Source organism: Pseudomonas sp. 18-147 (assembly GCF_051048045.1).
GTDB classification, from domain to species: domain Bacteria; phylum Pseudomonadota; class Gammaproteobacteria; order Pseudomonadales; family Pseudomonadaceae; genus Pseudomonas; species Pseudomonas aeruginosa.
Map to the genome: position 1 here is coordinate 1,116,797 of NZ_CP182296.1, position 438,742 is coordinate 1,555,538.

447 protein-coding genes, 1 tRNA gene, 1 other RNA gene and 6 pseudogenes (2 of these 455 cut by a window edge) are annotated in these 438,742 nt (G+C 66.0%); 309 read left to right on the forward strand and 146 right to left on the reverse strand.

Going from position 1 to position 438,742, the window contains the following annotated elements; translation table 11 throughout:
• Positions 1 to 468, forward strand: partial view of a YdcF family protein gene (locus tag ACM0M4_RS05335; protein WP_003100328.1) — the 3' portion only. It extends 294 nt beyond the left edge of the window; the window shows 468 of its 762 coding nt (coding positions 295-762); the start codon falls outside the window, past its left edge; it ends in the stop codon at positions 466 to 468.
• Between the two features lie 44 nt (positions 469 to 512).
• Here ACM0M4_RS05335 and lnt read toward each other — a convergent pair whose 3' ends face one another.
• From lnt to miaB, 5 genes are all read right to left on the reverse strand, one after another.
• Positions 513 to 2,048 carry an apolipoprotein N-acyltransferase gene (lnt, locus tag ACM0M4_RS05340; protein WP_054375830.1) on the reverse strand — a complete coding sequence of 512 codons (1,536 nt, stop codon included), beginning with the start codon at positions 2,046 to 2,048 and terminating at the stop codon, positions 513 to 515.
• Positions 2,049 to 2,233: 185 nt separating this feature from the next.
• Positions 2,234 to 3,073 carry an HlyC/CorC family transporter gene (locus ACM0M4_RS05345; RefSeq protein WP_003093161.1) on the reverse strand — a complete coding sequence of 280 codons (840 nt, stop codon included), beginning with the start codon at positions 3,071 to 3,073 and terminating at the stop codon, positions 2,234 to 2,236.
• Complete coding sequence (gene ybeY / locus ACM0M4_RS05350; protein ID WP_003093160.1) at positions 3,070 to 3,552, reverse strand: rRNA maturation RNase YbeY; 483 nt, start codon at positions 3,550 to 3,552, stop codon at positions 3,070 to 3,072. Before ybeY ends, ACM0M4_RS05345 begins: the two co-directional genes overlap by 4 nt.
• Positions 3,542 to 4,564 (reverse strand): PhoH family protein, encoded by a 1,023-nt coding sequence (locus ACM0M4_RS05355; RefSeq protein WP_003093159.1) that lies wholly within the window; start codon positions 4,562 to 4,564, stop codon positions 3,542 to 3,544. Before ACM0M4_RS05355 ends, ybeY begins: the two co-directional genes overlap by 11 nt.
• Before the next feature lie 168 nt (positions 4,565 to 4,732).
• Positions 4,733 to 6,073 (reverse strand): tRNA (N6-isopentenyl adenosine(37)-C2)-methylthiotransferase MiaB, encoded by a 1,341-nt coding sequence (gene miaB, locus ACM0M4_RS05360; RefSeq protein WP_003093158.1) that lies wholly within the window; start codon positions 6,071 to 6,073, stop codon positions 4,733 to 4,735.
• A gap of 128 nt (positions 6,074 to 6,201) precedes the next feature.
• Here miaB and ACM0M4_RS05365 point away from each other — a divergent pair, with 128 nt between their 5' ends.
• Positions 6,202 to 6,534: a DUF1820 family protein gene (locus ACM0M4_RS05365; protein WP_003093157.1), complete on the forward strand. Its 333-nt coding sequence runs from the start codon at positions 6,202 to 6,204 to the stop codon at positions 6,532 to 6,534.
• A 15-nt stretch (positions 6,535 to 6,549) separates the two neighbouring features.
• On the opposite strand, the gene ACM0M4_RS05370 is transcribed toward ACM0M4_RS05365, so the two are convergent.
• From ACM0M4_RS05370 to ACM0M4_RS05385, 4 genes are all read right to left on the reverse strand, one after another.
• Positions 6,550 to 7,098, reverse strand: coding sequence for a tetratricopeptide repeat protein (locus ACM0M4_RS05370; RefSeq protein ID WP_003093155.1), 549 nt, complete (start codon positions 7,096 to 7,098; stop codon positions 6,550 to 6,552).
• A gap of 207 nt (positions 7,099 to 7,305) precedes the next feature.
• A complete protein-coding gene (gene hemL / locus ACM0M4_RS05375; RefSeq protein ID WP_003093150.1) occupies positions 7,306 to 8,589 on the reverse strand; it encodes a glutamate-1-semialdehyde 2,1-aminomutase in 1,284 nt (427 codons plus the stop codon).
• Positions 8,590 to 8,626: 37 nt separating this feature from the next.
• Complete coding sequence (gene thiE / locus ACM0M4_RS05380; RefSeq protein WP_003093148.1) at positions 8,627 to 9,256, reverse strand: thiamine phosphate synthase; 630 nt, start codon at positions 9,254 to 9,256, stop codon at positions 8,627 to 8,629.
• Positions 9,257 to 9,266: 10 nt separating this feature from the next.
• Positions 9,267 to 10,064: a hydroxymethylpyrimidine/phosphomethylpyrimidine kinase gene (locus ACM0M4_RS05385; protein WP_003100335.1), complete on the reverse strand. Its 798-nt coding sequence runs from the start codon at positions 10,062 to 10,064 to the stop codon at positions 9,267 to 9,269.
• A gap of 210 nt (positions 10,065 to 10,274) precedes the next feature.
• Between ACM0M4_RS05385 and ladS the strand changes: the two genes are divergently transcribed.
• From ladS to ACM0M4_RS05415, 6 genes are all read left to right on the forward strand, one after another.
• Positions 10,275 to 12,662, forward strand: a complete 2,388-nt coding sequence (ladS, locus tag ACM0M4_RS05390; RefSeq protein ID WP_003093145.1) for a hybrid sensor histidine kinase/response regulator LadS — start codon at positions 10,275 to 10,277, stop codon at positions 12,660 to 12,662.
• 105 nt (positions 12,663 to 12,767) lie between these two features.
• Positions 12,768 to 13,415: a TetR/AcrR family transcriptional regulator gene (locus ACM0M4_RS05395; protein ID WP_003093144.1), complete on the forward strand. Its 648-nt coding sequence runs from the start codon at positions 12,768 to 12,770 to the stop codon at positions 13,413 to 13,415.
• Positions 13,412 to 15,061, forward strand: a complete 1,650-nt coding sequence (locus tag ACM0M4_RS05400; protein WP_221345502.1) for an acyl-CoA dehydrogenase family protein — start codon at positions 13,412 to 13,414, stop codon at positions 15,059 to 15,061. The genes ACM0M4_RS05395 and ACM0M4_RS05400 overlap by 4 nt, the downstream gene beginning before the upstream one ends.
• 11 nt (positions 15,062 to 15,072) lie before the next feature.
• Positions 15,073 to 15,504 (forward strand): PaaI family thioesterase, encoded by a 432-nt coding sequence (locus tag ACM0M4_RS05405; protein WP_003093139.1) that lies wholly within the window; start codon positions 15,073 to 15,075, stop codon positions 15,502 to 15,504.
• Between the two features lie 54 nt (positions 15,505 to 15,558).
• Positions 15,559 to 17,058, forward strand: a complete 1,500-nt coding sequence (gene amn, locus ACM0M4_RS05410; RefSeq protein WP_003119204.1) for an AMP nucleosidase — start codon at positions 15,559 to 15,561, stop codon at positions 17,056 to 17,058.
• 150 nt (positions 17,059 to 17,208) lie between these two features.
• Positions 17,209 to 17,775, forward strand: coding sequence for an SEC-C metal-binding domain-containing protein (locus ACM0M4_RS05415; protein WP_003106057.1), 567 nt, complete (start codon positions 17,209 to 17,211; stop codon positions 17,773 to 17,775).
• Here the strand turns inward: ACM0M4_RS05415 and ACM0M4_RS05420 are convergent.
• Positions 17,733 to 18,818, reverse strand: a complete 1,086-nt coding sequence (locus ACM0M4_RS05420) for an MBL fold metallo-hydrolase (RefSeq protein ID WP_054375832.1) — start codon at positions 18,816 to 18,818, stop codon at positions 17,733 to 17,735. The two genes, ACM0M4_RS05415 and ACM0M4_RS05420, sit on opposite strands and share 43 nt — an antisense overlap.
• A gap of 138 nt (positions 18,819 to 18,956) precedes the next feature.
• Between ACM0M4_RS05420 and ACM0M4_RS05425 the strand changes: the two genes are divergently transcribed.
• Positions 18,957 to 19,526, forward strand: a complete 570-nt coding sequence (locus ACM0M4_RS05425; RefSeq protein ID WP_003114324.1) for a pseudouridine synthase — start codon at positions 18,957 to 18,959, stop codon at positions 19,524 to 19,526.
• A 33-nt stretch (positions 19,527 to 19,559) separates the two neighbouring features.
• Here ACM0M4_RS05425 and ACM0M4_RS05430 read toward each other — a convergent pair whose 3' ends face one another.
• From ACM0M4_RS05430 to ACM0M4_RS05440, 3 genes are all read right to left on the reverse strand, one after another.
• A complete protein-coding gene (locus ACM0M4_RS05430; protein WP_003093127.1) occupies positions 19,560 to 19,952 on the reverse strand; it encodes a globin in 393 nt (130 codons plus the stop codon).
• A 100-nt stretch (positions 19,953 to 20,052) separates the two neighbouring features.
• Positions 20,053 to 20,262: a DUF2788 domain-containing protein gene (locus ACM0M4_RS05435; protein WP_003093125.1), complete on the reverse strand. Its 210-nt coding sequence runs from the start codon at positions 20,260 to 20,262 to the stop codon at positions 20,053 to 20,055.
• A 201-nt stretch (positions 20,263 to 20,463) separates the two neighbouring features.
• On the reverse strand, positions 20,464 to 20,973 hold the full coding sequence (locus ACM0M4_RS05440; protein ID WP_221345567.1) for an Lrp/AsnC family transcriptional regulator: 510 nt from the start codon (positions 20,971 to 20,973) through the stop codon (positions 20,464 to 20,466).
• A gap of 447 nt (positions 20,974 to 21,420) precedes the next feature.
• Between ACM0M4_RS05440 and ACM0M4_RS05445 the strand changes: the two genes are divergently transcribed.
• The gene (locus ACM0M4_RS05445; protein ID WP_003114323.1) at positions 21,421 to 22,104 is read left to right on the forward strand and encodes a DUF6515 family protein; all 684 of its coding nucleotides are present in this window, start codon (positions 21,421 to 21,423) and stop codon (positions 22,102 to 22,104) included.
• Here ACM0M4_RS05445 and fieF read toward each other — a convergent pair.
• A complete protein-coding gene (fieF, locus tag ACM0M4_RS05450; protein WP_003093118.1) occupies positions 22,097 to 22,993 on the reverse strand; it encodes a CDF family cation-efflux transporter FieF in 897 nt (298 codons plus the stop codon). The two genes, ACM0M4_RS05445 and fieF, sit on opposite strands and share 8 nt — an antisense overlap.
• Before the next feature lie 88 nt (positions 22,994 to 23,081).
• Positions 23,082 to 23,498, reverse strand: coding sequence for a hypothetical protein (locus tag ACM0M4_RS05455; RefSeq protein WP_003093116.1), 417 nt, complete (start codon positions 23,496 to 23,498; stop codon positions 23,082 to 23,084).
• A gap of 141 nt (positions 23,499 to 23,639) precedes the next feature.
• On the opposite strand from ACM0M4_RS05455, the gene hrpB reads away from it, so the two are divergent.
• Positions 23,640 to 26,156 carry an ATP-dependent helicase HrpB gene (hrpB, locus tag ACM0M4_RS05460; RefSeq protein ID WP_054375834.1) on the forward strand — a complete coding sequence of 839 codons (2,517 nt, stop codon included), beginning with the start codon at positions 23,640 to 23,642 and terminating at the stop codon, positions 26,154 to 26,156.
• Between the two features lie 10 nt (positions 26,157 to 26,166).
• Here hrpB and ACM0M4_RS05465 read toward each other — a convergent pair whose 3' ends face one another.
• The 3 genes from ACM0M4_RS05465 to ACM0M4_RS05475 all read right to left on the reverse strand — a co-directional run bounded on the left by ACM0M4_RS05465 (position 26,167) and on the right by ACM0M4_RS05475 (position 28,561).
• Positions 26,167 to 26,574 (reverse strand): hypothetical protein, encoded by a 408-nt coding sequence (locus tag ACM0M4_RS05465; protein ID WP_003118266.1) that lies wholly within the window; start codon positions 26,572 to 26,574, stop codon positions 26,167 to 26,169.
• A 23-nt stretch (positions 26,575 to 26,597) separates the two neighbouring features.
• A complete protein-coding gene (locus ACM0M4_RS05470; RefSeq protein ID WP_003106825.1) occupies positions 26,598 to 27,332 on the reverse strand; it encodes a substrate-binding periplasmic protein in 735 nt (244 codons plus the stop codon).
• An 89-nt stretch (positions 27,333 to 27,421) separates the two neighbouring features.
• Positions 27,422 to 28,561 carry an endonuclease/exonuclease/phosphatase family protein gene (locus tag ACM0M4_RS05475; RefSeq protein ID WP_054375835.1) on the reverse strand — a complete coding sequence of 380 codons (1,140 nt, stop codon included), beginning with the start codon at positions 28,559 to 28,561 and terminating at the stop codon, positions 27,422 to 27,424.
• A gap of 61 nt (positions 28,562 to 28,622) precedes the next feature.
• On the opposite strand from ACM0M4_RS05475, the gene ACM0M4_RS05480 reads away from it, so the two are divergent.
• A complete protein-coding gene (locus ACM0M4_RS05480) occupies positions 28,623 to 29,459 on the forward strand; it encodes an SDR family oxidoreductase (RefSeq protein ID WP_003106828.1) in 837 nt (278 codons plus the stop codon).
• 6 nt (positions 29,460 to 29,465) lie between these two features.
• On the opposite strand, the gene ACM0M4_RS05485 is transcribed toward ACM0M4_RS05480, so the two are convergent.
• The 4 genes from ACM0M4_RS05485 to ACM0M4_RS05500 all read right to left on the reverse strand — a co-directional run bounded on the left by ACM0M4_RS05485 (position 29,466) and on the right by ACM0M4_RS05500 (position 32,540).
• Positions 29,466 to 29,900 (reverse strand): VOC family protein, encoded by a 435-nt coding sequence (locus tag ACM0M4_RS05485; RefSeq protein WP_003106829.1) that lies wholly within the window; start codon positions 29,898 to 29,900, stop codon positions 29,466 to 29,468.
• A gap of 66 nt (positions 29,901 to 29,966) precedes the next feature.
• Positions 29,967 to 30,623: a hypothetical protein gene (locus tag ACM0M4_RS05490; protein WP_003114321.1), complete on the reverse strand. Its 657-nt coding sequence runs from the start codon at positions 30,621 to 30,623 to the stop codon at positions 29,967 to 29,969.
• 83 nt (positions 30,624 to 30,706) lie between these two features.
• Positions 30,707 to 31,801: a dimethylsulfone monooxygenase SfnG gene (gene sfnG / locus ACM0M4_RS05495; protein ID WP_003093107.1), complete on the reverse strand. Its 1,095-nt coding sequence runs from the start codon at positions 31,799 to 31,801 to the stop codon at positions 30,707 to 30,709.
• A 157-nt stretch (positions 31,802 to 31,958) separates the two neighbouring features.
• A complete protein-coding gene (locus ACM0M4_RS05500; protein WP_003106834.1) occupies positions 31,959 to 32,540 on the reverse strand; it encodes a cysteine hydrolase family protein in 582 nt (193 codons plus the stop codon).
• A gap of 99 nt (positions 32,541 to 32,639) precedes the next feature.
• On the opposite strand from ACM0M4_RS05500, the gene ACM0M4_RS05505 reads away from it, so the two are divergent.
• The 3 genes from ACM0M4_RS05505 to ACM0M4_RS05515 all read left to right on the forward strand — a co-directional run bounded on the left by ACM0M4_RS05505 (position 32,640) and on the right by ACM0M4_RS05515 (position 35,352).
• Positions 32,640 to 33,356, forward strand: coding sequence for a DUF2076 domain-containing protein (locus ACM0M4_RS05505; RefSeq protein ID WP_003114320.1), 717 nt, complete (start codon positions 32,640 to 32,642; stop codon positions 33,354 to 33,356).
• Between the two features lie 65 nt (positions 33,357 to 33,421).
• Positions 33,422 to 33,925, forward strand: a complete 504-nt coding sequence (locus ACM0M4_RS05510; RefSeq protein ID WP_003093104.1) for an NYN domain-containing protein — start codon at positions 33,422 to 33,424, stop codon at positions 33,923 to 33,925.
• Between the two features lie 77 nt (positions 33,926 to 34,002).
• Entirely contained in the window at positions 34,003 to 35,352 is a 1,350-nt protein-coding gene (locus ACM0M4_RS05515; RefSeq protein ID WP_023084000.1) for a DEAD/DEAH box helicase, read from the forward strand.
• A 22-nt stretch (positions 35,353 to 35,374) separates the two neighbouring features.
• Here ACM0M4_RS05515 and ACM0M4_RS05520 read toward each other — a convergent pair whose 3' ends face one another.
• Together ACM0M4_RS05520 and ACM0M4_RS05525 are read right to left on the reverse strand one after the other, a co-directional pair.
• Positions 35,375 to 36,550, reverse strand: coding sequence for a TIGR03862 family flavoprotein (locus ACM0M4_RS05520; protein WP_024928859.1), 1,176 nt, complete (start codon positions 36,548 to 36,550; stop codon positions 35,375 to 35,377).
• 359 nt (positions 36,551 to 36,909) lie between these two features.
• Entirely contained in the window at positions 36,910 to 37,539 is a 630-nt protein-coding gene (locus ACM0M4_RS05525) for a response regulator transcription factor (protein ID WP_003106011.1), read from the reverse strand.
• Positions 37,540 to 37,820: 281 nt separating this feature from the next.
• Between ACM0M4_RS05525 and rocR the strand changes: the two genes are divergently transcribed.
• The 7 genes from rocR to ACM0M4_RS05560 all read left to right on the forward strand — a co-directional run bounded on the left by rocR (position 37,821) and on the right by ACM0M4_RS05560 (position 47,243).
• Positions 37,821 to 38,999, forward strand: a complete 1,179-nt coding sequence (gene rocR / locus ACM0M4_RS05530) for a two-component system response regulator cyclic di-GMP-specific phosphodiesterase RocR (RefSeq protein ID WP_003106013.1) — start codon at positions 37,821 to 37,823, stop codon at positions 38,997 to 38,999.
• Positions 39,000 to 39,100: 101 nt separating this feature from the next.
• Positions 39,101 to 42,739 (forward strand): transporter substrate-binding domain-containing protein, encoded by a 3,639-nt coding sequence (locus ACM0M4_RS05535; RefSeq protein ID WP_003106014.1) that lies wholly within the window; start codon positions 39,101 to 39,103, stop codon positions 42,737 to 42,739.
• 214 nt (positions 42,740 to 42,953) lie between these two features.
• Positions 42,954 to 43,544 (forward strand): GNAT family N-acetyltransferase, encoded by a 591-nt coding sequence (locus ACM0M4_RS05540; RefSeq protein WP_003106016.1) that lies wholly within the window; start codon positions 42,954 to 42,956, stop codon positions 43,542 to 43,544.
• A gap of 26 nt (positions 43,545 to 43,570) precedes the next feature.
• Positions 43,571 to 44,149 carry a GNAT family N-acetyltransferase gene (locus ACM0M4_RS05545; protein ID WP_003106018.1) on the forward strand — a complete coding sequence of 193 codons (579 nt, stop codon included), beginning with the start codon at positions 43,571 to 43,573 and terminating at the stop codon, positions 44,147 to 44,149.
• Between the two features lie 2 nt (positions 44,150 to 44,151).
• Positions 44,152 to 45,747, forward strand: coding sequence for a SagB/ThcOx family dehydrogenase (locus ACM0M4_RS05550; RefSeq protein ID WP_024928858.1), 1,596 nt, complete (start codon positions 44,152 to 44,154; stop codon positions 45,745 to 45,747).
• Positions 45,748 to 45,780: 33 nt separating this feature from the next.
• On the forward strand, positions 45,781 to 46,650 hold the full coding sequence (tesB, locus tag ACM0M4_RS05555) for an acyl-CoA thioesterase II (RefSeq protein ID WP_003093084.1): 870 nt from the start codon (positions 45,781 to 45,783) through the stop codon (positions 46,648 to 46,650).
• The gene (locus ACM0M4_RS05560; RefSeq protein ID WP_003107576.1) at positions 46,647 to 47,243 is read left to right on the forward strand and encodes an HAD family hydrolase; all 597 of its coding nucleotides are present in this window, start codon (positions 46,647 to 46,649) and stop codon (positions 47,241 to 47,243) included. The genes tesB and ACM0M4_RS05560 overlap by 4 nt, the downstream gene beginning before the upstream one ends.
• 123 nt (positions 47,244 to 47,366) lie before the next feature.
• On the opposite strand, the gene ACM0M4_RS05565 is transcribed toward ACM0M4_RS05560, so the two are convergent.
• The gene (locus ACM0M4_RS05565) at positions 47,367 to 47,648 is read right to left on the reverse strand and encodes an HU family DNA-binding protein (protein ID WP_003093079.1); all 282 of its coding nucleotides are present in this window, start codon (positions 47,646 to 47,648) and stop codon (positions 47,367 to 47,369) included.
• 369 nt (positions 47,649 to 48,017) lie between these two features.
• Here ACM0M4_RS05565 and ACM0M4_RS05570 point away from each other — a divergent pair, with 369 nt between their 5' ends.
• The 6 genes from ACM0M4_RS05570 to ACM0M4_RS05595 all read left to right on the forward strand — a co-directional run bounded on the left by ACM0M4_RS05570 (position 48,018) and on the right by ACM0M4_RS05595 (position 54,958).
• A complete protein-coding gene (locus tag ACM0M4_RS05570; protein ID WP_003143037.1) occupies positions 48,018 to 48,938 on the forward strand; it encodes an acyl-CoA dehydrogenase family protein in 921 nt (306 codons plus the stop codon).
• 203 nt (positions 48,939 to 49,141) lie between these two features.
• The gene (gene tauA, locus ACM0M4_RS05575; protein WP_023128303.1) at positions 49,142 to 50,155 is read left to right on the forward strand and encodes a taurine ABC transporter substrate-binding protein; all 1,014 of its coding nucleotides are present in this window, start codon (positions 49,142 to 49,144) and stop codon (positions 50,153 to 50,155) included.
• Positions 50,156 to 50,219: 64 nt separating this feature from the next.
• Complete coding sequence (locus ACM0M4_RS05580; RefSeq protein WP_004351571.1) at positions 50,220 to 51,011, forward strand: taurine ABC transporter ATP-binding protein; 792 nt, start codon at positions 50,220 to 50,222, stop codon at positions 51,009 to 51,011.
• On the forward strand, positions 51,001 to 51,819 hold the full coding sequence (locus ACM0M4_RS05585; RefSeq protein WP_003114312.1) for an ABC transporter permease subunit: 819 nt from the start codon (positions 51,001 to 51,003) through the stop codon (positions 51,817 to 51,819). The genes ACM0M4_RS05580 and ACM0M4_RS05585 overlap by 11 nt, the downstream gene beginning before the upstream one ends.
• A gap of 106 nt (positions 51,820 to 51,925) precedes the next feature.
• Complete coding sequence (tauD, locus tag ACM0M4_RS05590) at positions 51,926 to 52,759, forward strand: taurine dioxygenase (protein ID WP_003163093.1); 834 nt, start codon at positions 51,926 to 51,928, stop codon at positions 52,757 to 52,759.
• A 162-nt stretch (positions 52,760 to 52,921) separates the two neighbouring features.
• Complete coding sequence (locus ACM0M4_RS05595; RefSeq protein WP_004351570.1) at positions 52,922 to 54,958, forward strand: OPT family oligopeptide transporter; 2,037 nt, start codon at positions 52,922 to 52,924, stop codon at positions 54,956 to 54,958.
• 107 nt (positions 54,959 to 55,065) lie between these two features.
• Here ACM0M4_RS05595 and betT read toward each other — a convergent pair whose 3' ends face one another.
• The 3 genes from betT to ACM0M4_RS05610 all read right to left on the reverse strand — a co-directional run bounded on the left by betT (position 55,066) and on the right by ACM0M4_RS05610 (position 59,145).
• Positions 55,066 to 57,027: a choline BCCT transporter BetT gene (gene betT / locus ACM0M4_RS05600; protein ID WP_003119234.1), complete on the reverse strand. Its 1,962-nt coding sequence runs from the start codon at positions 57,025 to 57,027 to the stop codon at positions 55,066 to 55,068.
• 189 nt (positions 57,028 to 57,216) lie between these two features.
• On the reverse strand, positions 57,217 to 58,191 hold the full coding sequence (locus ACM0M4_RS05605) for a sigma 54-interacting transcriptional regulator (protein WP_003119235.1): 975 nt from the start codon (positions 58,189 to 58,191) through the stop codon (positions 57,217 to 57,219).
• A gap of 174 nt (positions 58,192 to 58,365) precedes the next feature.
• Positions 58,366 to 59,145, reverse strand: a complete 780-nt coding sequence (locus ACM0M4_RS05610) for a MetQ/NlpA family ABC transporter substrate-binding protein (protein ID WP_003118275.1) — start codon at positions 59,143 to 59,145, stop codon at positions 58,366 to 58,368.
• Positions 59,146 to 59,582: 437 nt separating this feature from the next.
• Here ACM0M4_RS05610 and cioA point away from each other — a divergent pair, with 437 nt between their 5' ends.
• Genes cioA through ACM0M4_RS05625 form a run of 3 tightly spaced genes read left to right on the forward strand, consistent with a single transcriptional unit; the run spans position 59,583 to position 62,244 of the window.
• Positions 59,583 to 61,049, forward strand: a complete 1,467-nt coding sequence (gene cioA / locus ACM0M4_RS05615) for a cyanide-insensitive cytochrome bd quinol oxidase subunit I (protein ID WP_003103027.1) — start codon at positions 59,583 to 59,585, stop codon at positions 61,047 to 61,049.
• A 3-nt stretch (positions 61,050 to 61,052) separates the two neighbouring features.
• On the forward strand, positions 61,053 to 62,060 hold the full coding sequence (gene cioB, locus ACM0M4_RS05620) for a cyanide-insensitive cytochrome bd quinol oxidase subunit II (RefSeq protein ID WP_003093053.1): 1,008 nt from the start codon (positions 61,053 to 61,055) through the stop codon (positions 62,058 to 62,060).
• A gap of 13 nt (positions 62,061 to 62,073) precedes the next feature.
• On the forward strand, positions 62,074 to 62,244 hold the full coding sequence (locus tag ACM0M4_RS05625) for a DUF2474 domain-containing protein (RefSeq protein ID WP_003093052.1): 171 nt from the start codon (positions 62,074 to 62,076) through the stop codon (positions 62,242 to 62,244).
• 280 nt (positions 62,245 to 62,524) lie between these two features.
• Here the strand turns inward: ACM0M4_RS05625 and ACM0M4_RS05630 are convergent, their stop codons facing one another.
• Positions 62,525 to 63,313 carry an AraC family transcriptional regulator gene (locus ACM0M4_RS05630; protein WP_004345774.1) on the reverse strand — a complete coding sequence of 263 codons (789 nt, stop codon included), beginning with the start codon at positions 63,311 to 63,313 and terminating at the stop codon, positions 62,525 to 62,527.
• A gap of 101 nt (positions 63,314 to 63,414) precedes the next feature.
• Between ACM0M4_RS05630 and ACM0M4_RS05635 the strand changes: the two genes are divergently transcribed.
• Positions 63,415 to 64,596 (forward strand): MFS transporter, encoded by a 1,182-nt coding sequence (locus tag ACM0M4_RS05635; protein WP_023095226.1) that lies wholly within the window; start codon positions 63,415 to 63,417, stop codon positions 64,594 to 64,596.
• A gap of 56 nt (positions 64,597 to 64,652) precedes the next feature.
• Here the strand turns inward: ACM0M4_RS05635 and ACM0M4_RS05640 are convergent, their stop codons facing one another.
• On the reverse strand, positions 64,653 to 65,828 hold the full coding sequence (locus tag ACM0M4_RS05640) for an acetyl-CoA C-acyltransferase (RefSeq protein ID WP_115288969.1): 1,176 nt from the start codon (positions 65,826 to 65,828) through the stop codon (positions 64,653 to 64,655).
• A gap of 181 nt (positions 65,829 to 66,009) precedes the next feature.
• On the opposite strand from ACM0M4_RS05640, the gene ACM0M4_RS05645 reads away from it, so the two are divergent.
• The 4 genes from ACM0M4_RS05645 (at position 66,010) to ACM0M4_RS05660 (ending at position 74,310) form a co-directional block, all read left to right on the forward strand.
• Positions 66,010 to 67,692, forward strand: a complete 1,683-nt coding sequence (locus ACM0M4_RS05645) for a fatty acid--CoA ligase (protein WP_003103012.1) — start codon at positions 66,010 to 66,012, stop codon at positions 67,690 to 67,692.
• A 211-nt stretch (positions 67,693 to 67,903) separates the two neighbouring features.
• On the forward strand, positions 67,904 to 69,829 hold the full coding sequence (locus tag ACM0M4_RS05650) for a DUF1302 domain-containing protein (RefSeq protein WP_015649519.1): 1,926 nt from the start codon (positions 67,904 to 67,906) through the stop codon (positions 69,827 to 69,829).
• 60 nt (positions 69,830 to 69,889) lie between these two features.
• Positions 69,890 to 71,257, forward strand: a complete 1,368-nt coding sequence (locus tag ACM0M4_RS05655) for a DUF1329 domain-containing protein (protein WP_003103009.1) — start codon at positions 69,890 to 69,892, stop codon at positions 71,255 to 71,257.
• A 332-nt stretch (positions 71,258 to 71,589) separates the two neighbouring features.
• Positions 71,590 to 74,310, forward strand: coding sequence for a LuxR C-terminal-related transcriptional regulator (locus ACM0M4_RS05660; RefSeq protein ID WP_009313401.1), 2,721 nt, complete (start codon positions 71,590 to 71,592; stop codon positions 74,308 to 74,310).
• Positions 74,311 to 74,341: 31 nt separating this feature from the next.
• On the opposite strand, the gene copA1 is transcribed toward ACM0M4_RS05660, so the two are convergent.
• Complete coding sequence (gene copA1, locus ACM0M4_RS05665; protein ID WP_054376213.1) at positions 74,342 to 76,720, reverse strand: copper-translocating P-type ATPase CopA1; 2,379 nt, start codon at positions 76,718 to 76,720, stop codon at positions 74,342 to 74,344.
• 503 nt (positions 76,721 to 77,223) lie between these two features.
• On the opposite strand from copA1, the gene ACM0M4_RS05670 reads away from it, so the two are divergent.
• The 11 genes from ACM0M4_RS05670 (at position 77,224) to ACM0M4_RS05720 (ending at position 88,644) form a co-directional block, all read left to right on the forward strand.
• The gene (locus ACM0M4_RS05670; protein WP_003093038.1) at positions 77,224 to 78,615 is read left to right on the forward strand and encodes a PhoH family protein; all 1,392 of its coding nucleotides are present in this window, start codon (positions 77,224 to 77,226) and stop codon (positions 78,613 to 78,615) included.
• Between the two features lie 248 nt (positions 78,616 to 78,863).
• Entirely contained in the window at positions 78,864 to 79,346 is a 483-nt protein-coding gene (gene moaC, locus ACM0M4_RS05675) for a cyclic pyranopterin monophosphate synthase MoaC (protein WP_003093030.1), read from the forward strand.
• Positions 79,343 to 79,594, forward strand: a complete 252-nt coding sequence (moaD, locus tag ACM0M4_RS05680) for a molybdopterin converting factor subunit 1 (protein ID WP_003093027.1) — start codon at positions 79,343 to 79,345, stop codon at positions 79,592 to 79,594. Before moaC ends, moaD begins: the two co-directional genes overlap by 4 nt.
• 4 nt (positions 79,595 to 79,598) lie before the next feature.
• A complete protein-coding gene (gene moaE, locus ACM0M4_RS05685) occupies positions 79,599 to 80,051 on the forward strand; it encodes a molybdopterin synthase catalytic subunit MoaE (RefSeq protein ID WP_003093025.1) in 453 nt (150 codons plus the stop codon).
• A 101-nt stretch (positions 80,052 to 80,152) separates the two neighbouring features.
• The gene (moaB, locus tag ACM0M4_RS05690; protein ID WP_003093023.1) at positions 80,153 to 80,710 is read left to right on the forward strand and encodes a molybdenum cofactor biosynthesis protein B; all 558 of its coding nucleotides are present in this window, start codon (positions 80,153 to 80,155) and stop codon (positions 80,708 to 80,710) included.
• A complete protein-coding gene (locus ACM0M4_RS05695; protein WP_003114306.1) occupies positions 80,707 to 81,930 on the forward strand; it encodes a molybdopterin molybdotransferase MoeA in 1,224 nt (407 codons plus the stop codon). Before moaB ends, ACM0M4_RS05695 begins: the two co-directional genes overlap by 4 nt.
• Positions 81,931 to 82,044: 114 nt before the next feature.
• Positions 82,045 to 83,040: a ubiquinone anaerobic biosynthesis protein UbiU gene (gene ubiU / locus ACM0M4_RS05700; RefSeq protein WP_003093020.1), complete on the forward strand. Its 996-nt coding sequence runs from the start codon at positions 82,045 to 82,047 to the stop codon at positions 83,038 to 83,040.
• Positions 83,041 to 83,051: 11 nt separating this feature from the next.
• On the forward strand, positions 83,052 to 83,942 hold the full coding sequence (locus ACM0M4_RS05705) for a U32 family peptidase (protein ID WP_003110916.1): 891 nt from the start codon (positions 83,052 to 83,054) through the stop codon (positions 83,940 to 83,942).
• Positions 83,936 to 84,451, forward strand: coding sequence for a ubiquinone anaerobic biosynthesis accessory factor UbiT (ubiT, locus tag ACM0M4_RS05710; protein WP_003104247.1), 516 nt, complete (start codon positions 83,936 to 83,938; stop codon positions 84,449 to 84,451). Before ACM0M4_RS05705 ends, ubiT begins: the two co-directional genes overlap by 7 nt.
• 251 nt (positions 84,452 to 84,702) lie before the next feature.
• The gene (locus tag ACM0M4_RS05715; protein ID WP_054376216.1) at positions 84,703 to 86,265 is read left to right on the forward strand and encodes an alkaline phosphatase D family protein; all 1,563 of its coding nucleotides are present in this window, start codon (positions 84,703 to 84,705) and stop codon (positions 86,263 to 86,265) included.
• Between the two features lie 36 nt (positions 86,266 to 86,301).
• Positions 86,302 to 88,644: an endonuclease/exonuclease/phosphatase family protein gene (locus tag ACM0M4_RS05720; protein ID WP_054376218.1), complete on the forward strand. Its 2,343-nt coding sequence runs from the start codon at positions 86,302 to 86,304 to the stop codon at positions 88,642 to 88,644.
• A gap of 577 nt (positions 88,645 to 89,221) precedes the next feature.
• Here the strand turns inward: ACM0M4_RS05720 and tsiT are convergent.
• The 6 genes from tsiT to ACM0M4_RS05750 all read right to left on the reverse strand — a co-directional run bounded on the left by tsiT (position 89,222) and on the right by ACM0M4_RS05750 (position 93,983).
• Positions 89,222 to 89,941, reverse strand: coding sequence for a type VI secretion system immunity protein TsiT (tsiT, locus tag ACM0M4_RS05725; protein WP_003161898.1), 720 nt, complete (start codon positions 89,939 to 89,941; stop codon positions 89,222 to 89,224).
• Positions 89,938 to 90,723 (reverse strand): type VI secretion system effector protein TseT, encoded by a 786-nt coding sequence (gene tseT / locus ACM0M4_RS05730; RefSeq protein WP_221345503.1) that lies wholly within the window; start codon positions 90,721 to 90,723, stop codon positions 89,938 to 89,940. Before tseT ends, tsiT begins: the two co-directional genes overlap by 4 nt.
• Positions 90,720 to 91,103, reverse strand: a complete 384-nt coding sequence (locus ACM0M4_RS05735) for a hypothetical protein (protein WP_003104238.1) — start codon at positions 91,101 to 91,103, stop codon at positions 90,720 to 90,722. Before ACM0M4_RS05735 ends, tseT begins: the two co-directional genes overlap by 4 nt.
• The gene (locus tag ACM0M4_RS05740; protein ID WP_054376220.1) at positions 91,096 to 91,623 is read right to left on the reverse strand and encodes a DUF4123 domain-containing protein; all 528 of its coding nucleotides are present in this window, start codon (positions 91,621 to 91,623) and stop codon (positions 91,096 to 91,098) included. Before ACM0M4_RS05740 ends, ACM0M4_RS05735 begins: the two co-directional genes overlap by 8 nt.
• Positions 91,620 to 92,015, reverse strand: a complete 396-nt coding sequence (locus tag ACM0M4_RS05745; protein WP_003093006.1) for a PAAR domain-containing protein — start codon at positions 92,013 to 92,015, stop codon at positions 91,620 to 91,622. The genes ACM0M4_RS05740 and ACM0M4_RS05745 overlap by 4 nt, the downstream gene beginning before the upstream one ends.
• A gap of 384 nt (positions 92,016 to 92,399) precedes the next feature.
• Positions 92,400 to 93,983: a peptide chain release factor 3 gene (locus tag ACM0M4_RS05750; RefSeq protein WP_003093004.1), complete on the reverse strand. Its 1,584-nt coding sequence runs from the start codon at positions 93,981 to 93,983 to the stop codon at positions 92,400 to 92,402.
• A gap of 220 nt (positions 93,984 to 94,203) precedes the next feature.
• On the opposite strand from ACM0M4_RS05750, the gene ivy reads away from it, so the two are divergent.
• Positions 94,204 to 94,665 carry a lysozyme inhibitor Ivy gene (gene ivy / locus ACM0M4_RS05755; RefSeq protein ID WP_003093002.1) on the forward strand — a complete coding sequence of 154 codons (462 nt, stop codon included), beginning with the start codon at positions 94,204 to 94,206 and terminating at the stop codon, positions 94,663 to 94,665.
• Between the two features lie 95 nt (positions 94,666 to 94,760).
• On the opposite strand, the gene fecA is transcribed toward ivy, so the two are convergent.
• From fecA to mdrR1, 4 genes are all read right to left on the reverse strand, one after another.
• Complete coding sequence (fecA, locus tag ACM0M4_RS05760) at positions 94,761 to 97,115, reverse strand: TonB-dependent Fe(3+) dicitrate receptor FecA (RefSeq protein WP_221345504.1); 2,355 nt, start codon at positions 97,113 to 97,115, stop codon at positions 94,761 to 94,763.
• Positions 97,116 to 97,209: 94 nt separating this feature from the next.
• Positions 97,210 to 98,163, reverse strand: coding sequence for a FecR domain-containing protein (locus tag ACM0M4_RS05765; RefSeq protein ID WP_221345505.1), 954 nt, complete (start codon positions 98,161 to 98,163; stop codon positions 97,210 to 97,212).
• A complete protein-coding gene (locus tag ACM0M4_RS05770; RefSeq protein ID WP_003092999.1) occupies positions 98,160 to 98,669 on the reverse strand; it encodes a sigma-70 family RNA polymerase sigma factor in 510 nt (169 codons plus the stop codon). Before ACM0M4_RS05770 ends, ACM0M4_RS05765 begins: the two co-directional genes overlap by 4 nt.
• Before the next feature lie 100 nt (positions 98,670 to 98,769).
• Complete coding sequence (mdrR1, locus tag ACM0M4_RS05775) at positions 98,770 to 99,651, reverse strand: transcriptional regulator MdrR1 (protein ID WP_003132628.1); 882 nt, start codon at positions 99,649 to 99,651, stop codon at positions 98,770 to 98,772.
• 125 nt (positions 99,652 to 99,776) lie between these two features.
• Here mdrR1 and ACM0M4_RS05780 point away from each other — a divergent pair, with 125 nt between their 5' ends.
• Positions 99,777 to 100,679, forward strand: a complete 903-nt coding sequence (locus ACM0M4_RS05780; protein ID WP_003104227.1) for a DMT family transporter — start codon at positions 99,777 to 99,779, stop codon at positions 100,677 to 100,679.
• 17 nt (positions 100,680 to 100,696) lie between these two features.
• On the opposite strand, the gene ACM0M4_RS05785 is transcribed toward ACM0M4_RS05780, so the two are convergent.
• Both ACM0M4_RS05785 and ACM0M4_RS05790 read right to left on the reverse strand, forming a co-directional pair.
• Complete coding sequence (locus ACM0M4_RS05785; RefSeq protein ID WP_003119251.1) at positions 100,697 to 101,674, reverse strand: 2-hydroxyacid dehydrogenase; 978 nt, start codon at positions 101,672 to 101,674, stop codon at positions 100,697 to 100,699.
• Positions 101,675 to 101,768: 94 nt separating this feature from the next.
• The gene (locus tag ACM0M4_RS05790) at positions 101,769 to 102,722 is read right to left on the reverse strand and encodes a LysR family transcriptional regulator (protein WP_003092994.1); all 954 of its coding nucleotides are present in this window, start codon (positions 102,720 to 102,722) and stop codon (positions 101,769 to 101,771) included.
• A gap of 245 nt (positions 102,723 to 102,967) precedes the next feature.
• Between ACM0M4_RS05790 and ACM0M4_RS05795 the strand changes: the two genes are divergently transcribed.
• From ACM0M4_RS05795 to ACM0M4_RS05810, 4 genes are read left to right on the forward strand one after another with little or no spacing between them, the layout of a single operon-like run.
• On the forward strand, positions 102,968 to 104,458 hold the full coding sequence (locus tag ACM0M4_RS05795; RefSeq protein ID WP_003143071.1) for an efflux transporter outer membrane subunit: 1,491 nt from the start codon (positions 102,968 to 102,970) through the stop codon (positions 104,456 to 104,458).
• Positions 104,455 to 106,650 carry an FUSC family protein gene (locus ACM0M4_RS05800; RefSeq protein ID WP_023132488.1) on the forward strand — a complete coding sequence of 732 codons (2,196 nt, stop codon included), beginning with the start codon at positions 104,455 to 104,457 and terminating at the stop codon, positions 106,648 to 106,650. The genes ACM0M4_RS05795 and ACM0M4_RS05800 overlap by 4 nt, the downstream gene beginning before the upstream one ends.
• A complete protein-coding gene (locus ACM0M4_RS05805) occupies positions 106,640 to 106,840 on the forward strand; it encodes a DUF1656 domain-containing protein (RefSeq protein ID WP_003082823.1) in 201 nt (66 codons plus the stop codon). Before ACM0M4_RS05800 ends, ACM0M4_RS05805 begins: the two co-directional genes overlap by 11 nt.
• Before the next feature lie 36 nt (positions 106,841 to 106,876).
• The gene (locus ACM0M4_RS05810; RefSeq protein WP_003113767.1) at positions 106,877 to 107,785 is read left to right on the forward strand and encodes an efflux RND transporter periplasmic adaptor subunit; all 909 of its coding nucleotides are present in this window, start codon (positions 106,877 to 106,879) and stop codon (positions 107,783 to 107,785) included.
• A 127-nt stretch (positions 107,786 to 107,912) separates the two neighbouring features.
• Here ACM0M4_RS05810 and ACM0M4_RS05815 read toward each other — a convergent pair whose 3' ends face one another.
• Genes ACM0M4_RS05815 through ACM0M4_RS05830 form a run of 4 tightly spaced genes read right to left on the reverse strand, consistent with a single transcriptional unit; the run spans position 107,913 to position 111,408 of the window.
• Positions 107,913 to 109,076, reverse strand: a complete 1,164-nt coding sequence (locus ACM0M4_RS05815; protein WP_196636234.1) for an ABC transporter ATP-binding protein — start codon at positions 109,074 to 109,076, stop codon at positions 107,913 to 107,915.
• A gap of 12 nt (positions 109,077 to 109,088) precedes the next feature.
• Complete coding sequence (locus ACM0M4_RS05820) at positions 109,089 to 109,751, reverse strand: ABC transporter permease (protein ID WP_003092985.1); 663 nt, start codon at positions 109,749 to 109,751, stop codon at positions 109,089 to 109,091.
• Complete coding sequence (locus tag ACM0M4_RS05825; protein ID WP_115288971.1) at positions 109,751 to 110,686, reverse strand: glycine betaine ABC transporter substrate-binding protein; 936 nt, start codon at positions 110,684 to 110,686, stop codon at positions 109,751 to 109,753. The genes ACM0M4_RS05820 and ACM0M4_RS05825 overlap by 1 nt, the downstream gene beginning before the upstream one ends.
• Positions 110,686 to 111,408, reverse strand: a complete 723-nt coding sequence (locus tag ACM0M4_RS05830; RefSeq protein ID WP_003092982.1) for an ABC transporter permease — start codon at positions 111,406 to 111,408, stop codon at positions 110,686 to 110,688. Before ACM0M4_RS05830 ends, ACM0M4_RS05825 begins: the two co-directional genes overlap by 1 nt.
• A 441-nt stretch (positions 111,409 to 111,849) precedes the next feature.
• Here ACM0M4_RS05830 and ACM0M4_RS05835 point away from each other — a divergent pair, with 441 nt between their 5' ends.
• Complete coding sequence (locus ACM0M4_RS05835) at positions 111,850 to 113,124, forward strand: cation:proton antiporter (RefSeq protein WP_003105667.1); 1,275 nt, start codon at positions 111,850 to 111,852, stop codon at positions 113,122 to 113,124.
• A 58-nt stretch (positions 113,125 to 113,182) separates the two neighbouring features.
• Here the strand turns inward: ACM0M4_RS05835 and ACM0M4_RS05840 are convergent, their stop codons facing one another.
• From ACM0M4_RS05840 to narX, 10 genes are all read right to left on the reverse strand, one after another.
• On the reverse strand, positions 113,183 to 113,428 hold the full coding sequence (locus ACM0M4_RS05840; protein WP_003092978.1) for a YgjV family protein: 246 nt from the start codon (positions 113,426 to 113,428) through the stop codon (positions 113,183 to 113,185).
• A 29-nt stretch (positions 113,429 to 113,457) separates the two neighbouring features.
• Positions 113,458 to 114,357 (reverse strand): TIGR01459 family HAD-type hydrolase, encoded by a 900-nt coding sequence (locus ACM0M4_RS05845; protein ID WP_003118288.1) that lies wholly within the window; start codon positions 114,355 to 114,357, stop codon positions 113,458 to 113,460.
• 104 nt (positions 114,358 to 114,461) lie between these two features.
• Entirely contained in the window at positions 114,462 to 115,118 is a 657-nt protein-coding gene (gene tpbA / locus ACM0M4_RS05850) for a tyrosine phosphatase TpbA (RefSeq protein ID WP_221345506.1), read from the reverse strand.
• A 94-nt stretch (positions 115,119 to 115,212) separates the two neighbouring features.
• Positions 115,213 to 115,599: a hypothetical protein gene (locus tag ACM0M4_RS05855; protein ID WP_003113771.1), complete on the reverse strand. Its 387-nt coding sequence runs from the start codon at positions 115,597 to 115,599 to the stop codon at positions 115,213 to 115,215.
• Between the two features lie 20 nt (positions 115,600 to 115,619).
• Positions 115,620 to 116,450: an SDR family oxidoreductase gene (locus ACM0M4_RS05860; RefSeq protein ID WP_023083316.1), complete on the reverse strand. Its 831-nt coding sequence runs from the start codon at positions 116,448 to 116,450 to the stop codon at positions 115,620 to 115,622.
• Between the two features lie 86 nt (positions 116,451 to 116,536).
• Positions 116,537 to 117,286, reverse strand: a complete 750-nt coding sequence (locus tag ACM0M4_RS05865; RefSeq protein ID WP_003105293.1) for a class I SAM-dependent methyltransferase — start codon at positions 117,284 to 117,286, stop codon at positions 116,537 to 116,539.
• 15 nt (positions 117,287 to 117,301) lie between these two features.
• Positions 117,302 to 117,766 (reverse strand): hypothetical protein, encoded by a 465-nt coding sequence (locus ACM0M4_RS05870; protein WP_003092973.1) that lies wholly within the window; start codon positions 117,764 to 117,766, stop codon positions 117,302 to 117,304.
• Between the two features lie 171 nt (positions 117,767 to 117,937).
• The gene (gene anvM, locus ACM0M4_RS05875) at positions 117,938 to 118,333 is read right to left on the reverse strand and encodes an anaerobic/virulence modulator AnvM (protein ID WP_003092971.1); all 396 of its coding nucleotides are present in this window, start codon (positions 118,331 to 118,333) and stop codon (positions 117,938 to 117,940) included.
• An 84-nt stretch (positions 118,334 to 118,417) separates the two neighbouring features.
• Positions 118,418 to 119,077: a two-component system response regulator NarL gene (narL, locus tag ACM0M4_RS05880; protein WP_003092968.1), complete on the reverse strand. Its 660-nt coding sequence runs from the start codon at positions 119,075 to 119,077 to the stop codon at positions 118,418 to 118,420.
• Positions 119,074 to 120,942 carry a two-component system sensor histidine kinase NarX gene (gene narX / locus ACM0M4_RS05885; protein ID WP_003105296.1) on the reverse strand — a complete coding sequence of 623 codons (1,869 nt, stop codon included), beginning with the start codon at positions 120,940 to 120,942 and terminating at the stop codon, positions 119,074 to 119,076. The genes narL and narX overlap by 4 nt, the downstream gene beginning before the upstream one ends.
• Before the next feature lie 174 nt (positions 120,943 to 121,116).
• Here narX and ACM0M4_RS05890 point away from each other — a divergent pair, with 174 nt between their 5' ends.
• The 8 genes from ACM0M4_RS05890 (at position 121,117) to moaA (ending at position 132,595) form a co-directional block, all read left to right on the forward strand.
• The gene (locus tag ACM0M4_RS05890; RefSeq protein ID WP_003105298.1) at positions 121,117 to 122,412 is read left to right on the forward strand and encodes a nitrate/nitrite transporter; all 1,296 of its coding nucleotides are present in this window, start codon (positions 121,117 to 121,119) and stop codon (positions 122,410 to 122,412) included.
• Between the two features lie 11 nt (positions 122,413 to 122,423).
• Positions 122,424 to 123,830: a nitrate/nitrite transporter NarK2 gene (gene narK2 / locus ACM0M4_RS05895; RefSeq protein ID WP_003105301.1), complete on the forward strand. Its 1,407-nt coding sequence runs from the start codon at positions 122,424 to 122,426 to the stop codon at positions 123,828 to 123,830.
• A gap of 75 nt (positions 123,831 to 123,905) precedes the next feature.
• Complete coding sequence (locus tag ACM0M4_RS05900; protein WP_003122056.1) at positions 123,906 to 127,691, forward strand: nitrate reductase subunit alpha; 3,786 nt, start codon at positions 123,906 to 123,908, stop codon at positions 127,689 to 127,691.
• 11 nt (positions 127,692 to 127,702) lie between these two features.
• Positions 127,703 to 129,244 carry a nitrate reductase subunit beta gene (gene narH / locus ACM0M4_RS05905; protein ID WP_003092958.1) on the forward strand — a complete coding sequence of 514 codons (1,542 nt, stop codon included), beginning with the start codon at positions 127,703 to 127,705 and terminating at the stop codon, positions 129,242 to 129,244.
• Positions 129,245 to 129,249: 5 nt separating this feature from the next.
• Positions 129,250 to 129,990 (forward strand): nitrate reductase molybdenum cofactor assembly chaperone, encoded by a 741-nt coding sequence (narJ, locus tag ACM0M4_RS05910; protein ID WP_003122057.1) that lies wholly within the window; start codon positions 129,250 to 129,252, stop codon positions 129,988 to 129,990.
• Positions 129,991 to 129,992: 2 nt separating this feature from the next.
• A complete protein-coding gene (narI, locus tag ACM0M4_RS05915; protein ID WP_003092953.1) occupies positions 129,993 to 130,676 on the forward strand; it encodes a respiratory nitrate reductase subunit gamma in 684 nt (227 codons plus the stop codon).
• A 54-nt stretch (positions 130,677 to 130,730) separates the two neighbouring features.
• The gene (locus ACM0M4_RS05920; RefSeq protein WP_003105307.1) at positions 130,731 to 131,549 is read left to right on the forward strand and encodes a peptidylprolyl isomerase; all 819 of its coding nucleotides are present in this window, start codon (positions 130,731 to 130,733) and stop codon (positions 131,547 to 131,549) included.
• Between the two features lie 56 nt (positions 131,550 to 131,605).
• Positions 131,606 to 132,595 carry a GTP 3',8-cyclase MoaA gene (gene moaA, locus ACM0M4_RS05925; RefSeq protein ID WP_003092949.1) on the forward strand — a complete coding sequence of 330 codons (990 nt, stop codon included), beginning with the start codon at positions 131,606 to 131,608 and terminating at the stop codon, positions 132,593 to 132,595.
• A gap of 320 nt (positions 132,596 to 132,915) precedes the next feature.
• Here the strand turns inward: moaA and ACM0M4_RS05930 are convergent, their stop codons facing one another.
• From ACM0M4_RS05930 to ACM0M4_RS05940, 3 genes and pseudogenes are all read right to left on the reverse strand, one after another.
• Complete coding sequence (locus ACM0M4_RS05930) at positions 132,916 to 133,299, reverse strand: AAA family ATPase (RefSeq protein ID WP_260330245.1); 384 nt, start codon at positions 133,297 to 133,299, stop codon at positions 132,916 to 132,918.
• A gap of 201 nt (positions 133,300 to 133,500) precedes the next feature.
• Positions 133,501 to 135,074: pseudogene (locus ACM0M4_RS05935) on the reverse strand (IS481 family transposase); the annotation flags it as partial.
• Positions 135,055 to 135,630, reverse strand: coding sequence for a recombinase family protein (locus ACM0M4_RS05940; RefSeq protein ID WP_003113775.1), 576 nt, complete (start codon positions 135,628 to 135,630; stop codon positions 135,055 to 135,057). The gene ACM0M4_RS05940 and the pseudogene ACM0M4_RS05935, both read right to left, overlap by 20 nt.
• A 329-nt stretch (positions 135,631 to 135,959) precedes the next feature.
• Here ACM0M4_RS05940 and ACM0M4_RS05945 point away from each other — a divergent pair.
• The 5 genes and pseudogenes from ACM0M4_RS05945 to ACM0M4_RS05965 all read left to right on the forward strand — a co-directional run.
• A pseudogene (locus ACM0M4_RS05945) lies at positions 135,960 to 136,593 on the forward strand (hypothetical protein); the annotation flags it as partial.
• Positions 136,584 to 137,963, forward strand: a pseudogene (locus ACM0M4_RS05950) (S-type pyocin domain-containing protein); the annotation flags it as partial. The pseudogenes ACM0M4_RS05945 and ACM0M4_RS05950, both read left to right, overlap by 10 nt.
• A complete protein-coding gene (locus tag ACM0M4_RS05955; protein WP_170870257.1) occupies positions 137,946 to 138,254 on the forward strand; it encodes a colicin E5-related ribonuclease in 309 nt (102 codons plus the stop codon). The pseudogene ACM0M4_RS05950 and the gene ACM0M4_RS05955, both read left to right, overlap by 18 nt.
• The gene (locus ACM0M4_RS05960) at positions 138,254 to 138,592 is read left to right on the forward strand and encodes a hypothetical protein (RefSeq protein ID WP_011666557.1); all 339 of its coding nucleotides are present in this window, start codon (positions 138,254 to 138,256) and stop codon (positions 138,590 to 138,592) included. The genes ACM0M4_RS05955 and ACM0M4_RS05960 overlap by 1 nt, the downstream gene beginning before the upstream one ends.
• Positions 138,593 to 139,556: 964 nt before the next feature.
• The gene (locus ACM0M4_RS05965) at positions 139,557 to 140,348 is read left to right on the forward strand and encodes an ABC transporter substrate-binding protein (protein ID WP_003118292.1); all 792 of its coding nucleotides are present in this window, start codon (positions 139,557 to 139,559) and stop codon (positions 140,346 to 140,348) included.
• 23 nt (positions 140,349 to 140,371) lie between these two features.
• On the opposite strand, the gene dauR is transcribed toward ACM0M4_RS05965, so the two are convergent.
• From dauR to rhlB, 4 genes are all read right to left on the reverse strand, one after another.
• Positions 140,372 to 141,004 (reverse strand): transcriptional regulator DauR, encoded by a 633-nt coding sequence (gene dauR / locus ACM0M4_RS05970; RefSeq protein ID WP_003113779.1) that lies wholly within the window; start codon positions 141,002 to 141,004, stop codon positions 140,372 to 140,374.
• Between the two features lie 62 nt (positions 141,005 to 141,066).
• Positions 141,067 to 142,194, reverse strand: a complete 1,128-nt coding sequence (gene dauA, locus ACM0M4_RS05975) for an FAD-dependent catabolic D-arginine dehydrogenase DauA (protein WP_003122058.1) — start codon at positions 142,192 to 142,194, stop codon at positions 141,067 to 141,069.
• Between the two features lie 22 nt (positions 142,195 to 142,216).
• Positions 142,217 to 143,164 (reverse strand): NAD(P)H-dependent anabolic L-arginine dehydrogenase DauB, encoded by a 948-nt coding sequence (dauB, locus tag ACM0M4_RS05980; RefSeq protein WP_003119268.1) that lies wholly within the window; start codon positions 143,162 to 143,164, stop codon positions 142,217 to 142,219.
• Between the two features lie 160 nt (positions 143,165 to 143,324).
• Positions 143,325 to 144,848 (reverse strand): ATP-dependent RNA helicase RhlB, encoded by a 1,524-nt coding sequence (gene rhlB / locus ACM0M4_RS05985; RefSeq protein ID WP_003158777.1) that lies wholly within the window; start codon positions 144,846 to 144,848, stop codon positions 143,325 to 143,327.
• A gap of 283 nt (positions 144,849 to 145,131) precedes the next feature.
• Here rhlB and ACM0M4_RS05990 point away from each other — a divergent pair, with 283 nt between their 5' ends.
• Positions 145,132 to 147,030: an acyl-CoA synthetase gene (locus ACM0M4_RS05990; RefSeq protein ID WP_221345507.1), complete on the forward strand. Its 1,899-nt coding sequence runs from the start codon at positions 145,132 to 145,134 to the stop codon at positions 147,028 to 147,030.
• 15 nt (positions 147,031 to 147,045) lie between these two features.
• On the opposite strand, the gene ACM0M4_RS05995 is transcribed toward ACM0M4_RS05990, so the two are convergent.
• On the reverse strand, positions 147,046 to 147,693 hold the full coding sequence (locus ACM0M4_RS05995; protein ID WP_015649495.1) for an alpha/beta hydrolase: 648 nt from the start codon (positions 147,691 to 147,693) through the stop codon (positions 147,046 to 147,048).
• A 296-nt stretch (positions 147,694 to 147,989) separates the two neighbouring features.
• Here ACM0M4_RS05995 and ACM0M4_RS06000 point away from each other — a divergent pair, with 296 nt between their 5' ends.
• The 9 genes from ACM0M4_RS06000 (at position 147,990) to ACM0M4_RS06040 (ending at position 155,001) form a co-directional block, all read left to right on the forward strand.
• Positions 147,990 to 149,015 carry an amino acid ABC transporter substrate-binding protein gene (locus tag ACM0M4_RS06000; protein WP_221345508.1) on the forward strand — a complete coding sequence of 342 codons (1,026 nt, stop codon included), beginning with the start codon at positions 147,990 to 147,992 and terminating at the stop codon, positions 149,013 to 149,015.
• Between the two features lie 111 nt (positions 149,016 to 149,126).
• On the forward strand, positions 149,127 to 149,843 hold the full coding sequence (pcsA, locus tag ACM0M4_RS06005; RefSeq protein WP_003105024.1) for a phosphatidylcholine synthase: 717 nt from the start codon (positions 149,127 to 149,129) through the stop codon (positions 149,841 to 149,843).
• Positions 149,844 to 149,913: 70 nt separating this feature from the next.
• Positions 149,914 to 150,396, forward strand: a complete 483-nt coding sequence (locus ACM0M4_RS06010; RefSeq protein WP_003118297.1) for a nuclear transport factor 2 family protein — start codon at positions 149,914 to 149,916, stop codon at positions 150,394 to 150,396.
• Between the two features lie 66 nt (positions 150,397 to 150,462).
• The gene (locus tag ACM0M4_RS06015) at positions 150,463 to 151,164 is read left to right on the forward strand and encodes a glutathione S-transferase C-terminal domain-containing protein (protein WP_003092922.1); all 702 of its coding nucleotides are present in this window, start codon (positions 150,463 to 150,465) and stop codon (positions 151,162 to 151,164) included.
• Positions 151,157 to 151,471 carry a GIY-YIG nuclease family protein gene (locus ACM0M4_RS06020; RefSeq protein WP_003119275.1) on the forward strand — a complete coding sequence of 105 codons (315 nt, stop codon included), beginning with the start codon at positions 151,157 to 151,159 and terminating at the stop codon, positions 151,469 to 151,471. The genes ACM0M4_RS06015 and ACM0M4_RS06020 overlap by 8 nt, the downstream gene beginning before the upstream one ends.
• Positions 151,472 to 151,499: 28 nt before the next feature.
• Positions 151,500 to 152,189: a CatB-related O-acetyltransferase gene (locus tag ACM0M4_RS06025; RefSeq protein ID WP_003092917.1), complete on the forward strand. Its 690-nt coding sequence runs from the start codon at positions 151,500 to 151,502 to the stop codon at positions 152,187 to 152,189.
• A 120-nt stretch (positions 152,190 to 152,309) separates the two neighbouring features.
• Positions 152,310 to 153,245 carry a glutathione S-transferase family protein gene (locus tag ACM0M4_RS06030; protein WP_003092916.1) on the forward strand — a complete coding sequence of 312 codons (936 nt, stop codon included), beginning with the start codon at positions 152,310 to 152,312 and terminating at the stop codon, positions 153,243 to 153,245.
• 3 nt (positions 153,246 to 153,248) lie between these two features.
• Positions 153,249 to 154,001 carry a VIT1/CCC1 transporter family protein gene (locus ACM0M4_RS06035; RefSeq protein ID WP_003105033.1) on the forward strand — a complete coding sequence of 251 codons (753 nt, stop codon included), beginning with the start codon at positions 153,249 to 153,251 and terminating at the stop codon, positions 153,999 to 154,001.
• 88 nt (positions 154,002 to 154,089) lie between these two features.
• Positions 154,090 to 155,001: a hypothetical protein gene (locus tag ACM0M4_RS06040; protein ID WP_003119277.1), complete on the forward strand. Its 912-nt coding sequence runs from the start codon at positions 154,090 to 154,092 to the stop codon at positions 154,999 to 155,001.
• A gap of 42 nt (positions 155,002 to 155,043) precedes the next feature.
• On the opposite strand, the gene yejK is transcribed toward ACM0M4_RS06040, so the two are convergent.
• The 3 genes from yejK to ACM0M4_RS06055 form a co-directional block, all read right to left on the reverse strand.
• The gene (gene yejK / locus ACM0M4_RS06045) at positions 155,044 to 156,048 is read right to left on the reverse strand and encodes a nucleoid-associated protein YejK (RefSeq protein WP_003113787.1); all 1,005 of its coding nucleotides are present in this window, start codon (positions 156,046 to 156,048) and stop codon (positions 155,044 to 155,046) included.
• A gap of 92 nt (positions 156,049 to 156,140) precedes the next feature.
• Positions 156,141 to 157,496 (reverse strand): TAXI family TRAP transporter solute-binding subunit, encoded by a 1,356-nt coding sequence (locus ACM0M4_RS06050; protein ID WP_003100567.1) that lies wholly within the window; start codon positions 157,494 to 157,496, stop codon positions 156,141 to 156,143.
• Between the two features lie 73 nt (positions 157,497 to 157,569).
• A complete protein-coding gene (locus ACM0M4_RS06055; protein WP_003100569.1) occupies positions 157,570 to 158,040 on the reverse strand; it encodes a hypothetical protein in 471 nt (156 codons plus the stop codon).
• Positions 158,041 to 158,143: 103 nt separating this feature from the next.
• On the opposite strand from ACM0M4_RS06055, the gene ACM0M4_RS06060 reads away from it, so the two are divergent.
• Complete coding sequence (locus ACM0M4_RS06060) at positions 158,144 to 158,686, forward strand: hydrolase (RefSeq protein WP_054376233.1); 543 nt, start codon at positions 158,144 to 158,146, stop codon at positions 158,684 to 158,686.
• Here ACM0M4_RS06060 and ACM0M4_RS06065 read toward each other — a convergent pair.
• The gene (locus ACM0M4_RS06065) at positions 158,676 to 159,572 is read right to left on the reverse strand and encodes a LysR substrate-binding domain-containing protein (protein WP_003100573.1); all 897 of its coding nucleotides are present in this window, start codon (positions 159,570 to 159,572) and stop codon (positions 158,676 to 158,678) included. The two genes, ACM0M4_RS06060 and ACM0M4_RS06065, sit on opposite strands and share 11 nt — an antisense overlap.
• 123 nt (positions 159,573 to 159,695) lie before the next feature.
• Between ACM0M4_RS06065 and ACM0M4_RS06070 the strand changes: the two genes are divergently transcribed.
• On the forward strand, positions 159,696 to 160,307 hold the full coding sequence (locus ACM0M4_RS06070) for a glutathione S-transferase (protein WP_015649490.1): 612 nt from the start codon (positions 159,696 to 159,698) through the stop codon (positions 160,305 to 160,307).
• Positions 160,308 to 160,376: 69 nt separating this feature from the next.
• Positions 160,377 to 160,622 (forward strand): annotated as a pseudogene (locus ACM0M4_RS06075) (DUF2165 family protein); the annotation flags it as partial.
• A gap of 291 nt (positions 160,623 to 160,913) precedes the next feature.
• On the opposite strand, the gene ACM0M4_RS06080 reads toward ACM0M4_RS06075, so the two are convergent.
• Positions 160,914 to 161,264 (reverse strand): CesT family type III secretion system chaperone, encoded by a 351-nt coding sequence (locus ACM0M4_RS06080; protein ID WP_003092889.1) that lies wholly within the window; start codon positions 161,262 to 161,264, stop codon positions 160,914 to 160,916.
• 187 nt (positions 161,265 to 161,451) lie between these two features.
• Here ACM0M4_RS06080 and exoS point away from each other — a divergent pair, with 187 nt between their 5' ends.
• Positions 161,452 to 162,813: a T3SS effector bifunctional cytotoxin exoenzyme S gene (gene exoS / locus ACM0M4_RS06085; protein ID WP_054376285.1), complete on the forward strand. Its 1,362-nt coding sequence runs from the start codon at positions 161,452 to 161,454 to the stop codon at positions 162,811 to 162,813.
• 89 nt (positions 162,814 to 162,902) lie between these two features.
• Here the strand turns inward: exoS and rlmF are convergent, their stop codons facing one another.
• From rlmF to ACM0M4_RS06110, 5 genes are all read right to left on the reverse strand, one after another.
• Positions 162,903 to 163,913, reverse strand: a complete 1,011-nt coding sequence (gene rlmF / locus ACM0M4_RS06090) for a 23S rRNA (adenine(1618)-N(6))-methyltransferase RlmF (protein ID WP_054376235.1) — start codon at positions 163,911 to 163,913, stop codon at positions 162,903 to 162,905.
• Between the two features lie 91 nt (positions 163,914 to 164,004).
• Positions 164,005 to 165,837, reverse strand: coding sequence for an SLC13 family permease (locus tag ACM0M4_RS06095; protein WP_054376237.1), 1,833 nt, complete (start codon positions 165,835 to 165,837; stop codon positions 164,005 to 164,007).
• 118 nt (positions 165,838 to 165,955) lie between these two features.
• Positions 165,956 to 166,750, reverse strand: coding sequence for an ABC transporter ATP-binding protein (locus ACM0M4_RS06100; RefSeq protein WP_003092883.1), 795 nt, complete (start codon positions 166,748 to 166,750; stop codon positions 165,956 to 165,958).
• Between the two features lie 2 nt (positions 166,751 to 166,752).
• Positions 166,753 to 167,643, reverse strand: a complete 891-nt coding sequence (locus tag ACM0M4_RS06105; protein ID WP_003092881.1) for an ABC transporter permease — start codon at positions 167,641 to 167,643, stop codon at positions 166,753 to 166,755.
• A gap of 83 nt (positions 167,644 to 167,726) precedes the next feature.
• Positions 167,727 to 168,704 carry an ABC transporter substrate-binding protein gene (locus ACM0M4_RS06110; RefSeq protein ID WP_003100588.1) on the reverse strand — a complete coding sequence of 326 codons (978 nt, stop codon included), beginning with the start codon at positions 168,702 to 168,704 and terminating at the stop codon, positions 167,727 to 167,729.
• A gap of 194 nt (positions 168,705 to 168,898) precedes the next feature.
• Here ACM0M4_RS06110 and ACM0M4_RS06115 point away from each other — a divergent pair, with 194 nt between their 5' ends.
• The gene (locus ACM0M4_RS06115) at positions 168,899 to 169,312 is read left to right on the forward strand and encodes a DUF2007 domain-containing protein (protein ID WP_003092874.1); all 414 of its coding nucleotides are present in this window, start codon (positions 168,899 to 168,901) and stop codon (positions 169,310 to 169,312) included.
• 37 nt (positions 169,313 to 169,349) lie between these two features.
• Here the strand turns inward: ACM0M4_RS06115 and ACM0M4_RS06120 are convergent, their stop codons facing one another.
• The 4 genes from ACM0M4_RS06120 to ACM0M4_RS06135 form a co-directional block, all read right to left on the reverse strand.
• Positions 169,350 to 172,202, reverse strand: a complete 2,853-nt coding sequence (locus ACM0M4_RS06120) for a valine--tRNA ligase (protein ID WP_003092872.1) — start codon at positions 172,200 to 172,202, stop codon at positions 169,350 to 169,352.
• 120 nt (positions 172,203 to 172,322) lie between these two features.
• Positions 172,323 to 172,691, reverse strand: a complete 369-nt coding sequence (locus tag ACM0M4_RS06125; protein ID WP_003100590.1) for a hypothetical protein — start codon at positions 172,689 to 172,691, stop codon at positions 172,323 to 172,325.
• A gap of 11 nt (positions 172,692 to 172,702) precedes the next feature.
• Positions 172,703 to 173,131, reverse strand: a complete 429-nt coding sequence (gene holC, locus ACM0M4_RS06130) for a DNA polymerase III subunit chi (protein ID WP_003100593.1) — start codon at positions 173,129 to 173,131, stop codon at positions 172,703 to 172,705.
• Positions 173,128 to 174,615, reverse strand: a complete 1,488-nt coding sequence (locus tag ACM0M4_RS06135; protein ID WP_003092867.1) for a leucyl aminopeptidase — start codon at positions 174,613 to 174,615, stop codon at positions 173,128 to 173,130. The genes holC and ACM0M4_RS06135 overlap by 4 nt, the downstream gene beginning before the upstream one ends.
• Before the next feature lie 336 nt (positions 174,616 to 174,951).
• On the opposite strand from ACM0M4_RS06135, the gene ACM0M4_RS06140 reads away from it, so the two are divergent.
• From ACM0M4_RS06140 to lptG, 4 genes are all read left to right on the forward strand, one after another.
• Entirely contained in the window at positions 174,952 to 175,764 is an 813-nt protein-coding gene (locus tag ACM0M4_RS06140; protein WP_003100594.1) for an AraC family transcriptional regulator, read from the forward strand.
• Between the two features lie 83 nt (positions 175,765 to 175,847).
• Positions 175,848 to 176,771, forward strand: a complete 924-nt coding sequence (locus ACM0M4_RS06145; protein WP_003122093.1) for an alpha/beta hydrolase — start codon at positions 175,848 to 175,850, stop codon at positions 176,769 to 176,771.
• Positions 176,772 to 176,962: 191 nt separating this feature from the next.
• The gene (gene lptF / locus ACM0M4_RS06150) at positions 176,963 to 178,081 is read left to right on the forward strand and encodes an LPS export ABC transporter permease LptF (RefSeq protein ID WP_003092864.1); all 1,119 of its coding nucleotides are present in this window, start codon (positions 176,963 to 176,965) and stop codon (positions 178,079 to 178,081) included.
• Positions 178,074 to 179,141, forward strand: a complete 1,068-nt coding sequence (lptG, locus tag ACM0M4_RS06155; RefSeq protein ID WP_003092863.1) for an LPS export ABC transporter permease LptG — start codon at positions 178,074 to 178,076, stop codon at positions 179,139 to 179,141. The genes lptF and lptG overlap by 8 nt, the downstream gene beginning before the upstream one ends.
• Positions 179,142 to 179,272: 131 nt before the next feature.
• On the opposite strand, the gene ACM0M4_RS06160 is transcribed toward lptG, so the two are convergent.
• The gene (locus ACM0M4_RS06160; RefSeq protein WP_003100603.1) at positions 179,273 to 179,770 is read right to left on the reverse strand and encodes an RDD family protein; all 498 of its coding nucleotides are present in this window, start codon (positions 179,768 to 179,770) and stop codon (positions 179,273 to 179,275) included.
• 129 nt (positions 179,771 to 179,899) lie between these two features.
• Between ACM0M4_RS06160 and ACM0M4_RS06165 the strand changes: the two genes are divergently transcribed.
• Together ACM0M4_RS06165 and ACM0M4_RS06170 are read left to right on the forward strand one after the other, a co-directional pair.
• Positions 179,900 to 181,480: an EAL domain-containing protein gene (locus ACM0M4_RS06165; protein WP_003092861.1), complete on the forward strand. Its 1,581-nt coding sequence runs from the start codon at positions 179,900 to 179,902 to the stop codon at positions 181,478 to 181,480.
• 541 nt (positions 181,481 to 182,021) lie between these two features.
• A complete protein-coding gene (locus ACM0M4_RS06170; RefSeq protein WP_221345509.1) occupies positions 182,022 to 182,576 on the forward strand; it encodes a hypothetical protein in 555 nt (184 codons plus the stop codon).
• A 122-nt stretch (positions 182,577 to 182,698) separates the two neighbouring features.
• Here the strand turns inward: ACM0M4_RS06170 and ACM0M4_RS06175 are convergent, their stop codons facing one another.
• The gene (locus ACM0M4_RS06175) at positions 182,699 to 183,412 is read right to left on the reverse strand and encodes a LexA family transcriptional regulator (protein WP_058162381.1); all 714 of its coding nucleotides are present in this window, start codon (positions 183,410 to 183,412) and stop codon (positions 182,699 to 182,701) included.
• 169 nt (positions 183,413 to 183,581) lie between these two features.
• On the opposite strand from ACM0M4_RS06175, the gene ACM0M4_RS06180 reads away from it, so the two are divergent.
• From ACM0M4_RS06180 to ACM0M4_RS06490, 63 genes are all read left to right on the forward strand, one after another.
• Positions 183,582 to 183,938, forward strand: a complete 357-nt coding sequence (locus ACM0M4_RS06180; RefSeq protein ID WP_015649676.1) for a helix-turn-helix domain-containing protein — start codon at positions 183,582 to 183,584, stop codon at positions 183,936 to 183,938.
• 2 nt (positions 183,939 to 183,940) lie between these two features.
• Positions 183,941 to 184,375 (forward strand): hypothetical protein, encoded by a 435-nt coding sequence (locus ACM0M4_RS06185; protein WP_015649675.1) that lies wholly within the window; start codon positions 183,941 to 183,943, stop codon positions 184,373 to 184,375.
• Positions 184,375 to 184,584, forward strand: a complete 210-nt coding sequence (locus ACM0M4_RS06190) for a hypothetical protein (protein ID WP_015649674.1) — start codon at positions 184,375 to 184,377, stop codon at positions 184,582 to 184,584. The genes ACM0M4_RS06185 and ACM0M4_RS06190 overlap by 1 nt, the downstream gene beginning before the upstream one ends.
• 67 nt (positions 184,585 to 184,651) lie before the next feature.
• The gene (locus tag ACM0M4_RS06195) at positions 184,652 to 186,646 is read left to right on the forward strand and encodes a DNA-binding protein (RefSeq protein WP_235569942.1); all 1,995 of its coding nucleotides are present in this window, start codon (positions 184,652 to 184,654) and stop codon (positions 186,644 to 186,646) included.
• Between the two features lie 14 nt (positions 186,647 to 186,660).
• Positions 186,661 to 187,413 carry an AAA family ATPase gene (locus ACM0M4_RS06200; RefSeq protein WP_023102198.1) on the forward strand — a complete coding sequence of 251 codons (753 nt, stop codon included), beginning with the start codon at positions 186,661 to 186,663 and terminating at the stop codon, positions 187,411 to 187,413.
• The gene (locus ACM0M4_RS06205) at positions 187,410 to 188,057 is read left to right on the forward strand and encodes a hypothetical protein (RefSeq protein ID WP_031670548.1); all 648 of its coding nucleotides are present in this window, start codon (positions 187,410 to 187,412) and stop codon (positions 188,055 to 188,057) included. Before ACM0M4_RS06200 ends, ACM0M4_RS06205 begins: the two co-directional genes overlap by 4 nt.
• Positions 188,058 to 188,157: 100 nt before the next feature.
• The gene (locus ACM0M4_RS06210; RefSeq protein ID WP_031670550.1) at positions 188,158 to 188,571 is read left to right on the forward strand and encodes a hypothetical protein; all 414 of its coding nucleotides are present in this window, start codon (positions 188,158 to 188,160) and stop codon (positions 188,569 to 188,571) included.
• Positions 188,534 to 188,845, forward strand: coding sequence for a hypothetical protein (locus tag ACM0M4_RS06215; protein WP_003094482.1), 312 nt, complete (start codon positions 188,534 to 188,536; stop codon positions 188,843 to 188,845). The genes ACM0M4_RS06210 and ACM0M4_RS06215 overlap by 38 nt, the downstream gene beginning before the upstream one ends.
• A 16-nt stretch (positions 188,846 to 188,861) precedes the next feature.
• Entirely contained in the window at positions 188,862 to 189,380 is a 519-nt protein-coding gene (locus ACM0M4_RS06220; RefSeq protein WP_004365124.1) for a host-nuclease inhibitor Gam family protein, read from the forward strand.
• 1 nt (position 189,381) lies between these two features.
• Positions 189,382 to 189,759 carry a hypothetical protein gene (locus ACM0M4_RS06225; RefSeq protein WP_004365122.1) on the forward strand — a complete coding sequence of 126 codons (378 nt, stop codon included), beginning with the start codon at positions 189,382 to 189,384 and terminating at the stop codon, positions 189,757 to 189,759.
• Position 189,760: 1 nt separating this feature from the next.
• Positions 189,761 to 190,069, forward strand: a complete 309-nt coding sequence (locus ACM0M4_RS06230; RefSeq protein ID WP_003094501.1) for a hypothetical protein — start codon at positions 189,761 to 189,763, stop codon at positions 190,067 to 190,069.
• Between the two features lie 2 nt (positions 190,070 to 190,071).
• Positions 190,072 to 190,353, forward strand: coding sequence for a hypothetical protein (locus ACM0M4_RS06235; RefSeq protein WP_003094504.1), 282 nt, complete (start codon positions 190,072 to 190,074; stop codon positions 190,351 to 190,353).
• Between the two features lies 1 nt (position 190,354).
• On the forward strand, positions 190,355 to 190,561 hold the full coding sequence (locus tag ACM0M4_RS06240) for a hypothetical protein (RefSeq protein ID WP_003094506.1): 207 nt from the start codon (positions 190,355 to 190,357) through the stop codon (positions 190,559 to 190,561).
• Between the two features lie 2 nt (positions 190,562 to 190,563).
• Complete coding sequence (locus ACM0M4_RS06245; RefSeq protein WP_015972857.1) at positions 190,564 to 190,833, forward strand: hypothetical protein; 270 nt, start codon at positions 190,564 to 190,566, stop codon at positions 190,831 to 190,833.
• Positions 190,832 to 190,903, forward strand: an RNA gene (locus tag ACM0M4_RS06250) — hammerhead ribozyme type II. Before ACM0M4_RS06245 ends, ACM0M4_RS06250 begins: the two co-directional genes overlap by 2 nt.
• Complete coding sequence (locus ACM0M4_RS06255; protein ID WP_003099427.1) at positions 190,904 to 191,200, forward strand: hypothetical protein; 297 nt, start codon at positions 190,904 to 190,906, stop codon at positions 191,198 to 191,200. It begins immediately after the preceding RNA gene.
• Complete coding sequence (locus ACM0M4_RS06260) at positions 191,197 to 191,598, forward strand: gp16 family protein (RefSeq protein ID WP_121379788.1); 402 nt, start codon at positions 191,197 to 191,199, stop codon at positions 191,596 to 191,598. The genes ACM0M4_RS06255 and ACM0M4_RS06260 overlap by 4 nt, the downstream gene beginning before the upstream one ends.
• Positions 191,591 to 192,040: a Mor transcription activator family protein gene (locus ACM0M4_RS06265; protein ID WP_031806171.1), complete on the forward strand. Its 450-nt coding sequence runs from the start codon at positions 191,591 to 191,593 to the stop codon at positions 192,038 to 192,040. Before ACM0M4_RS06260 ends, ACM0M4_RS06265 begins: the two co-directional genes overlap by 8 nt.
• 102 nt (positions 192,041 to 192,142) lie before the next feature.
• Positions 192,143 to 192,490 carry a hypothetical protein gene (locus ACM0M4_RS06270; RefSeq protein ID WP_016068581.1) on the forward strand — a complete coding sequence of 116 codons (348 nt, stop codon included), beginning with the start codon at positions 192,143 to 192,145 and terminating at the stop codon, positions 192,488 to 192,490.
• The gene (locus ACM0M4_RS06275; protein WP_010791912.1) at positions 192,435 to 192,905 is read left to right on the forward strand and encodes a hypothetical protein; all 471 of its coding nucleotides are present in this window, start codon (positions 192,435 to 192,437) and stop codon (positions 192,903 to 192,905) included. Before ACM0M4_RS06270 ends, ACM0M4_RS06275 begins: the two co-directional genes overlap by 56 nt.
• The gene (locus ACM0M4_RS06280; protein WP_121379789.1) at positions 192,905 to 193,321 is read left to right on the forward strand and encodes a structural protein; all 417 of its coding nucleotides are present in this window, start codon (positions 192,905 to 192,907) and stop codon (positions 193,319 to 193,321) included. Before ACM0M4_RS06275 ends, ACM0M4_RS06280 begins: the two co-directional genes overlap by 1 nt.
• Positions 193,321 to 193,563 carry a hypothetical protein gene (locus tag ACM0M4_RS06285; protein WP_012613781.1) on the forward strand — a complete coding sequence of 81 codons (243 nt, stop codon included), beginning with the start codon at positions 193,321 to 193,323 and terminating at the stop codon, positions 193,561 to 193,563. Before ACM0M4_RS06280 ends, ACM0M4_RS06285 begins: the two co-directional genes overlap by 1 nt.
• Positions 193,560 to 193,961, forward strand: coding sequence for a hypothetical protein (locus ACM0M4_RS06290; protein WP_121379790.1), 402 nt, complete (start codon positions 193,560 to 193,562; stop codon positions 193,959 to 193,961). Before ACM0M4_RS06285 ends, ACM0M4_RS06290 begins: the two co-directional genes overlap by 4 nt.
• Positions 193,897 to 194,067 (forward strand): hypothetical protein, encoded by a 171-nt coding sequence (locus tag ACM0M4_RS06295; RefSeq protein WP_418314478.1) that lies wholly within the window; start codon positions 193,897 to 193,899, stop codon positions 194,065 to 194,067. The genes ACM0M4_RS06290 and ACM0M4_RS06295 overlap by 65 nt, the downstream gene beginning before the upstream one ends.
• Before the next feature lie 4 nt (positions 194,068 to 194,071).
• Positions 194,072 to 194,260, forward strand: coding sequence for a hypothetical protein (locus ACM0M4_RS06300; protein ID WP_003094538.1), 189 nt, complete (start codon positions 194,072 to 194,074; stop codon positions 194,258 to 194,260).
• A gap of 8 nt (positions 194,261 to 194,268) precedes the next feature.
• Positions 194,269 to 194,769, forward strand: a complete 501-nt coding sequence (locus ACM0M4_RS06305) for a DUF1804 family protein (protein ID WP_033992104.1) — start codon at positions 194,269 to 194,271, stop codon at positions 194,767 to 194,769.
• A complete protein-coding gene (locus ACM0M4_RS06310) occupies positions 194,766 to 196,541 on the forward strand; it encodes a hypothetical protein (RefSeq protein WP_121379791.1) in 1,776 nt (591 codons plus the stop codon). Before ACM0M4_RS06305 ends, ACM0M4_RS06310 begins: the two co-directional genes overlap by 4 nt.
• Positions 196,542 to 196,552: 11 nt before the next feature.
• The gene (locus ACM0M4_RS06315) at positions 196,553 to 198,139 is read left to right on the forward strand and encodes a DUF935 domain-containing protein (RefSeq protein WP_121379792.1); all 1,587 of its coding nucleotides are present in this window, start codon (positions 196,553 to 196,555) and stop codon (positions 198,137 to 198,139) included.
• The gene (locus ACM0M4_RS06320) at positions 198,139 to 199,425 is read left to right on the forward strand and encodes a phage head morphogenesis protein (protein WP_121401957.1); all 1,287 of its coding nucleotides are present in this window, start codon (positions 198,139 to 198,141) and stop codon (positions 199,423 to 199,425) included. The genes ACM0M4_RS06315 and ACM0M4_RS06320 overlap by 1 nt, the downstream gene beginning before the upstream one ends.
• The gene (locus ACM0M4_RS06325; RefSeq protein ID WP_121379781.1) at positions 199,425 to 199,892 is read left to right on the forward strand and encodes a phage virion morphogenesis protein; all 468 of its coding nucleotides are present in this window, start codon (positions 199,425 to 199,427) and stop codon (positions 199,890 to 199,892) included. The genes ACM0M4_RS06320 and ACM0M4_RS06325 overlap by 1 nt, the downstream gene beginning before the upstream one ends.
• Positions 199,893 to 200,022: 130 nt before the next feature.
• Positions 200,023 to 200,295, forward strand: coding sequence for an anti-CRISPR protein AcrF2 (acrF2, locus tag ACM0M4_RS06330; RefSeq protein WP_015972868.1), 273 nt, complete (start codon positions 200,023 to 200,025; stop codon positions 200,293 to 200,295).
• 5 nt (positions 200,296 to 200,300) lie between these two features.
• Positions 200,301 to 200,459 (forward strand): hypothetical protein, encoded by a 159-nt coding sequence (locus tag ACM0M4_RS06335; protein ID WP_162836647.1) that lies wholly within the window; start codon positions 200,301 to 200,303, stop codon positions 200,457 to 200,459.
• On the forward strand, positions 200,449 to 200,670 hold the full coding sequence (locus ACM0M4_RS06340) for a winged helix-turn-helix domain-containing protein (RefSeq protein WP_039026731.1): 222 nt from the start codon (positions 200,449 to 200,451) through the stop codon (positions 200,668 to 200,670). Before ACM0M4_RS06335 ends, ACM0M4_RS06340 begins: the two co-directional genes overlap by 11 nt.
• Before the next feature lie 218 nt (positions 200,671 to 200,888).
• Positions 200,889 to 201,995 carry a phage protease gene (locus tag ACM0M4_RS06345; protein WP_050396499.1) on the forward strand — a complete coding sequence of 369 codons (1,107 nt, stop codon included), beginning with the start codon at positions 200,889 to 200,891 and terminating at the stop codon, positions 201,993 to 201,995.
• A gap of 9 nt (positions 201,996 to 202,004) precedes the next feature.
• Positions 202,005 to 202,403 carry a hypothetical protein gene (locus tag ACM0M4_RS06350; RefSeq protein ID WP_012613793.1) on the forward strand — a complete coding sequence of 133 codons (399 nt, stop codon included), beginning with the start codon at positions 202,005 to 202,007 and terminating at the stop codon, positions 202,401 to 202,403.
• A gap of 27 nt (positions 202,404 to 202,430) precedes the next feature.
• Positions 202,431 to 203,339, forward strand: a complete 909-nt coding sequence (locus ACM0M4_RS06355) for a Mu-like prophage major head subunit gpT family protein (protein WP_034065228.1) — start codon at positions 202,431 to 202,433, stop codon at positions 203,337 to 203,339.
• A gap of 11 nt (positions 203,340 to 203,350) precedes the next feature.
• Positions 203,351 to 203,665: an HI1506-related protein gene (locus tag ACM0M4_RS06360; RefSeq protein WP_012613795.1), complete on the forward strand. Its 315-nt coding sequence runs from the start codon at positions 203,351 to 203,353 to the stop codon at positions 203,663 to 203,665.
• A gap of 62 nt (positions 203,666 to 203,727) precedes the next feature.
• Positions 203,728 to 203,904 (forward strand): hypothetical protein, encoded by a 177-nt coding sequence (locus tag ACM0M4_RS06365; protein ID WP_012613796.1) that lies wholly within the window; start codon positions 203,728 to 203,730, stop codon positions 203,902 to 203,904.
• Entirely contained in the window at positions 203,901 to 204,317 is a 417-nt protein-coding gene (locus ACM0M4_RS06370) for a gp436 family protein (protein ID WP_015972874.1), read from the forward strand. The genes ACM0M4_RS06365 and ACM0M4_RS06370 overlap by 4 nt, the downstream gene beginning before the upstream one ends.
• Positions 204,314 to 204,793: a phage tail terminator protein gene (locus ACM0M4_RS06375; RefSeq protein ID WP_012613797.1), complete on the forward strand. Its 480-nt coding sequence runs from the start codon at positions 204,314 to 204,316 to the stop codon at positions 204,791 to 204,793. The genes ACM0M4_RS06370 and ACM0M4_RS06375 overlap by 4 nt, the downstream gene beginning before the upstream one ends.
• Complete coding sequence (locus tag ACM0M4_RS06380; RefSeq protein ID WP_003099460.1) at positions 204,781 to 204,960, forward strand: DUF7210 family protein; 180 nt, start codon at positions 204,781 to 204,783, stop codon at positions 204,958 to 204,960. Before ACM0M4_RS06375 ends, ACM0M4_RS06380 begins: the two co-directional genes overlap by 13 nt.
• A gap of 32 nt (positions 204,961 to 204,992) precedes the next feature.
• Positions 204,993 to 205,763 carry a hypothetical protein gene (locus ACM0M4_RS06385; protein ID WP_003137261.1) on the forward strand — a complete coding sequence of 257 codons (771 nt, stop codon included), beginning with the start codon at positions 204,993 to 204,995 and terminating at the stop codon, positions 205,761 to 205,763.
• A 3-nt stretch (positions 205,764 to 205,766) separates the two neighbouring features.
• Positions 205,767 to 206,252, forward strand: coding sequence for a DUF6631 family protein (locus tag ACM0M4_RS06390; RefSeq protein ID WP_012613798.1), 486 nt, complete (start codon positions 205,767 to 205,769; stop codon positions 206,250 to 206,252).
• A complete protein-coding gene (locus ACM0M4_RS06395; protein WP_015972878.1) occupies positions 206,252 to 206,380 on the forward strand; it encodes a hypothetical protein in 129 nt (42 codons plus the stop codon). Before ACM0M4_RS06390 ends, ACM0M4_RS06395 begins: the two co-directional genes overlap by 1 nt.
• A gap of 2 nt (positions 206,381 to 206,382) precedes the next feature.
• On the forward strand, positions 206,383 to 209,943 hold the full coding sequence (locus tag ACM0M4_RS06400) for a phage tail tape measure protein (protein ID WP_034074087.1): 3,561 nt from the start codon (positions 206,383 to 206,385) through the stop codon (positions 209,941 to 209,943).
• A gap of 6 nt (positions 209,944 to 209,949) precedes the next feature.
• Complete coding sequence (locus ACM0M4_RS06405) at positions 209,950 to 210,906, forward strand: hypothetical protein (protein WP_012613800.1); 957 nt, start codon at positions 209,950 to 209,952, stop codon at positions 210,904 to 210,906.
• A gap of 1 nt (position 210,907) precedes the next feature.
• On the forward strand, positions 210,908 to 211,831 hold the full coding sequence (locus tag ACM0M4_RS06410) for a hypothetical protein (protein WP_012613801.1): 924 nt from the start codon (positions 210,908 to 210,910) through the stop codon (positions 211,829 to 211,831).
• Positions 211,831 to 213,534, forward strand: a complete 1,704-nt coding sequence (locus ACM0M4_RS06415; RefSeq protein ID WP_003117242.1) for a hypothetical protein — start codon at positions 211,831 to 211,833, stop codon at positions 213,532 to 213,534. Before ACM0M4_RS06410 ends, ACM0M4_RS06415 begins: the two co-directional genes overlap by 1 nt.
• On the forward strand, positions 213,524 to 214,345 hold the full coding sequence (locus ACM0M4_RS06420) for a phage BR0599 family protein (RefSeq protein WP_003117241.1): 822 nt from the start codon (positions 213,524 to 213,526) through the stop codon (positions 214,343 to 214,345). Before ACM0M4_RS06415 ends, ACM0M4_RS06420 begins: the two co-directional genes overlap by 11 nt.
• Positions 214,346 to 214,353: 8 nt before the next feature.
• Positions 214,354 to 214,593 (forward strand): hypothetical protein, encoded by a 240-nt coding sequence (locus ACM0M4_RS06425; protein WP_003094581.1) that lies wholly within the window; start codon positions 214,354 to 214,356, stop codon positions 214,591 to 214,593.
• Complete coding sequence (locus tag ACM0M4_RS06430) at positions 214,590 to 214,808, forward strand: hypothetical protein (protein ID WP_003117240.1); 219 nt, start codon at positions 214,590 to 214,592, stop codon at positions 214,806 to 214,808. The genes ACM0M4_RS06425 and ACM0M4_RS06430 overlap by 4 nt, the downstream gene beginning before the upstream one ends.
• Positions 214,798 to 217,005, forward strand: coding sequence for a phage tail protein (locus ACM0M4_RS06435; RefSeq protein ID WP_012613804.1), 2,208 nt, complete (start codon positions 214,798 to 214,800; stop codon positions 217,003 to 217,005). The genes ACM0M4_RS06430 and ACM0M4_RS06435 overlap by 11 nt, the downstream gene beginning before the upstream one ends.
• Positions 217,002 to 218,150: a DUF2793 domain-containing protein gene (locus tag ACM0M4_RS06440; protein ID WP_221345510.1), complete on the forward strand. Its 1,149-nt coding sequence runs from the start codon at positions 217,002 to 217,004 to the stop codon at positions 218,148 to 218,150. The genes ACM0M4_RS06435 and ACM0M4_RS06440 overlap by 4 nt, the downstream gene beginning before the upstream one ends.
• Entirely contained in the window at positions 218,147 to 218,434 is a 288-nt protein-coding gene (locus ACM0M4_RS06445; RefSeq protein WP_034072578.1) for a hypothetical protein, read from the forward strand. Before ACM0M4_RS06440 ends, ACM0M4_RS06445 begins: the two co-directional genes overlap by 4 nt.
• A 136-nt stretch (positions 218,435 to 218,570) precedes the next feature.
• Positions 218,571 to 218,789, forward strand: coding sequence for a Com family DNA-binding transcriptional regulator (locus ACM0M4_RS06450; protein WP_071536009.1), 219 nt, complete (start codon positions 218,571 to 218,573; stop codon positions 218,787 to 218,789).
• On the forward strand, positions 218,734 to 219,504 hold the full coding sequence (locus ACM0M4_RS06455; protein WP_023102220.1) for a hypothetical protein: 771 nt from the start codon (positions 218,734 to 218,736) through the stop codon (positions 219,502 to 219,504). Before ACM0M4_RS06450 ends, ACM0M4_RS06455 begins: the two co-directional genes overlap by 56 nt.
• Positions 219,505 to 219,601: 97 nt before the next feature.
• The gene (locus ACM0M4_RS06460; protein WP_023102221.1) at positions 219,602 to 219,826 is read left to right on the forward strand and encodes a DUF7364 domain-containing protein; all 225 of its coding nucleotides are present in this window, start codon (positions 219,602 to 219,604) and stop codon (positions 219,824 to 219,826) included.
• A gap of 49 nt (positions 219,827 to 219,875) precedes the next feature.
• Positions 219,876 to 220,367, forward strand: a complete 492-nt coding sequence (locus ACM0M4_RS06465) for a site-specific integrase (RefSeq protein ID WP_260330246.1) — start codon at positions 219,876 to 219,878, stop codon at positions 220,365 to 220,367.
• Positions 220,368 to 220,435: 68 nt separating this feature from the next.
• Positions 220,436 to 220,747 carry an outer membrane protein assembly factor BamE gene (locus tag ACM0M4_RS06470; protein ID WP_023085542.1) on the forward strand — a complete coding sequence of 104 codons (312 nt, stop codon included), beginning with the start codon at positions 220,436 to 220,438 and terminating at the stop codon, positions 220,745 to 220,747.
• Between the two features lie 118 nt (positions 220,748 to 220,865).
• Positions 220,866 to 221,516: a BRCT domain-containing protein gene (locus ACM0M4_RS06475; protein WP_031675719.1), complete on the forward strand. Its 651-nt coding sequence runs from the start codon at positions 220,866 to 220,868 to the stop codon at positions 221,514 to 221,516.
• Between the two features lie 283 nt (positions 221,517 to 221,799).
• Positions 221,800 to 222,369 carry a DUF6932 family protein gene (locus tag ACM0M4_RS06480; RefSeq protein WP_034018002.1) on the forward strand — a complete coding sequence of 190 codons (570 nt, stop codon included), beginning with the start codon at positions 221,800 to 221,802 and terminating at the stop codon, positions 222,367 to 222,369.
• On the forward strand, positions 222,356 to 223,261 hold the full coding sequence (locus tag ACM0M4_RS06485; RefSeq protein WP_023085540.1) for a hypothetical protein: 906 nt from the start codon (positions 222,356 to 222,358) through the stop codon (positions 223,259 to 223,261). Before ACM0M4_RS06480 ends, ACM0M4_RS06485 begins: the two co-directional genes overlap by 14 nt.
• Positions 223,262 to 223,303: 42 nt before the next feature.
• A complete protein-coding gene (locus ACM0M4_RS06490) occupies positions 223,304 to 223,582 on the forward strand; it encodes a helix-turn-helix domain-containing protein (RefSeq protein WP_071540716.1) in 279 nt (92 codons plus the stop codon).
• Positions 223,583 to 223,642: 60 nt separating this feature from the next.
• On the opposite strand, the gene ACM0M4_RS06495 is transcribed toward ACM0M4_RS06490, so the two are convergent.
• From ACM0M4_RS06495 to ACM0M4_RS06550, 12 genes are all read right to left on the reverse strand, one after another.
• On the reverse strand, positions 223,643 to 223,945 hold the full coding sequence (locus ACM0M4_RS06495; RefSeq protein WP_031275114.1) for a hypothetical protein: 303 nt from the start codon (positions 223,943 to 223,945) through the stop codon (positions 223,643 to 223,645).
• Positions 223,942 to 224,295, reverse strand: a complete 354-nt coding sequence (locus ACM0M4_RS06500) for a hypothetical protein (RefSeq protein WP_023910257.1) — start codon at positions 224,293 to 224,295, stop codon at positions 223,942 to 223,944. Before ACM0M4_RS06500 ends, ACM0M4_RS06495 begins: the two co-directional genes overlap by 4 nt.
• Positions 224,288 to 224,977 carry a hypothetical protein gene (locus ACM0M4_RS06505; RefSeq protein WP_034013879.1) on the reverse strand — a complete coding sequence of 230 codons (690 nt, stop codon included), beginning with the start codon at positions 224,975 to 224,977 and terminating at the stop codon, positions 224,288 to 224,290. Before ACM0M4_RS06505 ends, ACM0M4_RS06500 begins: the two co-directional genes overlap by 8 nt.
• A gap of 172 nt (positions 224,978 to 225,149) precedes the next feature.
• Positions 225,150 to 225,341: a hypothetical protein gene (locus tag ACM0M4_RS06510; protein ID WP_003129607.1), complete on the reverse strand. Its 192-nt coding sequence runs from the start codon at positions 225,339 to 225,341 to the stop codon at positions 225,150 to 225,152.
• Between the two features lie 112 nt (positions 225,342 to 225,453).
• Positions 225,454 to 226,116, reverse strand: a complete 663-nt coding sequence (locus ACM0M4_RS06515) for a hypothetical protein (RefSeq protein ID WP_023910253.1) — start codon at positions 226,114 to 226,116, stop codon at positions 225,454 to 225,456.
• Positions 226,113 to 226,448 carry a hypothetical protein gene (locus ACM0M4_RS06520; RefSeq protein ID WP_034013881.1) on the reverse strand — a complete coding sequence of 112 codons (336 nt, stop codon included), beginning with the start codon at positions 226,446 to 226,448 and terminating at the stop codon, positions 226,113 to 226,115. Before ACM0M4_RS06520 ends, ACM0M4_RS06515 begins: the two co-directional genes overlap by 4 nt.
• On the reverse strand, positions 226,445 to 226,681 hold the full coding sequence (locus tag ACM0M4_RS06525; protein ID WP_023910251.1) for an Arc family DNA-binding protein: 237 nt from the start codon (positions 226,679 to 226,681) through the stop codon (positions 226,445 to 226,447). Before ACM0M4_RS06525 ends, ACM0M4_RS06520 begins: the two co-directional genes overlap by 4 nt.
• 44 nt (positions 226,682 to 226,725) lie before the next feature.
• Complete coding sequence (locus ACM0M4_RS06530; RefSeq protein ID WP_031685413.1) at positions 226,726 to 227,562, reverse strand: prohibitin family protein; 837 nt, start codon at positions 227,560 to 227,562, stop codon at positions 226,726 to 226,728.
• Positions 227,559 to 227,813 (reverse strand): hypothetical protein, encoded by a 255-nt coding sequence (locus tag ACM0M4_RS06535; protein ID WP_031685414.1) that lies wholly within the window; start codon positions 227,811 to 227,813, stop codon positions 227,559 to 227,561. The genes ACM0M4_RS06530 and ACM0M4_RS06535 overlap by 4 nt, the downstream gene beginning before the upstream one ends.
• Before the next feature lie 99 nt (positions 227,814 to 227,912).
• On the reverse strand, positions 227,913 to 228,146 hold the full coding sequence (locus tag ACM0M4_RS06540; protein WP_023124649.1) for a hypothetical protein: 234 nt from the start codon (positions 228,144 to 228,146) through the stop codon (positions 227,913 to 227,915).
• A gap of 2 nt (positions 228,147 to 228,148) precedes the next feature.
• Positions 228,149 to 228,532: a response regulator transcription factor gene (locus ACM0M4_RS06545; RefSeq protein WP_023099082.1), complete on the reverse strand. Its 384-nt coding sequence runs from the start codon at positions 228,530 to 228,532 to the stop codon at positions 228,149 to 228,151.
• Positions 228,533 to 228,649: 117 nt separating this feature from the next.
• The gene (locus ACM0M4_RS06550; protein ID WP_071535011.1) at positions 228,650 to 229,228 is read right to left on the reverse strand and encodes a helix-turn-helix domain-containing protein; all 579 of its coding nucleotides are present in this window, start codon (positions 229,226 to 229,228) and stop codon (positions 228,650 to 228,652) included.
• Positions 229,229 to 229,327: 99 nt separating this feature from the next.
• On the opposite strand from ACM0M4_RS06550, the gene ACM0M4_RS06555 reads away from it, so the two are divergent.
• From ACM0M4_RS06555 to ACM0M4_RS06775, 45 genes are all read left to right on the forward strand, one after another.
• Complete coding sequence (locus ACM0M4_RS06555) at positions 229,328 to 229,603, forward strand: hypothetical protein (protein WP_174484980.1); 276 nt, start codon at positions 229,328 to 229,330, stop codon at positions 229,601 to 229,603.
• Between the two features lie 526 nt (positions 229,604 to 230,129).
• Entirely contained in the window at positions 230,130 to 230,441 is a 312-nt protein-coding gene (locus tag ACM0M4_RS06560) for a hypothetical protein (protein ID WP_023094539.1), read from the forward strand.
• Positions 230,438 to 230,725, forward strand: a complete 288-nt coding sequence (locus ACM0M4_RS06565; RefSeq protein WP_003129649.1) for a DUF3077 domain-containing protein — start codon at positions 230,438 to 230,440, stop codon at positions 230,723 to 230,725. Before ACM0M4_RS06560 ends, ACM0M4_RS06565 begins: the two co-directional genes overlap by 4 nt.
• Positions 230,722 to 231,030 (forward strand): hypothetical protein, encoded by a 309-nt coding sequence (locus tag ACM0M4_RS06570; RefSeq protein WP_033940608.1) that lies wholly within the window; start codon positions 230,722 to 230,724, stop codon positions 231,028 to 231,030. Before ACM0M4_RS06565 ends, ACM0M4_RS06570 begins: the two co-directional genes overlap by 4 nt.
• Positions 231,027 to 231,305, forward strand: coding sequence for a hypothetical protein (locus tag ACM0M4_RS06575; protein ID WP_023085531.1), 279 nt, complete (start codon positions 231,027 to 231,029; stop codon positions 231,303 to 231,305). The genes ACM0M4_RS06570 and ACM0M4_RS06575 overlap by 4 nt, the downstream gene beginning before the upstream one ends.
• Positions 231,298 to 231,531, forward strand: coding sequence for a hypothetical protein (locus ACM0M4_RS06580; RefSeq protein ID WP_034083454.1), 234 nt, complete (start codon positions 231,298 to 231,300; stop codon positions 231,529 to 231,531). Before ACM0M4_RS06575 ends, ACM0M4_RS06580 begins: the two co-directional genes overlap by 8 nt.
• Entirely contained in the window at positions 231,528 to 232,292 is a 765-nt protein-coding gene (locus ACM0M4_RS06585) for a Rha family transcriptional regulator (protein WP_003085716.1), read from the forward strand. Before ACM0M4_RS06580 ends, ACM0M4_RS06585 begins: the two co-directional genes overlap by 4 nt.
• Positions 232,289 to 232,519: a hypothetical protein gene (locus ACM0M4_RS06590; RefSeq protein WP_029528997.1), complete on the forward strand. Its 231-nt coding sequence runs from the start codon at positions 232,289 to 232,291 to the stop codon at positions 232,517 to 232,519. The genes ACM0M4_RS06585 and ACM0M4_RS06590 overlap by 4 nt, the downstream gene beginning before the upstream one ends.
• A complete protein-coding gene (locus ACM0M4_RS06595) occupies positions 232,516 to 233,355 on the forward strand; it encodes a helix-turn-helix domain-containing protein (protein ID WP_023086959.1) in 840 nt (279 codons plus the stop codon). Before ACM0M4_RS06590 ends, ACM0M4_RS06595 begins: the two co-directional genes overlap by 4 nt.
• On the forward strand, positions 233,336 to 234,151 hold the full coding sequence (locus ACM0M4_RS06600) for an ATP-binding protein (RefSeq protein ID WP_023086960.1): 816 nt from the start codon (positions 233,336 to 233,338) through the stop codon (positions 234,149 to 234,151). Before ACM0M4_RS06595 ends, ACM0M4_RS06600 begins: the two co-directional genes overlap by 20 nt.
• Positions 234,148 to 235,545, forward strand: a complete 1,398-nt coding sequence (locus ACM0M4_RS06605) for a replicative DNA helicase (protein WP_023086961.1) — start codon at positions 234,148 to 234,150, stop codon at positions 235,543 to 235,545. Before ACM0M4_RS06600 ends, ACM0M4_RS06605 begins: the two co-directional genes overlap by 4 nt.
• Positions 235,542 to 235,820 carry a hypothetical protein gene (locus ACM0M4_RS06610; RefSeq protein ID WP_023086962.1) on the forward strand — a complete coding sequence of 93 codons (279 nt, stop codon included), beginning with the start codon at positions 235,542 to 235,544 and terminating at the stop codon, positions 235,818 to 235,820. The genes ACM0M4_RS06605 and ACM0M4_RS06610 overlap by 4 nt, the downstream gene beginning before the upstream one ends.
• Positions 235,817 to 236,206, forward strand: coding sequence for an antiterminator Q family protein (locus tag ACM0M4_RS06615; protein ID WP_004353175.1), 390 nt, complete (start codon positions 235,817 to 235,819; stop codon positions 236,204 to 236,206). Before ACM0M4_RS06610 ends, ACM0M4_RS06615 begins: the two co-directional genes overlap by 4 nt.
• 787 nt (positions 236,207 to 236,993) lie before the next feature.
• Positions 236,994 to 237,326: a phage holin, lambda family gene (locus ACM0M4_RS06620; RefSeq protein WP_003123976.1), complete on the forward strand. Its 333-nt coding sequence runs from the start codon at positions 236,994 to 236,996 to the stop codon at positions 237,324 to 237,326.
• Complete coding sequence (locus ACM0M4_RS06625) at positions 237,323 to 237,940, forward strand: glycoside hydrolase family 19 protein (RefSeq protein WP_033940606.1); 618 nt, start codon at positions 237,323 to 237,325, stop codon at positions 237,938 to 237,940. Before ACM0M4_RS06620 ends, ACM0M4_RS06625 begins: the two co-directional genes overlap by 4 nt.
• Entirely contained in the window at positions 237,937 to 238,179 is a 243-nt protein-coding gene (locus ACM0M4_RS06630) for a hypothetical protein (protein ID WP_031690617.1), read from the forward strand. Before ACM0M4_RS06625 ends, ACM0M4_RS06630 begins: the two co-directional genes overlap by 4 nt.
• The gene (locus ACM0M4_RS06635; protein ID WP_071534556.1) at positions 238,176 to 238,646 is read left to right on the forward strand and encodes a lysis system i-spanin subunit Rz; all 471 of its coding nucleotides are present in this window, start codon (positions 238,176 to 238,178) and stop codon (positions 238,644 to 238,646) included. The genes ACM0M4_RS06630 and ACM0M4_RS06635 overlap by 4 nt, the downstream gene beginning before the upstream one ends.
• The gene (locus ACM0M4_RS06640) at positions 238,643 to 239,386 is read left to right on the forward strand and encodes a hypothetical protein (protein WP_033996808.1); all 744 of its coding nucleotides are present in this window, start codon (positions 238,643 to 238,645) and stop codon (positions 239,384 to 239,386) included. Before ACM0M4_RS06635 ends, ACM0M4_RS06640 begins: the two co-directional genes overlap by 4 nt.
• Before the next feature lie 119 nt (positions 239,387 to 239,505).
• Positions 239,506 to 240,051 (forward strand): terminase small subunit, encoded by a 546-nt coding sequence (locus ACM0M4_RS06645; RefSeq protein WP_003159067.1) that lies wholly within the window; start codon positions 239,506 to 239,508, stop codon positions 240,049 to 240,051.
• Positions 240,023 to 241,987 carry a phage terminase large subunit family protein gene (locus ACM0M4_RS06650; protein ID WP_012613704.1) on the forward strand — a complete coding sequence of 655 codons (1,965 nt, stop codon included), beginning with the start codon at positions 240,023 to 240,025 and terminating at the stop codon, positions 241,985 to 241,987. Before ACM0M4_RS06645 ends, ACM0M4_RS06650 begins: the two co-directional genes overlap by 29 nt.
• Positions 241,978 to 242,193, forward strand: a complete 216-nt coding sequence (locus ACM0M4_RS06655) for a hypothetical protein (RefSeq protein ID WP_003159069.1) — start codon at positions 241,978 to 241,980, stop codon at positions 242,191 to 242,193. Before ACM0M4_RS06650 ends, ACM0M4_RS06655 begins: the two co-directional genes overlap by 10 nt.
• A complete protein-coding gene (locus ACM0M4_RS06660; protein WP_021205303.1) occupies positions 242,193 to 243,839 on the forward strand; it encodes a phage portal protein in 1,647 nt (548 codons plus the stop codon). Before ACM0M4_RS06655 ends, ACM0M4_RS06660 begins: the two co-directional genes overlap by 1 nt.
• The gene (locus ACM0M4_RS06665; RefSeq protein WP_260330247.1) at positions 243,811 to 245,892 is read left to right on the forward strand and encodes a ClpP-like prohead protease/major capsid protein fusion protein; all 2,082 of its coding nucleotides are present in this window, start codon (positions 243,811 to 243,813) and stop codon (positions 245,890 to 245,892) included. The genes ACM0M4_RS06660 and ACM0M4_RS06665 overlap by 29 nt, the downstream gene beginning before the upstream one ends.
• A 66-nt stretch (positions 245,893 to 245,958) precedes the next feature.
• Entirely contained in the window at positions 245,959 to 246,276 is a 318-nt protein-coding gene (locus ACM0M4_RS06670) for a DUF2190 family protein (protein ID WP_003129701.1), read from the forward strand.
• Entirely contained in the window at positions 246,273 to 246,602 is a 330-nt protein-coding gene (locus ACM0M4_RS06675) for a hypothetical protein (RefSeq protein ID WP_003159073.1), read from the forward strand. Before ACM0M4_RS06670 ends, ACM0M4_RS06675 begins: the two co-directional genes overlap by 4 nt.
• The gene (locus ACM0M4_RS06680) at positions 246,599 to 247,069 is read left to right on the forward strand and encodes a hypothetical protein (RefSeq protein ID WP_003159074.1); all 471 of its coding nucleotides are present in this window, start codon (positions 246,599 to 246,601) and stop codon (positions 247,067 to 247,069) included. Before ACM0M4_RS06675 ends, ACM0M4_RS06680 begins: the two co-directional genes overlap by 4 nt.
• Before the next feature lie 3 nt (positions 247,070 to 247,072).
• Positions 247,073 to 247,267 (forward strand): DUF7210 family protein, encoded by a 195-nt coding sequence (locus ACM0M4_RS06685; RefSeq protein WP_003129703.1) that lies wholly within the window; start codon positions 247,073 to 247,075, stop codon positions 247,265 to 247,267.
• A gap of 1 nt (position 247,268) precedes the next feature.
• Positions 247,269 to 248,021: a hypothetical protein gene (locus ACM0M4_RS06690; RefSeq protein WP_003129705.1), complete on the forward strand. Its 753-nt coding sequence runs from the start codon at positions 247,269 to 247,271 to the stop codon at positions 248,019 to 248,021.
• 144 nt (positions 248,022 to 248,165) lie between these two features.
• A complete protein-coding gene (locus ACM0M4_RS06695) occupies positions 248,166 to 248,693 on the forward strand; it encodes a DUF4124 domain-containing protein (RefSeq protein ID WP_071534551.1) in 528 nt (175 codons plus the stop codon).
• 57 nt (positions 248,694 to 248,750) lie between these two features.
• Complete coding sequence (locus ACM0M4_RS06700; protein ID WP_003129708.1) at positions 248,751 to 249,053, forward strand: hypothetical protein; 303 nt, start codon at positions 248,751 to 248,753, stop codon at positions 249,051 to 249,053.
• Positions 249,054 to 249,155: 102 nt separating this feature from the next.
• Positions 249,156 to 251,639, forward strand: coding sequence for a tape measure protein (locus ACM0M4_RS06705; protein WP_003159075.1), 2,484 nt, complete (start codon positions 249,156 to 249,158; stop codon positions 251,637 to 251,639).
• 39 nt (positions 251,640 to 251,678) lie between these two features.
• The gene (locus ACM0M4_RS06710; protein ID WP_003159076.1) at positions 251,679 to 252,200 is read left to right on the forward strand and encodes a hypothetical protein; all 522 of its coding nucleotides are present in this window, start codon (positions 251,679 to 251,681) and stop codon (positions 252,198 to 252,200) included.
• Positions 252,200 to 253,897, forward strand: coding sequence for a hypothetical protein (locus ACM0M4_RS06715; protein WP_023124659.1), 1,698 nt, complete (start codon positions 252,200 to 252,202; stop codon positions 253,895 to 253,897). The genes ACM0M4_RS06710 and ACM0M4_RS06715 overlap by 1 nt, the downstream gene beginning before the upstream one ends.
• 2 nt (positions 253,898 to 253,899) lie before the next feature.
• A complete protein-coding gene (locus tag ACM0M4_RS06720) occupies positions 253,900 to 254,310 on the forward strand; it encodes a hypothetical protein (protein ID WP_023124660.1) in 411 nt (136 codons plus the stop codon).
• A complete protein-coding gene (locus ACM0M4_RS06725; RefSeq protein WP_034004904.1) occupies positions 254,310 to 254,855 on the forward strand; it encodes a hypothetical protein in 546 nt (181 codons plus the stop codon). The genes ACM0M4_RS06720 and ACM0M4_RS06725 overlap by 1 nt, the downstream gene beginning before the upstream one ends.
• Before the next feature lie 10 nt (positions 254,856 to 254,865).
• Positions 254,866 to 255,270: a hypothetical protein gene (locus ACM0M4_RS06730; protein WP_003129734.1), complete on the forward strand. Its 405-nt coding sequence runs from the start codon at positions 254,866 to 254,868 to the stop codon at positions 255,268 to 255,270.
• Positions 255,267 to 256,925 carry a hypothetical protein gene (locus tag ACM0M4_RS06735; RefSeq protein ID WP_034004903.1) on the forward strand — a complete coding sequence of 553 codons (1,659 nt, stop codon included), beginning with the start codon at positions 255,267 to 255,269 and terminating at the stop codon, positions 256,923 to 256,925. Before ACM0M4_RS06730 ends, ACM0M4_RS06735 begins: the two co-directional genes overlap by 4 nt.
• Before the next feature lie 29 nt (positions 256,926 to 256,954).
• Positions 256,955 to 257,542, forward strand: a complete 588-nt coding sequence (locus ACM0M4_RS06740) for a hypothetical protein (protein ID WP_023124664.1) — start codon at positions 256,955 to 256,957, stop codon at positions 257,540 to 257,542.
• Entirely contained in the window at positions 257,535 to 257,726 is a 192-nt protein-coding gene (locus ACM0M4_RS06745; protein WP_023103657.1) for a hypothetical protein, read from the forward strand. Before ACM0M4_RS06740 ends, ACM0M4_RS06745 begins: the two co-directional genes overlap by 8 nt.
• A gap of 4 nt (positions 257,727 to 257,730) precedes the next feature.
• The gene (locus ACM0M4_RS06750; RefSeq protein WP_023124665.1) at positions 257,731 to 258,291 is read left to right on the forward strand and encodes a hypothetical protein; all 561 of its coding nucleotides are present in this window, start codon (positions 257,731 to 257,733) and stop codon (positions 258,289 to 258,291) included.
• Positions 258,291 to 258,572 (forward strand): hypothetical protein, encoded by a 282-nt coding sequence (locus ACM0M4_RS06755; RefSeq protein ID WP_003159084.1) that lies wholly within the window; start codon positions 258,291 to 258,293, stop codon positions 258,570 to 258,572. The genes ACM0M4_RS06750 and ACM0M4_RS06755 overlap by 1 nt, the downstream gene beginning before the upstream one ends.
• Positions 258,565 to 259,128, forward strand: a complete 564-nt coding sequence (locus ACM0M4_RS06760; RefSeq protein ID WP_003159085.1) for a hypothetical protein — start codon at positions 258,565 to 258,567, stop codon at positions 259,126 to 259,128. Before ACM0M4_RS06755 ends, ACM0M4_RS06760 begins: the two co-directional genes overlap by 8 nt.
• Positions 259,128 to 259,430 carry a hypothetical protein gene (locus ACM0M4_RS06765; RefSeq protein ID WP_023124666.1) on the forward strand — a complete coding sequence of 101 codons (303 nt, stop codon included), beginning with the start codon at positions 259,128 to 259,130 and terminating at the stop codon, positions 259,428 to 259,430. Before ACM0M4_RS06760 ends, ACM0M4_RS06765 begins: the two co-directional genes overlap by 1 nt.
• Positions 259,427 to 259,666, forward strand: a complete 240-nt coding sequence (locus ACM0M4_RS06770) for a hypothetical protein (protein ID WP_023124667.1) — start codon at positions 259,427 to 259,429, stop codon at positions 259,664 to 259,666. Before ACM0M4_RS06765 ends, ACM0M4_RS06770 begins: the two co-directional genes overlap by 4 nt.
• 72 nt (positions 259,667 to 259,738) lie before the next feature.
• The gene (locus ACM0M4_RS06775) at positions 259,739 to 259,963 is read left to right on the forward strand and encodes a DUF7364 domain-containing protein (RefSeq protein ID WP_003129771.1); all 225 of its coding nucleotides are present in this window, start codon (positions 259,739 to 259,741) and stop codon (positions 259,961 to 259,963) included.
• A 130-nt stretch (positions 259,964 to 260,093) separates the two neighbouring features.
• Here the strand turns inward: ACM0M4_RS06775 and ACM0M4_RS06780 are convergent, their stop codons facing one another.
• Positions 260,094 to 260,429, reverse strand: a complete 336-nt coding sequence (locus tag ACM0M4_RS06780) for a GrlR family regulatory protein (RefSeq protein ID WP_034031611.1) — start codon at positions 260,427 to 260,429, stop codon at positions 260,094 to 260,096.
• A 236-nt stretch (positions 260,430 to 260,665) separates the two neighbouring features.
• Positions 260,666 to 260,752 (reverse strand) — tRNA-Leu (locus tag ACM0M4_RS06785).
• Positions 260,753 to 260,854: 102 nt separating this feature from the next.
• On the opposite strand from ACM0M4_RS06785, the gene queA reads away from it, so the two are divergent.
• The 6 genes from queA (at position 260,855) to ACM0M4_RS06815 (ending at position 266,996) form a co-directional block, all read left to right on the forward strand.
• Positions 260,855 to 261,898, forward strand: coding sequence for a tRNA preQ1(34) S-adenosylmethionine ribosyltransferase-isomerase QueA (gene queA / locus ACM0M4_RS06790; RefSeq protein ID WP_003137849.1), 1,044 nt, complete (start codon positions 260,855 to 260,857; stop codon positions 261,896 to 261,898).
• 12 nt (positions 261,899 to 261,910) lie between these two features.
• Complete coding sequence (tgt, locus tag ACM0M4_RS06795; RefSeq protein WP_073660694.1) at positions 261,911 to 263,029, forward strand: tRNA guanosine(34) transglycosylase Tgt; 1,119 nt, start codon at positions 261,911 to 261,913, stop codon at positions 263,027 to 263,029.
• A 43-nt stretch (positions 263,030 to 263,072) separates the two neighbouring features.
• Positions 263,073 to 263,411, forward strand: a complete 339-nt coding sequence (yajC, locus tag ACM0M4_RS06800) for a preprotein translocase subunit YajC (RefSeq protein ID WP_003092856.1) — start codon at positions 263,073 to 263,075, stop codon at positions 263,409 to 263,411.
• Between the two features lie 59 nt (positions 263,412 to 263,470).
• Positions 263,471 to 265,333 carry a protein translocase subunit SecD gene (gene secD / locus ACM0M4_RS06805; RefSeq protein ID WP_003100609.1) on the forward strand — a complete coding sequence of 621 codons (1,863 nt, stop codon included), beginning with the start codon at positions 263,471 to 263,473 and terminating at the stop codon, positions 265,331 to 265,333.
• 10 nt (positions 265,334 to 265,343) lie between these two features.
• Entirely contained in the window at positions 265,344 to 266,264 is a 921-nt protein-coding gene (secF, locus tag ACM0M4_RS06810; RefSeq protein ID WP_003100612.1) for a protein translocase subunit SecF, read from the forward strand.
• A 183-nt stretch (positions 266,265 to 266,447) separates the two neighbouring features.
• Positions 266,448 to 266,996, forward strand: coding sequence for a glycine zipper 2TM domain-containing protein (locus ACM0M4_RS06815; RefSeq protein ID WP_003092848.1), 549 nt, complete (start codon positions 266,448 to 266,450; stop codon positions 266,994 to 266,996).
• A gap of 104 nt (positions 266,997 to 267,100) precedes the next feature.
• On the opposite strand, the gene suhB is transcribed toward ACM0M4_RS06815, so the two are convergent.
• Positions 267,101 to 267,916, reverse strand: a complete 816-nt coding sequence (gene suhB / locus ACM0M4_RS06820; protein WP_003092845.1) for a type III secretion system regulator SuhB — start codon at positions 267,914 to 267,916, stop codon at positions 267,101 to 267,103.
• A 151-nt stretch (positions 267,917 to 268,067) separates the two neighbouring features.
• Between suhB and trmJ the strand changes: the two genes are divergently transcribed.
• The 22 genes from trmJ (at position 268,068) to ACM0M4_RS06930 (ending at position 287,669) form a co-directional block, all read left to right on the forward strand.
• Positions 268,068 to 268,841, forward strand: coding sequence for a tRNA (cytosine(32)/uridine(32)-2'-O)-methyltransferase TrmJ (gene trmJ / locus ACM0M4_RS06825; protein ID WP_003092842.1), 774 nt, complete (start codon positions 268,068 to 268,070; stop codon positions 268,839 to 268,841).
• Positions 268,841 to 269,617 (forward strand): serine O-acetyltransferase, encoded by a 777-nt coding sequence (cysE, locus tag ACM0M4_RS06830; protein WP_003100615.1) that lies wholly within the window; start codon positions 268,841 to 268,843, stop codon positions 269,615 to 269,617. The genes trmJ and cysE overlap by 1 nt, the downstream gene beginning before the upstream one ends.
• A 144-nt stretch (positions 269,618 to 269,761) precedes the next feature.
• Positions 269,762 to 270,253 carry a Fe-S cluster assembly transcriptional regulator IscR gene (iscR, locus tag ACM0M4_RS06835; RefSeq protein ID WP_003092836.1) on the forward strand — a complete coding sequence of 164 codons (492 nt, stop codon included), beginning with the start codon at positions 269,762 to 269,764 and terminating at the stop codon, positions 270,251 to 270,253.
• A gap of 29 nt (positions 270,254 to 270,282) precedes the next feature.
• Entirely contained in the window at positions 270,283 to 271,497 is a 1,215-nt protein-coding gene (locus ACM0M4_RS06840) for an IscS subfamily cysteine desulfurase (RefSeq protein WP_003092832.1), read from the forward strand.
• 35 nt (positions 271,498 to 271,532) lie between these two features.
• Positions 271,533 to 271,919 (forward strand): Fe-S cluster assembly scaffold IscU, encoded by a 387-nt coding sequence (iscU, locus tag ACM0M4_RS06845; RefSeq protein WP_003092829.1) that lies wholly within the window; start codon positions 271,533 to 271,535, stop codon positions 271,917 to 271,919.
• Between the two features lie 27 nt (positions 271,920 to 271,946).
• Positions 271,947 to 272,270: an iron-sulfur cluster assembly protein IscA gene (gene iscA / locus ACM0M4_RS06850; protein ID WP_003100617.1), complete on the forward strand. Its 324-nt coding sequence runs from the start codon at positions 271,947 to 271,949 to the stop codon at positions 272,268 to 272,270.
• 7 nt (positions 272,271 to 272,277) lie between these two features.
• A complete protein-coding gene (gene hscB / locus ACM0M4_RS06855; RefSeq protein ID WP_003092824.1) occupies positions 272,278 to 272,799 on the forward strand; it encodes a co-chaperone HscB in 522 nt (173 codons plus the stop codon).
• A gap of 42 nt (positions 272,800 to 272,841) precedes the next feature.
• Positions 272,842 to 274,701: a Fe-S protein assembly chaperone HscA gene (hscA, locus tag ACM0M4_RS06860; RefSeq protein ID WP_003092822.1), complete on the forward strand. Its 1,860-nt coding sequence runs from the start codon at positions 272,842 to 272,844 to the stop codon at positions 274,699 to 274,701.
• A 6-nt stretch (positions 274,702 to 274,707) separates the two neighbouring features.
• On the forward strand, positions 274,708 to 275,046 hold the full coding sequence (fdx, locus tag ACM0M4_RS06865) for an ISC system 2Fe-2S type ferredoxin (RefSeq protein ID WP_003092818.1): 339 nt from the start codon (positions 274,708 to 274,710) through the stop codon (positions 275,044 to 275,046).
• 25 nt (positions 275,047 to 275,071) lie between these two features.
• Positions 275,072 to 275,272, forward strand: a complete 201-nt coding sequence (iscX, locus tag ACM0M4_RS06870) for a Fe-S cluster assembly protein IscX (RefSeq protein WP_003092814.1) — start codon at positions 275,072 to 275,074, stop codon at positions 275,270 to 275,272.
• Between the two features lie 243 nt (positions 275,273 to 275,515).
• Positions 275,516 to 275,947, forward strand: coding sequence for a nucleoside-diphosphate kinase (gene ndk, locus ACM0M4_RS06875; protein ID WP_003092811.1), 432 nt, complete (start codon positions 275,516 to 275,518; stop codon positions 275,945 to 275,947).
• 24 nt (positions 275,948 to 275,971) lie between these two features.
• Positions 275,972 to 277,111 carry a 23S rRNA (adenine(2503)-C(2))-methyltransferase RlmN gene (rlmN, locus tag ACM0M4_RS06880; protein ID WP_003092809.1) on the forward strand — a complete coding sequence of 380 codons (1,140 nt, stop codon included), beginning with the start codon at positions 275,972 to 275,974 and terminating at the stop codon, positions 277,109 to 277,111.
• Between the two features lie 17 nt (positions 277,112 to 277,128).
• The gene (gene pilF, locus ACM0M4_RS06885) at positions 277,129 to 277,887 is read left to right on the forward strand and encodes a type 4a pilus biogenesis protein PilF (protein WP_003092804.1); all 759 of its coding nucleotides are present in this window, start codon (positions 277,129 to 277,131) and stop codon (positions 277,885 to 277,887) included.
• Positions 277,884 to 278,927, forward strand: coding sequence for a RodZ domain-containing protein (locus tag ACM0M4_RS06890; RefSeq protein ID WP_054376242.1), 1,044 nt, complete (start codon positions 277,884 to 277,886; stop codon positions 278,925 to 278,927). The genes pilF and ACM0M4_RS06890 overlap by 4 nt, the downstream gene beginning before the upstream one ends.
• Positions 278,924 to 280,039 (forward strand): flavodoxin-dependent (E)-4-hydroxy-3-methylbut-2-enyl-diphosphate synthase, encoded by a 1,116-nt coding sequence (ispG, locus tag ACM0M4_RS06895; protein WP_003092800.1) that lies wholly within the window; start codon positions 278,924 to 278,926, stop codon positions 280,037 to 280,039. The genes ACM0M4_RS06890 and ispG overlap by 4 nt, the downstream gene beginning before the upstream one ends.
• 18 nt (positions 280,040 to 280,057) lie before the next feature.
• Positions 280,058 to 281,347, forward strand: a complete 1,290-nt coding sequence (gene hisS, locus ACM0M4_RS06900) for a histidine--tRNA ligase (protein WP_054376244.1) — start codon at positions 280,058 to 280,060, stop codon at positions 281,345 to 281,347.
• 26 nt (positions 281,348 to 281,373) lie between these two features.
• Entirely contained in the window at positions 281,374 to 282,018 is a 645-nt protein-coding gene (locus ACM0M4_RS06905; RefSeq protein ID WP_003109782.1) for a YfgM family protein, read from the forward strand.
• A 1-nt stretch (position 282,019) separates the two neighbouring features.
• Positions 282,020 to 283,162 carry an outer membrane protein assembly factor BamB gene (bamB, locus tag ACM0M4_RS06910; protein ID WP_003092789.1) on the forward strand — a complete coding sequence of 381 codons (1,143 nt, stop codon included), beginning with the start codon at positions 282,020 to 282,022 and terminating at the stop codon, positions 283,160 to 283,162.
• 77 nt (positions 283,163 to 283,239) lie between these two features.
• The gene (gene der, locus ACM0M4_RS06915; protein ID WP_003092786.1) at positions 283,240 to 284,721 is read left to right on the forward strand and encodes a ribosome biogenesis GTPase Der; all 1,482 of its coding nucleotides are present in this window, start codon (positions 283,240 to 283,242) and stop codon (positions 284,719 to 284,721) included.
• 296 nt (positions 284,722 to 285,017) lie between these two features.
• On the forward strand, positions 285,018 to 286,166 hold the full coding sequence (locus ACM0M4_RS06920; protein WP_054376246.1) for a pyridoxal phosphate-dependent aminotransferase: 1,149 nt from the start codon (positions 285,018 to 285,020) through the stop codon (positions 286,164 to 286,166).
• Positions 286,154 to 286,948: an amidohydrolase gene (locus tag ACM0M4_RS06925; protein ID WP_003106646.1), complete on the forward strand. Its 795-nt coding sequence runs from the start codon at positions 286,154 to 286,156 to the stop codon at positions 286,946 to 286,948. The genes ACM0M4_RS06920 and ACM0M4_RS06925 overlap by 13 nt, the downstream gene beginning before the upstream one ends.
• A 133-nt stretch (positions 286,949 to 287,081) precedes the next feature.
• Positions 287,082 to 287,669: a YidB family protein gene (locus tag ACM0M4_RS06930; protein WP_003113804.1), complete on the forward strand. Its 588-nt coding sequence runs from the start codon at positions 287,082 to 287,084 to the stop codon at positions 287,667 to 287,669.
• 87 nt (positions 287,670 to 287,756) lie between these two features.
• On the opposite strand, the gene ACM0M4_RS06935 is transcribed toward ACM0M4_RS06930, so the two are convergent.
• Entirely contained in the window at positions 287,757 to 288,707 is a 951-nt protein-coding gene (locus ACM0M4_RS06935; protein ID WP_003107361.1) for an aldo/keto reductase, read from the reverse strand.
• Between the two features lie 180 nt (positions 288,708 to 288,887).
• On the opposite strand from ACM0M4_RS06935, the gene ACM0M4_RS06940 reads away from it, so the two are divergent.
• The gene (locus ACM0M4_RS06940) at positions 288,888 to 289,343 is read left to right on the forward strand and encodes a hypothetical protein (RefSeq protein WP_003107363.1); all 456 of its coding nucleotides are present in this window, start codon (positions 288,888 to 288,890) and stop codon (positions 289,341 to 289,343) included.
• 53 nt (positions 289,344 to 289,396) lie between these two features.
• Positions 289,397 to 289,729 (forward strand): DUF5629 family protein, encoded by a 333-nt coding sequence (locus ACM0M4_RS06945; protein ID WP_003092770.1) that lies wholly within the window; start codon positions 289,397 to 289,399, stop codon positions 289,727 to 289,729.
• Positions 289,730 to 289,798: 69 nt separating this feature from the next.
• On the opposite strand, the gene leuA is transcribed toward ACM0M4_RS06945, so the two are convergent.
• Entirely contained in the window at positions 289,799 to 291,469 is a 1,671-nt protein-coding gene (leuA, locus tag ACM0M4_RS06950) for a 2-isopropylmalate synthase (protein WP_003092766.1), read from the reverse strand.
• A gap of 479 nt (positions 291,470 to 291,948) precedes the next feature.
• Here leuA and ACM0M4_RS06955 point away from each other — a divergent pair, with 479 nt between their 5' ends.
• The 3 genes from ACM0M4_RS06955 to ACM0M4_RS06965 all read left to right on the forward strand — a co-directional run bounded on the left by ACM0M4_RS06955 (position 291,949) and on the right by ACM0M4_RS06965 (position 296,182).
• The gene (locus ACM0M4_RS06955; RefSeq protein WP_003092760.1) at positions 291,949 to 292,410 is read left to right on the forward strand and encodes a DUF2946 domain-containing protein; all 462 of its coding nucleotides are present in this window, start codon (positions 291,949 to 291,951) and stop codon (positions 292,408 to 292,410) included.
• Positions 292,411 to 292,530: 120 nt separating this feature from the next.
• Entirely contained in the window at positions 292,531 to 294,702 is a 2,172-nt protein-coding gene (locus ACM0M4_RS06960; protein ID WP_003119294.1) for a TonB-dependent copper receptor, read from the forward strand.
• Between the two features lie 64 nt (positions 294,703 to 294,766).
• On the forward strand, positions 294,767 to 296,182 hold the full coding sequence (locus tag ACM0M4_RS06965; RefSeq protein WP_115288720.1) for a PepSY-associated TM helix domain-containing protein: 1,416 nt from the start codon (positions 294,767 to 294,769) through the stop codon (positions 296,180 to 296,182).
• Positions 296,183 to 296,199: 17 nt separating this feature from the next.
• Here ACM0M4_RS06965 and ACM0M4_RS06970 read toward each other — a convergent pair whose 3' ends face one another.
• Positions 296,200 to 296,595: a DUF4345 domain-containing protein gene (locus ACM0M4_RS06970; RefSeq protein ID WP_003092748.1), complete on the reverse strand. Its 396-nt coding sequence runs from the start codon at positions 296,593 to 296,595 to the stop codon at positions 296,200 to 296,202.
• A gap of 85 nt (positions 296,596 to 296,680) precedes the next feature.
• Entirely contained in the window at positions 296,681 to 297,529 is an 849-nt protein-coding gene (locus tag ACM0M4_RS06975; protein ID WP_003092745.1) for a M23 family metallopeptidase, read from the reverse strand.
• A 171-nt stretch (positions 297,530 to 297,700) separates the two neighbouring features.
• On the opposite strand from ACM0M4_RS06975, the gene ACM0M4_RS06980 reads away from it, so the two are divergent.
• From ACM0M4_RS06980 to ACM0M4_RS06990, 3 genes are all read left to right on the forward strand, one after another.
• Positions 297,701 to 298,090 carry a DUF2946 family protein gene (locus tag ACM0M4_RS06980; RefSeq protein WP_003105383.1) on the forward strand — a complete coding sequence of 130 codons (390 nt, stop codon included), beginning with the start codon at positions 297,701 to 297,703 and terminating at the stop codon, positions 298,088 to 298,090.
• A gap of 129 nt (positions 298,091 to 298,219) precedes the next feature.
• On the forward strand, positions 298,220 to 298,696 hold the full coding sequence (locus ACM0M4_RS06985; protein WP_003105385.1) for a copper chaperone PCu(A)C: 477 nt from the start codon (positions 298,220 to 298,222) through the stop codon (positions 298,694 to 298,696).
• Positions 298,697 to 298,752: 56 nt separating this feature from the next.
• Positions 298,753 to 299,325, forward strand: coding sequence for a putative natural product biosynthesis protein (locus ACM0M4_RS06990; RefSeq protein WP_003122107.1), 573 nt, complete (start codon positions 298,753 to 298,755; stop codon positions 299,323 to 299,325).
• Positions 299,326 to 299,359: 34 nt separating this feature from the next.
• Here the strand turns inward: ACM0M4_RS06990 and ACM0M4_RS06995 are convergent, their stop codons facing one another.
• A complete protein-coding gene (locus ACM0M4_RS06995; protein WP_003105389.1) occupies positions 299,360 to 299,989 on the reverse strand; it encodes a cysteine hydrolase family protein in 630 nt (209 codons plus the stop codon).
• 120 nt (positions 299,990 to 300,109) lie between these two features.
• Between ACM0M4_RS06995 and ACM0M4_RS07000 the strand changes: the two genes are divergently transcribed.
• Positions 300,110 to 301,063, forward strand: coding sequence for a GlxA family transcriptional regulator (locus ACM0M4_RS07000; protein WP_003137870.1), 954 nt, complete (start codon positions 300,110 to 300,112; stop codon positions 301,061 to 301,063).
• Here the strand turns inward: ACM0M4_RS07000 and ACM0M4_RS07005 are convergent.
• The 7 genes from ACM0M4_RS07005 to ACM0M4_RS07035 form a co-directional block, all read right to left on the reverse strand.
• Positions 301,060 to 301,821, reverse strand: a complete 762-nt coding sequence (locus ACM0M4_RS07005) for a M15 family metallopeptidase (RefSeq protein ID WP_009313463.1) — start codon at positions 301,819 to 301,821, stop codon at positions 301,060 to 301,062. The two genes, ACM0M4_RS07000 and ACM0M4_RS07005, sit on opposite strands and share 4 nt — an antisense overlap.
• Before the next feature lie 4 nt (positions 301,822 to 301,825).
• Positions 301,826 to 303,106: a TRAP transporter large permease gene (locus ACM0M4_RS07010; RefSeq protein WP_003105394.1), complete on the reverse strand. Its 1,281-nt coding sequence runs from the start codon at positions 303,104 to 303,106 to the stop codon at positions 301,826 to 301,828.
• Entirely contained in the window at positions 303,103 to 303,597 is a 495-nt protein-coding gene (locus ACM0M4_RS07015) for a TRAP transporter small permease (protein ID WP_003105397.1), read from the reverse strand. Before ACM0M4_RS07015 ends, ACM0M4_RS07010 begins: the two co-directional genes overlap by 4 nt.
• A gap of 74 nt (positions 303,598 to 303,671) precedes the next feature.
• Positions 303,672 to 304,712 (reverse strand): TRAP transporter substrate-binding protein, encoded by a 1,041-nt coding sequence (locus ACM0M4_RS07020; RefSeq protein ID WP_003118314.1) that lies wholly within the window; start codon positions 304,710 to 304,712, stop codon positions 303,672 to 303,674.
• Positions 304,713 to 304,863: 151 nt separating this feature from the next.
• Positions 304,864 to 305,799 carry a LysR family transcriptional regulator gene (locus ACM0M4_RS07025; RefSeq protein WP_003092728.1) on the reverse strand — a complete coding sequence of 312 codons (936 nt, stop codon included), beginning with the start codon at positions 305,797 to 305,799 and terminating at the stop codon, positions 304,864 to 304,866.
• 6 nt (positions 305,800 to 305,805) lie between these two features.
• On the reverse strand, positions 305,806 to 307,185 hold the full coding sequence (xseA, locus tag ACM0M4_RS07030) for an exodeoxyribonuclease VII large subunit (RefSeq protein WP_012613654.1): 1,380 nt from the start codon (positions 307,183 to 307,185) through the stop codon (positions 305,806 to 305,808).
• A 36-nt stretch (positions 307,186 to 307,221) separates the two neighbouring features.
• Entirely contained in the window at positions 307,222 to 308,130 is a 909-nt protein-coding gene (locus tag ACM0M4_RS07035; protein ID WP_003137872.1) for a LysR family transcriptional regulator, read from the reverse strand.
• A 107-nt stretch (positions 308,131 to 308,237) separates the two neighbouring features.
• On the opposite strand from ACM0M4_RS07035, the gene ACM0M4_RS07040 reads away from it, so the two are divergent.
• Positions 308,238 to 309,020: a sulfite exporter TauE/SafE family protein gene (locus ACM0M4_RS07040; protein ID WP_003105892.1), complete on the forward strand. Its 783-nt coding sequence runs from the start codon at positions 308,238 to 308,240 to the stop codon at positions 309,018 to 309,020.
• On the opposite strand, the gene ACM0M4_RS07045 is transcribed toward ACM0M4_RS07040, so the two are convergent.
• The 4 genes from ACM0M4_RS07045 to ACM0M4_RS07060 all read right to left on the reverse strand — a co-directional run bounded on the left by ACM0M4_RS07045 (position 309,005) and on the right by ACM0M4_RS07060 (position 313,355).
• Positions 309,005 to 310,147, reverse strand: a complete 1,143-nt coding sequence (locus ACM0M4_RS07045; protein ID WP_003119301.1) for a class II histone deacetylase — start codon at positions 310,145 to 310,147, stop codon at positions 309,005 to 309,007. The genes ACM0M4_RS07040 and ACM0M4_RS07045 overlap by 16 nt on opposite strands.
• A 29-nt stretch (positions 310,148 to 310,176) precedes the next feature.
• Positions 310,177 to 311,334: an MFS transporter gene (locus ACM0M4_RS07050; protein ID WP_023517947.1), complete on the reverse strand. Its 1,158-nt coding sequence runs from the start codon at positions 311,332 to 311,334 to the stop codon at positions 310,177 to 310,179.
• A gap of 12 nt (positions 311,335 to 311,346) precedes the next feature.
• Positions 311,347 to 312,243, reverse strand: a complete 897-nt coding sequence (locus tag ACM0M4_RS07055) for a transporter (RefSeq protein WP_054376251.1) — start codon at positions 312,241 to 312,243, stop codon at positions 311,347 to 311,349.
• Between the two features lie 134 nt (positions 312,244 to 312,377).
• The gene (locus tag ACM0M4_RS07060) at positions 312,378 to 313,355 is read right to left on the reverse strand and encodes a helix-turn-helix transcriptional regulator (protein ID WP_003119304.1); all 978 of its coding nucleotides are present in this window, start codon (positions 313,353 to 313,355) and stop codon (positions 312,378 to 312,380) included.
• A 263-nt stretch (positions 313,356 to 313,618) separates the two neighbouring features.
• Here ACM0M4_RS07060 and guaB point away from each other — a divergent pair, with 263 nt between their 5' ends.
• Both guaB and guaA read left to right on the forward strand, forming a co-directional pair.
• A complete protein-coding gene (gene guaB, locus ACM0M4_RS07065) occupies positions 313,619 to 315,088 on the forward strand; it encodes an IMP dehydrogenase (protein ID WP_003092702.1) in 1,470 nt (489 codons plus the stop codon).
• Between the two features lie 79 nt (positions 315,089 to 315,167).
• Entirely contained in the window at positions 315,168 to 316,745 is a 1,578-nt protein-coding gene (gene guaA / locus ACM0M4_RS07070) for a glutamine-hydrolyzing GMP synthase (RefSeq protein ID WP_003105901.1), read from the forward strand.
• A 74-nt stretch (positions 316,746 to 316,819) separates the two neighbouring features.
• On the opposite strand, the gene ACM0M4_RS07075 is transcribed toward guaA, so the two are convergent.
• The 3 genes from ACM0M4_RS07075 to ACM0M4_RS07085 all read right to left on the reverse strand — a co-directional run bounded on the left by ACM0M4_RS07075 (position 316,820) and on the right by ACM0M4_RS07085 (position 320,680).
• The gene (locus tag ACM0M4_RS07075) at positions 316,820 to 317,824 is read right to left on the reverse strand and encodes a DUF3883 domain-containing protein (protein WP_023116342.1); all 1,005 of its coding nucleotides are present in this window, start codon (positions 317,822 to 317,824) and stop codon (positions 316,820 to 316,822) included.
• A gap of 96 nt (positions 317,825 to 317,920) precedes the next feature.
• Complete coding sequence (locus ACM0M4_RS07080; protein ID WP_023116343.1) at positions 317,921 to 319,015, reverse strand: hypothetical protein; 1,095 nt, start codon at positions 319,013 to 319,015, stop codon at positions 317,921 to 317,923.
• Between the two features lie 3 nt (positions 319,016 to 319,018).
• Positions 319,019 to 320,680, reverse strand: a complete 1,662-nt coding sequence (locus tag ACM0M4_RS07085) for a hypothetical protein (protein WP_049243340.1) — start codon at positions 320,678 to 320,680, stop codon at positions 319,019 to 319,021.
• Positions 320,681 to 321,162: 482 nt separating this feature from the next.
• On the opposite strand from ACM0M4_RS07085, the gene ACM0M4_RS07090 reads away from it, so the two are divergent.
• Both ACM0M4_RS07090 and tadA read left to right on the forward strand, forming a co-directional pair.
• Positions 321,163 to 322,554, forward strand: coding sequence for a multicopper oxidase family protein (locus ACM0M4_RS07090; protein WP_054376253.1), 1,392 nt, complete (start codon positions 321,163 to 321,165; stop codon positions 322,552 to 322,554).
• Complete coding sequence (gene tadA / locus ACM0M4_RS07095; protein WP_003092697.1) at positions 322,545 to 323,093, forward strand: tRNA adenosine(34) deaminase TadA; 549 nt, start codon at positions 322,545 to 322,547, stop codon at positions 323,091 to 323,093. Before ACM0M4_RS07090 ends, tadA begins: the two co-directional genes overlap by 10 nt.
• 86 nt (positions 323,094 to 323,179) lie before the next feature.
• On the opposite strand, the gene ACM0M4_RS07100 is transcribed toward tadA, so the two are convergent.
• On the reverse strand, positions 323,180 to 323,419 hold the full coding sequence (locus tag ACM0M4_RS07100) for a hypothetical protein (protein ID WP_152959661.1): 240 nt from the start codon (positions 323,417 to 323,419) through the stop codon (positions 323,180 to 323,182).
• A 62-nt stretch (positions 323,420 to 323,481) separates the two neighbouring features.
• Between ACM0M4_RS07100 and ACM0M4_RS07105 the strand changes: the two genes are divergently transcribed.
• Both ACM0M4_RS07105 and ACM0M4_RS07110 read left to right on the forward strand, forming a co-directional pair.
• A complete protein-coding gene (locus ACM0M4_RS07105) occupies positions 323,482 to 324,738 on the forward strand; it encodes an aromatic amino acid transport family protein (protein WP_003105913.1) in 1,257 nt (418 codons plus the stop codon).
• A gap of 125 nt (positions 324,739 to 324,863) precedes the next feature.
• On the forward strand, positions 324,864 to 325,448 hold the full coding sequence (locus ACM0M4_RS07110) for a DUF2239 family protein (protein WP_054376256.1): 585 nt from the start codon (positions 324,864 to 324,866) through the stop codon (positions 325,446 to 325,448).
• Between the two features lie 13 nt (positions 325,449 to 325,461).
• Here ACM0M4_RS07110 and mltF read toward each other — a convergent pair whose 3' ends face one another.
• Positions 325,462 to 326,934 carry a membrane-bound lytic murein transglycosylase MltF gene (gene mltF / locus ACM0M4_RS07115; protein ID WP_003104806.1) on the reverse strand — a complete coding sequence of 491 codons (1,473 nt, stop codon included), beginning with the start codon at positions 326,932 to 326,934 and terminating at the stop codon, positions 325,462 to 325,464.
• A gap of 286 nt (positions 326,935 to 327,220) precedes the next feature.
• Between mltF and purL the strand changes: the two genes are divergently transcribed.
• The 3 genes from purL (at position 327,221) to ACM0M4_RS07130 (ending at position 331,899) form a co-directional block, all read left to right on the forward strand.
• On the forward strand, positions 327,221 to 331,117 hold the full coding sequence (gene purL / locus ACM0M4_RS07120; protein WP_221345513.1) for a phosphoribosylformylglycinamidine synthase: 3,897 nt from the start codon (positions 327,221 to 327,223) through the stop codon (positions 331,115 to 331,117).
• 6 nt (positions 331,118 to 331,123) lie between these two features.
• Entirely contained in the window at positions 331,124 to 331,402 is a 279-nt protein-coding gene (locus tag ACM0M4_RS07125; protein WP_003113822.1) for a CDGSH iron-sulfur domain-containing protein, read from the forward strand.
• 179 nt (positions 331,403 to 331,581) lie between these two features.
• Positions 331,582 to 331,899, forward strand: a complete 318-nt coding sequence (locus ACM0M4_RS07130) for a Nif3-like dinuclear metal center hexameric protein (RefSeq protein ID WP_003092679.1) — start codon at positions 331,582 to 331,584, stop codon at positions 331,897 to 331,899.
• Positions 331,900 to 332,100: 201 nt separating this feature from the next.
• On the opposite strand, the gene nagE is transcribed toward ACM0M4_RS07130, so the two are convergent.
• From nagE to ACM0M4_RS07165, 7 genes are all read right to left on the reverse strand, one after another.
• Entirely contained in the window at positions 332,101 to 333,813 is a 1,713-nt protein-coding gene (nagE, locus tag ACM0M4_RS07135) for an N-acetylglucosamine-specific PTS transporter subunit IIBC (RefSeq protein ID WP_003117449.1), read from the reverse strand.
• Between the two features lie 24 nt (positions 333,814 to 333,837).
• Positions 333,838 to 336,366 carry a phosphoenolpyruvate--protein phosphotransferase gene (gene ptsP, locus ACM0M4_RS07140; RefSeq protein WP_042930787.1) on the reverse strand — a complete coding sequence of 843 codons (2,529 nt, stop codon included), beginning with the start codon at positions 336,364 to 336,366 and terminating at the stop codon, positions 333,838 to 333,840.
• Positions 336,367 to 336,382: 16 nt separating this feature from the next.
• Positions 336,383 to 337,405, reverse strand: coding sequence for an SIS domain-containing protein (locus ACM0M4_RS07145; protein ID WP_034018914.1), 1,023 nt, complete (start codon positions 337,403 to 337,405; stop codon positions 336,383 to 336,385).
• A complete protein-coding gene (gene nagA, locus ACM0M4_RS07150; RefSeq protein ID WP_003113826.1) occupies positions 337,402 to 338,493 on the reverse strand; it encodes an N-acetylglucosamine-6-phosphate deacetylase in 1,092 nt (363 codons plus the stop codon). The genes ACM0M4_RS07145 and nagA overlap by 4 nt, the downstream gene beginning before the upstream one ends.
• 16 nt (positions 338,494 to 338,509) lie before the next feature.
• On the reverse strand, positions 338,510 to 339,253 hold the full coding sequence (locus ACM0M4_RS07155; protein WP_003092669.1) for a GntR family transcriptional regulator: 744 nt from the start codon (positions 339,251 to 339,253) through the stop codon (positions 338,510 to 338,512).
• Between the two features lie 242 nt (positions 339,254 to 339,495).
• Complete coding sequence (locus ACM0M4_RS07160; protein WP_003092667.1) at positions 339,496 to 339,996, reverse strand: L,D-transpeptidase family protein; 501 nt, start codon at positions 339,994 to 339,996, stop codon at positions 339,496 to 339,498.
• A 62-nt stretch (positions 339,997 to 340,058) separates the two neighbouring features.
• The gene (locus tag ACM0M4_RS07165; protein ID WP_115288722.1) at positions 340,059 to 340,613 is read right to left on the reverse strand and encodes an NUDIX hydrolase; all 555 of its coding nucleotides are present in this window, start codon (positions 340,611 to 340,613) and stop codon (positions 340,059 to 340,061) included.
• A gap of 140 nt (positions 340,614 to 340,753) precedes the next feature.
• Here ACM0M4_RS07165 and ACM0M4_RS07170 point away from each other — a divergent pair, with 140 nt between their 5' ends.
• From ACM0M4_RS07170 to ACM0M4_RS07190, 5 genes are read left to right on the forward strand one after another with little or no spacing between them, the layout of a single operon-like run.
• Positions 340,754 to 341,365 carry a CoA pyrophosphatase gene (locus ACM0M4_RS07170; RefSeq protein WP_003092664.1) on the forward strand — a complete coding sequence of 204 codons (612 nt, stop codon included), beginning with the start codon at positions 340,754 to 340,756 and terminating at the stop codon, positions 341,363 to 341,365.
• Between the two features lie 37 nt (positions 341,366 to 341,402).
• Positions 341,403 to 341,927: a gamma carbonic anhydrase family protein gene (locus ACM0M4_RS07175; RefSeq protein ID WP_003092662.1), complete on the forward strand. Its 525-nt coding sequence runs from the start codon at positions 341,403 to 341,405 to the stop codon at positions 341,925 to 341,927.
• Positions 341,924 to 342,118 (forward strand): DUF1289 domain-containing protein, encoded by a 195-nt coding sequence (locus ACM0M4_RS07180; RefSeq protein WP_003092660.1) that lies wholly within the window; start codon positions 341,924 to 341,926, stop codon positions 342,116 to 342,118. The genes ACM0M4_RS07175 and ACM0M4_RS07180 overlap by 4 nt, the downstream gene beginning before the upstream one ends.
• 37 nt (positions 342,119 to 342,155) lie before the next feature.
• Complete coding sequence (gene purT / locus ACM0M4_RS07185) at positions 342,156 to 343,337, forward strand: formate-dependent phosphoribosylglycinamide formyltransferase (protein ID WP_003092658.1); 1,182 nt, start codon at positions 342,156 to 342,158, stop codon at positions 343,335 to 343,337.
• A gap of 1 nt (position 343,338) precedes the next feature.
• The gene (locus ACM0M4_RS07190) at positions 343,339 to 344,076 is read left to right on the forward strand and encodes an SGNH/GDSL hydrolase family protein (RefSeq protein ID WP_221345514.1); all 738 of its coding nucleotides are present in this window, start codon (positions 343,339 to 343,341) and stop codon (positions 344,074 to 344,076) included.
• A gap of 7 nt (positions 344,077 to 344,083) precedes the next feature.
• Here the strand turns inward: ACM0M4_RS07190 and ACM0M4_RS07195 are convergent, their stop codons facing one another.
• The 3 genes from ACM0M4_RS07195 to ACM0M4_RS07205 all read right to left on the reverse strand — a co-directional run bounded on the left by ACM0M4_RS07195 (position 344,084) and on the right by ACM0M4_RS07205 (position 347,806).
• Complete coding sequence (locus tag ACM0M4_RS07195) at positions 344,084 to 345,397, reverse strand: MFS transporter (protein WP_054376267.1); 1,314 nt, start codon at positions 345,395 to 345,397, stop codon at positions 344,084 to 344,086.
• Positions 345,398 to 345,700: 303 nt separating this feature from the next.
• The gene (locus ACM0M4_RS07200; RefSeq protein ID WP_003111904.1) at positions 345,701 to 346,993 is read right to left on the reverse strand and encodes an HlyC/CorC family transporter; all 1,293 of its coding nucleotides are present in this window, start codon (positions 346,991 to 346,993) and stop codon (positions 345,701 to 345,703) included.
• Between the two features lie 12 nt (positions 346,994 to 347,005).
• Positions 347,006 to 347,806 (reverse strand): cytochrome C assembly family protein, encoded by an 801-nt coding sequence (locus ACM0M4_RS07205; RefSeq protein ID WP_003092649.1) that lies wholly within the window; start codon positions 347,804 to 347,806, stop codon positions 347,006 to 347,008.
• Positions 347,807 to 348,106: 300 nt separating this feature from the next.
• On the opposite strand from ACM0M4_RS07205, the gene ffh reads away from it, so the two are divergent.
• The 6 genes from ffh to ACM0M4_RS07235 all read left to right on the forward strand — a co-directional run bounded on the left by ffh (position 348,107) and on the right by ACM0M4_RS07235 (position 352,218).
• Complete coding sequence (ffh, locus tag ACM0M4_RS07210) at positions 348,107 to 349,480, forward strand: signal recognition particle protein (protein WP_003092645.1); 1,374 nt, start codon at positions 348,107 to 348,109, stop codon at positions 349,478 to 349,480.
• Positions 349,481 to 349,689: 209 nt separating this feature from the next.
• The gene (rpsP, locus tag ACM0M4_RS07215; protein WP_003092643.1) at positions 349,690 to 349,941 is read left to right on the forward strand and encodes a 30S ribosomal protein S16; all 252 of its coding nucleotides are present in this window, start codon (positions 349,690 to 349,692) and stop codon (positions 349,939 to 349,941) included.
• Positions 349,942 to 349,956: 15 nt separating this feature from the next.
• Positions 349,957 to 350,484: a ribosome maturation factor RimM gene (gene rimM, locus ACM0M4_RS07220; RefSeq protein ID WP_003092640.1), complete on the forward strand. Its 528-nt coding sequence runs from the start codon at positions 349,957 to 349,959 to the stop codon at positions 350,482 to 350,484.
• 6 nt (positions 350,485 to 350,490) lie between these two features.
• Entirely contained in the window at positions 350,491 to 351,249 is a 759-nt protein-coding gene (gene trmD, locus ACM0M4_RS07225) for a tRNA (guanosine(37)-N1)-methyltransferase TrmD (RefSeq protein ID WP_003119312.1), read from the forward strand.
• A 41-nt stretch (positions 351,250 to 351,290) separates the two neighbouring features.
• Positions 351,291 to 351,641 carry a 50S ribosomal protein L19 gene (rplS, locus tag ACM0M4_RS07230; protein ID WP_003092637.1) on the forward strand — a complete coding sequence of 117 codons (351 nt, stop codon included), beginning with the start codon at positions 351,291 to 351,293 and terminating at the stop codon, positions 351,639 to 351,641.
• A gap of 151 nt (positions 351,642 to 351,792) precedes the next feature.
• Positions 351,793 to 352,218 carry an acyl-CoA thioesterase gene (locus tag ACM0M4_RS07235; protein ID WP_003092635.1) on the forward strand — a complete coding sequence of 142 codons (426 nt, stop codon included), beginning with the start codon at positions 351,793 to 351,795 and terminating at the stop codon, positions 352,216 to 352,218.
• A gap of 69 nt (positions 352,219 to 352,287) precedes the next feature.
• Here ACM0M4_RS07235 and ACM0M4_RS07240 read toward each other — a convergent pair whose 3' ends face one another.
• Together ACM0M4_RS07240 and ACM0M4_RS07245 are read right to left on the reverse strand one after the other, a co-directional pair.
• Positions 352,288 to 352,974, reverse strand: coding sequence for a hypothetical protein (locus ACM0M4_RS07240; protein WP_003119314.1), 687 nt, complete (start codon positions 352,972 to 352,974; stop codon positions 352,288 to 352,290).
• Positions 352,975 to 353,086: 112 nt separating this feature from the next.
• Positions 353,087 to 354,922 carry a cation:proton antiporter gene (locus ACM0M4_RS07245; RefSeq protein WP_003100653.1) on the reverse strand — a complete coding sequence of 612 codons (1,836 nt, stop codon included), beginning with the start codon at positions 354,920 to 354,922 and terminating at the stop codon, positions 353,087 to 353,089.
• 214 nt (positions 354,923 to 355,136) lie between these two features.
• On the opposite strand from ACM0M4_RS07245, the gene xerD reads away from it, so the two are divergent.
• The 4 genes from xerD (at position 355,137) to thrC (ending at position 359,868) form a co-directional block, all read left to right on the forward strand.
• Positions 355,137 to 356,033 (forward strand): site-specific tyrosine recombinase XerD, encoded by an 897-nt coding sequence (gene xerD / locus ACM0M4_RS07250; protein ID WP_003092629.1) that lies wholly within the window; start codon positions 355,137 to 355,139, stop codon positions 356,031 to 356,033.
• A gap of 126 nt (positions 356,034 to 356,159) precedes the next feature.
• Positions 356,160 to 356,888, forward strand: a complete 729-nt coding sequence (gene dsbC, locus ACM0M4_RS07255) for a bifunctional protein-disulfide isomerase/oxidoreductase DsbC (RefSeq protein ID WP_003092626.1) — start codon at positions 356,160 to 356,162, stop codon at positions 356,886 to 356,888.
• 213 nt (positions 356,889 to 357,101) lie between these two features.
• The gene (locus tag ACM0M4_RS07260) at positions 357,102 to 358,406 is read left to right on the forward strand and encodes a homoserine dehydrogenase (protein ID WP_003100657.1); all 1,305 of its coding nucleotides are present in this window, start codon (positions 357,102 to 357,104) and stop codon (positions 358,404 to 358,406) included.
• 52 nt (positions 358,407 to 358,458) lie between these two features.
• Entirely contained in the window at positions 358,459 to 359,868 is a 1,410-nt protein-coding gene (gene thrC / locus ACM0M4_RS07265) for a threonine synthase (protein ID WP_003092622.1), read from the forward strand.
• A 53-nt stretch (positions 359,869 to 359,921) separates the two neighbouring features.
• On the opposite strand, the gene ACM0M4_RS07270 is transcribed toward thrC, so the two are convergent.
• A complete protein-coding gene (locus ACM0M4_RS07270; RefSeq protein WP_073652101.1) occupies positions 359,922 to 361,127 on the reverse strand; it encodes a poly(ethylene terephthalate) hydrolase family protein in 1,206 nt (401 codons plus the stop codon).
• Between the two features lie 112 nt (positions 361,128 to 361,239).
• Here ACM0M4_RS07270 and ACM0M4_RS07275 point away from each other — a divergent pair, with 112 nt between their 5' ends.
• Positions 361,240 to 361,524: a DUF3509 domain-containing protein gene (locus tag ACM0M4_RS07275; protein ID WP_003092618.1), complete on the forward strand. Its 285-nt coding sequence runs from the start codon at positions 361,240 to 361,242 to the stop codon at positions 361,522 to 361,524.
• Between the two features lie 184 nt (positions 361,525 to 361,708).
• Here ACM0M4_RS07275 and ACM0M4_RS07280 read toward each other — a convergent pair whose 3' ends face one another.
• Positions 361,709 to 362,938, reverse strand: coding sequence for a CaiB/BaiF CoA transferase family protein (locus tag ACM0M4_RS07280; protein ID WP_003143193.1), 1,230 nt, complete (start codon positions 362,936 to 362,938; stop codon positions 361,709 to 361,711).
• A 304-nt stretch (positions 362,939 to 363,242) separates the two neighbouring features.
• Here ACM0M4_RS07280 and bacA point away from each other — a divergent pair, with 304 nt between their 5' ends.
• The 11 genes from bacA to ACM0M4_RS07335 all read left to right on the forward strand — a co-directional run bounded on the left by bacA (position 363,243) and on the right by ACM0M4_RS07335 (position 379,476).
• Positions 363,243 to 363,863 carry a biofilm formation regulator BacA gene (bacA, locus tag ACM0M4_RS07285; RefSeq protein WP_003092612.1) on the forward strand — a complete coding sequence of 207 codons (621 nt, stop codon included), beginning with the start codon at positions 363,243 to 363,245 and terminating at the stop codon, positions 363,861 to 363,863.
• Positions 363,864 to 363,877: 14 nt separating this feature from the next.
• Positions 363,878 to 364,573: a PspA/IM30 family protein gene (locus ACM0M4_RS07290; RefSeq protein ID WP_003092609.1), complete on the forward strand. Its 696-nt coding sequence runs from the start codon at positions 363,878 to 363,880 to the stop codon at positions 364,571 to 364,573.
• 55 nt (positions 364,574 to 364,628) lie between these two features.
• Positions 364,629 to 365,270, forward strand: a complete 642-nt coding sequence (locus ACM0M4_RS07295; protein ID WP_003100672.1) for a hypothetical protein — start codon at positions 364,629 to 364,631, stop codon at positions 365,268 to 365,270.
• A gap of 35 nt (positions 365,271 to 365,305) precedes the next feature.
• Positions 365,306 to 367,372: a flotillin family protein gene (locus ACM0M4_RS07300; protein WP_003113833.1), complete on the forward strand. Its 2,067-nt coding sequence runs from the start codon at positions 365,306 to 365,308 to the stop codon at positions 367,370 to 367,372.
• Between the two features lie 149 nt (positions 367,373 to 367,521).
• Positions 367,522 to 372,762, forward strand: a complete 5,241-nt coding sequence (locus ACM0M4_RS07305) for a DNA repair ATPase (protein WP_003453696.1) — start codon at positions 367,522 to 367,524, stop codon at positions 372,760 to 372,762.
• An 18-nt stretch (positions 372,763 to 372,780) separates the two neighbouring features.
• Entirely contained in the window at positions 372,781 to 373,473 is a 693-nt protein-coding gene (locus ACM0M4_RS07310; protein WP_033936805.1) for a phospholipase D-like domain-containing protein, read from the forward strand.
• A gap of 106 nt (positions 373,474 to 373,579) precedes the next feature.
• The gene (locus ACM0M4_RS07315; protein ID WP_003092594.1) at positions 373,580 to 374,119 is read left to right on the forward strand and encodes a YaeQ family protein; all 540 of its coding nucleotides are present in this window, start codon (positions 373,580 to 373,582) and stop codon (positions 374,117 to 374,119) included.
• A gap of 43 nt (positions 374,120 to 374,162) precedes the next feature.
• Positions 374,163 to 375,878: a single-stranded-DNA-specific exonuclease RecJ gene (gene recJ, locus ACM0M4_RS07320; protein WP_221345515.1), complete on the forward strand. Its 1,716-nt coding sequence runs from the start codon at positions 374,163 to 374,165 to the stop codon at positions 375,876 to 375,878.
• Positions 375,879 to 376,164: 286 nt separating this feature from the next.
• Positions 376,165 to 377,661 (forward strand): M4 family elastase LasB, encoded by a 1,497-nt coding sequence (lasB, locus tag ACM0M4_RS07325; protein WP_003113835.1) that lies wholly within the window; start codon positions 376,165 to 376,167, stop codon positions 377,659 to 377,661.
• Positions 377,662 to 377,830: 169 nt separating this feature from the next.
• Positions 377,831 to 378,937 carry an NADH:flavin oxidoreductase/NADH oxidase gene (locus ACM0M4_RS07330; protein ID WP_003100683.1) on the forward strand — a complete coding sequence of 369 codons (1,107 nt, stop codon included), beginning with the start codon at positions 377,831 to 377,833 and terminating at the stop codon, positions 378,935 to 378,937.
• Between the two features lie 188 nt (positions 378,938 to 379,125).
• The gene (locus ACM0M4_RS07335) at positions 379,126 to 379,476 is read left to right on the forward strand and encodes a hypothetical protein (RefSeq protein ID WP_003100685.1); all 351 of its coding nucleotides are present in this window, start codon (positions 379,126 to 379,128) and stop codon (positions 379,474 to 379,476) included.
• A 12-nt stretch (positions 379,477 to 379,488) separates the two neighbouring features.
• Here ACM0M4_RS07335 and nalC read toward each other — a convergent pair whose 3' ends face one another.
• Positions 379,489 to 380,130 carry an efflux system transcriptional repressor NalC gene (nalC, locus tag ACM0M4_RS07340; RefSeq protein WP_003100686.1) on the reverse strand — a complete coding sequence of 214 codons (642 nt, stop codon included), beginning with the start codon at positions 380,128 to 380,130 and terminating at the stop codon, positions 379,489 to 379,491.
• 204 nt (positions 380,131 to 380,334) lie between these two features.
• On the opposite strand from nalC, the gene ACM0M4_RS07345 reads away from it, so the two are divergent.
• From ACM0M4_RS07345 to ACM0M4_RS07355, 3 genes are all read left to right on the forward strand, one after another.
• Positions 380,335 to 380,760, forward strand: coding sequence for a hypothetical protein (locus ACM0M4_RS07345; RefSeq protein WP_003100688.1), 426 nt, complete (start codon positions 380,335 to 380,337; stop codon positions 380,758 to 380,760).
• A 7-nt stretch (positions 380,761 to 380,767) separates the two neighbouring features.
• Complete coding sequence (armR, locus tag ACM0M4_RS07350) at positions 380,768 to 380,929, forward strand: MexR antirepressor ArmR (protein WP_003100689.1); 162 nt, start codon at positions 380,768 to 380,770, stop codon at positions 380,927 to 380,929.
• 147 nt (positions 380,930 to 381,076) lie between these two features.
• Positions 381,077 to 382,318: an MFS transporter gene (locus ACM0M4_RS07355; protein WP_016253058.1), complete on the forward strand. Its 1,242-nt coding sequence runs from the start codon at positions 381,077 to 381,079 to the stop codon at positions 382,316 to 382,318.
• Positions 382,319 to 382,416: 98 nt separating this feature from the next.
• Here the strand turns inward: ACM0M4_RS07355 and ACM0M4_RS07360 are convergent, their stop codons facing one another.
• Positions 382,417 to 382,758, reverse strand: coding sequence for an FKBP-type peptidyl-prolyl cis-trans isomerase (locus ACM0M4_RS07360; RefSeq protein WP_003092567.1), 342 nt, complete (start codon positions 382,756 to 382,758; stop codon positions 382,417 to 382,419).
• A 210-nt stretch (positions 382,759 to 382,968) separates the two neighbouring features.
• Between ACM0M4_RS07360 and ACM0M4_RS07365 the strand changes: the two genes are divergently transcribed.
• Positions 382,969 to 384,675, forward strand: a complete 1,707-nt coding sequence (locus ACM0M4_RS07365) for a WG repeat-containing protein (RefSeq protein WP_003113839.1) — start codon at positions 382,969 to 382,971, stop codon at positions 384,673 to 384,675.
• A gap of 78 nt (positions 384,676 to 384,753) precedes the next feature.
• Here the strand turns inward: ACM0M4_RS07365 and ACM0M4_RS07370 are convergent, their stop codons facing one another.
• The 3 genes from ACM0M4_RS07370 to ACM0M4_RS07380 all read right to left on the reverse strand — a co-directional run bounded on the left by ACM0M4_RS07370 (position 384,754) and on the right by ACM0M4_RS07380 (position 388,505).
• Positions 384,754 to 385,557, reverse strand: a complete 804-nt coding sequence (locus ACM0M4_RS07370; RefSeq protein WP_003113840.1) for a hypothetical protein — start codon at positions 385,555 to 385,557, stop codon at positions 384,754 to 384,756.
• Positions 385,558 to 385,677: 120 nt separating this feature from the next.
• Complete coding sequence (ttsR, locus tag ACM0M4_RS07375; protein WP_003092560.1) at positions 385,678 to 386,319, reverse strand: two-component system response regulator TtsR; 642 nt, start codon at positions 386,317 to 386,319, stop codon at positions 385,678 to 385,680.
• A 323-nt stretch (positions 386,320 to 386,642) separates the two neighbouring features.
• Positions 386,643 to 388,505 carry an NAD(P)/FAD-dependent oxidoreductase gene (locus tag ACM0M4_RS07380; RefSeq protein ID WP_221345516.1) on the reverse strand — a complete coding sequence of 621 codons (1,863 nt, stop codon included), beginning with the start codon at positions 388,503 to 388,505 and terminating at the stop codon, positions 386,643 to 386,645.
• Positions 388,506 to 388,826: 321 nt separating this feature from the next.
• Here ACM0M4_RS07380 and ACM0M4_RS07385 point away from each other — a divergent pair, with 321 nt between their 5' ends.
• Entirely contained in the window at positions 388,827 to 389,522 is a 696-nt protein-coding gene (locus tag ACM0M4_RS07385) for a tellurite resistance TerB family protein (RefSeq protein WP_003106298.1), read from the forward strand.
• Positions 389,523 to 389,558: 36 nt separating this feature from the next.
• On the opposite strand, the gene ACM0M4_RS07390 is transcribed toward ACM0M4_RS07385, so the two are convergent.
• Complete coding sequence (locus ACM0M4_RS07390) at positions 389,559 to 390,464, reverse strand: LysR family transcriptional regulator (RefSeq protein WP_003106297.1); 906 nt, start codon at positions 390,462 to 390,464, stop codon at positions 389,559 to 389,561.
• A 173-nt stretch (positions 390,465 to 390,637) separates the two neighbouring features.
• On the opposite strand from ACM0M4_RS07390, the gene ACM0M4_RS07395 reads away from it, so the two are divergent.
• From ACM0M4_RS07395 to ACM0M4_RS07415, 5 genes and pseudogenes are all read left to right on the forward strand, one after another.
• Positions 390,638 to 392,311, forward strand: coding sequence for a GMC family oxidoreductase (locus tag ACM0M4_RS07395; protein ID WP_009876940.1), 1,674 nt, complete (start codon positions 390,638 to 390,640; stop codon positions 392,309 to 392,311).
• Between the two features lie 108 nt (positions 392,312 to 392,419).
• Positions 392,420 to 394,039, forward strand: a complete 1,620-nt coding sequence (locus ACM0M4_RS07400; protein WP_003106293.1) for an MFS transporter — start codon at positions 392,420 to 392,422, stop codon at positions 394,037 to 394,039.
• A gap of 266 nt (positions 394,040 to 394,305) precedes the next feature.
• On the forward strand, positions 394,306 to 395,934 hold the full coding sequence (wspA, locus tag ACM0M4_RS07405) for a Wsp signal transduction system chemoreceptor WspA (RefSeq protein WP_003113844.1): 1,629 nt from the start codon (positions 394,306 to 394,308) through the stop codon (positions 395,932 to 395,934).
• Between the two features lie 4 nt (positions 395,935 to 395,938).
• Positions 395,939 to 396,454, forward strand: coding sequence for a chemotaxis protein CheW (locus ACM0M4_RS07410; RefSeq protein WP_003106290.1), 516 nt, complete (start codon positions 395,939 to 395,941; stop codon positions 396,452 to 396,454).
• Positions 396,451 to 396,744 (forward strand): annotated as a pseudogene (locus tag ACM0M4_RS07415) (CheR family methyltransferase); the annotation flags it as partial. The gene ACM0M4_RS07410 and the pseudogene ACM0M4_RS07415, both read left to right, overlap by 4 nt.
• Here ACM0M4_RS07415 and ACM0M4_RS07420 read toward each other — a convergent pair.
• Positions 396,736 to 397,716, reverse strand: coding sequence for an IS481-like element ISKpn27 family transposase (locus tag ACM0M4_RS07420; protein ID WP_223723632.1), 981 nt, complete (start codon positions 397,714 to 397,716; stop codon positions 396,736 to 396,738). The pseudogene ACM0M4_RS07415 and the gene ACM0M4_RS07420 overlap by 9 nt on opposite strands.
• A gap of 99 nt (positions 397,717 to 397,815) precedes the next feature.
• Here ACM0M4_RS07420 and ACM0M4_RS07425 point away from each other — a divergent pair.
• The 14 genes and pseudogenes from ACM0M4_RS07425 to ACM0M4_RS07490 form a co-directional block, all read left to right on the forward strand.
• A pseudogene (locus ACM0M4_RS07425) lies at positions 397,816 to 398,805 on the forward strand (CheR family methyltransferase); the annotation flags it as partial.
• A complete protein-coding gene (locus ACM0M4_RS07430) occupies positions 398,798 to 399,487 on the forward strand; it encodes a chemotaxis protein CheW (protein WP_003103738.1) in 690 nt (229 codons plus the stop codon). The pseudogene ACM0M4_RS07425 and the gene ACM0M4_RS07430, both read left to right, overlap by 8 nt.
• Positions 399,484 to 401,793 carry a Wsp signal transduction system sensor histidine kinase WspE gene (wspE, locus tag ACM0M4_RS07435; protein ID WP_003103736.1) on the forward strand — a complete coding sequence of 770 codons (2,310 nt, stop codon included), beginning with the start codon at positions 399,484 to 399,486 and terminating at the stop codon, positions 401,791 to 401,793. The genes ACM0M4_RS07430 and wspE overlap by 4 nt, the downstream gene beginning before the upstream one ends.
• Positions 401,790 to 402,797, forward strand: coding sequence for a Wsp signal transduction system protein-glutamate methylesterase WspF (gene wspF, locus ACM0M4_RS07440; protein WP_014602558.1), 1,008 nt, complete (start codon positions 401,790 to 401,792; stop codon positions 402,795 to 402,797). The genes wspE and wspF overlap by 4 nt, the downstream gene beginning before the upstream one ends.
• A gap of 107 nt (positions 402,798 to 402,904) precedes the next feature.
• Entirely contained in the window at positions 402,905 to 403,948 is a 1,044-nt protein-coding gene (gene wspR, locus ACM0M4_RS07445; protein WP_003103734.1) for a Wsp signal transduction system regulator diguanylate cyclase WspR, read from the forward strand.
• A gap of 122 nt (positions 403,949 to 404,070) precedes the next feature.
• Positions 404,071 to 405,166, forward strand: a protein-coding gene (prfB, locus tag ACM0M4_RS07450; RefSeq protein ID WP_010895661.1) for a peptide chain release factor 2 whose coding sequence is annotated in 2 segments (ribosomal slippage) — positions 404,071 to 404,142 and positions 404,144 to 405,166 — 1,095 coding nt in all. Because the reading frame shifts where the segments join, the coding sequence is not laid out codon by codon here.
• Positions 405,167 to 405,346: 180 nt separating this feature from the next.
• The gene (lysS, locus tag ACM0M4_RS07455; protein WP_003103728.1) at positions 405,347 to 406,852 is read left to right on the forward strand and encodes a lysine--tRNA ligase; all 1,506 of its coding nucleotides are present in this window, start codon (positions 405,347 to 405,349) and stop codon (positions 406,850 to 406,852) included.
• Between the two features lie 208 nt (positions 406,853 to 407,060).
• Positions 407,061 to 407,774 carry a TetR/AcrR family transcriptional regulator gene (locus ACM0M4_RS07460; protein ID WP_221345518.1) on the forward strand — a complete coding sequence of 238 codons (714 nt, stop codon included), beginning with the start codon at positions 407,061 to 407,063 and terminating at the stop codon, positions 407,772 to 407,774.
• Between the two features lie 96 nt (positions 407,775 to 407,870).
• Complete coding sequence (locus tag ACM0M4_RS07465) at positions 407,871 to 408,422, forward strand: hypothetical protein (protein ID WP_003143212.1); 552 nt, start codon at positions 407,871 to 407,873, stop codon at positions 408,420 to 408,422.
• An 8-nt stretch (positions 408,423 to 408,430) separates the two neighbouring features.
• Positions 408,431 to 409,726 (forward strand): flavohemoglobin expression-modulating QEGLA motif protein, encoded by a 1,296-nt coding sequence (locus ACM0M4_RS07470; protein ID WP_003092515.1) that lies wholly within the window; start codon positions 408,431 to 408,433, stop codon positions 409,724 to 409,726.
• A gap of 68 nt (positions 409,727 to 409,794) precedes the next feature.
• Entirely contained in the window at positions 409,795 to 410,541 is a 747-nt protein-coding gene (locus tag ACM0M4_RS07475) for a TIGR00266 family protein (RefSeq protein ID WP_003113847.1), read from the forward strand.
• Positions 410,538 to 411,443: an alpha/beta hydrolase gene (locus tag ACM0M4_RS07480; protein WP_003103721.1), complete on the forward strand. Its 906-nt coding sequence runs from the start codon at positions 410,538 to 410,540 to the stop codon at positions 411,441 to 411,443. The genes ACM0M4_RS07475 and ACM0M4_RS07480 overlap by 4 nt, the downstream gene beginning before the upstream one ends.
• A complete protein-coding gene (locus ACM0M4_RS07485; protein WP_003092509.1) occupies positions 411,440 to 411,763 on the forward strand; it encodes a hypothetical protein in 324 nt (107 codons plus the stop codon). Before ACM0M4_RS07480 ends, ACM0M4_RS07485 begins: the two co-directional genes overlap by 4 nt.
• On the forward strand, positions 411,760 to 412,281 hold the full coding sequence (locus ACM0M4_RS07490; protein ID WP_003092502.1) for an O-acetyl-ADP-ribose deacetylase: 522 nt from the start codon (positions 411,760 to 411,762) through the stop codon (positions 412,279 to 412,281). The genes ACM0M4_RS07485 and ACM0M4_RS07490 overlap by 4 nt, the downstream gene beginning before the upstream one ends.
• A gap of 75 nt (positions 412,282 to 412,356) precedes the next feature.
• Here ACM0M4_RS07490 and ACM0M4_RS07495 read toward each other — a convergent pair whose 3' ends face one another.
• The 3 genes from ACM0M4_RS07495 to ACM0M4_RS07505 all read right to left on the reverse strand — a co-directional run bounded on the left by ACM0M4_RS07495 (position 412,357) and on the right by ACM0M4_RS07505 (position 416,215).
• Entirely contained in the window at positions 412,357 to 413,142 is a 786-nt protein-coding gene (locus ACM0M4_RS07495; RefSeq protein ID WP_003092499.1) for an OmpA family protein, read from the reverse strand.
• Between the two features lie 48 nt (positions 413,143 to 413,190).
• Positions 413,191 to 413,595 (reverse strand): DUF4398 domain-containing protein, encoded by a 405-nt coding sequence (locus ACM0M4_RS07500; RefSeq protein WP_003092495.1) that lies wholly within the window; start codon positions 413,593 to 413,595, stop codon positions 413,191 to 413,193.
• 379 nt (positions 413,596 to 413,974) lie between these two features.
• Positions 413,975 to 416,215 (reverse strand): heavy metal translocating P-type ATPase, encoded by a 2,241-nt coding sequence (locus tag ACM0M4_RS07505; protein WP_023100861.1) that lies wholly within the window; start codon positions 416,213 to 416,215, stop codon positions 413,975 to 413,977.
• A 113-nt stretch (positions 416,216 to 416,328) separates the two neighbouring features.
• On the opposite strand from ACM0M4_RS07505, the gene cadR reads away from it, so the two are divergent.
• Positions 416,329 to 416,799: a Cd(II)/Pb(II)-responsive transcriptional regulator gene (gene cadR, locus ACM0M4_RS07510; protein WP_003103716.1), complete on the forward strand. Its 471-nt coding sequence runs from the start codon at positions 416,329 to 416,331 to the stop codon at positions 416,797 to 416,799.
• An 8-nt stretch (positions 416,800 to 416,807) separates the two neighbouring features.
• On the opposite strand, the gene ACM0M4_RS07515 is transcribed toward cadR, so the two are convergent.
• A complete protein-coding gene (locus ACM0M4_RS07515; RefSeq protein WP_003092488.1) occupies positions 416,808 to 417,152 on the reverse strand; it encodes a hypothetical protein in 345 nt (114 codons plus the stop codon).
• Positions 417,153 to 417,358: 206 nt separating this feature from the next.
• Between ACM0M4_RS07515 and ppc the strand changes: the two genes are divergently transcribed.
• The 9 genes from ppc (at position 417,359) to ACM0M4_RS07560 (ending at position 426,637) form a co-directional block, all read left to right on the forward strand.
• The gene (ppc, locus tag ACM0M4_RS07520; RefSeq protein ID WP_023106033.1) at positions 417,359 to 419,995 is read left to right on the forward strand and encodes a phosphoenolpyruvate carboxylase; all 2,637 of its coding nucleotides are present in this window, start codon (positions 417,359 to 417,361) and stop codon (positions 419,993 to 419,995) included.
• 160 nt (positions 419,996 to 420,155) lie between these two features.
• Entirely contained in the window at positions 420,156 to 420,803 is a 648-nt protein-coding gene (gene adk / locus ACM0M4_RS07525; protein WP_003092485.1) for an adenylate kinase, read from the forward strand.
• A gap of 103 nt (positions 420,804 to 420,906) precedes the next feature.
• The gene (gene tsaB, locus ACM0M4_RS07530; protein WP_003092483.1) at positions 420,907 to 421,587 is read left to right on the forward strand and encodes a tRNA (adenosine(37)-N6)-threonylcarbamoyltransferase complex dimerization subunit type 1 TsaB; all 681 of its coding nucleotides are present in this window, start codon (positions 420,907 to 420,909) and stop codon (positions 421,585 to 421,587) included.
• A 73-nt stretch (positions 421,588 to 421,660) separates the two neighbouring features.
• Positions 421,661 to 422,008, forward strand: coding sequence for a hypothetical protein (locus ACM0M4_RS07535; protein ID WP_003098661.1), 348 nt, complete (start codon positions 421,661 to 421,663; stop codon positions 422,006 to 422,008).
• An 18-nt stretch (positions 422,009 to 422,026) separates the two neighbouring features.
• On the forward strand, positions 422,027 to 422,893 hold the full coding sequence (locus ACM0M4_RS07540) for a DUF72 domain-containing protein (RefSeq protein ID WP_003098658.1): 867 nt from the start codon (positions 422,027 to 422,029) through the stop codon (positions 422,891 to 422,893).
• A gap of 72 nt (positions 422,894 to 422,965) precedes the next feature.
• Positions 422,966 to 423,790 (forward strand): isocitrate lyase/PEP mutase family protein, encoded by an 825-nt coding sequence (locus ACM0M4_RS07545; protein WP_016263166.1) that lies wholly within the window; start codon positions 422,966 to 422,968, stop codon positions 423,788 to 423,790.
• Between the two features lie 4 nt (positions 423,791 to 423,794).
• Entirely contained in the window at positions 423,795 to 424,490 is a 696-nt protein-coding gene (locus ACM0M4_RS07550) for an extensin-like domain-containing protein (protein WP_054380015.1), read from the forward strand.
• Positions 424,491 to 424,545: 55 nt separating this feature from the next.
• Positions 424,546 to 425,331: a class I SAM-dependent methyltransferase gene (locus tag ACM0M4_RS07555; protein ID WP_010793368.1), complete on the forward strand. Its 786-nt coding sequence runs from the start codon at positions 424,546 to 424,548 to the stop codon at positions 425,329 to 425,331.
• Between the two features lie 28 nt (positions 425,332 to 425,359).
• Positions 425,360 to 426,637 (forward strand): cytochrome P450, encoded by a 1,278-nt coding sequence (locus tag ACM0M4_RS07560; RefSeq protein ID WP_017148395.1) that lies wholly within the window; start codon positions 425,360 to 425,362, stop codon positions 426,635 to 426,637.
• Between the two features lie 6 nt (positions 426,638 to 426,643).
• On the opposite strand, the gene mexL is transcribed toward ACM0M4_RS07560, so the two are convergent.
• Complete coding sequence (gene mexL / locus ACM0M4_RS07565) at positions 426,644 to 427,282, reverse strand: efflux system transcriptional repressor MexL (protein ID WP_003092468.1); 639 nt, start codon at positions 427,280 to 427,282, stop codon at positions 426,644 to 426,646.
• Between the two features lie 95 nt (positions 427,283 to 427,377).
• Between mexL and mexJ the strand changes: the two genes are divergently transcribed.
• On the forward strand, positions 427,378 to 428,481 hold the full coding sequence (gene mexJ, locus ACM0M4_RS07570; protein ID WP_003092466.1) for a multidrug efflux RND transporter periplasmic adaptor subunit MexJ: 1,104 nt from the start codon (positions 427,378 to 427,380) through the stop codon (positions 428,479 to 428,481).
• A 4-nt stretch (positions 428,482 to 428,485) separates the two neighbouring features.
• The gene (gene mexK / locus ACM0M4_RS07575) at positions 428,486 to 431,563 is read left to right on the forward strand and encodes a multidrug efflux RND transporter permease subunit MexK (protein WP_014602564.1); all 3,078 of its coding nucleotides are present in this window, start codon (positions 428,486 to 428,488) and stop codon (positions 431,561 to 431,563) included.
• Between the two features lie 40 nt (positions 431,564 to 431,603).
• On the opposite strand, the gene ACM0M4_RS07580 is transcribed toward mexK, so the two are convergent.
• The 3 genes from ACM0M4_RS07580 to plsB form a co-directional block, all read right to left on the reverse strand.
• Positions 431,604 to 432,284, reverse strand: coding sequence for a DUF4197 domain-containing protein (locus tag ACM0M4_RS07580; protein WP_023085978.1), 681 nt, complete (start codon positions 432,282 to 432,284; stop codon positions 431,604 to 431,606).
• A gap of 136 nt (positions 432,285 to 432,420) precedes the next feature.
• Positions 432,421 to 432,819, reverse strand: a complete 399-nt coding sequence (locus ACM0M4_RS07585; protein ID WP_003098642.1) for a YbaY family lipoprotein — start codon at positions 432,817 to 432,819, stop codon at positions 432,421 to 432,423.
• Between the two features lie 143 nt (positions 432,820 to 432,962).
• The gene (gene plsB, locus ACM0M4_RS07590; protein ID WP_014602565.1) at positions 432,963 to 435,467 is read right to left on the reverse strand and encodes a glycerol-3-phosphate 1-O-acyltransferase PlsB; all 2,505 of its coding nucleotides are present in this window, start codon (positions 435,465 to 435,467) and stop codon (positions 432,963 to 432,965) included.
• A gap of 283 nt (positions 435,468 to 435,750) precedes the next feature.
• Here plsB and ACM0M4_RS07595 point away from each other — a divergent pair, with 283 nt between their 5' ends.
• The 3 genes in view from ACM0M4_RS07595 to ACM0M4_RS07605 are tightly spaced (at most 10 nt apart) and all read left to right on the forward strand, a layout consistent with a single transcriptional unit that may run on beyond the window.
• On the forward strand, positions 435,751 to 436,674 hold the full coding sequence (locus ACM0M4_RS07595; RefSeq protein ID WP_003119338.1) for an ABC transporter ATP-binding protein: 924 nt from the start codon (positions 435,751 to 435,753) through the stop codon (positions 436,672 to 436,674).
• Positions 436,671 to 437,405, forward strand: coding sequence for an ABC transporter permease (locus tag ACM0M4_RS07600; protein ID WP_003117479.1), 735 nt, complete (start codon positions 436,671 to 436,673; stop codon positions 437,403 to 437,405). Before ACM0M4_RS07595 ends, ACM0M4_RS07600 begins: the two co-directional genes overlap by 4 nt.
• A 10-nt stretch (positions 437,406 to 437,415) precedes the next feature.
• On the forward strand, positions 437,416 to 438,742 hold the 5' portion of the coding sequence (locus tag ACM0M4_RS07605) for a GldG family protein (protein WP_054376274.1). The gene runs 521 nt beyond the window's last position; the window shows 1,327 of its 1,848 coding nt (coding positions 1-1,327); it begins with the start codon at positions 437,416 to 437,418; its stop codon lies beyond the right edge, outside the window.

Below are 438,742 nucleotides of genomic sequence, written 5' to 3' on the forward strand. Positions count from 1 at the left end.
GACGATGCGCCGAGCCTGCTGGCGGCCGAGCGGCTGCGCTATGCCGCGCGGCTGGCCAAGACCTCGGCGCTGCCGGTACTGATCAGCGGCGGGTTGCATTACGGACGCCCGCCCAGCGAGGCGGCGCTGATGGCCAATGCCCTGTTGCAGGACTTCGGCGTGCCGACGCGCTGGCAGGAAGGTCTCAGCCGTACCACCTGGGAAAACGCCACCCTGAGCGCCCCGCAGTTGCGCGAGGCCGGGGTGCGCCGGGTGGTGCTGGTGACCCAGGCCTGGCACATGCAGCGGGCACGCTGGAGCTTCGAGCGCCAGGGGTTCGAGGTGATCCCGGCGCCGGTCGGCTTCCTCGGCGGGGCCAACCTGCGGCCCTTCGGCGGCTGGCTGCCGGAAGCGCAGGCCTTCTGGCAGAGCGGCATGCTGCTGAACGAGGCGATCGGCCTGGTCGGCTATCGCCTGTTCTACCGCTGAGACGCAACCGGCGGGGGCGCCGGTCTTTCCAGGAGGGGCTGGTTTCAGCCGAACAGGCGTCGCTCCTGCGGACGCAACTGGCGGCCGAGCAGAGCCCATAGCAGCAGCACGCCGGCCAACCCGGCCAGCGGCCAGACGCGGTATTGCAGATAGGGCGTCAGGCCCTGCATGGGTATCACCTCGCCGCGCAGGATGCCCTGCTGGAACTGCGGGATCTGCCGGACGATCCGGCCATAGGGATCGATCAGGCCGGTGACGCCGTTGTTGGTCGCGCGGATCATCCAGCGACCGCTTTCCAGGGCGCGCATCTGTGCCATCTGCAGGTGCTGCAAAGGGCCTATGGAAGTGCCGAACCAGGTGTCGTTGCTCACTGTCAGCAACACCTGGCTCTGCGCCGCGAGCGCGGCGGCGAACTCCGGGTAGACCACTTCGTAGCAGATATACGGGGCGATCTGGTAGCCCTTGGCCTTGAGCAGCGGCTGGTCGGCCGGACCGCGAGCGAAGTCGGACATCGGCAGGTCGAAGAAGGCGATCAGGCCGCGCAGCAGGTCCTGCAGCGGCACGTACTCGCCGAACGGCACCAGCTTCTGCTTGAGGTAGGTGCCCGCGCCTTCGCCGACCACGGTGATGCCGTTGAAGTAGCGACTCTTGCCGTCGGCGAGACGTTCACGCACCGGGACCCCGGTGATCAGCGCGGCGTTCTTCTCGTCGGCGACCTGGCCCATGGCGCCGAGGTAGCCGCTGGCCATGTCCTGGAGAATCGGCACCGCGGTTTCCGGCCAGACGATCAGGTCGACGTCCTGCTGCGGCAGGCTCAGGTCGCGGTAGAGGTCGAGTTGCGCGCGGACCTGATTCGGGTCCCATTTCAGCTCCTGGGCGATGTTGCCCTGGATCGCCACTACCCTCAGCGGTTCGCCGGCCGAATGGGTCCAGGCGTGGCCCTTGAGATAGAGGCCGGCCGCCCACGGGCCGAGCAGCAGGACCAGCCCCAGAAACAGGCTGGCACCGTGCGGGAAGAGGCGCGGCAGGTTCACCAGCAGGGCCGCGCTGAGGGCGATGACGAAGGAGGACAGCCATACGCCGCCCACCGGTACCAGCCCGGCCAGCGGTCCCTGCAACTGGCTATAGCCGGCGTAGAGCCAGGGGAAACCGGTAAGGAACCAACTGCGGAACAGCTCCAGTGCCAGCCACAGGGCGGCGAACGCCAGGGCGTCGCCCAGCGGCGCGTTGTCTCGGCGCAGGCAGCGCGCCCACAGCCAGGCCGGCAGGGCGAAGAAGAAGGCGACGCCGGCGGTGAAGCCGAGCATGAGGAAGCTTGCCAGCGGCACCGAGGCGGCGCCGTAGTCATGGATACTGACGTAGATCCAGCTGGTGCCGGCGCCGAACGCGCCGAAACCGTACCACCAGCCGCGCCACAGGGCGGACTTGCCGGGAAGGCCGCGCAAGCCGAGATAGAGCAGGGCGATCGAGAGGATCTCCAGCGGCCAGTAGTCGAAGGGCGCCAGGGCCAGGGGTGTGAGCGCGCCTGCGGCGAGTGCCAGCAGGTGTCCGGGCCAGCCGGGACGAGAAATCCAACGCATCGAATGTCCTTAGAGCCTGTTCAATGTCCGACTGCGCAGACCGGGGCCGCCTTCGGCTGCCGGACGGCAACGTCCGCGGCGACAAGGGAGTCTGGCGCAAGGCGCAAGAGTAAAGGAGGGGCTGGCGAGACGCCAGAAGGACGGCGCGGGAAGATGCCCCCTCCGCCGCGGCGGAGGGGGCGCGCTCAGTTCTGCAGGGGAGACAGGCGCAGCAGATGGACGCGGCGGCTGTCGGCGTTGAGTACGCGGAAACGGAACTCGCCCAGCTCGACCACTTCGTTGCGCTTGGGCAGGTGGCCGAAGGCGCTCATCACCAGGCCGCCCACGGTATCGAATTCCTCGTCAGAGAATTCCGAGCCGAAGAAGTCGTTGAAGGCGTCCACGGGGGTCAGCGCCTTGACGATGAAATCGCCGCTGGGCAGCGGCTTGATGTAGCTGTCCTCCTCGACGTCGTGCTCGTCCTCGATATCACCGACGATCTGTTCCAGCACGTCCTCGATGGTCACCAGGCCGGCCACGCCGCCGTATTCGTCGATGACGATGGCCATGTGGTTGCGGTTGGCGCGGAATTCGCGGAGCAGCACGTTGAGGCGCTTGGATTCGGGGACGAAGGTAGCCGGACGCAGCAGTTCCTTGATGTCGAAGGGACGCTCGTCGTTGTGCAGGATCAGTGGCAGGAGGTCCTTGGCCAGCAGTACGCCCATGACGTCGTCGAGGCTTTCGCCGACCACCGGGTAGCGCGAGTGGGCGGCTTCGATGATGGCCGGAAGGAATTCCTTCGGCGTCTGGGTCGAGCGGATGCTCATCATCTGCGAGCGCGGCACCATGATGTCGCGCACCTGCAGGTCGGCGACCTGGATCGCCCCCTCGACGATGGACAGCGCCTCGCTGTCCAGCAGCTTGTTGTCGTGGGCATCGCGCAGCAGCTCGAGTAGCTCCTGGCGGTTTCTCGGCTCGTGGGCAAAAGCCTGGGTGATCTTGTCCAGCCAGGACTTGTGCCCGTTGCTCGATCGGTCTTCGCTCATTTTTCCTTGCTCGGTGGCTCTTCGTCGTCGCAGGCGTACGGATCGGGATGACCCAGTTCCGCCAGCAATTCACGTTCCAGTGTTTCCATTTCTTCCGCTTCGGCGTCGTCGATGTGGTCGTAGCCGAGCAGGTGCAGGCAGCCGTGGATCACCAGGTGGGCCCAGTGGGCCTGCAACGGCTTGCGCTGTTCCAGGGCTTCGCGGGCGACCACCGGGGCGCAGATCACCAGGTCGCCGAGCAGCGGGATATCGAGAAGCTCGTCCGGGACATCGGCGGGGAAGGACAGCACGTTGGTCGCGTAGTCCTTGTGCCGGTAGGTGCTGTTCAGTTCCAGGCCTTCGGCCTCGTCCACCAGGCGGATGGTCAGCTCCGACTCCGGACGCTGGCGCAGGGCCAGTTCGCACCAGGCGCGGAACTGCGCTTCGGAGGGCAGGTCCGGGGCGGCGCTAGCGACCTGCAGGTCGAGCTCAAGCGGCATCGTGACCGCCCTTGCCCGTTCCCTCGACCGGCCGCACCTGGCCTTGCTGGCGGCTCTCGTGACGCTCGTAGGCTTCGACGATACGCTGCACCAGCGGGTGGCGGACCACATCCTTGGGCTTGAAGTGGGTGAAGCTGATGCCGGGGACGTCCTGCAGGACCTCGATCACGTGCTTGAGGCCGGAGCGGGTGCCGCGGGGCAGGTCGACCTGGGTGACGTCGCCGGTGATCACCGCGGTGGAGCCGAAGCCGATCCGGGTGAGGAACATCTTCATCTGCTCGACTGTGGTGTTCTGGCTCTCGTCGAGGATGATGAAGCTGTTGTTCAGCGTGCGCCCGCGCATGTAGGCCAGCGGCGCGACCTCGATGACGTTGCGCTCGATCAGCTTGGCCACGTGTTCGAAGCCGAGCATCTCGTAGAGCGCGTCGTAGAGCGGGCGCAGGTAGGGGTCGATCTTCTGCGACAGGTCGCCGGGAAGGAAACCGAGCTTCTCGCCGGCCTCGACCGCCGGGCGCACCAGCAGGATGCGGCGGATCTGCTCGCGCTCCAGGGCGTCGACGGCGCAGGCCACGGCGAGATAGGTCTTGCCGGTGCCGGCCGGGCCGATGCCGAAGTTGATGTCGTGGTCGAGGATCGCCTTGACGTAGCGCTGCTGGTTGGCGCCGCGCGGGCGGATGTGCGCCTTGCGCGATTTCAGGGTGACCTGCGGCGCGCTCTGCAATTCCTCGAGGTCTTCCAGGCCGGACTCCTGCAGGTACAGGTGCACGGTGTCGGGAGTGAGATCGGTGCCGTTCTGCGCCTCGCGGTAGAGACGCTGCAGCAGGCGTTCGGCAACCTTGGTCCGGCGCGGTTCGCCGGCCAGTTCGAACTGGTTGCCGCGGTTGCGGATCTCGATGTCGAGGCGTTTCTCGATCTGGTGGAGATGCTCGTCGAACTGCCCGCAAAGTGTCGCGAAGCTGCGGGCGTCGAACGGCTCGAGGATAAAGCGATGAAGTTCCTGGGGGGCGTTCAAGGTGTTCTGTCGTACTCGCCAGTGGCTGATTGATAGGGAAGAGAATAACCGCTGGATATCGTCGCGCAAAGTTGCCGTATCGCGGCGGCGCTTTCCCGGTTCCCGCTGAAACGTTGGTGCACCGTGGCGGCGGGAAGGTTCAGCGAGCCCGCCGTACGGTCGTCGGCCTCAATGCAGGGTGCTGTCGATCAGGGTGCCGCGCAGCGAGTGCGGCAGCGCGTCGTCGATGTGCACCTGGGCGAACTGGCCGATCAGGCGCGGATTGTCGCAGCGGAAGTTGACGATCCGGTTGTTCTCGGTGCGCCCCTGGAGCATGCCCGGGTCCTTCTTCGAGAAGTCGGTGACCAGGATCCGCTGGGTGCTGCCGACCATGCGCCGGCTGATCTCGTAGCCTTGCTGGTGGATGCGGCTCTGGAGGATCTGCAGGCGCTGTTTCTTCACTTCTTCCGGCAGGTCGTCGGCGAGGTCGGCGGCGGGCGTGCCGGGCCGCGCGCTGTAGATGAAGGAGAAGGAGAAATCGAAGCCGACGTCCTCCACCAGCTTCATGGTCTGCTCGAAGTCCTTCTCGGTTTCGCCGGGGAAACCGACGATGAAGTCGGAGCTGATGCAGATGTCCGGTACCGCGGCCTTCAGCTTGCGGATACGCGACTTGTATTCCAGCACGGTATGGTTGCGCTTCATCGCCGCCAGCACGCGGTCGGAGCCCGACTGCACCGGCAGGTGGATGAATTTCACCAGCTCCGGCACCTCGGCGTGGGCCTGGATCAGCGCGTCGGAGAATTCCAGCGGGTGCGAGGTGGTATAGCGGATGCGCTCGATACCGTCGACGGCGGCGACCACCCGCAGCAGTTCGGCGAAGTCGGCCAGGCGGCCATCGTGGGTCAGGCCGCGGAAGCCGTTGACGTTCTGTCCCAGCAGGGTGACTTCGCGGACGCCGTTCTCGGCCAGGTGGATCACTTCGGCGATCACGTCGTCGAATGGTCGGCTGACTTCCTCGCCGCGGGTGTAGGGCACCACGCAGAAGCTGCAGTACTTGCTGCAGCCTTCCATCACCGAGACGAAGGCGGTGGGGCCATCGACCCGCGGTTCCGGCAGGCGGTCGAATTTCTCGATTTCCGGGAAGGACACGTCGACCTGCGGCTTGCGCGTGCTGCGCGCGGCGTCGATCATTTCCGGCAGGCGGTGCAGGGTCTGCGGGCCGAAGACCACGTCGACATAGGGCGCGCGCTCACGGATCGCGGCGCCTTCCTGGCTGGCCACGCAGCCGCCGACGCCGATCACCAGGTCGGGATTCTGCTGCTTCAGCTCGCGCCACATGCCGAGCTTGGAAAACACCTTTTCCTGGGCCTTCTCGCGGATCGAGCAGGTATTGAGCAGGATGACGTCGGCCTCGGCGGCGTTTTCGGTCACCTCGAGGGCTTGGTGTTCACCGAGCAGGTCCGCCATTCGCGACGAGTCGTACTCGTTCATCTGGCAGCCGTGGGTTTCGATGAAAAGCTTCTTGGCCATGCGCTTCGTCGGACAGTTCGAAAAGGACCGCGCATTATAGAGGGCGGGGCCCCCGGTTCCTAGCGTTGCTGGCCGAAAGGCTGTGCTATGATTCGCGCCCTTCATTTTCCGGCATTGCTTTCCCCGCCATGAACAAGCGCGAAAACCCCATCTACAAGGTGATTTTCCTCAACCAGGGCCAGGTCTTCGAGATGTATGCCAAGCAGATCTACCAGAGCGATCTGTGGGGCTTCCTGGAAATCGAGGAGTTCGTCTTCGGCGAGCGCACCCAGGTGGTGGTGGACCCCAGCGAGGAGAAGCTCAAGGCGCAGTTCGAAGGCGTTCTGCGCAGTTTCGTGCCGATGCACGCGATCGTCCGCATCGACGAGGTCGAGCGCCTGGGTACGCCGAAGATCAGCGAGGCCAAGGGCGCGGGCAACGTCATGCCGTTCCCCATGCCGATGCCCGGCAAGAGCGACTGATTCGCGAAAGGGACGTCAGGGCAGCGGCGCGAAGGGCGTGACGCCGCCGGCAGTCTGCAGTTCGATCAGGTAGTTGCGGAAGATCTGCCCCAGCACCCGGGTGGCGATGTCCAGTTCGTCGCGGTTCATCTGCTCGGCTACCAGGTCGGCGCTGTCCAGGGCGTCCTCGGCGCCGTTCACCGCTGCCATCTTCAGCACGATGTAGGCCTGTACGTTGTTCGCCGGAACCCCTTCGCCACGGAAGAACATGGTGCCGAGGTGGTACTGGGCCTGGGCATGGCCCTGTAGAGAAGCTTTCTCGAACCAGTTGAGGGCGGCCTGGAGGTCGCGCGGGATGCGCTCGCCGTCGTAGAAGAATTCGCCCAGTTCGTATTGCGCCTCGGCGTCGCCGCCATTGGCGACCTGCTGGCAGGCGGCGAGCGCCTGCTGCAATTCTTCGGGAACGGTGTTCAGCGCGCAGCGGCCGGTCGCTGGAATCAGCAACGAGTTGCCTCCCGCCTGCGCGAGCAGCGGCTGGAGGATCAACAGGCAACCCAGGGCGAGGGTGCGGCCGGTACGGAACATGAGGGGAAGACACCTCCTGGATCGGGGCGGGCAAGGGCGCCCGGCCAACGAAATGCGCTGACCCTCACATTATGAAATAAGCCGACGCCTCCTTACAAAGTCTTTACTGTCTTTTCGGGAACTTTGTCGGCGCGTTTATGCATTTCGGCTAGGAAGGCGTTCCGGCGGGGAGGAGGGCGGCGCCCGGGAAGGGCGCCGCGAAGAGGATCATTTCAGCGCGGCGAAGGCTTTTTCGGCGGCGTTCAGCGTGATTTCCAGCTCCTTGTCGCCATGGGCGATGGAGGTGAAGCCGGCCTCGAAGGCGCTAGGCGCAAGGTACACGCCACCGTCGAGCATCAGGTGGAAGAAGCGCTTGAAGCGTTCGACGTCGCTGGCCATCACGTCCTCGAAGGTGACGATGGCGTCGGCGCCGCTGAAGTACAGGCCGAACATGCCGCCCGCCTGGGTGGTGACGAAGGGGATGCCGGCGGCATCCGCGCGCTGTTGCAGGCCGTCGAGCATGCGCGTGGTGTAGGCGGTCAGTTCGTCGTGGAAACCGGGGCGGCTGATCAGGCGCAGGGTGGTCAGGCCGGCGGCCATTGCCAGCGGGTTGCCCGAGAGCGTGCCGGCCTGGTAGACCGGGCCCAGCGGGGAAATCTGCTGCATGATCTCGCGCTTGCCGCCGAAGGCGCCCACCGGCATGCCGCCGCCGATGATCTTGCCGAAGGTCGACAGGTCCGGGGTGACCCCGTAGTAGGCCTGGGCGCCGCCGAGGGCGACACGGAAGCCGGTCATCACTTCGTCGAAGATCAGCACCACGCCGTGTTCGTCGCAGGCTTCGCGCAGGCCTTCGAGGAAGCCCGGCGCCGGCGGCACACAGTTCATGTTGCCGGCAACCGGCTCGACGATGATGCAGGCGACCTCCTTGCCGACTTCGCCCAGGGTCTTGCGCACCGCCTCGATGTCGTTGAACGGCAGGGTCAGGGTGTGCTTGGCGAAGGCCGCCGGAACGCCCGGGGAGTTCGGCACGCCGAAGGTCAGGGCGCCGGAGCCGGCCTTCACCAGCAGGCTGTCGGAGTGACCGTGGTAGCAGCCTTCGAACTTGATGATGCTGTCGCGCCCGGTGTAGCCGCGGGCCAGGCGGATGGCGCTCATGGTCGCCTCGGTGCCGGAGCTGACCATGCGCACCATCTCCATCGACGGCACCATGGAGCAGACCAGGTCGGCCATTTCCACTTCCAGCGCGGTCGGCGCGCCATAGGACAGGCCGTGGTCGAGTTGCCGGCGCACCGCGTCGAGCACGTCCGGATGGCTGTGGCCGAGGATCATCGGGCCCCAGGAGCCGACATAGTCCACGTAGCGCTTGTCGTCCTCGTCCAGTACATAGGCGCCTTCGGCGTGCTTGAAGAACAGCGGGGTGCCGCCGACGCTCTTGAAGGCGCGCACCGGGGAGTTGACCCCGCCGGGAATGTGTTTCTGGGCGTTGTTGAACAGCGTTTCGGAACGGGACATGGCTAGCTCTCTATCTCTCGGGCGAGGCGCGGAGGCGTCAGGCAGGTTCGAACAGGGCGCTGAAGGCGCGGGCGCGGCGTTCCACCTCGGCGGCGGACGCGGCGGCGAACAGCGCATGGATCACGGCGACCAGATCGACGCCGCGGGCGATCAGGCCGGGCGCGGTGTCGAGGCTGATGCCGCCGATGGCGGTGATCGGCAGGTGCAGGCGCGGCCGGGCCTGGTCGAGCAGCTCGACGCTGGCGGCGGGGGCGCCGGGTTTGGTGCTGGAATTGAAGAAGCGGCCGAAGGCGACGTAGCTGGCGCCCTCGGCCACCGCCTGCTCGGCCAGTTCCAGTTGGGCGTGGCAGGTGGCGCCGATGATCGCCTGGCGGCCGAGCAGGGCGCGCGCCGCCGACAGCGAACCGTCGGTCTGGCCGAGGTGCAGGCCGACGCCCAGGCGCGCGGCGAGTTCGGCGTCGTCGTTGACGATCAACTGCGCGCCGTGGCGTTCGCAGAGTTCGCGCAGGCTTTCCGCCTCGCGCAGGCGCCGCGCCTGGTCGCTGGATTTGTCGCGGTATTGCAGCAGGCGCGCGCCGCCGCGGAGCGCGGCTTCGACGTAGGGCAGCAGGCGGCCGTCGTCCAGTAGCTGGCTATCGGTGATGGCGTACAGGCCGCGCAGTTTCATCGGCTGGCTCTCAGTGACAGAAGTCGGTGGGCAGGCGGCGCGGCACGTATTGGCCGTGGCCCGGACTCTCGGCGTCGCGCAGGGTCCGCCAGGTGTAGTCGAGGGCGCTCTGCACGGCGCCGTGCAGCGCTTCGCCGAGGGCGATGCGACCGGCCAGGGCGCTGGCCAGGGTGCAGCCGGAGCCATGGTAGCTGCCGGGCAGGCGCTGGCAGGTGAAGGTGCGGCGGCTGCCGTCGCGGCTGTACAGGCGATTGTGCACTTCGCTTTCGTCGCCGTGTCCGCCGGTGATCAACAGGTGCTCGCAGTGTTCCAGCAGGCGCTCGGCGCACTGGTCGGCGCTGCCCTCGGGCAGGTCGGCGAGCAGGCGCGCTTCCGGCAGGTTCGGCGTGGCGATGGTGGCGCGCGGCAGCAGCCGCTCGCGCATGGCGAAGCCGACGTCGCCCTTGCCCAGCGCACCGCCGCCGCCGGCGCGCAGCACCGGATCGCAGACCACCGGCAAGTGCGGGTGGGCGGCGAGGATCTCGGCCACCGTGTCGACCATCTCCAGCGAACCGAGCATACCCAGCTTGACCGCCGCGACGGGCAGGTCGGCGAGTACGGCGTTGGCCTGGGCCAGCACCCACTCGCGGTCGAGGACGCGGAAGTCGCTGACGTTGACGGTGTCCTGCACGGTCAGCGCGGTGACCGCCGGGGCGGCGTGGCAGCCCTGGGCGAGCAGGGCTTCGATGTCGGCTTGCAGTCCGGCGCCACCACTGGGGTCGTGACCGGACAGGCAGAGCACTACGGGGCGGGAAGTCGGTGTTTTCATGGCGCGTGAGCTTACCACTAAAAGCGCTTCGTGGCGGCTGCGCGGACGACCTTTCGGGCGCCGCGCCCGGGCCCTGCGTGACACGTCCCGGGCCTGACGTGGCGTGGCGTGTGCTAAAGTTCGGCGAATATTCATACAACGCTCGCCAAGGGCGGACCATGACGAGGGAGGTGGGGCTCCCGGTCCGTTCGAGGAGCACTGCGGGGCATCATGCGGCACTGGCTGATTCTCTTTCTTCTTGCGTTGCCGTGCCTGGCGGGTGCGGTGAGCTTCAACGAGCAGGTCGAGCGCCTGCCGCTGGGGCAGTCCATCGACGTGTTCGAGGACGTGCGCGGTAGCGCCGATATCAACGACATCACCTCGCGGGCCATCGACAGCAGCTTCCGCCGCCATGACAAGGACGTGCTCAATGCCGGCTATTCGCGCTCGGTGTTCTGGTTGCGCCTGGACCTGGACTACCGGCCGGTCGCCTCCAGCGATCCGCGCACCTGGCTGCTGGAGCTGGCCTATCCGCCGCTGGACAAGCTCGACCTCTACCTGCCCGATGGCCAGGGCGGCTACCGCCTCGCCCAGCGCACCGGCGACACATTGCCGTTCGCCAGTCGGCCGATCCGGCAGAACAACTACCTGTTCGAACTCGGCCTCGAGCCGAACAAGCCGCAGCGTGTCTACCTGCGGCTGGAAAGCCAGGGGTCGATCCAGGCGCCGCTGACCCTGTGGTCGCCCAAGGCCTACCTGGAGGAGCAGCCCGAACGCATCTATGTGCTCGGCATCATCTATGGCGTGCTGCTGGTGATGCTGATCTACAACCTGTTCATCTTCCTCAGCGTCCGCGATACCAGCTATCTCTACTACATCCTCTATATCGCTTCGTTCGGGCTCTACCAGGTCTCGGTGAACGGCGCCGGCATCGAGTACTTCTGGCCCGACAGCCCCTGGTGGGCGAACGCCGCCACGCCATTCCTGATCGGTTCGGCGGCGCTGTTCGGCTGCCAGTTCGCGCGCAGCTTCCTGCATACCCGCGACCACAGCGTGTGGGTCGACCGCGGCCTGCTGGCGCTGATGGCGGTCGGCGCGCTGGTCATGCTGATGGCGCTGACCATGAGCTACGCCGTGGCCCTGCGCCTGGCCACCTACCTGGCGCTGGCCTTCACCGGCCTGATCTTCGCCGCCGGCATCCTCGCCTGGCTGCGCGGCATGCGCGTGGCGCGCTATTTCATCATCGCCTGGACCGCCTTCCTTCTCGGCGGCATCGTCAACACCCTGATGGTCCTCGGCTACCTGCCGAACATGTTCCTCACCATGTATGCCAGCCAGATCGGTTCGGCGCTGGAGGTGGGCTTGCTGTCGCTGGCACTGGCCGACCGGATCAACGCAATGAAGGAGGAGCGCGCGCGAATCCTCCAGGAGTCCAGCCGCAAGCTGGAAGCGCTGAACCAGGAACTGGCCAACAGCAACCGCCTGAAGGACGAGTTCCTCGCCACCGTCACCCACGAACTGCGCACCCCGATGAGCGGGGTGATCGGTTCGCTGGAGCTGATGCAGACGGTGCCGATGGACGTCGAACTCGCCGAGTACCAGCGCACCGCCGCCGGTTCGGCGCGGGACATGATGCGGATGGTCAACGACATCCTCGCCCTCATCGAACTGCAGGCCGGCAAGCTCTACCCGCGCCGCGAGCCGTTCAGCCTGCGCGGCCTGTTCGACAGCCTGCGCGCGCAGTACGCGCCGCGCGCCGAGGAGAAGGGCCTGCGCTTCGCCCTGCAACTGGACGACAGCCTGCCGGACACCCTCGAAGGCGATGCCGGCAAGCTGGCCCAGGCGCTGGGCTACCTGGTCGACAACGCGATCAAGTTCACCGCCAGGGGCAGCGTGACCCTGCGCGTCGCCGCCGGGCGTACCCATGACGGGGTGGCGCTGCGGGTGGAAGTGATCGACACCGGCATCGGTTTCGACATGGCCGCCGGCAGCGACCTCTACCAGCGTTTCGTCCAGGCCGACAGCTCGTTGACCCGTGGCTACGGAGGCCTCGGCATCGGCCTGGCTCTGTGCCGCAAGCTGGTGGAGCTGCTTGGCGGCGAGCTGACCCACGAGTCCCGGCCGGGACAGGGCAGCCGCTTCCTCCTGCGCCTGCAACTGACCCAGCCGGCCCAGGGCCTGGCGCCGCCGCCGCGGCGCGCCGGCGGGCAGGCGGTGCGGCGTCCCGAGGAGTGCACGGTGCTGGTGGTGGAGGACAACGCCATCAACCAGTTGGTGACTCGTGGCATGCTGCTCAAGCTCGGCTACCGGGTGCGCACCGCCGACAACGGTAGCGAAGCCCTGGAGTTGCTGGCGCGCGAGCGGCCGGACGGCGTACTGCTCGACTGCCAGATGCCGGTGATGGACGGCTTCGCCACCTGTCGGGCGATCCGCGCGCTGCCCGGCTGCGCGGAACTGCCGGTGCTGGCGTTGACCGCCCACAGCCACAGCGGCGATCGCGAGCGCTGCCTGGCGGCGGGCATGAGCGACTACATGGCCAAGCCGGTCAAGTTCGAAGAGTTGCAGACCCTGCTGCACGATTGGCTGCTGTGCCAGCCGATCGTCACCAAGTCCGCCTGAAGCCGTTCCGCGGCTGGCTGAAATGCCGGCCTGCGCGACCTGTATGTCTCTTTAGGCAAAGCCTGAAGCGTGATTCACTGGGAAAAAGTGAATCCGGATTCAGTCATGGTCTATCGTGTCACCGAACGCCGCCTGCAACGCGATTCCGCGCTGCGCGAGCGCATCCTCCAGCTAGGCCTGCGGCGTGTCGCGGAGGGCGGTTTCGCCGCGCTGACCATGCAGGCCCTGGCCGACGACGCGGGGATCGCCACCGGCAGCCTGTACCGCCACTTCCGGGGCAAGGGCGAGCTGGCGGCGGAAATCTTCCGCCGCGCCAGCCAGCGTGAGGTCGATGCCCTGGCCGTCGTTCTGCGCGGTCCCGGCGCGCCCGCCTGGCGCCTGGCCGAGGGCTTGCGGCGCTTCGCCGCGCGCGCCTGGAGCAGCCAGCGGCTGGCCTTCGCCCTGATCGCCGAGCCGGTGGATCCTGAAGTCGACGAGCAGCGCCTGCGCTATCGCGAGGCCTACGCCGCACTGTTCGTCGAACTGCTCGAGGAGGGCCGGCGCAGTGGCGCATTCCAGCTTTCCCTGGTGCCGCTTGCCGCGGCCTGCCTGGTCGGGGCCATCGCCGAGGCGCTGGTCGGCCCCTTGTCTCCCCCGGCGCGCGCCGCTCGCGACAGCGGCCAGCCGGAACCGAGTCTGGAGCCGGTGAGTACGGCTCTGGTGAACTTCTGCCTGCGCGCGGTGGGCGCGCCTGTCTGCGAGGAACCCTCATGAACCTGCACCAGTACGCCGAAACCCACGAAGTGACCAACCAGGTACCGTCGCTGGATGGCGCCAACCTCTACCGCCTCGACCTGCCTCTCCAGGAGTGGGTGCGTCGCTACCAGGGCGGCTGGGCCGAGGAGCGCCTGCAGCGCTACGCTGAGCTGGCCGGCGGCCCGCTGATGGCGGCCGGCTTCCTGGCCAACCAGCACAAGCCGGAGTTCCATAGCCACGACCGCTACGGCAACCGCGTCGACCTGGTGGAGTTCCATCCCGCCTACCACGAGCTGATGCGCGCCGCCATCGAGCACGAACTGCCCTCGCTGCCCTGGACCGACCCGCGCCCCGGCGCCCAGGTGGCGCGGGCCGGGCTGTCCTACCTGCACAGCCAGGCGGAGGCCGGCACCGGTTGCCCGTTGACCATGACCTACGCCAGCGTGCCGGCGATTCGCCTGCAGGCGGACCTGGCCGAGAAATGGCTGCCGAAGATCCTCTCCCGCGAGTACGACCCGCGTAACGTGCCGATGGAGCAGAAGGCGGGCGTCACCATCGGCATGGCGATGACCGAGAAGCAGGGCGGCACCGACGTCCGGGCCAATACCACGCGGGCCTACCCGGTGGGGATTCCCGGACCGGGGCAGGCCTACGAACTGGTCGGGCACAAGTGGTTCTGCTCGGCGCCGATGTGCGACGCCTTCCTCACCCTGGCCTACACCGACAAGGGCCTGACCTGCTTCCTGCTGCCGCGCCACCGGCCGGACGGCAGCCGCAACCAGTTATACATCCAGCGCCTGAAGGACAAGCTGGGCAACTGGTCGAACGCCTCCAGCGAAATCGAGTATCGCGGCGCCCTGGCCTGGATGGTCGGCGAAGAGGGCCGTGGCGTGCCGACCATCATCGAGATGGTCGCCATGACCCGCTTCGACTGCATGATCGGCTCCAGCGCACTGATGCGTCAGGCGTTGACCCAGGCCGCCCACCACTGTGCCTACCGCAAGGTCGGCGGGCGGGTGCTGGCCGAGCAACCGCTGATGCAGAACGTGCTCGCCGACCTGGCCCTGGAAAGCGAGGCGGCGCTGGCCCTGACCCTGCGCATGGGGCATGCCCTGGACCGTGCCCACGACGAGCAGGAGGAGAAGTTCGCCCGCCTGGTCACCGCGGTGGGCAAGTACTGGATCTGCAAGCGTGCCCCGGCGATGATCAACGAAGCCTCCGAATGCATGGGCGGTGCCGGCTACGTCGAGGAAACCATCCTGCCGCGGCTGTACCGCGAGGCCCCGGTGAACTCGATCTGGGAAGGTTCCGGCAACGTGCAGTGCCTGGACGTGCTGCGTGCCCTGTCGAAGGAGCCGGGGGTGCTCGACGCGTTGTTCGCCGAACTGGGCGACGGCCATGGCGACGCCCGTCTCGCCGCGCACATCGGCAACCTCAAGGCGGCCTTCGCCGACACCGCCGACATCCAGTACCGCGCCCGCCAGCTCACCGAGGACGTGGCGATCGCCCTGCAGGCCAAGCTGTTGCTGGAAGCCGGCAACTCCGCGGTGTCCGACGCCTTCATCGGCAGTCGCCTGGGGGACGGCGGGCGGGTCTACGGCACCCTCCCGCGCGGCGTCGAGGTCGAGGCGCTGTTGGCTCGCGCCACCCCGCACCTGACCTGAGGCGCGTCGCGATGCAGGCGCATCCGCGCTACCGGGAGCTGGTCGAGCAGGGCTTCGCCGCGGCCAGTTTCGTCGGCGACCTCGGCATCCGTCCGCTGGACTGCGGGCCGGGTTGGGTCGAAGCGGGGCTGGACATCCTGCCCCGCCACGCCCAGCAGAACGGCTTCATCCATGCCGGGGTCCAGGCGACCCTGGCCGACCATGCCGCCGGGGCCGCCGCCGCGACCCTGGTGGAGGAGGGGCAGACGGTGCTGACCCTGGAGTTCAAGCTCAACCTGTTGCGCCCGGCGCTTTGCCAGCGCCTGTTGTGTCGCGCCGAGGTGCTCAAGGCCGGGCGCCAGGTGACGGTGGTCGAGGCCGAGGTGTTCGCCGAGCGGGACGGTCGGCGGCACCTGTTCAGCAAGGCCACCGTGACCATGGCGGTGGTGGCGCTGGCCGAATGAGGTAACGGGAGAAAAGCGCTGTGTTTTCCTGTCGGTACAGGCAAGATGTTTTCCATGCGAACCGACAGGAAGCCCACCATGAGTATCGATTCCGACGACGGGTTCGTCGTCGCCCGCACGGCCGAGGAGGCCGTCGACCGTCTTGCCGAGCTGCACCGCCAGGCCACCGCGGCGCTGAGCCAGGCGCTCAAGCGCTACATCAAGGAGCGCATCGAGCCAAGCGAGGCCGAGCGGCAGAACTTCCACTACCCGCAACTGCGCATCGGCTACCGCTGCCAGGGCGAGGTGCCGTCCACCACCCGCGCCTACGCCAAGGTCCAGGTGCCGGGCGAATACAGCGTCACCGTCACCCACCCCGACGCCTTCCGCAAGTACCTGCTGGAACAGTTGCGTCCGCTGATGGACGATTTCACCGTGCAGGTGCAGGTCGGCCCGAGCCAACAGGACATCCCCTATCCCTACGTGGTCGAGCAGGGCGACGAGCTGGCCGGCTCCGGGGTGACCGCCGCCGAGCTGGCGCGGGTGTTCCCCAGCACCGACCTGTCCGCCGCTTCCGACGACATCGCCGACGGCCTCTACGAATGGGAACGCGCCGACCAGTTGCCGCTGGCGCTGTTCGACGCCGCGCGGGTGGACTTCTCCCTGCGCCGCCTGGTGCACTACACCGGCAGCGACTGGCGCCACGTGCAGCCGTGGATCCTGCTGACCAACTACCACCGCTACGTCGACCAGTTCATCCGCCTCGGCCTGACCCGCCTGCGCGAGGACCCGCGCTTCGTGCGCATGGTCCTGCCGGGCAACGTGATCATCGAACGCGGGATGGACGAAGGCGAGGCCAACGCCATCGTCGCCGGGGTGGTCTGGCACCGCTACCAGATGCCGGCCTACCACCTGATCGCCGCCGATGGCGACGGCATCACCCTGGTCAACATCGGGGTCGGCCCGTCCAACGCGAAGAACATCACCGACCACCTGGCGGTGTTGCGTCCGCATTGCTGGCTGATGATCGGCCACTGCGGCGGCCTGCGGCAGTCGCAGACCATCGGCGACTACGTACTGGCGCACGCCTACATGCGCCGCGACGGCATCCTCGACCGCGCGCTGCCGCCGCACATCCCGATCCCGGCGCTGGCCGAAGTCCAGGTCGCCTTGCAGGAAGCCGCCGCCGAAGTCACCGGCGAGCGCGGCGAGTCGCTCAAGCGACGCTTGCGCACCGGCACCGTGCTCACCTACGACGACCGCAACTGGGAGCTGCGCTGGGCCCAGGAGCGGCCACTGATCAACCTGGCGCGGGCCATCGCGGTGGACATGGAGAGCGGCACCATCGCCGCCCAGGGCTACCGCCTGCGGGTGCCCTACGGCACGTTGCTGTGCGTCTCGGACAAGCCGCTGCACAGCGAGATCAAGCTGCCCGGCTCGGCCAACGCCTTCTACGAGCGCGCGGTGAACCAGCACCTGCGGATCGGCATCGCCGCCCTCGACCTGTTGCGCAGCCAGCTCAACTCGCTGCACTCGCGCAAGCTGCGGAGTTTCGACGAGCCGCCGTTCCGTTGATCGGACGCGCCGCGGTTTCCGTGCGGAAACCGCGGCGCGCTTCTACGCCTTGCGGCGCCGAGGCCCTACAATGATGGCCCTTCGCCCTGCGTGGAACCGCGGCGCCCTCTGCCGGTCGGAACGACCACGCCTGCCATCGATGTGAGCCTCATGCCGTTCAGCGTCCCCACTCATCTCAGCAACCCGCTCCGTCGCTTCGCCCGCCGCCTGGTACCCGATGCCGCGCCGGAAGTGGCAGCGCCGTTGCCGATGCCGGAAAGCCTGGCCGGCGAACCGTGGTTCTCGGTCGGGCGGGCGGTCGAGGCCCTCGGCGGCGAGCGGGTCGATGGCTGGATCCTGGAAGAATGGCGTGGCTTGGCCCTGCGCGCGCGTTTCAGCGCTTGCTGGCGCGATCCGCGCGGCAACCTGTGGAATGTCCTGCCGCAGGCGGGCGCCATCGCTTTCCTGGCCGACCCGCAGCGGCGCTACGAAGGCGTGCCGCTGGCCGACCAGTACCAGGCGCTCAGCCGCGATGTCCTGCTGGAAGACTATCTCGGCCTGCGGCGCCAACTGGCCCGCGCCGGCCTGGACGACGAGGCCCGCGAGCGCCTGGCCGGGATGGCCGCGCGCCTGGAAAGCTGGCTGGCCCTGGGCGGCCGTGGCGACCAGGCTTGTCCGTGCGGCAGCGGCAAGCGCTACCGCAACTGCTGCTCCCGCCTGGTGGCCTCGGCCTCCTGAGCGACGTTGCGCGGTGCGACGCGCCACTGCTCGCCGGGTTTCGGCGTGCCGAAGGTCGCCGGGTCCACGCCTTGGCTGCGCAGTGCCGCCTGGAGCGCCTTGGGCGGGTCGTCCTGCTGTTCGTCGGTGAGATTGAAGGTACCGAAGTGGATGGCCATGCTGGCCTGCGCCTGCAGCGTGCGATGGGCCTGCACCGCGTCGTCGGGATTCATGTGGTGGTCGCGCATGAACCAGCGCGGCTCGTAGGCGCCGATCGGCAGGGCGGCGAAACGCATCGCCCCGAAGCGCTGGTTGATCAGCCCGAACTCCGGGCCGAGCCCGGTATCGCCGGGAAACAGCAGCGGGCCATCCGGCGAGTCGATGACGAAGCCGAGCCAGAGCGTGCGGTTGGTGTCGCTGCGGGTGCGCGACGACCAGTGCTGCACCGGTACGCCATGCAGCGTCAGGCCAGCGCCCAGCGGCACGGCCTGCCACCAGTCGATCTCCACGACGTCGGCGAAACCTGTCTGGCGGATCAGCCCGGCGTTGCCCAGGCCGCTGACCACCTTGGCCGTCGGCCAGCGCCGGTGGAGCTGGCGCAGGGTTTCCAGGTCGAGGTGGTCGTAGTGGTTGTGGCTCACCAGCACCAGGTCGATCGGTGGCAACTGGTCGAGCGTCAACCCGGGCGGATGGTGGCGCTTCGGGCCGATGAAGGCGAGCGGGCTGACCCGTTGCGACCAGACCGGGTCGGTGAGGATGTTCAGGCCGCGGTGCTGGATCAGCAGGGTGGCGTGGTTGATGTAGGTGACCCGCAGTTCTTCGCCGCGGGCGCGCTCGTTCACCCTTGGCGGCGTTGCCGTCGGCGGCAGGGCGAACCACGGGCGTTGCGGCGGGCGGTTCCACTGCCACTTGAGCAGGTCGCGCAGGCTCTTGTGCGCGGTCGGCTGGATATTGCGGAAACGTTCGCCGTCGAAATGGTCCGAAGGCGGACCCTGATAGGCGCTGCCAGCGCAGCCGGCCAGGGTCAGCAGGCTGATCAGCCAGGTGGGACGCAGGGAGGGCATGAGGGGATGCTCTTGCGGTCAGGCTCTCGGACAACCTAGCATGCCGCCCGGTACCCCGATCAAGCCAACTCGTTTCCAGTCATGTCCCGTCCCCCGCGTCCTTCCCCGCGTCATCCCGTCCGCCCTGCGCCACGCCGGGTGGCCAAGGCGCCGCCGAGCGAGCCGAAGCTGCTGCTGTTCAACAAGCCGTTCGACGTACTGACCCAGTTCAACGACGAGCAAGGGCGCTCGACCCTCAAGGACTTCATCCCGGTGCCGGGCGTGTATCCGGCCGGGCGCCTGGACCGCGACAGCGAGGGCCTGTTGCTGCTGACCAACGACGGTCGCCTGCAGGCGCGCATCGCCGACCCCCGGCACAAGCTGCCGAAGACCTACTGGGTGCAGGTCGAAGGCACGCCGGACGAGGAGCAATTGCGGCGCCTGCGCGAGGGCGTGACGCTCAACGACGGCCCGACGCTGCCCGCCGAGGCGCGTCTGCTGGATGAGCCGACGTTGTGGGAGCGGGTGCCGCCGGTGCGTTTTCGCAAGTCGGTGCCGACCCACTGGCTGGAATTGGTGATCCGCGAGGGGCGCAATCGCCAGGTGCGGCGGATGACGGCGGCGGTGGGCTTGCCGACGCTGCGGCTGGTGCGGGTGCGGATCGGCCCCTGGAGCCTGGACGGCCTGGGCCTCGGGGAATGGCGGGAAGTGCCGGCGCGGCTGGACTGACGAGAGGGGCGTCGTCCAGCGGGCGCGGAACGATCAGTAGTACGACTTGATCACGGCGATGCCGCGACCCATCACGTCGCGCCAGGCGTCGCGGGTCTCGGCGTCGCAGTCGCGGTCGTGCTCGGCGACCGCCATCAGCAGGGCGTCCAGCCACAGGTCGTAGAGTTCCGGGCGGATATCCAGCGCGGCGCGCGAATGGCTGGCGCCGAGGGCGCGCAGCTTGCTGTCGGACATGCCGCGGGCGTACATCACCAGGTTCATGATCCCGGCACGCAGCAGGTGTTTCTGCGCAGTCATGTCGGTGGTGGCGAACTTGGCGCGAATCTGCGGGGAACTGGCAAGGAAATGCCGGTAGAAATCATCGAAGAATCCGGTGCTGGCACAGCAGCGTCCATAACTCTGCATGACGCGGTCGGCGGCGTTCATGGCGACTCCCTTGTTCTAGGCAATGGCAAGGCGAGCCGGCCCCGTTGGCCGGGGCCGGCGGATGATTACGAATGGTTGGATGACGCGCGTGGCGCCGGGGTTACATGCCCGCGCCTTCGAGGCTGCCGATGACCAGGCCCTTGATGATGAAGCCCAGTACGCCCAGGCCGAGGGCGAAGAACAGGATCAGGGTTCCGAACTTGCCGGCTTTCGACTTCTTCGCCAGGTCCCACACGATGAAAGCCATGAACAGGATAAGCACGGTCACCAGACCGGTCATCATCCACTCTTCGAACAGTTCGGGATCCATTGGCAACCTCCGGATTTTCAAGCAAACGAAGTCCGGCTCGCGGTCGGACGGAGCGTGCCATGGGGGGCGGGCAAGGCGTTTATCGTTCTACGAGCAGGCTGCTCTTTATATGCGGGGGCCACGCGGGCATGACAACTGAAACAGGCTGCCGATTATACGGCATGCCGCCTGTTCCGTGTCATGTCCCAGGTCTCGCTACGATCAATCGCGCAGGTGCTCCAGCGGCAGTTCGGTACTCGCCAGCACCTGGTTGAGGACGAAGCTGGAGCGCACGCTGGAGACCCCTTCGATGCGCGTCAGGGTACCCAGCAGGAGCTTCTGGTAATGGTCCATGTCCGGCACCGCGACCTTCAACTGGTAGTCCGCGTCCATCCCGGTGACCAGGCTGCACTCCAGCACTTCCGGGCATTTGCCGATGACTTCCTGGAAATGTTCGAAGCGTTCCGGGGTGTGTCGGTCCATGCCTATGAGGACGAAGGCGGTGAGGCTCAGGCCGAGCTTCTTGCGGTCCAGCAAGGCTACCTGGCGGACGATGTAGCCGTCGTCCTCGAGCTGCTTGACCCGTCGCGAACAGGGCGATGGCGACAGGCCTATCCGTTCTGCCAGTTCCTGGTTGGAGATGCGTGCGTCGCGCTGGAGTTCTTCGAGGATACGCAGGTCGTAGCGGTCGAGTTTGTTCATGGCGAGGATTTCTTTCAGGTTGATTGCCATCGGCAAGGTGAATTTGAGTGATTTATTGCGCAATCAAGGTTCTGGTGAGCAATATTAGCAATCATTGGTCGCGCCTGGCGACGTATTCTTTTACCCAGATTCACGGCCCGGACATCTCGTCCATCACGGCTCGCCCAATCAGGCCAGCCGTGGCCGCCGACCCTACAGGGTTGCGCCGGCCTCCGGGTTGCACACCGCCCAGAAGGTGGAGTGAGGTGAGCCGTCGCCAACAGCGCCGAGCCAGGACAGTTACCCCAGAAGGGAGGTCGACGGGCCTCCCTTTTTCTTTGCCCGCGATCCGGCCCGTGCCGCGCTTTTACCCATTCTTTACCCGGCGTTTACCCACCCTTGGCGGAAAACGGCGGAAAGTCGTTCCCGGGATCATTCGAACGTGGCCGGGCGACCAGGCCCGGGGCGAGGCAGACGATGAACGGTGGATGGTGGCGAATGCTCGGGGTGGGCGCTCTCTCGCTGAGCCTGTGCGTCCAGGCGCAGGCCGACGACGGCCGAGGGGGACGCGGTGGAGCCGGCGGCGAGCGCGGTGTTGCCCACGGACAACCGGGACCTGGCCGCGGCGAAGCGCATGGCGGCAGTTGGGGACCGCATCCCGACTGGCGTCCGGGCCGGGTGGTGGAGGCCTTGCCGCGCGGACACCTGCGGGTGCCCTATCGCGGCGGCGAGTATTTCTTCGACGACGGCTACTGGTACCGACCCGACGGCCCGCGCTATGTGCTGGTCGTGCCGCCCCGCGGGGTGCGCGTCCGCAGCCTGCCGCCCTATGCGGAGCAGGTCTGGCTGGGCAGCGTGCTGTACTTCCTTGCCGCCGGCACTTACTACCTGTGGCATGCTGACACCCGCGAGTACGAAGTGGTCAGCCCGCCGCCGCGGGCAGCGGGACCCGTTTATCCGGTCAGCGGGCCGGCCGCCAGCTACGACGTGGTGGCCTACCCCGCGCGCGGCCAGGGGCCCGACCAGCAGGGCCGCGACCGCTACGAGTGCCACCGCTGGGCGGTGGGCGAGAGCGGCTTCGACCCGGCGGGGGCGACCTACGCGCCGGCCGCCGAGGTCGCCAACGGCTACCGCCGGGCCATGGCCGCCTGCCTGAGCGGGCGCGGCTACAGCGTCAACTGACGGTTTCCTTGCCGACCACTTCCTGCGGGTCGGCATGGATCAGCACCTCGGCCTTCGGGTATTCGCGCTTGATCGCCAGCACTGCGCGGTCGGTCAGGGCGTGGGCCACCGACAGGCTCAGCTCGCCGGGCAGTTCGAGGTGCAACTGGACGAACCAGTGGTTGCCGGAAATCCGCGTGCGCACGTCGTGCGCGCCGAGCACTCCCGGCACGCTGCAGGCGAGTTCGCGCATGCGCTCGCTGATGTCGGTAGGCAGTTCCCGGTCCATCAGGATCGACACCGACTCGCGAGCGATCTGCAGGGCGCTCCAGAGGATGTACAGGGCGATGCCCAGGCCGAACAGGCCGTCGCTCTGTGGCCAGCCGTAGCGGGCCAGGAGCAGTGCCACGAGGATGCTGGCGTTGAGCAGCAGGTCCGAGCGGTAGTGCAGCGAGTCGGCGCGTATCGCGGTGGAACCGGTGCGGCGGATGACGTGGGTCTGGAAGGCCAGGAGAAGGGCCGTGAGCAGCAGCGACAGCAGCATCACCGCGATGCCCCAGGTGGCAGCGCCGAGGGGCTGCGGGTCGCGCAATTGCTCGACCGCCTGGATAGCCACCAGCACCGCGCTGGCACCGATGAACATCGCCTGGGCCAGGCCGGCCAGGGCCTCGGCCTTGCCGTGGCCGTAGCGGTGGTCGTCGTCGGCCGGGCGTAGCGAATAGTGCACCGCCAGCAGGTTGAGCAGCGAGGCGGCACTGTCCAGCAGGGAGTCGGTGAGGCCGGCGAGCAGGCTCACCGAACCGCTCAGCCACCAGGCAATGGCCTTGCCGATGACCAGGGTGACGGCGACACCGAGCGAGGCCAGGGTGGCCAGGCGCAGCAGGCGGGCGTGGGGGGAATCGGGACTCATGGGGCGCTTCTGTCAGGAGGGACGGCGCCACTGTAAACCAACCGGGCGGCGACCGGGCACTGACGCACGGTCGCGCTCGGAGGGCGGATCAGGCGGCCGGCTTCAGGCCATAGGCCGCCAGTTGCTCGACGCTGCCGCTGTGGCGGATGAGGCGCGGGTCGTCGAGCGGCAGTTCACGGCCGATCTCGCGTTCGAGGATGGCCTTGAGCTTGCGGTTGTCGACCTTGCCGTCCGCGCCGACGGCATCCTTGAGCACTTCCGGGGCGACCGAGTACTTGGCGTCGGGCAGGTAGATGGCGCCGGTGGCGAAGTCGACGCCGAAGGCGATCAGGCCGGGGATGATATAGAACAGCAGGCCGATGGCGTCGAAGGCGACGATGGCCGGATCGATGCGACCGTCGATCTGGCCGCGTCGCTCGGGGTAGAACAGCGTACCGCAGGCCGACAACTGGCTCAGCAGGGCTGCACTGAGAACGGCACAGGAAACGCGGGTGGCAAGGCGCATGTATGACCTCCGGGTGAACATGACGGCGAACTATAGCAATCGACCAGCGTTCGGCAATCTTCTGCCGCGACGATGACGATAAGACCGTCGAAAGCGCCTGCCGGTTCGCCGGTATACTTCGTCGGTCAGTCCGGAGCCAGCATGATTTCCCTACCCATCGACGCCGTTGTTCCCGCCCTGCGCCAGGCCCTTGGTGCACAACACCAGGCCGTCCTGGAAGCCCCGCCGGGTGCCGGCAAGACCACCCGGGTGCCGCTGGCCCTGCTCGACGAGCCCTGGCTCGCCGGCCAACGCATCCTCATGCTCGAACCGCGACGCCTGGCGGCGCGGGCCGCGGCCGAGCGGCTGGCCGCCGAGCTGGGCGAAAAGGTCGGCGAGACCGTCGGCTACCGGATCCGCCTGGAGAGCAGGGGCGGCCCGAAGACCCGCATCGAAGTGGTCACCGAGGGTATTCTTGCCCGTCGCCTGCAAGACGACCCGGCGCTGGACGGTGTCGGCCTGGTGATCTTCGACGAATTCCACGAGCGCAGCCTGGATGCCGACCTGGCCCTGGCGCTGACTCTCAATGGCCGCGAACTGTTGCGCGACGAGCCGCCGCTGAAAGTGCTGGTGATGTCGGCGACCCTGGAGGGCGAGCGTCTTGCGGCGCTGCTCGGCGAAGCGCCGGTGGTGCGCAGCGAGGGCCGCATGTTCCCGGTGGATATCCGCTGGGGACGGGCGGCGCAACCCGGCGAGTTCATCGAGCCGCGGGTGCAGCAGGCGGTGCTCCAGGCGCTGGCGGAGGAAAGCGGCAGCGTGCTGGTCTTTCTTCCCGGCCAGGCCGAGATCCGCCGCGTTCACGAAGGCTTGCGCGAGGCCCTTGGCGGTCGCCCCGAGGTGCTGCTCTGCCCGCTGCATGGCGAGCTCGACCTCGCCGCCCAGCGCGCCGCCATCGAGCCGGCGTCGCGGGGCACGCGCAAGGTGGTGCTGGCGACCAACATCGCCGAGACCAGCCTGACCATCGACGGCGTACGGGTGGTGATCGACGCCGGCCTGGCGCGGGTGCCGCGCTTCGATCCGGGTAGCGGCATGACCCGCCTGGAGACCCAGCGCATCTCCCGCGCCTCCGCTACCCAGCGTGCCGGCCGCGCAGGGCGCCTGGAGCCGGGCGTATGCTACCGCTTGTGGTCGGAGAGCCAGCATGAGCAGTTGCCTGCCTACGGCACGGCGGAAATCCTCCAGGCCGATCTGGCCGGGCTGGCCCTGCAACTGGCGCGCTGGGGCGTGGCGCCGGAGGAGCTGGCCTGGCTCGACGCGCCGCCCGCGGCGGCCTACGCCCAGGCCCGCGAGCTGCTCGGGCGGCTGGGGGCGCTGTACGCCAGCGGCGCGTTGAGTGCCCATGGCCAGGCGATGGCCGAATTGCCGACCCATCCGCGCATTGCCCACCTGCTGCTGCGCGGCCAGGCCCTCGGCCTTGGCGAACTGGCTTGCGACGTAGCGGCGCTGCTCGGCGAACGTGACATACAGCGTGGCGGCGGCGCCGACCTGCACAGCCGTCTCGCCCTGCTCGCCGGCGAGGCCCGCACTGGCGCCTCGCGCGGCGCGGTACAGCGCGCCCGGCAACTGGCCCGGCAGTTCCGCGGTTACCTGCGCGGCGCCGCCAGCGAGGCGGTCGTCGATCCCGGTCATCCGCGTTGGCTGGGTTGCCTGCTGGCCTTCGCCTATCCCGACCGCATCGCTCGCCAGCGCCGCGCCGGTGGCGGCGACTACCGGCTGGCCAATGGACGCGCTGCGCAGTTCGGCGAACCGGACAGCCTGATGAAGCAGCCCTGGCTGGTGATCGCCGATCTGGGCAGCCGCCAGGGCCAGCGCGAAGAGCGGATCTACCTGGCCGCCGAACTCGATCCGAGGTTGTTCGATACGGTCCTGGCGGAGCAGGTCAGCCAGCGCGACGAGCTGCAGTGGGACGAGCGCGAAGGCGTGCTGCGCGCCGAGCGCCAGCGCCGGGTCGGCGAACTGGTGCTGTCCAGCGAGGCGCTACCCGGCCTCGACGAAGCGGCGCGCAGCCAGGCGCTGCTCGGCCTGGTCCGGCGCAAGGGCCTGGAGTTGTTGCCTTGGACCCCGGAACTGCGCCAGTGGCAGGCGCGCATCGGCTTGCTGCGCCGGCTGGACCTGGAAGACAAGGGCGAGAGCGAGTGGCCGGACGTCAGCGACGCCGCGTTGCTGGAACGGTTGGAGGAATGGTTGCCGGCCTATCTCGGCAAGGTCACCCGCCTGGCTCACTTCGCCAACCTCGACCTGGCTTCGATCCTCGCCGGGCTGTTGCCCTGGCCATTACCGCAGCGTCTCGACGAGTGGGCGCCGAAAACCCTGGAAGTCCCCTCCGGCTCGCGCATCCGCCTGGACTACAGCGAAACCCCGCCGATCCTCGCGGTGCGCCTGCAGGAACTGTTCGGCCTCGGCGACACTCCGCGCATCGCCCAGGGCCGCCTGGCAGTGAAGCTGCACCTGCTGTCTCCCGCGCATCGCCCGGTGCAGGTGACCCAGGACCTGGCGAACTTCTGGCGCAGCACCTATGCGGAAGTCAGGAAGGACCTGAAGGGACGCTATCCGAAGCATTATTGGCCGGACGACCCGCTGGTGGCCGAGGCCACTGCCCGGGCCAAGCCACGCAAGTAGTCGACGGCGCTCAGAGCACCCGGGTCAGGTCGTCGTCGAGGAAGTGCCGGAAACTCAGGCGCTGGCCGTCGGCGAAGTCGAAGTGGCTGTCCAGGGTCGGGCCGTTGAGGACGAACTCCAGGGCCAGCAGGCGCACACCGGCCAGGCCGCGCTGCCGGCCGAGGTCGTGCAGGCGGTACTCGCCCGGGCCTTCGTCGTTCTCGCAGGGCCGCGGCGCTTCGCCGCTGCGCCAGAACACCGTCTCGCCCTCGAAGTAGAGGCGATACCAGCGTTGCTCGAACTGCAGGTAGACCACGTTCACCGGATCGGCCGGACGGCCTTCCCACCACCATTCCTGGATCAGCAGCGACTGGCAGACCTGTCCGCGCAGGGCGGGCTGTTCGCCGTTGATCGTGCAGCAGGGGATGGCGGTATGCATCGGGCTCCTCCTCCGGGGTCGGTTCACAGCAGGGACAGGTCGGCGCCGTCGCTCCGCAACTGGTCGTAGGCCTGGTCCAGGCGGTCGCGCAGCGCTTCGGCGCCGGGAATGTGGCGCGAGACGATCATCCGCAGCGGCAGGCGGTACAGTTCCTGGCTTGCCAACGCCTGGCGGCTGGCCGCTTCCACCGGCGCCTGGTAGTCGAGCAGGTAGTCGCCGCGCCCGAGTTCGAGCATGCGCAAGGCGGCGTGGTGGGTGCCGGTGCGGTACAGGCGCAGGTGCAGGTTGGGGTCCTGGATGAAGTCGGTGACCGGTTTCCAGTAGCTGTAGCCGCTGATCAGGATCAGCCGGCGTCCGGCCAGGTCCTGGGGAACCCGCGGTGCCGGCTGGTGCGCCGGGTAGTACAGGTTCAGGCTGACGTGGCCGAGCACGCGCCGCGCCTGGAGGGTGTCGGCGGCCAGCTCCGGCTTGGCCGCGCCGGCCCACAGCGCCACGCTGCCATCCTGCAGCCCCAGGTACAGGCGCGCGCTGGGCAGGGCGCGGAACGCCGGACGATAGCCGGCCCGCTCCAGCAGCAGGCGGACCAGGCGGGCGCCGGAACCGGCGGCGTGGCCATCCCGGGCGGTATAGATGTAGGGGGGGAATTCGTAGTAGCCGACGTTCAACGACGGCCTTGCGTCCTGCGCATGGAGCTGCGGGGCGGCCAGCAGGGCGAACGCCAGCAGCGCGAGCAGGGGCGTTGTGGTGCGTAGGGGCATGGTGTGCGGCCTTGCCGTTTTTTGTTGTTATGAATGGGGGCGAAGCATGCGGCGCGCCGGGCCGCTTGTCCAGCCCGGCGCGCGCCCGGTCAATGGGGCAGCAGGAAGCGCGCGGCGAGCGGCAGGTGGTTGGAGATCTGCAGCGTATCGCTGCGCCGGACCCGGGCATCGAGACGGGTCAGCGAGGGGCTGTGGAACAGGTAGTCGAGGGTCCGATCCGGCCCCTGGACCCGTGGGTCGTTGGGGAAGTGCGTGTACCAGCGAACCTGGTCGACGCCACTGGCCTCTTCCACCGACGGCACCATCGGGAAGCGCCCGCTCAGGACGGCCAGTTCGCTGTCTTCCCGGTAGGGCGCGCGCAGCGGCGCCAGCAGGTAGGGATACTGGCCGGGCGGCAGCAGGTTGAGGTCGCCGCCGAGCAGCCAGGGCGTGCGCCTGGCCTGCAGTTCGTCGAGTAGTGTACGGGTGGTCTCGACCTGGCGCTCGAGGGTGTCGTCGTTCGCCTGCGGGCGGTCGAAGCGGGCGTTGAGCACGGCCAGCTCGCCGCCGCCGTCGATCGGCAGGTGGCTGACCAGGATCGCCGGGCGCGGCCCGAACAGGCGGTCGAACAGCCCGCCATCGCGTGGCGGCAACTGGCGCCGCTCGGCGCTATCGATGCGATAGCGGCTCAGGGTGGCCTGCTTGCGGCCGACGCTGCCGAAGATGTGCGGCGTCGGCACGAAGGCCGACTTCCACTCGTAGGCCTGGGCGCTGCAATGGTAGAGATCGTTGATGCGCTCCTGGATCAGCGCCAGTTGGTCCTGATCGTCGGTGGCGCTGGAGCCATCGTCGATCTCCTGGAGCAGGACCAGGTCCGGCTGCTCGTCGCGGATCACCCGGACCACCTCGTCGAGGGTGAACGCCAGGTCTTCGGCGGTGGGGCGCTGGTCCGGGCCGGTGGCATCCGGCAGGTCGTCCCAGAAGACGTAGCGCTTGCCGGCCAGGTACTGGATGTTCCAGGTCATCACCTTCAGGGCCTGCCCCGGCTTCAGCGCCGGCGCGGCGCCCTGGCAATGCAGGGGCGCGGCTTCGCGATCGGCGGGTTGCCAGCTCAGCAGGTAGCTGGCGAGCAGGGCACCGCCGACCAGCAGGAGCAGGCCGACGAACAGCAGGTTGCGTAGACGGGGCAGTGACATCGCAATCGAGACTATGCTGGAAAGGACCAGAGCATAGAGCTTGCCGCCGCGCATTTCATCCTTGCAGGTCGAATTGACGCAAGGGTTCGCGTTTTTTCGAGCGGGAGGGTACCGCATGCCGCGCAAGGTATTCAGCAGCCAGGCCTACCGCCACAAGGTGGTGCTGGTCAGCGGCGGCTGTTCCGGCATCGGTCGCGCGCTGGCACTGCGTTTCGCCCGGGCCGGTGCGCGACTGGCGATCCTCGACCTCGACCAGGCGGCGCTGGACAGCCTGGTCCAGCACCTGCGCGACCATCTCGGCGGCGAGGCGCTCGGCCTGCGCTGCGACGTCGCCGACGCCGATGCGGTGGAGCGTGCCGTGGCGCTGGCGGTGGAGCGCTTCGGCGGCATCGACGTGCTGGTCAACAACGCCGGCATCACCCACCGCGGTACCTTCGCCGAAACCGGCCTGGGGGTTTTCCGCAAGGTCATGGCGGTGAACTTCTTCGGCGCCGTGCATTGCACCCGCGCGGCGCTGCCGAGCCTGCTCGAACGGCGCGGGCAGATCGTCGTGCTCGGTTCGCTGACCGGTTTCGCCCCGTTGCTCTACCGCAGCGCCTACAACGCCAGCAAGCATGCCTTGCACGGTCTGTTCGACACCCTGCGGATGGAGCTGGAAGGCACCGGCGTCAGCGTGACCCTGGCCTGCCCGGGATTCACCGCCACCGACCTGCGCAAGAACGCGCTGGTCGGCGATGGCTCGGTGACTCGCCAGCCGGTGCAAGTGCTGGGCAGCCAGGTGGCATCGCCGGTGGAGGTCGCCGAGGCGATCTTCCAGGGCGCCGCGCGGCGCCGGCGCCTGCTGGTGCTGTCCAACGTCAACTGGCGGGCGCGGCTGCTGGCGCGCTTCTTTCCGCGTCTCTTCGAAAAGCTGCTGGTGCCGCGCCTGTCGGGACTCAAGCCGCAACCCTGACGGTGCTCAGTGGGCGTGGTCGTGGGCGTCGAAGCCCTGGCTCATGTCCCAGTAGGAGGCCTCGACCTTGTGCCCGTCGAGGTCGCGGATGAAACACCCGTAGTAGGGCTCGCCGTACAGCGGACGCGGGCCCGGCGCGCCCTCGTCGCGTGCGCCGGCGGCCAGGGCCGCGGCGTGGAAGGCGTCGACCTGGGCCTTGCTGTCGGCGAAGAAGCCGACGTGGCTGCCGTTGCCGACGCTGGCGGGACGGCCGTCGATCGGCGCCTGCACCCAGAACTCCGGATAGAGCTTGCCGTAGGCTACGGCGCCGGGGTATTCGAGGATCACCTTGCAGCCGAGGGCGGCCATCACCGCGTCGTAGAAGGCTCGGGCACGGGGAAAGTCGTTAGTGCCGATGGACAGGTGGGAAATGCAGCTGGGGTTGGCCGATTCGTCGCTCATGGTCCGTTCCTCGAGGCAGGGCTCGTCAAGCATAGGCCAGCGCGGCGAATCGGCGCGCGGCGCCGTTCACATCCCGTTGCGTGGCGCCGGACCGAGGCTGTAGATGCGGAAGGCGACGATGGTCAACAGCAGCTGGAAGAACCCGCTGAGCGCATGCAGGGCGACCCGCAGCACGACGGCGTCGCCGGCCGAATCGGCGAGCCAGGCTTCCAGGCTCCAGACCGGCAGCAGGATCACCAGCGAACAGGCGAGGATCAGGAAGAATCGCCCACGGGTGAACTCGAAGCTTTCCCGCAGCGCCTGCAGCGGACTACGGCCGCGCAGCACCAGGCAGAATTCGGCGAAGGACAGCTTCACCATGACGAAGATGCCCGGCAGGATCAGCAGCGACAGGCCGAGCACGATCAGCAGCGAAGTCAGCGCCGCGAGTAGCGCGAAGGCTGGCCACAGGCGCAGCGCGGCGCTCCACAGCTGGCCGACGCGAGGCCGCTCGTCGCGCCCGCGCGCGTCCATGAACAGGATCAGGGCTGCGGTGTAGAGCGGGTAGAAGAGCAGTCCGGCGACCAGGCTCCAGGCGCCCATCTGCTGGGGGCCGACGGCTTCGTCGATCTGCTGCTGGAGCAGGCTTTCGAGGAATATCCAGGGCAGGCAGAGCGGCACCAGGGTGGTCAGGTGGCGGGTGAAGAAGAACCAGGCGTCACGCAGCGGCAGCAGAGGATTCATCGCGGGTCGGCAGATCGGATACGAGCCCGCGACTCTAACCCAGCCGGCCGCCGAGGCCAACGCCTGGCGGCCGCCGTTGCCGTTCAGGCCGCTTCGCGAGCCTGGGCCTGCTCCAGTTCGCGGACCAGCGGCAACACGTGCTTGCCGAAATACTCCACTTCTTCGTGGAAGTGCAGGAAGGCCGACAGCACCAGGTCGACCCCGGCCGCCTTCAGCGCGACGATGCGCTCGGCGATCTGCCGTGGCGTGCCGATCAGGTTGGTCTTGAAGCCGTCGTTGTATTGCACCAGGTCTTCGAAGGTGGATTTGGCCCAGTTGCCATCGCCCTCCGGCGAGGCCTTGCCGGCCTGTTTCACCGCGTCGCCGAAGGCGTTCACCGCCTCGTAGTCGGCCTTGGCGATGATCTCGTCGAGCACCGCCCGCGCTTCCTCCTCGGTGTCGCGGGCAATGATGAAGGCGTTCACTCCGACCTTGACCGAATGGCCGTTGGCCGCCGCCTTGGCGCGGATGTCCTCGACCTGGGCGCGGATGCCGTCGATGCTGTTGCCGTTGGTGAAGTACCAGTCGGACACGCGCGAGGCCATGTCCCGCGCCGCCCGCGAGCTGCCGCCCTGGAAGATTTCCGGGTGCGGCTGCTGGATCGGCTTGGGTTTCAGGGTGTAGTCGTGGAAACGATAGAAATCGCCCTTGAAGGTGAAGTTTTCCTCGGTCCAGATGCCTTTCAGCACGCGGATGAACTCCTCGGAGCGCCGATAGCGTTCGTCGTGCTCCAGCCAGGGTTCGCCGATGCCGGTGAACTCTCCCTTGAACCAGCCGCTGACGATGTTCACCGCGACCCGGCCATTGGTCAGTTGGTCGATCGTCGCCAGTTGCTTGGCCACCACCGCCGGATGCCAGGGGCCAGGCAGGATCGCCGCGATCACCTTGAGCTTCTCGGTGGCCGCCAGCAGGGCGTGGCTGATGGCCACCGACTCGTGCTGGTACTCGGCGCCGTAGCCGGCGGTGAAGCGGATCTGCGAGAGGGCGTAGTCGAAGCCGTTGCGTTCCGCCAACTGGGCCAGCTTGCGGTTGTAGTCGATGTCCCAGCTGGTGCGTTGCTCGATCTTGCTCACCACCAGGCCGCCGCTGACGTTGGGGACCCAGTAGGCGAAGCGGATCGGCTGTTGCTCTTGGCTCATCGGGGGTATCTCCGGGTAGGGGCGTGGTCCGGTGTCTATGAAGGAACCGTGCCATCCCGGATTCATGTTTTCGAATCAATGGCTTATGGGGGATATGGCGGAACCGGCCTGTCTTCTGCCGGACAGCCCTGTTGTCCCGCTGTTGCCCGGCAGACAGTCAGGCCGGCAAGCGCTGCAACAGTTCGGCGGCGCGCAGTACCACGGCGTACTCGCCGTGCAGGTTGGCCAACGCCATCGCATGCACCTCGTCGGCGCTGCGCGGGGTGCCGTGGAAATCGGGCTTGGCGAAGGTGAAGCAGGCGTCGGCCACTACCCAGGTCTGGAAGCCGAGGTTGCCGGCGCTGCGTGCGCTGGCTTCCACCGAGTTCTCCGTGGCTACCCCGACGAGCGCCACCTGGCGGATGTCGCGGACATGGAGCCAGCGTTGCAGGCCGCTGTTGATGAAGGCGTCGGGAACGTTCTTCTCGAACACCGCCTCGTCGTCGCGCGGCGCCAGCGCTGGCTGGAACTCCACGCCAGGCTGGCCGGGCGCGAAGGGCGAGCCGGGCTGCCGGGATACGTGCCGGACGTGCACCACCGGCCAGCCGGCGGCGCGCCAGGCGGCAAGCAGTTCGACGATGCGCGCCTCGGCGCCGGGATTGTTGCGCGGCGGCAGGTCGTGGCGCTGCATGCCGCGTTGCAGGTCGACGATCAGCAGGGCGACCTGGGACCGTGCGGAGCGCTGGGCATCGTCATTCATCGGGAATTCACCGGAGGAACTTGAGATCGTGCAGGGTGCTCCAATATTTCCCTTTGGTGCAATCCATCCTTCCTTCTCGAAATGCAGTCGAGGCGTGCGATGAAATCCGATGAGAAAACCCTGATCGACGGCCTGTTCAGCCGCCTGCGCGAGGCCGAGGGGCAGTCCGCTCCGCGTGACGCCGAGGCCGAGGCGCAGATCAACCAGCACCTGGTGCGGCAGCCGGCGGCGCCGTACTACATGGCGCAGGTGGTGCTGATCCAGGAAGCCGCGCTGAAGCGCCTCGACCAACGGGTGAAGGAGCTCGAGGCGCAGGTCGCCCAGTTGCAGCAGAGCCGTCCGAGCAGCGGCGGCTTCCTCTCCGGCCTGTTCGGCGGCGGCGCGCGCGACGAGCCGGCGCCGAGCCAATCGGGGCGCCCGGCGGGCTGGGGCGAGACGCGTTTCTCCAATCCGGCGGCGGCGGCCGGCGACATGCGTCCGGGTATGGCGCCCGCCGCGGCGGCCGCGCCTTCGCGGGCCAGCGGCTTTCTCGGCGGTGCGCTGCAGACGGCCGCTGGGGTCGCTGGCGGGATGCTGGTGGCCGACCTGCTCACCGGCATGTTCCGCCACAGCCAGCCGCAGGAAATCGTCGAGGTGATCCAGGACGTCCCGGTGGATAACCTCGACGCCAGCCAGTTTGCCGATCCCGAGCCGGCGACCGAGCGCTTCGCCGATAGCGACTATCCCGCCGACGGCGGTTTCGCCGATGGCGATTTCAGCGACAGCGACTTCAACGACGACTCCAGCTTCCTCGGCGACGACGATTTGTTCACCTGACCGTTAGGGTTGCGGGCCGTGGGCTGCGATAATGGTGGCCCACTGCCGTCGTTCCGGAGTTCCCCTTGAGTCGTCCCGAGTCGCCCGCGGCGAAGAAGATCGCTGTCTTCGCCGATGTGCAGAACCTCTACTACACCGTGCGCCAGGCCTACGGCTGCCATCTCAACTACGCCGCCCTGTGGGCAGACATCGCTCGCGGCGGGAGCATCGTCGAGGCCTATGCCTACGCCATCGACCGCGGCGACCCGCGTCAGCAGCAGTTCCAGCAGATTCTGCGCAACCTCGGTTTCACGGTGAAGCTGAAGCCCTACATCCAGCGTGCCGACGGCTCGGCCAAGGGTGACTGGGATGTCGGCATCACCATCGACGTACTGGATGCCGCGCCACGGGTGGACGAAGTGGTGCTGCTGTCCGGTGACGGCGACTTCGATCTGCTGCTGGAGAAGGTCATCCGCGCCCACGGCGTCGTGGCTACGGCCTACGGGGTGCCTGGCCTGACCGCCAACGCGCTGATCCGAGCGGCGTCGCGCTACGTGCCGATCGAGGGCGGACTGCTGCTCAAGGGCTGACCGGCCGCGCTCCAGAGGACGATGGGAGACGGCGAATCCGCTAGAATGCCGTCCGTTTCCTTTTTTCCGAGTCGCTCATGACGTTCGCTTCCCTCGGTCTGCTCGACCCCCTGCTCAAGGCCCTCGAAGGGCTCGGCCACGGCACGCCTACGCCGATCCAGGCCCAAGCCATACCCCCGGCGCTCAAGGGCCGCGACCTGCTCGCCGCAGCACAGACCGGCACCGGCAAGACCGCCGGTTTCGCCCTGCCGTTGCTGCAGCGGCTGACCCTGGAGGGGCCGCAGGTCGCTGCGAACTCGGTGCGTGCACTGGTCCTGGTTCCGACCCGCGAACTGGCCGAGCAGGTCCACGGCAGCGTCCGCGACTACGGCCAGCACCTGCCGCTGCGTACCGCGGTGGCCTACGGTGGGGTTAGCATCAACCCGCAGATGATGAAGCTGCGCAAGGGAGTGGATATCCTCGTCGCCACTCCCGGGCGGCTGCTCGACCTGTATCGGCAGAACGCGGTGAAGTTCGCCCAGCTCCAGGCGTTGGTGCTGGACGAAGCCGATCGCATGCTCGACCTCGGTTTCGCCCGCGAGCTGGACGAACTGTTCGCCGCGCTGCCGCGCAAGCGCCAGACCCTGCTGTTTTCCGCGACCTTCTCCGACGCCATCCGCACGCTGGCCCGTGAACTGCTGCGCGACCCGCTGTCCATCGAGGTCAGTCCGCGCAATACCGCGGCGAAGAGCATCAGGCAATGGCTGGTGCCGGTGGACAAGAAGCGCAAGGCCGAGCTGTTCTGCCACCTGTTGCAGGCCAATCGCTGGCGCCAGGCGCTGGTCTTCGCCAAGACCCGCAAGAGCGTCGAGGAACTGGTCGGACTGTTGCAGCGGCAGGGTATCGCCGCCGACTCGATCCATGGCGACAAGCCGCAGCCGGCGCGGCTGCGCGCCTTGCAGCGGTTCAAGGCCGGCGAGGTAGACCTGCTGGTAGCCACCGACGTGGCCGCGCGTGGCCTGGATATCGAGGAAATGCCGCTGGTGGTCAACTTCGACCTGCCGATCGTCGCCGAGGACTACGTGCATCGCATCGGCCGTACCGGACGTGCCGGTGCCTCCGGCCAGGCGGTGTCGCTGGTCTGCGCCGACGAAGTGGAGCTGCTGGCGGCGATCGAGACACTGATCGGGCAGACCCTGCAACGCCGCGAGGAGCCCGACTTCGAGCCGGAGCACCGGGTGCCGCAGACCGCGCCGGGCGGCGTGGTGCTGAAGAAACCGAAGAAGCCGAAGAAACCCAAGGCCGCGGAGAGCGTCGGCAAGCCCGGCAAGATCCACTTGGGCAGTTGGTTCGACAGCAGCGCGCCGACGGTCAAGGCGGTGCGCAAGGCACCGGGCTTCGGCGCGGGTGCGGCGGGCAAGCCGAAGAAGCGGCCGTCCGGCAAATAGCGAGGCGCTGGCGTACCGGTCTCTAGCGCCTGCCGCGCAACCAGGCCAGCGCGCCGAGTCCGGCCACGCGCCCGCTGGCGAAGCAGGCGGTCAACAGGTAGCCGCCGGTGGGCGCCTCCCAGTCGAGCATTTCCCCAGCGCAGAACACGCCGGGCAGGCCATCGAGCATCAGGTTGTGGTCGAGCGCCTCGAAGCGTACGCCGCCGGCGCTGCTGATCGCTTCGTCCAGCGGACGCGGGCGCAGCAGCGTCAGCGGCAGGCGCTTGATCGCCGCCGCCAGGCGGGCCGGCTCGGTATAGGTGGCGGCGGGGGTGAGTTCACGCAGGAGGCCGGCCCGAACCCCATCGATGCCCAACTGGCTGCGCAGGTGATTGGCCATCGACCTGGAGCCGCGCGGGCGAGCCAGGGCTGCCTCGATCTGCTCGCGACGCCTGTTCGGCAACAGGTCCAGCCATACTTCGGCCGAACCCCGTGCCTCGATCCGTTCGCGGATGGCGGCGGAGAGGGCATAGACCAGGCTGCCCTCGATACCGTCGCGGGTCACGACGAATTCGCCCTGGCGCGGCGTTTCGCCCGCCAGTCCCATGGCCACCGGTTTGACCGGAGCGCCGGAGAACTTGTCGCGAAACAGCTCGCTCCAGCCGTCGATCTCGAAACCGCAATTGCTTGGCCGCAGGGGCTCGACCTCGATGCCACGGGCGCGCAGCAGGGGCACCCAGGCGCCGTTGGAGCCCAGGCGCTGCCAACTGCCGCCACCGAGCGCCAGGATCACGGCGTCGGCGCGTATCGACAGGCGCTCGGCGGCGCTCTGGATGTCCAGCGTACCGTCCGCGTTCCAGCCCAGCCAACGGCAGCGGGTGTGGATGAGCACGCCTTGCTCGCGCAGGCGCTTGAGCCAGGCACGGAGCAACGGGGCGGCCTTCATGTCGGAGGGGAACACCCGGCCGGAACTGCCGACGAAGGTGTCGATACCCAGGCCGTGGATCCAGGCGCGCAACGCATCCGCGTCGAATTCGCCGAGCAGTGCGGCGATTTCCTTCTGGCGCCTGCCATAGCGGCCGAGGAATTGTTCCCTGGCCTCGGCATGGGTGATGTTCATGCCGCCGACGCCCGCGAGGAGGAATTTCCGGCCGACCGAGGGCATGGCGTCGAACACTTCCGTGCGTACGCCCGCCTGGCTCAGGACCTCCGCGGCCATCAGGCCTGCGGGACCGCCGCCGACGATGGCGACCTGGGGGGAAGGGGAGGATGCTTGACTGGGCATGTGGACGACGAGCGAGACCTGGGGAAACCGGCGTGCAGTGTAACCGAGGCGAAGACCGCCTCCGAGCCTTGTCGATGCCACCTGGTCCGCTCGCCGTGCGCCTGGTCAGGAACTGATCAACCGTCGCAAGGCCAGGCACGATGCGCTGCGCGAAGCGTTTTTCGCACCTTATCCACAGGCGGTTCCACACGCTTTGTGGAAATCCGCCGACGCTCGTCGCGTGGCAGGAACGGCTTCCGGTCGCGCTTGCCCGAAGGTGCCCTAGGCCTTGGCTTCGACAGCCAAGCGCCAGGTCAGTGGATCAGCGAATTGCGCTTGGCGAACTCTGCGAGGTCGACCAGCGAACCCAGGCCGAGCTTCTGCAGCAGGCGGGTCTTGTAGGTGCTGACGGTCTTGTTGCTGAGGAACAGCTTCTCGCCGATGGCCTTGTTCGAATAGCCCATGGCGAGATGCTGGAGGACGATCATCTCGCGGTCGGAGAGCAGGCCGATAAGCTCGCTTTCGGAAATGCGTTCCGGCGGGGTGCCGAGGGTATCGAACGTGAGCGAAGGAAAGAACGTGTAGCCAGCGGTCACCGCGTTCAGGGCGTTGATCAGGTTGTTCAGGTCTTCTTCCTTGTTGACGAACCCACGGGCACCGACCTGGATGCAGCGCTTGCAGAACGCCTCTGCGGATTGCGAAGTGAGTACCAGCACCTGGCTACGCAGTCCCAGGGACTTGATCCGCGAGATCACGGTCAGGCCATCGAGTTTGGGAATGCCGATGTCGAGAATCACCACGTCCGGTTCGTGCTCCCGGACCAACTGGATGGCATCCACGCCATTGTCCGTCTCGGCGACCACCTGCAGACCATGCTTTTCCAGCAGGACGCGCACGGCGAGACGGATGACGGGGTGGTCGTCGACGATCAGGACGGTATGCATAAATTCGATTTACCTTGAGGGACCGGGACAGGGTCGGGATTCGATTTCCCGGGCGCTGCCGCCGGTGGTCATCCATGTTGGGCGCTAGGCCGAGATCGCCGTCCAGAATAGCCTGTTAAGGCGGGGCGACTCGGTTTTTCATGTGGAACCATGCTAATCCAACCGAACCTCCAAATCAGTAGGAAAATTCCCACAAAACATGGGGACTTGTCCCATAGGTCTAGTAAGGGAAACACAGCAGTATATCGCCGGTATTTCCTGGAAACCCTGTGTGGACCGTGATGAATGATTTGAATGTTCTGGTGTTGGAGGATGAGCCTTTTCAGCGCCTGGTAGCCGTCACAGCCCTGAAGAAAGTGGTGCCCGGATCGATCCTCGAGGCGGCGGACGGCAAGGAGGCGGTGGCGATCCTGGAGTCCTGCGGACACGTCGACATCGCCATCTGCGACCTGCAGATGAGCGGCATGGACGGCCTGGCGTTCCTTCGCCACGCAAGCCTGAGCGGCAAGGTCCATTCGGTGATCCTCAGCAGCGAGGTGGATCCCATCCTGCGCCAGGCCACCATTTCGATGATCGAGTGCCTGGGCCTCAATTTTCTCGGCGACCTCGGCAAGCCATTCAGCCTGGAGCGGATCACCGCCCTGTTGACCCGCTACAACGCTCGTCGCCAGGACCTGCCGCGACAGATCGAAGTCGCCGAGCTGCCCTCCGTGGCGGACGTGGTGCGCGGCCTCGACAATGGCGAGTTCGAAGCCTACTACCAGCCCAAGGTGGCCCTGGATGGCGGCGGCCTGATCGGCGCCGAGGTCCTGGCACGCTGGAACCACCCGCATCTCGGCGTATTGCCGCCGTCGCATTTCCTCTATGTGATGGAAACCTACAACCTGGTCGACAAGCTGTTCTGGCAACTGTTCAGCCAGGGGCTGGCGACGCGCAGGAAGCTGGCGCAGTTGGGGCAGCCGATCAACCTGGCGTTCAACGTCCATCCTTCGCAACTGGGTTCGCGTGCCCTGGCCGAGAACATCTCGGCGTTGCTGACCGAGTTCCACCTGCCGCCCAGTTCGGTGATGTTCGAGATCACCGAGACCGGGTTGATCAGCGCTCCTGCCAGCAGCCTGGAGAACCTCGTGCGTCTGCGGATCATGGGCTGCGGCCTGGCGATGGACGATTTCGGCGCCGGCTATTCGTCCCTCGACCGGCTCTGCGAGTTTCCCTTCAGCCAGATCAAGCTGGACAGAACCTTCGTCCAGAAGATGAAGACCCAGCCCAGGAGTTGCGCCGTCATCAGCAGTGTCGTGGCGTTGGCGCAGGCGCTGGGAATTTCCCTGGTGGTGGAAGGGGTGGAGAGCGACGAACAACGGGTACGCCTGATCGAACTCGGTTGCTCCATAGCCCAGGGCTACCTGTTCGCCCGGCCGATGCCGGAACAGCACTTTCTCGACTATTGCTCCGGATCCTGACGCCGCCGCCCTGGCCTCGGCTGCCTCTAGCCGAACGCCGGGCCTCGCGCCGGACGCGTTTCCTTTCCATACAACTGCCGGCCCTGCCGCACAGACCTTTCATGCGATCAAAACTATTCCTGCTGTTCTTCTGCCTGCTGCTGTCGGGCGGACGCCTGTTCGCCGTCGAAGCGCATCCGTCCCTGACGCTGTTCAGCCAGTTGCGCATCGAGCACGAGGACATGGCGATCGCCGAGGACGACTGGGCCTGGCTGCGCCACAAGGGTCACCTGAGACTCGGCGCGGCGCTGGACGAGACCTCGCCCTTCAACGTCCGGCTCGACGACGAGAACTACGAAGGCATAACGGCGGACGTCGCCACGCTGGTCGGGCAGTTGCTCGGCATGCGCATCAAGGTCGTGAGCTTCGATACCCATGCGGATGCCGTGGCGGCGCTCGCTGCCGGAAAGATCGACCTGCTTGGCAGCCATTACAGCTCGGCGGGTGATTCCTCCCTGGTGCTCAGCCAACCCTATGCCCGTGATCGATTGGCGGTGTTCAAGCGGATGGGGGAAAAGCGCAACTCGCCGGAGGATCTCGCCGGACTCAGCGTGGCGGTGGCCCGGGAGCATGTCGGGGAATTGCGCCAGCGTTTCCCGCGGGCGCGTTTCGTGGTCTTCGGCAGCCATGACGAGGCCGTTGCCGCGGTGGCTTTCGGACATACCGACCTGTATCTCGACGATGTGCTCAGCGCCTACCACCGGATCAATCGGTCCTATTACGGCTACGTGAGGTTCGAGCGGTTTGCCGATGCCCGCCTGGAAGGGGGCTACGGCTTCCTCCTTCGTCGCGGCGACACGAACCTGTTGCGCGTCGTCAACTCGGCCATCGGCGCGATCAACCAGGACCGTCTCGAAAGCATCGCCAGGCGCTGGGTCGGCAGCGGTTCCCTGCCAACGGGCCAGCGTATCGCGCTGACGCCGCAGGAGAGTCGCTGGATCGCTCGCCACCCGGTGGTGCGGTTGGTCATCAACGACGACCTGGCGCCGCTGGCCTTCTTCAATTCCGACGAGACCTTCTCGGGCATCGCCTCCGACCTGCTGGACATGATTTCCCGCCGCACCGGCCTGCATTTCCAGGTCACGCCTCGCAGTGGGGGCTTCCCCGAGCAGATCGGCGTATTGGCCAGGAAGGAGGCGGACCTGGCGATCATGAGCCGCAGCAGCAAGCGCGAGGAAATGCTGCGTTTCACCCGCTCGTTCCTGTCCACCTCGTACGTCCTCGTCACCCGGGCGGACGACAAGGGACGCGCGGAGAGCCCCGGGAGCCTCGACGGCAAGCGCATAGCGATTCCCGCCGGCCATGTGGGCATGCAACAGGTGCGCGAGCGCTATCCGCAGGCCTCGATGGTGGAGGTCGGCGTCGCGCTGGATGCCATGAACCTGGTCTACGAAGGACGGGCCGACGCGGCGGTGGTGCCGCTGGTCACCGCTCGCTACTACATCGTCCGGTTGTTCCGCGAGAGGCTGGCGATCGCCGACCTGGTTCCCATCGGTGCGGCCACCGCCCACTTCGCCGTTCGCCGAGGCGACGCCGAACTCCAGTCGATTCTCGACAAGGCCTTGCTGAGCATCTCGCCGGACGACCTGAGCGATATCGTCAATCGCTGGCGCTCGCCGCCGGGAATGAGCGGCCAGACCTGGGTCGACTACATCCTGGTGATCACCGAGATCCTGGCGATCGCAGCGGCCTTGCTGCTGCTCTGCCTGGGCTGGGTCACTTATCAGCGCCGGCAGATCAGGGTGCGCGCGCGGGTCGAACAGGCGCTCAGCGACCAGTTGCGGTTCGTCGAGGCCCTGACCGACTGCATGCCTCCGCCGCTGTATGTGCGCGATGTCAACGGACGGATGCTGTCCTGCAACCGCAGCTACCTGCAGAGCGTCGGCTTGAGTTCCGAGGAGGTGATGAACCGCACCGTGCTCGAACTGCCCATGGAAAACTTCGAGACCGCTCCGGAGTTCCATCGCAGCTACCTGATGGCCATGCGCGAGGGCAGGACCATCGAGGCGGTCTACCCGGTGGCGCTGGGCGGTCGGGAGCGCTGGATCGACCACTGGATCCAGCCGTTCCGCGATTCCAGCGGGACCATCCGCGGTGTCATCTGTGGCTGGCTGGACATCACCGAGCACCGCCAGTTGATCGATGAGCTGGAAGAGGCAAAGAATCTGGCCGACGAAGCGAGCCGGGCCAAGACCACCTTCCTGGCGACCATGAGCCACGAGATCCGCACGCCGATGAACGCGGTGATCGGTATCCTCGAACTGGCGCTCAAGCGTGCCGAGACCGGTCGGGTGGACCGTTCCAGCATCGAGATCGCCTATGCCTCGGCGAAGAGCCTGCTGGAGCTGATCGGCGATATTCTCGACATCGCCCGCATCGAGTCAGGTCGCCTCAGCCTGTCGCCGAAACGGGCCAACCTGCGCGAGCTGGTGGAATCGGTGGCACGGGTATTCGAAGGCCTGGCCCGGCAAAAGCGCCTGAGCCTGGTGCTGGAGATCGATTCGAGCATCAACGGCGACGTACTGCTGGATGCCATGCGCTTCAAGCAGATCCTCTCCAACCTGGTCAGCAACGCGATCAAGTTCACCGACGAGGGCTCGATCCGCATCCGCATCGATGGCCGCCAGGTGGAGCCGTCGCTGTTGCAGGTCAATCTCTGTGTGGAAGACACCGGCATCGGTATTTCCCTGGGCGACCAGCAGCAATTGTTCCGGCCTTTCGCCCAGGTCAACCGCAACCTGCAGAACACCGAGGGCACCGGGCTCGGCCTGGTGATCTCGCGCTCGCTGTGCGAAATGATGGGAGGGCGCCTGGTGATGAGCAGCGAGCTGGGGCAGGGTACGCGGATCGACGTCGAGCTGCGCCTGCAGGTGCTGGAACCGATCGTCGAGAACGTGCGGGCGATCCCGCTCGGCAGTCGCCAGGCGCGGCGGTTGCAGGTGCTGGTGGTGGACGATCATGCGGTCAACCGGCAGATCCTCCATCAACAGCTGAGCTTCCTCGGTCATGACGTGGAGGAAGCGGAGAACGGCCTGAGCGCTCTCAACCTGTGGCATGGGCAACCGTTCGACATGGTCATCACCGACTGCCACATGCCGCTGATGAGCGGCTCCGACCTTGCCCGCTCGATCCGCCAGGAGGAGCGCGAGAATGGCGAGGAGCCGGTGGTCATCATCGGCCTCACCGCGGACGCCCAGCCGGAGGAGATCGAGCGCTGCATCCAGGCTGGAATGAACGAGTGCCTGATCAAGCCCATCGGCCTCGATGTCCTCGAGGAGCGCCTGCTGGCCCTGGGCTTCGCCGCCGACGAGCTGCCCGTCACCATCGATGCCGAACCCGTCGCCATTCCGACGGCCCCCCGTCTCTACGACCTGGATTCCCTGCATGCGCTGACCGGCGGCGAGCCGACGATGCTCAGGCGGCTGCTCGACGAACTGCTGACCAGCAACCGCAAGGACCTGGAGACCCTCGAGGGACTGGTGCAACGCCAGGAGACCGGCGAACTGGCCGAGCTGGCGCATCGGATCAAGGGCGCGGCGAGGGTGGTGCGTGGCGAGCAACTGGTGGAAAGCTGCCGGCGCCTCGAGGATGCCTGCCTCAGCCCGAACGCCTCGTTCGCCTGGGTGGAAGAGTGCGCCGTTGGGGTGAAACTGGCGATCCTCGCCCTGGACGAAAGCCTGGTGGAAGAGTGCACGGATTGACGTGGCCCGCGCCCGTTGCCCGGGCGGTAAACCAATCGTCATCGCTTTGCCCGAGGATCGGGCATGTCCAGGCGCGGAAAAGACTACACTCCGGTTGGGGAGCCTTTTCCGCGGAGCCTGACCAAAGATCGGAATACCGCCCTCGCGGGCACCCCAGCCGATTCCTGCGGTCAGATAGTCCTTCTGGAGTGCGTTGAACGAAAGGAACCAAGCGATGGCCGACCTGACCAGCCTGAGCATCGAGCATCTTCGCTCGCCACGGCTGTATACCCACCGTCTGATCCTGCGGCCCTGGCTGGTGCAGGACCGGGCCAGGTTCGCCGAGCTGAATGCCGATCCACTGGTGATGGAGTTCTTTCCGTCCTGCCTGGATCGTGCCCAGAGCGACGCGTTGCTGCGCCGCATCGACGCGCACTTCGCCGAGCACGGTTTTGGCTGGTGGGCGCTGCAGGTCAAGGGCGGCGATCCTTTCATCGGCTACGTGGGGCTGGAGGTCGTGGACTTCGATGCGCCCTTCGTACCCGCGGTGGCCATCGGCTGGCGTCTCGCCGCCGAGCATTGGGCGGAGGGCTTCGCCCACGAGGCGGCCGAGGCGGCGCTGAGCTACGCCTTCGATACCCTTGGCCTGGACCAGGTGGTGGCTTTCACCGTACCGGCCAACGAGAACTCCCTGGGGCTGATGGAGCGCCTGGGGATGCATCGCGATCCCACCGACGACTTCGAGCATCCCGACCTGCCTCCCGGCCACCGCTTGCGGCATCATGTGCTGTACCGGTTGACGCGCGAGGACTGGCTTCGCAGATGAGTCGGCCGTTTCCGAAAAGGCCTCCCATGAACGCGAACCTTCCCCCTTCCGCCATTTCCGAACTGCATGGCCCGCGCCTGCTGCTGCGCGCCTGGCGCGACAGCGACCGCGAGGCGTTCGCCGAGATGTGCGCCGACCCGCAGGTAATGGAATTCTTCCCCAGTGTGCTCGACCGCGCGCAGAGCGACGCCTTGGTCGATCGCGTCCAGGCGCATTTTGCCGAGCGTGGCTACGGGCCCTGGGCCCTGGAGCTACCGGGCGAGGCGGCGTTCATCGGATTCACCGGCCTGTTCGACGTGACCATGGACGTGCACTTCGCCCCGACCGTGGAGATCGGCTGGCGCCTGGCGCCCGCCTACTGGGGCCGTGGACTCGCCCGCGAAGCGGCGGAAACCGCCTTGGACTTCGCCTTCGAGCGGCTGCGCCTGCCCGAGGTGGTGGCCTTCACCACGCCGCCCAACCGCCGCTCCTGGGGCTTGATGGAGCGCCTGGGCATGCGTCGCGATCCGGCCGAGGATTTCGACCACCCACTCCTGGCAGCGGATCACCCGATGCGCCGGCATATCCTCTATCGCGTCGACGCGGCCCGCTGGGCGGAGCGGTGAACATGGGCGACGGCGGCGGCGAGGTGCTCTCCTACCATCGCCTCAGCATGCATCGCCCGGAGCGCTACGCACCCGGTCCCGGCGGACTGGACTGGGCGACCCAGCCGGCGCCGTTCCGCCAGTACCGGGGCTGCCGGCAAATCGAACTGCTGCATCGGCCGCTGGAGGAGTCGCCACCCTACGATGGGGTGTTTTCCGGGCCGGCGGCCGCGCCCTCTCGGCTCGATCGCCGCAGCCTCTCGCAGATGCTCTACGACGGATTGGCGCTGTCGGCCTGGAAGGAGGCCGGCGGCACTCGCTGGGCGCTGCGGGTCAATCCGTCGAGCGGCAACCTGCATCCCACCGAAGCCTACCTGCTGCTTCCCGGCGGTACCCTGGAGCCGGCGCCGCTGCTCGCCCACTACCGTCCCGACAAGCATGCCCTGGAGGTGCGCGGCGAACTGCCGGCGCCGCTGGCTTCGCTGCTGGATGACTGCTTGCCGCCCGGCGGCTGCCTCCTGGCATGGACCAGCGTGCCCTGGCGCGAGGCTTGGAAATACGGTGAGCGAGCCTATCGCTACTGCCAGCATGACCTCGGCCACGCGCTGGCCTGCCTCTCGATCGCCGCGGCGATCCAGGGCTGGGAGATGCGCCTGCTGCGCGGCGTCGCCGAAAGTGCACTGGACGGCCTGTTCGGCCTTGACCGGGACGGCTTCGCCGAGTGCGAGAGCGTCGACGCACTGTTCTGGATCGGGCCGGCGCTCACGCAGGAGCCTTCCCTTTCGCCGCGCCTGTGCGAAGGACTGGCGGCCCTGCCGTTGGCCGGCGCGCCGAACCGGCTGTCGCGGGAGTACCGGGACTGGCCGGAGTTGCAGCGGATACATGGGCTATGTCGGGCGCCGCGCCTGCCGGCACGCCCGTGGAGGGTCGCACCGGGCGAGCCCGGCAACGACAACCCCGGCCTGCCGCTGCGACCGCTGCTGCATCGGCGGCGTAGCGCGCAGCGCATGGACGGGCGCGCCGGCATCGATGTCGGGCTGCTGCGGGCCTGGCTGCGCAGGCTGCTGCCGGAGCGCTCGCCGGTGCCTTTCGCGGTCACCGGCGAGGCCGCGCGGGTCGATCTGCTGCTGTTCGTCCATCGCGTCCGGGGCCTGGTGCCGGGGTTGTACTGGCTGGACCGCAGCGGCCTGCGGCGGCCGCCGATGCGCGAGGACTTCCTCTGGCAGCACGTCGATCCGGAGTTGCCGCTGTACCTGTTGCAGGAAGGCGATGCACGCGCGCTGTCGGCGTATCTCTCCTGCCAGCAGGACATCGCCGGCGACGGCTGCGTCGCGCTCGCCATGCTCGCCCATCTCGGCGCGGCGCTCGAAGAAGGTCCCTGGTGCTATCCGCGGCTGTACTGGGAATGCGGGCAGGTCGGCCAGTTGCTCTACCTCGAGGCGGAGGCCGCCGGGCTGTCTGGGACGGGTATCGGCTGCTACTACGACCCCCTGGTGCATGAGCTGCTTGGACTAACGGATGAGTCCATGGCCAGTCTCTACCATTTCACCCTCGGCCGCGCGGTGTGGGACACTCGTCTTTGCAACATGCCCGCGTACCCGGCCATGCGCCGCGACTAGCCCGTCGACAGCCCGAATTCGAGGAAACACCCCATGACCCAGATACTGGACAACCTGGTGGCTTTGCTGAGCCTGGAACCCATCGAGGAGAACCTGTTCCGGGGCATGAGCCAGGATCTCGGCTTCCGCCAGCTCTATGGCGGCCAGGTCCTGGGGCAGGCGCTGTCGGCGGCCAGCCAGACGGTGGAGGACGATCGCCACGTACACTCCATGCACGGCTACTTCCTGCGTCCCGGCGACGCCAGCATGCCGGTGGTGTACCAGGTGGACCGGGTGCGCGACGGCGGCAGCTTCAGCACCCGCCGGGTCACCGCGATCCAGAAAGGCCAGCCGATCTTCACCCTGAGCAGCTCCTTCCAGTACGACGAGGAAGGTTTCCACCACCAGATCGAGATGCCCGAGGTGGTTGGTCCGGATAATCTGCCTTCGGAACTGGAGCTGACCCGCCAGCGCGCCGAGCGGATTCCCGAGCGCATCCGCGACAAGCTGCTGTATCCGAAGCCCATCGAGATTCGTCCGGTCACCCAGCACGACCCCTACGACCCGCAGCCCGACGAACCGGTGAAGTACCTCTGGTTCCGTGCCGACGGCAAGCTGCCGGACGTCCCGGCGCTGCACAAGTACCTGCTGGCCTACGCCTCGGACTTCGGTTTCCTTACCACCTCGATGCAGCCCCATGCCGTTTCGGTGTGGCAGAAGACCATGCAGGTCGCCAGCCTCGACCACGCCCTGTGGTTCCACCGCGACCTGCGCGCGGACGAGTGGCTGCTCTACGCCATCGACAGCCCCTGGGCCGGCAACGCACGCGGTTTCGTGCGCGGCAGCATCTTCAACCAGAGCGGCCAGCTGGTCGCCTCGTCGAGCCAGGAAGGCCTGATCCGCAAGCGTGAGGACTGGGCGTGAGGCTGGCCGACATCCGCCACTGGGTGTTCGACATGGACGGCACCCTGACCCGGGCCGTGCACGACTTCCCGGCGATCCGCCGAGCGCTGGACATCCCCGAGCAGGACGACATCCTGCTGCACCTCGCCGCCCTGCCCGAGGCCGAGGCGGCGGCCAAGCACGCCTGGCTGCTCGAACACGAGCGCGCCCTGGCCGAGGCCGCGCGGCCGGCGCCGGGCGCACTGGAACTGGTGCGCGAGTTGCAGCGGCGCGGCGTGCGCCTGGGCATCCTGACCCGCAACGACCACCAGTTGGCGCTGATCACCCTCGAAGCGATCGGCCTGGGCGGCTGCTTCCCCACCGAGCACATCCTCGGGCGCGGCGAGGCGCGGCCCAAGCCGGACCCTGATGGCTTGCTGCGCATCGCCCGACGCTGGAACGTGACGCCGGCGGAGCTGGTGATGGTCGGCGACTACCGTTTCGACCTCGACTGCGGACGCGCCGCGGGTAGTCGCACGGTGCTGGTCAACCTGCCGGAAAACCCCTGGCCGGAGCTGGCCGACTGGCACGCTGCCGATTGCCATGCGTTGCTCGAGCAACTGCAAACGCCGTAGGAATATCCGGCGGAAAACCTCGAGGGCGGCAGCGCCAGCGGCTCCCCGAAAACGAAAAAAGCGCAGGAAGCCAGGCTCCTGCGCTTTTTTCCTGCGCATCCGTGCGGGATGCGGCGGCCGTTATCAGCCGTTGATCGCGTCGGTCAGTGCCTTGGCCGGAACGAACTTGGCTACACGCTTGGCAGCGATCTCGATCGCCTTGCCGGTCTGCGGGTTGCGGCCGGTGCGCGCGGGACGCTCGGAGACCTTCAGCTTGCCGATACCCGGCAGGGTGATTTCGCCATCGTTCTCCAGGGCGTCCTTGACGATCTCGGCGAGCTGGTCGAGCGCGCTGCGAACGGTGGTCTTCTGCGCGTCGATGGCTTCGGCGATGTCCTGGATCAGTTGGTCTTTGGTCAGTGCCATGGTGGTGTAGCTCCTTGGTAAAAGACTGCGCGAGGGGCCTCGCACAGAAACGGGCGTGATTTTAAACAGCTTGGCGCGAATAAGGTTCCCTTTTCTCCGCTTATTTGTTTCCTCGCACGACGCGCATGACAGAGCCGTTACAGAGGTTTTCGCGGCTGTCCGGAATGATGCCGGCGTCGGTTGCCCGACGCATCCTCATGGTTCTGCCAGGGGCGCATGCCTCCGGTTCTTAGTTAAGGATTATTGGTTATTTATAGGTTAGGGTTTCATCCATTAGGGTTATAAGCAGGACATCCCGTCCCTTTCCATCACCGGAGCCTGCTTACCTCGCGCCAACGCCTGGCCCTCGCTCCCCGTTCGAGGTGCCGCATGAGCGAAGCCCGGCTCCACTCGCCCGACCCCAGGACACCGCGACCCATGGCCGGTTGGGCGGCAAGCCTGCGCGACAGTGGACTGCTGGCGCTGGCAGTGCCGCGCGTGTTCGCCGGCATGGAGCGGGACTGGGGGGAAATCTTCGCTGGCGTCCGCCACCTGGCCGAGCAGGAACTCGAGCTGGCACGGCGCCTGGCCCTGCATCATCTGCAGATCGCTTCCATTCGCCTGCTGGGTAGTCCTGAACAGCAGCGCCGCCTGTTGCCGGCCAGCGTCGAGCGCCGCTGGCTGTGGAGCGAGGCGGTCGATCTGCGGCGCGCCCAGCCCGAAGCGCAGGAGCACTGGCGGGGCGGTTTCCTGGTGGGTGGACGGGGTAGCGATTGCTTCGCCGTGGAAGACGTGGATCGCTTGCTGATCTCAGCCTGGCACGCGCCCTCCCGCGCTCACCTGATCGCTGTCGCCGAAACGGGGCGGGCAGGCATCGACATCTCCGGCCTCGCCGATGGCTCGGGGCTGTTCTTGCCCGCCGGGCAGCGGCTGCATTACCAGCGGCTGCGGCTGCATCCCGAGGACATCCTGGTGCCGCCCGGCCTGCCGCCGACCCCGTGCGGGCAACTGCGCGAAGGCTTGACCCGATTGGCCCAGGCCAACCTCGACCTGGGCCAGGCTGCGCGGGTACCGGGCGACGTGGCGGGGCAGGGAGAGGCGCCGCGTCTCCTCGCCCTCGCGCTGCGTCTTGTCGAACTGGCGGCGGAGTCCTTCCAGGCGGCATTCGCCCGCGGCGGCGCGCTGACATTCCGCGAAAGCGCGGCGGCGTCGCTGCTGGCGAGCGAGGCGGAGGCGGTGGCCCGCGCCGGGCTGCTCGCCTGCCTGCGCCGACAGGCCCTGGAAGCCCGTCTGCTGGGCGCGGCCCTGTAGGGACGGGGCATGGAGCAAGGGCGGAAGGGCATCCGGGGGCGCATTCGCGCTCATAAACTAATTCCAAAATATTATTTATATCGATTTTTTTATATCTGTAATCTGCATCGCACCGGACCACCGGACTCGCTGTCGCCACCCATTGCCCGTCCCTGGTCCGTTCTCCTCCGGAGCGCGGCACCGTTGCCTCCGAGGTTCGCCCGATGAAACGCCCGAATTCCCTGCACCGCCTGGTGGCAGCCCTGGCCTTTGCCAGCCTTTCCGTCGTCGCCCAGGCCGCCGACATCACGGTCGGCTACCAGACCGGCATCGACCCGACCAAGGTGCCCCAGGCCGATGGCCTGTACGAGAAAGCCATCGGCGAGAAGATCGACTGGCGCCGCTTCAACAGCGGTCCGGAAGTGATCGCCGCGCTCGCCTCCGGCGACCTGCAACTCGGCAACATCGGGTCCAGCCCGCTGGCAGCGGCGACCTCGCGGAAGCTGCCGATCGTCGCCTTCATCGTTTCCGCGCAGATCAACGCCGCCGAGGCGCTGGTGGTGCGCAATGGAAGCGGGATCGGGAAACCCGAGGACCTGGTCGGCAAGACCATCGCTACCCCGTTCGTTTCAACCTCCCACTACAGCCTGCTCGGCGCCCTCAAGCACTGGCAGATCGATCCGTCCAAGGTGAAGATCGTCAACCTCAACCCGGCCGAGATCGCTGCCGCCTGGCGTCGCGGCGACATCGACGGGGCCTTCGTCTGGTCGCCGGCGCTGGGCGAGATCAAGAAAAGCGGCAAGGTCCTCACCGACGCCGCCGAAGTCGGCCAGTGGGGTGCGCCGACCTTCGAGGTGTGGGTGGCGCGCAAGGACTTCGCCGAGAAGCATCCTGAAATCGTCGCCCGCTTCGCCCGCGTCAGCCTCGATTCCTTCGCCGACTACAACGCGCACAAGGCCGAATGGACCGCCGACTCCGAGCCGGTGAAGAAGATCGCCCGGCTGACCGGCGCCGATCCCAGGGACGTCCCCGAACTGCTGGCCGGCTCGACCTTCCCGGAAAGCCAGGCGCAACTGTCCGCCGACCTGCTCGGCGGCGGCACCGCCAAGGCTATCGCCGGCACTGCCGAATTCCTCAAGGAACAGAAGCGCGTGCCGGCCGTCCTCGGCGACTACTCGCCCTACGTCAGCGCCGACTTCGTGCGCCAGGCGGAGCAGGTCCAGGTCGGCCAGCGCTGAATTCCGCGACTCCGCTCCGGCCTGTCGAAGCGGAGGCTTTCTTACCCTACGGAGGGCAGAACACATGAGCCGTCTGACGGCCGAGGCGATCAGCCTCTCATTCGAACAGCGCGGCCAGCGCCGCGCCATCCTCCGCGATCTCAGCCTGGGCCTGGCCAAGGGCGAGTCGCTGGTGGTGCTGGGTCCTTCGGGCTGCGGCAAGTCGACACTGCTGAACATCCTCGCCGGTTTCCAGAAGCCGGACCAGGGACGCGTGCAGATCGACGGCCGGACACTCGAAGGGCCCGGCGGCGAGCGCGGCGTGGTGTTCCAGGACGACGCCCTGATGCCCTGGCTCAACGCCCTCGAAAACGTCGCCCTGGGCCTGCGCATCCGTGGCCTGGGCAAGGCCGAGCGCAGCGCGCGGGCGCGCCAGGTCCTGCAACTGGTGGGCCTCCAGGAGTACGCCGAGCAGTCCGTCGCCCAGCTCTCCGGCGGCCAGCGGCAACGCCTCGGGCTGGCACGCGCGCTGGCGGTCGAGCCGGACTTCCTGCTGCTCGACGAGCCGTTCGGCGCGCTCGACGCGCTGACCCGCGAGCGCATGCAGGTGCTCCTGCTGGACCTGTGGAAGCAGACCGGCAAGGGCCTCTTCCTGATCACCCACAGCGTCGACGAAGCCCTGTTCCTGGCTACCGACCTGGTGGTGATGGACGGCCCGCCGGCGCGCATCGTCAAGCGCCTGCCGGTGGACTTCGCGCGGCGTTACGCCGCCGGCGAAACGGTGCGTTCGATCAAGGCTGATCCCGAGTTCGGCCGTTTGCGCCAGGCGTTGCTGGACGAATTCCTCGATGTCGCGGAGGCCGAACATGCCCACTGATACCCTCGGACTCGCCGTTGCCAATCCTGTCCCGCGCAAGCGCCGTCTGCCCGGCGACCGTCGGCGCTGGGCCGCCGGTGCCAGCGTGCTGGCCCTGGCCCTGCTGTGGTGGGCGGCGACCCGTTTCGGCTGGGTCGACGTGCTGTTCCTGCCGGCGCCCGAACAGCTCTTCGAAGCCCTGCAACGGCTATGGCAGGAGGGCTACCTCGATGCCAGCCTGCTGCAACACGTCGGCACCAGCCTGCTGCGGGTGCTCCTGGCGCTCGGCGCGGCGGTGCTGACGGCGATCCCGCTGGGCGTGCTGATGGGCCTCAATCCCTTGGCCGGAGCGGCCCTCGATCCGCTGGTGGAGTTCTACCGGCCGATCCCGCCGTTGGCCTACCTGCCGTTGATCGTCATCTGGTTCGGCATCGGCGAGCTGAGCAAGGTGCTGCTGATCTACCTGGCGCTGTTCGCGCCGCTGCTGATCGCTACCGCCGCCGGCGTGCGTCGCGTAGATCGATCGCGGGTGCAGGCGGTGCGCTGCCTGGGGGCCAGCCGCTGGCAGGTGGTGCGCTACGTGATCCTGCCGAGTGCCTTGCCGGAGGTCCTCACCGGCCTGCGCATCGCCCTCGGCGTCGGCTGGTCGACCCTGGTCGCCGCCGAGCTGATCGCGGCCAACCGAGGCCTCGGCTTCATGGTCCAGTCCGCCGCGCAATTCCTCGCCACCGACGTGGTGGTGGTCGGCATCCTGCTGATCGCCGCCATCGCCCTGGCCTTCGAACTGGGGCTGCGCTGGGTCCAGCGGCGCTTCGCCGCCTGGGGTTGAGCGCGAGAGTCCCGAGTCATTTCCGAACCGGCCTTCACTCACGCGGCGAAGGCCGGAGCGAGGGCGCGCAGGGCGCGCCCGCAACCTGCCCGACGAGTAGCACGACATGAGCCTGACCATCCAACCCATCAGCCCGGCCCTGGGCGCCATCGTTTCCGGCATCGACCTCGGCGCGCCGCTGGACGACACCGGCCAGCGGGCCATCGAGCAGGCCCTGCTCGAACACCAGGTGCTGTTCTTCCGCGACCAGTCGCTGGAACCCAGGAGCCAGGCGCGCTTCGCCGCCCGCTTCGGCGACCTGCACATCCATCCGATCTACCCCAGCGTGCCGGAGCAGCCGGAGGTCATCGTCCTCGACACCGCGGTCACCGACGTGCGCGACAATGCCATCTGGCACACCGACGTGACCTTCCTCGAGACCCCGGCGCTGGGAGCCGTGCTCGCCGCCAAGCAATTGCCGCCGTACGGCGGCGACACCCTCTGGGCGAGCAGCACGGCGGCCTACGAGGCGCTGTCGGCGCCGCTGCGGCGTCTGCTGGACGGCCTCACGGCGACCCACGACATCGGCAAGTCCTTCCCCCGCGAGCGCTTCGGCGTCACCGAGGCCGACCTGGCGCGCCTGGAGGAGGCCCGCCTGAAGAATCCGCCGCGCTCGCATCCGGTGGTGCGCACCCATCCGGTCACCGGGCGCAAGGGCCTGTTCGTCAGCGATGGCTTTACCACCCGCATCAACGAACTGGAGCCGGCCGAGAGCGATGCGCTGCTGAAGTTCCTCTTCGCCCATGCCTCGCGACCTGAATTCACCGTGCGCTGGCGCTGGCAGGAAAACGACGTGGCGTTCTGGGACAACCGCGTGACGCAGCACTACGCGGTGGACGATTACCGGCCACAGCGGCGGGTCATGCATCGCGCCACCATCCTCGGCGACAAGCCCTTCTGACGACGCCGCGCGCGGGCTTCCTCCGGCGGCCCGCGCCGGCAACTGTCCGTTCCGCCAGCTTTTGCTCTCGAAAAGGTCGCCTCTGCGACATTCGCTGTCGTGTCCCGGCGTGCCGCTCTCGCCTAAGCTTGGCGGGTCCAATTGTTTCGAGAGTTTTCATCCATGCAAGAACGCATCCCGGATGAGCTGACCCTGCCAGAGCTCACCCTGCGTGGCCTGATCCTCGGTGCGCTGATCACCGTGGTCTTCACCGCCTCCAACGTCTACCTCGGTCTGAAGGTCGGCCTGACCTTCGCCTCGTCGATCCCGGCGGCGGTGATCTCGATGGCCGTCCTGCGCTACTTCTCCGGCGCCAACATCCTCGAGAACAACATGGTGCAGACCCAGGCCTCGGCGGCCGGCACTCTGTCCTCGATCATCTTCATCCTTCCCGGCCTGCTGATGATCGGCTACTGGAGTGGCTTCCCGTTCTGGCAGACCGCGGCGATCTGCTCCATCGGCGGCATTCTCGGGGTGCTCTATACCATTCCGCTGCGCCGGGTGATGGTGGTGCAGAGCGAACTGCCGTATCCGGAAGGGGTGGCGGCGGCGGAAATCCTCCGGGTCGGCAGCGACGGCGCCGAGGACGAGGAAGACGCCCGCGCGCCGCGTGCCGCCGGTAACGCGCCGGGGCTCTACGACATCCTCGGCGGCGGCCTGGTGGCGGCGCTGTTCAGCCTCTGGAGCAGCGGCTTCAAGGTTCTCGCCGAAGGCTTCAGCGTCTGGCTCAGTGCCGGGCAGGCGGCGTTCCGCCTTTCCACCGGTTTTTCCCTGGCGCTGGTCGGTGCCGGCTACCTGATGGGCATCACCGCCGGCATCGCGATCCTCATCGGCGTGGTGATCTCCTGGGGCGTCGCGGTGCCGCTGCTGACCGTCAACAGCGTGCCGGCCGACGGCCAGAGCCTGTCGGACCTGGCCACCCAACTGTGGAGTTCGCAGGTGCGCTTCCTCGGCGCCGGCACCATCGGCGTGGCCGCGCTGTGGACCCTGGCGACCCTGTTCAAGCCGATGGTGCGGGGCGTCTGGGTCTCCCTCGGGGCAGTGCGCGGCAATAGCCAGGCGAACAGCCTGCGCACCGAGCTGGACATGCCGGCCAAGTGGATCCTGCTGATCGCCGGGATACTGCTGGTCTCGCTGTTCGTGGTCTTCAGCCACTTCCTCGGTGCCGCCGCGCCGGACATGGCCAGCCCGCAGTTCTGGAGCCTGGTGGCGGTATGCGTGGTGTTCGCCTTCTTCTTCGGCTTCCTGATCGCCGCCGCCTGCGGCTACATGGCCGGCCTGGTCGGTTCGTCGAGCAGTCCGATCTCGGGGATCGGGATCATCGCGGTCATCCTGGTGTCGTTGCTGATACTCGGCTTCGGCAGCATCGAGGGCGGCCTGCTGGACCGCCAGAACGGCAAGCTGGCGATCGCCCTGGCGCTGTTTACCACCTCGGTGGTGCTGGCCATCGCGGCGATCTCCAACGACAACCTGCAGGACCTCAAGACCGGCTACCTGGTCGGCGCCACGCCCTGGCGCCAGCAGGTCGCGCTGATCGTCGGCTGCATCGTCGGCGCGCTGGTGATCCCCCCGGTGCTGGAACTGCTCTACAGCGCCTACGGCTTCACCGGGGCCCTGCCGCGCGAGGGAATGGACCCCGGCCAGGCCCTGGCCGCGCCGCAGGCGACCCTGATGACGGCGATCGCCAGCGGGATTTTCCACGACGCGCTGAACTGGAACATGATCCTCATCGGCGTCGCCCTGGGCATCGCCCTGATCCTCGTCGACCTGCTCCTGCGCCGTACCGGCAAGGCCTGCCTGCCGGTGCTGGCGGTGGGCCTGGGGATCTACCTGCCGCCGACCATCGGCATGACCCTGGTGGTCGGTGCGCTGATTTCCTGGCTGCTGGAAAATGCCCTGAAGAAGCGTGCGGCGGCGGCCGGGGTCGACGAAGAGGCTTATGCCGAAGAGCCGAAGCGACGCGGCGTGCTGCTGGCTTCGGGGCTGATCGTCGGCGAGAGCCTGATGGGCATCCTGCTCGCCGGGGTGATCGGCGCCACCGGCGAGGACGCGCCGCTGGCGCTGGCCGGCGCCGGCTTCGCGGGCATCGCCCAGTGGCTGGGACTGGTGGTATTCGTCGCGATCTGCGTGCTGTTCTACCGGCGAGTGCTGGCGCGCTGAGGGATTCGCAGCTGCACGGGGATGGGATGTTGCCGCTAGCGTCATTCCCCGCGGTCAGGGACGGAGGATGAGGGAAGGGGCGCCCTGCGCGCCCCCTTTTCCTGCGCTCAACGCACCAGGTGCAGGAACTGCAGGTGCCGCTCGTACTGGTCGAGCATGTCGTTGATGATCTGCTCCTTGGTGTAGCCCATCAGATCGTAGTCCTGGCTACCTTCGGCGAGATGCACCTCGGCACGGAAGTAGCGGCGATTCTTCAGGTGCAGGCCGCCCATGCCGGCACGCGCGAAGGACGGCGTGAAGTAGCCGCGCATCAGCACCTGGTAGAGGAACCGATGCTGCTCGCCATGACCGATCTCCAGGCTCAGCGAGGCGTTGCCCGGGTCGAGCTGGGCGTCCACCGCCAGGCCCTTCTCGCGGAACACCTCGGAAACCTCGCTGATCGCCGGGCGCACCACGTCGTTCATGAAGCGGTACACCTCGTCCCGCGAGGGGAAGTGCACGGCCTGCGACAGGCGTCGCTTCCAGCCGCCGGAGCGCTTGCCGTTGCCGCTCATCAGCGGCGCCAGGGAGTGGCTCCGCGCCCGCTGGCGCTGCGACTCCATGTAGAAGGCCTTGTGCAGGCCCCACATCATCAATAGCAGGATCAGCGAGAAGGGCAGGGAGGTCAGCACCACCGCCGACTTCAGCGCGTCGATGCTGCCGGCGAACAGCAGCCCGCCGGTGACCAGCGCGGTGACCGAGCCCCAGAACACCCGCAGCCACTTCGGCCCGTCGTCGTCGGCGCTGCCGCCGTGGGCGGAGAGGGTGGAGAGGACCACGGTGCCGGAGTCCGCCGAGGTGACGAAGAAGACGAAGCTGACCAGCACCGTGACGGTGATCACCGCGCGGCTCCAGGGGTAGTTCTGGAGCATCTGGTAGAGGGCCATCGACGGCTGCTCGATGGCCACCCGGCCGAGTTCGCTGGCGCCGCCGAGGGCCTGCTCCAGGGCGCTGTTGCCGAAGATCGACATCCACGCCAGGGTGAAGCCGAGCGGGATGAACAGCACGCCGAAGACGAATTCGCGGATCGTCCGGCCGCGCGAGATGCGCGCGATGAACAGGCCGACGAAGGGCGCCCAGGCGATCCACCAGGCCCAGTAGAACACCGTCCACGAGCCCAGCCAGTCGCTGGGGCCGCCGTAGGCGTAGAGGTCGAAGCTCTTGCCCGGCAGGTGGCCGAGGTAGTCGCCGACGTTCTGCACCAGGGTGTTGAGCAGGTGCTGGGTCGGACCGGCGAACAGCACGAACAGCAACAGGCTGCAAGCCAGCAGCATGTTGATGTCGGAGAGGATGCGGATGCCCTTGTCGACCCCGGAGACCGCCACCGAGATCGCCGCGCCCATCATCAACACGATGAGCGCCATCTGCACCGGGTGGGTATGCGGGATGGCGTACAGGTAGTCCAGCCCGGAGTTGAGCTGGAGCACGCCGAAGCCCATGTCGGCGCCGAGGCCGAACACCGTGGCGATGATGCCGAAGCAGTCCACCGTGTAGCCGATCGGCCCGTTGATGCGCTTGCCGATCAACGGGTAGAGCGCCGAGCGCAGGGCCAGCGGCAGGTTGTGGCGGTAGGCGAAGTAGGCCAGGGCCATCGCCACCAGGGCGAACACGCCCCAGCCGTGCAGGCCCCAGTGCAGGAACAGCAGTTCCATGGCCTGCCGCGCGGCTTCCTGGGTACCGGCCTCGCCTTGCGGCGGCTGGAGGAAGTGGGTCAGCGGTTCGGATACGCAGAAGAAGAACAGGGTGATGCTGATGCCGGCGGCGAACAGCATGCCGGCCCAGGACAGGTAGCTGAATTCCGGCTCGTCGTGGTCGGCACCGAGCTTGATCTTGCCGTAGCCGGAAAGCGCGGTGACCACCACGAAGATCAGGTACAGCGTCATCGCCAGCAGGTAGTACCAGCCGACGGTCTGCGAGGCCCAGGTCTGCGCGGCCAGCAGCCATTCGCCGGCGCGCTGGGGGAAGCCGATGACCACTGCGGCGAACAGCAGGATCAGGATCGCCGCACCGTAGAACACCGGGGGATTCATGCGGATGGGCGTGGGGGTGGAGGGGGTGGCGGAGGGCGATTGTGCGTCAGTCAAAACAGGCTGGTCTCCTCGTCCTTAATTTGATCAAGCGTTCAATATAAACACGATCAAGGGCCCGGGAGCCAATCCTTCGGACGTATGGAAGCCTTCGGCGCCGCGCTTTTCCCGCACGTTCGCCGAAGGATTCCTTCAGTTCGCCGCCAGTCCCAGGCGCCGCCTTCCCGCCTCCTCGTCGCCGCCTGCCTGCTCGGTGGCCAGTTGCAGGAGCAGGGCCTGTACCTGCTCCAGCGACGGCGCTCCGGCTTGGCCGAGCAGGCGCCGCAGACCGGCCAGCGATGGGTCTGGCGTTGCCCCGCCAAAATTCAGATGCTGCGGCAGGATTTCTTCCTTGTCGCTGACCAGCAGGGCGAAGTGGACGACGTTTTCCAGCTCGCGGATGTTGCCTGGCCAGGGATAGCTCTCGAGGACCCGCTGGGTTTCCACGCCGATGGCCGGCACCGGCAGGTCCAGGCGCTGGGCATAGACGCCGATGAAGTATTCCGCCAGCGGCAGGATGTCTCCCGGACGTTCGCGCAATGGCGGCAGGCTCAGGCGGCCGTCGTGCAGGTACTGCTGCAGGCCGGCCAGGAACTTGCCGGCGCGCACCGCCTGGTCCAGGTCGACGCTGGTGGCGGTGACCAGGCGCACGTCATGGGGAATCGGCTGCTGCGCGCCGACCCGCAGCACCTCGCGTTCCTCCAGCGTCTGTAGCAGCCTGGCCTGCAGCGTCAGCGGCAGGTCGGCGATCTCGTCCAGGTACAGGGTGCCGCCATTGGCCGAACCGAACCAGCCGGCGCGGCTGCCGACCGGGCCGTTATGGGCGCCGGGAGCGTAGCCGAACAGCTCGGCTTCGGCATGGTTGCGACTGAGGGCGCTGCAACTGACCGCGACGAACAGACCGGCGCGTTCGCTGTGGCGGTGGATCTGCCGGGCGAGCAGCTCCTTGCCGGTGCCGGTCTCGCCTTCGATCAGCACCGGCTGGCCCTGTGGCGCGAGGCGCTCGAGTTCTTCGCGGACCCGGTGCGAGCGTGGGTCGAAGAACACCAGGGCCTTGGCGCGGATGCTCAGCGGACTGCGGTCGGCGTCGGGGAAGGTCAGCGGCGCGGGGCGTGGTTTCTCGCTCATGGGTAACTCCTTGGCGGCACGGGGCGCCTCCAGCGCCTGCGCCGCGACGACGGCCGGAACGGCTGCGGGCGGGGGCCGTTGCGGAAAAAGAAACGCCGGTGCAAGCCATGCGACACCGGCGTGAACAAGGGGCGCTGCAACGGCGCCCAGCGTGGGAGTCGGGACGGGCTGGGGTCAGAAGGCCGGGACCACCGCGCCGGCATATTTCTTCTCGATGAAGGCTTTCACTTCCGGGCTGGTCAGCGCGGCGGAAAGCTTCTTCAGGGCGTCGCTGTCCTTGTTGTCAGGACGCGCCACCAGGTAGTTCACATAGGGCGAATCGCGGTCTTCCAGGACCAGCGCGTCCTTGGCCGGGTTGAGCTTGGCCTCCAGCGCGTAGTTGGTGTTGATCAGGTCCAGGTCGACCTGGTCCAGCACGCGCGGCAGCAGGGCCGATTCGAGTTCCTTGAATTTCAGGTTCTTCGGGTTCTCGGCGATGTCCTTGGGCGTGGCCAGGGCGTTGTTCGGATCCTTCAACTTGAGTAGGCCGGCCTTCTGCAACAGCAGCAGGGCGCGCCCGCTGTTGCTGCCTTCGTTGGGAATGGCGACGGTGGCGCCGTCGGGCAACTCGGCCAGCGACTTGTATTTCCTCGAATAACCACCGAAGGGCTCGACGTGTACGCCGACCACGGTGACCAGGTTGGTGCCCTTGCCTTTGTTGAAGTTCTCCAGGTACGGCAGGGTCTGGAAGTAGTTGGCGTCCAGGCGCTTCTCGGCGACCTGCACGTTGGGCTGCACGTAGTCGGTGAACACCTTGATCTGCAGGTCGACGCCTTCCTTCGCCAGGGTCGGCTTGATCAGCTCGAGGATTTCCGCGTGGGGGATCGGCGTGGCGGCGACGAGGAGCTTTTCCGCTGCGTTGGCGGAAACGCTGATGACGGAGGCCAGGGCAGTCAGCAGGAGCAGTTTTTTCATTCTTCGATCCTTGTAGGGCGATGTCCGCCGCTGCGTTCAGGGCGGTGAAGGAGGGGCGCCAACACGCGAGGGGCGGCTTGAAGGGGAGAGTAGCGACTCTTTTTATTCCATAAAAATATTATTTGTTTATTTTTATATTCTATTAATGAATATGAGAGAGCTGAGGCAATTTGTCTCGCGACAACCGACCACAGCAGGACGGTCTAGGCTAACGGGTAAGATTTTCGTACCGAATTGCTCTGCATCAAGGCGGGCGGTCCGGGAATCTGCTTGCGACCCTTCCCGCATTCCTGCCATCCAGGGCTGCGGTCGCTTTCCAATGATAAGAACGATAGCTGAAGGATGTGTTCCAAAACCTTGCGTAGCGTTGCGCGTGAGGAAGCACGGCCGAATCCGCACGTAAGCCGGAAGGGCCGAGAACCTGAAGAGGAGTTGCCATGTTCGGATTGGAGGCTATCGACCTTGCCCGCATCCAGTTCGCGTTCACCGTGTCCTTCCACATCATCTTCCCGGCGATCACCATCGGGTTGGCCAGCTACCTGGCCGTACTGGAAGGCCTCTGGCTGAAAACGAACGAAGAGGTCTACCGCGACCTCTATCATTTCTGGTCGAAGATTTTCGCGGTCAACTTCGGCATGGGCGTGGTGTCCGGGCTGGTCATGGCGTACCAGTTCGGCACCAACTGGAGCCATTTCTCCGACTTCGCCGGGTCTATCACCGGTCCGCTGCTGACCTACGAGGTGCTCACCGCGTTCTTCCTCGAGGCCGGTTTCCTCGGGGTCATGCTGTTCGGCTGGAACCGCGTGGGACCGGGCCTGCATTTCTTCGCCACGGTGATGGTGGCGATCGGCACGCTGATCTCGACGTTCTGGATCCTCGCTTCCAACAGTTGGATGCAGACCCCGCAGGGTTTCGAGATCGTCGACGGCCGGGTGATCCCGGTGGACTGGCTGGCGGTGATCTTCAACCCGTCGTTCCCCTACCGCCTGCTGCACATGTCGGTCGCCGCGTTCCTCGCCACCGCCTTCTTCGTCGGCGCCTCGGCCGCCTGGCACCTGCTGCGCGGGCGCGACAACCCGGCGATCCGCAAGATGCTCTCGATGGCCATGTGGATGGCGCTGATCGTCGCCCCGGTACAGGCGCTGATCGGCGACGCCCATGGCCTCAATACCCTGGAGCACCAGCCGGCGAAGATCGCCGCGATGGAAGGCCACTGGGACAACAGCAGCGGCGAGCCGACCCCGCTGATCCTGTTCGGCTGGCCGGACATGCAGCGCGAGGAAACCCGCTTCAAGGTGGAGATCCCGGTGCTCGGCAGCCTGATCCTCAAGCACAGCCTGACCGAGCCGATCCCGGCGCTGAAGGACTTCCCGCCGGAAGACCGGCCGAACTCCACCGTGGTGTTCTGGTCGTTCCGGATCATGGCCGGCCTCGGCATGCTGATGATCCTGGTCGGCGTCTGGAGCCTGTGGCTGCGCTGGCGCGGCCAGGACAAGCTGTTCAACTCGAAGGCCTTCCTGCGCCTGACCCTGCTGATGGGACCGTCCGGCCTGATCGCGATCCTCGCCGGCTGGTTCACCACTGAGATGGGCCGCCAGCCCTGGGTGGTCTACGGACTGATGCGCACCGCCGACGCCTCCTCGGCGCAGAGCGTGACGCAGATGAGCCTGACCCTGCTGACCTTCGTGGTGGTGTACTTCTCGCTGTTCGGCGTCGGTATCGGCTACATGATGCGCCTGGTGCGCAAGGGCCCGGTCACCCATGAGGGACGCGAGACCAACCCGGGAGGCGCCGGGCAGAAGCGCACGCCGGCACGGCCGTTGTCGGCCGCCGGCGAAGGTTTCGACGAAGAGCACGACGGCCACGCGCAAGCGGCCGACCGCGACCAGGACAAGAGGAACTGAGACATGGGTATCGATCTTCCCCTCATCTGGGCGGTCATCATCATCTTCGGCATCATGATGTACGTGGTGATGGACGGCTTCGACCTGGGCATCGGCATGCTCTATCCGTTCTTCAAGGACAGCGGCGACCGCGATGTGATGATGAACACCGTGGCGCCAGTCTGGGACGGCAACGAGACCTGGCTGGTGCTGGGCGGCGCGGCGCTGTTCGGGGCCTTCCCGCTGGCCTACGCGGTGGTCCTGTCGGCGCTCTACCTGCCGTTGATCTTCATGCTCGTCGGGCTGATCTTCCGCGGCGTCGCCTTCGAGTTCCGCTTCAAGGCCAAGCCGGCCAAGCAGCACATCTGGGACAAGGCGTTCATCGGCGGTTCGCTGGTGGCGACCTTCTTCCAGGGCGTGGCGCTGGGCGCCTTCATCGAAGGCATCCCGGTGGAGAACCGCAGCTTCGCCGGCGGTTCGCTGGACTGGATCGCGCCGTTCCCGCTGTTCTGCGGCCTGGCCCTGATCGTTGCCTACACCCTGCTCGGCTGCACCTGGCTGATCATGAAGACCGAAGGCCGCCTGCAGGAGCGCATGCACGACCTGGCGCGCCCGCTGGCGCTGGTGCTGCTGGCGATCATCGGGGTGGTCAGCCTGTGGACGCCGCTGGCCCATGCCGAGATCGCCGCACGCTGGTTCAGCCTGCCGAACCTGTTCTGGTTCCTGCCGGTGCCGATCCTGGTCCTGGTGACCTTCTATGCGCTGCTGCGCTCGGTGGCCAACAACGACCACGTGAAGCCGTTCGTGCTCACCCTGGTGTTGATCTTCCTCGGCTACAGCGGCCTGGGGATCAGCCTGTGGCCGAACATCATCCCGCCGGCGGTGAGCATTTGGGAGGCCTCGGCGCCGCCGCAGAGCCAGGGCTTCATGCTGGTCGGCGCGCTGTTCATCATTCCCTTCATCCTCGGCTACACCGCCTGGAGCTACTACGTGTTCCGCGGCAAGGTGAAGCACGGCGATGGCTATCACTGAGGAGGCGCCGCATATGGTCCGTACGCCGAGTCATCCCGAACGAGATAGCGCGGCCAAGCCACCGCTCTGGCGACGCCTGGCCTGGCTGGCGGGTATCTGGACCGCCAGCGTGCTGGCCCTGGGCGTCGCCGCCTGGCTGATGCGCCTGTTCATGAGCGCGGCGGGGCTGGGCGTTCCGCACTGATCGACGATCCCATCCGGGCGCTCCGGCGCCCTTTTCCGAGAGCCCTCCGCTGGAGGGCTTCTTTTTGTCCGCCGATCCGCCAGTGCTCGGTGTTGCGCCGTAGGGCGTCAATCCTCGCGTTCCCGCCTTGCACCATCCAGGCCGGTTCGGCGGATAACCGCGCTGCGGTTATCCGCCCTACGGGAGCGGCGGATGCGCCCTACTGAAGCCTTGGTAGGGCGAATAACGCCGCAGGCGTTATCCGCCGATTCGCCATTGCTTGGCGTTGCGCCGTGGGGCATCAGTCCTCGCGGCCCCTGACCCGTGCCAGTTGCTCCAGTCGCCCCAGGTAGTCGCGCGGGGTTTCGCCGAGCAGGCGGCGGAACATGCTGCTGAAGGCCCGCGTACTGCCGTAGCCGAGGTCGCGGGCGACCACCTGCACGCTGTCGCCGGCCAGCAGGCGCGGCAGGGCTTCGGTCAGGCGCAGTTGCTGGCGCCACTCATGGAAGCTCATCTGCAGTTCCTGGGCGAACAGCCGCGCCAGGGTGCGCGAGCTGGCGCCGACCCGCAGGCCCCAGTCATCGAGGGTCAGCCCCAGTTCCGGCTGTTTCAGCAATGCCTGGCAGATCGCCTGCAAGCGGCGGTCGCGGGGCATCGGCAGGTACAGCGGCATCCGTTCGAGGTTGGCGATCTCGCTGAGGATCAGCCCTTGCAGGCGCTGACGGAAGTCGTCCAGGCGCGGCTGGCTCTCGAGGTGGATGGCGCGCAGGATCATTTCCCGCAGCAGCGGCGTCACCGCCAGTACGCAACAGTCGCTTAGCGGTGTCGGCGTTTCGGGTTGCTCGATGAACAGGGTGCGCATGTGCACCTCGCCGGACATGAATATCTCGTGCTCCACCCGGGGCGGAATCCATACCGCGCGGGTCGGCGGGATCACCCAGGCGCCGTGGTGGGTGGCCAGGCGCATCAGGCCGCGAGCGGCGTAGAGGAACTGCGCCTGCGGGTGGAAATGCCGCCCCAGGTGATGGCCGTCGGGGAAGTCGAGGGAGATGGCCGCCAGCAGGCCGTCCGGGCGGTGCTCGATCAGCATGTCCGTTTCGATGACCTCGCTGTCCTGTCTGCGCTTTTCGGTCAACCTATCATGCCCGGGTCATGACGCCCATTCCTCACCGACCATTCAGACCGCACGCCATGAACCGACCTCGAACCGTTATCCGCTTCATCAACGCCGCGCATGTCATCGACCACATGTTCATGCTGATCTTCCCCGCCGCCGTGCTCGGCATGGCCGGCAGCTTCGACCTCGACTACGCCGGTCTGATCGGCCTGTCGCTGGGCGGTTTCATCGCCTTCGGCGCCTGTTCGCTGCCGGCCGGCTGGCTGGGCGATACCTGGAGCCGGCGGCGGATGATGCTGCTGTTCTTCTTCGGCATCGGCGCCGCCGCGCTGCTCACCGGGCTGGCCGGCAGCGTACCGATGCTGGTGACCGGGCTGACCCTGATCGGGGTGTTCGCCGCGATCTACCACCCGGTCGGCACCGCGATGCTGGTGGCACACGCGGAGAACCGCGGCCGCGAGATCGGCATCAACGGCATGTGGGGTAACCTCGGGGTCGCCTTCGCCGCGCTGCTTACCGGCTTTCTCACCGCGCACTTCGGCTGGCGCGCGGCGTTCATCCTGCCCGGCGGGGTGGCCATCCTGCTCGGCATCGGCTTTTTCTTCTGCGTGCGCGAGGAGCCATCGCCGCACCTGTCGGCCAAGGCCGCGGCGCGTGGCGTGGACAGCGAGGGTCTGTCGATGCGCCGGGTGTTCGGCGTGCTGGCGCTGGTCACCGCCACCGGCGGGGTGGTGTTCAACGCCAGCACCGTGACCTACCCGAAGCTGTTCCAGGAGCGCCTGAGCGACTTGCTGGCGTCGCCGCAGACCCTTGGCGTGGTGGTCAGCCTGGCCTATGCCTTCGGCGCGGTGGCGCAACTGATCATGGGCCGCCTGATCGATCGCCTGAACCTGAAGTTGCCGTTCGTCTTCCTCACCTTCTGCCAGGTGCCGCTGCTGCTGGCCCTGGCCTACGGCCACGGCAGCGCAGTGGTGCTGTTCGGCGCGCTGTTCATGTTCGCGGTGTTCGGCCAGGTGACGGTGAACGATGCGATGGTCGCCCACTTCGTCGCGCCGCAGTGGCAGGCGCGGGTCTTCGCCCTGCGCTATTTCCTGTCGTTCGGCGCCAGCGCGGCGGCGATCCCGATGATTGCCTACCTGGAACCACGGCAGGGGCTGCTGGGGTTGTACCTGGTACTGGCGGGCTTCGCCGCGCTGACCTTCGCCGCGGCGCTGGTGTTTCCGCGTCCGGCGCGCAGCGCCGCGGTGGGCACCTGAGGAAGAGGGCGCCCGGACAGCGCGAGCCGGCCGGGCGCCGATGGCTCAACGCCGTATCAGAGCAGTTCGAGCGCCACGGCGGTGGCTTCGCCGCCGCCGATGCACAGCGAGGCGACGCCGCGCTTGCCGCCTTTCTGGCGCAGGGCGTTGATCAGGGTGAGGATGATCCGCGAGCCGGTGGAGCCGACCGGATGGCCCTGGGCGCAGGCGCCGCCATAGACATTGACCTTGGCATGATCGAGGCCGTGTTCGCGCATGGCGAGCATGGTGACCATGGCGAAGGCTTCGTTGATCTCGAACAGGTCGACGTCGTCCTTGCTCCAGCCGGTCCTGGCGAACAGGTTGGTCATCGCGCCGATCGGCGCCAGGGTGAACTCGCTCGGGTCCTGGCTCTGGGTGGCATGGCCGACGATTCGCGCCAGCGGCTTCAGGCCACGGCGCTGGGCTTCCTCGGCGGTCATCAGGACCAGCGCGGAGGCGCCGTCGGAGATCGAGCTGGCATTGGCGGCGGTGATGGTACCGTCCTTGCGGAACGCCGGCCTGAGGCTCGGGATCTTCTCCAGGTTGGCGGTCAGCGGTTGCTCGTCGTCCTTCACCACGCTCTCGCCCTTGCGGCTGGTGACGGTGACCGGGACGATTTCCGCCGCCAGCGAGCCATCGGCGATGGCGGCCTGGGCGCGCTTGAGCGATTCGATGGCATAGGCGTCCATCTCCGCGCGGGTCACGCCGTACTTGTCGGCGGTCTCCTGGGCGAACGAACCCATCAAACGGCCGGTACGGGCGTCCTCCAGGCCGTCGAGGAACATGTGGTCCTTGATCTCGCCGTGGCCCATGCGCAGGCCGCTGCGGGCTTTCTCCAGGACATAGGGCGCGTTGGACATGCTTTCCATGCCACCGGCGACCATCACCTGGTTGGTGCCAGCCTTGAGCAGGTCGTGGGCCAGCATCACCGCCTTCATCCCCGAGCCGCACAGCTTGTTGATGGTGGTGCAGCCGGTGGCGGCGGGCAGGCCGGCCGCCAGCGCGGCCTGGCGGGCCGGGCCCTGTTTCAGGCCGGCGGGCAGGACGCAACCCATGATCACTTCCTGTACGTCCTCGGCGGCGATGCCGGCGCGCTGCACCGCTTCGCGGATCGCGACGGCACCCAGGTCGACCGCGGAAACGCCGGCCAGGCTGCCCTGGAAGCCGCCCATGGGAGTACGGGCGCCGGCGACGATGACGATATCGGACATGGAACGTTACCTCTTGTTCTGGATAGGGTCTGAACGATTCAGTGGGCGGATTCTATCTTGTGACCGGGAGGCTCCGAAAGGTCACGGGGCAAATCACTCTTTTGACTGATGAACAAAGCCCGCCGACGGCTCTAGAGTCGGCCTCATCCTGACAACGAACCCGCTCCCAGGTGTACGCCCCATGCTGAAGACCCGTCTCATCCCGGCCGCCGCCGGCGCTTATCAGTATCCGTTGCTGATCAAGAGCCTGATGCTTTCCGGCCGTCGTTACGAAAAGAGTCATGAAATCGTCTACCGCGACCAGGTGCGCTACAGCTACGCCACCTTCAACGAGCGCGTCGCGCGCCTGGCCAACGTACTCAGCGAGGCCGGGGTGAAGGCCGGCGACACGGTGGCGGTGATGGACTGGGACAGCCATCGCTACCTGGAATGCATGTTCGCCATCCCGATGATCGGGGCGGTGCTGCATACCATCAATATCCGCCTCTCCCCGGAGCAGATCCTCTACACCATGAACCACGCCGAGGATCGCTTCGTGCTGGTGAACAGCGAGTTCGTCCCGCTCTACCAGGCGGTGGCGGGGCAGCTGGCCACGGTGGAGCGGACCATCCTGCTCACCGACGGCGCGGAGAAGAGCGCCGAACTGCCCGGCCTGGTCGGCGAATACGAGTCGCTGCTGGCCGCGGCCAGCCCGCGCTACGACTTCCCCGATTTCGACGAGAACTCCATCGCCACCACCTTCTACACCACCGGCACCACCGGCAATCCGAAAGGTGTGTATTTCAGCCACCGGCAACTGGTCCTGCACACCCTGGCGATGGCTTCGACCATCGGCAGCCTGGACAGCATCCGCCTGCTCGGTACCAGCGACGTGTACATGCCGATCACCCCGATGTTCCATGTCCACGCCTGGGGCACTCCGTACGTGGCGACCATGCTCGGGGTCAAGCAGGTCTATCCCGGGCGTTACGATCCGGAACTGCTGGTCGAACTGTGGAAGCGCGAGAAGGTCACCTTCTCCCACTGCGTGCCGACCATCCTGCAGATGGTGATGAACGCCAGGGCTGCCCAGGGCGTGGACTTCAAGGGCTGGAAGGTGATCATCGGCGGGAGCGCGCTGAACCGCTCGCTCTACGAGGCGGCCAAGGCGCGCGGCATCCAGCTGACCGCCGCCTACGGCATGTCGGAGACCTGTCCGCTGATTTCCTGCGCCTACCTCAACGACGAACTGCTGGCCGGAAGCGAGGACGAGCGCACCACCTACCGGATCAAGGCCGGCGTGCCGGTGCCGCTGGTGGATGCGGCGATCATGGACGAACAGGGCCGCTTCCTCCCGGCCGACGGCGAATCCCAGGGCGAGCTGGTGTTGCGCTCGCCATGGCTGACCCAGGGGTATTTCCGCGAACCCGAGCGCGGCGAGGAGTTGTGGCGCGGCGGCTGGATGCACACCGGCGACGTGGCGACCCTGGACGGCATGGGCTTCATCGAGATCCGCGACCGCATCAAGGACGTGATCAAGACCGGCGGCGAGTGGCTGTCCTCCCTGGAGCTGGAAGACCTGATCAGCCGCCATCCGGCGGTACGCGAAGTGGCGGTGGTCGGGGTGCCCGATCCGCAATGGGGCGAGCGCCCGTTCGCCCTGCTGGTGGTGCGCGAGGGCCAGCAACTGGACGCCCGGGGCCTGAAGGAGCACCTCAAGCCTTTCGTCGAGCAGGGCAACATCAACAAGTGGGCGATCCCCTCGCAGATCGCGGTTGTTACCGATATTCCCAAGACCAGCGTCGGCAAGCTGGACAAGAAGCGCATCCGTATCGAGATCGCCCAGTGGCAGGAAGCCGGCAGCGCCTTCCTGTCGACCGTCTGACGGGGCTTTCCTACACCGCCGAAACGCCCGGAGGCCAAGCAAACGCTTGGTCTCCGCGTTTTCGCGACCGCCCGGTCATTCTCCATCCGCCGCAAAGGCGCGAGCCAGAGTGGTTGCGCCGCGCAAATCACACTTTCGAGGGATCAAGCGGCAGGCAGCGCTAGCTATAGTCCACGCACTCATAACAAAAAACACACATGGAGTAGCGTCGATGACAACCCGTAATCCGTTCTCGCGTCGGGCCCGGTTGCCGTTGGCCGTCAGCCTGGCTTCCTCGCTGGCGGCTCCGGCCTTTGGGGTGACCTTCAACATCGGGGAAATCGAAGGTTCCTTCGACTCGGCGTTGTCGGTCGGGGCCAGCTGGTCGACCGCCAAGCCGAACAAGAACCTGATCGGTGTGAACAACGGCGGCAAGGGACTTTCCCAGACCTCCGACGACAGCCACTTGAACTTCAAGCGTGGGGAAACGTTCTCGAAGGTCTTCAAGGGCATCCATGACCTCGAACTGAAGTACGGCGATACCGGTGTGTTCCTGCGCGGCAAGTACTGGTACGACTTCGAACTGAAGGACGAGCACCGCGAGTTCAAGGACATCGACGACAGCGGCCGCAAGACCCTGGCCAAGTCCTCCGGCGCCGAACTGCTCGACGCCTTCATCTACCACAACTATGCCATCGGCGACCTGCCGGGCAGCGTGCGCCTGGGCAAGCAGGTGGTGAACTGGGGCGAGAGCACCTTCATCCAGAACGGCATCAGCGCCATCAACCCGATCGACGTCACCGCCTTCCGCCGGCCCGGCTCGGAGATCAAGGAAGGCCTGATCCCGGTGAACATGTTCTACCTGTCGCAGAACCTCACCGACAACCTGTCCGCCGAAGGCTTCTACCAGATCGAGTGGGACCAGACGGTGGTCGACAACTGTGGCACCTTCTTCTCCCAGCCGGACGTGGTGGCCGATGGCTGCGACCAGAACCTGGCGGTGCTGACCAACAACAAGGCGTCCATCAACCTGCTCAACAGCCTGTTGTCCGGAGCAGGTCTGGGAATCACTCCGTCTCCCTGGAACGAAGGGATCGTAGTGCAGCGTGGTCCGGATCGTGACGCTCGTGACAGTGGCCAGTACGGCTTCGCCCTTCGCTACTTCGCCGACGAACTGAACACCGAGTTCGGCGCCTACTACATGAATTACCACAGCCGCCTGCCGATCTTTAGTGGTCAGGGACCGTCCGCCGCGAAGATGGCGGCCATCAACAACTTTGCGACCAATATCGCTGCTATCAGTCCCAGCCTGGCTGCTCAGGCAGCGGCGGCAGCCACTGCGGGCAACTCCAATTACTTCATCGAGTATCCAGAAGACATTCGCATGTTCGGGCTGAGTTTCTCAACCACGCTGCCCAATGGTACCGCCTGGAGCGGTGAGGTCAGCTATCGGCCGAATGCTCCCGTACAACTGAACACCACCGATATTCTCTACTCCGCTCTGGACCCCGTGAATATCGGTGGTAGCCGACCTTATGAGAACGCATCGCTGCTGAACGGTCGGCCGGGTGAGGACATGCATGGCTATCGGCGCAAGGAAATCACCCAACTGCAGACCACCCTGACGCACTTCTTTGACCAGGTCATGGGTGCCGAGCGCTTGACAGTGGTAGGTGAGATCGGCTGGACCCATGTCGGCGGGCTGGAAAGTAGTTCCGTCGTTCGTTACGGGCGTGATCCGTCATTTGGCTCCGGCCCGATGGAGGGAACGTTAAATGGCCTGAGCACTTGTTCAGGCTTAGCCGCAAGTGTGACGGGAAATCCGAACGCCAATAACGTCACTCGCTATTGTGAAAAAGACGGCTACACCACGACCGACGCCTGGGGTTATCGCGCCCGTGCGATCTGGGACTACAACGACGTGTTCATGGGCGTGAACCTCAAGCCCAGCGTGGCCTGGTCGCACGACGTCGATGGCTATTCGCCCGGTCCCGGCGCCAACTTCGAGGAAGGCCGCAAGGCGGTCAGCCTGGGGGTGGACGCGGAGTACCAGAACACCTACACCGCGAGCCTCTCCTACACCAACTTCTTCGACGGCAAGTACACCACCGTGGACGATCGCGACTTCGTCGCGCTCAGCTTCGGCATGAACTTCTGATGTACGCCGGCCCGGTGCGAACCGGGCCGGCGAGCAGGACTTAACGAGGACGACGAGCGAATGAAAACAACGAAGATTCTTCTGCATACCGGTGTACTGGCCCTGAGCCTGCTGGCCACCCAGGTGATGGCGGCGGTATCCGCCGACGAAGCGGCCAAGCTCGGCACCAGCCTGACTCCGTTGGGGGCGGAGAAGGCCGGCAACGCCGACGGCAGCATCCCCGCCTGGGACGGCGGCCTGGCGACCAACGCCGGCAGCGTCGACAGCCGTGGCTTCCTCGCCAACCCCTATGCCAGCGAGCAACCGCTGTTCACCATCACCGCGCAGAACGTCGACCAGTACAAGGACAAGCTGACTCCCGGCCAACTGGCCATGTTCAAGCGCTACCCGGATACCTACAAGATCCCGGTATACAAGACCCACCGCAGCGCCACCGTCCCGGCGGCGGTGCAGGAGGCGGCCAAGCGCAACGCCACCACCACCAAGCTGGTGGAAGGCGGCAACGGCCTGGAGAACTTCGATACCGCCAACCCGTTCCCGATCCCGCAGAACGGCCTGGAGGTGATCTGGAACCACATCACCCGCTATCGCGGCGGCAGCGTCCGGCGCCTGGTGACCCAGGCCACTCCGCAGGTCAACGGCTCCTACCAGCTGGTCTACTTCCAGGATGCCTTCACCTTCCGTACCAACCTGAAGGACTACAACCCGAACAAGCCGAGCAACGTGCTGTTCTACTTCAAGCAGCGGGTCACCGCGCCCTCGCGCCTGGCCGGTAACGTGCTGCTGGTCCACGAGACCCTCAACCAGGTCAAGGAGCCGCGCCTGGCGTGGCTCTACAACGCCGGCCAGCGCCGCGTGCGGCGGGCTCCGCAGGTGTCCTACGACGGTCCCGGCACCGCCGCCGACGGCCTGCGCACCTCGGACAACTTCGACATGTACAACGGTGCGCCGGACCGCTACGACTGGAAGCTGGAAGGCAAGAAGGAAATCTACATTCCCTACAACAGCTACAAGCTCGACGATCCGAAGATCAAGTACAGCGAAATCGTCAAGGCCGGCCACATCAACCAGGACCTGACCCGCTACGAGCTGCACCGCGTCTGGCATGTGGTCGCGACCCTGAAGCCGGGCGAGCGGCACATCTACGCCAAGCGTGACTTCTACATCGACGAGGACACCTGGCAGGCCGCCGAGATCGACCATTACGACGGTCGCGGCACCCTGTGGCGCGTGGCCGAGGCGCATGCCGAGCAGTACTACGACAAGCAGGTGCCCTGGTACGCGGTGGAAACCCTCTACGACCTGCTCTCCGGCCGCTACCTGGCGCTTGGCATGAAGAACGAGGAGAAACAGGCCTACGACTTCAACTACAGCGCTTCGGAAAGCGACTACACCCCGGCGGCGCTGCGCCAGGAAGGGGTACGCTGAGAAACGGCGTTCCTAGCCACGAAGAAACCGGCCTTGTGCCGGTTTCTTCGTTTTCGCGGGCGGCGTGCCGCTCCGGCCGTCAATTCATTACAAAGTGTTTTCCCGCCTCGCCCGCGGATTCCGTCGTCGCCATCCTCCCGGCGGGCACCTGTGTGGCCGGGAAACGTTTGCCGCGCCTGGACCGCGCCGGGAAACCGGTCTTTCCTTGGTTATCGAGCTGAAGCGCCGGTGCGCTATTTCGTCCGAGCCGATGGATAGTGCTTCAAATAGCCATCACTTGTGGTTAGTCTCCGGAGCGTTCACGCCCCATACATAAACCAAGAAACCGGGTGATGACTGACTTCTCGCGCACCTTCTCGGGCACTCCATCCGCCGTTCTGCCGACGGCCAACCGCTTTTTCCGCCCCCCGCTGCCGTCGGCCCATGTGGCGCGCCCGCGTCTTTGCCGTCGACTGCGCGACGGACTGGACGGTCGCCTGCTGCTGATCGCCGCGCCCGCCGGATTCGGCAAGAGTTCCCTGGCCATCGAGTTCTGCGAAAGCCTCGATCCGCGCTGGCAGAGCCTCTGGCTGGGACTGAGCAGCCGCGAGAGCGATCCCGGACGTTTCCTCGAACGCCTGCTCGATGGCTTGCGACAGTACCACCCGACCCTGGGCGAAGAGGCCCTCGGCCTGCTGAAGATGCGCCAGCGTCACCAGCCGTTCGCCTTCGAGACCTGGCTCGACGACCTGCTCGACGAACTCGGCCCCTGCCTGGACCCGCAGCGTCCCCTGCTACTGGTGCTGGACGATTACCACCTGGCCCAGGGCGCGGTGCTCGACCGTTGCCTGCAATTCCTCCTCAATCACCTGCCCGAGGGCCTGGTGCTGCTGGTCACCAGCCGGCAGCGGCCGGACTGGCACCTGGCGCGCCTGCGCCTGTCGCGGCAATTGCTCGAACTCAGCGAACAGGACCTGCGCCTGACCGCCGAGGAGAGCGGGGCGCTGATGGCCGCCAGCGGCCTCGAACTCGACGAGGACGCGCTGGACGCGCTGCTCGAGCGCAGCGAAGGCTGGGTCGCCGGGCTGCGCCTCTGGCTGCTGGCGCGCGGCGATCCAGAGGAGCAGGTCAGCCCCGGGGTACACGGCGCCGACGAACTGATCCGCGACTACCTGCTGGAGGAGGTGATCGAGCGGCAGCCGCCCGAGGTCCAGGCGTTCCTCGCCCAGACCGCGCGCTTCGAGCGCTTCTGCGCCGAGCTCTGCGATACCGTGCGCGAGGCCGGCGACAGCGCGGCGATCCTCGACCACCTGCAGCAGCACCAGGTCTTCCTCGTGCCGCTGGACGAAAACGGCCAGTGGTTCCGCTACCACCACCTGTTCTCCGACCTGCTGCTGGCGCGTCCCTTGCCCGACTTCGGTCCGTCCGCCGGCTCCCTGCACCTGCGCGCCTGCGGCTGGTTCAGCCGCCATGGCCTGCTCGACCAGGCGGTGGAGCAGGCGCTGCGCGCCGGCCAGCCGGACGTGGCGGCGAGCCTGGTGCAGAACCTGTCGGAAGAGCAACTGCTGGCGGAGCAGAACATCGCCACCCTGCTGCGCTGGAAGATGGACCTGCCGGACAGCCTCCTGGCGAGCACGCCGCGCCTGATCCTGCTGTACGGCTGGGCGCTGGCGCTGGCCTGCCAGCTGGATGCCGCGGAAGAACTGGCCGGCCAACTGGCGCGTTTCCTGCCGGCGCCGGACGAGTCCGCGCAGCGCGACCTGCTGGCCCAGTGGCAGGCCCTGAGCGGGGTGATCGCGCGCGGCCGCGGCGATATCGACAAGGCCGAGGCGCACTGCCGCGAGGCCTTGCAGGACCTCGCCGGGGAGCGCTATGGCACCCGCCTGCAATGCCTGTCGACGCTGAGCAACCTGGCGGTGACCCGTGGCGACTTCTGGCAGGCGCGCAACTACAATCGCGACGCCCTGGAGTTCGCCCAGCGCTACGGCAACCCGCTGTTCGAGGCACTGGTCCATTACGACCGCGCCCGCGTCCTCCAGGCGCGCGGCGAGGTGGCGCGCGCCGAGGAGGAGGTGCGCCAGGGCCTGGAACGCCTCCAGCACCTGCCGGCGCAACGCCGCTACGCGGTGCGCGGGCGGCTCTTGCTGTACCGCGGCTACCTGCGCAGCCTGGCGCTGCAGCCGGACGAAGCGCGCAAGTGGATCAAGCAGGGAATCGAGGAAACCCGCAGCTGCCGGGATGTCAGCCTGGTGATCGGCTATTGCGTCCTGGCCAGCCTGGAAGGGCGCCTGGGCAACTACGCGGCGGCGTTCGCCCGGCTTGGCGACGTCGAGCGGTTGATGCATGCCTGGGATATCCCGCCGATCTACTACCTGGCGGCGATCACCCTGATCAAGTGCGAACTCTGGCTGGCCCAGGGCCAGACCGAACTGGCCGGCGTCTGGCTACAGCGCTTGGGCGGCACCTACGGCGGGCAGGCGGCCACGCCGCCGGAATGCAGTCCGCTGCTGCCGCTGCATGTGGAGTTGCTCCAGGCCGGCCTGGAGCGCCGCGAAGGACGCCCGGAGGAAGCCGCCCGGCGCCTGGACCGGCTGGCCCGCTCGACGCGGGAGAACGGCGCGTTGCTGCCGGCTCGCCTGGCCCTCGGCCAACTGGCCGCGCTGCACCTGGAGCAGGGCCGCGAGCGCGAGGCGCTGGCGACCCTGCAACAGGCCATGGAGGGCGCAGTCGGCGGAGCCTTGCTGCCGCTCCACGAATTGCTCGTGCAGCAGCCGGAATGGTTGCGCGAACAGTTGCAGCGCTTCCCTGCCTGTCCCGGCGCCCAGCGCATGCGCGCGCTGTTGCCGGAGCCGCCCGCCGAGCCCGCGGGCAGTGCGGGCGAGGTGCTCAGCGGGCGCGAACTGGCGGTGCTGGAGCTGATCGCCCAGGGGTTGTCCAACCAGGAGATCAGCGAGCGGCTGTTCATCTCGCTGCATACGGTGAAGAGCCACGCCCGCCATATCAACGACAAGCTCGGCGTCGAGCGTCGCACCCAGGCGGTGGCGCGGGCCAAGCACATGGGGTTGTTGCGCTAGGCGCGCCACCCCATATGCCTGGCGTGCTGGCTCAGGGCTTCCAGCGTCGCAGGAGCAGGGCGTTGCCGACCACGCTGACGCTGGAGAAGGCCATCGCCGCGCCCGCCACCATCGGGTTGAGCAGGCCGAAGGCCGCCAGCGGGATGCCGATCACGTTGTAGATGAAGGCCCAGAACAGGTTCTGGCGGATCTTCGCGTAGGTCCGCCGCGAGATGTCCAGCGCCGCCGGCACCAGGCGCGGGTCGCCGCGCATCAGGGTGATGCCGGCGGCGTGCATGGCCACGTCGGTGCCGCCACCCATGGCGATGCCTACGTCGGCAGCGGCCAGCGCCGGGGCGTCGTTGATGCCGTCGCCGACCATCGCCACCACCCGGCCCCGGCCTTTCAGCTCGGCGACCGTGGCGGCCTTGTCCGCCGGCAGCACTTCCGCGTGTACGTCGTCGATGCCCAGGGCCTTGGCCACCACCGCCGCGCTGCCGCGGTTGTCGCCGGTGATCAGGTGGCTGTGGATATCCCGTCCGCGCAGGGCCTCCACCGCTTCGGCGGCGCCGTCCTTGAGGCTGTCGCCGAAGGCGAACAGGCCGAGCACGCGTTTCTCCGGAGCCAGTTCCAGCAGCCAGGACAGGGTGCGGCCCTCGGCCTCCCAGTCCGCGGCGGCACTCGCCAGCGCGCCGGGCTTGAGTTCCTGCTCGTCGAGCAGGCGGCGGTTGCCCAGGGCCAGCCGGCGACCCTCGACCTCGCCCTGGATGCCGCGACCGCTGAGGGCCTGGCTGGCGTTCACCGGCGGAACCTCCAGGTCGCGCTCGGCGCAGCGCTCGAGCACGGCCTTGGCCAGCGGGTGCTCGCTGCCGCGTTGCAGGGCGCCGGCGAGCCTGAGCAGTTGCTCCTGGTCGTCGCCGCCGAGGTGGATGATCTGCGGTCGCCCGGAGGTCAGGGTGCCGGTCTTGTCGAAGGCCACGCTGGTGACCGCATGGGCGACTTCCAGGGACTCGGCGTCCTTGATCAGGATGCCGTGGCGCGCGGCCACGCCGGTGCCGGCCATGATCGCGGTCGGGGTGGCCAGGCCGAGGGCGCAGGGGCAGGCGATCACCAGCACCGCCACGGCGTTAACCAGGGCCTGCTCCAGGCCGACCCCGGCGACCAGCCAGGCGCCGAGGGTGACCAGCGCGATGAGGATCACCACCGGGACGAAGACCTGGCTGACCTTGTCCACCAGCTTCTGGATCGGCGCCTTGGCGGCCTGGGCGTCTTCCACCAGGCGGATGATCTTCGCCAGCACCGTTTCCCCGCCGAGCGCAGTGGTGCGCAGGAGCAGGCGGCCTTCGCCGTTGATCGCGCCGCCGGTGACCTTGTCGCCGGGAGCCTTGGGTACCGGCAGGCTCTCGCCGGTGATCAGCGCCTCGTCGGCGTGGCTGCTGCCGTCGAGCACCTCGCCGTCCACCGGGAAGCGTTCGCCGGGACGCACCACCACCTCGTCGCCGAGGCGCAACTCGGCGATCGCCACCTCTTCCTCGCGACCGTCGCGCAGGCGCACCGCGCGCTCCGGGCGCAACGCCTCGAGGGCGCGGATGGCGCTGGCGGTCTGGCGCTTGGCGCGGCTTTCCAGGTACTTGCCGAGGAGGATCAGGGCGATCACCACGGTCGAGGCTTCGAAGTAGAGGTGCGGCATGTGGCCGGGCGGGGTGGTCAGCCAGAGGTAGACGCTGAGGCCGTAGCCGGCGCTGGTGCCGAGGGCGACCAGCAGGTCCATGTTGCCGGCGCCGGCCTTCACCGCGCGCCAGGCGGAGACATAGAAGCGCGCGCCGATGACGAACTGCACCGGGGTCGCCAGGAGGAACTGTGCCCACGGCGGCAGCATCCAGTGTAGGCCGGCCCATTCCACCAGCATCGGCAGCACCAGCGGCAACGCCAGCAACAGCGCGGCGATCACCCACCAGCGTTCGCGGCGCAGGCGGCGCTCGGCATCGTCCTGGCGTGGTTGCCCCGCGTCGAGCAGGCGGGCCTTGTAGCCCGCCTGTTCCACCGCCTGTAGCAAGGCCTGGCTGTCCACGGCGCCGAGCAGCTCGAGGTGGGTGCGCTCGCTGGCCAGGTTGACGCTGACCTCGCGTACGCCGGGCACCTTCTTCAGCGCCCGCTCGACCCGGCCGACGCAACTGGCGCAGGTCATGCCCTCGATGGACAGTTCCAGGCTGCGCGCCGGAACCTGGTAGCCGGCCTGCTCGACCGCCGCCACCAGGGCCGGCAGGCTGTCCGCCGGGGCCTGTACGCGGGCCTGCTCGCTGGCCAGGTTGACCGAGGCGGCCGCGACCCCGGGCACTTTCTTCAGGGCTCGTTCGACACGGCCGGCGCAGGACGCGCAAGTCATGCCGCTGACCGGCAGATCGAGCTCGGTTAGCGTGGCGCTGTTCATGAGTCCTCCTTGGAATGGACAGAAGTGGCACCGCAGGCGCCCTGGGAGGCGCCGGTGAGATCTGTCGCCAGGTTCAGCCTTGACATCGTGTCAAGGTCAAGCCCCGGATTCATACAGGAAGGCGGCGCAGGGCGCAGTGGCGGCTTTATGTCGCAGGGGCAGGGGGGAGGGGGAATGGCGCTGGAAAACCGTTGCGGCACGGAAAAGCGGAGGGTTTTCACAGAGGTGGGACCGATAACACTAGACCTCGCGAAGGGCTGCGCCAAGGTATTTCGTCGCTTGCGGAAAAAAAACCTGCTGATGACGAAAAGTACTTTTTACCGTCATATTTTTTGCGGTATTTGTGGAACCGTAGACCGCCGAACCCTGCAGCACAGGTGGCGGCCCCGGCCCTCACCTCTGCTGTCAGGCTCTCCCCACCGGAAGAGAGAAGGCGGCTCGCCCCCCGGCGGAGCGCCGACCCGGCATTCCGTCGCCAGGCCCTTAGCAGAAGGTGATCGCGTATGGATGACCACGGACGTTCCCGCCCCACCCAGCCCACCCTGTACGTCCTCGATACCAATGTCCTGATCCACGATCCGAATGCCCTGTTGAACTTCCAGGAACACCGCGTCGCGATCCCGATGACGGTGCTCGAAGAGCTGGACAAGCTGAAGACCGGAAAGCACACCATCGCCGCCGAGTGCCGCCAGGCCATCCGCCTGATCGACCAGGTACTCGGCGAGGCCACGCCCGAGCAGGTAGAGGGAGGGGTACCGATCCAGCGTGGCAAGAACGGCCCCAGCGGCAGCCTGTCGATCCTCATGAGCAAGCGTGCCGAGCCCATCACCTGGCTGCCGGAGCACCTCAACGACAACAAGATCATCAACCAGTTGGTCGAGCTGAAGAGCCGCCACAGCGGCGTGCGCGTGGTGCTGGTGACCAAGGACATCAACATGCGCCTGAAGGCGCGCGCCTGCGGGGTGGACGCGGAGGACTACCACACCGACCAGTTGATCGACGACGTGGCCCTGCTGTCGCGCGGCTACCATTCCCTCGCCGGCTCTTTCTGGGACCGCGTGAGCAAGGTCGAGACCCGCCAGGACCACGGCCGTACCTGGCATCGCGTGCAGCTCACCGACAACCTGCCGGCGGTGCACATCAACGAGTTCATCGTCGACGAACAGGGCTTCGTCGGCTGGATCAAGGGCATCCAGCAGGACGAGCTGACCATCCTCGACCTGCACCAGGAGCCGCTCCTGCACCAGGAAGCCTGGGGCCTGCGGCCACGCGACGTGTACCAGTCGCTGGCGCTGTACGCGCTGCTCGACCCGGACATCCACCTGGTCAACCTGTCCGGTGCCGCCGGTTCCGGCAAGACCATCCTGGCGCTCGCCGCGGCCATCGAGCAGACCATGGTCAGCAAGCGCTACCGGCGCATCATCGCCACCCGCAGCGTGCAGGGCCTGGACGAGGACATCGGCTTCCTGCCCGGCACCGAGGCGGAAAAAATGGAGCCCTGGCTCGGCGCCATCACCGACAACCTCGAAGCGCTGCACATGGACGACGAATGCACCCATGGCAGCGTCGACTACATCCTCAGCAAGGTGCCGTTGCAGTTCAAGTCGCTGAACTACATCCGCGGGCGCAGCTTCCAGCAGAGCCTGATCCTCATCGACGAATGCCAGAACCTCACGCCGCACCAGATGAAGACCATCATCACCCGCGCCGGCAGCGGTTCGAAGGTGATCTGCCTGGGCAACCTGGCGCAGATCGACACGCCCTACCTGTCCGCCACCAGCTCCGGCCTGACCTACCTCACCGAACGCTTCAAGGACTTCCCCCACGGCGTGCACGTGACCCTGCAAGGGGTGCCGCGCTCGGTGCTGGCGGAGTACGCCGAGGCGCACATGTGAAGTAGCCGGCGGCAATCGCCGGCCGATATCCCGCCCGGTTGAAAAAGCCGGGCGGGATATACATCCTGCCAGGCCCGGTCCGGGGACCGGGCCCGCATCGTTACCCGATCGGGATGAGGCGCCTTGCGCCGGCCTGCCCTACCTCTTTATGTATACAATCATCCCCCTTCCGAACCTCCCCCAGGCATCGCGTCATGCCCTCCAGGGCTTACAATGACTGGCCAGTATCCTCTTCCAGGAGCACCCACGTGCTGACCCATCTCGATTCCCAGGGCCGCGCCAACATGGTCGACGTCACGGAAAAGGCCGTGACCTCCCGTGAAGCCACGGCCGAGGCCGTGGTGCGCATGCGCCCGGAAACCCTGCAACTGATCCAGGACGGCGGCCATCCCAAGGGCGACGTCTTCGCCGTGGCGCGGATCGCCGGCATCCAGGCGGCCAAGCGCACCCACGAACTGATCCCGCTGTGCCATCCGTTGTTGCTCACCAGCGTCAAGCTCGAACTGCAGGCCGAGGCGCCGGACGCCGTGCGCATCCGCGCGCGTTGCCGGCTGGCCGGGCAGACCGGCGTGGAGATGGAGGCGCTCACCGCCGCCAGCGTCGCGGCCCTGACCATCTACGACATGTGCAAGGCGGTGGACCGCGGGATGGTCATCGAGCAGGTCCAGTTGCTGGAGAAGCTCGGCGGCAAGAGCGGCCACTACCGCAAAGAGGAGGAAGGGCAGGCATGATCCGCGTGCAGTATTTCGCCCGTTACCGCGAAGCCCTAGGCATCGACGGCGAGCAGTTGAACTGGGACGCCGGGCTGGCGACCCTCGGCGCCTTGCGCCAGCTCCTGGTGGAGCGCGGCGGGGCCTGGGAGCGTACCCTCGGCGAGCAGAACCTGATGTGTGCGCGCAATCAGGAACTGTGCGGCCTCGACGAGCCGTTGCAGGACGGCGACGAAGTCGCCTTCTTCCCCACCGTCACCGGAGGTTGAACCCATGGCCATCCGCGTCCAGCAGGCCGCTTTCGATCCGGGGCAGGAGCTTAACGCCCTGCATGCGCAGAACGTCGGCATCGGCGCGGTGGTCGGCTTCGTCGGCTACGTGCGCGACTTCAACGACGGTCGCGAGGTCGGCGGGATGTTCCTCGAACATTATCCGGGCATGACCGAGAAGGCCCTCGGCAAGATCGCCGCCGAGGCCGGGCAGCGCTGGCCGCTGCTGCGCCTGGAGATCCTCCACCGCATCGGCCGCCTGGAGCCGGGCGAGCCGATCGTCTTCGTCGGTTGCGCCAGCGCCCACCGGCAGGCGGCGTTCGACGCCTGCAACTTCGTCATGGACTACCTGAAGACCCGCGCGCCGTTCTGGAAGAAGGAAGACACCGCCGAAGGCCCGCGCTGGGTCGAAGGCCGCTGCAGCGACCAGGCCGCCGCGCAGCGCTGGGAGGAGTGACGTCTACCTCCTCGCGCCGCCGGCTTACCTCTTCGGAGGAATAGCCAGCCGGGGGCCCGCGGTTCAGGCTGAGGCATCGCCCGTTCCTAGGACCCCCTTCCATGAGCCACCTGGCCACCTCCACCTTCCAGCCGCTGAACATCGCCATCCTCACCGTCAGCGACACCCGTACCCTGGAAACCGATACTTCCGGCCAGACCCTCGCCGACGCGCTGCTGGCCGCCGGTCATCGCCTGCACCAGCGGAGCCTGAAGACCGATGACATCTACCAGATCCGCGCGGTGGTCTCGGCCTGGATCGCCGACCCCGAGGTACAGGTCGGCCTGATCACCGGCGGCACCGGCTTCACCGCGCGGGACAACACCCCGCAGGCGGTCGGGCCGCTGTTCGAGCGCGATGTCGAGGGCTTCGGCGAACTGTTCCGCCAGGTCTCGCAGCGCGAGATCGGCACTTCCACCATCCAGTCGCGGGCGCTGGCCGGGCTCAGCAACGGTACCCTGGTGTGCTGCCTGCCCGGCTCGCCGGGCGCCTGTCGCACCGCCTGGAACGAGATTCTCCTGGCGCAACTGGACAGCCGCACCCGCCCGTGCAATTTCGTCCCGCACCTGAAGACCCCGCCAGCCGTGGCGCCGGTGGCCGGCTGCGGGTGCCGCTCGTGAGCGCTTGCGCCTGCGATGGCGGCCAACTGCGCCCGCTCGACGAGGCGCTGGCCGAACTGCTGGCGCGCGCGCCGCGCCCGCCAGCCTGCGAGAGCCTGGCCCTGGAGCGGGCGCTGGGACGAGTGCTCGGCGAGGACCTGCTGGCGCCGATGGACCTGCCGCATTGGGACAACAGTGCGATGGACGGCTACGCCTTGTGCTCCGCCGACCTGCCGCGCAGCGGCGGCAGCCTGACGGTCGGCGCGCGGATCGCCGCCGGCGACACCCGCGGCATGAGCCTGCCGCTGGGCCAGGCGGCGCGGATCTTCACCGGCGCGCCGCTGCCGACCGGCGCCGACTGCGTGGTGCCGCAGGAACTCTGCGTGGTCGACGGCGAGCGCGTGCAGTTGCCGCCGGTGAGCGCCGGCCAGCATGTGCGCCGGCGCGGCGAGGAGTTGCGTCGTGGCGCGCCGGTGCTGCGTGCCGGACAGCGCTTGCGCCCGCAGGAACTCGGCCTGCTGGCGAGTCTCGGCGTCGCCACGGTCTCGGTGCGTCGGCGCTTGCGCATCGGCCTGCTGAGCAGCGGCGACGAATTGCGCGAGCCCGGCCAGACACTGTTGGCCGGGCAGATCTACAACGCCAACCGTTACTGCATCGGCGCCTTGCTGCGCGGTCTGGGCTTCGAGGTGCACGACGAGGAAGTGCTCGCCGACGAACTGGTGGCCAGCCGCGATGCGCTCAGCCTGGCGGCCTCCGAATGGGACGCGCTGGTCACCAGCGGCGGTGTCTCGGTAGGCGAGGAAGACCACCTCAAGCGCGCCATCGCCGAGCTTGGCGAGGTCAACCTGTGGCGCCTGGCGATCCAGCCGGGCAAGCCGTTCGCCTTCGGCTCCGTGGCCGGCAAGCCCTGGCTGGGGCTGCCCGGCAACCCTGCGGCGGCGCTGGTCACCGCATTGCTGGTGGCGCGTCCGTTCCTGCTTCGCCAGCAGGGACTGTTCGACGTAGTGCCGCGGCCGCTGGCGCTGCCGGCGGCCTTCGACTGGCCGCAACCGCGGGCGCGTCGCCAGTACCTGCGGGCGCGGCTCGATGAACGGGGGCGGGTGGAAATCCACCCGCAGCAGGGCTCGGCGATGCTGCTTGCCGCCAGTTGGGCGGACGGGCTGGCGGTGATCGAGCGCGGCGCCACCCTGGGCGTGGGTGATGCGATCGACTTTCTGCCGTTCTCCGCACTGATGGCCTGAGGCCTTCTTGATCCCGGTCAAGCGCCGACCGGGAGCGTCTTTCTAGAGTGTGGCGCCTGTGCCCCGGGGTTGCCCACTGCCGCGGAGCGCGTTTTTCGCCAGAGGAGCAACCCCATGCAACTGGTCTGTCCGGCGGGCAGCCTGCCCGCCTTGAAGTCGGCCCTGCGACAGGGCGCCGATGCCATCTACGTCGGTTTCCGCGACGACACCAACGCCCGCCATTTCGCCGGCCTCAACCTTGACGAACGCCAGTTGCAGGAAGGCCTGCGGCGAGTCCACGAGGCCGGGCGGCAGCTCTACGTAGCGGTCAACACCTATTCCAGCGCGCAGGGCTGGGAGCGCTGGCAGCGCGCGGTGGACCAGGCCGCCGACCTCGGCGTCGATGCGTTGATCGCCGCCGACGTGGCGGTGCTCGGCTATGCCGCGAAGCGTCATCCGCGGCTCAACCTGCATCTGTCGGTGCAGGGCTCGGCAACCAATGCCGCGGCCCTGGCCCTCTATCACGAACGCTACGGCATCCGTCGCGCGGTCCTGCCCCGCGTGCTATCGCTGGCGCAGGTACGCCAGGTGGCGGCCGGTAGCCCGGTGCCGGTGGAGGTGTTCGCCTTCGGCAGCCTGTGCATCATGGCCGAGGGCCGCTGCCACCTGTCCTCCTACGTCACCGGCGAGTCGCCGAACCTCTGCGGCGTCTGTTCGCCGGCCAGGGCGGTGCGCTGGAGCGAGGAACCGGAGGGGTTGACCTCGCGCCTCAACGAAGTGCTCATCGACCGTTACGCCGCCGGCGAGGCGGCCGGCTACCCGACCCTCTGCAAGGGCCGTTTCCTGGTCAATGGCCAGCGCTTCCATGCGCTGGAGGAACCGACCAGCCTGAACACCCTGGACCTGGTCCCGCAACTGGCGGAAATCGGCGTGGCGGCGGTGAAGATCGAAGGCCGCCAGCGCAGCCCGGCTTACGTCGAGCAGGTCACCCGGGTCTGGCGCCAGGCGCTGGACAGCTACGCCAGCGCGCCGGGCGCCTATAGCGTGCAGCCGCAATGGCAGCGCGCGCTGGCCGGACTTTCCGAAGGGCACCAGACCACCCTGGGCGCCTATCACCGTTCCTGGCAGTGAGGACCGCCGCGATGAAACTGAGCCTGGGACCGCTGCTGTTCTACTGGGACAAGCGGCAGATATTCGATTTCTACGCCGAGATGGCTGGCCAGCCGCTCGACGTCATCTACCTCGGCGAGACCGTCTGCGCCAAGCGCCGGGCGCTGTCCCTGAACGATTGGCAGGCGCTGGCCCGCGAGCTGGCGCAGGCGACCCGTGCCGAGCTGGTGCTCTCCGGGCTGGCGCTGATCGAGGCCGCTTCGGAGCTGTCCAGCCTGCGCCGGCTATGCGAGAACGGCGAACTCCGGGTCGAGGCCAACGACATGGCCGCCGTCTATTACCTCAGCCAGCGCGGCGTGCCCTTTGTCGGCGGTCCGGCGCTGAACCTCTACAACGGTCATGCCCTGGCCGAACTGTATTCCTGGGGCATGCGCCGCTGGATTCCGCCGGTGGAAGTCTCCGGCAAGCTGCTGCGCGGGGTGCTCGACCAGGCTGCGCAGCTGGGCCTGGAGCAATTGCAGACCGAGGTCTTCGCCTACGGTCACCTGCCGCTGGCCTACTCGGCGCGCTGCTTCACCGCGCGGGCGGAGAACCGGCCCAAGGACGACTGCCAGTTCTGCTGCCAGCAGTATCCCGAAGGTATCCCGCTGCTCAGCCAGGAGGGCGAGGCGCTGTTCACCCTCAACGGCATCCAGACCATGTCCGGCAAGGTCAGCAACCTGCTGGCCGACTACCGCTCGCTGGAACATAGCGGCGCCGACCTGCTACGCCTGAGTCCTCGGGCGCAGGGCATGGCCGAGGTGATCGCGGCCTTCGACCGGGTACGCAAGGGTGCCGCTCCGCCGCTCGCCGTGGAAGGCTGCAACGGCTACTGGCACGGCCGGCCGGGGATGCTGCGGGCAGAGGAGGCAGGGCTATGCTGAACCGCCAACGCCTGCTCCTCGGCGTCGCCGGACGCCTGTTGCCGCTGGCGGCGAAGGTTCCGCGCGGGCTCCAGCACCTGGTCCTGCAACGGGTCGCCAACCGGCTGTTCGCCCAGCCGCTGGAGGAGGGCGCCTTCGACCTGCTGGAAGGTCGCTGGCTGCGCCTGGAAGTCAGGGACCTCGGCGTCGGCTGGTGCGTCACCCGGGTGCCCGGCGGCCTGCGCCTGGTCGAACGGCCACGGGCCAGCGTGACCATCCGTGGCGACTGGCGCGACTTCCTGCTGCTGGCCAGCCGGCATGAGGACCCGGATACCCTGTTCTTCCGCCGCCGCCTGGTGATCGAGGGCGACACCGAGCTGGGCCTGGCGGTCAAGAACCTCCTCGACAGCCTCGACCCGGAGCACCTGCCGCCCTGGTTGTGGAACGCCGTGGAACGGGCCGGGCGGGCAGTGCAGGAGGAGCGCGGCGAGGCGCCCCAGGGGCCGGTCCAGGGCGCGCGGGGCGGCTGAGGTCGGTGGAAAGGGGCGTATAGCGACGCCAATGTCGCTGGGCGCGCCCCTCCGATTGGGTGTATTCCCTGAAGCCTGAAACTCACTGAAGCTCTTTTCAGCGAGGCAACGCCCGGTTCGTTGCCGCATGGGCGGCGCGGAGCGAATGGGCGTTTCCCCTGACCAAACGGATAGCCTGTCTGTCCCCGTAACGCCCCTGTCAACTTGCCCCGGTAAACCGGACCTTCGTGAAGCCTGCGGAGAACTCCGGTATGAGTGGGATGGACCTCAAGCGCCGCCGCGTCGTGCAAGGCCTGGGCGCTGGACTGCTGTTGCCGGCGCTGGGCGCGCCGGCGGTGATCGCCTCGCCCAGGGCGCGGCCGAAGCTGACCGATGGCGTGCAATCCGGCGATGTGCAGGGCGACCGCGCGCTGGTCTGGAGCCGCACCGACCGCCCGGCGCGGATGATCGTCGAATGGGACACCCGTAGCGTCTTCAGCGAGCCGCGTCGGCTGGTCTCGCCGGTCACCGACGAGCGCCTCGACTACACCGCGCGCATCGACCTGCGTGGCCTGCTGGCCGACCAGTCGATCTTCTACCGGGTGCGCTTCGAGGATGCCCGCGACGGCAGCCTGAGCAAGCCCTGGTTCGGCCACCTGCGCAGTGCGCCGAGCGAGGCGCGCAATATCCGTTTCGTCTGGAGCGGCGACACCTGCGGGCAAGGTTTCGGGATCAATCCGGATATCGGCGGCATGCGTATCTACGAAGCCATGCGCCGGCGCCAGCCGGATTTCTTCCTGCACAGCGGCGACACCATCTATGCCGATGGGCCGATCCCCGAACGCATCGAGACCGAGAGCGGGCGCATCTGGCGCAACCGGGTGACCGAGGCCAAGAGCAAGGTCGCCGAGACCCTCGACGAGTTCCGCGGCAACTACCGCTACAACCTGCTCGACGACAACCTGCGCCGCTTCAACGCCGAGGTGCCGCAGATCTGGCAATGGGACGACCACGAGACCACCAACAACTGGTCCTCCAGCAAGCAGCTCGACGAGCGCTACCAGGTGAAGGACATCGACGTGCTGGCGGCCCGTGCACGCCAGGCGTTCCTCGAATACGCGCCGCTGCGCTTCCAGCGCCAGGGGCGCGACGGGCGGATCTACCGCAAGGTCGCCTACGGCCCTTTGCTCGACGTGTTCGTCCTCGACATGCGCAGCTACCGCGGCGGCAACAGCGCCAACCTGCAGGCGCGGCGCAGCGCCGCCACCGATTTCCTCGGCCGTGAGCAGTTGCAATGGCTCAAGCGCGAGTTGCGCGGTTCGCGTGCGCAGTGGAAGGTGATCGCCGCCGACATGCCGATCGGCCTCTGCGTGCCCGATGGCAAGGACGCCCAGGGTCGCGACCGCTGGGAGGCCATCGCCAACGGCAACGACGGCGCCGCCCTCGGCCGCGAGCTGGAGATCGCCGACCTGCTGCGCTTCGTCCAGCGCGCCGAGGTGCGCAACACCGTCTGGCTGACCGCCGACGTGCATTACTGCGCAGCCCACCACTACAGCCCGGAGCGTGCCGCGTTCAAGGACTTCGCGCCGTTCTGGGAGTTCGTCGCCGGGCCTCTCAATGCCGGTAGTTTCGGACCCAACGCGCTGGATGGCACGTTCGGCCCGCAGGTGATGTTCCAGAAGGCCCCGCTGGTCCAGAACAGTTCCCCCTTCGCCGGCTACCAGTTCTTCGGCGAGGTGGAGATCGATGCGCAAAGCCGCGCGCTCACCGTCACCCTGCGCGACCTCGACGGCGAGCCGGTGTTTTCCCAGGAACTGCAGCCCGACGGCGCCTGAGCCGCGGCGACCCCATTCCGATAAAGGAGTATCCCGATGCACCCCTTGCGTAACGCCGCCCTGCTGGGCGGCCTGGCCCTGCTGGGCCTGCCGGTGGCCAACGCCGCCGAGCTGATCATCTCCGAGTATGTCGAAGGCAGCGGCAACAACAAGGCGCTGGAGTTCTACAACAGCGGCAGCCAGGTCCTCGACCTCTCCGCCTACCGCGTCGAGTTCTATTTCAACGGCGCCAGCGCGGCGGGCCGCAGCATCGACCTGAGCGGCAGCCTGGCGCCGGGCAAGACCTTCGTCCTCGCCAACGGCGTGGCCGACCCGGCGTTGCTGGCGCTGGCCAGCCAGCGGGTGGAAGGCAGCTGGTTCAATGGCAACGATGCGGTGCTGCTGCGCCGGCGCAGCGGCGAGATCCTCGACAGCCTCGGCCAGGTCGGCTTCAACCCCGGCACGACCTGGGGCAGCGGCGATGTGCAGACCCTCGACCGGAGCCTGGTGCGCAAGGCCGACATCCGCGACGGCGACAGCGATCCCAGCGACGCCTTCGACCCGGCGGCGCAATGGCTGGGCTACCCGCGCGACACCTTCGCCAACCTCGGCCAGCATGGCGCTGGCGAGCCCGGCGGCGGCGAGGAGGCCGGCCTGCGACCGATCCACGAGGTGCAGGGCGCCGGCGCTGAAAGTCCGCTGGTGAACCAGCGGGTCGCCATCGAGGGCGTGGTGGTCGGCGACTTCCAGAACGCCAGCGAGCTGAAGGGCTTCTACGTGCAGCAGGAAGATGCCACGGTGGACGGCGACCCGGCGACCTCCGAAGGCATCTTCGTCTACGACGGCGGCAACGGCAGCGACGTCAAGCTCGGCGACCGCGTCCGGGTGACCGGCCAGGTCCGCGAGTTCAACGGCCTCACCGAGCTGGTCGGGCCGCTGCAGGTCAGCGTCCTGGCGAGCGGCGTGGCGTTGCCGACGCCGGCCGGCATCAGCCTGCCGCTGGCCAGCGCCGATGCGCTGGAGCGCTACGAAGGCATGCGCGTGCAGCTCCGCCAGACGCTGACCGTCAACGAGGTCTACAACCTCGGCCGCTACGGCGAGGTCCTGCTGTCCTCCGGCGGCCGCCAGATGACTCCGACCAACGTGGTGGCTCCCGGCGAACAGGCCAAGGCCATGCAGGCGCGCAACGACCTCGACCGGATTCTCCTCGACGACGGCCGCAGCGGGCAGAACCCCGACCCGATCCGCTACCCGGCACCGGAACTGAGCGCCTACAACAGCCTGCGCGTCGGCGACCGTACCAGCGCCATCGACGGCGTGCTCGACTACTCGGCCGGCAGCTACCGTATCCAGCCGTTGCAGACGCCGACCTTCGAGGCGGCCAATCCGCGTCCGGCCCAGCCGGCGGTGGAAGGGCGCCTGCGGGTGGCCAGCTTCAACGTGCTCAACTACTTCAACGGCGATGGCAAGGGCGGCGGTTTCCCCACCTCGCGCGGAGCCAACACGGCCGAGGAGTTCCAACGGCAGAAAGCGAAGATCGTCGCGGCGATCCTCGCCTCGAAGGCGGACATCGTCGGCCTGATGGAGATCGAGAACGACGGCTACTGCGAGTTCAGCGCCATCGCCGACCTGGTCAACGGCCTCAACGCCAGCCTGCCCCAGGGCCAGCGCTATGCCTTCGTCAACCCGAACCGGGCGAAGCTGGGCAGCGACGAAATTGCCGTGGGGCTGATCTATCGCGGCGACAAGGTCCGCACCTATCGATCCGCGGCGGTGCTCGACAGTTCGGTGAACCCGGAGTTCGACGACACCCGCAACCGTCCGACCCTGGCCCAGACCTTCCAGGAGATCAATGGCGGCGAACGCCTGACCATCGCGGTGAACCACCTGAAGTCGAAGGGCTCGGCCTGCGACGGCGACCCGGACACCGGCGACGGCCAGGGCAACTGCAACCTGACCCGGGCGCGCGCCGCCCAGGCCCTGGTGGACTGGCTGGCGGGCGATCCGACGGGCGCCAAGGAGCCTGATCGCCTGATCATCGGCGACCTCAATTCCTATGCCAAGGAAGACCCGGTGAACGTCATCCGCAGCGCCGGCTACACCGACCTGGTGGCGCGTCAGGCGGGCGCAGGAAAGGGCTATTCCTACGTGTTCTCCGGGCAGTCCGGCTACCTTGACCACGCCCTCGCCAACGCCAGCCTGGCGCGCCAGGTACGCGGCGCGGTGGAGTGGCACATCAACGCCGACGAGCCCCGGGTGCTGGACTACAACGTCGAGTTCAAGACCCCTCGGCAGCAGGACAGCCTGTACAACGCCGAGCCGTACCGGGCCTCCGACCACGACCCGGTGGTGATCGGTATCGACCTGCGCCGGGTGGCGATGAAGAAGCACCGCAGGTAGGCAGCGGATAGCGCCCGTGGCGTTGGTCGCCATGCAGAAAGGCCACCCTCGGGTGGCCTTTCTGCATGGCACGTGGGCCTGTAGGGCGAATAACCGCTTGCGGTTATCCGCCGTTGTGGCGGGATCTCGGCGGATAACGCCGGTGGCGTATTCGCCCCACGGAACGGAGCCCCCTCCAGGGTGGCCTTCCAGTGTGGCACGTGGGCCTGGTAGGGCGAATAACCGCTTGCGGTTATCCGCCGTCGTGGCGGGATCTCGGCGGATAACGCCGGTGGCGTTATTCGCCCCACGGAACGGAGCCCCCTCCAGGGTGGCCTTCTGCATGGCACGTGGGCCTGGTAGGGCGAATAACCGCTTGCGGTTATCCGCCGTTGCGGCGGGATACCGGCGGATAACGCCGGTGGCGTATTCGCCCCACGGAACGGAGCCCCCTCCAGGGTGGCCTTCTGCATGGCACGTGGGCCTGGTAGGGCGAATAACCGCTTGCGGTTATCCGCCGTTGCGGCGGGATGCCGGCGGATAACGCCGGTGGCGTATTCGCCCTACGGAACGCAGGCGGCTTTTGCTTCGTACGTCGTCAACCGCGCAGCGGCGGCAGGTAGCCCAGTTCCATCAGCTTGATGTCCGCTTCGCCGACGCGCTCGAAATGTTCGCGACGGGTTTCGTCCATCGGTTCGCGGCCGTTCAGCAGCAGGGTGCCACGGCCGGGAATGTCGACCAGCTCCGTAGCCGCCGGGAAGTCCGTGGCCCTTAGCGGATGCGGGCAGAAGCCGATCCAGCCGATGCTGCGGCGGTCCGGGAAGGTCCGCTGGTGTACGAAATACGTATGCGGAGCGAGCATGCCCCAGGTCGTTTCGGGCCAGATTTCCAGCGCCGCGAGGAAGATCGCGACGAAGGAGGAAGCCGGTGCGTCGAACACCTGCAGCAGGCTGCCGGCATCTTCCAACTGGAGCCTGGTCGAGACGGCCCTGCCGCTGGCCTCGTAGTCCAGCGACAACCCGCCCTTGAGCGGATCCTCCTCGCCGTTCCATAGCACCAGTTCCACCGCCCGGGTGCGCCGGTCACGCGACAGGGCCTTGGCGAGATCCTGGCGGTGCTCGGTGACGTTGTGGCTGAGGGCGTCGCGCAGGGAGTCGCCGCACAGGTACCAGTTCTCCAGCACCGGATGGAGGGGCGCGAGGGCATCGAGGAAGCGCTCTATCCGTTGCAGGTGCTGGTCGTCGTCCAGTTCGAGGAGCCGTGCCGGATCGAAGTACAGCTCGAATATGTAGCGCCTGAAAGCCTTGGCGTCCGTCATGCGCAATACCCCGGGTTCTCTTCGCAAAACCTTTTCATCTCTTCCTGTTCCTTCGCGCGGGTTTCCTGGTAGTCGTCGTGCTCGTCCGTTCCCGGCATCGGATTCCAGAATGCCTTCAGGTTGGCCAGTCCCATGCGCAGGTACTCCGCGGCGCAGTACTCGTAGACGATCCGCTGCAGGAAGTGCCATTCGACGAACACCGGCGGGGTCGGTCGGGCCTTGTCGCTGTGGACCTCGGCCTTCTGCAGCAGGTCCGACTTCACCTTGGCCCGCGCCCAGGGCCTGGGCACGCCGAGCAGCGGGATGAACAGGAAGGCGTAGTTGGCCTTCGCCTCCAGCAGGGTGCAGCGCGGCTCGTCGAAGCCGTCCCACCAGGTGCCGCTCCAGAACCATTCGTGGGGAAACGGGAAATTGGTCACCCACTGCTGGTAGCGCGCGGACAGGTCCGACATGCTGTGGCCCTTGCCGTTATTGGCGATGGCCATTTCGCCCCGGGACGGCGGGCACTCCACGCAGTCCTTGTCGCGGCCCTGGCTCTTGCTGCAATCGCGCTCGGCTTCCCGGGTCCGGTCGCGGCTCAGCGTGCCGGTCTCGGTCCTGGGCAGGGTCTGCGGCACCGGCATCGGACGCGGTACCGGCCTGGGCAGCGCGCCGGGGGCCGGTCGCGGCAGCGGGCGCGGCGCCGGCATCGGCAAGTGCGGCCGGGGCGGCGCGGGTAGCTCGAAGGGCAGCCGCGGGCCCATGCGGGGCAGCGGTCGGAAAAGCGCGCCTATGCCGCTCATGCCGGTCTCCCCGAGGTTTCGTACGCGCGCCATTTCTGGCTGGCCAGGCGAAACTCGACGATCCGTTCGTAGTCCTGGAAGCGTTGTTCCGGGCTGTCCGCCAGCGGCCGGCGCATGTGTGCGAGAAACGCCGGCGTGTCCTGGAAAGCGGGGAAGGCCAGGCCGTGCAGAAGAAAGCGTTCGATCGTCCCGGGCTCTTCGATACCCAGTTCCAGCGCCGTCGCGCGCAGCTCGCCGAGTTGCCGGATGGCGGGCAGCAGGCCGCGTCGTTCGAGCCAGGCGGGAGCCTCCCGGCGTACCTCCAGCAGGACCCGCTCGATGACTTCGTCGTCGCGGACCCGCTGCAGGCGATCCAGTTGGCCGGCATCCAGTTCAAGCATCGGCGGTCCGCTCCGTTTCCCGGTCATAGACGAGGTAGCCGCCCTGCAGGGGCTGCCAGACCTGCCAACGCTCCAGCGGCGCCATCACTTGCGTCCATTGCCGCGCGGTCATGACCTGTTCCAGCGCCCGGCGCACTTCCGGGCTGTAGTAGCGCAACAGCGCCCGGCGGCCGTCGGGCATGCGGGTGAAGAGCAGCCCGGCGAAGTGTTTCGCGAGGTTTTCGAAGGACGCCCGGCTCCACAGCCAGGAGGCCATGGGCGAGCGGCGGTCCCAGTCGCGCAGCCAGCCGAGGAACTCGCCCGATGACGAAAGCGGGGCGCTGTCCATGAATTCGATCAGGACCGGCCCGGCATGGGCGATTTCGTCCAGCTCGCTCCCGGCCAGCAGCCAGCGCGAGCGGATTTCCCCCGCGGCCTTTTCCAGGCGGGCGTCCAGGGTCAGGTAGCGGGCGCCGTCCGCCAGGGCGAACAGGCGGCTGTCCGGCGTAGGCGCCGCGAGCGCCGGCTGGAGCCGGCTCACGGTGCGCCGCCGAGGCTTTCCAGGGGCACCAGGGCCTGGTTGCGGCGTGCCGCCAGCAGCAGGCATTGCAGGCACAGCTTCGGTGGGGCGAGGGCGAGAGCGGGTGCGCCGCCGCCGCTGTTGCCGATCAGCACCGTGCCCGCCCCGCCGACCACCAGGTTGCCGTGGGTGCCGACGCTACCTACCACGGTGGCGGGCTTGCCATTGATCAGTACGTTGGCGATGACGTTGGCGCTGAGGGTGGCGCCGCAGGCGGTGGCGTCGCCCTGGCGGGCGGCGGACCGATGGTCGAAGAAGACGTCGGGCGAGCCGCCGACGATCGGGTTGCTGCCGTGGCCCGGCAGCGGACACGCGGTCGGATCGCCCAGGCGCGCAGCGGGTTTGCCGCTCATGCTCAAGTCCCTATGAGATAAACCCTGGCACTCTGCCGTGCCACTCGGGGGCGGACAACCTATCTGAACTGCTCAGGAGGCACCTTCGGAAACGGCTTGGGCAACCGCGTCCTTGCCTGGTTGCGCTTGAAGGGATTTCCTACCTGGAAGTCTCGTCACCCGCCTGCGAAAGGCGCAGGCGTACGGAGCGATGGCGCGATGGGGAGGGGAGCCTGGGAGGAGGGAAGGAGGCGTTTCGCGCAGCGTCGCGTTCGCTTTGCCTGCGCAGGGGTTGTCCGCCGATATCGCGCTGGAGCGACGGATAGCCGCGATAGGGTTATCCGCCCTGCGCCGAGACCGCCGCGGGAGGAGCCAGGGAGGCTGTCCCTGGCTCCTCCCGTGCGATCAGTGATGCTCGCGCGTCGCGCGGAAGCGGATGTCCGGCCAGCGTTCTTCCATCAGGCTGAGGTTGACGCGGGTCGGCGCCAGGTAGGTGAGGTGCCCGCCGCCGTCCACGGAGAGGTTCTCGAAGGCCTTGTCCTTGAACTCCTTGAGCTTCTTCTCGTCGTCGCACTCGATCCAGCGTGCCGACCAGACGTTGATCGCCTCGTAGGCGCACTCGACCTTGTATTCCTCCTTCAGGCGGCTGGCGACCACGTCGAACTGCAGCACGCCCACCGCACCGAGGATGATGTCGTTGTTGCGCTCGGGGAAGAACACCTGGGTCGCACCTTCCTCGGCCAGTTCCTGCAGGCCCTGGCGCAACTGCTTGGACTTCAGCGGGTCTTTCAGGCGCACGCGGCGGAACAGTTCCGGGGCGAAGTGCGGGATGCCGGTGAAACCGAAGTTCTCGCCTTCGCTGAAGGTGTCGCCGATCTGGATGGTGCCGTGGTTGTGCAGGCCGATGATGTCGCCGGCATAGGCCTCTTCCAGTTGCTCGCGCTCGGAGGAGAAGAAGGTCAGCGCGTCGGCGATCTTCACGTCCTTGCCCAGGCGCACGTGGCGCATCTTCATGCCTTTCTCGTACTTGCCCGAGCAGATGCGCATGAAGGCGATGCGGTCGCGGTGCTTGGGATCCATGTTCGCCTGGATCTTGAACACGAAGCCGGAGAACTTCTCCTCGGTCGGCTCCACGCTGCGTTCGTGGGTGGCGCGCGACAGCGGCTGCGGCGCCCAGTCGACGATGCAGTCGAGGACCTGGTCGACGCCGAAGTTGCCCAGCGCGGTGCCGAAGAACACCGGGGTCATCTCGCCCTTGAGGAAGGCGTCCTTGTCGAATTCGTGGCAGGCGCCCTGCACCAGCTCCAGCTCTTCGACGAAATTGTCGTAGAGATCGCCGAGGTGGGCACGGGCTTCGTCGGAGTCGAGCTTTTCGATGACCTTGGTCTCGATGCGCTCGTGGCCGTGGCCCGGGACGTAGACGATGATCCTGTCGTCGGCCAGGTGGTAGACGCCCTTGAAGTCCTTGTAGCAGCCGATCGGCCAGGTGATCGGCGCGGCCTTGATCTTCAGCACCGCCTCGATCTCGTCGAGCAGTTCGATGGGGTCGCGGATGTCGCGGTCGAGCTTGTTGATGAAGCTGACGATGGGCGTGTCACGCAGCCGGCAGACTTCCATCAGGGCGATGGTCCGCGGTTCGACGCCCTTGCCGCCGTCGAGCACCATCAGCGCCGAGTCCACCGCGGTCAGGGTGCGGTAGGTGTCTTCGGAGAAGTCTTCGTGGCCGGGGGTGTCGAGCAGGTTGATCATGTGCTCGCGGTAGGGGAACTGCATCACCGAGGTGGTGATGGAGATGCCGCGCTGCTTTTCCATCTCCATCCAGTCGGACGTGGCGTGGCGGTCGGACTTGCGCGACTTCACGGTACCGGCGACGGCGATCGCCTTGCCCATCAGCAGGAGCTTCTCGGTGATGGTGGTCTTACCGGCGTCGGGGTGGGAAATGATCGCGAAGGTACGGCGCTTCGCGACTTCGGCGGCCTGAGTGGTCATGGATGCGTGCCTGCTGGAATCCGTTGGCGTGGGCGCGGGACGGCCCGGAAAAACGCGGGATTATAGCGGTAAAACGCGGCGCGTCGGGATGCCTGTCATCCGGCGATCGATGGAATTGCCGGTGGACAGCGAACTTGTCGCAGTCGTGCCGTTCCAAGCAGCCAGCGGCGGCCACCGCCGGATAGACTGCTTTCATTTCACCCGATCGAAGGAAATCACCATGAACGGAGTATCCAGACTGCTCTCCCTGGCCTTGCTGGGCGCGGCGCTGCACTGGGCGCCGGCGCAGGCCGAGGAGCAGCCGCGGCTGTTCGAACTGCTCGGCCAGCCCGGCTACAAGGCCACCTGGCATGCCATGTTCAAGGGCGAGAGCGACGTGCCGAAATGGGTTTCCGACGCCAGCGGCCCGAGTTCCCCGTCCACCAGCCTGAGCCTGGAGGGCCAGCCCTACGTCCTGGCCAACAGTTGCAAACCCCACGATTGCGGCAACAACCGCCTGCTGGTGGCGTTCCGCGGCGACAAGAGTGCCGCCTACGGGCTGCAGGTGAGCCTGCCGGACGAGCCCGCCGAAGTCATGCAGACGCCGAGCAAGTACGCCACCTATCGCTGGTACGGCGAACCCTCCAGGCAGGTCCGCGAGCTGCTGATGAAACAGTTGGAGAGCGATCCGAACTGGAAGTGACGCCGGGCCTGAGGGTAACCAGGCCCGGCGGCGGGGAGGGCGGATGATCGCTGGCGATCGTCCGCCGTTGCGCCATGCGCTCCCGCGGTCTTTCTTCAGAAACCGACCGAGGCCTGTACGTACAGGGTGCGCGGCTGGCCGACGTAGAGGCCCTTGTTGTTGTCGTCGAACGAGCGGGTGTAGTAGCGGCGATCGAACAGGTTCTTCACCCCCAGGCCGAGCTTGAGGTCGTTCAGTTGCGGGCCGAAGTCGTAGGTGCCGCGCGCGCTCCAGACCATCCAGCCGGCGATCCGCCCGGTGCTGCCGTCGGCGCTTTCGCTCTCGGTGTTGGCGTTGTCGGCGTACTGGCTGGTCTGGAAGCTGCCGTCGAGGTTGTAGCTCCAGGCGCCGGTGCGGTAGTTGGCGCCAAGGGTGCCCTTGTGCTTCGAGGAGAACGGCACCTGGTTGCCCTTGTTCGGCCCGTCTTCGCGAATGCTCGCGTCGACGTAGGCGTAGCTGGCATAGACGTCGAAGCCGGAGAGCAGCGGGTCGAGATCGGCCAGGTCGGAGGCGATCGCCGCCTCGATGCCCTTGTGCCGGGTCTTGCCGCGGGCGGTCACGCTGTCGGTCTGCTGGTTGCTCTCGTACTGGTTGTCGAAGTTGATCAGGAAGGCGCCCAGTTCGGCGCGCAGGATGCCGTCGTCGTAGCGGCTGCCGAGTTCCCAGGTGCGGGCCTTCTCCGGCTCGATGTCGCCGCTGCGCACCGCCTTGCCCATCTGGCTGTACTGCACGGTGCCGAACGAGCCCTCGGTGTTGGCGTAGAGGTTCCAGCTCGGCGTGAGGTGGTAGGTCACGTTGAGCGCCGGCAGCGAGGCGTTGTAGCGGCCGCTGTCCTTGCTGTTCTTCAGCAGGTTCTTCTGTTCGGAATCGATCTTCTCGTAGCGGATGCCGGGGGTGATGGTCCAGTTGCCGATGTCGATGCGATCGTCGATGTAGAACGCGTTGGCTTCGGTGCTGCCGCGGGTGTCGCGGTCGTTGCGGCTGCCGGTGCTGGGTAGCTGGCCGCTGTCGGCGCGGGTCCAGTAGCGCAGCTCGTGGCTGGCTTCGTTGACGTAGCGGTGGCCGATGCCCACTTCGTGGCGACTTTCGCCCAGCTCGAAGCCCTGGCTGAAGCGGGTTTCCAGGCCTCGCACCCAGTATTCGCGCGGCGACAGGGTGAGGTTGCGGCCCTGGTCGAGGTAGCCGCTGCGCAGGGTCTTGGTGAAGAAGCCGGTGACGTTGAGCTTCTGGCTGGCGTTGGGGGTGTATTCGTAGCTGGCGCTGGCCAGGGTACGGCGGCCCCAGAACTTGTCGTAGGGACGGGTCGACTGGTACGGGTCGTCGCGGTAGGCCGCGGTGCCGAGGCCGCCGGGCATGTCGGCCTCGCCGTCGTAGTACTGGGTCATCGCCGAAAACGCGTGTTCGTCGCTGGGCTGGAAGCGGCCCTTGAGGATCAGGTCGTCGATCCGCGTATCGCTGTGCTCGCGCCAATCGCCGCCGCGGGTGCCGGAGTAGAGCAGGGCGCCGCCGAGGCCGTTGGCGCCGGTGCCGCCGATCAGCACGTTGTGGGTGGTCTTCAGGCCGTCCTGGCTGGAGCTGGGGCTGAGTTCGCTGTGCACGTCGAGCTTGGTGGCGAAGTCCTCGGGGATCGCCCGGGTCACGAAGTTGACGATGCCGCCGACGTTCTGCGGCCCGTAGCGCACCGCGCCGCCGCCGCGGACCACGTCCACCGCGTCCATGTTGCCGATGGACACCGGCGCCAGCGACAACTGTGGCTGGCCGTAGGGGGCGAAGGGCACCGGGATGCCGTCCATCAGCACCGTCGAGCGCGACGCCAGGCGCGGGTTGAGGCCGCGAATGCCGAAGTTCAATGCCAGGTCGTGGCTGCCGGTGCCGTTGTTGAGCGGCGCGCTGACCCCGGGAATGCGCTCCAGCACTTCGCGGGTGCTGGCCGCGCCTTGGGCCTGGAACTGCTCGCGGCGGACCACGTCGCGCGCACCGGGATGCTCGAAGACGTCGGCGGCGCTGGCGTCGGCCAGCCAGTCGCCGACCACGGTGAGCGCCTGCAGGTTGGCCGGGTCTTCCACCGGCAGCGCCTCCAGGGTATAGGCGCCGTCGCCGCGGGCGCGCGCCTCCAGGCCGGAGCCGGCGAGCAGGGCGGCCAGGGCTTCCTCCAGGGTGTACTCGCCGTCCAGCGCCTGGCTGCGCCGCGCGGCGGTCTGTTCCGGGCTGAAGGCGATCAGCACGCCGGCCTGGCGGCCTAGGTGGTTCAGCGCCTGCTCCAGCGGCTCGGCGGGCAGCCGGTAGTACTGGCGGGCATCGGTGCGGATCTCGGCGGCGCAGGCGCTACCGGCGGAAACCAGGACGGGACCGCCGAGGCAGGCGAGGAGCAGGGCGCGGCTGAGCGGCGACAGGGCGCGTGACGGGGACATGAGGGACACTCCAGTGGATCTTTCGAGGTTGGCTTTCCTCCTCTGTCACGCGAGGTGGGGAAAAAGGCTCAGGTGCGCGGAAATATCTTTCCGCTCATTCGCGCGGGTGCACGCCGACCCAGTAGCGGGTGACGCGCCGTACCTCCACGGGCAGCACCGCCGGCAGGGTGGCGAGGATCCGCTCGCTATCGTCCAGCGGATAGCTGCCGGAAATCCGCAGGCCGCCGATGCGCGGGTCGCAGCCCAGCCGGCCGGGGCGGTAGCGCGCGACTTCGGCGAGGAATTCGTCCAGGCGCATGCCGGCGGCCACCAGCATGCCGTCGGTCCAGGCGCCGCTGCCGACCGGCAGCGGCTGCGGAGCGCCGAGTCGCTCGCGGTCGAAGTCCAGCTGCCGGCCGCTGGGCAGCAGCAGGCCCTGGCCGGCGCGGTTCTCCACCTGCACCGCGCCTTCGTGGACGGCGACGCGGGTGCGTCCGGCGAACTGGCGCACGTCGAACCGGGTGCCCACCGGTCGCAGCCGGCCTTCCGCGCTGTACACGTGCAGCGGGCGCGGGTCCTGGCCGGTGCTGAGCTGGATTTCCCCGCGCAGCAGGAGCAGGCGCCGTTCGCCGGCATCGAAGCGGACATCCACCGCCGTGTCGCTGTTCAGCTCGAGGCGACTGCCGTCGGCCAGGACCAGGCGCCGGCGTTCGCCGACGCCGGTGGCATAGTCGGCGCTCCAGCGCTGCAGGCTGCCGCTCTCGCGCAGGCCCCAGGCGCTGCCGCCGGCGGCCAGGACCAGCAGCAGGGTCTTCAGCGCGCGCCGGCGTTGCGGCGAATGCGGTGCGTTGATGGCGGCCAGGGCCAGTGGCGTGCCTATCCCGGCCAGGCGCTGGTTGACCGCCTCGATGTGGCGCCAGGCCTGCTCGTGTTCCGGGGCCGCCTGGCGCCAGCACTCCAAGGCCTGGCGCAGGCGTTCGTCGTCGGCGCCGCCCTGCAGCTCGACCAGCCAGCGCACGGCCTGTTCAGCCACCTGCGGCGGCACCTTGGGTGCGGCGGGCAGGCTCATGGCAGCTCGGCGAAGTAGCAGCGTTGCGCAGCCTTGAGCATGTAGCGCTTGACGCTGCTCAGGGAGATGCCCAGCTGCGTGGCGATCTCGGCGTAGCCCAGGCCGTCGAGCTGGGCCAGCAGGAAGGTCTCCTTGGCCAGCGGCGGCAGACCGTCGAGCAGACGGTCCAGCTCGACCAGGGTCTCCAGGACGATGGCGCGGGTCTCTTCGCTGGGGACTTCCCGCTCGGGCAGGCTGGCCAGGGCTTCCAGGTAGGCGCGCTCGACGTCCTGGCGGCGGTAGTGGTTGCACAGCACGCGGCGGGCGATGGTGGTGAGGAAGGCGCGCGGTTCGTCGATGCGCGCGGCCTGGCGCGAAACCAGGACCTTGACGAAGGTGTCCTGGGCCAGGTCGGCGGCGTTCTGCGGGCAGCCGAGGCGGCGCCGCAGCCAACCCGTGAGCCAGTGGTGGTGGTCGCTGTAGAGGGTATGCAACGCGGCCGCGTGGGCGAGGTCGGCGCTCGACACCTGGACATTCCCGGAGCAGAAGGATTAACGAATGATAATAGTTATCATTTTATGCTGCGGGAATGCCTGCCTACAACCGCAGGCTGTCGGCGCCTGGCTTTCAGGAGGCTTTCAGGGCGGCGCGGTACTGCCCCGGGGTGGCGCCATGGGCTTCGCGGAAGCGCCGGTTGAAATGGCTCGGACTGGCGAAGCCGCAGGCCAGCGAGACCTCCTGGAGCGACTGCGCGGAGTACGCCAGCAGGTCGCGGGCCCGCGCCAGGCGTCGTTCCAGCACGTAGCGGTGCGGCGGCAGGCCGAAGGAGACGCGGAACATGCGCGCGAAGTGGTACTCGGAGAGCGCCGCCAGCTCCGCCAGCGACCCCAGTTCCAGCGGCTGCTCCAGGTGGCTTTCGATGTAGTCGGCCAGGCGCCGCCGCACGTGCGCGGCCAGCCCGCCCTGCCAGCGTACGTCGGTACGCCTGCCGCACCCGGTGAGCAGCAGGTGGTCCACCGCCTGGTGGGCGAGGCTGGTGCATAGCAGGCGCTCGCCGGGTTCGTTCCAGTCCTGTCGTTCCAGGGTCCGGCACAGGGCGGCCAGCGGCTCGTCCTGGATGTAGGTGCGCTCCTCCAGTTGCAGGCTGCGTGGTTCGCAATCGAGGGTGCGTACCGCCGCGCCGGCCAGGCGTTCCGGGCTTATGTACAGGTGCATGAAGCCCAGGCCGCGTGTTACCGCCCAGTCGGAGTGGTGTTCGGCCGGCATCACGCAAAAGCGGTCGGGGCCGCCATAGAGCCCGGGACGATCGCGGCGGAAGGTCTGCCAGCCGCCCTGCAGGTAGAGCGACAGGGTGTGATGGCCGGGGTCGCTGTAGCCGAGGATCTCCGCTTCGTCGCGGTACCAATGGGCGAGCGCCAGGCCGTCGCTGAGCGTGCTGCTGCGCAGCAGGCGCGCATTGGAGGTCCGGTCGAGGGTGCGGAATACCTGGAAATCACTGGGTTGGTGCATGCCGGCCATGCTACCCGCGCCCGGACGCTGCCGCGAGAGGCGGCGGATGAAAAGCGCAAGAATGGACAATGGTCGCGCCCGGCCTCGCCCGCAGACTGACGGCATCCTGTCGTTGCGGAGTCGCCATGAATCTTTCGCTGTACCTGCTCACCGTGCTCATCTGGGGCACCACCTGGATCGCCATCAAGCTGCAGATGGGCCCGGTGGCGATCACCCTGTCGATCGCCTACCGCTTCGCCCTGGCGGCGCTGGTGCTGTTCGCCGTGCTGCTGCTCGGCCGCCGCCTGCAAAGGCTGGACGCACGGGGCCAACGCCTGTGCATGGCCCAGGGCGTATGCCTGTTCTGCCTGAATTTCATCTGCTTCTATACCGCCAGCCAGTGGATTCCCAGCGGCCTGGTGGCCGTGGTGTTCTCCACCGCCACCCTGTGGAATGCGCTGAACGCCCGCCTGTGGTTCGGCCAGCGCATCGCGTCGAACGTGATGGCCGGTGGCGGTCTCGGCCTGCTCGGCCTGGGGCTGCTGTTCTGGCCGGAATTGGTGGGTCACCAGGCCACCCCGGAAACCTTCTACGGCCTCGGCCTGGCCCTGCTAGGCACGCTGTGCTTCTCCACCGGCAACATGCTTTCCAGCCTGCAACAGAAGGCCGGCATCCGCCCGCTCACCGGCAATGCCTGGAGCATGCTCTATGGCACCCTGATCCTCCTGGCGCTGTGCCTGTTCCAGGGCGTGCCGCTGAGTTTCGACTGGAGCGCGCGCTACGTCGGCTCGCTGCTGTATCTGGCGATCCCCGGCTCGGTGATCGGCTTCACCGCCTACCTGACCCTGGTCGGGCGCATGGGCCCGGATCGCGCCGCCTACTGCACCGTGCTGTTCCCGGTGGTGGCGCTGAACATCTCGGCCTTCGCCGAGGGCTACCGCTGGACCGCACCGGCGCTGGCCGGGCTGGTCCTGGTGATGCTCGGCAACGTCTTGGTGTTCCGCAAGCCGAAGGCGCCGGCGCTGGCCGGGCCGGCGCGCTCGACCTAGCGGAGAGGGAGGCGCGCTCAGCCGCGTCGCCACACCTGCGGATTGACCAGGTCCAGCGGCCGCTCGCCGCGCAAGGCCGCCTCGAAGTTCTGCAGCGCCCGCTCGGCCATGGCCCGGCGGGTCTCGTGGGTGGCCGAGCCGATGTGCGGCAGGGTCACCACGTTGTCCAGGGCGAACAGCGGCGATTCGGCCAGCGGTTCCTTCTCGTAGACATCCAGGCCGGCGCCGAGGATGCGCTTCTCCCGCAGGGCGGCGACCAGCGCGGCCTCATCGACCACCTGGCCGCGGGCGACGTTGACCAGGATCGCCGAGGGTTTCATCAGACCCAGTTCGCGCGCGCCGATCAACTGCCGGGTCTGCGCTCCCAGCGGCACCACCACGCAGACGAAATCGGCCTCGCCGAGCAGTTCGTCGAAGCCGAGGAAGCGCGCGCCGAGTTCCTGTTCCAGTTCCGGCTTGCGGTTGTTGCCGTGGTAGAGCACCTGCATGCCGAAGCCGAAACGGCCGCGCCGGGCGATGGCCGCGCCGATCCGGCCGAGGCCGAGGATGCCGAGTTTCTTGCCATGCACGTCGGTGCCGAACTGCGGGGCGTCGACGGTGCGCTTCCAGTTCCCGGCCTTGACCCAGGCGTCCAGCTCGGCGACCCGTCGCGCGGCGCTGATCAGCAGGGCGAAGCCGAGGTCGGCGGTGGTCTCGGTGAGGACGTCGGGCGTGTTGGTGAGAGCGATGCCGCGGCGGTTCAGGTAGTCCAGGTCATAGTTGTCGTAGCCGACCGAGACGCTGGAGATGACTTCCAGCTGCATCGCCTGTTCCAGTTGCCTGGCGCCGAGCGGCCGGCCGACGCCGATCATGCCGTGGGTATCGGGCAGGGCGGCGGCGTACTGGGCGTCGATGTCGCCCTGTTTCGGTTCGAGCACGCGGACGTTGAACTGGCATTGCAGGCGTTCGAGATGCTCGGGGGCGAGGCGACTGAAGACGAAGACGTTCTTTTTCATGACGGGACTCTGCAAGCGGGAGCGAAAGCGCCGACCATACCACCGCCATCGAAGCGGCGGGCAGGGGCCCGCCACTGGGCGGGCGATTATCGGCTCAGGAGGGTCTTCCGAGTTCCAGGCCCAGCTCCACCAGCGCCGCTTCGTCGCGCTGGAGCAGGCCGGGCAGGCTTTCCTTGAGGTATTCCACCCAGGTCTTGATCTTCGCGTCGAGATACTGCCGCGAAGGGTACAGCGCATAGACGTTGAGCTGTTGCAGGCGGTGTTGCGGCAGGACCCGCACCAGGGTGCCCTTGCCCAGGTCCTCGATGGCCGAATACACCGGCAGGATACCGATGCCCAGCCCGGAGCGGATCGCCTCGGTCATGGCGTCGCCGACATTGACCTGGAACGGCGAGGCGCCGATGGAGACCATTTCCTGGCCGTTGGGACCGTCGAACAGCCAGCGATCCAGCGGCACCACCGGGCTGACCAGGCGCAGGCAGTCGTGGCTGGCCAGCTCCGAAGGCTCGCTCGGCGTGCCGTTCAGGCGCAGGTACTCCGGCGAGGCGCAAAGAATGCTGTAGGTCTCGCCGATGCGCTGGGAAATGAAGCCGGAATCGGGCAGCTCGGAGGCCACCACGATGGCCACGTCGAAGCCCTCGTCGAGCAGGTCCGGCACGCGGTTGGCCATGGTCAGATCGAAGGTCACGTCGCGGTACTGCTGGCGGTACCCGGCGATGGCACGGATCACGTAGTGCTGGCCGATGCCGGTCATCGAATGCAGCTTCAGCTTGCCGGCGGGACGGGCATGGGCATCGCTGGCTTCGGCCTCGGCTTCCTCGACGTAGGCGAGGATCTGCTCGCAGCGCAGCAGGTAGCGCTGGCCGGCCTCGGTGAGGGCGATGCGACGAGTGGTACGGTTGAGCAGGCGGGTGCGCAGGTGCGTCTCGAGGTTGGCCACCGCCCGCGAAACATAGGCGGTGGTGGTGTTGAGCTGCTGGGACGCCGCGGTGAAGCTTCCGGTTTCCGCCACGCAGACGAAGGCTCGCATGTTTTGCAGGGTGTCCATCGACGGGGCCTCCTAGGCACGCGCAGAAGTGTGTCAGATTGTTGCGAGGGCGGATTATTTCACATTACGCAATAAACAATCGCACTTGAGCCAGCTTATCAGCAGCCGCCAGCCTCTTAAAATTCATCGGCCCCCGAGCGCACGAACGCTCGAGCGGGTTGAACGGCGCCCGTACCGTTCAAATTCCGTGCTTCGCCCCTCCAGGATCAGACAACGTGCCGCGTGCTCTCAGGAAGGAACTGACCTTGGTCGGCTCCTTCGTCGGTTTTCTCGTCGTTTTCTCCGCAATATCCGGTTGTGTCAGTACAGGCGATATCGCCCCCGAGGCCGCCACGCTCGACGCCAACGCCCTGGCCACCGACCATGCGATCCAGGCTGCCGCCCGCGAGGCCGGCTGGCCGCAGGCGCAGTGGTGGAAGGTGTATGCCGATCCGCAGCTGGACGCCTGGATCGAGAAGGCGCTGGACGGCAATCCAGGCCTGGCGGTAGCCCATGCGCGGGTACGCCAGGCGAAGTCCATGGCCGGGCTGGTGGAGTCCATCGAGTCGCCGCAGATCGAGGGCAAGGGCTCGCTGGTCCGCCACCGCTGGCCGGACGACTATTTCTACGGCCCCGGCGACCTGGCGCGGACCACTTCCTGGAACAACTCCACCGAGATCGGCCTGAACTACAAGCTCGATCTCTGGGGGCGCGACCGCAGCGACAGCGAGCGCGCCGTCGACCTGGCCCACATGGCCGCCGCCGAGGCGCGCCAGGCGCAGCTCGAGCTGGAGGGCAACATCGTCCGCGCCTACGTCCAGCTCTCGTTGCAGTACGCCGAGATGGACATCGCCAAGGCCATGCTGCAACAGCAGCGCGACATCCTCGCCCTGGCCCAGCGTCGCCTGCGCGGCGGCATCGGCACGCATTTCGAGGTCAGCCAGGCGGAAGTGCCGCTGCCCGAGACCGAGCGCCGCATCGAGGTGATCGACGAAGAAATCCAGCTCACCCGCAACCTGCTCGCCGCCCTGGCCGGCAAGGGCCCGGGCGAGGGCCGCACGATCCGCCGGCCAAGCCTGAACCTGGCGGCGCAGCCGAGCCTGCCCAGCGCCTTGCCGGCCGAACTGCTCGGTCGCCGCCCGGATGTGGTCGCCCGCCGCTGGCAGGTCGCCGCCCTGGCCAAGGGCGTGGACGTGGCGCGCGCCGACTTCTACCCCAACGTCGACCTGATGGCCTCGGTCGGCTTCAGTGCCGTCGGCGGCGGCATGCTGGAGTTCTTCCGCAGCGCCAAGTACACCTACAGCGCCGGCCCGGCGGTTACCCTGCCGATCTTCGACGGCGGCCGCCTGCGTTCGCAGTTGGGCGAGGCGGCGGCCGGCTACGACGCGGCGGTGGAGCAATACAACCAGACCCTGGTGGATGCGCTGAAGAACATTTCCGACCAGTTGATCCGCCTGCATTCGGTGGACATCCAGAAGGACTTCGCCGCGCAATCGGTGGCTTCCGCGCAGAAGACCTACGATATCGCCACCCTGGCCTACCAGCGCGGCCTCACCGATTACCTCAACGTGCTCAACGCGCAGACCCGGCTGTTCCAGCAGCAACTGGTCCAGGAGCAGGTGCAGGCCGCCCGGCTGGCCGCCCATGCCAGCCTGCTCACCGCCCTCGGCGGCGGCGTCGGGGCCGGCGCCGATACGCCGGTGCAGCGGAAGCTGGCGCCGGAGAACGTCCCGGTCAGAGCGGTGTCTTCGCGATGAGTGGCCGCTCCGCTGGTTTCGCCCTGCCCAGCCGCGACGAGTGGCGGCGCGCGCTGGCCGAGTGGGCGCGCAGCGACGGGGCGACCTGGATCTACGTGTTCAAGGTGCTCTGCGCGGCCTTCCTGACCCTCTGGCTGGCGATGCGTCTGGAATTGCCGCAGCCGAGCACGGCGACCATCACCGTGTTCATCGTCATGCAGCCGCAGAGCGGCCAGGTGTTCGCCAAGAGCTTCTACCGCATCCTCGGCACCCTGGTCGGCCTCAGCGTGATGGTCACCCTGATCGCCCTGTTCGCCCAGGAGCGAGTGCTGTTCCTGCTCAGCTCGGCGATCTGGATCGGCCTCTGCACCGCCGGGGCCGCCCGCTACCGTGACTTCCGCTCCTACGCCTGCGTGCTCGCCGGCTACACCGCGACGCTGATCGGCATTCCCGCCACCAGCCATCCGGAAGGCGCCTTCATGCAGGCGATCTGGCGGGTCCTGGAAATCAGCCTGGCGATCCTCTGCTCGGGGGTGGTCAGCGCGGTGATCATGCCGCAGACCACCAGCGCGGCGATGCGCAATGCGCTGTACGTGCGCTTCGGCCTGTTCGCCGCGTTCGTCCTCGACAGCCTGCGCGGGGTCGGCGGGCGCGAGCGCTTCGAAAGCAGCAACGTGGCCTTCGCCGCCCAGGCGGTGGGCCTGGAGACGATGCGCGCGGCGAGCGCCTTCGAGGATCCGCACATGCGCCTGCGCAATGGCCGGCTGATTCGCCTGAGCAGCGAGTTCATGGCCATGAATACCCGTTTCCACGCCCTCCACCAACTGCTCGAACGCCTGCGCGCGCAGGGCTCCACCCAGGTGCTGGAAGCGTTCGAACCGTGCCTGGAGGAAATCACCGGGCTGCTCGAGGAGATCCGTGGCCGCGCCGTCACCGACCATGACGCCGAGCGCTTCGCCCAGCGCCTCGCCGACTGCCGCGAACGCCTGATGGCGCGCATCCGCCAGGCGCGCGGAGAACTGCTGGCGCTGGAGCCGGGCGAAGAGGCGCGGCTGGACTTCAATACCGCCGCCGAGCTGCTCTACCGTTTCGCCGAGGAGATGCACGACTACGCCCTGACCCATGCCTCGCTGGCCGCCCACCGCCACGAGCGCGAGCAGTGGAAGGACGCCTTCACCGCCAAGGCCAACGCGGTGGCGGCGGCAGTGGCGGGGATGCGCACCGGGTTGATGATCCTGCTGTTCGGCTGTTTCTGGATCTACAGCACCTGGCCCAGCGGCGGCACCTTCGCCCTCAACGCGGTGGCGGTCTCGGCGCTGGCCTCGGCGGCGCCGAACCCGAAGAAGGTCGCCATGCAGATGGCCATCGGCACCATGGCGGCGGCGCTGCTCGGCTTCAGCGAGATGTTCTTCGTCTACCCGCATATCGACGGTTTCCCGCTGCTATGCCTGGTACTGGCGCCGGTGTTCGCCCTCGGCGCGTTCATCTCCTCGCGGCCGCAGTGGGCCGGCTACGGTCTCGGCCTGCTGGTGTTCTTCTGCTTCGGTTCGGTGCCGGCGAACCTGACCGTCTACGACCCGGCCCACGTGATCAACGAGTACATCGCCCTGATCCTCTCGATGCTGCTCTCGGCCGCGGCCGCCGCGGTCATTCTGCCGCCCAACAGCGCCTGGCTGTGGAAGCGCCTCGAGCGCGACCTGCGGATGCGCGTGGTGTTCGCCATCAGCGGCAGGAGCAGGGGGCTTGGCTCGGCCTTCGAAAGCGGCACCCGCGACCTGCTGAACCAGGCCTATGGCGTCGCTGCCGGGCGCCCGGACGTGCAGCGCGGGCTGCTGCGCTGGATGTTCCTGGTGCTCGAGGTCGGCCACGCGATCATCGAGCTGCGTCGCGAGCAGGAGCGCCTGCCGGACGAACCCTGCTACGCCGAGGCCATGCCCTGGCGCCAGGCGATCCGCGCCATGGGGCGGGCCCTGATCCGGCTGTTCGTGCGCCCCGGTGCGGAGAACCTGGAGCGCGCCCTGGCGGCTGTCGACCAGGCCATCCACGCGGCGAGGCACACCGACGAACCCTGCGCGCCGCACTTCGACAGCTCGCCGCTACGGCGGGTGCGCAGCTACCTGCACTTCATCCGTTCTTCCCTGCTCGCGCCGACCTCGCCACTGACCGAACTGGCCGGCCGGACGAGCGGCCAAGGTACCGTCCATGCCTCGTGAAATCGCCATCCATGGGGTCTACATGCCGACCCTGACGCTGTTGTTCGTGATCGCCGCGGCGCTCACCTGGGGGCTCGACCGGATCTTCGCCTCGGTTGGCCTGTATCGCTTCACCTGGCACCCGGCGCTGTTCCGGGTCAGCCTGTTCGCCTGCCTGTACGGCGGCCTGTCCCTGACCATCTACCGCTGAGGCGGTAGCGCACCTCTTCGTTATCGTGAGCCGACCATGACCTTGAAATCCGTAATCAGCCTGCTGGCGACCCTGCTGATCCTGCTGGTCGCCGTATTCATCGGGCGGACCCTGTGGGTCAACTACATGGACACCCCCTGGACCCGTGACGGTCGCGTGCGCGCCGACGTGATCAATGTCGCCGCCGACGTTTCCGGGATCGTCGTCGACGTCCCGGTGCGCGACAACCAGTTGGTGAAGAAAGGCGACCTGCTGATGCAGATCGACCCCGACCACTACCGTATTGCGGTGAAGCAGGCCGAGTCGCTGGTTGCCTCGCGCAAGGCGACCCTGGAGATGCGCCAGTTGAACGCCCGGCGGCGCGCGGAAATGGATGAGATGGTGGTCTCCCGCGAAAGCCGCGACGACGCCCACAACACCGCCGCCGCGGCGATGGCCGACTACGAGCAGGCCAAGGCCCAGCTCGACGCCGCGCGCCTGAACCTGGAGCGCACCCGGGTGGTGGCGCAGGTCGACGGCTACGTCACCAACCTCAACGTGCACCGTGGCGACTACGCGCGGGTCGGCGAGGCGAAGATGGCGGTGATCGACAAGAACTCCTACTGGGTCTACGGCTACTTCGAGGAAACCAAGCTGCCGTACATCCGCGAAGGCGACCCGGTGGACATGCAGCTGATGAGCGGCGAACACCTCAAGGGCCACGTGGAAAGCATCGCCCGCGGTATCTACGACCGCGACAACCCGGAAAGCCGCGAGCTGACCGCCGACGTCAACCCCACTTTCAACTGGGTGCGCCTGGCCCAGCGCGTGCCGGTGCGGGTACACATCGACGAAGTGCCGGACGGCGTGCTGCTCTCGGCGGGGATCACCTGCACGGTGATCGTCAAGCCGCAAGGGCGCGACGACCAGGCCTCGGCGGCGCAGGCGCCGGGGCGGGCCGGTTGAGTGGAAGGGGCAGGGAGAAGCCCGGCGGATGCCGGGCTTTTTCGTTTCGGCGGGGCGGAAGAGGGCGCCACTCGCCAGGAATACGCTGCGGTTGGCGGCTGCCGGCGGTGAATGTCCACCCGGCGGCCTAGGCTCCGACCTGTTCGGCCGGCGACACGATCAGGCCCTTGCCGCCGCGCGAGCGGCCGGAGCTGAGGTAGTCGGCGATGGATTCCTGGGTGACCTCGCCGAGGAACTGCTGGTCGGGGTCGAGCACCGGCAGCCAGGAGCTGTTGAACTCGTACATCCGCGACAACAGGATGCGCAGGTGCTCGTCGTGGCTGGCGGTGACCCGGAACGGGGTGACGAACGGCGCGCAGGTGCCCTCCTGGCGGCGCAGGTCCTTGCGTCGCACGTAGCCCAGGCCCTTGCCCTGGTCATCCACCACGATCAGGTAGCGCCGGTCGTTCTCGTCCATCAGTTCCAGCGCCTCGGCCACCGGGGGCTGCGGCCGGGCGGTGACCAGGCTGCTGTCGGCGGCGTCTTCGGCGCGCACCAGGAGCAGGCGCTTGAGCGTGCTGTCCTGGCCGGTGAAGGCGCTGACGAACTCGTCCGCCGGGTGCGCCAGCAGGGTATCCGGGTGGTCGTACTGGAGCAGCCGGCCGCTCTTGAACACCGCCACCTTGTCGCCCAGCTTGATGGCTTCGTCGATGTCGTGGCTGACCATGATCACGGTCATGCCGAGCTTGCGCTGCATCTCGAAGAACTCGTTCTGGATCGACTCGCGGTTGATCGGATCGACCGCGCCGAACGGCTCGTCCATCAGCAGCAGCGGCGCGTCCGCCGCCAGCGCGCGGATCACCCCGACGCGCTGCTGCTGGCCGCCGGAGAGTTCGCGCGGGTAGCGTTGCAGGTACTGCTTGGGCTCCAGCTTGACCATGCTCATCAGCTCGCGGGCCTTCTCCTTGCAGCGCGCCTTGTCCCAGCCGAGCAGGCGCGGCACGACCATGATGTTTTCCTCGATGGTCATGTTCGGGAACAGGCCGATCTGCTGGATCACGTAGCCGATGTGGCGGCGCAGGGTGACTTCGTCGAGGTCCGCGGTGTCCTGGCCGTCGATCAGCACGCGGCCGGAGGTCGGCGGGATGATCCGGTTGATCATCTTCAGGGTGGTGGTCTTGCCGCAGCCGGAGGGGCCGAGGAAGACGCAGATCTCGCCTTTCTCCACGGTCAGGCTGACGGAATCGACGGCGCGGAACTCCTTGCCGTTCTTCTGGGTGAAGGTCTTGCTGAGCTTGTCCAGTTCGATCATGTTCGGCTCCTTTCAGTGCGCGCTGGCGCGCAGTCCCTTGGGGGTGAGGATGCGTTGCAGCCATTGCAGCAGCAGGTCGGCGACGATGGCCAGGAGGCTGACCAGTACCGCGCCGACCACCAGCATCGGCATGTTGCTCTGGCTGATGGAAGTGAGGATCAGCACGCCCAGGCCGCCGGCGCCGATCACCGCGGCGATGGTCATCACGCCGATGTTCATCACCACGGCGGTGCGTACGCCGGCGAGGATCACCGGCACCGCGAGGGGAATGTCGACCATCCGCAGGCGTTGCCAGAAGGTCATGCCGATGCCCTTGCCGGCCTCGCGGATGCCCGCTTCGACGCCGGTCAGGGCGAGGTAGGTGTTGCGCAGGATCGGCAGCAGCGAATAGAGGAACACCGCGGTGATCGCCGGCAGCGGCCCGAGGCCCTGGCCGAATACCGAGTAGACCGGCATCAGCAGGCCGAACAGGGCGATCGAGGGGATGGTCAGCATCACCGTGGCGGCGCCCTGCAACGGGCCGGCCAGCCACGTGAAGCGGGTCATCAGCACGCCCAGCGGCACGCCGACGAGGATCGCCAGGCCTACGGCGACCAGTACCAGCAGCAGGTGCTGGAGGGTGAGCTGGCCGACCTGGGACCAGTCGAGATGGGAAAGCACGCTGAAGAAGTCCATTACTGGCTACCTCCCTGGCCGGCCTGGCCGTCGTCGAGCAGGTGGTGTTCGCGGAGGAAGTCGGCGGCGACCTTCTGTGGCGTCTGCTGCTCGATATCGACCCGCGCGTTGAGCGCCTGCATGGTGGCGTCGTCGAGCCGCTCGATGATCGGATCGAACAGCGTGGCGAACTCCGGATGGCGCTGCATGACCTCCTTACGCACCACCGGGGCGGCGTTGTAGAAGGGGAAGTACTGCTTGTCGTCCTTCAGCACGCGCAGCTTGAAATCCTTCAGGCGGCCGTCGGTGGTGTAGACGAGGCCGAGGAACACCTGGCGGTTCTTCAGCGCGGTGTAGACCAGCCCGGCGTCCATCTGGCGGATGTCGTTGCGGGTGAAGTGCAGGGCGTACAGCTCGCTCATGGGGCCGAGGCCGTCGGGGCGGCCGGCGAACTCCGGGTCCATGGCGAACAGGTGGGTGCTCCCGGGCTCGGCCTCCTGCTGTTCGGCGAGCACCCGCGCGAGATCGCTGACGCTCTGGATGCCCAGGCGCTCGGCCTGTTCCTCGGGCATGGCCAGGGCATAGGTGTTGTTGAAGCGGGTCGGCTTCAGCCAGACCAGGCCCTGGGCTTCGTCGAGTTGCTTGACCCGGCGGTAGGAAGCCGCGGCGTCGAGCTTCTCGTCGATGTGGTTGTAGACGATCAGCGACGAGCCGGTGTACTCCCAGACGATATCCAGTTGGCCGCTTTCCTGGGCGGCGCGGGCCAGGGTGCTGCCCAGGCCGATGGTGACCGTCACGTCGTAGCCGCGCTTCTGCAGGAACTGCGCGGTGATGGCGGTGAGGATGCGCTGCTCGGTGAAGGTCTTGCCGCCGATGCGCAGGGTTTCCGCCTGCGCCAGGCCGGCGGCGAACAGGCCGGCGCAGGCCAGGCAGAGTGAGCGGATCAGTCGGTTCATCAGGCCTCCTTGGCGGTCAGGCCGCGTTCCAGGAACATGCGGCTGAACAGCACCACCAGGGCGTCCAGCAGCAGGGCGAGGAGCGCCGTGCAGGCGGCGCCGAGCAGCAGTTGCTGGTGGTTGTTCAGGTAGATGCCGGGGAAGATCAGGCTGCCCAGGCTGTTGGCGCCGATCAGGAACGCCAGCGGCGCGGAGCCGACGTTCAGTGCCAGGGCCACGCGCACGCCGCCGACGATGATCGGCACCGCGTTCGGCAGTTCCACCCGCAGCAGCACCTGGTTGGGCGTCATGCCGATGCCGGTGGCGGCTTCCTTCAGCGCCGGCGAGACATTGCGCAGGCCCTCGTAGGTGTTGCGCACGATCGGCAGCAGCGAGGCGAGGAACAGGGCGAGGATTGCCGGGCCGTTGCCGATGCCGATGATCGCCAGGGCGATGGCCAGCACCGCCAGCGGCGGGATGGTGTTGCCGACGTTGAACACCTGCATCAGGCGTTCGGCCTGGGCCTGCATGCCGGGACGGCTGAGCAGGATGCCGGCCGGCACGCCGACCAGCAGGGCGGCCGCCATCGAACTGAAGACCAGCACCAGGTGGGCCTGCAAGTAGAACAGCAGGTCCTCGCGGTAGTGGAGGATGGTCGCGGGGGTGATCCAGTGGATCAGCAAGGCCAGTACGGCGGCTGCGGCGCAGAGGCCGAGCAGGGCCTTGCCACAGGTTTTCACCATGGTCGGGACTCCCTTCGGAATGAGCGTTGGCTACGCTGTCGGGCGCTTCGTCGAAGCGCGGAAACAGGCCGGAAATCAAAGGCTTCGGATGGGCACCGAATTCCCGACCCTGAAAGGGTTGACCGTTCGTCGTTCGCGGAGGTTCAACGAAACGGCCATGCTTGTGCCATGACCGGGCCTGGGCAAGCGGCCGCAGCCGCCGTCTCGCCTGGGCTGGCGGCGAACGAAGAAATTTTCCCGGGGAAGCGGTCGATAATGGTGCTGCCGCGTCGGCGGCGCGCCATGCACCGTATCGGTGCGCTGGACGTCCAGGGCTTTTCTGCGGTTATGATGCGGGTTCCGAAATTTTCTCGGGCTTTTCCAGACATTCGCACCCCACGGTTCACGGATCGGCCTTTTGGGGTAGGTGTTTTACCTTCTGCTAAGGGAGTACCCCGCGTCATGCTCGATCTCGTCGCGGCATTCATTGCCTTGACCACCTTGCTCACCTACGTGAACTACCGCTTCATCCGCCTGCCGCCGACCATCGGCGTGATGGCCACGGCGCTGGTGTTCTCGCTGATCGTCCAGGGGCTGTCGGAACTGGGCTATCCGATCCTCGAGGTGGAGATGCAGGAAATCATCCGCCGCATCGACTTCTCCGAAGTGCTGATGACCTGGTTCCTGCCCGCGCTGCTGTTCGCCGGCGCACTGCACGTCGACCTCTCCGACCTGCGCAGCTACAAGTGGCCGATCGGCCTGCTGGCCACCGCCGGGGTGCTGATCGCCACCTTCGTCATCGGTGGCCTGGCCTACTACACCTTCCCGCTGTTCGGCTGGCAGGTGGATTTCATCTACTGCCTGCTGTTCGGCGCGCTGATCTCGCCGACCGACCCCATTGCCGTGCTCGGCATCCTCAAGTCCGCCGGCGCGCCGAAACCGCTGGCGACCACCATCGTCGGCGAGTCGCTGTTCAACGACGGCACCGCGGTGGTGGTGTTCGCCATCATCCTCGGCATCCTCCAGCTCGGCGAGGCGCCCACGGTCAGCGCCACGGCGATCCTCTTCGTCCAGGAAGCCATCGGCGGCGTGGTCTTCGGTGCGGTGCTCGGCTACGGCGTGTTCGTGATGATGCGCGGCATCGACCAGTACCAGGTGGAGGTCATGCTGACCCTCGCCCTGGTCATCGGCGGTGCCGCGCTGGCCGCGCGCCTGCACGTATCGGCGCCGATCGCGATGGTGGTGGCCGGGCTGATCATCGGCAACCACGGACGCCACTACGCGATGTCGGACGAGACCCGGCGCTACGTGGACAAGTTCTGGGAACTGATCGACGAGATCCTCAACGCCCTGCTGTTCGCCCTGATCGGCCTGGAGCTGCTGCTGTTGCCGTTCTCCTGGCTGCACGTGGCGGCGGCCTTCGCCCTAGGCGGCGCGGTGCTGGTCTCGCGCCTGCTCACGGTGGGCCCGGCGATCCTGGTCCTGCGCCGTTTCCGTGGCGCCAACCGGCAGGTACCGGCGGGCACCATCCGCATCCTGGTCTGGGGTGGGCTGCGCGGCGGCGTCTCGGTGGCGCTGGCGCTGTCCCTGCCGTTGGGGCCGGAGCGCGACCTGATCCTCAGCCTGACCTACATCGTGGTGCTGGTATCGATCCTGCTCCAGGGGCTTTCCATCGGCCCGCTGGTGCGTCGTATCTACGCCGGCCAGCCGCTGGAGAAAAGCGAGGGGGCGCACTGAGCGCAGCCTTCGCAAAGCGAGCGCCCGCCGTCATGGCGGGCGTTTTCGTTGGCGGCCATCAGGCGCTGTCCTGTGGCGCTTCGTTGCGATGGGTGCCGCGCAGGTTCATCGCCGCCAGGCAGACCTGCAGCAGGATCAGCGCATAGGCCTGGGCGTACAGGCCCCAGGCGATCCACAGCAGGTTGCTGGCGAGGAACACCCAGAAGCCGACCTTGCGTCTTCGCCGATGCGCCGACGCCACCAGCCAGGCGGCCACCACCGTGACCAGCATGGCGGGCCATTGCAGGTAGTCCAGCCAGTGCATGCGTGCATCCTTTTTCCGACCTTTGAGGGTCAGACCAGCCCTGGCGCGGCAAAGTGCGGTCGGATCGGATAGCCGTGCAGCAGCGACCTGACCCGCTCCTCGTCGAGTGCTCCGTTGAACTCGGCGCCCAGGGCTTCGCGGTGGATGCCGGTGGCGCCCAGCCAGAGCGTATCGATGCGCGCGGCGAGGGCGCCGGGGACGTCGGTCACCAGCGAGTCGCCGACGAACAGGATGTGCCGCGCGCCGCGCGCTTCCAGTTGCCGCTGGGCGATGCGGAAGGCCGCCGGGTCGGGCTTGCCGTACCAGCTGACCTGGCCGCCTTCCTCGCTGAACAGCTCGGCGAGCATGCCCGCGCCGTATACCGTGCGGCCGCCGGAAACCACCACGCGGTCCGGGTTGGCGCAGAGGAACGGTAGGTCGGTGGCGCCGCGCAGGGGCGCGAAGCGCTGTTCCAGTTCATCCTGGGGAAAGCTGCCGACGCCGACGATCAGCGCCGCCTGGGCGATGTCCTCGACGAAGCGCTCGCGGATTTCCGCCGGCCAGCTCTGCTGGGCCAGGCCGACGCCGGCCAGGTAGATACCGCCACGCCGGTATTCGGCGGTTTGCAGCAGGGCGTCGATGGTCAACTGGCCGGACGTGGTGATGCCGGCGAACCAGTCGCGCCGGATGCCCAGGCGCTCGAGCCCGGCGCTCATTTCCGCCACGCTGCTGGACGAGTTGCTGAGGAACCAGACCGGGCGGCCTTCGGCGTGCCGCCGGGCGAGCCAGGCAAGGGCGCCGGGGAACGCCTCGGCGCCGTCCATCACTACGCCCCAGAGATCGAGAAGGAAGCCGTCATAGTCGGCGCAGAGCGCCTCCAGTTGCGCATGGTCGAGCAGGCGGGTGCTGGTGGCGGCGCTGAAGCGCGGGGAGGTCGGGGCATCGCTCATGGGAGTCTCGTCGCGGCTGTCGAAGTGGGCCGCCGCGTGCGGCGGCGAGTCCCAAGGGTGCCAAACTTGCGTGACGGGACCAAGCCTTTCGGCCCTGCGCGTGTTTACGGCCGGTCGAGCGCCTGGGCCATCCACTCGCGCACATGGCAGACGGCGAAGCGCGACGGGCTGCATTCGCCGTTGGCCATCGCCAGGCGCAGGCCGTCGACGTCGGCGCCGCGCACATAGGCGCTGGCGTCGCGCATGTCGTCCTCGTCGCCGAAACCGCCGTGCTGCATTTCCTCCAGCGCGGCCTGCTTGTCCCAGCCCTGCACGACGATGCGGTACATGGCGGCGAACAGTCCGGTGCGGTTGTTGCCGTGCTTGCAGTGCATCAGTACCGGACCTTCGCGCTCGGCTGCCTGCAACTGGCGGAGGACGCTGAGCACCTCGGCGTCGTCGACCCGGTCGGCGTGGGTCGGCAGGCTGAGCACCCGCACCGGAGCCTGGCCCAGCCAGGCGCGGTCGTCGTCCTTGATGAAGCTGACCACCGTATTCACCTGCAGGCGTTGCAGCAGCGCGACGCTCTGTGCGTTGGGCAGCGCGCTGCGATAGAGGGTGGGGCTCATGCGGTAGAGGTTGATCGACGGGTCGACCGCTTGCGCCCAGGCTGGCGAACGCGTGGCGGCAGTCTCGGCGGCATGCAGCGGGCCGCCGAGCAGGAAGGCGCTGAGCACGGCGGCGAGGAGCAGGCGGAGCCAGGCGAGCGGTGAACGGTGCATGTCGGCCTCGTGCGGTGGGTGGCCAACACTAGGCGAGGGCGGGTCAAGCCGAGCTGAAGAGAATGTGAAGAATTCGTTGAGGCAGCCTCACCTGTCAGCGCAGGAAGAATCCATAGACCCTGCCGGAGAAGAACACCAGCAACAGCGCCGGATAGCACAGGTAGTGCAGCACCACGATGAGCAGTGCCGCCGGGCTGGGATCGCCTTTCAGCGAGGCGAGGCCGACCAGCAGCAGGTAAAGGACCCCGAGCACTCCGCCATACAGGGCGACCAGGCGCAAGCGCTCGCCCCAGGTCGGCCAGCGCCGCTGCGCGCGGGCGAACCACCAGGCCAGGCCGCCGGCGACCAGCGCGGCGATCAGCAGGCTGGCCGGCAGGCCGCCGAAGCGGACCACCCCGCGCAGCAGCACGTTGAGCAGGATCGCCGCGGCGATCCCGGCCAGGGCGTAGTAGCGGATGGGTACGGCAAGGCGGTCGCCCATGGCGGTATCTCCTGGCGGTTTCAGAGGCGCGTGTCGAGACCGAAGCGCTTCTTCAGCAGCCGCTCCAGCAGGCCGCGCGGTAGCCAGCGGGCCAGCGCCGGCAGGGCCCGGCTGCCATTGCCGATGCGCACCAGCGGCGGGCGCGGACGGCGCTGCACGGCGGCTAGCAACTGGCGGGCGAAGTCTTCGGCGGACGTGGGATTGTCCTGGGATGCCGCGGCGCGCGCCTGGATCTGCCGGCGCAACGGCCACCAGGGCGAGCGTTCGTCGACCACGCTGTCCAGCTCGCGGCTGGCGCTGGCGCCGAAGTTCGAGGCGATGGCGCCCGGCTGCACTTCCAGCACCTCGACGCCGAACGGTGCCAGCTCCAGGCGCAGGGCATCGCTCAGCGCATGCACCGCGGCCTTGGAGGCGCAGTAGGCGCCGGCGAAGGGCGTGACCAGCACGCCGGAGACGCTGCCGACGTTCACCACCAGGCCGGACTTGCGCCTCAGTAGCGGGAACAGCGCGCGGGTCACGCCGACCACGGCGAACACGTTGGTCTCGAACTGCCGGCGCATGGCTTCGACGCCGCCGTCCAGCAGCGGACCCATGGCGCCGTAGCCGGCGTTGTTGACCAGCACGTCGAGGCCGGCGGCTTCGACTCCCAGTTCCTCGGCCAGACGGGCCAGCGCGGCGGCGTCGTTGACGTCCAGTTGCACCGCCTGGAAGCCGGCCTCGGCCAGGGCACGCACGTCGTCCTCCTTGCGCGCGCTGGCCCAGACCCGGTAGCCGGCGCGCTGGAAGGCGTCGGCGAGGGCGCGGCCGATGCCGCTGGAGCAGCCGGTGACGAAGGCGACGGGTTGGCTCATGGGCAGCGTTCCTTGGCTGGGAGTTGGAAGGAGGGCGGCCTACCGTACTGGATTCGCCGGCCGCGGAAAACCGCTCGAAGGCTCGGTCAGGCGTCCTTGCGCGCGATCCGTAGCGCCAGCGGCATGCGAACCCTGCGTGTCGAGGTCGGCTCGCCCCAGAGCGCGGCGACCCGTTGCAGGGCCTGGCGCACGAAAGCGTTGCCCTGCGCCTCGCGGCACAGGCGGCTGGCCGACCAGGTGGCCATGTAGTCGAACAACCGGGCCAGGCTCCATTGTTGCTCGATGACGAAGGCCGGCGCGGGGAGTTCGCCCAGCGGCAGCTCGACATCCCGGTAGGCGTTCCACAGCAGGCGGTTCTGTTGCGCCCAGTACGGGCCGATCGGGCGCAGGTATTCCTCGTCGATGGCGGCATCGATCTGCGCGTCGATGCTGAACCAGCCGTAGCCCCAGGCGGCGAACACGCCGCCGGGACGCAGCACGCGCAGCAGCTCGCGGTTGAAGCGCGAGTGGTCGAACCAGTGCCAGGCCTGGGCTACGCAGACCAGGTCGAAGGCGGCGTCGGGATAGTCGGTGGCTTCGGCGTCCTGCACGCTGTAGCGGATACCCGGATGGACAACGGCGTGTTCGATCTGCTGCGTGCTGGTGTCGCTGGCGAGGACTTCGCCGAAGTACTGCGCCAGGCCGAGCGCGGCCTGGCCGGTACCGGTGGCGCAGTCCCAGGCGCGCCGGCGCTGGCCGCAGAGCCCGGCGAGATGGCGGTAGAGCGCATCGGGATAACGCGGGCGGGCGCTGGCGTAGGCAGCGGAGCCCTGGTCGAACAGACGGCGGGTTTCCATCGGGTCCTCCCTCGGTCAGTTGCCGAAACGCCCGTCCAGGCGTTCGGCGCGGAATTCCAGGGTGCTGGCGCGATAGCCCGGACGCAGCGGCGGCAGCGGCAGGCAATCGTGCCAGCTGTCGCCGCCGAGCAGGGCGTTCGGCGCCCGGTAGCGCGGGCTGTCGAAGCTGGTGTCGGCCAGGTTGACGCTGTCGCCGGGGCGGTAGGCGGCGATCCTCCAGCGTAGCTCCAGCAACGGACGGTCGCTGCCGTTCTTCAGTTCGACCGCCAGCGGCCGGTCCACCGGACAGCGTTCCGGCGCATAGCTCAGGCGCAGTTCCTGGCGTTGCAGGTGGCGGCTTTCGTCGTTGTCCTGCCAGATCACCCAGGCCGCCACCAGGCCCAGCCCGGCGAGAGCCGCCAGGGAGACCGGCAGGGCCTTGGCCGGGTATCGGACGAGGAGGATGACCCAGGTGAGAACCAGCAGCGCACCGATCAGCATTGAAATGTCCTTTCTTCGAAGCCGAGGGGACATCCTAGCGCACTGCTGCGTATCGCAGGCGGTACGGGCACGCTTACGCGGCGGAGGCGCCGCGATATGCGCGAGGGAGGCCGAAAGGCGGGGATGCGGGTTTCGGCAGGCTGGGGATAGCCGCCGCCCCCGGCCTCGCCGTCATTCGCAGCGGCGCTTGCCGCCCGGCGTCAGCAGACGCTCCAGTTCGACGAACAGGCGCTCGGCGTCCTGCGCCTCGCAGTCCTCGCCGTAGCGCTTCTTCAGGCCGTGTTCGCTGAGGGTCAGGTGCAGGGTCGGGACTACCTCGTGGCGCGCCAGGCAGCCTTTCACGCAATGCAGCGGGCAACCGTCGAGGGCCAGGATCGGTCGCCCGGAGCGGGCCCGGCGGACCAGCAGCGGGACGTCGCCGCCGACTCCGGCGATGCAGGACATCTCCGCCAGCCGGGCGCGATCCAGGCGCAGCGCGAGATCGTTGGCCAGTTGCGCCACGTTGGAGCAGCCGGAGCAGGCGTAGACCAGGGGAAGGGGATCGTCGGGGCTGCGTTCGAACATCATGACGGGCGCCTCGTGGAAGGAAGCCGCCAGTATCGACGCAGCGCCGCGGTGGATTTCTTGACCGGAATCAAGCCCGCGCGCGGCTCACACCAGGTCGTTCTCCACCGCCCACACCGCGGCCTCGACCCGCGAACGCATGCCGAGCTTGTGCAGCACCCGCTTGACATGGACCTTCACCGTGCCTTCGGTGATGTCCAGCTTTCGCGCGATCATCTTGTTGCTGTAGCCGTGGGCGATCTGGCGGAGGATCTGCCGTTCGCGCTCGGTCAGCTCGTCGAGGCTCTTCGAGCGGTCGTCGCCCCGCAGGGCCTGGGCGAGGATCTGGGTCAACTGCGGGCTGAGGGTCATCTGTCCGGTGGCGGCCTGGCGGATGTGCTCGAGCAGGCGCTCCGGCTCCATGTCCTTGAGCAGGTAGCCGTCGGCGCCGGCGCGCAGGACGTTGACCACGTCGCCCTTGTCGTCGGACACGGTGAACACCACGATGCGCGCGTCGACTCCGGCCTCGCGCAACGCGCGCAGGGTGTCCAGGCCGTTCATGCCCTTCATGTTCAGGTCCAGCAGGATCATGTCCGGGTCCAGTTCGGCGGCCAGGCGCAGGGCTTCCTCGCCGCTGCCGGCCTCGCCGACCACGCTGAGGTCGTCTTCCAGTTCGAGCAACTGGGCGACGCCCTTGCGCATCATCGGATGGTCGTCCACCAGCAGCAGGCGAACCGGTTCGTCGGCGGTGGCTGGCATGTCCGTCATGGGGTCGGCTCCTTGGCGGCGGAGGGTTGCAGGGCGGTCGGCACGAAGCTGAAGAGCACTCGCGTGCCGTGGGGCGCGCGCGCTTCGAAGCGCAACTGGCTGCCGAGGGTCTGGCCGCGCTCCTGCATGATGGTAAGCCCATAATGGCCGCTGCGGTTCTGCTGCGGATCAAAGCCGACGCCATCGTCCTCGACGGCGATGCTCACCTGGCCGTCGGCCTGGCTGCTCAGGCGCACCCAGGCCCGTTGCGCCTGCGAATGGCGAACCACGTTGGAAAGCGCCTCGCGGACGATCTGCAGGACGTGGATTTCCTCGTTGGGGCTCAGCGGCACGTGTTGCAGGCGGTTGTCCAGTTCGATCGTCACCTCGCCGCGCTCGCCGAACTCGGCCACGGCGTTCCCCAGCGCGGCTTCCAGGCTCGGCTCGTCGAGGCTGAGGCGGAAGGTGGTGAGCAGTTCGCGCAGTTGCCGGTAGGCGCCGTTGAGGCCTTCGCGCAGTTCGTCGAGGGTGTCCTCGATCTTCTCCGCCGGCGCCTCGCGCTTGAGCAGGGTGCCCAGGCGGCTGACCTGGATCTTCAGGTAGGACAGCGACTGTGCCAGCGAGTCGTGCAGTTCGCGGGCGATGGTGCCGCGCTCGGCGAACAGGGCCAGGCGGCTTTCCTGTTCCTGTTGCAGGGACAGGGCGAAGGTGCGGGCGATGTTGTCGCAGAAGGTCTCGATCAGTTGCTGCTGCCAGTTCTCCAGGCGGCCGCTGCGGCTTTCGATGAACAGTTCGCCGAAACGGTGGCCGGCGATGGACAAGGGCTGCATCAGCAATGGCTGGGCCAGGGACGAGGGTTGGTCGCAGGCGCTGGCCTGCTCGCGGCAGCTACCGCAGTCGCCCTGCAGGCAGAAGTCCGCCGGGCGCTCGGTGGTGGTCAGCGAACTGTAGGCGCGCTCGACCCCGTCCTTGTTCAGGCAGAGGGTCACGCGGCCGGCGTCGAGCACTTTCTCCAACTGGTTCAGCAGCGGTTGCAGGGTGCGGCTGTCGTAGGGGTTCTCGCCCAGCCGGCGGGCGCTGGCGTAGAGCAGTTCGAGGCGCTGGTGGCTCTGCGAGAGGGCGCGGGTCTTGTCCTCCACGCGCTCTTCCAGGTCGCCGTAGATGCTCTTCAGCTCGCCGGCCATCTGGTTGAAGCGCTCGCCCAGTTGCGCCAGTTCGTCCTCGCCGCTGTAGGTGACCCGCGCGTCCAGCTCGCCGCGGCCCAGGCGGCGGGCGGTGCTGGTGAGTTCGCGCAGCGGGCCGATGACGTGATAGCTGAGGTCGTAGAGGGTGACGAACACCACCAGCAGGCTGAGGAACAGGCACAGGCCCTGCACCGTGCTGAGCAGTTGCGAGCGGCGCTCGGCCTTGGCCTGGAGGATGCCGACGAAACGGTCGATGTCGCCGACGTAGGCGTCCAGCACGGCGCGTCCGGGCAGCGCGCGCGGGTCCAGGCGCGCGAGGCCCTCGCGCAGCTCCTGGTGCAACTGGCGGATCGGGTCGTCGGCGTCCTGGCGTTGCAGCAGGCGGCGGATGTCGCCGCTGTCGAGGCGTTCGCCGAGGGTCCCGAGCAGCGCCTGGCGGCCTTCCAGGCTGGGCTCCAGGGCGACCCGGTAGGTGAGCATGCGCAACGAGCCGGCGTGGTTGATCACCGCGGCGTCCTGGTGCGTGTAGTCGGCGAAGAGCAGGGCGCTGAACATCCCGATCAGCGCCAGCGATACCAGCAGGGTGAGGTAGCAGCCGAAGCGGACTACCAGGGAGCGGCGCAGGATCGGCTTTCCGGCCCTGTCACTACCTCCAAAGAATCTGTCCCGCTGGTCAGCGTCCGGCGCGGTCGCCTTGTTCATGAGAAAAGCCTTTTAAAACAGTGAGTTGCGCAATAATTTCAGCCGTACCTCTTTCGAGGTAGGGGCGCGCATCTAGGCACGGAACGGCCGGTATTTCATTGATTCCTATCAAATTTGCATAGGAACACCTTCCCTAGGCTCTCGCTGAACGCTGTCCGTGCAGAGAGTTTAGCCATGGCTTCCCTACGTCAGAAACAGTACTCCGTCCTCGGCATGAGTACCTTGTCCTTCGCGGTGAATTTCGCCGTGTGGACGATGTTTTCGATCATCGGCATCCGCATCAAGGACGAGCTCGGCCTGAGCGAATCCCAGTTCGGCCTGATGGTCGCCCTGCCGATCCTCACCGGCTCCCTGGTGCGCCTGCCGCTGGGCCTGATCACCGACCGCTTCGGCGGCCGCATCGTGTTCTTCATCCACATGCTGCTGGTGGCCATCCCGATCTACGGCCTGGCCTTCGCCAGCCAGTACTGGCACTACCTGGTGCTCGGCCTGTTCGTCGGCCTGGCCGGCGGCTCCTTCGCGGTCGGCATCGCCTACACCTCGGCCTGGTTCGAGAAGGAGCGCCAGGGCACCGCGATGGGCATCTTCGGTGCTGGCAATGCCGGCGCGGCGATCACCAACCTGGTGGCGCCGATGATCGTGGTCGCCTTCGGCTGGCGCATGGTGCCGCAGGTCTACTCGGTAGCCATGCTGGTCACCGCCGTGCTGTTCTGGCTGTTCACCTGGACCGATCCGGCGCACCTCAAGGGTGCCGCCGAGGCCAGCCAGCGGCCGACCCTGGCCAAGCAACTGGCGCCGCTCGCCGAGCTGCGCGTCTGGCGCTTCGGCCTGTACTACTTCTTCGTCTTCGGCGGCTTCGTCGCCCTGGCCCTGTGGCTGCCGAAGTACTACATCGCCGAATACGGTCTGGACCTGAAGACCGCGTCCTTCATCACCATGCTGTTCACCCTGCCGTCCGGCCTGATCCGCGCCCTCGGTGGCTGGTTCAGCGACCACTACGGCGCGCGCTCGGTGAACTGGGGCGTGTTCTGGGTCTGCCTGGTGTGCCTGTTCTTCCTCTCCTACCCGCAGACCACCATGACCATCCACGGCATCCAGGGCGACCTCAGCCTGGGCATCGGCCTGAACGTCTGGCTGTTCACCTTCCTGGTGTTCGTCGTCGGCATTGCCCAGGGCTTCGGCAAGGCCAGCGTGTACCGGATCATCCACGACTACTACCCGAGCAACATGGGCACCGTCGGCGGCATGGTCGGGGTGATCGGCGGCCTCGGCGGCTTCTGCCTGCCGATCCTGTTCGGCTACGCCGCCGACCACATCGGCGTGCGCTCCTCCTGCTTCATGTTGCTGTTCGGCCTGACCGTGGTCTGCATGGTCTGGATGCACTACGCGATCAAGCAGCAACGCCGCATCGACGGCCAGGCCGCCTCGGCCGACGTCGACCTTCCTCCCACCCTTCCCACCCACTCCTGAGGAATGCCGTCATGGGCATGATCGCCAATACCCAACTGAAAGCCGCACGGGGACCGCTGCTGCTCGACTGGCGCCCCGAGGACCCCGAGTTCTGGGCGCGCAACGGCAAGCGCATCGCCAGCCGCAACCTGTGGATCTCGATCCCCGCGCTGCTGCTCGCCTTCGCCGTGTGGATGATCTGGAGCACGGTGACTGTGCGCCTGAACAGCGCCGGCTTCGCCTTCAGCAACGACCAGCTGTTCCTGCTCGCGGCGCTGCCGTCGATCTCCGGCGCCACCCTGCGGGTGTTCTATTCGTTCATGGTGCCGATCTTCGGCGGTCGTCGCTGGACCGCCCTGAGCACCGCCTCGATGCTGATCCCGTGCATCTGGCTGGGCTTCGCCGTGCAGGACCCGAGCACCCCGTACTGGGTGTTCGCCCTGATCGCGCTGCTCTGCGGCTTCGGCGGCGGCAACTTCGCCTCGAGCATGTCCAATATCAGCTTCTTCTATCCGAAGAGCCAGCAGGGCACCGCCCTCGGCCTGAATGCCGGGCTCGGCAACCTCGGCGTCTCGGTGATGCAGTTCGCCGTGCCGCTGGCGGTGGCCGGCGGCCTGTTCGGCGCCTTCGGCGGCGAGCCGCAGCAGCTCGGCGACGGCGGTCGCCTGTGGCTGCAGAACGCCGGCTGGATCTGGGTGCCGTTCATCGCCGTGGTATCGGTCGCGGCCTGGTTCGGGATGAACGACATCGCCGACGCCAAGGCCTCGTTCCGCGACCAGGCGGTGATCTTCAAGCGCAAGCACAACTGGCTGATGTGCTGGCTGTACGTGGCCACCTTCGGCTCGTTCATCGGCTTCTCGGCCGGCTTCGCGATGCTCAGCAAGACCCAGTTCCCCGACGTCAACCCGCTGCAATACGCCTTCCTCGGTCCGCTGGTGGGCGCCCTCAGCCGGCCCCTGGGCGGCTGGCTGGCGGACAAGTTCGGCGGCGCGCGGATCACCCTGTGGAACTACGCGCTGATGATCGGCGGGGTGTTCGCGGTGATCGCCTTCCTGCCGGGCGACGGCGGCCAGGGCAACTTCTTCGGCTTCCTTGGCGCCTTCATCCTGCTGTTCTTCTTCGCCGGCATCGGCAACGGCTCCACCTTCCGCATGATCCCGGTGATCTTCCGCAACGAGTGGGCCCGGCGGGTGCGCGACGGCCAGGCCGACGAAGCCGGCGCGGCGCGCAACGCGAGCATGGAGTCGGCCGCGGTGATCGGCTTCTCCGCCGCCATCGGCGCCTTCGGCGGGTTCTTCATCCCGAAGGCGTTCGGCACCTCGCTGCACATGACCGGCAGCGCCGAGGGCGCCCTCTACGTGTTCATCGCCTACTACCTGAGCTGCATCGTCGCCACCTGGTGGTGGTACGCGCGCAAGGGTGCGGAGAGTCCCTGTTGAGTCCGTCGGCAGCAGCCCGCGGCAACCCCTGATTAGCGTTGTAACGCCCGGCACAGACCGGGTGAGGAGATCAAGATGAGTCACCTGCTCGACCGCCTGCAGTTCTTCAAGAAGAAGCAGGGCGAATTCGCCGATGGCCACGGCGAGACCAGCAACGAGAGCCGCGCCTGGGAAGGTGCCTACCGGCAGCGCTGGCAGCACGACAAGATCGTGCGCTCCACCCACGGGGTGAACTGCACCGGCTCCTGCTCCTGGAAGATCTACGTGAAGAACGGCCTGATCACCTGGGAAACCCAGCAGACCGACTACCCGCGCACCCGTCCGGACCTGCCCAACCACGAGCCGCGCGGCTGCCCGCGCGGGGCCAGCTATTCCTGGTACATCTACAGCGCCAACCGCCTGAAGTACCCGAAGGTGCGCAAGCCGTTGCTCAAGCTCTGGCGCGAGGCGCGGGCGCAGCACGGCGACCCGGTGAACGCCTGGGCCAGCATCGTCGAGGACGCCGCCAAGGCGAAGAGCTACAAGAGCCAGCGCGGCCTGGGCGGCTTCGTCCGTTCCAGCTGGGACGAGGTCACCGAGATCATCGCCGCGGCCAACGTCTACACCACCAAGACCTACGGTCCGGACCGGGTGATCGGCTTCTCGCCGATCCCGGCCATGTCGATGGTCAGCTACGCCGCCGGCGCCCGCTACCTGTCGCTGATCGGCGGGGTCTGCCTGAGCTTCTACGACTGGTACTGCGACCTGCCGCCGGCCAGCCCGCAGATCTGGGGCGAGCAGACCGACGTGCCGGAGTCGGCCGACTGGTACAACTCCAGCTACATCATCGCCTGGGGCTCCAACGTGCCGCAGACGCGGACCCCGGACGCGCACTTCTTCACCGAGGTGCGCTACAAGGGCACCAAGACCGTCTCCATCACCCCGGACTATTCCGAGGTGGCCAAGCTCACCGACCTCTGGCTCAACCCCAAGCAGGGCACCGACGCCGCGCTGGGCATGGCCTTCGGTCACGTGATCCTGAAGGAGTTCCACCTCGACCGGCCGAGCGCCTACTTCGTCGACTACTGCCGCCAGTACACCGACATGCCGATGCTGGTGTTGCTGGAAGAACACGCCGGCGGCGCGTTCAAGCCGACCCGCTACCTGCGCGCCGCCGACCTGGCGGACAACCTCGGCCAGGACAACAACCCCGAGTGGAAGACCATCGCCTACGACGAGCGCAGCGGCGGGCTGGTCTCGCCCACCGGCGCCATCGGCTACCGCTGGGGCGAGTCTGGCAAGTGGAACATCGCCGAGCTGGACGGCAGGAGCGGTGACCAGACGCGCCTGCAACTGTCGCTGCTCGATGGCCCGGAACATGCCTGCGAGGTGGCCTTCCCGTACTTCGCCGGGCAGGAGCACCCGCACTTCAAGGGCGTCGCCAACGACGAGGTACTGCTGCGCCGGGTGCCGTTCCGCGAGATCGTCGCGGCGGACGGCAAGCGCCTGCGGGTGGCCACCGTCTATGACCTGCAGATGGCCAACTACAGCATCGACCGCGGCCTGGGCGGCGACAACGTGGCGACCTCCTACGAGGACGCCGACACGCCCTATACCCCGGCCTGGCAGGAGCGCATCACCGGCGTCCCGGCGGCGCGCGCGACGCAGGTCGCCCGCGAGTTCGCCGACAGCGCCGACAAGACCCGCGGCAAGGCGATGGTGATCATCGGCGCGGCGATGAACCACTGGTACCACATGGACATGAACTACCGCGCGGTCATCAACATGCTGATGATGTGCGGCTGCATCGGCCAGAGCGGCGGCGGCTGGGCGCACTATGTCGGCCAGGAGAAGCTGCGCCCGCAGACCGGCTGGGCGCCGCTGGCCTTCGGCCTGGACTGGAGCCGGCCGCCGCGGCAGATGAACGGCACCAGCTTCTTCTACCTGCACAGCTCGCAATGGCGCCACGAGAAGCTGTCGATGCACGAGGTGCTGTCGCCGCTGGCCGACGCCAGCCGCTTCGCCGAACACGCCCTGGACTACAACATCCAGGCCGAACGCCTCGGCTGGCTGCCGTCGGCGCCGCAACTGAACCGCAACCCGCTGCGCATCGCCGCCGAGGCCGAGGCCGCCGGCCTGCCGGTCGCCGACTATGTGGTGCGCGAACTGAAGAGCGGCGGCCTGCGCTTCGCCAGCGAATCGCCGGACGATCCGCAGAACTTCCCGCGCAACATGTTCATCTGGCGCTCCAACCTGCTGGGCTCCTCCGGCAAGGGGCACGAGTACATGCTCAAGTACCTGCTCGGGGCGAAGAACGGGGTGATGAACGATGACCTCGGCAAGGCCGGCGGTCCGCGTCCCACCGAGGTCGACTGGGTCGACGACGGTGCCGAGGGCAAGCTCGACCTGGTCACCACCCTGGACTTCCGCATGTCCTCCACCTGCATGTACTCGGACATCGTCCTGCCGACCGCTACCTGGTACGAGAAGGACGACCTCAACACCTCCGACATGCACCCCTTCATCCATCCGCTGTCGGCGGCCACCGATCCGGCCTGGGAAGCCAAGAGCGACTGGGAGATCTACAAGGCCATCGCCAAGAAGTTCTCCGCCGTCGCCGAAGGCCACCTCGGCGTGGAGCAGGACCTGGTCACGGTGCCGCTGCTGCATGACACCCCCACCGAGCTGGCGCAGCCGTTCGGCGGCGACGGCCATGACTGGAAGAAGGGCGAGTGCGAGCCGGTGCCGGGACGCAACCTGCCGACGCTGCACCTGGTCGAGCGCGACTACCCGAACGTCTACCGCAAGTTCACCTCGCTCGGTCCGCTGCTGGACAAGCTGGGCAACGGCGGCAAGGGCATCGGCTGGAACACCGAGAAGGAAGTGAAGCTGGTCGGCGACCTCAACCATCGCGTGGTCGAGAGCGGCGTCAGCCAGGGCCGGCCGCGTATCGACAGCGCCATCGACGCCGCCGAGGTGGTCCTCGCCCTGGCTCCGGAAACCAACGGCCAGGTCGCGGTCAAGGCCTGGGAAGCGCTGTCGAAGATCACCGGCCGCGAGCACGCCCACCTGGCGCTGCCCAAGGAAGACGAGAAGATCCGCTTCCGCGACATCCAGGTGCAGCCGCGCAAGATCATCTCCAGCCCGACCTGGTCCGGCCTCGAGGACGAGCACGTCAGCTACAACGCCGGCTACACCAACGTCCACGAGCTGATCCCGTGGCGCACCATCACCGGTCGCCAGCAGTTCTACCAGGATCACCCGTGGATGCAGGCGTTCGGCGAAGGCTTCGTCAGCTACCGGCCGCCGGTCAACACCCGGACCACCGAGAAACTGTTGAACAGGAAGCCCAACGGCAACCCGGAGATCACCCTGAACTGGATCACCCCGCACCAGAAATGGGGCATCCACTCCACCTACAGCGACAACCTGCTGATGCTCACCCTGTCGCGCGGCGGTCCGATCATCTGGCTCAGCGAGCACGACGCGGCCAAGGCCGGGATCGTCGATAACGACTGGGTCGAGGTGTTCAACGCCAACGGCGCGGCGACCTGCCGCGCGGTGGTCAGCCAGCGGGTCAAGGACGGCATGGTGATGATGTACCACGCCCAGGAACGCATCGTGAACGTACCCGGCAGCGAGACCACCGGCACCCGTGGCGGCCACCACAACTCGGTGACCCGCGTGGTGCTCAAACCGACCCACATGATCGGCGGCTACGCCCAGCAGGCCTGGGGCTTCAACTACTACGGCACGGTCGGCTGCAACCGCGACGAGTTCGTCGTGGTGCGCAAGATGAGCAAGGTCGACTGGCTGGACGAACCCCGCCACGGCGGACTCGGCGGCGACGCCCTGCCGCAACCGCTGCCCCAGGACATTTGAGGAGAGACGCCATGAAAATTCGTTCGCAAGTCGGCATGGTGCTGAACCTCGACAAATGCATCGGTTGCCACACCTGCTCGATCACCTGCAAGAACGTCTGGACCAGCCGCGAAGGCATGGAGTACGCCTGGTTCAACAACGTCGAGACCAAGCCCGGGATCGGCTACCCGAAGGAATGGGAAAACCAGGAGAAGTGGAAGGGCGGCTGGGTGCGCGCGGCAGACGGTTCGATCCGCCCGCGCATCGGCGGCAAGTTCCGCGTGCTGGCGAACATCTTCGCCAACCCGGACCTGCCCGAGATCGACGACTACTACGAACCGTTCGACTTCGACTACCAGCACCTGCATACCGCGCCCAAGGCCGAGCACCAGCCGGTGGCGCGCCCGCGCTCGCTGGTCTCCGGGCAGCGCATGGAGAAGATCGAGTGGGGCCCGAACTGGGAGGAGATCCTCGGCACCGAGTTCGCCAAGCGGCGCAAGGACAAGAACTTCGACCAGGTCCAGGCGGACATCTACGGTGAGTACGAGAACACCTTCATGATGTACCTGCCGCGCCTCTGCGAGCACTGCCTGAACCCGGCGTGCGTGGCGTCCTGCCCGAGCGGGGCGATCTACAAGCGCGAGGAGGACGGCATCGTCCTGATCGACCAGGACAAGTGCCGCGGCTGGCGGATGTGCATCTCCGGCTGCCCGTACAAGAAGATCTACTTCAACTGGAAGAGCGGCAAGTCCGAGAAGTGCATCTTCTGCTACCCGCGCATCGAGGCCGGCCAGCCCACCGTCTGCTCGGAGACCTGCGTCGGGCGCATCCGCTACCTCGGCGTGCTGCTCTACGACGCCGACCGTATCCACGAAGTGGCCAGTTGCGAGAACGAGCGCGAGCTGTACGAGAAGCAACTGGAGATCTTCCTCGATCCGTTCGACCCGGCGGTGATCGCCCAGGCGCGCAAGGATGGGGTGGCCGACAGCGTCATCGAGGCGGCGCAGAAGTCGCCGGTGTACAAGCTGGCGATGGACTGGAAGCTGGCCCTGCCGCTGCACCCGGAATACCGCACGCTGCCGATGGTCTGGTACGTGCCGCCGCTGTCGCCGATCCAGAACGCCGCCGCCGAGGGGCACATCGGCAGCGACGGGGTGATCCCGGACGTCGAGTCGCTGCGCATCCCCGTGCAGTACCTGGCCAACCTGCTCACCGCCGGCGACACCGCGCCGGTGCTGCTGGCGCTCAAGCGCCTGCTGGCGATGCGCGCCTACAAGCGCGCCGAGCACGTCGAAGGCCGCCAGGACCTGGAGGTGCTGGCCAAGGTCGGGTTGAGCGTGGAGCAGGTGGAGGAGATGTACCGCTACCTGGCCATCGCCAACTACGAGGATCGCTTCGTGATCCCCAGCGCGCACCGCGAGGAAGCGCTTTCCGATGCCTTCGCCGAGCGTTCCGGCTGTGGCTTCAGCTTCGGCAACGGCTGTTCCGGCGGCAGCAACTCCGCCGTCAACCTGTTCGGCGGCAAGCCGACCAACCGCCGCGACGTGATCCAGGTCGTGCAGATCCAGGAGTGAGCGCCATGAACGATCACAGCCAACTGTTCCGCCTGCTCGCCCTGCTACTCGACTATCCACGCGCCGAGCTGCGCGAGGAGAGCCTCGGCCTGCATGCGCTGATCCGCACCTGCGAACTGCCGGAAGCGCTGCGCGACGGCCTCGCGGCGCTGCTCAACGAGCTCTGCCAGGGCGACCTGCTGGACGTCCAGGCGCGCTACGACGGTCTCTTCGAGCGCGGCCGCTCGGTCTCGCTGCTGCTCTTCGAGCACGTCCACGGCGAGAGCCGCGACCGTGGCCAGGCGATGGTCGACCTGCTCGACCGCTATACCAGGGCCGGCCTGCAAATCGACGTACCGGAGCTGCCGGACTACCTGCCGCTGTACCTCGAATACCTGTCGCTGCTGCCGTTCGCGGCGGCCAGCGAAGGGCTCGCCGAAGTGGCGCACATCCTCGGCCTGCTGGCGCTGCGCCTGGAGGAACGCGGCAGCGCCTATGCGGCGATTTTCGAGGCGTTGCTGGAACTCGGCGGCGAGCGCCCGGACCTCGGCGCGTTGCGTCGCGACCAGGCCCAGGAACAGCGCGACGACAGCCTGGAGGCCATCGACCGGGCCTGGGAGGAAACCCCGGTGAGCTTCACCGACCCTGCCGGCGGTTGCCCGTCGAGCAGCGGCCGCCGTCCGACGGCGTCCACCGAACAACCATTGCAATGGGTCGCCCAGCCGGTACCGCAGATGCAGTACCGCGCGGCCCGCGAAGGAGTCTGAGCATGTCGACCAATCTTCTGTTCTTCGGGATCTATCCCTATGTCGCGCTGCTGATCTGCCTGGTCGGCAGCTGGGCGCGCTTCGACCTCTCGCAGTACACCTGGAAGGCCGGTTCCAGCCAGATGCTCAGCAAGAAGGGCATGCGGGTATACAGCAACCTGTTCCACGTCGGCGTGCTGTTCATCCTCGCCGGCCACTTCGTCGGCCTGCTGACCCCGGCCTCGGTCTACCACCACCTGATCAGCACCGAGAACAAGCAACTGCTGGCGATGGTCTCCGGCGGCTTCTTCGGCGTGCTCTGCTTCATCGGCCTGAGCGGACTGATCCTGCGCCGCCTGACCGACGCGCGGGTGCGCGCCACCGGCAACGCCTCCGACCTGATGATCCTGCTGGTGCTCTACGCCCAGCTGATCCTCGGCCTCTCCACCATCGTCGCCTCGACCCATCACATGGATGGCTCGGTGATGGTGATGCTCGCCGACTGGGCCCAGGCCATCGTCACCCTGCGTCCGCTGGCGGCGGCCGAGGCCATCGCGCCGGTGGGCCTGGTCTACAAGCTGCACGTCGGCCTGGGCCTGACCCTGTTCGTGCTGTTCCCCTTCACCCGCCTGGTGCACATCGTCAGCGCGCCGGTGTGGTACCTGGGCCGGCGCTACCAGATCGTGCGTCAGAAACGTCCTGCCTGAACCCTGGGCGGCCGGCGCATCCGGCGCCGGCCCGCCGAACCGAGGTGATCGATCATGAGTTGCTCCCACTACGAAGAACGCGTCGAGAAGGTCGAACTGCCGCAACTGAAGGTCAACGGCATGGCCATCGGCGAAGACCTGCTGGCCCGCGAACTGCAATACCACCCGGCGGACAGCTATGCGCTGGCGCTGGAGGCCGCCTGCCGTGCGCTGATCGTCCGCCAGTTGCTCCTGCAACGGGCCGACGCGCTGGGCATCGAGGCCCGCTGCGAAGACGGCGAGACGCCGGAGGAAGCGCGCATCCGCCAATTGCTGGAGGAAGAGGTGCAGGTCCCGGAAGCCGACGAAGACGCCTGCCGGACCTGGTACGCGGCCAATCCGGGGCGCCTGCTCGGCCCCTGGCGCCTGCAATTGCGCCATGTGCTGCTGGCCTGCGCGCCGGACGACCTGGAAGGCCGCGAGACGGCGCGCAAGCAGGCCGCGGAGCTGCTCGACGAGTTGCGCGGGCATCCCGAGCGCTTCGTCGACCTGGCCCGGCGTTTCTCCGCCTGCCCGTCGAAGGAGTCGGGTGGCGACCTTGGCTGGATCGAGCCGGGGCAGACCGTCCCCGAATTCGAGAAGCGCCTGCTGCGCCGCGCGCCCGGGCTGCTCGAGCATCCGCTGGAAAGCCGCTATGGCCTGCATGTGGTGGAACTGCTGGCGCGCGAAGGCGGCGAGCCGCTCGACTTCGACGCGGCCCGCGCACAGATCGCCGCGCACCTGCAAGCGCAGGTGTTGCAGCGGGCCGTGGGGCAGTACATCGGCGTGCTGGCGGGAGACGCCTGTATCGAGGGCTTCGCCTTCGAGGGCGCGGATGGGGCGCTGGTGCAATAGCCTTCGGTGCCGATGTTTCCCTCTCCCTCCCGCACATCAATCGGAGTACCCAGGACATGACCGACTGGATCGATGGCCAAGGCCGACAGATCGACTACCTGCGCCTGTCGGTCACCGACCGTTGCGACTTCCGCTGTGTCTACTGCATGGCCGAGGACATGCGCTTCCTGCCGCGCCAGCAGGTGCTGACCCTGGAGGAGATCGAGCGGGTCGCCCGGCTGTTCGTCGCCGGCGGTGTGCGCAAGCTGCGCCTGACCGGCGGCGAGCCGCTGGTGCGGCCCGGCATCGTCGGCCTGTGCGAGCGCCTGGCGGCACTGCCGGGGTTGCGCGAACTGTGCATGACCAGCAACGGCTCGCAACTGGTGCGCTACGCCCGGCCGTTGTACGACGCCGGCCTGTCGCGTCTCAACATCAGCCTCGATACCCTCGATCCGCTGCGCTTCCGGGCGATCACCCGCAACGGCGAGCTGGACAAGGTGCTGGCCGGCATCGACGCCGCCCAGGCCGCCGGTTTCCGCCGGATCAAGCTGAACGCGGTGGTGATGAAGGGGCGCAACGCCGATGAGGTGCCGGCGCTGGTGGACTTCGCCATCGCCCGCGGCCTGGATATCAGCTTCATCGAGGAGATGCCGCTTGGCCAGGTCGGCCGCGAACGTGGCGAGAGCTTCTGCTCCAGCGACGAAGTACGCGCGCTGATCGCCCAGCGCCACGCCTTGCTCGACAGCGCCGAGCAGAGCGGCGGGCCGGCGCGCTACGTGCGCCTGGTCGAGCATCCGCAGACACGTATCGGCTTCATCTCGCCGCACTCGCACAACTTCTGCGCCACCTGCAACCGCCTGCGCCTGACCGTCGAGGGCCGCCTGCTGCTGTGCCTCGGCCACGAGCATTCGCTCGACCTGCGCGCGCTGCTGCGCCGCCACCCACTGCACGACGGACCGTTGCTGGAAGCGATCGGCGAGGCGCTCCAGCGCAAGCCGGCGCGCCATGAATTCAGCGCCGCCGGCGAGGTGCAGGTGCTGCGCTTCATGAACATGAGCGGCGGCTGAGGCGACTCGGGGCGCCTCCAGCGGGCCTTCGCCAGCGGCCAGGGCGAGGCCGCTCTTCTGGTAGGCCAGCAGGGTCTCGCTGCTGTACAGCTCACCCCAGGAAAACATCACGGCATAACCGTCGCTGGAGCTGCGCGCGATCACATAGCTGTAGCGGCTTGCAGTCGAAAACCGGCGGGCTCGCAATCAGCGCGATTTTGGGCTCAGATTATCTGCGACTGACGGGGGAGGCGGGCTCACATTAATTGCGAGCGAGCTTGCAATCCGTGCGCCGGGCTTGCAATCCGTTACCGCGGGCTCAGGCTCTTTGCGACTGACGCTCATACCTGTAATCCGGCACTTTGCATCTTTTCCTGCAACTCGAAAATGTCGGTGCGGTAACCAATTTCTTCCATCGTGGGGCGGCGCAGATCGTTACACAGCTTGGGATGGCCAGCCAGGACAATGGACAAGCGTCGCCGGCCGCTGTCGTCTTCGGCCAGTTCGAGCAGTCGCTTCAGACCGGTCAAGGTATGGCCATTGAGATCATGGGCTTCATCAACGAACAGGGCCACGGGGCGCTTGCTCTTCTTTACCAGTTCGTACAGTTCGCGATCCCGTTTTTCGATCTGGGTGGGAATGCGTACCTGTTTCTGGGTGGAAAGGCCATAGAAGAGCGCGGCGATGAAGGTGGCCAGCTTGATGTTGTGCTTCTCGATGGCCATCGATCTGGACTCCGTGACTTTCTTTTCCTCTTCCAGCAGGTGCTACAAACGACGCAGCATCACCGTCTTGCCGCTGCCGATCACACCCCACAGGGCGATCAGCCGGCCTTCGAAGATGGCGCCGCGGATGTCTCTCATCAACTGCTGATGATGGGTGGTTTCGAAATAGCCCGCCTGATTCGAGGGGGCTCAGTCCGTAGCCAGGGTCTCGCTCAGCACCTGGTCGATGAAGGCGCGGTCATCCATTGAAAGCTTGGCCAGCGGCATTACCAGTTCCTCGGCGATAGCCGGCTTGGCCGCAATGCGGGATTCCTGGGGCTCGAAAACGAAGGGCTGGATGGGGAGCGTCGAGTCAGTAGAACCGGGCTCTAGTCGTACATCTTCCCCGGAAAGCGCCGTGATCGGCAGCCCCAACTGCTCCGCGAGAGATCGGATACGAGCCGAGCGCTCGTCTGCCTTGCTGCGCTTGAAAGCCCGGTAGCGGTGCTGCGGAATGGGGCCGGACACCGGGTAGTGAGGACCGAACCGCTCGCCATCGAACTCGGCATGCAGCTCATCGTCGAACAGCCCCCAGAGCAGCACGACGTAGTCGCCGGCCATCTCTGGCTCAAGCTCGTACGCGGTACCGTCGGTGGTGATTCGGGCATCAGGCCCGACTTTGCGCCGCTCGGGCTCCCGAGCAAAGCGGCAGAACTGATCCCATGAGCACATTTCACGGATCCCCTCTGTTGGCACATGGGTGATCCAGTCCTCGATCCGTGAAAGGGGTTCGGCACGATGTGTCTGCTGGTTGTAGGTGCGCACTAGGTAGCGCAACAGCCACTCGTTGGCCTGGGCTTCGGTTTCCGGCTTGTGGAAGTGGTACAGGGTCTCGTGGGCTTCCTTCACTGTGCGGAAAGGACGTTCGACCTTGCCTTTCGAGCGGGCCGTGGTGCGCGTTCCATCCTTGCTGGCAGGGATGTGTGTCTGCCACTCGATGCCCAGCGCCCGCATGACGCTCTGGAAAACGCGACGCTTGGCCACCGGACCGTTGTCCAGATAAATCAGCTTGGGCCGGCCCTGAAAGGGAAAACTCGGGTCCGCTTTCGGCGCCATCGAGTTGAACAGAAAACGAAGTGCCGTCTCCGCATCCTCACCATAAACGCAGTGGTATTCCTGGTAGGCCACACCGCTGCGGTCATCCACCACGCTGAACAGCATCAGGGTGGGGTCGCCCTTGGCGGGATCGATCCACCGCGGATGCTCAATATGCTTGAGGTCCGACGGCGACATGTCGAACTGCCAACAATCGTTGCTGTGCTCAGCCTGGAACCGAGTTGCGCCTGGCTCCCGGGACAGTTGAGCAGGCCTTAATCGCCAATGTGATAGATATCGGTTGACGGTGGGTCTGTGGAGTACGCCTCTTGGGGCAACAATGAGGCCCCGGTCAGTTTCTACACCGTACTCTTCCAGCAGCTCAATGGCGCGGTGTGTAGATAGATGCCGCCCCTGCTTGTTGGTGGTGCGCAGCTTCAACGCCGCAATCAGTTCGCAGTAGCGCTCCAGTTCCGCCTGGGGCAGGACGCGGGGCTTGCCCTGGTCGGAGCGGTGGGCTGCCTAGGCCTGTGCAGAAGGACCAGGGCGCGATAGACCGTACTGGAGGAAACGCCGTACAGTTCAGCTACAAGGGCCACCTGACGGGCCCGCTCCGGGCTCTTCTTCGGCAAGTGATCCAGGCGCTGCCTCCGTTGCAGCAGCGAATCGACGGGAATGGCCTTACGCCTGCTGGTGGGCATTCCGTTCTGCCTCGGTGATGTAGTTGTAGAGCGTCGAGCGGCCGATTCCCATCATCCGACAGATCTCCACCACGGTGTATTGGCGCTCGTGATAGAGCTTCAGGGCGACTTTGCGCTTGGCGGGATCCAGGCGTTTCTTGCGGCCGCCCAGCCGACCGCGAGCACGTGCTGCAGATAGTCTCGCATGGGTGCATTCACGGATCAGGTTGCGCTCGAACTCGGCTAGCGCGGCAAAGAGGTGGAAAACCAAACGCCCTCCGGTGGATGTGGTGTCGATGTTCTCCTGGAGGCTCTTCAGACCCACGCCGGCATCCTCCAATTGCTCGACCAGGTAGATCAGGTCCTTGATCGAGCGGCCAAGCCGGTCCAGCCGCCAGACCACCACCGTGTCGCCCCGCCTTAGATTGGCGAGAAGCGCGGCCAGGCCGATTCGATCGGCCTTGGCGCCGCTGGCAGTGTCTTCGAACACTCGCTCGCAACCCGCCTTGGCCATCGCATCGCGTTGCAGGTCCAGTAGTTGATCGTCGGTGGAAATGCGCACGTACCCAATCAGCATGATTTCGTTCAGAAATGCGCGAAAGGCAGCATAGGTGAATTTTGAAAGCGAGAAATCGTTACTGGACTAAAAGTACGCGGTTTCTGGGGGCGGCCAAGGGGAACGAGGCTGGCGTCCAGAAAACGGTCGTCTGATGGACGCTTCCACGAACGGAGCGATACCGCAAAGGGAAGAATGGAGTGCAACCATCGTAGAGCTTCAAACTGAGATATTGCAGTTGATTGCCGCATCTGGCCGGCCTATTGCCGTGCATTTTCTACCTACTACTGCATCGCTCAAGAAGGTTCTGTAAATATATTGGTTCAACTCTTTCGATAGGAAAGCCATTCATGACAAATAATAGTGCGCCACCACTTGTCGTGACCAGAGGAAATGATAATGGTTACGAGCCTGGGTCGATGGTTATTACGCATGTACAGGCTAGTGGGCTAGACATAATCCAGTACATTCCAGGTCGGTCAAGCTACGGTACTCCACCATTTGTCCCGCCAGGACCAAGCCCGTATGTTGGCCCTGGAATGCAAGAGTACAGGAGGCTAAGAGATACTCTTGATAAGTCCCATTCAGAACTCAAGAAAAACCTGAAGAATAAAACCTTGAAGGAGGTGGATGAACTCAAGAGTGAAGCGGGGTTGCCAGTTAAAGCGGTCAGTGCCAATGACATCCGCGATGAAAAGAGTATCGTTGATGCACTCATGGATGCCAAAGCAAAATCGCTAAAGGCCATTGAGGATCGCCCGGCCAATCTTTATACGGCTTCAGACTTTCCTCAGAAGTCAGAGGCGATGTACCAGAATCAGTTGCTAGCCAGTCGAAAGTTCTATGGAGAGTTCCTTGATCGACATATGAGTGAGCTGGCCAAAGCGTACAGCGCTGATATCTATAAGGCGCAAATCGCTATCTTGAAACAAACGTCTCAAGCACTGGAGAGTAAAGCCCGGTCAATGGAGGCGCAAGCCCAGCAGGTCACTCAACAGCTCGGTGCCGACTTCAACGCGATCACCACTCCGACCGCCACCAAGGTCCAGCAACGTGTGAAAGCAGTGGATGCTAGTCTGTCTCAGGTTTCCACCCAGGTCAGTGGTGCAGTCGCCTCGGCAACCCAGGCGGTGCAGGTCAAGACAGCGCAAGCCCAGCAACAAGCCAACAGCCAGATTTCGTCCAGCCAGAACCTGATCAGCGCGGCATTTCGGAATCAGATTGCCTTGGCAGCACAGGCCAGTGGAGAAGCCCAGGTCACGGCTTTCAACACCAAAGTCAAGCAGATCGTCAACGAAGCCACGGCGTTTTCGACAGCACGAAAACAAGCGCTGGCTCAGTTTGCTGCCAATGCGGCCGCCGAGGTCGAAACCGAGGTCAACAGGCTAACCGCCCAGGTCAAGGCAAGCCCCACCAAGGCGGCTTCGCAAGCTGCACAAGCAACCCTTCGACAATTCACTGAAAGCACCTATGCCAAGGTGAACACCTATGCCCAGCAGACCGAAGCAGAGCTGCAGGCCAAAGCCAAGGAGGTTTCGGCAGCGGTAGCCGAGGCACAGCGTGCGGCGACCAACGATTTGCAAAAAACAGCCGATGTAGTACCAGGTCAGATCATCCAGGCTGCGAACACCTTGGCGATGCCGGCTACCTCTACGCCGCTGGTTTCGGTGGCCGGGTTTGGTAGTGCGGCAGTGGAGACGGCTCGCCTGGCGGCTTCCCTAACGAATGCTGTCAATCGCCTGGTTCAGATTGCTGGTAGTGGACCCGGCGCATACGTTGCCACCTTCGCGGTGCTGTCGCTGTATTCCGACCAGGCTGGTAAAGACAGTGACAAGGTTCCTGCCGGCGTTCGCAATGCATTGGCACTGGAGGCGTCCGCTCTGGGGCTTCCTGGCACGGCTGATTTGCAAAGCGTCGCCAAGGCAGGTGGCACGGTTGATATGCCGGTACGACTCACGAGTGCTGCACAAGAGAGCCCGAGTGGTAAATCGCAGATTGCCGCGATGTTGACCAACGGTGCAACTGTCCCCAAGGGCGTGCCTGTTCGCGCCGCGACCCTCAATGCTGCGACGGGCCGGTATGAGGTGACGGTTCCCGCAAAGTCCACCGTGCCGAATACACCACCGCTGATCTTGACCTGGACCCCTGCCACCCCTCCAGGAAGCCAGAACCCCTCAAGCACCACTCCGGTCGTACCGCAGCCGGTTCCGGTGTATGAGGGAGCAACGATCACCCCAGTACAGGCCGAGCCGGAGTCCTATCCGGGAGTGCCGTTAGATCTGGACGATCTGATCGTGATCTTCCCGGTGGGCTCGGGGGTTAAGCCAATCTATATAATGTTCAATCATAACCCTCATGATGTTGTTATTGATGATAAGATCAGAGAGCAAATTCCAATTAGAGGGTGGACTGAGGTTGAAATTAGAGATGTTATCGGAAAAGGTGCAACAGGTAGTTCTTCAGATAAGCGTCGGCCTAATAAGACGATAGATGGGCTGGGGCGGAATGACTCTGCAACAGTATATGGAAGTCCTCCTAATGGATATATAGTTGTGAACGATAGGACAGGTGAAATTATTCAAATTGCAGATCGGAACGATTCCGCATGGGCGGTTGACGGGCGAATCATCTGGAGAAATAAGTAATGATCAATCCTAACTCTGTCGAAATAGTTGACAATGGCCTAGATTTTTTTTCAAAAGAAGGCAATGGGAAGATGTGGCTAACTACGAAGGCAACTCTGGAAGTCGTATCTTTGGCAACTAAAAAAGGGTTGGCAATTTCAAAAATTGAGGGATTCATCTGGCATAAGGATGTAGGGAGGTTCGAGGCAAGACTTGATGCCATATTTGAAGGGCTTGTCAATCCAGTAAAAGTGCCTGATGATGTCAATAATAATAACACTAGAGCGAAAGAGAGTACAGAGGAAGATGCTTCTCTTGGGCATGATGCCTTTATTGTAACAATTGCCTCCAGAAAATAAAGGTGGAAACCTTGGGGCTGAGTTGGCTTGCAATCCCTTGCATGGACTACAAACAATATAGGCTCAGCTCCCTTAGGGATGGTCTGAAGTAGCCATGTCTTTCTGGCCGACTTCAGCCCCCGGCGAATTTGAAAGCGGAGAATCGATTAAAAACGATCCGATCACCCGCTCATTTCTGTGTTTTTAGCCGCCGCGAGCACCTCGCAGCAGCCATTCCCCCATTACAGACGCGCCTCTGCTTGCGCTTGCCGGCGTACTCGGCGTCGGCAAAGGTCATCTGCTTCATCGGGATCGGCGTATTACCGGTATGAGCGTCAGTCGCAAAGAGCGTGAGCCCGCGGTAATGGACTGCAAGCCCACCGCATGGATTGCAAGCTCGCTCGCAATTAATGTGAGCCCGCCCCCACCGTCAGTCACAGATAATCTGAGCCCAAAATCGCGCTGATTGCGAGCCCGACGGTTTTCGATTGCAAGCCGCTACACATAGCTGCGCCGCGCGTCCGGGTGGCCGGGCATGTCCAGCCCGACCGGGTCCCGTACGTCGCTCAGGCACCCTTCGGTACTCGCGCTCGGCGCCGACCTGGGCGCGCTAGCTGGCGGAGCGCGGCTTGCGACGGGTAGCGAAGCCTCTCAAGGGCGTTGACGAAACGAAAAAATCCCCGCGGCATGAGCGTGACGCGGGGATCCAGGCGTAAATAGAGCCTTAACCGTGATAGCTGAAATGGAGCAAGGGGTGATGTCTGCGTAGCGGAACACCTCGCGGGGTGGCTGTGTATGGCTCAAGACTAAGTCCCGCGGGCCGGCGGGCCTATTCCTCGAAGGAGGTAAGGAGGGGTAGCGGAGGAGGGACGGCGATTGACGATGTATACTTTTTGGTCCAGATTGGACGAAAAGTATAAAGGCGGATCACCGTCTGTTTCCTGCCCGGGCCGCGGGCGCACCTTCGTCACCCCTGGAGTCGTCCATGATCAAGTCGCTGAACACCAAGAACCTGCTGGGAGGCCTGCTGCTCGGCGTGCTCGCCAGCGGATCCGCCGTCGCCGCCGATGGCAACCTGCGGATCGGCATCGAGGCCGCCTACCCGCCGTTTTCCTTCAAGACCGCCGAAGGCGAACTGGCCGGCTTCGACTACGACATCGGCAACGCGCTGTGCGCGCAGATGCAGGTGAAGTGCCAGTGGATCGAGCAGGAGTACGATGGCCTGATTCCCTCGCTGAAAGTTCGCAAGATAGACGCCGCGCTGTCCTCCATCACCATCACCGAGGAACGCCGGCGCTCGGTGGACTTCACCCACAAGTACTACTTCACGCCGGGCCGCCTGGTGATGAAGGAAGGCGCCCAGCTCGACGACAGCTTCAGCCAGTTGGCCGGCAAGCGCATCGGCGTGCAGCGCGGCGCTACCGCCGACCGCTTCGCCAGTGCGGTGCTGGCCAAGGCCGGTGCCGAAGTGGTGCGCTACACCAGCCAGGACGAGATCTACCTGGACCTGGTGGCCGGCCGCCTCGACGCCACCTTCGCCGACTCCATCCCGCTGCAGACCGGCTTCCTCGATACCCCGCGCGGCAAGGGCTACGCCTTCGTCGGGCCGGAGTTCAAGGACCCGAAATACTTCGGCGAGGGCGCCGGGATCGCGGTGCGCAAGGGGGACGCCGAGCTGGTCGGCAAGCTCAACGCGGCGATCGACGCGATTCGTGCCGACGGGACCTACAAGCGCATCGAGGGCAAGTACTTCAAGAGCGACATCTACGGCGACTGACCGCTCGCCGGCGGCGGCTGCCGTCAGTCGCCGCCTTCCTTCAGCTCCTTGAGGTGCTTGTAGACCGTCGCCCGGCCCATGTTCAGCACGTTGGCCACATAGTTGGCCGCGCTCTTGCCCTTGAACGCGCCCTCGGCGTGCAGGGCCAGGACCAGTTCGCGCTTGTGCTCGCGGGTCAGCAGGTTCAAGCCGAGCTGGCGCTGCCGCAGCCAGCCGTGCAGGAAGGTGTTGATGCGCTCCTGCCAGTCGTCGCGGAACAGCGCGTCCGGTTGCGGGATCAGCTTGCTCGGCGAGAGGAACAGGTCGAGTGCCGCCTTGGCGCTCTCGAACAGGCTGATGTTCAGGTTGATGCACAGCACCGCCAGCGGCTGGCCGGCGGAGTCGCGCAGCACGGTGCTGACCGAGCGGATCTTCTGCCCGTCCCAGTTGAGCTTCTCGTAGGGACCGATGTTGCGCTCGTCGCTATCGCCTTCGAGCATGTCTTCCAGCGCCGAGTCGTCGCCGACCTCGCGCTTGGACAGGTTGTTGGCGATGTAGTCGACCCGCTGGCTGCGCAGGTCGTGCAGGACCACTTCGGCGTGGGGGAAGAACAGGGTGGCGATGCCGTCGGCGATCGCCCGGTAGTTCTCCAGGCTGGGGTCTTGGCTCGGGCTCATGCGCAGGAACTCTCGTGGGACGACGGGCGAGGCGAGTGTGCCGCAAACCCGCCGCCGGGTCATCAGGGGGACAGGCGGCGCGGCGACAGCATCGCCTCGTCCAGGCCGTGCTCGCGCAGGTGCGCCGGCAGCGGCTGGTGGCGGATCAGCGCGGCGCTGGCCTCGCCCATCGCCGCCGAGGTCTGGATACCGTAGCCGCCCTGGGCGGCGACCCAGAAGAAGCCTTCCGCATCGGCGGCGTAGCCGGCCACCAGGTCGCCGTCGGCAACGAACGAGCGCAGCCCCGCCCAGGTGTGTTCCGGACGGCGAATGGTGAGGGTGGTGGCTTCTTCGATCAGGTACATGCCGGTGGCGATGTCCAGTTGCTCGGGCTGCACGTCGTGGGCCTCGACCGGATCGGCGTTGGCCGGCGAGCCGAGCAGCATGCCGGCGTCCGGCTTCAGGTAGAAGGATTCGTCGAGGCTGACCAGCATCGGCCAGTCGTGGCAGTCGATGCCCGGCGGCGGGGCGAAGATGAAGGCCGAGCGGCGCTTGGGCTGCAGGCCCAGTGGGCGGACGCCGGCCAGCCCGGCGATGGCGTCGCACCAGGCGCCTGCGGCGTTGACCAGCACCGCCGCGCGGTAGCTGCCGGCGTCGCAGCGGACTTCCCAGGCGCCGTCGACCCGGCGGATCTCCAGCGCTTCGTGGTTGCACAGGACCTGCCCCTGGTTGCGGCGGATGCCGCGCAGGTAGCCCTGGTGCAGGGCGTCGGTATCGATGTCGGCGCCGGTGGGGTCGTAGGTGGCGCCGAAGACCTTGTCGCGACGCAGCACCGGCACGATCGAGCAGGCCTGTTCCGCGTCCAGCAGGCGCATCTGCGGCACCAGCGCCTTGCCGCTTTCGTATTGACGGCGGAGTTCTTCCGGATCGTCGCTGAAGTCGACCACCATTTCCGGACGCGGGCTGAGCAGCGGATGCTCGCAGAAGCCGGCCGGCGGGTTGTCGAAGAAGGCCCGGCTGGCGGCGGTGAGCGCGCGCACCTGGGGTGTGCCGTAGGCCACCGTGTAGTGCGCGGCGGAGCGGCCGGTGGAGTGGTAGCCGGGCTGCGCCTCGCGCTCCAGCACCACGACCCGGCCGTGGGCCGACAGCCAGTAGCCGGTGGATGCGCCGGCGATGCCGGCACCGATGACGAGGTAATCCGCTTCGATCATGCTGCTCTCCTGCATCACGCGATCAGCCTGCCTGGCGCAGGCGGTAGAGGGCGTTGGCCAGGGCTACGTCTTCCAGGCCCAGGCCGATCGAGCGGAAGAACGCCGGGCGCCGGTATTCCGGACGTGGCGCCTGGCCGCTGAGCAGTTCGGCGAGGTCGCCGCGGATCGCCTCGGGGCTCCAGCCATGCTGTTCGGCGGCGATCAGCATCTCGCCGGCGGAGCCTGGGGTGGTGTGCCGGTAGTCGCAATAGACGTCCATGGCCGCCAGGCTTTCCGCCGGTACCTCATGGGCGCGGGGCGCGTTGGTGCTGATCGAGGTGACCAGCGCCGGGCGCTTGAGTTGGCGCGGGTCGATCACTGCTCGGGCCGAGGAGGTGCAGAGCAGGATCACATCGGCTTCGTCCAGCGCTTCCTCCAGGCTGCCGGCGGCTTCGGCGCGCGGGTCGATGGCGCGCAGGCTTTGCAGGCGGCGCTCGTCCAGGCACGGCGAATGGACTCGCACGCCCTGCCAGTCACGCAGGCCCTTCACGTATTGCAGGTGGGCATGGGCTACCGGTCCGCTGCCGATCAGCGCCAGGCGGCCGGCTTCGGCCGGAGCCAGGGCATCCACCGCCACGGCGGTGGTGGCGGCGGTGCGCGCGGTGGTCAGCCGGGCGGCATCGCAGAGCAGCAAGGGCTGGCCGGTCTGCATCGACATCAGCAGGGTCCAGGCGGTGACCAACGGGCCCTGTTCGCGAACGATGTAGGGTGAAGTCTTGACTCCGTAGACCTGTTCCTGGGCGAGCACGCCGAGGTAGTTGATGAAGTCGCCGCGACCGGCGGGGAACTCCACCAGTTGCTGGGCCGGCTGGAGCGCCTGGCCGGCGGCCAGGTCGAGGAACAGCTGGCGCATGGCCTGGAGGACGTCGATACGGGCGAGCAGTTGCTCGGCTTCGGCCTGCTGGACGATCAGGGGAGTGGCGGCGCTCATGCGATCTCCGGAATGGATGTAAACAATTTGTCCATTCTGGACTTTAAGGTATTGCCGGGCAAGCGCCGACCCGCCTCGATGACCGACGGCGGCACCTGCGTGTCGCAGAAACGAAAAAGGCGAAGCCGGATGGCTTCGCCTTTTTTCTCCACGCCTGCGTTCAGTGCTTGCGCGGTACCGGCTTGAGCAGTTCGGCCGGCGGCATCTCGCAGGTGATCTTGCGGCCCAGCAGTTCTTCGATCGGCGGCAGGGCGAAGGCATCGTCCTCGCCGGCGAAGCTGATCGAGGTGCCCGAGGCGCCGGCGCGGCCGGTACGACCGATACGGTGCACGTAGTCGTCCGGGTCTTCCGGCAGGGTGAAGTTGATCACATGGCTGATGCCGTCGATGTGGATGCCGCGGCCGGCCACGTCGGTTGCCACCAGGACGCGGATCTTGCCTTCGCGGAAGCCTTCCAGGGTGCGGATGCGCTTGTGCTGCGGCACGTCGCCGGACATCTGGGCGGCGCTGATGCCGTCCTTGGTCAGGCGTTCCTCGATGCGGCGGACTTCGTCCTTGCGGTTGGCGAAGACCATCACCCGTTCCCAGTTGTTCTGTGCCACCAGGTTGTACAGCAGCTTGTACTTGTCGCTGCCGGCCACGGCGTAGACATGCTGCTCGACGGTGTCGCTGGCGACGTTCTCCGGCTCGATCTCGACGATCGCCGGATCGACGGTCCACTGCTTGGCGAGGTTCATCACGTCGTCGGTGAAGGTCGCCGAGAACAGCAGGGTCTGGCGTTCGCCCTTGTGCGGGGTCTGCCGGATGATCTGCCGGACCTGCGGGATGAAGCCCATGTCGAGCATGCGGTCGGCTTCGTCGAGGACCATCACCTCGACCATGTCCAGGTGCACCTCGCCGCGCTGGTTGAAGTCCAGCAGACGGCCTGGGGTGGCTACCAGGATGTCGCAGAAGCGCGCTTCCAGCTGCTTGAGTTGCTTGTCGAAGTCCATGCCGCCGACGAAGGTCATCACGTTCAGCCCGGTGTACTTGGTCAGCGCCGCGGCGTCCTTGGCGATCTGTACCACCAGTTCGCGGGTCGGGGCGATGATCAGCGCGCGCGGCTCGCCCATGTAGCGCTCTTTCGGCGGCGGGGTCTGCAGCAATTGGGTGATGATCGAGATGAGGAACGCGGCGGTCTTGCCGGTGCCGGTCTGGGCGCGGCCGATGGCGTCCTGGCCGCGCAGGGTGAAGCCCAGTACCTGCGCCTGGATCGGGGTGCAGTAGGGGAAGCCGAGGTCATGGATGGCGTGCATCAGGCTCGGGGCGAGGTTGAAGTCGTGGAAGCGGGTCTTGCCTTCCTGCGGTTCGACCACGAAGTCTTCCAGCTTCCAGTTGTCTACCGGCTTCGGCTTGCGTTCGCGGCGCGGCTTGTCGCTGCGCGGCTTGGCGTCCCGGCCTTCTTTGGCGGCGGGTTTGGCGGGCTTTTCGCCTTTCTCGGCCTTTTCAGCGGCGCGCGGGGCGCCGGACTCGTTGTCGGCGCGCGGGGGGCGCGGTTTGCGTGGGCGTTTCTCGGTCGGCTTTTCGCCGGTGGGGGCGGTACCTTTCGCGGTAGCGCCGGCAGGGCCTTGCGGGACCGGGGAGGAACCGCTCTGCGGCTGGGTTCCGTCGGCCTTGCCGAAGATTTTCTTGAGTGCTTTGAGCACGGCGATCTCGTAGTGGTTAAGGAATGAACGGGCGCCAGTGTAAAGCATGTTGCCAGCGGGGAGAAATCCATGCTTGGCCGGCGCCTTCCAGCCCTGGCCGGACTGGGCCTGGAGGCGGCTGCGCGAAGCTCCCGGGGCAGCCTCCGGGAGGGTTCGTGCGTGCGACCGGCGGCGCGCTACAAAAAGACAACGGTAGGGCGGCGACGGGGGTGGCATCTTCGGGACGGTGCCGGAGCGATCCGGCGAGTGTCCGCCCACTCACCAACGGAAGAACAAGAAAACCATGAATCCGTCCCCATCGATCGCCGGGCTGAGCGATATCGAAGCCCTGGAACGCGTGCCGCTGGAACAGCGCGACCTGCCGTCCAGCACCTACGAACTGTTGCAACGCTCGGCCCAGCGCCACGGCCAGCGTATCGCCCTGAGCTGCCTGCTGCATGGCAGCGCCGCCGAAGAACCGTTGCGGATCAGCTATGCCGAGCTGTTCGCCCGCGTCACTCAGACCGCCAACGCCTTGCACCGGCTGGGCCTGGAAAGCCACCAGGCGGTGTCCTTCCTGCTGCCCAACCTGCCGCAGACCCACTACGTGATCTGGGGCGGCGAGGCCGCCGGGATCGTCAATGCGATCAACCCGCTGCTGGAGCCGGAGCACATCGCCGAGCTGATCCGCGCCTCCAACACCCGGGTGCTGGTGACCCTGGCGCCGTTCCCCGGCACCGACCTGTGGCAGAAGGTCGCCGGCCTGCGCGCGCAGTTGCCGGAGCTGTACGCGATCGTCGTGGTCGATCCGGCCAACCTGTTACCGGCGCCGCAGCGCGAGGCGCTCAAGGCCCAGCGCGGGCCGCTGCCGGAGGGCGTGCTGGACTTCGATACGCTGATCGCCGACTGCCCGGCAGACCGCCTGGAGAGCGGACGGGCGATCCATCCGGACGACGTCGCTTCCTATTTCCACACCGGCGGCACCACCGGCACGCCGAAGCTGGCGCCGCACAGCCACTTCAACGAGGTGGCGATGGCCAAGATCATGGGCCTGAACGCCGACTACGGGGTGGACGACGTGCTGCTCTGCGGCCTGCCGCTGTTCCACGTCAACGGCGTGATGGTTACCGGCCTGGCGCCCTTCCATCGCGGCGCCCAGGTGCTCCTGGCCGGGCCCCAGGGCTACCGCAATCCGACCCTGATCCAGGACTTCTGGAAGCTGGTGGAACGCTACCGGGTCACCAGCTTCAGTGGCGTGCCGACCATCTACGCGGCGTTGCTGCAGGTCCCCAGCGATGGCCGCGACCTGTCCAGCCTGCGTTTCGCCCTGTGCGGCGCGGCGCCGATGCCGGTGGAGCTGATCCGCCAGTTCGAGTCGCGTACCGGGCTCAAGGTGATCGAGGGCTACGGCCTCACCGAAGGTACCTGCGGCACCAGTTGCAACCCGCGTGGCGGCGAGCGCCGGCCGGGTTCGATCGGCTTGCGCCTGCCGTACTGCCAGGTGAAGGTCGCGGTGCTCGACGGCGAGGGCAATTACCTGCGCGATGCCGCGCCGAACGAGGTGGGCAACCTCTGCCTGAAGGGCCCGACGGTGTTCAAGGGCTACCTGCAACAGGACCGGAACCGCGATATCTGGATCGGCGATGGCTGGTTCAATACCGGCGACCTCGGTCGTATCGACGAGGACGGCTACATCTGGCTCACCGGGCGCAGCAAGGACCTGATCATTCGCGGTGGCCACAACATCGACCCACAGATGATCGAAGAAGCGCTGCACCGGCATCCGGCCGTGGCCCTGGCGGCGGCGGTGGGCAAGCCGGACGCCAAGGCCGGCGAGCTGCCGGTGGCGTATATCCAGCTCAAGCCCGGCGCCAGCGCCAGCGAGGAAGAGCTGCTGGAGTACGCCAGCCGCCACGTACCGGAGCGCGCGGCGGTGCCCAAGGATATCTGGCTGATCGAGAGCATGCCGGTCACCGCGGTGGGCAAGACCTTCAAGCCGGCGCTGCGCCTGGACGCGATCCGCCGGGTGCTGGAGGAGGAAAGCCGGAGGATCGCCGAGGATATCCGCGTGGAGGTGGTCGCCGACGAGCGCCACGGCCAGCTCGCCCACCTGCACGTTCCCGCGCTTGACGAAAGACGCCAGGCGGCGCTGGAAGAGCTGCTCGGCGGCTACGCGCTGAACTACCGGCTGCACGCCGTCTGAGAGAAGCTCCGGGCGTCAGAGGCGCTTGCGCAGCCAGGCGCCGATGTCGTGGATTTCCTCCAGGGACACCTCGTGGCCCATCGGGTAGTCGTGCCAGCCCACCTCCACGCCCTGCGCCTGCAAGGCGTCATGGGCCGCGCGGCCAAGCGCCGGGTCGACCACGTCGTCCTGGCTGCCGTGCAGGTGCAGGACCGGAATCCGCTTGTGGCGCTCGTCCAGCGTCAGGTCGTCGAAGGTCGGCGCGTAGGTGGATAGCGCCAGCACCCCGCCGAGCGGCTGGGCGTAGCGGCGGAAGGCGGTATGCAGGACCACCGCGCCGCCCTGCGAGAAACCGGCGAGGATGATCCGCTCGGCGGCGATGCCCTTGGCGCGCTGTTCATCGATGAGAGCGATGACCTGGTCGGCGGAGGCGTTCAACTGGTCTTCGTCGATGGCCCGCGCTGGACTGAAGGCAAGGATGTCGTACCAGCTCGGCATGACCCAGCCGCCATTGACCGTCACCGCCTGGCTCGGCGCCTGGGGGAGGATGAAGCGGGTGCTCGGCAGGACCATCTGCAGGGCTTCGGCCACCGGCTTGAAGTCGGTACGGTCGGCGCCCAGGCCGTGCAGCCAGATGATACAGGCGTCGGCATTCGGGGCATCGAGGATCAGGGGTTCGCTCATGACGGCTCCAGGCAGGGGGCATATGCGTTCGGAATGGGAGGACCATTCGACAACAGGCGCTTTCCCGCTCGCAAGTCGGCCAGATTGTCGCAGATCATGCATTCGCCAATTTCCCGCGGATGCGCTTTGCTAAGGGAAGTGCGCCGGGTACGCCGTTCGTCGCCCGCCGCGGTCGCGCCGCCGGCTGCCTCTGCCGGTGCCGCGGCGCTTGCGGTTACAGTGCGGCGACCGGCCCGGGAAGCGACCGGCGCGGGGCCGGCGGTTCACCCAGGGGCGGCGAAGGGAGTGGCGAACAGATGACAATAATGAAAGGTACCTGGCTGCTGCTGGCCGCCGTTTGCCTCGGCGCCAGCGCCACGGCCGAGGCCGGTGCGACGCTGGATGCGGTGAAGCGCAAGGGCTACGTGCAGTGCGGCGTCAGCGACGGCCTGCCGGGGTTCTCCTACGCCGACGCCAAGGGCCGTTTCAAGGGGCTCGACGTCGACATCTGCCGGGCGCTGGCCGCCGCGCTGTTCGGCGATGCCGAGAAGGTGCGCTTCACCCCGCTGTCCGCCACCGAGCGGATTTCGGCGTTGCAGTCCGGCACGGTCGACCTGCTGTCGCGCAACACCTCATGGACCAGCTCGCGGGATACCGCGCTGGGCATCCACTTCACCGGCGTCACCTATTTCGACGGCCAGGGCTTCTTGGTCAATCGCAAGCTCGGCGTGTCCAGCGCCCGCGAACTGAAGGACGCGACGGTGTGCATCCAGTCCGGCACCACCAACGAGCTGAACGTGGCGGACTACTTCCGGGCCCACGGCATCCGCTACAAGGCGGTGCTCGACGACAGCTACGAGAAGAGCGCCCGTGCCCTGGAGGCGGGGCAGTGCGACGTGCTCAGCTCCGACCAGTCGCAGCTCTACGCCCAGCGCCTGACGCTGGCCAAGCCGGACCAGTACGTGGTGCTGCCGGAAGTGATCTCCAAGGAGCCGCTCGGCCCGGCCGTGCGGCAGGGCGACGAAGCCTGGTTCAACATCGTCCGCTGGACCCTGTACGGCCTGCTCAACGCGGAGGAGCTGGGGGTCACCTCGAGCAACGTCGAGCGCCAGGCCAGGGACAGCCGCAACCCGGACGTCGCCCGCCTGCTCGGCAGCGAGGGCGACGCCGGCAAGGACTTGCAACTGCCGCGCGACTGGGTGGTGCAGATGGTGCGCCAGGTCGGCAACTATGGCGAGATCTTCGCCCGCAACGTCGGCGACGGCAGCCCGCTGAAGATGCCGCGCGGCCTCAACGCGCAATGGAATCTCGGCGGCCTGCACTATGCGCCGCCGATTCGCTGACCGGCGGGGCTGGCTGAACTCTCGCCAGCACCGACAATCCGATAACAGACAGACGCACCGGTGCCGGTGCACTATAGAGCGACGCGTCATGCCGAACACCGAACAAGAGAAATGCCCGTGAACCTATCGATGACTCCCATCAACAAAGCCAAGGCCTGGGGCGTCCACGCCGTCACCGCCAGCGGCGTGATCCTGGCCTTGCTGGCCCTGCTCGCGCTGGTCGACAACAAACCCCAGGCCTGCCTGCTCTGGCTCGGCCTGGCCCTGCTGGTGGACGGCCTCGACGGCACCCTGGCGCGCAAGTACGAAGTCAAGGAAATGCTGCCGCATTTCGACGGCTCGGTGCTCGACCTGGTGATCGACTACCTGACCTACGTGTTCATCCCGGCCATCTTCATCTACCGCTACATCCCCCTGCCGGAGCATTTCGAGCTGCTGGCGGTGGGCGTGATCCTGGTTTCATCGCTGTTCTGCTTCTGCAACGTCAACATGAAGAGCACCGATAACTACTTCGTCGGCTTCCCGGCCGCCTGGAACGTGGTGGCGGTGTACTTCTACGTGCTCGACCTGCACCCCTGGGTCAACCTCGCCACGGTGCTGGTGCTGGCTGCCCTGACCCTGACCCGGATGAAGTTCCTCCACCCGTTCCGCGTGCGCCAGTTCATGCCGCTGAACATCGCCGTGACTTTCGTCTGGCTGATCAGCAGCGGTCTGCTGATCGTTCAGCAGCCGGCCGACCTGCCGATCCTGCTCGGCCTGTGGTTCGCCGCCTCGGCCTATTTCGTCGGTATCTGCCTCTGGCGCAGCGCCCGCGAGTGGTTCGGCTGAAACGACCCGGCACGACGGCGTTCCCGCCTGGGGACGCCTGGCAAGTCCCTATCATCGCAAGGAACCCCGCATGGCCCACCCCAACGCCGAACTGATCGAGCGCTTCTACCAGGCCTTCCAGCGCCTCGACGGCGAGGCCATGGCGGCCTGCTACGCTCCCCAGGCGACCTTCCACGACCCGGCCTTCGGCGAACTGCGCGGGCGCGAGGTGGGCGACATGTGGCGCCTGCTGACCAGCCGGGCGCGGGACTTCCGCCTGGACTACGCGAACGTCCGCGCCGACGAGAACGAGGGGCGTGCGCAATGGGTGGCCCACTACCTGTTCACCCAGACCGGGCGCAGGGTGGAGAATCGCATCGAGGCCCGTTTCCGCTTCGCCGGCGGTTTGATCGTCGAGCATCGCGACCAGTTCGACCTGTGGCGCTGGAGCCGCCAGGCGCTTGGCGCCAAGGGCCTGCTGCTGGGCTGGGCGCCGCCGGTGCAGCGGGCGATCCGCGGGCAGGCGCGCAAGGGCCTGGCCGCCTACCAGGCTGCCCATCCGGCGGCCGGCTGAGGCTGTCGGTGGCCGAAGCGCGGATAATCTCCTAAGCTCGCCGCGGACAACCCGCAGGACGCCGCGATGATCACGCTCTTCCAGTTTCCCGCCGCATTCAACGTACCCAATGCCAGTCCCTACTGCCTGAAACTGGAAACCTGGTTGCGCCTGGCCGGCCTGGAGTATCAGGTGAAGGTCGTCAGCGACCCGCGCAAGGCGCCCAAGGGCAAGCTGCCCTACGTGCGTATCGAGGGCGAGGCGATCGGTGACAGCGAGATCGTCATCCGTACCCTCGGCGAGCGCTACGGGGTCACTCTCGACGCAGGCCTGGATGCCCGGGGCAAGGGCTGGGCACGGGCGATCACGCGCCTGTGCGACGAACACCTGTACTACCTGATGCTGTATTTCCGCTGGTTCGACGAGGACAGCTGGCGCGTGCTCAAGCCGGTATTCTTCGGCTCGCTGCCATTCGGCGTGCGCGACGCGGTGGCCTGGGCCATGCGCCGCAAGGTCCGCGCTACCCTCAGGGCGCAGGGACTCGGGGTCCACGGCAGGGACGAACTGCTGGCCTTCGCCCGCGACGACCTCGATGCCCTCGACGGCCTGCTTGGCCAGGTCCCGTACTACGGCGGCGAACATCCGTGCAGCGCCGATGCCGCCGCTTACGGTATCCTCGCCAACCTCATCGAGGCGACCCTGGATACCCCACTCAGCCATGTGGCGCGAGGCTATCCGCGCCTGGTGGCGTATTGCGAGCGGATGCGGGAGCGGGTCTGGAGTGAGTGAGGCGACGGCCGCCACGGCGGCGATCGGGAAGTGTTGGTCGGTCTACCTGGTGAGGGCGGAAAACGGCGCGTTGTACTGCGGCATCAGCGACGATCCGCTGCGCCGCTTCGACACTCATTGCAGCGGCAAGGGCGCGCGGTTCTTCCATTCCAGCCCCGCCCGCGCGCTGGTCTACGTCGAGGCCTGCGCCAGCAAGGGCGACGCCCTGCGCCGCGAGCGGGCGATCAAGGCCCTGAGCAAGCGCGCCAAGGAGCGCCTGTTGGTCGGCGTACCGGTGTTGCGCGAGGTCGGCGAGCCGGCAATCTAGGACGTTCATCTGCGGTCATGGGGTATTCGTGGGTTACCTGAAGAATCATTGGTGGAAACGCTGGATCCGCCGCCGCGGCTGCAAGCTGGCCGGCGGCCCGGCCAGTGTCGGCAAGCGCACCACGCTGGTGCTCGAGGAGCAGGTCGAACTCGGCCACCTGCGCATCGTCCCGCCGAGGCTGGAGATCGGCGCCTACAGCTATGTGCGCAGCGGCACCGACCTGTCCCTGGTGGCGTCCATCGGGCGTTTCTGCTCGATCGGCTCGGACTGCTTCATCGGCCAGGAAAAACACACCCATCCCAGCGACTGGGTGAGCAGCCACCCCTTCCAGCACACCGGCACCGCGCTGCGCTACGAGCCGGCGCTGAGCTACGCGGAAATCGGCCACGACGTCTGGATCGGGCACAGCGCGATGGTGATGGAAGGTGTCAAGGTCGGGACTGGGGCGATCATCGCCACGCGCGCCGTGGTCACTCGCGACGTGCCGCCCTATGCCATCGTCGCCGGGACTCCGGCGCAGGTGATCCGCTACCGGCATCCGCCGGAGATCATCGAGGGCCTGCTCGCCTCACGCTGGTGGGAGCTGGATAGCGCCTTCCTCACCGGCCTGCCGCTGGACCGACCCCGGGAGTTCCTCGCCGCCCTGGAGGCGCGCGAGGCGCCGCGTGCGGCGTACCGGCGGATGACCATCACCCGCCAGGGGTGCCGGCTGGATTGAGCGCGCCCATCGCCAGGCCCATCGGGCCAGGCGATGGGGCGCCCTTCATGTCCCGGATTGTCATAGGCGTGTTTTCCCAGCCGCGCTAAGCTGGTGCCTCACATCCGCCCGGAGGCGCCCATGTCAGAGCTGATCCTGCATCACTATCCCACTTCGCCCTTCGCCGAGAAGGCGCGCCTGCTGCTCGGTTTCAAGCAACTGTCCTGGCGTTCGGTGATGATTCCGCCGGTGATGCCCAAGCCGGACCTGGTGGCGCTGACCGGCGGCTATCGGAAGACCCCGGTGTTGCAGGTCGGCGCCGATGTGTATTGCGATACCGCGTTGATCGCCCGTCGCCTGGAGCAGGAAAAGGCGGTTCCGGCGCTGTTTCCCGAAGGCCAGGAGATGGTCGCCGCGAGCTTCGCCCAGTGGGCCGACGCGGTGCTGTTCCAGCACGCGGTAAGCCTGGCGTTCGCCCCGGAGTCCATCGCCGTGCGTTTCGGCAAGCTGCCGCCGGAATTCCTCAAGGCCTTCATGGCCGATCGCAGCCAGCTATTCAGCGGCGGCAGCGCCGGCCGCCTGCCGCTGGAACAGGCGCGCCACCAGTGGCCGGCATTCATGGCGCGACTGGAGCGCCAGTTGTCGCGCGAGGACGGCGATTTCCTGTTCGGCGAAGCGTCCGTCGCCGACTTCGCCGTGGCGCACTGCCTGTGGTTCCTCAAGGGCACGCCGGTCACAGCGCCGCTGGTCGACGATTACCCGCAGGTGCAGGCCTGGTTGGGACGGGTGCTCGGCTTCGGCCATGGCGCGCCAGCCGAGATGAGTGCGGAGGAAGCCCTGGAGGTGGCTCGCGGCAGCCAGCCCGCGGCATTGCCGGACGAATCCTTCAGCGACCCCAACGGTTTCCTGCCCGGCCAGGCGGTCGCCATCGCCGCCACCGACTACGGTGTCGACGCGGTACAGGGCGAACTGCTCTTCGCCGGCAGCGAGGAACTCATCCTGCGCCGCGAAGACCCGCGGGCGGGTACCGTGCATGTGCATTTCCCGCGCCTGGGCTTTCGCATCGAGGCGCGTTGAGGCATGCCGGCGGAGACCCCGCCGCTGCGGCCGGACGCCGATCCGCCGCAGTGCGCGTTGCCCGAGGCGAGGCCGGACCGCGACGCCGGCACCAAGCTGCGCGCCGCGGTGCTCGGTGCCAACGATGGCCTGGTGTCGAACCTGTGCCTGGTGATGGGCGTGGCGGGTGCGAGCATGGCGCATTCGTCCATCGTCCTCACCGGAATGGCCGGACTGGTGTCCGGTGCCTGTTCGATGGCCCTCGGCGAGTGGCTGTCGGTGACCAACGCCCGCGAGATGGCGAGCAAGCGCATCGCCGAGGAAGAACGCCTGCTCAGGCTCTGCCCGAACACCGAGACCCAGGAACTGATCGATATCTTCACTGCCAAGGGGCTGAGCGAGGTGTCCGCCCGGCGCGTGGCCCTGCAACTGATGAACGACGGTCGTGGCGCGCTGGACACCTTGTCCCGCGAGGCCCTCGGCATCGATCCGACGGAGTTGGGCGGCAACCCGTGGAACGCGGCGGGCACGTCGTTCCTGCTGTTTTCCCTTGGCGCCCTGGTGCCGGTGGCGCCGTTCCTGTTCCTCGACGGTGCCGCGGCGCTGGTCGCAAGCCTGCTGTCCAGCCTGCTTGCGCTGCTGTTCAGCGGCGCGGTCACCGCCCGTTTCACCGGGCGGCCGCTGGCGTTCTCGGCGTTGCGCCAGGTGCTGGTCGGTACCCTTGCCGCGGCCTTCACCTATGGGTTGGGCACCGCGCTCGGCGTGGGCCTGGGCTGAAAGTCCTTCGCCTGCCGGGGACTCCGTTTTACACTGCGACACCCGGCCGGCGTGGCCGGGAACAGGAAAAACCGACCAGGGAGTGGCCATGAACGCCTACGACATCGAAATCGTCAACGACGCCGCGCACGCCGGCGAAGCCAACCACGGCTGGTGCTTCGGCCTGCCGCCGGGCATCCGTCCGGAGCAGTGGCCGCTGGATCCGGACACCGGCTATCCGCTGATGCACGGCTTCACCCTGCTGCTGCCGGAGGACTACCGGGTGCATGGCCCGGAGATCGTCGCGCTGAGCTTCTTCTCCCTCGCCCCGGACCAGAACGACGGTGGACCGACCAGCGTCGACGGCATTCGCGAGATGCTCATCGATCCGCCCGCGCAACCGCCGGCCGAAGCGGAACTGCGGCCGTTCTGGGAGGCCGGGCGCAATAGCCATCCGCGTTTGCATCGGATGGAGGACATCCTCGGCGGCGCCTATGCGTTGATCCTGCTCGACGCCGCTGAATTCAGCGGCGCGCCCTGCCAGCCGCCGGCGCTGCCGGCGGGCAACCCGCTGTTGGCGCAGACCGAGCCGCCGCAGTGGCTGGAGGCTGGTTCGGCGGCCAGCTTCGTGCCGGACTGGGCGGAGGACGACTACTACCTGCTGCGCGCCCTCGGTGGCCGCCCGGCGGCCGGCCACCAGCAACGCTACCCGCTGCGCTGGACGGCGCGGGCGCAAGACCCCAACGCCGGGGTGGTGCCCAGCGAATACGGCGACGGCGGCTACCAGCTGCCGCACTACTGGCTGGACGGCAAGATCGAGCGCGACAACTACCGCGAGCATCCCTGGGTGGAAGGGCACCTGCCGAACCATATCGGCGGCACCATGCGTCCGGTGCAGGGCGTGCCGGAGATGAGTCCCTTCTACGTAGAGTTCGAGGAATACCTGGGCGGCTACAACTTCGGCGGCGGCAACGCCCAGCTCGATTTCCGCGACATGCGCTTCGACTGGGCCTGCGGCTGAGGAGGGAAAGGGAGCGCCGGCGGCGCTCCGGGGCGGCGCGGGTCAGTCCTTGCGCCGCTTGAGCTGGTCCTTCAACTGGGTCGGCAACTGGCGGATGATCAGCATGTCGCGCTCTTCGTCGTATTCCACCTTGGAGCCCAGCAGGTGCGCCTCGAAGCTGATCGACAGGCCTTCGGCGCGGCCGGTGAAGCGGCGGAACTGGTTGAGGGTGCGCTTGTCCGCCGGGATTTCCGGCGACAGGCCGTAGTCCTTGTTACGGATGTAGTCGTAGAACGCCCGCGGTTGCTGGTCGTCCATCAGTTCCGAAAGCGCGTCGAGGGTCATCGGCTCGCCGATGCGCGCCTGGGAGGTGGCGTAGTCGACCAGCGTCTCGGTCTTCTCGCGGGCCTGTTCCTCGGCCATGTCCTCGCTTTCCACGAAATCGCTGAAGGCTTTCAGCAGGGTGCGCGTCTCGCTCGGCGAATCCACCCCTTCCTGGCAGCCGATGAAGTCGCGGAAATAGTCGGAGACCTTCTTCCCGCCCTTGCCCTTGATGAACGAGATGTACTGCTTCGACTGCTTGTTGTTGCGCCATTCGGAGATATTGATCCGCGCGGCCAGGTGCAACTGGCCGAGGTCCAGGTGGCGCGACGGGGTGACCTCCAGCGACTCGTTCACCGCCACGCCTTCGCTGTGGTGCAGCAGGGCGATCGCCAGGTAGTCGGTCATGCCTTGCTGGTAGTGGGCGAACAGGATGTGGCCGCCGGTGGAGAGATTGGACTCCTCCATCAGCTTCTGCAGGTGCTCGACCGCTTCGCGGCTGAAGCCGACGAAGTCGCGATCGCCCTCCAGGTACTCACCGAGCCAGCCGCTGAACGGGTAGGCCCCGGACTCGCCCTGGAAGAAGCCCCAGGCCTTGTTCTTGGCGTTGTAGCTTTCGTTGAGGTCGGCCAGCAGGTTCTCGATGGCCTGGGAGTCGCCCAGCTCGGCGTCGCGCGCGTGGAGCACGGCCGGGGTGCCGTCGGGCTTCTTCTCGATCAGGTGGACGATGGCGTGATGGATCGGCATGTCAGGTTCGACCTTTCAGGTAATCGGCGGCGCCGCGCAGGTTTCCGCGACGCTGCGGGACACGCCGCTGGCGCGCCCGCGGATCGGCCAGTTTACCCGAGGTTGCCGGCTTCTGCCTGCGTCGCCTGGCGTTCCTGCAGACCGTGCAGGCGCTTGATCACGAAGTTCAGGTGCAGGTGCAGCTCGTACAGCTCGTGGTAGTAGGAGAGCGGCACCTCCACGGTGTTCAGCTCGCTCTCCAGTTTCTCCAGCCGCTCGATCTCGCTTCTCAGTTGCTCGGCGTCGGTACCGCTGTCGAGCTTGCGGTCGATGTCGCGGATGTAGCGGTACCAGCGGTAGATGCGCGCGCGGATGCGCCAGCGATACAGCGGGCCGATGGACTTCATCAGCGGGATGAGGATGGCGATGAACGGGATCAGCAGGATGATGTAGCGGTCCGCCAGGGAGGCGATGCGGAACGGCAGGTAGCGCTGCAGCAGCGGCAGGCCGCTCTTGTAGTAGCGCTCGGCGTCCTCGTGCAGGCGCAGGGTGCGCGGCTCGGCGCTGGGGAAGGCGCCGGGCTTGTCGAGCAGGCTGCCGTCCTTCATCACCTCGCGCGCGGCTTCCAGCACCAGCGGGATCAGCGCCGGGTGGAAGCGTTCGTTGATCACCAGGGTGGCCACCGGCGACAGGGTGCTGATGTTTCGTTCCGGCACGTTGCGCGGCAGGTTGAGCAGGCCTTCGCCGACCTCGACCCGCTTGAGGAACGGCAGGCGCGCCTCGTAGGCGGCGCTGCGGCGGAAGTTGACCAGGCGAAGCTGGTCGTTGTCGGCCAATTTCTGGATCGCCGGGTTCTCCGCCGGGCCGACGATGAACGCCGCGTCCAGCTTGCCGGCCAGCAGGTCGTCGACCACCGCGTTGCCGCCGCGGGCTTCCCAGGTGATCGGATAGTGTCCCGGGGCGATGTCGTTGGCCTGCAGGATCGCCTCGGTGGCGGCGCGGGTGCCGCTGCCGTCGCTGCCGATGGCCAGGCGCAGGTGCAGCAGGTCGCTGAGCTGGTCGATGTGCACGTTGTTGCGGTGGAACAGCCAGAGCGGTTCCTGGTAGACCGCGCCGAGGGTCTGCAACTGGCGCGCCTGCCCGGCTTCGAGCTGGCGCTCCTGGCCGCTCTGGACCAGGGCGATGTCGACCTCGCCGGTGCCGAGCAGGCGCTCCAGGTTGTCGCGCGAGCCGGCGCTGGGCACCAGCTTCAGTTCGAAGCCCTGCTCCTTGAGCTTTTCCCGGAGCTTGCCGGCGAACACGGCGTAGCCGCCGCCCTCGGCGCCGGTGGCCATGGTCGCGCTCATCGGCGGCGGTGGGGCGACGAAATAGAACACCGCGGCGACCAGGGCGGCGATCACCGGGATCAGCCAGAGGTTGGCGCGGATCAGGATGGCGAGGTCCTTGAGCAGGTGCTTGATGCGATTCATGAGCGGTCCTTGTGCTGCTCTCCAGAAGGGTATGACGGATGCGGGCGGGCGCACTCCTCAGCGTAGCCGAGGGTCACCGGCGGTCCGTGCGGAACTGCCGGCAGAGCACCCGGTGGCGATGCCGGAAGATGCGGGTGAGGAACCAGCGTACCAGTCCGGCGGCGAATAGCGGGCGCACGGTCAACTGGTCGACCAGCAGGCATTCCCCGGCCTCGCCCGGTGTCGGCAGGATGCGTCGTTCGTGGCGCCAGAGGCGCATGCCGGTCATCGGCGACTGTTCGATGAAGCCGTGGCCGGGCGTCAGCTCCAGCAGGGTCAGTTGCGAAGTGCCCAGCGGCAGCAAGCCGAACAGGCGCATGTGGCTGCGGAACAGCGGGCGCCGGGGCACTACCTCCAGGTCTTCGAGGCTGCGGATACCGGGCGGTACGCTCATGCTCAGCAACGGGCGTATCTCGCGGAGTATCCCGTCCACCGAGGTGATCCACCGCCAGAGCTGTTCGGGGCTGGCCTGCAGGCGCGATTCGAAATGCAGGCTGATATTCATCGCAGGCTCCTGCTAGGGTTGTGGGAGGACGCGCTGTCCATGGCGCCCGTGCCGTGCAAGCCTAAGCCAGACGAACCGAGACGTCGAACCGAAGGAGGACGCCATGCTGATCCGCGCCGCAACCTCGACCCTGCTGGTGGTCGATATCCAGGAACGCCTGCTGCCGGCCATCGACGACGGTCCGGCGCTGGTCGAGTACAGCAAGTGGTTGTTGCGCGTGGCCCGCGCACTGGACGTGCCGGTGCTGGCCAGCGAGCAGTACAGCAAGGGCCTGGGGCCGACGGTGGCGGCCCTGCGCGATGAGCTGGAGCCCACGCAGATCCTCGAGAAGCTGGACTTCTCGGCCGCCGCCGACGGCGCCCTGCTGCGCGCGCCCGGCGGCGACCGCCGGCAGTTCGTGGTTTGCGGCAGCGAGGCGCACGTCTGCGTGCTGCAGACCGTGCTCGACCTGCTTGGCCGTGGTCGCGAAGTGTTCGTCGTGGAGGAGGCGATCGGCTCGCGGCGGCCGAGCGACAAGGCGCTGGCCGTGGAGCGGATGCGCCAGGCCGGGGCGATGATCGTGTCGCGGGAGATGGTCGCCTTCGAATGGATGGAACGCGCCGGCAGCGACCGCTTCCGCGAGATCAGCCGCAACTTCATTCGCTGAGCGGCGGTTGCTCGGCCTGGTAGCGCCGGGCCTCCTCGCGCAGCCAGTCGGCGAAGGCCTGGTGGCGGTCGCTCGGCGGCTCGCGCTGCGGCCAGACCAGCCAGTAGGGATAGGGGTAGGGCACGCGGATGTCGCCCAGTTGCACCAGGCGGCCCTCGGCGAGGGCGCCGGCGACCAGGCTGCGACGCTCCAGGGCGATGCCCTGGCCCAGGCGCACGGCTTCCAGCAGCAGGTTCGAGTCATTGATCAGCAGTCCGTGCTGCGGTTCCGCCACGCCGGCGCGCTGGCACCAGAGCGCCCAGGATTCGGTGGAGCGCAGTGTAGGGCAGGCGACGATCTCGCTCGGCGTGCGCGGCAGGCGGCCGCCGTTGAAGTCGGGCGCGGCGACCATCAGCAACTCGTCGTCGAACAGGCGTTCCCGACCGACCCCTTCCCAGTCGCCCTTGCCGATGCGTACGCCGAGGTCGGCCAGGCCCTGGCGCAGGTTCTGCACGTCAAGACTGGCCACCAGCCGCACGCGACAGTGCGGATGGCGCTCGCGAAAGCGCGGCAGGCGCGGCAGCAGCCAGTTCAGGCCGAAGGACGGCATCACCGTGACCACCAGCTCACCCTCCCGTGGACGCGCCCGCACCACCCGCGTGGCGTCGGCGATCTCGCCCAGAGAGGCGCGTACCTGCAGGGCGTAGAACCGGCCGTTCTCGCTCAGGCGCAGGCCGCGCCCCTCGCGGACGAACAGGGCCAGGCCGAGGAGGTTTTCCAGCAGCTTGATCTGCTGGCTGATCGCTGAGTGGGTGACGTGCAGCTCGCTGGCGGCCTGGCTGATGCTGCCGAGCCGGGCGACCGCTTCGAAGCTGCGCAGGGCGGTGAGGGGAGGGAGGTCGCTCATGTAAGTTTTTCTAAAGGATTCGCTGAATTTATCTCGATATTTTTCGCGTTGTGCAACGACTAGAGTGATTTTCCCAGGCGTCGCCCTCTTAGCGGCGCTTAATCATCGACAAAGGATGCCGCGATGCAACTGATCGGTATGCTGGATTCGCCTTTTGTGCGCCGGGTCGCCATCGCCCTGCGCCTGCTGGACCTGCCCTACGAGCACCGGCCGCTGTCGGTGTTCCGCAATTTCGAGGCGTTCAGCCTGTTCAACCCGATGGTCAAGGCGCCCACGCTGGTGCTGGACGATGGCACCGTGCTGATGGACTCCAGCCTGATCCTCGATTACCTGGAGTGCCTGGCCGGCCGCGAACGCAGTCTGCTGCCGCAACGGCCGCAGGCCCGTGCACGGGCGTTGAGTCTGATCGGCGCGGCGCTGGTGGCCTGCGAGAAATCCGTGCAGATCTACTACGAACTGAACCTGCGTCCCGAGGAACGCCGCCACCGCCCCTGGCTGGAGCGGGTGGAGGGGCAGTTGCTGGCGGCCTACGACTGGCTGGAGGCAGCGCTGCGCCAGGAGCCGCTGGCACGCGACGGTGGCATCGAACTGGTCGGGGTGACCGTCGCGGTGGCCTGGCGCTTCAGCCAACTGGTGGTCGCGGAGCGGGTCGCCGCCAGCGAATACCCGGAACTGGCAAGCTATTCGGATTATGCGGAGGGGTTGCCGGTGTTCCTCGAGACGCCGCCGGTCTGAGCCCGCGAGGCGCCAGGCTGGCGCCCCTCGAACGGCTCGATTCCGCCTGCGCCCGGCCTCGGTTCGCTGCAGGTCGCTGCCGTCGTCACGGCCCGGACCGGTTGTTGCGAACTGCTGTTCGGCGCCGGCCTGGAGACGGCCCGGCCCTGGCTCAACCTGGCCCTGAGCGCGGCCCTCGGCTTCCTCTTCGGCATGCTGCTGGGCGGGCTCTGGTTCGGCTACTGGATCCGCCAGGAGGGATTGCAACTGACCCACCTGCTGCTGGTGGTCTGGGTGCTGGCGAACTTCTTCGTGCTCAACGTCCGCTGGAGCTGACGGGGACTGCCGGTACGAGGGAGCAGGGCGCGAGGACGGCGACGGTGGAGCGAGCCGGACGCCCGTCGATAGCGCGAAGTCGCATCTCGCTCCTGCCACCCGGTCCCTCGGCTCCCCTCTGTTCGCACGCGCTGCATGGGCTGACGCAGCTGGAACTGCCCCCGGGCAGTGGCAGCCGGCTGCCTCGAGGACAGGTGCTCCGGCTGGCTCGGCATGGTCACTGGAGTTCAGCCCCGGGGTTCTTCGAGGAAAGCAGAACCTGCGGCATCGGCTCCTTTCGCCCGACTGGGCTCAGCGCAGCTCTTCGGCGGCGGCGACCAGTTGTTCGAGTTGATGGTGGATCTGGGCCCTGTCCAGCAACTGCAAGGGCTGGCGGTTCCAGAGCAGCCGTTCGCCGCTTTCGGGGTCGCGGCCCAGGATCGGCTTGCAAGGGTCCTGGCTGAACAGGTTCTGCTCGCTGGCCGTAGCGTCTCCTTGTCCTTCCAGGCGGGTGAACATCAACAGGTGATCGGTCGGATGTTCTGCCAGATGGCAGAGATGCGGGCCCACCTGCAGGCTGAGTACGCTCTCCTCGTCATTGGGCGTCGGGAGATCGAGAGCGAGAAAAAGCTGGTGGATGGTGGCGCGGTAGAGTGGATTCATGGCGTGTTCCGAGTCACTGGAGGCAGCCATTAGAGCAGTGCCAGCCCGGAGAGACTGTTAATCGTGGTTCTCTTTTTTTAGGTTTTGCCGCTGCCGATTCCAGTGAAAAAACGGCGGCCAATCCTGATAGGCGATGGGGTTTCCCGTTCCTAGACTGGCGGAGAAACATCAGGAGAAGGCAACCATCATGCATATTCAATCGCTTCAGCAGAGTCCGTCTTTCGCCGTCGAATTGCACCAGGCCGCCAGTGGGCGTTTGGGACAGATTGAGGCCCGCCAGGTCGCCACCCCCAGTGAAGCGCAGCAGTTGGCCCAGCGCCAGGACGCGCCGAAGGGTGAGGGACTGCTCGCTCGCCTGGGCGCGGCACTCGTGCGTCCCTTCGTGGCGATCATGGACTGGCTGGGCAAGCTGTTGGGCTCCCACGCCCGCACCGGCCCGCAGCCCAGTCAGGACGCGCAGCCTGCGGTCATGTCCTCGGCCGTCGTGTTCAAGCAGATGGTGCTGCAGCAGGCATTGCCCATGACCTTGAAGGGACTCGACAAGGCGAACGAGCTGGCGACCCTGACACCGGAAGGACTGGCCCGGGAGCACTCCCGCCTGGCCAGCGGAGATGGGGCGCTGCGTTCGCTGAGCACCGCCTTGGCCGGCATTCGTGCCGGCAGCCAGGTCGAGGAGTCCCGTATCCAGGCTGGCCGCCTGCTCGAACGGAGCATCGGCGGGATCGCGCTGCAGCAGTGGGGCACCACCGGCGGTGCCGCGAGTCAACTGGTGCTCGACGCAAGCCCGGAACTGCGGCGCGAAATCACCGACCAGTTGCATCAGGTAATGAGCGAGGTCGCACTGTTGCGCCAAGCGGTAGAGAGCGAGGTCAGCAGAGTATCGGCCGACAAGGCGCTGGCGGATGGCCTGGTGAAGCGGTTCGGGGCGGATGCGGAAAAGTACCTGGGCAGACAGCCTGGTGGCATCCACAGTGACGCCGAAGTGATGGCGCTTGGTCTCTACACCGGCATTCACTACGCGGACCTGAATCGCGCTCTGCGTCAGGGGCAGGAGCTGGATGCGGGACAAAAGCTGATCGACCAAGGTATGTCCGCGGCCTTCGAGAAGAGCGGACAGGCTGAACAGGTAGTGAAGACTTTCCGTGGCACCCGTGGCGGGGATGCCTTCAACGCCGTGGAAGAGGGCAAGGTTGGCCACGACGACGGCTATCTCTCCACCTCCCTGAACCCCGGTGTCGCGAGGAGCTTCGGGCAGGGCACGATATCCACCGTGTTCGGCAGGTCCGGAATCGATGTCAGCGGGATATCGAACTACAAGAATGAAAAAGAGATTCTCTATAACAAAGAGACCGACATGCGCGTGCTGCTGAGCGCCAGCGATGAGCAGGGAGTGACCCGCCGGGTCCTCGAAGAGGCGGCCCTGGGGGAGCAGAGTGGCCATAGCCAGGGACTGCTCGATGCTCTCGACCTGGCAAGCAAACCGGAACGTTCAGGCGAGGTCCAGGAGCAGGATGTACGCCTGAGGATACGTGGCCTCGATCTGGCCTGACCGATCGTAGAAGAAAGACGTCACGAACGGACACCTTGGGGTGTCCGATTCTTGGCTCGGCAGCGGATCCGGGTGGAGAGGCGTGCTGGCTATTCGCCCAGTGGTTCCAGGAGGGCTGCTGTCCAGCGCTCCTTGCGCCAGGCCCGGCGCTGCTTCTTGTCGAGGTAGGTCCAGGCGACGAAGCGGCTCTGCTTCTGTCCCTGGGCCATGTCCACCACGCGGATATCGCTGGCGCCCAACGTCTTCAGGCGCTTCTGGAGGTTCGGCAGGTTGCTCGCCTTGGATACCAGGGTGGTGAACCAGAACACCTGCGTGGCGAACGCCCGGCTTTCCTCGGCCATGCCGGCCAGGAAGGCCGCTTCGCCGCCCTCGCAGTACAGCTCGGCGCCCTGGCCGCCAAAGTTCAGTAGCGGCAGGGTACGGGTCGGGTCGAGCTTGCCGAGGTTCTTCCACTTGCGCCGGCTGCCGCGCGTGGCTTCGTCCAGCGAGGCGTGGAAGGGCGGGTTGCAGAGGGTCATGTCGAAGCGCTCATCGAAGCCGATCAGGCCCTGGAATATCTGCCTGCGATCAGGCTGCCGGCGCAACTCGATGGCAGCGGCGAAGCGTGGGTTGGCGGCGAGGATCGCAGCGGCCGAGGCCAGCGATTGCGGGTCGATGTCGGCGCCGACGAAGCGCCAGCCGTATTCGTGGTGGCCGAGCAGCGGGTAGATGCAGTTGGCTCCGGTTCCGACGTCCAGCGCACGCAGGCCGGGACCGCGTGGAATCAGGCCATCGTGGCTGGCGCCGAGCAGGTCGGCCAGGTAGTGCAGGTAGTCGGCGCGACCGGGAATGGGCGGGCACAGGTAACCATCGGGTATATCCCACTCGCGTACGTCGTAGAACTGTTGCAGCAGCGCGCGGTTGAAGGCTTTCACCGCCGCCGGATCAGCGAAGTCGATGCTCTGCCTGCCGTACGGATTGAGGATGACGAAGCGCTCCAGTTCCGGGCTGCCGGCGATCAGGCGCGGAAAGTCGTAGCGTCCCAGGTGGCGATTGCGCGGGTGCAGCGGGCTGGCGCTCTTGCGCTCGGCGTCGGGATGCGGGCTGGTCGGGCGGGGCATGTTCTCGGTTTCCGTGACGGCGAGGCGGGCATTATTCACATCCGCCGGAGGCTGGCCAGTGTTTCTGCCGAGCGGCGCGCTCCTGGCCCGGTCACAATGGAAACAGCCACGGAATCACCAGCACGCAGACGAACATCACCAGCAGGGTAAATGGCACGCCGATCCGGACGAAATCGCCGAAGCGGTATTGGCCAGGGCCCAGCACCAGGGTGTTCACCGGCGAGGAAATCGGCGTCATGAAGGCTGCCGAGGCCGCCACCGCCACCACCATGGCGAAGGGGCAGGGCGAGGCGCCGATCTGCTTGGCGGTGGCGATGGCGATCGGCGCCATCAGCACCGCGGTAGCGGTGTTGGAGATGAACAGGCCGATGGCCGCGGTGAGCAGGAACAGGCTGGCCAGCAGCACGCGCGGGCCGGCGTCGCCGAGGGCGTCGACCAGCAGCGAGACCACCAGGTCGATACCGCCGGTCTTCTGCAGGGCCAGGGCGAAGGGCAGCATGCCGACGATCAGGACCAGGCTTTGCCAATGGATGGCGCGGTAGGCGCCGTCCATGTCGATGCAACGGAACAGGCCCATCAACAGGCAGCCGACCAGTGCCGCGACCACGTTGGGCACCACTCCGCTGACCATCAGCGCCACCATCACGGCCAGGCTGAGCAGGGCGTGCGGCGCCTTGCTCAGGGCCGGCGCCACCTCGTCGATCTCCGCCGGCAGGCTGAGCACCAGGAAATCGCGGTTGCGTCCCTGCAACTGGCGGATCGCCTTCCAGGCGCCGATCACCAGCAGGGTATCGCCCAGGCGCAGCTTCTCTTCCAGCATGCCGTCGGTGAGCGCTTCGTGGTCGCGACGCAGGCCGACCACGTTGAGCCCGTACTGCGAACGGAAGCCCAGTTCCAGGACGCTCTTGCCGAGCAGGGTGGAGTCCGGCGGCAGAGTCACCTCGGCCATGCCGACCTCCCGCGACTGGTCGATGAAGTAGCTGGCGCGGAACGGCAGGCGCACCAGGTTCAGCTCGGCGCAGCGCCGGTCCATGTCCTCCGGAGGGGCGAAGACGTCCAGCAGCAACACGTCGCCCGCCTTCAGCTCGGTGCTGCCGCCGACCTTGACCACCTCGCTGTGGAACTTGCGTACCCGCTCCAGGCCGACCACGTTGGCGCCCAGGCGGGTGCGCAGTTGCAGTTCTTCCAGGGTGCTGCCGATCAACGGCGAGCCGAGCTGGACCTGCAGGCGCCGTTCGCGGCCGGCCAGGCGATAGTCGCGGATCAGGTCGCGCAGGGTCCGCCGTGCCTTCGGCGCGCCGACTTCCGCCGGGCTGGCGGCGTTCAGCCAGTTGCGCGTGAGCAGCATGTAGGCCACGCCGATGGCGAGCACCATGAGGCCTATCGGGGTGAAGGCGAAGAAGCCGAAGCCGGCATGACCCTCGCGCGCCAGCTCGCTGTTGACCACCATGTTCGGTGGCGTGGCGACCAGGGTCATCATGCCGCTGATCAGTCCGGCGAAGGCCAGCGGCATCATCAGCCGGCCCGGAGGGATCTTCAGCTTGGCGGCGATGTTCAGGACCACCGGGATGAAGATCGCCACCACCCCGGTGGAACTCATCACCGAGCCCAACCCGGCCACCGCCAGCATCAGCAGTACCAGCAGGCGCGCTTCGCTGCTGCCGGCGCGGGCGATCAGCCAGTCGCCGACCTGGTAGGCCACCCCGGTACGCACCAGGCCTTCGCCGATCACGAACAGCGCGGCGATCAGTATCACGCTGGGATCGCTGAAGCCGGCCAGGGCTTCGTTGAGGGTAAGGGTTCCGCTGACGCTGAAGGCCATGATCACCAGCAGGGCGATCACGTCCAGGCGCAGGCGGTTGTGGATGAAGAGGGCGACGGTGGTGGCGAGCAGGCCGACCACCCAGAGCAGTTCGAGGTTCATGCGGGCATCTGAGCGGGAGGATGCCTGCGAGTGTGGCAGACGGACGCGGATCGCGCCTTGATCTGCTGCAGGTCGACGGCGCCTCCCCGCTTCGCCGCGGAGAGGCGCCGCGGCCCTGTCAGCCGAGGAGGAGGGCGTCGTCGGCGAGCTTCTCGCCGCGCACCTTCTCGAACATCGCCAGCAGGTCCGGTACGTCGAGGCCCTTGCGTTGCTCGCCGGAGACGTCCAGCACCACCTGGCCCTGGTGCAGCATCACCGTGCGCTCGCCCACGTCCAGCGCCTGGCGCATGCTGTGGGTGACCATCATGGTGGTGAGTTTCTTCTCGGCGACGATCCGTGCGGTGAGATGCAGGACGAAGTCGGCGGTGCGCGGGTCGAGCGCCGCGGTGTGTTCGTCGAGCAACAGGATACGCGACGGCTGCAGCGCCGCCATCAGCAGGCTGACGGCCTGGCGCTGGCCGCCGGAGAGCAGGCCGATGCGGTCGCCGAGGCGGTTCTCCAGGCCGAGGCCGAGGGTCGCCAGGCTTTCCCGGAAACCGTCGCGCATCGATGCCTGCACCGCCCTGCCGAGGCCGCGACCGGCACCGCGACGCTGCGCCAGGGCCATGTTCTCCTCGATGGTGAGGTCCTCGCAGGTACCCGCCATGGGGTCCTGGAACACCCGCGCGACGCGGTTGGCGCGGGCCCAGACCGGCTTGCGGGTGACGTCTTCGTCGTCGATCAGGATCTGTCCGCTGTCGATCGGCAGGTCGCCGGAGACTGCGTTGAGGAAGGTCGACTTGCCGGCGCCGTTGGAGCCGATCACGGTGACGAACTGGCCGGCCGGGATGTCCAGCGACAGGCCGCGCAGGGCGCGGGTCTCGATGGGGGTGCCGGGGTTGAAGGTGATCTTCAGGTTCTTCGCGCTGAGCATGGTCAGGCTCCCTTCTTGCCGAGCAGGCGTTTCTTCATCATCGGAATCACCAGGGCGACGGTGACCAGCACCGCGGTGACCAGGTTCAGGTCCTGGGCCTGCAAGCCGATGAAATCGCTGTTCAGCGCCAGGGCGATGAAGAAGCGGTAGACGATGGCACCGAGGATCACCGCGAGGGTCGCCAGGATCAGCCGGCGCGAGGGCAGGATGCTCTCGCCGACGATCACCGCGGCCAGGCCGATGACGATGGTGCCGATACCCATGGAGATATCGGCGCCGCCCTGGGTCTGCGCGAACAGCGCGCCGGCCAACGCCACCAGCGCGTTGGAGATGGCCATGCCGAGCAGGATCATGCCGCCGGTGTTGACCCCCTGGGCACGGGCCATCCGCGGGTTGGAGCCGGTGGCGCGGATCGCCAGGCCTTTCTGGGTGGTGAAGAACCAGTCCAGCAGCAGCTTCGCGGCGATCACGATGAACACCAGCAGCAGCGGGCGGAACACGTAGTCGCTGAGCCATTCCGGCTGCAGCAGGGTGAACAATGTCGGCTCGGCGATCAGCGGTACGTTGGGCTTGCCCATGATGCGCAGGTTGATCGAGTAGAGCGCGATCATCATCAGGATGCTGGCGAGCAGGTCCATGATCTTCAGCTTGACGTTGAGCAGGCCGGTGGCCAGCCCGGCCAGTGCACCGGCGGCGGTGGCCGCCAGGGTCGCGCTGTACGGGTCCCAGCCGAGGGCGATGAGGGTCGCGCAGACCGCGCCGCCGAGCGGGAAGCTGCCGTCCACCGTGAGGTCGGGGAAGCGCAGCAGGCGGAAGGAGATGAACACGCCGAGTGCCACGAGGCTGAAGATCAGGCCGATCTCCAGGGCACCGAACAGGGAAAACAGAGACATGACTTCGTAACCGAGTGCGTGAAGGCAGGATTATCGTGCCGTCCGGCCACGGGCGGAACGCCCGCGGCCGGCGGCCGCTTTTTTTACTTGATGACTTCCGCGGCTGACTTGAGCAGTTCGTCGGACAGGGTCACGCCTTGCTTCTGCGCGGCCCCGGGATTGACGAACAGCTGCAGGTTGTCGCTGGTCTCCGGCTTGATCTCGCCCGGCTTCTCGCCCTTGAGGATGCGCACCACCATGCGGCCGGTCTGCTTGCCCATCTCCTTGTAGTTAATGCCGAGGGCGGCGATGGCGCCGCGCTTGACGCTGTCGGTGTCGGAGGCGATCAGCGGGATCTTCGCGTCGTTGCCGACCTTGACCAGCGCCTCGTAGGCGGACACCACGTTGTTGTCGGTGTTGGTGTAGATCGCGTCGACCTTGCCGACCAGGCTGCGCGCCGCCGAGCTGACGTCCACCGAACGCGGTGCCGAGGCTTCGACCAGGCTCAGGCCCATCTTCGGCAGCAGTTCCTTCAGCTCCTTGACCACCACCACGGAGTTGGCTTCGCCCGGGTTGTAGACCATGCCGATGCGCTTGGCGCCCGGCACCACTTTCTTGATCAGCTCGATCTGCTTGTCCAGCGCGAGCATGTCGGAAACCCCGGTGACGTTGGTGCCGGAGGCTTCCCAGCTCGGCGTCAGGTGCGCGCCGACCGGGTCGGTGACGGTGCTGAAGACGATCGGGATGCTCTTGGTCGCGGCCACCAGCGCCTGGGCCGACGGAGTGGCGATGCCGACGATCACGTCGGGCTTGTCGCCGATGAACTTGCGGGCGATCTGCGCGGCGGTGCCGGTGTTGCCCTGGGCGCTCTGGTACTGCCACTTGAGGTTCTTGCCGTCTTCGTAGCCGGCCTCCTGGAGGGCCTCCTTGACCCCGTCGCGAGCGGCGTCCAGCGCCGGGTGCTCGACGATGGCGGTCACCGCCACCGACTTCTGCTCGTCGGCGTTGGCGCCGAAGGACAGGGCCATGCCAAGGGCCAGGGCACTGAGGGGCAACCATTTATTCTTATAGGCCTGCATCATGCGGCGATCTCCTGATTGTATTGGCGCGCTGTAGCGAATTGTTCTGATTGGGCGGTGCGGGTACAGCGTGGCCGAAACATCGCATTTTTCGCGCAAGTCGTCAGCAGGTTTGATGTTTTTTCTTGCGGTGGGATTACCGCTGGGGGGGATCCGGGTAAGGTGTCGGCGTCGGACCGTGACCGAAAGGAGGCGACATGCTCACGACCATCGGCCGTTTTTCCCATCCCCTGGAGGCGCAGATCGCTCGCGCCCGCCTGGAGGCCGCTGGAATTCCGGCGTTCGTCGCCGACGAGCACACCATCAACATGCAGTGGCTGTACTCCAACGCACTGGGCGGCGTGCGCCTGCAAGTGCCCATGGTCTGTCGCGAAGACGCGGTGGCGCTGCTGGCCACCGATGAAAGCGAGGCGCTGCGGGCCGAGCAGGGCAGCAGCGAGTTCCAGTGCTTGCGTTGTGGCAGCGACCAGGTGGCCTGGAAGGTGGACGGCCGCCGCCTGGCCTTCCTTGGGATCCTGCTGCTCAACGTACCGCTGTGGCCGATCCGGCGTCGGTTGGTGTGCGAGGTCTGCGGTTTCCGCAGCGAAGTACCGATGCCTCTAAGCGAGTGAAAGCAAAACGCCCGCCTCTGGGAGGCGGGCGCTGGAGTTAGAGCGCGGCGATCTTCTGCCGTTGCTCGGCCAGCTTGGCCAGGGCCTGTTCGGCCTCGGCTAGCTTGGCGCGTTCCTTCTCGATCACGTCGGCCGGGGCCTTGGCGACGAAGCCTTCGTTGGACAGCTTGCCGCCGACGCGCTTGACCTCGCCTTCCAGGCGCTGGATCTCCTTGTCCAGGCGCCCCAGTTCGGCGCTCTTGTCGATCAGGCCGGCCATCGGCACCAATACTTCCATGTCGCCGACCAGGGCGGTGGCGGACATCGGCGCTTCCTCGCCGGCTTCCAGCACGCGGATGCTTTCCAGCTTGGCCAGTTTCATCAGCAGCGGCTCGTTGTCGGCCAGGCGGCGGTGGTCGCTGGGCGAGGCGTTCCTGAGGATGATGTCGATGCGCTTGGCCATGGAGATGTTCATCTCGCCGCGGATCTGCCGCACGCCGAGCATCAGCGCCTTGACCCATTCGATGTCGCCTTCGGCGGCGGCGTCGATCCTGCCTTCGTCGGCCACCGGCCAGGGTTGCAGCATCAGGGTCGGGCCTTCCTTGCCGGCCTGGCCCTTGATGCGCTGCCAGATTTCCTCGGTGATGAACGGCATGAACGGGTGCGCCAGGCGCAGGGCCGTCTCCAGCACGCGGATCAGGGTGCGACGAGTGCCGCGCTGGCGCTCGATGGGGGCGTTCTCGTCCCACAGCACCGGCTTGACCAGCTCCAGGTACCAGGCGCAGTACTCGTCCCAGATGAACTCATAGAGGGCCTGGGCGGCCAGGTCGAAGCGGAAGGCGTCGAGCTGGCGGGTGACTTCCTGCTCGGTGCGCTGCAACTGGGAGATGATCCAGCGGTCGACCGAGGACAGCTCGACCGGCTCGCCGTTGACCCCGGTGTCCTGGCCATCGGTGTTCTCGATGACGAAGTTGGCGGCGTTCCAGATCTTGTTGCAGAAGTTGCGGAAGCCTTCGACGCGGCCCATGTCGAACTTGATGTCGCGGCCGGTGGAGGCCAGCGAGCAGAAGGTGAAGCGCAGGGCGTCGGTGCCGTAGCTGGCGATGCCTTCGGGGAATTCGGCGCGGGTCTGCTTGGCGATCTTCTCCGCCAGCTTCGGCTGCATCATGCCGCTGGTGCGCTTTTGCAGCAGGGTATCGAGGTCGATGCCGTCGACGATGTCCAGCGGGTCGAGCACGTTGCCCTTGGACTTGGACATCTTCTGGCCCTGGCCGTCGCGCACCAGGCCGTGGACATAGACGGTCTTGAACGGGATCTGCGGGGTGCCGTCGGGGTTCTTCACCAGGTGCATGGTGAGCATGATCATCCGCGCGACCCAGAAGAAGATGATGTCGAAGCCGGTGACCAGTACGTCGGTGGGGTGGAAGGTCTTGAGGAACTCGGTCTGCTGCGGCCAGCCGAGGGTGGAGAAGGTCCACAGGCCGGAGCTGAACCAGGTGTCGAGAACGTCTTCGTCCTGGCGCAACTCGACCTCGTTGCCGAGCTTGTGCTTGGTGCGCACCTCGACCTCGTCGCGGCCGACGTAGACGTTGCCGGCCTCGTCGTACCAGGCCGGGATGCGGTGGCCCCACCAGAGCTGGCGGCTGATGCACCAGTCCTGGATGTCGCGCATCCAGGAGAAGTACATGTTCTCGTACTGCTTGGGCACGAACTGGATACGGCCGTCTTCCACGGCGGCGATGGCGTCTTCGGCCAGCGGCTTGGTGCTGACGTACCACTGGTCGGTCAGCCAGGGCTCGATGACGGTGCCGGAGCGGTCGCCCTTCGGTACTTTCAGCGCGTGGTCGTCGACCTTCTCGAGCAAGCCCATGGCCTCGAACTCGGCGACGATGGCCTTGCGCGCGGCGAAGCGGTCCATGCCGGCGTAGCTCTGCGGCAGGCTGGGGTCGAGGTTCGGGTTGACGCTGCCGTCGAGGTGGAACACCTGGGCCTGGGCCAGCACCGCGGCGTTCTTGTCGAAGATGTTGATCAGCGGCAGGTCGTGGCGCTTGCCCACTTCGTAGTCGTTGAAGTCGTGGGCCGGGGTGATCTTCACGCAGCCGGTGCCGAATTCGCGGTCGACGTACTCGTCGGCGATGATCGGGATGTGCCGGCCGACGATCGGCAGTTCGGCGAACTGGCCGATCAGCTTGGCGTAGCGCTCGTCTTCCGGGTGCACCGCGACCGCGGCGTCGCCCAGCAGGGTTTCCGGACGGGTGGTGGCGACCACCAGGTAATCCAGGCCTTCGCTGGTCTTCGCGCCGTTCACCAGCGGGTAGCGCAGGTGCCAGAGGTGGCCCTTCTCGTCGTGGTTTTCCACTTCCAGGTCGGAAATCGCGGTGTGCAGCTTGGTGTCCCAGTTCACCAGGCGTTTGCCGCGGTAGATCAGGCCGTCTTCATGCAGGCGCACGAAGGCTTCCTTGACCGCTTCGGAGAGGCCGTCGTCCATGGTGAAGCGCTCGCGCGACCAGTCCACCGAGGAGCCCAGGCGACGAATCTGCCGGGTGATGTTGCCGCCGGACTGTTCCTTCCATTCCCAGACTTTCTCCAGGAACTTCTCCCGGCCGAGGTCGTGGCGGCTCACGCCCTGGGCGCCGAGCTGGCGCTCGACCACCATCTGGGTGGCGATGCCGGCGTGATCGGTGCCCGGCTGCCACAGGGTGTTGCGGCCCTGCATGCGGCGGTAGCGGATCAGCGCGTCCATGATCGCGTTGTTGAAGCCATGGCCCATGTGCAGGCTGCCGGTCACGTTCGGCGGCGGGATCATGATGGTGTAGGGCTGGCCTTCGCCGCTCGGAGCGAAGTAGTCGTTGGACTCCCAGGTCTCGTACCAGGAAGTCTCGATGGCGTGCGGCTGGTAAGTCTTGTCCATGCGAAAGGGGACCAAAGCTGAATATGGCTGGGGAAAATGCGAAGAAAGTCCGGGAGTATAGCGGGGATGGCAGCCCGGGGGTAAGGCCGCGGGCCGCGGCGGGCGCCCGCCGCGTCCGGATCAGCCGTTGCGTTGGCCGAGCAGGCGACCCAGGCGGGCTTGCAGGCGGCGGCGCAGTTCGGCTTCGATCTGCGGGGCGAAGTCGTCGATGACTTCCTGCAGGATCAGTTCGGCGGACGCTCGCAACTCGTCGTCCAGGCGCTCCTGTTCGGCGGGCGCCAGCCCTGCCGTGGTGGCTGCCGCGGTCTGCGGCTCTGGCGCGCGCGGGGCGGTACCGGGGGAGACGACGTCGGAGAGCAGGGGAATGTTGTCCGGCTCGAAGGATTCGGTCAGCAAGGGCGGCTCGTTCCGTTCGTAGAGCAGGTCGTGGATCGACTCCAGGTCATCGAGCAACTGCTCCGGGGGTTGTGTCGGTTTGTGGCTGTCCATGGTCGTGCACTTCAGATACGCGGCAGGCGATGGTCCTGTAGAGGATAGCCCTGCTCCCGGTAGAAGCGGAATTTATCCCGTGCCGCCTGGCGGATCGCCGGCTCCTCGACCACCAGTTCGGCCACCCGCGAAAAGTTCGGGACGAAGCCGGGGGCCTCGAGGGTCAGGTTGATCAGCAGGTCGCGATGGTTCCCCGGGGGCTCGCCCAGGCCCAGGGCGACGGGCGCCTCGGCGTCTTCCTCGGCCAGGCTGTGAGGAATGAAGGCCTCGCCGCGGAAGCTCCACAGGCGGCCGTCCAACTCGCTGCGCTGCGCCTCGTCGGCGCAATGCAGGTAGACCTGCATGCCCTGCCGCCAGGCCTTCTCGGCCAGGCGGCAGGCGACCTGCAGGCGCGCCGACGGATCGGCGCTGGGGATCACGTAGAAATCGACCCGGGTCACTTGGCCCGTTCCAGCAGGTACTGGGTCAACAACGGAACCGGGCGGCCGGTGGCGCCTTTGTCCTTGCCGCCGCTGATCCAGGCGGTGCCGGCGATGTCCAGGTGCGCCCAGTGGTATTTCTTGGCGAAGCGCGAGAGGAAGCAGCCGGCGGTGATGGTGCCGGCCTTCGGCCCGCCGATGTTGGCGATGTCGGCGAACGGGCTGTCCAGCTGTTCCTGGTATTCGTCGAACAGCGGCAATTGCCAGGCGCGGTCGTCGGCGAACTCGCCGGCCTTGAGCAGTTGCCTGACCAGCGCTTCGTTGTTGCCCATAAGGCCCGAGGTGTTGCTGCCCAGGGCGACGATGCAGGCGCCGGTGAGGGTGGCGATGTCGATCACCGACTGCGGCTTGAAGCGCTCGGCGTAGGTCAGTGCATCGCACAGCACCAGGCGCCCTTCGGCGTCGGTGTTGAGGATCTCGACGGTCTGCCCGCTCATGGTGGTGACGATGTCGCCCGGACGGGTGGCTCCGCCGCTGGGCATGTTCTCGGCGCAGGCCAGCAGGCCGACCAGGTTGATCGGCAACTGCAGTTCGAGCACCGCGCGGAAGGTGCCGAAGACGCTGGCGGCGCCGCACATGTCGAACTTCATCTCGTCCATGCCCAGGCCCGGCTTGAGGCTGATGCCGCCGGTGTCGAAGGTGATGCCCTTGCCGACCAGCACGTGCGGGGCCTGGTCCTTCTTCGCGCCGTTGTATTGCAGGACGATCAGCCGCGGCGGCTGGTCGCTGCCCTGGGCGACGGCGAGGAACGAGCCCATGCCCAGCTCGCGCAGTTTCTTCTCGTCGAGGACCTCGACCTTCAGGCCCTTGAACTCCTTGGCCAGACCCTTGGCCTGCTCGCCGAGGAACGTCGGATGGCAGACGTTCGGCGGAAGGTTGCCGAGATCGCGGGTCAGGGCCATGCCATTGGCGATGGCCTGAGCTTCCTTGCTGCCTTGCTCGACGGCGGCGCTGTCGGCCTTGTCGGCGAGCAGGGTCAGCTTCTTCAGTTTCAGCGGCTCGGCTTTCTGGCTCTTGTAGCGATCGAACACGTACAGGCCATCGGCCAGGGTTTCCACCAGCAGACGCGCCTTCGCGTGGGCATCGCGGCCTTTCACCGCGAGATCGCCGAGGGCCAGCGCGGCATCGGCGCCGGCCAGGCCCTTGAGGGTCGACAGCACGGCGGAGGCCAGCTTGCGGTACTGGCGGTCGCCCAGTTCGCGCTCCTTGCCGGCGCCGACCAGCAGCACGCGCTCGGCCTTGAGATTGGGCAGGCTCTGCAGGAGCAGGGTCTGGCCGACCTTGCCGGCCAGGTCGCCACGCTTGAGCACTGCGCTGATGGCGCCGCCGGTGGCGTCGTCGACCGCCTTGGCGCTGGCGCCGAGCTTGCGGCCTTCGCCTACGGCGAGCACCAGGGTGGCGGTTTTCAGGGTTTCCGGGCGTACGCTTTTAACAAGGAATTCCATGGAAGAGGTCCCCAATACAGACAGTCGGGATGGCGCAAGGGGCGGCATCCGTTAGCGGTAAGCGATTGTTCCGAGCACGATTCGTCCCGAGGACTGACGGTCGCCGCCGGGGCGGTGACGCAGGCAGCGACAGCTTAGTCGTTGCGGCGGGGGTCGTTCCATGCCGAGGATGGCAACCGAGGTTCTACAGCGCCGGAGCCGGGTTGGCGGTGCCTCCCGGCCGTTGCCGCACATGGTCGCACAACTGCGGCGTGTCTGGCACGACTGTGTACGCATGGGAACCCGCGGCCATGCCGCGTCCCTATAATGAACGTTTCGTTCCGCAGGAGTCGCACCGTGCCCGCCAGCAAACCAGTCGCGGATCCCGCCCGGAGTACCGATCCGCGCGATTACCAGCGAGTCGGCCGGCCGCTCGGGGTCATGGCCAAGACCTTCCCGGCGGGGTTCGTGGTCGCCGAGCACCGGCACGAGCGGGCGCAGTTGATCCATGCCCTGTCGGGCGTGATCGAACTGCATGTCGGTCGCACGCTATGGCTGGTCCCGCCGCAGCGCGCGGTATGGATGCCGGCGGGGATGGCGCACGCGATGCTGGCGCGCGGCGAGGTCCGCTTGCACACTGTCTATGTCCGGCCGCAGTCCTGCCCGCCGGAATTCCCCCGGGTGCCGCGCGGAGTGATGGTCAGCCCATTGTTGCGCGAGTTGATCGTGCGCGCCGCCGGCCTGCCGTTGTTGTACGACGAGCGCGGCCGGGAGGGGCGGTTGATGGCGGTGCTGCTGGACGAACTGGAGTGGTCGCGGGAACAGCCCCTGGCCTTGCCCGACCCCGCGGACCGACGCCTGGGAAGAGTCTGCCAGGCGCTGCTGGAGAACCCGGCCGACCCTCGCGGGCTGGAGGAGTGGGCGCGCTACGTGGGGGCGTCCTCGCGGACCCTGGCACGGCTGTTTCTCTCCGAACTGGGAGTGACCTTCGTCCATTGGCGCCACCAGGTGCGCCTGGCCGCCGCCCTGCCACGCCTGGCGGCTGGCGAAGCGGTGGCGCGGATCGCCGTGGATCTCGGCTACCAGACGCCCAGCGCATTCAGTGCCATGTTCCGACGCCTGACCGGGAGCACGCCGAGCCGCTACTTCGCCTTGTCCGATTCGGCGTAGCCTTCGTCCGTTGGCGGACGGCGCCGACGCGGCAGGATTCCTATGCTGGGCCCGTTTCCAGACGACCGCCCCGGGAGGCAAGCATGCAACGACTGAACGTGGAATTCCGCTCCGAGGGTGTCGCCCTGCGCGGCTGGCTGTATTTGCCGGAGGCGCGTGCCGAGCGGCCGGCGATCGTCATGACGCACGGTTTTTCCGGGGTGAAGGAGCAGTACCTGGACCGTTACGCCGAGGTATTCGCCGCCGCCGGCTTCGTCGTGCTCCTCTACGATCATCCGAACTTCGGCGACAGCGACGGCGAGCCGCGCCAGGAAATCGATCCGGTGATGCAGCGTCGCGGCTATCGCGACGCGATCACCTGGTTGGGCGCCCAGGCACGGGTCGACGCGAGGCGCATCGGCATCTGGGGAACCAGCTACAGCGGCGGACATGTGCTGGAAGTGGCCGCACTGGATCGGCGGGTGAAATGCGTGGTGGCGCAGGTGCCGACCGTCAGCGGCCATGCCTCGGCGTTGCGCCGGACCCGCGCCGAGCAGTTGCCGGCATTGCTGGCAAGCTTCGACGCGGACCGCCAGCGGCGCTTCGAGGGCTTGCCGCCGGCGCTGTTGCCGGCGGTCGCCGCGAGCCCCGACGAGCCTTGCGCGATGGCCGGCGCGGACGCCCACCGGTTCTTCACCGACAGCGCGGCGCTGGCACCGAACTGGTGCAACCGGGTGACCCTGCGTAGCGCCGAGCTGGCGCGAGAGAACGAGCCGGGCATTCACATTGGGCGGATCAGCCCCACGCCGCTGCTGATGATCGTTGCCGACCGGGACCTGCTTACGCCCACGGACCTTTGCCTGGAGGCCTACCAGCGGGCGTTGCCGCCCAAGCGGCTGCTGATGCTCGCCGGCGGCCATTTCACGCCGTACATCGAGCATTTCGACGCCACCAGCCAGGCTGCGGCAGACTGGTTCGTCCGTCATCTCGGAGAGGGCGGCGAGCAGCCAGCGACAGTCGTCGAATAAATCGGCAAGCGCTGAACGAGCGTTCGCCTCGACGGTCTATCGGGCTCTTGGTTCGGCCTGCGCAGTGACAGGCCCGCCGAATCGCAGGATAATGCCGGCTATTTTCTCCGCGCCATGCCGCCATGGCCGGAAACGCGTGATGACGGGGCCGACGGGCCCCGTCAGAGCCTGGCAACCCAGGAGTGTCCGGATTGATCGTTTTCCGTTATTTGTCCCGTGAAGTGCTGGTCACCATGAGCGCCGTCAGCGCCGTGCTGCTGGTGATCATCATGAGTGGCCGTTTCATCAAGTACCTGGCGCAAGCGGCGCAGGGGTTGCTCGACCCCGGTTCGCTGTTCCTGATCATGGCGTTCCGGATTCCCGGCTTCCTGCAGCTGATCCTGCCGCTTGGCCTGTTCCTCGGCATCCTGCTGGCCTACGGGCGACTCTATCTGGAAAGCGAGATGACCGTGCTCTCGGCGACCGGCATGAGTCAGAAGCGCCTGCTCGGCTATACCATGGCCCCGGCGCTGCTGGTGGCGATCCTGGTGGCCTGGCTGAGCCTGTTCCTGGCGCCCCAGGGCATCAACCAGTTCGCCCTGCTGTTGAACAAGCAGGATACCCTGACCGAGTTCGACACCCTGGTCCCGGGCCGTTTCCAGGCAATGCGCGACGGTACCCGGGTGACCTACACCGAGGAACTGTCGAAGGATCGCGGCGAACTGGCCGGCATCTTCATCTCGCAGAAGGACCTCAACAGCAGCAACCAGGAACGCGGCATCTCCATCCTGGTGGCGGAGAAGGGCACCCAGAACATCCAGGCGGATGGCAGCCGTTACCTGATCCTGCACAACGGCTACCGCTACGACGGCAATCCCGGGCAGGCCAACTACCGGGCGATCCAGTACGACACCTATGGCGTGATGCTGCCCAAGCCCGAGGCCAGCAGCGAGGTGAGCGAGCGTGACGCGGTGCCCACCGCCGACCTGTTCGGCAGCGACAACCCACGCTACCAGGCCGAATTGCAGTGGCGCCTGTCGACACCGCTGCTGGTGTTCGTGGTGACCCTGCTGGCGGTGCCGCTGTCGCGGGTCAACCCACGCCAGGGGCGCTTCCTCAAGCTGCTGCCGGCGATCCTCCTTTATATGGGCTACCTGGCCCTGCTGATCGCTGTCCGTGGCCAGCTGGACAAAGGCAAGATCCCCATGGCCATCGGCCTGTGGTGGGTCCACGGACTATTCCTGGCGATCGGTCTTCTTCTGTTCTATTGGGAACCCTTGCGCCTGAAGCTGGCGTCCTCCCGTGCCGGTCGCGAGGTGGCGCATGGTTAAGCTCGATCGTTACATAGGTGTCACCGTCTTCGTCGCGATCCTCGCGGTGCTCGGGGTGATCCTCGGCCTGGCGCTGCTGTTCGCCTTCATCGACGAACTCAACGACATCAGCGCCAGCTACGGCATCGGCGACGCCCTGCGCTTCATCTTCCTCACCGCGCCACGGCGCGCCTACGACATGCTGCCGATGGCGGCGCTGATCGGCTGCCTGGTCGGCCTCGGCACCCTGGCCAGCAACAGCGAACTGACCATCATGCGCGCGGCCGGGGTATCCCTGTCGCGGATCGTCTGGGCGGTGATGAAACCGATGCTGGTGCTGATGCTGGCCGGCATCCTGGTTGGCGAGTACGTCGCGCCCTGGACCGAGAACATCGCCCAGAGCGGCCGCGCCCTGGCCCAGGGCGGCGGCGATTCGCAAAGCTCCAAGCGCGGTCTGTGGCATCGCCAGGGGCGCGAGTACATCCACATCAACGCGGTGCAGCCCAATGGCGTGCTGTACGGCGTGACCCGCTACCGCTTCGACGAGCAGCGTGGCCTGGAATCGGCCAGTTTCGCCAAGCGCGCGCGCTTCGAGACCGATCACTGGCAACTGGAAGAGGTCACCACCACCTTGCTGCATCCGAGGGAAAAGCGTTCCGAGGTGGTCAAGCTACCGACCGAACGCTGGGATGCCCAGCTCAGCCCGCAACTGCTGAACACTGTGGTGATGGAGCCCGAGGCGCTGTCTATCAGCGGTCTCTGGCAGTACATCCACTATCTCGCCGACCAGGGCCTGAACAACAACCGCTACTGGCTGGCGTTCTGGACCAAGGTCCTGCAACCGCTGGTGACCGCCGCGCTGGTGCTGATGGCGATTTCCTTCATCTTCGGTCCGTTGCGCTCGGTGACCCTGGGCCAGCGGATCTTCACCGGCGTGCTGGTGGGCTTCGTCTTCCGCATCGCCCAGGACCTGCTCGGACCCTCCAGCCTGGTGTTCGACTTCCCGCCGCTGCTGGCGGTGGTGATCCCCGCCTCGATCTGCGCACTGGCGGGTGTCTGGCTGCTACGCCGGGCGGGCTGACAGGCCCGGCAGGCCGGGTATGAAAAAAGGCCACCCACGGGTGGCCTTTGTGCTTCCTTGTCGCGTCGGGCTGGAGCCTGGCCGCCGGCGCGACAAAGGCCAAAACAGCGCGTTCTGCGGACCTGTTTCGCTCACTTCTTGTGAGTGTTCTTCGGCAGCCTGACCACCTGGCTCTCCGAATAGCGGTCGTGCCAGGTACGCTTGTCCTTGTCCCAGAGCATCCAGAGGAAGCCGAGGCCGAGGCACAGCCAGGAGGCGATGGCGATCATGAAGCGCAGCAGCGCCTGGAGCAGGCTGATGGCGCTGCCGTCGCGGTTCTGCACGCGCAGTCCCCAGACCTGCATGCCCAGGGTCTGGCCGTTGTGGGTCCAGAATTTGGCGAAGAAGCCGAACAGGGCGAACACCAGCAAGGTCGAGAGCAGCGGGTCGCCGATCAGCGCGCCGCGGTCGGCCAGTTCGCGCAGATGGTCGCTGCCGTAGATCAGTCGAAGGATGCCTTGCTGGTAGACCAGGGTGACCACCATCATCAGCGCCACGCAGAGCAGGAAGTCATAGAACATCGCCGCCAGGCGGCGGATCAGACCGGCAGGGGCATAGTCGCCCTGGGGAGAAAGCATGTGTTTCGGCATCGGCGTGTTCCGTGCGGGGCAAAGCCGGGGATTATACGTCCATCCGCAGCTTGCGCCGCCCACCCGGGCAACGCTTTTCCCCGGCTGTTCTAGTCTTTGCGCAGACCCCAATCATTACGAGTCTTTTCTATGCCGATTCCGGTGAAGCGAGCCAGGAGAAAGGCGCTCCGGCTGTCGTTGTCCGTGCTGGTCGGGGTGATGCCGATCGTCCTGGGGCTGCTCATCCTCTACTGGCAGGCCGAGCGAAGCCTCCAGGAGACGTCCGAGCAGGCAGCCGGGAATGCGGTGCGGCAGTTCGAACGGATGCTCGACAACGCTGCGTTGGCGGCGCGCAAGGTCATGCCGGTGGCGGGGCGTCCTTGTCCCGAGGCCGAGCTGGCGCTGCGCGAGCAAGTGGCGATCATGCCGTTCGTGCGCTCGGTCAATTTGACGCGCGACAATACGATCTATTGCACGTCGTTGTTCGGCGGCTTCGACGAGCCGGTGCGGATCGAGAACTATGTCGACGGACGCCTCTTGCTGATGCCCGGCAACCAGGTCACGCCGGACGCCGCGCTGCTGGTCCTGCGGGACTCCGACGGCAAGCGCGGGGTATTGGCGGCGATCGACGGGCGCTACTTGAGCTACGTGCTGGACCTCGTCGACCGACGTAGCCGACAGGTGCTGGTGGTCGGTCCCAATTGGCTGGATGCCGAGGGCCGCACCCACCGCGACGCGCCGCCCACCTATGAGGTCGCCGCCGTATCGCTCGCTTCGCAGCGTTATCCGTTGCGTGTGCTGTCGGGCTTCCCCGAGGGTGAGGAGTGGCGATCGATCCGCTCGCAGAACCCGGCGATGTTCGGCCTGCTACTGTTCTTCGGACTGCTGGCCGGCACTCTGTGCTACTGGCTATCCAGGCGGGTCGCCTCGCCCAGCAGCGAACTGCGCCGGGCCCTGGAGGCCAACGAGTTCATTCCCTACTACCAGCCGCTGAGTCCCGGCCAGGGCGGACGCTGGATAGGCGTCGAGGTGCTCATGCGCTGGCGTCATCCGCGTGAGGGACTGATCCGGCCCGACCTGTTCATACCTTTCGCCGAGCGCTCGGGACTGATCGTACCGATGACGCGCGCGCTGATGCGCCAGGTCGCGGAAGACCTGGGCGGGCATGCCGGGAAGCTGGAGCCAGGCTTCCACATCGGTTTCAACATCAGTGCCACCCATTGCCACGAACTGGCCTTGGTGGACGACTGTCGCGAGCTGTTGGCGGCGTTTCCGCCCGGGCACATCACCCTGGTCCTGGAACTGACCGAGCGCGAGCTGATCGAGTCGAGTGAAGTCACCGACCGCCTGTTCGACGAATTGCATGCCCTGGGAGTGAAGATCGCCATCGACGATTTCGGCACCGGACATTCCAGCCTGGCCTACCTGCGCAAGTTCCAGGTGGACTGCCTGAAGATCGACCAGAGCTTCGTCGCCCGCATCGGCATCGATACCCTTTCCGGGCATATTCTCGACAGCATCGTCGAGCTGTCCGCCAAGCTCGACCTGGATATCGTCGCCGAAGGCGTGGAGACCCCCGAGCAGCGTGACTACCTGGCCGCCCGCGGGGTGGATTACCTGCAGGGCTACCTGATCGGCCGGCCGATGCCGCTGGAGAGTCTGCTTTCCAGCCTGACTGTGCAGGAAGGGCAGGGGGCTTCCGTCGTCGCACTTCCGGCGGACCGAGGCTAGCGGCTGAAAGTCCCGCGCCAGGGGCGAGCTGCCAGCTTATTCGTCACGGATGAGCAAAAGACTCGCAGACCGAACAGGTGCAAACCGCCCCTGGCGCGACAAGAAGCCCGCATCCGCGGGGCTTCTTTTTGGCGTCGGCTGTGGTAGATTTTTTTCGCCGAGCTGGGAAGACAGCAGCTCGGGTAAAAGGCAGCGTCTCGACTCCAGCGCTGCCTTTTTTTATTTGCAGGCCGGATCAGCCAGATCGCGGACAACAAAAAACCGGCGCGAAGGCCGGTTTCTCTGCTGTCCTGTGCTCCCCCTGGAAACGCTTGGGAAGTCAGGATGGTGCCTCGGGAGGGCACCTAGGCTAACTCAGTAGGATCCCGAGATTTCCTGCGTTTTCCTGTAACAGCCTGATTTACTGGGGGTTTACTTTGCTGCGTCCCGGCAACCTCCAGCAGCTTGGCGTAATTTCCTGATACCCTTTACGCCAAATTTACGCCAAGCGGGGCATGTGGTGGCAACGTACAGAAAGCGAAGCGGCGGATGGCGCGCCGAGGTGGCAAAGAAAGGCGTTCGAGACTCCGGCACCTTCTCCACCAAGGCCGAGGCGGTGGCCTGGGCGACTCAGCGGGAGGCCGAGATTCTGGCGGGAGTTGGGAGCCCCAAAGGGGCATCGAACTTCACTCTGAAAGAGGCGTTGGAGAAATACAAGGACGAAGTCTCACCCACTAAGGCCGGCAAACGCTGGGAAGAGATCCGACTCGACAAGCTGGTCAATGACTTGGAATTCGTCGGCGAGCGCATCTGTGATATCGGCGCCGATCAGATCGCAGCATGGCGCGATCACCGATTGAAGTCGGTGGCCACGTCGTCTGTGCGTCGCGAAATGACGTTGCTGTCGAGCGTGTTCGAGCAGGCGCGCCGGGAGTGGAGATGGTGCCCGACCAACCCTGTTCGCGAGGTGCGGCGCCCGAAGAGCCGGCCGCCGCGGGACAGGCGCATTTCGGCTGCCGAGGAAACCCTGATCCTTGAGGGGCTTGGGTATCAGGAGGGGGTAGCGCCGATGTGGGGAGGTGACTGTTTTGACACATGCCAAAAGAGGGATGGATAGGCTAGAGCCCCTATAACACTAGGGCTCCAGCCGGAGAGGCACCGTGCGGGTGTTTGGAAAATATCGATCAGGATTGAGCAAGGATTGCAAAATATTGATCGTTAATTGGCACGGAATGAGCGCTAAGCCATCCAGCGGCCTGACCATACGACGCGCCCGATAATGTCGATTGCTTCCAAGTCTTGCTTAGACACGAACATTGTCTGATAGGCCGGATTAGCACTGATGATCGCCAGGCCGCCATTGATCTGCCGCTGGACGCGCTTGGCGTACAAGTGGTCATCCAGGCGGATGACGTAGACAGCGTCGTCACGAACCTCATTGCAACTGTGGTCAATCATCACCGTATCGCCATCGCTCAACAGTGGCTCCATTGAGTCACCGCCGATGCGGACGGCCGACATATTCGCGATCTCCAGGCCTTGCTTCCGCAAGCTGTAGCGAGTGAATGCCAACTGAGCGAGTATCTGCGCCCCCTCTGTCCAGGAGCCGTGACCAGCGCTCACCCGAGCGTCATACAGAGGGATATAGGCGTAATTGTCGTCTCCCTTCTCGCGACTATCTTCCGCAGGTATAGGGGTGCCGAAAGCCAGCCACATAGCGGAAGTCCCTGCGGCCTGGGCGATCTGCTCAAGTCGATCCAAGGTTGGGAAAGTCTCCCCCGACAGATAACTGCGCAGGGTCGCCTCGGACAAGCCGCATTCCTTAGAAAATCCTCGCAAGCTATGCGAGGAAATCGCCTGCTTCAGACGGATTTTGAAGTATCCGATTCCATCCTGAGGAATCGGATGCCCAGACAATTCAGTCGGTGCGCCATCCGTTTGTTCGTAACCCATTGATTTTCCTAGTATTCATAGTTTTTCTGCGCACGGGTGCGAAGAAAAACTAAACGGATGAGTGGAAATCCGTTGATGTGCGAGGATTTTCTCGCTATGTTTATGCCCTAAGTCACGTTAGACACCCCAAAAAAACCACCCTGCACGGTGGTTGAGATGGAACGTAGGCATGAACAGAACCGAAATACCCCGCGACAACAACGTCCGCTGGGAGTGGATCAAATACCAGCTCCGCGCCAGGGGTTCGTCCCTGGCCGAGGTGGCCCGCTCCCTCGACGTATCTAGCCCGGCAGTCAAAAACGCCAAGCTGAATCCCTACCCTCGGGTGGAGCGCGCCATCGCCGCTGTGCTCGACCTCAGCCCCCTGGTGCTGTGGCCTGAGCGCTGGCTCGACGACGAGAATCCGAAGCGGCAACGGCCCAATCGTTCGGAAACCCTCAAGGCATATGACAGTGTCATATGCCGATCCGGGAAAAATAACAGATACGCTGACCAAGCGCAGCGTAAAGCCGACGCGGGGGCTTGAACATGGCCCGCCGCAAAGACGACCGCACCCTGGACATCTTCGATGTTCCGCAGCCAGCTCGCGCTATACCCGGTGAGTGCAACTACGCCGCCCAGGTCAGCGAGCTGGTCAGCGAAATACTGAAGGCCGCCAACCTCGACCGTTACGAGATTGCCGCCCGCATGTCGCGCCTCTCCGGCGATGACGTGAGCAAGAACATGCTCGACGCCTGGTCGAGTCCCGCCCGAGTTGATCACAACTTGCCTTTCTACCGCGCCGCCCTCCTGGAAGACGTCTGCGCGAGCCACCTGCTGACCAACTGGCTGGTCGATGTGCGGGGTGGCCGCGTGGCCTATGGCCGAGACGCACTGCTCGCCGAACTGGGCCGCCTGGAGCGGACCCGCGAGGAAGCGGGTCGGCAGGCGCGTGAGCTGAAACGAATCCTGGGGGAGCCGTGATGACAAACACCGACCTCAAACCGCTGCTCGACAACCTGCGGAACGCCACCGAGTTCTGGAACCTAGTCAAAGAGGCCAGCGCTACGGACGAAAGCACCGTTCACAACCGTTCCTATCGGGACGCACTCGACTGGCTCGAATCGGCGGCCTTGGCCCTCGGTGACGCCCTGATCGCCCAGCGCAAAGCTGTCGGGGGCGACCATGAGTGAATGGTTCTCTGCCCAAGAGCTTGCAGGGTTGCCAGGGGTTCCCGGAACCGCGCGAAACGTCAAAGCAATGGCCGAGCGTAAGTCGTGGAGTGGACGGCGCCGCGTCGGCACCAAGGCTATCGAGTACCACGTTTCGGCCCTGCCGAAGGAAACCCGCGCCGCACTGCTGAACGCCGCCCTGGGCGAGGTGGCCACCAAAGTGGTCCGCCAAGAGACGCAGCTGGCCCTGGTCGAAACCAACCGCCAGCAACTGGTCGCCGATGCCCGCCAGGGGGTGCTGCACGCCCTAGACCTGATGATGGCCCGCACCGGCTACAGCCGGAAGCGCTCCATTACCCTGATGCTGGACATGGCGCGCCTCGGCCAGGTCGAGCCGCAGCTGCTCGCTATGCTCAAGATGGCCCGCGATCCTCGCGGCCGCCCGAGCGCGGATGGCCTGCCGAGCGTGCGCAGCCTGGAGCGCTTCCTGGACCAGGCCGAGCGTGGCGCCCTGGTGCCGAAGGTCCGCCGCCCGGACATGAGCGTTCCCGACTGGGCGCCTGCCTTCATGACGATCTACCAAGGGCCGGAGAAGCGCAGCGCCCGCGCTGCCCATGCACTGCTGGAGAAGCACTGGCAGGGGCAAATGCCCAGCCTGGACCAGGTCTATGCGTTCCTGCGCAAGGTCGGCAACGTCAGCCGCGAGGTCGGGCGCATGGGTGAGCATGAAATCAAGGCGCTGCGCCCGTTCATTCGCCGCGACTTCACCAAGCTACTCCCGACCGACGTCTATTCCTGCGACGGCCACACGTTCGACGCCGAGGTCCAACACCCGCTGCACGGCCGGCCCTTCCGGCCGGAAATCACCACCATCATAGATATCCGTACCCGTCGAATTCCGGGATGGTCCACCGGCCTGGCCGAGTCGGCCCTGGTGGTGGTCGATGCCCTGCGCGACGCCTGCACCAAGGGCGGCATTCCGGCCATCTTCTACGTGGACAACGGCTCGGGCTACATCAACCACATGATGCGCGACGAGGCGGTCGGCCTTATGGGCCGCCTGGGCATCGATATGAAGAACAGCCTGCCCTACAACAGCCAGGCGCGGGGCGTGATTGAGCGCGTCCACCAGAGCCTGTGGATTCGGGCCGCCAAGGAACTGCCCGGCTACATCGGCGCCGACATGGACCGCCAGGCCAAGCTGGCCACCTTCAAGCTGACGCGCCGGGCCATCGCCAAGGGCGGCACCATGCCGCTGATGTCTTGGGAATCTTTTGTCGCGTTCTGCGAACAGCAGATTGCCGAGTACAACGACCGGCCGCACAGCAGCTTGCCGCGCATCGTTGACCCGAACACCGGCCGCCGCCGGCACATGACCCCCAACGAGGCCTGGGCGCTGCACGAAGCGGAGGGTTTCAGCCCGATGCGCGTCACCGACGACGAGGCCCGGCCGCTGTTCCGGCCCCAGGTACTGCGCACCGTCCGCCGCTGCGAACTGGAGTTCATCGGCAACCGCTACTTCGCCCGCGAGCTGGAGGAATTCCACGGCGACCAGGTGGCCGTGGGCTACGACATCCACGACGCCAGCAAGGTGTGGGTCTACGACGGCGAGGGGCGCTTCCTCTGCACCGCAGAGCTGAACGGCAACAGCCGCGACTACATGCCAGCTTCGTATGTCGAGCGTGCCCGCGAGAAACGCGCAGAGGCCCGCGAGAAGCGCGCCCTGGCTCACCTCGACGAGATTCGCGCCGAGCGTGACGGCGGGTATGCCCTGGAAATGGATGCGCCGCTGTCCATCCCCGGCCTCGGCACGATCACCCCCGAGCAACTCCGGTCGCGCAGCGCCGCGACCCTTGAAGTGCAGGCCGAGCGGATCGACGAACCGCGCCCGGCCGCAGCCGCCACCCAAGCCACCACCGCCCAGGTCTTCACCCTGCCGACCGCTCCCGCCCAGCGCTACCGGCAGTGGTGCGAGCTGGCCGAGCGGCAGCGCTCCGGCCTGCCCATCGAGCCGGACGCCGCCCAGTGGTTCGAGGTTTACCCCAAATCCAAAGAATTCGCCGCCCAGCAGCGGCAAGCATGAAAGGAGCTGTATTCATGACCACCCCGAAAACCACCCAACTGGCCAATGGCATGGCCGACATCGCCAACATCGCCCTTTGCGATATCGCCCTGGAGAAAGCGCTGTCGCGTACCTCCACGTTGCCCGGCCTGGTCTGCTTCTACGGCCCGTCCGGCTTCGGCAAATCCGTTTCGGCCGCCTGGGTCGCCAATCGCCGCCGCGCCTACTACGTCCAGGCCAAAAGCGTCTGGACCCGCAAGCACACGCTGAAGTCGATCCTGGGTGAAATGGGCATCAAGCCGGCCGGGACCATCCCGGAAATGGCCGACCAGATCGCCGAGGAACTGGCCGCCAGCGGCCGCCCGCTGATCATCGACGAAATGGACCACCTGGTCGCCGCTGGCCAGGTCGAGCTGATTCGCGACCTGTACGAGTCCAGCCAAGCCTCCATCTTGCTGATCGGCGAGGAAATGCTGCCGACCAAGCTCAAGAAGTTCGAACGCTTCCATGGCCGCGTTCTGAGCTGGGTTCCGGCCCAGCCAGTGTCCCTGGAGGACGCCCGCAACCTGGCGCCGGTCTACAGCCCCGGAGTGGCTATCGCTGACGATCTGCTCGCGCACCTGGTGAAGAAGTCCCTGGGCTCTGTCCGTCGCGTCGCGGTGAACCTGGAGCAGTTGGCCGAGGCCGCCACCGTTCAGGGCCGGCGCGAGCTGGAACTGGCCGACCTCCAGCGCCTGAACCTGGAGCTGTACACCGGTGCGGCCCCGAGCCCGAGGACTTCGAAATGAGCCTGGGTAAAAACCCGGCTCACCTGTCCATGGTCGGGGGCAAGAGCCCCCGCCAGCAGATGTGGGAAGTCATCCGGGCCAACCGCGAAGAGTTCACCGTCTACCGCGTGGCGCGCCGCTCCAACCAACACGACAAGACCGTCGAGAAGTATGTCGCCTGCCTGCGCCTGGGCGGCTACGTCGAGGCGATCCGGGGATTCAAGCGCGGCGAAGAGGTCGTTTTCCAGCTGGTCCGCGACAACGGCGTCGAGGCACCGAACCTGAACGCCGATGGCAAGCCATCCCAGCAGGGTTACACCACCGAGGCGGTCTGGCGGACGTTGCGAATCCTCGGTCCATCGACCCCGGAGCAGATCGCCGCATCGGTGGCGGCCTCTGGCACGACCGTGTCGCCCAGCACCGTTCAGCGCTACTTCATCGACCTCCAAAACGCCGGATACCTGACCCGCAACGGCCGCCATTACGCCCTCAAGCCAGGCCGCTACACCGGCCCTCGGCCACCCATCGTCCAGCGCGAGACGCGCCGCCAGGTCTACGACCCGAACCTTGATCAGGTCATGTGGAGTTCGCACGGCGAGTACCAGCACAACCGGAGTCGCTCCAAGAAATCAGAACAGGAGGTGCCGCCATGCGCCGAACACTGATCCCCATCGGCATCTTCCTGGCCCTCGGCCTGCTGCTGATCCTGGCCGGTGATGCCCTGATGCTTGGCCGCCGCCTCATTGCCTGGCAGTGGGGGTGCTAATGGACCGCGCAATCGATCTGTCGGCCTGGGGCGAGCGTCCGCCCGTCTTCGTCCAGCTGCTGGCCGCCGAGGTGGCCCGCAGCAGCCAGACGAAAGCCGGCGAGGCAATCGGCATGAGCCGTTCGACCGTCAGCACCATCCTCGCCAACCGCTACCCGTCGCCCTCGACGATCCGCGTCGAGCGTCGTGTCCTGGCCGCGCTGAGCCGCATTGAGTGCCCGGCCCTGGGCGAGGCGGTGACCTCGGTCGAGTGCAGCGAGTACCTCCAGCGGCCGGCGCCGCTGAACAACCCCGTCGCGATGCGCTGCTGGAAAGCGTGCCGCGCCTGTCCACGCAACCCGCATACCGCCCCCATGAAACGAGAGGAACAAGGCCATGAGAACCGCATTGCCCTTGAAAGTGTTGACGCCTGACTTGGCCCAGAGCCTGCGCACCTTCAACGATGCCGCCCGGCTGCTCCAGCGCATGGGGGTTCGCCTTCATCGCCTGGAGCCGACAGAGGGGCGCGTGACCATTGCCGCAGATGACGCCCGCCAGCTCCTGGAGAAAGGCTACCTGATGGGCTTCCAGCGCGACGCCTCGGCCGGCAGCACCCGTTACATCACCCGCTTCCAGGGCATCACCCTGGCCTGGAGCGAACCGATCAGCTACCGCGACTTCGCCGGCAGCAAATCCGTAATCCACTGAACAGGAGAACGCCAACATGGCACCGAAGAAACGTCTGAAATCCGCTGCCGCCGTCTACGTACCGCAGACCCGCGAGCAGGTCATCAGCGATATCAAGAACATCGGCGACCTCCAGCGCGAGCTGGCCCGTCTGGAAACCGCAATGAACGATGAAATCGGCCAGATCACCGAGCGCTATTCGGAGCCGGCCGAAGACCTGAAGAAGCGCCTGGCGGTCCTCCAGGGCGGAGTCCAGTCCTGGTGCGAGGCCAACCGTGCCGAGCTGACCGACAACAACAAGGTCAAGTACGCGAACCTCACGACCGGCGAGGTCCAGTGGCGCATCCGTCCCCCGTCCGTGACTGTGCGCGGCGCCGATGCGGTCCTGGAGCTACTGCGCAGCAAGGGGCTAATCCGCTTCATCCGCACCAAGGAAGAGGTGAACAAGGAAGCGATCCTCAACGAACCCGAGGCCGTCCAGGGGCTGCCGGGGCTGACCCTGAACACGGGCATCGAAGACTTCGCCATCGTGCCTTTCGAAGCGGAGGTGCAGTGACATGGCCGAGGAAATCAGCATCGACACCATCATGTCGCAGGCCCAGGTATTCGCCAGTGCTTGGGCGCTGGTCGGGGGCACATTCGACGACGGCCACGCCATCGAGAACGCTGAGGAAGCCAAGGCTGAACTGCGCGAAATGCTGGAGGACTTCTGTTCGAACACTGACCTCCTGCGCGTGGCTGAGCTGCTCACCTCTTGGCACCAGAACGGGATGGGCAAGATTGATCAGGCGCTGAATGCGCCGGATACGGCCGAGGTTCGGATTGGCTCGGCCAGGCTCACTGGTTCCCAAGCCATCGGCTTCCGAATCGGCCTACGAGTGGCCCGCCAGTGGCTTGGCACACTCCCGCTATCGCTCACCAAACAGGAGGTGTGACATGGCCCGCAACCGCGCGCAACAGCTGTGCATCGTCACCTTGGACTATCAGCGCTTCCTGTTACCCCAGGCTGATGCACTCAAGCTGATAGACATCATGAGTCGAGCCGCAGAGGTTCAGGCCGACTACGCCTCTGGAGCTGGGTTCAAGTACACCGTCGGCGAAGTGCCGGAAGTCGAGTTGACGATAGTACGCCCCAGTCAATTGGTCATGCCGCAGGCCGAGCCGGCCCCAGCTACACCACGCGCTCGCCGGAAGTCTCCGGCCCAGGTCACGCACGATGCCATTCGGCTGCTGGAGGGGCTCTGATCATGACCAAGACGTTCGCCATGTGCCGCATCGACGGCCTGATCGAGCTGCGGGAGGAACACCCAGGTGAGGGCTACTTCGCCCTTGCCGTGGGCGACTTGGCCAGCGTGCGGGCGGCGGTCTTTGCAACCGCTGAGCCGCACCAGGTCGGCAAGAAAGTCGCCCGGCGCGTGCCGGGTGTGAGCCCCGACGCCACCGACCGCGAAAACCTGGGCTCCATCGCCCGGTACATCCAGACCCTGGGCCAGCAGGATCGGCCCGGCTTCCGTGCGCTGGGGGTGTGAAATGCAGCAGTCCAACCCCTTCAATCACCCCGGACAGAGCTACGGCGCCGTAGACGTCGATAGCCGACTCCGCGCCGTTGCCGGCTTCGACCTGGAGCAATGCCGCGCCGCGCTCGCGGTCACCGGCCTCCAGAAGATCGTCGAGCAGAAAATTCGCACCCGCATCCGCCAGCTGGAAAAGCAGGCATCCGCACAGAAGGAGGCATAGCCATGGCCGTATACACCATCACCCTCAGCGACACCGAAGGCGGAATAGATTTCTCCATGCAAGGCCCGCCGCTGCACGACTCCGAAGCATCGAAGATCGCCTACGCCCTTATGCAATCGACCATGTCCCTCGGCCGAGAACTCGCAAAGCAGAACGGAGTTGGTAACGCCGTTTCCTGCGCCTGCGACGAGTGCCTGGCACGGCGCGCTCGCGGTGAGGAACCGCAGCAGGAAATCCACTACACCACGGCCAAGAACCGCACCGTCCACTGAGCGAAACCGCCCCGGCCTGGCCGGGACGGTCTGCCGGACGTGGTGGTCCGGTACTGATGAGCAGCCACCCATGACGAACGAAACCAAGACGGACCGCCAGCGCCGCCTGGCGCGAGAACGCCAACGGGCGAAGCGCGAGCGCGATGCCCTGCGCCGCGCTGCGCTGGGCGGTCGCCGCTTCAACATGGACATGTACCAGGGAACGGCTGATGCACTCGATCTGATCTGCGCGGCCGGTGGCTTCGCCGAGCCGGCCGAGGCGGTCACCTTGCTCCTACACAACGTTGCCGAAATTGCAGAGCGTGACGCGTCACGTTTTGCCGAATTGATCCAAAAGAGAAGCCATCCAGGGAGGACCAAGCGATGAGCCTACGCGCCGTCAACCTCGCAAAAATCCACATCGCCAAGGCCCAGCTGGGCATGGACGATGACACCTATCGCGCATTGCTGGCTCGCGTCGCGGGCGTGCGCTCGGCCAAGGACTTAGGGCCGCGCCAGATCGACCACGTACTGGTCGAACTCCAGCGCCTGGGCTGGAAACCGAAGAGCAATCGGCAAGGCCGGGCGACGCCAAAAGTGCCGCAAAACCGGCAAACCGTGCTGCGCAAAATCACCGCACTGCTGGCCAGCGCCCATCGCCCCTGGAGCTACGCCGACCACATGGCCCGGCGCATGTTCCAGGTCGAGCGGGTCGAATGGCTGGACGACAGCCAGCTTTACCGGCTGATGCAGGCACTTATCATCAACAGGAGCCGCCATGAGTAGGTCTGAGGTGGATCTTCGGGAGGTCCAGGACATGCTGCCGGATACCGTCCGCGACATGGCCGGACGCATCGGCCTGCCGGCCACACTGGTGGTGGTCGAGCAGCTCGGCGGCACGTCCTGGCGGATAGCCGAGGGCCGGGCGCGGAGGGGCGAAGCGCGCCGGGCTGCGCTGGCCGAGCTGGTGGGCAGCGACATCGAGGAGCAGCTCCACACGCACTATCGGGGCGAAGAAATTTACGTGGCCCGCTGCCACAAAGCACTGGTACGGTGGCGCGATCTGGAGATCGTCGAGCGCTTCGAACAGGGCTTGCGTGATGGGCAAACCGCCCGTAGCCTGCTCAGCGATCTAGCCCGCCAGTACAACCTATCCGACCGCTGGATATGGGAGATTGTCAACCGGCCGAGCGAGCCGGCACCGCAGCAATCCACCCTGTTCCACTAAGCCGGGGCGCAACGCCCCGGCCGGCGTCTCCGCGCCGATCCTGTCTCAGCCGTTGAACCCCTTCCGCTAATCCCGCGTCGCACTCGCCGCCAGGATGGCGGCATGAGCACATCTAGCCCCCCAACGTCTCTACGCAGCCCCCGCGACTACGCCGCCGCCATCCTGGCCGAGCCCAGCCGCGAGCGTCGTAACGCTCTGCTGGAAGCCTGCCCGGTCAACTGGCAGCCGCTTGTTCGGGCTCACGTCGAGGACGCCTTCGCGAAGGTCAAGGCGTATCGCCAGATGATGGACCACCGCGCCGAGTCGATCCGGCGCGGCCCGCCTCCAGCTCCCCGCGTCACCGACACCGATTTCCGCATATCCAACTACACCAAATCCGCCCCGGAGGTAGGCAATGCGCACCTATCCGCAATTCGGGCAGCGCTCGCAACGGAAGCACCAAATGCCTGATCCCGCATCCACCTCGGCCGGCAGCGCCGCGCTGCTGAAAATGTTTGGCATCCATATCAGCGCGGGCGCCCTGGCCGCCGCCCTGGGCTTCCTGGTCCTGTGGCCCAGGACCATGAAAGAGGGGTTTGCCCGGCTGTTCTGCACCATCGTCGCGTCCAGCGTCTTCGGCCCGATCCTGGTCGTTTACCTGCACTCCAACCGCCCCGAGCTGTTCGAGTCCGCCCAGGTGGTGGCCGGGCTCTACCAGTTGGAGCCGGCAGTCGGCCTGCTGTTCGTTTCCGCTCCGCTCCTGGTGATTGCCGGTCTGCCCGCCTGGTGGCTGATCGGGGCGGCCCTGCGCCTGTTTGAGCGGGACGGCGATTCATGGCTGGGCGCGTTCGCCCAGTGGGTAAAACGCAAACTGGAGAACACCTGATGGCCCTTCAACCTCGCGGCATCCGCAACAACAACCCCGGCAACATCGTCTGGTCGGCACGCAACAACTGGCAGGGCCAGCTCCCGCACAACCCGAAGGTCGAGCCGCGTTTCGCCCGTTTTGATACCGCACATAACGGAATCCGCGCCTTGGCAAAGCTGCTGCTGAACTATCGCAAGGTCCACGGCCTGCGCACCGTCGAATCGTTGATCGCACGCTGGGCGCCGTCCAACGAGAACGACACCCGCGCATATGCCACGGCCGTGGCCCGAGCCATGGGGGTTCCGCCGCAGGCCGGCCTGCACATGGACCAGGACACGCTGGCCGCCCTGGTGACCGCGATCATTCGGTACGAAAACGGGCAGCAGCCCTACAGCGCCGAGCAGATCGCCCAGGCCGTGCGGGAGGTGCTGTGATGCAGCGCCCCAGCGGAATCAGCCTCAGCGATCTGTTCGCGATCTGCCGTGAAGACCCGGCCAATCGTTGGCTCTGGATACGCCTCTATCTCCGCGACCTGCTGGCCCGCGTCGTGATTCTGGTCTTCATGGCAATTGGTGCCGCAGGCCTCGCCTATGGCCTGGGCGGGGCGTTCGCCTACGGCTTCATGCAGACCGTTGCGTCCTACCAGGTCCAGCTCAGCGTCGAGAAATCGCCGTGACCTGGCGCGCCGACCTGATTGTCTTTGTGCTCCTGGTGATGGTCTGGACGGCCGGCTGGTGGGGCGGTCGCGAGGCTGGCCTGTCCGATGGGCGCGCCGCCTGCGCCGACGCACAGACCCGCGCATATCGCGACGTCCTGGAGCAATCGGCGACACAACTGAAGGCGGTCCAGGACACCAGCGCGGCTCTTTTCCAGCGCCTGGCCCAGCGGGCCGACAGCGACCAACAAACTACTCGGGAGCTTCGCCATGCCCTGGCCGAAACCGCTGCTGATCGCGCTGCCTGCCGCTTTCCTGCTGGCGTCATGCAGCAGCTCGAAACCGCCCGTCAACGTGCCGCCCAGGCCACTACCGGCGGCCTTGGCTCAACCGTGCCCGACCCCGGTGGCGATGACTGATGACAGCCCCGATGCCGCCGCAATTGCCCTCAAACAACTCTACGACCAATACGGCGCCTGCGCCGGCCTGCACTGGGACACCGTGCGGCACTTTCAAAAGGACTGATCCGATGACCGAAAAGAAAGCCTCTCCTGAGTTCGAACTGCTGCAACGCATCGACGGCCGCCTGGAGCGCTTCGAAGACCGATTCCCGCAGATCGAACGCAAGGCCGTGCTGTACGGCTCGGCGGCCGGCGCGCTGGCGGGTGGCCTGGTTGCCTGCGGCCTGCTCGCGGCGCGTATCAAGCTCGGTATCTGAGGTAGTCCATGGCGCACCCGAAGGAAACCCGCGACGCCCTGCGCCGCGCCTACGTCCTCGACCGCCAGTCCCTGGAGGTCGCGGCCGCCATGTTCGGCGTCTCCTATGGCACCGCTCGCCGCTGGAAACAGCAGGCGGAAGCCGAGGGGGACGACTGGGACAGGGCGCAATCGGCGCAGTTGCTGGCCGGTGGCGGACTGGAGGACGTGGCGCGCCAGGTGCTGGCCGGCCTGGTGACTCAGTTTCAGGCCACCATGGAGGCGATCCAGGTGGACAGCGCGATCACGCCAGCGGTCAAGGTGCAGATGCTCGCCAGCCTGGCCGACGCCTACAACAAGTCGATCAGCGCATCGAAGCGGGTACTACCGGAAACCTCCAGCCTGGCCACTGCAATGGAAGTCATCCAGCGCCTGGCGGCCTTCATCCGTGAACAGTTCCCGCAGCACGTCCAGGCCTTCGCCGAGATTCTGGAGCCGTTCGGGGAAGTAGTCGCTAAGGGGCTGAAATGAACGCCGAGGAAAAAGAGTTCCTACGTGAACTATCCGCCATGGCGCAGCAGCTGCGCCGCGACATCGAGGCGCAACAGGTCGGCCTCGATAGCTCCCCGGAAGCTCGGGCCGAGCGGCGCCGTCGCGTACTGGTAGATCGCGATTTCGAGTTCTTCGCGTATACCTACTTCCCGCACCACATCCGGCCGCCTGCTTCGTTGTTCCATGCGCATTTCTTCAAGCGCTTTCCCCAGCTCATCAGCACCTCCAGCGGCCTCAAGGAATGGTGGGTAGCTCCGCGTGGCGAGGCGAAGTCCTCACTGCTGACCAAGGTCGGGCCGTGCTATGTCGTTGTCCAGGGGCTGCTCCAGCGACCGGAGATTCGGGCCGAACTGGGCATGACCGGCCCGGCGCCGTACTTCGTCGACTACATCACGCTCCTAGGCGCCGAAACGCGCTTGCCCACCAAGCTCCTGGAAGTAGTCAAGACCGAGCTACTGGTAAACGCCTCCCTGTCCCTGGACTTCCCCGAAGTCTGCGGCAAGGGAAGCGTCTGGAAGATCGGCGAGTTTGTTTCCCTCTCCGGGGTCAAGCTGGAGGCCTTCGGCGCTGAACAGGCGATCCGGGGCACATTCCACGGCGCGAGCCGTCCCAAGCTGCTCCTGGGCGATGACCTGATCACCGACAAAGAGGCCAAGTCCCCGACCGAGCGCAACAACCGCTGGGACTGGCTGGAAAAGGCTATCGACTACCTCGGCCCACCGGATGGCTCCGTCAAATATCTAGGCGTGGGCACAGTGCTGAATAAGGACGATCCGATCAGCAGAGCCAAACGCACGGTCGGGCACCTGGTCCACCACTTCCGCGCTATCGAGACGTTCCCCGCCCACATGGACCTATGGGCACATTGCGAAGAGGTGATGCTCAACGACGACAAGCCTGTGATGGAGCAATACGCCGAGCGCGGTAGCGTCGCGCCCGATAGCGCTCTGCCGTCGTTTCAGTTCTACCAGGATAACCGCGAGCAGATGGAACTGGGGGCCGTCACCAGTTGGCCAGGTGTCCGGTCGCTCTACTGGCTGATGCGTCAGCGGGCGAAGAACAAAGCCGCGTTCGCGACCGAGCTGCAAGGCGACCCGCGATCCGATGAAGACAAGACGTTTACCAACCCGCGCTTTTGGGTCATGCGCTCCGGCCGTTGGCAGATGTTTGGCGCCTGCGACCCCTCTGTCGGGGCGAGCGCACAGTCCGACCCGTCGGCAATCATCGTGGGGGGCTGGGACACCGAGAAACAGGTACTCAACGTCATAGAGGCGGCCATCAAGCGGCGCGTCCCCTCGAAACTGGAATCGGACTTGATCAAGGCGCAAAGGGAGTACCAGATGCGCGCTATCGGTTTCGAGAACAACGGGGCATTCGAAATCCAGCGGCAGAACATCGCCAAGGCTGCGCTGATGCAGCGCGTAGCGCTCCCTCTGGTCGGTGTTACCAGCATGGCGGACCAGTCCGTTCGAATCGATGCCATGGAGCCGTTCATCAACGACGCATTTGCGCCACGGATTCTGTTTTCACCTGGATTGGTCGCCCTGCTCGACGAGCTGGACAGCTGGCCAGAACCGCAGACCGGGCACCACTACGACGGCCTTTGCGCCCTGTCGATCCTCTGGATGATCGCTAGCACCCGCGCTGGTTCCTATGAATTCACCCCGGTGCCTGGCCGTCGCAGCTCTGCGGATTCCAGTGAGTTCAAAGACTCTTTTGACATAGGTGGCCGCATGGGCGGCGACTGGTAGGAGACGCAACGATGGCCACCATCGTGGATATTTACGGCAACCCCCTGCGAACCCAGCAGCTGCGCAAGCAGCAGACCGCGCACCTGACGGGCCTGGCCAAAGAGTTCGCCAACCACCCGGCCAAGGGGCTGACCCCGGCCAAGTTGGCTCGCATCTTGATCGAGGCCGAGCAGGGTCAACTCCAGGCTCAGGCCGAGTTGTTCATGGACATGGAGGAACGCGACGCCCACCTGTTCGCCGAAATGAGCAAGCGCAAGCGCGCTGTCCTCGGCCTGGACTGGACCATCGAGCCGCCGCGCAACGCCTCGGCCGCAGAGAAGGCCGACGCGGAGTATCTCCACGAGCTGCTGCTCGACCTGGAGGGCATTGAAGACCTCATGCTCGATTGCATGGACGGCGTCGGCCACGGCTATAGCGCTATCGAGCTGGACTGGTCGCTCCAGGGGCGGGAGTGGTTGCCGCAGGCCTTCGACCACCGGCCGCAGAGCTGGTTTCAACTGAACCCGGACGACCAGGACGAGCTGCGCCTGCGCGATAACAGCATCGCGGGCGAGGTACTCCAGCCGTTCGGCTGGATCATGCACAAGCCGCGTTCGCGCTCGGGATACGTGGCGCGTAGCGGGCTGTTCCGGGTACTGGCCTGGCCGTACCTGTTCAAGCACTACTCCACGGCCGACCTAGCGGAAATGCTCGAAATCTACGGTCTGCCGATCCGGCTCGGGAAGTACCCGCCCGGCACGCCCGACGAAGAGAAGGTAACCCTGCTGCGAGCCGTGACCGGCCTCGGCCATGCCGCAGCGGGCATCATCCCCGAGAGTATGTCTATCGACTTCCAGGAAGCGTCGAAAGGCTCGGCCGAGCCGTTCATGGCCATGATGCGCTGGTGCGATGACTCGATGTCGAAGGCCATCCTGGGCGGCACGCTCACCAGCCAGACCAGCGAGTCGGGCGGTGGTGCCTATGCCCTGGGGCAGGTCCATAACGAGGTGCGCCATGACCTACTGGCTGCGGATGCCCGCCAGCTCGCCGCCACGCTGAGTCGCGATCTACTCTGGCCCCTCCTGGTCCTCAACCGCTCCGGCAACCTCGACGCACGCCGCGCCCCCCGCCTGGTGTTCGACCTCAAGGACCGGGCCGACCTGGCCGCCATGGCAACGTCATTACCGCCCCTGGTCAAGCTGGGCGTCCAGGTTCCGGTCAACTGGGTCCAGGAGCAACTGGGAATCCCGCTGCCGGCCAAGGGCGAGGCAGTCTTGGTCGATCAGGCTGGCGCAGGCATCGCTCAACTGAGCCGGCGCCCTGGTCCTCGCGTCGCTGCGCTGGCCCAGGTGATTGGACCACGCTACCGCGATCAGGAAGCGCTGGACCAGGTGCTGGCCAGCCTGCCGGCCCAGGACATGCAAAACCAGGCCGATAGCCTGGTCGCGCCGCTCCTGGATGTGATCAGCCGCGGAGGTAGCGAGGCAGAGCTGCTCGGCGCGCTGGCCGAGGCATTCCCGGATATGGACGATAGCGCCCTGGCGGATGCCCTCCATCGGTTGCTGTTCGTGGCCGACACCTGGGGCCGGCTCAATGGCACGTTGGATCGGATCGACTGATGGCCACGCCAACCGAGGCCGATCTGCGGGCCATCTTCGCCATGCGGCCGGAGGCCGCCATCGAGTACCTGGAGCGCAAGGGGTTCGCCATTACCTGGAACTGGCACGATGTTGACGCGGCCACCCATGCCCGAGCGCTGACGGTGGCCAAGGCGGCACGCCTGGACGTGCTCCAGGACATCCGCGACGCCCTGGTCGATAACCTGGAACGTGGCGGAACGCTGCGCGACTTCCAGCGCAACCTGCGGCCGATCCTGGAGGCCAAGGGCTGGTGGGGGCGTCAGATAGTGGTTGCGCCGGACGGTGGCGCCGAGGTCGCCCAGCTCGGCAGCCCGCGCCGGCTGGAAACGATCTATCAGACCAACATGCAATCGGCCTACATGGCCGGGCGCTATGCCGCCGCATACGAGGCCAGGGAAACCCACCCCTACTGGATGTATGTGGCCGTCATGGACAGCGTCACCCGGCCCAGCCATGCGGCGCTACATGGCAAGGTGTTCCGCTGGGACGACCCGATCTGGCAACACATCATGCCGCCGAATGGCTACAACTGCCGGTGCCGAATAGTTCCGTTGACGGCGGCCGCTGTGCGTCGCCGTGGTCTGACGGTCGAATCCAGCGTCGGAAAGACCGGCCAGGTGACCGTCGAGACGGGCGTAGACAAGCGGACGGGGGAGATTCGGGAACAGACCCTGACCACCCTGGAGACGACCGACCGGGCCGGTCGGAAGATCCAATTTCGCCCCGATGCCGGGTTCGACGGCAGCCCGATACAGAGCGCCCTGATGGACCAGGTGCTGTACAACAAGGCCGAGCGCACCCTGGGAGCGCCTGCCGCCCTCGGCGAGGTCCAGGACGTGCTCCTGGACCCGGTACGCCAGCTCGCCTGGCAAGCGTTTGTGGACCGCTCCACGTCGCCCCAGGGACAGACGATGTCGGTCGGCGTTCTCGATCCGACCGACATCACCTATGCGGCTGCCCAGGGTGCCCAGCTCCAGGCTGGCGTGGTATCGGCCAGCGACACCGTGATCCGTAACAGCCCGGTCGCTCGCGAGCAGCTGGCGAACCTGCCGCAGCGCCTGGCTCAGCCCGCCATGGTGCTGTGGGAGCGTGGCAGCGAATCCCTGGTCTATGTCGTCCAGGACGGCGACTCTACCCTGGCGGTTCGGCTGCGCGGTGGCGTCTATGGGCCGGGCCAAATGGAGAACATCAGCCAGGTTACAGAGGTGACGATGGAAAGTATCGACGACGGGCTCGCCCTGGGCCGTTACAGGAGGGTTCGCTAATGGCCAATCGCATCGAGCTGGAACTGGTGGACCGCGAGGTCCAGGAGCGCCTGGCGGCGCTCTACGCGGCAGTAACCGACACCCTGCCGCTGATGCGCGGCATCGCTGCTGAGCTGATGGCCGAGACGGAGTTTGCGTTCATGGACGAGGGGCCGGGATGGCCCCAGTTGAGCCCCGTTACCGTTGCAGCGCGAGCGGCGAAGGGGCGCAGCGCGCATCCGATTCTCCAGGTCACCAACGCCCTGGCGCGCTCGATCACAACCCGCGCCGACCGTGACCAGGCGCAGATCGGCTCCAATCTGACCTACGCAGCTATCCAGCAGCTGGGCGGCCAGGCTGGACGAGGCCGTAAGGTGACAATCCCAGCGCGCCCGTATCTGCCGGTCCTCAGAAACGGCCAGCTCAAGCCAAGCGCCCGCGATGCGGTCCTGGACGTCCTTCTAGCTGCTCTATCCCAGGGGCGTTAGGGGAAATGAATTCGGACAAGCGGCACATTGTGCCTATTGCGAATTAGGCACAATGTGCCTAATCTAGCGTCATGCCAGCCACAACGGCGAGGCGAACCCAAGGAGAGACACCATGACTAAGACCGCACAAATGATCGCTCAGCAGCACAAAGATACTGTCGCAGCGTGCGAAGCCGCCGAAGCCATCGCTATCGCTAAAGATCAGGTATGGGATGGCGAGGGCTATACCAAGTACACGTTCGACGACAACAGCGTCCTGATCCAGTCGGGCACTACCCAGTACGCGATGGATGCCGACGACGCAGACAGCATCAAAGGCTATGCGGACTGGCTGGACGACGAAGCTCGCTCCGCCGAAGCGTCGGAGATCGAGCGTCTGCTTGAATCGGTCGAGGAGGAGTGAAAGTCATGAGCACCCAGCACACATACGAACAAATCGCTGAAGACTTCCGCCTGTGGGGCGAGTACATGGACCCCAACGCAGAAATGACCGAAGAGGAATTCCAGGCCCTCTCCACCGAGGAGAAGGTCGCCATGCAAGTCGAGGCATTCGGTGCTGAAGCCTGACGCCTCCAACCACAATCCAGACCCGCGCTACCTGCGCGGGCTGCTCAAGAAAGCTGGCATCAGCCAGCGGCGCGCAGCCGAGCTGCTCGGCCTCAGTGACAGGGTGATGCGCTATTACCTGAGCGAGGACGTCAAGGAGGGCTACCGTCCCGCGCCGTATACCGTCCAGTTCGCCCTGGAGTGCCTGGCGAACGACCCGCCATCTGCGTGATCACCTGATCCGCCCGCAAACGCGCTACACGCGCCGAAACGGGGTTAGCCGCTACCTCGCATCAGAGTCGGTGCGTTAACCCCGTTAGAACCCCGTTAGAAATCGTTCCATCGCCATCCGCGTGCCAGGGATTGGCCAAAAGATGGCGCCGGACGGTTTCCGCAGTCGTTGAACCCCTTCCCGTAACCGCCGCGCTCGACCGTCGCCACCATGGCGGCATGAAGAAGAACCGCCTACACGTTGCCATCGCCGCCTGCTCGTTCCAGCTCCCCAAGCTGGAGGACGGCAGCGCCTGGATTCAAGTAACGCCTGCCGGTGAGTTCTGGCCCATGGATGGGCGCCCTATGGATGTGCCGGGCTGGCGGATCGATGCCGCCAGTGCCGCCGCAGTGATCGAGCGCGCACGGTCGCGCAAGACCCCGCCCGTCCTGGACTACGAGCACCAGACCCTCAAGAAAGAGCAGAACGGCCAGCCTGCGCCCGCTGCCGGCCGCTTCCTGGACTTCGAATGGCGCGAAGGCTCCGGCCTGTGGGGGCGTGTCGAATACACCGCCCGCGCCGCGAAGCTGATCGAGGACGGCGAGTACCTCTACTTCAGCCCCGTCTTCAGCTACGCCCCGGACGGCACGGTCCTCTCCATCCTCATGGGCGCAATGACAAATGACCCCGCCATCGACGGTCTGGAGCCCCTCGCACGCCGAGCGGCCGCGACCTTTGGCCTCTACCACCCCGACGAGGAAACCCCTGTGGATGAACTCCTGAAAGCCATCATCGCGGCCCTGTCGCTGAAAGAAGGCACGACCGAGGCAGAGGCCATTGCGGCCCTGACCGCCCTTAAGCCGGCCCTGGACGCCCAGGCCACCAACCTGGCCAAGCTGCGCGAAACCCTCGGCCTGGCCAAGGACGCCGACGTCGAGCAGATCGCCGCCGCCACCGCCCAACTGAAGGTCGCCGCTCCCGGTAACCCTGACCCGGCGAAGTATGTGCCCGTTGAGGCCGTCGCCCAGCTCCAGGGCCAGGTCGCGGAGCTGACCTCTCGCATCAACGGCGGCGAGCTGGACGGCCTGATCAACAGCGCTATCCAGGAGGGCCGACTCATTCCGTCCATGGAGCCCTGGGCGCGTGAATACGGCGCCAAGGACTTGGCTGGCTTGAAGAACTACCTGGGCCAGGCCAAGCCCATCGCCGCCCTGACCCAACAGCAGAGCGCCGGGCGTACCTCGGTGCCTACCTCGGTTGACCAGCTGGACGAGGCCGCCCTCGCGGTTTGCTCGGCTATGCAGATCAAGCCGGAGGATTACCTCAAGACCCTGAAAGGCCAGTAAGGAGGCGCTATGACCGCCCTGACCACCGACCGCAACACCCCGCTTCAGGACGCCGAGGTCATCGGCGTGCCGGTAGCGGCCAACGTCCAGGTCTTCGCCGGCGCCATCGTCGTGGCGAACGCTACCGGGTTCGCCGTAGGCGGCAGCACCGCCACCGGCTTGACCTACCTGGGCCGCGCTGAGGAATACGTGGACAACCGCAATGGCGCGGACGGCGCCAAGGTCGTCCGCGTGCGCCGCCTGAACGCCTTCAAGTGGGCGAACGACGGCAGCGTCACCCAGGCGCACCTGATGAAACCCGCCTACATCGTGGACGACCAGACCGTCGCCGCCACGGACGGCACCGAAACCCGCTCCCCGGCCGGCCGCATCATCGGCGTCGAACCGGACGGCGTGTGGGTGGAATAACAGGCTCACCAACGGAGAACCGGACACATGCTGATCAACAAGCAGAGTCTCAACGCGGCATTCGTCGCGATCAAAACCATCTTCAACAACGCCTTCGCGGCGGCCCCCACCACCTGGCAGAAGATCGCCATGGAAGTGCCGAGCAACACCAGCAGCAACGATTACAAGTGGTTGAGCACCTTTCCGAAGATGCGCCGCTGGATCGGCGCGAAGGTGGTCAAGAACCTGAAGGCCTACAAGTACGTTGTCGAGAACGAGGACTTCGAGGCCACCGTCGAGGTGGACCGCAACGACATCGAGGACGACCAAATCGGCATCTACTCGCCCCAGGCGAAGATGGCCGGTTACTCGGCGGCTCAGCTCCCGGACGAGCTGGTCTATGAAGCGGTCAACGGCGCCTTCACCAAGCCCTGTTTCGACGGCCAGTATTTTATCGACACGGATCACCCTGTCGGTGATGCCTCGGTGAGCAACAAGGGCACCGCTCCGCTTTCCAACGCCAACCAGGCGGCGGCGAAGGCAGGTTATGGCGCTGCTCGCACTGCGATGAAGAAGTTCAAAGACGAGGAAGGACGTTCCCTCAACGTCTCCCCCAACGTGCTCCTGGTCGGCCCGGCGCTGGAAGACGTGGCGAAGATGCTGCTCACCAACCCGAAGCTCGCGGACAACACCCCGAACCCCTACGTCGGCACTGCTGAGCTGGTAGTGGACGGGCGTATCGAGTCCGACACCGCCTGGTTCCTGCTGGACACCACCAAGCCGGTAAAACCGTTCATCTTCCAGCCCAGGAAGCAGCCGGAATTCGTTTCCCAGGTCAACCTGGATTCGGATGACGTCTTCAACCTGCGCAAGCTGAAGTTCGGCGCCGAAGCCCGCGCTGCTGCCGGTTACGGCTTCTGGCAGCTGGCCTATGGCTCCACCGGCACTGGCGCATAAGGGGGCAGCTCATGGCACGCAAAGCCGCAACTACCGCCAAGCCGACCGCCAAGCCGACCGCCAGGCTGGCCCGCCAGGCGGCGGGCGATGAAGCCCAGCAGAGCGTCGAGGGCATCTTCGTGCGCAGCTATCCGCCGACCTTCCGGCGTGCTGGCTTCGCGTTCACCAGCGAAGGAATCGGAATCGCCCTGTCCGCCCTGACCGAGGCGCAGCTCATGGCCATCAAGGAAGAGCCCCAGCTGCGCGTCGAGTCCTGCGAGTTCCTGCCGGACGACGTCGGCGGCGAGGGTGAGCCGCCCGCGTCGGACAACGACACCCAGGAATAACCCACCCCAGCAGAGGGACCGCCCCTGGCCACGGATGGCCACCTATTCATCAGGAGTTCGACATGAGCGACCACACCCTGGCCATCAGTCAACTGACCATCGCCGCGCAGAACGCCGAGCACAATGCTCCGATCATCGAAGCCCAGGGCGACCTCGCCCAGGCCGAGCTGGATCGCCGGGTCGCTGCCGAGTGCCATAGCGCCATCGACGTCCTGGAGCACCAGGAGCAGCAACAGTGAGCTATTGCACCCAGGCCGACCTGGTCGAGCAGTACGGCGAGGCGTCCATCCGCCAGCTGAGCGACCGCGTCAATAAACCCGCCACGACCATCGATCCGGCGGTCGTGGCCCAGGCTATCGCCGATGCGGACGCGGAGATCGATCTCCACCTGCACGCCCGCTACCAGCTGCCGCTGGCCCAGGTGCCTGTGGTGCTGAAGCGCGTAGCGTGCGTGCTGGCATTTGCCAACCTGCACACCCAGGTCAAGGACGACCACCCCGCGATCCTGGATGCCGAGCGCAAGCGGAAGCTGCTGGGCGGCATTTCCTCCGGGAAGCTCAGCCTGGCCTTGACCAGCTCCGGCACCCCGGCGCCCATTGCCAATACCGTTCAAATCAGTTCGCAACGCAACGATTTCGGGGGCACCTGGTGAGCACTGCCGAGCCGTTCGATTACCTGTTCCTGGAGACGCTCCTGGTCGAGCGCATCCGCGCCGAGGTGCCCGGCCTTCAGGACGTTTCGGGCATCCCCGATCTGGCCACCCTCGACGAACAGCGCCAGGGCTCGCCTTGCGTCTATGTCGTCTACCTGGGCGACGAGATCGGCACCGGGGCGTCGCACCAGGGCGGCAGTCGGGCGATTCAGACGGTCACCCAGCACTGGGCAGCCGTGCTGACGTTGTACTACGCCGACGCCCAGGGCGACGGCCAGGGCGCCCGGCGCGAAGCCGGCCCGCTGCTCGGCCAGCTGCTCAAGGCACTGACCGGCTGGGTTCCTGATCAGGGCGTCAGCCCGCTGGCCCGCAGCCCGCAGGCTTCGCCAGTCAGCTACAGCAACGGGTTCTTCTATTTCCCGCTGGTATTCACCGCCAACTTTGTCTTCCCGAGGCTCAAGTCATGGAAACCGTAAAAGTCACCATCACCGCCGAGAAACCCAATCACACCCATGCCGGCAAGCCGGTGGCGCAGGGCGACGAGATCGAAGTCAGTCGCGCCGATGCCGAGTTTCTGCTGCGCCGTCAATTGATCACCAAGATTCCCGCCGAGCCCAAGGCCGACGAGAAACGCGACAAGTAACGCGCAACATCTGATTCCTACGGAGGCCTCACATGGCACAGGAAACGTATTTCTACGGGCAAGGTGAGATTGACGCCGCGCCTATCGTCAACGGCGTCCTCGGCAAATGGCGCTGGATTCAGGATGTCTCGGCCATGAGCATCCAGCTCGCAGTCGAGAAGGTCGAGCACAAGGAAAGCTACAGCGGCCAGAAAGCCCTGGTCCGAAGCTTCCCCATCGGCAAGACCGCCACCGTCAACATCACCCTGCACAGCATCGGCCCAGACAACCTGGCGCTTACCCTCTATGGCAAGGTCGTGGCCAAGGCGGCGGGCTCCGTGACGGGCGAGGTACTCCCCGCCGACCTGGTGGCTGGCGATGTGATCCGCTTGGCCAATTTCGGCGTCAGCGAACTGGTCATCACCGACAGCGCGAGCAGCCCGGCGCCCCTCGACCCGCAGTATTACGCCCTGCGAGCCGATGGCGCCTACGGCGAGGTCCAACTGCTGGGTCTGCCGACGCCGGCCCCGACCCAGCCGTTCAAAGCGGCCTATGAGTACGCCGCCACCAAGCAGGTGGGCATGTTCACCGCGCCGCAGCCGACCGTTGCCCTGCGCTATAAGGGCATCAACCTGGCCGAAGGCGGCGCGCCGGTCATCGTCGAGCTGTACAAGGTCGCGACCGACCCGCTCCAGGAGCTGGCATTGATCAGCGACGGCAACACCGTCGCCGGTATGCAGATCAGCGGCGGAATCCTGCTGGACACCAGCAAGCCGGATACCGGCGACCTGGGCCGCTTCGGCCGCATTATTCAGCTGGGGTGAGTCATGAAGAAGCCGAACGACACCCCCGTCGATGACAGCCTGGAAGTTCTGTTCCCCGACCGTCGTTTGACGGTCGGGGGCGAGGACCTGGTTGTCCGCGAGCTGACCTTCGAAGAGCAGCTCACCCACCACGCGGCCCTCAAGGCCATTGCCGAGGCGTTCCTCCAGGTGCCGCGTGAACACCTCGAAGGAGTCGAGGGCGCGACCATTGCGTTGGACGTGCTGACGGAGCACTGGAAGCTCGTTCTGCCGTTGATTGCCGTGAGCTGTGGCAAGGCGGATGACTGGGTCCGTTCGCTCCGTCCAAGCGACGGTGAGTCCCTGATGCTGGTCTGGTGGGCAGCCAACCAGGGTTTTTTCGTCCGCCGCCTGTGGCGCCCGATAGTAGTGGCTCAAGCCCTCCAACAACGTGGGGTCGAGTCTTCGCCTGCCTCGTCGCAGCAGGACACCAGCGCGACCAGCTCGGCCGCTACACCGAGCGACAGCTAATGCTGTTCTTCCGCGAAGCCGAGGCAGAAAAGGGCCGCCAGCAAGCCCGCGAGCTGATGGCGGTCAACCATGGCTTCGCCGGGGGCTCTGTAGCGATTGCCGCCTATGATCAGCTCATGAGTAATTGAACGTGGCCGACCAAGACCTTGTATTAGCCCTGCGCATCCGCGCTGACCTTCAGCAGGGTGCGGACCAGGTCGAGGAACTGTCCGACTCGATCCAAGCCGCTGGCGACCATGCCAGCCAGGCTGGCCGGGAGCTGTCCGGTTTGGGGGAGACAGCCGACCAGCAGGCGGCCCGGATCAAGGCGATGGTCGCCGCCTCCCTGCAACAGCGGGAAGCGCTGGACGCGCTGGCGGAAAGTTCGGATCGGATGAACACCGCCACGCGGGCAGCCACCAGCGGATGGCAGGAAAGCGCCCGTGCGCAATCGGCGTCGATGAATGCCTACCACAACGCCGAGCGCGCCCGCGAACAGCAGGTTGCAGCCGAGCAACGAGCGGCCGAGGCTGCGGCGAAAGCCACCGCCGAGTTCGACCGGCAGCAGGCCGAGCTGGGCAAACTGCTCGCGGCCATCGACCCGGTCACTCGCGAGCTGGAGAAGCTCGACAGCCTCCAGGCGCGCCTGAATGCTGCCAGGGGTCGAGGGATCGACCCGGACGTCTTTACGACCTACAACGCCAAGCTCCAGGAGCAACGGGACCGCCTGCTCGGCACGTCTGACGCCATGGCCGTGGCCGGCATTTCGGCAGGTCAGTACCGCCAGGCCATGCGGCAGTTGCCGGCGCAGATCACCGACGTGGTCACCAGCCTGGCCAGCGGGATGCCACTGTGGATGGTTGCCATCCAGCAAGGCGGGCAGATCAAGGACAGTTTCGGTGGCGTCGGCGCGACGTTTCAGGCGCTGGGCGATCAGGTCAAATCGTTCTTCGGGATCGCGAGTAACGCCAGCGACGGCCTGGACGACATCGCCCGAGGGGCGGACGCTGCCGCAGCGTCGGCCAACAACGCCAAGACGGCTATGGTGGGGCTCAGCGGAGCAGGTAGCGCCTTTATCATCATCGGCGCGGCGGTGGCCGCTGCGGGCGTGGCGCTGGCTCTGGCGTATGAGAAAGGCAGCTCAGAGGCGAACGAGCTGAACAAGGCCATCGTCCTGACCGGAAACTATGCCGGAACCACCGCCGGGCAACTGTCCGCCATGGCGGCGTCACTCGCCAGGGCGAACGGCACTCAGTATGAGGCCGTGGCGGTACTGTCGGAAATCACCGCGACCGGCAAGTTCACGGTTGACCAGATCGAGCAGGTTGCCACTACCTCCATCGCGATGCAGGAAGCAACCGGCAAGGCTGTTTCGGATACGGTCGCCGAGTTCTCCAAGCTGGCCGACGAACCGGTCAAAGCCTCGCAGCAGCTCAACGAGAAATATCACTACCTGACCGCCTCGGTTTACGAGCAGATAGCCGCCCTCGATCAGCAAGGCGATTCGCTGGGTGCCGCCCAGCTGGCCATGGATGCCTATAGCCAGGCAATGGACGAGCGGGCGAGCCAGATCGTCGAGAACCTGGGCACCCTGGAAACCGCTTGGAAGACCGTTGCCGGGGTGGCCAAGGGCGCCTGGGACGAAATGCTCGGCGTGGGCCGGACGGAGACGCCCGAGGAACGCCTGGAGCAACTGACCAAGGGGCAGGCCTTCCAGCCGGGGCGCGCTGTGGCCAGCGGGGCTGTCTTCGGCCCCTTGGGCTGGTTCAACGAGCTACGCAAGGCGTATCAGCGCAGCTCGATGTCGGACGACGAGCGCGGGAAGCAATTCACCGATGCCCTCCAGGAAATCCAGGACGAGGGCGAGAAGGCGCAGAAGGCGCGCCTGGATCGCTACCTGGAGGACGAGGCAATACGCGGCCAGCAGAGCATGGACAAGCTGCTGGAGTCGGTGCGCACCAACAAGGAAAAGCGCGACAAGCTCAACAGGGAGCTGGACCGGAGCATTGCCGCGATCCAGGCGGCTAACCCGAACGACGAACGCCTGCGGCCGGAAAATATCGCCGCCGCTCGCAAGGCCATCGATCAGAAGTACAAAGACCCGAAAACCCCGAAAGGACCGTCTACGCCCCTCGACCAGTCCAGCGTCACCGAGGCGAAGAACCGCCTGGACCAGTTGCAAACCGATTTCAGGAACGCCGAGCAGAAGCTCCAGGCGCAGCAGCGCGCCGGCCTGCTGAGCTATGCGGACTATGTCGCGCAACGCGGCGAACTGATCAGCCAGAACAAGGACCAGGTCACCGCAGCCTATGAGGGGGAAATCCAGGCGCTGGAGGCGCTGCGCGACAAAAGTTCCACCACGGCGGCCCAGCGCATCAGCCTGGACCAGAAGATCGCCGAGGCCAGGAACAACATGGTCAAGGCGCAGAAGAAGGCCGACGCCGACCTGGAAGTCCTCCAGCTCAACGAACAGGGGCGCCTGAAGAAACAGGCCCAGGCAGTCAAGGCCTACAGCGATGCGCTCCAGCAACAACAGGATGCGCTGGCCCTCCAGGGCCAACGTGCCGCCGCTGCCGTGGGCATGGGCGCGCAACAGCGCCGCCTGTTCGATCAGCGTGGCAGCCTTGACGACCGATTCGCACAGCAGCGCCTGGACCTGGCGAGCCAGTACGGTGACGGCTCGCGAGGCATGAGCCTCGACGAGTACAACGACAAGCTCAAGGCGCTGGAAGCTAACCATGCCGCGATGACCCAGCAGCTGCAACGCAACTACGCCGACCTCCAGGCCGCCCAGGGTAACTGGGTCAACGGGGCGACGTCGGCGTTCGCTGATTACATCGACTCCGCCAGGGACGTCGCGGGTCAGACCTACGAACTGTTTAGTAACGCCTTCTCCGGTCTGGAGGATGCCGTCGTTACCTTTGTGACGACTGGCAAGGCCTCGCTGGATGACTTCGTCCGCACCATGATTGGCGACCTGGCCAGGATGGCGACCCGCCAGCTAGGGGCATCTCTGCTTTCCGGGTTTGGCCTGGGCGGTGGTACCGATGGCGGCGCCCAGGGGCTGACGGTCGGCGCCTCGGCCGTATCCGCCTCGGCCGGCGCCCTGGCGACTGCTGGCGGCACGCTCCTGAGCGGCGCCGCCGCTATCCAGGCCGCTGCCGCTTCGCTGGCCGCCGCCAATGGTGTCAGTGGGGTGAGCGGCGCTGCGGGAGCTGCCGGGGCCGCTGGAGTGGCTGGTGGCGGGAGTGGCTGGTTGTCTTCGATCACCAGCATTTTCGGCTTCGCGGGTGGCGGCCAGGTCCAGGGACCAGGCACACCCACCAGCGACAGCATACCGGCCTGGCTATCCAACAATGAGGTCGTAATCCGGTCGGCATCCGCCATGCAGCCAGGGCTTACTCCGCTGCTGCTGGACATCAACCAACGCGGATGGGCTGCGCTCCATGACTGGGCGGGAGCCGTCCGCCACGCTACCGGGGGCGTCGCCGGCATTCCCGCGCCATCCCTGCCACGCCCAAGCATGGGCGCCGCTCAGATACAGGAACCGTCCAAGAACTTCAGTACCTCGGTCTCCAACGCGGTCCACCTCCATGCTGTTCAAGACCCCGACCAGGTGGCGGCCGACATGTGGGCCGGCAAGGGCGGCGACCATTACATCGTCTGGCTGAACAAGAACCGCCAGGCCGTCAAGCAAATACTCGGAAACTAGGAATCCATGGCTACTGAAATCGGCACTGCAACGAACCATGCTGACCTGGTCGAGCGCCTCGTCCAGTTCCTCACCGCGAACCCAGACCTGGTCGCGGCTGGGCAGGCCTACGAGAAGGTTTTCGACAACACCATCCCCGCGTCCGGCACGGCCATCGCCGTGCGCCAGGTGACCCTGCGCGCCCCTGGCCTGGGCGGCACCGATAGCATCTACATGGGGATTCAGAGCTACGGCGATACCGCCCTGGACTACTACAACCTTCGCCTGATGGGCGGCACGGCGTTCAATCCTGGAGCAATCCCGCCTGGCGGCGACTACTGGACCGCGTTTGCTAACTACAGCCCGCGGGTTCAGGCGCTGCTGTGGAATCAGCCCTTGCCGTACTGGTTCTTCGCCAACGGCCGACGCTTCTGGATCGTCGTGAAAGTCTCGACGATCTACGAGTCGGCCGGCGCCGGCTTCATCCTGCCACCCTGTCCGCCGTCGCAGTATCCGTACCCGCTTGCCGTCGTGGGCTCCTACCGTGGTGACGTTGCAACTCGCTGGTCAGACGTCAGCGACCGGCACCGAGGCATCAGCAGCCCCTACGAGCGAAGCTGCTATCTCCGCGATCCCGCCGGGCGCTGGCTCGGTTTCACTGTAGACGGAGGGGCTGCCAACGAGTCCGACTACAACAATCGGACGCTCCTCCCGCTGGGCTGCGGCCGTTATGCGGGCAGCAGTGACACCGTGGTCAAACAACTGCGGGATTCATTCGGGAAGTTCCCGCTCAAGGCGCTGTCGTTCGTCACCCGCGAAACCGAGGGTCGCCGAAACCTGGGCGACTTCGACGGCGCTTTCTACGTGCCAACGCTCAACTCCGGCGCCGAGGACGTGATTGTCGAGGACGGAGTGGACCACGTTGTTTTCCAAACCGCCTGGCGCTCGGGCAACCCCTGGCTCTACGCGATCAGGAAGGACTGACATGGCCTATTTCACAGGAACAGCGAACAACCCGGCCGACTTGCTCGCCAAGGTGCGCGTCCACGCCGAGTCGCTCGGCTGGGTCACCGACCGCGCCTCGGCATCGGAATGGCTTTGTCACAACGCTGATGGGTACTGGTCATTCAATGCCGGAGCCAATCAGTTCCAGATGGCGGGCAATACGGGGTTCGATAACAGCCTGGCGTGGAACGCGCAGCCCGGTAACTCGGTGCAGAACAACCCTTATTCGTCGAAGGGGCCGACCGTCGCACAGCTGAGCGGTGGGCCGTTCACGCGCTACCACCTGTTTGCCACGGCGGCTTATCTGCACCTGCACGTCGAGATTGCGGCCGGTCAGTTCCGGCCGGTGATGATTGGCTCGCTCAACAAGCGCGGAGTCGAATACAGCGGCGGCCAGTACGTATGCGGCTCCGTAATCTATCAGGCGGGCCAGATGCTGACATCGAGCTGGTCCTGTCATCCGTTCGACGGCTATCACGTTCGCTATAGCGACGGTGGTTGCGTACTGCGTGTGGATGGCCTGGATGGCGGCCCCTCGCCCGACTGGCTGCCATTCGACTACACGACGAACATCCCCCGGCGGGTCATCGGGCCAGGCCGTGGAAACTACAGAAGTCAGTACCATCCTGACGTCGGACTGATCGACGCCAGCGCAAACGAGCTGAACAGCTCGACCACCACTGTGCCGTGCGCCATCTATGCGTTCGGCGCTCAGCAGCGCTCGCGCTACGTGGGCGAAGTGCCGGACTTTGGCATATGCAACATGGCCTTCCTCGCGCCTGGTGATCCGCTTGTCGTCGGTAGCGACACTTGGCGCGTCTATCCGTTGCTCCAACGCGGAACCGCTACCGACTTCGACAGCACCAGCGCCTGGGTCGGCTATTGCTTCCGGGTGGTCGAGTGATGGCGACGTTTCCGGGGTTCCAGGTGCCGAAGCCTGTGGAGGGGATCGTTGCTGGCATCACGCCGAATATCGACGCCCTGGAGCTGAACCAGGACATCAGCCTTGCAGCGGTCGCGGCCTCGACCTGGGGCGGCGCTTATGGGGCGCATCAGCCGGTAGAGGTGATCCATTCGACCTACCAGGCTGTCCACCAAAGCGCTCTGGAAGAGAACTACTACAACCGCCTCTGGTTGATTCCGACCGCAATGGAACTGGGCAACGTCGTCAGCACCCAGATACGACCGGCATCAGTCTGGAACGCATATTTCAGTCCGCGCACGCTGACCGCAATCGACCGCGAAGCCGCAGACGGCATCACGCTGTCTGGCCAGGCGTCGCCGCCGCTGGGTTTCGCCGCCCTGGAGGAACGCACCTGGACCGTCAGCATTGGCACGGACGGCCCGCCCGTCGTCAATGCGAGGATCGTCTGGAGACTCCAGGGCGAGCCGAACCTGGTCCTGGTCATCACTGGCAATCGCATCATCGCCTGGACGTTCGCACCGGACTGGGGCGACAGCATCGTCGAACGCCTGAGCGCATCGACAAATATCCTGCAAAGCGAATCGGCCGTGACCCAGCGCCGAGCCATGCGCCTGGCGCCGCGCCGAGAGTTCGACGCGAACATGTACGCGGTGGATCGCGAGCGGCAGCTGCTGGACATGACGCTGTTCGGCTGGGGCGCGCGCATTTGGGCGCTGCCGATCTGGCCTGATATCCAGCTGCTCCACCAGCCGCTGGCGGCCGGGTCGCTGGGCATTCCGTGCGACACGGCCGGCCTCGACTTCCGCGACGGCGGTCTAGCGATGCTGCGCGGTGAGGACGCTTTTACTTATGAGGTCGTCGAGGTCAAGACGGTGACCGCCAGCGGCCTGGACCTGGTCCGGCCCGTCCAGGCTGCCTGGAGAACTGGCTCCCGGTTGTACCCGGTACGCACCGCGCAGCTGACCGAGCAGCCCACGCTGACCCGGCTGACCGATACCGCGCAGTCTGCGCGGGTGTCGTTCCTGGTGATGGAACCCAGCAGTTGGCCCGAGGTGATGCCGGCGACGATGTACCGGGGGCGTCCTGTCCTGGAACAGCGCCCGGACGAAAGCGAAGACCTCACCTCCAGCTATCAGCGCCTGCTGTCCACCCTGGACAACGGCAGCGCGATTCCCCGCGTGACCGACGTCGCCGGCATGGCGCTGCCCGTCATCGGCCATCGCTGGATCGGTATGGGCCGAGCCGAGCGGTCGGCGTTCCGTAGCCTGGTCTATGCGCTGCGCGGCCAGCAGAAGCCGCTATGGGTGCCGACCCACGCCGACGACCTGACCCTAGTCGCCACCGTCTCGCAGCTGTCCACCGCGCTGGACGTGCGCAATATCGGCTATGCCCGTTTCGCCAACGGCCGGCCGGGCCGTCGCGATATCCGCATCGAGCTATACGACGGCACGGTCTATCACCGCCGCATCCTCACCAGCACAGAGCTGGACGCCGACACCGAGCGCTTGGCCATCGATGCCGCCCTGGGCCGGCTGGTCGAGCCTGGTGACGTGGCGCGCATTTGTTTCATGGCGCTCTGTAGCGCCGCCACCGACGTGGTCGAGATCGAGCACGTCACTGATAGCGAGGGCGTAGCAACTGCCGCCCTGACGTTCAAAGGGGTTCGTGACGATGAGTTTTAACAGCCGCGAAAGCTCGCTCGCGGATGGGCAGCCGGTGCGGCTGTACCAGTTCAGCCGTGGAGCCATCCGCTGGAGCTACAACAGCAGCGACCGGGACATCACTTATCAAAACCAGATTTTCCGCACCGTGCCGGGCGGCATCATCGACAACGGGATCATCTGTTCCGGCGATCCGCAGTCCGACCAGTTCGTCATCACCGCGCCGGCCGACCTCGACGTCGCGCTGCTGTACAAGTCCCGGTCGCCGAGCGGTGCCATCGACCTGGTCGTCTACGACATGCACTACGGCGACACCGAGGCAGCGGTTTCCTGGGTGGGCCAGATTGGCGATGTGGACTGGCCGACCGTGGATAGCTGCCGCATAACGTGCGTGTCAGAAGACGAACTGATGGACCAGCCCGGCTTGATCGACACCTACTGCCGCACCTGCACGGCAGTCGTTGGCGACCATCGCTGCAAGGTCAACCTCGTTCCGTATCGCGTGACGCTGACGCCGCAGAGCATCAGCGGCTGGGTGATCTCCAGCGGCGTGGTCGCCGGCTATGTCGATGGCTGGTTTACCGGGGGCTACGTCGAGTGGCAAGTGGACGGCGACAACTACGATAGCCGCTACATCGAGCGGCACGCCGGACCCGATCTTTACATCCTGGGCGGCACCGAGGGCATTCCGGCAGGTGGCCAACTGCGGGTTTATCCAGGTTGCGACGGGCTCGCGCAGACCTGCGACGACAAATTCAGCAACCTCCCCAACTTCAGGGGGTTTAACGCGATGCAAGGCAAGTCGCCATTCGATGGCGACCAGGTCTGGTGAGGTAGGCCATGGACCCGATCACAATCAATCTCGTCATCCTGGCGGCGTCGTTCATCCTATCCAAGGTCTTGGCACCGAAGCCGCAGAAGCCCAAGCCGACCGCCTTTGAAGACATCGATTTCCCGCGCTGCGACGAGGGTGACGAACAGGTCGCCGTCTTCGGTCAGTGCTGGTCGAAGAGCTGGATGGTGCTGACCGTGGGCAACTACAGAACGAAGGCGATTAAGACCAAAGGGAGCAAGAAATGATCGTTACGGCTCAGCACCTGCATACCGTGCCGACCTGGACCACTCGGCAGGGCTACTGCCACCGGCAGGCGCGGGACTTCTTCAAGCGCCATGGCCTGGATTGGATGGCGTTCCTACGGGACGGCATCGAGGCCGACGTGCTAGTCGCGACCGGCGACGCGCTCGCGCTCAAGCTGGTTGAGCACGCATGCCAGGAGGTAGCCGATGGGCGCTAAACCGAAGGCACAGACGGTCGGGTTCGAGTACTTTTTTGACATCCATTTCGCCCTGGGTAAGAAGATCGACGAGGTCTGTGCAATCCGGGCAAGCGGCAAGACCGCATGGAAGGGCTCGATCACCAGTAACGGCCAGGTTCGCATCAATGCGCCGGACCTCTTCGGCGGGAAGAAGGGCGAAGGCGGGCTCGACGGAACGCTTGACGTGCTGTTTGGCGAGGAGGACCAGGGCGTCCTGCCGCGCCTGGCGGCGATGCTCGGCGGCCTGGTACCGGCGTTCCGGGGCGTCACCACGTGCTTCTATTCCGGCCTGGTCACCGCCATGAACCCCTACCCGAAGACCTGGGAGATTCTGCGCCGAGGCGGCAACCGCCTGTGGGACGGCAACCCCTGGTATCCCGAAAAGCAATTTATCTGGCTCGCGGACGGTCAGATCAAGGCGATGAATCCGGCGCATATCCTCTATCTCGTCTACACCGGCCGGGACTTCCGGGGGCTGGCCCGCACGCGGATGGACGAGGCGAGCTGGCGGGCCGCTGCCGACAAGCTGTATGCCGAGGGTTTCGGGCTGTGCTTTGAATGGACCAGGTCCGACACGTTCTCAAACTTCTGCGAGACGGTGAAATCGCATATCGGCGCCGAGGTTTACCCGAACCGACAGACCGGACAAATCAGCATCCGCCTCCTGCGGGACGACTACAGCGTTGCAGACTTGCCGCTGTTCGACGAGGACAGCGGCCTCCTGGAGATCACCCAGGAGAAGACCGGCTCGACCTCGCTCGCGCCGAGCCAGCTTATCGTCAAGTACATCGACCAGACCGACGGCGCGCAGCGCCAGGTCATCGTCAACAACAACGCGGTCGCCGCTTCGCAGGGGCGGCGGTCGTCCGAGGAAGTCGAGTTCCTGGGCGTGCCGACTGGCGAGCTGGCCGGGCGAGTCGGGGAGCGGGAAATGCGTCTGAAGACAACCGGTCTGAAGCGCTATAAAGGCGTATTCGACCGCCGCGCCCGTAGCCTGAACCCTGGCCAGCCGTTCCGCATCCGTTCGACCCGGCGCGGCATCCCTGAAACCGTCGTCCGGGTCGGCCGGATCGAGGACAACTTCCTCGGCGACGGCAAGATCACCCTGACCGTCGTCCAGGACCAGTTCAATCTGCCGGCGACTACCGGCGTGGCACCACCGCCACCAGGCTGGACCCCGCCCGACCGGACGCCTCGGGCGGTCACCGTGCGGCGTCTGATCGAGGCGCCATATCGCGAACTGGCCGGCGTGATCGATCCGGCGAATCTCCAGCTCCTGGACGTGTCCGCCTCGTATCTTGCCGCCTTGGCCGAGGCGCCGACGAGCCTGTCGCAGAGCTACACCTTGACCGACCGCGTCGGCAGTTCTGGCGCGTTCGTTGATCGCGGAACCGGCGACTGGTGCCCGACCGGACTACTCGCCGCCGAGCTGCCGCTGGCGGCCGGCCCGAACGTCGTCACGTTGACGAACGCCACCCGGCTGGAGGACGTCACTGTCGGCCAGGCCGCTGTGGTGGACGACGAGATAGTCCGGGTCGATGCCGTCAACTATGCCAGTGGCACCGTCACCCTGGCGCGCGGCTGCGCCGATACCGTGCCGGCCAAGCACTTGGCCGGGGCTCGGGTCTGGTTCTACGACACGTTCGAAGCGGTGGACGAGACGGTATACAGCCAGGGCGTGACGCTCCAGGCCCGGCTGCTGACCAACACCAGCGAGGGCCAGCTCGCCCCGGCGCTGGCCGCTACCGACAGCCTGACGCTGACCGGGCGCCAAGGTAAGCCATACCCGCCCGGCCAGTTCCGCATCAACGGCAGCGCGTACCCAACGAAGGTCTACGGGGCGCTGTCGGTGAGCTGGGCGAAGCGCGACCGGATCGGCCAGGCCGACCAATTGATCGATACCACTGTCGGCAACATCGGGCCCGAAGATGGGGCGACGGTGACGCTCCAGGTCTACAGCGGCACGACGCTGAAGCGCACCTATGCCGGCCTCACCAGCAGCAGTTGGTCCTATCCACTCGCCGAGGATATGGCGGATGGCCCGCTCCAGGACATGCGCCTTGTCCTGCGCAGTGTCCGCGACGGCATCAACTCTTGGCAGCAGCACGACATCACGATTGATCGCCACGGCCTCGGTTTCCGGCTGGGCGAAGAGCTTGGAGGCGTTTCCGCATGAGTCTTACCATGGGGCCGAACACTGGCCTACTGATCAACGGCGCACCCGGTGAGGGGCACTACAACGAACTTATGCGCCTGTTGCGCTGGGATGACTTCCTGCGCCAGCCCGTGGTCAAGGGCCGCGTCGCCGCGCTCCCGGCCAGCGGCCAGGCCGAGGGCGACACTTACATTTTCACCGGGGCCGGGGCGAACCAGAACCGCCTGGCCCGCTGGTGGGCAACGGGTGCGACCACGGCTATTTGGGAGTACATGCCACCCAGGCTGGGCTGGCGTGTCCAGGTCGCGAACGAGACAACCCCGGCAGGCCAGGTCAAGACCTACGAGTATTCCGGCACGGCGTGGGTCGAGCTGGTGGGCGGTATGTCGGACGCGCCGAGCGACGGAAAAGCGTATGCCCGCGAAAGCGGCGCGTGGACGGAGCTGGGATCGGCCGCGAAATCGGCGCTCAACGTTCTGCCGTTCATGAACCTGATGCCCGACATGGGCCGCTTCGCGGGAACCGCAGCCAACCCTCTGGCTACGATGTTCACAACGTCATGGACTCCAAGCTCGTTTCTCAACGGCTGGAACGGCGCCACCGTTGCAGATGGGGGCAAGTTCGCCTTCGACAACAGCACGAACGGCGGGGCCGGGCCGGCGCTCAATGCGCGGGTGCAGGCGCTGCTCGCGGCAATGGGCCGGACGTGGACGTCAGTGTCTCGATACGGGGTCGAGTTCTTCACCACCGTTCTGACTGCGGGATCGCAGACAACTACCGGCTCGGCCGGCGCGGATGGGGTCACACGGTATCTGTGCTGCTCCAACGGCAGCAAAACAGTTTTCAACGCGGGCGCATGGGCGACTGTCGTCATGTGGCTGCGTGTCGAAAGCGGCTCGGCTCATATCTCCTCTGCGCCCTATACGACCCATCGCCTTTGGATCAATGGCGCTGTCGCTGCGCCTGGCGTGGTACTGCCGACGAATCAATGGGTACATCTGCGATTCTCGATGCAGTCATACAACGGCTATGACAATGCGTGTCCGTACATCTACGCATCCGCAGGTGCTCAGATCGCCTTTGCGTGTCCAGCCTGGTTCGGCGGATTGGTCGATCCGGGCATCCACGTCGCACCCATCCTGACAATCAACGGAGCAAGCGCATGATGAAGCGGGTTCTCTACAAAGGGGTGTTCTTCACTGAGTGGGACGGCCCACTGGCGGCCATCGCTGAAACTGCCGGGGTGAGCCTGGACGATCTTACGTTCCACCCGGATGACGCGCTGGCCGAGGTCCAGGAGCTTCGCCGCCAGGCCTATCGCACCGAGTCTGATCCTCTGCGGCTAGAGGCAGAATATGACGCCATCGCTACCGGCACAGCGCCGGACTTGTCGGCCTGGATGGCGGCAGTGCGGGCAATCAAGGCGCGTTATCCCCTTCCCGCAGAGTAAAGAGAGGGCGCCATAGGTAGGAGCTGCAACTCCCATCCGTGGCGTCAACGAGCAGACACAACCTGCAAGTCAACCGAGGCCCTCCCACTCTCGCGAGAGCGGGCCAAGCCTAACTGATAGTTGTAGGTTTTGCAGAATGTTTGACGTTCGTTGTGGCGGTTGCAACCGCCTGCTCGCCCGCGCTAGCGGGTTCCAACACTTACAGATCAAGTGCCCGCGATGCCGGACACTGAACGCATTGACAGCCGCGAGCTGCATTGAACCTGAGCGCCATGGAGCGCCTGTTTCAGAGGTAGCTCATGGCTCAGAAGCCTTCTCACCATCCCAAAGCTCCGGGTGCGTACCATGCGCCTAAAAGTGACAAGCCGGAATACATTCAGGGCGAGACAGGACTCGCCGGGTTTGGCTCCAGATCGTTCTATGTGGCGCAGATACCACGGGTGGAGGCTAATGCTGTCATCAAGCAGCATCACTACTCTCGTCGGATCGTCGCAAACTCCTATGTCCACCTTGGCGTCTTCATCGACGGGGTCCAAGTAGGCGTGCTTCAGTTTGGGTATGCACTAAACCCCGTGGCGGGAGCGACGAAAATCATTGAGGGAACACAGGTTGATCAGTACCTGGAGTTGAACCGCATGTGGCTGGATGACTCAGCTCCTCGCAACAGCGAGAGTCGAGCTTTGAGCTATGCGTTCAAGTTCATCAAACGAGCCTGCCCGCGAGTTGCTTGGGTGCAGTCATTCGCCGACGAGCGATGTGGGGGATGGGGGATCGTCTACCAAGCCGCCAACTTTCTTTACTTCGGACATCACCGAAAGGGCTTCTATGAGCTTGACGGGGAGACCTATCACGAGATGCTGCTCACGGCGCGCCCTGGAGGAGGCGGACGTGCGAAGTACCTGCGGGACAACCTGGAGCGGGCGGTACGCAAGAGCCTATTGCAGTTCCGCTATATATATCTGATCCGAAAGAACTGGCTAGCGCGAGCCAAAGTCCCGCCTCTTCCGTATCCAAAGCCTGGTCAGCCCCTTCCATCTCGACGTCGTAAGAAGGGGGTGTTCTTGGCATGACCGCGAGACATTGTCACTAGGCGTTTTGATAATTGTGACCAGCATCTCCTATTTGCTACGGTCCCGACTGATATGCGCAGTAGATAGGGATGCTGGGATGGACGATGCATTGAGGCGTAGATTGCGTGCGGAGCTGTTGGAGGTGGGGTTCCTCAACCAGTGCTGCCTAGACCTGATGGACAGCATGGAGGCCGAGTTCAGCCTCACCGATGACCAGCGCGAGTGCATCGAGCAGCTCAGCCGATTTCTGCGGGAAGGAATCGGCAAGCTTACAGCTCTTTCTGAGCGTGTGGCCGATGGCGACATCGTGGTCTTGTGCTGATCTTTTGAAAGTCTTTTGCCGCGCCCGAAACGGCTAGGTCGTGTCATTTATGGCGCAAATCCGCGCCAAATTTCGCGCCGCGCTACAGCCGACCGGCAAGATGCAGGAGCTTGCCTACGCTTTCCTGATCGCTCTGGAGACAGCGATGCGGCAGGGCGAGATCCTCGGCCTCGTTGCTGCTCGGGTCCACTTGAGTGCCCGCTACGTCGAACTGGACAAGACGAAGAACGGCGATGCCCGTAAGGTGCCGCTCAGTTCCCGTGCGGTGACCTTGTTCCAAGTTCTGGTAGATGCTGCCGGGAAGCGCCAGAACCTGTTTACGCTGACGTCCGGCTCGGCCGATACCCTCTTTCGAAAGGTGCGGGACAGACAGAAAATCGACGGGCTGAACTTCCACGACACCCGTCACGAAGCCACCACCAGGCTCGCCAGGAAGCTCGATGTGCTCGACCTGGCCAGGATGACGGGACACCGCGACCCCCGGTCGCTCATGGTCTACTACAATGCGACTGCAACAGAGGTGGCGAGCCGCTTGGGCTGAGCCTTCAGTCGGTGCAGGTCAGTTCTTTTCGTGGCATTATGATAGCGTTTCAGGACACGGAGGTCGGTATGCGTATACTCGTTATTGCAGCGCTGTTGATCACCCTGGCTGGCTGCGCCAGCAACGGAACGCCGATTGAACAGGATGACGTCCGCCAGATCGTTCAAGGTCAAACCACCTACGACCAGATGCTGGAGCGGTTCGGAAACCCGCTTTCCCAGTCTTTCGACTCCCAAGGAAATCTCCAAGCGATTTGGTTCTACGTCTATGTCGGGCCTTTTGGCACTGGCATGGAGCAGCAGAACCTCACGGTCCTTTTCGACAAGGAAAACAGGGTCAAGCGATACGTGATGACCAACGGCCGACCCGGGAAGCGCTGAGGTGCTCGTCTGGCGGGGCGGAGATTTGTAGTTGAGAGACCTATATCCAGCTCAGAATACTGCTTGTCTGGAACGCTCAAAGAGTCTGATGGGAGCCTGAAGTTCAAGGAGACGAATGATGGTCGATTTGCATGCTGAATTTGGGGATAGCCGAATTTTCCACGAGAAGCGCATAGACCGAAGGTCTGTCGATGAGCTTGCAGGACTGGCGGCTGGGATCACTGCTGATGGGCATATCAATCAGCAGGAGGCCGAGTTCCTACAGGATTGGATCGCTACGAACTTGATCCATCTTGACGATCCAGTGACCAACCTCCTCTACCGGAGGCTCTCAGACATGCTGTCCGATGGCGTGTTAGACGCTGATGAGTCTGCCGAACTGCTTGAGATTCTTAGAGGGTTTGGTGGCCTCTCTGCTTCCAAGCCGAAACCAAGCGACAATGCCTTTACTTCATCGAATGCTCTTCCGCTCAACAATCCAGCTCCCAAGCTTGAGTGGTCGGGTCATCTCTACGTTTTCACTGGAGTCATGGTCTACGGCCCCAGGAAGCATTGCGAAGAGATCGTCGTCAACCGCGGTGGGGGAATAGCTCCGGGCATCAGCAAAAAGGTGCATTACCTGGTCGTCGGCGAGATAGGCAACGAGCAGTGGCTTCACAGCACCTACGGAACCAAGATCAAGCGAGCTGTCGAGTTGCGCGAGGAAGGCCATCCCATAGCGATCATCAGCGAGAAGCACTGGCAAGCCTCGATGTTCAACCTGGTCTAGGTGAAGCGCGGCGTCATCGCATATGGGCCGCAGGCTCACAAGCACCGCATCATCGGCAAGGTCATCTGGAGGGGTGGGGATCTGTAGCTATGGGCGGATCATGGGGCAATGAGCTTTCCAGAGATCATCGCTGGCATCAGTACTGCCCTTTTCAACTGTCCCGGGCCAAGTCAGAGATCCAACTGGGTGTTCAGCCCGGGGTTTGTGGCACTGTGCATCATCGTTTGCTGTAGAGGCGCCTCCACCCCAGTTTGATACGCTCCAAAAGTCAAGGAATGCGCTTATGTCGCTATGGAATGCAGAGGGGCTCATCCCCCCGATTGATGACAGCAACCCCGTCTCCCCACAACGGTCGCCATATTGGCTCACGCTGCCGGATTTCGTGCGGCTTTTTGCCACCAGCGTGGACAGATGCGATGTGCTAGCGGGATACTTAGCTCACAGAGGCGAGCTCCACAGAATCGGCTTGATAGATGGCTTCCAATGGCTAAACGGTAGCTTTTCAGAGAACATCGAACTGATCGAAGGGCGCTCACCTCGCGACGTCGACGTGGTGACATATTGCCGGCAAGGAGATGCGTTTTTTGACGCACTGGAACCTGACGCTCTAAAGGTTGTCGATGATCACGACTGGATCAAAGCATCGTACAAGGTCGACTTCTATATTCAGTCTTTGAGCGATGCTCCAGAAGTGCTGGTACAGGTGAGTGCTTACTGGTACAGCATGTGGTCGCACCGGCGTTCAAAGCAGTGGAAAGGATTCATTGCCGTAGATTTGGCTCCAGACGACGATGCAGAAGCTAGTCAAGCGCTAGAAGATCGAAGAGAGGAGCTTGAACATGAACAGGAATGAGATTCTCCATGGAAAGGCGGAGCTCAATTTCCTAGAAAAATTGAGCAAGCGTCCAGGTATAAGCAAAATCTCTGCACGCTCCCTAGAGTCGCGGATGAAGCGAACTCAAGACCGAATTTCTGCCACATCGGAGAATACCCCCAGGCCTGCCAAGGTAATCCTAACTTATAGGGGAAAGCCTGTTTGGGGCACCTTGGGCGTGCAAGCAGACTTCGGAATGACTGCGACAGCAGCCTTTAACGAGGCAGTAGCGACTGTTGCTGCCTCTCTGACAGGCACCTTGAATAATATGGGACCTATTCCCAATAGGTCGAGTAATCAGCTTCTCATTACTGGAACAGCGATAGGCTCTTTCGGGTTCGAGCTGCAAGAAGCCCCGAGCGAATCACTTCAGCTTCAAATCGAAGGGATGTCGCCCGTAGCAGAAGCGCTAGAGCTCATTGCCGAACTGCTCGAAGCATCCACCAAGAGCGATGAGGAGCTATCTGAGCCTGTGTCAAAGCTGCAAGATAGAGCCTTGGTGGCGGTATCTGAATTCCTAGACAAGCTAACCTCAAACGACGCTGCTTGCTCTATTACTACGAGATACAGATCATTTAGATTTTCAGATAGCAATCAGGTTCTAATCAGCAAGTCGAGATTAAGCAAAGATAATATAAAGGAACTTGACTATTCCCTAACCGGGATATTCCTCGGAGTTTTCCCCGATAAGCGCACCTTCGAGTTTAAAACATCGGACGATAAGGTCATTCATGGAACAATTTCGCGTGAAATCGAAAATCCAGCGGCCATTAACCGGAACCTCGAAAAAAATGTCGTGATCAAAGTTCACACGCGACAGGTTGGTAGCGGCAAGCCTAGATACCAATTAAGGGAAATGCCGTTGTTCTAAAGAAAAGCCCCGCAGCGCGGGGCTTTTCGTCCCCGCCCGCCTTTGACAGATGCCCTCCACCGTCCTGGGATCGTGCGTGGCGAACGTCAACCTTCCCGCGAGTTCCACGTCGACGCGGTGAAGGTCAAAGAAATCCGACGCGCTACTGGCCTGTCCCAGGCCAAATTCGCCCGAAAGATCGATGTTGCTGTTGGAACCCTGCGCAATTGGGAGCAAGGGCGCCGCGATCCCGAGGGGCCTGCTCGCGCCCTGCTCCGGGCCATTGACAATGATCCGGTTCATGTTCTGGCTGCGCTGAATGGTGGCCCGCGAGAAAGCTAACTACTCCGCCCTACCAGAGCCCGGCACAGCGCCGGGCTTTTCATTTCTGCCTGCTTAAGCCTAACGCCTTCGTCCTTTCGGCAGCTTACTGCTGTTCTGTCTAGCCCACCTTTTCACGTCTACCGCAAACCACCTTTTGGACGCCTTGACCGTCCCGCACGGCTGTAGCGGGTCAGGGAAGTCCGAACGAGTTACCACGCGACCTTCAATCGTGGCCGGCGACAGCTTGAGGTACTCGCCGATTTCTTTCGTGGTCCAGAGTTCGTCCTCCGGAGCCACTTTCGGGCCGCGCAGGTGTGCCAGCAGGTCGCGGATGGCGCCGGCCAGGTCCTGTTCAGGGGCCTGGTGATTCTCTTCGATCATTTCTCACTCCTCACGTTGCGCACTACGACCAGGCGCCGCGGTGCTTCGTGCCGCCTGCGGGCAACCATCTCACCGTCAACCACCTCGGCCGGTTCTTCCAGGCACACCTTCTCCAGGGCCTTGATCGCAGATCGGATGTACTTCGGTATGGCTGCTGATTTCTGGTAGTGCTCGAGCAACCTCCGCTTACCGTCTTCCGACACGCCCTGGAAGTGGTCGAGCGCCTCTTTGGTGGCGGTGACGATTTCCTCGGGCTCTGCCCCCACCTCGCAGCGAACCCAACCGATCAGGCGGCGCAGGTGGTTCATTTCGGCCCGGGTCAGCCGGCGCGCGGTCATCTGCCTACTCACGCCCTACCTCCGGTTTCCGTTCGATCACGCGCATCGATCCGTCTCGGCAGTGCAGCGTCAGCGCGGCCCGCCTCGTCTCGATCGTTCCGTCGTTGCGGATCACGGTCTGTGGTACACCGTAAAGTGGCCCGCCGGGTGCGAACGGATCGGGTAGAGCCTCGGGGTTCTCCTCTGCGAATCGCAGCATCTCGGCTATGATGCAGTTGAACAGTGGGCCGTCCTTCAGGTCCGCCTCTCGCCTTCCGCTGAAAGCATTCGAGCTGTCCTCAAGGCCTTCGACGAAGGCGATGTGATTGAGCATCTGCCCAGGCTTGGCGCCTTGGATGGCGGCGCGGTGGACCGGATTGACGCCGAGGGCATCGCAGATGCGATCGACTCCAATCTCTCCCTCGATCCACCTCTCGGCCTGCAGGAGCCAGGCGCCAAGGGCGGCGTGGGCTTTCTCGTGGTAGCTGCTGGATGTTTTCCGAAACTCCTTCGCCTGTTCCAACTGGGCCCTGGTGAATGGAAGGCCCTTCCTTGCCTCCTTGATCTTTCGATCAGCGCAGGTCCTGTCGGCCTCCCAGCCGAACTGGTACTGCCTGGCCATGCGACGCGCGACCAGGAGGCGGGTGAGCGCGGAGAGGTCTGGCTTGTCCCAGATGTTGAGCAGACGCTTCAGGTTCTCGTAGGTCATCAGCATGATGGCGGCTCCTTGTCCACGCCCATCCTATGGAGTAGACGTTCCTTGCAGAGCTGTTCTTGAAGGCGTTGGATCTCGCAGGTGTAACTCTTCGCAGTCCGCAGCGAGCCGAGCGCGTATCCGACGTAGAGGCCGCCCGCGCACCAGACGATGCAGAGGAGTAGTGTTCCGATCATGGCTGGCGCCCCTTGTCCGTGTCGCAGATCCGCAGGTCGACCCCGCAGGCCTGGACCAGTTCGGTCAACTCGCCGAGCTTGGTGTTGGGGTTCTGCATCGCCTGGCCCAGGCGGACCAACTGCTGGCCGAGGGTGGCGAGCGGGGTAGGGCGATACCCTGGTGGTGGCGGAATATCGGAGCCTCTCATCACTGACATACCTCCCAGATGAACAGAGTCTTGAACGGCTGGAGCGCGGCGCCGGCGGCAACAGTGGCCAGGCCAAACAGCGCGACGAGTGCGATGGCGGTCAGTGCTTTTCTCATGCCCCGTTCCCGCCCGCCTGCTGGCGCCTCAGCGCGTTGATCACCGCCTCTACGGCCTCGATCTCAACCACTCCCACGTAGCCATCCGTCATCCCGACTTGCTCGATCCAGTGCTCCAGGATCAGCAGGCTTTCCTCAAGCTCGCGGAGGGCCGAATCCTCCTTGGCCTGTCCGTCGATCAGCGCAATGATGTGGTCAGGCATGGTCAAGGCCTCGTAACGCACCATCAGGTTCGAGGCCTCCTCCCCGCTGAGCTGCGGGTTCTTGAGCGCGATAGCAATTCGGCGAAGTTCGGTGTGATCGCCGACCAATCCCGGCGCGGGGTGGGGTCGCTCGCCGGCATTACCCGGTCCAGAAACAGGTTCGCGGCCAGGGTTGCCCGGCTCCGAACCGGCTCCAGCGCCACTCAACGCCGCCAGCGCGATCTGTCGCATGTTCGCCGCCGGGAGGTCGTCCTGCTCGGAGCAGGGGAACTCGGCGATGGTGCGGAGCGCCAGGAGGGCTCGCTCGAGCGGAATCTCTCCTGCACCCTCGGTGCCGGCCAGGTGCTTCGCTACCGTTTCCCGGATGACGCGTAGCGCGTTCATGGCCTGGAGCGAGCTACCGTCCTGGCCGAGCTTGGCGGTCAGGTCGATCTGTTTAAACAGGGCATGGGTCATAGGTCACCCCCTTGCTCGGCGCTGCGCACCGCCTGGTAGGAGAGGACGTAGCAAGCCATTTGCACCAGCAGGCTCGAAGCCGCGAGTGCAGGGTGGTCTGTGAGGGCCAGGGCCGCCACGTGCAGAGCGCCGGTAGGAATGGAGAGCCAAGGATGGGCGAGCAGGTTCGCGGCTCCTTGCCCCTTGATGCCGCCGGCGAATATCAGCAGCCAGCAGAGAACGTTCGTGGCCGCCGCCACATAGAAGGCGAACTGGTGAAGCGACCCCTGACCGAAGTACAGGCACGCGCTGAGCAGCAGGCTGATCGCGGTGCCGATGAGTGCTTGCTTCATGGTCGGTGCCCTCCGGTGGCAGCGGTCAGAGCATCGAGGAGCGCTTGCTTCCGGCGCTGACCGTGCAGGTACTCGCGCAGGGCGATGATGACCACGCTGTTCATGCTGCGTTCGTCTCGCTTGGCCTCGGCTTCCACCTCGGCCCTCAGGCCGTCCGGCAGTCGGACAACGAACTTGTCCATATCCCGGCTGGCGCTGGCCGGCAGTTCGGTTACAACGGTTGCTCGTTTCATGGAATCTCCAGTGGCGCCATCGCTGGCGCCGGGGCAAGGGGTGGCTACTTGCTGATGCCGATGAAGGGAAGTGGGGAGCCGCTGGCCATGTAGGTGGGTAGCTTTCCGTCCCACTTCTCGACGGCGTTGAGGGTCACGACGTCTGGGTTCGAGCGCAGCGCCTGGGCGCGGATCTCGATCGCCTTCGCATCGGCGGTGGCCAGGGTCAGCTTCGCGTCCGCCTCGCCTTGGGCTCGGGCGCGCTCCTTGTCGGCTTCGGCCTTGGCTTGGGCGACCTCGTTACGGCGCTGCTCGGCCATCTGGGTGGCCTGGATCTTCGCGTTGAGGCTCTGCGTGACCTGCGGCGGGAGGACCAGGTCGGATGCGTAATAGATGCGCTCGACGTTGATGCCGATGGGTGCCACCTGGTCGCGCACGCGCTTCTCAACGGCCAGCAGCAGGTCCGCCTTGCCGGCGCCATAGACGCTCTCGACTGGAAGCTTCGAGGCAACATCGTTGAAGGCATCGCGCACCATGTTCCGCAGGAACTTGTTCGTGATTTCCTCGATACCCGCCCGGTACTTCTGGAACAGCGTCGTCACCTTATCGGGAGATACCGAGTAGGTGATGCCGACGGCGCCGCCGACCTTCATGCCCTCAACGGTCTGGAAGCTGATCGCTTCCTCGCCGCCCCAGGTCTCGGTCTGCGTGAAGGTGGGGAACAGGTAGAGCTCCTCGTTCACGCCTACCCAGTAGCGCCCAGTTCCGACCTCACGCGTCTCCACACCCTTCTCGGAGCCGTAGAGATTGACGATCACGCCGACGTTGCCGGCAGGCACCTTCGAACAGCCCGCCAGGACGGCGAGCAGGCACAGCATTGCAGCAGCGGGAATCCGCTTCATTGGTCTTTCTCCTTGCTGGTGGTGGCCGCTTGTTCGCGGCGGGTGTTGGCGAGGTGGATGCCGAGGCAGACCGAGGCGATCAACCAGACGCCGGGGATGGCGAATCCCGCGAAAACCAGAACGTCGTCGCGACTGCTGACCAGGGCCGGCCCAATACCGCCCACCAGGGCGACTGACAGTCCGGCATAGGCCAGCAGCGCGATACAGATCAGGAAGAGCTTCCCGGGCTTGATGAGAGGTTTCTTGTCCATGCTTTCCTCCAGGCAAGCCGATGGCCTGCCGCGGTTGTTGGCTTTCGCGAAAATCGGTGGATTACTGCGGGGCTGCTTCGGCGCGTTCGGTCTGCCGCGTCAGATCAGCCCTCTCTGTTGCAGGTCGTTCAGTTCTGCGTCCGCAGATGCGGCCGCTGCCTTCAGGTCTGCCACGGTAAGCTCGTCGAGCGTCTTGCCCAGGCCCTGGATGTGCCGGGCGAAAGCGCGCTGTGCCGGCCCGTTGTAGCCATGGCAGAAGTCGGCTGCGGCGCGCAGTTCACCGTCGAGCTGTAGCGCCAGGATGTTGAGCGGGTCGTTTCTGTCCCAGGCCATGATCACGCCACCCAGGCCACGCCATCGCGGCGAGCAGTCAGGCGAGTTTCGATCTTCCTTTCGCCGCCACGGCGGCTGCGCATCATGTGGTCATCGTTGAGCAGTGGCTGACCGGCGACGAGGAAGGCAAGGGCGATCACGGCGGGCGAGATAAGCCCGCGGCGCATGGCTTCAGCTACCAGGGCGGCACGTCGGGTTACCCCGAGCTTGGTGGTCGCCGCCAAGACGCGCTTACCCACCGTGCCCGGCTGCATGCCCAGGTCGCGGGCCAACTCCTTCGAGGTACGACCCGCAGCGATGCCCAGGACGCACTGAAGCTCACGCAGGGACAGGCCTTTGCCGAGGAAGCCGGTGAAACCGTGTGCGGTGATGGTTTGTGGATGCATTGCTGTCTCCCGTGTGTGCAATTCAATGTATTCATATATGAATTTCATGTCAATGCATTATTGAATTTTTCGAGAGAAAAAAAAGCCCGCAATGCGGGCTTGATAGGTATCCGGTGGCTATCGCCTTCGAATCTTGAGAATCCGCTCTACCTTTTCTGAATGGGTGAGTGGGTCTTCGAACTCAAGCGTGATCTTCACTAGGCGGCTTCGTTGCGCTGCGCTAAAGAGATCACCCAGGTCATCCGAGAGCACCTTAAGCAGAAGCTGCTGGAGGCTGCTTGGCTTATGCCTGCTCCCCTCCAGAGCAATGCAAGGCCTTATTGAATAACCGCGTCGAAGGCCATTGCTGTCTGTCAGTTTCAGCTGGAGCTCAGTCTGGCGCGGATCAAAATCTTCAAGGTCTTCATTCTCAAGCTCTTGGCGCTCTTTATCCTCAATATCTAGTTCCCGCAGTTCGTTCTCTTCAAGAATTTCTTGCTCGCTTGGCGTAAATGGAATGCTTCCCGACCAAAGCCACTCTGCCGAGACCCCCAGCGCCTTTGCTAAGCGGGTGACGGTCTCCCTTCTTGGCTGACCGGTGTCACCTCTAGCAATGCGGTGAACTGTTGGCTGCGGCACATGAGCGCGCCGGCTTAGCTCGGTTTCAGACCATCCTTTTTCTGACATTAGCTCTCTGAGCCGCTCCGCGAGCGTCATGGCGAAAGTCACCCCTTGTAAGACGATGAGAGATTGTATTGCGATGCCCTATTCGTTTGTGTATGTTTGTCAATGCATAGATGAATAGGGTCGTGCAGGATGAATATTCCCGAAGCTTTGGCGAGGCTTGGCTCAGTTGGCCTCTCGCAAAAGGCAATTGCAAAAGCCGTTGGATCGAGCCAATCCACCATCAATAGGGCATCGCATGGTAAGGATATCCGGTTTTCCACCGGCGCTTTGATCATTGAGTTGGCCGAGAGTCTTGAGAAGACCGCAAGCTCCGCCGACCTTGAGCCCATTCTGCCGTCCGATTCCCACATCCGGCAGTGCGCTGATACCGCTGTTCAGGCATCCAGTGTCGAGGTGGCTCCGTGAGCATTTGGCCTGCGGTGTTCGGCCGAGGGGTATCTCGATGCCTGCCAAGCGGATCAGTTTCGCATGCTAAACCGCCACGGTCCGAATCATTAAACCCGGTTAAAAGCCCAGGAGCTCTCTGCTGGCGGAAGCTCTGCACAGAAATCCGGGGTGAGGCGCCCGAAAAAGGGGCACTGGCTACCCACTATTCCTATGAGCGTTCCTGCGCGGAGTCTGGTCAGGGTGACCATCGGCAGGGCCTCTTCAGGGCCTTCGTTTACATGGGCGCTTGGGATATTTCTAAACGGGTGCAGGCTGTCTGCGCTGTTCAACGAAATTCGGGAGCTTGCACTTTGAAAAAGTCTGATACGCGCGCTCGCGCCCCTTCCTCAAAGCCGCCCTGACCTGGGCTGCGCTTTTCAGAATGTGTGGAGGATAGGGATTCCCTGTCTCCAGACAGCAAAAAGCCCCGCTTTCGCGAGGCCCTTAGTCGGTAGTCGTTGCAGCGACTGCCTAGGTACTTCTTTGTCTCAAGGGAGACATAAACATGCAACTCAAAAATATCAAAACGTCAAGCCAGGCGCAACAGCCCGTGACCACCGAGGAGGTCGGCTTTCTCCTGACTCCCAGCGGGCTCTGTGCGCTCCAGGTCTGCGAGGGGGTTCCCATCGTAGAGGTGATGCAGCGATACGAGGAGTCGCTCAACGCTCTCTGCGTTTTGCTCAGGCGCATGGCCAGGGACGTCGATCACCCTATGAACGACTCAGAGGCGGAAGCTATCGCGCTGCTCACCGAGGTGGTGGCGGCGATGCACAGTAGCTGCGTGCGGGGCTTGGATGCAGCGGGAGGTGCGGCATGAACGCGCTTCTGAGAGCTCGCCCTATCGACCCGGAGAACAGCTTCTTCAAGGTCAACCCAGGACTTTCCAAGCGGGAAGCATTGGACGAGGCCAGCGTCATTCTGGCCGGGCTCAGCGACATCCTCATCTCCCTCATCGAGGGTAGCCCCATGGATGGCAATGGCTACCACGCGCTGGCGTACCTGAGTGATGCGGCAAAGGCTTTGGTGGATGCCGCCATCCCTCTGCCCGCGGAGGAGGCGGAAATCGCCGCTGCGCTCAATGCAAAGGAGCGCCGCCAATGAACCTCTCGACGCTGCTCAGCAGTCTGTGCTCCCGGGTCCCGGGCGAAGACCTGACCGATAAACAGATTCTTTCCATCAAGTCAGACCTGGGGTCGGCTCGGCAAGCGGCTCAGAACATGGCGCTTGGTGTCGCCGCGGTCGGGAATCTGCTGGCGAACGTTGGCACTGAAGGCGAAGTCGGCCAGGAAACCTCAGAGCGTCTCGGCTGGTTTCTGGAGGAGATCGGGGGGGCCATCTTCATGTTGGTTGAGCTCGAGCAGGTCTGCACGGATCGCATCAACCGGCAGAAGGAGGCTCAGCAATGAGGGCCACTCTGGGTATCAGCTTCCGGGCGACTGCGCCCGTTGATCTTTCGAAGGGAGATCAGAAAGCGAATGTCCTGTGCGTGATGGATGACATCGATGCCGACCTCGCATTGGACAGCGCTGTCGACCTGCTTGACGCGATTCAAGGCGGGCTCCTCGACATCCTCGACGAGCCGAGTGTTAGTCGTCGCGTAGTCCTACTTCTTCATGCGGCCGAGACAGCCACTGCCCTGGTCCGTGCTGCCCTGGAGGGTGGGGAGGTGGCCAATGACTAGGCGCATTGGAGCGAAAGCACTCGGTGACCAGCTCTACAGCTATATCGGCGCCATCCAGGACTTGGCTACCGCAGTCCGCGAAGACTTGGCTTTCGAAGGTTGCGAGCCGGGCCCACGCCTGAACGGCGACCAGGTGGATGCGATCCATCTCTTGATTATCACTATCGCCAGGTTGGCTGGCGAAGACTTGATCCAACTGCTGACCGAGCTGGAGGTGCCGGCATGACTGATCTGGCCCCCTTCGGCGGACAGGCCGCCACCATGACCAGCCGCGAGATCGCGGATCTTGTTGGGTCGCGTCACGACAATGTACGCGTGACCATTGAGCGGCTGGCCGAGCGCGGGGTGATTGCTTTACCTGCAATGCAGGAAAAGCCCACCGCTGGCCGCCCCACTCAGGAGTACGTCTTCACCGGCGACCAGGGCAAGCGCGACAGCATCATCGTCGTCGCCCAGCTCTGCCCGGAGTTCACCGCGCGGCTGGTGGATCGCTGGCAGGAACTGGAACAGCAGGCTTCCCGGCCACTGACCGCCGCCGAGCAACTACTGGCCAGCGTGCAACTCACCGTCGATCTGGAGCGGCGGCAGCGGCTGACCGAGCAGCAGGTGGCAGCGCTGACCGAAACCGTCGGCGACATGGACCGATCGCACCCGCTGCTCGACTCGATCCCCAACGGCATGGAGAGCATCACCGCTATCCGGCAGCGGATAGGGAAGCAGTACGGCCTTCCGCCCAGGGTGATCGACGCGGTGGTGCGCGACATGCCGCACAGCCCGCGCCCCTTCGCCATGGTGCGCAGCAAGCACGAGGAACTGAACGCGCGCCCCTACGCGGTCTGGGCAAAGGCCGAGATCAGCAGGGTGTTCGAGCGCTTCGCGCGCGGCTGCACCTTCGTGACCCAACACCGAGCCACGCACCCGGACTTCGGCGCCGGCCGGGAGCGCTTCCAGATGCGCGGCACCCCTTCGCAGGAGATCGGCGAATGACCACACAACCGAAACCGGGCCGGATCACCACTGGCCCCAACGGCCACCCGGTGATCGCCGGACCCTGGCCGTCCTACCGTCAATTCCGCGACCTGCCCGAGCGTGAGCGTTGGGTGCTCTACGGCCACGCCAAGGCATGCCGCGGTGCGCTTGAAGATCAAGGGTTCCTCATGGCCGAGGGATACCACGACTTCGTGAAGCGCGTTACCGAGGAGTTAGACATATGAGCGTTCAGGCCATGACCTGGGCACTGGAGCAGCAGGTCGTTACCGATGCCGCCATGAGGCATGTGCTGTTGTGCTTGGCGAACTATGCCAACGAGGCGGGAAAGGGGGCGTTCCCTTCTATCGCCACGCTGAGCAGTGATACAGGGCTATCCGAGCGGACTGTCCAGTACAAGCTCCGGTCCCTCGAGGAGGCTGGTGTTATTCGCCGTGGAAACCAGGCAATCGCTGCCGCTTACATCTCGCACCGGGATCGCCTGCCGATGGTGTACGACCTCTCGATGGAACGGGGTGCAACGGTTGCACCGGGTGCAAATGACGACGTAACGGGGTGCAAACCACGACGTAACGGGGTGCAACTGACGACACAACGGGGTGCAACGGTTGCACCCGATCCGTCACTTAACCACCAAAGAACCACCAAAGAACCTAAAGAGCATGTCCAAACCGGCGAAACCGGTTCGGACGACGTGGGTGATCGGAAGGGAAAAACCGAGTCTGGGAAACGGCCGGCCAAGCCCAATCCTCTGGATGGTTTCGAGGAGTTTTACCAGGCCTACCCAAAGCACAAGGATCGAGCGAAGGCGGAGAAGGCTTGGCGGAAGATCGACCCTGCTCTGCACCCTGTGATCATGGCGGCGCTTCCGAAGCACTGCCGACAGCGTGATTGGCTGAAGGACAACGGCCAGTTCGTTCCGCTGCCGGCCAGTTGGCTCAACGGGCGACGATGGGAAGACGAGATAGCCCCTGATGCTGGCCCGGCATCGAGCTTCACCAACCTCCCCAAACACACCCCCGACATGTACCAGGACCGCGACGATGGCAGAGCAAATTTTTAACTTCTGGCGTAAACCCAACCGCAAGAGCGAAGAAAGCCCTTCTCTTCGCTGCCCGGTTCACGGTGACTACCACTCGATCCAGGTGGAGCAGTTTGATGGTAGCTACTTGACCTGGTCTTGCTCTCGGTGTGTTTGGGATGGGGTGAATCGCGAGCCGGGGAGCGAGGAGTTTTCGGTGGCCCTGGCGGAGAAAACCCAACGCAAGATCAACGAGTTGCTGGTTGGTTCTGGCATCCCCGCTCGCTACCGGGCCAGCACTTTCGAGACTTACCGCACCGACGGCAAGGCGGAGAAGGCGGCGGTGCTGGAAGCATGCCGGGAGTATGCCGAGCGATTCGTGGAGAACTTCCAGGACGGCCGCTGCCTCTTGCTCCTGGGCAACCTTGGGACGGGCAAGACCCATCTCGCGTGCTCAATCGTCCAGTACGTCGTACGGAACCTTCAGGCCCAAGCAGTGATCACCTCGGCGTCGGAGATAATCCGTGTGGCTAAGGGGGCGATGAACCGGGCGGCGAAGTACACCGAACGGGACGCTCTCGAAGAGCTGGCGGGCTTTGACCTGTTGGTGATCGACGAGCTCGGCGCGCAGGGCGGTACCGAGTACGAATTGGGGCTGCTCCATGAGGTGATTGACCGCCGGTATCGGGAGATGCGGCCTACGGTGGTGGTTTCGAACATGAGCGCGCAGGAGGTCGCCAAGTACATCGGTGATCGTGCGGTGGATCGTCTCCGCGAGAACGGCGGCAAGGCTGTTGGCTTCACCTGGGGCTCCGCTCGCCGGGAGGTTCTGGAGTGAGCCGAGAGCTGTACAGCGAAGAGGCTGAGTTCGGCGTGCTCGGCGCTATCTTGCAGTCCGCGCTCCAGCAGAATCAGGCGCTGGTTGACGAGGCCTTGTCCAGCGTGACCGCCGCCGATTTCTACTTCGAGGATAACGCCGCGCTGTTCCAGGCGATCAAGGATTGCTACGAGGAAGGGATTCCCGTCGATCCGGTGACCGTGGGAGTGGTCCGTGATGTGCTGCCCAGCGGCGCGAAGCTCATTCCCTATGCCGGGAACATTGCCCGCAATGTGCCTTCGGTGGCGAACTGGAGGACGTACGTCCGGCACGTCCGGGAGCGGTCCATCCTACGCTGCTTGATCGACACGGCCGAGTCGGTGAAGGCTTCCGCCACGGATGACCGGCCGTTGCCTGAGATCATCGCCAGAGCGCAGCAGGCGATGGCGGACCTGCGCGACCTCGATGACGAGGCGCCGAAGTACAAGCGGCTCGACGAGGTGATGCTCAAGGCTGTCGACGTTATCGACGACAAGTTCAACGGCCGCGCGCCTCAGTGGCCCGGCACTGGCCTGGCCGATCTCGACAAGCTGGTTCGCGGCATCCGCCCTCGGAAGCTCACCGTTATCGCCGGCCTTCCCGGCAGTGGCAAGACCACACTTGCCCTGCAGATCGCTCAGTACAACGCCTGCGAGGCAGGGGAGCCCTGGCTGGTGTTCTCCCTGGAAATGCCTGAGGAGGAGTTGGGCGTGCGTTCCATCGCCTCGCTGGGGGGAGTGGACCTGAAGCGCTTGGACGATCCGCAGCAACTGGGTGACGACGACTGGCCGCGCATCACATCTGCGGTGGCCAAGGCCAAGGGGGCGCCCTTGTTCATCTGCGACGATCCCAACGTGACCGCCAGCCAGATCCGCAGCACCGCGCGGCGTGTCAAGCGTGAGCACGGCTTGGCCGGCATCGTCGTCGACTACCTGGGCCTGATTCCACCGGAGGCGAAAGGGCGTACGCGCAGCGAGGAGGTGGGTAAGACCAACAAGGCGCTGTTGCGCCTGGCCAAGGAACTCTGTGTGCCGGTCATTGAACTGGCGCAGCTCAACCGCGACTCGACCAAGCGGCCCGGGAAGCGCCCGCAGTCGAGCGACCTGCGCGACTCGGGGGAGATCGAGGCCGACGCCAGTTGCATCCTGATGGTCCACCGGGACATGGACAGCGAGGCCGGCCAGAACGGAATCACGGAGATCCTAATGACCAAGTGCCGACACGCGCCACCGGGCATGTGTCTGCTCCAGCAGCAGGGAATGTATGGACGATTCGTCAACTTCGCGGGCTTGCGTGAAATGAGCCAAGAGGAGGTTGAAATGGGGCGTACCTACTTCGCCAACAAGCACGGCAAGAAAAAGGGGAAGGCGGCATGAGCAACGTACAACCGATGGCACCCCGCAAGGTCATGACGAGGCTGGAGCGGGAGTTTCTCAAGGTGGCCGGCCAGGAGCTGGCGCAGGTCAAGGTGGGTGGTGCTGCGGCACTGTCCGCCCTCTTGCAGATGGTCGCCAACTGGCACGGCGACCGCGGCACGCTGGGCTTCCACGATTACGGTCGGCTCTGGCTGCAGGACGGCAACGCAAAGGGCGCGGCGGTGGAAACGCTGCTGCGCGATCTGTTTGGCCTGAACGGTCCGGGGGCGGCATGAGCAGAACTCGAACCTACGTGGACAAGCTGCTGGGCGATACCGAGTATCTCCTCGAACAGTGGGGGTGGTGGCGCATGGATGGGATGGGGGTTCCCGGGTATGTGTCGCCGGCCGCCGCTATCATGAGCCAAGCCATGCCAATGTCGAGCCCCAAGGCCTACCACGTCACTGACGATATGGCCTTGGCCGTCGACCGGGTCATTGCTCGACTCATTGACAGGGCGCCGCAGGCTGGTGATTTCGTGTGGCTCTACTACGGCGCGAAGTGGCCGGCCCTGCGCATCGCGCGTGAACACCAGATCGGCGAGGCGAAGGTCAGGGAGACTCTGAAGTTGGCGGTGGGCTGGGTCGATAGCGCCCTGGAGCGGTTCCGCGAGAGCGCTTGAGGAATAGCTTTACACGCGGAATAAGGGGTGTTTTCATCCCAGCGTGAATTGCTGTGAACGCAGCGTGACGCACTCGAAACCCGGCCCCTGGCGCCGGGTTTTTTATTGCGTAGATTGGCTTGGCGCGGCATCATCACGCCCCCGTCTGACTCGATGTTTTCCGTCCTTGGCTTTCAGCGAGATGGACGGGAAGCCCGGTTGCCCCCGCTCCGGGCTTTTTCATTCGAAGGTCAGAAACTCGGTAGACGGCAGTCTCACCTGCCACATCAAAGTGACGGGTTACCGACCCACAAGGCCTTCACCCTTGCGATAATGACCATCTCGAAGCCGAGAGGTGGTCCTATGAGAAGTCCAGATATCAAGGTCGTGAAGCTCGAGGGGGACGCAGTCCCCTGGTCTATACGCGATGCCGGCCATGAGGCCTGTTTCGTGGTTATGCATGGCCTGACGCTGAGGAGCGATTTCTTGTATTCCGAGGAAGAGGCTGAGGCGGTGGCAGACGCGGTGCACCTAGAGATCATCGAAGAGATGAGATCGATGCTGGAGTCTGTCCGAGGACGATAGTCGATCAATGCAGGTGGAGCGCAGGATGCGCACGGGGTAGTGGCCCCTATCCACCCGCACCTATTTCAGAGCCCAGCCCCGTGCTGGGCTTTTTCGTTTCTGCAGGTGGCGCATTGCGCTGCGGGGCGCGCGGCCCCCTTGAAAGGCCGTACCTGCACCCATCCCTGGCCCAGCCCTCGCGCTGGGCTTTTTCATTTCCGCCCCGGCGAGGGGAACCGAGACGATGAAGATGCCTGACAAACCCGACACTTGGGCGGCTGTGCTCGCCTGGCTGAGCCAGCATGCGCCGATCATCTACGCCTCCCTGCTGTCGTGGGCCATGGCCATGGCCAGGATCATCTACGGCGGCGGCACGCGCCGGCAGGCGCTCTTGGAGGGCGCGCTGTGCGGGGGGCTGGCGCTGACGATCATCAGCGGCTTCGAGTTCTTTGGCGTGCCGCAGAGCATGGCCACCTTCATTGGTGGCTGGATCGGCTTCTTGGGCGTCGAGAAGATCCGTGACCTGGCCGACCGTTACGCTGGGATCAAGCTGCCGCGTCGAGGGTCTGGCGAATGAAGATCACTGCCGATCAACTCGACCGCGCTACCGGCTGCGGTGCCGCTACTGCCTCGACTTGGGTCGAGCACATCAACGGCGCCATGGCTCGGTTCGAGATCAACACGGCTGAGCGCGTGGCGATGTTCCTGGCCCAAGTTGGGCACGAAAGCCAGAGCCTCAAGCGTCTGATCGAGAACCTGAACTACTCCGCCGAGGGGCTGCTCAAGACCTGGCCGAAGCGGTTCACGCCGGTAGAGGCTCGCCAGTATGCCCGCCAGCCCGAGCGCATCGCGAACCGCGTGTACGCAAACCGGATGGGCAACGGGTCGCCGGATACGGGCGATGGGTATCGATACCGGGGGCGCGGCCTGATCATGATTACGGGCCACGACAACTACGCCGAAGCTGCCCGCGCCCTGGCGCTGCCGCTGGTGGCGCAGCCTGAACTGCTGGAGCAACGGACCTGGGCAGCAATTGCCGCGGGTTGGTTCTGGCAGTCGCGGGGTTTAAATGACCTGGCTGACCAAGGCCGATTCGAGCGGATCACTCTGAAGATCAACAGCGGCTGCAACGGTGCTGAGGATCGAGTGGCGCGTCTCGAATGGGCGCGTGCTGCGCTCAAGGGGGAATGATGCTCGGGTTCACGACGAAAGCCGAAGCTCGACAGATCGGCGTCTCGCACCATGGGAGCTATTACGGCATTCCGATGTGGCTGGGGGATGTCGATAGCGATTGCCCGCTGGCGTTCGCCAAGTGGGCGCCGCTTGAACTTGTCGTCTCCCTGTTCTCGGTCATGGAGGGCATCGTCAACTCGATGCTCGATCAAGAGCCGACGTTCATGTTCAAGGTTGGTCGGAGGATCGACCAGTGACCTGGCGGCCATGGTTGGTGGTCGCCCTGGTAGCTGCGCTGGTGTTCTGGCGCCTCGATCACGTGACCGCCCAGCGTAATGACCTGCAGGCCGCCGTCGAGCAATCCGCCGAGACGATCACCGCAATGGCCCAGCAGGCCAAGCGCGATAGCCAGGCCCAGGCTCAGGCCGACGCCCTGGCCCGCACATACCAAGCAGCACTACAGGCTTCCCATGAAGAAAACCAATTGCGCCGCGATGCTATCGGCACTGGTGCTCGCGTCGTGTACGTCAAAGCCCGCTGCCCCGCAGGCGGAGTGCACCAGGCTCCCGGAGCCACCGGCAGCGCTGATGCAGGAAGAGCCGTCCTTGCTGCCGCTGATGGACAAGTTGTTTCTGATCTCCGAGCCGGAGTCGAGCGACGCGAACTGATAATCGCGGCGTTGCGTAAGCATATCGCCGGCCTGCCGAGGTATTGCCGAAGATGATCAGCATCAAGCCGGAAGGGTTCCAGCAGCAGCTCGCCGACCTGACTGAGCTTGAGCAGCGGCAGATTCCTTACGCGACAGCCACTGCGCTTACGCGGACCGCGCAAGGCCTGATGGATCGATTGCGGGCCGAGATGCGTGTCGTGTTCGACCGCCCGACCCCGTACACCCTGAACAGCCTGCGCATGGTGCCAGCCAGGAAAGACCGGCTCGAAGCGCGGGTTTGGTTCAAGGACGAAGCGGACGGGGCGCAGCCTGCATCGGTGTGGATTGCCCCCGAGGTCTACGGTGGGCCGCGTCGGAACAAGCCGGCCGAGCTTCAGCTCAGGGCCAAGGGGATCCTGCCCGAAGGGAAGTACGTGGTGCCAGGCGCCGGTGCTGATCTTGATCGCTACGGGAACATCAAGCGCGGACAGGTCACCAGAGCATTGAGCGGCATCCGCGGATTCACTCAGGCTGGGTACAACGCAAACGCGACCGATAGCAGACGGAGCAGGGCGAAGGGTAATGCTCGCCGCTACTTCGTCATGACCCGCAAGGGCCAGCCCATTGGCATTGCTGAGCGCACAGGCCGAGGCCGGGATGCCGTCTCGATCATCATGGCCTTCGTGTCACGCCCTTCGTATCGCCGCCGGCTGAGCTTCTTCGAGATCGCGCAGCAGTATGCCGACGAGAACCTGCCGCGTGAGTTCGAGGTGGCGATGCGCGGCGTGGCTGCTCGGTTCGCCGCGAGGCGCTGACGGGTGCACCAAAGTGGTGCGTCGCGGGTCCTCCCGGGGGTGCCCCCGTCAGAGGGTAATTCGAGCCCCGCGCGCCAAATATGTATGACCATTTTTCGGAGGTTGGTTGTTGTTTAGTCATGAGCAAAAACGAAACAACCAAACAGCGCGGATGGTTGAACAAGTCCGAGATGGCCGCGAGCCTCGGGATTTCTCCGCAAGCCTTTGATAAATGGGGCGTTCAACCAATCGAGCGAATAGGTCGAGAGGCCTTCTACACGGTGGCGGATGTGGTCGAAAACCGCATCCAGCACGCCGCTCGGAAACAACAACCTGAGGGGGAGCTACCGGAAGGTCTCGATCCCTACGCTGAAGCCAAGCTGACACAGGAGCGACTCCGGCTCACCAAGGCCCAGGCCTACGCCCAAGAGCAGAAGAACCAGATCCAGGACAAGCTCCTGGTCCCGGTCCCGTTCGCCACTTTCGCCTTGGCGAAGATCGCCGCCAAGATTGGCTCGGCGCTGGAGACCGTCTGCAAAACGGTCAGTCGCCGCCACCCGGATGCTGATCCCTTGGTGATGGAGTCCTTCGAGCGGGAGATCGCCTTGGCGCGAAACCTTTCCGCTGAGTTCAGCGACGACATCCCGGGAATCCTTGATGAGTACCTTGCAACCCTGGATCAGTGATCTGCGCACTGCGGTCAAGCTGGGTTTGCAGGGAATGTTCAAAGAGCCGCCGATGACGGCGGTGGAGTGGGCCGACAAGCATTTCTACATGTCGGCCGAGTCCTCTTACAACGAGGGCCGCTGGAAGACTGCACCCTTCCAGATCGCGATCCTGAACGCGATGGGCAACGACCTGATTCGAGTGGTCAACTTCGTGAAGTCGGCCCGGATCGGTTATACGAAGCTGTTGCTGGCCAACATCGGCTACAAGATCCAGCACAAGCGCCGCAACGTGATGATGTGGAGTCCGACCGACCCGGACGCCGAGGACATCAGCAAGAGCCACGTCAATGGCCTGATCCGCGACGTGCCGGTCATGCTGGAACTGGCGCCCTGGTTCGGTCGGAAGCACAGCGACAACACCTTGGACAACAAGGTGTTCGCGAACCGCCGCAACCTCTGGATCCGCGGTGGCAAGGCCTCCCGGAACTACCGGGAGAAGTCGCCCGACGAGGTGATCTACGACGAACTGTCGAAGTTCGACGCCGACGTCGAGGGCGAAGGTTCGCCGACATTCCTAGGTGACAAGCGCCTGGACGGTGCGGTCTACCCGAAGTCTATCCGGGGGTCTACGCCTGGGGTCGCTGGCAGTTGCCAGATCACTAAGGCGGCGGAAGAGTCTCCGCACCGGCTGCGCCTGCATATTGCTTGCCCTCACTGTCAGCGGGAGCAGCACCTGAAGTTTGGCGGAAAGGATTGTGAGTTCGGCCTGAAGTGGGAAAAGAACGAGCTGGGTGAGGCCGAGCGCGCCTGGTACGTCTGCGAGCACTGTGCAGCCTGTTTTGAACACCGCGACATGGTGGTGGCCCAGGCTAAAGGCCGCTGGATCTGCGACGAGACCGGCATCTGGACGCGCGACAGCATCGACTGGTTCGGCCCAGACAACGAGCCGATCCGCACGCCGCGCTCGGTCAGCTTCTACTGCTGGGCGATCTACAGCACCTGGACGACCTGGGTGTCGTTGGTTGACGAGTGGCTCAAGGTCAAGGGCGACCGCGAGAAGCTGATTACCTTCATCAACACCACGCGCGGCGAGGTGTGGGAAGAGGAGCAGGGCGACCGCGTGGAGTGGCAGACGCTCTATGCCCGCCGCGAGAACTACCCGAAGGTGCCGCCGCAAGCGCTTGTCCTGATGGGTGGAATCGACACCCAGGATGACCGCTACGAGGGCCGCGTTTGGGCTTTCGGTCTTGGCGAGGAGGCATGGCTTGTTCACCGTTTCATTCTGACCGGCGATCCGGCCAGTGAGGAATTACGGCGTAAGGTCGGCTTGGAGATCCACCGGCAGTTCACTCGGGCTGACGGCGTTCCAATGCGTGTCGAGCGTTGGTGCTGGGATGCCGGCGGCCACTATGCCGATGAGGTAGAGGCCGAGAGCGTCAAGCATGGCGTGCACTGGGTGGTTCCGACCTTCGGAGCCAGTACATACGGCAAGCCAATCGCCAACTTCCCGAAGCGACGCAAGCGCAAGGTCTACAAGACCGAACTGGGCACCGACAACGCGAAGGAGCTGATCTACAGCCGTCTGCGTATTGATGTACCCATTCCGTGGCAACCGACCCCTGGCTGTGTGCACTTCCCGATCGACAGCGACATCTGTGACGAGGACGAACTGAAGCAGATCACTGCCGAGAAGAAGAAGCCGGTGATGGCGAAGGGTGTCCGCGTCCTGCGCTGGGATTCCGGCGGGCGCCGAAACGAGGCGCTGGATTGCTTCGTGTACGCCCTTGCCGCGCTGCGCATCAGCCAGCAGCGCTTCGGCCTCGATCTCGACCAACTTGAGCGAGCGCGCGTTGATCCCGTGCCGGAGCAGGTCGCCCAACAGCAACCCTCGAACGAAAACCATGCCAGCACCTCTCAGGGCTGGCTCAACACTGGAAGCGGACCATGGCTCTGACAGCGCAGCAGATGCTCGACAAATACCTGGAGGCCGAGGCCGCCGTGCTGGAAGGGCGGACGGTGATCTTCAACGGACGCACCCACACCATGGAGGATATCGAGAAGATCCGCGCCGGACGCCGGGAGTGGGAGCGCCGCGCGGCGGCAGATCGGGACCGCGCCGCCGGTCGCCGTCCAGGCCCGGCGCTGGCGGAGTTCTGCTGATGAACCTGATCGATCGTCTACTGAAACCCTGGGCCCCCGACCTGGTGGCTCGGCGCCTGGCCGCCCGCGAGGCAATCCAGGCGTATGAGGCTGCCAGGCCAGGGCGAACCCACAAGGCCAAGCGTCAACCGCTGGGCGCCGACACCTCGCTACAGAAGTCTGCGGTCTCCATGCGAGAGCAGTGCCGGAAACTGGACGAAGATCACGATCTGGTTACCGGCTTGCTCGATCGCCTAGAGGAGAGGGTGGTGGGCGGTAGTGGCATCGGCGTGGAACCGCTGCCGCTGCGCCTGGATGGCTCGGTGCATGCCGAGTTGGCCATGGAAATCCGCAGTGCGTGGGCCGAGTGGTCACTCTCGCCGGAGACCTCTGGTGAGCTGACGCGGCCCCAGGTAGAGCGGCTGATGTGCCGCACTTGGTTGCGCGATGGCGAGGGCTTGGCGCAGAAGTTGATGGGCCGAGTCCCGAACTACACGTTCGCCACGTCGGTGCCTTTTGCCCTGGAGCTGCTGGAGCCCGACTACTTGCCCTTCAGCTACAACAACCTGTCGAAAGGCATTGTCCAGGGTATCGAGCGTGACACCTGGCGCCGGAAAAGGGCCTATCACCTGCTCAAGGATCACCCCGGCAACCTGCAGACGCTGGGCGGCAGCCTGGCGGTGAAGCGCGTCGAAGCGGAACGGATCATCCACATCGCCTACCGCAAGCGGATCGGCCAGAACCGAGGCGTGCCGATGTTGCACGCAGTGCTGATCCGCCTTGCCGACTTGAAGGACTACGAGGAGAGCGAGCGGGTGGCGGCGCGCATCAGTGCTGCCCTGGCGATGTATATCAAGAAGGGCAACCCCGACAGCTACACGGTGGAGCCCGGGAAGGACCGGAAGAACCGAACGATCCCCATCGCCCCCGGCATGGTCTTCGACGACCTCGAGCCAGGTGAAGACGTCGGGATGATCGAGAGCAACCGGCCGAACCCCTTCCTTGAAGGTTTCCGCAACGGCCAACTGCGGATGATCGGCGCTGGCACTCGCAGCACCTACTCCTCGGTGTCCAGGGCCTACGACGGCACCTACTCGGCACAGCGCCAGGAACTGGTCGAGGGCTGGCTGGGCTACGACCTGTTGCAGCACGAGTTCATCGACTACTGGTGCCGGCCTGTCTATCGGTCCTGGCTGCAGATGTACCTGTTGGCTCGGAAGGAGCGCCTGCCCGCCGACGTTGATCACCGCACTCTCTACGCGGCGGTCTACCAGGGGCCGGTCATGCCATGGATTAACCCGATGCATGAGGCCAACGCATGGGAGTTGCTGGTCAAGGCCGGCTTCGCCGATGAGGCGGAAGTTGCCCGCGCTCGTGGTCGAGATCCGCGCGAGCTGAAGAAGTCGCGTGAGACGGAGATCAAGGCGAACCGGGCAGCCGGCCTGGTCTTCAGTTCGGATGCCTACCACCAACTGGTCAAGTCCGGGATGGACCCGGTTGAGGCGGTGCAGAAGGTGTACCTGGGCGTCGGGAAGATGCTTACCGCCGACGAGGCTCGCGGGCTCGTCAACAGATACGGCGCCGGCCTACCCGTGCCTGGGCCGGATTTCCCCAACGAGAGCAACAATGGAGGCGCCGATGGGCAGCCATCAAACCCTGATCCATAAAATCCTGATGCTGCCGATGGCGGCGGCGTTGACTGAGGCCAACGCCCCGCATGAGTCCTGGTACAGCATTAAGGCTGCCGGTCGCGGCGTCGCCGAGGTGCTGTTGTACGACGAGATCGGCGTCTGGGGCATCACCGCGCTGCAGTTCGCTCGAGACCTCAAGGCAATGGGCGACCTGAACAAGATCAACCTGCACATCCACTCCCCGGGCGGCGATGTCTTCGAGGGGACGGCGATCTATAACCTGCTGCGCAACCACCCGGCCAGCGTCGACGTGTACATCGATGGCTTGGCGGCCTCGATGGCCTCGCTCATCGCCATGGCCGGCGACACCATCTACATGCCCGAGAACGCCATGATGATGGTGCATAAGCCCTGGGGCATCCAGGGCGGCGATGCGGACGACATGCGCCGCTATGCCGAACTGCTCGACAAGGTCGAGGACACCCTGGTCATGGCCTACGCCAACAAGACCGGGAAGTCCTCCGACGACATCAAGGCGCTCCTCAAGGAGGAGACCTGGATGAATGGCCGAGAGGCCGTCGCTGCCGGTTTCGCCGACCAGCTCACTGAGCCGCTGCAAGCGGCCGCTCACCTTTCCTCCAAACGCATGCAGGAGTTCGCCCACATGCCCGAAGCTCTGAAAACTCTACTGGCCCCGCGCGCCCAGACCCCCGCCGCGCCGACCAACACTCCCGCGCCGACTCCGGCACCGGCCGCGCCGGCGGCTCCCGTGGCCGCCGCCCCAACCGAGGCCGATATTCGCGCCCGGATCCTCGCCGAGGAATCTGGTCGCCGCAGCGCAATCACTGCTGCCTTCGGCGCGTTTGCCAGCGGCCACGCCGAACTGCTCGCCACCTGCCTGAACGACATGACCATCACCGTCGACCAGGCACGCGAGAAGCTGCTGGCTGCCATTGGCGCCGATACCAAGCCGGCCGCCACCCCTGGCGCTGGCGCCCACATCCATGCCGGCAACGGCAACCTGGTGGGCGACTCGGTGCGCGCGAGCGTGCTGGCCCGCATCGGTCGCGGCGAGCGCCAGGCCGATAACGCCTACAACGGCATGACGCTCCGCGAACTGGCCCGTGCCTCGCTGGTCGATCGCGGGATCGGCGTGGCCTCGCTCAACGCCCCGCAAATGGTCGGCTTGGCCTTCACCCACACTTCCAGCGACTTCGGCCTGATCCTTCTGGACGTCGCCAACAAGTCGGTGCTGGCGGGCTGGGAAGAGGCCGAAGAAACCTTCCCGCTGTGGACCAAGCCCGGCATTCTCACTGACTTCAAGCCGGCGCGCCGCGTCGGGCTGGGCGAGTTTTCCTCGCTGCGTCAGGTGCGTGAGGGCGCCGAGTACAAGTACGTCACCCTTGGCGAGCGCGGCGAGCAGATCATCCTGGCTACCTACGGAGAGCTGTTCAGCATCACCCGTCAGGCGATCATCAACGACGACCTGCAGATGCTCTCGGATATCCCGTTCAAGCTGGGCCAGGCGGCCAAGGCCACCATCGGCGACCTGGTCTATGCGGTTCTGACCGGTAACCCGGCGATGAGCGATGGCAAGGCCCTGTTCCATGCCGACCACAGCAACCTGCTCACTGGCGCGGCTTCGGCGCTTTCCATCGACAGCCTGAGCAAGGCCAAGACCCAGATGGCCACCCAGAAAGCCCAGGTAGAGAAGGGCAAGGGGCGCACCCTGAACATCCGTCCGGGCTTCGTTCTGACTCCGGTGGCACTCGAGGACAAGGCCAACCAGATCATCAACTCCGAGTCCGTGCCGGGCGCCGACGTCAATAGCGGCATCGTTAACCCGATTCGCGCATTCGCGCAGGTGATCGGCGAGCCGCGCCTGGACGATGCCTCGGCGACCGCCTGGTACATGGCTGCCAAGAAAGGCTCTGACACCATCGAAGTGGCCTACCTGGACGGCGTCGATACCCCGTACCTGGAGCAACAGGAAGGCTTCACTGTCGACGGCGTGGCCAGCAAGGTGCGCATCGACGCTGGCGTGGCGCCGCTGGACTTCCGCGGGCTGCAGAAATCCAACGGTGCCTGATCGGCGCCAACTCCCGAGCCCCGCACCTAGCGGGGCTTTCTGTTTCTGCCATTAGGAGAATCAACCATGGCGAAGAACTATGTGGAGGACGGCAACGTCCTGACTCTCATTGCGCCCGCTGGCGGCGTTCAGTCCGGCGTACCTGCGGTGATCGGAGACCTGGTGGTGGTGCCGCTGGTAGATGCCGCCGCGGGCGAGCCGTTCGCCGGAAAAACTGGCGGCGTCTGGAGCCTGCCTGCTGCCGCTGGCCTGACCCAGGGTGCCAAGTGCAGCGTGCTCGATGGGGAGCTGGTAGCTGCTGCCACTGCCGACTCGGTGGCGTTCGGCAAGATCACCGAGCCCACCGTTGACGGCTTCGCGTCGGCGATGCTGATCCAACAATGAGCGCGCCGGGCCGTTTTGGCCGGCTGATCCAACGGCTCCACGAGCGTGGGCAAGAGCGGTTATCTGATGCCGTGGGCGAGTTCCGCGGCATCGGTCGCCCCCCGATCAAGGGGATACCTCTGCAGGTCGATCGAAACCTCAGTTACGACGGGCCTGATGGGGTTTTCATCACGGACAAGGTTGGGATCAGTTGGCTGGCGAAGGATGTTCCCACGGCATCGCGTGGCGACCTCTTCGTTATCGGGTCGTCGCGCTATCTCGTCGAAAAGCTCATTGCGAACGACGGTTGGTTGCTGACGGCAGCAACGATCGAGGAGGAAGCATGAAGCCGAACGTGCTCACGATCGGCCGCTTGGCCTTGCTGGCGCGCTTGCAAACCATCACGCCAAACCAGGGATACCGGACGGACGCGGGCACTCGCGTGCTCTCTGGGTGGTTTAACGAGCTGGTCAAGGAGCGGCATGAGGGCTTTCCGCTGATCGTCGTTCAGCCGGGCAAGGAGCAGCCGCCGGAGCATCTCGACGCTGGCGTTCGCTTTCATCGCGGCTTCGACGTGGTAGGCGCGGTGCGCGGCGGGTATGACCACTATGCGGAGGCTCTGGAGGACCTGCAGCTAGATCTTCTGGCGTGCCTGATGCCTGCCCCCAAGGGGCATTTCCTGCGTTGGCTGCCCCGAGAGCGCGGCATTACCGGGCTGACGTTGGGGGCGCCTGAGCCGTACCCGCCGGGTGATGGAGTGGCCGCTGCTGTGATTCGAATCCCTGTCTATCTGAAAACCATCATCGAGGCGTAACCCATGAAGAGCGATCCCCAGGTGCCGGCCGCGGTCGACGCCGCGCCGCCGGCTGCGCTGAACAAGGCCGTCGAGGTCACCCTGGCCAAGGTGCATTGGCACCAGGGCAAGGAGAAGGCGGCCGGCGACAAGATCAACGTCAGCCCTGACCAGGTTGAATTCCTGCGCCGCGAAGGCGTGATCAAGAAGGAGGCCTGATATGGCTATCGAGAAAGAGACGTATGTGATCGGCGGACCCTTCAAGATCCGCGAGTCCGGCGCTACCACCCCCTTCCAGTTCGCTGGCCTGGTGTCCACTATCCAGCAGACCATCGAGACCAACGAGATCACTTTGCCGGATACCACCACCCCGCAGGGCGGTGAGTACGATGCCGTTTCGCGCATCACTTCGGTCGGTTTGTCGATCAACTTCCGCGAGCTCAAGACCAGCATCCTGGCTGCCTTGGTGTGGGGGGACGCCACCAATGTTCCTTCTGCCACCCACACCGACGAAGCGCACACCGCCGTTCCAGGAGGCACGATCGCGCTCGACTTCATGCCGCTGGAGATCACCAGCGTGAAGAGTGATGACGGCACCACGACCTACGAAGAGTTCGACGACTGGAACATGACCGGCGCCGGTATCGAAATCGTTGAAGGGGGTGCGATCTCTGCGGCCACGCCGATCAAGGTGACTTACAAGTCCGCCACCGTTGATGTGATCGAAGCGCTGACCAACAGCGGCAAGACGTTCGAATGCCTCTTCGAGGGTGAGAACGCAGCCGGTACCCAGCGCCGTATCCAGGCGCGCTATTTCCGGTGCCGCCTGAACCCGTCGAGCCAACAGGACTGGCTCAATACCGAAGACTTCCTCGCTGCCGAGGCCACTGCTAAGGTGCTGATGGACCCGACTAAGGTCGGCGCTGGAAAGTCGAAGTATTTCAACATCAAGAAGGAACTGGCGACGGTGTGACGCCATTCATGCCCGGCAGGGACGCCGGGCGAGCAATCCCTGACTCCGATCTGACATTTGGGCTATCAAAACCCAACTAGGCCCTGGGTTTTGGTGTTGGCGCGGCGGTGCTAGAGTGTGAAGCAGTTCCTATGGAGAGTCGCTATGAAACGGATTTTCCCCGTTCTCGCTTTGCTTCTTGCGGTCAGTTCTGTCCATGCGGCGACGGTCTTCAAGTGTGTCGGCCCTGACGGAAAAGTCACTTTTACCCAGCAGAATTGCCCAGAAAACCAATCCCTGGACGATGTGGTCTCCGCCACCAACCAGCGTCCAAGCGGGTCAGGTGCTTCGGCTGTCATGGCTAAGCCCAAGCAGCCATCAGGCCGTACCTATAGAGGTAGCCATCAGGGCGGCAGCGGAGTGACCGTCGTCGGTGGTTCGTCGCCAAGCCCTACGTGTTCCACAGGGTTGTCTGAGCGTGACCTTCGCAAGGCCAAGGTCCAGGGCAAGGTCGTCCCTGGAATGTCCAGGGAGGATGTGGAAAGCATCTACGGGAAGGTGAACCGCAACGGCAGTACCGCCGGCGCGGGTGCTGTCACCTACTGGAATGACAAGTATGTTGACCAGACTACGGTTTCTTTTGACCGAGATGGATGTGTGCGAGGCTCCTATCAGTCGGGCCATAAGAACTGACCCCAAAATTCTAACCAGCCCCGCTTCGGCGGGGTTTGTGCTTTCTGGAGGATTGAAATGTCCGAGATGACCGCAAGCAAGGTTGTGAAAGTTGGCGAGGTGGAAGTGATCGTCCGCGAACTGAGTGTTTCGGATGTTCGGAAGCTAATGCAGGAGGTCAGTGATCAAGACCTCGTCAGCAATGTCCTCTTCGAAGATATCAGGCTGTCCGATCTTTGCCTGATGACATCGGTTACGGAGAGCCAAATTAACGATCTCCGGCCGAGCCAACTCGCCAAGTTGCTGGATGCATGCAAAGAGGTGAACCCGCATTTTTTCGGAATGCTGGGCCGTCTCACGAAACTCCGCGACAAGCCTTGAGGAGTTTGGAGCGCGCCATTTGCGTTCTGGTGAGGCTTGGGCATCACCAAGTCCTTGAATATCCCTGGTCGCTGTTCTTGACCGCGCTGAAGGCTGAATGAAATGGCTGACGTAAAGATCCGGCTGACTGCTGACCTCGATGATGCGCTGCGCGAGGTGTCAGGTTTCCGCAAGGAATATGCCGAACTGGTCAGGCAAGTCGCGCAACCTCTCAAGCGTTTAAACGATTTCACTGCTCTCGAAAGCACCCTTGAGGACACGCAACGCCAGGCGCGCTCGGCGCGCGAGCAGATCCGCACGCTCGGCAACGAACTGGCATCGACGATCAGGCCGAGCCGCGAATTGCAGCAGGCTTACCGGGACTCCATTTCGGACTTGCGAAGCCTGGAGCGGGCAGAGACGGTCCAGATAGCTCGGCTTTCCGCGATGCGCCGGGAGTTGAAGCAGGCCGGGCTGGATACGAGGAGCCTGACATCCGAACGGCAGCGGCTCCAGCGGGAGCTGGATCGAAACCTCCAGGCTGGCCGGAATGATGCGGCCACCACCAGCCTCCGGCAACAGACCGCAGCGATCAAGCAGAGCGCGATCGAGCAGCGCCGCTACAACTTGGAGCAAGCGCGTAGCACCCTGGGAGTAGCCAGGGTGCGCGAACTGCAGGCTGCCATCGGGCAGTTGAACCAGCAATATCGCTTGCTTCGGTCCAGCGGAACGCTATCCACAAGGGAGCTTGCCGTTGCGCAGCGGGCGCTCAAGAAGCAGATCGCGGAGACCAAGAGCGAACTCAACTCGCTTGGTGCCGGCTCGCGGCTGTCGAGCATCGGCTCTCTCCGCGGGAGCGGCCCGGCACTGGCGGTTGCAGGTCTCGCCGCCGCGGTAGGCGCTGCAACGGCGAAGCTTGCGAACGGGGCCGACACTGTTGGCCGGCTTGATTCCAGGCTTCGCCTGGCAACCCGCTCGCAGGAAGAGTTCAACACCGCGCAGATCGAACTCGACCGTATCGCTGATGATGTCCAGGGCGATGTCGGCGACCTCATCGGCCTTTATTCGCGGTTGCAGCGCCCGCTTCGGGATGCGGGCATGGATCAGCGAGCCGCCCTCGAAACCGTAGAGGCGGTGTCGCTCGGCCTGAAAATCGGTGGGGCATCTGCCGAGGAGTCGGCCTCGGTCATTACCCAGTTCTCCCAGGCCATCGCCAGTGGTGTTCTGCGGGGCGAAGAGTTCAATACCGTTCTGGAGTCCTCGGATCGCATTGCTGGCGCCCTGGCGGACTCCTTCGGGGTGACTGTCGGCCGGCTTCGCGAGATGGCTGCCGCCGGTGAGCTCACCTCGGAGCAGATCGTTATCGCGCTGCGGAAGGAACTGCCGAAGCTCCGCGAGGAGATGGCGTCATTTGCCCCGGAGATTGGTGCGGGGCTGAACCGGATCTTTTCCGAAACCCAGAAATACTGGGGACGTCGCGCGAAGGAAACAGGCGTCGTCGACTGGGTTGCGAACCAGTTGAACGATGTTGCCAAGAACATCAACACGGCGAATACGCTGGTGAAAAAGGGGGAGGGCAGCCTCACAGCCACCCTCGCCGCCGAGAAGGCGCGCCAAGAGCAGATCGTGAAGCGACAGAACGATGCTCTGAAGCGGGCTCGGGATCAGAATGTCGCCGACCTCCAATCTGAGGTTGTGCGGACCAAGGCCCTCCTTGAGCAGTCCACCAAGAACCTCAACGACGCGCTTTCGCGCCAGGCAGATGTCCGCAAGGAGTTTGCCGATCTGGTGAAGGGCATCCAGGCGACGCCCACCTCCGGAACGCAGACCTTCGGTGATGCCACTGCGGCCCAGGCCTCGGCTCGCAACGCCCTGACCGCTGGCAACAACCAAAAGGCGATCGAGGAGGCGCGCCGCGCGCTTCAGATCCTTCAGCAACTGAAGGACGCTGGCGCGAACAGCTACGGCTTCGAAGGCGTGGCCAAGGAGGTGGAGCGCATCGCCAACAAGGCCGCAGAGGTCGAGGCTGGTAATGCCAAGGCTGCGGATGACGTCAACCGCCTGAACCTGGCCGACCTCGAGGAGCGCATCGCGGCTGTGCAAAACGTCGAGGTATCGTTCGGAATGGACTTCGAAAGCGCGGAGACCTTGAAGCAGCAGGTCGCCGACATCGCCGCCGGACTGGCTGAGCAGCTCGTGATACCTATCACGCTGGTTCCGCCTCCGGAGATGGGCTTGCCGGGCGTGCCCAGCATCACCCCCAAGATACCCGGGTTTGCCACTGGTACGCAGAGCGCTCCCCCTGGCATGGCTTGGGTTGGGGAGCGTGGGCCGGAGTTGATGATGATGCGCGGAGGAGAGCGCATCTTCAACGCGGTGCAGTCGCTGCAGATGTCGCAGAGGTATCAACGAACTCTCCCCGAGATACCCGAGATTCCGACCGCGGCGCTTCAGCAGGCGAGTCCGCCGGCCGCCATGCAAAACCTGGGTTCGCTGACCCTCAACCTGGGCGGAGACGATGCCGGTTTCACCGTTTTCGGGACACACGACACGCTCCGAGATATACGCAAGGCCGCCTCGAAGTTCGGGCGGACACGCCCAAAATGACCGAGCCCGCCTAGCGCGGGCTTTTTTATGGAGTTGGGAATGATCATTCCGAACGTGATGCTGGGGGGCGTACCGATCGTGATACACGGCGGCGCCCCTCAGTGTCAGTACCAAGCTGTAGATGGCGGCGTCGAGCGATTGAGGCTCAGCGGAGGTGCGGCAGTACAGATGACGCACTGGCGCAAGACAGCGATCACCATCAGCGGTTCAGGATGGATCGGCACGGGGATGCTTGGACTCGACTTCGACAACCCGTTGGAGCTGCGATGCAATGCGTCGCTTGGCATTTCCGGCCGCACTGCCGTCGACCGAGTATTCACAATCCCTGGAGAGGTTCGCCCCGATGCCAGTCCGTGGGGGCTGGCGCTGGTCGGTCGTGAGTGGGTCAGAACGGACGTGTCGTCCGTCGGCCAGGTGGTAACTGTGTCGGAGATCCCAGGCGCGCAACTCTACCGCGTCGAGTGGTGGCCGCTGTTCCACGTCTTCGCATCCATCCCTCCTGAAGCGCTTGATTCTTCGAACAACAGCCGGACCTGGCAAATTGTCGCTGAGGAAATCTGATGCTTAACGGTGGACCGCTCAATAGCGCTGAGCTGAACTCGGCCGCTCACTCCGCTGTGCCTGGTCCTGAGCCGATCATCCCTGGCTACGCTTTCACATGGCGCCCAATCGTGCGCGTTGGCGATGACGACGTTACGCCGCTCCTGACCGGGGAGATCGAGGTCGATCGTGAAGAGGGGGCGGCTGGCGTCGCGTCCTTTTCGATCTATCTCGGCGACGGACCTGTTGTCCCTACGGACTGGATCGGTCGAACCGTAACCATCGACTACGCAACGGAGACCGCGGGTGAACTGAGTCAGGGGCGACGGTTTACGGGGAGAGTTACACAGCCAGCCTGGAATCCTGTTCGGCGCGTCTTGGACGTCAGTTGCACGGACCAGTTGCAGCAGCGTGTAGAGGCCATGGAGATTGCGGCCGTCGACGCCCTGGTCGGCGGCGCCTGGTCCGCAGATGTGTTCGAGCCGGTCGATGGACGCTCGCGGTGGGACTACGCCCAGGAGCGTTTGACCAGCGTCACCGGGAGCTTGGACTGCTCGCCATATGGTGCTCTCCGCGTCACATCATGGCTTGCTGTGGCGCCTGCCTTCGAGTTCGGCCCAGGCTCTACGGTGTACGGAACGCTTGCAGTCGAGCTGGCCGACCTGAGTTCGCAGACGAACAGGGTCGAGATCGAGTGCGACTACCGATTCAGCCGGCTCTGGCAGTTGAACGCCTCGTATGGTTGGCAGCACCCGGGAACTGGCAATGCCGTTGGTGAGGCGGGGTTCTGCAACTGGCGTCATGACGACACCGAACTGCCAGATGTCGAGATGATTACAACTGCCACGGAAAGCAAAGGACAAACTCTGTTCTATGCAACGTGGTACCCGCTGCCACCGACAGGCGTGTACTGCAACCCGCCGGCGGCATGGGTCAACAACTTCACCGAATTGCTGCTCGGCGGAAATTGGATTGCTGGCCGGCGCTGGGTGCAGTCCGTCACAGAGAGCTACCGGTTGGTCATGGAAGTTCAGCCGAGCGTGGCGGCGACCGGCCCGATTGTCGGTCGGCAGCGCGCCTCGTTCGAGATCGAGTCGGACAGGGCCGAGCGCTGGGAAAGCGACCCCATCACGGGCGGCAACACAGGCCATAGCGATGAAAAGGACGACAGCCGGCGATTGGCTGCGCTGAACTGCCTGCTCGCTCAGGGAGCAACGACGCTCATCTCCGCACACCGCGGGACGACTGTGACGTGGGACGTGCCCACCAGCATGGTTCTACCGATCGACCTGGTGCATACGATCCGACTAGATGATCAGGGCGCGCGCGCGGTGGGCAAGTGTCGACGCATTGTCGACCGGCTCGATCTTGCATCCGGAAGCGCCCTGACCACGATCTCTATCGCGGTGATGCGAGGCGGCGGTGGCGCAGCAGACCCCCTTGTTCCGCCGGCTGGCTCGGCGGATCCCGTCAGTCCGCCGTCGGGTGGCGGCCAACTCTCGACGCAGCTCGGAGGACGAAACGGCGGTCCCGCGTATGACGATGAGGCGGATGGTTTCTCAGGTAACTGGAGCAATCGCGATCCCGGCGCTGAACTGTTCCCGAGGCGCTTTATTGTGACATCGCCAGAGATACCGGCGAACTACCGAGACGAGCATGCGCCGGAGATCGCAGCCACTTACCGGGTAGCTGTACCTGATGACGTACTGGAGATGTAGCGATGGCGAGAGCCTGGATCAACAACTGGAAGACGACGCTGAGCGCCGGCCTTTCGCCTGGCGCGTTAAGCCTGACGGTGCCTGATGCTGCCGCCGCGCTGCTGCCGTTATCCGGAGGAAGCTGGGTGCTGTTGACGCTCGCAGATGACGCCGGTGTGCAGCATGAAATCGTGAAAGCAACCGCCAGCGCCGGTGGGGTGGTGACGATCGAGCGCGCCCAGGAAGGCACCACCGGCGGCAATTGGCCGGCGGGAACGGCGATCTATGCCGCCGTCACGGCTGGCGACCTCATGACGCTCCAGGCGCGCATCCAGGCTCTGGAGTCCGGGGCGTCTGGCGGCACCCTTGTCGACGAAACCGGCGCAACGTTGGTCGACGACGCCGGCAACAACCTGATCATGGAGAACATTTGATGGCAACTGTTACGCACGTCCTGTCCGGCGCCGGGGAGCCGCTCGATCCGCCCCCCAGCATCGGCGCTCACTACGTGAACACGAACAACGGCGCGCTATACATGGCGAAGGGCACCGCGAGCGGTGCCGATTGGGTGAAGCTGGGTAGTGGCGGTGGCAGCGCTCCGAGCGAGGTGCTGCATGTCAATACCGACGGCCAGTTCCTTCTCGAGCCTCAACACTCATTTGTTGAGGCCCGTCTGTTCGCAATTCCCGAGCTTGGCACCGCCGCAATTGGAATCGATCCCAGCACATCCCGACAGTTCGACCTGAACATCAGAACCTGGGCTCCGAGCGGGCAACAACTGCAAATCAGGGTTACGTCGGGTGAATTGCCCGGAGGTATGTCGATCGTGGGCACCTCCAGGCAGTGGGCGGCGCAGGAGTCGTATGGGTTCGTGATCAATGCAAATGACCTCAACGGCGAGGTGTGGGCGCGCATCTATTTCGATGCTGACGAACTCACCCTGTCGATGCTGGTGTTCAGCGATGTGCTGAACGCGTAGGAGATAGCGTATGGCTCTTTCAGATGAGCGCCGCGGCCTCGGCGCGAGGAACGAGGCGATCCGCCGCGCGGGCGGCCAACGGGTTGAAGCGGAGCGCCGCGGTGACCAGGGCCTGACCGCGGCGCTCAACCGGCTGATCGAGCCGGAGCGGCAGGCGCGGTCGCTGCGCAAGATCGACCCGCGCGGCGCCCTGGATGCTGCGCGCGGCAGGGCTGACTACAACCCTGCCGGCAAGCAGATCGGCGGGGGCGGTGTGTCCTGGCCGTTGGCCGAAACCGACAAGTCGAAGCGCACGGTGGCCGACGAGGAGATCGTGAGCACCGATGGCCTGGTCGTCGTTGTGTTCAAGCGCGTCACCAGCTTCGAGATGCAGGATGGCGGCTCGAATATTGGCCGCATGGAGTTCAAGGCATGAATCAACTTATGCCCTGGGACGGCGAGGTCGTTCGCATGGGCTGGCCGTGGCACGGAAAGATTCGCCAGCAGAACAAGGATCTGGCCGGCTACGTCACCCTGCCGAACGGGGCGACGCGCCCAGCGATCGCGTACTACGGCAAATGGCCGATGAATCACACGCATCTGTTCGACATGGGCCTACCGGACCAGGACGACCCGCAGGTCGAGGAGCAGGGCGGGAAGTGGTGGGGGCGAACGATCCTTCGAGGCGGAGGCAACTACGACTATCAGTTGTACTACGGCGGCGCGACGACCTCGGCCGAGGGGCAGCCCTATACAGGCGACGCCCCATTCAGGGGGCTCCCTCTCTGGTGGTCTAGCGACGAGGAGCCGCGTCGCCCGCTGTATGTGGATATCTACCTCAATGTGGAGCAGGGCAGCTACTACCTCGATTTTTGGACAAAGGGCGGAACGATTCACGCTCTTCGGAAGAAGATAACGCTTGAGGATGTTGGGCAGGGCGCAGGACAGCCGGAGTGTGCGGTAAAAGATCTGCTCGGGAGCAACTTCGACTACTGGTTTTTTGGTGAAACCGTCAAGCTGGACTATCTGAAGCTGCTGGGGGTCTACCGAAATCGGTTGCTGCTGGGGGTGGTGGTGACACAGGGTGAAGGGATGCGGCAGATTGACCCACCGCCCGGAACGTCGGTGGTCAGCGGTTCGTCCCCGTCTGGAGCCCCTCAGGGGTTGTATGGTCTCGTCGAGGTGACCATTGCCCCGGATATCCGAGATCCAGAGGCGGATCACAGTCAGACGGTCACAATAGACGTGATCGAGAATCGCCAGGCCGCGCTCGGTAATCCGGTTCATCAGGTGACCGACGAGAGCAGTCAGCCGGGCGATCCCATCGAAACCACGCTCTATCGAGAGGAATGGAACCAGACCTCCGGGTTGCTGACCGCCTGGTATGACGCCCAGGGAAACATCCAGACCGCGCGCTACAACCGACGCCACTATGCACTTAAGGAGTACCGCAACGAGCCCGGCGTGACGACAAGAACAGCGACGGAGCGAAGCAGCGAGGTTGCGCTGTTGAGCGGCTCCGGATCAGTTGTCGACAGCACAGTGCTGACAGAGCAGTTCGAGGCGATCTACATCCCAGGGACAGGACTGCAGATCACTCGGACGGTGAAGTGTACGGGGGAGCCGGATGACGTCACGACCTATACCGACCCAGACCATACGGGTGGGCCGGTGGTCACCCCGCCGACGACGACATTCCCCCCAGGCATGCATATCGTCAACACCGTTGTGACCTACCAGTGGCTTGTGAACGACGAGAACATGCTGGCCAACCAGGACCAGCATCAGGTGTGGCTCGCCGCGTTGAGCAACAACAGCGCAGCCATCTGCCACATCCGCGATCCGTTCGACTATCCCGAGGGGCAGACCACAACAACCGTCAGCGTTCGCCAGGGCCCGGCCGTGCGCCTCGGCGGCGTGACCTCTGGAACGGTTACCGACACCCTGACCAAGAGTAAGCCCGCGCATGAGTACCGGCGCGGATTTTTCTGGGAGCCAGCCGACCGCTGGGTGCGAGCCAGTTGCAACCCCGTCACCGGAGAGCTCTCTCGCGGCTCGGAGTGCATCCAGTACCTGACCAGTTGGGTTTAGCCACTTCTACTACTTCAAGGAGAAGCCGCATGACGCCGGCCTGTGTACCCCTGCGAATTGAAAAAGGGGCGACGTTCCGCGACACGATGCGGATCATGCAACCGAGCCTGGTCTACCGGCCGATCACCCAGATCGCGTCGACCGCTCCCGTCCGGCTGACCATCCCCGGCCACGGGTTGCCCGACACCTGGTTAGCCTGGATCGATGGCGTCCAGGGCATGCCCGAACTGAACCGCGCTCGGCTTCGGCAACTGCCTCACCGGGTCGCGTCCATCGACGACGACACGATCGAGATCAACTTGCTGTCAGCCGTTGGGCTGGCGCCTGTTGGCGGGCAACTGATCTACCAGCCACCGGTTGACCTCACTGGCGCCGAGGTGCGGATGCAGATCCGCGCCGAGCCAGGCGGGACGGTGCTGCTGACGCTGTCGCTCGGCTCTGGCCTGGAGTTCGCTGGCGCCGGAACGATCTCGCGCGAGATATCGGCATCGGCTACCGCGGCGCTGGAATGGTCGGCGGCGGTCTACGACGTGGACGTGACATACCCGGATGGCACGGTCCACCGCTACTACAGCGGGCCGATCAGTGTGAGCCGCGGGGGAGGGTGCGATGGATGACGCCGCCGAGCCCTGGGCGCTGGCGATCGATGTTGATTGCGAGCCGCTTGTGCTCAGCGAGATGCAGGAATACGCGGTCACAGTGACGCCGCCGGCAGATGTGCTTGTGGTTGTTGCGGGTGACCAAGGGCCTCCCGGGAGGGATGGCGTAGACGGTGCCCAATGGGGCGCGACTGATTGGTGATGAAATGGCCCAGATTCGATTTTTCAAAGTGGCGACCCTGCCGGGTACGCTGGAGCCGGACAGCTTCTACTTCGTGGAGAACAGCAACTTCGCCGAATCGTATTTGACGAACTCGGCGGGTGTGGCGCGCTCGATCGGCAACAGCGCGATGATCAATGCGCTGATCAACGAGGCGTTGGCCAGCCTGCCCGGCACCGGCGCGCCGATCCTGTTCGTTGTGGATATCGCCGCGCGCGACGCCCTGGAGCCTGAGGGCGCAATCTTCGTCCTGGTTCAGGATGCGAGCGCGGACCCTACAGTCGAATCCGGAGCTGCGCTGTACGCATGGAACCCTGCGACCAGCGCCTGGCTGAAGGTGGCCGAGTATGAGTCGATGGACGTCGAGCTCAACTGGGACGCGATCAACGGGCGCCCGACGTCGACGCCGGCGCAGATCGACACTGCCGTTTCCCAGGCGCACACGCACGCGAACAAGTCGACGCTGGACAAGTTTGGTGAGGAGTCGGGCCTGGTGCGCTTCAACGGCCAGCCGATCCCGGCCGAGTGGAATGGGACGGCCTGGTAATGGCTGCGCTCCAGACCCACAAGGTCGTCGCGCAGTTGCCTGCGGTGCTGGAGCCGAACGCGATCTACTTCGTCCGGCGCAGCACCGGATACGACCAGTTCGTGACCAACGGCGCGGGCGTCGTGGTGGCATACCCGATGAACGTCCGCATCCCCGCGGCTGTTCCTGGGTATCTCGCCGATGGTTCCATGCTTCGGCTCACGATGAACCCTGACGGCCAATTGCCGGCCTATACCGCCGGCGGCGCAACTCTCAACCTACAGGTGCTGTTCAATGGCTGATATACGCCCGACGAAACTCCAGGCCGACGGCAACGGCTACGGCAGTCTCCGCGAGTTCGCCGACGGCGACACGGTGCCGGTTGCGCTTGGCGGCACAGGCGCTGCAACTGCCGCTGGCGCGCGCACGTCCCTTGGGCTTGGGAGTGCTGCAATTAGAGCTGCCCTGGGTTCAACTGGGGCTTTGTACTCGCGAGACAGCATTCTCGGCGCCGTTTCGCAGTCGAGCGGAATACCGACAGGGGCGGTGATTCAACGTGGTAGCAACGCAAACGGCGAATTCGTTCGGTTTGCAGATGGAACTCAGATTTGCATACGCCAAATCACGGGGTCTGGTAGCAACTACCAAGCAGGGCCCAACACAGTGCAGTTGGCGGCTGAGTTCATCGGAGGATCCTCATATAGCCTCATCGTCAACTGGATACCGTTCAGCGGCTGGCCATCGGCTGCGGCGGGGGTTAGGGGCGGCTACATGGGCGGGGACCAAGTTACTTTCTACTTGAATGAAGACCTTGGCACCAACGGGTTGAGCATTATGGTTGTGGGGAGGTGGTTCTGATGATCATCAAGTTGTCACCGTTTGCTCCGCTGCCGCGACGCGACGAGCGCCTGTCACTGAGCAGGGCTGGCGATGTACTCACCGTGAACGGCCAGGCGTTCGACTTCGCTCCGCTCCCGGAGGGCGGCGAGTTGCCGGCCGAGGCTATCAGGTCGGAGTGGTTCGCTGGTCCCGTACTGCGACGTGCCGGCCGGTTGGAGCTGATCCTGCGGTTCCCGCTTGCCGTCGATGCCAGTGCCGCCGCTTGCTTCCCTGAACCGTTGCTGATCGAGGCCGATGGCCCGGTGGAGTTGCCGCGATGATCGACTGGAGCAAGGTAAAGACCGCCGAACAGCAGGCGCAAGAGCGCTGGCAGGCTGAGTACGATGCCGCGGCCGTGGCTCGGGCAAATGCCTACCGCTTGGAGAGTGACCCGCTCAAGACCGAGGCTGAATTCGATGCGATCAAGGCCGGCACCGAGCCGGACTACTCTGCCTGGGTCGCCAAGGTCGAGGAGATCAAGGCCCGCTTCCCGTTGCCTGGTCCACTACCCGAATAGGTAGTTGTGACGAAGTTCGCGTTTTTGCCACGTTCCGACAGTCTGATATGCGGAGTAGATAGGGATGTTGGTATGGACGAGATGTTGCGGCGTAGGCTCCGGGCGGAGTTACTGGAGGTGGGGTTCCTCAACCAGTGTTGCCTTGACCTGATGGAAAGCATGGAGGCTGAGTTCAGCCTCACTGATGACCAGCGCGAGTGCATCGAGCAGCTCAGCCGATTTCTGCAGGAAGGGATCGGCAAGCTGACATCCCTGTCCGAGCGCGTGGCGGCCGGTGATATCGTCGTGCTCTGTTGAGAGCTTGTGGTTCCTCTAGATAATCAAAGTCATAACTGAATGATGAGGTGTGGCGGGAAGAGGAAATAAAACTCTAAACCGCCACACGCTGATAGCTCAGCCCAATCGACCTCAAAGGGAAAGTACTATTTTAGAAGGTGTCATTTACTTTTCTTCCTATGATTTGGATCTGCAGTTGAGGCTGCCCTGTAACGGTACCTACAAGATCAAGGTGCCCCGCCTCGAAGTCTATCTTTCCGTCTACATCCAACTCGAAGTTATCGATGTTGACCACGGTTCGGTTTCCATCTCTCCACTTATCAACATGGAGCTTTCCGGTAAAGGGTCCTGTCTTCTGTGGGGCGGCTCCACGATAGAGATAGTGATCATCTCCGCCGTTGATGCTTCCGTTCTTTATTACAACCAATCCTTGTCCTGAGTCTTGAAGGTTGGACTTGAATTGAACGTGGAAAATTCCTTGGCTCATTGCTTCCTACCTCTAGATTGATGATAGAAATTGAACGATAGCCTAATGATGGCGTATGGGGAGGTGTAAAGGCGCAGAGCTAGGGTTGTAAAATCTGGAGAGATCAATGGCTGGTGGACAATGTCCACTGCTTGCTCCTGCGCACGCTAGGCACCGTTGACCTTAGTGTGGTTACGCCAAATTTACGCCACCAGAAACGACAAAGCCCGCAAAATCAATGATTTGCGGGCTTTTGTTGGTGCCTCGGGAGAGACTCGAACTCTCACTCTGTCGCCAGAAACGGATTTTGAATCCGCCGCGTCTACCGATTCCGCCACCGAGGCAATGGCGGCGCAGTATAGGGAGGCGCCTACCGTTGGTCAATCGGGTTCGTGGCGGGGAAAACACATTTCCGGTAAGCTACGCGGCCTTTCGAGAGTCTCCCCATGCGTGTCGCCGATTTTCATTTCGACTTGCCCGAGGCCCTGATCGCCCGTCATCCCCTGCCTGAACGCCGCGCAAGCCGCCTGTTGGCGCTGGATGGCCCGACGGGAACCCTCGCCCACAGACAATTCGCCGATCTCCTGGACTACCTGCGTCCGGGCGACCTGATGGTGTTCAACAATACCCGGGTGATCCCGGCGCGCCTGTTCGGCCAGAAGGAATCCGGCGGCAAGCTGGAAGTCCTGGTCGAGCGCGTGCTCGACCAGCACCGGGTGCTTGCCCACATACGCGCCAGCAAGGCGCCCAAGCCCGGTACGCGGATCCTCGTCGAAGGCGGTGGCAGCGCGGAGATGCTGCAACGCCACGACGCCCTGTTCGAACTCGCTTTCGCCGAGCCTGTGCTGCCTTTGCTGGAGCGGGTCGGGCACATGCCGTTGCCTCCCTATATCGACCGACCGGACGATGCGGCCGACCGCGAGCGCTACCAGACCGTCTACGCCCAGCGCGCCGGTGCGGTAGCGGCCCCGACCGCCGGCCTGCACTTCGACGAGGCGCTGCTCGAGGCGATCCGCGCGAAGGGGGTGGATACCGCCTTCGTTACCCTGCATGTCGGTGCCGGTACCTTCCAGCCGGTGCGTGTCGAGCGCATCGAGGACCATGTGATGCACCGCGAGTGGCTGGAGGTCGGCCAGGACGTGGTGGACGCGGTTTCCGCCTGCCGGGCCCGCGGCGGCCGGGTAGTCGCCGTCGGCACCACCAGCGTGCGCTCGCTGGAAAGCGCGGCACGCGACGGTGAGCTGAAGCCCTTCAGCGGCGACACCGACATCTTCATCTACCCGGGCCGGCCGTTCCATGTGGTCGATGCCCTGGTCACCAACTTCCACCTGCCCGAATCCACCCTGCTGATGCTGGTCTCGGCCTTCGCCGGCTACCCGGAGACCATGGCCGCCTACGCCGCGGCGGTGGCGCAGGGCTATCGCTTCTTCAGTTACGGTGATGCCATGTTCATCACCCGCAATCCCGCGCCCCGCGGACCCGAGGACTGATCCATGAGCTTCATGAACTTCGAGCTGCTGGCGACCGACGGCAAGGCCCGTCGCGGCCGCCTGACCTTCCCCCGCGGCGTGGTCGAGACCCCGGCCTTCATGCCGGTGGGCACCTACGGCACGGTGAAGGGCATGTTGCCGCGCGACATCGAGGACATCGGCGCGCAGATCATCCTCGGCAACACCTTCCATCTCTGGTTGCGCCCTGGCACCGAGGTGATCCAGCGCCACGGCGACCTGCACGACTTCATGCAGTGGAAAGGCCCGATCCTCACCGATTCCGGCGGTTTCCAGGTGTTCAGCCTGGGAGCCATGCGCAAGATCAAGGAGGAGGGCGTGACCTTCGCCTCGCCGGTGGACGGCGCCAAGGTTTTCATGGGGCCGGAGGAGTCCATGGCGGTGCAACGCGCCCTGGGCTCGGACATCGTGATGATCTTCGACGAATGCACGCCGTACCCGGCCGACCATGACGTCGCCAAGCGCTCCATGGAGCTGTCGCTGCGCTGGGCCAAGCGCTCGAAGATCGCCCATGGCGATAGCCCGTCGGCGCTGTTCGGCATCGTCCAGGGCGGTATGCACGAGGACCTGCGCCTGCGCTCGCTGGATGGCTTGCAGGAGATCGGCTTCGACGGCCTGGCCATCGGTGGTTTGTCGGTGGGCGAGCCGAAGGAAGAGATGATCCGCGTGCTCGATTTCCTGCCGCCGCAGATGCCGGCCGACAAGCCGCGCTACCTGATGGGCGTGGGCAAGCCGGAAGACCTGGTGGAAGGCGTGCGCCGCGGCGTGGACATGTTCGACTGCGTGATGCCGACGCGCAATGCGCGCAACGGCCACCTGTTCGTCGACAGCGGGGTGATCAAGATCCGCAACTCGGTACACAAGCACGACGACTCCACGCTCGACCCGACCTGCGACTGTTACACCTGCAAACATTTTTCCCGCGCCTATCTGCACCACTTGGACAAGTGCGGGGAAATGCTCGGTAGCATGCTCAATACCATCCACAACTTGCGGCATTATCAGCGGGTTATGGCTGGTTTGCGCGAGGCAATCCAACAGGGTACATTGGCCGCCTTTGTCGATGCCTTCTATGCCAAGCGCGGCCTTCCCACGCCGCAGCTGGATGCCTGACTTTCCTTTATCCAACTCTATTGCTTTGTGACAGGAGTGCTACATGAGCTTTCTAATTCCCGCTGCCTACGCCGACGCAGCCGCTCCGGCAGCCGCTGGCCCGGCCGGCACCGGTTTCGAGTGGGTCTTCCTGGTTGGTTTCCTGGTCATCTTCTACCTGATGATCTGGCGTCCCCAGGCCAAGCGCGCCAAGGAACACAAGAACCTGCTGGGCAACCTGCAAAAAGGTGACGAAGTCGTCACTTCCGGCGGTATCGCCGGCAAGGTGACCAAGGTCGCCGACGATTTCGTCGTCGTCGAGGTTTCCGACAACGTCGAGCTGAAGTTCCAGAAGGCCGCGATTGCCGCGACCCTGCCGAAAGGCACCCTGAAAGCGATCTGATTTTCACCTAAACACATGACGGGGCGCGCAAGGCGCCCCGCGTCATAACGGGCGGTGTCATGCTCAACAAGTATCCTCTGTGGAAATATCTGCTGATCCTGGCGGTCCTCGCCGTCGGGTTCATCTATTCCGCACCCAACCTCTACCCGGACGACCCGGCGGTGCAGATCAGCGGCGCCAGCACGGCGCTGCAGGTCACCCAGGCCGATGTCGACCGCGCTGCCAAGGCGCTGACCGACGCCGGTATCGCGGTGAAGGCCGACAGCCTGTCGAAGAAGGGCGGCCTGATCCGCCTGGTCAAGCAGGACGACCAGCTTCCCGCCAAGGAAGTGGTGCGCCGGACCCTGGGCGACGACTACGTGGTGGCGCTGAACCTGGCCCAGACCACTCCCGAGTGGCTGCGCAAGCTGGGCGGCAGCCCGATGAAGCTCGGCCTGGATCTGTCCGGCGGTGTGCACTTCCTGCTGGAAGTGGACATGGACAAGGCGGTCGATGCCCGCCTGAAGGTCTATGAAAGCGAAGTGAAGAGCCTGCTGCGCAAGGAGCGCGTGCGCTACCGCAGCCTGCCGATCCAGGATCGCGCGATCCAGCTCGGTTTCACCGACAGCGAATCCCTGGACAAGGCGCGCAGCCTGATCGCCAAGGACTTCCGCGATTTCGAGGTCGTGCCCGAAGAGCGCAACGGCCTGCAGGTCCTGCGCGTCGCCCTGACCCAGGCCAAACTGGCGGAAATCCGCGAATACTCCATCAAGCAGAACCTCACCACCGTCCGCAACCGGGTCAACGAGCTGGGCGTATCCGAGCCGCTGGTTCAGCGCCAGGGCGCCAATCGCATCGTGGTCGAGCTGCCGGGCGTGCAGGACACCGCGGAAGCCAAGCGGATCCTCGGCAAGACCGCCAACCTAGAATTCCGCCTGGCCGCCGAGCCGGACGCCCTGAAGTCCGCCACCGAGACCTTCGAGTTCCGCGAGCCGCGCCGGCCGCCGGTGCCGCTGGAGCGCGGGGTGATCATCACCGGCGACCAGGTCACCGACGCCAGCGCCAGTTTCGACGAGAACGGCCGCCCGCAGGTGAACATCCGCCTGGATGGCCATGGCGGCGAGCTGATGAACCGCGCCACCCGCAACAACGTCGGCCGCAGCATGGCGGTGGTGTTCATCGAGCAGAAGCCGGTGACCCGCTACACCAAGCAGATGGTCGATGGCGTCGAGAAGGAGGTCGCGGTTCCGGCGTTCAAGGAAGAGAAGCAGATCATCAGCCTGGCGACCATCCAGTCGCCGCTGGGCAACCAGTTCCGTATCACCGGCCTCGATGGCCCCGGCGAGTCCTCCGAGCTGGCCCTGCTGCTGCGTGCCGGCGGCCTGGCTGCGCCGATGTACTTTGCCGAAGAACGCACCATCGGCCCGAGCCTGGGGGCGGACAACATCGCCAAGGGTATCGATGCGTCGCTCTGGGGCATGCTCTTCGTATCGCTGTTCATCATCGTCATCTACCGTTTCTTCGGCGTGATCGCCACCGTTGCGCTGGCCTTCAACATGGTCATGCTGGTGGCGCTGATGTCGATCCTCGGCGCGACCCTGACCCTGCCGGGCATCGCCGGTATCGTGCTGACCATGGGCATGGCGGTGGACGCCAACGTGCTGATCTTCTCGCGGATACGCGAGGAACTGGCCAATGGCATGTCGGTCCAGAGGGCGATCCACGAAGGCTTCAACCGTGCCTTCACCGCGATCCTCGACGCCAACCTGACCTCGCTGCTGGTCGGCGGCATCCTCTACGCCATGGGCACCGGCCCGGTGAAAGGATTTGCCGTGACCATGTCGCTCGGCATCATCACCTCGATGTTCACGGCCATCATGGTCACCCGCGCAATGGTCAACCTGATCTTCGGCGGGCGTGACTTCAAGAAGCTGTGGATCTAAGGGGACTGAGATGAATATCAAGATCGGTACCATCAACTTCATGGGCATCCGCAACGTCGCGTTTGCCGTCACCCTGATCCTGACCGTCATCGCCCTGGGCAGCTGGTTCACCAAGGGCATCAACTTCGGCCTCGACTTCACCGGCGGTACGCTGATCGAGCTGACCTACGAACAACCGGCCGATCTCGGCAAGGTGCGTGGTCAACTGGTCGGCGCCGGCTACGAGGACGCCGTGGTGCAGAGCTTCGGCGACGCCCGCGACGTGCTGGTGCGGATGCCCAGCGAGGACCCGGAACTGGGCAAGAAGGTCGCTACCGCCTTGCAGCAGGCCGATGCCGGCAACCCGGCGAACCTGAAGCGGGTCGAGTACGTCGGCCCGCAGGTGGGTGAAGAACTGCGCGACCAGGGCGGCCTCGGCATGCTCCTGGCGCTGGGCGGCATCCTGCTGTACGTCGGCTTCCGCTTCCAGTGGAAGTTCGCCCTCGGTGCGATCCTCTCGCTGGTGCACGATGCGATCATCGTGATGGGCGTGCTGTCGTTCTTCCAGGTGACCTTCGACCTGACCGTCCTCGCCGCTGTGCTGGCGGTGGTCGGTTACTCGCTGAACGACACCATCGTGATCTTCGACCGGGTGCGCGAGAACTTCCGCGTGCTGCGCAAGGCCGATCTGGTCGAGAACCTGAACATCTCCACCAGCCAGACCCTGTTGCGTACCATCGCCACCTCGGTTTCCACGCTGCTGGCTATCGCCGCGCTGCTGTTCTTCGGCGGCGACAACCTGTTCGGTTTCTCCATCGCCCTGTTCGTCGGTGTAATGGCGGGTACCTACTCGTCGATCTACATCGCCAACGTGGTATTGATCTGGCTGAACCTGACCAGCGAGGACCTGATCCCGCCGCAGGCCAAGGACACCGTCGACGATCGCCCCTGAGGCGCTCTGGTTCGGCACTCCGGCGCCTGCCGGTCACTCGAGGACTCCCGCTTTTGGCGGGAGTTTTCGTATCTGCGCCAACGAAACGTTTGTCGGGAGCCTGGAACTTGGTGGTTTTTGCCCAGTCCTAGGCAAGGCAAAGGGCGAACATAGCCCGCATTGGATGAAAGCCAGGAGGTACATGTGAACAAGTCGATGCTCGTCGGGGCCGTTCTGGGTGCCGTAGGCGTGACCGCAGGTGGCGCGGTAGCCACCTATAGCCTGGTGGATCGCGGTCCCGACTACGCCGAGGTCGTCGCTGTCCAGCCGGTCAAGGAAACCATCAAGACGCCGCGCCAGGTCTGCAAGGACGTGGCCGTGACCCGCCAGCGTCCGGTCAAGGACCAGCACCAGATCGCCGGTACCGCCATCGGTGCGGTGGTCGGCGGCTTGCTGGGCAACCAGATCGGCGGCGGTACCGGCAAGAAGATCGCCACCGTGGCCGGCGCCGTCGGCGGCGGCTACGCCGGCAACAAGGTGCAGGAAGGCATGCAGGAGCGTGACACCTACACCACAACCGAAACCCGCTGCAGCACCGTGCACGACAGCAGCGAGAAGGTCGTCGGCTATGACGTGAAGTACATGCTCGACGGCAAGGCCGGGCAGATCCGCATGGAGCGCGATCCGGGCAGCCAGATCCCGGTCGACAAGAATGGCCGGCTGATCCTCAGCCAGGGCGAAACGCTGCGCTGAGCCTGGCTGTCGCAATGATGCACAAGGGCGCCCGCGGGCGCCCTTGTGCATTTTCATGGAGATGAAAAACCCGGCGCCAGGCCGGGTTCTTCGTCAGCGGCGGATCAGCGCTTCAGCGACGGCGGCAGGTGCGGCTGGATGGTGGTCAGCAGTGCCTTGAAGCATTTGGTGTTGCCGGCGACGATGTGACCCTTCTCGAGGAATTCGTGGCTGCCGGTGAAGTCGCTCACCAGGCCGCCGGCTTCCTGTACCAGCAGGGCGCCTGCCGCCATGTCCCATTCGGACAGGCCGAATTCCCAGAAGGCGTCGTAGCGTCCGGCGGCGACGTAGGCCAGGTCCAGGCTGGCGGCGCCGGCGCGGCGGATGCCGGCGGTCTGGCCGACCAGGCTGCGGAACATGTTCAGGTAGTTGTCGAGATTGTCGATCTGGTTGTCGCGGAACGGGAAGCCGGTGCCGAGCAGGGCGCCTTCCAGGCTCTTGCGGCCGCTGACGCGCAGGCGACGACCGTTGAGGGCGGCGCCGCGGCCGCGGCTGGCGGTGAATTCTTCCTGGCGCACCGGGTCGAGGACCACGGCGTGCTCCAGGCGGCCCTTGTACTTGCAGGCGATGCTCACGGCGAAGTGCGGTACGCCATGGATGAAGTTGGTGGTGCCGTCCAGCGGATCGATCACCCAGAGGTAATCGGCGCCCTCGCCGCTGCCTTCGATGAAGCCGCCTTCCTCGCCCATGATCGCGTGAGTCGGATAGGCCTTGCGCAGCGCGGCGACGATGGTCTGCTCGGCGGCGCGATCGACTTCGGTCACGTAGTCCTTGGCATCCTTCTCGTTGACCGAGATGACATCCAGGCGTTCGATGGAGCGGAAAATCAGTTCACCGGCGCTGCGAGCGGCGCGCAGGGCGATATTCAGCATAGGCTGCATGGAGAGGTCACCTGGGTCGTTAAAGAAAGCCGGCCATTCTAGCAGAAACCGATGGCGTTTGAAGGGCGACCTGTCGGCCGCATGGTATAAAGCTGACCTCTGCTGTAGGATTTCACACCCTTCAGTAACTTGGCGTTGGAGAGCATCGGCGTTGCTCGACCGTATTCGTGTGGTGTTGGTCAACACCAGTCATCCCGGCAACATCGGCGGGGCGGCCCGTGCCATGAAGAACATGGGCCTGTCGCAACTGGTGCTGGTGCAGCCGGAAAGCTTTCCCCACGGCGACGCGGTGGCGCGGGCTTCCGGCGCCACCGACATCCTCGACGCCGCAAGGGTGGTGGACACCCTGGAAGAGGCCCTGAGCGGCTGCAGCGTGGTGCTCGGCACCAGCGCCCGCGACCGGCGGATTCCCTGGCCGCTGCTGGATCCGCGCGAGTGCGCGACGACCTGCCTGGAGCACCTGGAGGCGAATGGCGAGGTGGCCCTGGTATTCGGGCGCGAATATGCGGGTTTGACCAACGAAGAATTGCAGCGCTGCCAGTTCCATGTGCATATCCCCTCCGATCCCGAGTTCGGCTCGCTGAACCTGGCGGCCGCGGTCCAGGTGCTCACCTACGAGGTGCGCATGGCGTGGCTGGCGGCCCAGGGCAAGCCGACCAAGATGGAAAAGTTCGAGTCCACCTCGATGCTCAACACCGAGCTGGTGACGGCCGACGAGCTGGAACTCTATTACGCGCATCTGGAGAGGACGCTGATCGATATCGGCTTCCTCGATCCGGAGAAGCCGCGCCACCTGATGTCGCGGTTGCGGCGCCTGTATGGGCGCAGCGCGATCAGCAAGCTGGAAATGAATATCCTGCGCGGGATCCTGACCGAAACCCAGAAGGTGGCCCGAGGCCTGTCCTACAAGCGGAGTGACGACTGATGTTCGAACGTGTGCGTGAAGATATCCAAAGCGTATTCCACCGTGATCCGGCGGCTCGCAACGCACTCGAGGTCCTCACCTGTTATCCGGGCCTGCACGCCGTCTGGCTGCATCGGCTGGCCCACGGCTTGTGGACGTCCGGCTGGAAGTGGCTGGCGCGCCTGGTGTCCAATTTCGGCCGCTGGATGACCGGCATCGAGATCCACCCGGGGGCCAGGATCGGCCGGCGCTTCTTCATCGACCACGGCATGGGCATCGTCATCGGCGAAACCGCCGAGATCGGCGACGACGTCACCCTCTATCAGGGTGTTACCCTGGGCGGCACCACCTGGAACAAGGGCAAGCGCCACCCCACCCTCGGCAACAACGTAGTGGTCGGTGCCGGTGCCAAGGTGCTCGGCCCGTTCACCGTCGGCGAGGGCGCCAAGGTCGGCTCCAACGCCGTGGTGACCAAGGAAGTCCCGCCGGGTGCCACCGTGGTCGGCATTCCCGGGCGGATCATCATGCGCGAGGACTCCGAGCAGCAGGCCAAGCGCCAGGCGATGGCGGAGAAGCTCGGCTTCGATGCCTATGGGGTCAGCCAGGACATGCCGGACCCGGTGGCGCGTGCCATTGGTCAGTTGCTCGATCACCTGCAGGCCGTCGACGGCCGGCTCGAGGGCATGTGCCAGGCGCTCACCGCCCTGGGTAGCGACTACTGCGCGAAGGACCTGCCGGTATTGCGCGAGGAAGATTTCGCCGGAGTCAAGGACGAGGACGGCAATCCGGCCGCGTAATGCGCGGCCGGCGGCTTTCTGCTAGCATGTAGCGCCCTGAATTTGCCTAATCCTGAGTAATTTGATCGGTCTTATAGTTGACCTAATTACTCGGATAAGAGCATAATCCGCGTCAACCCCGAATGATCCCGATGGGAAAAGCCCATGCGTCTGACCACCAAAGGCCGCTACGCCGTAACCGCCATGCTCGACCTGGCGCTGCATGCTCAGCAAGGTCCGGTCTCGCTGGCCGATATCTCCGAACGCCAAGGCATTTCCCTGTCCTATCTCGAACAGCTGTTCGCCAAGTTGCGCCGTGGCAACCTGGTGACCAGCGTGCGCGGCCCGGGCGGCGGCTACCAGCTGTCCCGCCATATGTCGGGCATCCATGTGGCGCAGGTGATCGACGCGGTCAACGAATCCGTCGACGCGACCCGCTGCCAGGGGCAGGGCGATTGCCACTCCGGCGATACCTGTCTGACCCACCACCTGTGGTGCGACCTCAGTTTGCAGATTCATGAGTTCCTCAGCGGCATCAGCCTGGCCGATCTGGTCAGCCGCCAGGAGGTCCAGGAGGTCGCGCTGCGCCAGGACGAACGCCGTTGCTCAGGCAAGACGCCTCGTCTCGACAAGATTGAAGCGTCCGCCATCGACTGAGCAGGGCGCCAGCCTGTAGGAGTTACCTGATGAAATTGCCGATCTACCTCGATTACTCCGCGACCACTCCCGTCGATCCCCGCGTCGCCCAGAAAATGAGCGAATGCCTGCTGATGGACGGCAACTTCGGCAACCCGGCTTCGCGTTCCCACGTGTTCGGCTGGAAAGCCGAAGAAGCCGTGGAAAACGCCCGTCGCCAGGTGGCCGAACTGGTCAACGCCGATCCCCGCGAGATCGTCTGGACCTCCGGCGCCACCGAGTCCGACAACCTGGCGATCAAGGGCGTCGCGCACTTCTACTCGGGCAAGGGCAAGCACATCATCACCTCGAAGATCGAGCACAAGGCGGTCCTCGACACCTGTCGCCAGCTGGAGCGCGAAGGTTTCGAAGTGACCTACCTGGAGCCGGGAGAAGATGGCCTGATCACTCCGGCTCTGGTCGAGGCGGCGCTGCGTGACGACACCATCCTGGTCTCGGTCATGCACGTGAACAACGAGATCGGCACCGTCAACGACATCGCCGCCATCGGCGAGCTGACCCGCTCCCGCGGCGTGCTGTTCCACGTCGACGCCGCACAGTCGACCGGCAAGGTCGAGATCGACCTGGACAAGCTCAAGGTCGACCTGATGTCCTTCTCCGCGCACAAGACCTACGGCCCGAAAGGCATTGGCGCGCTCTACGTCCGGCGCAAGCCGCGCGTCCGCATCGAGGGTCAGATGCACGGTGGCGGCCATGAGCGCGGCATGCGTTCCGGCACCCTGGCCACCCACCAGATCGTCGGCATGGGCGAGGCGTTCCGCATCGCCAAGGAAGAAATGGCCCAGGAGAACGCCCGCGTGCTGGCGCTCCGCGACCGCTTCTTCGCGCAGATCGACGGCCTGGAAGAGCTCTACATCAACGGCAGCATGACCTCCCGCGTCCCGCACAACCTCAACGTCAGCTTCAACTACGTCGAGGGCGAGTCGCTGATCATGGCGCTCAAGGACCTCGCGGTCTCCTCCGGTTCGGCCTGTACCTCGGCGTCCCTGGAACCGTCCTACGTATTGCGCGCCCTGGGCCGCAACGACGAACTGGCGCATAGCTCCATCCGCTTCACCTTCGGTCGCTTCACCACCGAGGAAGAGATCGACTATGCCGCGAAGAAGGTGGTCGAGGCCGTTTCCAAGCTGCGCGAACTGTCGCCGCTGTGGGATATGTACAAAGAGGGCGTCGACCTGTCCCAGGTCGAATGGCAGGCGCACTGAGCGCCTCGTGCCCCGGAAAAACGTGAGGATTAGCCATGGCATATAGCGAAAAGGTCATCGACCACTACGAAAACCCGCGCAACGTCGGCAAGCTCGACGCTGCCGATCCCAACGTCGGCACCGGCATGGTCGGCGCGCCGGCCTGCGGCGACGTGATGCGCCTGCAGATCAAGGTCAACGAGCAGGGCGTGATCGAAGACGCCAAGTTCAAGACCTACGGTTGCGGTTCCGCGATCGCCTCCAGCTCCCTCGCCACCGAGTGGATGAAGGGCAAGACCCTGGACGAGGCGGAAACCATCAAGAACACCACCATCGCCGAAGAGCTGGCCCTGCCGCCGGTGAAGATCCACTGCTCCGTTCTCGCCGAAGACGCCATCAAGGCCGCCGTTCGCGACTACAAGCAGAAGAAGGGTTTGCTCTAAGCCGCTCGTGACGAGTAAGGAGTTGCAATGGCCATCAGCATGACCGAAGCCGCCGCCAAACACGTGCAGCGCTCCCTCGAGGGGCGCGGCAAGGGCGAGGGTATCCGTCTTGGCGTGCGCACCACTGGCTGTTCCGGGCTTGCCTATGTCCTCGAATTCGTCGATGAACTGGCGGCCGAGGACCTGGTCTTCGAGAGCCATGGCGTGAAGGTCATCATCGACCCGAAAAGCCTGGTCTATCTCGATGGCACCGAGCTGGACTTCACTCGCGAAGGGCTCAACGAAGGCTTCAAGTTCAACAATCCCAACGTTCGTGGCGAATGCGGCTGCGGCGAAAGCTTCAACGTCTGAGGCCGGCGTGGGTAAACCCTGTCATTTCGCCCAGTTCGACCTGCAACCGGCTTTCCTGGTCGATCTCGACGAGCTCGGCCAGCGCTATCGCGAGTTGGTGCGCAGCGTCCATCCCGACCGTTTCGCCGACGCTCCCGAGCGCGAGCAGCGTCTCGCCCTGGAACGCGCGGCGCAACTGAACGAGGCCTACCAGACCCTGAAGAGCGCTCCGCGCCGGGCCCTGTACCTGTTGACCCTGAGTGGTCACGAGTTGCCCTTGGAGGCTACGGTGCAGGATCCGGAGTTTCTCCTGCAGCAGATGCAGCTGCGCGAGGAACTGGAGGAGTTGCAGGACAGCGCCGACCTGGCCGGCGTGGCGACCTTCAAGCGTCGGCTCAAGGCCGCCCAGGCCGAGCTGGAGCGTGAGTTCGCCGCGTGCTGGGACGATGCGCAGCGCCGCGAAGAGGCCGAACGCCTGGTCCGTCGCATGCAGTTCCTCGACAAGCTCGCGCAGGAAGTGCGCCAGCTGGAAGAGCGACTCGACGATTAATCCCTGCGGCCCCCGGGCCGCACCCCATAGTTAAGACAGAGCATGGCCCTACTGCAGATCGCCGAGCCCGGTCAGAGTCCCAAGCCCCATGAGCGTCGCCTGGCGGTTGGGATCGACCTGGGTACCACCAATTCGCTGGTCGCCGCGGTGCGTAGCGGCGTCGCCGAGCCCTTGCCGGATGCGCAGGGGCGCCTGATCCTGCCTTCCGCGGTGCGTTATCACGCCGAGCGGGCGGAAGTGGGTGAGAGCGCCCGCGCGGCCGCCGCGAAGGATCCCTTCAATACCATCATTTCGGTCAAGCGTCTGATGGGGCGCGGCCTGGAGGACGTCAAGCAACTGGGCGAGCAATTGCCCTACCGCTTCCGCCAGGGCGAGTCGCACATGCCCTTCATCGAGACCGTACAGGGGCTGAAGAGTCCTGTGGAAGTCTCGGCGGACATCCTGCGTGAGCTGCGCCAGCGCGCCGAAACCACCCTCGGTGGCGAGCTGGTGGGTGCGGTGATCACTGTGCCGGCCTATTTCGACGACGCCCAGCGCCAGGCTACCAAGGATGCCGCGCGCCTGGCAGGGCTGAACGTCCTGCGCCTGCTCAACGAGCCGACCGCCGCCGCCGTGGCCTACGGCCTGGACAAGGGCGCGGAAGGCTTGGTGGCCATCTATGACCTGGGTGGTGGAACCTTCGACATTTCCATCCTGCGCCTGACCCGCGGTGTCTTCGAAGTCCTGGCCACCGGCGGCGATACGGCCCTGGGCGGCGACGACTTCGACCATGCCATCGCTGGCTGGGTGATCGAGCAGGCTGGCCTTTCTGCCGATCTGGACCCGGGCAGCCAGCGGCAGTTGCTGCAAATCGCCTGTGCGGCCAAGGAGCGTCTTACCGATGAGGCGTCGGTCCGGGTCGCCTATGGCGACTGGAGCGGCGAGCTGAGCCGGGCGACGCTCGACGAGTTGATCGAGCCGTTCGTCGCTCGCAGCCTGAAGTCCTGCCGCCGAGCGGTGCGCGACTCCGGTGTCGATCTGGAAGAAATCCGCTCGGTGGTGATGGTCGGTGGCTCGACCCGCGTGCCCCGTGTGCGCACGGCGGTTGGCGAGTTGTTCGGCTGCGAGCCGCTGACCGATATCGATCCGGACCAGGTGGTCGCCATCGGCGCGGCCATCCAGGCCGATGCCCTGGCCGGCAACAAGCGCGGCGAGGAATTGCTGCTGCTGGACGTCATTCCGCTGTCGCTCGGCCTGGAAACCATGGGCGGGCTGATGGAGAAGGTGATTCCGCGCAATACCACCATCCCGGTGGCGCGCGCCCAGGAGTTCACCACCTACAAGGACGGCCAGACGGCCATGATGATCCACGTGCTGCAGGGCGAGCGCGAGCTGGTGAAGGATTGTCGTTCGCTGGCGCGCTTCGAGCTGCGCGGCATTCCGCCGATGGTGGCGGGCGCGGCGAAAATCCGGGTGACCTTCCAGGTCGACGCCGACGGCTTGCTCGGCGTGTCCGCACGCGAACTGAGTTCCGGCGTCGAGGCCAGCATCCAGGTCAAGCCGTCCTATGGGCTGACCGACGGCGAGATCGCGCGGATGCTCAAGGACTCCTTCGACTACGCCGGCGACGACAAGGCTGCCCGCGCCCTGCGCGAACAGCAGGTCGAGGCGCAGCGGCTGCTGGAGGCCGTGCAATCGGCGCTGGACGTCGACGGCGAGCGGCTCCTGGACGAAGAGGAGCGCCTGGCCATCGCGGCGCAGATGGACACCTTGCGTGAACTGGCCGGTGGTAGCGACACCGCGGCCATCGAGAACCAGATCAAGCGCCTGTCCCAGGTGACCGACGCTTTCGCCGCACGGCGGATGGACGCGACCGTCAAGGCCGCGCTCTCCGGCCGCCGGCTCAACGAAATCGAGGAATAAGCGAAGATGCCGCAGATCGTGATTCTGCCCCATGCCGACCACTGCCCCGAGGGGGCGGTATTCGAGGCGAAGCCCGGCGAAACCATACTGGATGCCGCGTTGCGCAATGGCATCGAGATCGAGCATGCCTGTGAGAAATCCTGCGCCTGCACGACCTGCCACGTAATCGTCCGCGAAGGCCTCGACTCCATGGAGCCGTCCGACGAACTCGAAGACGACATGCTGGACAAGGCCTGGGGTCTGGAGCCCGATTCGCGGCTATCCTGCCAGGCAGTGGTGGCCGACGAAGACCTGGTGGTCGAGATTCCCAAGTACACCATCAACCAGGTGTCGGAAGGCCACTGAGCCCGGCGGTAGAGAGGAGCGTGCAATGAGCCTGAAATGGACCGATGTGCTGGAAATCGCCATCCAGCTCGACGAAAGCAAGCCGGAGGTCGATCCGCGATACGTCAACTTCGTCGATCTGCGGCGCTGGGTGGTGGAACTTCCAGAGTTCTCCGACGATCCTCAGCGTAGCGGAGAGAAAGTCCTGGAGGCCATCCAGGCCGCCTGGATCGAGGAACGGGACTAGCCATAGGCCCGCCCTACGCATTTGCCGGGAACCCGCGTATAATTCGCGGGTTTTATTTTAGGTAAGGCCTGAAATCGCCCGCGGGCGCATTCCAGGCTAGGCGCGCCGGGCCCGATGCCAGGCGCAGCCACGCTGATTCCGGCCCTTTCGGGCCGTTTTCGTCAGCGTCCTGAACGAATCACGGCGTCCCGCCCCGCTGGCGGGGCCGCCCATGCTAGACAACCTTGTTTCGGAGTTTTACCAATGGCACTGCAACGCACCCTGTCCATCATCAAGCCGGACGCCGTTTCCAAGAACGTGATCGGCGAAATCCTGACCCGCTTCGAGAAAGCCGGCCTGCGCGTCGTCGCCGCTAAAATGGTTCAGCTGTCCGAGCGTGAAGCCGGTGGCTTCTATGCCGAGCACAAAGAGCGTCCGTTCTTCAAGGACCTGGTTTCCTTCATGACTTCCGGTCCGGTTGTAGTCCAGGTCCTGGAAGGCGAGGACGCCATCGCCAAGAACCGCGAGCTGATGGGCGCCACCGATCCGAAGAAAGCCGACGCCGGTACCATCCGCGCCGACTTCGCCGTCTCCATCGACGAGAACGCCGTCCACGGTTCCGATTCCGAAGCTTCCGCCGCTCGCGAGATCGCCTACTTCTTCGCGGCTACCGAAGTCTGCGAGCGCATTCGCTGATCGAGCGTGGGTGAGGGTGAAGCCATGACAACGACCACCGCCGGCAAGGTGAACCTGCTGGGCCTGACCCAGCCGCAGCTGGAACAGTTCTTCGAGTCCATCGGCGAGAAGCGTTTCCGGGCCGGCCAGGTCATGAAGTGGATTCACCACTTTGGCGTCGACGATTTCGACGCCATGACCAACGTCGGCAAGGCCTTGCGCGAAAAGCTCAAGGCCTCAGCCGAGATACGCGGTCCCGAGATCGTCAGCCAGGACATCTCCGCCGACGGCACCCGCAAGTGGGTGGTCCGGGTGGCGTCCGGTAGTTGCGTCGAGACCGTGTACATCCCCCAGGGCGGACGCGGCACCCTGTGCGTGTCCTCCCAGGCGGGCTGCGCCCTGGATTGCAGTTTCTGCTCCACCGGCAAGCAGGGTTTCAACAGCGACCTCACCGCCGCCGAGGTGATCGGCCAGGTGTGGATCGCCAACAAGTCGTTCGGTACCGTTCCGGCCAAGATCGACCGCGCCATCACCAATGTCGTGATGATGGGCATGGGCGAGCCGCTGCTGAACTTCGACAACGTGGTCGCCGCCATGAACATCATGATGGACGACCTCGGCTACGGTATTTCCAAGCGCAAGGTGACCCTGTCCACCTCCGGCGTGGTGCCGATGATCGACAAGCTCGGCGAGGTGATCGACGTGTCCCTGGCCCTGTCGCTGCACGCACCGAACGACGAGTTGCGCAACAAGCTGGTACCGATCAACAAGAAGTATCCGCTGGGCATGCTGCTGGATGCCTGCCGCCGGTATATTTCCCGGCTCGGCGAGAAGCGCGTGCTGACCGTCGAGTACACCCTGCTCAAGGATGTCAACGATCAGCCCGAGCATGCTGAGCAGATGATCGCATTGCTGAAAGACACGCCTTGCAAGATCAACCTGATTCCGTTTAATCCATTCCCGCACTCCGGCTACGAGCGCCCGAGCAACAATGCCATCCGGCGTTTCCAGGACATGTTGCACAAGGGCGGTTTCAACGTGACCGTGCGTACCACCCGCGGCGACGACATCGACGCGGCCTGTGGCCAACTGGTCGGCCAGGTCATGGATCGTACCCGCCGGAGCGAACGTTATATTGCCGTGCGCCAACTGGCCGAGTCCGAGTCGGCGGCGAATCGAAATTGAGTGAGAGGAGGGTTCCGATGACTGTACGCGCCGCGCTGGTGTTCCTGTTGGCAGTTGGGCTGACAGGCTGCGTGACGAGCGGAGATCAGAATCCCCTGAAAACCGACAAGGGCCGTGACGAGGCGCGCGATGCCTATATCCAGCTCGGCCTCGGCTATCTCCAGCGGGGGAACACCGAGCAGGCCAAGGTGCCGCTGCGCAAGGCCCTCGAGATCGACCCTTCCAGCGCCGACGCGCATGCCGCGCTGGCGGTGGTGTTCCAGACCGAGATGGAGCCCAAGCTGGCCGACGAGGAGTACCGCAAGGCGCTCGCCAGCGATAGCCGCAATGCCCGGGTACTGAACAACTACGGCGGTTTCCTCTACGAGCAGAAGCGCTACGAGGAGGCCTACCAGCGTCTCCTGGAGGCCAGCCAGGACACCCTCTATCCCGAGCGCTCGCGGGTCTTCGAGAACCTCGGCCTGGTTTCGCTGCAAATGAAGAAACCGGCCCAGGCCAAGGAGTACTTCGAGAAATCCCTGCGTCTGAACCGTAACCAGCCCAGCGTCGCGCTGGAGATGGCCGACCTGCTCTACAAGGAGCGCGAGTACGTGCCGGCTCGCCAGTACTATGATCTCTTTGCCCAGGGCGGCGGGCAGAACGCCCGCAGCCTGTTGCTGGGCATTCGTCTCGCGAAGGTCTTCGAGGACCGCGACACGGCCGCCAGCTATGGCCTGCAGTTGAAACGCCTGTACCCAGGCTCTCCCGAATATCAGGAATTCCAGGCGGAAAAATGATGAAAGCGCCGCAGCCCGAAGTCGTAGCCACCGCTTCCCGTCAGAACCCCGGGGAAACCCTGCGCCAGGCGCGCGAGCAGAAGGGCCTGTCGTTGTCGCAGGTGGCCGGGCAACTGAACCTGACCGAGAGTTCGCTGCGTCAGCTGGAAAACGGCGCGTTCGACAAGCTGCCGGGGCACACCTTCTCGCGCGGCTACATCCGCGCCTACGCCAAGCTCATGGGCCTCGACCAGGCCGAGCTGGTCAACAGCTTCGACCATTTCACCGGCACCAATGCCAGCGGCAGCACCGTACAGAGCCTGGGACGGGTCGCCGAGCCGGTGCGCCTGTCGCGCAACGTGCTGCGTATCGTCAGTCTGTTACTGCTCGCCCTGCTGATCGGCTTCGGCTACTTCTGGTGGCAGGAGCATTCCGCGCGCACGCCGGAAACCGCCGGTCTGAGCCTCGAGCATGTCGAAGTGGAAAGCGCCGACGGCACCACCGAGATCCATACCCTGGACGAGCCTGAAGACCAGGCGGTGATCGAAGCGCAGAAGGAAGGCGAGCAAGCGCCCGCCGAGGTTTCTCCGGAAGTCGCCGCCCAGGCCGAGGGTTCGCCGCCGGTGGCGAGCGAGGGCGCGCAGGTTCCCGCCGCTCCGGCCCAGGGCACCCCCGCCGCGCCCCAGCAGCCCGTTACCGCCGCGCCTGCCGGCACGGCTCCCGCTCCCGGTACTGCTCCAGCCGTTCCGGCGACGGCCAGTCCGGCCGCCCCGCCAGCGCCGAGCGAACCTGCCGCCGCGCCCGTGGTGGCCGGCGAGGGCCAGGGGGTGGTCAAGGTACAGTTCGTCGCCGATTGCTGGACCCAGGTCACCGACGCCAACGGCAAGGTCCTGGTCAGCGCGCTGAAGCGCAAGGGCGACAGCCTGGAACTGGCCGGCAAGGCCCCGCTGGAGCTGCGCCTCGGTTTCGCTCGCGGCGCCCAGGTCAGCTACAACGGCCAGCCGGTGGACGTGACCCCCTTCGTCCGCGGCGAAACGGCCCGTCTGAAGGTAGGACAATGAGCATTCATAGCGCTTCTCCGATCATTCGCCGCAAGTCTCGGAAAATCTGGGTCGGCAACGTCCCGGTGGGCGGCGATGCGCCGATCGCCGTGCAGAGCATGACCAACACCGAGACCTGCGACGTCGCTGCCACCGTCGCGCAGATCCGCCGCCTGGAAGATGCCGGCGCGGACATCGTGCGGGTTTCCGTCCCCGACATGGACGCCGCCGAGGCATTCGGCAAGATCAAGCAGCAGGTCAACGTGCCGCTGGTCGCCGACATCCACTTCGACTATCGCATCGCCCTGCGCGTCGCCGAGCTGGGAGTGGACTGCCTGCGCATCAATCCGGGCAACATCGGTCGCGAGGACCGGGTCAAGGCCGTGGTCGATGCCGCGCGCGAGCGCAACATCCCGATCCGTATCGGCGTCAATGCCGGTTCGCTGGAAAAGGACCTGCAGAAGAAATACGGCGAACCGACCCCGGAAGCCCTGCTCGAATCGGCCATGCGCCACGTCGATCATCTCGACAAGCTGGACTTCCAGAACTTCAAGGTCAGCGTCAAGGCCTCCGACGTCTTCATGGCCGTCGCCGCCTATCGCCTGCTGGCCAGGCAGATCGAGCAGCCCCTGCACCTGGGCATCACCGAGGCCGGCGGCCTGCGCTCCGGCACGGTGAAGTCGGCGGTGGGGCTGGGCATGCTCCTGGCCGAGGGAATCGGCGACACCATCCGGATTTCTCTGGCTGCCGATCCGGTCGAGGAGATCAAGGTCGGTTTCGACATCCTCAAGTCCCTGCACCTGCGCTCCCGTGGCATCAACTTCATCGCCTGCCCGAGCTGTTCGCGGCAGAACTTCGACGTGGTGAAGACCATGAACGAGCTGGAAGGGCGCCTGGAGGACCTGCTGGTACCGATGGACGTGGCCGTGATCGGTTGCGTCGTCAACGGTCCGGGCGAAGCCAAGGAGGCCCATGTCGGCCTCACCGGCGGCACTCCGAACCTGGTGTATATCGACGGCAAGCCGTCGCAGAAACTGACCAACGACAACCTGGTGGACGAGCTGGAACGGCTGATCCGCCAGAAGGCGGCCGAGAAGGCCGAAGCCGATGCGAGCCTGATCGCCCGCGGCTGACCCGTTTAAGGACCCTACGTGAGCAAGTCCCTGCAAGCCATTCGTGGCATGAACGACATCCTGCCGGAGCAGACTCCGGCCTGGCGCTATCTGGAACGCACCTTCGCCGGCCTGCTGGACGGCTACGGCTACAGCGAGATCCGCCTGCCCATCCTCGAGTTCACCGAACTCTTCGCCCGCGGCATCGGCGAAGGCACCGACGTGGTCGACAAGGAGATGTACACCTTCCTCGACCGCAACGGCGAATCCCTGACCATGCGTCCGGAAGGTACCGCCGGTTGCGTGCGCGCCGTGCTGGAGCACGGCCTGAGCGGCGGTGGCCAGGTGCAGAAGCTCTGGTACACCGGGCCGATGTTCCGTTACGAGAAACCGCAGAAAGGTCGCTACCGGCAGTTCCACCAGATCGGCGTGGAAGTCTTCAACCTGCCCGGTCCGGACATCGACGCCGAGTTGATCATCCTCACCTGGCGCCTGTGGCAGAAGCTCGGCATGGCCGACGCGGTGACCCTGCAGCTCAACACCCTCGGCTCCAGCGAGGCCCGCGCACGCTATCGCGAGGCCCTGGTGGCCTATCTGCAGGAGCGCTTCGAGCAACTCGACGAAGACAGCCAGCGGCGCATGACCACCAATCCGCTGCGAATCCTCGACAGCAAGGTGGAGAGCACCCAGGCATTGCTGATCGGCGCGCCGACCCTGCACGACTATCTCGACGAAGAATCGATCGTCCACTTCGAGGGTCTCAAGGCCCGCCTGGATGCTGTCGGACTGCGCTACGAAATCAACCAGAAGCTGGTGCGCGGCCTGGACTATTACTGCCGCACGGCTTTCGAGTGGGTAACCGACAAGCTTGGCGCCCAGGGCACCGTTTGCGGCGGTGGCCGCTACGACGGGCTGGTCAGCCAGTTCGGCGGCAAGCCGACCCCGGGCGTCGGTTTCGCCATGGGCGTGGAACGCCTGGTGCTGCTGCTGGAAACCTTGGGGGTGATCCCCGCCGAACTGAACCGTCCGGCCGACCTCTACGTCTGCGCCTTCGGCGAACCGGCAGAGCTGGCCGCCCTGACCCTGGCCGAACAATTGCGCAGCGCCATTCCCGGCATACGCCTGCTGGTCAACGCCGGCGCCGGTAGCTTCAAGAGCCAGTTCAAGAAGGCCGACAAGAGCGGCGCGCGCTTTGCCCTGATCCTCGGGGAGGACGAGGTGGCCAATCGCGTGGTAGGTTTCAAGCCCCTGCGTGACGAGGGCGAGCAACAAAGCATTGCCTGGGATGCTCTGCCCGAGCACCTGGCAGCCTGTCTGGCACAGGCTTGAGAACATAAAGAATAGGAGTGATTGGGGTGACATCGCGTACCGAAGACGAAGACCTGGCGCAGATCAAGGACTGGTGGCAGCGCAACGGCAAGCCCCTGGTCACCGGCGGCATCCTCGCGCTGGCAGTGGTATTCGGCTGGCAGGCCTGGCAGAAGTACCAGACCAACCAGGCGCAGGGCGCCTCGATCGTCTACCAGCAACTGATCGAAACCGCGCTGAATCCGGCCGGCCAGCCGGACCCGGCGAAGGTGGCGGAGCTGGCTGGCAAGCTGAAGAGCGAGTTCGGCGGCACCCATTATGCCCAGTACGGCAGCCTGTTCGTGGCCAAGGTCGCGGTCGACAGCGGCAAGCTGGATGACGCCGTTGCCGAGCTGAAGGCGGTCATGGACAAGCCGGCCGACGCCACCCTCGGCGAACTGGCGCGGCAGCGCCTGGCCCGGGTCCTGGCGGCCCAGGGCAAGGTCGAGGAAGGCCTGAAGCTGCTCGAAGGCGATGCCGACAAGGCCTACGTCTCTACCCGCGAGGAGCTCAAGGGCGACCTGCTGGTGCAGCTCAAGCGCACCGACGAGGCCCGCGCGGCCTACGAGAAAGCCAAGCAGTCGCTGCCCGAAGACGGTGCCGGCGATGCCCTGCAGATCAAGCTCGACGACCTGTCCAAGGGAGAGGCCTGAGATGGTGCAATGGAAACACGCGGCGCTGCTCGCCCTGGCCCTGGCGGTCGTGGGTTGCAGCAGCAACAGCAAGAAGGAACTCCCACCCGCCGAACTGACCGACTTCAAAGAGGAAGTCGTGTTGAGCAAGCAGTGGAGCCGCTCGGTCGGTGATGGCCAGGGCGACCTGTACAACCTGCTCGAACCGGCCGTCGATGGTTCCACCATCTACGCCGCGTCCGCCGAAGGGCGGGTGATGGCGATCCAGCGCGAGACCGGCGACGTGCTCTGGAAGAAGGACCTCGAGCGTCCGGTTTCCGGCGGTGTCGGCGTTGGCTACGGCCTGGTGCTGGTGGGTACCCTGCGCGGTGACGTGATCGCCCTCGACGAAGCTACCGGCAAGAAGAAGTGGACCAAGCGAGTCAACAGCGAAGTGCTGTCGGCGCCGGCCACCAACGGCGACGTGGTGGTGGTGCAGACCCAGGACGACAAGCTGATCGGCCTCGATGCGGCCAGCGGCGACCAGCGCTGGATCTACGAAAGCACCGTGCCGGTGCTGACCCTGCGCGGCACCGGCGCGCCGCTGATCGCCGGCAACATGGCCCTGGCTGGCCTGGCCAGCGGCAAGGTGGTGGCGGTCGACGTACAGCGCGGCCTGCCGATCTGGGAGCAGCGGGTAGCGATTCCCCAGGGGCGTTCCGAACTGGATCGCGTGGTGGACATCGACGGCGGCCTCCTGCTGTCCGGCGACACCCTCTACGTGGTCAGCTACCAGGGCCGTGCCGCGGCGCTGGACGTGAACAGCGGCCGCCTGCTCTGGCAGCGCGAAGCGTCGAGCTACGTCGGCGTCGCCGAAGGCTTCGGCAATATCTACGTCAGCCAGGCCAGCGGTTCGGTGGAAGGCCTGGATTCGCGCGGCGCTTCTTCGCTGTGGAACAACGACGCCCTGGCGCGTCGCCAACTGTCGGCTCCGGCGGTGTTCTCCAGCAACGTGGTGGTCGGCGACCTGGAAGGCTATGTGCATCTGCTGAGCCAGGTGGACGGTCGCTTCGTCGGTCGCGAGCGGGTCGACAGCGATGGCGTGCGGGTTCGTCCGCTGGTGGTCGGGAGCTGGATGTACGTGTTCGGCAACGGTGGCAAGCTCGTCGCCTACACCATCCGCTAGACTGGGTTTCAAGTGTCCGGCCGCTGCCGTCCGACGTCAGCGGCCTTTGTGTTTTCTGAATTCTCGTGGAGAGCCGCATGGTTCCCGTTATTGCCCTGGTGGGTCGCCCGAACGTCGGCAAGTCCACTCTGTTCAACCGCCTGACCAAGTCGCGCGACGCCATCGTGGCGGAGTACGCAGGCCTGACCCGCGATCGCCAGTACGGCGAGGCGCGCTGGCAGGGCCGCACCTATATCGTCATCGATACCGGAGGCATCTCCGGCGATGAGGAAGGCATCGATGCGAAAATGGCCGAGCAATCGTTGCAGGCCATCGAGGAGGCGGATGCCGTCCTTTTCCTGGTCGATTCGCGCGCCGGCATGACCGCCGCCGACCAGATGATCGCCGAGCACCTGCGCAAGCGGAACAAGCGCAGCTTCCTGATCGCCAACAAGGTCGACACCATCGATCCCGATCTCGCTCGCGCCGAGTTCAGCCCGCTGGGCCTGGGCGATGCGCTGCCGATCGCCGCCGCCCACGGTCGCGGCATCAACCATATGCTGCAGGAAGCCCTGGGGATCTTCCCCAAGGACAACGCGGAGGAAGAAGGCGAGGGCGAGCCGGCGAGCGAAGAGGTCGCCGAAGGCGAGGAACCGACCCGGATTCCCGGTCCCAGCGAGAAGGACGGGATCAAGATCGCCATCATCGGCCGGCCCAACGTGGGCAAGTCGACCCTGGTCAACCGCATGCTCGGCGAAGAGCGGGTGATCGTCTACGACCAGGCCGGCACCACCCGCGACAGCATCTACATCCCGTTCGAGCGCAACGAGGAGAAGTACACCCTGATCGACACCGCTGGCGTGCGGCGTCGCGGCAAGATCTTCGAGGCGGTGGAAAAGTTCTCGGTGGTGAAGACCCTCCAGGCGATCCAGGACGCCAACGTGGTGATCTTCGTCATGGACGCCCGCGAAGGGGTGGTCGAGCACGACCTCAACCTGCTCGGCTTCGTCCTCGAGACCGGCCGTGCCCTGGTCATCGCCCTGAACAAGTGGGATGGCATGGAGGCGGCCGAGCGTGACTACGTGAAGACCGAACTGGAGCGGCGCCTGCTGTTCGTCGACTTCGCCGACATCCATTTCATTTCGGCCCTGCATGGCACCGGCGTCGGCCATCTCTACAAGTCGGTCCAGGAGTCCTTCCGTTCGGCGGTGACCCGCTGGCCGACCAGCCGCCTGACCAGCATCCTCGAGGACGCCGTGCAGGTGCACCAGCCGCCGATGGTCAACGGTCGCCGGATCAAGCTGCGCTACGCGCACCTGGGCGGCGCCAACCCGCCGCTGATCGTGATCCACGGCAACCAGGTGGACGCGGTGCCGAAGGCCTATACTCGCTACCTGGAGAAGACCTACCGGCGGGTATTGAAGCTGGTCGGTACGCCGATCCGCATCGAGTACAAGGGCGGCGAGAACCCCTACGAGGGCAAGAAGAACTCGCTCACCGCGCGCCAGGTCAACAAGAAGCGCCGGCTGATGTCGCACCACAAGAAAGCCGAGAAGAAGAAGAAGGACAAGCGCCGCTGAGGGTGGCGTTTCCTTCGTCGAAAGACCCGGCGGGTATCCCTGTCGGGCCTTTTTCATTGGCCGCGGCTGTAGAACCAGGCCGCCGGCGTTGACCGCCGATGCCCTGTCGTGGCGACGAATGATCGCGAGGCGGTTATTCGTCCTGCGCCATCGCCTGGCGCATATTCCCCTCTGTCCTGAAGCGGCCACGGTTTTTTCTAAGGCGTGCCCCTGCAGCGTCGCTCCCGGATCGGCTATCCTGCCCTGCCACCCGTCTGGCCGGGCTGTCGTCCGGCGAGTCTCTGCAGGAAGTCCCGATGATTCAGAGCAAGCTGCCGAATGTCGGCACCACCATCTTCACCCGCATGTCGCAACTGGCCGCCGAGTGTGGCGCGATCAACCTCTCCCAGGGCTTTCCCGATTTCGACGGTCCGCCGGAGCTGCGCGAGGCGGTAGGCCGGCATATCGCCGCCGGGCACAACCAGTACGCGCCGATGACCGGCTTGCCGGCCCTGCGCGAGCAGGTGGCGAAGAAGATCGAGCAGTTCTATGGACGCCGGGTGAGCGCCGACAGCGAGGTGACCATCACGCCGGGGGCGACCGAGGCGATCTTCAGCGCGATCCAGGCGCTGGTCCATCCGGGCGACGAAGTGGTGGTACTCGACCCGTCCTACGACAGCTACGAACCCTCCGTGCAACTCGCCGGCGGGCGTTGCGTGCACGTGCCGCTGGCGCTGCCGGACTTCTCCATCGACTGGCAGCGCATGGCCGAGGCCATCGGGCCGCGTACCCGGCTGGTCATCATCAATACCCCGCACAACCCCAGCGGCGCGCTGATCAGCCGCGAGGAACTGGACCGCCTGGCCGCGCTGATCCGCGACCGGGATATCTATCTGATCAGCGACGAGGTCTACGAGCACCTGGTGTTCGACGGTGTCGCCCATACCAGCGTGCTGTCCCACGACGAGTTGTATCCGCGTTCCTTCGTGGTCAGTTCGTTCGGCAAGACCTACCACGTCACCGGCTGGAAGACCGGCTACGTGGTCGCGCCGCCGGCGCTCAGCGCGGAGCTGCGCAAGGTTCACCAGTACGTCAACTTCTGTGGCGTCACGCCGCTGCAATGGGCATTGGCGGACTACATGGCCGGCCATCCGGAGCACTTGCGGCAATTGCCCGGCTTCTACCAGGCCAAGCGCGACCTGTTCTGCGACCTGCTGCTGGACTCTCGCTTCCGTTTTACCCGTGCGCCGGGCACCTACTTCCAGTGCGTGGACTATTCGGCCATCCGTCCGGACCTGGACGACGTGGCCATGGCCGAGTGGCTGGCCCGCGAACACGGAGTGGCGGCGATCCCGGTTTCGGTGTTTTATGAAAAGGCTCCGGACGCCATGCGGCTGGTCCGGTTCTGTTACGCCAAACGCGAGGAGACGCTGCGTCAGGCAGCGGAAAAGCTATGCGCGATCTGACGGTTCTGCCGGACCTGGACATCGCCCTGGTCCAATCCTCCCTGGTCTGGCACGACGCCCAGGCCAACCGCGAGCATTTCGCCGCCCTGCTGGAGAGCGCCGCCGGTGCCGACCTGGTGGTCCTCCCGGAGATGTTCACCACGGGTTTCAGCATGGCTTCGGCCGAGCAGGCCGAGCCCGAACTGGGGCCGACCCATGCCTGGCTGCTGGAGCAGGCCCGGCGCCTTGGCGCGGTGGTCACCGGCAGCCTGATCGTCCAGCTCGCCGACGGCAGCCATCGCAACCGCCTGCTCTGGGCGCGTCCGGACGGCGAGATGCTGCACTACGACAAGCGCCATCTGTTCCGCATGGCCGGCGAACACGAGCACTACAGTCCCGGCGAACGCCAGGAACTGTTCGAACTCAAGGGCTGGCGGGTGCGCCCGCTGATCTGCTACGACCTGCGTTTCCCGGTGTGGAGCCGCGACCCGCACGACACCGACCTGTTGCTCTACACCGCCAACTGGCCCGCGCCTCGTCGACAGCACTGGAACCGCCTGCTGCCGGCGCGGGCGATCGAGAACCTTTGCTACGTGGTGGCGGTGAACCGTATCGGCGAAGACGGCAACGCCTTGCGCTACGCTGGGGATAGCCAGGTCCTGGACTTCCAGGGCGACAGCCTGTTCAACGCGGCGGACGCCGACGGCGTGTTCCGCGTCCGGCTGGACGCGGCGGCACTGGCGGCCTATCGCCAGCGTTTCCCGGCCTACATGGACGCGGATCGCTTCGAAATCCATCCTTGAGTGCCGGAACGTCCGCTTCCGGTCGATGTCCGAGGCCATGACCCGGCGCTGCGCATGATGGCGCAGTGCCGGGAATGGAGTTACCCGTATCCCGCGGCGCCGCGCCGTGGGCATCAGATCAGGAGGAAGACCAATGGGACTGCTCGATTCGATTCTCGGTTCGGCGCTGGGTGGCTCTGAAGGACAGGGAGGTGCTCGCGATCCGAAAGTGGCCCTGTTGATCGGGCTGGTGACCATGCTGATGTCGCGCCAGGGCGGTGCGGCACAGGGCGGTGGCGATGGCGGTGGTCTGCTCGGTTCGCTGGGCAGCATCCTTGGTGGTGCCGGCGGCGGGGCCGCGAGCGGCGGGCTGGGTGGCGTCCTCGGCGATCTGCTCGGTGGCGCCGCGGGCGGTGCCGGGCAGGCGGCGCCGGGCGTGGAGGCCGGCTCACTGGGCGGACTCGGCGGGTTGTTCCAGATGCTCCAGAACGCAGGCCTGGGTGATGCCCTGAATTCCTGGATCGGCGGAGGGCCGAACCAGTCGGTGTCGGCGGCGGACATTTCCCGGGTCTTCGGCGACGGTCAATTGCAGCAACTGGCGGACTCCGCCGGAGTCAGCCAGGGCGAGGCGGCCGAACACCTGAGCAGCCTGCTGCCGGAACTGGTCAACAAGCTGACGCCGGACGGCCAGGCGCCGCAGGGCGACCTGGACATCGGTTCGCTGCTGGCGCGCTTCAGCTAAGGCTTTCCCGTCGATGCGGAGCGGATAGCCGCGATACGGTTATCCGCTCCACTCAACGGGGCGAGGCCGCCCTCGACGGCAGGTCGGTCAATAGGCGCTGGCGCTGTCCAGGCGGTGGATCGCCTGTTCGTCGAGCTTCAGGTGGGTGGCGGCGATCAGGTCGTCGAGCTGTTCCAGGCTGGTGGCGCTGGCGATCGGCGCGGTCACCGTCGGACGAGCGATGAGCCAGGCCAGGGCGACCTGGGTCGGGTTGGCGTTGTACTGCTCGGCCACTTCGTCGAGCGCCGCGAGGATGGCCACGCCGCGCTCGTTGAGATAACCCTTCACCTTCTCTCCCCGGGCTCGCCCGGCGGTGTCGGCCTGGTTACGGTACTTGCCGCTGAGGAAGCCGCTGGCCAGCGAGTAGTAGCTGATCACCCCGATACCGAGTTCTTCCACCGTCGGCTCCAGGTTGGTCTCGTAGTCGGCGCGATCGTACAGGTTGTATTCGGGTTGCAGGCTCTGGTAGCTCGGCAGGTTAAGCCGGGCGCTGACCTGGCGTGCTTCGAGGAGGCGCCGGGCGTCGTAGTTGGAGGCGCCGATGACCCGTACCTTGCCTTTCTTGATCAGTTCGCCATAGGTGGAAAGGGTTTCCTCCAGGTCGGTGTGGGGATCGTCGGTGTGCGACTGGTAGAGGTCCAGGTAGTCGGTCTGCAGGCGTCGTAGCGAGCGCTCCAGGGCCTGCTCGATATAGGCGGCGGAGAGACCTTTGTGGCCATTGCCCATGTCCATCCCGACCTTGCTGGCGATCACCATGCGGTCGCGTTTGCCGGTGCGTTTCAGCCACTTGCCGATGAGGGTTTCCGACTCGCCGCCCTGGTGCCCGGGAACCCAGCGCGAATATACGTCGGCGGTGTCGATGCAGTTCAGGCCGGCGTCGAGCAGGGCGTCCAGCAGCCTGAAGGAGGTGCTTTCGTCGGCAGTCCAGCCGAAGACGTTGCCGCCGAATACCAGTGCCGGTATCTCCAGGCCGGAGTTGCCGAGTTTGCGTGTGGTCATGCGTCATCCCTCCTGAGTGCGGTCCTGTGTGGGCGCTTTCGTTCGCACGTCTTGCTGTGACTCCCGGCGGGTGCGGAATGTTCAGCCGGCGCGCAGCGTCCTATAGACTCTGCCGGTTGCCGGGATTTTCCAATGCCGGCCCTGGTAAAGCTTCAGTAAAGATCCGCAGGGAGCACACGCATGAACAGCGACACCGAGAATCCGTTCCGCCCACCGGAGGCCCGCCTGGACGAGCCTGACGCCACCCATGGCGAGCCGCTGTACAGGCTTTCCGCGATCGGTCTGGGTACCTTCATCGGCACGCCCCTGGCCGGTGCCTTCCTCGCGGCGGTGAATCTCCGTCGCCTGGGACGGGCGCAGGAAGTCGGGAAAACCTGGCTGGTCGGCCTCTGCCTGTTTGTCCTGCTGCCAGTTCTGGGCGCGATACTGCCGGAGAACATCCCCTCGATCGGCTTCACGGTGGCGCAGATATTCGGCATGGTCTACTACGCCAAATCAGCCTTCGGTCCGGCCCTGGATAGCCACAAGGCAGCGGGCGGAGCGTTCATTTCCAACTGGCGGGCGGCGGGGATCGGCCTGCTGTTCATGTTGGTGGTCCTGTCGGTAGCGATCCCGGTGGTGATGCTGGTGGTGTGAGGGGCAGCCCGCGCTTTGCCTTATCATGAGTTCTTTATCCGCGATGACTGGCCATGACTACACAACGCTACCTGCTCGATGAACTGGAAACCGCCGACATGCTCGAGATCGACGGTCTGCACGCCTGGCGCTTCGAACTCAACGAGAACCTGCTGGACCAGGCGGACCTGGCGGCGGAAGCCGACCAGCCGTTCGCCAGCGAAGACTGGGTGCTGGCGGTGGAAAGCCTGGATGGACGCACCCGTCGCGAGTGGCGTTTTTCCTACAACGCGGTGATGGAAGCCGAGCCCCAGGCCGATGGTGAGTCCTGGCGCCTGACCACAGGGGAGGGGGCGTACCAGCTCCGTTGCCTGGGAGCGGTCAGCGCCAGCGGCGAGGATGAGTGAAGCGACTCAGCTGAAAGATGCCCATGAAAAAAGGGAGCCGCCTGGCTCCCTTTTTCCCTTCCGTGCCGGTCAGGCCGCCTTGGCCTCGGCCTGGGTCACCGCGCGGTTCAGCGCGCTGAACAGGGCGCGGAAGCTGGCGGTGGTAATGTTCTCGTCGATGCCGATGCCGTGCAGCGGGCGCTGGCCCTCCAGGCGGATCTCGATATAGGCCGCGGCCTTGGCATTGGCGCCGGCGCCGATGGCGTGCTCATGGTAGTCCATGATTTCCGCCTTGACCGGCAGGGCGGCCACCAAGGCTTCCAGCGGTCCCTTGCCGATCCCGCGCCAGTGCTGCTTCTCGCCGTCGAAGGAGACTTCCAGGTCGACGGCGCTGGTGCCGTTCTCTTCCTGCAGGCGATGGCTGGCGAGGACGTAGGGCGAGGTCGCCTTGAGGTATTCGTTTTCCAGCAGCGAGTAGATCTGTTGTGCGGTCATTTCCAGGCCGAGACGGTCGGTCTCGCCTTGCACTACCTGGCTGAACTCGATCTGCATGCGCCGCGGCAGGCTGATGCCGTACTCCTGTTCGAGCAGGAAGGTGATGCCGCCCTTGCCGGACTGGCTGTTGACCCGGATCACCGCTTCGTAGTCGCGGCCGATGTCGGCCGGATCGATCGGCAGGTACGGCACTTCCCAGATCGCGTCTTCCTTCTGCTGGGCGAAGCCCTTGCGAATGGCATCCTGGTGCGAGCCGGAGAAAGCGGTATGGACCAGGTCGCCGACATATGGATGGCGCGGGTGGACCGGCAACTGGTTGCACTCTTCGACCACCTTGCGCACCGCGTCGATGTCGGAGAAGTCCAGTTGCGGATGCAGGCCCTGGGTGTACATGTTCAAGGCCAGGGTCACCAGGTCGACGTTGCCGGTGCGCTCGCCGTTGCCGAACAGGCAACCTTCGACGCGGTCGGCGCCGGCCATCAGGCCCAGCTCGGTGGCGGCCACGCCGGTGCCACGGTCGTTGTGGGTGTGCAGGCTGATGATCACGCTGTCACGCTTGTCGACGTGGCGGCCGAACCATTCGATCTGGTCGGCGTAGACGTTCGGCGTGGCGCACTCCACGGTGGCCGGCAGGTTGAGGATGATCTTGTTGTCCGGGGTCGGTTGCCAGACGTCGATCACCGCGTTGCAGACCTCCACCGAGAACTCCAGCTCGGTAGAGCTGAAGATTTCCGGCGAGTACTGGAACGACCACTGGGTATCCGGTTGCTCGGCGGCCAGCTTCTTGATCAGTTTCGCGGCGTTGGTGGCGATGTCCACGACGCCCTGCTTGTCCTGGTTGAAGACGATGCGGCGGAACGACGGGGCGGTGGCGTTGTAGACGTGGACGATGGCCTTCTTCGCCCCGCGCAGGGATTCGAAGGTGCGGGTGATCAGGTCTTCGCGGGCCTGGGTCAGCACCTGGATGGTGACGTCGTCCGGGATGTGGTTGCCTTCGATCAACTCGCGGACGAAGTTGAAGTCGGTATCGGAAGCCGACGGGAAGGCCACTTCGATCTGCTTCAGGCCGACCTGCACCAGGGTCTTGAAGAATCGCATCTTCTTCGCCGCGTCCATCGGTTCGATCAGCGACTGGTTGCCGTCGCGCAGGTCGGAACTGCACCAGATCGGCACCTCGGTGATGGTCTTCGACGGCCAGGTGCGGTCGGGCAGATTGATGGCCGGGAATGGGCGGTATTTCTGCGAAGGGTCTTTCAACATGCTCATGGGGCTAATCCTTTGGAGTCGGTTCCTGGGCCGGCGGGGCCAGGCGAACGCAGTGACGAGATGAAGAGAAGCGTCGCTCAGCCACGCAGTCGCGGGCTGACCAGGCACAGGCAGGCGTGTTGGCGGAGCAGGATGAGGGTGTGTGGTGTTTTCATGCGTACCACACTAGTGAGACTGCATTTGAATGGCAAGCATTAAAGGAAAATTAGTAGAATTTCCCATTTGTGCGGCTTTTGTGGGTTTTTATTCTTTCTCTGCGGTGAAAGCTTGTCCTCGATTGCGCCGCCGGCACGCTCTCCGCAACGGAAAATTCTGCGGCCCCATGCCGCAGAAGAGCCAGCCGCCCTTGTGCGATCATTTCGTTCCCCGTGCCTGGGGCGTATAACGACAGGCGCATTCTTCTTTTCGGCATGACCCGGCGCGAGCGGCCATCCGGCCCGCTACGCGGTGGTCTTCATTCAAGACGGCGGGAGTCGCAGGTGGCGACCACTCTGAAACGACAAGGCATCGGTGCATGGCTGGCTCTGTTCGCCATGCTGATGATCTTCGTCGGGCCGCTGATCTCCCAGTCGATGCCGATGGACCACCCGATGCCGATGGGCGTGGGGATGGGCCACGAAGGCATGTCCCACGAGAACATGGACCATGGCGACATGGCCCATGCCGGCTGTTCCGATGCCCAGCGCTCCGTCGTCCATGCCGGCATGCCGGGGATGGGCGGCGAGGAAGGCAATCGCCTGGCCAGCGACGTGCTCTGGGAGAAGTGCGGTTATTGCAGCCTGTTGTTCCACAGCCCGCCGCTCACCGAAGACGCCTGCCTGGCGCTGTTCTCCGTTCCCTTCGCGACGGCGCCCGCCGTCGCTTTCCTGAACGAGGCGTTCGTCGCCTCGCCGGTGTTTCCCGGCGCCCGTACCCGTGCGCCGCCGTTCCTGATCGCCTGACCTCTTTCAATCCGATAGCCGCCGCTTCCTGGGGGCACCGGCGCGTCTTCGCCGCGCCGGTGACGCGAGCCTGGCCGCGTGCCTGCTCGCCGTGGGGGCGGGGCGGAAGTCACATAGATCATGGAAAAACGTATGTCTACTCAACAACGAGCGGCCGGCAACGCCTGCCCGACCGCCGCTTTCAGCTTCGACCCTGCCCGTCTCGCACAACGCCGCCGCTGGGCGGGAGCCTTCGCCGCTCTGTGCGGCCTGGCCCTGTCTCCGTCGGCGCTCCTGGCCGAGGAACACTCACAGCACCAGGATCACGCCGTGGAGCTGGCGCCGAGCGTGGTCACCGGAGTCGCCCAGAGTTCGCCGCTGACCATCGTCACCAATCCCAAGGAGCCGCGCCAACCGGTGCCGGCCAGCGATGGGGCCGACTACCTGAAGACCATTCCCGGCTTCGCGGTGATCCGCAACGGCGGCAGCAACGGCGACCCGGTGCTGCGCGGGATGTTCGGTTCGCGCCTGAACATCCTCACCAACGGCGGCATGATGCTCGGTGCCTGTCCGAACCGGATGGACGCGCCGACCTCCTACATCTCGCCGGAAACCTACGACAAGCTCACCGTGATCAAGGGCCCGCAGACGGTGCTCTGGGGGCCGGGCGCGTCGGCCGGGACGATCCTCTTCGAGCGTGAGCCGGAGCGCTTCGGCGAACTCGGCTCGCGGGTCAACGCCAGCCTGCTGGCCGGCTCCAATGGCCGCTTCGACAAGGTGCTGGACGCCGCCGCCGGCAACCGGCTCGGCTACCTGCGCTTCACCGGCAACCACGCGCAGTCCGACGATTACGAGGACGGCGCCGGGAATACCGTGCCGTCGCGCTGGAAGAAGTGGAACGGCGACGTCGCGGTCGGCTGGACCCCCGACGAGGACACCCTGATCGAACTCACCGCCGGCAAGGGCGACGGCGAGGCACGCTACGCCGGGCGCGGCATGGACGGCTCGCAGTTCAAGCGCGAGAGCCTGGGCCTGCGCTTCGTCAAATCGAACGTCAGCGATGTGCTGGAGAAGGTCGAGGCACAGGTCTACTACAACTACGCCGACCACATCATGGACAACTTCCGCCTGCGCACTCCCGACCCATCCAGCATGATGCCCATGCCGATGGCGTCCCAGGTGGACCGACGCACCCTCGGCGGTCGCCTGGCGGCCACCTGGCGCTGGGACGACTTCAAGCTGGTCACCGGGGTCGACGCCATGCGCAACGAGCACCGCGCGCGCGGCTCCAAGTACGACATGATGACCGACTACTACACCGACGCCGACCAGTTCCCCTGGAGCAAGGACGCGGTGTTCCACAACTACGGGGCCTTCGGCGAACTGACCTGGTTCGCCGCCGAGCGCGACCGGCTGATCGGCGGGTTGCGCCTGGACCGCGCCTCGGTCAAGGACTACCGGCAGACCCTGAAGTCCGGGCACATGGGCCACGCCATGGCCAACCCGACGGCCAACGACACCCGCGCCGATACCCTGCCCAGCGGCTTCGTGCGCTACGAGCACGACCTCGCCGACTCGCCGACCACCCTCTACGCCGGCCTCGGCCATGCCGAGCGCTTCCCCGACTACTGGGAGCTGTTCTCGCCCAAGCGCGGGCCGAACGGGTCGGTCAACGCCTTCGACAAGATCAAGCCGGAAAAGACCACCCAGCTCGACTTCGGCCTCCAGTACAACGGCGACAAGCTGCAGGCCTGGGCCTCCGGCTACGTCGGGGTGGTCCAGGACTTCATCCTGTTCAGCTATCGCGAGGGCATGATGGGTTCCTCGACCCAGGCGACCAACGTCGACGCGCGGATCATGGGCGGCGAGCTGGGCGCTTCCTACCAGCTCACCGGCAACTGGAAGACCGACGCCAGCCTGGCCTATGCCTGGGGCAAGAACAGCTCGGACGACCGCGCGCTGCCGCAGATTCCGCCGCTGGAAGCGCGCTTCGGCCTGACCTACGAGGAAGGCGACTGGAGTGCCGGCAGCCTGTGGCGGGTGGTCGCGCCGCAGAATCGCATCGCCAGGGACCAGGGCAACGTGGTCGGCAAGGACTTCGACAAGAGCGCCGGCTTCGGCGTCTTCTCGCTCAACGGCGCCTACCGGGTGACTCGCAACGTCAAGCTGAGCGCCGGTGTCGATAACCTGTTCGACAAGGATTACACCGAGCACCTGAACAAGGCCGGCGACGCCGGCTTCGGTTTCTCCGCCAACGAAACGGTTCCCGAGCCGGGCCGGACCTTCTGGACCAAGGTCGACTTCAGCTTCTGAACCTTCAACGAGGCCCCGTCCAGCGGGGCCCGCCTTGCCTGTGTGCGCTCCGATGAGGTGATCCATGCAATCGAACGAAAAGAACGGCCGTGACTTCTACGCGCTGGCCTGGCGCTGGCATTTCTACGCCGGGCTGTTCGTCGCGCCCTTCATGATCCTGCTGGCGCTGACCGGAGTCGTCTACCTGTTCAAGCCGCAACTGGATGCGCTGCTCTATCCGCAACTGCTGCGGGTCGAGGCCGGTGCGCAGATGCGCAGCGCCGACCAGTTGCTCGCCGGGGTGCGCCAGGCGCACCCGCAGGCCGCCGTCAGCCAGTACCTGCCGCCGAGCGAGGCGGGGCGCAGCGCGCAATTCGTGATTGGCGAAGAGGGCAGGCAATGGAACCTCTTCGTCGATCCCTACAGCGGGCGCGAACTCGGCCGCCAGGATGCGCAGCTGAATCTCCAGGCGGTGGCCCGGGCACTGCATGGCGAGCTGATGGTCGGGACCGTCGGCGACCGGCTGATCGAGCTGGCCGCCGGCTGGGGCATCGTCCTGGTGGTCTCCGGTCTCTACCTATGGTGGCCGCGCGGGCGGGCGGCGAGCGCGCTGTTCTGGCCGCGCCTGCACCTGCGCGGACGACCGCTGTGGCGCGAGCTACATGTGCTCGCCGGTTTCTGGGGCAGCCTGCTGTTGCTCTTCATGCTGCTCAGCGGGATGACCTGGACCGGCTACTGGGGCAAGCAGTTCGCCGATGTCTGGAACCGTTTCCCGGCGGCGATGTGGAACGATGTGCCGACCTCCGACATGCAGGCCGGTAGCCTCAACAGCGCGTCGCGCCAGCAGGTGCCCTGGCCGCTGGAGAACACTCCGCTGCCGCGCTCGCAGCCGCCGGCGGCCGACGCCCATGCCGAGCATCGCGGGCATTCCGCCCAGGCCGGGCACGCGATGCCGATGGACATGCCGATGCCGGCGGGCATCCCTCTGCAAAGGGTGGTGGATATCGCCCGCGAGCGCGGCGTGGCGGCGGGCTACGGGATCGCCCTGCCGAGCGGGATGGAGGGGGTCTACACGATTTCCGTGTTCCCCGACGATCCGCGCCACGACGCCACCCTGCACATCGACCAGTACAGCGGCAAGGTTCTCGCCGACGTGCGTTGGCAGGACTACAACGCGGTGGCGAGGAGCGTGCAGATGGGCGTCGTGCTGCACGAAGGCAAGCTCTTCGGCCTGGGCAATCAGTTGCTGATGCTCGCGGTCTGCCTGGCGATCCTGCTCAGCTCGGCGAGCGGCCTGTGGATCTGGTGGAAGCGCAAGCCGGCCGGACGCCTTGGCGTGCCGCCGCTGCGCCACGAGCTGCCGCGCTGGAAGACCGGCATCGCCATCATGCTGGCGCTGAGCGTGGCCTTCCCGTTGGTGGGGGCCTCGCTCCTGCTGGTCTGGGCGCTGGACTGGCTGGTGCTGTCGCGGCTGCCGGCGGTTCGCCGGGTCCTGGCTTGAGACCTGCTGCCCGGCGCTCAGTCGAGGTCGAGCTGGCGGGTCTTCCAGAGTGCCGCCAGCAACAGCACGCAGAGCAGCGCCTCGGCGCCGAGCCAGAGGAAGGTGGTTAGCGCCGGCGAGGCGTCGATCAGCACACCGTAGAGACGCGCCGCGCCGCCGCTGGCGATCACCGCCAGGGCGGCGAGCAGGCCGAGCACCAGGTAGCGGGGGCGCAGGGCGGCATAGCCGAGCAGCAGGCCGATGCCGAAGCTGGTGCCGCCGTAGCTGGCGCGCAGGTCGGTGAGGGCGGCGGGGGTGAGCGGTTCGCCGCTGGTGAGCAGGGAGGCGAGCGGGCCGGGGAAGAAGACGAAGCCCAGGCCGAGGACCACGAACAGTGCCGAGCACAGCCAGAGCAGGCGAAGCGGGTGAGTCATGCGGTGTCTCCCTTGGTCATGAAAGGGGCGCATCGACGCGCCCCCTGTTCCTTCTGACCTCAGCCGGCGCCGCGTTGCTCACTTCTCAGGGCTGGAAGGCACCGATGAAGATCGCCGGGTCGACCCGCGCGTCGTTCAGGCTGACGTTCCAGTGCATGTGCGGTCCGGTGGCCCTGCCGGTGGCGCCGACCTTGCCGAGTACGCCGCCGCGCGGCACCTGCTGGCCGAGCTTCACGTCGATCTTCGACAGGTGGCAGAACATGCTGATGAAGCCCTGGCCATGGTCGACGAACACCGTCTTGCCATTGAAGAAGTAGTCGCCGATGAGGATCACCTTGCCGGCCGCCGGCGCCTTGATCGGCGTACCGGCCGGTACCGCGAAGTCTAGACCGGAATGCGGGTTGCGCTCTTCGCCGTTGAAGAAGCGGCGCAGGCCGAAGGGGCTGGAGAGCGGACCGTCGACCGGCTTGTCGAGCATCAGGTTGCTGGGCAGGCCGGGACTGAAGCGGCGGTAGGCGGCGGTCTGCTCGGCGAGTTCGCGTTCGATGCGCTTGAGGTCTTCCGGCAGCGGATTGACCTGGCGCTTGTTCTTCAGGGTGATGCGCTGCTCGCGGTAGTGCTTGCTGCCGACGCTGAAGCGTTCCTCGTGGTTGCCGGTCGCCGCCCGCACTTCCAGCTTCTGCGGGCCGGGCTTGGTGCTCAGCGGGATGCCGACCACGGCGATCCAGCGGCGGCCTTCCTCGCGCACCACCAGCACCGGCTTGCCCTGGTAGAAGGCCCGCGGCGGCGGGCCTTCCTCGCCGAGGTCGACCACCGCCACCCCGCCGGGTACCGGCTTGTTCAGCAGGCGCATGATGAAGCTGTCGGCCTGGGCGGGCAGGGCGCAGAAAGCGGCGAGCAACAGCGTGGAAACGAAGGCTAGGGTGCGGGGCATCGGCTTCTCGACTCGTCGGGCGTCAAAGCCGTCTATGCTGGCGGAAGAGCGCGGTGTGGGAAAGCCCGCAAGGGTTGCAAACGTTTTCACCTGCGGCACTCTGTCGCGCCCGGCGTTTTTACTTTTGCCCCGCGCTCAGGCATAAAGGGCCCATTCTCCGGAGAACCGACGATGCCCCTGTCACGGCGCCCCGTGGCCTGGCTGGCCAGCCTGGCCGTGCTGATGAACCTGTTCGTGGTGCCGCTTTCGCAGGCGCTGACGACGCAGGAGCGCGCCTCGTTGCTGCTCGGTGGCTTCTGCAGCACCTCGTCCGATTCGCTGCTGCGCCTGAAGCTGGGTGCCGCGCTCAAGGACATCGATCTTCCCGACGACCACGAGAGCCTGGCCCCGCACCTCTGCTGCTGCGCCGGCGCCGCCGGCACGCCCGGCCTGGTCGCCTCCTGGCCGGCATTGCCGCTGGCGCCGCTGGCCAGCCCTGCCCGTAACGCCTTCTCCGCCACCGACCTGCCTCCCCTGCGCTATTGGCGCCTCGCCAATCCGCGCGCCTCTCCTGTCGCCTGACTCCTCCCCCGCGCCTTCGACAACCTGGACCTTCGGGTCGGGGCAGGTCGCGGCGCAATACCCTAGCTTCCCCCATGGAATCGCCGGTCCGACGGAAAAAGACCGGTCATACGCTACTGGAGAGTCACCATGCGCACATCCTTCTTTGCTGCCGCGGCCCTGCTGGCCGTTTCCGCTTTCGCCCAGGCCCACGAGTACAACGCCGGCCAGCTGCACATCGAGCATCCCTGGGCGCTGGCCCTGCCGCCGACCTCGCCGAACGGCGCGGCCTACTTCGTGGTGCAGAACCACGGCAAGGAAAACGACACCCTGCTTGGCGCCGACACGCCGCGCGCGGCTTCCGCCGAGGTGCACGAGCATGTGCACAAGAACGGCATGATGAGCATGCAGAAAGTCGACAGCGTCGACGTCGCACCAGGCAAGGACCTGCGCTTCGCTCCCGGCGGCTACCACCTGATGCTGATGGGCCTGAAGCAGCCACTGGTGGCCGGCGAGCGCTTCCCGCTGACGCTGCATTTCCGCAAGGCCGGCGACGTGCCGGTGGAAATCGTCGTCGAGTCCAAGGCGCCGGCCGAACAGGGCGGGCACGAGCAGCACGGCCACTGAGCGCCGTGTCGAGCAGGGGCGCCCGGCGCCCCGCCTTTGCGTGCGAGGTTCAGAGCATGAACAGCAACAGATATCCCTTGCCGGCGCAGACCGGCCTGGTGGTGGCTCCCAGCCTGCCGCCGAAGAACTCCACCCTGCGTCCGGACCAGCTCAACAAGCGCCTGAGCAGCGCCTGGCACCATCTCTACGACCTTTGCCCGGAACTGCTGAAGATCGATCCGCCGGATGGCCTGACCATCCTCCGCGGTTTCCTGCAATGGGCGGCCGAGCAGAAGGCCGCCTGGAACTGGGCGATGCACCTGCGCCTGTACTGCTGGCTGTTGCAGTCGCCGTTCGGCGCCAAGGTGACCGACGAGCATCTGGAGGTGCTGATGGACGCCTCCGCCGCGCGTTGGACGGTGGACGACACCAGCGCCAACCGCGGCATCCTCCTGGCCAGCCAGGGCGGTGCGCACATCACCCAGGACTGGAAGGCGCCGCAGGCCGGCGCCGGCACGCGCGTGCCGCTGGAGCGCCTGGACCTGCCGGCGCCGAACTGGACATTCGCCTATTGCGCGGTGCCCGACCCGCGGCTGCGCGAGTTTCCGGGCTGGAAGCCGTTGCCGGCGCGTGGCTCGCTGGTCGGTTGAGCGCTCGCCGCCCCGCGTACGGGGCGGCGTCGTTTCAGCGGTTGGCCAGGGCCCGCTGGTTGGAGTCGTAGATGTTGTCGCGTTCCGGAACGTGCCGGCCGGCGAGGCTTTCCAGCCATTCCTCGGTGCTGAGCACGGCGGCGAAGGAGGACTGCAGGACGATGCCGAAGATCCGGTGGATCTCTTCCGCGCTGGCCTGGCCGGCGCGGTTGCGGTAGGGCACCGAGCCGCTGGCGTCGTGCAGGTATTCCACCTGCCAGCCTTCGTGGATCGCCTGGCGGATGGTCGAGTCGTCGCAGTGCTGGGTCATGTAGCCGACCACGGCGAGGGTGTCGATGTCGCGCTCGCGCAGCCAGTCGGCCAGCCCGGTACCGACGAAGGAACTGGCCAGTTGCTTTTCCACCTTGTGCTGGTAGGGCCGCGAGGCGACCACCTCGTGCAGCTCGGCCTGCCGGCTGCCGCGCGCGAACAACGGCGAGTCCGCCGGTGCCAGGTGCTGCACCACGACGATCGGGATGCCCGCCGCGTGGGCGGCATCCATGGCGGCGCCGATGCGTTCCAGCGACGATTGGATGGCGGGAAATTCGATACGCAGGTTGCCGCTGACGTATTCGTTCTGTACGTCGATGACCAGCAAGGCGCGTTTGGGTTGACGTGCGGACATGGCGTTTCCTCCTGAGTGGGTGAGGCAGATTCTGGTCCCGGCGCGGCGTAGCGAGTGAGTGGCCTGAGAGACAACTTTCGCTAGAATCGGGCCAACCCGCTCATACCCACCGAGGTGCGCATGTCCCGCCAGTCCGTGGCCGTGGTGGCCTTCGACCGCATCAGTCCGTTCCACCTGTCGGTGCCCTGCCTGGTGTTCGGCCAGGAGTGCTACGACCCCTGCGCGCAGGCCTTCGACCTGCGTGTCTGCGCCGCCGAGCCGGGCCGGCTGCGAACCACGGTGGGGTTCACCATCGAGGCCGAGGCCGGGCTGGAAGCGCTGGCCGAGGCGCAGACCGTGATCGTGCCGAGCTGGCGCGATCCACACGAGCGTCCGCCACAAGCGCTGCTGGATGCGTTGATCGCGGCCCGTGCACGCGGTGCGCAACTGGTGGGCTTGTGCCTGGGGGCCTTCGTGCTGGCCGAGGCCGGGTTGCTCGACGGTCGCCGCGCCACCACCCACTGGATGTGGGCGGAGGATTTCGCCGGGCGCTTCCCTGCGGTGCGGGTGGAGCCCGACGTGCTGTACATCGAGGACGACGGCCTGCTGACCTCGGCAGGCACCGTCGCCGGCATCGACTGCTGTCTGCACCTGGTCCGCCAGCGGCTCGGTGCGCAGACTACCAATCACCTGGCCCGGCGCCTGGTGGTGGCGCCGCATCGACAGGGCGGCCAGGCCCAGTTCATCGAGCAGCCGCTGCCGGACAGTGCCCAGGACGGCCGTCTCGGCGAGCTGCTGGTGTGGCTGCGGCAGAACCTCGACCAGGCGCACAGCCTGGACAGCCTGGCACAGCGGGTGCTGATGAGCCGGCGGACCTTCACCCGGCATTTCCGCCAGCTCACCGGCACCACCGTCAGCCAGTGGCTGCAGGCCGAACGCCTGGCCCTGGCCCAGCGCCTGCTGGAAACCACCGAGCATTCGGTGCAGGCGATCGCCGGGCTGGCCGGCTTCGGTTCGGCGGTGTCGTTGCGCCAGCAGTTCTCCGCCGCGTTCGGCCTGCCGCCGCTGGGCTACCGGCGCGCCTTCGCCTCCTAGTCCGCCGGAGGGCGCTTCTGCAACTGCTGGCGCCAGAGCGCGTCCATCGCCTGCAACTGCACCGGGCCGAACAGCGCCTGCGTCGCGCCGGTGTGCCAGGCCCAGAGCTGGTCGCCGAAATCGTAGTGCCACCATTCGCTGGGCAGGTTGCTGAAACCGGCGTCGAGCATCGCGTGATAGAGCAGACGACGGTGATCGCGGACGCGTCGCTGGCGCGCGTCGGGCTCCGCCAGGCGTTCGAAGTAGGCGGTGTAGGAGGCCGGAACGGCTTCGTCGAAGGCGCTGCCCATGTCCAGCCAGCGGCCCTGGGCGTCGCACAGGGTGACGTCCACCGCGCCGCCGGTGAGATGCGGGCTGGGCGCCTCGCGGCTGCTGCTCGGCGGCGAGACGAACTGGCGGGTGAGCCGTTCCAGCTCGGCCTCGCCGGCCCGTGGGTAGTGCGCGGCCAGGGCGCTGGACAGGCTGTCGTAGAGATACTGCTGCACGGCGAACGGCCGCCAGGCGTCCAGCACCACCAGGCGCACGCCGCCGGGGAGGGCGGCGGCGACCCGCAGGAGACGCTCGAAGACCTCGCCGCGAGCGTGGCACTCCGGGATCGCGTGAGGAATGCCGAGCTTGTGGTAGGCCGGCCAGACGCTGAACTCGCGGCTCAGCCCGAGCGCCTCCAGCGGCGTGCCGGCATCGACGATGGGGATGCCGGCCACGGCGTGCCAGTCGGGCTCCGGGAGAACGGGGATGGCTTGGGTGAAGTCGGTCATGGCGTCAATTGAGCAGGCGTGGCAGCCACAGGGTCAGGGACGGGAACAGGATCAGCAGCGACAGCACCCCCAGGGCCACGAGGATGAACGGCCAGATACCCTTGAACATTTCCAGGATATCGAGGCGGCTGATGGTCGCCACGATGAACAGGCAGGCGCCCATTGGCGGGGTGATCAGGGCGATGGTGATGTTCAGGGTGAAGATCAGCCCCAGGTGCACCGGATCCACGCCGGCGGCCAGCGCCACCGGAGCGACTATCGGCGTCAGCAGCATCAGTACCGAGACTTCTTCCATGAGCATGCCGCAGACGAAGATCACTGCGCTGATGATGAACAGCATCAGGGTCGGCGAGTGGCCGAACGGCTCCAGCAACTGGGCGAACTCGCTGGCGACCTGGGCGTAGTTGAGCAACCAGTTGACCACCGAAGCGGCGGCGATGATCACGTAGATGCTGGCGGTCAGGCGTACCGTCTCGCGCAGCGAGTTCCACAGCCCGACCAGGCTCAGTTGGCGCTGGAGCAGACCGACCAGCGCCACGTAGAGAGCGATCAAGGCGCCCGACTCGGTGGGCGTGACCAGTCCCAGGACGATTCCGGCGACGATGATCACCGGCGCGATCAGCGCGGTCAGGGCGCCGGACAGCGCCGCCAGGATCTCGCCCCAGGCCGGCGCCGCATGGCGCGCCTGCAGCCCGTTGCGGTAGGCGTACACCGCGTTCAGCAGCATGAAGGCGGCGGCCAGCAGCAGGCCGGGAATCACCCCGGCGAGGAACAGCTCGCCCACCGAGGTGTTGGTCAGCGAGGAGTAGAGGATCATGAAGATGCTCGGCGGGATGATCGGACCGATCAGCGAGCTGCCCGCGGTCAGCCCGGCGGCGAAGCGCCGCGAGTAGCCTTCCTTTTCCATGGCCGGCACCAGCAGGGTGCTGAGTGCCGAAGCGTCGGCCGCGGCGGACCCGTTGACCCCGGCGAAGAACACCCCGGCGACCACGTTGACGTGGCCGAGGCCGCCGCGGAAGTGGCCGACCAGGGCGTTGGCCAGACGCATCAGGCGCGGGGTCATGCCGGAATGGTTCATCAGGTTGCCGGCCAGCACGAACAGCGGGATCGCCATCAGCGAGAAGATGTCCATGCCGCCGAAGAAGCGCTGCGGCAGGGTGTTGGCGAACAGCGCCGGGTCGACGAAGAGGAACCCCACCAGCGCGGTGAGCAGCAGGCAGAGGAACAGCGGCAGGCCGAGCAGGAGGTTGACCACGAAGGCTGCGATCATGGCGATGGCCATCATGCCTGCGACCCTCCCTCGACGGTGGTGCTGGCCGGCTGCCGCGGCCAGGGCCCCTGGAGCAACAGCATGAGGGTCAGCAGGCCGAAGCCGAGCGGCAGGCTGAGCAACGGCCAGGTGCGGCTGACGCCCAGGCCGAGGCTGCGGAAGCGCCCGGCGTTCAGCGCGTAGCGGGTGCTGACCCAGGCGGCGAAGGCGAAGAAGGCCAGCGCCAGCAGCCACTGGTAGAGCCTGAGGGCCTGCGCCAGGCGCGGCGGCAGGCGTTGTTCCAACAGGTTGACGCGCATGTGCCCGCCTTCCATCCATACCGCGCCGAGCGCCAGCATTACTGCGCCGATGATGAGGTAGCGGGCCAGTTCGTCCATCCAGATCGGCGAGCTGCCGAGCAGGTAGCGGGCGAACACGCCGTAGATGAGCAGGACCAGGTCGAGCAGCAACAGCAGCGTGGCGAGGTTCAGCAACGCGGCGCGCATGCCCTTGAGCAATGACGGCATGGGAGGTACTCCGGAAAGTCGGACAGGCGCGCCCGGCCGACGGCAGCGGCCGTCGGGGGGGCAACGCGCGAAGGTCAGGGGGCGGTGGCGAGACCGGCGTCGCGGAAGGCCATCTCGGTCCAGCGCGGCTCGATGTCCTGGGTCTTCAGCCAGGCCAGGTAGGACGGCTGGCCTTTCTCGCGGAAGGCGGCGAGGTCATCGGCGGACGGCTGGATGATCTGCATGCCCTTTTCCTTGAGGAACGCCAGGTCGCGCTCCTGCTGGGCGGCGACCGCCTCGCGGTTCAGCCGGGTGGCTTCGGCGGCGGCGTCGAGCAGGGCCTGGCGCTCCTTTGCCGGGAGGCTGGCGAGCAGATCGCCGTTGGCCACCAGGAACTGGTCGGAGTACTGGATGTTGGCCAGGGTCAGGTACTTCTGCACCTGGTAGAGGCTGCCGAGGATGATGTAGGAGGTCGGGTTCATCTGGCCGTCGGCGACGCCGGTGCGCAGGCCCATGTACAACTCGGTCCACGGGATCGGCGTGCCGGAGGCGCCGAAGGCTTCGTAGAGCGCCACCTGGCTGGGATCCATGGCGCGGAAGCGCAGGCCCTGGAAGTCCGCCGGGCCGTGGATCGGCTTCTTGCCGTTGGTGAAGTTGAGGAAGCCGCCTTCCTCGACCACCGCCAGCAGCTCGGTGCCGGTGCGCTCGCGGAAGGCCTCGCGGGCGGCCTGCCAGTAGCTGCCGCTGTCGAAGAAGGCGTGGGCCGCGGCGGCGTCCTTGAACATGAAGGGCGTGGCGCTGACGTAGATCTCCGGGAACAGCGGGGCGATCCCGGCGAAGGAGGCGATGTTCAGGCCGGGGCCGGTCATCACCTGTTCCATGCGCTGCTCCTCTTCGCCGAGCATGCTGTTGGGGTAGAGCTTGAACTGCAGTTCGCCGCCGCTCTTTTCCTCGGCCAGGCGCTTGAGGTTGCTGGCGAACAGGTGCACCAGGTTCTTCTCGCTGTCGGCGGCGCCGTTATAGCTCAGGTTGAGGGTGGTGGCGGCCTGGGCGAGGCTGCCGCCCAGGCCCAGGGCGGCGGCCAGCAGTCCGGCGGCGAAGCGGCGGGCGAGGCCGTGGCGCGGATTCGTGTGCATGTTGTTTTCCTTATGGCAGTCCGAACGGTCGGGGGATCGGCGGCACTTCTTGTCGGGGCGCGGGGCCGGGTGCTCGCACGAAAGCGAAGCAACGCTAGCCGTTGTCTCGTTGACTATTCAAGTCCGGACGTGATGCGAAAAAGGCAACGCCTCAGCGCTGCGAGAGCCCGGGCGCGTCGCCACTGAAGAAGCGCATGCCGCGGCGCAGGTGTTCCAGGCAGGCGATCGCCGCCACGGTCAGCTCGCGGCCCTTGTGGCTGACGATCCGCGCGCGGGCGTCGCGCAGCGCCGGGTGGGCCAGCGGCAGGCAACGGATATGCCCGGCCTCGATCTCGTGGCTGACCGTCAACTCCGGCATGAAGGCCACGCCGATGCCGGACTTGACGAAATTGGTCAGCACCGCCACCGAGTTGGTGCGCAGCTTCGGCCTTAGCTCGATGCGCTCCAGTTGGGCGGCGATCACCGCCAGTTGGCCCATGCCGGTGCTGTTGTGGATCAACGCCAGCGACTCGTTGCGCAGCGCGCGCATCGGCACCGCACCGCGGTGTCCGGCGAGGGCATGGTTGGCGGGGATGATCAGGTCGAGGGGCTGGCGGGTGTCGACGTGCACGTCCAGTTCGCCGTCCTCGACCGGGGCGTAGACCAGGGCCAGGTCGACGGCGTCTTCCTTGACCAGCGCCACGCCTTCGTTGGCCCCGGCCATGCGGACCTCCAGCTCGATGCCGGGGTAGCGCAGGATGAAACTCTGCAATGGCTGGGAGATCAGGTCGGCGATGAAGCCCTCGCCGACCGCCAGGCGCACCTTGCCCTGGCGCAGCCCCTGCAGGGCCGACAGACGCGACAGCACGCCCTCTTCGTTGGCCCGTTGCTGGCGGTAGTGCGCCACCAGCAGCTCGCCGGCCTCGGTAGGCGCCACGCCTTGCGGGGTGCGTTGCAGGAGGCGCACGCCGAGATGTTCCTCCAGGCTGGCGAGCTGCCGGCTGATGGCCGAGGGGTCGATGTTCAGGTGCTGGGCGGCGCGGCGAAGAGAACCGTGGTGGATCACCTCGTTGAGGTAGGCCAGGGCGCGCTGGCTGAGGCGGATCATCGCGGCTCAGTCCAGCAGCGACAGGGTCACCGGCGTCCGGTGGTTGTCCTCGACCCGCACCTCCAGTTCGCCTTCCGCCAGGCGCGCCTTCAGGCGCTGTCCCGGCTGGGTCTGGCCGGCATCGCGGATCGCCCGGCCACGCTCGTCGAGGAGGATGCTGTAGCCGCGGCCCAGGGTCGCCAGCGGGCTGACCACGTTGAGCGTCTGCGCCAGTCCTTCGAGGCGCTGACGACGATCCTTCAGTACCTCACGGGCGGCGCGCGGCAGGCGCGCGGCGAGGCTGTCGAGCTTCTGCCGGAGCAGCGCCAGGGTGCGGCCCGGATGCTGTGCGGCGAGACGTGTCTCCAGGCGGACCAGGCGTTCGTGGCGGACCGCCAGCTGGCGCTCGAAGGCACGGCGCAGGCGCATGTCCAGGTCGTCCAGGCGCTGTGCCTGCTGGCGCAGGCGTTCGCCGGGATGGCGCAGGCGGCGGGCGACGCCTTCCAGGCGCAGGCGTTCGCGCAGCAACTGGTCGCGCATGCGCAGCACCAGGCGCCGGCGCAGGCCGTCGAGACGCTGCTGCAGGTCGCCGGCGTTGGGCGCCAGCAGTTCGGCGGCGGCCGAAGGCGTCGGCGCGCGCACGTCGGCGACGAAGTCGCTGATCGATACGTCGGTCTCGTGGCCGACCGCGCTGACGATCGGCGTGGCGCAGGCCGCCACGGCGCGCGCCACCGCTTCTTCGTTGAAGCACCAGAGGTCTTCCAGGGAACCGCCGCCACGGGCCAGGATCAGCGCGTCGAAGCCCTGCCGGTCGGCCAGTTGCAGCGCGCGGACGATCTGCGCGACGGCCTCGCGGCCCTGCACTGCGGTGGGCACCAGGGTCAGCTCGACCTGCGGTGCGCGGCGGCGAAACACGCTGATGATGTCGCGGATCACCGCCCCGCTGGGCGAACTGACGATACCGATGCGGCGCGGATGGGCGGGCAGTAGACGCTTGCGTTCGCTGGCGAACAGGCCTTCGCCGGCGAGTTTTTCCTTCAATGCCTCGAAGGCCAGGCGCAGGGCGCCGTCGCCGGCCGGCTCGACGGTATCGGCGATCAACTGGTAGTCGCCGCGTCCCTCGAACAGCGAGATCTTCCCGCGCACCTTTACCGCCAGCCCGTCGCGCAAGGCCTGGCGTACGCGCAGGGCGTTCTGCCGGAACAGCGCGCAGCGGATCTGCGCGTTGCTGTCCTTGAGGGTGAAGTAGACATGGCCGGAGGCCGGCCGGGCGAGGTTGGACAGCTCGCCCTCGACCCAGACCTGCGGGAACACGTCTTCCAGCAGCAGGCGGGCGCGCTGGTTCAGTTGGCTGACGGTCAGCACCTCGCGATCGAGGCCGAGCCGTTGGAAGGGATCGTTACGCATGGGCGGCATGATAAGGCGGCGCACCGGGATGTGCGATCAATCCTTGGCTTCGTTCGGCAGATTCTCCAGGAAATATTCGACGAAGCCTTCCACCAGGGGGCTATCGTCGCGTCGCCAGGCCAGCGCCACCTCGCTGTATGCCTCGGCCTCGGCCAGAGACATGAAGCGCACGGCGGGCGGTGCGATGGCGCGCATCGAGGCGGGCACCAGGGCGACGCCGAAGCCGGCCTCGATCAGTTGCAACTGGCTGGTCTTGCGCGACAGCGCGCGCGCCGGGCGTGGGTAGAAACCGGCGCCGAGGCAGAGTTCGGCGGCGCGATAGCTGAGGCCGCCGCGTTGCAGGTGGGGAATGGAGACGAAGGTTTCTCCGGCCAGGGCGGCCAGGGCCACGGGGGCTTCACGGCGGGCCAGCGGATGGTCGGCGGCGAGAGCCAGGAGCAACGGCTCGCGGTACAGGGCGCGCAGGTGCAGCCGGGGATGCTGGCGCAGCACCGGCAGGCGCAGCAGGCCAAGGTCCAGGCGTCCTTCGGCGAGATCGGCGAGTTGCTGCTCGGAGGATTGCTGGGTCAGTTCCAGGCGGACGCCGCTCTGCGCCGCGAGGTAGCCGCGCAGCGCCGCTTGCAGGCCGCCCACCAGCGGCACCGAGCTGGAGTGCCCCAGGCGCAGCAGGCCATGGCCGCCTTCGCCGACCTCGCGAGCCAGGCGCCGGGCGGCCTCCAGGTCGCCGAGCAGGCGCTGCGCGCGTGGCAGGAAGGCGCGACCGGCCGGCGTCAGCTCGACCTGGCGCGGACCGCGGCGGAGCAGTGGGGTGCCGATGCTGTCCTCCAGTTCGCGCACCTGCCGGCTGAGCGCCGACTGGGCGACGAACAGGCGTTCGGCGGCACGGCTGAAGCCGCCGGACTCGACGATTTCGACGAAATAATGGAGTTGCCGCAAAGAGATCATCGGAAGATTCCCCATGCCTTTTCGAGATGGCTACAGGGCTCGGATTGTATTGGCTGGCGCGCCGTTGCGCTCGCTAGAGTGCGCAGGTCGTCGTTCCGGGAGTCGCCATGTCCTCGCTCGATCCGTCAGTCCTGTTCGCCGCCCTGCCGTTCAGCCTATGGCAATGGCTGCTGGTCGAACTGGCCATCGTCCTCGCCTATGTGGTGTTCGGCATCGCCGGCTTCGGCACCGCGCTGGTCGCCGGCCCGCTGCTGGCCGGGGTGCTGCCGCTGTCGCAGATCATTCCGCTGCTGGTCCTGCTGGATTTCAGCGCGTCGTTCGGCAACTGGCTGCCGGCGCGGCGGCAGATCGCCATCACTGAGCTCAAGCGTCTGCTGCCCTGCATGTTGCTGGGCTGTGCGCTCGGGGCGTACGGACTTCTGGCGCTACGCGCGGAGCTGCTGATGCTGGCCCTCGGCGTGTTCGTCAGTTTCTATGCGCTCTACGCGCTGTTCCTCCAGCCACGCGGCCAGCCGCGCTGGCGGGCGACCTGGGCGTTGCCCTTCGGTGTCTTCGGCGGGCTGTTCGGCGCGTTGTTCGGCAGCGGCGGCTTCCTTTATTCGCTGTACCTGAACGGACGCCTGGCGAGCAAGGAGCAGATGCGCGCCACCCAGAGCGCGCTGATCGGTTGTAGCACCTTCGTCCGCCTGGGGCTGTTCCTGCTCGCCGGGCTGTATGCCGCGCGCGAGCCCTGGCTGCTCGCCGCCTGCCTGCTGCCGGGCATGGCGCTGGGCCTGTGGATCGGCCGTCGGGTGACCCTGCGTCTGTCGCGTGAAGCCTTCGTCCGCCTGGTCACCTGGCTGGTGCTGTGCAGCGGCCTGGCGCTGGTCGGGCGCTACCTGGCCGCTTGAAGCGGCTGCGCCGGGCACAGGCCGAACTGTGCGGCCAGCTCTTCGAGGCGCTGGCGCTGGAAGTCGCGGAACGCCGCGTTGGGCTGCTGCAACTCGATGAAGTCGCGCAGCGGGTCGCGCACCGCGCTGCGCACGCCGCTGAGTTCTTCGATCACAGCCAAGCCGCAGAACGGCACGTAGGCTTCCGAGTAGCCGCCTTCGTGGACCACCACCAGGCGTCCGCCGGCATGCCGCTCGGCCGCGTCGCGGATCATCGCGGTCATCGCCCGGAAGCTGTCGCTGTGCAGTTGCATGCGTGCCAGCGGGTCCACCGCGTTGGCGTCGAAGCCACTGGCGACCACGATCAATTGCGGGCGGAAGCGCTCCAGCGCTGGCAACACGATGCGTTGCATGGCCTGCATGTAGGCGTCGTGACCGCCGCCGGGAAGCAGCGGCACGTTGAGGTTGAAGCCACGACCGCGATCCTCGCCGATGTCTTCGGCGCCGCTGTAGCCAGGCGGGAAGCAGCCGTCCTGATGCAGGGAAATGCTCAGCACGTCGTCGCGCCGGTAGTAGATCGCCTGGGTGCCGTTGCCGTGGTGCACGTCCCAGTCCAGCACCGCGACCCGCTCGACGCCGTGGCGCGCCTTGGCCGCCTCGATGGCCACGGCGATGTTGGCGAAGAAACAGAAGCCCATCGCCTGGTCCGGCAGGCAGTGATGACCTGGCGGCCGCGACAGCGAGTAGGCGTTGTCCGCCTCGCCGGCGAGCACCGCGTCCAGCGCGGCGATGGCCAGGCCGGCGGAGAGCCGGGCGATCTCGTAGCTGCCCGGGCCGATCGGCGCGTCCTGGCCGAGGCTGCCGCCGCCGGCGTCGCTCAACGCCTTGAAGCGTTCCAGATAGTGCGCCGGATGCACGCGCAGCAGGTCCTCGTCGCTCGCCGGCGGTGCGCTGCGCAGTTGCAGGCGGGCGGTCAGGCCGGACACGTCGAGCAGGCTTTTCAGCCGGCGCTTGGTTTCCGGTGATTCGGCGTGTCCGGCGGCGGCAGGCGGTTGCACCCAGCCGCCGACCGGCAGGGTCAGCGCGTGCGGGCCGGCGGCGTGCCAGAGGCAGAGTTCGTCGAAGAAGAAAGCGGTACGTCGGGTCATGGCGGGTATCCGTGGTTCGGGAAAGGGTTTCAGCGTGGCCGGCAGGCCAGGGCCAGCAGCAGCGAGAGGGCGGCCAGGCCGGCGGCGATCGGCAGCAGCGGGAGGAAACCGCCGCTGCCTTCGATGAGTCGTCCGGCCAGCGCCGGGCCGATGGCCAGCCCGCCGCCGATGACCAGGTTGGAGGCGTTCATCAGGCGGCCGGATCGGTCCAGGTCGGCGAGGCAGGCGAGGATGAACGGCAGGGCGAAGGTCCAGGTGAACTTGAACAGCAGCGCGGCCAGGGCGAAGCGCGCCAGCGGTGGCTGGCCGATCAGCAGGAGGATCGCCGCGGCCATCGCCAGGTAGCCGCCGAGCAGCATCAGGTCGCGCGGCAGGCGGTTGCCGATGAAGGAGGCGCAGGCCGCCCCGGCGATGCCCATCAGGGTGGCGACGGCGAGTACCTCGCCGCTGGCGCCGGCACCGATCCCCGCGCCTTCGGCGATGGCGCCGATGAAGGTCCAGACGCCGCTGAGGCTGATATAGAAGGTGAGCACGGCGAGGATGCCCAGCCCGACCCGCAGTCGCGAGTGAACCGCGCCGGTACTGGCGCGGGCTTCCGCCGGCGGGCTGCCGCTGGGGAAGGCCCGCGACAACGGCAGGGCGAGGCCCATCAGGCCGGCCAGCAACAGGTAGCAGGCGGCCAGGCCGAAGCGTTCGAACAGCGCCGGCAGCAGTGCCAGGCCGACGGCGCCGACCACCAGTTGGCCCATCACCCAGAGCCCGTAGACCCGGCTCGGGGTGGCGGTGCTGGCGGCGCTGGACAGGCAGAGGATCATCAGCGAGCCGCCGGCGAGGGCGCTGCAGAAACGCAGGGCGAGCAGCAGCGGGTAGCTGCCGGCCAGCGCCGAGGCCAGGTTGGCGGCGATGAACAGCAGGCCGGCGAGCAGCGCCGCGTGGCGCCAATCGACGCGTTTCAGCCAATGGAAAGCCGGCAGCGTCGCCAGGCTCATGGCGCCTAGCTCCACCGAAAACAGGTCGCCGACCCGCGCCGGGCTCAGTTGCCACTGGGCCGCCAGTTGCGCGGCGACGGCGGGGGCGGTCATCAGGATGGTCGGGGTGATCGCGGCGAACACCACGATGGCCGCGAGCAGCGCGAGGTTGCCGGACGCCGGAGAGGCGCTGGCGAGAGTCTTGTCGGAAGCGTTCATGGCTGCGCCCCCTCAGAACACATGGACCAGGCGCAACAGGGCCTGGCTGCCATGGAACGCATTGTCGGTGGCGACGTTGCGCGAGAGACCGAACATCAGGCTGTTGCGCCGGTCCAGCCAGTGGCCTAGCTCGAAGCCGAGTTGGGTGTAGCGCTGGTGGGTGTCGTCGAGGGTATGGCCCTGCAGCTTCAGTTCGCCGCCATCGGCGTGCACCAGCTTGAGGGCGCCGTAGGTGCTCTGGCTGAAGTCGTAGGAGGCGAAGGCCTGCAGGCGATAGAGCGGTTTCTGTTCCAGGTCGCTGCCGAAGTAGTCGTCGTTCTTCGCGTAGAACTGCGCTTCCAGGTTGGCTTCCAGCACCCAGTTGCGGCCGATGCCCTGGGTGTAGTTGTAGACGAAGGTGGCGCCCCAGCGGTTGGCGCCGGGCGAGACATCGGGGTTCTTCGCGTGGTACTCGCCCAGCGGCAGGGTGATCAGGGTCAGCAGGCCGCTGTAGCGGCGCCGTTCCGGGTCGTTGACGAAAAACAGGGTGCCACCGACCTGGGGATCGCCGAAACCGGTCTCGCCGGTATGCCCGACGCTGCCGGGCAGGCGCGCATCGATGTCGACGAAGGGAATGATGAACTGCGGCGTGCAGAGAGTGCCGCAGATGTCGCTGAAGAACACCTGGCGGTAGGCCACCGCGTTGGTCTTCAGTTCGGCCTTGCCGTTGCGATCGGCCGGCCCGTGGAACTCATGGGCGCGGGTCGCCGGCAGGTAGAGCACGCCGAGCGTGGTGCCCGCCGGGGCGCCGAAGAAGTCGCGGGCGTTGAGGTCGGCGGCGCCGGCCTCGGCGCCCAGCAGGAGCTGGATGCCGAGCAGCGCGAGGGCGCTGGCGGTCGGTACGGCCATCGAGGCGGTGCGGTGGGTCATGTGACGGTCTCCCCGGTCGTTGTGTGCCCGGCGTTCGTCGCGCCGGTGGTGGTTGCGCCTTTTCGCAGGCGAAAGGGCGCCCATGCCGCCCATGGCGGGGCGGTCGAAGCGGTGATGGCAGGGGTGGAGGGCTGTCAGCCAGGCGGGAACTGGTGCAGCAGGTGGGCGATGCTCGCCTTGTCGTTGACGCCGAGCTTGGAATAGATGGTGCGTATGTGATGGCGCACGGTGTTCGGCGCCAGGCCGAGGTCGCGGGCGATCTGCTTGTAGGTCTTGCCTTCGCTGAACAGCAGGGCGACGTCGCCTTCGCGATTGCTCAACTGTTCGATCGCGCTCGGTTGCCGCGCGGTGAGCAGGTAGAGGTCGCCGACCTGCCGCGAGTCGATCACCAGGCGCGCATCGCGATAGCCCTGCGGGCTGGTTTCCTCCGGCAACTGCGGACCGGTCCAGCCCGGCCAGGCGCCGAGCAGCAGGTCGACGAAGCCGCGTTCGGCGCAATGCAGCACGCCGTAGCGATCGCATACCGCCATGGCCAGAGCCTGGCGTTCGAGGGATTCGCGCAGGGCCACCAGGGTACGGATCTGGTTGGCCGAGACGGCCGCGGCCAGGTGCGCCGAGAGTTGCCCGAGGAGCAGCTTCTCCTGGTCCGCGAAGGGCGGGCCGCCAGGCGTGCGATAGAGGGCGACATGGTCGCTGAGGCGGGTGATCGGATCGACGTGGATCACGCAGAGCAGCTCACCGATGTCGTGACGTGCGCCAAGCCAGCGCAGCCCGGCGGTGGCCTGCATGTCGACGGCCACGGCGGTGCCCGGGCGGGCGTGTACCAGGCCGACGGTGATGTCGTCGTGGCTGATCGATTTCCAGTCCTCGACATAGTGCTCTTCGAGGTTGAACAGGTGTGCGCTGTGCTCCACCGGCACGCCGTCGATCAGCGCCGCGCGGCCCCACCAGGCACGCTGGAACGGCACCAGTTGCTGCAAACGTTCCAGCGCGGTGCGATGGAAACGCTCCAGGGTCTTGTCGCGCGCCAGCCGGTTGATGTCCAGCACGGCGGCGCCGAACGCCGCGAGCAAGGCTGCGGATGACGAATGCGGGTCAGTGCTCCCTTTCATTCTCTCCCCCGTCCCACTTTTATAGTTCTTGGAATCGGCGTCCCGCCGCCTGGGCGGTCGCTGGGTGACGTACGCAGTATCCGGCCATCCGCCGCCGCGCTGCCATCCTGCAAATGCGGGATAGGACAGGCGGAACGGGGCCTGGCGGGCGCCTTGCAAGATATTTGCCCATTCGCCGTTTTCGGCGATCAACTGCGTTGAGCGGAAGCCCGTGGCTGGGTATAATGTCGCGCTTCCATTTTTCCCGTCTGGGAGCGCCCGCCATGCTGCGAATCAGTCAAGAAGCCCTGACTTTCGACGACGTCCTTCTGATCCCCGGTTATTCCGAAGTCCTGCCCAAGGACGTGAGTTTGAAAACTCGCCTGACCCGCGGCATCGAACTGAACATCCCGCTGGTATCCGCCGCGATGGATACCGTGACCGAAGCCCGCCTGGCCATCGCCATGGCCCAGGAAGGCGGCATCGGCATCATCCACAAGAACATGGGCATCGAGCAGCAGGCCGCGGAAGTCCGCAAGGTCAAGAAGCACGAAACGGCCATCGTCCGCGACCCGGTCACCGTGACCCCCTCGACCAAGATCATCGAACTGCTGCAGATGGCCCGCGAGTACGGCTTCTCCGGTTTCCCGGTGGTGGAGCAGGGCGAGCTGGTCGGTATCGTCACCGGTCGCGACCTGCGGGTGAAGCCGAACGCCGGCGATACCGTCGCCGCGATCATGACCCCGAAGGACAAGCTGGTCACCGCCCGCGAAGGCACCCCGCTGGAAGAGATGAAGGCCAAGCTCTACGAGAACCGCATCGAGAAGATGCTGGTAGTCGACGAGAACTTCTACCTGCGTGGCCTGGTGACCTTTCGTGACATCGAGAAGGCCAAGACCTACCCGCTGGCGTCCAAGGACGAGCAGGGCCGCCTGCGCGTCGGTGCCGCCGTCGGCACCGGCGCCGATACCGGCGAGCGCGTCGCCGCGCTGGTCGCCGCCGGGGTCGACGTGGTGGTGGTGGACACCGCCCACGGCCACTCCAAGGGCGTGATCGAGCGTGTGCGCTGGGTCAAGCAGACCTTCCCGGACGTCCAGGTGATCGGCGGCAACATCGCCACCGCCGAGGCCGCCAAGGCCCTCGCCGAGGCTGGCGCCGACGCGGTCAAGGTCGGCATCGGCCCGGGCTCGATCTGCACCACCCGCATCGTCGCCGGTGTCGGCGTGCCGCAGATCTCCGCCATCGCCAACGTCGCCGCCGCCCTCGAAGGCACCGGCGTACCGCTGATCGCCGACGGCGGCATCCGCTTCTCCGGCGACCTGGCCAAGGCCATGGTCGCCGGCGCCTACTGTGTGATGATGGGCTCGATGTTCGCCGGTACCGAGGAAGCGCCGGGCGAGATCGAGCTGTTCCAGGGCCGTTCCTACAAGTCCTACCGCGGCATGGGTTCGCTGGGCGCCATGTCCGGCTCCCAGGGCTCGTCCGACCGCTACTTCCAGGACGCCTCCGCCGGCGCCGAGAAGCTGGTGCCGGAAGGCATCGAGGGTCGCGTGCCGTACAAGGGTGCCCTGTCCGCCATCGTCCACCAGCTGATGGGCGGCCTGCGCGCCGCCATGGGCTACACCGGCAGCGCCGACATCCAGCAGATGCGCACGCAGCCGCAGTTCGTCCGGATCACCGGCGCGGGCATGGCCGAGTCCCATGTCCACGACGTCCAGATCACCAAGGAAGCCCCCAACTACCGGGTTGGTTGAGGCTGATTGAAATGAGTGCTGCACGGGGCTGTTCGATTCAGCCCCGTGTCGTTTTCGAATTCCGTAGCGAGAGATGGCCATGTCCCAAGACATTCACGCCCACCGTATCCTGATCCTCGATTTCGGCTCCCAGTACACCCAACTGATCGCCCGCCGCGTGCGCGAGATCGGCGTGTATTGCGAAATCCATCCCTTCGACATGAGCAACGAGGCGATCATCGCCTTCGCGCCGCGCGGCATCATCCTCGCCGGTGGCCCCGAGTCGGTACACGAAGCCGACAGCCCGCGCGCGCCGCAGGCGGTGTTCGACCTGAAGGTGCCGCTGTTCGGCATCTGCTACGGCATGCAGACCATGGCCGAGCAGATGGGCGGCAAGGTGCAGGGCTCCGACCTGCGCGAGTTCGGCTACGCCCGCGTCGACGTGGTCGGCAAGGCGCGCCTGCTGGACGGCATCGAGGACCACGTGGACGACGACGGCGTGCTCGGCCTCGACGTGTGGATGAGCCACGGCGACAAGGTCACCGAGATGCCGGCCGGCTTCCACATCCTGGCCAGCACCCCGAGCTGCCCGATCGCCGCCATGGCCGACGATGCCCGCGCCTACTACGGCGTGCAATTCCACCCGGAAGTCACCCACACCAAGCAGGGCCTGCGCATTCTCTCGCGCTTCGTCCTCGACATCTGCGGTTGCGCCGCGCTGTGGACCCCCTCGAACATCGTCGACGACGCCATCGCCACCGTGCGCGCCCAGGTCGGTTCCTCCAAGGTCCTGCTAGGCCTCTCCGGCGGCGTGGACTCCTCGGTGGTCGCCGCGCTGCTGCACAAGGCCATCGGCGACCAACTGACCTGCGTGTTCGTCGACAACGGCCTGCTGCGCCTGCACGAAGGCGACCAGGTGATGGCCATGTTCGCCGAGAACATGGGCGTGAAGGTGATCCGCGCCAACGCCGAGGACAAGTTCCTCGGCCGCCTGGCCGGCGTCGCCGACCCGGAAGAGAAGCGCAAGATCATCGGCCGCACCTTCATCGAAGTTTTCGACGAAGAAGCCACCAAGCTGCAGGACGTGAAGTTCCTCGCCCAGGGCACCATCTACCCCGACGTGATCGAGTCGGCCGGCGCCAAGACCGGCAAGGCCCACGTGATCAAGTCGCACCACAACGTCGGCGGCCTGCCGGAGGACATGCAGTTCGAACTGGTCGAGCCGCTGCGCGAACTGTTCAAGGACGAAGTGCGCAAGATCGGCCTGGAGCTGGGCCTGCCCTACGACATGGTCTACCGCCACCCGTTCCCCGGCCCGGGCCTGGGCGTGCGCATCCTCGGCGAGGTGAAGAAGGAGTACGCCGACCTGCTGCGCCAGGCCGACCACATCTTCATCGAGGAACTGCGCGCCTTCGACTGGTACCACAAGACCAGCCAGGCGTTCGTGGTGTTCCAGCCAGTGAAATCGGTCGGCGTGGTCGGCGACGGCCGTCGCTACGCCTGGGTCGTCGCCCTGCGCGCGGTGGAGACCATCGACTTCATGACCGCGCGCTGGGCGCACCTGCCCTATGAACTGCTGGAGAAGGTCTCGAACCGCATCATCAACGAGATCGCCGGTATCTCCCGGGTCACCTACGACGTGTCGAGCAAGCCGCCGGCGACTATCGAGTGGGAGTGACCCCTCTTAGCTTTAAACAAAAGCCCGCGTAAATAGCGGGCTTTTGTTTTTTTTCATGGTGCAGGAATTAAACATTAAGATTCGGGTTTTGGTACGAATTCTCCAATGTAAACGTAAGGGTCGAGGTTAAATGCCTCTTTTAGCTGACGAGCATTGTACACTGTGACTTGCGGGGAGTCAGATAGCGCCGACGTCACCATGGCTAACCTCCAGTCTGGGTTAAGCATCAATCCTGCATTGTGTTCGTTACGCGTAAGGAAAAAACGTGGTGTCGTGCCGGCTGTACCCTTGACTTCGAGATGCAGCGCTGACTCTCCGCGCTTGAATATAAAGTCGTATCCGCAGGGCAGGTGTGTTGTGCGCTGGGAGCTATAGCCTTGTTCTATATAATATTCGATCACTGCTTTTTCCGCGGCCAACTCCACGGCTTTACGATGCTCAGGGGTACCAAATCCCCGGAGTGGATCGACCTGATCCAGTTGTGGGTCAAAAACGCTGTGTTCATTGGGGTTGTGAATTGCGACTGAGGCCAGGCGATTCATTAAGCTCTCAAGTCGAGCTTGAACCCTTGCCTTATTCTCGGTCTTGGTAACGTCTGGGCCGTCGAGAAACGAGTATTTCCCCTGTTTCACGGATGGATCCGAGAACGGCAGAATTCGCTCCTCGGGCGGGATGAAGTAAGCGGAATTGCTGGTTATGCAATATGACCAGTCGTAAGCAGGATGAGGGAAAATTTGCTGTCGCGGATCGGTGTTATTGGGGCGGACTATCCACTCACCATGAAGTGTTGCGTTTTCGTACCAACCAACCACGTGTATGCCTGGAGTTGCCGGATTTTTGGCCAGGCACACAACTGTCCATCCTTCTGGGTCGTCGTGATAAGGTGCGTAGTTACCTCCTTGTGGAGGTACATAGCAGTAGTAAGTCCCATTGACATCTGGCATAAAGTTGTAGGCTTCATGACCTCGTCCTTCGTTCTCCGTCCCCTTGTTTTGATTCAGCCAGGCAAAGTTACCGGCGATGTCGCCACCTCGATAATATTCTGACCACCCAAATTTGACCCACAATATCTTATTCATGTGATGACGCTCCTTTGGGCTGGTTTTTTGAATTTTCGCCATCGTGGCAAATGGTGGAGTGACGATAGGATCTAAGTTGCCGAACCGAAAATTTGCTCATGGGGCTGGTATTTGAGGTTCGTGGATTTCGACTGGGGCCAAAACAGGCTTTGAGGTATTCCAGAAAGTGAGGCCGGCGATGGCGCTTGCGCACACTAACGCCAAGCCACATATTCCGGCCAGGAGCCGGCGCTGCTCGCGGCGAAGACGTATTTCGCCATTGCTCTGTTCGTTGCGTAAGACGTGCAGTTCGGCTTGGTGCTCGGCCCGCTCCTGCTGTCGTTCTTTGCGTTCGTTAAGCAGCGTTTGGGCCTGTTCGGCCAGCACTTCGCGCAGTTCCGAGAGCTGGCGATCCAGGTCGCGTTGCTTCTCGTCTCGCTGCTGCGCTTGGACTGCCAGGTCGGCATTCAGCCGTTCAGTCTGGCGGGTGGCTTCGCGGCGCTGTTCGTTGAGTGTAGAGAGCAGACCTTCCTCGACAGCCTGGAGACGTTGTTCCAGGTTTGAGTCGACCTCATGTTGCAACTGCGTGAGGCGCTGTTCCAAGGAGCTTGCCTGCTCATCGATGACTTCCCGGAGCAACCGCTGCTGTTCGTCCAATGCGCCCTGCACCTGTTGCATGCGATTGTCGAAGTCCGCCAGCAGGCGATCCCGGGTTTCCATTACTTCTTTGGCGATGCTGATCAGCATCTCGCCATGTTCGTCAGTCAGCCCCTGGACTTTCAACAGGTCGGTGACGTATTGGCGTAAGCCTGCGGCCTGGTGCTTGATTACGGCCTGGTGCTGTTCGAGGCGCATGTTCTGCCTGGCCAGCTCCTCGGCCTTGGCATCCAAGGTCTTCTGCTGGTCGGCCAGTTGCCCCTGCTGTTCAGTCAGTTGCTGGGCCTGCAACGAGCTGATTACCATCAATTGAGCGAGAGTTTTGGCGAATTCCGCCTGCACTTCCTGGGCGTCGAGCTGGGCGTTCTTCAGTTCGCCGCGATTGAACAGTCGGCCGAGAAAGCTACGCTGCTCGTGTTCGTCGCGGACCCGCTTGAAATCGTCGAGGCGCTTGAACGTGCTGTGGAACTTCTCGTAAACCTCAGCGATATCTATCTGGGCGAGCAGGTCGTCGCTGGGGACGGTGCTGGCAAGTTGGGCAATGACCTTGGACATCCCTTATGTTTCCTTCCTGAACTGCTGAAGCAACAAACCGAAGCGTTCGTTGAACTGTTTCTTGCTATCGATGGCCAGGGAGAGCGAGGCGATAGTCTCCGCCTGTTCTCCTATGGCGCCTTGCGCGTGCTGCACTGAGGCTTGCGCGGCCTCGGTTGCCTGGTCGAAGCGCACGGAGATGCGCTGATTGAGCTGGACCATCATCCGGTATCGCGCCGAAAGTCGAAATTGCAGCTCTACCTGTTCGATCATGCGCTCGCCGAGTTCGGCGGTGGCTTGCAGGGTATCGATCTGAGCGTTGATGAAATCGGTGCCCTTATCCATCATCCAATCGATAAGCGAGTCGATGGCGTACATCAGCAGAGCGTTGGCGAGGCCGGTCATCAGGCCGGTGAGCACCGGGGCGATCATTCCGGCGAGCGGTGCGAGCATCGGGATGCCGACGATGAAGGTGTTCACCGATTGCTCCAGGAGCATGCCGGCACCCAGGGTGAATAGGCCGGCCAAGCTCTTGCTGACCGCCCGCATAACCTCGGTGCCGGACATTTCCTTGGGTGGCCAGAGCAGTAGCCTGAGGGCCTTGAACAGCTCTTGCATGCCTTCTCGGATGATGGTTACAACTTTGGCCGATGTGGTAATGAGGTTGTTGATTAGGAAGGTCAGCAGGTTGCTCACAAGGCCTTGCAGGCCGCCCTCGAAGAAAGCTTCGAAAGCTGCCTTAAACTTGCTCTGAACGCGCTTCAACACACGCTCAACCGCTGCCACCACGCGGTCGAGCAGGGGCTGCTGATCGTCACGCTGGCTGACCACTTTGTGTACTTCGACGAAGCTGCCGTTGACCACCTCGAATAACAGCACCCCCATTGCCCTGCGTAGGCCGGTTTTGCCGAACTCCTTCGCGCCTGTGATGCCCAGCTCCTTGCCGTGGTAGAGCAAGCGGTCTTTGGTATCGGGCTGATGCTGATCGATGGCGGCGCGAGCCTTGTCGATCAGCGGCTTGGTAATGGACTCGTCGTAACCGTTTTCGGCAGAGAGCGCGGTCTCTGCGGCGGTATCACTCTTTTCTCGGTTATTTTCAAAGGTGGTGAAATGCAGATTGTCTTTTTCCGAGGCCAACGCTTTGCGTTGCTCCGGAGTAAGCATCCAAGCGCCTTCTTTGTGTGCCTGCTTCAGGGGGATGGTGTGATCCAGCTCGGCGTTCATCACCAGCTTGCCATTTGACTTGGCGGTGCGCTTTGTCGGTGCCTTTTCATTGGTGTAGGTGTCGATGAATGTTTGCGAGTTCATCGTGCCGTCCTTCACCGCATCCTTCATTTTCTGTTGTTTCGCGGCGGAGTAGTCGTAGTCGGCTTTCCGGTTATAGTGCTCGGATGCTTTGGCGTAGATATCCTGATTAGCATTGTGTTGGGTGGTGACGTTGCCACCATCGATGTCTGAGAACATTGCCGGGGTCAATCCAAAGGGGCCGACCACTTGTTGCAGGGCTTCTTCGCGACAGCGGTCGAGCAGTTCCTGGAGGCGCTTGTCCTTCAGCGCCTCGCGTTCGGAGCGAGGGCCATCGGGCACCTGCAACTGGCGTTGGTCGGCATCTACCACGGAGCTGAGCAGGGCATCGAGATTGGCGGTGAGCAGCGGGTCGCCTTGCAGGGTCGGTCGGGAGGTCATGAAACAGTCCTTGTCGAAAGAGGCCTGTGCATCAGAGAAAAAAGGCGACAATGACACCATTAGGCCACTATTGATTACCCGCGCACAAGCCGCAGACCTTGGGGGCTGCTGGTCCATGGATGTCAGAATCTGCCGCACCAGCGTAGGCGAGTCAGTAAGGGGAATTACTCCCGAGAGCTACGGCATAATCAGCGACAGAAAACAAATAATGCGCTGAGAAGCGAAATGGCATTTTTCATGGTCTTGTGCGATTCGTCTCTCCATAAGTGCCGTTTTTCGCGATGTTTATCTGCTTGTTAATAATAGAGTGGGAATGATCGGCTCGCGCCGATGAGAGGAAAGGGCAGCTTCGGCTGCCCTTTTCGTTTGCTCCGGATCAGCAAAGAGGCAGTTGCACGGAGCGATGGCTCGCCTTCGCGGCTGGGAAATGAGAAAATCTATCATTTCCCAGCCGCAGTAGTACCCGCGAAGGTGAAGGCTCCATGACATTTACCCGTAGACAAGTGCTCGGCGGCCTCGCCGGGCTGGCGGTGGTCGGCTTCGGCGCCGGCGGCGCGCGCCTCTGGCTGGCGCGTCCGCAGGTGGCGCAGGAGTACGACTACGAACTGATCGCCGCGCCGCTGGACCTGGAGGTCGTCCCGGGCTTCAGCAGTCCGGCGCTGGCCTATGGCGGCCAGTGCCCCGGCGTGGAGTTGCGGGCGAAGCAGGGCGAGTGGCTGCGGGTGCGCTTCACCAACAGGCTGGACGAACCGACCACCATCCACTGGCACGGCATCCGCCTGCCGATCGAGATGGACGGCGTACCGTACATTTCCCAGCCGCCGGTGCAGCCGGGCGAGAGCTTCATCTACCAGTTCAAGACCCAGGACGCCGGCAGCTACTGGTACCACCCGCACCTGATGAGCAGCGAGCAGCTCGGCCGCGGACTGGTCGGCCCGCTGATCATCGAGGAGCGCGAACCCACCGGGTTCCGCCACGAGAAGGTTCTCTGCCTGAAGACCTGGCACGTGGACGAGCAGGGCGCCTTCACCCCCTTCAGCGTGCCGCGCCAGGCCGCGCGAGAAGGCACCCGCGGGCGCTATTCGACGATCAACGGCAAGCATGTGCCGACCATCGACCTGCCGGCCGGGCAGATCGTCCGGGTGCGCCTGCTGAACGTCGACAACACCGTCACCTACCGTCTCAACCTGCCCAACGGCGAGGCGAGGATCTATGCCATCGATGGCCATCCGGTGGAACCACGCGGCTTCGAGGGGCAGTACTGGATCGGTCCCGGGATGCGCCTGGAGCTGGCGCTGAAGGTGCCGGAAGCGGGCACCGAGCTGTCCCTGCGCGACGGGCCGGTACGCCTGGCGACGATCCGCAGCGTGGCCAGCGCCGAGGCACCTGCCGGCGACTGGCCGAAGCCGTTGCCGGCGAATCCGGTGAGCGAACCGGACCTGGCCAATGCCGAGAAGATCGGTTTCCGTTTCGAGTGGGTCGGGGCGATGTCCGATACCAGCGGCAAGAATCCCTATCCGTCGTTCTGGCAGATCAACGGCAAGGCCTGGGAAGGCGGCGAGGAACACAAGCACAACGCGCCGCCGCTGGCCAAGCTCAAGGAAGGCCAGAGCTACATCTTCGAGCTGCGCAACATGGCGCAGTACCAGCACCCGATCCACCTGCATGGGATGGCCTTCAAGGTACTGGATTCGGATCGCCGGGAGATCATCCCGTACTTCACCGACACCTACCTGCTGGGCAAGAACGAGACCGCCCGCGTCGCGCTGGTGGCGGACAATCCGGGCCTGTGGATGTTCCACTGCCACGTCATCGACCATATGGAGACCGGCCTGATGGGGACCATCGCGGTCGGCGAGGCCTGGTGCGGGTGACTAAGCTGATCAGCAACGGCAAGGGCTACCCGACGGTAAAAGGCGTGCGTCCGATCATCGATCGCAGCCGGGACCCGCATTTCATGCGCGAGGCCCTGGCAGAGGCGGAAAAGGCCGCGGCCCTCGGCGAAGTGCCGGTGGGCGCGGTCCTGGTGCGCGAGGGCGAGATCATCGGGCGGGGCTTCAACCGGCCGATCAGTAGCCACGATCCCAGTGCCCACGCCGAAATGCTGGCGATCCGCATGGCAGCGGCGGAGGCGGGCAACTACCGGCTGCCAGGCAGCACCCTGTATGTGACCCTGGAACCCTGCAGCATGTGTTCCGGACTGCTGGTGCACGCACGCATCCAGCGCCTGGTGTACGGCACGGTCGAGCCCAAGTCGGGCGCAGTGGAAAGCCGTGGGCGATTCTTCGAGCAGGAGCATCTCAACCATAGGGTCATGGTCGAGGGTGGCGTGCTGGCGGAAGAATGCAGCCAGGCGCTCTCGGCGTTCTTCCGCGCGCGGCGCGAAGCGGCGAAGAAGCCTCGCGAAGACTGACGGGTGTTTCTCTTTTCGAACGCTCCGGCTGAAACGTTAAAGCACGTCCTAGCCCCTTCCTCTCCTTCAAAAGCCATCTGCATCAATTATTTATCCGGATATTTCGGACGATCGGCATAGGCGTAAAGTCGTAGTCGCCGCGCGCTTCCTTCGTCGAATTGTGTGATATTTTGCACGGCCGCTTGAGCAAGCGGCCCGCAGGCAATGGCTTCAGGTGAGAGCGAGCCCGCCTGCGGATACCCCCGCCGGACCGCGCAGCCGAAAAGCGCGGCCGGTCCGGAGGCGTCCGCGATTCCCGGCCCTGCATTGTCCTCGAAGAAGGCCATCGGTACGGCGGTCCTGGCCGCCTCCCGCACAATGCCAATTCGAAATGCAGGGAGTTGTTGCCATGAGTGATACCCGGGTCCAGCAGTATCAGGATCACGCCGGGGCGGAAGCCGTCGATTCCTCGGGACTGGAGGTCAAGCGCCTGACGTTCCTCGAGGCGGTGGCGATGATCGTCGGAACCAACATCGGCGCAGGCGTGCTGTCCATGGCCTACGCCAGCCGCAAGGCCGGCTTCATGCCATTGCTGCTCTGGCTGGCGGTGGCCGGCCTGTTCACCACCATTTCCATGCTCTACGTCTCGGAAACCGCCCTGCGCACGCGCACCCACAACCAGTTGAGCGGCCTTGCCCAGCGCTATGTCGGCTCCTTCGGCGCCTGGGCGATCTTCCTGTCCGTGGCGGTCAACAGCATCGGCGCGCTGATCGCCTACATGAGCGGCAGCGGCAAGATCCTCAGCGCCTTCTTCGGTATCAGCCCGGCCCTGGGCAGCGTGCTGTTCTTCATTCCGGCCGCCGGCGTGCTGTACCTGGGGCTGAGCGCCATCGGCAAGGGCGAGAAGTTCATCAGCATCGGCATGGTCAGCATGATCCTGATCCTGGTGGCGGCCACCCTGCTCAACGACAACACCGAGTTCGCCCGTCTGCTCGACGGCGACTGGATCTACATGGTGCCGGTATTCAACATCGCGGTGTTCTGCTTCTCCGCCCAGTACATCGTCCCGGAGATGGCCCGTGGTTTCAGCCACGCCCCGGAGCGCCTGCCGAAGGCGGTGATCACCGGGATGCTGACCACCTTCGTCCTGCTCAGCATCGTGCCGCTCTCGGTGATCGCCCTGACCGGCCTGGAGAACCAGTCCGAAGTCGCCACCCTGGCCTGGGGCAAGGCGCTCGGCGAATGGGCCTTCTTCACCGCCAACACCTTCGCCCTGTGCGCCATGCTGACGTCCTACTGGGGCCTGGGCGGTAGCTTCCTGACCAACATCTTCGACAAGTTCCACAAGCTCGGTCCGGAGAACCGGCCGAAGACCCGCCTGCTGGTGCTGGCGATCGTCGCGCTGCCGCCGTTCGTCCTGGCCTACAGCGGGCTGGTCGGCTTCGTCAACGCGTTGTACTTCGCCGGGGCCTTCAGCGGGGTGATTCTCTCGATCATGCCGATCCTGATGCTGCGCTCGGCGCGCAGGAACGGCGACTTCGAGCCGGCCTGGAAATGCGGCTGGATCGCCCATCCGGCGATCCAGGCGGTGATCGTGACGATCTACCTGGCCAGCGCCGCCTACGCCATTTGTAGCGCCATGAACCTGCTGCCGGCCGGCTGGTAGGTCATCGCTGCCGGAAGAGGCCGCCATAGGGCGGCCTTTTTCATGGGATTTATTTTATCCGGATAATATTGTCGCTCTATTTATATCCGGGTATTATTCGGGCGTTCCATCCATGGGAGCCTGTCATGGCCAATGATCCATACATCCAATCCTTCACCTGCTTCGACGGCACGCGCCGGCTGCTGACGGCGGCGCTGCCGGAGGTCGCGCTGGCCTTGAAGCAAGCGGTCGCCGGCGGTGCAGCCGGACCGCTGCTGGTATTCGACAATGCCACTGGGCGCTCCGTCGATCTCGATATCCGTGGTTCCAGCGAGGACCTGCTGGCGCGCCTGGTCGTCGCAGGCGAGCGGCAACCGGCGGAGGAGGCCGCGCCGCGCGGGCGCGGGCGGCCGAAGCTGGGCGTGGTGGCGCGCGAGGTGACCTTGTTGCCGCGCCACTGGGAATGGCTCGCCGCGCAGCCCGGGGGCGCCTCGGTGGCGCTGCGCAAGCTGGTCGAGGAGGCGCGCCGCAGCCAGTCCGGGCGTGCGCGGCAGGCGCAGGAGCGCGCCTACCATTTCATGAGTGCGATGGCCGGCGACCTGCCGGGCTTCGAGGAGGCGACGCGGGCGCTGTTCGCCGGGGATCGCGAGGGCTTCGCCGAGCGGATCGCCGGCTGGCCGACCGATGTGCGCGAGCACGCCGCCTGGCTGGCAAGCGACGGAGAATCCTGAGGGGAGGGGGCGGCTAGAGTTTCTCGTCGCCGCTGTCTTCTTCCGGGCGCGTCTTGTTCACGCCGGGCAGGTGCAACCCGCTCTCGGCGATCTGGCTGCCTTCCATCTGCGGCTGGGTCACCCAGGTGAGGATGTCGTAGTAGCGCCGCACGTTCTGTACGAAGTGCACGGTCTCGCCGCCGCGCGCATAGCCGTAGCGGGTCTTGGCGTACCACTGCTTCTGCGCCAGGCGCGGCAGCATCTTCTTCACGTCCAGCCACTTGTTCGGGTTGAGGCCTTCCTTCTCGGCCATCTTGCGCGCGTCTTCCAGGTGCGCGCCGCCGATGTTGTAGGCGGCCAGGGCGAACCAGCTGCGGTCCGGTTCCTTGATGCTCTCGGGCAGTTCGCTGCGGATCTGCACGAAATACTTGCTGCCGCCCTGGATGCTCTGCTTCGGGTCGAGCCGGTTGGACACGCCCATCGCCTGGGCGGTCCGGTTGGTCAGCATCATCAGGCCGCGCACGCCGGTCTTGGAGGTGGCGCCGGGCTGCCACAGCGATTCCTGGTAGCCGATGGCGGCGAGCAGGCGCCAGTCGGTATCCAGTTGCTTGCCGCTCTGCTTGAAGTGGCTTTCGTAGCGCGGCAGGCGTTGCTGCAGGTGCTGGGCGAAGGTGTAGGCGCCGACGTAGCCGAGTACGTCGACATGCCCGTAGTAACGGTCCTTCAGGCGTTGCAGCAGGCCTTCCTTCTTGGCCTGGTCGAGGAACGCGTTGACCTCGTTCATCAGGCTGTCGTCGTCGCCCCCCGGCAAGGCCCAGGCCAGCCCGCGGGCTTCGCCGAAGTCGAAGGCGACGCGGACGTTGGGGAAGTACACCTGGTTCATCGCCAGTTCGTTGGAGTCGACCAGGGTCAGGTCGATGTCGCCGACGTCGACCATGCGCAACAGGTCGACCACTTCGACAGCATCGGATTCTTCGTACTTCAGTTCGGGATACTGCTTCTTCAGCTCGGCGAGCTGCTCCGCGTGGCTGCTGCCCTTGAGCACCATGATGCGCTTGCCGACCAGGTCTTCCGGGCGGGTCGGGCGCTGCTGGCCGTTGCGGTAGATGATCTGCGGGGTGACGTCGAGGTAGGTGTGCGAGTAGCGCACGCTGGCGTCGTCTTCGCGTCCCGGGGTCAGGCCGGCCGCGGCGAGCGCCGGGCCGCCCTCGCGGGAAAGCTGGGCATAGAGGTCGTCGAGGTTGTCGGCGGTCTCGATCTTCAGCTCGACGCCGAGACGCTCGGCGAAGCGCTTGGCCAGTTCGTATTCGAAACCGGTTTCGCCGTTGCGGTCCTGGAAGTAGGTGGCCGGGCTGTTGCGGGTGATCACGCGCAGTACGCCCTCCTTCTGCACGCGCTCCAGGGCGGTAGGGGCTTTCGCCTCGCTACAGCCCGCAAGCAGCAGAAAGATGCCGGTCGCCAACAGCCAGGCGGCGCAACGTAAGCGGTACGCGGTCAGGGCAAACATCGGCGCAGTATACGCAAAGGCGAGACGGCGCCATATCTCGACAGCCGGGACCTTCTCTGCTATCGCCGGGATACCGTTCGTCCGCCGTTTCGCTTGCCCCGTCGCAGAGCGCTGCGGCGCCGTTCTCGAAGTGCTTCGAAGCGGGCCGCCGCGGATCCGATGGAGGGCTATGCGATAGCCATCGGCGCGGGTGCCGCCGGACGGTGCTTTACGGTAGAATGCACGGCCTCTGCGGGCCGGCCCGGCCGGCCCCCACACCTTCCCGTCTCCAGAGGCTGTTCCGACAATGCTGATCCTGCGCGGCGCTCCCGCCCTTTCCGCTTTCCGCCACGGCAAACTGCTCGAGCAACTGACCCAGCACGTACCTGCCGTTACCGGGCTGTACGCTGAGTTCGCGCATTTCGCCGACGTCACCGGCGCGCTCACCGCCGACGAGGAGCAGGTGCTGGCGCGGCTGCTGAAATACGGCCCGAGCGTGCCGGTGCAGGAGCCCAGCGGACGGCTGTTCCTGGTGGTGCCGCGCTTCGGCACCATCTCGCCGTGGTCGAGCAAGGCCTCCGACATCGCCCGCAACTGCGGCCTGGCGAAGATCGACCGGCTGGAGCGCGGCATTGCCTACTATGTGCAGGGCGAACTGTCCGAGAGCGACGCCCAGCAGGTCGCCGCCCGCCTGCATGACCGCATGACCCAACTGGTGCTGGACCGCCTGGAAGGCGCCGCCGAGCTGTTCAGCCATGCGCAGCCCCGCCCGCTCACCGCCGTCGACGTGCTTGGCGGCGGTCGCGCCGCGCTGGAGAAGGCCAACGTCGAGTTGGGCCTGGCCCTGGCCGAGGACGAGATCGACTACCTGCTGAAGAGCTTCGGCGAACTGGGGCGCAACCCGCACGACGTCGAGCTGATGATGTTCGCCCAGGCCAACTCCGAGCATTGCCGGCACAAGATCTTCAATGCCAGTTGGGACATCGACGGGCAGGCCCAGGACAAGAGCCTGTTCGGCATGATCAAGAACACCTACGAGATGAACCGCGAAGGCGTGCTGTCCGCATACAAGGACAACGCCGCGGTCATCGTCGGCCATGTCGCCGGGCGTTTCTTCCCCGATCCGCAGACCCGCGAATACGCCGCCAGCCGCGAGCCGGTGCAGATCCTGATGAAGGTGGAGACCCACAACCACCCGACCGCCATCGCGCCGTTCCCCGGTGCCTCCACCGGTTCCGGCGGCGAGATCCGCGACGAGGGCGCCACCGGCCGCGGCGCCAAGCCGAAGGCCGGCCTGACCGGCTTCACCGTGTCCAACCTGCAGATCCCCGGTTTCGAACAGCCCTGGGAAGTGCCCTACGGCAAGCCCGAGCGCATCGTCACCGCGCTGGACATCATGGTCGAGGGCCCGCTGGGCGGCGCCGCGTTCAACAACGAGTTCGGCCGTCCGGCGCTGACCGGCTACTTCCGTACCTTCGAGCAGAAGATCGCTACCCCTCACGGCGAGGAAGTGCGCGGCTACCACAAGCCGATCATGCTCGCCGGCGGCATGGGCAACATTCGCGACGAACACGTGCAGAAGGGCGAGATCAGCGTCGGCGCCAAGCTCATCGTCCTTGGCGGCCCGGCCATGCTGATCGGCCTGGGCGGCGGCGCCGCCTCTTCGATGGCCACCGGCGCCAGCTCCGCCGACCTCGACTTCGCCTCGGTGCAGCGCGACAACCCGGAAATGGAGCGACGTTGCCAGGAAGTGATCGACCGCTGCTGGCAGCTCGGCGAGCGCAACCCGATCAGCTTCATCCATGACGTCGGTGCCGGCGGCCTGTCCAACGCCCTGCCGGAACTGATCAACGACGGCGGCCGCGGCGGTCGCTTCGAGCTGCGCGCGGTGCCCAACGACGAGCCGGGCATGAGCCCGCTGGAAATCTGGTGCAACGAGTCGCAGGAGCGCTACGTGCTGTCGGTGGACGCCGCCGACTTCGAGACCTTCAAGGCCATCTGCGAGCGCGAGCGCTGCCCGTTCGCGGTGGTCGGCGAGGCCATCGAGCAGCGCCAGCTGACCGTCGCCGACAGCCATTTCGACAACAAGCCGGTGGACATGCCGCTGGAAGTCCTGCTCGGCAAGGCGCCGCGCATGCACCGCGCGGTCACCCGCGAGGCCGAGCTGGGCGACGATTTCGACGCCGCCGGGCTGGAGCTGCAGGAAAGCGTCGAGCGCGTCCTGCGCCATCCCGCCGTGGCTAGCAAGAGCTTCCTGATCACCATCGGCGACCGCACCATCACCGGGCTGGTGGCCCGCGACCAGATGGTCGGGCCCTGGCAGGTGCCGGTGGCCGACTGCGCCGTCACCGCCACCAGCTTCGACGTCTACACCGGCGAGGCCATGGCGATGGGCGAACGTACCCCGCTGGCGCTGCTGGACGCCCCGGCTTCCGGACGCATGGCCATCGGCGAGACGGTCACCAACCTGGCTGCCGCGCGTATCGGCAAGCTGTCCGACATCAAGCTTTCCGCCAACTGGATGGCCGCCGCCGGCCACCCCGGCGAGGACGCGCGCCTGTATGACACGGTCAAGGCCGTGGGCATGGAACTGTGCCCGGAACTGGGCATCACCATCCCGGTGGGCAAGGACTCGATGTCCATGAAGACCCGCTGGCAGGACAATGGCGAGGACAAGAGCGTCACTTCTCCGGTCTCGCTGATCGTCACCGGCTTCGCCCCGGTCGCCGACGTGCGCCAGAGCCTGACCCCGCAACTGCGCCTGGACAAGGGCGAGACCGACCTGATCCTGATCGATCTCGGCCGCGGCAAGAACCGTCTCGGCGGCTCGATCCTGGCCCAGGTCCACGGCAAGCTCGGCCGCGCCGTGCCGGACGTCGACGACGCCGAGGACCTGAAAGCCTTCTTCGCGGTGGTCCAGGGACTCAATGCCGACGGCCATATCCTCGCCTACCACGACCGTTCCGACGGCGGCCTGATCACCAGCGTGCTGGAGATGGCCTTCGCCGGTCACTGCGGCGTCGAGCTGAACCTCGATGCCCTGGCCGATAGCCGCGAAGAGCTGGCGGCCGTGTTGTTCAGCGAGGAACTGGGCGCGGTGATCCAGGTTCGCGAGGGCGCCACTCCGGAAGTCCTCGCGCAGTTCAGCGCCGCCGGTCTCGACGACTGCGTGGCGGTGATCGGCCAGCCGGTCAACGGCTACGAGATCAACCTGAACTACAACGGCGAGACCGTCTACAGCGCCCAGCGCCGCATCCTGCAACGCATCTGGAGCGAGACCAGCTACCAGATCCAGCGTCTGCGCGACAACGCCGACTGCGCCGAGCAGGAGTTCGACGCGCTGCTGGACGAAGACAACCCCGGGCTGTCGATCAAGCTCAGCTACGACGTCAACGACGACATCGCCGCGCCCTACATCAAGAAGGGCGTGCGGCCGAAAGTGGCGATCCTCCGCGAGCAGGGCGTCAACGGCCAGGTGGAGATGGCCGCGGCGTTCGACCGCGCCGGCTTCGCCGCGATCGACGTGCACATGAGCGACATCCTCGCCGGGCGGGTCGACCTGGACGCCTTCAAGGGCCTGGTGGCCTGCGGTGGCTTCTCCTACGGCGACGTGCTCGGCGCCGGCGAGGGCTGGGCCAAGTCGATCCTCTTCAACGCCCGCGCCCGCGATGGCTTCCAGGCGTTCTTCGCGCGCAAGGACAGCTTCGCCCTCGGCGTCTGCAACGGCTGCCAGATGATGTCCAACCTGCACGAGCTGATTCCCGGCACCGAGTTCTGGCCGCACTTCGTGCGCAACCGTTCCGAGCAGTTCGAGGCGCGGGTGGCGATGGTCCAGGTGCAGGAGTCGTCGTCGATCTTCCTGCAGGGCATGGCCGGTTCGCGCCTGCCGATCGCCATCGCCCATGGCGAAGGCCATGCGGAGTTCGAGTCGGAGGAAGCGTTGCTCGAGGCCGACCTTTCCGGCTGCGTGTCGCTGCGTTTCGTCGACAACCACGGCAAGGTCACCGAAGCCTACCCGGCCAACCCCAACGGGTCGCCGCGCGGCATCACCGGGCTGAGCAGCCGCGACGGCCGGGTCACCATCATGATGCCGCACCCCGAGCGGGTGTTCCGCGCCGTGCAGAATTCCTGGCGTCCGGACGACTGGCAGGAAGACGGCGGCTGGCTGCGCATGTTCCGCAACGCCCGGGTCTGGGTGGACTGATCCGGCATGGCGGGCGATGCGGACTCCAACTCGTCGCCCGACCTTCTTCCCGAGGTTCGCCGGGTCTCTCCCGGCGACACCTTGCGGCTCTGTACCTGCGGGGCTTCGGCTTCGCTTCCCGATTGTCCCGCCGACTGCCGCAACGGCCTGACGCTCCACGCGACCCGCGAGCGCCTGTTGCTGTTGTGCCGCTGCGGGCGCTCCGCCGACCTGCCGTATTGCGACGGCAGCCATGCGCCTTCCGCCTCCGGGCTGAAGGCCAGGTGGCGGCGTTTCCGCGGCTGAGCGTAAATCTGTGAACGCCCGCACGAAGGTGTTGTGACGAGCGAACAAATGTTGCGCTTATCTGTCGTAAAGGCAGCGTCAAATATTCATCATGTCAAGGCAAAGTGCCATTATTTGGCGTCGGCAGTCGCACAACCACCGACCGCCTCGTGCAGCATTCGATTCGTGCGGAGAAAACGATGTACAAGCTGTGTTTCTATGTGCCTGAGAGCCATCTGGATGTCGTCAAGCAAGCGGTGTTCGCCGCGGGTGGCGGGCGCATCGGGGCGTACGACAGTTGCTGCTGGCAGTCCCTTGGCCAGGGCCAGTTCCGGCCCCTGGACGGTAGCCAACCCTACCTGGGCCAGGTCGGCCAGGTCGAGCACGTGGCGGAGTGGAAAGTGGAGCTGGTGGTGGCCGACGAGCTCATCCACGCCAGCGTCAAGGCGCTGAAGGCGGCGCATCCCTATGAGACCCCGGCCTACGAAGTCTGGCGCCTGACCGACATGGTCTTCTGAGTTTTCCTCGGACAAGCAAGAAGGGCGGCCAGTTGCCGCCCTTTTCGTTATCCGCCTCACGGGGAGAGCCCGACCCGGGGCTGTGGCGTGGCGCGAACAACCGCTTCGCGATTATCGAACCCGAACGGGGGAGCTGTGGCGTAGGGCGAATAACCGCTTGGCGGTTATCCGCCGATTGGCCGAGGTCCAGCCCTCCTGCCGTCAGCGCCGCAGTAGCGGTTGCAGGGCCTGGCTCAGGGCCGCGGCGCGGGGGCCCACCAGGATATGGCAGATGCCGCCGGCGAGGGAGCTGACGCCCTGTCCGCCGAGACGACGCAGTTGCTCGGTGGCCAGCTTGCGTTCGTCCGCCACGCTGACCCGCAGGCGGGTCAGTGCGACGTCCCGTACCTCGCGCAGGTTGCCGGCGCCGCCGAGGGCGCCGAGCCAGGCCTGGGCTTCGGCGGCGTCGACGGTGGCCTGCATCGACACCACTTCTTCGGCTGCGTTCGGACTGCCCAGCGGCGGTACGGCTTCGCCCGGTTGCGTATCGAAGGGCAGGGCGCGGCGGATCTCGTCGGCGATGCTGTCGGCCTGTGGGCCGACCACCACCTGCAGGCTGCCGGCCTTGCCCGGACGTACCACGGCCATCGCACCGAGGGCCTTGAGCTGGGCGTCCGAGGCCTTGTCGCGGTCGACCAGGCGCAGACGCAGGCGCGTGGTGCAGGCGTCCACCACTTCGAGGTTGGCTGCGCCACCCAGGGCGCGGATGAATGCCGGGGCGCGCTCGGCTTCGGCGTTGTCGCCCGATTCGCTGCTCGCGTCGTCTTCCCGGCCCGGGGTCTTCAGGTTGAAGCGGCGGATGCAGAAGTCGAACACCAGGTAATAGATGCCGGCATAGAGCAGGCCCAGCGGCCAGAGCATCCAGCCGTGGGTGGAACGGCCCCAGCCCAGGGCGAGGTCGATGGCGCCACCGGAGAAGGTGAAGCCGAGGCGGATGTCGAGCAGGTCGGTGAGGGCCATGGACAGGCCGGTGAGCAGCGCATGCAGCAGGTAGAGCAGCGGCGCGAGGAACATGAAGGCGAACTCCACCGGCTCGGTGACGCCGGTGAGGAAGGCGGTCAAGGCCATCGACAGGAGCAGCCCGCCGATCAGCTTGCGCCGCTCCGGACGGGCGTTGCGGTACATCGCCAGGCAGGCGGCGGGCAGGCCGAACATCATCACCGGGAACATCCCGGCCATGAACTGGCCGCCCTTCGGGTCGCCGGCGAAATAGCGCGCCAGGTCACCGGTGACGACGCGCCCGGTTTCCGGGTCGGTGAAGCTACCGAAGACGAACCACACCAGGTTGTTGAGGATGTGGTGCAACCCGGTGACGATCAGCAGGCGGTTCAGCACGCCGAAGGCGAAGGCGCCGAAGCTGCCGCTTTCCAGCATGAGTTGGCCGAGGCCGTTGATGCCCTGTTGCAGCGGTGGCCAGATCACCCCGAACAGCAGGCCCAGGCAGACCGCGCTGATCCCGGTGGCGATCGGCACGAAGCGGCGGCCGCCGAAGAACGCCAGGTATTCCGGCAGCTTCACGTCCTTGAAGCGGTTATACAGGGCGCCAGCCACCAGGCCGCTGATGATGCCGGAGAGCACGCCCATGTCGATGCCCGGATCGATCACCTTGAGCACCGAGATCATCACCAGGTAGCCGATGGCGCCGGCGAGGCCGGCGGTGCCATTGTTGTCGCGAGCGAAACCGACGGCGATGCCGATGGCGAAGATCAGCGCCAGGTTGGCGAAGATCGCCTTGCCGGCGTCGTGGACCAGCGGAATGTCGAGCAGGTCGACGTCGCCCAGGCGCAGCAGCAGGCCGGCGATCGGCAGGATCGCGATCGGCAGCATCAGGGCGCGGCCCAGGCGTTGCAGGCTTTCGATCAGGAACGGGGGCATGGCGGTGGTCTCCGATTGTTCTTGTCAGGCCAGCGGCCAGTGTTGCAGGCAGGCGTCGCGCACCGCCCGGGCGCTGCCCAGGTCCAGTAGCGCCTGGGCGTGGCGGCGGCATTCAGCGGCGTCGAGCTGGCGCACCCGGGTCTTGATCTCGCCGACCAGGCTCGGCCCGACGGACAATTCCTCGACCCCGAGGCCGACCAGTACCGGTGTCGCCAGTGGGTCCGAGGCCAGCGCACCGCAGACGCCGACCCAGCGGCCGTGGCGGGCTGCTCCGGCGCAGGTCTGGGCGATCAGCCGCAGCAGCGCCGGGTGCAGGGCGTCGATGCGGTCGGCCAGGCCGGCGTGGCAACGGTCCATGGCCAGGGCGTACTGCGACAGGTCGTTGGTGCCGATGGAGAGGAAGTCGGCGTGTTCGGCCAGTTGATCGGCGAGCAGGGCGGCGGAGGGCACTTCGATCATCACCCCGAGTTCGGGCAGGCGCTCGATCCCCAACTGCGTGGCCAGCTCGCCGAGGCGGCGACGGATGGCGCGCAGTTCGTCGACCTCGCTGACCATCGGCAGCAGTATCCGGCAGCGTTCCAGTGGTTCGACCCTCAGCAGCGCGCGCAACTGCTGGTCGAGCAGCTCCGGGCGCGCCTGGCCGAGGCGGATGCCGCGCAGGCCCAGTGCTGGGTTTTCTTCCACCGGCAGCGGCAGGTAGTCGAGGTGCTTGTCGCCGCCGACATCGATGGTGCGGATGATCACCTTGCGCTGGCCCATGGCGTCCAGGACCTCCTGGTAGGCGTTGCGCTGCTCCTCTTCGTCGGGCGCGGCGCGGCGCTCGAGGAAGAGAAACTCGGTGCGTAGCAGGCCGACCCCGTCGGCGCCGTTGGCGAAGGCTTCGGCGGCCTCGCGCGGCGAGGCGACGTTGGCGCCGATCTCGATGCGCCGGCCGTCGCGGGTGAGCGCCTCGCGCTGCGCATCGGCCTGCTGGCGGCGGCGTTGTTCCTCGCGCTGCGCCACTTGCAAGGCGACCTGCTCCAGGCGTCGAGCGTCGGGGCTGAGTTCCAGCCGGCCCTGGCCGGCGTCCAGCACCACCTGCCGGCCTTCCTCCAGCTCCAGCAGCCCGGCGCCGAGCGCCACCAGGCACGGCAGGCCCTTGCTGCGGGCGAGGATGGCCACGTGGGAGGTGGCGCCGCCTTCGGCCATGCACAGGCCAGCCGCGCCGGCATCCACCAGCGGCGCGAGGTCGGAGGGGGTGATCTCCCGGGCGGCGACGATGGCGCCAGCAGGCACCCGCAATGGCGCGGTGTCGCCGAGCAGTACCCGCAGCACGCGTTTTTCCAGGTCGCGCAGGTCGTTGGCGCGCTCGGCCAGCAGCAGGTTGCCCAGCGCCTGGAGAATCTCGCACTGGGCCTGGATCGCCCGGTGCCAGGCGTGGGCGGCGCCGACGCCCTGGTCGATCAGCATGTCGGCGGCGTCCAGCAGACCCGGGTCTTCCAGCAGCGCGAGATGCGCGGAAAAGATCGCCGCTTCGTTCTCGTCGCCGCCGAGCCTGGCCTGCTGCAGGCTCCCCTGTACGTCGTCGCGCACCCGTTGCAGGGCCTGGTCCAGGGCGAGGTGCTGTTCCTCGGGACGATGCCGGCCGTCATCCGCCGGCAGGCTGATGGCGCCGAGCCGCGCCAGGGGACCGCTGGCCAGGCCGGGCGAAGCGCAGACGCCGGCCAGGGTACCGGCGACAGCCGCAGGTCGCGCCGGCTCGCCCGGGGCGATGGCGCGCGGGGCCTCCTTCGGAGCCCCCGCGGTGGCGCTGGCGAGGGCCGCGAGCAGGGCGTCGAGGGCCGCCTCGCTGTCTTCGCCGCGACAGATCACCTCTACCTCGTCCTGTTCGGCGACCCCCAGGCCCATGATGCCGACCAGGCTGTCGACGCTGGCCACCTGCCCGGCGAAGTGCAGTTCGGCCTGGCTGGAAAAGCCCTGCGCGGTCTTCCGTAGCAGCGCTGCCGGGCGTGCGTGCAGACCGCCATGATGGGCGACCCGCGCCCGCCCGCGGACCTGGCGCTGCGCGGAGCCTTCGCCAGGCGCGGGATTGGCCGGACGTTGCTCGGCCTTCTCCGGACTCAGTTGCAGGAGCGGCGCGCCGACCTCCACCGGGTTGGTGGTCAGCGGGCGTACCTGGAAGCCGTCGCCGTTGGTCAGGATCATCACCGTGATCAGACTGCGGCTGCCGCGGGCGACGCGGTCCAGGTCGAAGCGCAGCAGCGGCTGGCCCTCGATCACCCGCGCACCTTCCTCGACCAGCGCCTCGAAGCCTTCGCCTTGCAGCTGTACGGTATCGAGGCCGACGTGCAGCAGCAGCTCGGCACCGTTGTCGGCGCGCAGGCTGAGCGCGTGGCGGGTTCGCGCCAGGTGGCTGACCAGCCCGGCGCAGGGCGCGTGCAGGCAGTCGTTGAGTGGGTCGATGGCGATGCCTTCGCCCAGGGTGCCGCTGGAAAACACCGGGTCGGGTACCCGGTTGAGCGGCATCACGGGGCCGCTCAGGGGCGCTTTGAGGGCGAGGTTCTTGTTGTTCATGGGCGCGCGCTCGGGCTCAGTGGGTTCGGGTGACTTTGCTCAGGTGCCGTGGCTGGTCCGGGTCCATGCCGCGGGCTTCGGCCAGGCCGGCGGCCATGACGTAGAAACTCTGGATCGCCAGGATCGGATCGAGCGCCGGATGCGCGGCGCGCTGCAGCGGCAGGTCGCGTTCGGCGATGTCGTCCGGGGCGGCGAGCAATACTTGCGCACCGCGCTGGCGCATATCCTCGGCGAGCGCCAGCAGGCCTTCCTGCTCCGGGCCGCGGGGAGCGAACACCAGCAGCGGATAGCGCTCCTCGACCAGCGCCATCGGTCCATGGCGGACCTCGGCGCTGCTGAAGGCCTCGGCCTGGATCGCCGAGGTTTCCTTGAATTTCAGCGCGGCCTCCTGGGCGATGGCGTAGCCGGCGCCGCGACCGATCACCATCAGCCGCTGGCAGTCGCGCAGGGCCTCGATGGCCGGCGACCAGTCGAGCCTGGCGGCCTGCTCCAGCCCGGCCGCCAGGCCCTGGCCGGCGGCCAGCAGGGCATTGTCGCGCTGCCAGTGGGCGAGCAGGCGGGCGCTGGCGCCGAGCGTGGCGATGAAGCTCTTGGTCGCTGCGACGCTGCGCTCGCTGCCGGCGCAGAGCGGCACGACGAATTCGCTGGCGGCTTCCAGCGGCGAATCTTCGGCATTCACCAGGGCGATGCCCAGGGCGCCGCGTTCGCGCAGGATGCGCAGGCTGTCCACGAGATCGGGGCTCTGTCCTGACTGCGAGAAAGCGAAGACGGCCTGCCCGGCGACACGCAGCGGCGAGCGGTTCAGGGTCACTACCGACATGGGCAGCGAGGCCACCGGCAAGCCGGCGTGCTGCATGGCCAGGTAGGCGAAGTAGCTGGCGGCATGGTCGGAGCTGCCGCGCGCGACGGTCAGCGCCAGGTTCGGATCGACCTCCCGCAGGCGCTGGCCAAGCGCCGGCAGGCAAGCGTCGAGCACGGCCAGTTGACGGCTCGCCACCGCAGCGGCGGAGAGCGCTTCCTCGAGCATCAGCGAAGTCATTCGAGTTCTCCTTCCACCATCACGGCGTCGAGTTCCAGGGAGCGATCCAGGCGCACCACATCGGCCCAGGCTGCGGGCGCCAGGCGGCCGCGCTCGGCGAGGCCGAGGTAATCGGCGGGGAATTGCGAAAGGCGTTGCGAGGCTTCGGCCAGGGGCAGGCCGATCTTCACCAGGTTGCGCAGCGCCTGGTCCATGGTCAGGGTGCTGCCGGCCAGGGTGCCGTCGGGCAGGCGCACGCCGCCCAGGCACTTGGTCACCGTGTGGCTGCCGAGCTTGTACTGGCCGTCGGGCATGCCGGCGGCGGCGGTGGAGTCGGTCACGCAGTACAGGCACGGGATCGAACGCAGGGCCACCCTGATGGCGCCGGGATGGACATGCAGCAGGTCGGGGATCAGCTCGGCGTAGCGTGCGTGGGCCAGGGCCGCGCCGACGATACCCGGTTCGCGGTGGTGCAGGCCGGTCATCGCGTTGTAGAGGTGGGTGAAGCTGCTGGCGCCGGCTTCCAGTGCGGCCACGCCGTCCTCGTAGCTGCCCAGGGTATGGCCGATCTGCAGGCGTACGCCGCGCTCGGCGAGGGCGCGGATCAGCGGCCGGTGTCCGGCGATCTCGGGGGCGATGGTGATCACCCGGATCGGCGCGCGGCGCAGGTAGTCCTCGACTTCCTCGAGCACCGCGGCATGGGCGAAGTTGGGCTGCGCGCCGAGCTTGCCGGAGTTGATGTAGGGGCCTTCCAGGTGCACGCCGAGTATCCGTGAACCGCCCTCCAGCGAGCGGCGGCAGTAAGCGCCGAGCTGGCTGAGGATGTCGGCGATCTCCTCGCGCGGTGCGGTCATGGTGGTGGCCAGCAGCGAGGTCGTGCCGAAGCGCCGGTGGGTGCGGGCGATGGTGGCGAAGGCGTCGCCGCCTTCCATGATGTCGCGGCCGCCGCCGCCGTGCACATGCAGGTCGATGAAGCCTGGCAGCAGGTACGGATCGGCGTTGCCGGCCGGATCGCAGGGCTCGCCTTCGATCCGCTGGATACGCCCGTCCTGGATGTGTAGGCGGCCGAGGACCCAGCCTTGCGGGGTGAGAATGTTGCCTTCGAGCATGGCGGCTCCGTGTCGGTCAGCGTCGCAGTTCGGCGACGAAGTCGTAGTAGTCGTTGCGGCAGTAGGTGTCGGTCAGCTCGATCGGGGTGTTGTCCTCGAGGTAGCCGATCCGGGTCATCAGCAGCATCGCGGTGCCCGGCGCGATGCCGACCAACGCGGCATCGGACGCGGACGCGTTGATCGCGCGCACGTGCTGGAGGGCGCGGACCACCGGGCGACCGATGCCGTCCAGGTATTCGTAGAGGGAATCGCCGACCGCTGTCGGGTCCGGCAGCAGGCGTGCCGGCAGGGTGCTGTTCTCGATCGCCATCACCGTGCCGTCGGCTTTGCGCAGGCGCTTCATGCGCGCGACCTTTTCGGTCGGCGAGAGGCCGAGGCGGATCAGTTCGTCGTGGGTGGGCAGGGCGATGCCGCGCTCCAGCCAGGTGGAGCCGGGGGTGAAGCCTTTCAGGCGGAGCATCTCGCTGAAGCTGGAGAGACGCGACAGCGGTTGTTCGAGACGCGGCGTAATGAAGGTGCCGGAGCCCTGGTTGCGGCGGATCAGCCCCTGCTCGAAGAGTACTTCGAGGGCCTTGCGCGCGGTGACGCGGGAAATGTTCAGGGTTTCGCTGAGGTTGCGTTCGGAGGGCAGCGCTTCCTCCGCTTTCCACTGGCCGGCATGGATCGCGCTCTCGAGATTGCGCGCCAGCTGCAGATAGAGGGGGGTGGGTTGCGCCTCGTCGGGACGCAGGGCCAGGAGCAGGTCGTGGGCTGTCTTCATGAGAGGTTCCGATGCGGATTGTGTTGTTGTCGCCCGGTAATGCTGGGAAAACTAATACCACTTGAATACCACGTCAATGCCAGTTGTGCGTCGCGCACGCGTCAGCCAGCCGTCCCGTCGATTGACTTGGCCTGAGTAAGGGATGCAAGGGTTTGACGGATAAAAGAAAACGCCGCCGGAAAATCTCGCGGCGGCGTTCCTGGTGTGGCTGACGGCTGACGAGTGGTATCAGCCTGGTTCTGTCAGGGGCGGATCTCGATCAGCGTGCCGTCTTTCACCACGCTCCAGACTTCGCGCATGTCGGTGTTGTTCATGGCGATACAGCCATTGGTCCAGTCCAGGGTGGAGAAGTACCACTCCGGGTATTCGTCATCCAGCGGGGTGCCGTGGATCATGATCATGCCACCGGCCGGCAGGCCCTTTTCCCGGGCCTTGGCCACGTCGCGGGCGTTGGGGTAGGAAATGTGCATGGAGAGGTTGTAGTTGTTGCTGGTCTTGCGCCAGTCGATCCAGTAGAAGCCTTCCGGGGTGCGGTTGTCGCCTTCGGCCAGCTTCGGGCCGGTCGGGCGCTTGCCCAGCGAGACACGGTAGCTTTTCAGGACGTTGCCTTTGTTGAGGAGCAGCAGTTTTCGCTCGGACTTGAGCACCAGGACCTTGTCCACCTTGCCTTCCAGGCTCGGCGCGGCATTGGCCTGGGTCAGACTGGCGAAGGTCAAGCACAGCAAAGCAAGCAACCAGCGCATGGAAGTGAAATCCCCGATGTTCCCTTGAGCCGCAACGGCGGCGGTGTTCGAGTGTTTGGCGTTCAGTCTTTCTTATAGGAAGCCAGCATAGGTGCAATGGCTTCGTTGCGCACCGGGAAGCAGCCTTCGCGGCGGTCGCTGAAGTAGCATTCTAAGGTACGGCCGATGGTCGGAAAAGCCAGCTCCGACCAGGGAATCTCCGCTTCGTCGAAAAGCCGCACCTCCAGGCTTTCATCGCCGGCGGAGAAATCCAGGTCGAGCAGCTCGGCGCGGAAGAACAGGTAGACCTGGCTGATGTGCGGCAGGTCGAAAAGGGTATAGAGCTGCAGGTCGCCGATCCGCGCGTTGGCTTCTTCCTCTGTCTCGCGGGCCGCCGCCTGGGCGAGGGTCTCGCCGTTCTCCATGAAGCCGGCCGGCAGCGTCCAGTAGCCCAGGCGCGGCGCAATGGCGCGACGGCAGAGCAGGACCCGGCCGTCCCACACCGGCAGGCTGCCGGCGACGATACGCGGGTTCTGGTAGTGCACGGTGTGGCAGGCGTCGCAGACGTAGCGCAGGCGGTTGTCGCCGTCCGGGATGCGCTGGACCACCGTGGCGCCGCACAGGCTGCAGAATTTCATGCCAGGTTCTTCTTCGGGGAAAGGCCTATCTTGCTCGGCTGGCCGGGAGGCGACAAGGCCTCGTGCGGGAGGGGTGGGCTGGCCGGGGCTTTCGTGCCATGATCTCGGGGAAACGACAAGACCTCGGAAACCCCGGCAGTATGAACTGCACGCTCGACGAGCTGCGCCAACGCATCGAGGCGCACCGCCCCCGCCAACTGGATACCGACCAGCGCTTCCCCCAAGCGGCCGTGCTGGTGCCCATCACCCGCAGCGACGATCCGGAGCTGGTGCTGACCCTGCGCGCCGCCGGTTTGTCCACCCATGGCGGCGAGGTCGCCTTCCCCGGCGGGCGGCGCGACCCGGAAGATGCCGACCTGGTGCGCACCGCCCTGCGCGAGGCGGAGGAGGAGATCGCCTTGCCGCCGGGCCTGGTGGAAGTGGTCGGGCCGCTGAGCACCCTGGTCTCGCGGCATGGCATCGAGGTCACTCCCTATGTCGCCTTCATTCCCGACTTCGTCGAGTACCAGCCCAACGACGGCGAGATCGCCGCGGTGTTCAACGTGCCGCTGAGTTTCTTTCGCGACGACCCGCGCGAGGTCACCCACCGTATCGACTACTTCGGCCGCAGCTGGTACGTGCCCAGCTATCGCTTCGGCGAGTTCAAGATCTGGGGCCTGACGGCCATCATGGTGGTGGAGTTGGTCAACCTGCTGTACGACGACCCCATCGACCTGCACACGCCGCCGGCTTCGTTCATCAAACTGAGTTGACCGACGGGGCGCAGACCCCGGCCATGAGGAGATCACGATGAAATACCGCCTGGGCGATGCCCGCGTCGAAACCCATCCCGACAGCTGGATCGCGCCCAGCGCAGCGGTGATCGGCAAGGTTCGTCTGGATGCCGGCGCCAGCGTCTGGTTTGGCGCGGTGCTGCGCGGCGACAACGAGCTGATCCATATCGGCGAGCACAGCAACGTCCAGGACGGCTCGGTGATGCACACCGACATGGGCTATCCGCTGACCCTCGGCAAGGGCGTCACCGTCGGCCACAACGCCATGCTGCATGGTTGCAGCGTGGGCGACTACAGCCTGGTGGGGATCAACGCGGTGATCCTCAATGGGGCGAAGATCGGCAAGTACTGCATCATCGGCGCCAACGCGCTGATTCCCGAGGGCAAGGAGATTCCCGACGGCTCGCTGGTGATGGGCTCGCCGGGCAAGGTAGTGCGCGAGCTGAGCGAGCCGCAGAAGAAAATGCTCGAGGCCAGCGCCGCCCACTATGTGCACAATGCCCGCCGTTACGCCCGCGACCTCGTCGAGGACCCGGCGTGAACGAGCGACCGGTGGCTTCGCCCTGCGTGCATGTCTGCGCGCTGGACGAGCAGGACATCTGTATCGGCTGCCAGCGCACGGCGGCCGAGATCACCCGCTGGGGCCTGATGAGCAACGACGAGCGCCGCGAGGTGCTCGGTCGCTGTTTCGAGCGCGCCAAGGCGCAAGGGCTGGTCAGCGGTTCCGCCTGAAGCGGATTCCGTTTTCTTTCATTTCCGAGGTTCTTCCATGACCCGTATCGGTACCCCCCTGTCGCCGAGCGCGACCCGCGTCCTTCTCTGTGGCTCCGGCGAGCTGGGCAAGGAAGTCGCCATCGAGCTGCAACGCCTGGGTTGCGAAGTGATCGCCGTCGATCGCTATGGCAACGCGCCGGCCATGCAGGTGGCACATCGCAGCCACGTGATCAGCATGCTCGACGGCGCCGCCCTGCGCGCGGTGATCGAGCAGGAGAAGCCGCACTACATCGTGCCGGAGATCGAGGCCATCGCCACCGCGACCCTGGTCGAGCTGGAGGCCGAAGGCTACACCGTGGTGCCCACCGCCCGCGCCGCGCAACTGACCATGAACCGCGAGGGTATCCGCCGGCTGGCTGCCGAGGAGCTCGGCTTGCCGACCTCGCCCTATCACTTCGCCGATACCTTCGAGGACTACCGCCGTGGCGTCGAGCGCGTCGGCTACCCCTGCGTGGTGAAGCCGATCATGAGTTCGTCGGGCAAGGGCCAGAGCGTCCTGAAAGGCCCCGACGACCTGCAGGCGGCCTGGGACTATGCCCAGGAAGGCGGGCGCGCCGGCAAGGGCCGGGTGATCGTCGAGGGCTTCATCGATTTCGACTACGAAATCACCCTGCTCACCGTGCGCCACGTCGACGGCACCACTTTCTGCGCGCCAATCGGTCACCGCCAGGTCAAGGGCGACTACCACGAGTCCTGGCAGCCGCAGGCGATGAGCGCGCAGGCCCTGGCCGAGTCCGAGCGGGTCGCCCGGGCAGTGACCGAGGCCCTCGGCGGACGCGGGCTGTTCGGCGTCGAACTGTTCGTCAAGGGCGACCAGGTGTGGTTCAGCGAGGTGTCGCCGCGTCCGCACGATACCGGCCTGGTGACCCTGATTTCCCAGGATCTTTCCGAGTTCGCGCTGCACGCGCGGGCGATCCTCGGCCTGCCGATCCCGGTGATCCGCCAGCTCGGCCCGTCGGCCTCGGCGGTGATCCTGGTGGAAGGCAAGTCCCGGCAGGTCGCTTTCGCCAACCTCGGCGCCGCGCTGAGCGAGGCGGATACGGCGCTACGCCTGTTCGGCAAGCCGGAAGTGGATGGCCAGCGGCGAATGGGCGTGGCCCTGGCGCGCGACGAGTCGATCGACGCCGCCCGCGCCAAGGCGACCCGGGCCGCCCAGGCGGTTCGCGTCGAACTCTGAGATGCGCCGGCTGGCATCGCTGGCCTGGTGGGCGGCGGCTCTGCCGTTGCTGCCGCTGGCTATCCGCACCCGCCGCCGAGCCTTGCGCCTGGCGCCCGCGGCGGGACCTCGCGAAGGGCTGGTCGGTGGGGCCGGTGCCGAAGAGCCGCTGCGCTTGCTGTTGTTCGGTGAGTCGACAGTGGCCGGGGTCGGCGCCAGTTGCCTGGACTACGCCCTGGCCGGCCGCCTGGCCGCGGCGCTGGGCGAGCGTCTGCGCCGCCCGGTGGCCTGGCAGGCGCTGGGCGAGAACGGTATCACCAGCGGCGAGGCGCGCGAACGCTTGCTACCGCAGGTGGCGGGACGTTTCTTCGACCAGGTGATCCTGGTCTTCGGCGTCAATGACACCACCAGCCTGCGCTCCCTCAAACGCTGGCGCGCCGACTGCGCGGCCCTGATCGACGGCTTCCAGGCGGCCGGCGCGCAGGTGACCTGCACCGCGGTGCCGCCGCTGCAGCATTTTTCCGCCTTGCCCGGGTTGCTGCGGGCCCTGCTGGGGTGGCGCGGGCGGCTGCTCGACGAGGCGCTGTGCGATCTCGCTGGCGCGACCGGCGCAGGCTACTGCCCGATCTCGCTGGACCTGCTTCCGGGCTACCTGGCCATCGACGGCTTTCATCCGTCGCAGCTGGGCTACCAGGTCTGGGCCGGGGCCCTCGCCGACTGGTTGGCGGCGAGGGAGAAGGGCGGCGTCGCGGTAGTCTGAGCGAGACTCAGGACACTGCGCCGAGGTCGTTGTCGCGGGTTTCCTTCAGGCACAGCACCGCCAGCAGGCTGAGCAGCGCCGCTGCGGAGACGTAGCCGCCGACCCAGCCCAGGCCGCCGATGCCGACCAGCTTCTGGGCGATATAGGGCGCCACCGAGGCGCCGAGAATGCCGCCCAGGTTGTAGGCCGCCGACGCGCCGGTGTAGCGCACGTGGGTGGGGAATATTTCCGGCAGCAGCGCGCCCATCGGGGCGAAGGTGACCCCCATCAGGAACAGCTCGATGCAGAGGAACAGGGCGACGCTGAACGTCGAGCCCTGGCTGAGCAGCGGCTCCATGGCGAAGCCGGAGGCGATCGCCGCCAGGCTGCCGAGCAGCAGTACCGGCTTGCGTCCGAAGTGGTCGCTGAGCCAGGCCGACAGCGGCGTGGCGGCGGCCATGAAGAGCACCGCGAGGCACAGCAGACCAAGGAACTCCTCGCGGCTGAAGCCGAGGCTGGCCACCCCGTAGCTCAGCGAGAACACCGTGGAGATATAGAACAGCGCATAACACACCACCATCGCCAGGGCGCCGAGCAGGGTCGGCCGCCAGTGCTGGGCGAACAGCTCGGCGATCGGCAGGCGGACCCTCTCGTGCTTGGCCATGGCCTTGGCGAACACCGGGGTTTCCGCCAGCTTCAGGCGTACGTAGAGGCCGACCACAACCAGCGCCGCGCTGAGCAGGAACGGGATCCGCCAGCCCCACTCACGGAACTGCTCCTCGCTGAGCAGCATCGCCAGGGCCAGGAACAGGCCGTTGGCGGCGAGGAAGCCGATCGACGGGCCGAGCTGGGGAAACATGCCGAACCAGGCGCGCTTGCCGGCCGGCGCGTTCTCCGTGGCCAGCAGCGCAGCGCCGCCCCACTCGCCGCCGAGGCCGAGGCCCTGGCCGAAGCGCAGCACGCAGAGCAGCAACGGCGCCCAGTAGCCGATGCTGTCGTAGCCGGGGAGGACGCCGATCAGGGTGGTGGATACCCCCATCAGCAGCAGCGAGGCGACCAGGGTCGACTTGCGCCCGATGCGGTCGCCGAAGTGGCCGAACAGCGCCGAGCCCAGCGGACGGGCGAGGAAGGCGATGCCGAAGGTGAGGAAGGCGCTGAGCATCTGCGCGGTGCCGGATGTCTGCGGGAAGAATACCGGACCGATCACCAGGGCGGCGGCAGTGGCATAGACGTAGAAATCGTAGAACTCGATGGCGGTGCCGATGAAGCTGGCGACTGCGACCCGGGTGGTCGAGTTGGCCGGTTCCGGAGCGGCGTCGGCGGCGAGGGTGGCGGCGGTCATGGTGGGAAGGTCCCTGGCAGTCGGGGCACGACGGAGTGCTTCCGTGCGGCCGGATGGTTATGGCCAGTGCGCCGATGCGGCGGCGCGGCGCCCGGGTGGGGCGGACGAGATCGGTCGCGCAGGGAGGATGGGGCTGCGCGCCGTGCGCCGGCTGGTACCGTCGGCATCGGGGCCGGGCGGGCAGGCGGGACTGGCGGGTGACTGGCCGGGGCTCGGGCTACGGGTAGCGGCGGAACCGGCGGCAGGGCTGGATAAGCTGGGGTCGATTATAGAGCGCCGCGGGGCCGGTTCGGCAATCCCGGATCAGACGCTGGCGTCGCTTTCGACCAGCGGGGTCAGCGCGCGGGGATGCCAGGCGCGCACGCTTTTCACACGGTTTTCCGCCGACTGCTGGATTTCCAGGCAGTAGGGGCCGATGCGCAGGCACACCGCGCAATCGGGGATCTGCTCCAGGGCTTCGGTGACCAGGCCGTTGAGGGTCTTCGGGCCGTCGCAGGGCAATTGCCAGCCAAGCGACTTGTTCAGCTCGCGCAGGTTGGCGCTGCCGTCGATGACGAAGCTGCCGTCCTCCTGGGCCTGGATATCCGGGTTGTCGAGGCTGTCGAGGTCGTTGAAGTCGCCGACGATCTCTTCGAGGATGTCCTCCAGCGTGACGATGCCGATCACCTCGCCATATTCGTCGACCACCACGCCGATACGGCGCTTCTCCTTCTGGAAGTTCACCAACTGGGTCGACAGCGGCGTGCTTTCCGGCACGAAATACGGCTCCATGCAGGCCTGGCGGAGATTCTCCTTGGTCAGGCGGCCCTGGGTCAGCAGGCGCGCGATCTGGCGCATGTGCACGACCCCTTCGATCTGGTTGACGTCGTCGCGGTAGACCGGCAGGCGGGTGTGGCTGGTGGTGCGCAACTGCTCGACGATGACCTCGAGTTCGTCGTCGAGGTCGATGCCTTCGATTTCGTTGCGCGGGATCATCAGGTCGTTGACCGTGACCTTCTCCAGGTCCAGCAGGCCGAGCAGCATGTCATGTCGGTTGACCTCGCTGGCCTGGGGGTTGTCGGCCGGATGCAGGGCCTCTTCGTCGCGGCTGCGTCCGCTGTCGTCCTGTTCCGCCGCGGCGACGCCGAGCAGGCGCAGCAGCGCGTTGCTCAGCAGGGTCAGTAGCCACAGCAGGGGCCAGCACAGGCGCTGCAGGATCAGGAGCGGCAGGCTGAGCGGCAGGGCGACGCGTTCCGAGCGAAGGGCGCCGTAGCGGCGCGGCAGCAGGGCGCCGAACAGCAGCAGGAGCAGGGTCATGCCGGGGATGGCGACGGCCAGGCCGATGACGCCCCAGTGGCGCAGCGCGGCCCAACTGGCCAGGGCGGCGGCGCTGACGTTGACCAGGGTGCGGCCGAACAACAGGGTGCCGCGCAGGCGGTCGTCGTGCAGCAGCAGCCAACTGCTGCGCCGGGCCCCGCGCAGGCCTTGCTTGGCCTGCAGGCGCAGGCGGTAACGGTCGAGGTTGAGCAGGGCGGTCTCGACGCAGGAGAAGAACGCCGAGCAGGCGACCAAGAGAACCAGCAGGCCGACCAGGTACCCGGGGTGCAGCTCATCCATGAAGGAGGCCCATCAGATGTGCAGGATGAATTCCCGCACCAGCTTGCTGCCGAAGTACGCCAACATCAACAGGCAGAAACCGGCCAGGGTCCAGCGGATCGCCTTGTGGCCCCGCCAGCCGAGCTGGTGGCGACCCCAGAGGAGCACGGCGAAGACCACCCAGGCGAAGCAGGACAGGATGGTCTTGTGCGCCAGGTGCTGGGCGAACAGGTTGTCGACGAACAGCCATCCGGACAGCAGCGACAGCGAAAGCAGCGACCAGCCGCCCCAGAGGAAGCCGAACAGCAGGCTTTCCATGGTTTGCAGGGGCGGGAAGTTGCGGATCAGCCCGGACGGATGCTTGTGCTTGAGGCGGTAGTCCTGGAGCAGCAGCAAGAGCGCCTGGAACACCGCGATGGTGAGCAGGCCGTAGGCCAGGATCGAGAGCAGGATGTGGGCCAGGATGCCCGGCTGTTCGTTGATCGGCTCGACGGTGCCGTGGGGGATGAGTACCGCCAGCAGGGTGGTGAGGGCGCCCAGCGGGAATAGAAGGAGGAGCAGGTTCTCCACCGGTATCCGCAAGGTCGCCAGCAGGGTCAGGAGAATTACCGCGGCGGCGATCAGGCTGGCGGCGTTGAAGAAGTCCAGCACCAGGCCGGCCGGGGTCAGCAATTGCTGGTAGAGGCTGAAGGCGTGGGCGACCAGTGCCAGGAGTCCGAACAGGAGCAGCAGGGGTTTGCCCGGCGCGGTGCGCTTGGACACACAGGCACCCTGGTAGGCGGCGGTGCCGAGATAGAGAACAGCAGCGATGAGGCTGGGCAGCAGGGGATGCATAAGTCCTTGTAATCGCGGGCCCGAAAGGAAGGGAGTTTGGCATAGATCGAGCGTCGCGAGAAAGCCGTTGCGAACAGTTCTCTCGTACCTGTGGCCGGGTTGGCGGGCCGCCTGCCGCGGGCGCCGCGACCTCCTGGCCCGGCAGTCGCTTCGGCAAAGACGGAACGCATCGGCAAATCAAGGACTTGAGGCTGGCCTCCGGTCGTCGCCGGACACACACTCCGTCTTTCATCGCGTGTCCCGCGACGCGCTCTTGGTTATAATCCGCCGCTTGCCGCAACCCCCGTGGAAGGATCGCGCATGTTCGAAAACCTTACAGACCGCCTCTCGCAGACGCTTCGCCATGTCACCGGCAAGGCCAAGCTGACCGAGGACAACATCAAGGACACTCTGCGCGAAGTGCGCATGGCCCTGCTCGAGGCCGACGTGGCCCTGCCGGTGGTCAAGGACTTCGTCAACAAGGTCAAGGAGCGCGCCGTCGGTACCGAGGTCTCGAAGAGCCTGACCCCGGGACAGGCGTTCGTGAAGATCGTCCGCGCCGAGCTCGAGGAGCTGATGGGGGCGGCCAACGAGGACCTGGCGCTGAGCGTCGCGCCGCCGGCGGTGATCCTGATGGCCGGCCTGCAGGGCGCGGGCAAGACCACCACCGCGGGCAAGCTGGCGCGCTTCCTTAAGGAACGCAAGAAGAAGTCGGTGATGGTGGTTTCCGCCGACGTCTACCGACCCGCCGCGATCAAGCAGCTGGAAACCTTGGCGGGCGAGGTCGGCGTAACCTTCTTCCCTTCCGACGTCAGCCAGAAGCCGGTGGCCATCGCCGAGGCGGCGATCCGCGAGGCGAGGCTGAAGTTCATCGACGTGGTGATCGTCGATACCGCAGGCCGCCTGCACATCGATGCCGACATGATGGACGAGATCAAGCAGGTGCACGCGGCGATCAAGCCGGCGGAAACCCTGTTCGTGGTCGATGCCATGACCGGCCAGGACGCCGCCAACACCGCCAAGGCCTTCAATGACGCCTTGCCGCTGACCGGTGTGGTCCTGACCAAGGTCGACGGCGACGCGCGTGGTGGTGCCGCGCTCTCGGTGCGGGCGATCACCGGCAAGCCGATCAAGTTCCTCGGCATGGGCGAGAAGAGCGAAGCGCTCGATCCGTTCCATCCCGACCGCGTGGCCTCGCGCATCCTCGGCATGGGCGACGTGCTCAGCCTGATCGAACAGGCTGAGCAGAACCTCGACCGCGACAAGGCCGAGAAGCTGGCGAAGAAGATCAAGAAGGGCAAGGGCTTCGACCTGGAAGACTTCCGCGACCAGTTGCAACAGATGAAGAACATGGGCGGCCTCGGCGGGCTCATGGACAAGCTGCCGATGCTCGGCGGGGTCAACCTGGCGCAGATGGGCAATGCCCAGGGTGCTGCGGAGAAACAGTTCAAGCAGATGGAGGCGATCATCAACTCGATGACGCCCGGCGAACGGCGCGATCCGGAAATGATCAGCGGCTCGCGCAAGCGCCGCATCGCCCTTGGCTCCGGTACCCAGGTGCAGGACGTCGGCCGGCTGATCAAGCAGCACAAGCAGATGCAGAAGATGATGAAGAAGGTCACCGCCAAGGGCGGCATGGCCAAGATGATGCGAGGCATGGGCAGCATGTTCCCGGGGGGCATGCCCAAGCTTTGATCGGACGCGCGGCCGCTGGCCACGCCGACGGTTTCGCGCCGTCGGCCAGCGGGCGGACCGTGTGCTTCCCGCGCTCTCCGCGCCGGCCGATGGGTGGCCGAAAAAGAGATTTGCAAATTCCCCGATAATCCTTAGAATATGCGGCCTTTCGGGCCGTGGGCCCAGCGTGCATTCATTTTGCAAGCACCGACTACAGGAACGAAGTTCACATGGTAACCATCCGTCTTGCTCGTGGCGGCTCCAAAAAGCGCCCCTTCTACCACCTGACCGTGACCAACAGCCGCAATGCGCGCGATGGTCGCTTCGTCGAGCGCATCGGTTTCTTCAACCCGGTTGCGACTGGTGGCGAAGTGCGTCTGTCCGTCGACCAGGAGCGTGCTACCTACTGGCTCGGCCAGGGTGCACAGCCGTCTGAGCGCGTTGCTCAGCTGCTCAAGGACGCTGCCAAGGCAAACGCCTAAGCCGTCATGAGTGAAATGCCGACACCCGCCGACGACCTGGTCGTGATCGGCAAGATCGTTTCGGTGTACGGCATCCGCGGTGAGGTGAAGGTGTATTCCTTTACCGACCCGTTGGACAACCTGCTGGACTATCGCCGCTGGACGCTCCGGCGCGACGGCGAGATTCGGCAGGCCGAGCTGGTCAGGGGGCGCCTGCATGGCAAGGTCCTGGCCGCCAAGCTCAAGGGGCTCGACGATCGCGAAGAGGCCCGCACCTTCACCGGTTACGAGATCTGCATCCCGCGTAGCGAGTTGCCCTCTCTCGAGGAAGGTGAGTACTACTGGCACCAGCTGGAAGGCCTGAAGGTGATCGACCAGGGCGGGCAGTTGCTCGGCGTGATCGACCATCTGCTGGAAACCGGTGCCAACGATGTCATGGTGGTCAAGCCCTGCGCGGGCAGCCTGGACGACCGCGAGCGCCTGTTGCCCTACACCGGGCAGTGCGTGCTGTCGATCGACCTGGCCGCTGGCGAGATGCGGGTGGACTGGGACGCGGACTTCTGATCATCCATGGACAAGCGTTTGTGGGTGGGCGTCGTCAGCATCTTTCCGGAGATGTTCCGCGCGATCAGTGACTATGGCATCACCAGCCGTGCGGTAAAGCAGGGGTTGCTCACGCTGACCTGCTGGAATCCACGGGACTACACTGAGGACCGCCACCAGACGGTGGACGACCGGCCCTTCGGCGGTGGCCCTGGCATGGTGATGAAGATCAAGCCTCTGGAGGGCGCGCTGGCGGATGCCAGGCAAGCCGCCGGGGGCAGGAAGGCGAAGGTGATCTACCTTTCGCCGCAAGGCCGCCAGCTGACGCAGGCGGGCGTACGCGAACTGGCCGAAGAGGAAGCGTTGATCCTCATCGCCGGGCGCTACGAAGGCATCGACGAGCGCTTCATCGAAGAGCACGTCGATGAAGAATGGTCGATCGGCGATTATGTCCTGTCCGGCGGTGAGTTGCCGGCCATGGTGCTGGTCGATGCAGTGACGCGGTTGCTGCCCGGTGCATTGGGTCATGCAGATTCCGCCGAGGAGGACTCCTTCACGGATGGCCTGCTCGACTGCCCGCACTACACCCGACCCGAGGTGTACGCGGACAAACGTGTTCCTGAAGTGTTGCTCAGTGGCAACCATGAACACATCCGGCGTTGGCGTTTGCAGCAGGCCCTTGGGCGGACCTGGGAACGACGCGCCGATCTTCTGGATAGCCGCTCGCTTTCTGGAGAAGAGCAGAAGCTGCTGGCGGAATATATCCGTCAGCGGGACGATAGTTAACGTATCGATGGCTGGCCGATTGCCGGTCTTAGGAGCACAGCATGACCAACAAGATCATTCAGCAGATCGAAGCTGAACAGATGAACAAAGAGATCCCGGCGTTCGCCCCCGGCGATACCGTGATCGTCCAGGTCAAGGTGAAGGAAGGCGACCGTCAGCGTCTGCAGGCCTTCGAAGGCGTCGTTATCGCCAAGCGCAACCGTGGCCTGAACAGCGCCTTCACCGTGCGCAAGATCTCCAACGGCGTGGGCGTGGAACGTACCTTCCAGACCTACAGCCCGATCGTCGACAGCCTGAGCGTCAAGCGTCGCGGCGACGTGCGCAAGGCCAAGCTGTACTACCTCCGCGCCCTGTCCGGCAAGGCCGCGCGCATCAAGGAAAAACTGGTCTAATCCGGTTCTTCTCCGAGAAAAGCAGCCCGAGGGCTGCTTTTTTCATGTCTGGCGTTCGCCTTTCCGGCGGCGCTTCCTACTGCCCACGGCAGCGCATAACCAGTACAACATCCGCGGCACCCAGGCAGCCACTCCATCCGGTATTCGTGGCATGACCCCCAGAGAGCAAGAAATCCTGCGTCGCACCGAGCTTTCCGAAACCCGTGTGACCAAGGCGGTATTCCCGCCCACCACCAATCACCACAACACCCTGTTCGGCGGGACTGCGCTGGCCTGGATGGACGAGGTCTCGTTCATCACCGCGACCCGTTTCTGCCGCCTGCCGCTGGTGACCGTTTCCACCGATCGCATCGACTTCAACCACCCGATCCCGGCGGGCTCGATCGTCGAACTGGTCGGACGGGTGGTCAAGGTCGGCAACACCAGCCTCAAGGTGGAGGTCGAGGTGTACCTGGAAAGCATGTACGCCGACGGTCGCGAGAAGGCCATACACGGCCTGTTCAGCTTCGTTGCCATCGACGACGAAAAGCGGCCGGTTCCGGTCCTGCCGGGGTTCCCGGCCAGCCAGGCGGCTTGAGACAGGCAGAAAGAAGGCACCCACGGGTGCCTTTTCCATATCCCCGGACGATCCGGCCCTGGGTTGGGATCAGGGCCGCAGGCTGATCTTCAGGGAGGCCTGGGACAGGTCGATCTGTTGCAGGCTGACGCTGCCGAACGTCTGCTCGCGCGGCGCGCCGGCAATGCGGATATTGTCGAAGCGCACCTCGCCGATACTGCTCGGCAGGCGCAGGTTGACCGAGCCGTCGGGGTTGAGCGTGCTTTGCGTCTTGCCGGTTTCGTAGCGAACGTCGCTCATCGAGGTTTCCGCCTCCAGGCTGTCGAGCATCGGCATCACCAGCTTCGCCAGTTGCTTCACCGCGGCCAGTCCGTCGCCGCCCTCGGCCTTCAGGAACAGGCCCTCGAGGCTTTCGTTGAGGCCCTGGGCGTTGACGTTGCTCATCTCGACGTCGGTCAGCGGACGCAGGTTCTTCGGCAGTTCCTGGCGGCTCATGGCCGCTGGCGGCTGCATACGCTGGATGTCGGCGCTGGCCATCTGGAACGGACTGAGCAGGGCGGCGACCAGGGTCGCGGCCAGGCGCAGGTTGGTCTGCTTCTTCAGCGCCTTCTTCAGTTGCCGTTCGCTCAGCAGGCCCTGCTCGATCAGGGTTTCGCCCAGGCGCTTGTGGTTGCTCAACTGCGCCTGGATCGCGGCGTCCAGTTGGGCGGCGCTAATCAGCCCCTTGTTGATCAGGATCTGGCCCAGGCGGGAATGTTGTTGATTGGACATGGTCATGGCCTGATGAAAAAAGAGGATGATGGCTAGATGCAATCATCCTCTTCGTGGGCTTCGTTTGTCACCCAACCTTGGATAGGGTGACGACGGTCTTTCGTCGGTTCGTTGAAGTCTAGTCGGCGATTTCCGTAGCCTGCGACTTGCTGACTGACGGTTCCGCGTCGATCAGCGACAGCAGCGTCCAGCCGGTGCCCGGCGCCAGCGTGGACTGTGGCGTGGCGACGTGCATCCTGCCGTTCGGATCGCGGGCGAACAGCAGGATCGCGGACTCGCCGTGCAGCGCCTGGTAGTCGTTCCAGCCGAAGGTGTCGGTGAGCAGGGTGGTGCGGATTTCGGCGCCGCGCGACAGCAGGCTGGCGAACTGCGCGTAGGTCAGCGGTCGCTGGCCAAGCGGACGGCCACGGTGTTCGTCGCTGGAGCGGTGCTTGTCGGTACGCTTGGCTTCCTGGCTGGTCGGCAGGCCGAACAGCTGGCGATGGCCAAACTCGTGGCGGAAGCGCATGGCCGCCAGGGTATTCAGCTCGCCGGCTGGAGAAACCCCCAGCAAATGCCCGATGCCGACCAGGTCGAGGTGGGCTTCGGCGTGCTGCGAGGTGGGATTGCCGAAATAGGTGGGCAGGTTGTCCATGCGGGCGGCGCGGATGTTTTCCCAGCTCGAATCAGTCAGCAGCACGCGGCTGCCGAGGCTCTTCAGGGCCTTGCCGATGGCGCGCCCAACCGGATTGGCGCCGACGATCAGGTAGCCGCTGGGCGAGGGCTCGGCGACCTTCAGCAGGCGCGCCAGGGGGCGGGCGGTGGCGCTTTGCAGGACCACCGTGCCGATGATCACCAGAAAGGTCAGCGGCACCAGCAGCGCCGCCTGGGCATGGCCTTCGGCGCTCAGGCGGATGGCGAAGATCGCCGAGACCGCCGCGGCGACGATCCCGCGCGGGGCGATCCAGCTGAGCAGGGCGCGCTCGCGCCAGCTCAGCGGCGAACCCCAGGTCGACAGCGCCACGTTCAGCGGCCGGGCGACGAACTGGATCAGCAGCAGCACCAGCAGCGCCGCCGGGCCCAGGCCGAGCAGGGCATTGATGTCCAGGCGCGCGGCCAGGAGGATGAACAGGCCGGAAATCAGCAGGACGCTGAGGTTTTCCTTGAAGTGCAGGATCTGCCGTACGTCGACGCCCTTCATGTTGGCCAGGCCCATGCCCATCAGGGTGACGGCGAGCAGTCCGGATTCGTGCATCACCCGGTTCGAGGCGATGAATACGCCCAGCACCGCGGCCAGCGTCGCCAGGTTGTGCAGGTAGTCCGGCAGCCAGTGGCGGCGCAGGACGATGCCCAGCGCCCAGCCGCCGAGGATGCCGAACAGGCTGCCGCAGAGGATCACTCCACCGAAGGTCTGCAGGCTGTGTAGCCAGCCATCGCCTTCGCCGCTGGAGATGATGAAGCTGTACACCACTACCGCCAGCAGGGCGCCGATGGGATCGATGACGATGCCTTCCCAGCGCAGGATGTTCGCCACCGCGGCCTTGGGCCGGACCACCCGCAGCATCGGAACGATCACCGTGGGCCCGGTGACCAGGGTCAGGGTGCCGAACAGCAGGGCCATTTCCCAGCTGAAGTCGAGCAGGTAGTGGGCGGCCAGGGCGATCACGCCCCAGGTCGAGAGCGCGCCGATGGTCACCATTCGGTGCACCACGGTGCCGATTTCCTTCCATTCGCTGAAATGCAGGGTCAGGCTGCCCTCGAAGAGGATCAGCGCCACTGCCAGGGATACCAGTGGGAACAGCAGGGGGCCGAACATCTCGTCCGGATCGAGCCAGCCGAGTAGCGGGCCGGCGACGATCCCGGACAGCAGCAGGAAAAGAATGGCTGGCAGGCGCAGGCGCCAGGCCAGCCATTGACTGAGCAGGGCGGCGGCACCGATGCCGCCGAGGGCGAGCAGGATAGCGTTCTGGTCCATCGAGGATTCCTTGTCAGCGTCGCTCCGCTCGTCCTGAGCCGGGGCGAACCATCGAGCCACATGGCTCCGCTTTTTCCCGCGGGCACGGGAAGCCGGCCGACCTCCTGTCGACCGGCCTGACTAACCATTACGTGGCGATGACGGCCAACGCTCGCGATAGCGCCCAGGCTATGAAAGACTAGCCGCGCTTTCATTTGGTTCGCAGCCTTCATCCATGAGTACCCTCGAACATCCCCTGATCGACCGTTTCCTCGATGCCCTGTGGCTGGAAAAAGGCCTTGCCGACAACACCCGCGAGGCTTATCGCAACGACCTCCAGCAGTTCAACGCCTGGCTCGATGGCCGCGGGCTGCGCCTGGAGGGCATCGGCCGCGACGCCATCCTCGATCACCTGGCCTGGCGCCTGGAACAGGGCTACAAGGCCCGCTCGACCGCGCGCTTCCTCTCCGGCCTGCGTGGCTTCTATCGCTATTGCCTGCGCGACGGCCTGATCGCCGAGGATCCCACCTTGCAGGTGGACCTGCCGCAACTGGGCAAGCCGTTGCCGAAATCCCTCTCCGAAGCGGACGTCGAGGCATTGCTGGCGGCGCCGGAAGTCGACGACCCGCTGGGCCTGCGCGATCGCACCATGCTCGAAGTGCTGTATGCCTGCGGCCTGCGGGTCAGCGAACTGGTCGGCCTGACCCTGGAGCAGGTCAACCTGCGCCAGGGCGTGGTCAAGGTGTTCGGCAAGGGCAGCAAGGAGCGCCTGGTGCCGCTCGGCGAGGAAGCCATCGGCTGGCTCGAACGCTACCTGCGCGAGGCCCGCGGCGACCTGCTCGGCGGGCGGCCCAGCGACGTGCTGTTCCCCAGCCTGCGCGGCGAACAGATGACCCGCCAGACCTTCTGGCATCGCATCAAGCATCACGCGCAGGTGGCGGCGATCGGCACGTCGATTTCGCCGCACACCCTGCGCCACGCCTTCGCCACCCACCTGCTCAACCATGGCGCCGACCTGCGGGTGGTGCAGATGCTGCTCGGCCACAGCGACCTGTCGACCACCCAGATCTATACCCATATCGCCCGGGCCCGCCTCCAGGATCTGCACGCACGCCACCACCCGCGAGGCTGACGCTTTGTCCGAAAAATCCGTACCTACCCGAAAAGAGGCGCTTTCGTAGCGTTCTGCGACAAGCGTCGGGCCCGTCGGGATAGCGGTCTATGGTAGGCTTCGCCGACCGCACGACAGGAGTGACACATGCGCGTGACCCGTTTTCTGGCTGCTGCCGCCCTCGGCCTGATGAGTACCCTGGCCCTGGCAGACAATGCCGATCAGAACATCCGCAAGACCCTGCAGGCCCTGCAACCGGACCTGCCTATCGACTCCATCGCCAGCAGCCCGCTGCAGGGGCTCTACCAGGTGCAGCTGAAGGGCGGCCGGGTGCTCTACGCCAGCGCCGACGGCCAGTTCGTCATGCAGGGCTACCTCTACCAGGTGAAGGACGGCAAGCCGGTCAACCTGACCGAGAAGGCCGAGAGCCAGGCGATCGCCAAGGCGATCAACGGCGTGCCCGCCAGCGAGATGGTGGTGTATCCGGCCAAGGGCCAGGCCAAGGCGCACATCACGGTGTTCACCGATACCACCTGCCCGTACTGCCAGAAGCTGCATGCCGAGGTGCCGGACCTGACCGAGCAGGGGATCGAGGTGCGCTACATGGCGTTCCCGCGCCAGGGGCCGCAGTCGGCGGGCGACAAGCAACTGCAGGCGGTCTGGTGTGCGAAGGAGCCGACCAAGGCGATGGACGCCATGATGAACGGCAAGGAGATCAAGTCTTCCGAGTGCAAGAACCCGGTCGACAAGCAGTTCCAGATGGGCCAGATGGTCGGGGTGCAGGGAACGCCGGCGATCGTCCTTGCCAATGGCCAGTTGCTCCCCGGCTACCAGCCGGCCAAGCAGTTGGCCAAGCTGGCGCTGGAGGCCAAATAGCGCCGGGTCTGCCGAACAATTGACTAATAAAGAGCCGCTTCGTAATGTGCGGCTCTTTTGTTTTCATCATTGGCGATTTCCGCCGCCCGCTGGCGGAATCCATCGCCAGGATGTGTCGTGGCCCGTACAGTGGTCGCGTCAACCTCGATTCGATCGGGGAACCATAGCAGGCCGGCGCGTCCGGCCGTCGTAGGTGAGATGGGGAGTTCCAGCGTGAAACCGGTCAAAGTAGGCATCTGTGGGTTGGGGACCGTCGGTGGCGGTACCTTCAATGTACTCAAACGCAACGCCGAGGAGATTGCCCGCCGTGCCGGGCGCGGTATCGAGGTTGCGCAGATCGCCGCCCGCCGGCCGAACCCGAAGTGCGATACCGGTGCGACCCCCATCACCGCCGATATCTTCGACGTAGCGTGCAATCCCGAGATCGACGTGGTCGTCGAGTTGATCGGCGGCTACACCCTGGCCCACGAGCTGGTGCTCAAGGCCATCGAGAACGGCAAGCACGTGGTCACCGCGAACAAGGCGCTGATCGCCGTGCACGGCAACGAGATCTTCGCCAAGGCCCGCGAGAAGGGCGTGATCGTCGCCTTCGAGGCCGCTGTCGCCGGCGGCATCCCGGTGATCAAGGCGATCCGCGAGGGGCTGTCGGCCAACCGCATCAACTGGCTGGCCGGGATCATCAACGGTACCGGCAACTTCATCCTCAGCGAAATGCGCGAGAAGGGCCGTACCTTCCCCGACGTGCTCGCCGAGGCCCAGGCCCTGGGCTATGCCGAGGCCGACCCGACCTTCGACGTGGAAGGCATCGACGCCGCCCACAAGCTGACCATCCTCGCCTCGATCGCCTTCGGCATTCCGCTGCAGTTCGACAAGGCCTACACCGAAGGCATCTCGAAGCTGACCAGCGCCGACGTCAACTACGCCGACGCCCTCGGCTATCGCATCAAGCACCTGGGCGTGGCGCGTCGCACCGAGAGCGGCTTCGAGCTGCGCGTGCACCCGACCCTGATTCCCTCGGATCGCCTGATCGCCAACGTCAACGGCGTGATGAACGCGGTGATGGTCAACGGCGACGCCGTAGGCTCGACCCTCTACTACGGCGCCGGTGCCGGAATGGAGCCGACCGCTTCCTCGGTGGTGGCCGACCTCGTCGACGTGGTCCGCGCCATGACCTCCGATCCGGAGAACCGCGTACCGCACCTGGCGTTCCAGCCGGACGCGCTGTCCGACCACCCGATCCTGCCGATCGAAGCCTGCGAAAGCGCCTACTACCTGCGCATCCAGGCCAAGGACCACCCGGGCGTACTGGCCCAGGTGGCCACCATCCTGTCCGAGCGCGGCATCAACATCGAATCGATCATGCAGAAGGAGGCCGAGGAACAGGACGGCCTGGTGCCGATGATCCTGGTTACCCACCGGGTCATCGAACAACGCATCAACGATGCCATCGCCGCCCTGGAAGCGCTGGAAGGCGTGTCCGGGCCGGTGGTCCGCATCCGTGTCGAACAACTGAATTGATCGAACGCCGGGCGCCGCTCGCGGGCCCGCGTCAACAGCGAAGGTTTTGAACATGCGTTACATCAGCACCCGCGGCCAAGCGCCCGCCCTGAACTTCGAAGATGTCCTCCTCGCCGGCCTGGCCAGCGACGGCGGCCTCTACGTCCCGGAAAACCTGCCACGCTTCACCCTCGAGGAGATCGCCTCCTGGGTCGGCCTGCCCTACCACGAGCTGGCCTTCCGGGTGATGCGCCCGTTCGTCGCCGGCAGCATCGCCGATGCCGACTTCAAGAAGATCCTCGAGGAAACCTATGGCGTCTTCGCCCATGACGCAGTGGCGCCGCTGCGCCAGTTGAACGGCAACGAATGGGTGCTGGAGCTGTTCCACGGCCCGACCCTGGCCTTCAAGGACTTCGCCCTGCAACTGCTCGGCCGCCTGCTCGACCATGTGCTGGCCAAGCGCGGCGAGCGCGTGGTGATCATGGGGGCCACCTCCGGCGATACCGGCTCCGCGGCCATCGAAGGCTGCCGCCGTTGCGACAACGTCGACATCTTCATCATGCACCCGCACAACCGCGTGTCCGAGGTGCAGCGCCGGCAGATGACCACCATCCTCGGCGACAACATCCACAACATCGCCATCGAAGGCAACTTCGATGACTGCCAGGAGATGGTCAAGGCCAGCTTCGCCGACCAGGGCTTCCTCAAGGGTACCCGCCTGGTAGCGGTGAACTCGATCAACTGGGCGCGGATCATGGCCCAGATCGTCTACTACTTCCATGCCGCGCTGCAGCTCGGCGCGCCGCATCGCTCGGTGGCGTTCTCGGTGCCGACCGGCAACTTCGGCGACATCTTCGCCGGCTACCTGGCGCGCAACATGGGCCTGCCGGTCAGCCAGCTGATCGTCGCGACCAACCGCAACGACATCCTGCACCGCTTCATGAGCGGTAATCGCTACGACAAGGACACCCTGCATCCCTCGCTGTCGCCGTCGATGGATATCATGGTCTCGTCCAACTTCGAACGCCTGTTGTTCGACCTGCACGGCCGCAACGGCAAGGCCGTCGCCGAACTGCTGGATGCCTTCAAGGCCAGCGGCAAGCTGTCGGTGGAAGACCAGCGCTGGACCGAGGCGCGCAAGCTGTTCGACTCCCTGGCGGTCAGCGACGAGCAGACCTGCGAGACCATCGCCGAGGTATACCGCTCCTGTGGCGAGTTGCTCGACCCGCACACCGCCATTGGCGTGCGTGCCGCCCGCGAATGCCGGCGCAGCCTGAGCGTGCCGATGGTGACCCTGGGCACTGCGCATCCGGTCAAGTTCCCCGAAGCGGTGGAGAAGGCCGGCATCGGCCAGGCGCCGGCGCTGCCTGCGCACCTCGCCGACCTGTTCGAGCGCGAGGAGCGCTGCACCGTATTGCCGAACGAGCTGGCCAAGGTACAGGCCTTCGTCAGCCAGCACGGCAATCGCGGCAAGCCGCTCTGAGCCTGTCGTGAAAGGAAGAAGCCCGCCTTGATGGCGGGCTTTTTCATGTCTTCTCAAAGGGCAGCGGCGAGTTTGTTGCGCGAGGGGCGGAGCAGCCTCAGTGGATCGTTGAACTGGATGTCGCTGGCCAGCTTGTAGTAGCGCCCGACGAAATAGTCGCGGGCCTGGGCATCGTTCTTTCCCTGGTACAGCACCCAGGCGACGCTGATGCCGGCGAACTCGTTGTACTCGATCTGTCGCAGCGGGCTGAAGTGGGTCGCCGTGGTGGCCGTGGCGCCCCAGGCGGGCACGTCGCGGATCAACGGGCCCTGCCAGAGGATCGGCCAACTGAGCGGCGGCACGACCACATCGGCCAGTCCGGTCAGCAGCAGGGTCGGGGTCTTTACCGTGGAACCGATGGCCAGGGGGCCTGGCTCGATCGGCAGGGCGCCGACCAGCTTCAACCGTGGCTCGATGAGTTGCAGGGCTTGTGCAGAGAGGCTGGCGCTCTGCAGTGTGGCCTGGCCGCCGGCGGAGTGCCCGGCGACCAGCGTCCGGGAAAAGTCGGCCCGGCCATGCAGGGCCGAGGCCGGGTCCCTGTCCAGTTTCGCGACCTCAAGGATGCCGAGGGCGTGCATCAGCGGGAAGGAATTGATGAAGTCGGAGGAGATCACCACGATGAAGCCGTGGCTGGCCCACAGTTTCATCAGTTCGTGATAGTTGCCGGCGTTGGAAAGTATGCCGCCGACGAAAGTGATGACCGGAAACTTGGCGTCGGACGCGGCGATGTCCGCCGGATAGTAGACGCTGGTACTGATCGGGCTGGCGAAGCCATAGGGGAAAGCCTCGTTGCAGCGGATCGAGCCGTCCAGCAGGACGATCCTGGCGATGGTCCCGACGAAGCCACGACAATCGGCGAGCACGGCGGTGCTGGCGATCTCGGTGTCGGCGACCGGACGCGCGTACTGGTCGTTGGCCAGGCCGACGGCGCCGAACAGCAGCGAGCCCTGTGCCGTGCCGGCGGCGAATGCCAGCGCGAGGATGAAGGCGCGCCAGGCGCCGCGGGGGGATGCGAAGGCAGTCATGAGATCCTCGCTGTTCGATGCGCAGGGGGAAGTCTCGTTGTTACTGCCTGACGGACGCGCCGGATACTGCAATTTCAAGCAGGTGAAGGCGTTGCGCGAGGGTGGGATGGTTGGAGTTTTTCCCGGTGCTTCCCTTATAGCGGGCTGATCGTTGCGTTGGCCTGGTTCGGCTCGAATGGCTATTTGCGCCGGCACGTGGCCTTTCGCCAGATGCTGCCGTTAGTCCGGTAAATGCTTGCATCGACGAACCCTATTCGCGTTTTTTCGGTCTTTGACGAGTCTTATTCGTCGAAACAGGAGACCTGATTTGGACAGCCTGAAGCAACGACTGGCCGATGCCTTCGCTCCCCATCCCTTCACCCTCAGCCAGCCCCGGCCCGATGGCGGACGGGTGGTCACGCTGGTCGATCCGCAGGGGGAAACCCTGTTGCAGCGGGTCATCGCCAAGGTGCAGTTGAACGACGAAAGCTATCTCGAGGATGCCGTGCAGACCATTCGCCGGGAATTGCAGGTGCTGGTCGGGCGGATGGAGGAAGACGTGCTGGCGACCTTCCGCGAGCGGGATCACGTGCTGCTGTATTCGTCGCGCTAGCACCGTCTCGTTCGAGGGCGCGTTGCGCATCGGGCGGTCAGGCCGAAGGCGCGCGCCGGTGCAGCGGCTCTTGCCGGATGGCGCCATGCTTGTGGAAGCGTGCGGATAACCCCCTCTCCCTGGCTGGATAGGGGAGAGGGGCCGCCCTGTCCGCGGAGCACCGATGAAGGGCTCCGCGTACCGTTCAGATGGCGCCTTCCCGGCGCAGGGCGGCGATGCCCTCGCTGTCGTAGCCCAGCTCGGCGAGCAGGGCATCGGTATGCTCGCCCAGTTCCGGGCCTACCCAATCCGCCGAGCCTGGCGTGGCGGACAGCTTGGGCACGATGCCAGGCATGCGGAATGGCTTGCCGTCCGGCAAGCGTGCCGAGAGGAACATCTCGCGGGCAAGGAATTGCGGATCGCGGAACATGTCTTCGGCGGAGTAGATTCGGCTGGCCGGGACTTCGGCTCGCGCCAGCACCGCCAGCACTTCCTCCAGGGGCTGCGAGGCGACCCAGCGGTCGATAACCCCATAGAGTTCGTCGCGGCGCGCATCGCGCCCGTCGTTGCTGGCCAGTTGCGGGTCGCTGGCCAGGTCGTCGCGGCCGATGGCCTGCATGAAGCGGCGGAAGATCGCGTCGCCGTTGGCGCCGATCTGTACGTGGCGGCCATCGGCGCTGGTGTGGATGGAGGAGGGGGTGATGCCCGGCATGATGTTGCCGGTGCGCTCGCGGATGAAACCGAACACGTCGAATTCCGGAACCATGCTTTCCATCATGGCGAAGATCGCCTCGTAGAGGGCGACGTCGACCATCTGTCCCTCGCCGCCGTTGACCTCGCGGTGTCGCAGCGCCATCAGCGCGCCGATCACGCCCCACAGGGCGGCGATCGAGTCGCCGATGGAAATCCCGGTGCGAACCGGCGGGCGGTCCTCGAAGCCGGTAATGTAGCGCAGTCCGCCCATCGACTCGCCGACCGCGCCGAAGCCCGGCTGGTCCTTGTAGGGGCCGGTCTGGCCGAAGCCCGACAGGCGCACCATCACCAGGCGCGGGTTCAGCGCGTGGAGGACATCCCAGCCCAGGCCGAGCTTTTCCAGTACGCCGGGGCGGAAGTTCTCGATCAGGATGTCGGCATCGCCGAGCAGGCGTTTCAGGATCGCCTGGCCTTCGGCGTGCTTGAGATTGAGGGTCAGGGATTTCTTGTTGCGTGCCTGAACGAACCACCACAGCGAGGTGCCTTCGTAGAGCTTGCGCCACTTGCGCAGTGGATCGCCGCCGTCGGGCGACTCGATCTTGATCACTTCGGCGCCGAACTCGGCGCAGATCCGCGAGGCGAAAGGGCCGGCGATCAGGGTGCCGAGCTCGACCACCTTCAGGCCGGCCAGCGGTTTGGGCGAATGTTCCATGCGGTGTCCGTCAGGCTGCAGTGTGCGCATAGCCTAGAGCATTTGCCGGCGGTGCGGGCGGGTGCCGCGGTAGGGTGAGACGTTTCCCGTTTTTTCCCGATATGCCCGGCGGTCCTTCAATTCCTTTTGCATAGAGGGTTTAATGCGGGAGTCGATACAGGATGTAGCGCGCCAGACACCGAGCCAGGGAGGCCCCTCGTGCCATTTCTTTCTCTCTTTCCTCCCCGTGTTTCTTTTCCATGCTCCGGCCGGCCCGGCGTAGATATGCGCGTGCGTTGGATTTTATTACATGTGAGCTGTTGAAATCTTACATGTGATCTCGTAGTGTGAGTCCATGCAACGGAAATCATCAGCCCATTATCAGCGTGTCTTTCGCCAGCGCCTGCGCGAGCAGGGCCTGGTGAAGAAGGAAGTCTGGATCTTGCCGGAGAACGCCGCGGCGCTCGCCGGCATCGAGCGGATGCTGCGTCGCCCGGCTGCCGGAGCGGCTCATTTGGAGAAGGAGGAAGACATGACGGAAGCCCGGGTATGGAACGCTCGCTCGCTGGCCGAGGCCCTGAGCGGCACCGAGCTGTTCAGCAGCGGCGAGGCCCAGATCGAGCTGATCGAGGGGGCGGAAGCGAGTCTCTATGTGATCATGCGCGAATACGGCGACCTGCCGGTGTTCGTCGCGCCCCAGGGCGAGCAGATCATCGTCGAGGCGCTGCTCTGGCCGGAAAGCGACGTTACCGACGCGACCGCCTTCAACGAAGAGGTCCTGCTCAGCCGGCAACTGTTCCCGCTGTCGAGCATCGGCCTGCTCAACCTGCCGGGCGAGGAGCGCTGCTACAGCATGTTCGGCGCGTTGAGCACGACTTCGTCGCTGGCCAGCGTGCTGCACGAAATCGAAACCCTGGCCGGCAACGTGATCCGCGCCACGGAAGTCTACGCCGGCTACCTGAAAGCCCGGGCCTGAGGGAGGACACCATCATGACGGTATGGAGCAAGCTGCTGAGCGCCCTGCGCGGCGGAGCCAACGAGGTTGGCGAGGCGATCGTCGACAGCCAGGCGCTGCGCATCCTCGACCAGGAGATCCGCGACGCCGACGTCGAACTGCGCAAGTCGCGGGAAGCGCTGGCCTCGATCATGGCCCGCCACCGCCTGGCCCAGGAGCGCGTCGAGAAGGGCGCGGCCCAGGTCGCCGAGTACGAGCAATACGCGATCAAGGCACTGGAGGCCGGCAACGAGGAGCTGGCCCGGGAGGTCGCGGAGAAGATCGCGACCCTGGAGAACCAGCTCGAGGGCGAGCGTGCCCAGGTCGCGGAATTCGCCGCCAGCGTAGCCCAGTTGCGCAAGTCGGTGAGCCAGGCCGAGGGCAACATCCGCCAGCTCAAGCAACAGGTGGATACGGTCAAGGCCACCGAGAGCGTGCAGAAGGCGCAGATGGCCGTTGCCCAGCGCTACGGCAACTCGAAGAGCAAGCTGCAGACCGCGGTGGACTCCCTGGAGCGGATCAAGCAGCGCCAGGCCGAACGCGCGGCGACCATGGATGCCGCGGCCGAACTGGCCAGCGCGGCGGCGCCGGACGATGCGCTGGACGCCAAGCTGCGCGCGGCTGGGATCAAGGCCTCGGGCAACAGCGTGGATGGCGTGCTGGCGCGCCTGAAGGAAAAGGGCAAGGCCTGATAGGCCCGCGGCCCGGCGAAGGCGTCCGGGCCCGTTTTTCAGGGATAGAGCGACAATGGAAGGTTTCCTGCAGACGGCGCTGTCGTTCCCGACCGTGCTGTTCAGCTTTCTTCTGATCCTAGCGATCATCTACTGGGGCATCGTCGCCCTGGGCATGGTCGAGATCGATGTGCTCGATCTCGACGCCGAGTCGGTCGTCGATGGCGCCGGCCAGGCCGAAGGCCTCGCCGCGCTGCTGGCGAAGCTGAAACTCAACGGCGTACCGGTCACCCTGGTGCTGACCCTGCTGTCCTTCTTCGCCTGGTTCCTCTGCTACTTCGTCCAGCTGTGGCTGCTCAGCGCATTGCCGCTCGGCTGGCTGCGCTACCCGTTGGGCGCCGTGGTGGCGGTGGGCGCGCTGTTCCTGGCGGCGCCGCTGGCGGCCACGCTGTGCCGGCCGTTGCGGCCGCTGTTCCGCAAGCTGGAAAGCACCAGCAGCAAGTCGGTGCTGGGCCAGGTCGCGGTGGTGCGCAGCGGGCGGGTCACCCTGCAACATGGCGAGGCGTTGCTGGAAGACGGCGGCGCCGGGCTGATCCTGAAAGTTCGTGCGGAAGAAAACAAAGGCTTCAAGCGCGGCGATCGCGTCGTGCTGCTGGAGTACCTAGAGGCGGAGCACGCCTATCGGGTCGTTACCGAGGAAGAGTTCCGCGGTATCTGACCCGGGCTCGGTGAGAATCAAGGAGAACTGCTGCTATGGATATGACGTCGCTGATGCCCCTCCTGCTGGGAGTGGGCCTGGTTGTTCTGCTGGTCGTGGGCCTGCTGGCCCTGTTCAAGGCCTTCTACATCAAGGTCCCGCAAGGCACCGCGCTGATCGTCAACGACATGTCGTCGACGCCCAAGGTGCATTTCACCGGTGCGCTGGTCTATCCGGTGATCCACCTGAAGGAGTTCATGCGCATCTCGCTGATCACCCTGGAGGTCGACCGGCGCGGCAAGGACGGCCTGATCTGCCGCGACAACATGCGCGCGGACATCACCGTTGCCTTCTACCTGCGGGTCAACGAGACCCAGGACGACGTGCTCAAGGTGGCCAAGGCCATCGGCGTCGACCGTGCTTCCGACCGTTCGGCGGTGAACGAGCTGTTCAATGCCAAGTTCTCCGAGGCGCTGAAGACCGTCGGCAAGCAGTTCGACTTCGTCCAGCTGTTCGAGAATCGCCAGGACTTCCGTGACCGCATCATCGAGGTGATCGGCAACGACCTGAACGGCTACGTCCTGGAAGACGTCGCCATCGACTACCTGGAGCAGACCGCGAAGAACTCGCTGGACCCGAGCAACATCCTCGATGCCGAGGGCATCCGCAAGATCACCGAGCTGACCGCCACCCAGAACGTCATCACCAACGAACTGGAGCGCAACGAAGAGCTGGCGATCAAGAAGAAGAACGTCGAGACCCGCGAGGCGGCCCTGGCCCTGGAGCGCCAGCAGGCTGACGCCGAGGCCCGGCAGAAGCGCGAGATCGAGACCATCCGTGCCCGCGAGGAAGCGGAAACCGCGCGGGTCAAGGAAGAGGAGCGGCTGAAGGCCGAGCAGGCGCGGATCCAGGCGCAGCAGGAAATCGACGTGCGCACCGAGAACCACCAGCGCGAGGTCGAGGTGGCGCAGCAGAACCGCCAGCGCGCGGTGGTCATCGAGGTGGAGAAGGTCACCCGCGCCAAGGACCTGGAGATCGTCGCCCGCGAGCGTGAGGTGGAGCTGCAGAAGATCGAGAAGGAAAAGGCGCTGGAAGAGCAGCGCAAGAACATCGCCAATGTGATTCGCGAGCGCGTCGCGGTGGAAAAGACCGTGGCCCAGGAGGAGGAGCGGATCAAGGAGGTGCGCGAGGTTTCCGAGGCCGAGCGGGTCAAGCAGGTGATCCTGCTGCAGGCCCAGGCGGAAGCCGAGCAGGAGCTGGTACGCCAGGTCAAGCAGGCGGAAGCCGACGAGGCCCGCTCCAAGCACAAGGCGGTGGAAATCAACACCATGGCGCAGGCCGAGCTGGAAGCGGCGTCGAAGCAGGCCGAGGCGAAGAAGCGTCTGGCCGAGGGCATCGAGGCCGAGCGCGCAGCGCCGGGACTGGCCGATGCGCGGGTGCTGGAAGTCACCGCTGCGGCTAAGGAAAAGGATGGCTTGGCAGCGGCGCGGGTACGTGCCGAACAACTGATCGCCGAAGCCAGGGGCGACGAGGAGCGCGGCCTGGCCGACGCCCGGGTGCTCGAGGCGCAGGCCGCAGCCAAGGAGAAGGACGGCCTGGCCGAAGCCAAGGTGCTGGCCGAGAAGCTCGGCGCCCAGGCGCGCGGCGAGGAGCAGCTCGGCGCGGCCAAGGCCAAGGCCACCAAGGACCAGGGCAGCGCGGAAGCGGAAGTACTGCTGCAGCGCCTGAATGCCGAGGCCGAGGGGCTTGGCAAGAAGTTCGGCGCCCTGGATGCCCTCAGCGACAGCGCTCGCCAGCACGAAGAGTTCCGCATGCAGCTGGAGAAGAGCTTCGAGGAGGCCATGGCGGCCATCGCCGCGAACAAGGACATCGCCAAGGACCAGGCCGAGGTGCTCGCCACCGCGCTGGGCAAGGCGAACATCGAGATCGTCGGCGGCGAGGGCGACTTCTTCAACTCCTTCGCCAAGTCGCTGTCGGTGGGCAAGGCCATCGAAGGTGTGGTCGGCAAGAGCCCGGTGGTGCAGGACGTCCTCGCCCGCCTGCTCAACGGCCGTGGCGCAGCCGCTGCGGTGATGCCGGAACGCAAGAGCGGCCACGAGAACGAGCCGGCGGCGGAAGTCTGAGTCGACCCGCAGCCTCCTCCGCCAACTGCGGAGGCGTTCCGCCCGCGCCCTGAGCGGCGCAGCCCCTGGCGTGGCCTGTTGGCTGCGCCCGGGGCAGGCCGCTCGGGCCGGTTTCCATCGATGACCGCCGTAGACCCAGGAAGACCAGGATGTCGGACACTCAAGCCGCAACTCCCGCGCAGGACGTATTGGACAAGGCCGTTGCCGAGGGCGGCGCCTACGAGGTGCTGCACAAGCGCCTGCTGGAGCAGGGCCAGCGCCTGCGGCAGACCGCCGAAAGGCTCAACGCCAGTCGCCTGGAGGAGTTCGGCGACAGCCAGATGGATGTGATCGGCCGGGTCCGCATCCGTACCGAGAACAACTGCATCGCCCGCGATATCGTCCAGGTCGGCGATTGCCTGCTGTTCGGCTACAACGTGTTCATCGGCCTGCGCAAGGAAACCGGCGTGGCCGACGTGTTCTCCCTCTACCGCCTGGTGGAGGGCAGCGAAGGCTACGAGGCGGAGCCTGTGCCACTGGGGGACAGCTTTCTCGCCGCGCCGGGCTTCGTCAACGACTTCAACGAGCTTTACACCTACTACAAGAACACCCGCCTGCTGCAACTGGCGATCCGCGACGGCAAGCTGCTGGCCAGCTTCCAGATCGGCGAGCGGATCACCGACATCCGCGTGTTCCGCTGGTCGATCTCCAGCGACGGCAGCGAAGTCCGCTACATCGACAACCGCGGCGAGCGCGACATCGCCTTGCCGGCACCGTTCGACTTCGAATGGCAGCGGGCTACCCGCGAGATGGTGGTGGAGGGCCGCTTCCCGCACCTGAACATCCTCGACACCCTGTTCGTCGAGACCATTGGCGGCGACCTGACCATCAAGGTCGAGAACAACACCGAGGTCGGCCTGGGCATCTATCGCGAAGAGGTGATGGACAAGACCCAGTCGCTGGACGACGCGCAGGTTGAGTTCGCCCGCCTCGGCAGCCTGCTGCTGCTCAAGGTCCTGCCCTATCGCGAGGAGCAGTGGCGCTACCTGGTGTTCAACAGCCTGACCGGCAAGGTCGAGCGCATCGACGCCATCGGCCTGGCCTGCATCCAGTTGCCGGAGGACCACGGGATCATCTTCCCCGGCGGCTACTACCTGCAGAACGGCGAGTACCGCACCTTCGAGCAATCCATGGAAGGCATGCGCTTCAAGCGCTCGGTACGCTCGCCCAACGGCGAGGACGTGCAGTACGTTTTCTACCATCCCGAGCAGGGGCGGAACGTGCTGCTCACCTACAACCTGATCAACCGCCAGTTGCAGAATCCGCTGTTCGGCCACGGCTACGCGCGCCTGGAGGACGGGCGCATGGTGATCTTCGCCGCCGAAGGCGAGGAACCGACCCGCATCCATCCGATGCAGGTCTGGCAGACGCCGTTCTGCACCGAGGAGTACGCGGCCCGCCAACCGGCGCGTAGCGGTTTTCTCGGGCGGATCGGCAATGCCGAGCTGGTGCGCGGCGTCTCCGACCTCTACGACTTGTGCCGGGAGATCGAGACCCCGGCGGTTTCGATCCAGCGCTACTCGCTGCTGTGCCAGAACACCCAGCGCCTGTTCGACGTCTACCACTGGCTCGGCAGCGACCAACTGGACGGCTTGGCGCCGCTGTTGCGCGAAGTGGCGGCGACCGCCGAGCTGGTGCTCGACGAGTACGAGAAGGTCGAAAGTATCCGCCGCCAGTCGGCCCAGGCGATGGTCGACGCGGAGGAGCGGCACAAGGCGCTCCTCTCCGGCTTGCTGCCCGACGGCTGGGACCGGGTGCAGCAGTTCGTCGACGGGCTCAACGGCATCACCGCCCAGCGTGGGTTGCTGCTGACCATCCGCGAGTACCGCTACATCGACGTGGCGCGACTCGACGCCATGGAGGCCGAACTGCTCGCGGCCCACGAGCGGGTGGCCGCCGCCACCGCGACCTTCCTCGCCAGCGAACAGGCCCTGCAGCCCTTGCTGGAGCGCCTGCAGAGCCTCGATGGCGAGGCGCAGAAAGCCGAGACCGTGGCCCAGCTCGGCGAGCCGCTGGCGGCCCTGGAGGCGATGGCCGGCGACCTCGACATGCTGTCCTCGCTGATGGCTTCGCTGCGCATCGACGACGCGACCCAGCGGACCCGCATCATCGAGTCGATCTCGGAGATCTACGCCCGCCTGAACCAGGCCAAGGCGCGCGCCGAGCAGCGGCGCAAGGGACTCGGTTCGAGCGAGACCGTGGCCCAGTTCGGCGCCCAGTTCAAACTGTTCGGCCAGGGCATCACCAACGCCCTGGCCCAGGCCCAGGACCCCGAGCGCTGCGACGAGCAACTGTCGCGCCTGCTGGTGCAACTGGAGGAACTGGAAAGCCAGTTCGGCGACCATGAGCAGTTCCTCGGCGACATCCTGGCCAAGCGCGAGGAGCTGCTGGAAACCTTCGAAGCGCACAAGCAGACCCTGCTCGACGAGCGCCAGCGCAAGGCCCAGGGACTGCTCGACGCCGCCCGGCGAATTCTCGACAGCCTGCAACGACGCACCGCGCGCTTCACCCAGGCGGAGGAACTGAACGCGTTCTTCGCCGCCGACCCGCTGATCCTCAAGTTGCGCGAACTGGCCGAACGTCTTCGCGAATTGAAGGACAGCGTCAAGGCCGACGACGTCGAGGCGCGCCTGAAGGCCGCGCGCGACCAGGCGGTCCGCGCATTGCGCGACAAGAGCGAGCTGTTCGAGGAGGGCGGCGACGTCATCCGCCTGGGCCCGCGCCACCGCTTCAGCGTCAACACCCAGGAACTCGACCTGACCCTGATGCCGCGCGGCGACGCGCTGTACCTGCACCTGACCGGCACCGATTTCCTCGAACCGCTGCAGGACCCGCGGCTCGATGAGTTGCGCGAGTTCTGGCAGGTGAACCTGGAATCCGAATCGGAGACGCTGTACCGCGCCGAATATCTCGCCGGCGAAGTGCTCGCCGCCGCCGACGCGGGCCGCGATGGCTTCAGCCTGGAGCGCTTGCAGGCGCTGCTGGCGCAGCCGGACGAGCTGGCGCGGGCGATCCGCGATTTCGCCGCACCGCGCTACAAGGAGGGCTACGAGAAAGGCATTCACGACCACGATGCGGCGGCGATCCTGGTTCGCCTGCTGCCGTTGCGCGAGAGCGCCGGACTGCTACGCTACGCACCCTCGGCGCGGGCCTTCGCCAGCCTGTTCTGGAGCCGCCGGCGCGAGGAGCGGGAAGTCGCCGGCTGGCCCGAGCGGGCACGCAGCAGCCGCAGCATCCAGCAGATGTTCGGTCGTGACGACGGCCTGCTCGCCCTTCGCGGCGAAGTGGCCGCGGCGATGCGTGCGCTGCTCGCCGAACAGCCCATCGCGCTGGACCCGCAGCATATCGACGAGGCGGCCGAGTACCTGGTCTGGGAATTGTCCGCCGAGCGTCCCGAATTCACCTTCAGCAAATATGCCCGGCAATTGCAGGAAGGACTCAAGCTGCGCCTGCAAGGCGCGCGTCTATGGGACGACTACCGGCAGACCCTGGAGCGTCTCGGCGAGCGGCCCGCCGCCCAGTGGGAACTGGCCGGCAACTGGCTGCGCGGACTATGTGGCGACGCCGAGTTCCAGCCGCTGGCGGCCTACCTGGACGAGGCGGTGGCGCTCTCGTTGCTGGACGAGGAGATGCCACGACGGATCACCGAGGTCGACCTGCGCTTCCAGGTCGACGGCCTGATGGGCGAGCATCCGCGCATCGTCGAACGCGGCCTGGCGCTGGCGGTGGACGACTTCTTCGGCCGCCTGCGTCGCCATCGCCAGCAGTTCCTGCCGGGGCTGCGGCGCTACCAGGCGCTGCGCCAGGAGATCGTCGAACGCGAGCGCGAGGCATTGCGCCTGGCCGAGTTCAAGCCGCGACCGCTGTCCTCGTTCGTTCGCAACAAGCTGATCAATGACGTCTACCTGGGTGTCATCGGCGACAACCTGGCCAAGCAGATGGGGACGGTGGGCGAGAACAAGCGCACCGACCTGATGGGCCTGCTGATGCTGATCTCCCCGCCAGGCTACGGCAAGACCACCCTGATGGAGTACGTGGCGCACCGCCTGGGGCTGATCTTCATGAAGATCAACGGTCCTGCCCTCGGCCACGAGGTGCGCTCGCTCGACCCCGGGCAGGCGCCGGACGCGACTTCGCGGCAGGAACTGGAGAAGCTCAACCTGGCGCTGGAGATGGGCAACAACGTGATGCTCTATGTCGACGACATCCAGCACACCCATCCGGAGTTCCTGCAGAAGTTCATCTCCCTCTGCGACGGCACGCGCCGGGTGGAAGGGGTGTGGAAGGGCCGGACCAAGACCTACGACATGCGTGGGCGGAAGTTCTGCGTGGTGATGGCGGGCAACCCCTACACCGAGTCCGGCGAGGTCTTCCGCATTCCCGACATGCTCGCCAACCGCGCCGACATCTACAACCTCGGCGACACCCTCAGCGGCATGCAGGAGGCGTTCTCCCTCAGCTACATCGAGAACGCCCTGACCTCCAACCCGGTTCTCGCGCCGCTGGCCACCCGCGACATGGCCGACGTCTATCGCTTCGTCGCCAAGGCCGAGGGCAAGCCGTTCTCCAGCAACGAGCTGGCCCACGGCTACAGCGGTGCCGAGATCAACGAGATCAGCAGCACCCTGCAACGCCTCATGCAGGTGCGCGACGTGGTGCTCAAGGTCAACCAGCAGTACATCGCCAGCGCCGCCCAGGCCGACCAGTACCGCAGCGAGCCGCCGTTCAAGCTGCAGGGCAGCTACCGCAACATGAACAAGATGGCGGAGAAGATCTCCGCGGTGATGAACGATGCCGAGCTGCTGCAACTGATCGCCGACCACTACCAGGGCGAGTCGCAACTGCTGACCACCGGAGCCGAGGAGAACCTGCTGAAGCTCGCCGAACTGCGCGGCAACCAGAGCCCCGAGCAGGCCGAGCGCTGGGCGCAGATCAAGCGTGACTTCCTGCGCAACAAGTCCATGGGCGGCAGCGACGCCGACGTCGGCGGACGGCTGGTTGCGCAGCTCAACGACCTTGTGGAAAGCGTCCGTGGCCTGGCTCGCGAACCCCAGCCGGTACAACCGGCGCCCTGGGACGAGTTGTTGGCTGGATTACGCCAGCTCGGCCAGGGTGCGCCGGCGCTGAACGTCGAGGTGACGGCGCCTGCGCAGCCGGGCGTGCAGCAGGTGCTGGAGAGCCTTGCCGCCTGCCTGCAGGACAGTTTCCTGCCGCTGATCAAGGTGATGGACCGCAAGATCGACGTCGACCTGCGCACGCACAACCGCATCAACGAGATATCCAGCCGCCTCGACGAGCTGGGCCGGTTGCTGGGCGGCGAGCAGAGGCCGCTGGAGAACGATCAACCCTGAGGACACGAGGAGCGGGAAATGGACTTCGACGGATTGGACCGCCAGCTGCGCGACAGCCTGGCCGATCTGAAGCTGAGCAACGAGGAGCGGGACGAACTGCGCCAACTGGGCAGCGAGCTGGCACCCGACCAGGTGCGTTTCCTGCGCAACCGTGCCTTCGACCTGGTGCGTGAGCTGGTCCTCCTGGAGGAGCAGGGCGAACGGATAGCCGCCCTGAAGTGGCTGGAGCAGGTGGTGCGCACCCTGGAGGTTACCGCGGCGCCGCCGCGCAGCCGCGCCAGCGCCTATTTCAGTCCCGGCGAGGCGTGTCGGCGGAAGATCCGCGAACTGTGCCGGCAGGCCAGGCAGAGCCTGGACATCTGCGTGTTCACCATCTCCGACGACCAGCTCAGTGCGGAAATCCTGGCCTGCCATCGGCGCGGCGTTCCGGTGCGGATCATCAGCGACGATGACAAGCAGTTCGACGAAGGCAGCGACATCCATGCGCTGCGCGAGGCCGGCGTGCCGCTGCGAATCGACGACAGTCCCTTCCACATGCACCACAAGTTCGCCCTGGTGGATGGCGCCTGGCTGCTCAACGGCAGTTTCAACTGGACCCGCAGCGCCAGCGTCAACAACGAAGAGAACCTGCTGGTAACCGACGACGCCGTGCTGATCGGCGCCTATCGGCGCGAGTTCGAGGAACTCTGGGGCCGCTACGCCCCGCGCTGAGCGGCAGCGACGCGAGAAAGGCAGGGCAGGCGGTCGGCCGGCGGACCGCACGCGGGCGGGTTTCAGGTTAGACTTGCGCCCTTTCGCTTCCCACGCCGGTATTCCCATGGCCCTGCAATCCACGCCCTATAAAGCCGATATTTCCCTCACCGACCTGGACCGCGGGGTCTACGAGACGTTGCGCCTGACCGTGGCCCGGCACCCCTCCGAGACCGAGGAGCGCCTGGCCGTGCGCTTGCTGGCCTACGTGCTGTGGTACGGCGAGCAGATCGCCTTCGGGCGTGGCCTGTCGGACGTGGACGAACCGGCGCTCTGGGAAAAGAGCCTGGACGGCCGGGTCCTGCACTGGATCGAAGTCGGCCAGCCGGACGCCGAGCGCATCACTTGGTGCTCGCGTCGCTGCGAGCGCTTCAGCCTGCTCGCCTATGGCAACCTGCGGGTCTGGCAGACCAAGGTGCTGGACAGCGTGCGCAGCCTGAAGAACATCAACGTCGCGGCAGTGCCCCAGGAACCCCTGGAGAGCCTGTCCCGCGACCTGCCGCGTTCGATCAACTGGACCGTGATGATCAGCGAGGGCACCCTGTTCGTCACCGACGAGAACGGCCAGCACGAGTTGCAGCTGGAGTGGCTGCAGGGCGAGCGTTGATCGCCGCCGCCGTTTCCTTCCGTCGAGCCGAACGAGTGACCTGATGCGTATCGAACCCCGCCCCCTGCCCGAAACCCTGCCTGATCTCGGCGACCTTCCGCCATTGCTGGCGCGCCTGTACGCGGCTCGTGGCGTGCGTTGCGCCGAGGAGCTGGACAAGGGCCTGGCGCGGCTGATTCCCTACCAGCGGCTGAAAGGCATCGAGGAGGGCGTGGCGCTGCTGGTGGACGCCCTGGAGGGCGGCCAGCGGATTCTCATCGTCGGCGACTTCGACGCCGACGGCGCCACCGCCAGCAGCGTCGGCGTGCTGGCCCTGCGCATGCTCGGCGCGGCCTGGGTCGATTACCTGGTGCCGAACCGCTTCGAGTACGGCTACGGCCTGACCCCGGAGATCGTCGGCGTGGCCCTGGAGAAGCGTCCCGACCTGCTGGTGACGGTGGACAACGGCATCTCCAGCGTGGACGGCGTCCAGGCGGCGAAAGCCGCGGGGCTCAAGGTGCTGGTCACCGACCACCACCTGCCTGGCCCGGAACTGCCGGCGGCGGATGCGATCATCAACCCCAACCAGCCGGGCTGCGAATTCCCCAGCAAGGCCATGGCCGGGGTCGGGGTGATCTTCTATGTGATGCTGGCGTTGCGGGCGCGCCTGCGCGAGCTGGACTGGTTCGCCCGGCGCGGGCTGAAGGAACCGAACCTCGCCGAGCTGCTCGACCTGGTGGCGCTGGGCAGCGTCGCCGATGTGGTGCCGCTCGATGCCAACAACCGCATCCTGGTCCACCAGGGCCTCGCGCGCATCCGCGCCGGCCGCGCCCGGCCGGGCTTGCGCGCGCTGCTGGAGGTGGCCGGGCGGCCTCCGGTACGGATCACCTCCACCGACCTGGGTTTCATCCTCGGTCCGCGCCTGAACGCGGCGGGTCGGCTCGACGACATGTCCCTCGGCATCGAATGCCTGCTCTGCGACGACGAAGCGCTGGCCCGCGACATGGCGGTGCAGCTCGACCAGTTGAACCAGGACCGCAAGGCCATCGAGCAGGGTATGCAGCGCGAGGCGCTGGCGCAGCTCAAGGAGCTGAGCCTGGAGCAACTGCCGTTCGGCTTGTGCCTGTTCGACGCCGACTGGCACCAGGGCGTGATCGGAATCCTCGCCTCGCGCCTGAAGGAGCGTTACCACCGGCCGACCATCGCCTTCGCCGATGCCGGCGACGGCAGCCTGAAAGGCTCGGCACGGTCGCTTCCCGGCTTCCACATCCGCGACGCGCTGGACGCGGTAGCCGCCCGTCATCCCGGGCTGATCAGCAAGTTCGGCGGCCACGCGATGGCTGCCGGACTATCGTTGCCGCAGGAAAACTTCGGCGCTTTCTCCGCCGCCTTCGATGCCGAAGTACGCCGCCAACTGGCCGAGGAGGACCTGGCCGGGCGCCTGCTCTCCGATGGCCAGTTGAGCATCCAGGAGTTCCACCTGGAGCTGGCGCGCGCGTTGCGCCAGGCCGGTCCCTGGGGCCAGCACTTTCCCGAGCCGATGTTCCACGGGGTGTTCCAGCTGGTGCAGCAGCGGATCGTCGGCGAGCGTCACCTGAAGCTGGTGCTGAAAAGCGAATGCGGCTCGCTGCAACTGGATGGCATTGCCTTCAACATCGACCGCGAGCAGTGGCCCAACCCCACCGTGCGCTGGGCCGAACTGGCCTACAAACTCGACGTCAACGAATTCCGCGGCCAGGAAAGCGTGCAGTTGATGATCGTCCACATGGCTCCTCGCTGAACGCGCCACGGGGCCACGGGCAACCTAGCTGCCCCCTGCTTTTCTGTTAGCTATTCCAGCGAAAACATACAGATTTCCGGCGAAATCAAGGCTACCTGCCAGTTCTGGCAGGTTTGGCCGCGGGTTCTTTTTGGTACACGAAAGCACCGTCGAAAACGGGACCGAGCCAGGGGAGTGCAGTTCCTTCTACCCGAAGGACTGATACGGCTGTTCCGATCAGCCCACAAGGCGGCGGTAAGCGTCGGCCGAGTACTTCGGCCTGAAAAAACCAGGAGAACTGAACAAGATGAAGAAGGTTTCTACGCTTGACCTGTTGTTCGTTGCGATCATGGGTGTTTCGCCGGCCGCTTTTGCCGCCGACCTGATCGACGTGTCCAAACTCCCCAGCAAGGCTGCCCAGGGCGCGCCCGGCCCGGTCACCTTGCAAGCCGCGGTCGGCGCTGGCGGTGCCGACGAACTGAAAGCGATCCGCAGCACGACCCTGCCCAACGGCAAGCAGGTCACCCGCTACGAGCAATTCCACAACGGCGTACGGGTGGTCGGCGAAGCCATCACCGAAGTCAAGGGTCCCGGCAAGAGCGTGGCGGCGCAGCGCAGCGGCCATTTCGTCGCCAACATCGCTGCCGACCTGCCGGGCAGCACCACCGCGGCGGTATCCGCCGAGCAGGTGCTGGCCCAGGCCAAGAGCCTGAAGGCCCAGGGCCGCAAGACCGAGAATGACAAAGTGGAACTGGTGATCCGCCTGGGCGAGAACAACATCGCCCAACTGGTCTACAACGTCTCCTACCTGATTCCCGGCGAGGGACTGTCGCGGCCGCATTTCGTCATCGACGCCAAGACCGGCGAAGTGCTCGATCAGTGGGAAGGCCTGGCCCACGCCGAGGCGGGCGGCCCCGGCGGCAACCAGAAGATCGGCAAGTACACCTACGGTAGCGACTACGGTCCGCTGATCGTCAACGACCGCTGCGAGATGGACGACGGCAACGTCATCACCGTCGACATGAACAGCAGCACCGACGACAGCAAGACCACGCCGTTCCGCTTCGCCTGCCCGACCAACACCTACAAGCAGGTCAACGGCGCCTATTCGCCGCTGAACGACGCGCATTTCTTCGGCGGCGTGGTGTTCAAACTGTACCGGGACTGGTTCGGCACCAGCCCGCTGACCCACAAGCTGTACATGAAGGTGCACTACGGGCGCAGCGTGGAGAACGCCTACTGGGACGGCACGGCGATGCTCTTCGGCGACGGCGCCACCATGTTCTATCCGCTGGTGTCGCTGGACGTGGCGGCCCACGAGGTCAGCCACGGCTTCACCGAGCAGAACTCCGGGCTGATCTACCGCGGGCAATCAGGCGGAATGAACGAAGCGTTCTCCGACATGGCCGGCGAGGCTGCCGAGTTCTATATGCGCGGCAAGAACGACTTCCTGATCGGCTACGACATCAAGAAGGGCAGCGGTGCGCTGCGCTACATGGACCAGCCCAGCCGCGACGGGCGATCCATCGACAACGCGTCGCAGTACTACAACGGCATCGACGTGCACCACTCCAGCGGCGTGTACAACCGTGCGTTCTACCTGTTGGCCAATTCGCCGGGCTGGGATACCCGCAAGGCCTTCGAGGTGTTCGTCGACGCCAACCGCTACTACTGGACCGCCACCAGCAACTACAACAGCGGCGCCTGCGGGGTGATTCGCTCGGCGCAGAACCGCAACTACTCGGCGGCTGACGTCACCCGGGCGTTCAGCACCGTCGGCGTGACCTGCCCGAGCGCGTTGTAAGCTCGGTGGTCCCGGCCGGCACTCCAGGAAGGAATGCCGGTCGGGGTCGCTCAAGCCGTCTTCCGCCAGGAGGGCGGCTGCTTTATGTCGCTTGGGCCGTTGGCCTCCGCGAACCCGGTCTAAAGTTCAGGTGTGAGCACTTATTCCAAGACCGACCGGGAGTCCTGCCATGAGTCTGCTGTTCGAGCCTCTTAGCCTGCGTCAAATCACCTTGCCCAACCGCATCGCCGTATCGCCCATGTGCCAGTACTCGGCGCAGGAGGGCCTGGCCAACGACTGGCATCTCGTGCACCTGGGCAGCCGCGCGGTGGGCGGCGCCGGCCTGGTGATAGTCGAAGCCACCGCGGTGTTGCCCGAGGGGCGCATCACCGCTGACGACCTCGGCATCTGGAGCGACGCGCATGTCGAGCCGTTGCATCGCATCACCCGTTTCATCGAGTCCCAGGGCGCGGTCGCCGGGGTCCAGCTGGCCCACGCCGGGCGCAAGGCGAGTACCTGGCGGCCGTGGCTGGGCAAGCACGGCAGCGTGCCGATCGGCGACGGCGGCTGGATACCGGTGGCGCCGTCGGCGATCCCGTTCGATCCCCAGCACACGACCCCCGAGGCCCTGAGCGAGGCGCAGATCGAGGCGCTGGTGCAGGCCTTCGTACGCGCCGCCGAGCGCTCCCTGGCTGCCGGCTTCAAGGTCGCGGAGGTGCATGCGGCCCACGGCTACCTGTTGCATCAGTTCCTCTCGCCGCTGTCGAACCAGCGTCGCGACCAGTACGGCGGCTGCTTCGAGAACCGCATCCGCCTGCTTCTGCAGGTCACCGCCGCGGTGCGCAAGGCCTGGCCGCAAGAGTTGCCGCTATTCGTGCGGCTGTCCGCCACCGACTGGGTGGAGGATGGCTGGAACCCCGACGAGACCGTGGAACTGGCCCGGCGCCTGAAGGACCTGGGCGTGGACCTGATCGACGTGTCTTCCGGCGGTACCGCGGCGAATGCGGAAATCCCGGTAGGACCGGGCTACCAGACCGAGTTCGCCGAACGGGTGAAGAAGGAGGCCGGCATCGCCAGCGGCACGGTGGGCATGATCACCGAGCCTGTGCAGGCCGAGCATATCCTGCGCACCGGTCAGGCCGACCTGATCCTGCTTGCCCGTGAACTGCTGCGCGATCCGTACTGGCCGTTGCACGCCGCCGACGAACTGCGCAACGAGCAGATGCCCTGGCCGCCGCAGTACCTGCGAGCCGCTCATCGCAGCACGCCGCCGCGCAAATCCCTGGAAATGCAGTGAGCCGTCGGGGCCGTCGGCGCGGCGAGGCGCTGGCGGCCCACCTGATGGAAACCTTTGCCGACCTTGGCGGTCTGCCTGGCATCAGGAAATCAACCTGAGCGTTTCGTGGGAGATATTGCGTAATGGCAATATGATGTTATTCTCCCGCGACGTTCGCTCCGGACCGCACTTCGAGAAAGGATGCTCGCATGCACGCCAACGCCGGTTCTCCCCACGCCTCCCTGCCTGACAGCGATGTCGCCCTGCTGGCCAATATCCTGGTCCTGGCGACACGCAACATGAACAACATGACCACCATGCTGGCGCACCTTTCGGTGGAGCTCAGCCAGAGCGAAGAGCCACGCCTGCAACGGGTCGGTCATCGGGTCCTGAACGAACTCTCGGAGCTGGGGGCCGCCCTGGAGACCCAGTGGGACCTGATCGGCGCGCTGGCGCGTTTCTCACCCCTGCTCGAACGTACCCTGCCGCGCCAGGAACCCCTGGTCACCGAGATCCACCTCACCGAACTGCCGGGCCAGGCGCTGCCGCCCTCCGCCTGAACGGCGCGTCGCTCAGCCCTGCGCGGGGCTCTGCGACAGGTGTTCCAGGTAGCAGGCGATGATGTCCACCGACAGCTTGAGGCGGGTTTCCAGCAGCGTCATGGTCGGCTGGAAGTCGGCCACGCTGAGGGCCTTGAGGAACAGGTCGGCCTTGAGCATCTCGAGAAACTGGCAGGCCACCGCGTAGAGCGTTTCCTCGTCCATGTGGGGAGCGACCGCGGCCAGTCGCTCGCTGAGCAGCAGATAGCTCTGCTGCGGCCCCTGCTCGTAGAAGGACTTGCCGATCGCCGGAAACCGCGGGGATTCCGCCACCACCAGGCGATAGAGGCTCTGGCAGCGGGGATCGAGCAGGCTGGTGAGAAAGCGCCGGCCGAAATGCTCGAGGGTGGCGCTCAGCGTGGCGGCGGGGCGCGGCTGATCGGCGCTGTCGTCGAAGATTTCCTCGATCATGTGGGCGATCACCGCGGCGAACAGGCCCTCCTTGCCGCCGAAGGAGCTGTACAGGGTCCCCCGTGAACCACCGGCCCGTTCTATCACCATGTCCAGGGTGGTGCCTTCGAAACCGTGTTCGAGAAAGGCCTGGGTAGCGGCGTCGAGCATGGCGCGGCGGCGTTGCCTGCCGCGTTCGGTCAGACGGGGAGAAGCATCGTTCATGAGCGGTATCGGGCCTCGCGGGGTGGCGGTCGGAAGGTGCGCATGGTGGGCCGTCGGGACGGTCCGTTCAAGCCTTCAGGCGGTTTGCTGAGAGCGTTTCTCGTTAGGGTTGACGCTGGTCATTTAAGAACTGTATCGTACAGTACTGTTTTGGCAAGCACTTCCGCTCATTCCTCCGCCTTGCCTCCCCGCAGGAGTCCCCCCATGAATGCCCCCGCTAAGAGCCTGTTGGATATCGATGCCTTTCCCTTGGTCCAGGTCCGCGAGATGCCCCGCGAGCTGGCCGATGTCGAGCGCTGGTTGGAGGAGGTCGAGGCGCTGCTGGCCGTCGAGCGCGATTTCGCCCTGGTCTATCCGCCGCTCCCGCAGGAAACAGCTGAAGGCGACCAGCAGGCGCGCAAGCGCCTGGTGTTGTGGCTCAAGGAAAATCGCCAGCGCTTCGTCGAGCATTGCCGGGGCATCCTGCTCAGTGCCAACGGCCAGCCGGACAACCTCGCCGACCTGCAGCAACTGGCGCCGGTGCTGCAGGCTGTCTACGGCCCGCCGGTGAGCGTGGCGCCGGACCTGGCGTCCGCCCGCGGCATGGCGAAGGCACTGCTGAGCGGGCCGGCGACGGGGATGAACTGGTGACGCCGCCATGTCCCTGAACACTCCGCGCAACAAACCGTCCCGCACCGAGACCGAAGCTGTCGCTGCCAGCTCGGGACGATCCGCCGTCGGTCGGCGGGATTACACCGAGCAGCTGCGCCGGGCAGCCCGGCGCAATGCCTGGGACCTCTACGGCGAGCACTTCTACTGAGCGGGCGTGCCGGATTGCCATTGGTGCGGGCGATGGAACACATCGTTTGATTCCTGGGCTCTTTACCTCAAGTTAACTTGAGCTATCAGAATCCGCGCAGAGCGTCTGGCGATCTTGCCGGGCGCCACTCCATGCCCGGAGGCAACGATGGATAGCCCGTCCACTCCCGCTCGTCCGCACCCCCAGGCCAGCCCGCGATGGCTGGCAGTTGCCAATGTGATCTTCGCCGGCATCGCCGCTGCCCTGCATGTCGGCAAGGCGACCATCGCCCTGCCGTCGCTGCAACGGAGCTTCGGCGGCGACCTCGCCGCGCTGAGCTGGATCATGTCCGCCTTTCCGTTCGTCGGCGTATTCGGCGGCATCGCCGCCGGCCTCCTGGTGCGTCGCTGGGGAGATCGCCGGCTGCTGACCGGTGGGCTGGCGATTCTCGGCGGGGCGAGCCTGCTCGGTGCGTCGATGCAGGACTTCGCCTGGTTGCTTGCCACTCGCTTCGTCGAGGGGCTCGGTTTCCTCATCGTGGTAGTAGCGGCGCCCGCCGTGTTGCACAGGATCACCAGCGAGACGCGGCGCAGCGTGGTGTTCGGTCTGTGGAGCACCTTCATGGCAGGCGGAATCGCCCTCTCGATGCTGTTCGGGCCGCTGCTCGCGGACTGGCGTGCCGACTGGCAACTGAGCGCACTGCTGGTACTGGTCGCGGCGCTGCTGCTGCCGCTCAGCGTCCCTGCCGACGATGGGTGCAGGGCGGCAGGCGTGAGGCCGGCCGGTCTTGGCACGTTGCTCAAGGTTCCGGCGATCACCCTGCTGGCGCTCGGCTTCACCACCTACAACCTGCAGTTCTTCGCCCTGATGACGTTCCTCCCCGTGTTCCTCATGCAGCGCCTGGGTGTCGCCCTGGAGACTGCGGGACTCATCGGCGCGGCCATCGTCGCGGCGAACGCCCTGGGCAATGTCGCGGCGGGTTTCATCCTTTCCCGCGGCATACGTCCCGGCGCCTTGCTGGCGAGCACCGCGATCCTGATGGGACTCACCGGTGCGGCGTTCTTCCATGCCGCGATGCCGGGGCTCCTGGCGATTGCGCTGGGGTTCGTCTTCTCGGCGGTCGCCGGCATGCTCCCCACCACCGTGCTGGCGACCGCGCCGCTGGCCTCGCCCGCGCCTTCGCTGACGCCACTGGCCATCGGCTGGGTAATGCAGGGCAACTACCTGGGGCAGGTGATCGGCCCCTTGCTGATCGGCCTGATCGTCAGCCGTTTCGACTGGTCGGGCGCGATCGGCCTGATGCTGGTCGCGGGCGCGGCGGGGGCCGTCCTGGGGTTCTGCCTGCTGCGTGCGCTGGACGGCCTGCCTCGCGCCATTGCCACGGGTTCCGCGGCTCGCCCCGCGGATTAGAAGAGAAACCGGCTTCGTGCAGGGCGGGTAGCCGAGCGACTATTCGTCCTGCGCATTGGTTCGGCACGGGCGACCAGAGGCCGCCGCCGTCCCTCGGCTCAGTCGTCGCGGGTGAGCACTTCCAGCAGTTCGATCTCGAACAGCAGGTTGGAGTGGGGCTTGATGTGCGCGCCGACCTGCCGTTCGCCGTAGGCCAGGTGGGAAGGGACGAACAGCCGTCGCTTGCCACCGACCTTCATGCCCATCAGGCCCTGGTCCCAACCCTTGATCACTCGTCCGGTGCCGATCACGCACTGGAATGGCCGGCCGCGCTCGTAGGAGGAGTCGAACAGCGTGCCGTCTTCCAGGGTGCCCTTGTACTGGGTGGTGATCAGCGCACCCTTCACTACCTCCTTGCCGTCGCCCAGGAGGAGGTCTTCGATCTGCAGTCGGTCGTTCATGGGGCGGTACCTGCGCGGTTTGCGGAAAGCCGCGATTCTGCCAGCAAGCGCGCCGCCTGTCGCCGAGCCGCGGGATCAGGGCATTGCCAGGCGGTCCGCGGCACGGGCATCATGCCCGCGCCTTTCCGTCGGGAAGGCTACCGCGTTCCGCGATGTCGCGCGCATCGCGGCTGGACACATATCTCAGGGATCATACGAGAACATATCCGCATGCAAAGACTGTCGCGTATCGGCCGCAACACCCTCGCCGTCTCCGTTTCCACCTTGCTCCTCAGCGCCTGCAACCAGGGCGACGATGCGCCGAAGCCTGCGGCGGTCGCGCCGCAACCGGCCGCACCGAGCATGGCTGCACTGAGCATCCCGCTATGCCTCAACGGCCAGTGCGCGGTGATCGACCAGGACGCCAAGCTGCTCGTGCCGTTCGACAACGACTACGACAATATCGTCGCCAGCGCCTACCAGGGCACCCTGATGGCGGCGCGCGAGGAGCGCTGGAACCTGATCCAGGCGAAGGACGGCAAGGTGTTGCGCGACGATATCGGCGAAGCCCTGTCGCTGCTCACCCCCAACCTCTATGGCTTCGTCCGCGATGGCAAGTACGGCGTGGTCGACGGCCAGGGCAAGGAAGTCCAGGCGCCGCGTTTCGACGACATCTACCCCAACAGTGCCAACGAATTCATCATCTACGAGATCGATGGCAAGCGCGGCATCCTCGATGCCAAGGGCAAGCAGCTCACCGAGGCGCTCTACGACACCACCCTGGTCAACGGCAGCGTCGCCGAACACGGCGGCTTGATCAGCGCCGAGCGTGGCGAGGAGAAGTGGATCATCAACCTCGCTACCGGCGAACAGAAGGCCGTGGCCTACGAGAGCCTGGGCGACCTCCACGACGGCGTGATGAGCGCCAGCGTCATCGGCAAGGGCTCCCAACTGGTGGATGCCAAGGGCGACGTGGTCGGTGACGGCAAGAGCTACGATTACCTGGGCACCCCGGCCAACGGCCTGGTCGCGTTCCGCGAGAAGTACGACAGCCCCTGTGGCTACCTCGACTACCAGGGCAAGGTGGCGATCGCCGCCCAGTTCGCCGGTTGCGGCGCCTTCGGCAAGCAGGGCGGGCTGGCCCAGCAGCGCATGGAAGATGGCTCGTCGGGCAAGTACGGCCTGATCGATCGCAGCGGCGCCTGGAAGGTGCAGCCGCAGTACGATTCGGCCGACAGCGCCGGCCTCACCGCGCTTGGCTACACCGTCGACGTGCCCGGCCTGGCTGCCGTCGGCGTGAGCACCGGCCTGTTCAGCGCCGACTTCGGCATCTTCAACCTCGACGAAGGCAGCGAGTGGGTGAAGCCGGGTTATGCGCAGATCGGCGCGCTGGGCAACGACCTGTTCGTCGTGGCGAAGAAGGGCGGGCCGCAGAAGACCGTCAGCTTCATGGGTTCGGAAAGCCAGGTGCCGGTGGTGGGCCTGATGGACCGCAGCGGCAAGATGCTGCTGGAGCCGGACGAACTGATCAGCATCCAGTCTGCGTATGACGGTCGTTTCCTGGAAGGTCTCGACGGTATGGACAACGCTGCCCACACCGTGTTGCTCGATCGCCAGGGACGCACGCTGGTTCCAGCGCTCTGGCAGAAGCTGGAGGTGAATCCGCAGCAGGGTTACATCCTGGGCTACGAAGTCAGCGGCACTGGCGACGAGGCGACGGAAACCTTGCGCGCACTGTACGACCTGAACGGCAAGCCGCGCTTCACCGTGGCCACCACCGATTGCGGCGCCGAACAGTTGCTCGACGGCAATGGCAAGGCGATCTGGCCGCAGGACCCGACCCCGTATTGCCAGTCGGACGACGAGCAGGACGACGAAGGCGAGCCGGAGCAGGAGCCGGCGCCCGTCGAAGAGAGCGAGGAAACCAGCGAGAGCTGAGTTCCCCGGGCGCGTCCGTCCCTTGCGGCGGGCGCGCGGTTCCGCTGTTTCGCCGTGGCTGCTGGCCACGGTCTCCCCTCACTGGCGGTGCCAGAAGTCCGAATACTCCTCGAACGGGTAGCGCTCGCCGTCATAGCGCAGCGTGCGCTTCACCGTGCGCAAGGGTTTGCCGTTCTCCGTTTCGCCGTCGCTGACCCGCGAGGTGATGACCAGGTCGGCAAAGCCGTTGGAGCGTCCGCGGCCGAGTTCCAGGGTCAGGTGCGAGACTTCCTGTTCGAACCCGGGCTCGGCGGAGCAGACCGAGCCTTTCAGCGTCCTCCACTGGTCCAGGTAGGTATTGAGCACCGGCCGCAGCTTGCCTTCGCCGGCCGGCACCACCAGGGTCAGCAGGTTGTCGAAGCCGGCTTCCGGACAACTGGCGCCACGCGCCACGCTATGGAATACCACGCCGAAGGCGCGCACCGTCGGGCTCAGGCGATAGCGCGCGGTGTCCAGCCAGAGGCTGTCGCTGCCGACGGCGACGGACGCGTCTTCTTCGAAGTCGCTGTCGTAGCGTTCGAGCAGCCTGCCGCTGCGGCTGTCGGCCTTGGCCAATAGCAGATGCGGGTGGCGTTCGCCTTCCACGGCGGTGTCGCCCGGATCCAGGTAGGCCATGGCGATCACCGTCTGCGCGGGGTCGTCCGGCCAGGGCTTGCAGGCCACGGCGAGGAACGGACCGGAAGATTCGTACGAAGGGGCTATCCAGCCATCGTGGCCGACCTGCCTGGCTACGGCGTCAAGCAGTCGCGACGCGCAGGGCTGCGGTTCGCGGGCTTCGGCCTGGCTGGCGAGTCCCAGCAGCAGGAGGCAGAGTCGGGCGGAGAGGCGGCGGTTACGGTCCATGTGAAAAGAGTCCTTTGGTGGAGGCGGGCACGGAAGACGCCCGGCGCTGCGGGACATTCTAGCGGCTGCGCGGACCTTGCGAAGCGGGCTGGCGGGGCGGACATATCGCGGCCGCGCTGCTCAGGCCAGGCCGTTTTCCCGGATGTAGATAAAGAGTCCGGCATTGCTGTCCAGGCCAAGCTTGCGCATGGCGCTGCTCTTTTGCGCGCTGATGGTCTGCTTGCTGCGGCACAGTCGGATGGCGATTTCCCCGACCGCCAGGCCGCTGCCGTACAGGCGCAGCACTTCCACTTCGCGCGGGGTGAGTTGTTCGAGGCTGGCCAGCGGCTTGCCGTGCTCGGCTTCGCCCACTTCCAGCAGGTGTGCGATGGAGCGCGAGATGAATGGTCGACGGCCGGCGTGGCGGATCGCCTTGGGCAGATCGTCGAGCATGCCGCGTTTGCTCACCAGGCCGTGAATGCCCAGCTTGAGCAGGGATGAAACGAGTGCCGGGTTGCCGAGCATGGTGACGACGATGATCGGCAGGTCCGGATAGCGCCGCCGGACCTTCTGCACCAGGCGCAAGCCGTCGGCCTGCTGGCTGCCGGGCATCATCAGGTCGGTGATCAGCAGGTCGCAGGGGTGCGCTTCGAGCTGCGCCAGCAAGCCATCGGCGTCCTGGGCCTGGGCGACGATCCGCAGGTCGTCGTACGCACTCAGCAGATAGCGCATGCCGATCAGGGTGAGGGCGTGGTCGTCGACGAGGATGACGCGTGTTTTCATGAAATCGAACCCGATCGAGGTGGAGGTTTCCGCAGCGGCTACCGGCAACGCCGGCAGGCGGATAATCCGCCAGGAGGCAGCTCCGGACGGGCTCGAATTCTAGCGATGGTGTCTGTCGGTTTAATCAGGACTTTTCTGAATGCTAGTAGGAAATTTCCTATGTGTTTTCCCTAGGTTATTTCGAGGGGAGGCCGAGAAACATAGGGTCTTTGAACGGCTTTCGTGGAGTAGGGGTTGAAATCGCTGTCAGTACATTTCTGTCAGTCTTGCTGGACATCGGAAGGGCGCGACGGCAGCGCGGGTTCCGCTGCCGTCGCCGTCCTTCAACCCAGTTCGCGGACTGCCCGCACCGCCTGGTCGATGGCGGCATGGGCGTAGGCATCCCAGGCCGCATCCGAGTTGGCGATGGCGACATTGCCGACCTTGCTTCGCGCCAGTTCCATCAGCGCTTCGCTTTCCGCCTCGTCGTCGTAGAGGGTATTCATGAAGTAGGAGTAGCCGTGCGACCAGCGGTTCACGGTGATGCCGGTGATGTCGCGGCGGTGGTCGAAGCCCGCCGGGCCGAGCATGGCCTGGAGCTGGTCGCGGATGTCCTTTTCCAGTTGCTCGAAGCTCATCGCGTAGAGCTTGCTGCGGCCTACGCGAGCCTGGGTGCGGGCGTCCATGCCGGCGTTCGGGGTGGTCGGCACGTAGACCATGTGCACGCCGATCGGCTGCCGCGGGTCGCGTGGATGCCGGTAGCTGCCGAGGTCGACCGGGAAGTCCAGCTTGATCCGCGAGTAGGGCAGGGTCGGCGCGTAGATCTCGTGGATGCCGAGGGTCTTCCAGGCCTGCCAGTTGCGCAGCAATACCTTGGTGTACACCAGCGGGAACTTGACGTTCTGGCTCAGCGCGTGGGCCTGCTCCTCGGAGAGGTCGCGCAGCAGGTACGGCACCATCATGTTGTAGCAGGCCATCACGCAGTGCTTGCCGCGTACCCGGTGCAGGCGGCCGGCGCGGCTGTAGCCGACATCGACGCCGCCGGCGCGGTTGCGCACGCTGACGGCGGTGCTGTTCAGGCGCAGGCGCACCGGGTGCCCGGCGAGGTCCAGCTTCGAGTAGTCGAAGCGGGCCATGACGATGTCCTCCATGCCTCGGCCCGGCGCCACCGCGGGGATCAGGTCGCGCACCATGAGCCGAGCCAGCGAGGCGTTGCCGTCGGGGAAATGGTAGATGTACGGCTCGTCCATTTCCGCCTGGGCCTCCTCGCTGGGTTGCGGCAGGCCGAGGGCGTCGAAGCCGGGGAAGCCGGCGGCGTATGCGTCGGCCGCCGGCAGGGCGTCGGCGCCGAGGGCAGAGAAGTCGTTGCTGCGGCCCTGGAAGTACTTCACCGAGGTTTCCGAGAGCCCGACGTTCTTGAGCAGGTAGTCGCGGTAGCTGGTCTTCGCCAGGTAGGTTTCCTTCTCTTCCACGCTCTTGCCGGCAAGATAGTCGCGAGGTGACTCGTACAGCGCGATGAGCGCCTCCCGGTCTTCGCGGCTCAGCGGGAAGTCGCCGATGAAGGCGCGCCAGGAGCGGGCATTGAGACGATCGCGGGGGACCTCGTCGGCAACCATCGGCGTCGGGTCGCCGCTGACCAGCTTGTCCACGCCGAAGCTGGCCTTGTCGAAGAACACCGCGCGGGACAGGCCCAGGCCGGGGTAGAAGTCGGTGTCGAAGGCTGTCTCGAAGCGCTTGAGCTCGACGCCCAGGCGTTTCAGCAGGTGTTTGGCGTCTTCGCTATAGAGGGCGTTCGGCGATTGCAGCGACTCGCTGCCGCCGTAGCCGAGGATAGTGCGCCCGCCGGCCTGGAATTCGTTGCGCTTGGCATGGCCGCCGAAGTCGTCGTGGTTCTCGATGACCAGGATGCGCGCCGCGGGGTGCCGTTCGCGATAGAACCAGGCGGCGGCGAGGCCGCTGATGCCGCCGCCGACCACCACCAGGTCGTATTCCTCTTCGATCGGCAGGTGGTCGACATCGAAGGTCTTCTTCTCCCAGCCCATCTGGTGTGCGACTTCGAAGGCGCCCGGATGGCTACCGCGCAGGCCGGTGAGCGCGGGCGGATAGTAGCGGCCGCCGGGGGCGGCGCGGAGGAGCTCGGCGGGGGTCAGGCCTGCGGCGATGGTCAGGGCTACGCCGTTCAGGAAGTCGCGGCGGGAGATGGTCATGGGAAGTCCTTTGCGAGGCAGTGGGTGGCTCGGGGGAGCCATGTTCACAGATTGCTGTTGCGAATGCGCGCGGAGCGGCTGGCGTCGGACGCCGACCCGCAGTCGCGGGCGGGCGCGGAGTTTAGAGGGCCATGCCGGCGCGTCGAAGGGCTTTCTGCTGGCACTAGGCCTCTATCTGGAGAAATGTGACATGTGTCGCGCTTTGCCACGGTGTCCGGGGAGGCCGGCAATATCTCGAAGCAAACTCCCGGCGGGCAGCGCGGACGCGAAGGGCTAGAGTCGGTCGAATCCGGTTGTTACCGAACGTCCTGGAGGTTCCTCATGAATACCCGTGGTTTGCTCGACCAATTGCTCAAGTCCGGGCAGGAAATGTTGCAGAACAAGTCCGGCGGCAAGCCCGGCGCCAGCGGCGGCGGACAGCTCGGCAGCCTGCTTTCCGGCGCCGGCGGCGGAGCCCTGGCGGCCGGCGCCATCGGCCTGCTGCTGGGAAACAAGAAGGCGCGCAAGTTCGGCGGCAAGGCGATCACCTACGGCGGCCTCGCCGCGCTCGGGGTGATCGCCTACAAGGCCTACAACAACTGGCAGCAGCAACAGAACGGCGCCGCGCCGCAGGCGCAGCCGCAGACCGTCGACCGCCTGCCGGAAGCCCAGGCCGAAGTGCATAGCCACGCGATCCTCCAGGCCATCGTCGGTGCGGCCAAGGCCGACGGCCACATCGACGAGCGCGAACGGCAGATGATCGAAGGCGAGGTGGCCAAGCTGACCAGCGACCGCGAGGTGCAGGGCTGGCTGGAGCGCGAGCTGAACAAGCCGCTGGACCCGGCCGAGATCGCCCGTGCCGCGAGCACCCCGGAGATCGCCGCGGAGATGTACCTGGCCAGCCTGCTGATGGTCGACGAGGAAAGCTTCATGGAGCGCTCCTACCTCGAGGAGCTGGCGCGGCAGCTGCGCCTGGAACCCTCGTTCAAGCTGGAGCTGGAGAACCAGGCCAGACAGGCGCTGCAACGCCTGGCCTGAGACGGCGGAGCGTCGTTCCGCGGATAACCGCCGCCATCATGGCGGCGGCGTTGTCGAAGGGCCGAGCAGAACCTCTCGCTCGCGCTGGCACAGCTCCAGCAGGAAGTCCCAGACCACCCGCAGGCGCACCGAGCGGTGCAGCTCCCGCCGGGTGCTCATCCAGTACTCGCGCTGGATGCTTTCCTCGGGCAGCACCGGTACCAGCAACGGATCGCGGCTACCCATGAAGTGCGGCAGGATCGCCAGGCCGATGCCGGCCTGTGCCGCCTGCTGCTGGGCGACCACGCTGGTGCTGCGGAACACGACCTGCGGGTGGCGGCAGAAACTGTGGTGGAACATCAGTTCCTGGCTGAACAGCAGGTCGTCGACGTAGCCGATCCACTGGTGCCTGCCGAGGTCGTCGCGGTCGCGCAGCGGCGGCGCCTGTTCCAGGTAGGCGGGGCTGGCGAACAACGCCAGGCGATAGCGGGTCAGCAGGCGGGTGATCACCAGGTCGGCGCTCGGCCGGTCGAGGGAGATGGCGATGTCCGCTTCGCGGTTGGTGATGCTGACGAAGCGCGGCACCGAGACCAGCTCGACCTCCAGGCCCGGGTAGTGGCGCATCAATTGCGCCAGGCGCGGAGCGAGGAAGACGCTGCCGAGGCCTTCGGTGACGCCGATGCGGATCTGCCCCAGCGGCGAGATGCTCTGGCTCATTTCTTCCTGGGCGAGCAGCGCGGTGTTCTCCATCGCCTCGGCGTGCTTGAGCAGCGCCTGGCCGGCCGGAGTCAACTGGTAGCCGCCGGTGTGCTGGGCGAACAGTTGGGTGCCGAGGTCGCGCTCGATGTTCTCGATGTGCCGGGCCACCGTGGCGTGAGTGGTGCCGAGACGCTTGGCGGCGGTCAGCAGGCGACCGCTGCGCTGCAACTCGAGGAAGAAACGCAGGTCATTCCAGTCGAACATGGGGAGCGCCTTCTGCCGGGCCGAGGGGGGGGGCTGTTAGAAAACGAACAATAGCTGCCCCGAAACGTTTGTTTTTTTATCGCGAATGAACGACTAGCCTCAAGCCGTTCGAGACTTGCCGGTCATCCGCAGGTCCGACGGCCCATCACAAGAACGACAAGACGAGGCTCGCCATGCCCGAGGTACTGGATACCTACGACTACCTCATCGTTGGTGCCGGACCTGCCGGCTGCCTGCTGGCCAACCGGCTTTCCGCCGACCCTGCCAACCGTGTCCTGCTGCTGGAAGCCGGCGGCCCGGACAACTATCCCTGGATCCACATTCCCGTCGGCTACCTCTACTGCATCGGCAACCCGCGTACCGACTGGTGCTTCGACACCGACGAGGTCCCCGGGCTCAACGGTCGTTCCCTGAAGTACCCGCGCGGCAAGGTGCTCGGAGGATGCTCCTCGATCAATGGCATGATCTACATGCGTGGCCAGGCCCGCGACTACGACCAGTGGGTGGCCGAAGGCAATCCGGGCTGGAGCTGGAGAGAACTGCTGCCGCTGTTCCGCAGGATGGAGGACCATTTCGCCGGGACCAGCGAAATGCACGGCGCCGGCGGCGAATGGCGGGTAGAACGCCAGCGGCTCTCCTGGAAGCTGCTCGATGCCTTCCAGCAGGCGGCGGCGCAGACCGGCATCGCCAGCGTCGAGGATTTCAACGGTGGCGACAACGAAGGCTGCGGCTACTTCCAGGTCAACCAGCGCGGCGGGGTGCGCTGGAATGCCTCGAAAGGCTTCCTGCGCGGCATCGCCCAGCGCGCCAACCTGACGGTTCTGACCCATGCCGAAGTCCAGCGAGTGCTCCTCGAGGACGGCCGCGCCAGGGCCCTGTCGGTCCGTTGGCAGGGCCGCGAGCAGCGCTTCGAGGCGCGCCGCGAGATCGTCCTGAGCGCCGGCGCGATCGGTTCGCCGTGCCTGCTGCAACGCTCCGGGATCGGCCCGCGGGACCTGCTGGAGCGGCTCGGCGCCGGGGTCGTCCACGAGTTGCCCGGGGTCGGTGGCAATCTCCAGGATCACCTGCAACTGCGCATGATCTACAAGGTCGACGGCGTTCCCACCCTCAACCAGATCGCCGGCAGCCTATGGGGCAAGCTGGGCATGGGCCTGCGCTACCTGGCGAGCCGCAGCGGGCCGTTGTCGATGGCGCCGAGCCAACTGGGCGCCTTCGCCCGCTCCGATCCGCAGCAGCCCTCGGCCAACCTCGAATACCATGTCCAGCCGCTCTCGCTGGATCGCTTCGGCGAGCCGCTGCATGCCTTCCCTGCGTTCACCGCGTCGGTCTGCGACCTGCGCCCGCACAGCCGGGGGACGGTGCGCATCCGCTCGCTCGACCCGGGCGAGGCGCCGTCGATCCAGCCCAACTACCTGAGCGATCCGCGCGACCTGAAGGTCGCCGCCGACGCCATACGCCTGACCCGCCGCATCGCCGCCGCACCGGCGCTGGCCGCCTTCCGTCCGCAGGAATACAAGCCCGGCCCGGAATACCGCAGCGAAGAGGAACTGCAGCGCGCTGCGGCGGAGATCGGCACCACCATCTTCCACCCTGCCGGCACCTGCCGCATGGGCCAGGGGCCGCAAGCGGTGGTGGATGCGCAATTGAGGGTGCACGGAATCCCCGGCCTGCGCATCGCCGATGCCTCGATCATGCCCAGCCTGACCTCCGGCAACACCTGTTCGCCGGTGCTGGTGATCGCCGAGAAGGCGGCGCAGATGATTCTCGCCGAGCGCCGCCGCGAGGCCGCGCCGCAGGTCGTCGAAAGCGCCATGGCGGCCGGCGGCAAGGAGGCGGTGGAGGCCTGAGGATCGCTACACCCCGTATCGCGTGGCGCCCGGCGCCGCAGCGGTCGACGCTGAAAACGGAAATGGCAGACAACAATAAGAGCCCCCACAAGGGGCGGGAGAGCCGCAATGACCGAGTACGCAACGACCCCTTCCTACACAGTGCCTGCGACCACGCCCCAGGAGGAGCGCAAGGTGATCTTCGCCTCCTCGCTGGGCACGGTCTTCGAGTGGTACGACTTCTTCCTCTACGGCGCCCTGGCGGCGGTGATCAGCAAGCAGTTCTTCGCCGGCGTCAACGACACCACGGCCTTCATCTTCGCCCTGATGGCCTTCGCCGCCGGCTTCCTGGTGCGGCCCTTCGGCGCGCTGGTGTTCGGCCGCCTGGGCGACATGATCGGGCGCAAGTACACCTTCCTGGTGACCATCCTGTTGATGGGGTTGTCGACCTTCGCTGTCGGCCTGCTGCCCACCTATGCCTCGATCGGGGTCGCCGCGCCGATCATCCTGGTCACCTTGCGCATGCTCCAGGGCCTGGCCCTGGGCGGCGAGTACGGCGGCGCGGCGATCTATGTCGCCGAGCACGCCCCGGCGAACAAGCGCGGTAGCTACACCAGTTGGATCCAGTCCACCGCGACCCTCGGCCTGTTGCTCTCGCTGCTGGTGATCCTGGCCTGTCGCCAGTTGACCGGCGACGAGTTCGAGACCTGGGGCTGGCGCCTGCCATTCCTGCTGTCCATCGTCCTGCTGGGCATCTCCACCTGGATCCGCCTGTCCATGCGCGAGTCGCCGGCGTTCCTCAAGATGAAGGCCGAGGGCAAGGTCAGCAAGGCGCCGCTGCGCGAGTCCTTCACCCAGTGGGGCAACCTGAAGGTGGTGCTGACCGCGCTGTTCAGCATCAATGCCGGCCAGGCGGTGACCTTCTACACGGCGCAGTTCTACGTGCTGTTCTTCCTTACCCAGGTGCTCAAGGTCGATGGCGGCACCGCCAACGGTCTGCTGATCGTCGCCCTGGTGCTTGGCGCGCCGTTCTTCATCGTCGCCGGCTGGCTGTCCGACCGCATCGGCCGCAAGCCGGTGCTGCTGGCCGGCCTGTTGCTCGCCACGCTGTTCTACTTCCCGCTGTTCAAGGGCCTGACCCACTACGCCAACCCGGCCATCGACCAGGCCAGCCGGCAGTCGCCGATCAGCGTGGTGGCCGACCCGGCGACCTGCACTTTCCAGTTCGACCCGGTAGGCAAGGCGACCTTCGACAGCCCCTGCGACAAGGTCAAGACCTTCCTGGTCAAGGCCGGCCTGCCCTACTCGACGGTGGCGGCGCCCGCCGGCAGCGACGTCAGGGTGCGGATCGGCGAGACCGAGATCGCCGGCTTCGACGCCGAAGCGATGGCGGCCGCGGTGAAGACGGCAGGCTATCCGCAGCAGGCCGACGGCAGCCAGGTGAACAAGCCGATGGTGATCGCCATCATCTTCGCCCTGGTACTGATCTCCACCCTCTGCTATGGCCCGCTGGCGGCGCTGATGGTCGAACTGTTCCCGACCCGCATCCGCTATTCCTCGTTGTCCCTGCCGTACCACATCGGCAACGGCTGGTTCGGCGGCTTCCTGCCCACGGTCTCGTTCGCCCTGGTGGTGTACACCGGCGACATCTTCTACGGCCTCTGGTATCCGGTGCTGATCACCGGCGGTAGCCTGGTCTGCGCCTTGCTGTTCCTCCGCGAAACCCGCCATACCGACATCCACCGGTGAAATCGCGCCCCGTTCCCGGCATGGGGACGGGGCGCACATTCCCTCCGTGATGAGCCTGTCTTCTCAGAAAAGTCTGGCATGCCAGTTTTCTTTCTTTCTCTTTCTGCCACACTTCTGGCGTCAAAAAACGCCTTTCCAGCGCCTACAATAGCGGGAAAACCCTATGGCGCTGCTTGCCGGTGCCGGGGACGGCCTATACAGTCCGCGCGATTGACGGGCCGTTGTGGCGGCAGGAACGAATCCGGACTCGAGTCTTGGGGAAAAATGTGAAGAACTGGACTGTTCGCCAGCGAATCCTGGCAAGTTTCGCCGTGATCATCGCGATCATGCTGCTGATGGCCGCTACTGCGTACGTGAAGATGTTGACGGTGGAAAAGGGCGCCTACCGTGTCCAGGACGACGCCATGCCGGGGATGTACTTCATCACGCTGGTACGCAGTTCGTGGACCGACAACTACTTGCAGACCCAGGAACTGTTTGGCATCACCGACGACCACGAGCTGAGCAAGGCCGAGGCCGACAGCATCCTCGCCAGTGAGGAGCGTCTGGACCAGCAGATCGCCTCCTACCAGAAGACCATGAACCCGGACGAGGCCCGCGACCACGAGTTGCTCGCCGGTTTCCAGGCCGTGCGCAAGGACTACCTGGAGCAGCACGACAAGGTGCTCGAACTTTACCGCGAGAAGCGCTTCGAGGAAGCCGGCAAGCTCGTCGCCGGCCCGTTGACCGAGCACTGGCGCGAGGGCCGCAAGTACCTCAACGAGATGATCGAGCTGAACAAGGACATCGCCGACCGCGCCTCGGACAACATCGTAAACGCGGTGGACGATGCCGAACTGAGCATGCTGGTGACCCTGCTGCTGGCGGTGGTGGTAGCCGGCATCTGCGGGTTCCTGCTGTTGCGGGCGATCACCCAGCCGATCCAGAAGATCGTCCGCAGCCTCGACCTGATGGCCGGTGGCGACCTCACCGCACGCCTGAACCTCGGCCGGCGTGACGAATTCGGCGCCATCGAGACCGGTTTCAACGGCATGGCCGAAGAGCTCAAGGGCCTGGTGTCGCAGGCCCAGCGTTCTTCGGTGCAGGTCACCACCTCGGTCACCGAGATCGCCGCGACCTCCAAGCAGCAGCAGGCCACCGCCACCGAAACCGCCGCGACCACCACGGAGATCGGCGCCACTTCTCGCGAGATCGCCGCCACCTCGCGCGACCTGGTGCGGACCATGAGCGAAGTCTCCGGCGCCGCCGAGCAGACGTCGACCCTGGCCGGTTCCGGCCAGTTGGGCCTGGCGCGCATGGAGGAAACCATGCACCACGTGATGGGCGCGGCCGACCTGGTCAACGCCAAGCTGGCGATCCTCAACGAGAAGGCCGGCAACATCAACCAGGTGGTCACCACCATCGTCAAGGTCGCCGACCAGACCAACCTGCTCTCGCTGAACGCCGCCATCGAGGCGGAGAAAGCCGGCGAGTACGGCCGCGGGTTCGCCGTGGTGGCCACCGAGGTGCGCCGGCTGGCGGACCAGACCGCGGTCGCCACCTACGACATCGAGCAGATGGTGCGCGAGATCCAGTCGGCGGTATCGGCCGGGGTGATGGGCATGGACAAGTTCTCCGAGGAGGTCCGCCGCGGTATCGCCGAGGTCGGCCAGGTCGGCGAGCAACTGTCGCAGATCATTCAGCAGGTGCAGGCGCTGGCGCCGCGGGTGCAGATGGTCAACGAGGGTATGCAGGCCCAGGCTACCGGTGCCGAGCAGATCAACCAGGCGCTGGTGCAACTGGGCGAGGCCACCGGGCAGACCGTGGAGTCGCTGCGCCAGGCCAGCTTCGCCATCGATGAGCTGAACCTGGTGGCGAACGGGCTGCGCAACGGCGTATCCCGCTTCAAAGTCTGAGGCTGTGACCGTGTCCCGCTCCACCGGCGATCATCGACGCACCAGCAAGCTGTTCCTGCTGTTCCGCATGGAAGGCGACCGCTATGCCCTGGATGCCCGCGAAGTGGTCGAAGTGCTGCCGCTGCTGCGCCTGAAGCGCATTCCGGAGGCGCCGGAATGGGTCGCCGGGGTGTTCTCCCATCGCGGCGTCCTGGTCCCGGTGCTCGACCTCTGCGCAATGGCCTTCGGCCGCGCGGCGCTGGCCCGCACCAGCACGCGCATCGTGCTGGTCGAATACCGCGCCCGCCAGGACCGGGAGCCGGTCTGGCTCGGACTGATCCTCGAACAGGCCACCGATACCCTGCGCTGCGAACCGTCGGCGTTCCGCGACTATGGCCTGGACAACGGCGGGGCCCGCTATCTCGGTCCGGTCTATGAAGGACCACGGGGACTGGTGCAATGGGTGCGGGTCGAGGCATTGCTGCCCGACGAAGTGCGCGCCCTGCTGTTCCCGCCGGAGTGCGGCGAGGGGACGGCATGAACGATCGCTTCGAACGCCTGCTCAAGAGCAGGATCGGCCTGGATGCCAGCTCGGTGGGCAGCGCGGTGATCGAGCGCGCGGTACGCCAGCGCATGAGCGGCCTCGCGCTGCACGACGAGGACGAATACTGGATGCGCCTGAACGGCTCGCCGGGCGAGGTGCAGGCGCTGATCGAAGCGGTGGTGGTGCCGGAGACCTGGTTCTTCCGCTACCCGGAGTCGTTCACCACCCTCGCCAGGCTGGCCTTCGAGCGCCTGCCGAGCCTGGGCGGCGGACGCGCGCTAAGTGTCAAGACCCGGCTGGTTATACACGCGTTTCCTGAACAATTCAGGGCGTTTTTCATGCCATTCCTTGAGCGCCTGAACGGGTGTTTTGTGTTGGAGCGCGCGTTGCGGAATGCTGTGGTTGTAGATCTTGACGTAATTGCGCAGCGTCGATTCCAGTTCGGCAGCTGAACCAAAACGGGTCTGGTTGACGATGTCGCTGATACGACCGTTGAAGCGCTCCACCATGCCGTTGGTCTGCGGATGACGAGGCGGGATGAGCCGGTGCTCGATGCCGAGCTGCTTGCACAGGCGGTCGAACACGTGTGTGCCGCTGGGTTCCTTCTTCTTGCCGCCAGCCGTGAAGCGGTCGGTGAACTGGCTGCCGTTGTCGGTCAGAAGCTTGACGATCTTGACGGGACAGGCTTGCTGGACTTTGTTGAGGAAGTCGCCACTGCTGCCATCGGTCTGGTCGGCATAGAGCTCGATGAAGACCCAGCGCGTAGCACGGTCGATGGCAACGAAGAGATAGCGCCTTGCCGTCTCGTCGGGCATCTGCGGCAGGTACTTGATGTCGATGTGCACAAAGCCCGGCTCGTAGTCCTTGAAGGTCTTTTTCGTGGCGGGCGCAGTGCCTTCCTGCTCGACCAGGTTACGTAGATCCGAGACACCGTGGCGGCGCAGGCAACGTCCCAGGCCGGCACGCGAGACGGCTGGATTGATGAACTCGCGCGTGACCGCCAGCAGGTCGTCCGTGGGCAGCAGCAACGTCTTGCGCAGCTCCACCACGATGAGCTCCTGCTCGGGCGTGAGCGTCGTGTACATCTTGTTCGGCGCATGCGACTTGTCTTCAGGAGACTCGCGGTTTTGCCACTTTCGGATGGTTTGGCGGGTGACGTTGTACATCCTGGCCAGTTCGGCCTGCGGGAGCGTCGAGTTCCTGATTTCCTCACGGATCAGGTGGGTAGTACGGGCTTGGCTGTGCAGTGCCTGGGTCATCGAGTTGCCAGTGAAGAGTCGGATTGGAACAGTGTACGCAAAACGTGTCTGGCCTTGAAGAGCGGCCAGCTACGCATGGGTACATGATCCCACGAGTCCAGACAGCTAAGGATCCTCAGCCTGCCCTGTTCCACCGGCGAGGAGCCGTATTCCATCGTCATGGCCTTGCTCGATGCCGGGCTCTCCGAGTACCTGTTCGAGGTCGACGCCCTCGACGTCAGCGCTCGGGTGATCGAGCGCGCCAGCCTCGGGGTGTACGGCAGGAATTCCTTCCGCGGCGACGAACTGGGGTTTCGCGACCGCCATTTCAGCGAGGTCGCCGAGGGCTACCAGTTGGCCGAGCAGGTTCGCCGCAAGGTGCGCTTCCGCTGCGGCAATTTGCTCGATCCCGGGCTACTGGCGGGTGAGGCACCCTACGATTTCGTGTTCTGTCGCAACCTGCTGATCTATTTCGACCGCCCGACCCAGAGCGAGGTGGTCGAGGTGCTCAAGCGCCTGTTGCGGTCGGACGGCGCGATGTTCATCGGTCCGGCCGAGGCGAGCCTGCTCAGCCAGCACGGCATGCAGCCGATCGGCGTGCCGCTGTCTTTCGTGTTCCGCCGGACCAGCGAGGCGCCCCGCGGCGCGCGGCCCAAAGCGGTGAGCGACGGAGCGCGCCCGGTCGTTGCCGCCGCCGTGGAGCGTGCGAGTATTCGGCCTTCGCCGCCGCCACCGGCGAAACCGCGCCAGCGGCTATCCAGCCTGGTTCCGCCAGCCAGCGGCCAGCCCCTCGCCAGTCCCGTCGGCGAGTTCGACGAAATCGCCCGCCTGGCGGATGCCGGCCAGCACCGCGAGGCGCGCGCCGCCTGCGAGCGCCAACTGGCCGCGCGTGGGCCGTCGGCCACGGTCTTCTACTGGCTCGGGCTGCTCAGCGATGTCGCCGGGCAGGAGCAGGAAGCCCAGGATTTCTACCGCAAGGCCCTGTACCTGGAGCCGCAGCACGCCGAGGCGCTGGCGCACCTGGCGGCGCTGCTCGCCGCTCGCGGCGACCATGCCGGCGCCCGGCGCCTGCAGCAACGTGCGGCCCGTGGAGTGAACAAAGATGGTTGAGGCGAGCCTGACCTTGCTCGATACCCAACAGGTGGATGACTGCTGGAACCGCATCGGCGTGCATGGCGACAAGTCCTGCGAACGCCTGGCCGAGCATGTCCATTGCCGCAACTGCGAGGTTTACGCTGCCGCGGCGACCTACTTGCTGGACCGCATCGCCCTGCGCCAGGACCAGCTCGACAGCGCCGAAACGATGGACAGCCAGCGCGAACAGAGCGACCTCGGCGAGACGCGTTCGATCCTGGTGTTCCGCCTGGGCGAAGAGTGGTTCGGCCTGGCCACCGGCAGCCTGGTGGAAGTGGCGCCGATGAATCCTATCCATTCCCTGCCGCACCAGCGCTCGCGCGCCCTGCAAGGGGTGACCAACGTGCGCGGCGCGCTGGTCGCCTGCCTTTCCCTCGGCGAACTGCTGGATCTCGAACCCGGCGCCGCGCCGGTCAGCGAGCGACGGGTAGTTCCGCGCATGCTGATCATTTCCGCCGCCGGCGGTCCGGTGGTGGCGCCGGTGGAGGAAGTCGACGGCATCCATGCGATTCCGCTGGCGCGGATACTGCCGCCCAACCACGCCGACGGTCAGGCCTCGCGCCGGCACGTGGCCGGCGTGCTGCAATGGCGCGAGCGGAGCATCACCCTGCTCGACGAAGGCCCTCTCCTGCAAGCCGTAGCGCGGAGCCTGGCATGACCCCGGACCAGATGAGAGACGCGTCGCTGCTCGAGCTGTTCCGGCTCGAGGCGGAGGCCCAGACCCAGGTGCTCAACGCCGGCCTGATGGCGCTGGAGCGCAGCCCGACCCAGGCCGACCAACTGGAAGCCTGCATGCGCGCCGCGCACTCGCTGAAAGGCGCGGCGCGGATCGTCGGGCTGGACGCCGGCGTGCGCGTGGCGCACGTCATGGAGGATTGCCTGGTGGAGGCGCAGGACGGACGCCTGCTCCTGCAATCGGAACATATCGATGCGTTGCTCCAGGGCTGCGACCTGTTGCTGCGTATCGGCACCCCGCCAGCCGGCGACGCAGGCTGGGCCGAAGGCGCCGGGCGGGAAGAGATCGACGGCCTGGTGCTGCGTCTCGAAGGCCTGGTGCGCAGCGGCCTGCCGCTGGCCCGCGCGGAGCTGCCGGCGACGACTCCCGGTCTGCCGGAAGCGGTCCCCGAGGCGCCGCCAGCGGCGTCAGCGGCCGCCAGCGACGACAACGACGAGGAGCCCGCCGGGCAGGCGGGCGGCGAACAGGCCGAGGAGCGCCGCAGCCGGGTCCTGCGGGTCACCGCCGAACGCCTGGACAGGCTGCTGGATATCTCCAGCAAGTCGCTGGTGGAGTTCCAGCGCATCAAGCCGCTGGCCGATTCCCTGCAACGCCTGCGTCGCCTGCAGTCCAGCGCCAGCCGCGCGCTCGACGTGGTACGCGAGACGGTCCAGGAAACCGCCCTCGACCCGCAGGCCCAGGCCATGCTCGGCGAGGCGCGGCAACTGATTGGCGAATGCCAGCAGATGCTGGTGCAGCACATCGCCGATCTCGACGAGTTCGCCTGGCAGGGCGGCCAGCGTGCCCAGGTGCTCTACGACGCGGCGCTGGCCTCGCGGATGCGGCCATTCGCCGACGTCCTTAGCGGCCAGGCGCGGATGGTTCGCGACCTGGGCCGCTCGCTGGGCAAGCAGGTGCGCCTGCTGGTCGAGGGCGAAAGCACCCAGGTCGACCGGGATGTCCTGGAAAAACTCGAAGCGCCGCTCACCCACCTGCTACGCAATGCCGTCGATCACGGTATCGAGGCGCCGGAAACCCGCCTCGCCGCCGGCAAGCCGGCCGAGGGCAGGATCACCATCCGCGCCCGCCACCACGCCGGCATGCTGGTCCTGGAACTGAGCGACGACGGCGGCGGCATCGATCTGCAGCGCCTGCGCGAGACCGTGCTCAATCGCCAGTTCGCCACCGCCGAGACCGTGGCGCAACTGAGCGAGGAGGAACTCCTGGCGTTTCTCTTCCTGCCCGGCTTCAGCATGCGCGAGCAGGTCACCGAGGTGTCCGGTCGCGGCGTCGGACTGGACGCCGTGCAGCACATGGTCCGCCAGTTGCGCGGCGGCGTGCGCATGGAGCAACGCCAGGGGCAGGGAGCGCTGTTTCACGTCGAGGTGCCGCTGACCCTGTCCGTGGTGCGCAGCCTGGTGGTGGAGATCGGCGAGGAGGCCTACGCCTTCCCGCTGGCGCACATCGAGCGCATGTGCGAGCTGGAAGCGGAGGAGATCGTCCAGCTCGAAGGTCGCCAGCACTTCTGGTACGAGGGGCGCCATGTCGGCCTGGTCTCGGCTGCGCAACTGCTGCAGCGGCCCGAGAGCAGCCGCACCGAAGGGGCCATCCCGGTAGTAGTGGTGCGCGACCGCGATGCGGTCTACGGCGTCGCCGTGGAGCGTTTCGTCGGCGAGCGTACCCTGGTGGTGATGCCTCTCGATCCGCGCCTGGGCAAGGTGCGCGACGTTTCCGCCGGCGCCTTGCTGGACGACGGTTCGCCGGTGCTGATCCTGGACGTCGAGGACCTCCTGCATTCGGTCGGCAAGCTGCTCAGCAGCGGCCGCCTGGAGCGCATCGATCGCAGCCGGCGGCAGGCCGGCGGGGCGCAACGCAAGCGCATCCTGGTGGTCGACGACTCGCTCACGGTGCGTGAGCTGGAACGCAAGCTCCTGCTCGGCCGCGGCTACGACGTGGCAGTGGCGGTGGATGGCATGGACGGCTGGAACGCCCTGCGCTCGGAGCATTTCGACCTGCTCATCACCGATATCGACATGCCGCGCATGGACGGTATCGAACTGGTCACCCTGGTGCGTCGCGACAGCCGCCTGCAGTCGCTGCCGGTGATGGTGGTGTCGTACAAGGATCGTGAGGAGGACCGTCGGCGCGGTCTCGACGCCGGCGCCGACTATTATCTGGCGAAGGCCAGTTTCCACGATGAGGCCTTGCTGGATGCCGTCGTCGTCCTGATCGGAGAAGCACAGGGTTGAGGATCGGAATCGTCAATGACATGCCGTTGGCCGTCGAGGCGCTGCGCCGCGCGCTGGCCTTCGAGCCGCAGCACCAGATCGTCTGGGTCGCCAGCAACGGTGCCGAGGCGGTGACCCAGTGCGCCGCCAATACGCCCGACGTGGTGCTGATGGACCTGCTCATGCCGGTGATGGACGGCGTCGAGGCAACTCGTCGGATCATGGCGGAAAGTCCTTGCGCGATCGTGATTGTTACCGTCGATATCGAGCAGAATGTGCACCGGGTTTTCGAAGCGATGGGATATGGGGCGCTCGATGCGGTGAACACGCCGGCGCTGGGCATCGGCAACCCGCAAACGGCGGCGGCGCCGTTGTTGCGCAAGATTCAGAACGTCGGCTGGCTGATCGGCCAGCGCGATAACCGTGGCAAGGTCCAGGTGGTGCCGCCGAAGGCCGGCGGGGCGCGCCAGCGTCTGGTGGCGATCGGCGCTTCGGCTGGCGGTCCGGCGTCGCTCGCGGTGTTGCTCAAGCAACTGCCGGCCAGTTTCAATGCCGCAGTGGTGCTGGTGCAGCATGTCGACGAGGTCTTCGCCGCCGGCATGGCCGAATGGCTGGCCAGCGAATCGAAGCTGCCGGTGCGCCTGGCGCGCGATGGCGAGCCGCCGATACCGGGGCAGATCCTGCTGGCGGGGACCAACAATCACATCCGCCTGCTGCGCAACGGTTCGCTGGTGTACACCGCCGAACCGCGTTCTTTCGTCTACCGGCCGTCCATCGACGTGTTTTTCGAGAGCGTGGCGAATTATTGGCGTGGCGATGCCGTGGGCGTGCTGCTGACCGGCATGGGCCGCGACGGCGCCCAGGGCCTCAAGCAGATGCGCGAGCGCGGTTTCCTCACCATCGCCCAGGACCAGGCCAGTTGCGCAGTCTACGGGATGCCGAAGGCCGCGGCGGCGATCGATGCAGCGGTGCAGATCCTTTCCCTGGAAAAGATCGCCCCGCGCCTGGCGGAGGTATTCGATTAGCCGGGTTCGACTCCGGCCAGGCGCCAGGGTAGGCGCCGGCGCCCGCCGCGGCGGTGCGTGGAACAGCATTCAATTTGATACGAGGGGCCCCGGTCCCGGAGAGAAACATGCACAACCCTCATGAGAGCAAGACCGACCTGGGCGCCCCTCTGGACGGCGCGGTCATGGTACTGCTTGTCGATGATCAGGCCATGATCGGAGAGGCTGTGCGTCGCTCACTGGCGAGCGAGGCGGGCATCGACTTCCATTTCTGTTCCGATCCGCAGCAGGCGGTGGCGGTGGCCAACCAGATCAAGCCGACGGTGATCCTCCAGGACCTGGTGATGCCCGGCGTCGACGGCCTCACGCTGCTCGCTGCCTACCGCGGCAACCCGGCGACCCGCGACATCCCGATCATCGTCCTGTCGACCAAGGAAGAGCCGACGGTGAAGAGCGCGGCGTTCGCCGCCGGCGCCAACGACTACCTGGTCAAGCTGCCTGACGCCATCGAGCTGGTGGCGCGGATCCGCTACCACTCGCGTTCGTACATCGCCCTGCAGCAACGCGACGAGGCCTATCGGGCGCTGCGCGAGAGCCAGCAGCAGTTGCTGGAGACCAACCTGGTGCTGCAGCGGCTGATGAACTCCGACGGCCTGACCGGGCTCTCCAACCGTCGTCACTTCGACGAATACCTGGAGATGGAGTGGCGCCGCTCGCTGCGCGAGCAGTCGCAACTGTCGCTGCTGATGATCGACGTGGACTATTTCAAGAGCTACAACGACACCTTCGGCCACGTCGCCGGCGACGAGGCCCTGCGCCAGGTCGCCGGGGCCATCCGCGAGGGCTGCAGTCGCTCCTCGGACCTGGCGGCTCGGTACGGCGGCGAGGAGTTCGCCATGGTCCTCCCGGGCACCTCGCCGGGCGGCGCACGGTTGCTGGCGGAGAAGGTCCGGCGCACGGTGGAGAGCCTGCAGATCAGCCACGACCAGCCACGCCCGGGCTCGCACCTGACCGTCAGCATCGGCGTCAGCACCCTGGTGCCGGGCGGCGGCGGGCAAACCTTCCGGGTTCTCATCGAGATGGCCGACCAGGCGCTCTACCAGGCCAAGAACAATGGCCGCAACCAGGTCGGCCTGATGGAACAGCCGGTGCCGCCGGCCCCGGCGGGCTGAGCGGCGCGCGGCGGCCATGCGTCGCCGGCCGGCATTAAATAGAGGCCGGCGTACTGCCTGTGGGGCGCAAGTGCAGTATACTTCGCAGCTTTTCGACGTTTTCCCGCGAGTGAGCGCCAGCCATGGAAATCAACCCGATCCTCAACAGCATCAAGGACCTCTCCGAGCGCACCCAGACCATTCGGGGGTATCTTTGACTACGATCAGAAGCATGATCGCCTGGTCGAAGTAAACCGCGAGCTCGAAGACCCCAACGTCTGGAACAACCCCGAATACGCCCAGAACCTCGGCCGCGAGCGCGCCCAGCTGGCGCAGGTGGTGGAAACCCTGGACGACCTGACCAGCGGCCTGGCCGACTCCCGCGACCTGCTGGACATGGCGGTCGAGGAAGACGACGAGGGTGCCGTCGACGACGTTGCCAACGAAGTCGAGCGTCTGCGCGAGATCCTCGAGAAGCTGGAGTTCCGCCGCATGTTCAGCGGCGAGATGGACCCGAACAACGCCTACCTGGACATCCAGGCCGGCTCCGGCGGCACCGAGGCCCAGGACTGGGCCAACATGCTGCTGCGCATGTACCTGCGCTGGGCCGACAAGCACGGCTTCGACGCCACTATCATCGAGCTGTCCGAGGGCGAGGTCGCCGGCATCAAGGGCGCCACCGTGCACATCAAGGGCGAGTACGCCTTCGGCTGGCTGCGCACCGAGATCGGCGTGCACCGCCTGGTGCGCAAGAGTCCGTTCGACTCCGGCAACCGTCGCCACACCTCGTTCACCGCGGTGTTCGTATCGCCGGAAATCGACGACAACATCGAGATCGAGATCAACCCGGCCGACCTGCGCATCGATACCTACCGCTCCTCCGGCGCGGGCGGTCAGCACGTGAACACCACCGATTCGGCGGTGCGGATCACCCACGTGCCGACCAATACCGTGGTGGCGTGCCAGAACGAACGCTCCCAGCACGCCAACAAGGACACCGCGATGAAGATGCTGCGGGCCAAGTTGTACGAGCTGGAAATGCAGAAGCGTACCGCCGCGTCCCAGGCCCTGGAGGACTCCAAGTCCGACATCGGCTGGGGCCATCAGATCCGCTCCTACGTGCTCGACCAGTCGCGGATCAAGGACCTGCGTACCGGTATCGAGCGCAGCGACTGCGACAAGGTGCTCGACGGCGATCTAGACGAATACCTCGAAGCCAGCCTCAAACAGGGGCTGTAAAGCTGCTGCGCCTGGCCAGGCCGCGTTGGAAAATGGTTCGGACTGCTCGTTTTTTACGATCGTGAACTCCGTGTCCTCGCCATTTCCCGCCTTGCCTGGCCGGCGTTCGCTACGCTTTTCGCCCCTGTTGCGCAATCCGTTTCCACAGGCAAGAGAGCCTAACCAGGAACCACCAAGACCATGAGCGACCAACAACTCGACCAGCACGAACTGCAACAGGAAGAAAACAAGCTGATTGCCCAGCGCAAGGAAAAACTTGCCGCCGTGCGCGAAGCCCGGGCCATCGCCTTCCCCAACGACTTCCGCCGCGACGCCTACTTCGCGGACCTGCAGAAACAGTACGCCGACAAGACCAAGGAAGAGCTGGAAGCCGCAGCGATCCCGGTCAAGGTGGCCGGTCGGATCATGCTCAACCGCGGTTCCTTCATCGTCCTCCAGGACAGCAGCGAGCGCCTGCAGGTCTACGTCAACCGCAAGACCCTGCCGGAAGAAACCCTGGCCGAGATCAAGACCTGGGACCTGGGCGACATCATCGGCGCCGAAGGCGTGCTGGCCCGCTCGGGCAAGGGCGACCTGTACGTCGACATGACCAGCGTGCGCCTGCTGACCAAGTCGCTGCGTCCGCTGCCGGACAAGCACCATGGCCTGACCGACACCGAGCAGCGCTACCGCCAGCGCTACGTCGACCTGATGGTCAACGAGGAAACCCGCCACACCTTCCGCGTGCGTTCCCAGGTCATCGCCCACATCCGCCGTTTCCTCAGCGAGCGCGGTTTCCTCGAAGTGGAGACCCCGATGCTGCAGACCATCCCCGGCGGCGCCGCGGCCAAGCCGTTCGAGACCCATCACAACGCGCTGGACATGGCCATGTTCCTGCGCATCGCCCCGGAGCTGTACCTCAAGCGCCTGGTGGTCGGCGGTTTCGAGAAGGTCTTCGAGATCAACCGCAACTTCCGTAACGAAGGCGTCTCGACCCGGCACAACCCCGAGTTCACCATGCTCGAGTTCTACCAGGCCTACGCCGACTACGAAGACAACATGGATCTGACCGAGGAACTGTTCCGCGAACTGGCCCAGGCGGTACTCGGTACCACCGACGTGCCCTACGGCGACAAGGTCTTCCACTTCGGCGAGCCGTTCGTGCGCCTGTCGGTGTTCGATTCGATCCTCAAGTACAACCCGGAGATCACCGCCGCCGACCTCAACGACGTCGAGAAGGCGCGGGCCATCGCCAAGAAGGCCGGCGCCAAGGTCCTCGGCCACGAAGGCCTGGGCAAGCTGCAGGTGATGATTTTCGAGGAACTGGTGGAGCACAAGCTGGAGCAGCCGCACTTCATCACCCGCTACCCCTTCGAGGTTTCGCCGCTGGCCCGCCGCAACGACGAAGACCCGAGCGTCACCGACCGCTTCGAGCTGTTCATCGGCGGCCGCGAGATCGCCAATGCCTATTCCGAGCTGAACGACGCCGAGGACCAGGCCGAGCGCTTCATGTTGCAGGTCAAGGAGAAGGACGCCGGCGACGACGAGGCGATGCACTACGACGCCGACTTCATCAATGCCCTGGAATACGGCATGCCGCCGACCGCCGGCGAAGGCATCGGCATCGACCGCCTGGTGATGCTGCTGACCAACTCGCCGTCGATCCGCGACGTGATCCTGTTCCCGCACATGCGCCCGCAGGCCTGAGCGCCGCAACAGTCCATGGAAAAGCCGCCTTCGGGCGGTTTTTTCATGGCCGCGCGGTGTCCCGGCCGCCGGGCCAGGGGCCGGCCGCCGATCCGCCGGCTGACCACGGAAGGTGCGGGTGGGATCGGAGCTTCCCCGATAGCGGCCGATTGATTCCACGCGAAAAAGTCCGAACAATGCCCCATCGTCCGCGAGCGGAGGAAACACCGTGCCCCGAGTAGCTCCCAGAGACAGCGCCGCGCAGGCCGCCAGCGCGGTAGCCGAAAGCGTTCGTTACCAGGGCCGCAAGGCCAGCCGCCAGGGCAGCGAGCAGCGGCGCCAGGCGATTCTCGATGCCGCCATGCGCCTGATCGTCCGCGACGGCGTACGGGCCGTGCGCCACCGCGCGGTGGCCGCCGAGGCCCAGGTGCCGTTGTCGGCCACCACCTACTACTTCAAGGACATCGACGATCTCATCACCGACACCTTCGCCCTCTTCGTCGAGCGCAACGCAGAGGCGCTGTCGGCGTTCTGGAGCAGCGTGGAGGGCGACCTCCAGGAGATGGCCGCGGTGCTGGCCGACGACCCCGGCGCCCGTGGCTCGCTGGTGGAACGGATCGTCGAGCTTGCCGTGCAGTATGTCCAGGTCCAGCTCACCGAGCGCCGCGAGCACCTGCTGGCCGAGCAGGCCTTCCGCCAGGAGGCGTTGCTCAACCCGCGCCTGCGCGAACTGGCCGATGCCCACCAGCGGATTCTCTCCCTCGGCGCCGTGCATTTCTTCCAGGTGCTCGGTTCCGGGCAGCCCGAGCAGGACGCCAAGGTGTTGACGTCGATTATTCTGCAGATGGAATATCAGGGCCTCGTGGACGGGGTCGAGCAACTGGCCGTGGACGAAATGCGCGCCATACTCAGACGGTACCTGAATCTGGTCATGGGCCTGTGACCTGAGCGTCAACCCCGCCATGGCGGGGTTTTTCATACCCGAACCTTCCCTCGGCCAGCCGGTCGCAGGTTGCGGAGGGTTCCTAAGGAGCGTGTGATGAAAGCCTGGCGTTGCCTGGTGGTCCTGAGTTTCCTGCTGTTGGGCGGTTGCCTGGTCACCTTCAAGGAGCCGATACCGCCGCGCGAGGCGGCGCCGAGCCATCTGCTCGGGACCTGGAGCCGCGAGAACGAGTGGAAGGAAGAACAATTCCTGGAGATCACCCGTTCCGGCAGCAATGTCTACCGTGCGCTCAGCTACGTGGACAGCAAGGACAATACCGAGAGCCTGGAAGACTACGGCTTCACCGTCTCCCACCAGGGCAAGCGCTGGTACCTGTCGGCCGGCCTGCCGAAGAGCCTGGGCGGCAACTTCATCGTCGCCGGCTTCGAGATCACCGACGGTGACGAGCTGGTGATCTACAACCTCGACGTTGAGCGCATCGTCGAGGACCTCGGCGCCGGCCAGCTCGACGGCGAGACCGTCGATAGCGATCAGGGCAAGGGCGCGCTGGTGCGCAGCCCGTTGGCGAAGGTCTTCGCCTACCTGAACGATCCCGCCAATTCCGACGTGTTCGTCGAGGCCGCCCGCTTCCAGCGGGTCACCCAATGAGATTGCCGATGAGCCAGCGCAAGGCGCAGAACGACTACCAGAAGATCATCCGCTCCCTGTCCGATCGCATCGTCGAGGCGCAGACGCCGATCCGCGTGCTGGATGCGATCAAATGGGACGACGGGATCCGCCAGGACTTCCTCAAGGGCCGCGGCAAGCATGCGCCGAAGGTCGACCGCGGCTACTACGACAGCCGCCCGCTGGCCTTCGACGCCAGCGCCAAGAAGCAGGAATTCCAGAACATCGAGCGCGACATCACCCGCCAGTTGGGCCAGTTCAACCCGGTCGGGCAGATCATGCGGCGGATGTGCAAGGAATACCGAATGGTCATTCGCATGCTCGAGGCGCGCGGCACCCCGGACCTCGGGCTGATCTCCCAGGAACTCTACGGCTCGGCCTCGGACGCCTTCCATGCCGGCGATCCGACCCTGGCCGACCTCGGCCTGATGCTCTCCGACTACCTGAACAACATCGCCGACCGCGGCGATCTCAAGGACGAACCCAAGACCCTGACCGCCAAGGAGGTCGTACCGATCCTCCAGGCGCGGCTGAACACCGTGTTCGGCGAGGAGGAGGGCACCATCCGCGTGTTCGAGTCCGACGGCATCGTCGCCGACGCGGCGGCCGGCGCCGACTACATCAAGGTACGCGCCGACGCCCTGTTCAACGAGCGCGACGTGCGCGCGCTGGAGGTCCACGAGGGCCTGGTGCACGTCGGCACCACCCTGAACGGCCTGAGCCAGCCGATCTGCACCTTCCTCGCCAAGGGACCGCCGTCCTCCACCGTGACCCAGGAAGGCCTGGCGATCCTGATGGAGGTGATCGCCTTCGCCTCCTACCCGACCCGCCTGCGCAAGCTGACCAATCGCACCCGGGCGATCCACATGGCCGAGGAGGGCGCCGATTTCCTCGACGTGTTCCACTTCTACCGCGAGCAGGGCTACAGCCTGGAGGACAGCTACCAGAACGCCAGCCGGGTCTTCCGCGGCTCGACCCCGGATGGCCTGCCGTTCACCAAGGACCTGTCCTACCTGAAGGGCTTCATCCTCATCTACAACTACATCCAGCTCGCCGTGCGCAAGGGCAAGCTCGAACAGATCCCCCTGCTGTTCTGCGGCAAGACCACCCTGGAAGACATGCGCACCCTGCGCCAACTGGTGGACGAGGGCCTGGTGGCGCCGCCGAAGTACCTGCCGCCGCAGTTCCGCGACCTCAACGCGCTGTCGGCCTGGATGTGCTTCTCGAACTTCCTCAACCACCTCAGCCTGGACCGCATCGAAGCGGACTACGCGAACATCCTCTGACCGTTCCCCGCCGTGCCGGTCTTTCCCGGTGCGCGCGGGCGGTCGGCCGGCAAGCAAGGAGAACGGCGATGGCCAGCCACGAACTCGACTACCGCATCCTCGGCGAATCCATGCAGACCGTGGAGATCGAACTCGACCCCGGGGAAACCGTGATCGCCGAGGCCGGGGCGATGAACTACATGACCGGCGACATCCGCTTCACCGCGCGGATGGGCGACGGCTCCGACGGCAGCCTGCTGGGCAAGCTGTGGAGCGCCGGCAAGCGCAAGCTCGGTGGCGAGTCGGTGTTCATGACCCACTTCACCAACGAAGGCCAGGGCAAGCAGCACGTGGCCTTTGCCGCGCCCTATCCGGGCAGCGTGGTGGCGGTGGACCTGGACGATGTCGGCGGGCGCCTGTTCTGCCAGAAGGACTCGTTCCTCTGCGCAGCCTATGGCACCCGGGTCGGCATCGCCTTCACCAAGCGCCTGGGCGCCGGTTTTTTCGGCGGCGAGGGCTTCATCCTGCAGAAGCTCGAGGGCGATGGCCTGGTCTTCGTCCACGCGGGCGGCACGCTGATCCGCCGCCAGTTGAATGGCGAGACGCTGCGGGTCGACACCGGTTGCCTGGTGGCCTTCACCGACGGCATCGACTACGACGTGCAACTGGCCGGCGGCCTGAAGAGCATGCTGTTCGGCGGCGAAGGATTGCTGCTGACCACCCTCAAGGGCAGCGGCACCGTCTGGCTGCAGAGCCTGCCGTTCTCGCGCCTGGCCGGGCGCATCTACGACGCCACCTTTCGCGCCCGCGAAGAGGTAAGGACCAACAACGGATGAAGCGCCTGCTGATCCCGCTGCTGGTACTCGGCGCGCTGTTCCTCGGTGGCTGCAGTTCGCTGCTGTTCTATCCCGAGCCGGTGGTGCAGATCACTCCGGCGCGCGCCGGGCTGGAGTACCGCGACGTCACCCTGACCACCGCCGACGGCGTGCGCCTGCGCGCCTGGTGGCTGCCGGCGAAGAAAGGCGTGCCGGTGAAAGGCACTGTGCTCTACCTGCACGGCAACGGCGGCAACCTGTCCTGGCACCTCGGCGGCACCTGGTGGCTGCCCGCCGAGGGCTACCAGGTGCTGATGCTCGACTATCGCGGCTACGGCCAGTCGGAGGGCCAGCCGGGACTGCCGGAGGTCTACCGCGACATCGACGCGGCGTTCGCCTGGCTCGACCAGGCGCCGGAGGTGAAGGGCACCGAGCGCGTGCTGCTGGGGCAGAGTCTCGGCGGCGCGCTGGCGATCCACTACCTGGCCGAGCATCCGCAGCGCCAGGGCCAGTTCAAGGCGCTGGTGTTCGACGGGGTACCGGCGAGCTACCGCGGCATCGCCCGGCACATGCTGGACGGTTCCTGGCTGACCTGGCCGCTGCAGGTGCCGCTGTCCTGGCTGGTGCCCGACGACGACAGCGCCATCCATTCGGTGGCGCGGCTTTCTGGCGCACCCATGCTGTTCTTTCACAGCATCGACGATACCATTGTGCCCCTCGAGAACGGCATCGCCCTGTACCGCCAGGCGCGGCCGCCGAAGGTCCTGCAACTGACCCGAGGCGGCCACGTGCAGACCTTCGCCGAAGCGACCTGGCAGGAAGTGATGCTGCGCTTCCTCGACGATCCCCATGGCTTCACCGGCCTGCGCCGGCTGGCCGAAATCCCGAACCGCGAATCCGCGAAACCCGAAGGCAATCCATGAGCGACCGTAACGTACTCCCCTGCATCCTGACCGGCATCGGTACCATCTTCGTCACCGTCGGCGTGCTCTGGTACTACGGCTACCTGCATTTCGCCAAGCCGCAGGACGCCCTGTTGCTGGCCGACTTCACCATGCTGAAGAGCCTGCCCGGCGAAGATGTGAAGCTGTCCCTGGAGCCGGCCAAGCAGGTCGCGCAGTGCATTGATGGCGTCCTGGTGCTGTTCGACACCGAGCAGAAGGGCCTTTCCGGCGTGCTGGTGGACAACAGGAAGCACGCCGTGCGCTGCGCCGGACAGGAAGTCCCGCAGGAAGTGAAATGACCGAGGTCCGCGTCTGGCAGGGAGACATCACCCGTCTTGCGGTGGATGCCATCGTCAACGCGGCGAACTCCTCGCTGCTCGGTGGGGGCGGTGTCGACGGCGCCATCCACCGCGCCGCCGGTGCCGAACTGGTGGCGGCCTGCCGCCTGCTGCACGGTTGCAAGACCGGCGAGGCGAAGATCACCCGTGGGTTCCGTCTGCCGGCGGCCCACGTGATCCACACCGTCGGCCCGGTCTGGCGCGGCGGCGACAACGGCGAAGCGGAGCTGCTGGCCAGCTGCTACCGGCGCAGCCTGGCGCTGGCCGAGCAGGCCGGGGCGGCCAGCGTCGCGTTCCCCGCCATCAGCTGCGGCATCTACGGCTATCCCTTGGAGCAGGCCGCGGCCATTGCCGTCGAAGAGGTCTGCCGGCAACGCCCGGCGCACAGCAGCCTGGAGGAAATCGTCCTGGTTGCCTTCGATAGCTCGATGGCCGAGCGCTACCAGCGCTTGCTCGGCGAGCGGCCTGTGGCCCGCTGATACCTGGAAAGCTCAAGCCCCGCCCATGAAAAAGCCCCGCCGGATGGCGGGGCTTTTGGGCTTCCGTAGGGCTTATCAGCCGCTGACGGAGGAGCGTGGCGCGACCGGCTTGGCGTCGTTGGAAATGGTGACTTCCACCCGACGGTTCATGGCACGGCCGGAGCTGGTGCCGTTGCTGGCCACCGGATATTCCTTGCCGTAGCCACGGGTGGCTACGCGTTCCGGGCTGATGCCGCGGCTGAGCAGGGCCATGCGCACCGAGTCGGCACGACGCTCGGACAGGCGCTGGTTGTAGTTGGCGGAACCGGTGCTATCGGTGTAGCCCTCTACGATCACCTGGCGCTCCGGGTTCTGCTGGAGGAACTCGGCCAGTTGCTGGATGTTGCGCATGGCGCCGGGCTTCAGGTCGGACTTGTCGAGATCGAACAGAACGTCGCCGAAGGTCACCATGGTGCCGCGCGAGGTCTGCTTGGCATTCAGTTGGCTACGCAGCTTGTCCAGTTGCGCGGTGCGCGCGTCGAGGCGGGCCTGGGCGCGCTGGGCGGAGGCGTTCTGCAACTGCGCCTCGGCATTGCGCAGGACGATGGTCTGCTTGGCCAGTTCGATGCGCTGGTTGGTCAGGTAGGCCAGTTGGTCCACGTCGCGCTGGTCTTCGCCATCCTGGTAGGCCTTGTCGGCCTTGGCCAGCCAGTCGCCGGCGTCCTTGGTTTCCAGGGCCGCGACCTTGGTCGCGTCGGGCTGCGACTGCAGCGCGGAGAAGTTGCTGCGGGCCTGTTCCAGGTTGGCGTTCGGCGGCGTGGAGCAGGCGGCCAGCGCCAGGGCCAGCAGGGATACGGCGGGGAGGGCAATGTACTTACGCATAGGGGTCATCCTTAATCACGAATCGACGAAAGAAGGGCGGAATCCGGCTTAGTGCTGCGTATCGCGCATGCCTTCCTCACGCAGTTCCATGACGCCCTGCTGGGCATCCTTCACGGCTTTCTGCGCCTTGGCGGCCTGGGTCTTGCGCTCGGCGACCCGGGCGTCCCACTCGGCCTGCTGCGCCAGGCGCTTGGCCTGGTCGTATTCCTTGTCGTTCATGGCGATGCGCGCCTGGCTCAGCTTGTCCTGAGCGGACTTCATCTCGACCGGGGCATATTCCGGGCCGCCGGCGCTCACCGCGTTATTCACCGCGGATTCGGTCACGGCGAACTGCTCGGTCGGCGGGTTGCCGGCGCAGCCGGCCAGGACCAGGCTGCTGCCTACGGCCAGCAGGGCCAGCTTGAGGCCACGCAGGGAACCGGTGTGTTGCTTGCTCATCGCTTTTTGCTCCATGGGAAATTTCCTCTGACAGGGATGCTGATTCCTTGGCTTTCATCTCTGGCCATTACCGTGGGCGCGTTTCCGGCCCTCCGGTCTTTTCTTCCTGCTCACTGAGCAAGCCTCTGCCAGGCCTCTGTTTCAGGGGCTTGGCGATTGGCCATGTACTTTTAGTGACTCCCCCGCTGGTTCAGGGGTTCAAAAAAAAATCTGAAATTTTCTGACTGAACAGTCGGCTTCCGGCGTGGTCGCAGAACGCCACCTCTGCTCACTAAAGCCCGTCCTACAGGGCTCTAGTCCACGAAACGCACAACTGCCGCAGCGCTCCAGGACGGAACACTCGGGCAGAAAAAAGCCCCACCTGAGTGGGGCTGGAGGAGGCCAGTGGGGCCTTTTAGAAACGCTTGCGCAACAGTCGCAGACCGTTGAACACCACCAGCAGGCTGGCGCCCATGTCGGCGAATACCGCCATCCACAGGGTGCCTTCGCCTGCCAGGGTAAGGGCGAGGAACACCGCCTTGATGCCCAGGGCCAGGGTGATGTTCTGGACCAGGATCGCGTGGGTGGTGCGCGACAGCCGGACGAATTGCGGCAACTTGCGCAGGTCGTCGTCCATCAGCGCGACGCCGGCGGTCTCGATGGCCGTGTCGGTGCCCGCCGCGCCCATGGCGAAGCCGATGTCGGCGCGGGCCAGGGCCGGCGCGTCGTTGATCCCGTCGCCGACCATGCCGACCCGCGAGCCGTCGGCCTGGCGCGCTTCCACTTCACGCAGCTTGTCCTCCGGCAGGAGGTTGCCGCGAGCTGCGTCGATGCCTACCTGGGCAGCGATGGCGGCTGCGGTGTGCGGGTTGTCGCCGGTGAGCATCAGGGTCTTCACGTCCAGCGCGTGCAGCTCGCGGATCGCCTCGCGGCTGCTGTCCTTGACCCCGTCGGCGACGGCGAACAGGGCCCGCACGCGCTGCGGATCGCACAGCGCGATGACCGTCTTGCCCTGGCGCTCCAGGGCGTCCAGGCGCTCTTCCAGGGCCGGCGAGCAGAGGCCCAGCTCCTCCACCAGGCGATGGTTGCCGAGGTGGTAGAGGACGCCGTCGATGCGTCCGCTGACGCCTCGTCCCGGCAGGGCGGCGAGGTCCTCGACCACGCCCAGGGCAAGGCCGTCCTCTTCCGCTGCGTTGGCCACGGCGCGCGATACCGGGTGGTCGGAACGCGCGGCCAGGCTGGCGGCGAGCAGGCGCGCATCCGTCCCGTCAGCCTCCGCGATCGGCAGGTAGTCGGTCTGTTGCGGTTTGCCATGGGTGATGGTGCCGGTCTTGTCGAGGGCGACCCAGGACAGCTTGCGCCCGAGTTCGAGGAACACCCCGCCCTTGATCAGGATGCCCAGGCGCGCCGCGGCGGAAAGGCCGCTGACGATGGTCACCGGGGTGGAGATCACCAGCGCGCAGGGACAGGCGATCACCAGCAGCACCAGGGCGCGGTAGATCCAGTCCAGCCAGGCGCCGCCGAACAGCAGCGGCGGCAGCACCGCGGTGGCGAGGGCGATGAGGAATACCACCGGGGTGTAGACGCGGGCGAAGCTGTCGACGAAACGCTGGGTCGGTGCGCGGGAACCCTGGGCTTCCTCCACGGCGTGGATGATCCGGGCCAGGGTGCTGTCGTCGGCGCGGCGGGTGACGCGGTACTCCAGCGCGCCCTCGCCGTTGATGCTGCCGGCGAACACCGGCTCGCCGACCTCCTTCTCCACCGGCAGGCTTTCGCCGGTGATCGGCGCCTGGTTGACGCTGGAGCGGCCGCTGGTCACCTCGCCGTCGAGTGCGATGCGTTCGCCGGGCTTCACGCGCACGGTGGCTTCCAGTTCCACTTGCTTGGCCGGCAGTTCCTTCCATTCGCCGCCGACCAGCACGGTGGCCTGTTCCGGAGCCAGTTGCAGCAGGCCGCGGATGGCGTTGCGCGCGCGATCCAGGGACTTCGCCTCGATCAACTCGGCGATGGCGAACAGCACGCTGACCATCGCCGCTTCCGGCCACTGGCCGATGAGCACGGCGCCGGTCACGGCGATACTCATCAGGGCGTTGATGTTCAGGTTACGGTTCTTCAGTGCGATCCAGCCCTTGCGGTAGGTCGGCAGGCCGGCGCCGAGGATGGCCAGCAGGGCGAGGCCGGCGACCACCCAGTCCGGCGCCAGGCCGAACCATTCGACGATCTCCGAGGCCAGCGCCATCGCGCCGGCCAGGGCCAGCGGCCACCAGGGCTTCGCCGGCGCTTGCGAGGGGCCGTCGGTATTTTCGCCGGCATCCAGCGGCACCGCCTGCATGCCGAGGCCGGCGATCAGCTTCTGCAGCGGCTCGACGCTGTCGAAGCGATGCTGGACGCGCAGCAGGCGCTGCATCAGGTTGAATTCCAGCGACTCCACTGCCGGCTGGCGACCGAGGGCGTCGCGGATCAGGCGTTCCTCGGTCGGGCAGTCCATCGCTTCGATGCGTAGGTCGCTCCAGCGCAACTCGGCGTTGCCGGCCAGGGTTCCGATGGCGGCCACCGCCGGGCGAGGCGCGTGGCGGTGCCCATGATCATGTCCGTGACCGTGACCGTGACCGTGACCGTGACCGTGACAGCAAGTGTCGGCGTGTTCGTGGCTCATGGAAACAATTCCCGTTTGACGTGTTGGGTGCGATTGCACACCCTGTAGCAACTACAGAGTCAAGCGGTACTGCCAATTCGGGTAGCCGCGTCGGCGATTGGAGGAGGGTTGGCATGAAGATCGGTGAGCTGGCGAAGAGAACCGGTTGCCCGGTGGAGACCATCCGCTACTACGAGCGCGAAGGCCTGTTGCCCGAGCCCGCGCGTAGCGAAGGCAACTATCGGCAATACACCCTGGCGCATGTCGAGCGCCTGTCGTTCATCCGTCACTGCCGCTCGCTGGACATGACCCAGGAGGAAATCCGTACCCTGCTGGCGTTGCGCGACCGTCCCGAGGCGGATTGCGGCACCGCCAACCGGTTGATCGACGAGCACCTGCATCACGTCGAGGTGCGCATCGCCGAACTCCAGGCATTGCGCGAGCAACTGCGGGATCTCGGTTCGCGCTGTACGGTCGCCGGCAACAGCCAGGCCTGCGGCATCCTCCGCGAACTGGAGCAGCCCGCGCCGCTGTCGCCAATCGCCGAGGAATGCGCCGAGGCCGGGCACATGCACGTCCCCGGCGTGCACCGCCGGCATGGCTGAAGCCGCGCTCAGTGACTGGAGGTGTCCTGTTGCGCGACCAGTTCGTGCAGGTACTTGCGCGAGAGCGACAGGAAGCGTGGGGTAGGGCCGACATCCTCATAGAGCGGATCGCCCTGTTCGTCGGTGGCCACCACCTGACTCCCCTTCACGTAGGGAAAGCTCGCCTCCAGTTCTTCCAGGGCGGCGCCGACCAGCTCGCCCAGTAGTTCCTCGACGCTGCGCCGCGGATACATCTCGTGCAGCGCGGCGAGGCGCGCGGCGCTTTCGACGTCCAGCGGGATGCTGTAGTGGTTGCGGGCCATGCGGCCCTTGGCGGTGTGTTCCCAATGGCGGACAAGCTCACGGATCTTCATGCTGACCTCTTCAGCCCGGTCGTGGCGGGCGTGCTGGGGGGCCCTCGTGGGGCCGTGCCTCGGTGCGGGCACTTCCTTCAGACTAGACCCGATCGGCGCCGGCAGCCTCGCTTCCGGCCCGGCGGCGCCGTACTGGCACCCTGCGGGCTTGTAAGCGCGGGGGCGCCTGAGCCAAGCTGGTTTCCCACCCGCAGTGGAGACAGGTCATGCCGGAAATCGATGCGCGCCTGCGCGAGGACGTCCACCAACTGGGCGAATTGCTCGGCGACACCATCCGCGAGCAGTACGGCCCGCGGTTCCTCGACAAGATCGAGCTGATCCGCAAGGGCGCCAAGGCTGCCCGCCGCGGTTCCGCGGAGGGCGCCCAGCAGCTCACCGCCACCCTCGACGGGCTCGAGGAAGACGAACTGCTGCCGGTGGCGCGGGCCTTCAACCAGTTCCTCAACCTGGCCAATATCGCCGAGCAATACCACCGTATCCGCCGGCGCCGGCCGAACGAGCCGGAACCCTTCGAGAACCTGGTGCTGGAAGAGCTGCTGGGGCGTCTCAAGGACGCCGGGCATGCCCCCGGGCAACTGGCTCGCCAGCTCGCCGGGCTGGAGATCGAACTGGTGCTGACCGCCCATCCCACCGAGGTGGCGCGGCGCACGCTGATCCAGAAATACGATGCGATCACCGCGCAGCTGGCGGCCAAGGACCATGCCGACCTGCTGCCGGAGGAGCGCAGTCGCATCCAGCAGCGCCTGCAGCGGCTGGTGGCCGAGGCCTGGCATACCGACGAGATCCGCAAGGTCCGGCCGACCCCGGTGGACGAGGCGAAATGGGGCTTCGCGGTGATCGAGCATTCTCTCTGGCAGGCCTTGCCGAACGTCCTTCGGCACGTCGACGAGGTGCTCCTGCGCAGCACCGGTGAACGCCTGCCGTTGACCGCCGCGCCGCTGCGCTTCGCGTCCTGGATGGGGGGCGACCGCGACGGCAATCCCAACGTTACCGCCAGCGTGACCCGCGAGGTCCTGCTGCTGGCGCGCTGGATGGCCGCCGACCTGTACCTGCGCGATATCGACCAACTGGCCGCCGAGCTGTCCATGCAGCAGGCCTCGCCGCAGCTGCTGGCGCGGGTCGGCGATAGCGCCGAGCCCTATCGCGCCCTGCTCAAGCAATTGCGCGAGCGCCTGCGTGTGACCCGCAACTGGACCCACCAGGCCCTGGCCGGCGAGGTGCCGGCCGCGGAGGGCGTCCTGGAGCACAACCGCGACCTGGTCGAGCCGCTGCAACTGTGCCACGAGTCGCTGCACGCCTGCGGCATGGGCGTGATCGCCGATGGCGCGTTGCTCGACTGCCTACGCCGCGCCGCCACCTTCGGCCTGTTCCTGGTACGCCTGGACGTGCGCCAGGACTCGGCCCGCCATGCCGCCGCGCTGAGCGAGATCACCGAGTACCTGGAGCTGGGCAGCTACGACGAGTGGGACGAGAAGACCCGCCTGGAATTCCTTCTCGAGGAACTGAACAGCCGCCGCCCCCTGCTGCCGGCGCACTACCAGCCTTCGGCGGATACCGCCGAGGTGCTCGCCACCTGCCGGGCGATCGCCGCCGCGCCACCGGCGTCGCTGGGTTCCTACGTGATCTCGATGGCCGGCCAGCCGTCCGACGTGCTGGCGGTGCAACTGCTGCTCAAGGAAAGCGGCGTCGACTGGCCGATGCGCGTGGTGCCGCTGTTCGAGACCCTCGACGACCTGGACAACGCCGGCCCCTGCATGGAGCGCCTGCTGACGCTGCCGGGCTACCGTTCGCGGCTCTCCGGGGTGCAGGAAGTGATGATCGGCTACTCCGATTCGGCCAAGGACGCCGGTACTCTCACGGCGGCCTGGGCGCAGTACCGGGCGCAGGAGAAACTGGTGGAGATCTGCCGCCAGCACGAGGTCGAGCTGCTGCTCTTCCATGGCCGCGGCGGCACCGTCGGCCGCGGCGGCGGGCCGGCCCACGCGGCGATCCTGTCGCAGCCACCGGGTTCGGTGGCCGGGCGCTTCCGGGTCACCGAACAGGGCGAGATGATCCGCTTCAAGTTCGGTCTGCCGGACATCGCCGAACAGAACCTCAATCTCTACCTCGCCGCAGTGCTGGAAGCGACCCTGATGCCGCCGCCGGCTCCGGAGCCGGCCTGGCGCGCGCAGATGGACCGCCTGGCGAAGGACGCGCTGCTGGCCTACCGCAGGGTGGTGCGTGACGATCCGCAGTTCGTCGAGTATTTCCGCCTGGCCACGCCCGAGCAGGAACTGGGCCGTCTGCCGCTGGGCAGCCGCCCGGCCAAGCGCCGCGAAGGCGGGGTGGAGAGTCTGCGGGCGATTCCCTGGATCTTCGCCTGGACCCAGACGCGCCTGATGCTGCCGGCATGGCTTGGCTGGGAGACCGCCTTGCTGAACGCCATCGAGCGTGGCGAGGGCGCGCTGCTCGGGCAGATGCGCGAGCGATGGCCGTTCTTCACCACCCGCATCGACATGCTGGAAATGGTCCTGGCCAAGGCCGACGCGGATATCGCGCGGCTCTACGACGAACGTCTAGTGCCGCTCGAGCTGCGTCCGCTGGGGCGTCGTTTACGCGACCTATTGTCGCAGGCGGTGCGCGTGGTGCTGGGACTGACCGGGCAGTCGCTGCTGCTCGCCCACGCCAGCGAGACCCGCGAGTCGATCAGCGTGCGCAACAGCTATCTAGACCCGCTGCACCTGCTCCAGGCTGAGCTTCTGGCCCGTTCGCGGCGCTGCCGGGGCGACGCCTGCGGCGGCCTGGAGCAGGCGCTGCTGGTGACGGTCGCGGGGGTCGCTGCCGGACTGCGCAACACCGGATGAGGGAAGGCGGGGGGCAACTTTCGGTGTCTTGTGCGGTGGGGGGGCGCTGTGTATCTTGGACAGCCTTTTCGGCGCCATACAGTGCCGTTTCCTGCAAATACGAGATTGGCCCCACGAGGCGGATCCAGACTTTCGCTTACCAATTCTAAGGAGCATATCGATGCGTGTGATTCTGCTCGGGGCACCCGGTGCCGGCAAAGGCACCCAGGCACGGTTCATCACCGAGAAGTTCGGCATTCCGCAGATCTCCACCGGCGACATGCTGCGCGCCGCAGTCAAGGCCGGCAGCCCGCTCGGCCAGCAGGTGAAAGGCGTGATGGACAGCGGCGGCCTGGTATCCGACGACATCATCATCGCCCTGATCAAGGAACGCATCACCGAGGCCGATTGCGCCAAGGGCTTCCTGTTCGACGGCTTCCCGCGGACCATCCCGCAGGCCGAAGCGCTGAAGGACGCCGGTGTGACCATCGACCACGTGGTCGAGATCGCCGTCGACGACGAGGAGATCGTGTCGCGTATCGCCGGTCGTCGCGTGCATCCGGCCTCCGGCCGCGTGTACCACACCGAGCACAACCCGCCGAAGGTCGCCGGCAAGGACGACGTTACCGGCGAAGAGCTGATCCAGCGCGAGGACGACAAGGAAGAGACCGTGCGTCACCGCCTGTCGGTCTATCATTCGCAGACCAAGCCGCTGGTCGACTTCTACCAGAAGCTGTCGGCCGCCGAAGGCACCCCGAAATACCACAGCATCGCCGGCGTCGGCTCGGTCGAGCAGATCACCGCGAAAGTGCTTTCGGCCCTGAGCTGATCCGCAGCGCTGTAGCACCGACGGCCCGCTTGCGGGCCGTCGGCGTTTCCGGGGCGGCGAAGGCTGGTACAATCGGCGTCTTTTTCACCACGCGGAACCGTCGATGTCCACTCTGTTGGCCCTGGATACCTCCACCGAAGCCTGCTCCGTCGCCCTGCTCCACGAGGGGCGGGCGCTCAGTCACTACGAGGTGATCCCGCGCCTGCACGCCCAGCGCCTGCTGCCGATGGTCCGCGACCTGCTCGACGAGGCCGGCGTCGCCCTGTCCGCGGTGGACGCCATCGCCTTCGGGCGCGGTCCGGGCGCCTTCACCGGCGTGCGCATCGCCATCGGCGTGGTCCAGGGCCTGGCCTTCGCCCTGCAGCGCCCGGTACTGGCGGTCTCCGACCTGGCGATCCTGGCCCAGCGGGCCTACCGCGAGCAGGGTGCGGAGCGGGTCGCCGCGGCCATCGACGCGCGGATGGACGAGGTCTACTGGGGTTGCTACCAGTTGCAACAGGGCGAGATGCGCCTGGCCGGCAGCGAAGCGGTACTGCCGCCCGAGCGGGTCGCCGTACCGTGGGACGCCGCTGCCGCGGACTGGTTCGGCGCCGGCACCGGCTGGGGCTACGTCGAGCGCATGCCGCAGCGCCCGGCCGCGCTGGACGCGAGCCTGCTGCCGCATGCCGAGGACTTGCTCAGCCTGGCCGGCTTCGCCTGGGCGCGCGGCGAAGGCGTGGAGGCGGAACAGGCGCTGCCGGTGTACCTGCGCGACAACGTGGCGACGCCGAAAAAAGCGCCCTGAAAATGCCGCGCAGCGGTAATTGCCAAGCCTTTCGGGGCTGGCTAGAGTGTGGAGACTTCCCCGGGTTTTGATCATGCGTATCGACGGTCTTTCTTCCTCTTCGTTGCCGCTGGAGCGCAGCGCCCGACCGGGCTCCGCGGTCACGCCGTATCGCGACGTGCAGCGCGAGGTCGAGGCGCGGCGCGAGCAGCCGGCGCCGGTTTCCGGCAGCCAGGGCTTCGAGCAGGCGCCGCAGGCGCGCAAGGTCCAGGCCAGTTCGGCGGGCGGCGACAGCCTGCCGGTCAGCGCCCGCGACCTGCTGGCGTTCCAGCGCCCGGTAAGCAGCCATGCGGCGATGGCCCTGGCCAGCTACAACTCCACCGCCAGCCTCAACATCGACGCCGGCGCCGAGGATGTCCTCGGCCTCGACCTCTACGCCTGAGCGGTTCCCTGCGCTCCCGTGGTTTCCCTTCCTTATTTCCTCGGTTGTCCATCCTGGAACGAGGCGGCCTGGCGCGGCAGCTTCTATCCGCGCGAATTGCGTTCTGCCGACTACCTCGGACACTACGGCGGCATCTTCAACGCGGTCGAGGGCAATACCACCTTCTATGCCCGGCCTTCGGCGGAAACCGTGCGGCGCTGGGCCGAGACGATGCCGGCGGGGTTCCGCTTCTGTGCCAAGTTTCCCCGCGATATCAGTCACGAAGGCGACCTGCGCGAACGGCTCGAGGCCGCCGGCGACTTCCTCGAACTGCTGGCGCCGCTTGGCGAAAGGGTCAGCCCGCTGTGGCTGCAACTGTCGGCGGCGTTCACCCCGCAGCGCCTGGGCGAACTGCTGTATTTCCTCGATGAGCTGAGTCCGCGACGGATTGCCGTGGAAGTACGCCACCCGGCGTTCTTCGACAAAGGCGAGGACGAGCGCCTGCTCAACCGCCACCTGCGCGAGCGTGGCGTGGAGCGCATCTGCCTGGATTCGCGGGCGCTGTTCAGTTGCCGTTCGGACGATCCGGCGGTGCTCCACGCCCAGTCGAAGAAGCCGCGCCTGCCGATCCGTCCGGCGGCCTTCAGCGATACGCCACAGGTGCGTTTCATCGGCGGTCCCGACCTGCCGGCCAACGAGGTGTTCCTTTTGCCCTGGGTCGACAAGGTGGCCGACTGGATCGAGGCCGGCCTGACTCCATACGTATTCCTGCATACCCCCGACAATCACCTGGCGGCCCAGCAGGCCCAGCGTTTCCATGCGCTGCTGGGCCAGCGCCTGCCAGGCTTGCCGGCGCTACCCGAGCCGATCCCGGCCCCGGAAGTGGAGCAACTGGGCCTGCTCTGAGCGCGGCGCTCGACGCTCCACCGGCCTGCGCCTAGGCTAGGGAGTCCTTTCCCCGCCACGGAGCCCGCCGCCATGACCAGCCAACGCCAACGCGCCGAACGTTTCCGCGACCTGCACCAGGGGCCCGGCATGCTGGTCCTGCCCAATCCCTGGGATGCCGGTTCGGCGAAGATGCTCGCCAGCCTCGGCTTCGACGCCCTTGCCACCACCAGCGCAGGCCTGGCGTTCTCCCTGGGCCGGCGCGACGCGGAAGGCGCGGTGAGCCGGACCGAGGCGCTGGAAAACGCCCGGGCGATCGTCGCCGCCACCGATCTGCCGGTCGCCGCCGACCTGGAAAACGGCTACGGCGATGCTCCGCAAGACTGCGCCACGACCATCCGCCTGGCCGCCGAGGCCGGTCTGGTCGGTGGTTCCATCGAGGATGCCAGCGGGCGCGCCGGACAGCCCATCTATGAGTTCTCCGCCGCGCTGGAGCGGGTCGCTGCCGCGGTCGAGGCGGCCCGTGCGTTGCCATTTCCGTTCACCCTCTGCGCCCGCGCGGAGAACTTCCTGCATGGTCGCGAGGATCTCGACGACACCCTGCGGCGTCTGCGCGCCTACGCCGATGCCGGCGCCGATGTGCTCTACGCGCCCGGTTTGAACCGCCGCGAACAGATCGTCGCGGTGCTCGAAGCGGTGGCGCCGAAGCCGGTCAACGTGCTGGTCGGTTCGCCGCGCCTGGAGCTGTCGCTGGACGAGCTGGAAGCCCTCGGCGTCAAGCGCGTGAGCCTGGGCTCGAATCTTGCCCGGGTCGCCTTCGGCGCTTTCCATCAGGCGGCGCAGGCGCTGGCGCGGCGCGACCTGGAAGCGACCCGTGTGGCGATGCCTTTCGACCGTATCAACGACCTGTTCCGCTGAACCCGTGCGCCGCCTGGCCTGGTTGCTGCCATTACTGCTGCTGGCGGGGGCCGTCGGCGCCCTGCGCTACCAGTGGCTCGATCTGCCGGCGCGCTGGAATCCCTGGCTGCCGCTGGACGTGCGCGAACCGCCGAACCTGCTGACCCGCTACAAGCTATGGCGGCTGGCCGACGACCGGAGCCTCTGCGACGCCGCCCTGGCCACCTCGCAACTGCGCTACCAGCGGGTAGCCGACGACCCGCCATCGGCTACCTGCCCGTTGAGCAACAGCCTGCGCGTGCGTGGGGCGGCGCTGGAGTTGAGCAGCAGCTTTCTCGCCAGTTGCTCGCTGGCGGTGAGCTATGCGTTGTTCGAGCGGCACGTGCTGCAACCGGCAGCCCTGGACATCTATGGCCAGCCGCTGGCGCGGGTCGAGCATGTCGGCAGCTTCGCCTGCCGCAACGTCTACAACCGCGAGGACGGTCGGCGCAGCCAGCATGCCTCGGCCAATGCCGTGGACATCAGCGGCTTCCGCCTGGCCGACGGGAGGCGGATCCGCCTGGCCACGGACTGGGCCGGCGAGAGCGCCGATGGGCGCTTCCTGCGCCGCGTGCGGGACGGCGCCTGCGCCAGTTTCAATGCGGTGCTGGGGCCCGACTACAACGCCGCCCACCGGGATCACTTCCACCTCGACATGGGCCTATGGAAGGTCTGCCGGTGAGCGCGCGCGGGCCAACTCTGGCAAAATCCGAGCTTTCCCCGACGATTGCCCGACCATGACCGATTCCGCCGCTCCTCGCCTGCATGTCCAAGCCCTGTCCGCCGGTTGCGCCGAGGCTGCGCGGCGCTGGGCGGAGCGGCTCGGCCTGCCGCTGGCGGCGGACGACGAGGCGGAGTTCGCCGTGCAGGTCGGCGAGCAGGGCTTGCAGGTCTTGCAACTGGGGGCGGACTCCCCCGGTCCGGTGCGGGTCGATTTCGTCGAGGGCGCCAGCGCCCACCGGCGCAAGTTCGGCGGCGGCAGCGGACAGATGATCGCCAAGGCGGTCGGCGTCCAGCCAGGCATCCGCCCGCGGGTCCTGGACGCCACGGCCGGCCTGGGCCGGGATGGGTTCGTCCTCGCCAGCCTGGGCTGCGAGGTGACCCTGGTCGAGCGCCAGCCGCTGATCGCTGCCCTGCTCGAGGATGGCCTGGAGCGCGCCCGGCGCGATCCCGACGTGGCGCCGATCGCCGCGCGGATGCGTCTGCTCGGCGGCAACTCGGCGGACCTGATGCGCGCCTGGGATGGCGAGGCGCCGCAGGTGATCTACCTCGACCCGATGTTTCCCCATCGCGACAAGAGCGCATTGGTGAAGAAGGAAATGCGTCTGTTCCGGCCGCTGGTGGGCGACGATCTCGACGCCCCGGCGCTGTTGCAGGCGGCCCTGGCCCTGGCCAGCCACCGGGTGGTGGTGAAGCGCCCGCGCAAGGCGCCGATCATCGAAGGGCCCAAGCCCGGCTATAGCCTGGAAGGCAAGTCCAGCCGCTACGACATCTACCCGAAGAAGGCCCTGGGCAAGGGCTGAGTGTCGACACCGCAGGGAGGCGGCGAGCATGCAGCAGACCATCGATTGTCCGATTCGCCGGCGCCTGGCGCACCTGCCCTGGGCCAACGACGGGCGTGCCGGCGCCCGCCACTGGCTGGAGATGCAGCGCGATCCGCTGGCCTGGTTGCAGAAGATGCACGTCGCGCAGCCGGACCTCGCGGTTGCCCGCATGGGCCCGCAGCGCCTCTGGTGCCTGTTCCATCCGCAGGCGGTGCAGGAATTGATGGTCGATCGCCGCGATGACCTGCAACGCTGGCAGCCGGCGCTGTGCATGCTGAAACAGTGGAACGGGCGCAGCTTCATGATGCGCGAGGGCGCCCCCGCCCAGGCCCGGCGCAAAGAAGTACGGCCGCACCTGGCGCCGCCGCCGGCCAGCGAGGTTCGCCGCCTGGCCGCGGAGTGGGGCGAGCGGGTGGAGGAGGGGCGCGAATACGACCTCGACCTGGAAATGGCTGCGTTCAGCGTCACCCTCAGCGGTCACGCGCTGTTCGACGTCGACCTGCAACCGTCGGCCTATCGGATCGCCAAGGCGGTGCGCCTGCTGTCGCGGGTGGCATTGCTGGAAATGAGCACCGGCCTGCCGCTGGGCCACTGGTTCCCGAGCAAACTGTGCCCGCGCAAGCGCTGGGCGCTGGGCCAGTTGCGCGAGGCGGTGGGCGAGGTGGCGGAGCGCTCGCCGCGGCCGCTGGCGGACCTGCGCGATGAACTCTGCACCCTGCTCATGGCGTCCCACCAGTCCACCGGCGTGACCCTGACCTGGAGCCTGTTGCTGCTGGCCCAGCGTCCCGAGTTGCTCGCGCGGCTACGCGCCGAGCTGGCGCGAGTGAATTGGACGGCGATCCGCTCGGTCGCCGACCTGCGCGATTGCGCGCTGCTCAGGGCGGTCCTGCAGGAGTGCCTGCGCCTGTACCCGCCGGCCTACGGCCTGGCGCCGCGGCAAGTGACGGCGGACATCGAGGTGTTCGGCCAGCGGCTGAAGCGCGGCGACGTGACCATGGTCTCGAGCTGGATCACCCAGCGCGATCCCCGTTGGTTCGAGGCGCCGCTGGAGTTCCGTCCCGAGCGCTTCCTCGAACCGGCGCGCTGGCCGCGCGGCGCCTACTTCCCCTTCGGCCTCGGCGACCGCGCCTGCCCCGGCACCGCGATGGCGATGATCGATCTGGCGGCGGCGCTGGCCTACTGGGTCGAGCACTGGGACATCATGCACGACGGCGACCTGGCGCCGCGCGGCTGGTTTTCGCTGCGTCCGCAGCGAGCGCGGGTGCGTTTCCGCCGTCGCGCCTGAGCTGCCTCAGCCGCCCGCGGCGAAGGCGCGCAGGAACAGCGCCACCACTTCTTCCACGTGCCGCTCGCCTTCGGCCTCGTCCAGCGGTTCGGCGCAGCCGATCAACAGACGGTAATTGGCGCAGCCCTTGACCAGCATGAAGAAGTGTTCGGCGGCGTGGCGCGCGTCCGGGAACGCCAGCTTGCCGCTGCGGCGGGCCTGCTCGAGGAGGCGTTCCATCTCGTCGATCACCTGCTTCGGCCCGGCCTCGAAGAACAGCTCGGAAAGCTTGGGGTTCTGCCCGGCCTGCGCGGCCATCAGGCGGGTCAGGGCGATCGCCTCGTGGCTGTTGATCAGCCGGTGGAAGCCGCGGGCGATATTCAGCAGGACCTTTTCCAGTGGCGCGCCTTCGGCCAGCTGGAAGTACAGGGCGGGAAGCTGCTCGGCGCACTTGGCCTTCACCGCTTCGCTGAAGAGGGTTTCCTTGTCGGTGAAGTGGCTGTAGACGGTGAGCTTGGAAACGCCGGCTTCCGAGGCGATGGCTTCCATGCTGCTGCCGTCGTAGCCGTTGCAGAGGAACAGGCGCTTGGCCGCCTCGAGAATGGCTTCCCGTTTGGCCGGGTCCTTGGGCCGGCCGGGACCGACGGAGGAGGTGGATTCTGACATGCGCTTATACAATTGAAATACTGGACTGATGGGTTCTGTATTTTTACTATACCGCCCAGTATAAGAACTCGAACGCAGTTTGCGGAAGGTGTCACATGTACCGCCATATCCCGCTCGTCGCCCTGTCCCTGTTTTCCTCCCTGTTCCTCGCCGCCTGCGGCAACGGCACGCCGCCGCCAGCCGCGGCGCGTCCGGCGATCGTCGTCCAGCCCCAGCCGGCGGGGGAGGTGAGCCAGGCCTTTCCCGGCGAGATCCGCGCCCGCCACGAGCCGGAGCTGGCCTTCCGCATCGGCGGCAAGGTCATCCGCCGGCTGGTGGAAGTCGGCGAGCGGGTGAAGAAGGACCAGCCCCTGGCCGAACTCGATCCCCAGGACGTGCGCCTGCAACTGGAGGCGGCGCGGGCCCAGGTCAGTGCCGCCGAGGCCAACTTGCAGACCGTGCGCGCCGAGTACCGGCGCTACCGCACCTTGCTCGACCGCAACCTGGTCAGCCATTCCCAGTTCGAGAACATCCAGAACAGCTACCGCGCCGGCGAGGCGCGGTTGAAGCAGATCCGCGCCGAATTCAACGTCGCCGACAACCAGGCCGGCTACGCCGTGCTGCGCTCGCCCCAGGATGGCGTGATCGCCAGCCGGCGCGTCGAGGTGGGCCAGGTGGTGGCGGCCGGGCAGACGGTCTTCAGCCTGGCCGCCGACGGCGAGCGCGAGGTGCTGATCGGCCTGCCGGAACACAGCTTCGAACGTTTCCGCATCGGCCAGCCGGTGTCGGTCGAACTCTGGTCGCAACGCGACAGACGCTTTGCCGGGCATATCCGCGAGCTTTCGCCCGCGGCCGATCCGCAATCGCGTACCTTCGCCGCCCGGGTGGCCTTCGACGACCGCGCGACTCCGGCCGAACTGGGCCAGAGCGCGCGGGTCTACGTCGCCGCCGCCGAGGCGGTGCCGTTATCGGTTCCCTTGTCGGCGCTGACCGCAGAGGCCGGCCAGGCGTTCGTCTGGGTGGTCGAACCGGGCAGCTCGACCCTGCGCCGGCAGCCGGTGCGCACCGGTCCCTATGCCGAGGACCGTGTGCCGGTGCTCGAAGGCCTGAAGGCTGGCGACTGGGTGGTGGCCACCGGGGTCCAGGTGCTTCGCGAAGGGCAGCAGGTGCGTCCGATCGACCGGGCCAACCGCACGGTGAAACTGGCGGCCAAGGAGTAGTCGCATGTCCTTCAACCTTTCCGCCTGGGCGTTGCAGAATCGCCAGATCGTCCTGTACCTGATGATCCTGCTTGGCGCGGTTGGCGCGCTGTCCTACAGCAAGCTGGGGCAGAGCGAAGACCCGCCGTTCACCTTCAAGGCCATGGTGGTGCAGACCAACTGGCCGGGTGCCAGCGCCGAAGAGGTGGCCCGGCAGGTCACCGAGCGTATCGAGAAGAAGCTGATGGAAACCGGCGACTACGATCGCATCGTGTCCTTCTCCCGCCCCGGCGTCTCGCAGGTGACCTTCATGGCCCGCGAGGACATCCATTCCAGCGAGATCCCCGAACTCTGGTACCAGATCCGCAAGAAGATCAGCGACATTCGCGCCACCTTGCCGCAAAGCATCCAGGGCCCGTTCTTCAACGACGAGTTCGGCACCACCTACGGCAACATCTATGCGCTCACCGGCAAGGGCTTCGACTATGCGGTGATGAAGGACTATGCCGACCGCCTGCAACTGCAATTGCAGCGGATCAGGAACGTCGGCAAGGTCGAACTGATCGGCCTGCAGGACGAGAAGATCTGGATCGACCTGTCCAACACCAAGCTGGCCACCCTCGGCCTGCCCCTGGCGGCGGTGCAGAAGGCGCTGGAGGAACAGAACGCGGTGGCCTCCTCCGGGTTCTTCGAGACCGCCAGCGACCGCGTGCAATTGCGCGTTTCCGGGCGTTTCGATTCGGTGGAGGAGATCCGCGACTTCCCCATCCGCGTCGGCGACCGCACCTTCCGCATCGGCGACGTGGCCGAGGTTCGCCGCGGCTTCAACGATCCGCCGGCGCCGCGCATGCGCTTCATGGGCGAGGACGCCATCGGCCTGGCGGTAGCGATGAAGCCGGGCGGCGACATCCTGGTGCTGGGCAAGGCCCTGGAAACCGAGTTCGCCCGCCTGCAGCAGTCGCTGCCGGCCGGACTGGAACTGCGCAAGGTGTCCGACCAGCCGGCGGCGGTACGTACCGGGGTCGGCGAGTTCATCCGGGTGCTGGCCGAGGCGCTGGTGATCGTCCTGCTGGTGAGCTTCTTCTCCCTCGGCCTGCGCACCGGCCTGGTGGTGGCGCTGTCGATCCCGCTGGTGCTGGCGATGACCTTCGCCGCCATGCATTACTTCGGCATCGGCCTGCACAAGATTTCCCTCGGCGCCCTGGTGCTGGCGCTGGGATTGCTGGTGGACGACGCGATCATCGCGGTGGAGATGATGGCGGTGAAGATGGAGCAGGGCTACGACCGCCTCAAGGCGGCCAGCTTCGCCTGGACCAGCACCGCCTTCCCGATGCTCACCGGCACCCTGATCACCGCCGCCGGCTTCCTGCCGATCGCCACCGCGCAGTCCGGCACCGGCGAATACACCCGCTCGCTGTTCCAGGTGGTGACCATCGCCCTGGTGGTCTCCTGGTTCGCCGCGGTGGTCTTCGTTCCCTACCTGGGGGCCAAGCTGCTGCCGGACCTGGCCAGGTTGCACGCGCAGAAGCACGGCGGCAGCGCCGATGGCTACGATCCCTATGCTACGGCCTTCTACCAGCGCTTCCGGCGTCTGGTGGAGTGGTGCGTGCGCTACCGCAAGACGGTGATCGTCCTGACCCTCGCCGCCTTCGTCGGCGCGCTGCTGCTGTTCCGCCTGGTGCCGCAGCAGTTCTTCCCGCCCTCGGCGCGCCTGGAGCTGCTGCTGGACATCAAGCTGGCCGAGGGCGCCTCGCTGCGCTCGACCGGCGAGGAAGTCCAGCGCCTGGAAAAAATGCTGCAGGGCCATGACGGCATCGACAACTACGTGGCCTACGTCGGCACCGGCTCGCCCCGCTTCTACCTGCCGCTGGACCAGCAGTTGCCGGCGGCCAGCTTCGCCCAGGTGGTGGTGCTGGCCAAGGACCTGGAGAGCCGCGAGGCGCTGCGCAAGTGGCTGATCGAGCGGATGAACGAGGACTTCCCGCACCTGCGCAGCCGCATCAGTCGCCTGGAGAACGGGCCGCCGGTGGGCTATCCGGTGCAGTTCCGGGTTTCCGGCGAGGACATCCCGCAGGTTCGCGAACTGGCGCGCAAGGTCGCCGACAGGATGCGCGAGAACCCGCACGTGGTGAATGTGCACCTGGATTGGGAAGAGCCGAGCAAGGTGGTGTACCTGAGCATCGACCAGGAGCGCGCCCGTGCCCTGGGGGTGAGCACCGCCAGCCTGTCGCAGTTCCTGCAGAGCGCGCTGACCGGTTCGCATGTGAGCTTCTTCCGCGAAGACAACGAGCTGATCGAGATCCTCCTGCGCGGCACCGAGCAGGAGCGTCGCGACCTGTCGTTGCTGCCGAGCCTGGCGGTGCCGACCGAGAATGGCCGGAGCGTGGCGCTGTCGCAGATCGCCACGCTCGAATACGGTTTCGAAGAGGGGATCATCTGGCACCGCAACCGCCTGCCGACGGTCACCGTGCGCGCCGATATCTACGACGATTCGCTGCCGGCGACCCTGGTCGCGCAGATCGCCCCGACCCTGGCACCGATCCGCGCCGAGCTGCCGGACGGCTACCTGCTGGAGGTGGGCGGAACGGTGGAGGACGCGGCGAAGGGCCAGAGTTCGGTGAACGCCGGCGTGCCGCTGTTCATCGTGGTGGTGTTGAGCCTGCTGATGGTGCAGTTGCGCAGCTTCTCGCGGATGGCGATGGTATTCCTCACCGCACCGCTGGGCCTGATCGGCGTGACCCTGTTCCTGCTGCTGTTCCGCCAGCCGTTCGGCTTCGTGGCGATGCTCGGGACCATCGCCCTGGCCGGCATGATCATGCGCAACTCGGTGATCCTGGTGGACCAGATCGAACAGGACATCAGCCATGGACTGGATCGCTGGCACGCCATCATCGAGGCTACCGTGCGGCGTTTCCGGCCCATCGTGCTGACCGCGCTGGCGGCGGTGCTGGCGATGATCCCGCTGTCGCGCAGCGTGTTCTTCGGGCCGATGGCGGTGGCGATCATGGGCGGGCTGATCGTCGCCACCGTGCTCACCCTGCTGTTCCTGCCGGCGCTCTATGCCGCCTGGTTCCGCGTGAAGAAGGACGAGGCGCGGGCCTGACGGGAGAAGGGGACGGGGCGATCGCGCCCCGTCCGTCGACTCACCTGGCCGCGCCGAAGACCTTCTTGGCCAGGCTGGTGGCGGCCGCCGCCGGGTTCTGGCGGATGCTCTTCTCCTGCCTGGCGATCATCTCGAAGAGCCCGTCGAGGGCCTGTTCGGTGACATAGCCCTCGACGTTGGCGCTCTTCGCATCGACCACCCCAAGGGTCGCCGCCTGGCTGGCGAAGGCGTTGTACTGCTTGACCAGGCCGACCTCGTCGGTGGCCTGCTTGACGATCGGCAGGAACTTCGCGCGCAGCTGTTCGCGGCTGGACTTGTCCAGGTATTCGGTGGCGGCGTCGTCACCGCCCTTGAGGATGCCCTTGGCGTCGGCCACGGTCATCTTCTTCACCGCCTCCACCAGCAGGCCCTGGGCCTGCGGCACGGCAGCCTCGGCGGCGCGGTTCATGCTCGCCTCGAGCTGGTCGACCTGGGCGCCCATGCCGAACTGCTTCATCAGCTTCGCCGCCTTGCCCAGCTTGCCGGGCAGTTCGATGCGCACGTCCGGGTTGTTGTTGAAGCCGCCCGGCTGGCCAAGCTGGCGGACGGCGATCTGCGCGCCCTGGGTCAGGGCGTCCTTCAGACCGCTGGAGGCGTCGTTCTGCGACAGGTCGGCGAGGGACAGGGCGAGGGCGTTGGCCGAGAGCAGCAGGCCGGCGCAGAGGGCAGTGAGTCGGAACATGACAGCGTCCTTGATGTGGAACGTACGGGGTATCCGGCCGCTCGTCGTGAGGTGGATCGGCAACCGGTAGCGAATAGGAGGTGGAGTGTACTGGAGGGAACCGCCGGTTCGCACCGGCGGCTTGCCGCGGTGTGCTTCAGCGCGCCGATTCGACCTGCACGCGATAGGGCTGCGGGTCGCTGCCGTCGAGTTTCACCGAGTGGCGGGTGGTGTTGATGAACAGCAACTGGCCGTTCAGCTCGATGCGCGCGCTCACCGCATAGCTGTGGCCCGGCTTGACCTGCTTCGGGTCGTACTCCAGGTGGAACGCCAGCGGCACCTGGCTGGTGATCTCGCGGGTCTGGCTGGCCAACTGCACCGAGGGGGCGTCGGCCAGGGACACGTCTTCCAGGCTCACGCTCAGGCGCGCCGAGGGCGGCAGGGCGATACGCTCGCGGTAGAAGACCTCACCATCGAAGCTGGCGTTCGAAGTCGATTGCTGGGTACCGCAGCCGGCGAGAATGCTGGCGGCGAGCAGCAATGGCAGTTTTTTCATGGGAGCCTCCTTTCAGACGGAACAAAAAAACGAGCGGGCCTCTGACCCGGGAAACCAGCATAGGTTGCCGGGCCGGAACAGGGAAAGGTCGCAGGATATTTCAGCGGAGCGACGCCCGTCCCTCGCAGGGCGGGCGCCGGGTCTCAGTTGGCGGCCGCGTCGTTGCTTTCGGCGGCGGCTTCCTCGGCGGGACGCTCCAGCGCCACCTGGCGGATCGACAGGCGGATCTCCGCCGGCAGCACGCGCTTGGCGGCGCCTTCGGCCAGTTCGCCGAGCAGTTCGTGGTAGCTCAGTTTGCCGGCCTCGTCCTTGCGCAGCACACGCAGGTCGAGAAGGGTCTGGATGAAGTGGCGGAACAGGCTCTTGTCGAAGAACTCCGGGGCGTTCAGGCCATGCAGGATCGACAGGCGCTGGGCCATCACGGTGCAGAGGTTCTCCAGTTCCTCGGCGGTCAGGGCGTTCTGCCCGGCGTTGAGCAGCAGGGCGATGGCCATGTAGAAGCGCTGCAGGGTCTGGGTCACCGAACGAGCGAGGAGGATCAGCAGCACGTATTGCCGCGAGCTTGGCGCCGGGCGGATGAAGGTGTCGTTCTCCTGGCGCAGCAGGCCCTGCTCCACCAGGGCCGCCAGCCACTGGTCGATCACCGCGTCGAGTTCGTCCAGGCTCCAGCGGATGAACAGTTCCGCCTGCAGGTAGGGATAGAGCGCGCGGGCGAAGCGCAGCAACTGTTCGCGGCTGATCCGCGAGTTGCTCTGGAAGAAGCTGGCGATCAGCGCCGGCAGGGCGAAGACGTGGAGGACGTTGTTGCGGTAGTAGGTCGCCAGCACCGCGTTCTGTTCGTCGAGATAGAGGATGCGGCCCAGCGCGTCCTTCTGCTCGGCCAGCAGGTTCATGCTCTTCACGTACTCGATCAGGGCCTGGCCGTCGCCGTCCGGCAGGGTCGCGCTGGGCGAGTAGGGCACCTTGCGCAGCAGCGCCAGGTAGAGGTCGAGGATTCGCGCCAGGGCGCTTTCGTCGAGGGCCTGGCGGCTGGTGGAGAGCAGCGCCAGGGCGACCAGGTTGACCGGGTTGATCGCCGCCGCGTCGTTGAGGTGACGGGCGACGTCCTTGGCCAGCAGGTTGGTGGTCTGCGGCAGCCAGTCGGGGCGGTATTCCGGGCCGAGGTCCTGGTCCTGCCAGTCGGGCTGGTGGCGGTCGAGGAACTGGTCGAGATGGATCGGCTCACCGAAATTCACCCAGACCTGGCCAAAACGCTGCTTCAGGGCGCCGACCACCTTGAACAGGTCGAAGATCGACTCCTTCTTCTTGGTCGCGCCGCGCAGTTCGCCGAGGTAGGTGCGGCCTTCCAGCACGCGCTCGTAGCCGATGTAGACCGGTACGAAGACGATCGGCCGGCGCGAGTCTCGGAGGAAGCTGCGCAGGGTGATGGCGAGCATGCCGGTGCGTGGGTGGAGCATGCGCCCGGTGCGCGAACGGCCGCCCTCGACGAAGTACTCGGTGGAGAAGCCGCGGGAGAACAGGGTGTGCAGGTACTCGTTGAACACCGCGGTGTAGAGCTGGTTGCCCTTGAAGCTGCGGCGCATGAAGAAGGCCCCGCCGCGGCGCAGGATCGAGCCGATCACCGGCATGTTCAGGTTGATCCCGGCGGCGATGTGCGGCGGGGTCAGGCCGTTGCGGAACAGCAGGTAGGAGAGCAGCAGGTAGTCGATGTGGCTGCGGTGGCAGGGCACGTAGACGATCTCGTTGCCCTGGGCCACGTCCTGCACCCGCTCGATGTGGTTGACCTTGACACCTTCGTACAGCTTGTTCCAGAACCAGCTGAGGATGACTTCGAGGAAGCGGATCACCGGATAGGAGAAGTCCGAGGCGATTTCATTGGCGTAGCGCAGCGCGATGCCTTCGGCCTTCTCCTGGGATATCCGTTCGCTCTCGCATTCCTCGCTGATCGCCTGGCGTACCAGCGGCGCGCGCAGCAGGCCCTTGACCAGGTTGCGGCGGTGCGACAGGTCGGGACCGATCACCGCGGTCTTCAGGTTGCGGAAGTGCACCCGGAGGATACGGTTGACCATGCGCAGCGTGCGCTCGTGGCCCTTGCCCTGTTCCACCAGCTCGCGCAGGTGGATCGGCGCTGAGAACTGCACACGGGTCTTGCGTCCGAGGATCAGGATGCGCGCCAGCTTGCGCAGGCGCCCGGTGACCGCCCAGTTGTCGGCGAACAGCAGCTTCCAGGGGCTCGATTCGCTGTCCGGCGATTGTCCCCAGAACACGCTGACCGGAATGATCTGCGCGTCGTCGAGACCGTTCTGGCCGACCGCGGCGAGCATGCGCACCAGGGTCGGCGAGGCGCCGCGCTTATCCTGGCGGCCGAGCCAGTCGGGTTCGGGCGTCAGGTAGAAGAACGCCGCCGGCTCGATGGCGTCGCCTACCGCTACCGGCATCACCGGACGCGGCAGCCCGGCCTTGCGGCATTCGGTATCCACTACCGCGAGATCGCTGACCGAAGGCTGTTGCAGCACGTAGAGCACCGGCTTGCTGCGGTCGATCTTCAGGGTGAAGGCCGATTGGTTGATGGTTTCCGAGCGTACCCAGAGGTACAGCAGGCGGCGCAGGGCGCCAAAACCAAAGCGGCGGAAAGGGTAGCGGGGCATACGGTGTCTACTGGCAGTTGATCGGGACCCGGCGTGACGGGCGCGGCTAGTTTGCCGCAATCCCCGGAGGGCCGCAAAAGAACGCAACGCGTCCTACGGCGAACGGCGGCGAACAGGTTGCGAATGTAGAACCTTCGGCAGGCGTTCGGGTTCTGTCACGTTTTGCCAAGGTTCTCCCGATGCCCCGTATTGCCAGGCGGCGGGGCGCTTCGGCTATAGTCCCTGCGCGTTTTTCGCGGCCCTGGCCGGACATGGCGGCGGCCGCCGGAACAGGTAGGGGACCATGATCGAAACAAGAAACCTCGGCAAACGCTTCGGCTCGCGGGTGGCGGTGGACGACCTGTCCTTCCAGGTGGCGACGGGGGAGGTACTGGGCTTCCTCGGTCCGAACGGCGCCGGCAAGTCCACCACCATGAAGATGCTCACCGGCTTCCTGGCGCCCAGCGCCGGCACCGCGAGCATCTTCGGCTTCGACATCCGCAACCGCACGCTGCAGGCGCAGCGGCTGATCGGCTACCTCCCGGAAGGTTCGCCCTGCTACGCGGAAATGACCGTGCAGGGCTTCCTCGATTTCATCGCCGAGATCCGTGGCTACCGTGGTGCCGGCAAGCGCGAGCGGGTCGCCCGGGCACTGGGGCTGCTGGAACTGGACGAGGTGCGCCGGCAGACCATCGAAACCCTCTCCAAGGGCTTCCGCCGGCGTGTCGGCCTGGCCCAGGCGATCCTCCACGAACCGCGGGCGCTGGTGCTCGACGAGCCCACCGACGGGCTCGATCCGAACCAGAAGCACCAGGTCCGCGAACTGATCCGCGGCCTCGCGCAGGAGCGCATCGTGATCATCTCCACCCATATCCTCGAGGAAGTCTCGGCGCTGTGCAGCCGCGCCCTGGTGATCGGCGGCGGGCGGCTGCTGGCGGACAGCACGCCGCTGGAGCTGGCCAGCCGCTCGCGCTACCACCAGGCGGTGACGCTCTACAGCGACGAGCCCCTGGATGCCGTGGCGCTGGCGGTGCTGCCGGGCGTGGCGGGCATCGAGGAGAACCCCGCCGAAGGCAGCCTGACCGTCCTGGCGCAGCCGGGCGCGGTAATCTTCCCCCAGGTCAGCGGGCTGGTCGCCGAGCGCGGCTGGCGGATCCGCGAACTGGACGTGGAGCGCGGCCGGCTCGACGAGGTATTCCGCAACCTGACCCGGGGGACGGAGGCATGAAGCAACTGCCGGTGATCTTCAAGCGCGAGCTGGCGAGTTATTTCGCCACGCCGCTGGCCTATGTGTTCATCGTGATCTTCCTGGTCCTGGCGGGCGTGTTCACCTTCTACCTGGGCAACTTCTACGAACGCAACCAGGCCGACCTGGCCTCCTTCTTCGCCTTCCATCCCTGGCTCTACCTGTTCCTGGTTCCCGCGCTGGCCATGCGCCTGTGGGCGGAGGAGCGCAAGTCCGGCTCGATCGAGCTGCTGATGACCCTGCCGCTGACCCGCTTCGAAGCCGTGGCCGGCAAGTTCCTGGCCGCCTGGGCGTTCGCCGGAATCGCACTGCTGCTGACCTTCCCCATGGTGCTCACGGTGAACTACCTGGGCGAGCCGGACAACGGTGCGATTCTCGCCGGCTACCTGGGCAGTTGGCTGCTGGCCGGCGGCTACCTGGCCATCGGTTCGTGCATGTCGGCCCTGGCGAAGAACCAGGTGATCGCTTTCATCCTCGCCGTGGCCGCCTGCTTCCTGTTCATGCTCAGCGGCTTTCCGCTGGTGCTCGATGCGTTCAGCCAGTGGGCGCCGCAGTGGTTGCTCGATGCGGTGGCCTCGCTGAGCCTGCTGACCCGCTTCGATGCCGTCAGCAAGGGCGTCATCGACCTGCGCGACCTGCTGTATTTCGTCAGCCTGATCGTCGCCTGGCTGGCCGCCACGGCGGTGGCGGTCGAGCTGAAGAAAGCCGAATGAGGGGGAGTCGATGAAACGCGTGTTGTCCTCTGGCGCCGGGCTGTTGCTGATCGCGCTGGCGTTCCTGGCCTTCAACATGGTCTCCGGCCTGCTGTTCAGCGGCGCGCGGCTCGACCTGACCGAGCAGAAGCTCTACACCATCAGCCCCGGCACCAAGCGGATCCTGGCCGGCCTCGACGAGCCGATCAACCTGTACTTCTTCTATTCGGATAGCGGTGCCCGGGAACTGGTGCCGCTGCGCAACTACGCCAGGCGCGTCGAGGAACTGCTGCGCGCCTACGAGCGCGAGGCGAACGGCAGGATTCGCCTGCAGGTGATCGATCCCGAGCCGTTCTCCGAGAACGAGGACAAGGCCACCGAGTTCGGCCTGCAAGGAATTCCCCTGCAGCAGGGCGGCGACAACCTGTACTTCGGTCTGGCCGGCAGCAACGCCCTGGACGGAGTCCAGGTCATACCCTTCTTCCCGCTCGATCAGGAGGAGTTCCTCGAATACGACATCAGCCGTCTGGTGCAGACCCTGGCCCAGCCGCAGCGGCCGGTGGTCGGCCTGATGTCGTCGCTGCCGCTCAATGGCGGCTTCGACATGGCCAGCCGGCAGCCGACCTCGCCGTGGATGGTCATGGAGGAAATCCGCCAGCAATTCGACCTGCGCAGCCTCAAGAGCGATGCCACGGAAATCCCGCCGGAGGTCTCGGTGCTGCTGCTGGTGCATCCCAAGCAGTTACCCGAGCAGACGCTATACGCCATCGACCAGTTCGTCCTGCGCGGGGGCAAGCTGCTGGCGTTCGTCGACCCCTTCAGCGAGGCCGACAGCGGCAGCGATTTCGCCGCTACGCTGGATGGCGACAAGTCGTCCGACCTCGCGCCGCTGTTCGAGGCCTGGGGGCTGCGGCTGCTGCCGGGCAAGGTGCTCGGCGACGGCGCCTATGCGATGTCCATCAGTCTTGGCCGGGACCAGCGTCCGGCCCGGCATCCGGCCTGGCTCAGCTTGCCGCGCGAGGCGCTGGACCAGGACGACATCGCCACTGCCGGCCTGGAAAGCCTGACCCTGGCGACGCCCGGTATCCTCGAAAGGCTCCCCGGAGCGAGCACCAGCTTCACGCCTTTGCTGCAAAGCTCGACCCAGGCGATGCCATTCGACGCCTCGCGCTTCGGCCTGCTGCGCGACCCCGGCGATCTGATGCGCGAGCTGCGCCCGAGCGGCCGACGGCATACTCTCGCCGCCCGTATCCAGGGGCCGGCGAAGAGTGCCTTCGCGGAGGGCATCGAGGGGCATCGGGAAGGCCTGAAGGAGGCGCGCAACATCAATGTCATCGTCGTGGCCGATACCGACCTGC

Excerpts from the sequence above, each read along its gene's own strand:
- pcsA (WP_003105024.1), top strand. The coding sequence starts at position 149,127 with ATGCCCGTGAACCTATCGATGACTCCCATCAACAAAGCCAAGGCCTGG.
- ybeY (WP_003093160.1), bottom strand. The coding sequence starts at position 3,552 with ATGCCGCTTGAGCTCGACCTGCAGGTCGCTAGCGCCGCCCCGGACCTG.
- ACM0M4_RS07480 (WP_003103721.1), top strand. The coding sequence starts at position 410,538 with ATGAAGCGCCTGCTGATCCCGCTGCTGGTACTCGGCGCGCTGTTCCTC.
- ACM0M4_RS06040 (WP_003119277.1), top strand. The coding sequence starts at position 154,090 with ATGAACGCCTACGACATCGAAATCGTCAACGACGCCGCGCACGCCGGC.
- ACM0M4_RS05515 (WP_023084000.1), top strand. The coding sequence starts at position 34,003 with ATGACGTTCGCTTCCCTCGGTCTGCTCGACCCCCTGCTCAAGGCCCTC.
- ACM0M4_RS06180 (WP_015649676.1), top strand. The coding sequence starts at position 183,582 with ATGAACAGAACCGAAATACCCCGCGACAACAACGTCCGCTGGGAGTGG.
- ACM0M4_RS07600 (WP_003117479.1), top strand. The coding sequence starts at position 436,671 with ATGAAGCAACTGCCGGTGATCTTCAAGCGCGAGCTGGCGAGTTATTTC.
- ACM0M4_RS07040 (WP_003105892.1), top strand. The coding sequence starts at position 308,238 with ATGTCCTCGCTCGATCCGTCAGTCCTGTTCGCCGCCCTGCCGTTCAGC.
- ACM0M4_RS06000 (WP_221345508.1), top strand. The coding sequence starts at position 147,990 with ATGACAATAATGAAAGGTACCTGGCTGCTGCTGGCCGCCGTTTGCCTC.
- ACM0M4_RS05960 (WP_011666557.1), top strand. The coding sequence starts at position 138,254 with ATGATCAATCCTAACTCTGTCGAAATAGTTGACAATGGCCTAGATTTT.
- ACM0M4_RS07490 (WP_003092502.1), top strand. The coding sequence starts at position 411,760 with ATGACCGAGGTCCGCGTCTGGCAGGGAGACATCACCCGTCTTGCGGTG.
- nagA (WP_003113826.1), bottom strand. The coding sequence starts at position 338,493 with ATGCTCGAAGGCAACATTCTCACCCCGCAAGGCTGGGTCCTCGGCCGC.
- ACM0M4_RS07380 (WP_221345516.1), bottom strand. The coding sequence starts at position 388,505 with ATGACCATCTCCCGCCGCGACTTCCTGAACGGCGTAGCCCTGACCATC.
- ACM0M4_RS05550 (WP_024928858.1), top strand. The coding sequence starts at position 44,152 with ATGGGCGACGGCGGCGGCGAGGTGCTCTCCTACCATCGCCTCAGCATG.
- tsiT (WP_003161898.1), bottom strand. The coding sequence starts at position 89,941 with ATGACGGACGCCAAGGCTTTCAGGCGCTACATATTCGAGCTGTACTTC.
- ACM0M4_RS07190 (WP_221345514.1), top strand. The coding sequence starts at position 343,339 with ATGCGCCGGCTGGCATCGCTGGCCTGGTGGGCGGCGGCTCTGCCGTTG.
- ACM0M4_RS05790 (WP_003092994.1), bottom strand. The coding sequence starts at position 102,722 with ATGGACACCCTGCAAAACATGCGAGCCTTCGTCTGCGTGGCGGAAACC.
- ACM0M4_RS06930 (WP_003113804.1), top strand. The coding sequence starts at position 287,082 with ATGGGACTGCTCGATTCGATTCTCGGTTCGGCGCTGGGTGGCTCTGAA.
- ACM0M4_RS07400 (WP_003106293.1), top strand. The coding sequence starts at position 392,420 with ATGACCGAGTACGCAACGACCCCTTCCTACACAGTGCCTGCGACCACG.
- ACM0M4_RS05995 (WP_015649495.1), bottom strand. The coding sequence starts at position 147,693 with ATGAGCGAACCCCTGATCCTCGATGCCCCGAATGCCGACGCCTGTATC.
- ACM0M4_RS06575 (WP_023085531.1), top strand. The coding sequence starts at position 231,027 with ATGAGGGCCACTCTGGGTATCAGCTTCCGGGCGACTGCGCCCGTTGAT.
- ACM0M4_RS06320 (WP_121401957.1), top strand. The coding sequence starts at position 198,139 with ATGGCCACGCCAACCGAGGCCGATCTGCGGGCCATCTTCGCCATGCGG.
- ACM0M4_RS06125 (WP_003100590.1), bottom strand. The coding sequence starts at position 172,691 with ATGGACAGCCACAAACCGACACAACCCCCGGAGCAGTTGCTCGATGAC.
- ACM0M4_RS07125 (WP_003113822.1), top strand. The coding sequence starts at position 331,124 with ATGGCGGGCGATGCGGACTCCAACTCGTCGCCCGACCTTCTTCCCGAG.
- ACM0M4_RS05465 (WP_003118266.1), bottom strand. The coding sequence starts at position 26,574 with ATGCATACCGCCATCCCCTGCTGCACGATCAACGGCGAACAGCCCGCC.
- iscX (WP_003092814.1), top strand. The coding sequence starts at position 275,072 with ATGAGCCTGAAATGGACCGATGTGCTGGAAATCGCCATCCAGCTCGAC.
- lptG (WP_003092863.1), top strand. The coding sequence starts at position 178,074 with ATGGTTAAGCTCGATCGTTACATAGGTGTCACCGTCTTCGTCGCGATC.
- ACM0M4_RS06455 (WP_023102220.1), top strand. The coding sequence starts at position 218,734 with ATGGCTCAGAAGCCTTCTCACCATCCCAAAGCTCCGGGTGCGTACCAT.
- ACM0M4_RS05440 (WP_221345567.1), bottom strand. The coding sequence starts at position 20,973 with ATGGCAATCAACCTGAAAGAAATCCTCGCCATGAACAAACTCGACCGC.
- ACM0M4_RS06365 (WP_012613796.1), top strand. The coding sequence starts at position 203,728 with ATGAGCGACCACACCCTGGCCATCAGTCAACTGACCATCGCCGCGCAG.
- suhB (WP_003092845.1), bottom strand. The coding sequence starts at position 267,916 with ATGCAGCCTATGCTGAATATCGCCCTGCGCGCCGCTCGCAGCGCCGGT.
- pilF (WP_003092804.1), top strand. The coding sequence starts at position 277,129 with ATGACTGTACGCGCCGCGCTGGTGTTCCTGTTGGCAGTTGGGCTGACA.
- fieF (WP_003093118.1), bottom strand. The coding sequence starts at position 22,993 with ATGAGTCCCGATTCCCCCCACGCCCGCCTGCTGCGCCTGGCCACCCTG.
- ACM0M4_RS05400 (WP_221345502.1), top strand. The coding sequence starts at position 13,412 with ATGAACCTGCACCAGTACGCCGAAACCCACGAAGTGACCAACCAGGTA.
- ACM0M4_RS05900 (WP_003122056.1), top strand. The coding sequence starts at position 123,906 with ATGAGTCACCTGCTCGACCGCCTGCAGTTCTTCAAGAAGAAGCAGGGC.
- ACM0M4_RS05535 (WP_003106014.1), top strand. The coding sequence starts at position 39,101 with ATGCGATCAAAACTATTCCTGCTGTTCTTCTGCCTGCTGCTGTCGGGC.
- ACM0M4_RS06690 (WP_003129705.1), top strand. The coding sequence starts at position 247,269 with ATGGCTATCGAGAAAGAGACGTATGTGATCGGCGGACCCTTCAAGATC.
- ACM0M4_RS05750 (WP_003093004.1), bottom strand. The coding sequence starts at position 93,983 with ATGACCACTCAGGCCGCCGAAGTCGCGAAGCGCCGTACCTTCGCGATC.
- ACM0M4_RS06470 (WP_023085542.1), top strand. The coding sequence starts at position 220,436 with ATGCGTATACTCGTTATTGCAGCGCTGTTGATCACCCTGGCTGGCTGC.
- rocR (WP_003106013.1), top strand. The coding sequence starts at position 37,821 with ATGAATGATTTGAATGTTCTGGTGTTGGAGGATGAGCCTTTTCAGCGC.
- dauA (WP_003122058.1), bottom strand. The coding sequence starts at position 142,194 with ATGATCGAAGCGGATTACCTCGTCATCGGTGCCGGCATCGCCGGCGCA.
- ACM0M4_RS06465 (WP_260330246.1), top strand. The coding sequence starts at position 219,876 with ATGGCGCAAATCCGCGCCAAATTTCGCGCCGCGCTACAGCCGACCGGC.
- ACM0M4_RS06255 (WP_003099427.1), top strand. The coding sequence starts at position 190,904 with ATGACGAACGAAACCAAGACGGACCGCCAGCGCCGCCTGGCGCGAGAA.
- ACM0M4_RS07085 (WP_049243340.1), bottom strand. The coding sequence starts at position 320,680 with ATGACCTCCCGACCGACCCTGCAAGGCGACCCGCTGCTCACCGCCAAT.
- mexJ (WP_003092466.1), top strand. The coding sequence starts at position 427,378 with ATGTACCGCCATATCCCGCTCGTCGCCCTGTCCCTGTTTTCCTCCCTG.
- ACM0M4_RS06925 (WP_003106646.1), top strand. The coding sequence starts at position 286,154 with ATGCGCGATCTGACGGTTCTGCCGGACCTGGACATCGCCCTGGTCCAA.
- xseA (WP_012613654.1), bottom strand. The coding sequence starts at position 307,185 with ATGCGTAACGATCCCTTCCAACGGCTCGGCCTCGATCGCGAGGTGCTG.
- ACM0M4_RS05605 (WP_003119235.1), bottom strand. The coding sequence starts at position 58,191 with ATGAGCGAGAAACCACGCCCCGCGCCGCTGACCTTCCCCGACGCCGAC.
- ACM0M4_RS07295 (WP_003100672.1), top strand. The coding sequence starts at position 364,629 with ATGGAAGGTTTCCTGCAGACGGCGCTGTCGTTCCCGACCGTGCTGTTC.
- ACM0M4_RS07130 (WP_003092679.1), top strand. The coding sequence starts at position 331,582 with ATGTACAAGCTGTGTTTCTATGTGCCTGAGAGCCATCTGGATGTCGTC.
- ACM0M4_RS05640 (WP_115288969.1), bottom strand. The coding sequence starts at position 65,828 with ATGTCCGATATCGTCATCGTCGCCGGCGCCCGTACTCCCATGGGCGGC.
- ACM0M4_RS06100 (WP_003092883.1), bottom strand. The coding sequence starts at position 166,750 with ATGCTCAGCGCGAAGAACCTGAAGATCACCTTCAACCCCGGCACCCCC.
- ACM0M4_RS06195 (WP_235569942.1), top strand. The coding sequence starts at position 184,652 with ATGGCCGAGCGTAAGTCGTGGAGTGGACGGCGCCGCGTCGGCACCAAG.
- ACM0M4_RS05430 (WP_003093127.1), bottom strand. The coding sequence starts at position 19,952 with ATGAACGCCGCCGACCGCGTCATGCAGAGTTATGGACGCTGCTGTGCC.
- wspR (WP_003103734.1), top strand. The coding sequence starts at position 402,905 with ATGCACAACCCTCATGAGAGCAAGACCGACCTGGGCGCCCCTCTGGAC.
- ACM0M4_RS05415 (WP_003106057.1), top strand. The coding sequence starts at position 17,209 with ATGCCGTTCAGCGTCCCCACTCATCTCAGCAACCCGCTCCGTCGCTTC.
- ACM0M4_RS06110 (WP_003100588.1), bottom strand. The coding sequence starts at position 168,704 with ATGATGCAGGCCTATAAGAATAAATGGTTGCCCCTCAGTGCCCTGGCC.
- ACM0M4_RS06275 (WP_010791912.1), top strand. The coding sequence starts at position 192,435 with ATGCGCACCTATCCGCAATTCGGGCAGCGCTCGCAACGGAAGCACCAA.
- ACM0M4_RS06325 (WP_121379781.1), top strand. The coding sequence starts at position 199,425 with ATGGCCAATCGCATCGAGCTGGAACTGGTGGACCGCGAGGTCCAGGAG.
- ACM0M4_RS06640 (WP_033996808.1), top strand. The coding sequence starts at position 238,643 with ATGATCAGCATCAAGCCGGAAGGGTTCCAGCAGCAGCTCGCCGACCTG.
- copA1 (WP_054376213.1), bottom strand. The coding sequence starts at position 76,720 with ATGAACAGCGCCACGCTAACCGAGCTCGATCTGCCGGTCAGCGGCATG.
- narI (WP_003092953.1), top strand. The coding sequence starts at position 129,993 with ATGTCGACCAATCTTCTGTTCTTCGGGATCTATCCCTATGTCGCGCTG.
- ACM0M4_RS06755 (WP_003159084.1), top strand. The coding sequence starts at position 258,291 with ATGGCTGCGCTCCAGACCCACAAGGTCGTCGCGCAGTTGCCTGCGGTG.
- ACM0M4_RS05870 (WP_003092973.1), bottom strand. The coding sequence starts at position 117,766 with ATGCTGATCGGTGCGCTGCTGGTTCTCACCTGGGTCATCCTCCTCGTC.
- ACM0M4_RS07235 (WP_003092635.1), top strand. The coding sequence starts at position 351,793 with ATGACCCCCAGAGAGCAAGAAATCCTGCGTCGCACCGAGCTTTCCGAA.
- ACM0M4_RS07335 (WP_003100685.1), top strand. The coding sequence starts at position 379,126 with ATGCACGCCAACGCCGGTTCTCCCCACGCCTCCCTGCCTGACAGCGAT.
- ACM0M4_RS06210 (WP_031670550.1), top strand. The coding sequence starts at position 188,158 with ATGGACCGCGCAATCGATCTGTCGGCCTGGGGCGAGCGTCCGCCCGTC.
- ppc (WP_023106033.1), top strand. The coding sequence starts at position 417,359 with ATGCCGGAAATCGATGCGCGCCTGCGCGAGGACGTCCACCAACTGGGC.
- ACM0M4_RS05955 (WP_170870257.1), top strand. The coding sequence starts at position 137,946 with ATGTTCAATCATAACCCTCATGATGTTGTTATTGATGATAAGATCAGA.
- ACM0M4_RS07545 (WP_016263166.1), top strand. The coding sequence starts at position 422,966 with ATGACCAGCCAACGCCAACGCGCCGAACGTTTCCGCGACCTGCACCAG.
- ACM0M4_RS06680 (WP_003159074.1), top strand. The coding sequence starts at position 246,599 with ATGAAGCCGAACGTGCTCACGATCGGCCGCTTGGCCTTGCTGGCGCGC.
- ACM0M4_RS06480 (WP_034018002.1), top strand. The coding sequence starts at position 221,800 with ATGTCGCTATGGAATGCAGAGGGGCTCATCCCCCCGATTGATGACAGC.
- ACM0M4_RS06495 (WP_031275114.1), bottom strand. The coding sequence starts at position 223,945 with ATGATCGAAGAGAATCACCAGGCCCCTGAACAGGACCTGGCCGGCGCC.
- ubiT (WP_003104247.1), top strand. The coding sequence starts at position 83,936 with ATGCTGAACCGCCAACGCCTGCTCCTCGGCGTCGCCGGACGCCTGTTG.
- ACM0M4_RS06300 (WP_003094538.1), top strand. The coding sequence starts at position 194,072 with ATGACCGAAAAGAAAGCCTCTCCTGAGTTCGAACTGCTGCAACGCATC.
- bamB (WP_003092789.1), top strand. The coding sequence starts at position 282,020 with ATGGTGCAATGGAAACACGCGGCGCTGCTCGCCCTGGCCCTGGCGGTC.
- ACM0M4_RS06695 (WP_071534551.1), top strand. The coding sequence starts at position 248,166 with ATGAAACGGATTTTCCCCGTTCTCGCTTTGCTTCTTGCGGTCAGTTCT.
- ACM0M4_RS06520 (WP_034013881.1), bottom strand. The coding sequence starts at position 226,448 with ATGAAGCAAGCACTCATCGGCACCGCGATCAGCCTGCTGCTCAGCGCG.
- ACM0M4_RS05860 (WP_023083316.1), bottom strand. The coding sequence starts at position 116,450 with ATGAGCCAACCCGTCGCCTTCGTCACCGGCTGCTCCAGCGGCATCGGC.
- ACM0M4_RS07515 (WP_003092488.1), bottom strand. The coding sequence starts at position 417,152 with ATGAAGATCCGTGAGCTTGTCCGCCATTGGGAACACACCGCCAAGGGC.
- ACM0M4_RS05990 (WP_221345507.1), top strand. The coding sequence starts at position 145,132 with ATGAATCCGTCCCCATCGATCGCCGGGCTGAGCGATATCGAAGCCCTG.
- ttsR (WP_003092560.1), bottom strand. The coding sequence starts at position 386,319 with ATGAAAACACGCGTCATCCTCGTCGACGACCACGCCCTCACCCTGATC.
- ACM0M4_RS07110 (WP_054376256.1), top strand. The coding sequence starts at position 324,864 with ATGGCCAATGATCCATACATCCAATCCTTCACCTGCTTCGACGGCACG.
- ACM0M4_RS05435 (WP_003093125.1), bottom strand. The coding sequence starts at position 20,262 with ATGGATCCCGAACTGTTCGAAGAGTGGATGATGACCGGTCTGGTGACC.
- ACM0M4_RS05965 (WP_003118292.1), top strand. The coding sequence starts at position 139,557 with ATGATCAAGTCGCTGAACACCAAGAACCTGCTGGGAGGCCTGCTGCTC.
- ACM0M4_RS05395 (WP_003093144.1), top strand. The coding sequence starts at position 12,768 with ATGGTCTATCGTGTCACCGAACGCCGCCTGCAACGCGATTCCGCGCTG.
- ACM0M4_RS06685 (WP_003129703.1), top strand. The coding sequence starts at position 247,073 with ATGAAGAGCGATCCCCAGGTGCCGGCCGCGGTCGACGCCGCGCCGCCG.
- ACM0M4_RS05810 (WP_003113767.1), top strand. The coding sequence starts at position 106,877 with ATGACCTTGAAATCCGTAATCAGCCTGCTGGCGACCCTGCTGATCCTG.
- lnt (WP_054375830.1), bottom strand. The coding sequence starts at position 2,048 with ATGCGTTGGATTTCTCGTCCCGGCTGGCCCGGACACCTGCTGGCACTC.
- cysE (WP_003100615.1), top strand. The coding sequence starts at position 268,841 with ATGTTCGAACGTGTGCGTGAAGATATCCAAAGCGTATTCCACCGTGAT.
- ACM0M4_RS06460 (WP_023102221.1), top strand. The coding sequence starts at position 219,602 with ATGGACGATGCATTGAGGCGTAGATTGCGTGCGGAGCTGTTGGAGGTG.
- tesB (WP_003093084.1), top strand. The coding sequence starts at position 45,781 with ATGACCCAGATACTGGACAACCTGGTGGCTTTGCTGAGCCTGGAACCC.
- ACM0M4_RS06280 (WP_121379789.1), top strand. The coding sequence starts at position 192,905 with ATGGCCCTTCAACCTCGCGGCATCCGCAACAACAACCCCGGCAACATC.
- ACM0M4_RS07360 (WP_003092567.1), bottom strand. The coding sequence starts at position 382,758 with ATGAACGACCGACTGCAGATCGAAGACCTCCTCCTGGGCGACGGCAAG.
- ACM0M4_RS05840 (WP_003092978.1), bottom strand. The coding sequence starts at position 113,428 with ATGCACTGGCTGGACTACCTGCAATGGCCCGCCATGCTGGTCACGGTG.
- ACM0M4_RS07100 (WP_152959661.1), bottom strand. The coding sequence starts at position 323,419 with ATGGCCTTCTTCGAGGACAATGCAGGGCCGGGAATCGCGGACGCCTCC.
- rlmN (WP_003092809.1), top strand. The coding sequence starts at position 275,972 with ATGACAACGACCACCGCCGGCAAGGTGAACCTGCTGGGCCTGACCCAG.
- ACM0M4_RS06050 (WP_003100567.1), bottom strand. The coding sequence starts at position 157,496 with ATGAATCGCATCAAGCACCTGCTCAAGGACCTCGCCATCCTGATCCGC.
- secD (WP_003100609.1), top strand. The coding sequence starts at position 263,471 with ATGCTCAACAAGTATCCTCTGTGGAAATATCTGCTGATCCTGGCGGTC.
- narX (WP_003105296.1), bottom strand. The coding sequence starts at position 120,942 with ATGAACAAGGCGACCGCGCCGGACGCTGACCAGCGGGACAGATTCTTT.
- ptsP (WP_042930787.1), bottom strand. The coding sequence starts at position 336,366 with ATGAACAACAAGAACCTCGCCCTCAAAGCGCCCCTGAGCGGCCCCGTG.
- iscU (WP_003092829.1), top strand. The coding sequence starts at position 271,533 with ATGGCATATAGCGAAAAGGTCATCGACCACTACGAAAACCCGCGCAAC.
- ACM0M4_RS07200 (WP_003111904.1), bottom strand. The coding sequence starts at position 346,993 with ATGGATGAGCTGCACCCCGGGTACCTGGTCGGCCTGCTGGTTCTCTTG.
- ACM0M4_RS06015 (WP_003092922.1), top strand. The coding sequence starts at position 150,463 with ATGATCACGCTCTTCCAGTTTCCCGCCGCATTCAACGTACCCAATGCC.
- ACM0M4_RS06675 (WP_003159073.1), top strand. The coding sequence starts at position 246,273 with ATGAGCGCGCCGGGCCGTTTTGGCCGGCTGATCCAACGGCTCCACGAG.
- ACM0M4_RS06670 (WP_003129701.1), top strand. The coding sequence starts at position 245,959 with ATGGCGAAGAACTATGTGGAGGACGGCAACGTCCTGACTCTCATTGCG.
- ACM0M4_RS07345 (WP_003100688.1), top strand. The coding sequence starts at position 380,335 with ATGAATGCCCCCGCTAAGAGCCTGTTGGATATCGATGCCTTTCCCTTG.
- ACM0M4_RS06220 (WP_004365124.1), top strand. The coding sequence starts at position 188,862 with ATGGCACCGAAGAAACGTCTGAAATCCGCTGCCGCCGTCTACGTACCG.
- hscA (WP_003092822.1), top strand. The coding sequence starts at position 272,842 with ATGGCCCTACTGCAGATCGCCGAGCCCGGTCAGAGTCCCAAGCCCCAT.
- moaD (WP_003093027.1), top strand. The coding sequence starts at position 79,343 with ATGATCCGCGTGCAGTATTTCGCCCGTTACCGCGAAGCCCTAGGCATC.
- xerD (WP_003092629.1), top strand. The coding sequence starts at position 355,137 with ATGAGTACCCTCGAACATCCCCTGATCGACCGTTTCCTCGATGCCCTG.
- ACM0M4_RS07005 (WP_009313463.1), bottom strand. The coding sequence starts at position 301,821 with ATGACCGACTTCACCCAAGCCATCCCCGTTCTCCCGGAGCCCGACTGG.
- ffh (WP_003092645.1), top strand. The coding sequence starts at position 348,107 with ATGTTCGAAAACCTTACAGACCGCCTCTCGCAGACGCTTCGCCATGTC.
- ACM0M4_RS07010 (WP_003105394.1), bottom strand. The coding sequence starts at position 303,106 with ATGATGGCCATCGCCATGATCGCAGCCTTCGTGGTCAACCTCCTGCTC.
- ACM0M4_RS06625 (WP_033940606.1), top strand. The coding sequence starts at position 237,323 with ATGAAGATCACTGCCGATCAACTCGACCGCGCTACCGGCTGCGGTGCC.
- ACM0M4_RS05720 (WP_054376218.1), top strand. The coding sequence starts at position 86,302 with ATGCACCCCTTGCGTAACGCCGCCCTGCTGGGCGGCCTGGCCCTGCTG.
- mltF (WP_003104806.1), bottom strand. The coding sequence starts at position 326,934 with ATGTTTGCCCTGACCGCGTACCGCTTACGTTGCGCCGCCTGGCTGTTG.
- ACM0M4_RS07025 (WP_003092728.1), bottom strand. The coding sequence starts at position 305,799 with ATGATCCGCCTCAGCCAGCGCGCCCTGGCCTACCTCAACGAGGTGATC.
- ACM0M4_RS06730 (WP_003129734.1), top strand. The coding sequence starts at position 254,866 with ATGGCTCTTTCAGATGAGCGCCGCGGCCTCGGCGCGAGGAACGAGGCG.
- mexL (WP_003092468.1), bottom strand. The coding sequence starts at position 427,282 with ATGTCAGAATCCACCTCCTCCGTCGGTCCCGGCCGGCCCAAGGACCCG.
- adk (WP_003092485.1), top strand. The coding sequence starts at position 420,156 with ATGCGTGTGATTCTGCTCGGGGCACCCGGTGCCGGCAAAGGCACCCAG.
- ACM0M4_RS06200 (WP_023102198.1), top strand. The coding sequence starts at position 186,661 with ATGACCACCCCGAAAACCACCCAACTGGCCAATGGCATGGCCGACATC.
- ACM0M4_RS07560 (WP_017148395.1), top strand. The coding sequence starts at position 425,360 with ATGCAGCAGACCATCGATTGTCCGATTCGCCGGCGCCTGGCGCACCTG.
- ACM0M4_RS06970 (WP_003092748.1), bottom strand. The coding sequence starts at position 296,595 with ATGACTCACCCGCTTCGCCTGCTCTGGCTGTGCTCGGCACTGTTCGTG.
- ACM0M4_RS05930 (WP_260330245.1), bottom strand. The coding sequence starts at position 133,299 with ATGGCCATCGAGAAGCACAACATCAAGCTGGCCACCTTCATCGCCGCG.
- ACM0M4_RS06245 (WP_015972857.1), top strand. The coding sequence starts at position 190,564 with ATGGCCGTATACACCATCACCCTCAGCGACACCGAAGGCGGAATAGAT.
- ACM0M4_RS06985 (WP_003105385.1), top strand. The coding sequence starts at position 298,220 with ATGCGCACATCCTTCTTTGCTGCCGCGGCCCTGCTGGCCGTTTCCGCT.
- ACM0M4_RS06975 (WP_003092745.1), bottom strand. The coding sequence starts at position 297,529 with ATGCCCCGCACCCTAGCCTTCGTTTCCACGCTGTTGCTCGCCGCTTTC.
- ACM0M4_RS06535 (WP_031685414.1), bottom strand. The coding sequence starts at position 227,813 with ATGGACAAGAAACCTCTCATCAAGCCCGGGAAGCTCTTCCTGATCTGT.
- leuA (WP_003092766.1), bottom strand. The coding sequence starts at position 291,469 with ATGAGCATGTTGAAAGACCCTTCGCAGAAATACCGCCCATTCCCGGCC.
- lysS (WP_003103728.1), top strand. The coding sequence starts at position 405,347 with ATGAGCGACCAACAACTCGACCAGCACGAACTGCAACAGGAAGAAAAC.
- ACM0M4_RS07370 (WP_003113840.1), bottom strand. The coding sequence starts at position 385,557 with ATGGACCGTAACCGCCGCCTCTCCGCCCGACTCTGCCTCCTGCTGCTG.
- ACM0M4_RS05745 (WP_003093006.1), bottom strand. The coding sequence starts at position 92,015 with ATGAGCGGCAAACCCGCTGCGCGCCTGGGCGATCCGACCGCGTGTCCG.
- ACM0M4_RS06055 (WP_003100569.1), bottom strand. The coding sequence starts at position 158,040 with ATGAATATCAGCCTGCATTTCGAATCGCGCCTGCAGGCCAGCCCCGAA.
- ACM0M4_RS07485 (WP_003092509.1), top strand. The coding sequence starts at position 411,440 with ATGAGCGACCGTAACGTACTCCCCTGCATCCTGACCGGCATCGGTACC.
- ACM0M4_RS06525 (WP_023910251.1), bottom strand. The coding sequence starts at position 226,681 with ATGAAACGAGCAACCGTTGTAACCGAACTGCCGGCCAGCGCCAGCCGG.
- ACM0M4_RS05805 (WP_003082823.1), top strand. The coding sequence starts at position 106,640 with ATGCCTCGTGAAATCGCCATCCATGGGGTCTACATGCCGACCCTGACG.
- ACM0M4_RS07495 (WP_003092499.1), bottom strand. The coding sequence starts at position 413,142 with ATGCGTAAGTACATTGCCCTCCCCGCCGTATCCCTGCTGGCCCTGGCG.
- ACM0M4_RS06890 (WP_054376242.1), top strand. The coding sequence starts at position 277,884 with ATGATGAAAGCGCCGCAGCCCGAAGTCGTAGCCACCGCTTCCCGTCAG.
- ACM0M4_RS05545 (WP_003106018.1), top strand. The coding sequence starts at position 43,571 with ATGAACGCGAACCTTCCCCCTTCCGCCATTTCCGAACTGCATGGCCCG.
- ACM0M4_RS06415 (WP_003117242.1), top strand. The coding sequence starts at position 211,831 with ATGGCGACGTTTCCGGGGTTCCAGGTGCCGAAGCCTGTGGAGGGGATC.
- nalC (WP_003100686.1), bottom strand. The coding sequence starts at position 380,130 with ATGAACGATGCTTCTCCCCGTCTGACCGAACGCGGCAGGCAACGCCGC.
- ACM0M4_RS06185 (WP_015649675.1), top strand. The coding sequence starts at position 183,941 with ATGGCCCGCCGCAAAGACGACCGCACCCTGGACATCTTCGATGTTCCG.
- ACM0M4_RS06990 (WP_003122107.1), top strand. The coding sequence starts at position 298,753 with ATGAACAGCAACAGATATCCCTTGCCGGCGCAGACCGGCCTGGTGGTG.
- ACM0M4_RS06390 (WP_012613798.1), top strand. The coding sequence starts at position 205,767 with ATGAAGAAGCCGAACGACACCCCCGTCGATGACAGCCTGGAAGTTCTG.
- ACM0M4_RS06710 (WP_003159076.1), top strand. The coding sequence starts at position 251,679 with ATGATCATTCCGAACGTGATGCTGGGGGGCGTACCGATCGTGATACAC.
- ACM0M4_RS06315 (WP_121379792.1), top strand. The coding sequence starts at position 196,553 with ATGGCCACCATCGTGGATATTTACGGCAACCCCCTGCGAACCCAGCAG.
- tsaB (WP_003092483.1), top strand. The coding sequence starts at position 420,907 with ATGTCCACTCTGTTGGCCCTGGATACCTCCACCGAAGCCTGCTCCGTC.
- ACM0M4_RS07385 (WP_003106298.1), top strand. The coding sequence starts at position 388,827 with ATGAATACCCGTGGTTTGCTCGACCAATTGCTCAAGTCCGGGCAGGAA.
- ACM0M4_RS05780 (WP_003104227.1), top strand. The coding sequence starts at position 99,777 with ATGAATCTTTCGCTGTACCTGCTCACCGTGCTCATCTGGGGCACCACC.
- guaA (WP_003105901.1), top strand. The coding sequence starts at position 315,168 with ATGTCCCAAGACATTCACGCCCACCGTATCCTGATCCTCGATTTCGGC.
- ACM0M4_RS05825 (WP_115288971.1), bottom strand. The coding sequence starts at position 110,686 with ATGAACCGACTGATCCGCTCACTCTGCCTGGCCTGCGCCGGCCTGTTC.
- ACM0M4_RS06175 (WP_058162381.1), bottom strand. The coding sequence starts at position 183,412 with ATGGGTTACGAACAAACGGATGGCGCACCGACTGAATTGTCTGGGCAT.
- ACM0M4_RS06335 (WP_162836647.1), top strand. The coding sequence starts at position 200,301 with ATGAGCACCCAGCACACATACGAACAAATCGCTGAAGACTTCCGCCTG.
- exoS (WP_054376285.1), top strand. The coding sequence starts at position 161,452 with ATGCATATTCAATCGCTTCAGCAGAGTCCGTCTTTCGCCGTCGAATTG.
- ACM0M4_RS07310 (WP_033936805.1), top strand. The coding sequence starts at position 372,781 with ATGGACTTCGACGGATTGGACCGCCAGCTGCGCGACAGCCTGGCCGAT.
- ACM0M4_RS07105 (WP_003105913.1), top strand. The coding sequence starts at position 323,482 with ATGAGTGATACCCGGGTCCAGCAGTATCAGGATCACGCCGGGGCGGAA.
- ACM0M4_RS05890 (WP_003105298.1), top strand. The coding sequence starts at position 121,117 with ATGGCTTCCCTACGTCAGAAACAGTACTCCGTCCTCGGCATGAGTACC.
- thrC (WP_003092622.1), top strand. The coding sequence starts at position 358,459 with ATGCGTTACATCAGCACCCGCGGCCAAGCGCCCGCCCTGAACTTCGAA.
- amn (WP_003119204.1), top strand. The coding sequence starts at position 15,559 with ATGCGAACCGACAGGAAGCCCACCATGAGTATCGATTCCGACGACGGG.
- ACM0M4_RS05835 (WP_003105667.1), top strand. The coding sequence starts at position 111,850 with ATGCTCGATCTCGTCGCGGCATTCATTGCCTTGACCACCTTGCTCACC.
- ACM0M4_RS06035 (WP_003105033.1), top strand. The coding sequence starts at position 153,249 with ATGCCGGCGGAGACCCCGCCGCTGCGGCCGGACGCCGATCCGCCGCAG.
- ACM0M4_RS05715 (WP_054376216.1), top strand. The coding sequence starts at position 84,703 with ATGAGTGGGATGGACCTCAAGCGCCGCCGCGTCGTGCAAGGCCTGGGC.
- ACM0M4_RS06780 (WP_034031611.1), bottom strand. The coding sequence starts at position 260,429 with ATGAGCCAAGGAATTTTCCACGTTCAATTCAAGTCCAACCTTCAAGAC.
- ACM0M4_RS05520 (WP_024928859.1), bottom strand. The coding sequence starts at position 36,550 with ATGGCCGCGGAGGTCCTGAGCCAGGCGGGCGTACGCACGGAAGTGTTC.
- ACM0M4_RS05735 (WP_003104238.1), bottom strand. The coding sequence starts at position 91,103 with ATGCTTGAACTGGATGCCGGCCAACTGGATCGCCTGCAGCGGGTCCGC.
- ACM0M4_RS06135 (WP_003092867.1), bottom strand. The coding sequence starts at position 174,615 with ATGGAATTCCTTGTTAAAAGCGTACGCCCGGAAACCCTGAAAACCGCC.
- der (WP_003092786.1), top strand. The coding sequence starts at position 283,240 with ATGGTTCCCGTTATTGCCCTGGTGGGTCGCCCGAACGTCGGCAAGTCC.
- ACM0M4_RS06230 (WP_003094501.1), top strand. The coding sequence starts at position 189,761 with ATGGCCCGCAACCGCGCGCAACAGCTGTGCATCGTCACCTTGGACTAT.
- thiE (WP_003093148.1), bottom strand. The coding sequence starts at position 9,256 with ATGAAACTGCGCGGCCTGTACGCCATCACCGATAGCCAGCTACTGGAC.
- ACM0M4_RS07315 (WP_003092594.1), top strand. The coding sequence starts at position 373,580 with ATGGCCCTGCAATCCACGCCCTATAAAGCCGATATTTCCCTCACCGAC.
- ACM0M4_RS05865 (WP_003105293.1), bottom strand. The coding sequence starts at position 117,286 with ATGGAAACCCGCCGTCTGTTCGACCAGGGCTCCGCTGCCTACGCCAGC.
- ACM0M4_RS07300 (WP_003113833.1), top strand. The coding sequence starts at position 365,306 with ATGGATATGACGTCGCTGATGCCCCTCCTGCTGGGAGTGGGCCTGGTT.
- narK2 (WP_003105301.1), top strand. The coding sequence starts at position 122,424 with ATGGGCATGATCGCCAATACCCAACTGAAAGCCGCACGGGGACCGCTG.
- moaA (WP_003092949.1), top strand. The coding sequence starts at position 131,606 with ATGACCGACTGGATCGATGGCCAAGGCCGACAGATCGACTACCTGCGC.
- ACM0M4_RS06555 (WP_174484980.1), top strand. The coding sequence starts at position 229,328 with ATGAATATTCCCGAAGCTTTGGCGAGGCTTGGCTCAGTTGGCCTCTCG.
- ACM0M4_RS06750 (WP_023124665.1), top strand. The coding sequence starts at position 257,731 with ATGGCCCAGATTCGATTTTTCAAAGTGGCGACCCTGCCGGGTACGCTG.
- ACM0M4_RS06595 (WP_023086959.1), top strand. The coding sequence starts at position 232,516 with ATGAGCGTTCAGGCCATGACCTGGGCACTGGAGCAGCAGGTCGTTACC.
- ACM0M4_RS05655 (WP_003103009.1), top strand. The coding sequence starts at position 69,890 with ATGAAAACAACGAAGATTCTTCTGCATACCGGTGTACTGGCCCTGAGC.
- hrpB (WP_054375834.1), top strand. The coding sequence starts at position 23,640 with ATGATTTCCCTACCCATCGACGCCGTTGTTCCCGCCCTGCGCCAGGCC.
- yejK (WP_003113787.1), bottom strand. The coding sequence starts at position 156,048 with ATGCCGATCCATCACGCCATCGTCCACCTGATCGAGAAGAAGCCCGAC.
- narJ (WP_003122057.1), top strand. The coding sequence starts at position 129,250 with ATGAACGATCACAGCCAACTGTTCCGCCTGCTCGCCCTGCTACTCGAC.
- ACM0M4_RS07155 (WP_003092669.1), bottom strand. The coding sequence starts at position 339,253 with ATGAAGACAGCCCACGACCTGCTCCTGGCCCTGCGTCCCGACGAGGCG.
- rimM (WP_003092640.1), top strand. The coding sequence starts at position 349,957 with ATGCCGACACCCGCCGACGACCTGGTCGTGATCGGCAAGATCGTTTCG.
- ACM0M4_RS06715 (WP_023124659.1), top strand. The coding sequence starts at position 252,200 with ATGCTTAACGGTGGACCGCTCAATAGCGCTGAGCTGAACTCGGCCGCT.
- ACM0M4_RS05385 (WP_003100335.1), bottom strand. The coding sequence starts at position 10,064 with ATGAAAACACCGACTTCCCGCCCCGTAGTGCTCTGCCTGTCCGGTCAC.
- ACM0M4_RS07430 (WP_003103738.1), top strand. The coding sequence starts at position 398,798 with ATGGTTGAGGCGAGCCTGACCTTGCTCGATACCCAACAGGTGGATGAC.
- mexK (WP_014602564.1), top strand. The coding sequence starts at position 428,486 with ATGTCCTTCAACCTTTCCGCCTGGGCGTTGCAGAATCGCCAGATCGTC.
- mdrR1 (WP_003132628.1), bottom strand. The coding sequence starts at position 99,651 with ATGCACCAACCCAGTGATTTCCAGGTATTCCGCACCCTCGACCGGACC.
- ACM0M4_RS06570 (WP_033940608.1), top strand. The coding sequence starts at position 230,722 with ATGAACCTCTCGACGCTGCTCAGCAGTCTGTGCTCCCGGGTCCCGGGC.
- ACM0M4_RS07355 (WP_016253058.1), top strand. The coding sequence starts at position 381,077 with ATGGATAGCCCGTCCACTCCCGCTCGTCCGCACCCCCAGGCCAGCCCG.
- ACM0M4_RS05475 (WP_054375835.1), bottom strand. The coding sequence starts at position 28,561 with ATGCGCGGCGGCAAGCTCTATGCTCTGGTCCTTTCCAGCATAGTCTCG.
- queA (WP_003137849.1), top strand. The coding sequence starts at position 260,855 with ATGCGTGTCGCCGATTTTCATTTCGACTTGCCCGAGGCCCTGATCGCC.
- rpsP (WP_003092643.1), top strand. The coding sequence starts at position 349,690 with ATGGTAACCATCCGTCTTGCTCGTGGCGGCTCCAAAAAGCGCCCCTTC.
- ACM0M4_RS06600 (WP_023086960.1), top strand. The coding sequence starts at position 233,336 with ATGGCAGAGCAAATTTTTAACTTCTGGCGTAAACCCAACCGCAAGAGC.
- ACM0M4_RS05650 (WP_015649519.1), top strand. The coding sequence starts at position 67,904 with ATGACAACCCGTAATCCGTTCTCGCGTCGGGCCCGGTTGCCGTTGGCC.
- ACM0M4_RS06560 (WP_023094539.1), top strand. The coding sequence starts at position 230,130 with ATGCAACTCAAAAATATCAAAACGTCAAGCCAGGCGCAACAGCCCGTG.
- purT (WP_003092658.1), top strand. The coding sequence starts at position 342,156 with ATGACCCGTATCGGTACCCCCCTGTCGCCGAGCGCGACCCGCGTCCTT.
- ACM0M4_RS07050 (WP_023517947.1), bottom strand. The coding sequence starts at position 311,334 with ATGAACGCTTCCGACAAGACTCTCGCCAGCGCCTCTCCGGCGTCCGGC.
- ACM0M4_RS07585 (WP_003098642.1), bottom strand. The coding sequence starts at position 432,819 with ATGAAAAAACTGCCATTGCTGCTCGCCGCCAGCATTCTCGCCGGCTGC.
- ACM0M4_RS07465 (WP_003143212.1), top strand. The coding sequence starts at position 407,871 with ATGAAAGCCTGGCGTTGCCTGGTGGTCCTGAGTTTCCTGCTGTTGGGC.
- ACM0M4_RS06545 (WP_023099082.1), bottom strand. The coding sequence starts at position 228,532 with ATGCATCCACAAACCATCACCGCACACGGTTTCACCGGCTTCCTCGGC.
- purL (WP_221345513.1), top strand. The coding sequence starts at position 327,221 with ATGCTGATCCTGCGCGGCGCTCCCGCCCTTTCCGCTTTCCGCCACGGC.
- wspE (WP_003103736.1), top strand. The coding sequence starts at position 399,484 with ATGACCCCGGACCAGATGAGAGACGCGTCGCTGCTCGAGCTGTTCCGG.
- ACM0M4_RS07555 (WP_010793368.1), top strand. The coding sequence starts at position 424,546 with ATGACCGATTCCGCCGCTCCTCGCCTGCATGTCCAAGCCCTGTCCGCC.
- ACM0M4_RS06740 (WP_023124664.1), top strand. The coding sequence starts at position 256,955 with ATGACGCCGGCCTGTGTACCCCTGCGAATTGAAAAAGGGGCGACGTTC.
- ACM0M4_RS05940 (WP_003113775.1), bottom strand. The coding sequence starts at position 135,630 with ATGCTGATTGGGTACGTGCGCATTTCCACCGACGATCAACTACTGGAC.
- ACM0M4_RS06515 (WP_023910253.1), bottom strand. The coding sequence starts at position 226,116 with ATGACCCATGCCCTGTTTAAACAGATCGACCTGACCGCCAAGCTCGGC.
- tauD (WP_003163093.1), top strand. The coding sequence starts at position 51,926 with ATGAGCCTGACCATCCAACCCATCAGCCCGGCCCTGGGCGCCATCGTT.
- ACM0M4_RS07020 (WP_003118314.1), bottom strand. The coding sequence starts at position 304,712 with ATGCACACGAATCCGCGCCACGGCCTCGCCCGCCGCTTCGCCGCCGGA.
- ACM0M4_RS06995 (WP_003105389.1), bottom strand. The coding sequence starts at position 299,989 with ATGTCCGCACGTCAACCCAAACGCGCCTTGCTGGTCATCGACGTACAG.
- ACM0M4_RS06590 (WP_029528997.1), top strand. The coding sequence starts at position 232,289 with ATGACCACACAACCGAAACCGGGCCGGATCACCACTGGCCCCAACGGC.
- ACM0M4_RS06665 (WP_260330247.1), top strand. The coding sequence starts at position 243,811 with ATGGGCAGCCATCAAACCCTGATCCATAAAATCCTGATGCTGCCGATG.
- ACM0M4_RS06120 (WP_003092872.1), bottom strand. The coding sequence starts at position 172,202 with ATGGACAAGACTTACCAGCCGCACGCCATCGAGACTTCCTGGTACGAG.
- ACM0M4_RS06360 (WP_012613795.1), top strand. The coding sequence starts at position 203,351 with ATGGCACGCAAAGCCGCAACTACCGCCAAGCCGACCGCCAAGCCGACC.
- ACM0M4_RS06070 (WP_015649490.1), top strand. The coding sequence starts at position 159,696 with ATGCAACTGATCGGTATGCTGGATTCGCCTTTTGTGCGCCGGGTCGCC.
- ACM0M4_RS05580 (WP_004351571.1), top strand. The coding sequence starts at position 50,220 with ATGAGCCGTCTGACGGCCGAGGCGATCAGCCTCTCATTCGAACAGCGC.
- ACM0M4_RS06505 (WP_034013879.1), bottom strand. The coding sequence starts at position 224,977 with ATGCTGATGACCTACGAGAACCTGAAGCGTCTGCTCAACATCTGGGAC.
- ACM0M4_RS07165 (WP_115288722.1), bottom strand. The coding sequence starts at position 340,613 with ATGAAATTCTGCAGCCTGTGCGGCGCCACGGTGGTCCAGCGCATCCCG.
- ACM0M4_RS07045 (WP_003119301.1), bottom strand. The coding sequence starts at position 310,147 with ATGACCCGACGTACCGCTTTCTTCTTCGACGAACTCTGCCTCTGGCAC.
- lasB (WP_003113835.1), top strand. The coding sequence starts at position 376,165 with ATGAAGAAGGTTTCTACGCTTGACCTGTTGTTCGTTGCGATCATGGGT.
- ACM0M4_RS07145 (WP_034018914.1), bottom strand. The coding sequence starts at position 337,405 with ATGACTTCGCTGATGCTCGAGGAAGCGCTCTCCGCCGCTGCGGTGGCG.
- ACM0M4_RS06735 (WP_034004903.1), top strand. The coding sequence starts at position 255,267 with ATGAATCAACTTATGCCCTGGGACGGCGAGGTCGTTCGCATGGGCTGG.
- ACM0M4_RS05920 (WP_003105307.1), top strand. The coding sequence starts at position 130,731 with ATGAGTTGCTCCCACTACGAAGAACGCGTCGAGAAGGTCGAACTGCCG.
- ACM0M4_RS07060 (WP_003119304.1), bottom strand. The coding sequence starts at position 313,355 with ATGAAAGGGAGCACTGACCCGCATTCGTCATCCGCAGCCTTGCTCGCG.
- ACM0M4_RS06940 (WP_003107363.1), top strand. The coding sequence starts at position 288,888 with ATGAACAGCGACACCGAGAATCCGTTCCGCCCACCGGAGGCCCGCCTG.
- ACM0M4_RS05540 (WP_003106016.1), top strand. The coding sequence starts at position 42,954 with ATGGCCGACCTGACCAGCCTGAGCATCGAGCATCTTCGCTCGCCACGG.
- ACM0M4_RS06190 (WP_015649674.1), top strand. The coding sequence starts at position 184,375 with ATGACAAACACCGACCTCAAACCGCTGCTCGACAACCTGCGGAACGCC.
- ACM0M4_RS05765 (WP_221345505.1), bottom strand. The coding sequence starts at position 98,163 with ATGAGCCTGCCCGCCGCACCCAAGGTGCCGCCGCAGGTGGCTGAACAG.
- ACM0M4_RS05670 (WP_003093038.1), top strand. The coding sequence starts at position 77,224 with ATGGATGACCACGGACGTTCCCGCCCCACCCAGCCCACCCTGTACGTC.
- cioB (WP_003093053.1), top strand. The coding sequence starts at position 61,053 with ATGGGTATCGATCTTCCCCTCATCTGGGCGGTCATCATCATCTTCGGC.
- ACM0M4_RS05630 (WP_004345774.1), bottom strand. The coding sequence starts at position 63,313 with ATGCTGATCGAGCACCGCCCGGACGGCCTGCTGGCGGCCATCTCCCTC.
- ACM0M4_RS07055 (WP_054376251.1), bottom strand. The coding sequence starts at position 312,243 with ATGACCCACCGCACCGCCTCGATGGCCGTACCGACCGCCAGCGCCCTC.
- ACM0M4_RS06145 (WP_003122093.1), top strand. The coding sequence starts at position 175,848 with ATGCAACGACTGAACGTGGAATTCCGCTCCGAGGGTGTCGCCCTGCGC.
- ACM0M4_RS05660 (WP_009313401.1), top strand. The coding sequence starts at position 71,590 with ATGACTGACTTCTCGCGCACCTTCTCGGGCACTCCATCCGCCGTTCTG.
- ACM0M4_RS06620 (WP_003123976.1), top strand. The coding sequence starts at position 236,994 with ATGAAGATGCCTGACAAACCCGACACTTGGGCGGCTGTGCTCGCCTGG.
- ACM0M4_RS07195 (WP_054376267.1), bottom strand. The coding sequence starts at position 345,397 with ATGACCGCCGCCACCCTCGCCGCCGACGCCGCTCCGGAACCGGCCAAC.
- ACM0M4_RS06540 (WP_023124649.1), bottom strand. The coding sequence starts at position 228,146 with ATGGCCTGGGACAGAAACGACCCGCTCAACATCCTGGCGCTACAGCTC.
- tgt (WP_073660694.1), top strand. The coding sequence starts at position 261,911 with ATGAACTTCGAGCTGCTGGCGACCGACGGCAAGGCCCGTCGCGGCCGC.
- moaE (WP_003093025.1), top strand. The coding sequence starts at position 79,599 with ATGGCCATCCGCGTCCAGCAGGCCGCTTTCGATCCGGGGCAGGAGCTT.
- ACM0M4_RS07160 (WP_003092667.1), bottom strand. The coding sequence starts at position 339,996 with ATGCGCTGGTTGCTTGCTTTGCTGTGCTTGACCTTCGCCAGTCTGACC.
- ACM0M4_RS06660 (WP_021205303.1), top strand. The coding sequence starts at position 242,193 with ATGAACCTGATCGATCGTCTACTGAAACCCTGGGCCCCCGACCTGGTG.
- ACM0M4_RS06205 (WP_031670548.1), top strand. The coding sequence starts at position 187,410 with ATGAGCCTGGGTAAAAACCCGGCTCACCTGTCCATGGTCGGGGGCAAG.
- ACM0M4_RS06980 (WP_003105383.1), top strand. The coding sequence starts at position 297,701 with ATGCCCCTGTCACGGCGCCCCGTGGCCTGGCTGGCCAGCCTGGCCGTG.
- recJ (WP_221345515.1), top strand. The coding sequence starts at position 374,163 with ATGCGTATCGAACCCCGCCCCCTGCCCGAAACCCTGCCTGATCTCGGC.
- hemL (WP_003093150.1), bottom strand. The coding sequence starts at position 8,589 with ATGTCCCGTTCCGAAACGCTGTTCAACAACGCCCAGAAACACATTCCC.
- ACM0M4_RS05635 (WP_023095226.1), top strand. The coding sequence starts at position 63,415 with ATGAACCGACCTCGAACCGTTATCCGCTTCATCAACGCCGCGCATGTC.
- ACM0M4_RS07035 (WP_003137872.1), bottom strand. The coding sequence starts at position 308,130 with ATGATCTCTTTGCGGCAACTCCATTATTTCGTCGAAATCGTCGAGTCC.
- ACM0M4_RS05500 (WP_003106834.1), bottom strand. The coding sequence starts at position 32,540 with ATGAATGACGATGCCCAGCGCTCCGCACGGTCCCAGGTCGCCCTGCTG.
- ACM0M4_RS06960 (WP_003119294.1), top strand. The coding sequence starts at position 292,531 with ATGGAAAAACGTATGTCTACTCAACAACGAGCGGCCGGCAACGCCTGC.
- narL (WP_003092968.1), bottom strand. The coding sequence starts at position 119,077 with ATGACGGACATGCCAGCCACCGCCGACGAACCGGTTCGCCTGCTGCTG.
- dauR (WP_003113779.1), bottom strand. The coding sequence starts at position 141,004 with ATGAGCCCGAGCCAAGACCCCAGCCTGGAGAACTACCGGGCGATCGCC.
- ACM0M4_RS06395 (WP_015972878.1), top strand. The coding sequence starts at position 206,252 with ATGCTGTTCTTCCGCGAAGCCGAGGCAGAAAAGGGCCGCCAGCAAGCC.
- ACM0M4_RS06530 (WP_031685413.1), bottom strand. The coding sequence starts at position 227,562 with ATGAAGCGGATTCCCGCTGCTGCAATGCTGTGCCTGCTCGCCGTCCTG.
- ACM0M4_RS05625 (WP_003093052.1), top strand. The coding sequence starts at position 62,074 with ATGGTCCGTACGCCGAGTCATCCCGAACGAGATAGCGCGGCCAAGCCA.
- ACM0M4_RS07330 (WP_003100683.1), top strand. The coding sequence starts at position 377,831 with ATGAGTCTGCTGTTCGAGCCTCTTAGCCTGCGTCAAATCACCTTGCCC.
- ACM0M4_RS05470 (WP_003106825.1), bottom strand. The coding sequence starts at position 27,332 with ATGCCCCTACGCACCACAACGCCCCTGCTCGCGCTGCTGGCGTTCGCC.
- ACM0M4_RS05785 (WP_003119251.1), bottom strand. The coding sequence starts at position 101,674 with ATGAAAAAGAACGTCTTCGTCTTCAGTCGCCTCGCCCCCGAGCATCTC.
- ACM0M4_RS05815 (WP_196636234.1), bottom strand. The coding sequence starts at position 109,076 with ATGATCGAACTGGACAAGCTCAGCAAGACCTTCACCCAGAAGAACGGC.
- ACM0M4_RS06770 (WP_023124667.1), top strand. The coding sequence starts at position 259,427 with ATGATCGACTGGAGCAAGGTAAAGACCGCCGAACAGCAGGCGCAAGAG.
- ACM0M4_RS06355 (WP_034065228.1), top strand. The coding sequence starts at position 202,431 with ATGCTGATCAACAAGCAGAGTCTCAACGCGGCATTCGTCGCGATCAAA.
- ACM0M4_RS06420 (WP_003117241.1), top strand. The coding sequence starts at position 213,524 with ATGAGTTTTAACAGCCGCGAAAGCTCGCTCGCGGATGGGCAGCCGGTG.
- bacA (WP_003092612.1), top strand. The coding sequence starts at position 363,243 with ATGCAACGGAAATCATCAGCCCATTATCAGCGTGTCTTTCGCCAGCGC.
- miaB (WP_003093158.1), bottom strand. The coding sequence starts at position 6,073 with ATGGCCAAGAAGCTTTTCATCGAAACCCACGGCTGCCAGATGAACGAG.
- ACM0M4_RS07205 (WP_003092649.1), bottom strand. The coding sequence starts at position 347,806 with ATGCATCCCCTGCTGCCCAGCCTCATCGCTGCTGTTCTCTATCTCGGC.
- plsB (WP_014602565.1), bottom strand. The coding sequence starts at position 435,467 with ATGCCCCGCTACCCTTTCCGCCGCTTTGGTTTTGGCGCCCTGCGCCGC.
- ACM0M4_RS06775 (WP_003129771.1), top strand. The coding sequence starts at position 259,739 with ATGGACGAGATGTTGCGGCGTAGGCTCCGGGCGGAGTTACTGGAGGTG.
- ACM0M4_RS06610 (WP_023086962.1), top strand. The coding sequence starts at position 235,542 with ATGAGCAACGTACAACCGATGGCACCCCGCAAGGTCATGACGAGGCTG.
- ACM0M4_RS06405 (WP_012613800.1), top strand. The coding sequence starts at position 209,950 with ATGGCTACTGAAATCGGCACTGCAACGAACCATGCTGACCTGGTCGAG.
- ubiU (WP_003093020.1), top strand. The coding sequence starts at position 82,045 with ATGCAACTGGTCTGTCCGGCGGGCAGCCTGCCCGCCTTGAAGTCGGCC.
- ACM0M4_RS06165 (WP_003092861.1), top strand. The coding sequence starts at position 179,900 with ATGCCGATTCCGGTGAAGCGAGCCAGGAGAAAGGCGCTCCGGCTGTCG.
- ACM0M4_RS06240 (WP_003094506.1), top strand. The coding sequence starts at position 190,355 with ATGCAGCAGTCCAACCCCTTCAATCACCCCGGACAGAGCTACGGCGCC.
- ACM0M4_RS06350 (WP_012613793.1), top strand. The coding sequence starts at position 202,005 with ATGACCGCCCTGACCACCGACCGCAACACCCCGCTTCAGGACGCCGAG.
- ACM0M4_RS06760 (WP_003159085.1), top strand. The coding sequence starts at position 258,565 with ATGGCTGATATACGCCCGACGAAACTCCAGGCCGACGGCAACGGCTAC.
- ACM0M4_RS06965 (WP_115288720.1), top strand. The coding sequence starts at position 294,767 with ATGCAATCGAACGAAAAGAACGGCCGTGACTTCTACGCGCTGGCCTGG.
- ACM0M4_RS05445 (WP_003114323.1), top strand. The coding sequence starts at position 21,421 with ATGCTCGGGGTGGGCGCTCTCTCGCTGAGCCTGTGCGTCCAGGCGCAG.
- ACM0M4_RS06645 (WP_003159067.1), top strand. The coding sequence starts at position 239,506 with ATGAGCAAAAACGAAACAACCAAACAGCGCGGATGGTTGAACAAGTCC.
- ACM0M4_RS06235 (WP_003094504.1), top strand. The coding sequence starts at position 190,072 with ATGACCAAGACGTTCGCCATGTGCCGCATCGACGGCCTGATCGAGCTG.
- ACM0M4_RS06030 (WP_003092916.1), top strand. The coding sequence starts at position 152,310 with ATGTCAGAGCTGATCCTGCATCACTATCCCACTTCGCCCTTCGCCGAG.
- ACM0M4_RS05585 (WP_003114312.1), top strand. The coding sequence starts at position 51,001 with ATGCCCACTGATACCCTCGGACTCGCCGTTGCCAATCCTGTCCCGCGC.
- ACM0M4_RS06435 (WP_012613804.1), top strand. The coding sequence starts at position 214,798 with ATGGGCGCTAAACCGAAGGCACAGACGGTCGGGTTCGAGTACTTTTTT.
- acrF2 (WP_015972868.1), top strand. The coding sequence starts at position 200,023 with ATGATCGCTCAGCAGCACAAAGATACTGTCGCAGCGTGCGAAGCCGCC.
- ACM0M4_RS05845 (WP_003118288.1), bottom strand. The coding sequence starts at position 114,357 with ATGAGCGATGCCCCGACCTCCCCGCGCTTCAGCGCCGCCACCAGCACC.
- dsbC (WP_003092626.1), top strand. The coding sequence starts at position 356,160 with ATGCGCGTGACCCGTTTTCTGGCTGCTGCCGCCCTCGGCCTGATGAGT.
- ACM0M4_RS06580 (WP_034083454.1), top strand. The coding sequence starts at position 231,298 with ATGACTAGGCGCATTGGAGCGAAAGCACTCGGTGACCAGCTCTACAGC.
- ACM0M4_RS06945 (WP_003092770.1), top strand. The coding sequence starts at position 289,397 with ATGACTACACAACGCTACCTGCTCGATGAACTGGAAACCGCCGACATG.
- ACM0M4_RS06080 (WP_003092889.1), bottom strand. The coding sequence starts at position 161,264 with ATGAATCCACTCTACCGCGCCACCATCCACCAGCTTTTTCTCGCTCTC.
- ACM0M4_RS06260 (WP_121379788.1), top strand. The coding sequence starts at position 191,197 with ATGAGCCTACGCGCCGTCAACCTCGCAAAAATCCACATCGCCAAGGCC.
- ACM0M4_RS06115 (WP_003092874.1), top strand. The coding sequence starts at position 168,899 with ATGCTCACGACCATCGGCCGTTTTTCCCATCCCCTGGAGGCGCAGATC.
- tseT (WP_221345503.1), bottom strand. The coding sequence starts at position 90,723 with ATGAGCGGCATAGGCGCGCTTTTCCGACCGCTGCCCCGCATGGGCCCG.
- ACM0M4_RS05505 (WP_003114320.1), top strand. The coding sequence starts at position 32,640 with ATGAAATCCGATGAGAAAACCCTGATCGACGGCCTGTTCAGCCGCCTG.
- ACM0M4_RS06425 (WP_003094581.1), top strand. The coding sequence starts at position 214,354 with ATGGACCCGATCACAATCAATCTCGTCATCCTGGCGGCGTCGTTCATC.
- ACM0M4_RS07580 (WP_023085978.1), bottom strand. The coding sequence starts at position 432,284 with ATGTTCCGACTCACTGCCCTCTGCGCCGGCCTGCTGCTCTCGGCCAAC.
- ACM0M4_RS07080 (WP_023116343.1), bottom strand. The coding sequence starts at position 319,015 with ATGTCCAAGGTCATTGCCCAACTTGCCAGCACCGTCCCCAGCGACGAC.
- ACM0M4_RS06650 (WP_012613704.1), top strand. The coding sequence starts at position 240,023 with ATGAGTACCTTGCAACCCTGGATCAGTGATCTGCGCACTGCGGTCAAG.
- ACM0M4_RS07015 (WP_003105397.1), bottom strand. The coding sequence starts at position 303,597 with ATGCCGTCATTGCTCAAGGGCATGCGCGCCGCGTTGCTGAACCTCGCC.
- sfnG (WP_003093107.1), bottom strand. The coding sequence starts at position 31,801 with ATGAGCCAAGAGCAACAGCCGATCCGCTTCGCCTACTGGGTCCCCAAC.
- dauB (WP_003119268.1), bottom strand. The coding sequence starts at position 143,164 with ATGAGCGCCGCCACTCCCCTGATCGTCCAGCAGGCCGAAGCCGAGCAA.
- ACM0M4_RS07245 (WP_003100653.1), bottom strand. The coding sequence starts at position 354,922 with ATGGACCAGAACGCTATCCTGCTCGCCCTCGGCGGCATCGGTGCCGCC.
- ACM0M4_RS07170 (WP_003092664.1), top strand. The coding sequence starts at position 340,754 with ATGAACTGCACGCTCGACGAGCTGCGCCAACGCATCGAGGCGCACCGC.
- ACM0M4_RS06305 (WP_033992104.1), top strand. The coding sequence starts at position 194,269 with ATGGCGCACCCGAAGGAAACCCGCGACGCCCTGCGCCGCGCCTACGTC.
- moaB (WP_003093023.1), top strand. The coding sequence starts at position 80,153 with ATGAGCCACCTGGCCACCTCCACCTTCCAGCCGCTGAACATCGCCATC.
- ACM0M4_RS07305 (WP_003453696.1), top strand. The coding sequence starts at position 367,522 with ATGTCGGACACTCAAGCCGCAACTCCCGCGCAGGACGTATTGGACAAG.
- cioA (WP_003103027.1), top strand. The coding sequence starts at position 59,583 with ATGTTCGGATTGGAGGCTATCGACCTTGCCCGCATCCAGTTCGCGTTC.
- guaB (WP_003092702.1), top strand. The coding sequence starts at position 313,619 with ATGCTGCGAATCAGTCAAGAAGCCCTGACTTTCGACGACGTCCTTCTG.
- ACM0M4_RS05345 (WP_003093161.1), bottom strand. The coding sequence starts at position 3,073 with ATGAGCGAAGACCGATCGAGCAACGGGCACAAGTCCTGGCTGGACAAG.
- ACM0M4_RS05800 (WP_023132488.1), top strand. The coding sequence starts at position 104,455 with ATGAGTGGCCGCTCCGCTGGTTTCGCCCTGCCCAGCCGCGACGAGTGG.
- ACM0M4_RS07500 (WP_003092495.1), bottom strand. The coding sequence starts at position 413,595 with ATGGAGCAAAAAGCGATGAGCAAGCAACACACCGGTTCCCTGCGTGGC.
- ACM0M4_RS05370 (WP_003093155.1), bottom strand. The coding sequence starts at position 7,098 with ATGTTCCGTACCGGCCGCACCCTCGCCCTGGGTTGCCTGTTGATCCTC.
- ACM0M4_RS06345 (WP_050396499.1), top strand. The coding sequence starts at position 200,889 with ATGAAGAAGAACCGCCTACACGTTGCCATCGCCGCCTGCTCGTTCCAG.
- yajC (WP_003092856.1), top strand. The coding sequence starts at position 263,073 with ATGAGCTTTCTAATTCCCGCTGCCTACGCCGACGCAGCCGCTCCGGCA.
- ACM0M4_RS05455 (WP_003093116.1), bottom strand. The coding sequence starts at position 23,498 with ATGCGCCTTGCCACCCGCGTTTCCTGTGCCGTTCTCAGTGCAGCCCTG.
- ACM0M4_RS07290 (WP_003092609.1), top strand. The coding sequence starts at position 363,878 with ATGACGGTATGGAGCAAGCTGCTGAGCGCCCTGCGCGGCGGAGCCAAC.
- ACM0M4_RS07390 (WP_003106297.1), bottom strand. The coding sequence starts at position 390,464 with ATGTTCGACTGGAATGACCTGCGTTTCTTCCTCGAGTTGCAGCGCAGC.
- ladS (WP_003093145.1), top strand. The coding sequence starts at position 10,275 with ATGCGGCACTGGCTGATTCTCTTTCTTCTTGCGTTGCCGTGCCTGGCG.
- ACM0M4_RS06630 (WP_031690617.1), top strand. The coding sequence starts at position 237,937 with ATGATGCTCGGGTTCACGACGAAAGCCGAAGCTCGACAGATCGGCGTC.
- ACM0M4_RS06720 (WP_023124660.1), top strand. The coding sequence starts at position 253,900 with ATGGCGAGAGCCTGGATCAACAACTGGAAGACGACGCTGAGCGCCGGC.
- ACM0M4_RS06765 (WP_023124666.1), top strand. The coding sequence starts at position 259,128 with ATGATCATCAAGTTGTCACCGTTTGCTCCGCTGCCGCGACGCGACGAG.
- armR (WP_003100689.1), top strand. The coding sequence starts at position 380,768 with ATGTCCCTGAACACTCCGCGCAACAAACCGTCCCGCACCGAGACCGAA.
- ACM0M4_RS07090 (WP_054376253.1), top strand. The coding sequence starts at position 321,163 with ATGACATTTACCCGTAGACAAGTGCTCGGCGGCCTCGCCGGGCTGGCG.
- ACM0M4_RS05570 (WP_003143037.1), top strand. The coding sequence starts at position 48,018 with ATGAGCGAAGCCCGGCTCCACTCGCCCGACCCCAGGACACCGCGACCC.
- anvM (WP_003092971.1), bottom strand. The coding sequence starts at position 118,333 with ATGATGTTCGAACGCAGCCCCGACGATCCCCTTCCCCTGGTCTACGCC.
- nagE (WP_003117449.1), bottom strand. The coding sequence starts at position 333,813 with ATGCCCCCGTTCCTGATCGAAAGCCTGCAACGCCTGGGCCGCGCCCTG.
- ivy (WP_003093002.1), top strand. The coding sequence starts at position 94,204 with ATGAACGGAGTATCCAGACTGCTCTCCCTGGCCTTGCTGGGCGCGGCG.
- ACM0M4_RS06285 (WP_012613781.1), top strand. The coding sequence starts at position 193,321 with ATGCAGCGCCCCAGCGGAATCAGCCTCAGCGATCTGTTCGCGATCTGC.
- ACM0M4_RS06440 (WP_221345510.1), top strand. The coding sequence starts at position 217,002 with ATGAGTCTTACCATGGGGCCGAACACTGGCCTACTGATCAACGGCGCA.
- ACM0M4_RS05490 (WP_003114321.1), bottom strand. The coding sequence starts at position 30,623 with ATGAATCCTCTGCTGCCGCTGCGTGACGCCTGGTTCTTCTTCACCCGC.
- ACM0M4_RS07420 (WP_223723632.1), bottom strand. The coding sequence starts at position 397,716 with ATGACCCAGGCACTGCACAGCCAAGCCCGTACTACCCACCTGATCCGT.
- ACM0M4_RS06745 (WP_023103657.1), top strand. The coding sequence starts at position 257,535 with ATGGATGACGCCGCCGAGCCCTGGGCGCTGGCGATCGATGTTGATTGC.
- ispG (WP_003092800.1), top strand. The coding sequence starts at position 278,924 with ATGAGCATTCATAGCGCTTCTCCGATCATTCGCCGCAAGTCTCGGAAA.
- ACM0M4_RS05595 (WP_004351570.1), top strand. The coding sequence starts at position 52,922 with ATGCAAGAACGCATCCCGGATGAGCTGACCCTGCCAGAGCTCACCCTG.
- tauA (WP_023128303.1), top strand. The coding sequence starts at position 49,142 with ATGAAACGCCCGAATTCCCTGCACCGCCTGGTGGCAGCCCTGGCCTTT.
- ACM0M4_RS05705 (WP_003110916.1), top strand. The coding sequence starts at position 83,052 with ATGAAACTGAGCCTGGGACCGCTGCTGTTCTACTGGGACAAGCGGCAG.
- ACM0M4_RS07000 (WP_003137870.1), top strand. The coding sequence starts at position 300,110 with ATGTCCCGCCAGTCCGTGGCCGTGGTGGCCTTCGACCGCATCAGTCCG.
- rplS (WP_003092637.1), top strand. The coding sequence starts at position 351,291 with ATGACCAACAAGATCATTCAGCAGATCGAAGCTGAACAGATGAACAAA.
- ACM0M4_RS07175 (WP_003092662.1), top strand. The coding sequence starts at position 341,403 with ATGAAATACCGCCTGGGCGATGCCCGCGTCGAAACCCATCCCGACAGC.
- ACM0M4_RS07280 (WP_003143193.1), bottom strand. The coding sequence starts at position 362,938 with ATGCGCACACTGCAGCCTGACGGACACCGCATGGAACATTCGCCCAAA.
- ACM0M4_RS05855 (WP_003113771.1), bottom strand. The coding sequence starts at position 115,599 with ATGGGCGACCGCCTTGCCGTACCCATCCGCTACTACGCCCTGGCCGGG.
- iscA (WP_003100617.1), top strand. The coding sequence starts at position 271,947 with ATGGCCATCAGCATGACCGAAGCCGCCGCCAAACACGTGCAGCGCTCC.
- ACM0M4_RS06265 (WP_031806171.1), top strand. The coding sequence starts at position 191,591 with ATGAGTAGGTCTGAGGTGGATCTTCGGGAGGTCCAGGACATGCTGCCG.
- ACM0M4_RS06160 (WP_003100603.1), bottom strand. The coding sequence starts at position 179,770 with ATGCCGAAACACATGCTTTCTCCCCAGGGCGACTATGCCCCTGCCGGT.
- ACM0M4_RS06270 (WP_016068581.1), top strand. The coding sequence starts at position 192,143 with ATGAGCACATCTAGCCCCCCAACGTCTCTACGCAGCCCCCGCGACTAC.
- ACM0M4_RS06385 (WP_003137261.1), top strand. The coding sequence starts at position 204,993 with ATGGCACAGGAAACGTATTTCTACGGGCAAGGTGAGATTGACGCCGCG.
- ACM0M4_RS06065 (WP_003100573.1), bottom strand. The coding sequence starts at position 159,572 with ATGAGCGACCTCCCTCCCCTCACCGCCCTGCGCAGCTTCGAAGCGGTC.
- ACM0M4_RS05525 (WP_003106011.1), bottom strand. The coding sequence starts at position 37,539 with ATGCATACCGTCCTGATCGTCGACGACCACCCCGTCATCCGTCTCGCC.
- ACM0M4_RS06510 (WP_003129607.1), bottom strand. The coding sequence starts at position 225,341 with ATGAGAGGCTCCGATATTCCGCCACCACCAGGGTATCGCCCTACCCCG.
- ACM0M4_RS05485 (WP_003106829.1), bottom strand. The coding sequence starts at position 29,900 with ATGAGCGACGAATCGGCCAACCCCAGCTGCATTTCCCACCTGTCCATC.
- ACM0M4_RS05610 (WP_003118275.1), bottom strand. The coding sequence starts at position 59,145 with ATGAAAAAACTGCTCCTGCTGACTGCCCTGGCCTCCGTCATCAGCGTT.
- ACM0M4_RS07475 (WP_003113847.1), top strand. The coding sequence starts at position 409,795 with ATGGCCAGCCACGAACTCGACTACCGCATCCTCGGCGAATCCATGCAG.
- ACM0M4_RS06485 (WP_023085540.1), top strand. The coding sequence starts at position 222,356 with ATGAACAGGAATGAGATTCTCCATGGAAAGGCGGAGCTCAATTTCCTA.
- ACM0M4_RS07240 (WP_003119314.1), bottom strand. The coding sequence starts at position 352,974 with ATGACCATGTCCAATCAACAACATTCCCGCCTGGGCCAGATCCTGATC.
- narH (WP_003092958.1), top strand. The coding sequence starts at position 127,703 with ATGAAAATTCGTTCGCAAGTCGGCATGGTGCTGAACCTCGACAAATGC.
- cadR (WP_003103716.1), top strand. The coding sequence starts at position 416,329 with ATGAAGATCGGTGAGCTGGCGAAGAGAACCGGTTGCCCGGTGGAGACC.
- ACM0M4_RS07535 (WP_003098661.1), top strand. The coding sequence starts at position 421,661 with ATGCGTATCGACGGTCTTTCTTCCTCTTCGTTGCCGCTGGAGCGCAGC.
- ACM0M4_RS06550 (WP_071535011.1), bottom strand. The coding sequence starts at position 229,228 with ATGACGCTCGCGGAGCGGCTCAGAGAGCTAATGTCAGAAAAAGGATGG.
- ACM0M4_RS05420 (WP_054375832.1), bottom strand. The coding sequence starts at position 18,818 with ATGCCCTCCCTGCGTCCCACCTGGCTGATCAGCCTGCTGACCCTGGCC.
- ACM0M4_RS06475 (WP_031675719.1), top strand. The coding sequence starts at position 220,866 with ATGGTCGATTTGCATGCTGAATTTGGGGATAGCCGAATTTTCCACGAG.
- ACM0M4_RS06430 (WP_003117240.1), top strand. The coding sequence starts at position 214,590 with ATGATCGTTACGGCTCAGCACCTGCATACCGTGCCGACCTGGACCACT.
- iscR (WP_003092836.1), top strand. The coding sequence starts at position 269,762 with ATGCGTCTGACCACCAAAGGCCGCTACGCCGTAACCGCCATGCTCGAC.
- ACM0M4_RS06935 (WP_003107361.1), bottom strand. The coding sequence starts at position 288,707 with ATGACCACACGCAAACTCGGCAACTCCGGCCTGGAGATACCGGCACTG.
- ACM0M4_RS05480 (WP_003106828.1), top strand. The coding sequence starts at position 28,623 with ATGCCGCGCAAGGTATTCAGCAGCCAGGCCTACCGCCACAAGGTGGTG.
- ACM0M4_RS06095 (WP_054376237.1), bottom strand. The coding sequence starts at position 165,837 with ATGAACCTCGAACTGCTCTGGGTGGTCGGCCTGCTCGCCACCACCGTC.
- ACM0M4_RS07075 (WP_023116342.1), bottom strand. The coding sequence starts at position 317,824 with ATGAATAAGATATTGTGGGTCAAATTTGGGTGGTCAGAATATTATCGA.
- ACM0M4_RS06700 (WP_003129708.1), top strand. The coding sequence starts at position 248,751 with ATGTCCGAGATGACCGCAAGCAAGGTTGTGAAAGTTGGCGAGGTGGAA.
- secF (WP_003100612.1), top strand. The coding sequence starts at position 265,344 with ATGAATATCAAGATCGGTACCATCAACTTCATGGGCATCCGCAACGTC.
- ACM0M4_RS06310 (WP_121379791.1), top strand. The coding sequence starts at position 194,766 with ATGAACGCCGAGGAAAAAGAGTTCCTACGTGAACTATCCGCCATGGCG.
- ACM0M4_RS06215 (WP_003094482.1), top strand. The coding sequence starts at position 188,534 with ATGAGAACCGCATTGCCCTTGAAAGTGTTGACGCCTGACTTGGCCCAG.
- ACM0M4_RS06615 (WP_004353175.1), top strand. The coding sequence starts at position 235,817 with ATGAGCAGAACTCGAACCTACGTGGACAAGCTGCTGGGCGATACCGAG.
- ndk (WP_003092811.1), top strand. The coding sequence starts at position 275,516 with ATGGCACTGCAACGCACCCTGTCCATCATCAAGCCGGACGCCGTTTCC.
- fdx (WP_003092818.1), top strand. The coding sequence starts at position 274,708 with ATGCCGCAGATCGTGATTCTGCCCCATGCCGACCACTGCCCCGAGGGG.
- ACM0M4_RS05405 (WP_003093139.1), top strand. The coding sequence starts at position 15,073 with ATGCAGGCGCATCCGCGCTACCGGGAGCTGGTCGAGCAGGGCTTCGCC.
- ACM0M4_RS07365 (WP_003113839.1), top strand. The coding sequence starts at position 382,969 with ATGCAAAGACTGTCGCGTATCGGCCGCAACACCCTCGCCGTCTCCGTT.
- ACM0M4_RS06105 (WP_003092881.1), bottom strand. The coding sequence starts at position 167,643 with ATGTCTCTGTTTTCCCTGTTCGGTGCCCTGGAGATCGGCCTGATCTTC.
- betT (WP_003119234.1), bottom strand. The coding sequence starts at position 57,027 with ATGAATCCCCCGGTGTTCTACGGTGCGGCGATCCTGATCCTGCTGTTC.
- trmD (WP_003119312.1), top strand. The coding sequence starts at position 350,491 with ATGGACAAGCGTTTGTGGGTGGGCGTCGTCAGCATCTTTCCGGAGATG.
- ACM0M4_RS06060 (WP_054376233.1), top strand. The coding sequence starts at position 158,144 with ATGCTGATCCGCGCCGCAACCTCGACCCTGCTGGTGGTCGATATCCAG.
- ACM0M4_RS06840 (WP_003092832.1), top strand. The coding sequence starts at position 270,283 with ATGAAATTGCCGATCTACCTCGATTACTCCGCGACCACTCCCGTCGAT.
- ACM0M4_RS06585 (WP_003085716.1), top strand. The coding sequence starts at position 231,528 with ATGACTGATCTGGCCCCCTTCGGCGGACAGGCCGCCACCATGACCAGC.
- ACM0M4_RS05645 (WP_003103012.1), top strand. The coding sequence starts at position 66,010 with ATGCTGAAGACCCGTCTCATCCCGGCCGCCGCCGGCGCTTATCAGTAT.
- ACM0M4_RS07505 (WP_023100861.1), bottom strand. The coding sequence starts at position 416,215 with ATGAGCCACGAACACGCCGACACTTGCTGTCACGGTCACGGTCACGGT.
- tpbA (WP_221345506.1), bottom strand. The coding sequence starts at position 115,118 with ATGCACCGTTCACCGCTCGCCTGGCTCCGCCTGCTCCTCGCCGCCGTG.
- ACM0M4_RS07395 (WP_009876940.1), top strand. The coding sequence starts at position 390,638 with ATGCCCGAGGTACTGGATACCTACGACTACCTCATCGTTGGTGCCGGA.
- ACM0M4_RS06565 (WP_003129649.1), top strand. The coding sequence starts at position 230,438 with ATGAACGCGCTTCTGAGAGCTCGCCCTATCGACCCGGAGAACAGCTTC.
- ACM0M4_RS06725 (WP_034004904.1), top strand. The coding sequence starts at position 254,310 with ATGGCAACTGTTACGCACGTCCTGTCCGGCGCCGGGGAGCCGCTCGAT.
- ACM0M4_RS06705 (WP_003159075.1), top strand. The coding sequence starts at position 249,156 with ATGGCTGACGTAAAGATCCGGCTGACTGCTGACCTCGATGATGCGCTG.
- ACM0M4_RS05830 (WP_003092982.1), bottom strand. The coding sequence starts at position 111,408 with ATGGTGAAAACCTGTGGCAAGGCCCTGCTCGGCCTCTGCGCCGCAGCC.
- ACM0M4_RS06410 (WP_012613801.1), top strand. The coding sequence starts at position 210,908 with ATGGCCTATTTCACAGGAACAGCGAACAACCCGGCCGACTTGCTCGCC.
- ACM0M4_RS05365 (WP_003093157.1), top strand. The coding sequence starts at position 6,202 with ATGAACAAGCGCGAAAACCCCATCTACAAGGTGATTTTCCTCAACCAG.
- ACM0M4_RS06380 (WP_003099460.1), top strand. The coding sequence starts at position 204,781 with ATGGAAACCGTAAAAGTCACCATCACCGCCGAGAAACCCAATCACACC.
- ACM0M4_RS06920 (WP_054376246.1), top strand. The coding sequence starts at position 285,018 with ATGATTCAGAGCAAGCTGCCGAATGTCGGCACCACCATCTTCACCCGC.
- ACM0M4_RS05820 (WP_003092985.1), bottom strand. The coding sequence starts at position 109,751 with ATGGACTTCTTCAGCGTGCTTTCCCATCTCGACTGGTCCCAGGTCGGC.
- ACM0M4_RS05565 (WP_003093079.1), bottom strand. The coding sequence starts at position 47,648 with ATGGCACTGACCAAAGACCAACTGATCCAGGACATCGCCGAAGCCATC.
- ACM0M4_RS06655 (WP_003159069.1), top strand. The coding sequence starts at position 241,978 with ATGGCTCTGACAGCGCAGCAGATGCTCGACAAATACCTGGAGGCCGAG.
- fecA (WP_221345504.1), bottom strand. The coding sequence starts at position 97,115 with ATGTCCCCGTCACGCGCCCTGTCGCCGCTCAGCCGCGCCCTGCTCCTC.
- ACM0M4_RS07595 (WP_003119338.1), top strand. The coding sequence starts at position 435,751 with ATGATCGAAACAAGAAACCTCGGCAAACGCTTCGGCTCGCGGGTGGCG.
- ACM0M4_RS07470 (WP_003092515.1), top strand. The coding sequence starts at position 408,431 with ATGAGCCAGCGCAAGGCGCAGAACGACTACCAGAAGATCATCCGCTCC.
- ACM0M4_RS06010 (WP_003118297.1), top strand. The coding sequence starts at position 149,914 with ATGGCCCACCCCAACGCCGAACTGATCGAGCGCTTCTACCAGGCCTTC.
- rlmF (WP_054376235.1), bottom strand. The coding sequence starts at position 163,913 with ATGCCCCGCCCGACCAGCCCGCATCCCGACGCCGAGCGCAAGAGCGCC.
- ACM0M4_RS06450 (WP_071536009.1), top strand. The coding sequence starts at position 218,571 with ATGTTTGACGTTCGTTGTGGCGGTTGCAACCGCCTGCTCGCCCGCGCT.
- ACM0M4_RS06225 (WP_004365122.1), top strand. The coding sequence starts at position 189,382 with ATGGCCGAGGAAATCAGCATCGACACCATCATGTCGCAGGCCCAGGTA.
- ACM0M4_RS06445 (WP_034072578.1), top strand. The coding sequence starts at position 218,147 with ATGATGAAGCGGGTTCTCTACAAAGGGGTGTTCTTCACTGAGTGGGAC.